This is a genomic window from Streptomyces sp. NPDC027663, assembly GCF_055566415.1.
The window spans coordinates 49,347-384,640 of sequence record NZ_JBVHSK010000007.1; the positions used below are offsets into that span (position 1 = coordinate 49,347).

Consider the following 335,294-nt stretch of genomic DNA (forward strand, 5'->3'; position numbering starts at 1 on the left):
CGCCCCCGACACCCTCGCGTCCAGGGTGTGGTGTCCGGGCGGATGCGCGCGCGTGTACGAGGCGGAACCGCGCCCCCGACACCCTCGCGTCCAGGGTGTGGTGTCCGGGCGGATGCGCGCGCGTGTACGAGGCGGAACCGCGCCCCCGACACCCTCGCGTCCAGGTGTGGTGTCCGGGCGGATGCGCGCGCGTGTACGAGGCGGAACCGCGCCCCGGGGCCTTCGCGTCCGGGTGTGGTGTCCGGGCCGGTCCGCGCGCATCGTGCGAGACGGGAGCCGCGCCCCTCGGGCCGGTTCCGGGCCTGCCCCGGGTCCGCCTCGGGCCCGCCTGGGGCCCGCCTGGGGCCCGCCTGGGGCCCGCCCACCGAGCCGGTGACATGAGTCCGGCTGATGCGCGGGTACCGTGATCAGCGGCGGGCCGGCGTTCCCGCCCGTGTGTTCGTACGAGCCCCCGAGGACGTCAGCCGTGCCGTACCCCCCGCCCTCGCGCACCCCCTCGGGGCCGCGCAGAAGATCACTGCTCGCCTCGGCCGCCGGTGCCGCGCTGCTGGTGGGCTGCTCGGCCGAGCCGGACTCCGGCCACGACGGCCCGTCGGCCGCCGACCGGGCACGCGCGCGTGCGGCCCGGGACAGCCGGGAACTGCTGGAGCGCTACGACGCCGTGCTCGCCGCCCATCCCGGGCTGGCGCAACGGCTGCGCCCGCTGCGGGACCAGGTGGCGCGGCACGCGGGCGCGTTCGGGGACGGCACGCCGTCCACGCCGTCCTCGCCGTCCACGCCCACGCCCGCGCGGTCGTCGGCGTCACCGACGCCGGTCCCGGCCACCGAGAAGGACGCCGTGGCCGCACTGGCAGCCGCCGAGCGCGCCCTCGCCGACCGGCGCGCCAGGGATCTGCTGGAGGCGCCGGGCGAGCTGGCCCGGCTGCTGGCGTCGGTCGCGGCGGCCGGGGCGACGCACGCATACCTGCTGACGGAGGGGACCAGGTGAGCGAGGGGACCGAGCAGGCCGCGAAGGCCGAGCTGAGCGCGCTGCAGGCGGCGCTGACGGCCGAGCACGCAGCGGTGTACGGGTACGGCGTCGTCGGCGGGCGGATCGGCGAGCGGCGGCTGGCGGAGGCACGGGCGGCGTACGACGCCCACCGGGCACGGCGGGACGCGCTGGTGCGGACGGTGCGCGATCTGGGCGGCACACCGGTCGCCGCGAGCGCCGCGTACGCGCTGCCGTTCCCGGTGCAGGACGGGACGTCGGCCGTGCGGCTCGCGGCGCGGCTGGAGGAGCGCGTGGCCGGGGTGTACTCGGACCTGGTGCGGACGGCGAGTGGCGCGCGGCGGGCCGATGCCGCCGGGGCGCTGCGGGAGGCCGCGGTGCGGGCGGTGCGGTGGAGCGGGGAGAGCGTAGCCTTCCCTGGGCTCGCCGAGCGGTCCGGCGAACATGCGGGGGCCGCCGGTACGACATCGTCGGCGTCGGCATCGGCATCGGCGTCGGCGTCCCGGTAGCCGTCGGCGTCGGCGTCCCGGTAGCCGCCGGTGTCGGCGTCCCGGTAGCCGCCGGTGTCGGCGTCCCGGTGGCCGCCGGAGTCCGGCCGAAGGACGGCACCGCACGACAGCACGACCGACAGCACGACCGTCAGCACGACGGACAGCACGACGGACAGCACCCGGACGGGGACCGGACAGGAAGGGAACGACTCGCGCATGGCTTTCGAACCGCCGCAGCGCCTGGTGCGGGCGCTCGGTGAGACGGCACCTGCCGGCGACGACTGGCTGGCGCGGCTGTCCGAGACGGCCGAGCGGGCCGTCGTCCGGCGCGAGTTGACCGTCGAGCGGGTCCAGGTGCCGGGCGGGCGCAGCAGTTTGGTGGTGCTGGTGCGGCGGGCGGACGGCAGCCCGGCCGTGCTGAAGCTGGCCCCGCCGCGGGCGCGCCCGGAGAGCGAGCGGGTGGCGCTGGCGCACTGGGGCGGGCTCGGCGCCGTACAGCTGCTGGAGGCCGGGCCGGAGGAGGGGGTGCTGTTGCTGGAGCGGCTGCACCCTGATGTGTCGGTGCGGTCGCTGCCGGAGGCGAAGGCGCTGCTGGAGGCGGCCGGGACGCTGCGCCGGCTGTGGGTCGAGCCGCCGGCCGGCCATGTCTTCGAGACCGTCGCGGAGCGCACCGGCCGGCAGGCGACGGCGATGCGGGCGGGCGCGGAGGCCTACCCGGACGCGGCGCCGCTGGTGGACGCGGCGCTCGCGGCACGCGACGAGCTGCTGGCCGCGCCGCCCGAACAGTTGTTGCTGCACGGCACGTTCCGGCAGAGCAAGGTGCTCGCCGGAGAGCGGATGCCGTGGCTCGCGGTGGGCCCGGACCCGGTGGTCGGGGAGTCCGCCTTCGACCTGGCGCGGCTGGTGCGGGACCGGGTGGAGGATCTGATCGCGACGCCGTCCGGGCCGTCCACCACGCGACGCAGGATCAAGCGGCTCGCGGAGTCGCTGGAGGTGGACCAGGAGCGGCTGCGCGGCTGGACGCTGTTCCGGGCGGTGGAGTCCGGGATCCGCGCGCGACGGGTCGGCCGCGAGAAGGACGCGGAACTGCTGCTGGAGTTCGCGGGCTGGCTCTGAGTGGTCGGCTCCATGAGCCTTCGGGGCTTGCTTCCGGAACCGGCTGGGGGCGCCGTCGCTCAGGTGTATGAGAAGCGCCGATTCGGGCGCGGTTCGTTTCGAGTAAAGCTCGCAATCAAGTGGTGAGCGCGTAGTTCCGCTGTTCGGGTGGTGGAGCGGCGGTCGTGCTCGCGGGCGGTGCGGGCGCGCCGGGTCCTGCCGCCGGCCTGCGGCTCCTGTTGTTCCGTCAGCTCCCGTGCGGGGTCAGCCGATCATGATTGACTGCTGCGCGTCGCGGCGCCCGGGGGCTGGTGCCGCACCCGCTCACCCTTTCCCCATGACGTGATGCGGGTCACACCGGCCCCATGTCACGAACGGAAAGGCAGCTTGCGTCTGGTGGTCGTCCGCACGGCGGGAACGACCAACGCGAAGGCGACACAGAGTGATGAACACGACAGCAGCGCAGCAGCACGAGGTTCTGGTCCTGGGCGCCGGCTACGCCGGGCTCTCCGCAGCGATCCAGCTCGCGGCCCGCACCAGGAAGCGTGGGAACCTGCGAGTGACGCTGGTCAACCCCTACGACAACTTCACCGAGCGGCTCCGACTGCACATGACCGCCACCGGCCAGGAGACGGCCGGGATGAACATCCCGCAGCTACTGGACGGTACCGGCGCGGCCTTCGTCCGCGGCTGGGTCACCGCCGTGGACGCCGAGGCGAAGACCGTCCGGATCGACGACGACCGGGTCCTGCGCTACGACACCCTGGTCTACGGCCTGGGCAGCATCGCGGACACCGTCGCCGTCCCCGGCGTGGACGACCACGCCTACACCCTCAACAGCCCGGAGGACGCCGCCCTCCTCGCCGACCGGCTGGCCCGGCTCGACGGCGGGACCGTCGTGGTCGGCGGCAGCGGCCTCACCGGTGTCGAGGCCGCCGCGGAGATCGCCGAGCGGCACCCGGAACTCCAGGTGGTGCTGCTGGGCCGGCAGGAACCGGGAGCGAGCATGCACCCCAAGGCCAAGGCCTACCTGGACGCGGCGCTCGCCCGGCTCGGCGTACGGGTGCGCAGCGGCGTCGAGGTGGCCAAGGTGCTGCCGGACAGCGTCGAACTCGCGGACGGCTCCGGCATCCCGGCGGCCGCGGTGTTGTGGACCAGCGGCACCCGAGTCTCGCCGCTGGCCGGCGCCGCGGGCCTGGCCGTCGACGAGCGCGGCCGCGTGGTCACCGACAGTGCGCTGCGCTCGGTCTCGCACCCGGATGTCTACGCCGTGGGCGACGCGGCGGCGATTCGTCAGGGCTACGGCGTGATGCACGGGACCTGCCAGGGCGGCATGCCCACCGGCGTGCATGCGGCCCTCTCGATCCTGCGGGTGCTGGCCGGCAAGGAGCCCAAGCCCTTCCGCTTCGGCTACTACCACACCCCCGTCAGCCTGGGCCGGAACGACGCCGTCGTGCAGTTCACCCACCCCGACGACAGCCCGCGGCGGATCGTGCTGACCGGCAAGCGGGCCGCGAAGTACAAGGAGACGGTCACCGCCGCGCCGTGGGCGACCTTCGCCCGCATGAAGAAGATGCCCGCCTCGGGCGCGTTCTGGCCGCACGGCGGCCGCTACACCCGGATCAGGAGCGCCAAATGACCCAGCCGCAGCAGGCCGGCCCCGACCAGCTCGCCTTCCAGCAGTACCGCACCCTGCTCTTCTCGGTCGCCTACCGCCTCCTCGGCACCGCCGCCGACGCCGAGGACGTGGTCCAGGACGCCTGGCTCAAGTGGTCGGCGGCCGACCGCTCCCGGGTCGCCGACCCCAGGTCCTACCTGACCCGGATCGTCTCCAACCTGGCGATGGAGCGGCTTCGGTCGACCCGCCACCAGCGCGAGACCTACGTCGGACCGTGGCTGCCCGAGCCGATCCTCACCGATCCGGACACCGCCGACGGCGTCGCGACGGCGGACTCGGTCTCCATGGCCCTGCTCGTCGTCCTGGAGACGCTGAGCCCCCTGGAACGCGCGGTCTTCGTACTGAAGGAGGTCTTCGCCTTCAGCTACGCGGAGATCGCGGAGGCGGTGGAACGCTCCGAGGCGGCGGTCCGCCAGGCCGCACACCGCGCCCGCGAGCACGTCCAGGCCCGTCGGCCCCGTTTCACCGCGGACCGCGCCCGCCGGCGCGACGTCACCGAACGCTTCTTCGCGGCGACGTCGGGCGGCGACATCAACGCCCTCATGGAGCTGCTCTCCCCGGACGTGACCCTGTGGACCGACGGCGGCGGCAAGGTCCGCCAGGCCCTCAAGCCGGTCGTCGGCCTGGAGACCGTGGCCCGTTGGTTCGCCGCGCTCGGCACCACGACCTACCAGGGCATCGAACCGGGGCAGATGCAGGCAGAGCTGACCTGGATCAACGGCGGCCCGGGCGTGGTCTTCCGCGGCCCGGACCGCGTCATCGCCACGATGACCTTCGACTTCGACGCGGACGGCCGCATCTCGACCATCCACAATGTGGCCAACCCGGACAAGCTCCACGCCATCGCCGACGGCACTCGACACGAACTCTCCTGAGCTGCCCGCGCGTCGTCGACGCCCTCCGCAATCCCCGTGAGCACCCGGGCCGGCTGCCCCAGCACTGCCCGGGCCTGAGACGTCGTTTCTCATGGTTCAGGTGAGGACTGGGTGGCCTGAGGGAAGCCCAGCTTGTCGAGCAGAGTGCTGAAGAGGTCTTCGACGAAGGTTTTGTGTGAACGAAGCAGCTCTTCAGTTCTGACTGCCTGCGGCGTGATGGGGATGCCGGCGGCTGCGGCCCAGGCAACGGCCCCCTCGGCGTCGGTGGGTATCTCGGCGTCGAGCTCCGCGCGCTTATGCCTGACGGCTTCGTGGAACTCCGGCGTGTCCAGCCACAGGAGTTGATCTTCGAGGTCTTCGGGTTCCTCGGCCAGATGCCTGGCGGCTGTGTCCAGGTTGAGCCATGCCTGCCAGCGCTGGCCGGTGGTGTCCAGCCCGGTCACGAGAGCGAGGGAGCTGTCGGAGACGTCGGCGACGCAGGCCGGTGCCCTGCTCCACTCAACCAGGTCGGGCAGGTCGGCGTCGTCCCATGTCCCGGAATCAATCTGGAGCGTCTGCCAGCCGCCCGACCGTGACTCCCATGTGTGCACGGTTGCCTTGAGTTCGTCGTCGAGGCTGTCGAACACGGGAGCTTCCAGCAGAGGGCGGTTGCTGCGAGCAAAGACCAGGTGACCCGAAAATCCCACGACAGCTCCTCCTTCGGGAAGTTGAGCGCACCTTATGGGCTGCCGCTGACAACGGGGGCATGGTCAGCATCTGCGCGGTCGGCCAGGCTCATCTGCCAAGACGGCGATACCAAACGATCACGCCACAAGAAACGACGTCCAAGTGGAAGCAGATGCGGCAGACCGTGGCCGTCGTGACTGTCCCTACTGCTTCCCCGGTCCGTCGTCCGTGGGCAGCAGGCGCCGGTAACGGACGCCGGGCCGGCCGCCGACGGGGACGTGCGCCACCACGCTGAATCGATTCCTCTCCAGCACGGTGCGGGACGCCGTGTGGTCGAGGACGGTGAGCGCGGTGAGGGCGGTCAGCCCGTAGGCCGTACGGGCGAGGCCGCACATCTCGGCGACCATCGCCGTGGCGAGTCCACGGCCCGCTGCACGCTCGCCGATCCGGTAGCCGAGTTCGGCGCTGCCGTCCTCGACGTCGACCAGGTTGACGCGGCCGACGAGTTCGCCCCGGTCGTCCAGGACCACATGGAAGTGGCAGACACCGGCCGCCTGTTCGGCGAGCAGGTCCCGAAGGCGGTCGGCGAACTCGGCGAAGTACGCCTCTGAGCGGTCGGGCACCATCCGGGCGAAGTACTCCCGGTTCTCGCGTTCGAAGGCCAGCAGGGCGGCCGCGTGGTCGGCCCGGAGTCGCTCCAGTGTCGGCATGGCCGCCAGGGTACGGGCCGGTCACCGCCCGGCCGAATGGATTTCCGGGGCCGGAGGCGGACGGCGGCCGGAACCACTGAGCGACCGGAAGCGACCGGCAGGCCGAGGCGCACCGCGGGCCGGACGCGGCACGACACGGCACGGCAGGCCACGGCGCACGGCACAGGTCCGGGCGTGTACGGCAGAGGTCCGGGCGTGTACGGCAGGGGCCCAGGCGCGTACAGCAGGGGCCCGGGCGCTGCAGACCTCCGAGTGCGTACGGCAGAGGTCCGGAGGCGGTGGTCGCCTCCGGACCATCCCCGCGGGTTCCTGCCTACTGCGCGGTCAGGCGGGCGACCGCGTCCTCGACCGTCAGCTCCTCGCGCTCACCGGTCTTGCGGTCCTTCAGCTCCAGCACGCCCTCGCCTGCGCGCCGCCCGGCGACGAGGATCTGCGGGACACCGATCAGCTCGGCGTCGGTGAACTTCACGCCCGGGGAGACCCCGGCCCGGTCGTCCACGAGGACGCGCACGCCGGCGGCGGCGAGCTTCTCCGCGACGTCGAGGGCCACCTCGGTCTGCAGGGCCTTGCCCGCGGCGACGACGTGCACGTCGGCCGGGGCGACCTCCTTGGGCCACACCAGGCCGTGCTCGTCGGCGGTCTGCTCGGCGATCGCGGCGACGGCTCGGGAGACACCGACGCCGTAGGAGCCCATGGTGACGCGGACCGGCTTGCCGTTCTGGCCCAGCACGTCGAGCTTGAGGGCATCGGCGTACTTGCGGCCCAGCTGGAAGATGTGGCCGATCTCGATGGCGCGGTCCAGCTTGAGGCCGGTGCCGCACTTCGGGCAGGGGTCGTCGTCCTGCACCACGACGACGTCCACGTACTCGTCGACCTCGAAGTCACGGCCTGCGACGACGTTCTTGGCGTGGGTGTGCTCCTTGTTGGCACCGGTGATCCAGTCGGTGCCGGGGGCCACGCGCGGGTCGGCGATGTACTTAACCTTCTCGCCCAGGCCCTGCGGGCCGACATAGCCGCGGACCAGGTCGGGCCGGCCGGCGAAGTCGGCCTCGGTGACCATCTCCACAACGGCCGGGGCGAAGTGCGCCTCGACCTTGTCCATGTCGACCTCGCGGTCACCGGGCACGCCGACGGCGATGATCTCGCCGTCCACCTTGACCAGCAGGTTCTTCAGCGTGGCGGAGGCCGGGACGCCGAGCGAGGCGGCCAGGGTCTCGATCGTCGGGGTGTCCGGCGTGGGGACCTCCTCGAGCGCGGGTACGGCGGAGCCGTCGACCGGCTTCAGCTCGTAGGAGACCGCCTCCGTGTTGGCGGCGAAGTCGCAGTTCGGACAGTCCGCGAAGACGTCCTCGCCCGCCTCGGCCGGGGCGAGGAACTCCTCCGACTTGGAGCCGCCCATCGCGCCCGCGGTGGCCGCGCAGATGCGGTAGTCGAGGCCGAGCCGGCTGAAGATGTTCTGGTACGCCTGGCGGTGCAGCGCGTAGGACCGGGCGAGGCCCTCGTCGTCCAGGTCGAAGGAGTACGAGTCCTTCATCAGGAACTCACGGCCGCGCAGGATGCCGGCGCGGGGGCGGGCCTCGTCACGGAACTTGGTCTGGATCTGGTACAGGACCACCGGCAGGTCCTTGTAGGACGTGCACTGGTCCTTGACCAGGAGGGTGAAGATCTCCTCGTGGGTGGGGCCGAGGAGGTAGTCGCCGCCCTTGCGGTCCTTGAGCCGGAACAGCTCCTGGCCGTACTCGTCCCAGCGGCCGGTGGCCTCGTAGGGCTCGCGCGGCAGCAGGGCGGGCAGCGAGACCTCCTGGGCGCCGATGGCGTCCATCTCCTCGCGGACGATCCGCTCGACGTTGGCGAGGACCTTCTTGCCGAGGGGCAGCCAGCTCCAGATGCCGGCGGCCGTGCGGCGGACGTAGCCGGCGCGGACGAGGAGCTTGTGGCTGAGGACCTCGGCGTCCGCCGGGTCGTCGCGCAGCGTCTTCGCCATCAACTGGGACATGCGCTGGACCGGTGCGTTCACCATGGTTCTCGTACTCCTGCCGGATGGGGGTCCCCGTGCTCGAGTGCAGCCCAGCGCGGGGAAGGTGATGGCACAGGAGGTTAGCCCGGCCGCCGGTGCCGGTGGAAATCGGTTATCGCCTGCGCAGCGGCAGGGGGGCGCCCATCACGGCGTACGGCCTGGGTGCGCTCGGGAAGTGGACCTGGCGGGCGAGGTCGACGTAGCCGAGGGAGTGGTAGAGGCCGCGGGCGGGGCTGTCGGTGTCGATCGCGGAGAGGATCGAGCGGGGTTCGTCGGCGGTGTCGGTGATGGTGGTGATCAGGCGCCGGCCGATGCCGCGGTTCTGGTGGTCGGGGTGGACGTGCAGCTCGGTGATGACGAAGGCGTCGTTCAGCCAGGTCTCGTTGCGGTTGGCCCGGAGGTAGGGCTCCACGACGGTGGACCACCAGTGGGTGCGGCTGTTGGGCATGCCGTACACGAACCCCACGAGGCGTCCGCCGACGGTGGCGCCGTAGGCCCGTGCGCCCTGGTACTGCATGTGGCGCAGCACGATCTGGCGGCGTACGGCCACCTCGTCCGGGCCGAGCCCGAAGGCGACGGCCTGGACGGCCAAGGCCTCGTCGACGTGGGCGGGGAGGTCCAGGGTGCCGATCACGACGTCCATGCGGGGAGGGTACAGGGGGTTCAGAACAGCACACTCATGAAGGCGCCGACCTCCTGGAAGCCCACGCGGTGGTACGTCCTGCGGGCCGCGGTGTTGTAGTCGTTCACGTAGAGGCTCACGACGGGGGCCACGTCGGCCAGGGCGTAGCGCAGGACCGCCGCCATGCCGGGGGCCGCCAGTCCCCTCCCCCGGTACTCCGGTGCCACCCACACGCCCTGGATCTGGCAGGCCCGGGAGGTCGCCGCGCCGATCTCCGCCTTGAACACGACCCGACCTTCGTCGTCGATGCGGGCGAAGGAGCGGCCGGATCCGACGAGTTCCGCGACCCGGGCCTGGTAGAGGAGGCCGCCGTCGCCGGCCATCGGGGAGACGCCGACCTCCTCGGTGAACATCGCGACGCACGCCGGCATGATCGTTTCCATCTCGTCCTTGCGGACGCGGCGGACGTACGGGTCCGGGACGATGTCGGCGGGCATGCGGTCGGTGACCATCAGCGGCTGCTGGGCGCGGACCTCGCGGGCCGGGCCCCAGTGCGGCTCCAGCAGCCGCCACAGTGCTGCGGTGGACTCGACGGGGCCGACGATGGAGGAGCAGCGGCGGCCGGCCCGCCGGGCCCGGTCGGCGAAGGCGCGGACGGCGCGCGGGGTGGCGCAGATGGGGACGAGGTTGGCGCCCGCGTAGCACAGGGACGTGAGCATGCCGTCCTCGTACCAGCCCCACATCTCGCCGCCGAGCCGCCAGGGGTCGAGGCCGGCCACCTGGACGCGGGAGGTCACGAAAGCGTTCGCGACCGGCTCGCGGTCGAGGACGGCGAGCGCTGCGTCCAGGTCACTCGGTTCGAGCACCCGCGAGGTGGTCTGGGTCAACACGTACGGGGCCTCACGCTGGGGTTCTGCCTGATCCCCGCACTATAGCTGCGCCGCTTTGGCCGTGCGCCTTCTGGCTCGGGGGGCCGGCGTGCGACGGCGGGTGCCGGTGCGTGGCTGCGCCACCCGGCTCGGAGGCCGGCGTGCGACGGCGGGTGCCGGTGCGTGGCTGCGCCACCCGGCTCGGAGGCCGATGTGCGACGGCGGGTGCCGGTGCGTGGCTGCGCCACCCGGCTCGGAGGCCGGCGTGCGACGGCGGGTGCCGGTGCGTGGCTGCGCCACCAGCTCGGAGGCCGATGTGCGACGGCGGGTGCCGGTGCGTCGTGGCTTGTCGCGCAGTTCCCCGCGCCCCTTCGGGGGCGGGGAGGGTCAGCCTGCCACCGACACCGACGGCTCGCCGGACGTCACGCCGTCCTTCTCCATCTGCTCGGCCAGCTTCATGGCCTCCTCGATGAGGGTCTCGACGATCTTGGACTCGGGGACGGTCTTGATGACCTCGCCCTTGACGAAGATCTGGCCCTTGCCGTTGCCGGAGGCGACGCCGAGGTCGGCCTCGCGGGCCTCGCCGGGGCCGTTGACGACGCAGCCCATGACCGCGACGCGCAGCGGGACCTCCATGCCGGTCAGGCCGGCGGTGACCTCTTCGGCGAGCTTGTAGACGTCGACCTGGGCACGGCCGCAGGACGGGCAGGAGACGATCTCCAGACCGCGCTGGCGCAGGTTCAGGGACTCGAGGATCTGGATGCCGACCTTGACCTCCTCCACCGGCGGGGCCGACAGGGAGACGCGGATGGTGTCGCCGATGCCCTGGGAGAGCAGGGCGCCGAAGGCGACCGCCGACTTGATCGTGCCCTGGAACGCCGGGCCGGCCTCCGTCACGCCGAGGTGGAGGGGGTAGTCGCAGCTCTCGGCGAGCTGGCGGTAGGCCTCGATCATGACGACAGGGTCATTGTGCTTGACGGAGATCTTGATGTCCCGGAAGTCGTGCTCCTCGAAGAGGGACGCCTCCCAGAGCGCCGACTCGACCAGGGCCTCGGGGGTCGCCTTGCCGTACTTCTGCAGCAGGCGGCGATCGAGGGAGCCGGCGTTGACGCCGATGCGGATCGGGGTGCCGTGCTCCTTGGCGGCCCTGGCGATCTCCTTGACCTTGTCGTCGAACTGCTTGATGTTGCCGGGGTTGACGCGGACCGCGGCGCAGCCGGCCTCGATGGCGGCGAAGACGTACTTGGGCTGGAAGTGGATGTCCGCGATGACCGGGATCTGGGACTTCTGCGCGATGGTGGCGAGGGCGTCGGCGTCGTCCTGGGTGGGGCAGGCCACGCGGACGATCTGGCAGCCGGAGGCGGTCAGCTCGGCGATCTGCTGCAGGGTCGCGCCGATGTCGGACGTACGGGTCGTGGTCATCGACTGGACCGAGACGGGCGCGTCTCCGCCGACCGCCACGCTTCCGACCTGGATCTGCCGGCTCTTCCGGCGCTCGGCGAGCTTGGTCGGAACGGACGGCATGCCGAGAGAAATCGCAGTCATCTGCTGTGCAACCCCAAGTCGTGGATCAAGGTCCGGTCCCGTGAACGGCGGGCTCCAGGCTTCGAGATTACGGCACCGGCCCGGGCGCCAGCACATCCCACCCGGCAAACCCACTCGATGGAAGGCGGCCCGGAATACGGGATCCCGGGCCGCCTGGAACGTCGGACGACTACGAGATCTTGACCGGGTTGACCACGTCGGCGATCAGCACCAGGACGGTGAAGCAGACGAAGATCCCGGCCACCACGTAGGCCACCGGCATCAGCTTGGCGACGTCGAACGGGCCGGGGTCGGGCCGGCGCAGCACCCGGGCCACGTTGCGCCGCAGCGACTCCCACAGGGCGCCCGCGATGTGCCCGCCGTCGAGCGGGAGCAACGGGAGCATGTTGAAGAGGAACAGGGAGAGGTTGAACCCGGCGACCACGAACACGGCCATGGCCAGCTGCTGCGAGGCAGGGATGTCCAGTGTGGCGATCTCGCCGGTGACCCGGGCCGCGCCGACGATGCCCATCGGGGAGTCCGGCTCGCGCGGGCCGTCACCGAAGGCCGCGTCCCACAGGGCGGGGATCTTGCCGGGCAGGGCGACGAGGGAGTCCACGGCGTCGCCGACCCGGTCGGTCATCCAGGTCACGGACTGGCCGAAGTCCTGCTTGACGACACCGCGGGCCGGAGTGAAGCCGAGGAAGCCGGCGTCGACGTACTCGCCCCGGACGTAGGCGCCGCTGGAGTCCTTCTTGTTGACCTTGTTGGTGGCGATCTTCGCGTGCAGGGTCACCTCGTGGCCCTTGCGGTCGACGACGATCGCCACGTCCTTGCCGGCGCTGTTGCGGATCAGATCCGAGAGCGTGTTCCAGTCCTCGGTCGGCACGCCGCCGAAGGTGACGATCTTGTCGCCCGCCTTCACGCCGGCGTCCGCGGCCGGGGAGGCCGGGTCGGACTTCTTGCAGCTGTCGCGGTGCTCGCTCTGCGAGATCACGCAGGGCGAGACGGATTCGACGCTGGTGGTCTCCTGCTGTATGCCGAAGCCCATCAGCACGGTGAGGAACAGGCCGACCGCGAGGATCAGGTTCATGAACGGGCCCGCGAACATGACGATGATCCGCTTCCACGGCTTGCGCGTGTAGAACATGCGCGTCTCGTCGCCCGGCTGGAGTTCCTCGAAGGCCGCCGAGCGGGCGTCCTCGATCATGCCCCGCCACGGGGAGGTGGAGCGGGCCGAGACCCGGCCCTGGCCGTCGGGCGGGAACATGCCGATCATGCGGATGTAGCCGCCGAGCGGGATGGCCTTGATGCCGTACTCGGTCTCGCCCTTCTTCCGCGACCATATGGTCGGCCCGAAGCCGACCATGTACTGCGGGACACGGATGCCGAAGAGCTTGGCCGTGGACAGGTGCCCCAGCTCGTGCCACGCGATCGAGACGAGCAGGCCGACCGCGAAGACCACTATGCCGAGGATGAACATCAAGGTCGTCATGCACGCGCCTCCGCGGTCGCCGTCGTGGCTGTGAGTTCGCGGGCCCGGGCCCGCGCCCAGGTCTCCGCTTCGAGGACGTCCGACACCGTGAGTGAAGTTCCCGTGCCTGGGGTGCCGTGCTCCTCGACCACCCGGGTGACGGTCTCCATGATCCCGTTGAAGGGCAGCGCGCCGCTGCGGAAGGCCTCGACGCACTCCTCATTGGCCGCATTGAACACCGCCGGGGCCGTGCCCGCGAGCTGCCCCACGTGCCGGGCGAGGTTCACCGAGGGGAAGGCCTCGTTGTCCAGCGGGAAGAACTCCCAGGTGGAGGCCCTGCTCCAGTCGAAGGCGGGTGCCGCGTCCGGGATGCGTTCCGGCCAGCCCAGACCGACGGCGATGGGCCCGCGCATGTCGGGGGGCGTCGCCTGGGCGATCGTGGATCCGTCGGTGAACTCGACCATCGAGTGGACATACGACTGCGGGTGCACGACGACCTCAATGCGGTCGAAGGGAATGTCGTAGAGGAGGTGCGCCTCGATGACTTCCAGGCCCTTGTTGACGAGGGTCGCCGAGTTGATCGTGATGACCGGGCCCATCGCCCAGGTGGGGTGCGCCAGGGCGTCCTCGACGGTGACGTGCGCCAGCTCGGCCCTGGTCCGGCCGCGGAAGGGGCCGCCGGAGGCGGTGACGACGAGCTTGCGGACGTCGGCGCGGGTGCCGGCGGCGAGCGCCTGGAAGAGGGCGGCGTGCTCGGAGTCCACCGGGATGATCTGGCCGGGCTCGGCGAGCGCCTTGACCAGCGGACCACCGACGATCAGCGACTCCTTGTTGGCGAGCGCGAGGGTGCGGCCCGCCTTCAGGGCGGCGAGGGTGGGGGCGAGGCCGATGGAGCCGGTGATGCCGTTCAGCACGGTGTGGCAGTCGGACGCGGCGACCTGGGTGGCCGCGTCCGGTCCGGCGAGGATCTCGGGCAGCGGCTCCCCGGCGCCGTACTCGGCGGCGAGCGCCTCGCGCAGGGCGGGTACGACGTCCTCGCGGGCGACCGCCACGGTCCGCACCCGCAGCCGGTGCGCCTGCTCGGCGAGCAGGGCGACGCGGCCGCCGTTCGCGGAGAGGGCGGTGACCCGGAAGCGGTCGGGGTGGCGCAGCACGAGGTCGATGGCCTGGGTGCCGATGGATCCGGTGGAACCGAGGATCACCACGTCCTTGGGTCCGTCCCCGGCGGCGGGGTCGTAGACGAGGTGCGGATCGGCGAGGGGCGCCGGATGGGCGGGACTGTCGGTCATCCCCCCATTGTCGCCGCACGCGGTGACCGCCCGGACAGGGCGTCCCCCCCATTGTCGCCGCACACGGTGACGGCCCGGACAGGGCGTCCCCCGGCGGCTGCGTCAACGGGCCGGGTCACCGGAAGGAGTGATCCGCGGACGGTGAGGTCGCCGGGAGGATCATGTGACGACCGCGGCCCGGGCGCCGCGTCGGACGAGCAGCAGGACTGCCGCGCCTGCGTCTGGAACAGCGACGAGGACACGGCCCGCCGGGCCGGGTCGAACGGCACCGAGGCCGATCCTGCTCATGGACGACGCGGGACCCGAGCGACGAGTACTGCCGGTCCGCTATTCCTCCTGTGTCCCGCCGAACGGTCGGCGGGCGTTCTCGTGAGCCGAGGGTCCGGGGGTCGCGTCGGCGATCCACGGGCCCTCGCCCGAGGGGTCGATGATGCCTTCCTCCAGCCAGGTGTAGGCGCCGCCGAGGACGCCCCTGACCACCTTGCGGTCCAGGTCGTCGGTGTTGGTCCACAGGCGCGTGAACAGTTCGTCCACCCGGATGCGGGCCTGGCGGCAGAAGGCGTCGGCGAGCTGGTAGGCCTCGCGGCCGTGCTCGCCGCGGGTGCGCAGCCGCTCGGCGCGGACACAGGCCGCGCTCATCGCGAACAGCTCGGCGCCGATGTCCACGATCCGTCCGAGGAAGCCCTGCTTGGTCTCCATCCGGCCCTGCCAGCGGGACATGGCGTAGAAGGTGGAGCGGGCCAGCTTGCGGGCGGTGCGCTCGACGTAGCGCAGATGGCCGGACAGGTCGACGCCGTGCTTGAACTCGCCGTACGAGGTGGGCAGCTGGCCGGGTCCGGCGACCAGCTTCGGCAGCCACTTGGCGTAGAAGACGCCCGCGTTGGCGCCGGCCTTCGCCTTGTCGGACAGTGACTTGTCCGGGTCGATGAGGTCACCGGCGACCGACAGATGGGCGTCCACGGCCTCCCGGGCGATCAGCAGGTGCATGATCTCCGTCGAGCCCTCGAAGATGCGGTTGATGCGCAGGTCGCGCAGGATCTGCTCGGCCGGGACCGGGCGTTCGCCCCGCGCCTTGAGGGACTCGGCCGTCTCGTAGCCGCGGCCGCCGCGGATCTGGACCAGTTCGTCGGCCATCAGCCAGGCCATCTCGGAGCCGTACAGCTTGGCGAGGGCGGCCTCGATGCGGATGTCGTTGCGGTCCTCGTCGGCCATCTGCGAGGACAGGTCGAGCACGGCCTCGAGTGCGAAGGTGGTGGCCGCGATGAAGCTGATCTTGGATCCGACGGCCTCGTGCAGCGCGACCGGCTTGCCCCACTGCTCGCGCTCGGCCGCCCACTCGCGGGCGATCTTCAGGCACCACTTGCCGGCGCCGGCGCACATCGCGGGCAGGGACAGCCGGCCGGTGTTGAGGGTGGTGAGGGCGATCTTCAGTCCCGCGCCCTCGGGGCCGATCCGGTTGGCGGCCGGAACCCGGACCTGGTGGAAACGGGTGACGCCGTTCTCGATGCCGCGCAGGCCCATGAAGGCGTTGCGGTGCTCGACGGTGACGCCGTCCGCGGTCGCCTCCACCACGAACGCGGTGATGCCGCCCTTGTGCCCCTCGGACTTCGGCACCCGCGCCATGACGACGAGCAGGTCGGCGACCACCCCGTTGGTGGTCCACAGCTTCACCCCGTCGAGTACGTAGTCGTCGCCGTCGGGTACGGCCGTGGTGGCGAGGCGTGCCGGGTCGGAGCCCACGTCCGGCTCGGTGAGCAGGAAGGCGGAGATGTCGGTGCGGGCGCAGCGGGGCAGGAAGGCGTCCTTCTGCTCCTGGGTGCCGAAGATCTTCAGCGGCTGCGGGACGCCGATCGACTGGTGGGCGGACAGGAGCGCGCCGACGGCGGGGCTGACCGAGCCGACCAGGGCCAGGGCCTTGTTGTAGTAGAGCTGGGTGAGGCCGAGGCCGCCGTACTTGGGGTCGATCTTCATGCCGAGGGCGCCGAGTTCCTTCAGGCCCGCCACGACCTCGTCGGGGATGCGGGCCTCGCGCTCGATGCGGGCGGAGTCGATCTCCGTCTCGCAGAAGGCGCGCAGCTTCGCCAGGAACTCCTCGCCACGCCGGACCGACTCGCCCTCGGGCAGTGGGTGGGGGTGGATGAGGTCGAGCCGGAAGCGCCCGAGGAACAGTTCCTTGGCGAAGCTGGGCTTGCGCCAGTCCTGCTCCCGGGCGGCCTCCGCCACCTGGCGGGCCTCCCGCTCGGTGACGGTGGTGCGTGGGGTGGTGGTGGCGGACATTCTGGCTCACCTCGCCGCGAAGAGGGACGACTGGGGACCGTTCGTTACCGACCAGTGCTACTGGATCGTTGGTACCCGAAACGGGCCGACCTCACCACCCCTCGCGGTCCGATCGGTCGAAGCGGTTCCGCCCGCGCGGGAGCGGGGGCGCGCGGGAGCGGGGGCGCTCCCACGCGGAAAAAGCGAAGAAACGACCACGTGCGGGCCACGTGCGGGCCACGTGCGGGCCACGACGCGCCGACCGTCCGAAGCTGCTTGCCTTCCGGCTCGGCGCCTGGGTAGAGTCTCCGCCGTCAAAGCTTTCCGAGATGCTTTATGAACAAGTAGTTCACTGCTCCGGGCACTGACGCACGAGGGGGATGTCATGCGGGTCAAGGTGGCTGTGGCGTACCACAGCGGCTACGGGCACACGGCTAAGCAGGCTGCCGCAGTCGCGGCCGGAGCGGAGAAGGTCCCGGACACGGACGTCACGCTCGTGTCACTCGCGGAACTGACCGACGAACTGTGGGAGACGCTCCAGGAGTCCGACGCGATCATCTTCGGGACGCCCACCTACATGGGTGGCAGCAGCGCCGTCTTCCGTGCCTTCATCGAGGCCACGAGCAAGGTCTGGGGGGACAACCTCCGCTGGAAGAACAAGATCGCCGGCGGCTTCACCAACAGCGGCAACATGTCCGGCGACAAGCTCAACACGCTGTTCGACATCGCCCTGTTCGCCGCCCAGCACGGCATGATCTGGGTCGGCCTCGCCGAGTACGGCGGCTGGAACACCTCGGCCGGCAGCCCGGAGGACGTCAACCGGCTCGGCAGCTGGCTCGGCGCCATGTCCCAGGCCAACAACGACGAGGGACCCGACGTCACGCCAGGCGCCAGTGACCTGCGCACCGCCGAGGCTCTGGGCCGTCGCGTCGCCGAGACCACGCACGTCTTCCTGGCCGGGCGCAACGCCGTGGATCTCGAAGGCGCGTCCGCCTGACCAGCGGACACGACCACGCAGTCGAAGCCTGTGGGGGGACATGGGGATGACTGACCGGCACGAACTGGCATGGCTCGACGCACACGACCAGGCAGACCTGGTCCGGACGGGGCAGATCGGCGCGGACGAACTCGCCGAGGCCGCGATCGAACGGATCGAGGCGGCGCACGCCACGGTCGGCGCGGTGCCCATCACCGACTACGAACGGGCCCGGAAGCAGGCCGGTGACCCGGAGTTCCGCTCAGCGCTCACCGGACCGGAGCCACCCGGGCCCCTGGCCGGCGTGCCCTTCCTGCTCAAGGACCTGGGGGCACCCTGCGCCGGACTGGAGGCCACCCAGGGGTCCCGTCTGCTGGCCGGCTTCGTACCCGGCCAGGACAGCACGCTGGTCGAGCGGTTCAAGGCCGGCGGGCTGCTCGTCCTCGGCAGGAGCAACTCGGCCGAGTTCGGTGTCCTGCCCACGACCGAACCCCGTGGCCACGGCCCCACGCGCAACCCGTGGGACCTCGGCAGGTCCGCCGGCGGGTCCAGCGGCGGCGCAGCGGCGGCCGTCGCGGCAGGCCTTGTGCCGGTCGCCCACGCCAATGACGCCGGGGGTTCCATCCGCATCCCGGCCGCATGCTGCGGAGTCTTCGGCCTCAAGCCCACCCGGGCCCGAACCCCGCTCGGCCCCCAGGTGGGCGACCTCATGAACGGGCTCGCCAGCGAGCACGTGGTCAGCCGTTCGGTGCGGGACAGCGCGGCGGTCCTGGATCTGATCGCCGGTCCCGCCCCGGGCGATCCCTACCCGGCACCACCGGCGCCCGGCCCGTTCCGCGACGCCGTCGCAAGGCCGCCGCGCCCGCTGCGCATCGCCTTCACCACGCGCGCTGGCACCGACACCCTGCACCCCGCGTGTACCGAGGCCGTCCTGGACGCCGCCCGGCTCTGCGCGGACCTCGGACACACCGTCACCGAGGACGCGCCGGCCCCGACGATGCCCGACGTCGCCGAGGCGTTCCTCGATGTCTGGGCGGCCGGGGTGTCCTCGGCCGTCACCGCCCAGAGCGCGGTGGCCGGACGCACCCCCGCACCCGAAGCGGTCGAGGAACTCACCTGGTGGCTCTACGAGCAGGGCCGCTCACTGTCGAGCGCGCACTACCTGCTCCGGATCGGCCATCTGCAGCGCGCCGCCAGAGCCCTCGCCGCCTTCCACGACTCCTACGACGTGCTGATCTCGGCCGTCACGGTGTCCCCGCCACCACCCCTCGGCTTCTGCGCGCCCGGTACCCCCGAGCAGCAGCTCGACCGGGCGCTGGCCTTCGCCCACGAGACCCCACTGGCCAATCTGACCGGACAGCCCGCGATGTCCGTGCCGCTGCACCACGACGCGGCGGGGCTGCCCGTCGGCGTGCAGTTCACCGGCCGGTACGGGGACGAGCACACGCTGCTCGCCCTCGCGGCCCAGCTGGAACAGGCCCGGCCCTGGGCCCTGCGGAGACCACCCCTCAGCCACCTCTGACGGGGTTCCCGCGTCGACGGCCCGTGCCCCGGGCCGCACACCGGGGCCTCGCACCCACCGCCCTCGAACCGGCGGCGGTGACGTGCGCCCGTGTCCACCCTGCCGGCACCGCCCTCGTGAGACCGGATCACACCCTCACGAGAGCGGAACGCCCGTTCACCGCCGCAACGCGCGTAGCGGCGAGGAGCGTCCCGTCCCGACCCGCCTCTGGCCCGTACACGCCCGCGCCGCCGGCCATCCGGCGTGCCGCAGCGCCGACAGCCGCGTGCCCTCGCACGCGGCGACCACCCTGCCCACAACAGGAGGTTCAACCGTGTTCCAGACCACCACCGACGCCCAGCTGACCGGCAACCCGATCGACGAGGTGATCGGCGGCACCATCCACTACGCCGCGCTCACCACCGCGGCCAAGCTCGGTCTCTTCGCCATCCTGGAGGAGCGGGGCCCGCTCAGCGCCGAGGAACTCGCCGAGGCGGCCGGGGCCACGGCGGACGGCATCCGTGCCGTCGCCGACGTGGTCGCCGTGCTCGGCTGGCTCACCCTGGAGGACGGGCGCTACGGCAACGGCCCGCTCGCCGAGCGCTGGCTGGGCGCCAAGGTCGAGTACGACTTCACCCCCGCGCTGCTGTGGGCGTACGAGCTGATCAACGTCATGTGGGAGCTGCCGCAGGCCGTCCGTGACGGCAAGCCCGCCCAGTCGCTGTGGGAGCGCTGGGAGAACAACCCCGACGCCGGGCGGGACTTCTCCGAGTACATGAAGATCAAGTCGCGGCTCACGGTGGACTCCATCGTGGACGCCATCGAACTGCCCGAGGGCGCCCGCAGGCTGCTCGACCTCGGCGGCTCGCACGGCCTGCACTCCATGGCCATGTGCCGGCGCCACCCCGAGCTGACGGCGACGATCATGGACCTGGAGGAGGCGCTCGCCAACACCGGCCCGGCGGTCGAGAAGGCCGGTCTCGCCGACCGCGTCTCACTGCGCCGGGGCAGCTTCCTCAGCGGCGACCTCGGTTCCGACTACGACGTCGTGTTCCTCTTCGAGATCGTGCACAACCACACCGACGAGGAGAACCGCGACCTGATCGCCCGTGCCGCCAAGGCGCTGCGGCCCGGCGGCAGGATCGTCGTCCTGGAGGACGTGCGCGGCAGCGAACCCGACGCCCACAACGCGGCGTTCAGCCTCGCGATGTTCGCCTGCTCGGGCGACCGCACCTACAGCTTCCCGGAGATCTCCGGGTGGCTCACGGACGCCGGCCTCGGCAGCGTCCAGCAGATTCAGCTGCCGTCCTCCGTGTCGCTGGTCATAGGCACCAAGTGACGGAGGCCGGCCGAGGGGGAGGAGAAACAGCGTGCAGATCGCTCTGGCCCGCAGGTCCACCCGCCAGTGGCAGACCGCAGCGGAGCTTGCGCACCAGGTGTACGCCACGTCGTACGAGGCTGACGTGGTACCGGACCCCGATCTCTTCATCGTCGCCGGACCCAGCGGGGAGGCGGGCGGCGACGGGGAAGTGGTGGCCTGTGCCGGCCTGACCTTCGGCACCGACCGTCCCCTGTTCTCCGAGCGGTACCTCGACACCGACATCGAAGGTGCCATCAAGGCGGCTCTCGGCACCCCGGCCGACCGCAGCCGGGTCGTCGAGGTCGGCGCGCTGGCCAGCGCCCGGCGCACCGCCGGCCGGGAACTCATCCGCGTCACACCCATCATGTCCTGGTGCCTGGGGATGGAGTACATCCTGTGCACCGCCACGCGCAGCCTGGTCACCACGCTGCACCGCGTCGGGATCGCGTTCGTGCCGATCGGGCCGGCCGACCCCGGCCGGATCGCGCCGGAGGAACTGGGCTCCTGGGGCACGTACTACGCCCACGAGCCCACCGTCGGAGTCATCCCGCTCAACTCCCTGCAGCGGCTGTTCGCCGACTCCACCGGCCGTTACACCGTCACCGAACTGCAGTTCCACATCCCCGAGTTCGAGGAAGTCGAGCATGCGACTCGTTGAACAGGCACTCGCCCGGATGGCGGAGTCGGACCGCCCGCTGGTCGAGGTGCAGGGCCCCGGCGGCACACCGGTCAGGAGCCTGAGCTACCGCGAGGCGAGCCGGCGTGCCCAGGCCCTGGCCGGCCGGCTGGGGTCCGTCGACGGGCGGGCCCCACGGGTCGGCGTGGTCTGCGGGAACACCCCGGAGTTCGTGATCGCCGACCTCGCGCTGATCGCCCGGCGGGCGGTCGAGGTGCCGGTCCCGCTGGCCTTCTCCGCCGAGCAGGCCGCGGGACTGCTGGACGGCGTCGACCTGTGCCTGGTGGACCGGGCCGGGCAGGAACGGCTGGAGCAGTGGGGCAGGCAGCGCGTTCTCGGCGCCGGCTGCCCCCTGGTGACGGTCACCGCCGACGGGCCGGTGCCCGACGCGCCCCTGCGCCTCGCGGACCCCGGGGACCCGGAGAGCGCGGCCGACTGGGAGTGCAAGGTCATCCACACCTCGGGCACCACCTCGCGCCCCAAGGGCGTACGCATCCGGGCCCATGGCCTCGACGCGCTGCTGACCTCGCTGCGCACCGTGATGCCCGAGGGAGCGTTCACCCGCTATCTGTCGGTCGTGCCGTTCAGCCTGCTGATCGAGCAGGTCACCGGCCTGTACCTGGTCCTCCTCGACGGCGGCACCCTGGTGCTGCTCCCCGACGACATGCCGCTGGTCGGCACCGCGGCGGCGGCACCGGCCGACGTCCTGCCCCATGTGGCGGCGGCCCGGCCCACCGCGATGGTCGCCACCCCGGCGCTGGTCGACGCGTTCGCCGGGCGGGCGGAGGCTGCGCTCGGCGCCGGCGAGCCGGTCGCCACGGCCCTGTTCGGGACCGGCCGGGCGCCCCTGATCTGTTGCGGCGGTGCGCCCGTCCATCCGGATCTGCTGCGCCGCCTGGAGGGGTACGGGCTGCCCGTGCACGAGGGCTACGGACTGTCCGAGAACAGCTCCGTGGTCAGCTGGAACACCCCCTCCGCCCGCCGTACCGGCACGGTGGGACGCCCGCTGCCACACGTCACCGTCCGTATCGCGGACGACGGCGAACTGCTGGTCAACAGCACCTCGCTGTTCGCCGGATACACCCGCAACGACCCCTCCAGCCTCGTCCTGGACGCCGACGGCTGGCTGCACACCGGCGATCTGGCGGACATCGACGCCGACGGGTTCATCAGCATCACCGGACGCAAGAAGAACGTCATCGTGACGGCGGCCGGCCGCAACGTCGCCCCGGAGTGGGTCGAGGCCCAGTACGCCCAGCTGCCGTTCGTCCGGGCGGTGGCCGTGGTCGGCGACGGCCTGACCGCACTGCACGGCCTGTTCCTGGTCGACGGATCCGTCGGTCCCGCCGAGGCCGACAAGGCCGTGCGCGCCTTCGGCGAGGAACACCTCTCGGAGGTGGAACGGGTGGCGCAGCCGCACATCGTCGTCGCCTCCGAGGAGCTGTACCGCCGGTACTTCACCGTCACCGGCAGGCCCATGAGGACGGCCGTCCAGCACGACCTCGTCAACGGAACGCTGCACACCGGCGAAGCCGACGGAGCCATCGAAGCCAACGAAGGAGCAGAAGCATGACCAGCACCACCGAGGTCCGCCCCTACGGCACGGCGACCGGAAAGCTCGTTCTCGCGGGCGGATCGGACTCGCTCGGCACCCTCGACCCCGCCTGGGTCACCGGGCTGCTCGCGGACTCCGGATTCCTGCTGTTCCGTGGCTTCCGCACGGACCTGGAGGAGTTCTCGGCGTTCGTCAAGGCACACTCCGCACGGATCACCCTCGACCCGGCCCGCAGCTTCCACGGCGGCGAGGTGGCCCAGAAGGTCGACGCGGGCACCGCGGCCGTCGGCCTGCACCTGGAGAACGGCAACAGCCCCTTCGGCCCCGACCTGACCTGGTTCTTCTGCGAAAAGGCCGCCTCCGCCGGCTCGCAGACCACCGTCTGCGACGGCTACCGCGTGTGGGACGAGTCGAGCGTGCGCGCCCGTGCGGTCTTCGGCGGCAGCCCCATCACCTACAGCCGGCGTGTCGAGGAACCCAAGTGGAAGGCCTTCGTGGCCCATCAGCTGGAGGGCCGCAAGGAGCCGGCCGACATCACCTTCGCCGACATGGAGGCCCTGGTCGGCACGGACCCGCACACCCGCCTGACCCAGGAGAAGGACGGCGCGATCCGGTACGCGTACACCACCGGCGCCGCCCACAGCACCCTGTTCGGCACCCGGCTCGCCTGGGCCAACAGCATCTTCGGGCCGTCGTACAACTACGAGACGCCCCGGATCACGCTGCAGGACGGCGAGGAGATCCCGGCCGATCTGCAGGCCGAACTGAAGGCCCTGACAGACGAGCTGACCGAGGACATCGACTGGCAGGACGGTGACGTCGCGCTGATCGACAACACCCGGGTGATGCACGGCCGCCGGGAGATCCTCGACACCGACCGCACCATCTACAACGCCCAGAGCTACATCCGCCGTGAACTGGTCGACGCTGTCACCGCGGGAGGCGAGGGACGATGACCCAGGCGGTCCCCCACGCGCTCACCGACCCCCGGCTCACGGCCGTACTGGACGACATCGCCCGGGGCGCCCAGCAGGACGGCGACATCATGCGGCGCGCCTACGACACGGTCGCCGACTGGCCGGCGCCGCCCACTCCCGAGCAGGCGGCCGAGCTGTGCGCCGAGGCCGCCCTGCCGGTCCACCCGGAGGTCGGCACGCTGCTCTACCAGCTGGTGCGGGGCGCACGCCCGCAGCTCGTGGTCGAGTTCGGCACGTCGTTCGGCGCCTCGACGCTGTACCTGGCCGCCGCGGTGCGCGACAACGGCACCGGCCGGGTCATCGGCTCCGAACTCAACCACGCCAAGGCCCGGCGGGCCGGCGCCCACCTGGAGCGGGCGGGCCTGCTGGACCACGTCGAGATCCGCACCGGCGACGCCCGCGAGGAGCTGGCCGAACTGCCGGGCCCGATCGGGCTGCTGCTCCTGGACGGCTGGAAGGAGCTGTACCTGCCGGTCCTGCGGGTCCTCGAACCGGCCCTGGCGGACGGCGCGCTGATCGTCTCCGACAATCTGCCGATGCTTCCGGAGGAGTTCGTCGGGTACGTCCGCGAGCCCGCGAACGGCTACCTGTCCCAGCAGCTTCCGCTGGGCGACGGTATCGAACTGACCGTACGCACGCGTCCGCGCCCGACCGGCGAAGGAGCCTGAGGACATGTCCGCACCATCCCGAGGCCGGCTGTTCAACAGCGAATCGGTCACCGAGGGCCACCCCGACAAGGTCGCGGACGCCGTCTCCGACGCGATCCTCGACGCGCTGCTCACCGACGACCCGCACTCGCGCGTGGCCGTCGAGACCCTGGTCACCACCGGCCAGGTGCATGTCGCGGGCGAGGTGACGACCCGCACCTGGGCCGACATCCCCGCCATCGTGCGGGAGGTGGTCACCGGCATCGGCTACGACTCCTCCGGCAAGGGCTTCGACGGTGCCTCCTGCGGCATCAACGTCTCCATCGGCTCCCAGTCGCCCGACATCGCCCAGGGCGTCGACGAGGCGTACGAGGCCCGCCTGGACGGCGGCACCGACGACGACCTCGACCGTCAGGGCGCCGGCGACCAGGGCCTGATGTTCGGGTACGCCTGCTCGGAGACGCCCGAGCTGATGCCGCTGCCGATCACGCTGGCGCACCGGCTCGCCCGCCGCCTCACCCAGGTCCGCAAGGACGGCCTGCTGCCCTACCTGCGGCCCGACGGCAAGACCCAGGTCGCCGTCGAGTACACCGGACAGCGCCCGGTGCGCCTGGACACCGTCGTCGTCTCCGCGCAGCACGCCGACGGCGTCAGCCTGTCCGGGCTGCTCGAACCGGACCTGCTCGCCCATGTGATCAAACCTGAGCTGGAGGTCCTCGACCTGGCCACCGACGGGCTGCGCACCCTGGTGAACCCCACCGGCCGCTTCGTCACCGGCGGCCCGGTCGGCGACGCCGGACTCACCGGACGCAAGATCATCGTCGACACGTACGGCGGGATGGCCCGGCACGGCGGCGGCGCCTTCTCCGGCAAGGACCCTTCCAAGGTGGACCGTTCGGCGGCGTACGCGATGCGCTGGGTGGCGAAGAACACGGTCGCCGCCGGGCTCGCCGAACGCGCCGAGATCCAGGTCGCCTACGCGATCGGCAAGGCCGCCCCGGTCGGGCTGTTCGTGGAGACCTTCGGCACCGAGACCGTCGACCCGGTGCGCATCGAGGCCGCGATCCGCGACGTCTTCGACCTGCGCCCGGCCGCGATCATCCGCGACCTGGACCTGCTCCGGCCGATCTACCGGCAGACCGCGGCGTACGGCCACTTCGGCCGGACCGACCTCGACCTGCCCTGGGAGCGGCTGGACCGGGCCGCCGCGCTGAAGGACGCCGCCGATGTCTGAGCCCGGCCCGGCAAAGCCCGCGCTGCGCATCGCGGTCACCGGATCCATCGCCTCCGACCATCTGATGGTCTTTCCCGGCCGGTTCACCGAGCACCTGATGGCCGACCGGCTCGACCACGTGTCGCTGTCCTTCCTCGCCGACGACCTCCAGGTGCGGCACGGCGGAGTCGCCGCCAACATCACCTACGGGCTCGCCCGGCTGGGGCTGCGCCCGCTGCTCGTCGGCGCGGCCGGCCGGGACTTCTCCGAACAGCGCGCCCTGCTGGAGGCCGCGGGCGTGGACACCTCGCCCGTGCGGATCTCCGGCACCCGGCACACCGCACGGTTCGTGTGCACGACCGACCGGGACCAGAACCAGATCGCCACGTTCTACGCCGGAGCGATGGCCGAGGCCGCCGACATCCGGCTGGACGAGGTCTTCGGCGACGCGGACTTCGTGCTCGTCGGCCCCGACGACCCGGCCGCGATGGTCCGGCACGCCGAGGCGTGCCGCCGTCACGGCATGCCGTTCGCGGCGGACCCGTCCCAGCAGCTGGCCCGCCTCGAACCGGAGGTGATCCCCGGTCTGTTCGAGGGCGCGCGCTATCTGTTCACGAACGCCTACGAGCAGGCTCTGCTGTTGCAGCGCACCGGCCTGACCGGGGAGGAGGTGCTGCGCCGGGTCGGCGCGTGGGTCGTCACGCTCGGGGCCGACGGCGCCCGGATCGAGCGGCACGCCGCCCCCGCCGTGACCGTGCCCGCCGTGCCGGTCGCGCAGGTGGCCGACCCCACCGGGGCGGGCGACGCCTTCCGGGCGGGGTTCCTCGCGGAGCACGCGCGCGGCCGCGACGACACGGAGGCGGTACGGACCGGCTGCGCGCTGGCCGCCACCGCTCTGGAGTCGGTCGGCAGCCAGGACTACGAGGCGAGTTACGTCTCGGTACGGGAGCGGGCCCTCGCGGGGGTGGGCGGGTGACCGGCAGCCTCCCGGGGGACGGCGGCGGCCGTGACATCACCGTCGCGTCGGCGCTGCGGCGCCCCGGGCCGTCGTTCTCGGTGGAGTTCTTCCCGCCACGCGACGCGGCGGGCGAGAGACGGCTGTGGCGATGCGTCCGGGAACTGGAGCCGCTCGGCCCGGCGTTCGCGTCGGTGACGTACGGCGCCGGCGGCAGTACCCGGGAGCGTACGGTGCAGACCACGGCCCGGCTGCGCGAGCAGACCACCCTGTGCACGGTGGCCCACCTGGCGGCGGTGGGCCACTCGGTCGCCGAACTGCGGCACGCCCTGTCGTGGTACGCGGCGACCGGCGTACGCAACCTGCTGCTGGTCCGCGGCGACCCGCCCGGTGACCCCGGCGGCGAGTGGGTCGCCCACCCACAGGGCCTCGGCCATGCCGCGGAGCTGGTGGCGCTGGCCCGGAGCCTCGGCGACTTCTGCGTCGGGGTGGCCGCCTTCCCGCACGGGCATCCGCGTTCGCCCGACGCCGCCTCGGACCTCGCCCACCTGGTGCGCAAGATCCGGGCCGGTGCGGACTTCGCGGTGGCGCAGCTCTTCTTCGACGTGGAGGCGTTCCTGCGGCTGCGGGACCGGCTCGACGGACAGGGCTGTGACGTGCCGCTGCTGCCCGGCGTCATGCCGATGACCACCCCCAAGGTGCTGCGCAAGGCGGTCGAGCTGTCCGGGGTGCGCGGCGAGCCCGAGCAGGCGCGGGCCCTGATGCGGTACGCCGACGACCCCGCGGCGTTCCGCGCCGCCGGCCTGGACGCCGCCGTACGGCTGTGCGCGCGGCTGCTGGACGAAGGGGTCCCGGCCCTGCACTTCTATTCCCTGAACACCACGGCGGCCACCCGGCACGTCCTCGATGCCCTCGGCATCGGGACGCGTCCCACGGTGGCGCCGTCCCTACGACTGGAAGCCGAGCGCGTATGACTCTCCGTCCCGCCCGCCGTTCCCTGTTCCGCGCCGGTGTCGCGGCCGTACCGTTGCTGACGGCGACACCGGCTCTCGCCGGGCAGGCGGTCGCCGCCCCGTCCGGCGAACAGGCCCGTGGCCAGGTGCTCACCTGTGCCTTCGTGTCCCGGTGGACCACCGCCTATCTGGAGGCGTGGCGCACCAAGGACGATGCGGCCGCCGTCCGTCTCTTCGCCCCCGACGCCCTGTACGAGGCGGTGCCCGGCGACGAGTCCCAGACCTACCGGGGCCGGGACGCGATCGGCCGCTACTGGCGTGACGTCACCTCGGGGCAGTCCGACATCGGCTACCGGCAGGGCGCCCCCGTCGTCACCGGCGACCGGGCGGCCGTCGAGATGTGGGTCACCCTGCGCGCCCCGGCCGCCAATCCGGACGGGGACCACTGGATCACCCTGATCGAGACCAACGTCCTCACCTTCGCCACCGTGGGATCCGAACGGCTGTGCACCCGCAACAGCGAGTACTGGATCCTGCGCACCGGCCGTCACGAGCCTCCGCAGGGCTGGGGCCGGGCGTGAGCGGACGCCGTACCCTCATCGCCGGCGGGCACGTCCTGAGCATGGACCCCGCGATCGGGGAACTGCCGTGCGCGGACGTGCTGGTGGAGGACGGCGTCATCCGGTCCGTCGGCCCGGACGCGGACGGCGTGGACGTCGACGACCGCATCGACGCCCGCGGCCGCCTGGTGCTGCCCGGGTTCGTCGACACGCACCGGCACATGTGGCAGGCGGTGCTGCGCGGCTGCGGAGCCGACCACACGCTCGGGGAGTACTTCGAGACCGTCCTCGGCGCGCTGGGCCCCCGGCTCACTCCGGACGACCTGTACGTCGGCAACGCGCTCAGCGCGCTGGCGGCCCTCGACGCCGGCGTGACCACGGTCCAGGACATCTCCAACGTCGGCAAGCCCACCCCCGAGCACACCGACGCCCTCCTCGACGCCCTGGAGTCCTCGGGCGTGCGCTGTGTCTTCGCCTACGGGATGGGCCCGGCCCAGGACGCCCGCCGGGTGCGCGAGAGCCGCCTCGGCACGGGTGGCGCACTGGTGACGATGGCCCTGGACGCCGATGCCGGCGGTGACGACGACGTCCGGCGGATCTGGTCCCTGGCCCGGGATCTGGCCGTTCCGGCCGCCCTGCACGTGCGGGGCGGGCGGCCGGTCTCCCGGCTGCACCGGCTGGGCGTGCTCAGGCCCGGCACCGTCTTCATCCACGGCACGGGTCTGGAGGAGGGTGAGCTGCGGCTGATGCGTGACAGCGGGGCGGCGCTCTCGATCGCGCCCGCGATCGAGATGACCATGGGCCACGGTCTGCCGCCCTTCGGGGCGGCGGCCGCGGCGGGCCTGCGGCCCGGTCTGAGCACGGACGTCGAAGTGGCCGCCGCGGCGGACCTGTTCGGCCCGATGCGCACGGGTTTCCAGGTGGCGCGCATGGCGGCCCTGCACGGTCTGGCGGGGGGTCAGGTCGCCCTGCCCACGACCCGGGACATGCTGGAGTACGCCACGATCGCCGGTGCGGAGGTGCTGGGCCTCGGGCATCTGACGGGGTCGCTCACGCCGGGCAAGCAGGCGGACGTGGTGGTGCTGCGCGCCGACCGGCCCGGTGTGGCTCCGGTGTACGACGCCGTCGGGACGGTGGTCTCGGCCATGGGCCCGGGCGATGTGGAGACGGTGCTGGTGGCCGGCCGCGTGGTCAAGCGCGACGGCAGGCTGCTGCACCCCGGTCTGCCCCGGCTGCTGGAACGCGCGGCAGCGGTGCGCGACCGGCTGCGGGAGCCGGCGCCGAGCAGATGAGCAGCGGCCCCGGCCGGCCCGGCCCTCCTGTGGCCGGGCCGGCCTCCGGGCTCAGCGGTGGATGAGGACGCCCTGCTCGACGGCTGCGAGGGCGACGCGCAGGTGTTCGCTCAGCGCCCGGGCGGTGGAGTCGGGCATCCGGGAGACGAGGCGGGCGTGGGCTTCGGTGGTGGCCCGCACCGCCTCTTCGGCCGTCTTGACGCCCAGCGGGGTGAGTTCGACCCAGCTGCTCCGCCCGTCCTCGGCGTCGGCCTCGCGGGTCACGTACCCGGCGGCCACCAGCCGCTTGATCACGTTGCTGGTGCCTCCGGAGGACAGCAGCAGCGCATGCGTCAGATCGGTCGGCTTGAGCCGGTACGGCGCGCCGACCCGGCGCAGGGTCGCGAGCACGCCGTATTCGGCCTGGGTCAGGTGCAGCCCTTCCAGCGCGACGGCGGCGGTCAGATCGAAGGCCGACACCAGCAGGGCGGTGCGCTTGGCGAGTTCGAGGGGGAGGCCGGCGATCTCCGGCATCTCGACGCGCCAGGCCGAGATGATCTCGTCAACGTGGTCGGGCTCCACTGGCACCACCTTTCATGGGTTTGCTCAGCACAAAGATACCGGGCGGCCGAAAATGCTCGGATGCGGCCGCACTCACCCCTGCCCGGTTCACAGTTTAGCTTTCCATGTAGCTTTGCGTAATGCTTTCTTGCTAGTGTTTGCCGCATGGGCATTCGACACGTACGCCGTGCACTGATGGCCACCCTTCTCCTGACCGCTCTGGGAGCCTGCGCGCCCGACGGCTCCACCGAGAGCGGCCGTTCCGCATCCGTACCCAGAAAGGCGACCGTCGTGCCGGACCTCCACCTGTCCGAGGCCAACGCTCCGGACTGCTTCGCCGGCAGCGGCGCCACCGTTCACCGCCAGTCCGGTTCCTCCCGCTCGCGCATCGTCACCCTCGGCTCCGGCCCTCGTGGTGTCGTCCTCGCCCCCATCTCGTGGGGCAACGCCTGCGAGTGGGCCGGCGAGGCAAAACGCCTGGCCGCGGCCGGATACCGCGTCGCCAGCGTCGACTGGGGCAGCGACCGGCAGAGCACCGTCCTGCAGGCGACCCGCCTGCTGCGCACGCAGGGTGCCGACCAGGTGGTCTGGGTCGGCGGCTGCATGGGGGGCAACGTGATGCTGGGTCTGGCGCCGACGGCCGACGCCGCCGAACGCCCGGCCGGAGTCGCGGGCATCAGCCCCCTCGCCTCGCTCGGCGGCTACCAGACCTCCGCCTCGACGGACTACGACGGCCGGCTGTTCCTCCTCGGCACGGCCGACGACCCGCTGGCGGACGCCGGCAAGCTGCGCGAGGTCGCGGCGAGCTTCCCGGGCGCCGAGGTGGTCGTCCTCCCCGGCAGACTGCACGCCGCGGAGATCTTCGCGGGCCCGCACGCCGACCGGGCCCGCAAGGAACTGGACACGTTCCTGGAGCAGTCGTTCGCGCACGCGACCGCGTGAGGCCCGGGGCCCGGCCTCGGGCCGGAGCCGGTGCGGCCGGGGCCGGAAAGGCGAACGGCCGCAGCCCCCGCACAGTGGGCTGCGGCCGTTCTGTATCTGACCTGTCCGTGGCAGGTCAGAGCGCGAGGCCGGTGAGCACCAGCACACGCTCGTAGGTGTAGTCCTCCATCGCGAACTTCACGCCCTCGCGGCCCACACCGGACTGCTTGGCGCCGCCGTACGGCATCTGGTCGGCGCGGTAGGACGGGACGTCGCCGATCACCACGCCACCGACCTCGAGGGCGCGGTGGGCGCGGAAGGCGACCTGCAGGTCGTGGGTGAACACGCCCGCCTGGAGGCCGTACTTGGAGCTGTTGACCGCGGCGAACGCCTCGGCCTCGCCGTCCACCTTCTGCACGGTGAGGACCGGTCCGAAGACCTCCTCGCAGGCGAGGGTGGCGTTCGCGGGCACGTCGGTGAGGACGGTCGGCGCGTAGGAGGCGCCGTCGCGGTCGCCACCGGTGAGCAGCGTGGCGCCGGCCTCGACGGCCTCCTTCACCCACGACTCGACGCGCTTGGCGGCGTCCTCGCTGACCAGCGGGCCGACGTCGGTCTTGTCGTCGGTCGGGTCACCGGTGACCTGAGCCTCCACGGCGGCGACGATGCGCGGCAGCAGCCGGTCGTACACGGACGCGTCGGCGATCACGCGCTGCACGGAGATGCAGGACTGGCCGCCCTGGTAGTTGGAGAAGGTCGCGATGCGGGTCGCGGCCCAGTCCAGGTCGGCGTCGGAGGCGAAGTCGCCGAGGACGACCGCGGCCCCGTTGCCGCCCAGCTCCAGCGTGCAGTGCTTGCGCGGCACGCTGTCCATGATCGCGTAGCCGACCTTCTCGGAACCGGTGAAGGAGATGACCGGCAGGCGCTCGTCCTGGACCAGGACGGGCATCTTCTCGTTGGCGACCGGGAGGATCGACCAGGAGCCGGCCGGCAGGTCGGTCTCGGCGAGCAGGTCACCGAGGATCAGGCCGGACAGCGGGGTGGCCGGGGCCGGCTTCAGGATGATCGGCGCGCCGGCGGCGATCGCCGGGGCGACCTTGTGGGCGCACAGGTTCAGCGGGAAGTTGAACGGCGCGATGCCGAGCACGACGCCCTTCGGGAAGCGGCGGGTGAGCGCCAGCCGGCCCTGGCCGCCGAGGTCCGTGTCGAGCCGCTGGGCCTCGCCGCCGTTGAACCGGCGGGCCTCCTCGGCGGCGAACCGGAACACGGAGACCGCGCGGCCGACCTCACCGCGGGCCCACTTGATCGGCTTGCCGTTCTCGGCGGAGATCAGCTGGGCGATCTCCTCGGTGCGCTCGACCAGGCGCTTGCTCACGTGGTCGAGGGCGGCGGCACGGACGTGCGCCGGGGTGGCGGCGAACTCGTCCCGTACGGCGTACGCGGCGGCCACGGCCTCTTCGACCTGGGCGTCGGTCGGGACGCTCACCTGGGCGACGAGCCGGCCGTCCCACGGCGAGGTGACGTCGAAGGTGTCCTCGCCGGTGACCTGGCGGCCGGCGAGCCAGAAGGCATGGGTGGAAGTCATGTACGAGTCCCGGCCCTTCCGCGTTGGGGGTGTGCTTGGCTTTGCGTGGTCCACGGTAGGGCGGGTGCGGCCGGGGGTCGTTTGTCCGAGTAGTAGCAGTGGCCGGACCGGGCACTACTGTTTGGACTACTGGGCGCTGTGCGCTACTCCGTGGACGTCGCCTTCAGCGCGAGCCACAGCTCCATGCGCACGTCCGGGTCGTCCAGGCTCCGTCCCAGAATCTCCTCCACCCGCCGCATCCGGTACCGCAGCGTGTGCCGGTGCACTCCCAGATCGGCGGCAGCGGCGTCCCACTGCCCGTGCCGGGACAGCCACGCCCGCAGCGAGGCGACCAGGTCCCCCCGCCCCGTCGCGTCGTGCTCGTGCAGCGCCCGCAGCAGACCGTCGGCGAACGCCTTCACCGCGTCGTCCGCCAGCAGCGGCAACACCGAGCCCGCCGCCAGCTGCTCGTGCTCCACGAAGACCCTCCCCCGCCGCCGGGCCACCGACAGTGCCTGCTCGGCCTGCTTGTACGCCGCTGCCGCCGCGATCGGCCCGGCGGGCGCCGAGAGCCCGACGATCAGCTCCTCCTCCTCGGCACGCCCCTGCTCGGGCACCGCCCGCGACGCCTCCAGCGCCGTCGCGTGCGCGGCACACGCGGCCACCGCCGCGCCCTGGTCGGCGGCCAGCACCACCAGCCGTTCCCCGTCGGGCACGACGAGCACGGCCTCCCCGGCCCGCGCCGCGGCGGATTCCACGGTCTCGGCCAGCTCGCCCAGCGGTTCGCCGGCCGTGCCGGACGGGGACTCGGCGACGATCATCCGGAAGGGGGCGTCCAGCAGGCCGCCGTACAGGTCGCCTGCGACGGCCCGGGCGTGGTCGGGCTCGCCGGCGAGGAGCATGCGCAGCACGGCCGTGCCGATCCGCTGTTCGGCCGCGTGCAGGGAGCGGGAGCGTTCGGTGGTGAGGGTGAGCAGGGCGATGGCGGAGTGGACGGCGTAGCGCTCGGCGGTGCCGAGCGCGGCGGCCGTACCGACGGCGAGCGCCGCCCGGGGGCGCCGGCCGGTGCCCAGGGAGTGCAGCTCCACGCGGTCGTCGTGGTCCGGTCCGCCGACCACCGAGGAGGCGGGGGCGGTCCGTTCCCGCAGCCGCTCGACCTCCGCGGTGAGCCGGGCGGCCCGCCGGCCGGCCCACTCCGGTGCGGCGGCGACGACGGCGCCCGAGGCGTCGTACAGCGCCGCCCAGCCGTCGACCTGCGCGGCGAGCACGGTGAGCACGCCCTCCGGGCCGGAGTTCAGCGCCTGTCTGGTCAGCTCGCGCTGGGCGGCGAAGCCTGCGGTGACCGCCCGGTACTGGTCGGCGGCGATCGCCGCGGAGACGGCCTTGCTGATGGCGAGGAAAGGGGTGCGACGGGGCACCTCCAGCAGCGGCAGCCCCTCCTGCGCGCAGGCGTCGACCAGCGGCTCGGGAATCTCCTCGTAGTTCACACCGACGGCGAACCCGAGCCCGACCACACCCGCGCCGGCGAGCCGCCGCACGTACCGCCGCATGGCCTCCGGATCCTCCGCGTCCAGCTTCAGCGCGGTGATCAGCAGCAGCTCGCCGCCCTCCATGTAGGGCACGGGGTCGGCCAGCTCGCTGACGTGCGCCCAGCGGACGGGGACGTCCAGGCGGTCCTCGCCCGCGCGCACGGTCAGCTTGAGCGCGGAGTGGTGGACGAGCGAGGCGAGGGTCGGGGGCATGGGGCCTTCACGGTGAGGAAGTGATCCTTTGGCCGCCGTGTATGAACGGCCTACGCCGATTCTGCCTCACCGTACGATCGCCCGCTGGCCTTCCTCAGCCCCGCAGATCCACCAGCAACGGCGGCGCGTGCTCCCCCTGCACGGTGGTCAACGACAACACCGCATGCCCCGGCGGCACCCCATGAGCCAACTCGGAAGCCGACCACCGCTCCCGCTCGACCTGCCGCACGGTGACGGCCCGGGCCGTCGGCGCCTGGCCGGTGATCACCCGGCGCAGCATGTGCACGGCCTTGCCCGCCGGGGTCTCGGCGATGATCTGCCGGTCGGTGACGTCCCGTGTCTCGGTCCACTCCTTTCCCCAGACCTCGGCGAAGTCCTGCCCGTCCCAGGGCGTGAGCCCGGACAGCGCCATCCGGCAGCCGGTGGCCCCGAGCAGCGGGCCACGCAGCGGGCGGGCCACGTCGTCCAGGGTGCGCAGCGTCAGCACCGTGCCGGCGTTGGCGCTGCGCAGCCGCTGGACGCCACGTACGGCCTCGGGAGTGATGACACCGCTGGCGTCGTCGAGGAGCAGGCACGCGAAGAGCGACCGGTCCTCCCGTGCCGTCACGGCGGCCGTGAACTGGGCGAGCACCAGCCGGGCCAGGATCCGCGAGGCGTCGGCGTGGCCGCGCTGCGGCAGGTCGATGCGGACCCGGACCGGGTGGTCGAGGGCCCTGAGCGAGAACGGCCGGCTCTGTCCCGAGGTGTCGAAGAAGGCGGCGAAGGCGGGCCGGTCGAGCAGGGCGATCCGGTCGGCGAGAACCGTGCCGACATCGCCCGGGTGGGCCATCTGACGTTCCCGAGCGTCGAGTTCGCGCAGCAGCGACGCCTGCGCGGTGCCGGTCAGCGCCTTGCGCAGCGCGGCCAGCGGGCCGGGTGCGCCGTCGAGGAGCTGCCGCAGTTCCGGTACCGAGGGAAAGCGGTCGTGGACGGCCCGGAAGGGGCCGAGCAGCTGGGCGAGGACGGTGGTCGAGCGACGGCTGTCGCTGCCCGGGTGCGGGTCGGCGAGGTCACCGACGAGGGCCTCGGCGAGTATGGCGGCGGCCTCGTCGGGATCGGTGGTGCCGCCGTAGAGGTCGAGGTCGTAGACGGATTCGGGGTGGCCGATACGGACGACGACGTCGTAGGCCTCGGCGGGGCCGAGTCCGGCGCCCGCCGCGCCGACGACCACGACCGAAGCCCGGCCGGCCAGGGCGTGCAGGCACAGGGATTCGGCGAGCGGCCGTACGACGGCACCGGTCTTGCCGGATCCGGCGGGGCCGACGGCCAGCAGCGAGGTGCCGAGCAGGTCCGGGCCGAGGGCGAGGCCGGCGCCGCGGTAGTGGTAGGGGTTGCGGGGGTCGTCGGCGGTGGTGCCGAGCCGGACCTGGCCGGTGAGCAGATCGTGCCGGGCGTGCCGGGCGGGCAGGTCGCGTTCGCCGGAGGGATGCAGGCAGGCTGCGGCGCCGTCCTTGAGCACGGCCCCGGTGAAGGTGGCCAGACTGTGCCGGCCCGACCGCACGCCCTGCCAGGCCCGGCTGATCCGCGCATGGTCCACGTCCCGCATGAGCCCTGCCTTAGCCTCGGCGGCCAGGCGCTCGGCGGCGTCCTGCGCACCGGCGTGGCGCAGCTGAGGCCATTCGGCGGGGTCCTGGTCGGGGGCGGGCGCGGGTTCCGCCGGCGGCGCGGCGCGACGCCAGGACGGCGGGCCGTAACGGCGCCAAACCTCGCCCCAGCGGCCGAGGCGGCCGACGACGAGCAGGATCGCCAGAGCGATGACGGTGTAGTACGAGTACCAGAGGATCGCGTTGCCGACGCGGTCGTTGCCCTCGCGCCAGGAGTCGGGGGTGAACAGCTCCAGCGGGATCACCCACCAGCCGCCGAGGTAGCCGTTCCACAGCAGGGACCACACCAGCCAGCCCACGAGGAAGGCGATCAGCGCGCCGCTGAGCAGCTGCCGGGACGGAATCCGCTCGGGCTCCTGCTCGGGCCGGGGGCGGTGCCCGAAGCGCCACACACCGGGGGCGGCCTCCGGCCGGGAGGTCCGCAGCCAGGTGAGGAAGAGGGAGCCGTCCGGTTTCGGCGGTGCGCCGGGCGGCATGGAGGGCGCGGGCGGCACGCCCGGTGGCAGGGCCTGGCCGGGCCCCTCGGCCGGTTCCGCCGGGCGCGGTACGGGAGAGGCGTGTGTGCCGCGTGTGTCCCGCGTCCCGTCGCTGTCCATCGACCCTGCCCCCTGACCAGCCGTTCCGTCCACCATCAGCGAGCAATCTAACGTCCCGGCAAGGGGAGTTCACCGTTTACACGGCCGAGAACGGGCCGTACCCGCCCGGCCGGGCTATGTCCACGGCGGACAACCGGCCGCGCCGACAACGCCCACATGGAGCATGCCCACCCCGCAGAACCAGTCTTAGCCTGCGAGAAAAGAAGGTATGCGTCCGAAAACGCACCGCCCGGAACCGCCCGGGACCGCCCGGTACGCAAGATCATCAGGGAGCCCCCCATGACCGCACTTCCGCAGGAGCGCCGCGTCGTCACCGCCATCCCCGGCCCGAAGTCGCAGGAGCTGCAGGCCCGCCGTACCGCCGCGGTCGCGCAGGGCGTGGGCTCCGTGCTGCCCGTGTTCACCACGCGCGCGGGTGGCGGCATCATCGAGGACGTCGACGGCAACCGCCTCATCGACTTCGGTTCCGGCATCGCCGTGACCTCCGTCGGCGCGTCCGCCGAGGCCGTCGTGCGGCGCGCCACCGCCCAGCTCGCCGACTTCACCCACACCTGTTTCATGGTCACCCCGTACGAGGGTTACGTGGAGGTCGCGGAGGCGCTGGCCGAGCTGACCCCGGGTGACCACGCCAAGAAGTCCGCGCTGTTCAACTCCGGCGCCGAGGCCGTCGAGAACGCCGTCAAGATCGCGCGTGCCTACACCAAGCGGCAGGCCGTGGTCGTGTTCGACCACGGGTACCACGGGCGTACCAACCTGACCATGGCGCTGACGGCGAAGAACATGCCGTACAAGCACGGCTTCGGTCCGTTCGCGCCCGAGGTGTACCGCGTGCCGGTGGCCTACGGCTACCGCTGGCCGACCGGTGCGGAGAACGCCGGCCCCGAGGCCGCCGCGCAGGCCATCGACCAGATCACCAAGCAGGTCGGCCCGGACAACGTCGCCGCGATCATCATCGAGCCGGTGCTGGGCGAGGGCGGCTTCATCGAGCCGGCCAAGGGCTTCCTCCCGGCGATCCGGCAGTTCGCCGCCGACAACGGGATCGTCTTCGTCGCGGACGAGATCCAGTCCGGCTTCTGCCGCACCGGCCAGTGGTTCGCCTGTGAGGACGAGGGCATCGTCCCGGACCTGATCACCACCGCCAAGGGCATCGCCGGTGGTCTGCCGCTGGCCGCCGTGACCGGCCGCGCCGAGATCATGGACGCCGCGCACGCCGGTGGCCTCGGTGGCACCTACGGCGGCAACCCGGTCGCCTGCGCCGGTGCGCTCGGTGCCATCGAGACCATGAAGGAGCTGGACCTCAACGGCAAGGCCCGGCGCATCGAGGAGATCATGAAGGGTCGCCTCACCTCCATGGCCGAGAAGTTCGACATCATCGGTGACGTGCGTGGCCGCGGCGCCATGATCGCCATCGAGCTGGTCAAGGACCGCGCCACCAAGGAGCCGAACCCGGAGGCCACCGCCGCCCTCGCCAAGGCCTGCCACGCCGAGGGTCTGCTGGTCCTCACCTGCGGCACCTACGGCAACGTGCTGCGCTTCCTGCCCGCGCTGGTGATCGGCGAGGACCTCCTCAACGAGGGCCTGGACATCATCGAGCAGGCGTTCGCCCGCATCTGAGCGGCTGGTCCGCACCTCTGGAGAGTGCCTGCGGCAGGCCGTGTGAAGAACGTGTGCGGGGTGGATGGCGGGAGCGGATTCCGTCTGCCCAAGCGCCCCGGCCTGCCGTAGGTTCTCTCCAGATGAGAGATACACCCCGCCCACAGGGGACTGTGGGCGACTTCAGGCCGGGGTTTCCCCAGCTACGGCCTGGTCGTGCCCTCGCGCACACAACCGGCGCCTGACGGCTCCGGGATCTCCTCACCGATCGGACGGTCGCCGCCCCAAACCCCCCGGGGCGCGCGACGTTCCGATCCGGACGGCCGCCTCGGAACCACCCCCCCTGTTCCGGGGCGGCCGACCTCCTTCCCGCGCGTGTCTGCCAAGCTGGGCGCCGTGTCGACCTCAGCCCGCCGCGCCCTGCTCCCCGGTGTCCCGGCCGTCCTGTTCGCCCTGATCACCTGGCAGGTCGTGGCCGGCGGACCACTGCTGCGCCTGGACGCCCGCCTCAGCCGGGCCGTCGTCCGTCCGGACCGGTTCTCGGAGCTGCTCTCCGACCTCGGCAACGTCCAGGTGGCCCTCCCCGTGCTCGCCGCGGCCCTCGGGTGTGCGGCCTGGCGGGGCCGTGCCACCGGTACGGGCCGGTGGTGGCTGCCGCCGCTGGCCGCGGCCCTCCTCATGGCGCTGGTGCCGGCGATCGTCGTACCGCTGAAGGAGTGGACGGCGCGGCCGGGAACCCCCGTGGTGCCCCCGGCGGTCGGCTACTTCCCTTCCGGTCACACGGCGACGGCGATGGTCGCATACGGCTCCGCGACACTGCTTCTGCTGCCCTGGCTCCGCTCGCCCGCCGCCCGCCGGGCCGTGGTCGCCTGCTGTGCGGCCCTGGTCCTCGGGGTGTCGTACGGTCTGGTGCGCCGGGGCTGGCACTGGCCGCTGGACGTGGTGGCCAGCTGGTGCCTGTGCACCGTGCTGCTGACCACCCTTGCCCTGGTGATCAGCCGAAGTAGGCGTCGAAGTTCCTCCGGAACTCCCAGTTCGAGTAACGGTCCCAGTTCACCGACCACGTCATCAGACCCCGCAGTGCCGGCCAGGTCCCGTGGGTCGCGTACGAGCCGCAGTTCGTCTTCTTCGTGAGGCAGTCCAGGGTCCTGGTGACCTCGGACGGGGAGACGTAGCCGTTGCCCGCGTTCGTCGATGCCGGCATGCCGATGGCGACCTGGTCGGGGCGCAGCGGGGGGAAGACGTTGTCCGCGTCGCCGGCGACCGGGAAACCGGTGAGGAGCATGTCGGTCATGGCGATGTGGAAGTCGGCGCCGCCCATGGAGTGGTACTGGTTGTCCAGGCCCATGATCGGGCCCGAGTTGTAGTCCTGGACGTGCAGCAGTGTGAGGTCGTCGCGCAGGGCGTGGATGACCGGGAGATAGGCGCCGCAGCGGGGGTCCTGGCCGCCCCACTTGCCGGTGCCGTAGTACTGGTAGCCGTTCTGCACGAAGAAGGTCTCCGGGGCCATGGTGAGGACGAACGCCGGGCCGTAGCGGGCCTTCAGGGTCTTCAGCGCCGAGATGAGGTTCACGATCACGGGCGTGGTCGGGTTCTTGAAGTCCGTGTCGTTCGCGTTCAGCGACAGGGAGTGCCCCTCGAAGTCGACGTCGAGGCCGTCGAGGCCGTAGGTGTCGATGATCTTCGAGACCGAGGAGACGAAGGTGTCCCGGGCCGCGGCCGTGGTCAGCTGCACCTGGCCGTTCTGGCCGCCGATCGAGATGAGCACCTTCTTGCCGGCCGCCTGCTTGGCCTTGATCGCCGCCTTGAAGTCGGCGTCGCTCTCCACGTTCGGGCATTCGGTGACCGGGCAGCGGTCGAAGCGGATGTCCCCGGAGGTGACCGAGGTGGGCTCGCCGAAGGCCAGGTCGATGACGTCCCAGCTGTCGGGTACGTCGGCGAGGCGGGTGTAGCCGGCGCCGTTGGCGAAGCTCGCGTGGAGGTAGCCGACGAGGGCGTGGGCGGGCAGGCCGGTCGAGCCGCCGCCGGTGCCGGCACCGGTCGTCGCGGTCACGGCGGCGGACTTCGCGGACTCGCCGGCGTCGCCCACCGCCGTCACCTGGAAGCTGTACGCGGTCGAGGCCGCGAGCCCGGAGACGGTCGCCGAAGTCCCGGTCACCGTCTGGGCCTTGACCCCGTCGCGGTAGACGGCGTAACTCGTCGCGCCGCTCACGGCCGACCAGGACAGGGCGACGGAGGATGCGGTCACGGAGGTGGTCCGCAGGCCGGCCGGGGTGGCGGGCGGCTGTCCGGTGCCGCTGCCGCCGGGGCCGATCAGGGAGATGTCGTCGGCGTAGTAGGTGCCGGTGCCGTACCAGCCGTGCGTGTAGATCGTGACCTTGGTGGTCGTGGCTCCGGTACGGAAGGTGGTGCTCAGCTTCTGCCAGTCGGGGGCGGACTGGGTCCAGGTGGAGACGTCGGTGGTGCCGGTGCCGCTCGCGCCGAGGTGGACGTACGAGCCGCGGACGTGACCGGACAGGGTGTACTGGGCGTCGGGCTGGACGGTCACCGTCTGGCTGCACCGGGCGTTGTCGCTGCCCGCCGGGGTGGCCTGCAGCGCGGAACTCCCGCCGTGCACGGGTGAGCCGACCGTCGTACCGGCCGTGCAGGTCCAGCCGGTCAGGCCGGCCTCGAAGCCGCCGTTGACCGCGACGTCCGCGTCGGCCGCGCTGGCGGCCGACGAGAGCGCGGTGATGCCGGGTACGGCCAGCAGTGCTGCCGTGAGCAGGGTGAGGACAGGTCTCGCGCGTACCACAAGTGCCTCCGGACTCGGGGGAATTGGAGGAGGGAGCCGCGCTCAACTTGGTCCAGACCAATTCACTTGTCAAGGTCTGCGGCAACGATCCGGTGGCCGGTACGGCAACGCGCCGAGGAGGGCCGCGGGGAACTGCGCGACCAGCCACGACGACGCCGCAGACGACCGACGGCCGTGCGCGCCACGTGCTCAGTCGCCGTCGGCCAGACCCGCCGCCGCCTCGTGCATCGCCAGCTCCAGCAGCGCCGGATCGGTCAGCATGCCCGAGCCGTCCGGCGGCACCAGCCAGCGCACGGACCGGGTCGCCCGGCCCGGATACGGCACGACGATCCAGGTGCCGTGTCCGGCGGTACGGATGCCGGTGCCCAGCCAGCGGGCCGCGGTGCCCGGGGGCACGAAGAACCCGACCCGGGTGTCGCCGAAGTCGACGAGCACCGGGCCGGGCCGGTCGAGTATGCGGGTGAGCACGTCCAGGGTCGGATAGCCGAGGCCGCCCGGCAGGATCAGGACGTCCCACGCCTTGCCGGCGGGCAGCAGGGCGACCCCGAGGGGGTTGCGTTCCCACTCCCAGCGGCAGGCCTCGGGGTCCGGCGCGACGGACACGAGCCATTCGACCGCCGTCTTCGACCCAGTCATGAGAAGGCCTCCCTCTGCCTCGTGGACGCGGGCGCGTCACGAGGGAGAGGGAGGCCGGCCCGCGGGCATTACGCGGGTTCGCTCAACCCGTTCAGGTGAGCCGGGTCACACGTCAGCTGTCGAAGCCCAGCCCCAGCCGGTCCATGGCCCGCAGCCACAGGTTCCGCCGGCCGCCGTGCGCGTCGGCGCGGGCCAGGGACCACTTGGTGAGGGCGATCCCGGTCCAGGCGAAGGGCTCCGGCGGGAACGGCAGCGGCTTCTTGCGGACCATCTCCAGCCGTGTGCGCTCGGTGTCCTCGCCGTCCAGCAGGTCCAGCATCACATCGGCACCGAAGCGGGTCGCGCCGACCCCGAGCCCGGTGTAGCCCGCCGCGTACGCCACCTTCCCCTGGTGGGCCGTGCCGAAGAACGCCGAGAAGCGGGAACAGGTGTCGATCGCGCCGCCCCAGGCGTGGGTGAAGCGGACACCCTCCAGCTGCGGGAAGCAGGTGAAGAAGTGGCCCGCGAGCTTGGCGTACGTCTCCGGCCGGTCGTCGTACTCCGCCCGCACCCGGCCGCCGTAGTGGTGGATCGCGTCGTAGCCGCCCCACAGGATGCGGTTGTCGGCGGACAGCCGGAAGTAGTGGAACTGGTTCGCCGAGTCCCCGAGGCCCTGACGGTTCTTCCAGCCGATCGACGCCAGCTGGTCGGTGCTCAGCGGCTCGGTCATCAGCGCGTAGTCGTAGACCGGGACGGTGTACGACCGCACGCGCCGCAGCAGGCTCGGGAAGATGTTGGTGCCGAGCGCCACCCGGCGGGCGCGGACCGCGCCGTACGGGGTCCGGACGGCCACGCCTGCGCCGTACTGCTTCAGCGTCAGGGCGGGCGTGTGCTCGTACACCCGCACCCCGAGCTTCAGGCACGCCTGCTTCAGGCCCCACGCCAGCTTCGCCGGGTGCAGCATGGCCACGCCCCTGCGGTCCCACAGGCCCGCCTCGAAGGTGGGCGAGTTCACCTGCTCGCGCACGGCGTCCGCGTCCAGGAACTCGACGCCGTCGGCGAGACCCTTCTCCTCCAGCTCGCGGTGCCAGTCGCGCAGCTCCCAGGCCTGGTAGGTCTCGGTGGCGACGTCGATCTCACCGGTGCGCTCGAATTCGCAGTCGATGCCGTGCCGGGCGACCGCGGCCTCGATCTCGTCGAGGTTGCGCCGGCCCAACTCCTCCAGCTGGTGGATCTCGTCGGGCCAGCGGGCGAGGCCGTTGGGCAGCCCGTGGGTGAGGGAGGCGGCACAGAAGCCGCCGTTGCGGCCGGAGGCGGCCCAGCCCACCTCGCGGCCTTCCAGCAGGACCACATCGCGCTGCGGGTCGCGCTCCTTGGCGTTCAGCGCGGTCCACAGTCCGCTGTAGCCGCCACCGACGACCAGCAGGTCGCAGGTCTCGGTGGTGGTCAGGGCGGGCTCGGGCTGCGGCTTGCCGGGGTCTTCCAGCCAGTACGGGACCGGCTGGGCTTCGGAGAGAGAGGCGATCCAGTTGTCTTTGCCACGGCTCATGGCGCTTGGGGCCATGATTTCAACTCCCAACAGAGGACGTTCCGGAAAAGGGCTTACGCCTTTTGCTTGTTGCGGCGGTTGCTGATGACCATCGACGTCAGCACGAAGAGAACGGCGACGAGGAACATGGCCGTACCGATCACGTTGATCTGGACCGGCGTTCCGCGCTGCGCCGAACCCCACACGAACATCGGGAAGGTGACCGTCGAGCCGGCGTTGAAATTGGTGATGATGAAATCGTCGAAGGAGAGCGCGAAGGAGAGCAGCGCGCCCGCGGCGATCCCGGGTGCCGCGATGGGCAGGGTGACCCGCAGGAAGGTCTGCACGGGACCGGCGTACAGGTCCCGGGCGGCCTCTTCCAGACGCGGGTCCATCGACATCACGCGGGCCTTGACGGCGGTGACGACGAAACTGAGGCAGAACATGATGTGCGCGATCAGGATCGTCCAGAAGCCGAGCTGCGCGCCCATGTTGAGGAACAGGGTGAGCAGCGAGGCGGCCATGACGACCTCGGGCATCGCCATCGGCAGGAAGATCAGCGAGTTCACGGCGCCGCGTGCGCGGAAGCGGTAGCGGACCAGCGCGAAGGAGATCATCGTGCCGAGGACGGTGGCGCCGACCGTCGCCCACACGGCGATCTGGAGGCTGATGGACAGCGAGCCGCACATGTCGGCGACGCCGCACGGGTCCTTCCAGGCGTCCGTGGAGAAGTTCTGCCACTCGTAGTTGAAGCGCCCCTTCGGCTTGTTGAAGGAGAACACCGTGACGATGACGTTCGGCAGCAGGAGATAGCCGAGTGTCAGCAGTCCGGCGATGACGACGAGACGGCGCTTGAGCCAGTTGACGAAGGGCATTTAGACCAGATCCTCCGTCCCGGACCGGCGGATGTAGATCGTGACCATGGCCAGGATCGCGGCCATGAGGATGAAGGACAGGGCCGCGGCCGTCGGGTAGTCCAGAATGCGCAGGAACTGTGTCTGGATGACGTTTCCGATCATGCGGGTGTCGGTGGAGCCGAGGAGTTCGGCGTTGACGTAGTCACCGGCCGCGGGGATGAACGTCAGCAGCGTGCCGGAGACGACGCCCGGCATCGACAGCGGGAAGGTCACCTTGCGGAAGGTGGTCCAGGGCCTGGCGTAGAGGTCGCCGGCCGCCTCGTGCAGCCGCCCGTCGATCCGCTCCAGCGAGGTGTACAGCGGCAGGATCATGAACGGCAGGAAGTTGTACGTCAGACCGCAGACGACCGCGAACGGTGTGGCCAGGACCCGGTCGCCGGCCGTCCAGCCGAGCCAGTCGGTCAGGTCCAGGATGTGCAGCGAGTTGAGGGTGTGCACGACCACGCCGTTGTCGGCGAGGATCGTCTTCCAGGCCAGGGTGCGGATCAGGAAGCTGGTGAAGAACGGCGCGATCACCAGGATCATGATCAGGTTCTTCCAGCGGCCCGCGCGGAAGGCGATGGTGTAGGCCAGCGGGTAGCCGAGCAGCAGGCAGAGCAGGGTCGCGGCGGCGGCGTAGAAGACGGACCGCAGGAACTGCGGCCAGTACTCGCTGAGCGCGTCCCAGTAGGTCGCGAAGTGCCACGTGACCTTGTAGCCCTCCTCCAGGGAGCCCGTCTGCACGGACGTGGAGGCCTGGTAGATCATCGGCAGGGCGAAGAAGACGATCAGCCAGAGCATGCCGGGCAGCAGCAGCCAGTACGGGGTGAACCGGCCGCGCTTGCGCGGGGGCTTCTTCTCCGGCTCGGCGGGGGCGAGCGGCGGGGGTGCCTCGGTGAGCGTGGACATCAGGCGGCGACCTCTTCCTCGGTGCCCGCGTCGATGTCCTGGGCCGCGTCCAGGCCGAAGGTGTGGGCCGGGCTCCAGTGCAGGACGACGTCGGCGCCCGGCAGCAGCCGGCCGTCGCGCTCGACGTTCTGCACGTACACCGAGAACTCGTCGCAGACCGGGGTGTCGATCACGTACTGCGTGGAGACGCCGATGAAGCTCGCGTCGGCGATCTTGCCGGTGAGGCGGTTGCGGCCCGCCGGGATCTCGCCCGCGTCGTCGGCGTGCGTGAGCGCGATCTTCTCGGGGCGGATGCCGACCAGCATCTTGCCGCCGGCCGTCGCCGGGGCGGAACATCGCGCCTCGGGCAGCACGAGCTTGCCGCCGCCGGCCTTGAGCACGATGTCGTCGCCGCTCTTGGTGTCGACCTCGGCCTCGATCAGGTTGGAGGTGCCGAGGAAGTTCGCGACGAAGGTGGTCTGCGGGTTCTCGTACAGCTCCGTCGGCGCGCCGAGCTGCTCGACGCGGCCCGCGTTCATCACGGCGACCGTGTCGGCCATGGTCATGGCCTCCTCCTGGTCGTGCGTGACATGGACGAAGGTGATGCCGACCTCGGTCTGGATGCGCTTCAGCTCCAGCTGCATCTGGCGGCGCAGCTTCAGATCCAGGGCGCCGAGCGGCTCGTCGAGGAGGAGCACCTTCGGGTGGTTGATCAGCGCACGGGCCACCGCGACGCGCTGCTGCTGGCCGCCGGAGAGCTGGTGCGGTTTCTTGCGCGCCTGCTCGCCCAGCTGGACCAGCTCCAGCATCTCGTCGACCTGCTTCTTCACGCTCTTGATGCCGCGCCGGCGCAGGCCGAAGGCGACGTTCTCGAAGATGTCGAGGTGCGGGAAGAGGGCGTAGGACTGGAAGACCGTGTTGACCGGCCGCTTGTACGGCGGCAGGTGGGTGACGTCCTGGTCGCCGAGGTGCACGGTCCCGGAGGAAGGTTCCTCCAGACCGGCGATCATGCGCAGTGTGGTGGTCTTGCCGCAGCCGGAGGCACCGAGCAGGGCGAAGAAGGAGCCCTCGGGCACGGTCAGGTCCAGCGGGTGCACGGCGGTGAAGGAGCCGTAGCTCTTGGAGATTCCGGAGAGGCGGACGTCGCCGCTGTTGTCTGGTGTCGTCTTCATCGTCGTCACGCCCCTGTGAGCTTCGCGAACTTCTCTTCGTAGGCCGTCTCTTCCTTCTGGCTCAGGGAGCGGAAGGCACGGGACTTCGCCTGCATGGCCTTGTCGGGGACGATCAGCGGGTTGTCCGCCGCGTCCTTGTCGATCTTCGCAAGGTACGGCTTCACCCCGTCGACCGGTGTCACGTAGTTGATGTAGGCGGCGAGCGCGGCGGCCTGCTCGGGTTCGTAGTAGAAGTCGATGAGCCGCTCGGCGTTCGTCTTGTGACGCGCCTTGTTGGGGATGCACAGGTTGTCGGTCGACGTCATGTAGCCGCTGTCCGGGATGATGAAGTCGACGTCCGGGCTGTCCGCCTTGAGCTGGACCACGTCACCGGCCCAGGCGACACAGGCCGCGAAGTCGCCCTTGGTGAGGTCGGAGGTGTAGTCGTTGCCGGTGAAGCGGCGGATCTGCCCCTTGTCGACGGCCTTCTGGAGGCGGGCGATCGCCGCGTCGAAGTCGTCGTCGGTGAACTTCGCCGGATCCTTGCCCATGTCGAGCAGGGTCATGCCCATGGAGTCGCGCATCTCGGACAGGAAGCCCACCCGGCCCTTGAGCTTCGGGTTGTCGAGGAGGTCGGAGATCGACCTCACCTCCACCCCGTCCAGCGCCTTCTTGTTGTAGGCGATGACGGTGGAGATGCCCTGCCAGGGGTACGAGTAGGCCCGCCCGGGGTCCCAGTCCGGGTTGCGGAACTGGGGCGAGAGGTTGGTGTACGCGTGCGGAAGGCGGGAGGGGTCCAGCTTCTGCACCCAGCCGAGGCGGATGAGCCGGGCGGCCAGCCAGTCGGTGAGGACGATGATGTCGCGGCCGGTGTCCTGGCCCGCGGAGAGCTGCGGCTTGATCTTGCCGAAGAACTCGTTGTTGTCGTTGATGTCCTCGGTGTACTTGACCGTGATGCCGGTGCGCCTGCGGAAGGTCTCGAGCGTCGGGTGGTGTTTGCCGCTGTCGTCGACGTCGATGTACTCGGTCCAGTTGGAGAAGTTCACCACCTTCTCCTGCGCCGAGTGGTCCTGGGCCGAGGTGCCGCCCTGGCTCTTTCCGGCCGCGGGGATCCCGCAGGCGCTCAGCGCCCCGAGACCGCCGGCCGCGAGGGCGCCGCCCGCGGAGGCCCGCAGCAGCGAGCGGCGGGTCATGGCGGCCCTTCCGTTGCGCAGACTGCGCCGCATGGCGGCCGCTTGGGCCGGGGTAAGGCGGTCGGGCTGGTACTGCTCCATGCGCGTGGTGCCCTTTCGGGAGGGGTCGGCCTGGTCCGGCCGGGTCGTCTCTATCGGTCCCCGAAGATGGTGCGGTGCCAGTCCTTCCTGGCAACCGCGGTATTGTCGAACATTACGTGTTTGACCTGCGTGTATTCCTCGAACGAATACGCCGACATGTCTTTGCCGGAGCCCGAGGCCTTGTAGCCGCCGTGCGGCATCTCGCTGATGATCGGGATGTGGTCGTTGATCCAGACGCAGCCCGCCTTGATCTCACGGGTGGCGCGGTGGGCGCGGTACACGTCGGTGCTCCACGCGGAGGCGGCGAGGCCGTAGGGGGTGTCGTTGGCCAGCCGGATGCCTTCATCATCACTGTCGAACGGAAGTACGACCAGTACGGGACCGAAGATCTCCGACTGGACGATCTCGCTGTCCTGCGCCGCGTCGGCGATCAGGGTGGGCCGGTAGTAGGCGCCCTTCTCCAGGCCGCCCTCGGGAGCCTCGCCTCCGGTGACCACGCGCGCGTAGGCACGCGCCCGGTCCACGAAGCCGGCGACCCGGTCCCGCTGCGTGTGCGAGATGAGCGGCCCGAGGTCGGTGCCGGGAGCGAAGGGGTCGCCGAGGCGCACGGTCTCCATCAGAGCGGCCGTCCGCTCCACGAAGGCGTCGTACAGCGGGCGCTGCACGTACGCGCGCGTGGCGGCCGTGCAGTCCTGGCCGGTGTTGATGAGGGCACCGGCGACCGCGCCGTGCACGGCGGCCTCCAGGTCGGCGTCGTCGAAGACGACGAACGGCGCCTTGCCGCCCAGTTCCAGATGGAGCCGCTTGACGGTCGCGGTGGCGATCTCGGCGACGCGCTTGCCGACGGGGGTGGACCCGGTGAAGGAGGTCATGGCCACGTCGGGGTGGCCGACCAGGTGCTCACCGGCCTCCCTGCCGGTCCCGGTGACGATGTTGATCACGCCGTCCGGGATGCCCGCGTCCGTGGCGGCCTGCGCGAAGAGCAACGAGGTGAGCGGGGTCAGCTCGGCGGGCTTCAGGACGATGGTGTTGCCCGCTGCGATCGCCGGGAGGATCTTCCAGGCGGCCATCTGGAGCGGATAGTTCCAGGGCGCGATGGACCCGACGACCCCGATGGGCTCACGCCGGACGTACGAGGTGTGGTCGCCCGAGTACTCACCGGCGGACTGCCCCTGCAGATGCCGGGCCGCACCCGCGAAGAAGGCGGTGTTGTCGATGGTGCCCGGCACGTCGAACTCACGGGTGAGCTTGAGCGGCTTGCCGCACTGGAGGGACTCCGCGCGGGCGAACTCCTCGGCGCGCTCGGCGAGCACGGCCGCGAAACGGTGCAGGGCGTCCGAACGCTCGCCCGGGGTGGCGGCGGACCAGCCGGGGAAGGCTGCCCGAGCGGCGGCGACGGCCGCGTCGACGTCGTCCGTGCCGGCCAGGTCGTAGGTGTACACGCCCTCGCCGGTCGCGGGGTCGACCACGGTGTGGGTCTGCCCCGAGGTGCCCTTGGTCAGGCGGCCGGCGATGAACTGCGCGCCGTCCGCGAAGCGGTCCTGCGCGGGGAATCGTTCCGGGGTGGCGGTGCCCGGGTTGTGCATGTCGCTCTCCTCCGCCGTGCGCCCCGTCCCGGGGGTGGGTGGCGTAGCTCCAGCTCGATTTGAGTGCCGATCCTGACAGAGCACGTAGCGTCCAACAAGTGATTCCGTTGTTGCCTTTTGGTTACGCGACGGAATCTGTCGACCAGGTGTCGAGTCGGCGCGGAAAAGGACGGACGGATTGTCAGTGGTGCGTGCCACACTCGCGTGCATGGGAAAGATCGACGGGTTGGACGCCCTGATCAGGGAGATTCGGGCGGGGTCCCGTATCGAGTACCTCCATTTCTGGGGGCACCGGCCGCTGCCGGACGGCCGTATAGGCGCGAGCTGTCTGAGCCAGTGGTGGCCGTCACCGTTCGTGGTCGACGGTGTCGCGTACGCGACGGCCGAGCACTGGATGATGGCGGCCAAGGCCCGGCTGTTCGAGGACGCGGAGGCGGAGCGGCTGATCTTGGCCGCGAAGCATCCTTCCGAGGCGAAGAAGGCCGGCCGGCTGGTCCGGGGCTTCGACGACGCGACATGGGAACGGGAGCGGTTCCGGATCGTGGTCGAGGGCAGCGTGCACAAGTTCGCCGCCCATGAGGACCTGCGCGCGTTCCTGCTGAACACCGGGAACCGGGTGCTGGTGGAGGCCAGCCCCGTCGACCGCGTGTGGGGCATCGGCCTGGCCGCGCACGACGAGGCGGCCATGCACCCCGACCGCTGGCAGGGCCCGAACCTGCTGGGCTTCGCACTCATGGAGGCACGGGAGCGGCTGGCGGGGGCCGGGGCCTGAGGGGTTCCCGTCCAAGGCGGGAGCGAGGTCGCGTCCAGGGCAGGAGGGGCTTCCTGTCCAGGGCGGGCAGCGGGGCGTCGGTCAGGCGTACAGCGCGATGGCGAACGCGAACAGGCCTGCCACCAGGACGATGCCCACGGCCCCGCAGATGATGCCGGCCAGCGCCACGCCCGGGTTGGTCGCCTCGCCCCGGCTGGCCTTGCCGCGGCCGAGCCCGCCGAAGATCAGCGCCAGGATGCCGAGCACCAGGGCCACCGGCCACATCAGGAAGCCGACCGCCGACAGGATGCCCAGCACCAGCGAGGCGGTACCCATACCGTTGCTCGGCAGCGGCTGCATGCCGGGCCAGCCGTAGCCGTTCCCGGTGGGGTACGGGGCGTACGGGGTGTGCTGCGGCCCCGGATGGCCGTAGGCCGGCGCGGTCCCCGGGTAGCCGTACGGCACCTGTCCCGGACCGTCGGGGGCGATCGGCGGCGGGGGCACCGGCTCCACAGCCCCGTGAGCTGCGGCAGGAGACACGGGCGGGGCGAAGGGGTTCGCCGGGGGTGCCGACGCGGACGCGGGCGGTGCGAACGAGTTCGGCTGCGGGACGGAGGAAGCAGGGGGTGCGAACGGGTTCGGCTGCTGCCCGGAGGCGGACGGCGGGGCGAACGGGTTCGGCTGCGGGACCGAGGAGCCCGGCGGTGCGAAGCCGGCGGCCGGGCTGGCCCACGGCCCGGGGGCGTCGGAGGGCGCGCCCGGAGCCGTCGGCAGCGCGGTCAGCGTCTGCTGGTCGTGAACCGAGGCCGGTCCCGGAGCCGCGCCGGGGGCCGCACTCGGGCTCGCGTGCGTTGCCACCGCGTCCCGCGGGTGCTCACCGCTCACCTCGGCCACCTCGGTCGCCTCGGCCACCTCGGTCGCCTCATTCAGCCTGTCCCGCTTGTCCAGCCTGTCCCGCTTGTCCAGCCTGTCCCGCTTGTCCAGCGAAACCCGGGACATCGCGGCCGGCTGTCCGGCGGCCTGCTCCCCCGGCGTGGACTGCGGCGCCTCGTCGGACATCGTGAAAGAACCCCTCTGCTGGATCTCCCGCCATGCTACGGGGCAGGCCGGATCACCAGGACTGCGGCCTACGATGACCTCGCGTCACCGATCAGCCGATCACCGCGCCCCGACGGCGGACACCGTGCCGCGGGCGCCTTTTCCGGGGAGGACCCCTTGACCGACAGCTCCGTACCCGCCACCGGCACCGCCGACCGCGATCTGCGCGCCTTCATCGCCGGGCTGCCCAAGGCCGAACTGCACGTCCACCACGTCGGCTCCGCCTCCCCGCGGATCGTCTCCGAGCTGGCCGCCCGCCACCCCGACTCCAAGGTGCCCACCGATCCCGAGGCCCTGGTCGACTACTTCACCTTCACCGACTTCGCGCACTTCATCGAGGTGTACCTGTCGGTCGTGGACCTGATCCGCAATCCGGAGGACGTCCGGCTGCTCACCTACGAGGTGGCACGCGACCTGGCCCGGCAGCAGGTTCGGTACGCCGAGCTGACCATCACCCCCTTCTCCTCCACCCGGCGCGGGATCGAGGACAAGGCCTTCATGGCCGCCATCGAGGACGCCCGCAAGTCCGCCGAGGCCGAGTTCGGGACCGTCCTGCGCTGGTGCTTCGACATTCCCGGCGAGGCCGGCCTGGAGGCGGCGGAGGAGACCGCGCGGCTGGCCACCGACGACCGCATCCGCCCGGAGGGCCTGGTGTCGTTCGGGCTCGGCGGGCCGGAGATAGGAGTGCCCCGGCCGCAGTTCAAGCCGTACTTCGACCGGGCCATCGCCGCCGGTCTGCGTTCCGTGCCGCACGCCGGCGAGACGACCGGCCCGGAGACGGTGTGGGACGCGCTGAACGAGCTGCGCGCCGAGCGCATCGGCCACGGCACCAGCTCCGCGCGGGACCCGAAGCTCCTCGCGCACCTCGCCGAGCACCGCATCCCGCTGGAGGTCTGCCCGACCTCCAACATCGCCACCCGCGCGGTCCGTACCCTCGACGAGCACCCGATCAAGGAGTTCACGCGGGCCGGGGTGCTGGTCACGATCAACTCGGACGATCCGCCGATGTTCGGCACCGACCTCAACAACGAGTACGCGGTGGCCGCCCGTCTCCTCGACCTGGACGAGCGCGGCCTCGCCGACCTCGCCAAGAACGCCGTGGAGGCGTCCTTCTTCGACGCGCAGGGCAAGGCGCGGATCGCCAAGGAGATCGACACCTACACCGCCGCCTGGCTCGCCGGCTGAGCGCAGGGGCCGCCACACGCACCGGCCCGCCACAATGGGGGCCATGCAGACCGTGACCGCCGTGGCCCACCGCGGCGCCCCCTACCGCTTCCGTGAGAACACCCTCGACTCGCTGCGTTCCGCGCTCGACCAGGGCGCGGACGCCGTCGAGATCGACGTCCGGCTCACCCGTGACGGCGTGCCCGTGCTGCTGCACGACGAGACGCTGCGGCGGCTGTGGGAGATCGACCGGCCGCTGCACGCACTGTCCGCCGAGGAACTGCGCGGGCTGACGGCGGGTGAAGTCCCGACGCTGGCGCAGGCGCTGGCCGCGACCGGCGACAGCCGGGTGATGGTGGACCTGTGCGGACCGGTGGGCCGCCGGACGGTCGCGAAGACCCTGGACGTGGTCCGGCAGAGCGGGGCCCGGGACCGCGTCTACTACAGCGCGCACGCCGAGGCGATGCTCGCCGTCCGTGCCGCCGACCCGGCCGCTGAGATCGCCCTCACCTGGACGTCTCTGGCCCCGCCGCGGCACGCGCTGCTGGCCGCGGTGCGCCCGCGCTGGCTCAACTACCGCTTCCCGCTGGTCGACCGGGAGCTTGCCGCCCGCATCCACCGTGACGGTTTCCTGCTCTCGGCGTGGACCCCGGACACCCGCCGCTCCATGCGCCGGCTACTGGACGTGGGCGTCGACTCGATCACGACGAACCGGGTCGACGTCCTGCACGCGCTGCGCTCACCGCAGGCGGGCGCCGACGCTCCATGGACGACCACCGACGCCCCGTAAGGGTGCTCCCGGACAACTCCCTTACCAAGAAGTGCACTTGGTAGGGGGTGAGCCAGGGTCGTGCGCCCTCCTCGGTGAGGATCCGGGCGGCGGCCGGCCACCGGAGGATGATCACGCATTGTGTCGCGATCTCCCCGAGGAGCCCTTCATGAGCCGTAAGAGCCGCACCATTGCCCTGGCCGCCGGACTCGTCGCCGCGCTCGCCGCCGGCCCGCTGGCCGCCCCCGCGCTCGCCGCACCGGTGCCGTCGGTGTCCGCCGGCGCCACGGCCGGCCCGGACACCGAGGCCCTCTCCGCCGCGATCGCCGGGCTGCCCGACCACGACGCCACCGCCGCGCTGCTCCGCGTCGGCGGGGACGGGACCTGGCGCGGCACGGCCGGTGTGCGGGACGTCCGGACCGGGGCGCCGGCCCTGGAGAACGCGCGGTTCCGGGCCGGGTCGGTGACGAAGGTGGTCACCGCGTCGATCGTGCTGCAACTGGCCGCGGAGGGCCGGATCGATCTCGACGGCACTGTGCAGGAGTACCTGCCGGGTCTGCTCACCAAGGATTTCAAGGACCCGGTCACCGTACGGCAGTTGCTCAACTACACCAGTGGTCTGGGCCCGGGCGGGTCCCGCGGCGACACGGTCGAGGAGTCTTACCCGCACCGCTTCGAGACACTGACGCCCCGCCAGGTGGTGGCGGCCTCCGTCGCAGCCGGCCCGGCGTACGAGCCGGGTACCGAGCAGCACTACGGCAACATCCACTACACGGTGCTCGGCATGCTGATCGAGAAGGTGACCGGCGACTCGTACGCGCACCAGGCCGCGGTGCGCATCTTCCGGCCGCTCGGCATGCGGCACAGCTCGTTCCCGGCCGGCCCCGACCCCCGCGTCCACGGCCCGCACAACCGTGGCTACGACTGGATCGACGGCACGCTGGTCGACGTGACCGACTGGAACATGTCCGACCGTTTCGCGGCCGGCGACCTGATCTCGACCACCGCCGACCTGGAACGGCTGCTGGTGGGACTGTTCCAGGGCCGGGTGGTGCCCGAGCCACAGCTGCGGGAGATGTTCACGCTGCCCCGCGTGCCCGACGCGCGGTACGGCGCGGCGCTGGAGCGGTTCGAGGTCGACGGCAAGGTGATCTGGGGCAAGACCGGCTCGCGGCCGGGGTACGCCACGGTGATCGCCGCGACCCGGGATCTGTCCCGCACCCTGGTCTACTCGGTCAACTCGACGGACGCCAAGGGTGACGGCCTCGCCATCGCCCAGCGCTTCGCGTTCCCCGCGTTCAACCGCTGAGGCGGGTTCAGGCCGCTGACGCGGGCTCAGACCGCCGCGGCGACGGCTGGGGGCGCGGACGGTTCGCCGAGTGCCTCCAGCCGCTTGATCTTCTTGCGTACGACGTACAACGGGAGGACGCCGAAGACCCCGAAGGACATGTCGATCAAACTCCACCACAAGGGGATCCCGCGGACGGGACCGCAGAGGAGGGCGAGCGGGACGATCCCGGCGCAGGCGATCATCCCGAACTCGATGACCCAGATGTTGCGGACCGGGTCGCGGTAGGGGCCGTAGAAGGCGACGGCGATGACGAGGTGGGCGAAGGCCAGCCAGTCGGTGCCGTAGAGGACGAACGGGTACTCGGCGTCCACGGTGTCCAGACCGTGCCGCACCCGGGTGATCCACTCCATGAGCCCCGGCGCATGCTCCGGCACGGACAGGGCGCGCAAGGCGCTCTCGGTCCAGTGCAGTTCGTGCACCAGGGGGAAGGCGGTGGCCCCGCTGAGCACGAGGCACACCACGAAGAAGACCAGCCAGACGCGAATGCCCTTGAGCAGGGCGGCTCTGTCGCTCATGACAGGAGCCTACGCCCTTATTTGAACGCGTTCAAAATCAAGGCTCGCGTCCGGCTCCCCGGCGCGGGCGTACGAGCCGCGCGGTCACAGCGGCAGGGACTCGAAGGGGAGGACACGGTCCGGCGGGGCGTGCTCGCACGCCTCGTCGTCCGGGCAGACGCACAACGTCCGCCCGTCCACCCGCAGTACGGGCCGGGTCCCTGTCTCCGTGACCTCGGGCACGAGCACCTGTGTGGTGGCGCGCTCGACGTCATGGACGACCAGCGGCAGGATTTTCCGGCCGAGCCCGGCCCGTCTCAGAGACCCGCGATCTTGTTCCAGCGCTTGGCGAACTCGGTCCGTTCCGTGGACGTGATGTCCCGGGCGACGGCCAGGCGGTCGCGCATGCCGGAGTCCGGGAAGATCAGGGGGTTGTCGGCGAGGGCCGCGGTGTCCTTGTCCTTGGCGTCGGCCAGGACGTCGCGGGCCGCCGGGACCGGGCAGACGTAGTTGACCCAGGCGGCGAGCCGCGCGGCGACCTCGGGGTCGTAGTAGTAGTCGATCAGGCGCTCGGCGTTGGCCTTGTGACGGGCCCGGTCGGGGATCATCAGGGATTCCGACCACATCTCGGCGCCCTCCTCGGGGACGACGAAGCGGATGTCGGGGTTGTCCGCCTGGAGCTGGATGACGTCGCCGGAGTACGCCTGACAGGCGAGGACGTCCCCGCTGACCAGGTCCTTGGTGTAGTCGTTGCCGGTGAAGCGGCGGATCTGGCCGCGGTGGACCTGCCGCTCGACCTGGTCGCAGACCTGGTGGAAGTCGTGCGCGGTCCAGCGGGTGATGTCGACGCCGTTGCCCTGCATGAGCAGGGCGAAGGACTCGTCCAGGCCGGACAGGAGAGTCACGCGGCCCTTGAGGTCGTTCGCCCACAGGTCGGAGACACCGCGTATCTCACGGCCGAGCTTGCGGCGGTTGTAGGCGATGCCGGTGATGCCCGACTGCCACGGCACGGTGAAGCGCCGGCCCTCGTCGAAGGCGGGCGAGCGGAGCAGCGGGTCGAGGTACTTGTGCACGTTCGGCTGCCGGGCGCGGTCCATCCGCTGCACCCAGCCCAGCCGGACGTACCGGGCGCACATCCAGTCGCTGATGACGATCAGGTCCCGACCCGTCGACTGGTGGTTCATCAGCGCGGGGCTGATCTTGCCGAAGAACTCGTCGTTGTCGTTGATCTCCTCGACGTAGTCGACGGAGATCCCGGTGCGCTTCTCGAACCCGTCCAGCGTGGGCCGCCGGCCGGGGTCGTCGTCGTCGGTGTCGATGTAGAGCGGCCAGTTCGCCCAGGTCAGCTTCTTGTCGGCCGCGGACTCGTCGGTCACGGCCCGGTCGCCGGGCCGGACGTAGGCGGCGGGCACCCCGCAGCCGGCCAGGGCGCCGAGCGCCGCGGTGCCGCCGAGGGCACCGAGCAGGGAACGGCGGGACAACAGGGGCTTGCGGGAGGAAGTCTGGGACACCCCCGAAGCATGCCGTCCCGCCGCGCGGGCGGACAATCGACGGTGCGTCGAGTGACGCCGGAGCTGCCTGACACCCTGTCGATCACGGCCGGACGGGCGCGGGGAACCGTGCGACCAGTGCCCACGCGCCCGTGGCCGGACAGCGGCCGGAGCCGCCGGAGACGGGGTCAGCCGTCCAGGGACGTCATCACGTGCTTGATGCGCGTGTAGTCCTCGAAGCCGTACGCCGACAGGTCCTTGCCGTAGCCGGACTTCTTGAAGCCGCCGTGCGGCATCTCGGCGACCAGCGGGATGTGGGTGTTGATCCACACGCAGCCGAAGTCGAGCTTCTTGGACATGCGCATCGCGCGGCCGTGGTCCTTGGTCCACACCGAGGAGGCGAGGGCGTACTCGACACCGTTGGCCCACTCCACGGCCTGGTCCTCGTCGCTGAAGGACTGGACGGTGATGACCGGGCCGAAGACCTCGTTCTGGACGATCTCGTCGTCCTGCTTCAGACCGGAGACGACGGTCGGGGCGTAGAAGTAGCCCTTGTCGCCGACCTGCTGGCCGCCCGCCTCGACCTTGGCGTGGGCGGGGAGGCGGTCGATGAAGCCGGAGACCTGCTTGAGCTGGTTCGGGTTGTTCAGCGGACCGAAGAGGACGTCGTCGTCGTCCGGCTGACCGGTCTTCGTCTCGGACGCCGCCTTCGCCAGCGCGGCGACGAACTCGTCGTGGATGGACTCCTGGACGAGGACGCGGGTCGCGGCCGTACAGTCCTGGCCGGCGTTGAAGAAGCCCGCGACGGAGATGTCCTCGACGGCCTTGGCGATGTCGGTGTCCTCGAAGACGACGACCGGGGCCTTGCCGCCCAGCTCCAGGTGGACGCGCTTGACGTCCTTGGAGGCGGACTCGGCGACCGAGATGCCCGCGCGTACGGAGCCGGTGATGGAGGCCATCGCCGGGGTCTCGTGCTCGACCATCATGCGGCCGGTGTCGCGGTCGCCGCAGATGACGTTGAAGACGCCCCTGGGAAGGATCGAGCCGAGGATGTCGGCGATCAGGACGGTCGAGGCCGGGGTGGTGTCCGACGGCTTCAGGACGACCGTGTTGCCCGCGGCGATGGCCGGGGCGAACTTCCACACGGCCATCATCATCGGGTAGTTCCAGGGCGCGACCTGCGCGCAGACGCCGACCGGCTCACGGCGGATGATCGAGGTCATCCCGTCCATGTACTCGCCCGCCGAGCGGCCCTCGAGCAGCCGGGCCGCGCCCGCGAAGAAGCGGATCTGGTCGACCATCGGCGGGATCTCCTCGGAGCGGGTCAGCCCGACCGGCTTGCCCGTGTTCTCCACCTCGGCCGCGATCAGTTCCTCGGCACGCTCCTCGAACGCGTCCGCGATCTTCAGGAGGGCCTTCTGCCGCTCGGCCGGCGTGGTGTCGCGCCAGGCCGGGAAGGCGCGGGCCGCGGCCTCCATGGCGGCGTCCACGTCCGCCTGCCCGGACAGCGGCGCGGTCGCGTACGCGTCGCCCGTGGCGGGGTTGACCACCTCGGTGGTCCGTCCGTCGGCGGCGTCCCGGAACTCACCGTCGATGTAGTTGCGCAGACGACGCAGCTCGGTGCTCACTGCCGGCCTCCTGATCTGGTTCGAGGGTTTGAGCGCCCAGCCTGTCCAGCCCGCTCCGGCTGTCCAGTCGCTGAGACACCCCACCCTAATCGGCGCCCCCACGTTTTCAACACCCCCACCGCGAGCCGATCTGCGAAATCCGCAAGCCTGGGTCCTTCAAACAACGAATTTCATCGCTTGAGGGTTGCAGAACTATCGAGACGTCGTGCACAGTGAGGTCGTGGCCAGTCGAAGCGCAGACCAGAGGGACTCGTCCCGCGAGTCCAGGAACGGCAACAGTCCTCAGCTGGACGCCGTCTCCCTCGCCATCATCCAGCAGCTCCAGGAGGACGGCCGCCGGCCGTACGCCGCCATCGGCAAGGCCGTGGGCCTCTCCGAGGCGGCCGTGCGCCAGCGCGTGCAGAAGCTGCTGGACCAGGGCGTGATGCAGATCGTCGCCGTCACGGACCCGCTCACCGTGGGCTTCCGCCGGCAGGCGATGGTCGGGATCAACGTCGAGGGTGACGTCGAGTCGATCGCGGACGCGCTGACCGCCATGTCGGAGGTCGAGTACGTGGTGATGGCCGCGGGCTCGTTCGACATCCTCGCCGAGATCGTCTGCGAGGACGACGACCACCTGCTGGACGTCATCAACAAACGCATCCGGGCGCTGCCCGGCGTGCGCTCCACCGAGAGCTTCGTCTACCTGAAGCTGAAGAAGCAGACCTACATGTGGGGAACCCGATAACCGTGAGTTCAAAGGACCTCAGCAAGACCGCGTACGACCACCTGTGGATGCACTTCACCCGCATGTCCTCGTACGAGAACTCCCCCGTCCCGACCATCGTCCGGGGTGAGGGCACCTACATCTACGACGACAAGGGCAAGCGCTACCTCGACGGTCTCGCGGGCCTGTTCGTGGTCCAGGCCGGTCACGGCCGCACGGAACTCGCCGAGACCGCCTTCAAGCAGGCCCAGGAGCTGGCCTTCTTCCCGGTGTGGTCCTACGCCCACCCCAAGGCCGTCGAGCTGGCCGAGCGCCTCGCCGACCACGCCCCGGGCGACCTGAACAAGGTCTTCTTCACCACCGGTGGCGGCGAGGCCGTCGAGACCGCCTGGAAGCTCGCCAAGCAGTACTTCAAGCTCCAGGGCAAGCCGACCAAGTACAAGGTCATCTCCCGTGCGGTCGCCTACCACGGCACCCCCCAGGGCGCCCTGTCCATCACCGGTCTGCCCAGCCTGAAGGCACCGTTCGAGCCCCTCGTCCCGGGCGCGCACAAGGTGCCGAACACCAACATCTACCGCGCCCCGATCTTCGGTGACGACCCGGTGGCCTTCGGCCGCTGGGCCGCCGACCAGATCGAGCAGCAGATCCTCTTCGAGGGCCCGGACACCGTCGCCGCGGTCTTCCTGGAGCCGGTGCAGAACGCCGGCGGCTGCTTCCCGCCGCCCCCCGGCTACTTCCAGCGCGTCCGCGAGATCTGCGACAAGTACGACGTCCTGCTCGTGTCGGACGAGGTCATCTGCGCCTTCGGCCGCCTCGGCACGATGTTCGCGTGCGACAAGTTCGGCTACGTCCCGGACATGATCACCTGCGCCAAGGGCATGACCTCGGGTTACTCCCCGATCGGTGCCTGCATCGTCTCCGACCGCCTCGCCGAGCCGTTCTACAAGGGCGACAACACCTTCCTGCACGGCTACACCTTCGGTGGCCACCCGGTGTCAGCCGCGGTGGGCCTCGCCAACCTCGACCTGTTCGAGCGCGAGAACCTCAACCAGCACGTGCTCGACAACGAGGGCGCCTTCCTGCAGACGCTGCAGAAGCTGCACGACCTGCCGATCGTCGGCGACGTCCGCGGCAACGGCTTCTTCTACGGCATCGAGCTGGTGAAGGACAAGCACACCAAGGAGTCCTTCAACGACGAGGAGACCGAGCGCGTCCTGTACGGCTTCCTCTCCAAGGCGCTGTTCGACAACGGCCTGTACTGCCGTGCCGACGACCGCGGCGACCCGGTGATCCAGCTCGCCCCGCCGCTGATCTCCAACCAGGAGACCTTCGACGAGATCGAGCAGATCCTGCGCGCGACGCTGACGGAAGCGTGGACCAAGCTCTGATCCCGGAGCATCCGATCAGCTGATCAACACCGGCCCCGGTGCCGCCCGTTCGAGTGAGAACGGCGGCCCGGGGCCGTGTGCTGTCCGGCCCCGCCCGGGTGGGCTGCCTAGCGTGCAGTGACCGATCGGCCCAGTCTTCGTTCCCCCGCACGAGGGATCAGGCACGGGAACACGGATCAGAACCGAGGTGTACGCCCATGGAGGCCCCGCCGGACAACGACGTGCTCTGGGCACGCTCCCTGCACTTCACGCACCGGGACGGCTCCCCCGGCCTCACCGGGGTCTCGCTCGGCGTACGCGAGAGCGAGATCCTCGCCGTCAGCGGCCCCCGCGGCAGCGGCAAGACCACCCTGCTGCGCTGCCTGTCCGGCCAGGTGCCGGTGCGGTGCGGCGAGGTCTGGTTCAACAGCGCGCCCGTGCACACCCTCGGTCCGATGGCTCGCGAGCGGCTGCGCCGGGACCGCTTCGGCTGGATCGACCCCGAGCCGGTCCTGGTCCCCGAGCTGAACGTCTGGGAGAACGCCGCCCTCCCCCTGATGCTGCGCGGCACCGGCCGGCGCCGGGCCAAGGCCGCCGCGCAGGAGTGGCTGGAGCGTCTGGACGTCGGCGACAAGGCCCGCAGCCGCCCGTACGAGCTGCAGCACGCCGAGCGCCAGCGCGTCGCCATCGCGCGCGCCCTCGCCACCGGTCCGGCGGTCCTCTTCGCCGACGAGCCGACAGCCCCGCTGCACCGCGCCGACCGCGCCCACGTGCTGCGCATGCTCATCGCGGCGGCCCGCTCGCACGGCATCACCGTGGTCCTCGCCACGCACGACGCGGAGACCGCCGCTCTCGCCGATCGCACAGTGACCCTGCTGGACGGGCGGTGCGTGCGCACCGTGCACCTGCCGGACGCCCCCGAACCGGAAGGCCGGGCCGCGTGCTCGCTCTCCGTCTGACCCGCGCCGCCCGGCCCGCCGTCCAGCTGCGCCGCCTGCTGGTGGCCGCGGCCGCGGCGGGCACCGGCTTCCTGCTCCTCTCCTGTCTCGGCCACGCCCTGGGCCACCCCGAGGACGCGGGCTCCGCCGCGCTGCGCCTGGCCTGGTGCGTGGTGCCGCTCGCCGCGACGGTGTACTTCGCGCTCGCGGTCGCCCGCACCGACCCCGGCACCCGGCCGCGCCCCGGCCTGTCCGCCGTGGGCCTGGGCCCCGCCCGCCTCATGGCCGTGTCCGCCCTGACGACGGCGCTGTCCTGCACCCTGGGCTCGATGCTGGCCCTGCTGTTCTTCCTGCACCTGCGCGGCGATCTGACGGGCATGCCGTTCGACGGCGCGGCGGCCGGCTTCCTGGCCGCGGACCAGCCACTCCCGCTCCCCGCGGCCCTGACCCTGCTGGCCGTGCCCCCGGCGACGGCCACCACCACGGTGGCCCTGGCCCTGCGTCCCAGGGACCCCCGCCCGGCCACCGCGGACCGCCGGGGGTTCGGCCGCTTCGGCGCGTACCGCGGGGCGACGACGCGGGAGACGTTCGGGGCGTACGGACGATTCGGCGCGCGTATCCGCACCCGGCCCGCGGGCGCCACACCTGCCCGCGGCCGTGCGGCCGGCGCGACGGCGGGTGCGGGCACGCACGGCAACCACACGCCCACGGGCACCGCGACCGATCCGCGCACCACCGTCCCGCGCACCACCGTCCCACCCGCTGACGGGACCGATACGCCCCCCATCGCACCTGCCACCGCCCCCACGCCGGCCGCCGGGACCGACGGACGCCCGGACCCACTCCCGACCGCGCCCGCCGACGGACCCGACGTGCTCCCCAGCGCGCCCCCCACCAGCGAGCCCCCGGCCGGCCTCCCCTGGGGCATCGTCCTGCTCACCGTCGGTCTGGCCGGCCAGGCCTACGCCGAAGACCCCGCCCCCGATCCCTCCCTCGCCGTGCTCCTCGGCTGGCTCCTCACCGCCACCGGCCTGGTCGTGGCAGGTCCCGGCCTCACCCACCTCTGCGGCCGGCTCCTGCAGTCCGTCCGCCCGGGAGCGCTGCGACTGCTGGCCGGCCGGGTGCTGATGACGGAGGCCACCCGCATCGGCCGCCCCCTGGGAGTGGTCTGCGCGGTGGCGTCCGCCGGCTACGCCATGACCGTCCTGTACGACGACCCGGCCCCCGACTTCGGCCCGCTGACCACCCTCGGCGCGCTCGTCGTCGCCGGCTGCACGGTCGCCACCCTGCTCACCGCGGCCGTGGAAGCCCGCCAGTGCCGCGCCGACACCATCGCGGCGCTGCTGCGCCTCGGCGCACCGGCCACGATGCTGCGGGGTGCCGCCGCTCTCCGCGCGGCCGCGCTGCTGGCTCTGTGCGGCCCGCTCGTCCTGGTGGTCGGCGCGCTGTCGGCGCTGCCGTCGGCCCGCTGAGCGCCGGGCGCGGAAAAGATTCCCGGCGACCGATGAGTCCGGCGCGGGCCGCCGGTCTACCCCACCGAGCGCGACAACCGCGTACGACCCGGACGGGAGAGGCCCCCATGTACCAGCAGATGATTTTCGTGAACCTGCCCGTGAACGACCTCGACGCCTCGAAGAAGTTCTTCACGGAGCTGGGCTACACGATCAACCCGCAGTTCAGTGACGAGAAGGCGGCCTCCGTGGTGATCAGCGACACCATCGTCGCGATGCTGCTGACCAAGCCGTTCTACGCGACCTTCACCAAGAAGCAGATCGCCGACGCGACGACGACCAGCGAGGTGCTGGTCTGCCTGAGCGCCGAGAGCCGCGAGAAGGTGGACGAACTGGTCGGCAAGGCGATCGCGGCCGGCGGCACGGAGACCGGCCAGACCCAGGACCATGGCTTCATGTACGGCCGCGCCTTCGACGACCTCGACGGCCACACCTGGGAAATCATGTGGATGGACCCGGCTGCCGTCCAGGGCTGATCCCCACGACCCGAACGTCCGTGCCAGCATGGGCGGGTGCATCCGACACCCGCCCAGCCGCTCCCCCACGCCTTCGACTCCGCTCGAGCAGGGGGGACCCCCATGGCCGCCCACGACCACGAGATCGAGTCCCTCGCGGAGTTCGACGAGGTGGTCGCCGAGCACGGCTCGCTCGCCCGCTTCCGCGTCCAGGCCGTCGATCTGACCGGCCGTACCGATGTCCTGCTCCGCCTCGACGCGACGGGCGCCGTCTTCCTCGGCTGCCCGATGGACCCCGGGGCCGCCGCCCACGTCCGGACCGCAGGCGCCCTGGTGTTCCCGCCGGTCCCGGGCCTTCCGTTCGATCCGTACCGGGGTTTCACCTACACACCCGCTGAGTTGTTCGAGTCGTTGGAGGAGGGCTACGAGGCGACGCCGGACGCGCGGGCCTACGCCTGGTTCCAGCGGACGAAGGCCGACGGTGACATCTTCTCCTCGATGCTCCGCGCGATCCACGACGACGCCGTCTCCGACGCCCTGGACGAACTCCTCGCCGGCACCCGGGTGGTGGGCGTCATGGGCGGTCACGCGATGGCCCGCGGCACGGACGCCTTCGCCGGTGCCGCCCGGCTCGGCCGCGAGCTGACCCGCGCCGGGTTCACCGTCGCCACCGGCGGCGGCCCGGGTGCCATGGAAGCCTCCAACCTCGGCGCGTACGCCGCTCCCTTCGCCGACGGCATGCTGGAGGACGCGCTCCGGCTGCTGGCCAAGGCGCCCTCGTTCCGGCCCTCGGTCACGGACTGGGCGCGCGCCGCCTTCGAGGTGCGCGAACGCTGGCCCGGGGGCGGGGAGTCGGTGGGCATACCCACCTGGTTCTACGGTCACGAGCCGCCGAACGCCTTCGCCGCGCACATCGCCAAGTACTTCGCCAACGCCACGCGTGAGGACGGCCTGCTGGCCCGCTGCACCGCCGGTGTGGTGTTCCTGCCGGGCGCCGCCGGGACCGTGCAGGAGGTCTTCGACAACGCGACGCCGAACTACTACGAGTCGCGCGGCGAGCCGACCCCGATGGTGCTCGTGGACAGTGAGCACTGGACGCGGGAGCTGCCGGCCTGGCCGTTGCTGCAGTCGCTGGCCCGGGGGCGGGCGTTGGAGTCCCGTATCGCCCTTGTTGACCGGATCGAGCAGGCCACGGACGCGATCAAACGTCTCGGCGGTTAATAAGAGGGCAAAGTCAACGGCCGTGGATGGCATATGCGTTGACACTACTTATGGAGCACTTATAAACCTGTGAGCCTCCCGGGGGTGCTGGGGCCTCACCTCATCCGTCGCCCCGACTCCCCCTCCACCCCCCGCAATTGCACTCTGTAAAGGACAAACGTTGTCCATGACTCGCCGTAGCGTACGCCGTTCCGTGCGCGTTCTGGGTGTCGCCTCCGGGTCCGCGGCGCTGGTGCTGGGCCTGACCGGCTCCGCGCTCGCCTGCAACATCAAGGACTTCTCCGCCGAAGCCAAGTGCGACGGCGAGAAGGGCGTCATCGTCGTCACCGACACCGACCCCTCCGCCGCCGAGGGCACCATCAGCGTCTTCCTCAAGGGCGTGGGCGGCGTCGAGAGCAAGGTCGGCGAGCAGCCGGTCAAGGGCTCGAAGGAAGGTGTCCAGCTCACCTTCTCCGAGGACTGGAAGCCGAACGCCACCTACCGGGTCCACGTCAAGGCCGCCAATGTCGACCAGGACATCCAGCCCGACCTGGTGACCCCGTCCACCGCCTGCAAGACCGAGAGCAAGCCCCCGAAGCCGACGGCCACCGCGACGCGGTCCCCGTCCTCGTCCCCGTCCCCGTCCAAGTCCGCTCCGGCCGAGCCGGCGACCCCGGCCCCCTCGGCCTCCGAGTCCAGCTCCGCCCCGGCGGGCACCTCGGACAACGCGCCCTCCCCGGCGGTCGGTGACTCCAACCTCGCCGAGACCGGTGCCGGATCCAACACCGGGCTGATCGCGGGTGTCGCGGGAGCCCTGGTGCTCGTCGGCGGTGGCGCGGTCTGGTTCGGCATCCGCCGTCGCGGAGCACGCAACAGCGGCTGATGCCGGACCGCCGATCAGCGCCCGACGCCCCACCGCCGTAGCAAGCCGCGGCCCGTCCCCCGACCCGGGGGACGGGCCGCGGTCGTTCACCGGCCGGCGTGCGTCAGCCGAAGGTGGCCCGCTCCGGCGTGCGTCGCCGAACCTGGCCCGCTCCGGCGTGCGTCAGCCGAAGGTGGCCCGTTCCAGCCAGAACTCCAGCAGCTCCCGCTCGCCGAGCACCTCCAGGCCGGGGCTGTCCAGTGGCAGCCGGCGGTAGAAGGCGAGCAGCACCGAGGTGAGCGGGCCGCGCAGGGCGACCGTGGCCTTCTCGTGCCCGCGCCGCCAGCCGATCCCGTCCTCGCCGAGTTCGACGAGCCACTCGGCGTTCGCCTGCGGGCCGGTGTCGGTGGCGTGCAGATGAATGCTCTTGCCCGGGCCGCGCAGTTCCTTCGCCGCCCCGTGCGGAATGGTCCGCTGCACCCAGCGCACGATCTCGAGCCACTCGTCCAGCGCGTCCGCCGCGATGTCCGGGGCGACCTCGTAGGGCAGTCCGGCCGCCAGCGTGGCGTCGGCGCGGTGCACGGTGATCTCGTGGGTCATGCGGCGGGCCCAGAACCCGGCGTTCAGCACCCCGGCCCACCCCCACACGACGGCATCCGGGCCGGCCTCGCGCAGCGCGCCGGCGACCAGTGCGCCGCTCTCCGCGAACCACTTGTCCAGGGCGCCGGCGTCGCCGCGCTTCTGCGGCCCCCCGGCCAGCGGCACCTGCTCGGGCGGGATGTTCTCCTGCGCCCGGCTGCGCACCAGGGCGTCCACCCAGCGCAGGGCCCCGCCCATGTGCCGTACGAGGTCTTCGAGTGACCAGTCCGGGCAGGTCGGCACGGTCGCGGAGAGGTCGGCGCCGGAGGCCAGCACGGCTCTCAACCGGTCGACCTGATGGGCGATTTCATCGCAGTAGCGGTCATGCGCGAGCGAAGGCATGGCTTCACCCTATGGGCGCGTGATCAGTCGAGCACGACGATTTCGGCTCCGTCGAACTCCACGCCGACCGTCGCCCCGGCCTCCGGTGCGTCCCGGAGTGCACAGGCGGCCTCCAGCCGCGGGGCGCCCTCCGGCTGGAGGTGGACGGTGACATGGGTGCCCTTGAAGGTGCGGGCGGTGACCGTGCAGGGCAGGCCCTGGTCGGCCGGCCCGAGCCGGACCCCCGCGGGGCGGACCAGGACCGTACGGCTGCCCTGTGCGCAGCCGTCGGGCACCGGCAGCTTGCCCCAGGGACTGTCGGCGGCCGCACCGGAGACGGTCGCCTCGACCACGTTGTCGAAGCCGAGGAAGCGTGCCACGAACGCATCGGCGGGCCGCTGCCACACCTCGAGCGGCGTGCCGGTCTGCGCGATCCGCCCGTCCCGCATCACCACCACCCGGTCGGCCAGGGCGAACGCCTCGCCCTGGTCGTGCGTGACGGCGAGCACCGTGGTGCCCAACCGCCCGAACAGCTCCCGCAGTTCGACCACGAGCCGCTCCCGCAGCGAGCGGTCGAGCTGGCCGAGCGGCTCGTCCAGCATGAGGATCCGGGGCCGGGGCGCGAGCGCGCGGGCGAGCGCGACGCGCTGCTGCTCCCCGCCGGACAGCCCGGCCACGGCCCGCCGGGCGGCCCCCGGCAGCCCCACCAGCTCCAGCAACTGCCCGACCTCACTGTCCCGTTCGGCCTTGCCGACACCGTGCATGCGCAGCCCGAACGCCACGTTCGCGCCGACGTCCCGCTGCGGGAACAACTGGTGGTCCTGGAACATCAGCCCGACACCGCGCTTGTGCGCGGGCACCCCCGTCTGGTCCCGGCCGTCGAGCAACACCCGCCCGGCGTCGAGGGGTTGCAGACCCGCCACCGCCCTGAGCAGGGTCGACTTCCCGCTGCCGCTGGGCCCGAGCACACACACCACCTCGTGCTCGGCAACATCCAGGCCGACCGCGTCGAGCACTGCGCGGCCACCGAAGCGTACGGTCGCGGCATCGAGGCTCAGCAGCATCAGAACTCCCCCGTCCGGTCGGTGCGAAGCCGCTCCAGAACGAGCAGCGCGGCGGCACACACCACCATCAGAATGGTCGAAAGGGCCATCGCCTGGCCGTAGTTGACTTCGCCGGGGCGGCTCAGCAGCCGGGCCACGGCGACCGGCAGCGTCGGGTTGTCGGGCCGGGCGATGAACACGGTCGCCCCGAACTCGCCGAGCGAGACGGCGAACGCGAACCCGGCCGCGACCAGCAGCGCGCGCCGCACCATCGGCAGGTCCACCTCCCGCCACACCCGCCAGGGCGAGGCCCCGAGCACGGCCGCCGCCTCCCTGAGCCGGACGTCCACCGCGCGCAGCACCGGCAGCATGGTGCGTACGACGAAGGGGGCGCCGACCAGTGCCTGGGCGAGCGGCACCAGGATCCAGGACTGGCGCAGGTCCAGCGGCGGCTCGTCGAGCGCGATCAGGAAGCCGAAGCCGACGGTCACCGCGGAGACGCCGAGGGGAAGCATCAGCAGCGCGTCGAAGCCCCGTACCAGCCGCCCCGCGTCCCGCCGGGCGAGCGCCGCGGCGGCGAGACCTCCGATCACGACGGCGATGGCGGTGGCGGCGAGGGCGTACTGCAGCGAGGTCCACACGGCGGTCACGGGCGCGACCAGGAACGTACCGCCGTCCGCGTCGGTCAGTGCCCGGTAGTAGCCGAAGCCGGGCGCGTCGAGCGAGCGCCGGACGAGGACGGCGAGCGGCAGGACCAGGAGCAGGGCGATGGTGCCGAGGACCCCGGCGAGCAGCGCCCACTGACCGGCGCCGCGCGGCCGGCGGGCGGTCACCCTCGGGTCGACGAGCCGCAGCGCGGTCTCCCGCCGCCGTACCGTCCACGCGTGCACGGCGAGGATCGCGCCGACGGCGGCGAACTGGAGGAGGGTGAGGACGGCGGCCGTGGACAGGTCGAAGACGTCGGTGGTCTGCCGGTAGATCTCCACTTCGAGGGTGGAGAAGGTGGGGCCACCGAGGATCTGCACCACACCGAAGGAGGTGAAGGTGAACAGGAACACCATGAGCGCGGCGGCGGCCACGGCCGGCGCGAGCGCGGGCAGGGTGACCTTCCGCCAGGCCGCCGACGGCGAGGCACCCAGCATCCGGGCGGCCTCCTCCTGCCGGGGGTCGAGCTGGGACCAGAGCCCGCCCACGGTCCGTACGACGACAGCGAAGTTGAAGAAGACATGGGCCAGCAGGATCGCCCACACCGTGGTGTCCAGCCGTACCCCCCACAGCTCGTCCAGCAGCCCGTTGTGCCCGACCAGCGCCAGGAAGGCGCTCCCGGCGACGACGGTCGGCAGCACGAACGGCACGGTGACGACGGCCCGCAGCAGCTGCTTGCCCGGGAAGTCCAAGCGGGCGAAGACGTAGGCGGCGGGCAGCGCGAGCAGCAGGGTGAGCGCGGTGGAGGCGAGCGCCTGCCAGGTGGTGAACCACAGCACGTGCCGGATGTCCGGCTGTCCGGCCACGTCCACGATGCGCCCGAACCGCCAGGCGCCGTCCACCTTCAGCCCGCGCGCGATGATAGCGGCCACGGGCCAGGCGAAGAACAGCGCGAAGAACGCGACGGGCAGGGCCATCAGCCCGAGCCGCGCCGCGTTCCCCCGCCGGGACCGGGCTACTTCAGTACGAGTGACGTCCACGACTTGACCCACTGGTCACGGTGGCCGGCGATCTCGGCCGGGGCCATGGTCTCGGGGTGCTCGGCGGCCGGCCCGTACTTCGTGAAGTCCGCGGGGACCTTCGCGCCCTGCACCACCGGGTAGACGAACATGTTCAGCGGCATGTCCTCCTGGAACTGCCGGGAGACCAGGAAGTCGAGGAACGCCTTGCCGCCCTCGGTGTTCCCGGCGTTGCTCAGCAGCCCCGCGAACTCGATCTGCCGGAAGCAGGTGCCGGTGGCCACGCCGGTCGGTGCGGTGCTGGGCCGCTTCTTGGCGTAGATCACCTCGGCGGGCGGGGAGGAGGCGTACGACACGACGAGCGGCCGGTCGCCACCGGCCTTCTTGCCCTCCGACGATCCGGAGAACTCCCGGTAGTACGCCTGGTCCCAGCCGTCGACGACCTTGACGCCGTTGGCCTTCAGCTTCTTCCAGTAGTCCTGCCAGCCGTCGTCCCCGAACCGCGCGGCGCTGCCGAGCAGGAAGCCGAGGCCCGGCGAGGAGGTGGCCGCGTTCTCGGTGACGAGGAGGTCCTTGTACGCGGGCTTGGCGAGGTCGGCGAAGGACTGCGGCGGGGTCAGCTTGTGCTGCGCGAAGTACGCCTTGTCGTAGTTGACGCAGATGTCGCCGTGGTCGACGGGTGTGACCCGGTGCCTGTCCTTGTCGAGCTGGTACTGGGCGCCGACCTTGTCGAGTCCCTTGGCCTCGTACGGCTGGAACAGGCCGTTGTCCAGGGCCCGGGAGAGCAGGGTGTTGTCGACGCCGAAGAGGACGTCGCCCTGCGGGTTGTCCTTGGTCAGGATCGCCTTGTTGACCGCCTGCCCGGCGTCGCCGTCCTCGAGGAACCGGACCTTGTACCCGGACTGCTTCTCGAAGTCCTTGATGACGCTCTTGGAGACGCTCCACGAGTTGTGGCTGACCAGGGTCACGGTCTTGGTGTCCGCGGAGCCCTTGTCGTCGGTCGAACCGCACGCGGACAGCGTGACCATGCCGAGTCCTACGGCCACGGCCACGAAGGTCTTGATGTGCACTGGATGTCCTCCTGGGGTTGGCCAGGAAGAGACGCGGCCCTGCCCGGGCCTCTCACGGGGAGAACCCGGGCAGGGCGCAACAGCTTGAGTGATGACCGAACTCCCTACCCAGAATGACCTGGGCGAGGTTCAGAGGGTCTGCGGCCCTGTCCGCCGCACTCTCAGCGCTGTGGCGCTCCCCTGTCGGATTATGAAGATGTGTGGACGTGGCCAGATTACCGCTCGGTGGCAGCGAGCTGACCACAGGCTCCGTCGATCTCCTGACCACGGGTGTCCCGGATCGTGACGGCCACACCGTGCGCGGCGATTGCCTCCACGAACGCCTTCTCGTCCTCAGGCCGCGACGCGGTCCACTTCGAGCCCGGCGTGGGGTTCAGCGGGATGAGGTTGACGTGCACGGGCTTGCCCTTGAGCAGCCGGCCGAGCCGGTCACCACGCCAGGCCTGGTCGTTGATGTCGCGGATCAGCGCGTACTCGATCGACAGCCGACGGCCCGACTTCTCGACGTACTCGAATCCGGCGTCCAGCACCTCGCGCACCTTCCACCGCGTGTTCACGGGGACGAGGGTGTCGCGCAGCTCGTCGTCGGGGGCGTGCAGGGAGATCGCGAGCCGGCACTTGAAGCCCTCGTCGGCGAACCGGTGGATGGCCGGCACGAGCCCGACGGTCGACACGGTGATCCCGCGCTGCGACAGCCCGAGCCCGTCCGGGGCGGGATCGGTCAGGGCCCGGATCGCACCGACGACTCGCTTGTAGTTGGCGAGCGGCTCGCCCATCCCCATGAAGACGATGTTGGACAGCCGCGCCGGCCCACCGGGAACCTCGCCGTCCCTGAGCGCCCGCATGCCGTCCACGATCTGGTGGACGATCTCGGCGGTGGACAGGTTCCGGTCGAGCCCGGCCTGCCCCGTGGCGCAGAAGGGACAGTTCATCCCGCATCCCGCCTGCGAGCTGATGCACATGGTGACCCGGTCCGGGTACCGCATCAGCACGGACTCGACGAGCGTGCCGTCGAAGAGCCGCCACAGCGTCTTGCGCGTGGTCCCCTGGTCGGTGGACTGATGCCGGACGACGGTCATCAGGTCCGGGAACAGCGCCTCGCGCAGCTTCTCCCGGGAACCGGCCGGAATGTCGGTCCACTCCTGGGGGTCGTGCGCGTACCGCGCGAAGTAGTGCTGCGAGAGCTGCTTGGCACGAAACGGCTTCTCCCCGATCTCGGCCACGGCGTCCTTGCGCTCGGCGGGCGAGAGGTCGGCGAGATGCCGCGGCGGCTTCTTGGCTCCGCGCGGCACGACGAAAGTGAGTTCTCCGGGCTTAGGCATGGCTGTACCAGTGTCTCAGATCCACTTGGGTGACCTGGGGCCGTCGCTCGCTACGACTGCCGTCGGTAGGCGTCACCGGTCGTCACTGGCGGCCCCGGTCGGCCGGGGACGGCCCAGCGGGTGAGGCCGTGCGCCCGGGCTGAGCTGCCGCTGTCTGCCGTTCCGATCTGCTCACGTGGAGCAGATCGTCCATAGCGCTACGTGCAGCCACCACGAAGCCCGTGGTTCCCGCCGTTCCCCCTGCATCGGGCACGGAAGGGGCACGGAGCGGGAGGGGAAGGCATGTCAGGCACGACGGATTGGCTGAGTGCAGCTGGCGGAATCGTTGCGCGATTGGAGGGCCTGCCGGGATCTGGGCTGCTTGGCAGCAGCATCGTGAGATGCGGCGCCAACGACAGCTTGAAGAACGACGCAGGCAGGGGCCGCCCGCTGAGCTTCAGGGTCTACTGCTCAAGCTGAGGCGGATCGGGGAAGAGGCCAGCCGCCATTACAGGGATAGGGGGTGGTGGGAGCAGGCTGAGGGCCAGGATGCACTGCGGCGCATTGCCGAGCTACAGCCGCTGGTCCGTGATCCGCTGCTCTCAACTCTGCTCGACGCCACTCAAGGCACCTACCAACGGTGCGCACGGTGGGTAGTTGAGAGCTACATGAACGAGGAACAGCGCTTGACCACTGCTTCTCGCCAAGCCCACACAGCAGACGACTTGATCAGGAATGCCGAGAAAGCCTTGGAGCGATTCGACACGCTCCACCCAGGATGACAGGTCGACTGAACGACTTCGGAAGCAGCCCCCTGCACCGCCTTCACCGACTGGCGCGTCAAACACCGCGCGCCGCGCTGCGTTTGACCCGCGACGGCGATCTCCGCCTCTTCGACGGCCATGGGACTTACGTCAGTCCGCAAGGTGTGCCGGCCGGGACAGCACCCCTCGACGGCACCCGCGTGCTCGTCCTGCATCCGCCGAACGGCAGCTACGCCCTGGGCGTGGGTCGAGTGTTCGAGCACATGATTCCGACCCGCCGGCTCGACCGGATCCTGGAGCCGGCGGAGACGCAACGCTGGCTCTCCCGCGTGGCTCCCGCCGTCGAGAACGACCTGATGGCCGACTGAGGACTGTTTTCGCGATCGTATTGCCCGTCAGGGCAACGGCAGAGGGCACCGGCAGACCGCGTTAGTCTCCGATCATGGCCTTGCGACCTGATGAGTTCCACGACCACGCGCGTGCGGCGGCGGACGCTGCGCTCCGGCTTCCGTTGGCCCGGATGACCAGCTGGGACGTAAGCCCGTTCGAACCTGAGGGACTGCGCGTCGCGCCGCTGCGCGCGCCCGTTCTGCCCGAGCCGGAACGGCACGGCGAGGACCCGGCGAGTTGCGACGTGTGCCGCGCCCGAGACGAAGGCATCTGGTTCACCGAGCGCTGGCGTCTGGCCCGGGTCACGGGCGTCGGTGTGCCGCTGGTGCTGATGCTGTACCCCCGCGACCACTACGACATGGCGGATCTGCCCGACGAGATGGCCGCCGAGCTGGGGGTGCTGACCACACACATCGTCCGCCATGTGCAGGCACTGGCACATGTCTCCCGAGCCCACGTCTACCGGATCGGGGACGGGGCCGCACACCTGCACATCTGGTTCTTCGCCCGGCCCGAGGGGCAGGCCCAGCTGTATGGGTCGTGGCTGCCCATCTGGGACGACCTGCTGCCGGAGTACCCGGCGGACGTAGCCGCCGCGGACGCGGCGGACGTCGCTGACGCCTTGGTCACCTCGTACGGAGGCCGCCGCTCGGCCACGGACGAGCAGATGCACGTCTGAGCAACCCTGCGCGTCGCCCGGGGGCATCCGGCCGGCGTCGTGCAACTGCCGCCCGTGGCCTCCCTGTCGTGCCCGTTCCTCCTGGCCCAGGCCGGGTCACACCGTCTTGACCTGGCCGCCGTCGATCGTGAACTCGGCTCCGGTGATGTTGCCGGCGAGGGGTGAGGCGAGGAACAGGGTCAGGTCGGCGACTTCGTGGGGTTCGGTGACGCGGCCGGTGGAGATGCCCATGCTCCTCGGGACGACGACGTCCATGGCTTCCTGCGCACTGGTGCCGGCCTGGGCCGCGGTGGCGTCGGCGAAGCCGCCCGGGGCGGTCCAGAAGGGGGTGCGGACCGGGCCGGGGGCGATCGCGTTGACCCGGACGCCGCGCGGGGCGAACTCCTCGGACAGCGACTTCGTCAGGCTCGTCAGGGCGGCTTTGGCCGCGGAGTAGTCCACGACCGCGGGGAAGGGCAGACGGGCGTTGATGGAGCTGATGTTGACGATGGCGGCGCCGTCCGCCTCCAGGAGGTGGGGAAGCGCCGCGCGGCTCGCCCGGACCGCGCTGAACAGGGTGAGGTCGAAGATCCGTTGCCACTCGGCGTCGTCGGTGTCCAGGAAGCCCGGGCGGGGCGTCGCGGCGCCCAAGTTGTTGACCAGGATGTCCACCCTGCCGTACCGGTCCACCGCGGTCCGGACGAGCGTCTCCGGTCCGTCCGCGGTGGACAGGTCGACGGGGACCGCGGTGACGCGGTGCTGTTCCTGAAGCGCCGCCAGCTCGGGGGTGACGCTCCGGCTGCCGGCGACGACCCGCGCGCCTTCCCTGGCGAACGCTTCGGCGATGGCCAGGCCGATGCCCTTGCTCGCCCCGGTGACGACGGCGACCTTGTCGTTGAGCCGCAGGTCCATGACGCCTGTCCTCACCAGGTCACGGGCAGGGTCCTGGGGCCACGGATCAGGCCCTGGAGCTGGAACCCGACCTCTTGCGGCGGCACGGCGAGCCGGATCCGGGGGAATCGGGCGAGGACCGTGCCGATCATGACCTCGGCCTCCATACGGGCCATGATCGCGGCCAGACAGTGGTGCGGACCGTGCCCGAAGGCCAGGTGGGGGCCGTTGTCCCGGTCGAAGTCCAGGGCGTCGGGGTCGGGGAAGACCTCGGGGTCGCGGTTGGCGGCGACGTACGCGTTGTAGACCACGTCGCCGGCCCGGATCAGGTGGCCGCCGACCACCACGTCGTCGGTCGCGACCCGGGGAATGCCGACGCCGTTGCGGTGCGGGACGTAGCGGAAGAGTTCCTCCACGGCCCGTGGCAGCAGCTCCGGCTCCCGGCGCAGCCGGTCCAGCTGATCCGGGTGGGTGAGCAGCGCGTACATCATCGAGCCGCTGTTGTTGCGGACCGCGTGCCCGGCGCTGACCTGGACGGCGGTGGCGAGGGAGATCGCCTCGTCGTCGGTGATCTCGCCGGCCTGCGCGGCCTGCGCCAGCACGCCGGCCAGGTCCTCGCGGGGCTCCTCGCGGCGGCGCTGGAGCAGTTCGGCGATGCGGGCCCGGGTGGCACGGGCGGCCGCTTTGGCGCGTTCCCTGGAGTCGGCGCCCGCCGACAGCAGAGCCTCGCCCGTCTCGGCCCAGCGGTGCCAGTCCCGCTCGTCCACGCCGAGGAAGTCGCGGACCACGGCGATCGGGAAGGGGCCGTGCAGGTATTCCATGAGGTCGGCCGGTGCGCCGGCGTGTTCCATCGCGTCCAGCAGATCGGCGGCCCTGCGCTCCGCCAGCGGGCGCAGCCGCTGCATGCTCGTCCCGGTGAAAGCGCGGGCGACGACCCGGCGCAGCCGGGTGTGCCGGGGCGGATCGATGTACTGCACGCCCGCCGACTGCGAGGCGACCGGTACCGGGCGCATGGAGGTGACATGGCGGCCGACGACCTGTTCCCGGGAGAAGCGCGGGTCGGAGGTGACGAAGCGGACGTCCTCGTACCGGGTGACCAGCCAGGCGTGCCCCTCGCCGTGCGGCAGCCTGATCCGGGTGACCGGCTCCTCGCGCAGCAGTGCGTCCAGGAACGGGTCGGGGTCGAGTGCGGGCAGGTCGTCGACGGCCCAGAGCCTGACCGGGGGCGAGGCGGGGACGGGGGTCCGGGCGGGGGCCGGGGCTGGGTCGAGGGGCATGGGGCACACTCCCTGCTGCGTCACCGGGCGGCGGAGAAGACCGTCCTCTGAGGGAGTCTGGGGCCGCCGGACCGGCCCCGGCGATTTCTGCTGCGACATCCGGGTACGCCGACGGGCCCCCGCCCTGCGTCCAGGACGGGGGCCCGCAAGCCCGTACGATGCCCGGCTCACGACGAGCCGACGGCCACGACGAGCCGACGGCCACGGCGGGCCGCCTGCAACTGCGACCGCGACCGCGACTGCGGCCACAGCCGACCGCATCCGGCATCAGCGGCCGGACGGCGGGAGGCGTCAGCTGACCGCAGCCGAACCGCGGGAGGCATCCGCTACCGACAGCCGAACCGCGGGAGCGTCATCTGACGGCGGCCGACGTGAGCCGCCGACGTCAGCTGCTGCCGACGAACACCACCATCAGCAGCCACACGACCGGAGCCGTGGGCAGCAGCGAGTCCAGGCGGTCCATGATGCCGCCGTGACCGGGGAGCAAGGTGCCCATGTCCTTGATGCCCAGGTCCCGCTTGATCATGGATTCGCCGAGGTCGCCCAGGGTGGCACTGGCCGCGACCGCAAGGCCGAGGAGCAGACCCTGCCACCAGGTGCCGTCGTTGATCAGGAAGTGCATGGCCAACGCGCCCGCGGCCATCGCGAACAGCACCGCACCCAGCAGGCCCTCACGGGTCTTGCCGGGGCTGATGCGCGGGGCGAGCTTGTGCCTGCCGAAGCGCCAGCCGACCGCGTACGCGCCGGTGTCGCTGACGACCGTCAGGAGCAGGAAGGTGAGCACCCGCCACGGGCCGTCGTCGGCAGTGAGCATCAGCGCGACGAACGTGGCCAGGAAAGGCACGTAGAACGCCGCGAAGACACCGGCCGTGACGTCCTTGAGGTAGCCCTCCGGGGGTTCGGTCATGCGCCACACCAGGACGGCCAGGGCGGTGAGGGCCATGGCGACCCACGCGCCCTCGGCGCCGCGCACATAGCCGGCGACGACCATCGCCGCACCGCCCAGCGCGAGCGGCACGAGCGGCGCCTTGATGCCCTTGCGCTCCTGCAGCCTGCTGGTCAGCTCCCACAGGCCGACGACGACGGCGACCGCGATCACGCCTACGAACACGGCCTTCTCGATGAACAGAGAGGCGATGATCACCACACCGAGCCCGACACCGACGCCTATGGCCGCGCTCAGGTCGCGGCCCGCGCTCTTCTTCTGCGGCGCCGGCGGCGTCTGCGGGGCGTCGGGCATGGGCTCCGGGTTCTGGGTCTCGGCCGGGAGTCCCCCGGTCTGGAACGTCACATCTCCGAACAAGGGGCCGCTCAGCCGAGCGGCCCCCCGGTCGTCGTCCTGGCTCCCGCCGTACACGGGTACCTCGGGCACGATGGGCATGGGGCGAGTCTGCTGCGCCTCAGGCGCATCGTACGCGGGACCCGCCGGGGCGGCCCCCTGGACAGGCCCACCCTCGGTGGGCCCCCAGTACCCGGCCTGCCCCACGTGTGGCGGTGCCCCCCAGGAAGAGTCGCTCATCAGACTTCGAGCAGCTCCGCTTCCTTGTGCTTGAGAAGCTCGTCCACCTGGGCGACGTACTTCGCCGTCAGGTCGTCGAGGTCCTTCTCCGCACGGCGGCCCTCGTCCTCACCGACCTCGCCGTCCTTGATCAGCTTGTCGATGGCGTCCTTGGCCTTGCGGCGGACGGAACGGATCGAGACCTTCGCGTCCTCGCCCTTGCCCTTGGCGACCTTGATGTAGTCGCGGCGGCGCTCCTCGGTCAGCTCGGGGAACACCACACGGATGATGTTGCCGTCGTTGCTGGGGTTGACGCCCAGGTCGGAGTCGCGGATGGCCTGCTCGATGTTGCGCAGCGCGCTCTTGTCGAACGGGGTCACGACCGCCATGCGCGGCTCCGGCACGGAGAACGAGGCCAGCTGGTTGATCGGCGTCGGGGCACCGTAGTAGTCGGCCACGATCTTGTTGAACATCGCCGGGTGCGCACGGCCGGTGCGGATCGCGGCGAAGTCCTCCTTGGCGACCACGACGGCCTTCTCCATCTTCTCCTCGGCCTCGAGGAGGGTCTCTTCGATCACCACTTGCTCCTGCGTGTCTTGAGTAAGGCCCGGCTGCGGTTCCTGAAGTCGGTCGGCGGCCGGCTGCGTCGCGTCTTCTTCCCTGCACGGTTCCCGACCGGCAGGACATTGTCCATCCCCCGGCCAGGGCGCGTCCCGTCCGTCCCTCGGACAGGCGGTCGGGCGCCGGGGTGTGCCGGTCAGTCCCGGCTGCCCTGGTCGCTCACCAGCGTGCCGATCTTCTCACCCTTGACGGCGCGGGCGATATTGCCCTCCGCCAGAAGCTCGAAGACGAGGATCGGGAGCTTGTTGTCGCGGCACAGCGTGATGGCGGTGGCGTCGGCGACCTTGAGGTCACGGGTGATGACCTCGCCGTAGCCCAGGGCGTCGAACTTGACGGCGTCCGGGTTGGTCTTGGGGTCGGAGTCGTACACCCCGTCGACGCCGTTCTTGCCCATGAGCAGCGCCTCGGCGTCGATCTCCAGGGCGCGCTGGGCGGCGGTGGTGTCGGTGGAGAAGTACGGCATGCCCATACCGGCGCCGAAGATGACCACACGGCCCTTCTCCAGGTGCCGCACGGCGCGCAGCGGGATGTACGGCTCGGCGACCTGGCCCATGGTGATGGCGGTCTGCACGCGGGACTGGATGCCCTCCTTCTCCAGGAAGTCCTGGAGGGCGAGGCAGTTCATCACGGTGCCGAGCATGCCCATGTAGTCGGAGCGGGCGCGGTCCATACCGCGCTGCTGGAGTTCGGCGCCGCGGAAGAAATTGCCGCCGCCGATGACGACCGCGACCTGCGCACCGTCACGCACGACGGCGGCGATCTCGCGGGCGATCTTGTGCACCACGTCCGGGTCGACGCCCAGGCCCCCGCCACCGGAGAAGGCCTCTCCGGACAGCTTCAGCAGAAACCGGCCGCGTACTTTGCCGTCGTCGCTCTTCTGGGCCTTGGTGGTCATGGGGGATCCCGCCTCTTTCAGGTGTTGCACATACGAAGAAGGCCATTGCCGATGGGGTTGCTTTTCGCTCCCATACGCGGCAATGGCCTCCTCGTCAGATCTGCTGCCGTCCGCCCCACGCCGGGGTGCGGCGGTGTGCGCGGACGACTGCTGTCGACCCTATCGGGATTTCCCGGGGGATTTCTCCGTGGGTCGCGCGTCGATCGCGGTACGGACTCAGATGCCGACCTTGATGCGCGAGAAGCGCTTCAGGGTGACACCGGCCTCGTCCAGAACCTTCTGGACCGACTTCTTGTTGTCGAGCGCGTACGGCTGGCCGAGCAGCGTGGCGTCCTTGAAGAAGCCGTTCAGACGACCCTCGACGATCTTGGCGATCGCGGCCTCGGGCTTGCCCTCGGCGCGGGTGGTCTCCTCGGCGATGCGGCGCTCGGACTCGACGACCTCGGCCGGCACCTCGTCCTTGGAGAGGTACTTCGGCGCGAAGGCGGCGATGTGCTGGGCGACGCCCTTGGCGACCTCGGCGTTCGGCTTGTCGAGCTCGACCAGGACACCGATCTGCGGGGGCAGGTCGGGCATGGTGCGGTGCATGTAGGCGGTGACGTAGCCGTCGGAGAACTGCGCGAAGCGGTCCAGGACGATCTTCTCGCCGAGGTTGGCGTTGGCCTCGTCCACGAACGCCTGGACGGTCTTGCCGGCCTCGATCTCGGAGGCGAGCAGGGCCTCGAGGTCGGCCGGGTTGGTCTTGGCGACGTGCTCGGCGATGGCCTTGGCCACGGCCTGGAACTTCTCGCCCTTGGCGACGAAGTCCGTCTCGCACTTCAGCTCGACCAGAACGCCGGAGGAGTTGTCGTCGGCGATGATGGAGACCACGGCGCCGTTCTCGGCGGAGCGGCCCTCGCGCTTGGCGACGCCCTTCTGGCCCTTGATGCGCAGCGCCTCGACGGCCTTGTCGACGTTGCCCTCGGCCTCGTCCAGCGCCTTCTTGCAGTCCATCATGCCGGCGCCGGTCAGCTCACGGAGCTTCTTGACGTCGGCGGCGGTGTAGTTCGCCATGAGTCTGTGAGTCTTTCTCGAAGTCTGGAAGATCTTCAGAAGATCCGCACGGTGTGCGTTCCACATGTAGTCGCGGTTCGCATACGCCGTGCCGACCTGCGGATGAACAGCGGGGGCGGACTTCACCGCGCCGGAGGCGCTGCCGGGAGCCGCCCCCGCCGTTCACACCGACGTCAGGCCTGCTCGGCCTCGGCGGCCTTCTCGCCCTCGGCCGGGGCGGCCTCGGCGGTGGCCTCGGCAGCAGGGGCCTCGGCAGCAGGGGCCTCGGCGGCCGGAGCCTCGGCAGCCGGAGCCTCGTCCTTCTTCTCACCCTCGAGCAGGTCGCGCTCCCACTCGGCGAGCGGCTCGCCCGCGGCCTTCTCGCCCTTGTCGCCGGTGGCGACGCCGGAGCGGGCGATGAGGCCCTCGGCGACGGCGTCGGCGATCACACGGGTGAGCAGGGTGACGGAGCGGATCGCGTCGTCGTTGCCCGGGATCTTGTAGTCGACCTCGTCGGGGTCGCAGTTGGTGTCGAGGATCGCGACGACCGGGATGTTCAGCTTCCGGGCCTCACCGACGGCGATGTGCTCCTTCTTGGTGTCCACGATCCAGACGGCGCTGGGCACCTTCTGCATCTCGCGGATACCGCCGAGGGTCTTCTCCAGCTTGGCCTTCTCGCGGGAGAGGACCAGCAGCTCCTTCTTGGTCAGACCGGAGGCGGCGACGTCCTCGAAGTCGATCTGCTCAAGCTCCTTGAGGCGCTGCAGACGCTTGTAGACGGTCGAGAAGTTGGTGAGCATGCCGCCCAGCCAGCGCTGGTTGACGAAGGGCATGCCGACGCGGGTGGCCTGCTCGGCGATGGCCTCCTGCGCCTGCTTCTTCGTGCCGACGAACATGACCGTGCCGCCGTGGGCGACGGTCTCCTTGACGAACTCGTAGGCGCGGTCGATGTACGACAGCGACTGGAGCAGGTCGATGATGTAGATGCCGTTGCGCTCGGTGAAGATGAAGCGCTTCATCTTCGGGTTCCAGCGACGGGTCTGGTGACCGAAGTGGACGCCGCTCTCCAGCAGCTCCCGCATCGTGACGACGGCCATGGCCGTATCTCCTTGGTGTTCTCGGTTGTGCCGCGCCCGCCGGACGGCGGTCGCGCCTGACGCCCGCGATGCGCCGTGCCGCGAAGGACCGAGAGGCGCTTGGTAGGAACCGTTGCCGGCTGCCGTACCGGGGCGTGCGAAGTCGACCCGGTGACCCGGATCGCCAGAAGAAGTGTACGGGACCGGCGGGGCACCGGGTGACGCCGCTGTCCACAACCGGCTGGTGGTCCACAGGCTCCGGCCGTGTTCGGCGCGAGTACGGGACGCTTCCGGCATGCCACGAGCAATGCGATCCACGGCCGTGCGAGCGGTCTTGCTACTGGGGGTGACGATGCTGGCCCTCACCCCGCCGGCCTGGGCAGATCGCCCACGTCCGGCACCTCCGGCACCCCTGCATCCCCCGGTCCCACCCCTCGCCCGCACCTGGCCGGTCGGCGCCCGGCCTCCGGTGTTGCGGGGGTGGCGGCCACCGGCGACGGTCTACGGGCCCGGGCACCGGGGGGTGGACCTGGCGGCCCCGGCCGGCTCTCCGGTACGGGCGGTGGCACCGGGCCGCGTGTCGTTCGCGGGCCGGGTGGCCGGGCGGGGCGTGGTGTCGGTGGAGCTGGCGGACACGGATCTGCGCACGACGTACGAGCCGCTGCGCCCTTCGGTGGAAAAGGGGGCGCGGGTGGCGGCGGGCGAGGTGGTGGGAGTGTCGGAGCCGAGCGGGTCACACTGCGCACCGACGACGTGCGTGCACTGGGGCCTGCTGAGGGGAGTGACCTACCTGGACCCCCTGTCGCTGCTTCCGCCGTGGCTGCTGCGCAGGGGGCCGTCCAGGCTGCTGCCGCTCGTGCCCTAGCCACGGGCCGCCGCTCGCGGCTCAGCCGCGGGCCGTCGCTCGTGCCGCAGCCGCGGACCGCCTGTGGCCGGTCGCGCAGTTCCCCGCGCCCCTCCGGGCGCCCGCGGTCGCCGACAGCCGGGCCGCTCAGCCCTGCACGCCCGGCAGAGCCACCACCGCCGCGGCGCCCGCCACGACAGAGGAGTCCTCCGCCGCGCCCGGCCCGAAGCTCAGCCCTACCCCGCAGCGCCATCGCCACCGCGGCGCCCGCCACGACAGAGGAGTCCTCCGCCGCGCCCGGCCCGAAGCTCAGCCCTGCACACCCCGCAGTGCCATCGCCACCGCGGCGTCCGTCACCACGGAGGGGTCCCCCGCCGCGCCCAGTTCGATCCGTCGCACCGCCGCGTCCACGACACCCTGCAGCAGCATCGCCGCCAGCCTGGGCTGCTCGTGTCCCATCTCCCCCAGCGCCTCGACGACCATCGCGACGAGCCCGCCGTGGGCCGCCCGGATCTTCTCCCGGGCGCCGGCGTCCAGCTCGCTCGCGGAGATGGCCACGACCGCCCGGTGCCGCCGGTCCCCGACCAGGGTCAGCTGCTGCCGGACATACGCCTCGACCTTGCCGTCGGGCGAGGCGGCGCGCTCCATCGCCGCCGCGACCTCCGCCGCCCACACCGGGAAGTCGACCTCGCACAGCTCCTCGACCACGGCCGCACGGGACCGGAAGTACTCGTACACGGACGACCGCGCCAGCCCCGTCCGCTCGGCCAGCGCGGGAAACGTCAGCGCCTCCGTACCGCCCTCGGACAGCAAGGAGCGAGCCGCGTCCAGCAAGGCGGCTCGCTGCATCGACCGGTGCTCGGCCACGGAGGCCGCTCGAATCCTTGGCACATCGACCACTTTACGGACACGCCGTCCCGGACGGGAGGACTCAGCGTCCGAAGCCCGCCAGCTTGGCCCGCAGCTGCAGCACCGACTTGGTGTGGATCTGGCTGACCCGGCTCTCGGTGACCCCGAGCACGTTGCCGATCTCGGCGAGGGTGAGCCCCTCGTAGTAGTACAGCGTGACCACGGTCTTCTCCCGCTCCGGCAGCGTATTGATCGCCCGGGCCAGAAACCGCCGCAGCTCCCGGTCCTCGGCCACCTCCACCGGGTTGTCGGCGGCGGTGTCCTCCAGCGTGTCCATCAGACTGAGCCGGTCCCCGCCCTCGCCGCCGACGTGCAGCAGCTCCTCCAGGGCGACCACGTTGGCCAGCGACAACTGGCTGAACACGGCATGGAGTTCATCGACCTCCATGCCCAGCTCGACGGCGACCTCCCCCTCCGTCGGCGTCCGGCGCAGCCGCGCCTCCAGGGTGGCGTAGGCCCGCTCGACGTTGCGCGCCTTCTGCCGGACCGAGCGGGGGATCCAGTCCAGCGCCCGCAGCTCGTCGATCATCGCGCCGCGGATCCGGGTGATCGCGTACGTCTCGAACTTGATCTCCCGGTCGATGTCGAACTTCTCGATCGCGTCGATCAGCCCGAACACTCCGGAGGAGACGAAGTCGGCCTGCTCGACGTTGGGCGGCAGCCCGACGCTCACCCGGCCTGCCACGTATTTGACCAGCGGCGAGTAGTGCAGGATCAACTGCTCCCGCAGCCGGTCGTCCCCCGTCGCCTTGTACGACCGCCACAGCTCGTCGAGCGTCGAGGGAGCGGGCGGCCGCACGCTGCCACCGTCGCGGGCGGCTGGGGGGATCGCCGCCCGGTCGGACCCGGAGGTGTGCTGGGGCATTCGTCGCCTTGTGCCGTTCTGCCGTGAAGTGCCGTGAAGTGCTCTGAAGTGGACGGGTGGGGGATGGGGAGGTGAAGTGGGCTGCCTGGGTGAGGTGTCGGTCTGGTGCCGGGTTGGCGCGATCTGCGCCACCGCCTTCGTGAGCGTAGCGTGACTGAGGAGTCGCGGTGTGCGAACAGCGAGGCACCACTCCTGCGCGGGGCGCTCGCGCCGGGCGCGTGACGACCTGCCCCAGCTCGCTCTGCGTGACCGACAGGAGGGGCCAACTCCGGGAAACGCCAAGGGCGTCGGGCGTTCCCCCGGACGGCCGAACCGGCTCGGTCAGCACGGACCGTGACCACTCCGGACCGAAATCATCGCCTGGCGTGTCAACTTCCAGCCGTCGCCATGTCGTTCGACGTAACCAAGTGCTCGGAGTTCGTACAGTTTCGCGATCGCCTCGTCCCGGGTGGTCCGTGCGCCGAGCGCGATCTCCTCGGCGGGGGCCGCGCGGTCGCCGGGCAGGGCGGCGAGCACGCTTCTTGCTGCCGGTTCCAGCAGGTCACGCGGGAGGACCGGGCCGCGCCGGACAGGGGCCAGCTCACCCATGTCGCCCACGAGTTCGACGACCTCGGCGGCGTCGGTGACCAGGGCGGCCTCGCCCCTCAGCAGTTCGTGCACGCCGACGGAGAGGGCGCTGGTGACGGGGCCGGGGATGCCCATGGTGTGCCGGCCCAGTCGCTGTGCCGCCCGTGCGGTGGCCAGCGAGCCGCTGCGGGGGGCGGCCTCCACGACGACGGTGCCCCTGGTCAGGGCGGCGATCACCCGGTTGCGCAGGATGAACCGGCTGGGCGTCGGGTGGTCCCCGGGCGGCAGCTCGCCGACGACGAGTCCCTGCTCCGCGATGCGGCCGATGAGCGCGCTGTGGCCGCGGGGATAGGGCCGGTCGACGCCGCAGGCCAGGACGGCGACGGCGGCGCCGTGAGCGGCGAGGGCGCCGCGGTGGGCGGCGCCGTCGATGCCGTACGCTCCGCCCGAGACCACCACCCAGCCGCGTTCGGCGAGGTCGGAGGCGAGGATCGCGGCCATGTGGGTGCCGTACTCGGTGCAGGCCCGGGCACCCACGACGGCGACCGACCGGAGCGCCCACATCCGCAGACTCGGCCGGCCCCGCACCCACAGCCCGAGGGGCCGCGCGTCCCCGAGGTCGTCGAGCTGCCCCGGCCACTCGGCGTCCCCCGGACACACGAACCGCGCCCCCGCGGCCCGGGCCGCCTCGAGATCCCGCTCCGGCTCGGCCCGCCGGGCCCGCGCGACGAGCCCCGCCCACCGCGTCCCGCTCACCCCGGGCAACGCCTCCCGGCCGCACCGCAGCCACTGCACGACCTCCCCCACTCCGAACTCCCGCACCCACCGCCCCCCGGCCTCGTCCCCCGGCTCGATGACCCGAGCGAGAAAGACGCGGCCGAGCAGTTCGCCCTCCGGTCCGCCGCCCGGAGGTCCACCGCCCGGAGGTCCACCGCCCAGAAGTCCACCGCCCGGGGTCGAGTCCGGCGCCGGACGAAGGACGTGACCTCGCAGCCCGTCGTCCGGTGCGCCGCCCGAGGCGGGGTCGGACTCCGCGCAGGAGAGAGGGCCGGACAGTCCCTCCTCCTGCACGCCACCCGGGGCCGGGGCGTCCGCGCAGGAGAGGGGGCCGAGCAGCCCCTCGTCCGGTGCGATACCCGGGGCCGGGGCGCCCGCGCAGGAGAGAGGGCCGAGCAGCCCGTCGTCCGGTGCGATACCCGGGGCCGGGGCGGGCTCCGGGCGGTCCGTCCGTGGTCCGCCGTCCCTCACCTGCCGGCTCCTTCCAAGAGGGCACCCCGGCGGACGCCGGTGCGCAGTTCCAGGGCCCAGTTCACGTCGTTGGCCGAGGGCCGGCCGCGGCCGCCCAGGTCGGCGAGCGTCCAGGCGACCCGGAGGACGCGGTCGAGGCCGCGGGCCGTGAGCAGGCCCCGGTCGAGGTCCTCCTCGGCCTTGACCAGAGCCCCGGGCTGTACGTGCCACCGGGTGCGCAGTTCGTGTCCGGGTACCTCGCTGTTGGTGCGCCAGGGCAGTCCTTCGAAGCGTCGGGCGGCCCGTTCCCGTGCGAGCCTGACCCGGTCGGCCACGGCGGCCGTCGGCTCGGCACCGGTGTGCATCCGGAGCAGCTCGGCGCGCGCGACCGGCTCCACGGTGACCCGCAGGTCCACTCGGTCCATCAGCGGGCCGGACAGCCGCGCGCGGTAGCGCTTGATCGAGGAGGGCCTGCACTCGCAGACGTCGTCCCCTCGCCCGTGACGACCGCACGGGCACGGGTTCGCGGCGAGGACCATGAGGAACCGGGCCGGCATCCGCAGCATCCCTGCCGCCCGGGCGATCACGACCTGGCCCGATTCCAGGGGCTGGCGCAGAGCATCGAGGACGCTGCTGTGGAACTCGGCGGCCTCATCCAAGGAACCGGACTTACTCCGCCCAGTGCGCCAGCACGTAAGGTGCTGGCCTGAGCAGGAGGAACACAAAGCATGGCAAGGGTTCTGGGCGCGCTGCGCCTGTCGAGAGCGTCAGACGAGTCGACCTCAGTCGTTCGGCAGAAGGTAGCCATCCAGCGTTGGGCGGACAGCCGAGGACACACCGTCGTCGGTTGGGTCGAGGACGTCGACGTATCCGGCGCCATCGCTCCGTGGGAACGACCGGGCCTCGGTCAGTGGCTTCCGTCGACCATCGGCAAGGACGTGAGCGCAGTGGAGCAGCGCCTCGCGTGGGAGCTCTCCCGAGCCGATGAGTGGGACATCCTCTGCGGCATGAAGCTCGACCGGATCTCCCGACGCGTCCTGCACATCGCCCAGCTCGTCGAATGGGCAGGGGAGCACGGCAAGGAGGTCGCCGCAGCGGAGGACGGTTTCGACCTTTCCTCCCCCATGGGCAAGATCCTTTTTCAGCTCATCGCAGCGTTCGCGGAGGGCGAGCTCGAAGCGATCAAGTTTCGTGCGAAGTCCTCGTACACACATCTCATGAAGTCGGGCCGTTGGCGGGGCGGTTTCGTGCCGTACGGGTACCGGGCCGTGAAAGACGCCGAGGGCGAAGGCTGGAGGCTGGAGCCGGACGAGTACGGCACGGAGACAGCGAAGGTGGTCCGAGAGATCGTCCGGCGGACGATCAACGGCGAGGCGACCAATGCTGTGTGCCGATGGCTCAATGAGAGCAAGATCCCTACCTCTCTGGATGCTCAGCGCATCCGGAGCGGGAAGGAGCCGAAGGGCGCCGTCTGGCGCGTCGGCAATCTGCTGAAGCTCCTCCGTTCCCACACGCTTCTCGGCCGAGTCGAGATGACCGAGGAGGTTTCACTCCCGGACGGTACGAAGGAGAAGAGGACTCGTCTCGTCCGGGACGCCGAGGGGCTCCCGCTTCAGCGGGCCGAGCCGCTCATCAGCAAGAGGGAGTGGGACGAGCTTCAGGCGAAGCTCGACGGGAACCGTCGCCCAGAGTCCGGCAACCGCTACGACCGGTCCCCCCTCCTTCAGGTGGCGTTCTGCGTCTGCGGTCGGGCGTTGTACCGGAACAACGGCCGAAACCACATGTACTACCGGTGCAGCTCCCGCAACATCACCGGCGCCGAGTGTGGACAGAGTGAGGCCATCCGAGCCAAGCACTTGGAGGAGGCCATCGAGGAGGCATTCCTCCAAGCCGCGGGTCATGCACAGATCATCCGCCGGACCTACCGCCCTGGGGTCGACCACACAAAGGACGTGGCTGAGGTGACGCGCGCTCTGGCCGAGCTCCGCGAGGATCGCGAGGCAGGGCTCTACTCCTCCGAGCTCGGTAAGCAGGAGTACCGGGAGGAGTACCTCCGACTCGAAGCGAAGCGCGAGTCACTCGCCGCCATGCCGGTGGTACCGGACGCATGGGAGGAGATTCCCACTGGTCAGACATACGCAGACAGGTGGGCAGAGCTCACGTCCGCGGCGGACAAAAACAGGGAACTCCGCGAGGCGGGAGTGAAGGCGATCGTCCACAGGGAGGAGCTGCCGAAGGCACTCCCCCTGGTGGAGATCGGACAGACCGAGGGAACAGTCCGGCACACCCTCGGAAGGGTTGAGCTCCTGCTCCCGCGGGATCTTTACGAGCGGGTGCGCGGCCTCGCCGCTGAGCACACAGCCTGATCAGGCATGAACAAGAGAGAGGGCCCCTTCGGGGGCCCTCTCCGCTTTCACAGCACTCCCCTGCTGGGTGAACGGTTACGGCGGAGCCGGTACGGAACGAGGCGTCGCCGCCATCGGCCGGCTCGGCGCCGGGCCCGCCACTGCTCGAAGGCGACCTCCGCCCAGTCCGGGTCGACGTCGTGTTCCATCATCATCGCGGCGGCCTGCGTCGCAGAGAGAGCCCGCCGCTCCCTGTGTTGAAAGTGCAGTACCAGCCACCCCGCTTCGTCAGACAACTCCGGCAGGCTGTCTCCTCGCGCTGCGGCAGTCAGACAGGTGACAGCGTCACCGAGGAAGTCGGCGAAGACTGTTCGACGGCTCGTGTCCGACTCGACTACCGCCCAGTTCCAGGCGTACTCACAGTCGAACAGGACCCTCTCGCGCAATCTCGCGTCGTGCAGCAGGGCAGCATCGTTTCGTATCTGCGTCAGCCGTTCTCGACCGTCGCGCCGATACTGCTCGTCCTCGTACGCGATCAGCTCTTGCAACTTCGAGCGCAGTTCGAGAGCACGCTCCCTGTCCCTCGTCCTGCGATCGTGCTTGTGCGCGAGGGTCTGCTGAGCCCAGTGGCCCAGGTATCCGAGCAGGGCGGTAAGGACCGGCAGCAACCACGTCGTCATGAGGCGACATTCTGCTTTGTCGCGGTCGGCCCCTGCCCCGTGAGGCCTGGACAGCCCATGTCAGGGGAGCAAGGGGCGCCCCTCCATCGCGGCCTCGAAGTGCTCGTCCCTGAGCGCGGCGTAACCGTGCTCGGCGGCGAACCGCTCGATGCGGCCGAGCGGAGAGTCCGGCGGGGGGCGGCTCCTCGCTGATGGTGAAGCCGAGGATCTGTGCCCAGAACGCTGCGCTTACGTCTTGCGGGTCGTTCATGTCCATGCCCGCACGGTAGACGGAGAGTCTGACAATCAGGTGATCGGCGTCACGCCGAGCCGAGCGCGACAAACCAAGATCCACTGCCCACCAGCAAGTGAGGGGAATTGACGTCCAAGCGTCGACGTGATCCACGTCTCAGCTCCCCCGCACTCGTGCGACAAGCCGTGATCGTTCTGCGTATCAGTAGGTAGAGAGGTCCCCGCAAGCTCGCGTGGCGAGCGTCACAGCGGGCCCAGGTTCCAGAAACCTTGCTCAGCTCGATCTTTGTAGGTGGGGTGCTTCTCCCCCGGTTCTCGGCGGCGTCGAGCGACGGCGCTCCCCCGATGTCTCACGGCGTGCATCACTCCTTTCGGCACGTCTCAATGGGTTGAGCTTGCTCGCTGTTCACTCCTCCGGGCGAACGAGCTCCCCCACCTGGACCGAGGTTCGTTCCTGGGCTGTGGCGCCTCGGTCGCAGAGTCTCGCCCCCATCGGTTCCGTCACTGGCCGATGGGGGCGAGGCAGAGCCCAGCCCCTCAGACCTCTCCTCGCTCCCCGCGGCTGGCGAGGGGATCACTCTCCACCAACAGGACCCGTCCAACCGCTCTCTTTGGAGCAACCGGGCGGGCTCCTTCTTTTGGCACACCGCCGAACGACAGCGCCGTTCCTCACTCCGACAGAAGGGAGGCACCGCCCCGTGCCCTTCGAGTTCAACCCGTCCAACTACGTGAGCACCAATGAGGCTGCGCGCGTCCTGGGCGTCAGTCCTGGCACTCTGCGTCGTCGCCGCTCAGAAGGCGTCGAAACCCTGCCCTACATCCGCGTGGGGACGTCCATCCTGTACGAGCGACGGCGAGTCGAGCAGGCTGCTCGGGAGGCTGGCCGATGAGCTTTGGCAACTTCCGCGACGATGACCAGTGGTGGGCGCTGAACGACACGGCCCGGTGGCTTGGCTACTCGCCGAACAACTTCCGGGAGAAGCTACGGCGGCCCATCGGCGCCGTATGGCTGCCCTACGAGCGGCTCGACGAGAACGGCCGTCGCACCATGAACGTCTCCGCCATTTACCGCGACCTCTTCGAGAGCGCCGAGTGATGCCCGAGCCGCACCCCGGAGCGACCGGTTACCCCGCCTCGTATGTCGAGTACGTGAAGCGCCGCACGGCGGAGCGAACCCCCGTCGACGGCGAGCCCGAGCCGGTCACCGAGCACGACACAACCACCGCTGATGATGACGCCTGGACGGTCATCGACTGAATACCCCCGAGGCGGTCTGACTGGCCGCTCTCCCCGTCTCTCCCCGCCCCTCTGGCCTGAGGTCACAGGGGCCTTTTCATGCCCGCACGCAGCCTCTCAGCGCCTCTGCGCCAGACGGCCGGCTCGCGTGCGCGCGACCCATACACACAGCCCAGACCATGGAGGTCACTCAACCAATGGCTACCAAGTCCACCCGCAAGACGTTCGCCGTCCTCGTCGCCCAGCAGGAAGCGGCCGTACTCACCGAGGCTCCCAAGCTGCTCGCCGAGATCGAGCAGGCGCACGAACTCGCCACGACCCGCGAGGAGGAGCGCGAGGAGGCCGAGGCCCGGCTGTCAGGCATCCTCAGCTCGTTCACGCGGGGCGAAGACTCGCACTCGGCCGCGGAACTGGCCGAGGCCCGCGCCGCCGTCGAGCGTGCCGAACTCCTCCTCACCGGCCAGCACGCGAAGGCTGACCGGCTGACGAAGGCGGCCCCGCAGACTGACGCTCGCCTCGCCGAGCTGGTAGCCGAGGCCGTCTCGAAGCTGGTCCCGTACGCGGCCGAGGTGATCCCCACCTTCGTGCGTCCGGCCGAGGCACCCGAGGACATGGCCGCCGGTCCGGTCATCGTCGTCACTCAAGAGACCAAGGCCACCGACAAGGGCGGCATCCTCGCCGCCGAACTGACGATCCGCAGCTTCCGCCTCCCCCACTTCCAACAGATCGACTACCGCGACGTTCAGGAAGAGTTCCAGGCCCGCGGCTGGGACGTCGAGCGTGGCCGCATCTACCAGAACACGGAGAAGCGAAGCGACTTCATCGTGGACGTGATCCGAGTGCAGAAGCTCTACGCGCACGCCGACGTCCCGTCCATCACCCAGGCCCCGGACGAGACCGGCATCAGCGCGGTAGCGTCGAGCGTGGCCGTCGAGATGGTCAAGGCGTACCCGATCACCGGCGAGATCATGGCTGGCTTGTCCCTGGCTCCCTCTGGCAAGGGAGCCCGCAACCACATGATGACCGCCGCCATCCGGTCCAAGCGGTTCAAGGTCACGCAGGCTGGCGAGACGCGGCGCGTGACCGTCGAGGCGGAGTACGACCTCGAAGCCAACACCCCGAGCGTCACTGTCGACATGCTCCGACGTGCCGCCACGGACGGCGTCCGGGCTCTGTCCGACAAGTTCTTCCCCGGCGTCGGCAAGGTCGACAACGCGTCCGAGTTCCTGCCTCGCTCCAACGACCTGAACGTGGTCGGCGTCCGCGTCGAGCTCGTCTCCAAGGTCGGCTGACTCGCTGAGCGTCATCCCCCCGTCCAGTCCACCCGGGGGGGTGGTGCTGAGCGGTTCAGCCCGAGCCGCCGCTACCCGAAGGAGCCACAGCCCATGGCCGAGACCATCACCGCCGCCCTGTCCTTCTCCGTCGTCCTGGCCGAGGCAGCACACCTCGGCTCTCTCGTCGTCTCGCTCGTGCGGCCTGAGCGGGTCTGCTACGTCCCGGCGTCCGTCCGCAAAACCGAGGCCGAGTGCGCTCGACTTCGCGCGCTGCGGACCGCCTGACGAGCCCGGCCGCGCACGTCGACCGCATGCCGGTTCACGTACGTACGTCTCCCGCTTGACGTACCGGGGCGCCTGCCAAGGGCGCCCCTCGAAAGCTCACCCGTGAGGAGCTGCGCAGCCTGCCTCCCGGCACCATCGTTCAGGTGTCCCTCGGCATGGGCGAGCGCCGCCCCCTGGCCAACCACCAGGGGGCCGAGACTTCAGGTTCGAGGCGAGGCGGACAGTAGACCCTGATCTGAGGCGCGGAGAACGCGTGAGGCCGCCTGCAAGAACATCTCCGTCGCAGCCCCGATGTCGGTGCTGGGGGTTTGGTGGTAGGTGTCCCCCGGCGATGGGTCCCCGTATTCGTATTGCAGTGCGTACCACCACTCTTGCGCCAGATGAAACACCCCCAAGGCCACCTCGTAGATCTCGTCAGGTCCTTCGAGCATTACAACCGACAGCGCTTCGCCGGCCTGCGTCATCTCCTCCGGCCAGCCGTCCGGCACTGGCCTCCCCTGGACGGCAGCATTACTTGTCTCCCCAACGACCCGCTCTACCCGGTGCAGGCAGGCGACGAAGTGCGCGTAGGCATCCCTGCGCACTTGCCTCAGCCACTGTTCATGTTGGCTTCGTCGATGCCCACGTCCAGCCAGCCATGCTGCGCTGACGGTGCCGACCACGCCGATCGCGCCGCCCACTGCGGCCCCCAACAAGCCTGCTACCCCCTGATCCATACAGGGACAGTACCCAAGGGCAACTTGCTGGTGACCGAGGGAGATCGACCACCTGGAGCCGACCTTCATCGGCCCCACCTGACAGCGTGACGCTTTCGGGCGTTGGGTGCTGCCGGGCAAGACGCTCGGCTGGCAGATCGCCGGCTGGTGCGAAGTTGACCGGATCGGTCGGCATCATGTACAAACCCTCTTCCGCCTCTTCGAGGCGGACCGTAGTTCCCGCCGCTCGACGGCGATAGAGCTGGACACTCCGCGAGAGTCCGCCATCCCGAGGGGCTGGCAGGGGTAGCCGAGGGCACCCCGAGCGCGAACGGTACGCGCGATCTCCCATCCACAGAAGGAGGTCGCACACCCGTGCGCAAAACCAAGCCCGCCGCCCCGTCCTGGGTCGACTACGCGTCCCGCTACCTCACGCTACCCGCGAGCGAGCCGTTCCAGCTCTCCCCTCGGGAGCTGGCCCGGAAGTGCTCCATCCCCGCAGGCGAGTTTGAGTCGGGACTTCGGTCCCTCCAAGAGGAGGGCTTCCTCCGGCGCCTCGGTTACGACACCTGGCAGCTCGCCCGGCCGGTGCGGTGACCCATGCTCGAAGACCTGTTCCCCAAGATCGAGGAGAACCGAACCAGGCTACGGAAGCGCGGATACGCCCTGGCGGCCGAGCACTACCCGCCAACCGGGCAGGCTGCCCAGTGGTACGCCGACGTCATCCAGTGCGTGCCTCGCAGCGGCCAACGGGTGGCCAAGCAACTTGCCCGGCTCTGCGGCGACGACTCCCGCGTGACTGTGCCCTGGCGCTCACTGGCCGATGCGGTAGGCGTCCGGGACAGCGCTGGCAGAGAGCGCGCTTACACCGAGCGAGGCGTACGGGTGCTCGTCGACGCCGGCTGGCTGAGGGTCGAGACGATCGGCGTCAAGCGCGGAGCGAAGACGACGTTCAGTCTGGAGCCCGGAGACCGGGCCACGGAGTGGCTGGGCTGGGTCGACGCTGACGACTGGCTCGACGATGCCGCCTGAGAAGTTGTGGCCAGAGCATGGAAACCCGGCGCATCGCCGGTCGGTCCCGGAGTTTTGGCCAGAGTAGGAACACTGTCGTGCTCGACTCCTGGCGGAGTCTCCGCGCGAACAGACACAGTCCGTCTCGGGCAACGGCGAGAGCAGGCAGCAAGTAGCTCTGCGCTGTGGCCGGGCTCCCGCCCGGCCCCTTCCGAAGACGTCTTGCAGCTCTGCTCTGTGACGCCCTACGGGCGCCCTGACGCATGCCCCCCTGCTCATTGGGGGCGCTACCGCGCCCCCCTTCCCGAAGACCCTCACGGCAAGCGACTTCACCTTGCCGTTGCAGCTCTGCCCAAGCGGCGCCCGACAGGGCGCCTCATCACAAGGAGGACTTACACAGTGACCACCTACTCCCCGATCATCGCCGCCGACGGACACAGGCTGTGCGGCATCGAGTCGTGCGGCCGTCCGCACCGTGTGCGCGGCCTCTGCTTGGCGCACGGACAGCGTGTCCGTGTGCACGGCGATCCGCAGGCCGACAAGCCGTTGCGCTCCCACTCCTCGCACAACTGGAAGGGTGACGGCGTGTCGTACATCGGGGCACACAACCGTGTGACGCGCGAGCACGGCAAGGCTGCCGAGTGGAAGTGCGCTTGTGGCTGCGGCCGGCAGGCCGCTGACTGGGCGTACCTCGGCACGGACCCGGCGGCGAAGATCGACGACACCGGCTGTCTGTACTCCGTCGCCCCAGAGCACTACGCGCCGCTGGCGAAGTCATGCCATCGCAAGTTCGACGCGTGGCAGGCGCAGCGCCGTACAGGTCTGCCCCTGGGCGGAGTGATCGTCGAGGCGATGGGCGCTTGAGCCGATGACCAAGTGCCCGAAATTCGGTACGAGTTGTTTCGTCAAGCCAGCACACTGGAGGGCATGGATGGACTGTACGTGGTCAGGCATGAGCCGACCTGGCGCGAGGATCCGGAGCCCGAGCCGGACGACGAGTACGACAACGACACGGACCACAAGACCGTGTACGCCCTCTTCGGGCTGGCCATCTTCAAGGCCAACGTCCTCGAACACACCCTCGTCAACACCCTCGCCATGGCCAGGATCATCACGGCGGAGGAGCAGGGGGAACGGCTCATCCGCGACCCATGGACGCAGGGGTTCAAGGACATGATGGGCAAGCTCATCAAGCGTGCCGAGCCGTACGTGAGCGCCTACCCGGAAGTAGTGGACGACCTGACCAGCAGCCTGAAGCGGCGCAACTTCCTGGTTCACCACTTCTGGCGCGAGCGCATCCAAGAGATGGTCGGCGAGTCGAGTAGGGCCAAGTTGTGCGCGGACCTCAAGGCGGACTGCCGACTGTTCACCCAGACGGATGAGCGGTTGACCGAGAGGGTGTTTGACCCTCTGGCGAGGCAGCGGGGGATCACTCCTGAGATGATCCAAGCTCAGTTCGAGAAGGAGCGCCGCGAGGCCATGAAGCGCTACGAGCCCGAGTCGTTCACGGACGAGGAAGACTCGGCCTGAACCGCGTGTTCACACTCTCCGGCCAAGCTGAGATTGCTCTGGAGTTGCGGCGAGGCCACAGCCGTCATGTAGCTTCCGGCCATGGACACGTTGGCGGGGGACTGGTGGGAATCCGGCTCGTGGTGGCAGTTCGTCATCACGACGATCGTTGCAGTGGCTGTTGGCGTGCTGGGGGCCTTTGCGACCACGCGAGCCTCGAACCCGAAGCGACGTCTCGACTACAGCACACGCACAAATGCGTCCCTGTTCATTGCCTCCCACAACCAGACGGGGGCGCTGCAGGTGACACACCACGGGACACCAGTCAGCCGCCCCCGCATTGTCGAACTGGAAATCCGGAACACTGGGCGGCACGACATCACTGGCACGCACTTCCATGGCGGCGAAGCCCTGAAGTTTGATCTTGGCGCCGACGTGGTCGGCGTACTTGGAGTGACGTCGTCTCCCTCGGGGGCAGTTGTCCCGGCTGTCGGTATTGACACGACCTCACCTCATGTTGTCCTGATTCCGCCGACGCTCCTGGCTCGCAAGCAGGTGACTCGCGCCACCTTCCTCGTGGACGGCCCCAGGGCGGAAGTTCGATGCGTTCAAGCGCCACTGGTTGACGTTTCAGTCCGAGAAGGCACGGCCGCAACACAACCCGATCCACATCGCTTCACCAACAGAGTGATGATGACGGTGGGAACCGCATCGCTTGTCTGGCTTGGACTGAAAAGCGTCCTGGGTGCCATGGGGCGGTGACCCTGGCCTGCGACGACCCTGAAACCGTGGCGCAAAAGCAGGCGGTAAGACGTGGCGGTGCGGAAAGCTCGGCTCAGGGGGTCATGGGCCACCCCTCCCCGGTTGCACCCGGTCAGCGTCGAGCCCTCGCAGCCGGCCGAGGACGCGCGGAGCCCCTGCCAGTCATGGGGGAACGACCGACAGGGGCTGTCTCAACCGGCACGCCTCGGCCTTCCTCGCCGTCCCGAGACGTGCCGGAGTCTGCGCGTTACTCGGCTCGCGCGACGAGAGCGAGCGACGTGCACAAGCGCCGGAACGTCGCGTGTCCCGTTCGGCCGGTGTGGCTCATGCACTCGACGTCGACCGCAGCGCCATCGGCGGAAGGCGTCGCCTTCCATTCGCACGTCGTGCACTCGGCCTCGAAGGTGACGTCAGTGTCCGGCTGCTGTGTGATCCGGTGCTTCACGTAGCGCAAGACGGCGCGAGTCACTGAACACTCTCCGGCGTCTTCATGGCCTCGGCCATCTGCTCGACCACATCAGCTCGCACCATGCCTACGTGCACGTACGCCCTACCGTTGTGGGTGACCATGGGGCGCATGGTCCCCCAGACGCTTTCGGGGACGCCGAGGGCGGCGAGTGCCGCCCGAAGTGCCTCGGCCGCATCGGTGGCCCGCGCTCGGCTGTCTCGCCACGTATGCATGTCCATCACTCGGCCCCATGCCTTTCCCGTAGGTGGGTCCGGAGAACCACGTTCGCATCGGACGCCTTCGAGTAGTCCCCGACCGATCTGGCGTTGGTTCGGGTCACAGCGATGTGAAGGCAATCGCGGCAGCTCGCCACGGGTTCCGGCTCCGGGAGCGGGAGTGGCAGGTGTACCGGTCCCGTCTCTGTCGTCCGCGTAGCGCTCATCCGTGCGACCTCCCCGCGACTTCATGTCTGCCGAAGGATGATCCCGTGGAACGTGCATCGGTTCGCACTTCAGTCGCGTTGTGGACTGAAGATCATGAGCGACATGCGGCCGACCATTCGGCGAGCCTTTCCCGAAGCTCCTCCCCGAACAGTGCGCATTCCTCGTATCCCGCAAATTCCTTCAAGTAGCTCTGAATGTCTCGCCCATCGCGCAGTACGACACTTCCCGCCGAGGTTTCGATGGTGACCAAGGAACTGTCGTAAATCGTGAAGGTGTTCAGCGGAGTTGTGGGGGTTGTCGCCCCAACGGGAATCACTCCGATGCGCACATTCGGGAGGTAGGACAGGGAAGACAATCGGTCCATCTGCTCGGCCAATGCCAACGGCGTAACGACCGGCCAGCGAATCGCCTGCTCGGTCAGGATGAATGTGAACCGCTTCGAGACGTCGTAGAGAACGGCTTGCCGTTCCAGCTTTCCTGCCACCGCTTTACTGGTATCTGCCGGGGAGTGGGCGAGGCTTGCCCGTACGTATTCCGGCGTGGCAAGTAGGCCGGTAACCATCGAAAGTAGCAAGTAGCGCATGTGAGCCGAGGACGCTTCGAGCGCCTTCAATTCCGCCTGTCGTGTGCCGAGTCCCTTGCGGCGAAGCTCTCGAAGGTTCCGCCATTCAGTGTTGGCCAGCCTGGCGAGCGCGGAAACTTCGGCGACAAGTTCCGGGGGAGCTTCGAGGGCTCTCAGGATCTGCTCGACGTCGACGAGCGATGGCTTTGTCTTGCCGTTCTCGATCCGGCTCACCTTGGACTGAGACATGTTGCAGCGCGCTGCGAGCCGATCCCCGGAGAGACCGGCTCGCTTGCGTAGGTCTCGAAGCAGCGAAGCAAGTTCCGTGCCGGACTCGCCGAGCTGCTCGGCTTCGAACGTCACTCCTTCACGTACTCCAAGAACGGGACCGACTCGGCGACGGCGATTCGTTGGTACTCGATGAAGTCGGCCGGCTCGCCCTCGTACAGTTCGCGACTGATCTGTGTTCCGTCGTCCTCGTAGTGCATGAGAACGATCGTCGAGCGGTCGAACATCCAGAAGTCCTGAACGTCCGGCAATGGATTCTCTCGGTTCGTCACATCGAGGATTCGAATGTCTTCCCCGGCAAGTACGTGCGGGGCGTAGTACCGGGAGAACTCGAATTGCAGGTACTCGGACAGCGGCCGAGTCACGATGTGCACCCGCCCCTTGCGCTTCCCTTCACCACGTAGCCGCTTCAGGTCTTCCGTGTATGCGGACGAGTAAGTATGCGGGTCGACTCGCTTACCGCAGCGGAAGGCTTCGAGTTCGCTGGACTCCTGCGGTACGAGGTATTGGGGCAGGGTCTCCAGTCGCCATGCTTCCGACCGGAATTCCCGAAGCGTTGCCCGCCACTCGTCACCATCCAAGAGCACGAATCGCCTCCCGAAGGACGCTCTCGTGAATCTCCACAAGCCCTTCCCCCTGCGGCGGAGTGAAGGCTTCGGATACGTCGCCCTGCACAACGAACGTCCCCCGATCCGTGCGGTACACGTTCGGGCAGTCGTCTTCACCGCACTCGCCGTTTCCGTTTCCGGTAAGCCGAGTCAGCTCCTCGCGCGCCATGCGAAACCCCCTGGTTCACGGCCCCGGTTGGACCGTTGGACACGACGGTACGAGGGTCACCTTCGGCCGTCCATGCATGAACGTGGGTATGCACGTACTTGCATGAAGTGCCGCGGCATGGCGCTGTGGGGGCGCCTGGCGGCCGATCACAGCAGGGGGCGACCGGCAACGCACCTTGCTGCCACGCGGGCCGCACTGCGGCCTCTGAGCGGCGCAGAGGTCAAATGCCTCGCGCACCTGTTGGGCCGATGGTGTACCTTGCTCCTCCCGGCGTAAGTCCGACTCCTTGGCCTCGTCCAGGAACAGAACCCCGTGGTGAGCCAGGGACACCGCGCCGGGTCGGGGCAGGCCGTTCCCGCCGCCTACGAGGGAGGCCATCGTGGCCGAGTGGTGAGGGGCGCAGTACGGCGGCGTGTCGACCAGGGGGTGGCCGGGCGGGAGCATGCCGGCCACCGAGTGGACCGCCGTGACCTCCAGGGACTCGGCCCGGTTCAGCTCGGGCAGCAGCCTGGGCAGGCGTTCGGCGAGCATCGTCTTGCCGGCGCCGGGTGGGCCCTTGAAGAAGACGTGGTGGCGGCCGGCCGCGGCGACCTCCAGCGCCGCACGCGCCGTCTGCTGGCCTGCGACATCGGCCAGGTCGGGGGCGTGTGCACCACCGAGGGCTCCCGTGCCGAGACCCGTCCCGGGCAGGGCCAGTCCCGCGAGGAAGGGGTCCGGGCGGACGTCCCCGGGCACGGGCTCCTCGTCGGGCACCGGTTCGTCGGTGAGGACGGCGATCAGCTGGCGCAGGCTGCGTACGCCGAGCACGGACACGCCCGGCACAAGGGAGGCCTCGGGCACCGCGCACTCGGGTACGACCACCTGCTCGTATCCTGCGTCCGCCGCGGCGAGGACCGCCGGCAGGATGCCCCGGACCGGTCGTACCCGGCCGTCCAGGCCGAGCTCGCCGATCATGACGATGTCGGCGAGCACGCGGGGGTCGATCCGCTCGGCCGCGCCGAGGACGGCCGCGGCGACCGCGAGGTCGAAGCCGCTGCCGCTCTTGGGGACGGACGCGGGGCTGAGCCCCACCGTGAGCTTCTTGGACGGCCAGGCCGCACCCGAGTTCACCACCGCCGCCCGAACCCGGTCACGGCTCTCCGTCAGGCTCTTGTCCGGCAGGCCGACCAGGGCGAAGGCGGCGACGCCGGGTTCGAGGTCGGCCTGGACCTCGACGACCACCCCCTCGACGCCGACCAGGGCCACCGAGCACGTACGGGCGAATCCCACTCAGGCCACCCCCCGCGCGTGTTCGACGGACGGGGCACCCCGGCCGGGCAGGAGGACGCCGATCAGGTCGATGCGGACGCCGCCCGGCGGGGCTCCGCCGTGGGCCTGGATCCAGTGTTCGGCGAGGGAGCGCAGCCTGGCGGCCTTCTCGGGGGTCACCGCGGCCATCGGGTGCTGGTAGTTCCCGCCCCGGCGGGTCTTCACCTCGCAGACGACGAGCGCGTCTCCGTCGCGCGCCACGATGTCGATCTCGCCGGACCGTCCGCAGCGCCAGTTGCGCTGCAGGATCGTCATGCCGGCCTCGGCGAGCCGCCGGGCGGCCAGGTCCTCGCCGTACTTGCCGATTGCTTCTCGTGCGTTCATGTCGGCACCACCTCCGGCGCCAACCGTCACGCATCCCGTCCCCCGAAGTTGATCTTTGGGGACTACTCGGCGGTTGTGGAAAACTCCCTCACCCGAGCGGGCGACACCTGACGAAACCGCAGGTCATCAGCCGCCCGGCAGCTCCAGGTCGCTCTTGTTCAGCTCCTCGATGTTCACGTCCTTGAACGTGAGGACGCGGACCTGCTTGACGAAGCGTGCCGGTCGGTACATGTCCCAGACCCAAGCGTCGGCCATGCTGACCTCGAAGAACACCTCGCCCTGAACCGAGTGCACCTGCATCTCGTAGTCATTGGTGAGGTAGAAGCGCCGCTCGGTCTCGATCACGTATTTGAACAGACCGACGACATCTCGGTACTCCCGGTAGAGCTTCAGCTCCATCTCGGTCTCGTACTTCTCGAGGTCCTCGGCGCTCATGGCATGTTCCCCTTCAGCCGTGCGATCCCACCATTGTGCGCCAGTCCGGGGATCCCTCAGACGATTTCCGTGTCGAGGGTCACGGGGCTGGCCGGGGGACCTTCGACGAGCAGCGTGCGCAGCAGCTCGGCGAGTCTGGTCGGATACACCGTCTCATGTGCCCGGGTCAGTTCCTGACACGTCCACCAGCGCGCTCCGGCGACACTGCGCCGCTCCAGTTCCGTCAGCCCCGTCGGCGCGGTGACCGTCTGGGCCGTACGGGCCAGGTAGTACCACTCGTCCTGGTCCCAGCGGCGGCCCGCGAACGGGAACGAGCAGCGGCGCCGCCAGAGCACGGGACCGAGAGCGACCTCGGTGATGCCGGTCTCCTCCGCGAGTTCCCGCAGCGCGGCCTCCTCGCGCGTCTCGGTGCCCTCCACACCGCCGCCGGGCGTGAACCACCAGTCGTCGGCCGGATCGTCGGGCTCGTGGCCGTGCAGCAGGAGGATGCGGTCCTGGGGGTCGAGGAGCACCACCCGGGCCACCTTGCGCAGGCCGCTCTCGCCCTCGTAGGCCTCCCCGGCCGGGCGCGAAGGCTCGTAGGCCTCGCCAGCCGGGCGCGAAGGCTCGTACGTCTCCTCGGTCGGCCGCCGGGTCTCAGCGGGCACCGGCCGCCTCCGGGCGGGCCCCTCGGGCGCGGGAGCGGCTCATCCTCGCCGCGATCGGCCCGTAGGCCCCGCCGCCCAGGACCAGGACGGCGCCGGCGACGACCAGCAGCTCGATCGTGCGCAGCGGACCGGGCTGGGAGAGCGCACCGAGCGCCTCGAAGCCGGAGGGGCGCTGGAGCATGCCGTTCCAGGGCCAGACGACGGCGTCCACGCGAGCGGAGACGGCGTTGCGGGAGACGGTGCCCTGTGCCGCGTCCGTGAGGTGGGCGGTGGAGTCCAGGGAGCCCTGGCGTTCGTCGCCCAGGAGGAACAGCCGGCCCTCGGGCACGGTCACCTTCGGGAAGTTCTTGATCTCGGCCAGACTGCCCTTGGGCAGGTACGGCTCGTCGATCTCCTTGCCGTTGACGGTCAGCTTGCCGTTCGTGCAGCAGGCGACGGTGTCTCCGCCGACGGCGACCACCCGCTTGACCACCTTGGCGCCGGTGACCCAGCTCTTGTCCTCGAAGACGACCACGTCACCGCGGCGCACCTCGTCGCCGTCGACGCGCTGTGCCAGCACCCGGTCGCCGGCGTCGATGGTGGGGGTCATGGAGCTGGTGGGCACGGTGTACGGCCGGTAGACCAGGGCCGCCCACGCGAATCCGCCGAGGAACAGCACCAGGCCGAGCGCCACGGCCACCCCGGACAGCCGCTGCCCGGTCCGCCCGCCGCCGGCCCGTGCCGTACCGGTGCCGCCGCCCTGCGGGGCCGTACGCGTCATGCTCTCGCCACCCATGGACCCGCACCCTACCCGGCGGTACCGACCAGGGGCAGCCCCCCTTTTCCGACGGGAGGTCACCGGGGGCGGACCGGGCCACGGCCTACGGCCAGCCACGGCCCACGGCCGCCTCGGCAGCCCCAACCGGGCGGGACCGCCCACCGGCAGCGTCACTGAGCCACAGACGACTTCCGCATCGCCGACGTCACCACAAGCGTCACCACTGCCCGGCGGCCCTCGTCCCGTACGGTCGGCGTCACCACTGCCCGACGGCCCTCGTTCCGCACGGTCGGCGTCAGCTCTGCCCGGCGGACGTCTTCCGCACGGCCGTGGAGTCCAGCCGGTTCTTCCGGCCGCGCCGCCACACCATGACGGGCAGCACCGCGGCGACGGCCATGCCCTGCGGGGCCACGGTCAGGGACGCGGCAGCGGAGGACTGCCGGCCGAGGCCGGGCTGGTCGAAGGTGTCCGGGACCGGGAGGGTACCCCAGCGGTTGATCGGCCAGGCCTTGACGATCGCGCGGCCGACGACCTCGTCGACGGGGACCATGCCGTGGTGCTTGTCCGACTGGTTGTAGCGGGAGTCACGGGAGTTCTGACGGTGGTCGCCCATGACCCAGATGTAGCCCTTGGGAACCTTCACCTTGAACTGGCCGCCCTGTTCGTCCACCGTGCACGGCGTGTTGCCGGGGTAGATGAACGGCTCGTTCAGTGCCTTGCCGTTGACCCGCAGCGGGCCGCTGCCCTTGCACTCGACCGTGTCGCCGCCCACGCCGATCACACGCTTGATGAGGTCCTTCTCGTCCGCGGACGGCATCAGGCCGATCTTGCTGAGGATCTTCTGCGCCAGGTTCGGGGTCGGCGTGGGCTCACCCGCCAGCCAGTTGTCCGGGTCGTGGAAGACGACGACCTCGCCGCGCTCGGGCTCGGAGCCGAACCACGGGGTGAGCTTGTCCACCAGGACGCGGTCACCCTGCTGGAGAGTGTTCTGCATCGAGTCGGACGGGATCGAGAACGCCTGTACCAGGAACGTCTTGATCAGCAGCGCCAGGACCAGCGCGATACCGACCAGGATCGGCAGCTCCTTCCAGAAGGAGCGCTGCTTCTTCGGCCGCGACGCGGCCTCGTCCGATCCCGCGTCGTCGGTGCGGGGCCGCTGCTCGCCCGCGGGCGAGCCCTCGCCGCCGGCCGCCGCGTCATTCCCGGAGGTCATGGCGCCGTCCGGTGCGGACACGGACGACGGCTCCACGGGATGCCCGCGGTGCTCCTCGCCGTCGTGTCCCGACCGTGCGCCAACCGCCACATCCCCCACGCCAACTCCTCACTCTGTGCCGCCGCCTGCCCCGTACACGGTGCAGGCCCACCACTCCCATAACGAGCGGGAGTTCCGCAGGGGTCGGGAGGTGGGTCATTCCGTTCGGATTCTCGTAGGCAACCCTATGCGACGGCCGAGCTGCAGCGGTCGTCCCCGACACGGAGTCGGTGACGCTTGCAAAGGTTTTAGGTTCTTCCAGACGCGTCCAGTGGCCGACGGGCCAGCCGATGACCATGGCCCGGCCGACCACCGAGTCCACGGAGACCGTGCCGCCGTAGGCGGTGTCCTGGTGGGAGCGGGAGTCCGCGGAATTGCCCCGGTGGTCGCCCATCACCCACAGCCTTCCCTTGGGGACGGTGATGTCGAAGCGCATGGTGGAGGGCACGTCCCCTGGGTAGAGGTAGTCGCCCTCGGTGAGCGGTACTCCGTTGACGGTGACGCGGCCCTGGGCGTCGCAGCACTTGACGTGGTCGCCGCCGACCCCGATGACCCGCTTGATCAGGTCCTTCTCGTTGTCGGAAGGCAGCAGGCCGATGAAGGTCAGGCCTTCCTTGAGCTGCTTGACGACGACTGGGTCGTTCTTCTTGGTGGTCTGCTCGTCCTGGAGCCAGCCGCCCGGGTCGTGGAAGACGACGACGTCGCCACGCTGCGGCTGGGAGCCGAACCACGGGGTGAACTTGTCGACCAGGACGCGGTCGCCGATCCGGATCGTCTGTTCCATGGATCCGGACGGGATCACGAAGGCCTGGACGAGGAAGGTCTTGAGGACGAGCGCTATGAGGACCGCGACACCGATCAGGAGGGGGATCTCCCGGACGGCCGATCGCCTGCGCTTGCGCTTGACCTTGCGCTGCAGTTTCCGGCGCTCCGCGCGCGTGCGGCCGCCACCGGGCGCGGAGGTGCGGCGGACCCCGGTGGGCAGCAGGTTCTCGGCGGGGTTGCTGGGCACCCCGCGCGGTTTGCCGCGGTTACCCATGGGCGCCCTCCGCCGGTGCGTCGGGCACGCGCGCATAGGCGGACGGCCGGGTCAGATGCGTCCAGTGGCGGTACGGCCACATGATCCAGTCGGCCCGGCCGATGACGTCGCCGACGGGGATCATGCCGCCGCCGGGCGAGCCGAGGTGGTCGCGGGAGTCGCTGGAGTCACTGCGGTGGTCGCCGAGCACGAAGAGGCGCCCGGCGGGCACGGCGACGTCGAAGGGCACGCTGGAGGCACTGTCCCCGGGATAGAGGAACGCCGTCTCGTCGACGGGCCGGCCGTTCACCTCGATCCTTCCCTTCTGGTCGCAGCAGACCACGTGGTCTCCCCCCACCCCGACCACACGCTTGACGTAGTCGGCGTCCCCGAAGTACCCGGAGCCGTCGAACACGATCACGTCGCCGCGGCGCGGCTGGGCACCGAAACGGTACGCCAACTTGTTTACGAGAACGCGGTCCCCGATCCTCAATGCCTGTTCCATGGATCCGCTCGGAATCTGGAAGGGCTGCACCGCGAACGTGTTGAGGAGCAGCAGGAAGGCCAGGCCGGCGAAGAGGGTGAGGGTGATCCGGCCGCCCGGGAGCCACTCGGCGATCCGCGCAACCAACGCGAAACGCGACCGGCCCTCCGCCCCCGGAGTACCGGGGTGGGAGGAGCGGTCGCGTTTCGTCGGCTGTGCTTCGGTGTCCATCGGAGCAGGATGCTATCCCGCCCCGCTGTGGGACTCCTTCAGAGCGCTCAGCTCTCGCGCTTCTCCTTGATCTTCGCGGCCTTGCCGCGCAGCTCACGGAGGTAGTACAGCTTGGCGCGGCGCACGTCACCACGGGTGACCAGCTCGATCTTCTCGACGATCGGGGTGTGCACCGGGAAGGTGCGCTCGACGCCGACGGAGAACGAGACCTTGCGGACCGTGAAGGTCTCGCGGACACCGGCGCCCTGGCGGCGGATCACAACGCCCTTGAACTGCTGCACACGGGAGCGGTTGCCCTCGATGACGCGGACGTGGACGTTGACGGTGTCACCCGGGCGGAAGGCCGGGATGTCGCTGCGCAGCGACGCGGCGTCGACGGTGTCGAGCAGGTGAGACATTTCGTCTGCTTTCCTCGCTGATGCCACAGGTCATCAACGGAAACTAGGGGTTCCAGAGGTTTGCGGTGCGGTTCGGGCGGGCGTCGTGTCCCCCTGTGGCAGGGGCGCACGCCGGACGGACGCACAACAGCGGTCTATTCTTCCATGCCCTCGGCCCGGCGCCAAAATCGGCCGTACGGCTCCCCTTCCGGGTCCGGTTCCCAGCCGAGGATGGAGAGCATCTCGCGGTCCTTCTTGTCGAACGCCTTGGGCTCGCAGCGCTCGATCAGATCGGGCCGGTGCGCGGTCGTACGCCGCAGGGCCTCGTCGCGGCGCCAGCGGGCGATCTTGCCGTGGTGGCCGCTGAGCAGCACGTCCGGGATGTCCCGGCCACGCCAGACGGGCGGCTTGGTGTAGACGGGGCCTTCGAGGAGGCCGGCCATCGCGCCGGGCGCGAAGGAGTCGTCACGGTGGGACTCGGCGTTGCCGAGGACGCCGGGCAGCAGCCGGGCCACGGCCTCCGTGACGACCAGGACGGCCGCCTCGCCGCCGGCGAGGACGTAGTCGCCGATGGACACCTCGTAGACCGGCATGCGGGTGGCGTACTCGTCCACGACCCGCCGGTCGATGCCCTCGTAGCGGGCCGGCGTGAAGATCAGCCAGGGGCGCTCGGAGAGTTCGACGGCCAGTTCCTGGGTGAAGGGACGGCCGCTCGGGGTGGGGACGATCAGCGCGGGGGCCTGGGCGCCGCTCTCGTAGCCGTCGGCGAGGACGGTGTCCAGGGCGTCGCCCCAGGGGTCGGTCTTCATGACCATGCCCGGGCCGCCGCCGTACGGCGTGTCGTCCACCGTGTTGTGCCGGTCGTACGTCCACGCGCGCAGGTCGTGCACCTGGACGTTCAGCTGTCCACGCGCGCGTGCCTTGCCGACGAGGGAGACGTTCAGGGGCTCCAGGTACTCGGGGAAGATCGTGACGACGTCGAGGCGCATCAGGACTCGTCCTCGGTGTCGCGGGTCGAGTCGATCTCGGCGCGGTCGTCGATCAGGCCCGGGGGCGGCGTGATGACCGCCTTCTGCTCCGTCAGGTCGATCTCGGCGACGATCTCCTCCACGAAGGGGATCATCACCTCGCTGCCGTCCGGGCGCTCCACGATGAACAGGTCCTGCGAGGGCAGGTGAGAGATCTCGGTGATCCGGCCCACCTCCGTGCCGTCGTCGGTGACCACGTCGAGGTCGATCAGCTGGTGGTCGTAGTACTCGTCCTCGCCCTCGGGCAGCTCCTCGGGGTCCACCTCTGCGATGAGGAGGGTGTTGCGCAGCGCCTCGGCCCCGTTGCGGTCGTGGACGCCCTCGAAGCGCAGGAGCAGACGGCCGCTGTGCACGCGGCCGGTGGCGATGGTGAGCGGCCCGGTGGCGGCCGGGTCGGTGGCCAGGACGGCGCCCGGGGCGAGCCGCAGCTCGGGCTCGTCGGTACGTACCTCGACGGTGACCTCGCCCTTGATGCCGTGGGCGCGGCCGATCCGTGCGACTACCAGCTGCACGTGTCCAATTCTCCTGTCATGTCCTGCACGGCGTCCTGCCGGGGCATGCCGCCCATACGACTGCGGGCCGGGGACGGCCCAGTGGCCCTCCCCGGCCCGAGCCGGTTGCGATGAAGCGTCAGCGGACGTGGTCCACGTCGACGAGGTCGACGCGGACACCACGGCCGCCGATGGCGCCCACGACGGTGCGCAGGGCACGCGCGGTGCGGCCGTTGCGGCCGATCACCTTGCCGAGGTCGTCCGGGTGGACCCGGACCTCGAGCACGCGCCCGCGGCGCAGGTCGCGCGAGGCGACCTGCACATCGTCAGGGTTGTCGACGATGCCCTTCACGAGGTGCTCAAGCGCCTCTTCGAGCATGCTGCTCAGGCCTCGGTCGAGTCGGACTCAGCCGCGGCCTCGTCCTTCTTCTCAGCCTTCTTCTTCTGGGTGATCGCCTCACCCTTGCCCTCGTCGTCGCCGCCGAGAGCCTCGAACGACGGACGCGTGGCCTTCGGCTCGGCGACGAGCAGCGGCGCGGGAGCCGGCTCGCCCTTGAACTTCTGCCAGTCGCCGGTCTTCTTCAGGATGGCGAGGACGGGCTCGGTCGGCTGCGCGCCGACACCCAGCCAGTACGCGACGCGGTCGGCGTCCACCTCGATGACCGACGGGTTGTAGGTCGGGTGGTACTTGCCGATCTCCTCGATCGCACGGCCGTCACGGCGGGTGCGGGAGTCGGCGACGACGATGCGGTAGTGAGGCGAACGGATCTTGCCCAGACGCTTCAGCTTGATCTTGACTGCCACGGGAGTGGATTCTCCTGGATTTGACGTGGTTGGGCACGGCGAGACGCCGCGTGGGGTTGCGGTACCCGAGTGCCCGATGGACGCGTCAGCCGGAGGAGAGAGGGGTCCTGTGCGACTGTCGAGTACAGCTAGCCATTGTGCCACACCCTGCGGTCGCTCCTGTCCGAGGGGGCGACGGCTGCGGCCGGGCATGGCTGGGAGGCACCCGGCGTGGAGGTGAGGTCACGTCGGGTGCACTGCCCGGTGCTGTGAAATTGCCGCCCGCGGTCGCGAGCTGCCTGCGGCTGCCACGAGCAGTCGCAGGGTCAGCTCACCGCCGCTCCCACGACCTCCGGGATCCGGAACGGCTTGCCGCAGCCGCCGCACACGATCGGGGCCTGGGCCAGGACCGACGGAACCACCCGGACATTGCGGCCGCAGTCGCACACCGCCTTGACACGGACGCCGCCGCCGGAGGAGCCGTGCCGGGCGGCCGGGCCGCGGAAGGTGCGGGAGGTGTCGGCCGAGGTCGCCGCCGTGTGGGCCTTCAGCGCGCGCTGCAGCCGCTCGATGGTCGGGCGGTAGCGCCGCTTCGCCTCGGGGTTGAGCGTGACCAGCGAGAAACCGCTGCTCGGGTGCGGCTCCTCCGGGTGGTCCAGGCCCAGCTCCTCGGCGATCGCGAGGAAACGGCGGTTGTGGTAGCGCCCGGCCCGGGAGGTGTCGCGGATCCCACGGGCGGCGGCGATGCCGTGGACTGCCTCATGGAGCAGTCGCTCGAAGGAGAGTTCGTGCCCGCACGCGGACGACGACTCCCCGATCAGGGACTCTGGCGCGGCAAGGTCCGGCAGCTCGGGGTGGTACCGCTGGATATCGGCCCACGCCTGCGCCAGCTCTGCGGCGAGAACAGGTGGTGTCTGTGTCGTGCTCACGTAATGACAACGAGCGGAGGTGCCGCTGTGTTCCTATTCCGGGGCATCCCAAATAATTTGCACGTACCCGTCAGTTGCCACTGATGCGTCCTGACGAGGGCGGGTGCGCTGATCTGCGGAGAAGCCTCACAGCTCCTACCAAGCCGGTGCGTAGTCCGCACTACGCCCCGCCCGTGATCCCTGATGCGGGGGTGACCGGCTGCGGCACAAGAGGGGTTTCGGCCGTCTCGCAACGCGACCTCACTCCGATCAGCGTCACCGGCCTCCGTGACGTTACCGCCCGCCGCCCCGGCCCCCCTCACCGGCCGGCCCGCGGGCGCGGACACCGTACGGCCATCCAGATTGCGGGGACGTGAAATCTCGCCACACATGCGTCACGGACCCAAGCCGGGCCCCACGACCCCTGGACGGCACCGCGAGCCGGGAGTTACCTGGCATACGTGGGAAGTGCGCGCGCACGGCACGGGGGCCACACAACCGGGCGCAGCGGCGAACTGTCGGCGGATTGGGGCGCTTACCTATGACACCTACGCTCGTGCGGCAGCACACGTCTCACGCGGGCTCCGTACCCCGCGTGGACCCGAGCGCACGCGCGCGTGACTGGTCCGAGATCCAGGAGCGGATGCTGGTGCCGCTCTACGAATCCGTGTACGACCGACTCGACGTGGGCCCCGGCACCCGGCTGCTGGGCCTGCGCTGCGGCTCCGGGCTCGCCCTGCTGATGGCGGCCGCCAGAGGCGCCGCGATCACCGGTGCCGACTCCGCCTCCCCCGAGCGGCTCGCCCTGGCCCGCGAGAGGCTGCTGCCGGGCAGCCCGCCCGGCAGGAGCAGAAGCGGCACGCACGACACGCGCGCGGGTACGGCCCCACGGCTCGTGGGCGGCTCGCCCGCGGACGCGGCCGGCGCGGAGGCCCGGTACACCCTGGTGACCGCCTTGGAGCCGATCGGCGGCCTCGCGGGTGGCTCCGAGGGGCTCGGCGAACTCCTCGCCGCCGCGGTGCCGCTGGCCGCACGCGGAGCCGCCGTGGTGCTGGCCGGCTGGGGCCCACCCGAGCGTTGCGCCACCTCGTCGGTGCTGCGGGTGGCGACGAAACTGGCCGATCCGGTGCACGGCCCGGGCAGCTGGCGGCCCGCCGAGCGGGACGACCTGGAGGAGGTCGCCCAGCGGGCCGGGCTCGGACCGGACGGTTCGGGGCGGGTCGCCTGCCCGTTCGGGTACGCGGATCTCGACAGCGCCGTACGGGGCCTGCTGTCGACCGGGCTGTTCGACGCGGCGATCACGGCGACCGATGCCAAGCAGGTCGACAAGGAGCTGGCGGAAGCCCTGCACCCGTACCGGCGCCCGGACGGCACCGTGTGGATGCCGAACGTCTTCCGCTATCTCATCGCCCGAGTGCCCTAGGACGGAACAGCTGGCCCGCCCTCTTCGACTCCGGGCCGTGGCCCGCGCGCTGCAGCCGGTGTGCCCTGGCCCGCCCGCTTCGGCTTCATGCCCTGGTCAGCGCGCCGCAGCCCGGTGCCCTGGCCCGCACGCTCCGACCACGTGCCCTGGCCCGCGCGCTCTCCCGCATGCCCTGGCCCGCGCGCTCTCCCACTGCCCTGGCCCGCGCGCTCCCCCGCATGCCCTGGTCAGCGCGCTGCTGCCTCGTGCCCCCCGTCCTGGTCCTCGCCGCCCTTGGTGAGGCGGGTGATCCCGGCGATCCGGTACGCGTCCGCCTCCTCCAGCGTCTCGTTCTCCAGCAGGGCCTGGGCGAGGGCGTCGAGCCGGCCGCGGTGGTCACGGAGTTTGCGGCACGCCTCCTCGTAGCACTCGTCCACGATCCGCCGCATCTCGCCGTCGATGACGTCCAGCGTCTGCGGGGCGGCGGCGAGGCCGTACGCCTGCTGGGCGTCGTTCGGGAGCGCGGAGAGGCGGCCGACCTCCTCGCTCATGCCCCAGCGGGACACCATGCCGCGCGCGATGTTGGTGACCTGCTCCAGATCGCTCTCGGAGCCGGTGGTGATCACGTCGTAGACGACGTGCTCGGCCGCCATTCCGCCGAGGGCGCCGATGATCCGGCCGCGCAGGTACTCCTCGGTGTACGCGTACTTGTCCGATTCCGGAGTCGACAAGGTGACGCCCAGGGCCCGGCCGCGCGGCACGATCGTGATCTTGCGGACCGGGTCGGCGCCGGGCTGCAGCATGCCCAGCAGGGCGTGCCCGCTCTCGTGGTACGCCGTGCGCCGGCGCTCCTCCTCCGGCATCACCAGCGGACGCTCCGCACCGAGCTGCACCTTTTCCAGGGCTTCGGACAGATCGGACCGGGTCACCCGCTCCTGCTTCCGCTTCACCGCGAGCAGGGCGGCCTCGTTGGCGAGGTTCGCCAGCTCCGCGCCCGTCATGCCCGGCGTCGTCCGGGCCACCTGGGCCAGGTCGACGTCGTCGGCGAGCGGGATGTCACGGGTGTGGATCTCCAGGATGGCCTCGCGGCCGTTGCGGTCCGGCGGCGAGACCTGGACCACCCGGTCGAAGCGGCCGGGCCGGGTCAGCGCCGGGTCGAGGATGTCGGCGCGGTTGGTGGCCGCGATCACGATGACGCCCTCCGAGCCCGAGAAGCCGTCCATCTCGGTCAGGATCTGGTTGAGAGTCTGCTCGCGTTCGTCGTGGCCGCCCATCGAGGCGCCGCCGCCGCGGGCCCGGCCGATGGTGTCGATCTCGTCGATGAAGATGATCGACGGCGCGACCTTGCGGGCCTCCGCGAACAGCTCCCGCACCCGGGACGCGCCCACGCCCACGATCATCTCGATGAACTCCGAGGCGGACGCCGAGAAGAACGGCACCCCCGCCTCCCCGGCGACCGCCCGCGCGAGCAGTGTCTTTCCGGTGCCGGGCGCCCCCGCGAGCAGCACGCCGCGCGGCATCTTGGCGCCCATACGACGGTAGGCGTCGGGGTTCTTCAGGAAGTCGACGACGTCGTTCAGCTCGCCCTCGACCTCGTCGATGCCGGCCACGTCGGCGAACGTGGTGCGCTTCTCCCCCGGCACCAGCTCCACGGGCTTGGGCGGCGCCTTCCGGCCCAGCATGCCGCCCGCGCCGCCGAGCCCCGCCCTCATCCGCCGTGCGATGAACACCCACACGGCGATCAGCAGCACGATCGGCGCCAGTGAGAGCAGCAGGTTGGCGAGAAAGCTGCGGTGCTGGACGACGGGCTCGGCCGTGACGTTGACGTGGTGCTTGGTCAGGTTCGTCCACAGGCCGTCATCCGCGAAGGACGGCCGCTCGGTGTTGAACTTGGTGTACTGCGCCCCGCCGTCCGGATCCTTCCGCTCCTTCTTGAGCTGGCCCTGGATGGAGTCGCCCTTGGCGTAGATCTTCTCGACGTTGCCCTCGTTCACCTGCTTGCTGAACTCGGTGTACGAGATCGTCGGTTCGTTCGCCTGGTCGAAGTAGGAGAGCACCAGGTTGGCGATCAGGTACACGACCAGCGCGGTGAGGATCAACCGCCACCAGCCGCCCCGTATCCGCCGTCCCCCGGGAGTCTGCGGCGGTTCCTCCGGGGCGCCCTCGGTACGCCACGGCTGGTCCGGTGACTTGCGCGGCGGGGCCGGGTTGGTCATACCCGGACGGTACGACACCGGTCCGGCGGCGGCACGCGCAGGGGCGCCCTTCCGCCGGAAGGGCGCCCCTGCAACCGTACGGGCCGGGCCGGTGAACCGGGCCTGGCCCGTGAACACGGACGACGGGCGGTCAGCCCATGAACTTCTTGAACTCGTCCGGCAGCTCGAAGTCCTGACCGGCCTGCTGGCCCGGCAGGCCGAAGGCGCCACCGGCCTGCTCGACGGCCTCGCGGCGCTGGGCCGCCTCCAGCTCCTGCTGCTTGCGCTTCATCGGGTTGCCGGAGCGCTGCTTGCCCTTGGCCTTCTTCGGCTGCTTCTTCTGCCGGCCGGGGCCGCCGCCCATGCCCGGGATCCCCGGCATGCCCGGCATGCCGCCGCCCTGGGCCATGCGGGACATCATCTTGCGGGCCTCGAAGAACCGCTCCACAAGCCCCTTGACCGCACTGACCTCCACACCGGAACCCTTGGCGATACGGGCGCGGCGCGAGCCGTTGATGATCGTCGGGTCCTGGCGCTCGCCCGGGGTCATCGACTTGATGATCGCGCCGACGCGGTCGACCTCACGCTCGTCCAGGTTGGCGATCTGGTCCTTGATCTGGCCCATGCCCGGGAGCATGCCGAGCAGCTTGCTGATGCTGCCCATCTTCCTGACCTGCTCCATCTGGGCCAGGAAGTCGTCCAGGGTGAAGTCCTGGCCCTTCTTGGACGCCAGCTTCGAGGCCATCTTCTGGGCCTCTTCCTGGCTGAACGTCTTCTCCGCCTGCTCGATCAGGGTGAGCAGGTCACCCATGTCGAGGATGCGGGAGGCCATCCGGTCCGGGTGGAACGCGTCGAAGTCGTCCAGCTTCTCGCCGTTCGACGCGAACATGATCGGCTTGCCGGTGATCTGCCGGATCGACAGGGCGGCACCACCGCGGGCGTCACCGTCGAGCTTGGACAGCACCACGCCGTCGAAGCCGACGCCGTCGCGGAAGGCCTCGGCGGTGTTGACGGCGTCCTGACCGATCATGGCGTCGACCACGAACAGGATCTCGTCGGGCGAGACCGCGTCCCGGATGTCCGCGGCCTGCTGCATCATCTCGGCGTCGATGCCGAGGCGGCCGGCGGTGTCCACGATCACGATGTCGTGGACCTTGGCCTTCGCGTGGTCGATGGAGTCCTTGGCGACCTTCACCGGGTCGCCGACGCCGTTGCCCGGCTCCGGGGCGTACACCGCGACGCCGGCGCGCTCGGCGACGACGCTCAGCTGGTTGACGGCGTTGGGACGCTGGAGGTCGGCGGCGACCAGCAGCGGCGAGTGGCCCTGCTCCTTGAGCCAGTGGCCGAGCTTGCCCGCGAGGGTGGTCTTACCGGCACCCTGGAGGCCGGCCAGCATGATCACGGTGGGCGGCTGCTTGGCGAACCGCAGGCGCCGGGTCTCGCCACCGAGGATGGTGACCAGTTCCTCGTTGACGATCTTGAGGACCTGCTGGGCCGGGTTCAGCGCCTTGGAGACCTCGGCACCGAGCGCGCGTTCCTTGACGTTCTTGATGAAGGCACGCACGACGGGCAGCGCCACGTCGGCTTCCAGCAGCGCGATACGGATTTCACGGGCCGTGGCGTCGATGTCCGCCTCGGAGAGCCGTCCCTTGCCGCGCAGGTTCTTGAAAGTCGCTGACAGGCGATCGGAGAGAGTGTCGAACACGGCGCTCGCGGTCCTCGGGGTCGGTGACGGTCTGGAAGGGAATCGCCCTCCAGGGTATCCCGGCGTCGAAGACACCGGGGCAAGGTCATCCGCGCAGCGTCTCCTCCAGGGCCCGGGCGGTCGATGCGGCGTCCCCGGCGGGCAACGGCTCCCCCGCTCCCGTCGTGACATAGAACGCATCCACCGCGTTCGCTCCCAGCGTGCTCACATGCATGCTCCGCACCTGTACGCCCGCCTTCTCCAGGGCCATGCCGATGCGGTGCAGCAGGCCCGGGGCGTCCTGGGTGCGGACCTCGATCACCGTGGCGTGGCGGGAGGCCGCCGGCGCCACCGTGACGCGGGGCGGCGGGGCGGTCCAGCCGCGGCGGCGGGGGTAGGCCGCGTCGCGTTCGGCGAGCCGGGCGGCGATGTCCAGGGAACCGTCCAGGGCGCGGACGAGGTCGGCGCGCAGGCGGGTCGCCTGCGGCAGCGAGCCGTACTCGGCGGCGACCCGCCAGTTGAGGAGGAGGACGGAGCCGTCCTCCACGTCGCCGGGCAGGCGCAGGGCGCGCAGCTCCGCCGTTCGGACGGTGAGCCGGTGCACGGCGAGGACGCCGGCGACCGCGGGGAGCACGGCCGGCTGGTCGGGTACGGCGATGAGGAGTTCGACGCCGAGCGGTTCCGGGGCGCCGGACGGTTCCTCGCCGGCGGCCGGCTCGGCCTGGGCGCGCAGGGCGAGGACCGGGCCGCCGGTGCGGAAGGCCTCGATGGCGAGACGCTCCTGCTCGGCCGTGGGCGCGGCCGGCTCGGGTTCGTCGGGGGCGTCCCCGGCGAGCAGGGCGGAGACCCGTCGTACGAGGTCGGTGACGAGGGAGCCGCGCCAGGAGGACCAGGCGGCCGGGCCGGTCGCGAGGGCGTCCGCCTCGGTGAGGGCGTGCAGCAGTTCCAGGGTGCTCTGGCTGCCGACCGCATCGGCGACCGAGCGGACGGTGGCGGGGTCGTCGAGGTCACGGCGGGTGGCCGTCTCGATGAGGAGCAGGTGGTGGCGGACCAGTGTGGCCAGCACGGCCACGTCGGCGTGGTCGAAGCCGATCCGTGCGGCGACGTCCTTGGCGATGATCTCGCCGGCCACCGAGTGGTCGCCGGGCCAGCCCTTGCCGATGTCGTGCAGCAGGGCGGCGACGAGGAGCAGGTCGGGGCGGCTGACACGGCGGGTGAATTCGCCGGCGCGGACGGCGGTCTCGATCAGGTGCCGGTCGACGGTCCAGAGGTGGACGGCGTTGCGCTGGGGGCGGCAGCGGACCCGCTCCCAGTCGGGGAGGAGGCGGGTGATCAGGCCCTCGGCCTCCAGCGCCTCCCAGACGTCGACCGTGGGACGGCCCGAGCCGAGCAGGGTGACCAGCTGTTCCCGGGCCTCGGCGGGCCAGGGCGTGGGCAGGGGGCGGGCGGTGGCGGCCATGCGCCGTACGGCGTGCAGGGAGAGCGGCAGGCCGGCCTGGGCGGCGGCGGCCGCGGCGCGCAGCGGGAGCACGGGATCGCGTTCGGGGCGTGCGGTGCGGGCCAGCACGACCTCACCGTCCTGCTCGACCACGCTCTCGGCGAGCGGGGAGCGCTCGGCGACGGGTTTGCCGCCGCCCGGCCCGTCGCCCGCCATCGCCCTTCTGAGGAAGGTGCTTCGCTCCCTCGCCAGTTTCCGCAGACGCGGCCGGACGGCGCGCGAGCGCAGTACGCGCCCCACTTCGCGCCAGGTGACGTCGCTGGCGTACGCGATCACGCGCGCCGCTTCGTAGACCTGCCGCAGCAGGGTGTCGGAATCGAGCAGTTCCAGCTCGGCGGCCACCTGGTCCTGTTCCTGCAGGGCCAGCCGGTCGGTGGCGCGGCCGGTGGCCAGGTGGAGGGCGTCGCGTACGTCGAGCAGGCGGCGGCGGGCCTCGGCCAGACCCTCGCGGGGGGCGTCGGCGAGCCAGGACGCGGCGACGGCGCGCAGGGCGGTGGCGTCGCGGAGACCGCCGCGGGCCTCCTTGAGGTCGGGTTCCAGCAGGTACTGCAGCTCGCCCTGGCGGGCAGCGCGTTCGGCGCAGAGTTCCTGGAGCTCGGGGAGGCGTGCCGGGGCCTGGTTGCGCCAGTCGGCGAGGGCGGCGGTGCGCAGGCCGGCGGTCAGGGTGGAGTCGCCGGCGAGGTGGCGGGCGTCCAGCAGGCCGAGGTGGACCTTCAGGTCGTCGCCGGCCGTCTTGCGGGCCTCGGCGGGGGTGCGGACGGAGTGGTCGAGGGCGAGGCCGAGGTCCCAGACCGGGTACCAGAGCCGGTCGGCGATGCCGGCGACGGCGCCGGGGGCGGACCCGTCGTGCAGCAGCAGGAGGTCGAGGTCGCTGCGCGGGGACAGCTCGGCACGGCCGTAGCCGCCGACGGCGACGAGCGAGACACCGGGCAGTTCTCCGGCCGCCGCGCGGAACAGGCCGGCGAGCCAGTCGTCGGTCAGTCCGGCGAGGGCGGCACGGCGCGGCGGCCCGGACCGCGCCCCCTCGGTGAGGAGGCGCAGCCGGGCCGCCGCATAGCCGCTGGGTCCCGAGTCATCCGCTTCGTTTCGCACATCCGTACCCGTCACCCAGCGACTCCTGTCCTTCGTCGTGATCAGAGCGCGTCCGGGCCGCGCTCGCCGGTGCGGACCCGTACGGCGGTCTCGACCGGCACGGACCAGACCTTCCCGTCACCGATCTTGCCCGTGCGGGCCGCCTTGACGACGACCTCGATCAGCTGGTCGGCGTCGTCGTCCTCGGCCAGCACCTCGATGCGGATCTTCGGGACGAGGTCGACGGTGTACTCGGCACCGCGGTAGACCTCGGTGTGGCCCCGCTGACGGCCGTACCCGCTGGCCTCGGTGACCGTGAGGCCGTGGACGCCGAAGGCCTGCAGAGCCTCCTTGATCTCGTCGAGCCGGTGAGGCTTCACGACGGCGGTGATGAGCTTCATGCGTCCACCTTCTTGTTCTGCGCTGCGGCCAGGGCCGGGGCGGCGAGGCTCCCGGTGACACCGCCGCCGGCGCCGCTGAAGTCGTATGCGGTCTCGGCGTGCTCCGCCTGGTCGATGCCGGAGATCTCCTCGTCCTCGGTGACCCGCATGCCGATGGTCTTGTCCAGCAGGAGGGCGAGGACGGCGGAGACGATCAGGGAGTAGGCGAGGACCGCACCGACACCGGCGCACTGCTTCCACATCTGGGTCCACGTGTGGTCGCCGTAGAAGACGCCGGCCGCGGTGGACTGGCCCTTGCCGGTGGCGAAGAAGCCGATGAGCAGGGAGCCGATGATGCCGCCGACCATGTGGACGCCGACGACGTCGAGGGAGTCGTCGTAGCCGAACCGGAACTTCAGGCCGACGGCCGCGGCGCAGGCGACACCGGCGATGGCGCCGACGGCGATCGCGCCGAGCGGGGACACCGCACCGCCGGACGGGGTGATGGCGACCAGTCCGGCGACCGCGCCGGAGGCGGCGCCCAGCGTGGTGAACGCGCCGTGCCGGATCTTCTCGTAGACGAGCCAGGCCAGCATGGCGGCGGCGGTGGCGACCTGGGTGTTGACGAACATCAGCGCGCCGACGCCGTCGTCGTTGCCGAGCCAGGAGCCGGCGTTGAAACCGAACCAGCCGAACCAGAGCAGACCGGCGCCGAGCATGACCAGCGGGAGGCTGTGCGGGCGCATCGGGTCCTTCTTGAAGCCGACGCGCTTGCCGATGACGAGGATGACGCCGAGCGCCGCCGCACCCGCGTTGATGTGGACCGCCGTACCGCCCGCGAAGTCGATCACGCCGAGCTTGTAGGCCCAGCCGTCGGCACCCCACACCCAGTGCGCGACCGGTACGTAGACGATCGTGGCCCACAGGGCGACGAAGAGCGCCCAGGCCGAGAACTTGACCCGGTCGGCGAGGGCGCCGCTTATCAGGGCCGGTGTGATGATCGCGAACATCAGCTGGAAGACCATGAAGACGAAGACCGGGATGGTGTAGCCGTCCCAGAGTTCCGTCAGGCCGATGTTGCTGAGGCCGAACCAGTCGGTGTTCCAGCCGATGAGGCTGTTCTTCGTGCCGAAGGCGAGGGAGAAGCCGTAGAGCACCCACAGAATGGTGACGATGCCCATGCTGATGAAGCTCATCATCAGCATGTTGAGGGTGCTCTTGACGCGGACCATGCCTCCGTAGAAGAAGGCCAGGCCCGGGGTCATGAGCAGCACCAGGGCGGAACAGATGAGCATGAAGCCTGTGTTCGCGGAGGAAAGCTTGGGTGCCTCCGCGGCAAGCGTGATGGCTGGTGCCATCGGCGTCTCCTCGTCGGTTGGTACGGCCCCGTGCGGGCGGTGCCTGAGCGGTCCGGGTGGTTGAGGGGTGGGCCGGTTATGCGCCATGAGATTGGCGCAGCGCGGTTTCGGTGGAAGCCCCTCGTTGTTTCGCCGGGGTGACGAAGGCGCCTTGCGTGTTACGCGTCCATGAACTGCAGGATGTCCGGCGGATCGATCGTTATCTTGGCGCAACCATTGCGGATCCGCACCGCGACCACGCGTGGAGGAACCATGACGGGGGGCAATCGCGTGGCGGGAGAGCGGCGCCCGGCCCGAGCACACAAAGGGTCCGCCTGGCACACAAGACCGTCTGGCGCTCAGGGCCCGAGCCTGGGCATACAGGGACCGCGGGCATAGGGACCGCGGGCATACAGGGAACCGCCCCCATACGGGGACCGCGGGCATACAGGGACCGCCTGGGCATCCAAAGGGTCCGGCCGCGGCGGGCCTCTCGATGACCTGGCGTGGGGGAGCCGAGTCGGGCAGTTCGGGAGGACCGGCCACGGCCGGGGCATGTGCTGCTCGGGGTGGTCAGACCGCTTCGGCGGCCTCCGGCAGGTCGGCGGCGAGCTGGTCGGTCAGGTCGGACACGGCGGCCAGCTCGCCGTAGTCGCGCACGGCCGTGTCGACCGTCTTTCGAATACGAGTGTTCACACGTTCGGAGCGGACCTTCTTTGCGATCTCCATCGCCCGGACGGCGTAGCTCGTGCTCTCCTCGGGCTCGCGCTGCAGCAGGTGCACGGTGGCCATGCCGATGAGGTTGAGCGCGTACGACCGCTGGTGCTCGCTGTCCTCGGCGAACTTCTCCACCGCCTTGCGCATCAGCGGCTCGGCGAGGGAGGCGTAAGTAGGGCTGCGACCGGCGACGTAGGCGAGGTCGCGGTAGGAGTGGGAGTTCTCGCCGAACAGCTCGGCCTCGGAGAAGAAGCGGATCCAGTCGGGGTCCGGCTCGTCCCACTCGTCGGCCTCGGCGAAGGTGTCCTCGGCCATGCGGACGGCACGCTTGGTCTTGCCGGGCTGGCCCATGTTCGCGTAGGCGCGGGCCTCCATCGCATACAGCATGGACTGGGTGCGCGGGCTCGCGCAGTCGCGGCTGCCGTACTGGGCGAGGTGGATCAGCTCCAGCGCGTCCTCGGGCCGGCCGAGATGGATCATCTGGCGGCTCATGCTGGACAGGATGTAGGAACCGAGCGGCTTGTCCCCGGCTTCCTTGGCGGCGTGCAGGGCCAGCACGAAGTACTTCTGGGCGGTGGGCTGGAGGCCGATGTCGTACGACATCCAGCCGGCCAGTTCGGCCAGTTCGGCGGCTACCTGGAAGAGCTTGCGGGTGGTGGCCTCGGGCTGGGGCTCCTGGAGCAGGTCGGTGACCTCGTGCAGCTGGCCGACGACGGCCTTGCGGCGCAGGCCGCCGCCGCACTGGGCGTCCCACCTGCGGAACATGCGGGTGGTGGACTCCAGCAGGTCCAGCTCGGGCTTGGAGAGCCGGCCCGGCCTGCGCGCGTCGAGGACGGGCTCCGGCTCGGGCGGGGCCGCAAGGCCCGGCGTGGGCACGAGCCAGCGCTGCATGGGCTCGATCAGGGTCGGGCCCGCGGACAGCGCCAGGGAAGTGCCGAGGAAGCCGCGCCGGGCGAGCATCAGGTCACTGCGGGAGAACTCGCCGAGCAGGGCGATGGTCTGCGGGGCCGTCCAGGGCAGGTCGACGCCCGATGCCGCGGGGGACTGGCGGGCGGCGCGCAGGCCGAGGTCCTCGATGGAGACCACGCAGCCGAAGCGCTCGGAGAACAGCTCCGAGAGGATGCGCGGGATCGGTTCGCGCGGGTTCTCCCCGTCCAGCCAGCGGCGCACGCGGGAGGTGTCGGTGGAGATGTGATTGGCACCGAGCTGGCGTGCCCGGCGGTTCACCTGGCGGGCCAGCTCGCCCTTGGACCAGCCGCTGCGCACGAACCACGAACCGAGCAGCTCGTTGGGGCGCTTGTCAGCGTTCGTCCCGCTACTGCCGTTGCCGCTCACTGGAACGCCCCCATCCCTGAGACCACTTGTCGCCGCCTGCGCCAAGCCCTATCAGAATGCCGGTAAATACGGCTTCCCGTCCGCCGGTTCTCACCCTTCGAACGAGTCGACGACTTGCCTCCGGCATACCCACGAGTGCATGTGCCCCGGGGACTCGCACACTCACAGTAATTCTACGATCACCCGCTCAGCCACGTGGATCCCGGAAACGCCACCATTCGCCACCCCTTCGAATGAACTCACGGTCGGCTCGTCGCGATTCACTTGACATAGGACGGCCGGAAGTAGGCGGAGTGATGCACTCGGGGGCGCATGGCTCCCGGTGTGCCACCCGGCGCGCCTCGAAGCGCCGCCTTGCACCTGCGGGACCGGGGGCAGGCGAAGTCGTAACGTTACGTTCCGCTTCCGTCTCGTTCCGTGTCGTAACCACCGGCGCGCTGGACCCGTTGGAGGGGGCATGGGCTTCACGATCGGCGGCATCCGCGAGATCCGCTCCGGCACGCGTCGGCGCGGCCGTTCCTCGGAGTGCACCGCCGTCGCCGAGTTCACCGGGCTGTGGGGCTGGGACGTGGTGCCGGGCGCCCGGGCCGCGGGGGGCGAGTGCTCGTGCGGGCACGCCGACTGCCCGGCGCCGGGCGCGCATCCGCTGGACTTCGCGTCCCAGGTGCCGGCCGGGGCCACGCTGGACGAGGTGAGCAAGGCCTGGGGCGAGTTCCCGGGGGCCTCGGTGATGCTGCCGGTCGGCCGGGCGTTCGACGTCCTGGAGGTCTCGGAGCCGGCCGGGCGCCGCGCCCTGGCCCGCCTGGAGCGCATGGGTCTCCCCCTCGGCCCGGTCACCGCGACGCCGGACGGCCGCGCGCACTTCTTCGTCGCGCCGGGCGCCGCCGCCGACCTCCCCCGGTTGCTGTACCGGATGGGCTGGGACGACCCGGCCGCGCTGGACCTGCGCGGTCTCGGCCCCGGCACCTGCGTCACCGCGCCGCCCTCCGACCGGGGCGGCCTGGGGCCGGTGCGCTGGCTGCGCCCGCCCGCGCTGGACGCGGCGACCCGGCCGCCGGCGGCGCGCCTGGTACTGGGGACGCTGGCCTACGTGGCGCACCGGTCGCGGGCGCGGGCGTAGCGGCGGGGAGCCGCCGAGGCGCCAGGCCCACGAGGCGCCCGGCACGCCCCCGGTCCACCGGGCGTCCGGCCCGGTCAGGAGCCCGGGCCACCAGGCATCCAGCCCGGCGAGGTGCCCGATCCACCAGGCGCCGACCAGGCGCCCGACACAGGCGAAGCGCCCGCCCCCAACTGCACCTTGGGGCCGGGCGCTTCTCGCAAGCACCTGGGAATCTCCCCCGGATCCTGGGAACGTGCCCAGGATCCGAGGCACCTCCGATGTCCGGAGCCGGGGTCAGTCACCGATCAGGGCGTCCACGAACGCCTCCGGCTCGAACGGCGCGAGGTCGTCCGCGCCCTCCCCGAGCCCGACCAGCTTCACCGGCACGCCCAGCTCGCGCTGGACCGCGACGACGATGCCGCCCTTGGCCGTGCCGTCCAGCTTGGTCAGCACGATGCCGGTGATGTCCACGACCTCGGCGAACACGCGGGCCTGCACCAGGCCGTTCTGGCCGGTGGTGGCGTCCAGGACGAGCAGCACCTCGTCCAGCGGCGCGTGCTTCTCGACCACGCGCTTGACCTTGCCCAGCTCGTCCATGAGACCGGTCTTGGTGTGCAGGCGGCCGGCGGTGTCGATGAGGACGACGTCGACCCCCATCTCCTTGCCTTCCTTGACCGCGTCGAAGGCGACGGAGGCGGGATCGCCGGCCTCCGGACCGCGCACGGTGTAGGCGCCGACGCGTTCGCCCCAGGTCTGGAGCTGGTCGGCGGCGGCGGCGCGGAAGGTGTCGGCGGCACCCAGGACGACCGTGCGGCCGTCGGCCACGAGCACTCGGGCGAGCTTGCCGGTGGTGGTGGTCTTGCCGGTGCCGTTGACGCCGACGACCATCACGATGCCGGGCTTGCGGTCCTCGGGCTCGGTCTTCACGGTGCGGTCGACGTCGGTGCCGACCAGCTTGAGCAGCTCGTCGCGCAGCAGACCGCGCAGCTCCACGGGGGTGCGGGTGCCGAGCACCTTCACGCGCTCGCGCAGGTTGTCGACGAGTTCCTGGGTGGGCTGCACGCCGACGTCGGCGGTGAGCAGCGTGTCCTCGATCTCCTCCCACGTGTCCTCGTCGAGGTGCTCGCGGGAGAGCAGGGTGAGCAGGCCCTTGCCGAGGGCGTTCTGCGAGCGGGACAGGCGGGCGCGCAGGCGGACCAGCCGGCCTGCGGTGGGCTCCGGGATCTCGATCTCGGGAGCCTCGACAGTGGGAGGCTCCTCCACGGCGACCGGTGCGGGGCCGCCGGGGAGATCCACCTCCTCGATCGTGCGGCGCGGTTCGTCGCGCGGCGTCTCGGCCTCGTCGCCGACGTGCGGCTCGGCCGGGGGCGCGGTGATGTCGGGCGCTGAGGGGGGCGGCGGGGGCAGCGGCTTCCGGCGCCGGGTGCCCACGATCAGCCCGCCGATCGCGACGAGCACGACCACGGCGATGACTACAGCAAGGATGACGGTTTCCATAACTCGACCAGTATCGGCCATGGGGTTCGCAGGAGCCCTGTTTGTGCCTTCCTCTCAGAGACAAAGGCCACCAAAGGAGAGGACTCGGAGCAAAGTACGATGGTGGCGACTCTATCCACGCGCGTAGAGTCCCCCACGTCACCTTGTCCCCCCATGTCTGGCACCTCTTTCATGAGCAAAACCGTCGAGACCGAAGGCGCTCTCGAAACCCGCGGTATCGAGCAGGTCCCCGACCACGAGCGCACCGCGAAGACCCGTGAGCTGTTCCCCACCTGGGTGGGCGCGAACATCAGCGTGCTGCTGCTGACCATGGGCGCGAGCCTGGTCGTGGCGTACCGGCTCAACATCTGGCAGGCACTGGTCGTCGCGGTGGCGGCGCCGGTCGTCTCGTACGGCCTGGTCGGCCTGATCGGCATCGCGGGCAAGCGGGGCGGCGCGCCCGGCATGGCGCTGTCGCGGGCGGTCTTCGGGCAGCGCGGCAACCTGCTGCCCGGTTCGCTGATCTGGATCGCGCGCTGGGGCTGGGAGACGATCAATGCGGTGACCGGCGCCTACGCGATGCTCTCCATCCTGGACATCCTGTTCGGCATCAAGGCGAACAGCGTGCTGGACATGGTCATGCTGCTGGCGTTCGTCGTCGCGACCTTCGCGATCTCCGGGCTCGGCATCAACGCCGTGCAGAAGTGCAACAAGTACGCGACGTACCTCTTCGGCGTCTTCTCCGTGCTGGTCCTGGCCTACCTGGTGGCGAACACCGACTGGTCGAAGGTGATGGACCACAGCGCCGGTTCCACGGCCGCGGTGATCACCGGCGTCGGCATGATCGCGGCGGGCGGTGTCAGCTGGATCCCGTCCGCGCCGGACTTCACGCGCTACCTGCCGCGTACGGCGTCCTCGAAGGCGATCGTGGGCACGGCGGTCGGCGGCGCCGGCGTGGTCGTCCTGCCCATGGTCCTGATGGGCGCGGTGATGGCGGTGTCCACACCGGACCTGGCCTCGGCGACCGACCCGGTGTCCTTCCTCGGCGAGATCCTGCCGACGTGGATCGCGGTGCCGTACCTGTTCATCGCACTGATCGGCATGCTGCTGATCAACTCGATGTCGATGTACTCGGCGGGCTTCACCGCGCAGACCCTGGGCTTCAAGGTGCCGCGGCACTGGGCGGTCTCGGTCAACGCCGTGATCTCGCTGATCTTCGGCGGGGTGCTGATGCTGGTGGCGACGAGCTTCATGGGTTCGTTCATCGCCTTCCTGTCCCTGCTCGCCGTCGCCTTCTCGGCCTGGGTCGGCGTGTTCGGTGCGGACATGCTGCGCCGCACGGAGTACGACGGCCGGGCCATGGCAGACACCACCCGCACCAGCGCCTACTGGTACCGGGGCGGCTTCGCCCCCGCGGCCGTGGCGGCGTGGGCGGTGGGGCTGCTGTCGGGCCTGATGTTCACCACCTCGGACTGGTTCACCGGCCCGCTGGCGAAGAACAACGTGATCGGCGAGTACGGCCTCGGCTGGGTGGCGACGATCGTGATCTCCGGCGCGCTGTACGCGGCGCTGCCCAAGCCGGCGGTGGTCACCCCGGCGCAGGCCGACGAGCCCGCCGAGGAGCCCGCGACCGCCGGCGTCTGACCACCCGCCCAGCCGGAGCGGCTGCTCCGGTGGCACCCCGAGCCCCATGGCCATCTGACACTCAGTCAGCTATCGTCCCCTCCCACCGCATCTCCACCGCATCGCACCGGAGGGGGACCACGCATGCCCGTCACGGTCGTACGTTTCAATCTCGTCGCTCCCGGCTCCGGGCCCGCCGCCCTCTCCGCCCGCTACCGGGCCGCCCTGGAGATGGCGGCGTACGCGGACGAGCACGGCATCAGCACCGTGCAGACCGAGGAGCACCACGGCGCCGACAACAACTGGCTGCCGTCGCCGTTTGCCTTCGCGGGCGCTGTGTTCGGGGCGACCCGCCGGATCGCGGTGACCGTGTCGGCGGTGATCGGCCCGCTCCACGACCCGCTGCGGCTGGCCGAGGACATCGCCGTCCTGGACCTCCTCAGCGGCGGACGGCTGGTGACGGTGGCCGGCATCGGCTACCGGCCCGAGGAGTACGCCCTGTTCGACGTGGACTGGAAGCGCCGGGGCCGGATCCAGGACGAGGTGCTGCAGACGCTGCTGCGGGCATGGACCGGCGAGGAGTTCGAGTACCGCGGCCGCCGGGTGCGGATCACCCCGCGCCCGTACACCGAACCGCACCCCCTGCTGCTGGTCGGCGGCTCCTCCAGGGCCGCCGCCCGCCGGGCCGCCCGGCTCGGCCTGCCGTTCTTCCCGAGCGCGCATCTGCCGGAGCTGGAGGCGTACTACAAGGAGAAGCTGACCGAGTACGGCACCGAGGGCTGGGTGATGATGCCGGCCGCGGAGACCCCGCTGCTGCATGTCGCCGAGGACCCGGACCGGGCGTGGGCCGAGTACGGCAGCCACTTCCTGCACGAGGCGCGGACGTACGCCTCCTGGCAGTCGGACCAGATCCGCTCGGCGGTGAAGTCGGCGGCCACGACGGTGGCGGAGCTGCGCGCGGAGGGCGTGTACCGGATCCTCACCCCGCAGGAGTGCGTGGCGCTGGGCGCCGAGAGCCTCGTCCTGCACCCGCTGGCGGGCGGGATGCCGGTGGAGGAGGGCTGGCGCAGTCTGCGGCTGTTCGCGGAGCGGGTGCTTCCGGCCCTGGCGGGCTGAACCGGGGCCCTGGACGGCTGAACCGGCGGGCCTGGAGGGCTGAACCGGCGGGGCCACCCGTCGAGGCCGGGCCCTGTGCGCCGGAGGAGACCGGCGCCCGCGTCCCCGGCCGGTGACCGTGACCGTACTGCACCGCCGCCCCCGGTCCGGGCAGTGGCCGGGCCGGGGGCGGCGGGTGGTACGAGGAGAGGGGCAGCGGGGTCTTGGCCCTTCTCCCCGAGTCGGGGGCCGGTCAGCCCATCTCCTCCAGGGACTTGCCCTTCGTCTCCTTGACGAACTTCAGGACGAACGGGACGGAGAGCGCGGCGAAGACCGTGTAGATCACGTACGTACCGGACAGGTTCCAGTCGGCCAGCGACGGGAAGCTCGCGGTGATCGCCCAGTTGGCGACCCACTGTGCGGCGGCGGCCACGCCCAGCGCGGCGGCACGGATCCTGTTCGGGAACATCTCGCCGAGCATGACCCAGACGACCACACCCCAGGACAGGGCGAAGAAGAGGACGAACACGTGGGCGGCGACCAGGGCGACCCAGCCCTGGGTGCTCGGCAGCTTGCCGTCGACCAGGTGGTAGCTGAACGCCCAGGCCTCCAGGGCCAGGCCGACGGCCATGCCGACCGAGCCGATGAGGGCGAGCGGCTTGCGGCCGATGCGGTCCACGAAGATCATCGCGATCACGGTGCCGACGATGTTGATGATCGACGTCGTGAAGGAGTAGAAGAACGAGTCCGCGGGGTCGACACCGACGGACTGCCACAGCGTCGAGGAGTAGTAGAACGCGACGTTGATGCCGACGAACTGCTGGAAGACCGAAAGGCCGATACCGATCCAGACGATCGGCTTGAAGAAGAAGCCGCCGCCGAGCAGGTCCTTGAAGGACGACTTGTGCTCGCTCTTCATCGCGTGCTCGATCTCGGCGACGCGGGCGTCGAGGTCGGTGCCCTTGCCCTCGACCTCGGCGAGGATCTCCTTGGCGCGCTCGCGCTTGCCGACGGAGAGCAGGAAGCGCGGCGACTCGGGGATCGCGAAGGACAGCAGGCCGTAGAGGACGGCCGGGACGACCATCACACCGAGCATGACCTGCCAGGCCTCCAGGCCCATCAGCTTGCCGCGCTGGTCACCGTCGGCGGCGTTGAGCAGGCCCCAGTTGACCAGCTGCGAGATGGCGATGCCGACGACGATCGCGGCCTGCTGGAAGGAGCCGAGCCGGCCGCGGTATGCGGGCGGGGCGACCTCGGCGATGTAGGCCGGGCCGATCACGGAGGCCATGCCGATGGCGAAGCCGCCGACGATGCGCCAAAAGGCGAGGTCCCACAGGGCGAAGGGCAGCGCGGAGCCGACGGCGCTGATGGTGAAGAGGGCCGCGGCGATCTGCATACAGCGGATACGGCCGATGCGGTCGGCTATGCGGCCGGCGGTGGCGGCGCCGATGGCGCAGCCGATCAGGGCGATCGCGATGACCTGGGCGAGGGCGGCGGAGCCGATGTCGTAGCGGTCCCGGATGGCCTCGACGGCGCCGTTGATGACGGAGCTGTCGTAGCCGAAGAGGAAGCCGCCCATGGCGGCAGCCGCTGCGATGAAGATGACGTGCCCGAGATGTTCGGGATGAGCCGTTCCGGCTCGTGACTGAGGTGCCTGCGCTGTGCTGGTCACGTGTATCTCCTCGGGCCGCGGCAACGCTGCCGCAGTGGGGGGCGAGCCCTTCCAGGTCATGCGCGGCGCATCCGTCCGCACCGCTTACACCTGAAGGTAAAAGCAACGTTGCAGAGACTATGCCTTCAAGTTTCGAAGTCAATAGTTCAACGGCTGTGAGTTTTTCGATACACCTAAGGACTCGGTGTTCAAGAAGTGAACACAGAGTCAGTTGATCTTGAAAGGGGGTCAGCGAAGCCGCTGGGAGATGACCTTGGACACGCCGTCGCCCTGCATGGAGACGCCGTAGAGCGCGTCGGCGACCTCCATCGTGCGCTTCTGGTGCGTGATCACGATCAGCTGCGAGGCCTCCTGCAGCTCCTGCATGATCCGGATCAGCCGCTGGAGGTTGGTGTCGTCCAGCGCGGCCTCGACCTCGTCCATCACGTAGAACGGACTGGGCCGGGCCTTGAAGATCGACACCAGCAGCGCGACGGCGGTCAGCGAGCGCTCGCCGCCCGACAGCAGGGAGAGCCGCTTGACCTTCTTGCCCGGCGGACGCGCCTCGACGTCCACGCCCGTGGTCAGCATGTTGTCGGGGTCGGTGAGCACGAGCCGTCCGTCGCCGCCCGGGAAAAGGCGGCTGAAGACGCCCTCGAACTCGCGGGCGGTGTCGCGGTAGGCCTCCGTGAAGACCTGCTCGACGCGCTCGTCGACCTCCTTCACCACCTGGAGCAGGTCGGCGCGGGTCTTCTTCAGGTCCTCCAGCTGCTCGCTGAGGAACTTGTGCCGCTCCTCCAGCGCAGCGAACTCCTCCAGCGCCAGCGGGTTGACCTTGCCCAGCTGCTGGTACGCCCGCTCGGCGGCCTTGAGCCGTTTCTCCTGCTCCGCCCGTACGAAGGGGCGCGGCTGGTTCCGCGGGTGCTCGGGGTCGTCGGGCAACTGCTCGCCGTCGGCGGGGGGCGAGGGCGGCACGAGCTGATGCGGCCCGTACTCCGCGACCAGCCCCTCCGGTTCGACACCCAGTTCCTCCAGCGCCCTGGTCTCCAGCTGCTCGATCCGCAGCCGCTTCTCGGCACCGAGTACCTCGCCGCGGTGCACCGAATCCGTCAGCTTGTCGAGTTCGGCCTTCAGGTCCCGTCCGGCGGTGCGCGCGGTGGCCAGTTCCTGCTCGCGCCGGGCCTTGGCGGCCTCGGCGGCGGCGCGCTCCTGCTCGGCCCGGGCCAGCGAGATCTCGACGTGCGCGAGCAGCTGGCGGGCGCCGGAGGCCACGGCCTCCGCGACCGCCGCCTCGTGCCGCAGCCGGGCCCGGCGCTGCTCGGCACGGGCGCGTGCCTCGCGTTCGGCGCGGGCGGCCCGGTCGAGCGAGTCGGCACGCCCGGCGAGTCCCCTGACCCGCTCCTCGTGCGTACGGACCTGGAGGCGGGCCTCCATCTCGGTCTGCCGGGCGTTGGCGCCGTCGGCGGCGAGCCGGTCGCGCGCGGAGGTGTCCGGCTCCTCCTCGACCGGCATCTCCTCGGCGACGGCCAGCCGTTCGGCCAGTTCCTCGGCCTCCTGCACTGCCTTCTCCAGCGCCTCCTGCGCGCGTGCGGTCGCCGCGGCCGAGCGCTCGGCCTCCCCGGCAGCACCTCGCGCCTGGCCGGCGAGCCGACCCAGCTGCTGGGCCACGGCCGACTTCTCCCGGTCGGCGGCGCGGCGCCGCTCGCCCAGGTCCTCGACGAGCGCGGCGGCATGCCTGCGGCGCTCGGCCGCCTCGTGCTGGGCCTCGGCCAGCTCCTCGCAGCGGACCGCCAGCTCGGCCAGCTCGGCCGCGGCCTCGTCCACGGAGGCCTGGACCTCCAGCAGGCTGGGTGCCCCGGCCGAGCCGCCGTGCGCGTAGTGGGCGCCGAGTACGTCGCCTTCGGCGGTCACCGCGGTCAGGTCCGGGTGCGTGTGGACGAGGTCTTCGGCGTCCTCCAGGGTGCCGACGACCACGCATCCCTGCAGGAGGCGGCGGACCGCAGGCATGAGGTCGGCGGGGCCGCGGACGAGGGCCGCGGCCGGGAGGGGGGTGCCGGGCGGCTGGTCGTCCGCGGGTGCGTCGTGGCTGGTCGCGCCGTTCCCCGCGCCCCTGTGGGGCGCGGGACCGCCATGGTCGTCCGCGGGTGCGTCGTGGCCGGTCGCGCCGTTCCCCGCGCCCCCATGAGGCGCGGAACCGCCATGGTCGTCCGCGGGTGCGTCGTGGCCGGGGGTGCCGTTCCCCGTGGCTCTGTGGGGCACGGGACCATCGGAGTCGTCCGTGGGGGCGTCGGGGCCGGGGGCGGCTGACAGGAGGAGTGTTGCTCGGCCGCCGTCCTGTTTGCGCAGGAGGCGGATCGCCTCGGCCGCCGTCGTGGGGGTGGTGACGGCGATCGCGTCGGCCGCCGTGCCGAGGGCCGCGGCCAGGGGGATCTCGTAGCCGGGCGTGATCGTCAGCAGTTCCGCTGCCGGGCCCAGCACTCCGGTGAGCCGGTCCCGTGCGGCCAGCAGTATTCCGGTGCCGTCCTTGCGGCGCAGGCCCAGCGCCAGCGCCTCGTGGCGGGCCTGGGTCGCGGCGCGGCGGCGTTCGGCCGTGGTGACCGCCTCGCGGGCCGCGCCGAGGTCCGCCTCGGCGTCGGCGAGCCGGCGCCTGGCCTCCTCGTGCCGTCCGGCCAGTTCCGCGTCGCCGGCGTCGAGTCCGTCGACCTCGGCCTGCAGAGCCTCGTACTCCTCCTGGGCACGCACCGCGCGCTCCCGGGCCTCGTCGCGCGCCGTGGCCAGGCGGTCGATCTCGGACTGGGCGGAGGAAGCGCGGGAGCGGGCCGCGTTGACTTGCCCGGACAGCCGGGCCAGGCCCTCGCGGCGGTCGGCGATGGCGCGGGCGAGGTCTTTGAGCCGGCGCTCCTCCACGGCCAGCTCGCGCTCCAGTTCGGCGCGGTGGGCGACCGTGTCGTCCAGGGCGTGCTGCGCCGCATCCAGGGCGGCCTCCAGCTCGGCCTCCTGCTCGCGGATGCGGGCGGCCTCGCGTTCCATGTCCTCGGGGTCCCGGCCGCGCCGCTCCTCGGGGGGCGCGGAGGTGGCGCTCTTCACCCGGGCATCGGCCAGCGAGACGGTGCCGCGGACGCGCTCGGCCAGCTGGGACAGCTCGTACCAGGTCTGCTGGGCGCGCTGGAGGCGGGGGGTGAGCCGCCGTACCTCGTCCTCCAGCAGGGCCTCCCGCTGGAGCGCCTTCTTCAGCTCCTGCTCGGCGGCTTCCTTGCGCTCCTTCAGGGCCGCCTCGTCGGCGATCTCGGTCTGCAGGGCCTCGCGGAGGCGTACCAGGTCGTCGGCGAGCAGGCGCAGGCGGGCGTCGCGCAGGTCCGCCTGGATGACGGCGGCCCTGCGCGCGACCGCGGCCTGGCGGCCCAGGGGCTTGAGCTGGCGGCGCAGTTCGTCCGTGAGGTCCTGCACGCGGGCGAGGTTGGCCTGCATCGCGTCCAGCTTGCGGAGCGCCTTCTCCTTGCGCTTGCGGTGCTTGAGGACGCCCGCGGCCTCCTCGATGAAGGCGCGGCGGCCCATGGGGTCGGCGTGCAGGACGGAGTCGAGCTGGCCCTGGCCGACGATCACGTGCATCTCGCGGCCGATGCCGGAGTCGGAGAGGAGTTCCTGGATGTCCAGAAGGCGGCAGGTGTCGCCGTTGATCTGGTACTCGCTGCCGCCGTTGCGGAACATGATCCGCGTGATGGTGACCTCGGCGTACTCGATGGGCAGGGCACCGTCGGAGTTGTCGATGGTCAGGGACACCTCGGCGCGGCCCAGCGGGGGGCGGCCGGTGGTGCCGGCGAAGATGACGTCCTCCATCTTGCCGCCGCGCAGCGACTTGGCGCCCTGTTCGCCCATGACCCAGCTGAGCGCGTCCACGACGTTGGACTTGCCCGAGCCGTTGGGTCCGACGACGCACGTGATCCCCGGCTCGAACCGGAGCGTGGTCGCGGACGCGAACGACTTGAACCCGCGCAGGGTCAGGGCCTTGAGGTGCACGGCGCTGGACTCTACCTGCCGCCGCTATCCCACTCCACGAACACTCGCAACCCCACGGTTTCGTCATTGAACATGCAGGGCACACCAGACGTTAAAGAGGGTGAAAGGATGCGCGGGGGAAAGAAAAGAAGGGACGCCGAAGCGTCCCTTGCAGCTCTTACGGCTGGATTGCAGCCGCGGGATCAAATGAGCGGTTGATACGGCAGCCTGTTCGCTGCGACTGCTGGTCGTGGAGCGATGCAGCGATCAGGTGAGCGCAGGCTCCGCCTGGTGTGCGTCGATGCTCTCCATGATCCTGTCCTGAGAGGCGGCAGCCGACAGCGCTTCGTTCTCCGCCTGGATCCGTACCAGCTCGGACTCCAGGTCCTGGACGCGCTGCTGCAGCCGTCGCATCTCGGCGAGGAGTCGAGGGTCGGAGCCGCCGACGTAACCGAGAAGCGCCTTTGCCATGATGGATGGTCCTCCACACTGAGTGACCGACCGATGCGGTGTGGGTCGTGAGGGATTCGCACCCGCGGTGCTTGGCACATCCGAGTGTTGCTCTGCTGTTGCTCCATGCCAAACAGCTAGGGTGCGCGGGGCTTTCAGCGTCTCACCAAAAAGTTTGACGGTCAACACGATCACGCCCTGTATTGGCGGGCGAACCGGGGCGCGCGGCCGGGAAATCGGCGGCGGCGGGACTCATCCGGGCCCTCAGGGCGTGACGATCAGCTGTACCAGCGGAGCCTGCCACGCCCGGCCGTTCTTGGCAACCACCAGGCCGTTTCTGCTTCCCGCATGTGCCTTTGGCAGCTCGCCGTGCTCCTGCCTGCACGGCTTTACAGAACCGGCTCAGCGAATGGCGAAACCGTCGTAGCCGCCGCGGGGTGTGTCCCAGATCTCGGTGACACCGTCCACGTGTCCGGGCGTGTCGCCGCCCTGGAGCCAGTCCAGCAGTCCCTCGCAGCCTGCCCGTGCCCCTTCCGCGACCACCTGGACCCGGCCGTCGGCCAAATTGAGAGCAAAACCACTCAGGCCGCCGATCTCCAGTGCCTTGGCACGCGTGAACCAGCGGAAACCCACGCCCTGCACGCGTCCACGCACCCAGGCGACCAGTCGCACTTCCTCGTTCATGGGTGCAACCTAACCGGCCGGTGTCGTTCGGGACACATCGCCGCCAAGCGGCATGAGGTACCGTCCGGACCCAATGCATCGCATATGAAAACTCACTCGATCGAGTGAGTCGGGTTGGCCAGAGGGAGTCACTCGCCACGAGTCGCTCGCCGCGCAGGCACCGGTCGACCGCGCGCACGAGGAAGAGGGCAAGGACATGGGACGCCACCGACGCTCCGCCGCCGGCCGCGCCGCCACGGGCCCCGCCGACGGGGTCAAGCACACGCACGGCTCGGCCACGGGGAGCGACGAGCACCCCGGGCACTCCTCCCCGCAGTCGTCCGCGCACGCGCCGGACGGTGAGCGGCAGATACCCATGGGCATCGCGCCCTACCTGAACCCCGAGGCCTACGCCGACGCCACCGCCAAGGCCCAGGCCTATCTCTTCGCGGCCGACGACGAGCAGGCGTCGGCCCGGTCGATGACCCCCTCCGCGGCCGGCGGTTTCACCCCGGACGGCGGTTCGCCCCACGGCCACCGGCGCGACCGGACGGCCGGGCGGCCGGTTCGTGCGAGCCTGCTCGGGGTGTCCGCGGTCGTCGCGCTCGGCACGGTCGCAGCGGCCACGGGCGTGCTGCCCGGCCTGGAGAACTACCGGCTCGGCGGCGGTTCGCACACCGTGGACCGGGTGCAGGCCGTGGGCTCGCCCGGCAACACGGCCAGCGAGCAGGGCGGTACGTCGGGCAGCGCCGACAGCGGCGACAAGGGCACCGCCGGCGGTGGCACCGCCGAGCGCACCGGGTCCCCGAGCCCGTCGGCCTCCGCCTCCGCTTCCCCCTCGCCCTCACCCTCCGCCTCGAAGCCGGCCTCCCCCGAGCGGACGCCGTCGAAGACGGCCACCAAGGCTCCGGCACCGAGGACGACGCCGTCCAGGCACTCCTCGCCCTCCAGGCCTGCTGAGCCGAAGGGCACCCCGTCGAAGACGCCCACCCCGTCGCAGACGGCCACCCCGTCACAGACGCCCACCCCGTCACAGACGCCCACCCCGTCGCAGACGCCCACTCCGCCGAAGACGCCCACCGAAGCGCCGGCGCCGACCTCCTCGCCGGTGACGGTTTCGCGGGAGGCCGCCGTCGAGGCCGAGGTGCTCAAGCTCGTCAACGAGGAGCGGGCGAAGGTGGGCTGCAGCCCACTGTCGGCGAACTCCTCGCTGACCGGGCTGGCCGAGATGTTCAGCGACGACATGGCCACGCGGGGCTTCTTCGACCACACCGACCCGGACGGCAGGACGCCGTGGGACCGGGCCGCGGCGGCCGGCATCACCGACCTCGGCGGCGAGAACATAGCCCGCGGCCAGGCCGACGCGGCGGCCGTGATGCAGGCCTGGATGAACAGCCCCGGTCACCGCGCCAACATCCTGAACTGCGACTTCAAGACCCTGGGCGTGGGCGTCCACTTCGGCTCCGGCGGGCCTTGGTGGACGCAGGACTTCGGCTACTGACGCCGAGGAAGCGTCCGCAAGGTGCGTCCGGCACGGCAGCGCGGCGTCCGCGCCCCTCACGGCAGCGGAGCGGCCTGGGCGATCGCTCCGATGATGAGGAACAGCACGAAGATGCCGTAGCCGATGCACGCGATGATGCCCGTCACGAGCCCGGTGACGGCCAGACCGTCGCCCTTCTGCCCGGTCTGCCGGATCTCGTTGCGCGCCTTGACGGCCAGGACGATGGCGATGATGCCGGTGACGATGCCCACGAAGGGCACGATGAGAGACACGATGCCGGTGACCATGGACGCCACCGCTTTGCCGCTCGGCCCGGGCTGGGGCGAGTACGGGTGGGGCGGGGGGTACTGCTGCGCCCCGCCCGACGGATACGGCTGGTAGGGAGTCCGCTGAGGGTCCTGAGGATGCTCGGTGCTCATGGCGCTTCCCCTGTCGTACGACTCCTGGCCCGCTCCGCCCCCGGCACACGACGTACGCCGTGTGCTGATATCGCACCCTCTGATCAGGATGTTCCGGGCGGAGCGGGCCTGCAACTCAGCGCCTCCTGCGTGACCGCTCGTCTCCCCGGTCAGGCAGGCCGTTCACCGGACCCGCTCACGCGGCAGCGCGACCCCGCGCGATCAGCTTCGCCGTCTCCGTCACCCGGCGGCCCAGGTGCTCGGCCGTGGCCGTGTCGGCCTTGTGGACGGCCTCGGGGCCCTCGTCGCTGTTGCTCTGGGCGGCGGCGCCGGAGAAGAAGCCGAGGCGGTTGAGGTCGTTCTCGGAGCCCGTGCTGCTGTTCCAGCCGGGGAGCAGGCCGAGGTTGACCCAGTGCATGCCGTGCTGGGCGGCGAGCGTCTGGAAGAACTGCAGGGTGTGCAGCTTGTCGCCGCTCTTGGAACCCGAGTTCGTGAAACCGGCGGCCAGCTTGTCCTTCCAGTCCTGGCCGAACCAGCGCTTGGAGGTCGCCTCGGCGAAGACGTGAAAGGCGCCGGAGGCGGTGCCCATGTAGGTGGGCGAGCCGAAGACGATCGCGTCGGAGCGGTCCAGCGTCTGCCACTGCTCCTCGGTGATCTCGTCGACCTTGATCAGGTGGACCTCGGCGCCCGCCTCGAGAGCGCCGGCGCGGACGGCCTCGGCGATGACGGCGGTGTGGCCGTAGCCGGAGTGGTAGGCGATGGAAACGACAGGGGTGGTCACAGAAGACTCCTCGTAGGGGCAGCTCGAAGCACTGACTCAAGGAGAGCACTAACTTCAGGTTAGTGCAACCTCGTGGTTAGCGCTGCATTGGCGTACGCTTGTGGTATGAGCGCCACCACCGGGGACCACGAGGACCTCGCCTACAACGTCTTCGCCAAGGCCTGCCCGTCACGCGGAACGCTGGAGCACGTCACGGGCCGCTGGGGCGGACTGACGCTCGGCGCGCTGTACGAGGGTTCGCTGCGCTTCAACGAGCTGCGCCGGCGCGTCGACGGGGTGAGCGAGAAGATGCTCTCCCAGACGCTGCACGCGCTGGAGCGGGACGGCCTGGTGCACCGCGAGGCCCAGCCGACGAACCCGCCCCGCGTGGACTACGAACTCACGGACCTGGGCCGTCAGGTCGCCGAGCGGCTGCTCGCGCTCATCCACTGTGTGGAGGACGCCATGGACGACGTCCTCGCGGCCCGGACGCGTTACGACGAGACGCGCGGGGCCTTCTGACACCGCGGGCAGAAATAGCTGGACCGGTTCATCCAGGGGCGCCGGCGCATGGGGGTGCCGCAGCGCTTGCAGGGCAGGCCCTCACGGCCGTACGCGTCCAGGGAGCGGTCGAAGTAGCCCGACTCGCCGTTGACGTTGACGTACAGGCTGTCGAAGCTGGTGCCGCCGACGCTGAGGGCCGCGTTCATCACGTCCCGGACGTGGCGGAGGAGTTCCGTGGTGACCGGGCGGGTGAAGTTGGCCGTGGGACGCTCGTAGTGGATGCGGGCGCGCCACAGGGCCTCGTCCGCGTAGATGTTGCCGACCCCGCTGATCAGCGACTGGTCCAGCAGGGCCCGTTTGATGGTGGTCCGCTTGCGGCGCAGCGCCTGGTGGAAGGCCTCGTCGTCGAAGAGCGGGTCGAGCGGGTCGCGTGCGATGTGCGCGATGACGTCGGGCAGGCCGTCGGGGGTGTTGTCGTGCAACGACAGTCCGCCGAAGGTGCGTTGGTCGACGAAGCGCAGTTCGGTGCCGAGGGAGTCGGCGAACCGGACACGGATGCGCAGATGCTTCTCGTCCGGCGCCGAGTGCGGCTGGACCAGCAGCTGGCCGCTCATGCCGAGGTGGGCGAGGACGGACTGGTTCGTCTCCTCCAGAGGCAGCCACAGGTATTTGCCGCGCCGCTGGGGGGTGCCGATGTGGTGGCCCTTGAGCCGGTGCGTGAAGTCGTCGGGGCCGGCCAGGTGCCGGCGTACGGCACGGGGGTGCAGTACCTCGGTCTCGGCGACGGTGCGATGGGCGACCCAGCGCTCCAGACCGCGCCGGACCACCTCGACCTCGGGCAACTCGGGCATCGGGACCCCTGTACGGACCATGGGATGAAGGCCGAGCGCCCGCCCCGGCGTGCAAGGCGGGACGGGCGCTCGGTACTGCTGTCGTCAGGCGGAGGCGGACGACGACGGGTCGCCGCCCTTGACGGCCTGGTCGGCCGTCTCCTTGACGGGCTCCTTGGCCACCTTGTCGCGCTCGTCCGCCGCGGCCTGGATGGACCGCCAGGCGGACTCGGCGGCCTGCTGCTCCGCCTCCTTCTTGCTGCGGCCGGTGCCGGTGCCGTACGAGACGCCTCCGACGCGGGCAGCAGCAGTGAAGGTCTTCTCGTGGTCGGGGCCGGTCTCCGTGACCAGGTACTCGGGCACGCCGAGTCCCTCGATCGCCGTCAGCTCCTGCAGGGACGTCTTCCAGTCCAGGCCGGCGCCGAGGTTGGAGGACTTCTCGATCAGCGGGTCGAAGAGCCGGTGCACCAGCTCGGACGCCGCGTCGAGGCCCTGGTCGAGATAGACCGCGCCGATCACCGCTTCGAGGGTGTCGGCAAGGATGGACGCCTTGTCCCGGCCGCCCGTGCCCTCTTCACCACGGCCGAGCCGGATGAAGGCGCCCAGGTCGAGGCCGCGGCCGACCTCCGCCAGCGCACGCGAGTTGACCACCGCGGCCCGCAGCTTGGCCAGCTGGCCCTCGGGCAGGTCGGGGTGGGTGCGGTACAGCGTGTCCGTGACGACGAGGCCGAGCACGGAGTCCCCGAGGAACTCCAGCCGCTCGTTCGTCGGCAGACCGCCGTTCTCGTACGCGTAGGAACGGTGGGTCAGCGCGCGCACCAGAAGGGCGGACTCGACCTGATAGCCGAGCCGCCCTTCCAGAAGCGCATGGGACGAGGCCTGGTTGTCCACTTTCTTCCTGGCGGAACCGTCCGCCTTGGCGTCCTTCTTCGGACTGGACACAGTGCCTCTCACCAGCCCGCTCAGACTTCGAGGACCTGGCGCTTGTTGTAGGTGCCGCAAGACGGGCACGCGATGTGCTGCTGCTTGGGCTCGTGGCAGCGCTCGCACGCAACCAGGGTGGGGACCGCAGCCTTCCACTGCGACCGGCGGTGGCGCGTGTTGCTGCGCGACATCTTCCGCTTCGGAACAGCCACGGCTACTTCTCCTGCTTCTCGTCGGCGCGTGCTGAAGGAAGCGCGCCGCCGCTCATCTCGTCCTTCTCGCCGTCTTCGAGTGAACCGGCGAGTCCCTGCAATGCCGCCCAACGGATGTCGACGGCGTCGTGGTGGTGGTCCGGGTCGTCCGCGAGCCGCGCTCCGCACTCGGAGCACAGGCCCGGGCAGTCTTCCTGGCACACCGGCTGCATCGGCAGTGCGAGCACCACCGCATCGCGCAGCAGAGGTTCGAGGTCGAACAGGCCGTCCTCGAGGAAGAACCTGTCCTCGTCGTCCTCGGCGTCGTCGCCCGGTTCCGCGATCACGCGGCCCCGGTCGTCGGCGTCAGGGTACGAGAACAGCTCCTGGAAGTCCGCTTCGAGCTCCAGCCCGACCGGCTCCAGACACCTTACGCACTCCCCCTCGGCCTGTGCACGGGCGGTGCCCGTGACGAGCACCCCTTCCATGACCGACTCGAGCCGGAGTTCGAGCTCCACCGGGGCGCCTTGCGGCACTCCGATGACTCCCTGGATGCCGAGGTCGGCGGGGGCGTCGATCGTGCGGGTCAGGCGCTGCAGCGCGCCAGGACGCCGACCCAGCTCGTGCGTGTCGAACACGAGGGGGTTGCGGTGGTCGAGGCGGGCGTTGGAGGCCATTCCTGCTTTCGATCTTCGAACTCGTGGGGACACCACCCGTCGGTGTTCCGGGCAGCGTTGATCGCGGGCATACGCGCGACCGAAGAGCCAGGATACTGGACCTTTCGCTCAGGGCCCAATCCGGTCCCCCGCTAGAGGCCCCGCCCCTGTTCGTACGCCCTCAGCTGCTCCGCACTGATCATGCTCGTGTCGAAGAGGCTGGTCTCGTCGAGGGCGTAGCCCTGCTGGGGCTGGGGCTGGTGTGCGGGCTGCTGGGCCTGGTGCTGCGGGTCGTAGGCGGCCTGCCGGGGGTCGTAGGAACCCTGGAAGGGGGCACCTTCCGCCGGAGCGAAGCCGGAGGTGGCGGAGTAGGGGTCGGCCTGCTGGTAGCCGTACGGGTCGTGCTGCGGCGCGTAGTCCGGCTGCTGCGGGAAGCCCGCGTAGGGGTCCTGCTGCTGGACGGGGGCTCCTCCTGCCGGGGCGTAGCCGGCGGCGGGGGCGTAGGCGGTCTGCGGCTCGTACGACGGCTGCACCGGCTGCGCGGGCTCCGGCTGCCGCCGGTCCGCGCGGTCGCTGTCCGCGAGAGCCGCGAGATCGGCGAGGTAGTCGGCGTCGCTGGAGTGCTGGAAGGTCGTGGTGTCGTCGGCGAGGGCGCCGAGGTCGTCGGTGGCGATCCGGCCGTGCAGCTTCTGCCGGCCCCGGCCGACCGCCTCCAGGGTCTTGGCGAGGACCGCTTCGAAGGCGCCGAGCTTGGCGTCCACGTAGGAGTCGGCGTTGTGCCGCAGGGTCTCGGGGTCCTGGCTGCGCTCGGGGGCGTCCTCGTCCTCGTAGCCGTTCTCGTCCAGGCCCGGACCGGTGCCGAGGAGCTTCTCGCGGCCGCGGCCGACCGAGCCGAGGGTCTTGGTGAGCACGACCTCGAAGTTGGCGAGCTTGGAGTCGACGTAGTCGTCGGCCTCGGCGCGGATCTCCTCGGCCTCCGTGCGGGCCTCGGCGAGGATCCGGTCGGCCTCGGCCTGGGAGCGGCGGGCGATCTCGGTGTCGGAGATCAGCGAGCCGCGCTCGGCGTGCGCGTTCCCGATGATCCGCTCGGCCTCCTGCCGGGCCTGCTCGACCATCTGCTCACGGCCGCCGATCAGCTCCTGCGCCTGCGCGAGGGAGCCGGGCAGGGCCTGGCGCACCTCTTCGAGCATCGCGAGCAGCTCGGCGCGGTTGACCACGCACGACGCCGACATGGGCATGGACCGGGCGCCGGAGACCGTGGAGACGATCTCGTCGAGCTTCTTCTGCACGTCCACCTGTGCTCGCCACTCTCTACAGCCGGGTTGGAGACGGACGGGACGACTGTAGCCCCATCAGTCCTTGGCGAGACGCTTGTTCAGGGCCTCCAGGACCTGGGCGGGCACCAGGTGGGAGACATCTCCGCCCCAGGCCGCGACCTCCTTGACGAGCGAGGAGGAGAGGAAGCTGTAGGTGGGGTTGGTGGGCACGAACAGCGTTTCGACGCCGGTGAGGCCGATGTTCATCTGGGCCATCTGGAGTTCGTAGTCGAAGTCGCTGACGGCGCGCAGGCCCTTGACGATGGCGGGGATGTCGCGCTGCTTGCAGAAGTCGACGAGGAGGCCGTGGAACGCCTCGACGCGGACGTTGGCGTACTCGGAGGTGACCTCGCGGATCAGGCCGATCCGCTCCTCGATCTCGAACAGGCCCTTCTTGGACTTGTTGATCATCACCGCGACGTAGACCTCGTCGTAGAGACGGGAGGCCCTGGCGATGATGTCGAGATGTCCGTTGGTGATCGGGTCGAACGACCCGGGACAGACGGCGCGGCGCACTTGTGATCCCTCGCTCTCCGGTCCGGTCATCGTGCGTCTTCGCACGTAGAGGCGGCGCGACCGTACCAAAACGTTCCCTCGCCGTAACGGCGGGACCGGATCGCCTCGAAGCCGTCCGGCCAGTGGAATTCGCCGCCTCTGGTGCTGCGCTCCACGGTGACGAGCGCTTGCTCAGCGAGCCAGCGTTCCGCGCGGAGTGTGAGCAGGATCTCGCGAAGATCGTCGTCCGAGACGGCGTACGGGGGGTCGAGGAAGACCAGGTCGTACGGTTCGGCGGGGGGTGCGGTCCGGATGACTTGTTCCGCTTTGCCCGCTCTTACTTCGGCGCCCGGGAGGCCGAGGTTCTTCACGTTCTCCCGGACGGTCTTCGCCGCGCGGGCGTCGGCTTCGACCAGGAGGGTGTGGCTCGCGCCCCGGGACAGGGCCTCCAGGCCCACGGCTCCCGAGCCGGCGTAGAGGTCGAGGACCCGTTCGCCGTCCAGGGGGCCGCCGAGCAGGGACTGCCAGGTGGAGAAGAGGGCCTCGCGTGCGCGGTCGGAGGTGGGCCGGGTTCCGGTGCCGGGCGGTACCGAGAGGCGACGGCCGCCGGCCGTACCGGCGATCACGCGGGTCATGACGGGAGTCCTTCTTCGTGGGCGGCGTTACGGTTCATTGTGGCTGGTCGCGCAGTGCCCCGCGCCCCTGTCGGGGCGCCGCGGGTCAACCCTTCTCCAGGTACTGCTCCCGCTCCTCGTCCAGCAGGGCGTCCAGGGCCGTGCGCAGGCCGGGAAGCCGTTCCAGCTCCGGATCCGCCGCCACGACCGCCGCCGCCTCCTGTCTCGCCTCCGCGATGATCTCCTCGTCCTCGATGACGGCCAGGACCCGCAGGCTGGTGCGGGCGCCGGACTGGGCCTGGCCGAGGACGTCGCCCTCGCGGCGCTGTTCGAGGTCGATGCGGGAGAGCTCGAAGCCGTCCAGCGTGGAGGCGACCGCGTTCAGGCGCTGGCGGGCCGCGCCGGCCTCGGGCATCTCGGTGACCAGCAGGCACAGGCCGGGGGCGGAGCCACGGCCGACCCGGCCGCGCAGCTGGTGGAGCTGGGAGACGCCGAAGCGGTCGGCGTCCATGATGACCATGGCGGTGGCGTTGGGCACGTTGACGCCGACCTCGATGACGGTGGTGGCGACCAGGACGTCCGTCTCGCCGGCCGCGAAGCGGCGCATCACGGCGTCCTTGTCGTCGGGGTGCATACGGCCGTGCAGCACCTCGACCTTCAGGCCCTGGAGGGGGCCGCGGCTCAGCTGGTCGGCCACCTCGAGGACGGCCAGCGGCGGCCGCTTCTCCGCCTCGTCCTCGGGTGACTTCTTCCTGGCCTTCTTCGGGTCGTCCTCCTCGTCCCCGATGCGGGGACAGACGACGTACGCCTGGTGGCCGTCGGCGACCTCTTCGCGGACGCGTTCCCATGCACGGGCCAGGAAGTGGGGCTTGTCGGCGGCCGGGACGACGTGGCTGGCGATCGGCGAGCGGCCCGCCGGGAGCTGGTCCAGGACCGAGGTCTCCAGGTCGCCGAAGACCGTCATGGCGACCGTGCGCGGGATGGGGGTTGCGGTCATGACCAGGAGGTGCGGGGGCTGCTTGCCCTTGCCGCGCAGGGCGTCGCGCTGCTCCACGCCGAAGCGGTGCTGTTCGTCCACCACGACCAGGCCCAGGTCGTGGAACTGGACCTTGTCCTCGATCAGGGCGTGCGTGCCGATGACGATGCCGGCCTCGCCGGTGGCCAGGTCGAGCAGCGCCTGGCGGCGGGCCGCCGTGCCCATCGAGCCGGTGAGCAGCACCACCTTGGTGGCGTGCTCGGCGCCGCCCGGCATGCCGCCCTCCCGTCGCCCGCCACCGTCCTCCTGCGAGGGCGCGTCGCGCCACAGGCCCCAACCGGCCAGCTCTCCCATCATCTCGGTGACCGAGCGGTGGTGCTGCTGGGCGAGGACCTCGGTGGGCGCGAGCATGGCCGCCTGCCCGCCCGCGTCGACCACCGCGAGCATGGCGCGCAGGGCGACCATGGTCTTGCCGCTGCCCACCTCTCCTTGCAGCAGGCGGTGCATCGGGTGGGCGGTGGCCAGGTCGTCGAAGATCTCGCGGGAGACCTTCTGCTGGCCCTCGGTGAGGGTGAAGGGGAGGCGGTCGTCGAAGGCCGTGAGGATGCCGTCCGGCCTGGGTCTGCGCGGTACGGCCGGGAGTTGGGCGTCGGCGTGCCGGCGGCGGGCCAGGGCGACCTGGAGGACGAAGGCCTCGTCCCACTTCAGGCGGGCCCGGGCGTCGGCGACGTCCGCCTTGGTGTGCGGGCGGTGGATCTTGAGCAGGGCCTCGGGGAGGGTGACCAGGCCGCGGCCCTCGCGCAGGGAGTCGGGGAGGGGGTCGAGGGCCTCCTGGGCGCTGGGCAGGACCGTCTGGACCGCCTTGCCGATCTTCCAGGACTCCAGCTTGGCGGTGGCGGGATAGAGGGGAATCAGGGCGCCGGCCCAGGTCTCGACGGATTCCTCACTGTCGCCGCGGAGCAACTCGTAGGCCGGGTGGGCGAGTTGCAGACGGTGGTTGAAGACCGAGACCTTGCCGGCGAACATCGCGCGGGTGCCCGGCAGCAGCTCCTTGTGGGGCTTGTGGACGCCGTTGCCGAAGAAGACCAGCTGGAGCCTGCCGCTGCCGTCGGTGATGGTCACTTCGAGGCGCTGGCCCTTGCCTCGCGGGGCCTTGGCCGAGGCGAAGGTGTGCAGGCGGGCGTCGGCGACCTGGGCGACCACCGTGACGTGCTCGTCCATGGGGAGGTCGGCGAGGTGGGTGAGCTGGCCGCGCTCCTCGTATCTGCGCGGGTAGTGGTGGAGAAGGTCGCCGACGGTGTGCAGGCCGAGATGCTCGGCCATCACCTTCGCGGTGGCGGGGCCGAGCACCTTCTTGAGCGGTTCTTGCAGTGCGGGCACGGGATCCATTGCACACCACGCCACTGACAATGCCGCAGACGCTGCCCTGCGGGTTCGTCCCGGGATGCCCCGCGGGTTCGGCCCCAGGTGCCGTAAACATCAGGGAAACTCCTGGTCAGGTGGGCTGTTCCGGCTCTAGGATGACGCGCTCCGGCCATCCTTCGCGGTCACCGCCCGTACGGGACCGCCCGACCCCGCGCCGCCCGCACTCCCCCCTCCGGCGCAGTGACGATGGACTCCCAGACCTCACAGGCATCCCAGGCTTCCCAGTCGCCTCACACACCTCATACGTTCCAGGTCGACCTGCGTGGTCTGGTGGACCTGCTCTCCCATCACCTCTACTCCAGCCCGAAGGTGTACCTGCGCGAGCTGCTGCAGAACGCCGTGGACGCCATCACCGCCCGGCGGGCCGCGGACCCCGAAGCCCCGGCGCGGGTCCGGCTGTACGCGGCCGACGGCGGACTGCGGGTGGAGGACAGCGGCATCGGGCTCACCGAGTCGGACGTGCACAGTCTGCTGGCGACCATCGGCCGCAGCTCCAAGCGGGCCGAGGGCCTGCACGAGGCCCGGTCGGAGTTCCTCGGCCAGTTCGGCATCGGGTTGCTGGCGTGCTTCGTGGTCGCCGAGCGGATCCGGGTGGTCAGCCGCAGCGCCCGTACGCCCGACGCCCCGCCGGTGGAGTGGACGGCCCGCGACGACGGCTCGTACACCGTGCGGACGCTGCCCTTCGCGGATCGGCCCGAGGCGGGCACGACCGTGTACCTGACCGCACGGGCCGGAGCGGCCGAGTGGCTGGCGCCCGAGCGGGTGCGCACCCTGGCCCGGGACTTCGGGTCTCTGCTGCCGTACGACGTCCGGGTCGGCGAGGAGCCGGTCACGGAGCTGCCCGCGCCCTGGGACCGGGCCCATCCGAGCCCCGCAGGCCGCCGGGTGGCGCTGGCCCGGCACTGCGACGAGCTGTTCGGTTTCACCCCGCTGGACTCGATCGACCTGGACGTGCCGCTGGCCGGGGTCCGCGGAGTGGCGTACGTGCTGCCGGCGGCGGTCAGCCCGGCCCAGCGGGCGACCCACCGGGTGCATCTGAAGGGCATGCTGCTGACCGAGCGGGCCGAACAGCTCCTGCCGGACTGGGCGTTCTTCGTGCGGTGTGTGCTGGACACCGACAGCCTGCGGCCCACCGCCTCGCGCGAGTCGCTGTACGAGGACGAGACGCTCGCCGCCGTGCGGGAGGCGCTCGGCGAAAGGATCCGGACCTGGCTGACCGGGCTCGCGGCCGGTGATCCGGAGCGCCTCGCGGCCTTTCTCGCCGTGCACCACCTGGGCGTGAAGTCCCTCGCCCGGCACGACCGGGAGATGCTGCGCACGATGCTGCCGTGGCTGCCGTTCGAGACGACCGACGGACAGCTGTCCCTGGAGGAGTTCGCGCAGCGGCACCCGGTGGTGCACTTCACGCGGACGGTCGAGGAGTACCGGCAGGTCGCGCCGATCGCCGCGGCCCAGGGCGTCGGCGTGGTCAACGGCGGCTACACGTACGACAGCGAACTGGTGGAGGCGCTGCCGGGGGTGCGGCCGGGGACGGTGGTGGCCGAGCTGGACGCGGACACCGTGACCGCGCACCTGGACACGGTCGACCCGGCCGAGGAACTGGCGCTGTCCGGCTTCCTGGCCGCCGCGCGGGACCGGCTCGACCCGCTGGGCTGTGACGTCGTCCTGCGGGCCTTCCATCCGCTGTCCGTGCCCGCGCTGCACCTGGACGACCGGGCCGCCCGGCACGAGCAGGCCCGCGCGGCGGCCGAGGAGCAGGCGGACGACCTGTGGGCGGGCATCCTGGGCTCGCTGCGCGGCAGCGCCCCGCGCGCGCGTCTGGTGCTCAACCATCTCAACCCGCTGATCCGGCGAATCGGTTCGCTCCGGGACCCGGAGCTGATCGGCACCGCGACCGAGTCGCTGTACGGGCAGGCCCTGCTGATGGCGCAGCGTCCGCTGCGGCCGGCCGACTCGGCGCTGCTCAACCGGGCGTTCATCGGGCTGCTCGAATGGGCGACCCTCGGAGAGGGGGACGGACGATGAGTGGGATCACGGACTTCGACGCGCTGCGCCGTGCGCTGGCGGAGAACTCCGAGCAGCCGGAGGGCCCGGCCCGCAACGCGCGCGCGGAGCAACTGCTCGCCGAGGCCGAGAAGCTGGACGTCCCGCTCGCCGTGATCGAGGCGCTCGGGCACCAGCTGAAGGTCTACAACTACAGCTCCGAGAAGGACAAGATGTTCGTCCCGTTCGCGCGGCTGCTGCGCATGTGGGACGAACGGCCCGGGGACTTCGACGAGTACGAGACGCACTCGCTGCACTGGGTCTTCAAGTGGATGTCGGCGGGCATGCTGGACCAGCCGCACATCCCGCTCGCCTCGATCGAGCGGTGGCTCGGCGAGATGGAGCACCGCTACCGGCTCGCCGGGCACTCCGAACGGGCCGTGCGAAGCGCCGAGTTCAGTGTCGCCGCGCACCTCGGGGACCTGGAGCGGGCCGGGCGGGCGTACGCCGCGTGGCTGGCCGCCGACCGGGACCGGATGGCCGACTGCCATGCCTGTGAGCTGCACGCGCAGGGCGCCTGGCAGGTCAGGTGCGGCCGGGACGCTCAGGCCCTGGAGCTGTGGCGGCCGGTGCTGGAGGGCGAGTTCGCCTGCGCACACGAACCGCACACCGTGCTGGCGTCCTCGCTGGCCCCGCTGCTGCGGCTCGGCCGCGCGGAGGAGGCCCGCGCCCACCATCTGCGTGGCTTCCGGCTGGTGCGCCCCATGGAGAGCATGCGGGAGGCGTACGCCTACCACGTGGAGTTCTGCGCGCTCACCGGGAACGAGGCCCGCGGTCTGGAGCTGCTGGCCGAGCGGCCGGCGTACTTCACCGACACCGGGCATCCGCGCAGCCGGCTCGACTTCCTGGCCGTCGTGGCACTGCTCACGGACCGGCTGACCGAGCTGGGGCTGGGCGGGCAGCGGGTGCCGGGCCCTGCGGGGCGGTCGTGGACGGCGGTGGAACTGGCCGCCCACGCGCGCGCGGAGGCCCTGGAACTGGCCGGGCGGTTCGACCGGCGCAACGGCACCGCGTACGTCGGTGAGCGTGTCCGCGCCCGCATGGACCAGCGCCCGCTGGTGGACCGGCTGCCGCTGGGCGTCCGTACGGTACGCCCGGCGCCCGCGCCGGTGGCCGCGCCGCCCGCCGCTCAGGGCTCCGACGAGCCCGGCCTGGCCGCCCTGCTGGCCGAGGCACGCCGGCTCTCCGACACCCTCCAGCCGCACGCCCTGGAGGCGTGGGCCGCGGTCGCGCAGGCAGCGGAGGGCGTGGAGCTGGACCCCCGCGACCGCGCGGAGATCGCCGACCACGAGGCGATGGCCCGCGGCCCGGAGGGGATCGCGCTGTTCGAGCGGGCCGCCGGGCTGTACGCCGAGGCGGGTGATCCCGGGGAGGCACTGGCGGCACGCGCGCGTGGCGCGTACATCCGCGCCCTGAGTGGCGAGGTGGACCCGGCGCTGACCACGGTCGCCGCCCTGTACGACGAGGTACTCGCGCTGTACGCGGCCGAGGCCACGGGGATGCGGCAGACGGCGTCGGTGGTGATGAGCCGGGCGCGGATCCTGATGCGGAAGGTGCACGAGACGGCAGCAGACGCCGGGGCCGGGCCCGCGGAGGCCGAGCAGGCGGTGCAGGACAGGAACGAGACCGCAGAACACACCGGGACCGGGCCTGCGGAGGGTGAGCAGGCGGTACGGGCCAGGAACGAGACCGCAGAACACGCCGCGACCGGGCTTGCGGACGCCGAGCAGGCGGTGCGGGAGGTGCTGGCGCTCGTCGACGGGCGGGCCGGGGACGACGTGCGGCTGGCCGCGCGGGCCGCCGAGGCGCGGGCCATGCTCGCCGAACTGGCCGTGCGGAGCGGGGACGCCGAGCGGGCCGGACAGCTGTTCCGGCGGGCCGCCGCCGAGTACGTGGCCGCCGGGCTGCCGTGGTTCGCGGTGGAGTACGAGGTCCAGGTCGCGGCGCTGGCTCATCAGCTCGGAGACCTGGCCGGGGCGGAGCGGGCACTGCGGGCCGCCCTGGAGCACGGCGGTCCGTACGTGGAGCCGGTCGGGCGGGCCCAGTTGCATCTGCAGCTCGCCGAGGTGGTCGGCGCCCGGGGAGAGCCCGGGGAAGCCGCGGAGCATGCGCTGGAGGCCGCGCACTGGGCCGACGAGGCGGGCGAGAGTGGCACGGTGGGCGCCTGGGCGCGGCAGCAACTGGGTGGGTTCCTGCTGCACCAGGGGCGGTGCGCGGAGGCCGCCGAGGTGCTGGAGTCGGCGCTGCCCGACCTGTCCGCCGAGACGCACGGCGACGGCGCCGTCGTGCAGGCGCAGTGGTGGCTCGGGGACTGCCTGAGCGAGCTGGGCGAGCACCGGGCGGCCGCCGAACGCCGGCTGGAGGCCGCCGAGATCGCCCGGCACTGGCCGGAGCAGCAGGACCACGCCACGCTCGCCCACCTCGCCGCCGAGTCGCTGAGCAACGCCGGGCTGCTGGAAGAGGCGGACCAGGCGTACGCGCGCGCGGGCGAGCTGTGGCGCTCGCTCGGAAACCCGCAGTTCCTGGTGCGCTCGCTGCGCGCCCGGGGCTGGCTGGCGCTGCGCGGGGAGGCCGGGGCGGTGGGCGCACGGGCGCTGATGGCGGACGCGGTGGCCGCGTGCGAGCGGGCGCTGGAGGGTGCGGCCGATCCGGTGGCCCGGGAGCAGCTCACGGCCGAACTCGGCCACACCCACCGCCAGTTCGGTGACCTGCTGGCCCGCTCGGTGGCCGAGGAGGCCGAGGACGCGGTGATCCAGGCTGCCTTCGAGGCGGCGCTGGTCCAGATGGAGCGTGCCGCCGGACTGTTCGGCACACTCGGCACGGACGGACTGCACAGCCGTACCGGGGCCGCACTCGCCGCCGGCTGGCTGGAGGCCGACCTCGGCCGCCCCGCCGAGGCGATGGCACGCGCGCGGGGCGTGCTCGCGGCCTACGAGGGCGCCGACGACGGCGACGAGACCGTCCGCGCCCGGCAGGCGGAGGCCCGGCAGATGCTCGAGCTGCCCGAGGCGGCCCCGGAACGGTGAGAGGTCACCGGGAGGCACCGCCCGGCGCCTCCCGGCTCACCCCCACTTCCGCGCACCGGCCCGGAACGACAAGCAGCTCAAGGACGACGCCGGCGGGATGCCCCCCAGCCCGCCCCACGCCCCCGGAACCGCCACCAACCGACGAGCAAGCCCGGAAAACGCTCACCCGGCGGCTCCCAGCCCGCTGCACGCCCCCGGGACCGCCACCAACCGACGAGCAGGCCCGGAAAACGCTCACCCAGTGGCCCCCGGCACGATCCGCGCCCCATGGGGCCGGCCCGAGGGGTGCGAGGGCAGGTGCCGGTGTCCGCGCGGGGTCTTCCGGCTCACTCCACACCGATGAGCAGCAGCGCGCCCTGCCGGCCGCCGCGGTACACCAGCGTGTCCACGGCCAGGTAGGACTCCCGTACGCGTGCCTCCAGGTGCGTGGCGACGGTCTCGGGTGCCTCGTCGCCGACGACCAGCGTGACCAGCTCGCCGCCTGCCTGGAGCATCCGGTCCAGCACGGTCTCGGCGGTGGCGGTGACGTCCGGGCCGATCACCGCGACGTCGCCGTCGATCAGGCCGAGCACGTCCCCGGCCTGGCAGATGCCTGCCGTCGTCCAGGACTCGTGCTCGGCGACGACGACCTCGGCGTACCGCGTCGCACCCGCCGCCGAGGTCATCTGGACGACGTCCTCGTCGAACCGGCGCTCCGGCTCGTGCACCGCCAGCGCTGCGATGCCCTGGACCGCCGAGCGGGTCGGGATCAGGGCCACCCGGATACCCTCGGCACGGGCCTGCTCGGCCGCCGCGGCGGCCGTGTGGCGCAGCTCGGCGTCGTTGGGCAGCAGCACCACCTCGCGCGCGTGGGCACGCCGTACCGCCTGCACCAGCTCCCCGCTGGCCGGCGGTTCCCCGGGGCGCGCGAGGACGGTGGTCGCACCGGCCTCGGTGTACAGCCCGGCCAGGCCCTCGCCCGGCACGACGGCGACGACGGCCCGCTGGGCACGCTCGCGCGGCGGGCGCTGGCGGCCGGTGTGGACGTCGCCGAGCCCGAAGTGGGTGATCCGGATCCGGTACGGCCGCCCGGCCTCCACGCCTGCCTCCACGGCGGCGCCGGCGTCGTCGACGTGCACATGGACGTTCCACAGCCCGTCGCCGCCGACCACGACCAGGGAGTCCCCGAGCGCGTCGAGCCGGCGGCGCAGCCGGGCCACGGCCGCGTCGTCGGCCTCCAGGAGGTAGATCACCTCGAACGCGGGCCCGGCGGTCTCGGCTCCGTCGGCGCAGGCACCGGCGTCGGAAACGCACTCCTCGCGCGCGTGCGCGCCAGAACCGGAAACGGCCTCGGCAGCCTTACCGGCCTCCGCAGCCTTCGCGGTTTCCGCAGCCTTCGCGGTTTCCGCAGCCTTCGCGGCTCCCGCAACCTGCACGACCTCCGCAGCCTCCGCAGCCTTCAGGACCTTCGCGGCCCCGACGGCCTCCGCAGCCTTCGCGGGTCCGACGCTCTTCACGGCGTTCACCGTCTTCACGGTCTTCACCGACTTCACGGCCTTCGGGGCGTCACGTACCGCCTCCCCCGTGAACGCCTCCACCAGCGCCCCCAGCACCGTCACCAGCCCGCGTCCGCCCGCGTCGACCACGCCGGCCCGCTGCAGGACGGCCAGCTGGCCCGTAGTCGCCGCCAGGGCCGCCCGCGCGCCCGCGTAGGCGGCCCGCGCCACCGTCCCGCAGTCGCCCTCGGCTCCTTCCGCGGCGTCGGCGGCGGCCGAGGCGACCGTCAGCACCGTGCCCTCGACCGGGTGGGCCACGGCCTGCCGGGCGGAGTCGGCGGCCCGGCGCAGGGCCAGCCGCAGCTCCGGGCCGTCGATGCGAGAGGCGTCACCGGCCTCCCCGAGCACCTGCGCCATCCCCCGGAGCAGCTGCGCGAGGATCGTCCCGGAGTTGCCGCGGGCGCCGATGAGGGCACCATGGGCCATGGCGCGGACGGCGTCGGCCGGTGAGGGCTCGCCGGCACCGGTCTCGTACCCGGCGAACACGGCCTCCACGGCCATCGCCGCCGACTCCAGGGTCAGGTACAGGTTCGTTCCCGTGTCGCCGTCGGCCACCGGATAGACGTTGATCGCGTCGATCTCCTCACGGGCCCGCCCCAGTGCCCGGAGCGCCAGACCGCACCAGGTGCGCACCGCGAGAGCATCGAAGAATGTCTGCGGCACCTGCGCCACCTGCGCCTCCCTGAGCTGGCTGGACGTGGGACGCAGCGTAGACCCCGGACCGGTGTCCTCCGGAAGAGGGCCGGGAGCGGGGCCCTGAGCTGCCATGGTAGTTTCGTTGTACGGACGCAGTCGTTGTATGCTGCTCCGGTTGCCCGATCCGATCGGGCCATTCCCCTGGCAACGCCACTCAAGATCTCATGTCTTAGGATCTCGATCCCGGCATGCCGGGATCAACCGTAAGTGCATCTGAAGTCTTTGGAGTGACCCGTGGCTGCCAACTGCGACGTCTGCGGCAAGGGGCCGGGCTTCGGCAACAACATCTCGTTTTCGCACCGCCGTACGTCCCGCCGCTGGAACCCGAACATCCAGCGTGTGCGTACCGTGGTCGGCGGGACGCCGAAGCGCGTGAACGCTTGCACCTCGTGCATCAAGGCCGGCAAGGTCTCGCGCTGACGCTACATCCCCCACTCTCGACTTCGCTCGAGCGGGGGGACCCCCATCCGCGCGCGGCCACTGCCTGGTTCGTTGCACTGAGCCGGTCCACCTGAGGGTGGACCGGCTTTTTGCCGTACCCGCCGCACCCCACCGAGCCACCGCCCCCTGCTGAAGCCACCGCCCACGCCGAAGCCGCGGAGCCGCCGCCTCCCGCCGTGCCCGCCCTGCCCGGGATCAAGCGCGGAAGCGCCACCCGTGGTCCACCGGTCCGATCCCCGCCCCCAGCGGGAAGCCGGCGGCGATCGCCCCGGTGACGTACTCCTTGGCCGCTGTGACGGCCTGCGGCACGGTCAGGCCCTTCGCCAGCTCCGACGCGATCGCGGACGCCAGCGTGCAGCCCGTACCGTGCGTGTGCCGGTTGTCGTGGCGCGGGGCGCGCAGCCAGTGCGCGGCAGAGCCGTCCGTCAGAAGATCCACGGCGTCCCCGGACAGGTGCCCGCCCTTGATCAGCACCCACCGCGGGCCGTACTCCAGCACGGCCTCCGCGGCCCGGCGCAGGTCGTCCTCGGACTCGACGCGCACCCCCGTGAGTTGGGCCACCTCGTCGAGGTTCGGGGTCGCCACGGTCGCCACCGGCAGCAGCGCGCGCCGTACGGAATCCAGCGCGGAGGCGGCCAGCAGCGAGTCGCCGTGCTTGGAGACGCCCACGGGGTCCACCACGGCCGGCGCGTCCGTGCCGGAGATCAACTCGGCGACCGCCTCGACCAGTTCGGCCGAGGCCAGCATGCCGGTCTTCACGGCCTGCACGCCGATGTCGTCCACGACGCTGCGGTACTGGGCCCGTACGGCCTCCACCGGCAGCTCCCAGGCCCCCTGGACGCCCACGGAGTTCTGCGCGGTCACCGCCGTGATCACGCTCATCCCGTGCACGCCGAGGGCGAGCATCGTCTTCAGGTCGGCCTGGATGCCGGCGCCGCCGCCGGAGTCGGAGCCGGCCACCGTGAGAACCCGGGGGACCGCAGCGTGGATCATGACTCGATGTCCCCGAAGTGGTCCCAGCCGCCCTTGCTGGTCCAGGGCGCCCCGTCGACCGTCACCTGGGGCAGCGCGGAGGGGTTCAGGACCTCGCCGATGACCTTCCAGCGGGCCGGGAGCTTGACGTCCGGCGGGAAGGTCGCCACGATCGCGTGGTCCTCTCCCCCGGTCAGCACCCACTGCAGCGGATCGACGCCGACGGCCTGACCGATGTCGTTCATCTGCGTCGGGATGTCGATCGCGCCGGACCGGACGTCGATGCGGACCTTGCTGGCCTCGGCGATGTGCCCGAGATCGGCGATCAGGCCGTCGCTCACGTCGCACATCGCGGTGGCACCGAGCGCCGCGGCGGCCGGGCCCGCGTGGTACGGCGGCTCGGGGCGGCGGTGCGCCTCCACGAAGGCACGCGGCGACCGGAAACCGCGGGACAGCACCGCGTACCCGGCCGCGGACCAGCCCAGCCAGCCCGTGACGGCCACGAGGTCGCCGGGCTGGGCACCCGCGCGCGTGACCGGCTCCTGGTTGCGCAGATCGCCGAGCGCGGTGATCGACACCATGATCGTGTCGCCGCGTACGACGTCGCCGCCGACCACGGAGGCGCCCGCGACCTGGCACTCGTCGCGCAGGCCGTCCATCAGCTCGGTGGGCCAGGTGACCGGCAGTTCGGCCGGGACGACCAGGCCGAGCAGCAGCGCGGTCGGTACGGCGCCCATGGCGGCGATGTCCGCGAGGTTCTGCGCCGCCGCCTTGCGGCCGACGTCGTAGGCCGTGGACCAGTCGCGGCGGAAGTGCCGCCCCTCCAGCAGGATGTCGGTGCTCGCCACCACCCGGCGGTCGGGCGCGGCCACCACCGCGGCGTCGTCGCCGGGGCCGACCCGGACCGCCGGGGTGGTGGTGAGACGGGAGGTGAGCTCCCTGATGAGCCCGAACTCCCCGAGCTCACCAACAGTGCCCTTCATGTCCCTTGCTCCCCTTCTCTCCCATGCCGTGCCCAGTCGCGCGTCATCAGTGTCCCCGATACGGTCGAGATGACCGTCGTCGCGGTCGTGACGGCGGCCGATCCGGTCCTCGTGGCCGTCAACTTCCGCAGTGCCTGCACCCTGGCGCGCAAGCCCGGTTCCCGCAGGTCTCCCCGCGGGGAGCGGCGACGCGATACCGTGGCGTTCCTTTTCCCCACATGATCCTCGTGGCCGCTCTGGAGGTTCCGTGGTACAGGCGTACATCCTGATCCAGACGGAGGTCGGCAAAGCGTCGACCGTCGCCGAGACGATCAGCAAGATCCCTGGAGTGCTCCAGGCCGAGGACGTGACCGGACCGTACGACGTCATCGTGCGCGCCCAGGCCGACACGGTCGACGAACTCGGTCGCATGGTGGTCGCGAAGGTCCAGCAAGTGGACGGCATCACGCGCACCCTGACCTGCCCGGTCGTGCATCTGTAGCCCCCGTCTACGCTTGGCCGGTGAACTTCTTCAGTCACCGGCCCTTCGGCCTGCTCGCACCGGTCCTGCTCATCGCGGTCGCGGGCTGCTCCACGGCAGACGACAGCGACACCGTGGCAGTTCCCACCCCCGACGCGAAGACCGCCCCGCTCTGCCGGGACCTGGACAAGGTGCTGCCCGCCAAGGTGAACGGGCAGAGCCGCCGGGACCCCGAGCCCCGGTCCGCCTACACGGCGGGCTGGGGAAGCCCGGCGATCATACTGCGCTGCGGCATCGTCCGGCCGCCGAAGATGGTCGACCCCAAGGTGGCCCTGGGCGACGACCCGAACGCGATTGCGGGCGGGGTCAACGGTGTCGACTGGCTGATGGAGAAGCAGGACGACGGGACGTGGCAGTTCACCACGTCCCGTCGTCGCGCGTATGTGCAGGTGACCCTGCCGGAGAAGCTGTCCGGGCCGGACGACAGCGCCCAGGTGCTGATGGACCTGGCGGCGGCCGTCAAGAAGGCGGTCCCGCGGGGGATGGCCTCCATGCGGCCCTGACCCCGCGGGGGGTCAGCGCAGTCCGGTCGAGCGGCGCAGCGCCGCCTGCACCAGACGGTCGACCAGCTCGGGGTAGCCGATCCCGGTCGCCTGCCACATCTGCGGGTACATCGAGATCGGCGTGAAGCCGGGCATGGTGTTGATCTCGTTGATCACGAACTCGCCGTCCTCGGTGAGGAAGAAGTCCGCGCGCACCAGGCCCTCGCAGGAGGCCGCCTCGAACGCCTCGACCGCGAGACGCCGCACCTCGGCGGTCTCCTCGTCGGTGAGCGGCGCCGGGACGATGCCGGGCGTGGAGTCGATGTACTTGGCCTCGAAGTCGTAGTACGCGTGCGCGTCCGGCGGCGGGATCTCGGCCGGGACGGAGGCGCGCGGGCCGTCCTCGAACTCCAGGACGCCGCACTCGATCTCACGGCCCCGTACGGCCGCCTCGATCAGGATCTTCGGGTCGTGCGCCTGCGCCTCGGCGATCGCCTCGTCCAGGCCGGACGGCTCGTCGACCTTGGTGATGCCGATGGACGAACCCGCGCGCGCGGGCTTCACGAACAGCGGCCAGCCGTGCTCGCCGGCGAAGTCGACGATCTTCTTTCGGGCGGCGGACTCGTCCTGGGCCCACTCGCGGGGCCGGATCACCACGTACGGGCCGACCTTGAGCCCGAAGGAGGTGAACACCCGCTTCATGTACTCCTTGTCCTGGCCGACGGCCGAGGCGAGCACGCCGGAGCCCACGTACGGCACCCCGGACAGCTCCAGCAGGCCCTGCAGGGTGCCGTCCTCGCCGTAGGGGCCGTGGAGCACCGGGAAGACGACGTCGACCTCGCCGAGCGCCTTGGGCACGGAGCCGGGCTCGCTGTAGACGACCTCGCGGTTCGCGGGATCGACGGGGAGCACCACGCCGCCCTCGTGCGACTCCGCCAGCTCCTCGACGCGGGGGGTGCGGCGGTCGGTGATGGCCATCCGCTCCGGCTCGTCGACCGTCAGCGCCCAGCGGCCGTCCGCGGTGATGCCGATCGGCAGGACGTCGTACTTCGTCCGGTCGATGGCGTTGAGGACGGCGCCGGCGGTGACCACGGAGATCCCGTGTTCGGAGCTGCGCCCGCCGAACACGACGGCCACGCGCGGCTTGCGCGACGGCTGCTCAGGGCTCTGGGGAAGGTTCTCGGTGCTCATATCGCGATGAGAGTACCTGCTGGTATGCCCCGAGTCAGCGCCCGCCGGACCGCAGTGACTCCGCGTCCCCCGGCCGGTCGCTCAGCGTCGCTCGGGCTTGGCGCTGCGGGCCATCAGCTCCTTGAGGGCGACGACCGGCGACTTGCCCTCGTGCACGATGCTGACGACCGTCTCGGTGATGGGCATGTCGACGCCGTGCCGGCGGGCCAGATCCAGCACGGACTCACAGGACTTGACGCCCTCGGCGGTCTGCCGGGTGACCGCGATGGTCTCCTCCAGGGTCATGCCCTTGCCGAGGTTGGTGCCGAAGGTGTGGTTGCGGGACAGCGGCGAGGAGCAGGTGGCCACCAGGTCACCGAGGCCCGCGAGTCCGGAGAAGGTCAGCGGGTCGGCGCCCATCGCGAGGCCGAGCCGGGTGGTCTCGGCGAGGCCGCGGGTGATGAGCGAGCCCTTGGCGTTGTCGCCGAGTCCCATGCCGTCGGCGATGCCGACCGCGAGCCCGATGACGTTCTTGACCGCGCCGGCGAGTTCGCAGCCGACCACGTCGGTGTTCGTGTACGGCCGGAAGTACGGCGTGTGGCAGGCGGCCTGGAGCCGTTGGGCCACCGTCTCGTCGGTGCAGGCCACGACGGCCAGGGCGGGCATGCGGGCGGCGATCTCGCGGGCCAGGTTGGGGCCGGTGACGACCGCGATCCGGTCGCGGCCGACCTTGGCGACGTCCTCGACGACCTCGCTCATCCGCATGGTGGAGCCGAGTTCGACGCCCTTCATCAGGGAGACGAGGACGGTGTCCGGTGCGAGCAGCGGGGCCCACTCGGCGAGGTTGGCGCGGAGGGTCTGGGAGGGGACGGACAGGACCGTGAAGTCGGCGCCGGCCGCGGCCTCGGCGGGGTCGGTGGTGGCCCGGACGTTCTCGGGGAGTTCGACGCCCGGCAGGTAGTCCGGGTTGATGCGGGTGGTGTTGATCGCCTCGGCGACCTCGGCCCGACGGGCCCACAGGGTGACCTCGCAGCCGGCGTCGGCGAGCACCATGCCGAAGGCGGTGCCCCACGAACCGGCGCTGAAGACCGCCGCCTTTACCGGTGCGCTCACTTGCTCTGCCCTTCCACTTGCCTGCCCTGCGTCTGCGCCTGGGTCCGGCGGCGCTGCTCGATCCGCTCGCGGCGCGGGTCGTAGGGCGTCTCGGGCGCCTTCTCGCCGCGGATGTCCTCCAGGAGGCGGGTGATGGCCGCCATGATGACCTCGGTGGCGTCCTTCAGCAGCTCCGGGGTCATCTCCTGGTCGTAGAAGCGGGAGAGGTCCACCGGCGGGCCCGCCAGCACGTGGTGGGTCTTGCGCGGGAAGAGGTCGGGCTTCTTGGCGTACGGCGGGAGCAGTTCGTTGGCGCCCCACTGGGCGACGGGGATGACCGGGCACTTGGTCTGCAGGGCCACGCGGGCGGCGCCGGTCTTGCCGGTCATGGGCCAGCCGTTCGGGTCGCGGGTGAGGGTGCCCTCGGGGTAGAAGGCGACGCACTCACCGCGTTCCACGGCGTCGATCGCGGCGCGGAAGGCGCTGAGGGCGTCGGTGCTCTCGCGGTAGACGGGGATCTGTCCGGTGCCGCGCATGGCGGCGCCGACGAATCCCTTCTTGAAAAGCCCGCTCTTCGCCAGGAATCGCGGAACCCGCCCGGTGTTGTACTGATAGTGCGCGTATGCGAAGGGGTCCACATGGGAATTGTGGTTCACCGCGGTGATAAATCCGCCCTCGGCCGGAATGTGCTCCATTCCACGCCAGTCCCGCTTGATCAGAACCACCAGCGGCGGTTTGCAGATCACCGCGGCGAAGCGGTACCAGAAGCCGATTCTGCGGCGGGGCACAAGGACACCTTCCTCTAGGACTGCCACCCGGGCGGGGGCCGCACAAGTGTGGCCCCGGGCCGCCGGTCTGTCGAGAACACCGTACGCCCCGCCACTCTGGACACCAGATGGCGCGGGGACAATGAGGGCGACAGGAGAGGGGCGGTACGCCGGTGCAGTGGACCTTGGTCATCCCCCTGAAGCCCCTTACGCGGGCCAAGAGCAGGCTCGCGGACACCGCGGGGGACGGGGTGCGCCCGGGGCTGGCCCTGGCGTTCGCGCAGGACACGGTGGCCGCGGCGGTGGCCTGCGCGGCCGTGTCGGATGTGGCCGTCGTCACGGACGACGAGGCCGCGGCGCGCGAGCTGTCGGGGCTGGGCGCACGGATCGTCCCGGACACGCCGGCGAGCGGCCTGAACGCCGCGCTGGCGCACGGCGCGGCGGCGGTGCGGGATTTCCGGCCCGGTGCGCCGGTGGCGGCTCTGAACGCCGATCTGCCGGCGTTGCGGGCGACGGAACTGGCCGTCGTCCTGGGGGCGGCGGCGGAATTCCCCCGGGCGTTTCTCGCGGATGCGGCCGGTTCCGGGACGACCTTGCTGACCGCGGGGCCGGATATGGAATTGCGGCCGGCCTTCGGAATCGATTCCCGTTCCCGCCACGGGGCTTCCGGCGCGACGGAACTTCTGCTCACCGGCGTCGATTCGGTACGGCAGGACGTGGACACCGGGGACGATCTGCGGGCGGCTCTTGCGCTGGGCGTCGGACCGTATACCGCCGCGGTGTCGGCGGGGTTGCTGATCCCGGGGTCGTAAGGGCATGCGGTACGGGACCGGGGCCGCGCGCCGAAGGGGAGCGGGGAACTCGCGCGCGACCGCGCCGAACCGGCGGCCCGCCGGGCCGTCCGCCCCCTCGTCGTGCCGGAACGCGCATCCGCCGCGACCAGTAGGCTGAAGGCCATGCATGCCACCGCATACACCTACGACCCCGACACCCGCAGCGGACAGGTGCTCCTCGACGACGGCACCCCGGTTCCGTTCGATGCCGCCGCGTTCGACGCCGGAGGCCTGCGGTTGTTGCGGGCGGGTCAGCGCGTGCGGATCGAGACCGAGGGCAAGGGCGACGCCCTGCGCATCACTCTCGTAACCCTTCAAACCCTGTAACTGCCCTTACACACGCCGCGGGCCGGGCTCCCCAGGGGAGCCCGGCCCGGCGCATGAGTGCCCTGGCGTCCTTACGACGTCGCCTTGCGGGCCGTGGCCTTCTTCGCGGTGGTCTTGCGGGCCGTCGACTTCTTCGCCGGGGCCTTCTTGGCGGTGACCTTCTTCGCCGGGGCCTTCTTGGCCGTCGCCTTCTTGGCGGTGGTCTTCTTCGCCGCGGTGGTCTTGGCGGTCGCCGTGGTCTTCTTGGCGGGTGCCTTCTTCGCCGCGGTCTTCTTCGCGGCGGCCGTGGTCTTCTTCGCCGGCGCCGCCTTCTTCGCGGTCGTCTTCTTCGCCGCCGCCTTGGTGGTCTTCTTCGCGGCGGCCTTCTTGACCGTCGCCGCGGCGCCGCCGGTCAGGCTGCCCTTGGGCGCCTTCTTGACCGAGACCTCGCCACCCCGCGGAAGCTTCTTCGAGCCGCTCACCAGGTCCTTGAAGCCCTGACCGGCGCGGAAGCGCGGCACGGAGGTCTTCTTGACCCGAACCCGCTCGCCCGTCTGGGGGTTACGGGCGTAGCGGGCGGGGCGGTCCACCTTCTCGAAGGACCCGAAGCCGGTGACAGAGACCCGCTCGCCCGCGACGACCGCGCGGACGATGGCGTCCAGAACATGATCGACAGCATCGGCGGCCTGCTGGCGGCCACCCATCTTGTCGGCAATCGCTTCTACGAGCTGCGCCTTGTTCACGTCTTCCCCTTCGGAGACATCGCCAGAACGAAAGTGTTCAAGCTTTTTCGCACGTTAGGCAGATATATACCGCAAATCAAACACGAAACGGGCTTATCACCCTCGTGCCGCAGCGGACTCGGCCGTCACGGACGGTTCAGCGGTCCTCGTCGGGGATCCGATCCGCGTCGAGGTCCGCCATGAACCGATCGAGCCGGCTTGCCGCGTCGGCGAGATCGTGCTTGGCCGCGGCCGTAATGACCAGCAGCTTCCGGGTCAGCGCCATCCGTACGCCCTCCGGGACTTGCAGTGCGCGCACTCTTGTGTGCGCTTCCTTGAGCTGGTTCGCGACCGCCGCATAGAGCTGGAGTTGGCCGTCGTGTTCCATGCACAGATTGTGCCATCTGGGGCGAGTTGTCGCCTGCGCAGGGGGCAACTGCCGCCTCAAATGGCCTTCCAGGCACTTGCGGAGGCCGCGAACCCAGCACTCACGTACCCGAGCAACGCCCCTTGTAACGTGGGAAGTTGAGCGAACCCGGCCGACGCCACAGGGCCGTTCGGGTGCAGACATGGCTGTACCCCCGATCGTGGCGAGCGGGGGTACAGGCGGGGCGTTGAGGTGGCCGAAACCAGACCCGCGCGGGGGTTCCGGGCCGTGCCGGATCAGCCCTGGAGCGTCCGCGGCTTGTAGGCGGGCCGCTTGGTCTCGTAGGAGGCGATGTCGGCCTCGTTCTGGAGGGTGATGGAGATGTCGTCCAGGCCGTTCAGCAGCCGCCAGCGGGAGTTCTCGTCCAGCTCGAAGGAGGCGGTGATGCCCTCGGCACGAACCTCACGCGCCTCAAGGTCCACAGTGACCTCAGCAGTCGCGTCCTTCTCGGTCAGCTCCCACAGCGCATCCACGATCTTCTGGTCGAGGACCACCGTGAGCAGGCCGTTCTTCAGCGAGTTGCCCCGGAAGATGTCCGCGAAGCGGGAGGAGATCACGGCCTTGAAGCCGTAGTTCTGCAGCGCCCAGACGGCGTGCTCGCGGGAGGAGCCGGTGCCGAAGTCCGGGCCGGCGACCAGAACAGTGGCACCCTGCCGCTCGGGGCGGTTGAGGACGAACTCGGGGTCCTTGCGCCAGGCCTCGAACAGTCCGTCCTCGAACCCGTCCCGGGTCACCTTCTTGAGCCAGTGAGCAGGGATGATCTGGTCGGTGTCGACGTTGCTGCGGCGCAGCGGCACGGCCCGGCCGGTGTGGGTGGTGAAGGCTTCCATGGTTCTCAGACTCCAGCGGGCGCGGGGACGTCGGTCAGGTCGGCCGGGGAGGCCAGGTGGCCCAGGACGGCGGTGGCCGCCGCGACCTGCGGCGACACGAGGTGCGTACGACCGCCCTTGCCCTGCCGGCCCTCGAAGTTGCGGTTGGAGGTGGAGGCGGAGCGCTCGCCCGGGGCCAGCTGGTCGGGGTTCATGCCGAGGCACATCGAGCAGCCCGCGTGCCGCCATTCGGCGCCGGCCTCCTTGAAGACCACGTCCAGGCCCTCGGAGACGGCCTGCAGACCCACCCGCGCGGAGCCCGGGACGACCAGCATCCGTACGCCGTCGGCGACTTTGCGGTCCCGCAGGATGCCGGCGGCCGCGCGCAGGTCCTCGATGCGGCCGTTGGTGCAGGAGCCTACGAAGACGGTGTCCACCTTGATGGAGCGCAGCGGTTGTCCGGCCGCCAACCCCATGTACTCCAGGGCCTTTTCGGCGGCGAAGCGCTCCGAAGCGTCTTCGTACGAAGCCGGATCGGGGACGTCCGCCGAAAGCGGCGCGCCCTGGCCGGGGTTGGTGCCCCAGGTGACGAACGGCGACAGCTCGGCGGCATCGATGACGACCTCGGCGTCGAAGACGGCGTCGTCGTCGGTGCGCAGCGTCTTCCAGTACGCGACGGCCGCGTCCCAGTCGGCGCCCTCGGGGGCGTGCGGGCGGCCCTGGAGGTACGCGAAGGTGGTCTCGTCGGGGGCGATCATGCCCGCGCGGGCGCCGGCCTCGATCGACATGTTGCAGATGGTCATCCGGGCCTCCATCGAGAGCTTCTCGATGGCGGAGCCGCGGTACTCCAGGATGTAGCCCTGGCCGCCGCCCGTACCGATCTTCGCGATGATCGCCAGGATCAGGTCCTTGGCGGTGACGCCCTCGGGCAGCTCGCCGTCGACGGTGATCGCCATGGTCTTCGGGCGGGCCAGGGGCAGCGTCTGGGTGGCCAGCACGTGCTCCACCTGGGAGGTGCCGATGCCGAACGCCAGCGCACCGAAGGCGCCGTGCGTGGAGGTGTGCGAGTCGCCGCAGACGACGGTGGTGCCGGGCTGGGTCAGGCCCAGCTGCGGGCCCACCACGTGGACGACGCCCTGCTCGACGTCGCCCAGCGGGTGCAGGCGCACCCCGAACTCGGCGCAGTTCTTGCGCAGCGTCTCCAGCTGGGCGCGGGAGACCGGGTCGGCGATGGGCTTGTCGATGTCGAGGGTCGGGGTGTTGTGGTCCTCGGTCGCGATGGTGAGGTCGAGACGGCGCACCTGGCGGCCGCTCTTGCGCAGCCCGTCGAAGGCCTGGGGGCTGGTCACCTCGTGCAGCAGGTGCAGATCGATGTAGAGGAGGTCGGGCTCGCCCTCGGCTCGCCGGACGACGTGGTCGTCCCAGACCTTCTCCGCGAGTGTCCTACCCATCGCTTTCCCTCCGGCCGGCAAACGTCCACCGGCCCAACTAGAGATCTTGAGGAAGCGGCGACTGCCCTTGTGAGGGCCCCATGAAGTGGTGATTCCGGGCGTCCACCGCCAGGCCCGCTGGTCTGCGGGCCGCTGTGTGATTCCAGGGTGGCGCGTTCCACGGAAAATTGAACTTGCGTTTCACAGAGTGAGACGTGAGTATCGTTGCATGGACAACAGTAGCGGCGTCGGCGTTCTGGACAAGGCGGCCCTCGTCCTGAGCGCTCTGGAGTCCGGTCCGGCCACCCTCGCGGGTCTGGTCGGGGCCACCGGACTGGCACGACCCACGGCTCACCGCCTGGCCGTGGCTTTGGAACACCACCGCATGGTGGCACGCGACATGCAGGGACGGTTCATCCTCGGACCGCGCCTCGCGGAGCTTGCGGCGGCGGCGGGCGAGGACCGCCTGCTCGCGACGGCGGGCCCCGTGCTCACCCACCTCCGTGATGTCACCGGCGAGAGTGCACAGCTCTACCGGCGCCAGGGTGACATGCGGATCTGTGTGGCCGCGGCGGAACGTCTGTCCGGCCTGCGGGACACGGTCCCGGTCGGCTCCACCCTCACCATGAAGGCCGGCTCCTCGGCGCAGATCCTGCTCGCCTGGGAGGAGCCGGAGCGTCTGCACCGGGGCCTGCAGGGTGCCCGCTTCACGGCGACGGCCCTGTCGGGCGTACGGCGGCGCGGCTGGGCCCAGTCCATCGGTGAGCGCGAGCCGGGCGTCGCGTCCGTCTCTGCGCCCGTACGCGGCCCCTCGAACCGCGTGGTGGCCGCCGTCTCCGTCTCCGGTCCCATCGAGCGCCTGACCCGCCACCCGGGCCGTATGCACGCCCAGGCGGTCATCGACGCGGCAGGCCGCCTCTCGGAGGCCCTGCGCCGCTCGGGCTGAGCATCTCCACCGACAACCCGTGAAGGGCCTGCCTCAACGCCGCGGCAGGCCCTTCGCGGGCTTTCGGCACACCGGCACACCGGCACGTGCCCTCCGGGGACCTCGGCCGGACGAACACCGGCACAGATCTCCCCCGGGCGCCCCCGGGACGCCCCGGACCCCCGCGCACTCGGCCCCCGGGACGCCCCGGGCCTCCGGTGCTCCCGACCCTCGGGCCCCCGCGCTCACGGGCCCCCGGGCTTCCGAACCCCCGGCCCCCCCCCAGCAAGGCGGACGCCGGTGCGGGAGGCGGTCCGGTGGCCGGTCCGGGCAGGCCCGGTCCCTCAGGAGGCCCGCAGGCGGGCGGCGGCCCGGTCGCCCCGGCGGCCGACCGGGATCACTCCGGCGACCTCTCCCAGCCCGTACGCAGGCATGTTCATGTAGATCGTTTCGTGGGCCCCGGGCGGCACGACGTACGTCTCGTGCCAGAAGCCCACCTTGCCCCTCCCCTCCCGCAGCCGCCGGTTGAAGGCCGCCCAGGCCGGGTGGTGCCGGCGGTCCGGCGCCGAGGCGTAGGCGAGAAGCTTCTCCTGCGACTCCCAGTACTGCACGAGGTAGACCTCGCGCAGTCCGCCGCGCAGCGTCTTGAAACCGAGCAGCCCGCTGTCCGGGTCGCTGCGGAGTTCCGCGAGCATCGGGCCCATGGCCTTCGCGACCGGCCACCAACTGCGCACGGCCGCGAAGCTGTTGATGCGCATACCGATGAGGAACACGACGACACCGCCCTCGTGCGCCGCGGTCATGCGCCCCTCGACCAACTTGTCTCCCATACGTTCCCCCACGTCGCTCACGTCGCTCCGACAGATTGGATAGCTCCGCTATCCATGCTTGGATAGTGACACTCCCCAACGAGGGGCGCAAGAGGGAAGGGCACGGCACGGCATGCGGCTTGCGGAGCTGAGCGCACGCAGCGGGGTCTCCACCGCGACGATCAAGTACTACCTGCGCGAGGGGCTGCTGCACCCGGGGCACCGGATCACGGCCACCCAGTCCGAGTACGACGAGGAGCACCTGCGCCGCCTGCGGCTGGTGCGGGCGCTCATCCAGGTGGGACGGGTCCCGGTGAACTCGGCCCGGGAGGTGCTCGCCGCCCTGCAGGACGACGGACTCAGCCGCAACAGGCGCCTGGGCACGGCGGTGCGGGCGCTGCCGCACGGCCCCGCGCCCGACGACTCCGACCCGGCCACCGCATCCGCCCGGCGCACCGCCGACGAGCTGCTCGAACACCTCGGCTGGCGCCCGGGCCGCGCGACCACGAACACCCCGACCGCACCGGCGTACGAGATGCTGGTGACCGCGATCACCACGCTCGCCCGGCTCGGATACCCGTGCGCCGTGGCCGATTTGGAGCCGTACGGCCGTGTCATGGCGCAGGCCGCCGTCGACGACCTGGACATGGTGGAGCGCTACGCGCCGGAGGAGCAGGTCGAGGCGGCCGTCGCGCTCACCGTCCTGTACGAGCCGGTGGTCCTCGGCTTGCGCCGGCTGGCGCAGGCCGAGGAGTCGCGCCGGCGGTTCGAGGAGAAGTGACCCCCGAACACGCGGAAGGGCCCTCCCGAGGGAGGGCCCTTCCGACTGTGTACCCCCGACCGGATTCGAACCGGCGCTACCGCCTTGAGAGGGCGGCGTGCTAGGCCGCTACACAACGGGGGCGTGGATCTTACGTTTCCGCAGATCCGAGCTGGTCTACCTGGACTCGAACCAAGACTAACTGAACCAGAATCAGTCGTGCTGCCAATTACACCATAGACCAATGATGGCTTAGACCAGTCAGTACCCCCGACCGGATTCGAACCGGCGCTACCGCCTTGAGAGGGCGGCGTGCTAGGCCGCTACACAACGGGGGCCCTAGCGATCCCGACAAGATCGAGATCAGTACCCCCGACCGGATTCGAACCGGCGCTACTGCCTTGAGAGGGCAGCGTGCTAGGCCGCTACACAACGGGGGCTTTGCAGATAAGCTCTGCGAGCTGGCCTACCTGGACTCGAACCAAGACTAACTGAACCAGAATCAGTCGTGCTGCCAATTACACCATAGGCCACTGGAACTCAAGCCCCTGTGGGGTTCTCGTTCTAGCTTGCTCCTCGGGGTTCCGGCCTTTCGGCCCGCTCCCCTCGGCGCAGGAAGAACATTACCTGAAGGTGGACGGGGCTCCAAAACGGGTATCCGCGCGGACGAGCGCCGGGAGTTCGGCGAGGGTCGAGATCCGGTGCGCCACCACCTCCCCGACGGCCCGCGCGTAGGCCTTCCCGCGGTCGATCCACACGGACAGCATCCCGGCCTCGGCGGCCCCCCGCCCGTCGATCTCCGGGTGGTCGCCGACGTACGCCACCTCGTGCGGAGGCAGGCCCAGCGCCTCGCAGGCCGCCAGGAAGGCGCCGGCCTCCGGCTTGGAGATGCCCAGCTCCGCGGCGCACAGCACGGTCTCGAAGCGGTCGAGGACACCGAGGGTGCGCAGCTTGTGCTCCTGGACGACGAGGCTGGAGTTGGACAGCACCGCGTGCCGGTGGCTGGTCGCGAGGGCCTCCAGCACGGGCAGGACGTCCGGGAAGAGGCTCCAGGCGGTCTCGTAGTGGCCGAGGTAGCGCTGGAACCAGGCATCGGCCTGCGCGTCGGTCAGCTCCGCGTCCAGGAACACCCGCACGCGGTCGCGGCGCTGGCCCTGGAAGGTGTTCTCGCCGGCGGCGAACCGCGCCCACTGCTGGTCGGTGGCCGTCCGCCAGCGGAGCAGGGCCGCCTCGGCGCTCCCGTAGCCGGCGAGGAGTCCCTCGGCCACCAGATGGGCCCGCATGCCCTCGCGGTCGGCGGTCGTGTAGTCGAAGAGGGTGTCGTCCACGTCCCAGACGACGGCTCTGATCGTCATGACGCTCCCAGGGCCTCGATGCTCATGATCCGAACGTAGCCCCGGGACGCCCGGCGCGTCCCGGGAATGCCGAGGCCGGTCCGGTACCCGCCCCCGGAGAGGTCGGTGACGCGGCAGGATCTCGCCGGACACCGTACGGCCGGCCAGGGGACGCCGTCGCTCCGGCCGCAGGTGAAGGCGATCAGCCGGCCGTGGAAAGCCACCGTTCGCCGCCGTCCGTGACGGACATCACGCCGAAGGTGTCCGGCCCGACGACGAAGGGGCGGCACCCGGAACTCCGGGTGCCGCCCCTGTCGGATGCCGCTCGGTCACGCGAGCTTCGCCAGTGCCGCGTCGATGCGCGCCAGCGTCTTCTCCTTGCCCAGCACCTCGAGCGACTCGAAGAGCGGCAGGCCGACCGTGCGGCCGGTGACGGCCACGCGAACCGGGGCCTGGGCCTTGCCGAGCTTCAGGCCGTGGGCCTCGCCGGCGGCCAGGACGGCCTCCTTGAGGGACTCGGGGGAGGTCCAGTCGGCGGCCTCGAGCTTCTCGCGGGCGGTGCGGAGCAGGGCGTCGGACCCCTCCTTCATCGCCTTGGCCCACGAAGCCTCGTCGAAGACCGGCTCCGGCAGGAACAGGAAGTCGACGTTGTCGGTGATCTCCGACAGGACCTTCAGGCGGGTCTGGGCGTGCGGGGCGATGGCCTCCCACTTGACCGCGTCGAAGTCTTCCGGCGCCCACGGTGCGAAGGGGGCCTTCAGCCAGGGCGCGCAGCGCTCGGTGAACTCCTTCACCTCCAGCATGCGGATGTGGTCGCCGTTGATCGCCTCGCACTTCTTGAGGTCGAAGCGCGCCGGGTTGGGGTTCACGTCGGCGATGTCGAAGGCCGCGACCATCTCGTCGATCGAGAAGATGTCCTTGTCCGCGGAGAGCGACCAGCCCAGCAGGGACAGGTAGTTGAGCAGGCCCTCGGGCAGGAAGCCCTGCTCGCGGTAGAGGTTGAGCGACGACTGCGGGTCACGCTTGGAGAGCTTCTTGTTGCCCTCGCCCATGACGTACGGCAGGTGGCCGAAGGCCGGGGTCTGCTTGGCGATGCCCAGCTCGGTCAGCGCCTTGTAGAGCGCGATCTGGCGCGGGGTGGAGGAGAGCAGGTCCTCGCCGCGCAGGACGTGGGTGATCTCCATCAGGGCGTCGTCGACCGGGTTGACCAGCGTGTACAGCGGGGCGCCGTTCGCGCGGACGATGCCGTAGTCCGGCACGTTCTCCGGGGTGAAGGTCAGCTCGCCGCGGACCAGGTCGTTGAAGGTGATCGCCTCGTCCGGCATGCGGAAGCGGACGATGGGGGTGCGGCCCTGGGCCTGGTACTCCTCGACCTGCTCGGCGCTCAGGTCGCGGCAGTGGCCGTCGTAGCCGGAGGGCTTGCCGGCGGCGCGGGCGGCCTCGCGGCGGGTGTCCAGCTCCTCCTGGGAGCAGTAGCAACGGTAGGCGTACCCGCCGTCCAGGAGCTTCTGGGCGACGTCGGCGTAGATGTCCATGCGCTGCGACTGGCGGTACGGGGCGTGCGGGCCGCCGACCTCGGGGCCCTCGTCCCAGTCGAAGCCGAGCCAGCGCATCGCGTCGAGCAGCTGGTCGTACGACTCCTCCGAGTCGCGGGCGGCGTCGGTGTCCTCGATGCGGAAGACCAGGGTGCCCTGGTGGTGCCGGGCGAACGCCCAGTTGAACAGGGCGGTGCGGACCAGGCCCACATGGGGGTTACCGGTGGGCGAGGGGCAGAAACGGACGCGTACGGGAGAGCCGGGTGCGCTAGCCACGCTTGACAACCTTGTTGGTGAGAGTGCCGATGCCTTCGATGGTGACGGCGACCTCGTCGCCGACGTTGAGGGGGCCGACCCCCGCGGGGGTGCCGGTGAGGATGACGTCGCCGGGAAGCAGCGTCATGGCCTCGGAGATGTTGACGACCAGGTCCTCGATGGAGTGGATCATCTCGCTCGTGCGGCCCAGCTGGCGCTGTTCACCGTTGACCGTGAGCTGGATGGTCAAGTCGTTCGCGCGGGCGAGGTCGAGGTCCGTCTCCACCCAGGGGCCGAGCGGGCAGGAGGTGTCGAAGCCCTTGGCCCGGGCCCACTGCTTCTCACGCTTCTGCACGTCACGGGCGGTGACGTCGTTGGCGCAGGTGTAGCCGAAGATGACGTCCTTGACGCGTTCGCGCGGCACCTCGCGGCACATGCGGCCGATGACGACGGCCAGCTCGGCCTCGTGGTGCAGTTCCTGCGAGAACGGCGGGTACTGGATCTCGTCGCCGGGGCCGATCACCGAGGTGGACGGCTTGAAGAAGGCGAAGGGGGCTTCCGGTACCTCGTTGCCCAGCTCGCGCGCGTGCTGGGCGTAGTTGCGGCCGAACGCCACGACCTTGTTGGGGAGGACCGGCGGGAGCAGCCTGACCTTGCCCAGCGGGACCTTCGTACCGGACAGTTCGTAGTCCGCGAACGGGATGCCCTTGATGATGTCGAGGACGAGTTCGTCCTGCTTGTCGCCCTCGACCGCGCCGAAGGCTACGTTCCCGTCGATGGAGAACCTGGCGATGCGCACGGGATCCTTGCGCCCCTCAACTAGACCGGCGTACTGACGCCCCAGATTAACGGAGCTATGGGGAGTTATTCGCTTCCGGGGGCGTCGTCGCAGGTCAGAGGCGGGTCAGACGCGGGTCGTACGAACACGCGCTCATGTGTCCCCGTTACTCGTCCCCCGCACGCGAGACGCACTTGCCCCCCGCCGACGACACCGACGACACCGACGAGGCGAACTTGTCCGTCGCCGGTGAGACGAACGGGTGCGCCGGAAAAAGACGGGCGCGGCCGGAAGGACCCTCGAGTGATCCTTCCGGCCGCGCCCGCCTGAGCCGTGGGCTACTCGCCCGCCGCGACACCCGCGCCGGCCGGGACGTCCACGAGGACGGTGCGCCGGGGGTTGGCCGTCTGGGCGGGGAGGTCGACGGAGTGCTCCGGCAGCTCGGGCGTGTGCATTTCACCGGCGTCGTCGAGGTGTGCCAGGGTCGTGCGCCGCGGGTTGGCTATCGTGCGGAACATCATCGTCGTCTTCACCGTTGTCGTCCTGTGGCCTCTGGTCGAGTGGGCAGAGCAGTCGTTCTTGTAAAGCGTCAGGCTAAACATCCGGTTCCCCGCCGAAGGCGCCAACTGCACCCGATAAGCGTGTGAGTTTGCTCACGAACTCACGGGCAAAGCGGTCAATTCCGGCCGACAACCCGCCCTAACGAAACGGACATTGGCCCCCTGAACCCATCATTCCGCTCCTGATCATGGCGACTGGGACACCTTGCACCGAGCTGCAACTCGCCACGGAATGCCCGGTTTACACTGAATGCGGTTCCACTACCGGTGATGTGACACTCACGTTCCGTCATGTAGGTCACAGCTCGGGACACTGCCCTTGTTGGAGATCCGGCACTGTGCTGGAATTCCACGGACCGCCGCGGGATCGAGCCGGCGCGCAGGGCGCAGCACAGCGCCGAGCGGCGGCTGGATAGGGGGGAACCAGCGCCGGTCACTCAAGACCACCTGGGGGCGTGTTCAGGACGCCCTCCACAACGCCGACACCGTGTCCCTCCCTTCGCGGAGGGGTGCCTGGTCCAGAGGTTGCGACGCTAGTGCAGGGACGTTTCAAGAGGGATGGCAGCGCTTCGGCGGAGCCGGAGTCGCACGACGGGACTGGCCCCATGAAGGGCAGCTCCTCGCCCCAGCACGCCCAGAACCCGGGCCCGGGTCCGACCGGAGACGGCGGTGAGCGCGGCGGGCGCTCCGGTGCGACGGCATCCACGGCCACCACGACGGCTTCCCCGGGGAACCCCACCCCGCCGGTGAAGTCCGTCCAGGGCCCGACCGGACCCGGCTCGCGCCTGGCCCTGCGCAACTGGCGCATCTCCACGCGCCTGGTGTCGCTGCTGGCGCTGCCGGTGGTCGCGGCGACCTCGCTGGGTGCGCTGCGTATCGACCAGTCCATGGACGACATCCAGCAGCTCGACAACATGAAGCTGCTGACGGACATGACCAAGCAGGCCACGGAACTGGCCCAGGCGCTCCAGGACGAGCGCGACCAGTCCGCCGGCCCGCTGTCCCGCGGTGGCCTGAAGGCGACCGACTTCCAGATCAAGGGCTTCCAGGAGAAGACCGACCGGGCCCGCGAGAACTTCCTCGACGCCTCCGAGGACATCGACGCGGCGAGCAAGGACGGCAACCTGCAGGGCGTGCGCGACGCGCTCGTCGGTCTCGCCAACCAGCTGGACGACCTGGCCAAGATCCGCCAGAAGGCGTACACGTCCAAGGACAACGCGACCCAGACGGTCGAGTCCTACCACCGGCTCATCACCCAGCTGATCAGCCTCTCCCAGGACATGGCCGAGGCGTCCAGCAACCCGGAGATGATCTCGCGCACCCGCGCCCTGGCGGCCTTCTCCACCGCCAAGGAGTACGCCTCCGTGCAGCGCGCCATGATCGCCGCCGCACTGCCCGCGACCCCCTCCTCCAAGGGTGACCTCTCCGAGAACGACCGCCTCTACGGCCAGTCCGCCTACGAGAGCGAAGGCTCGGAGCTTGCGATCTTCCGCAAGATCTACGCCAACCAGAACGCCGAGGAGCTGCTCAAGCCGATCGACGAGGGCAACGCCACGATCAAGTCGGCCGACACCTACGCCAAGCGCTCCTTCGAGTCCCCGGACGGCCTCCAGCAGCTGCCGGCGCGGTCCTACAAGGACTGGGTCGACACCAGCTCGACCAAGATCGAGCAGATGAAGAAGATCGAGCACACGCTGCTCGAGGAGATGGAACAGAAGGCGCGCGAGCTGAAGAGCGCGACCCAGCGTGACGCGATCATCTCCGGTGCGCTGATCCTGATCGTTCTCGGTGTGTCGCTGGTCGGCGCGTTCGTCGTGGCCCGGTCCATGATCCGCTCGCTGCGCCGCCTGCAGGAGACCGCCACCAAGGTCGCCCAGGACCGCCTGCCCGAGCTGGTCAAGCAGCTGTCCGAGTCCGACCCGCAGGACGTCGACACGTCCGTGGAGTCGGTCGGTGTGCACTCCCGGGACGAGATCGGCCAGGTGGCCGCGGCCTTCGACGACGTGCACCGCGAAGCCGTCCGTCTCGCCGCCGAGCAGGCCCTTCTCCGGGGCAACGTCAACGCGATGTTCACCAACCTCTCGCGCCGCTCCCAGGGCCTCATCCAGCGCCAGCTCTCGCTCATCTCGGAGCTGGAGTCCCGCGAGGCCGACCCGGACCAGCTGTCCTCGCTGTTCAAGCTCGACCACCTCGCCACCCGTATGCGCCGTAACGGTGAGAACCTGCTCGTCCTCGCCGGTGAAGAGCCCGGGCGCCGCTGGACCCGCCCGGTCCCGCTGGTCGACGTGCTCCGTGCCGCCGCGTCCGAGGTGGAGCAGTACGAGCGCATCGAGCTGGCCGCGGTGCCGACGACCGAGGTCGCCGGCCGCGTCGTCAACGACCTCGTGCACCTGCTCGCCGAGCTGCTCGAGAACGCGACCTCCTTCTCCTCGCCGCAGACCAAGGTCAAGGTCACCGGTCACGCGCTGCCCGACGGCCGCGTGCTGATCGAGATCCACGACACCGGTATCGGCCTCTCCCCCGAGGACCTCGCGGCGATCAACGAGCGGCTCGCCTCGCCGCCCACCGTGGACGTCTCCGTCTCCCGCCGCATGGGCCTCTTCGTGGTCGGTCGTCTGTCGCAGCGCCACGGCATCCGCATCCAGCTGCGCCCGTCCGACTCCGGTGGTACGACCGCACTGGTCATGCTGCCCGTGGACGTCGCCCAGGGCGGCAAGAAGCCGGTACCCGGCAAGCCCGGCGCGCCCTCGACCGGTGGTCCCGCCGCCGCGCAGGCCGCCGCCGGTGCGGCCGCGGCCCGTCGGCAGAACGGCGGCAACGGCGGTGCCCTCGGTGGCGCCCCGGCCGGCGGCGGTCTGCTCGGTGCCGGCCCCGGTACGCGCGGCCAGGTCGGCTCCGGCCAGGGCCCCCGGGCCGCGCTGCCCGGCGCGGGCCAGGGCGGCCGTCCCGGTGCGCCGGGCGGAGCGCGTGGTCCCCAGGGCGGTCCCGGTGCCCAGCAGGGCCGGCCGGCGCCGGCGGGTTCCGGTGCGGGCGGCTTCGGCGGTCAGACGCCGGGTGCCCCGCAGGGCCTGCAGGCCGCGAACCCGGGCGGACAGCAGCAGGGTGCCTTCGGTGGCCGTGGTCAGAAGCGGCCCGGCGCCGCCCCCGACCAGGGCCGCCAGCCCCAGCTGCCGCCGCGCGGCGGACCGCGGGCCGAGCTGCCCGGCGGTGACCCGCAGTCGCAGCCCCGTAACTCGGGCTGGACCGACAACCAGTCCCCGCTGTCGCGTGCCTCGCTGGACGCCCCGCGCGGCCACGACGAGCAGGACCCGACGCAGACCGCGCGCATGCCGCGCGTGGACGACCGCCAGCAGGGCCCGGGCTCGACCGCCGAGATGCCGGCGATTCCCCGGAGCGACGCGCAGAACCCGGCCGGCACGGGCGGGTTCCCGCGCCCGGAGCTGACCGGCCGCAACGGTTCCGCCCAGCAGACGGGCCAGTTCGGACGCCAGGACAACCCGCAGCAGACGGGCCAGTTCGCGCGTCCCGACAGCCCGCAGCAGACCGGCCAGTACGGACGCCCCGACAACCCGCAGCAGACCGGCCAGTACGGACGCCCCGACAACCCGCAGCAGACCGGCCAGTTCGCGCGTCCCGACGCCGCCCGGGGCACGGGCGAGTTCGCTCGTCCCGACGCCGGGCGGCAGCCGGGCCGCTTCGACGGCGCCGGCAGCCCGCAGGGCACCGGCTCCTTCGTCCGCCCCGACGTCTTCGGCACGCCGGCGCCCGGGCAGCCGGACAACGGCGCCCAGAACACGGGCCAGTTCGCGGCCCCGCAGGCGTACGACGGCGGCTACGACGGCAGCTCGACCGGGCAGCACGCCCTGCCGGGCCGTCAGAACCCCGCGCACACCGGGCAGTTCGAGCGTCCGCAGCCGCCGGCCGGCCGCGACGGCCTCGGCGCCCAGCGCCCGGCGGCCCCCCAGCAGCGTCCGGTCCGCCACGAGCCGGAGGCCCTGCCCCCGGCCAGCGGCCCGGGTGACGGCCGTACCCCGCTGTACGACACGCTCGAGACCAACTGGTTCCACGGCAGTCAGCAGCAGGGCGACGCGCCGGCTCCGCAGCAGCAGCAGTCGCAGGCCCCCGCGCCCGCGCCCGCGCCGCAGCGTTCCGCCTCGAACACCGGATCCTGGCGCACCTCGCCGAACGACGACCTCGTCCGGCAGGCCGAGCGGGTCCGGCAGCCGGCCGCGGGCGGAGTCACCACCTCCGGCCTGCCGCGCCGCGTGCCGCGAGCGAACCTCGTGGCCGGCACGGCCCAGCAGCAACAGCACCAAGCCGGTCCGCAGGTCTCGCGTGCGCCTGACGACGTACGCGGACGGCTGACCAATCTTCGTCGGGGCATCGCTCAGGGCCGTCAGGCCGGCAGCGGCCAGACCGGCAGCTACCCGAGCCCCACTCACCAGCAGGAGCGTTAGTTGAGTCCGATGAGCCAGGCGGCACAGAACCTGAACTGGTTGATCACCAACTTCGTGGACAACACCCCCGGGGTGTCGCACACAGTGGTGGTCTCCGCCGACGGCCTTCTGCTGGCGATGTCCGAAGGTTTCCCGCGGGACCGCGCCGACCAGCTGGCGGCCGTCGCGTCCGGGCTGACCTCGTTGACGGCCGGGGCGTCCCGGATCTTCGAGGGCGGCACGGTGGCGCAGACGGTCGTCGAGATGGAACGCGGGTTCCTCTTCCTGATGTCCATCTCGGACGGGTCGTCCCTCGCGGTCCTGGCTCATCCCGAGGCGGACATCGGTCTCGTCGGCTACGAGATGGCGCTGCTCGTCGACCGCGCGGGTGCGGTACTCACCCCGGACCTGCGCGCCGAACTGCAGGGCAGTCTGCTTCACTGACCGCCCCCGGCACCACCCACCTCACTAAAACACCGTCCGGCCGCCACAATCCCCCCACGGCCCCGTCAGACGGCTTGACTGACCGACTTGCTGTCCAGCCCGGAGGATTCATGACCCCGCCCACCGCCTCTCATGATCCGTACGCGGAGCCGTACGGGGACGAGGGCGACCAGCCGCTGGTACGGCCCTACGCGATGACCGGCGGCCGGACCCGGCCGCGGTATCAGCTGGCCATCGAGGCGCTGATCAGCACCACGGCAGACCCGGCAGCGCTCATGGGACTGCTCCCGGAGCACCAGCGCATCTGCCACCTGTGCCGCGAGGTCAAGTCGGTCGCGGAGGTCTCCGCGCTGCTGGCCATGCCGCTGGGGGTGGCCCGGATCCTGGTCGCCGACCTCGCCGAGGCCGGCCTGGTCGCCATCCACCAGCCGGGTGGCGACGAGAACAACGGCGGCGCTCCGGACGTGACGCTGCTCGAAAGGGTGCTCAGTGGACTTCGCAAGCTCTGACGCGGGCCGGGCCACCACTTCCGCGAAGATCGTGGTGGCGGGCGGCTTCGGCGTGGGCAAGACCACGTTCGTCGGCGCCGTCTCGGAGATCAACCCGCTGCGCACAGAGGCCGTCATGACGTCCGCTTCGGCCGGCATCGACGACCTCACCCACACCGGGGACAAGACCACCACCACGGTGGCCATGGACTTCGGCCGTATCACCCTGGACCAGGACCTCATCCTGTACCTGTTCGGCACCCCCGGCCAGGACCGCTTCTGGTTCATGTGGGACGACCTGGTGCGCGGCGCCATCGGCGCGGTGGTGCTCGTGGACACCCGGCGCCTGGCCGACTGCTTCCCCGCGGTCGACTACTTCGAGAACTCGGGCCTGCCCTTCGTCGTCGCGCTCAACGGATTCGACGGCCAGCAGCCCTACGCCCCCGAGGAAGTGCGGGAAGCGCTGCAGATCGGCCCCGACACCCCGATCATCACGACCGACGCCCGGCACCGTGCCGACGCGAAGAGTGCGCTGATCACGCTGGTGGAGCACGCCCTCATGGCGCGACTGAGGTAGCACTCAAACACGACGTGCGTCATGGCAGTTGTCGTATTGAGATCGGAGCCGGCTGTGGCCTTTGACACGGCCGGCTTCGCTGTTCATAACAGTTCGGCAGAGGAATCGCCCGGTGTCACCACGCGACGCGGTCGGGCGGTACCGCTGTGCTCACAAACGCCCCGCCTTTTGGCGGGGCTCGCTCTTTATGACCGTTTTATCTAGCGCTTACAACGGCTTCGTCACAGGGTTTCCGCTGTTTGGAATCGCGCTGGTCCACGTGCTGGAATGCCTGAACTGCCCAATGGTCAAAGACGTACTGAGTGCGTACTGAGTGGTCGATGACGAACCGGGCTCTGAGAGACTGCGGCACGACGATGGTGCCGACCGCCGAGAGGTTGTTGGTCGAGTGAGGCGAAGCAAGAACGGTCCCGAGCCGTCGGCGCGGGGCAACTTCACCCCGCCGCCGCGCGCTGCGGCGCCCACCCCCGTGCCCGGAACGGAGCCCGCGGCCCCTCCCGCACCCAGCGGCGGCCGCTTCTCCCCGCGGAACTGGCGGGTACCGACCCGTCTGAACGCGATCCTGCTCATACCCGTGGCGGTCGGTCTCGTCATGGGCGGCTTCCAGGTGAAGAACTCGATCGACACCTGGCAGCAGGCCCGCGACGCCGAGAACACCGCCCGCCTGGTGCGTGCCGCCCTCACGTACGCCGACGCCCTCGAGAACGAGCGTGACGTCACCGCGGCCCCGCTGCTGCTGAACAAGAAGGACGCCCAGAGCAAGCAGCTCGTCGCCGGCGCCCGCAAGGCCACCGACCAGGCCGCCGACGTCTTCGACGAGGCGACGAAGAGCATGCCGGCCGAGGCGGGCCTGGAGCGCCGGCTGAGGCTGTTCCACGAGGTCGAGCCCCAGCTGGCGAAGATACGGCAGCGGGCGTACACCCCGAAGAGCATCGGCGTGACGACCGAGGAAAGCTACGTCACGATCAGCCACCCCCTGATGGAGTTCGCCAACGAACTCGGTCTGGGCACCGGCAACATCACCTCCTACGGCCGTACCGTCTACGCCATCTCGCTGACCAAGGCGGCGCTCTCGCTGGAGCGGTCGATCGGCACGCACCTGCTGGTCAAGCCCGGCCCGGACGCCCCCAACCTGGCGACCCAGCGGGTCTCCCTGTCCTCGTACGCCTACCTCGAGCGCATCGCCGTGGAGGAGTACAAGGGCGGTGGCACCGAGGCCGACGCGCAGAAGCTCGAGGACGCCGGGGAGAAGATCAAGGCCGACGGTGCCGCCATGGCCGCGAAGGCCAAGGGCAGCAACCCGAAGTACGTCCCGCCGCCCGCCGAACCGACCGACATGGTCACGGCGCTCGCCACCATGCAGGACACCAGCACGGCCACCCGTGACCAGCTCGCCTCGAACGGCATCAGTGCCGACAACTGGTGGGCGGTCAACACGCTGAAGTACAAGGCCTACCGCCAGATCGAGTCGGACATGGCCGACAGGGCGGTGAACGAGGCCTCGGACATCGCCGACGACGCCAAGACCTCCGCCTTCATCACCGGTGCCGTGGTCGTCATCGCCCTGCTGGCCGCGTTCATCCTGGCCGGCCTGGTGGCCCGCCAGATGAGCCGCGCGATGCGCCAGCTGCGCAACGCCGCCTTCGGCATCGCCGAGCAGCGGCTGCCGATGCTGGTCGACCAGCTCTCCCGTACCGACCCCGGCCGCGTCGACACCCGGGTCACGCCGATCCCGATCACCACCAAGGACGAGATCGGCGAGGTCGCCCGCGCCTTCGACCAGGTCCACCGCGAGGCGGTCCGGCTCGCCTCCGAGCAGGCCCTGCTGCGGGGCAACATCAACGCGATCTTCACCAACCTGTCGCGCCGCAACCAGTCGCTGATCGAGGGCCAGCTGACCCTGATCACCGACCTGGAGAACAACGAGGCCGACCCGGACCAGCTGGAGAACCTCTTCAGGCTGGACCACCTGGCGACCCGTATGCGCCGCAACGGCGAGAACCTCCTGGTCCTCGCCGGCGAGGAGCCCGGCCGCCGCTGGGACCAGCCGGTCCCGCTGGTCGACGTGCTGCGCGCCGCCTCCTCCGAGGTGGAGCAGTACGAGCGCATCGAGCTGTCCGGCGTGCCGGAGGCCGAGATCCACGGCCGCGCGGTCACCGACCTCGTGCACCTGCTGGCCGAGCTGCTGGAGAACGCCACCACGTTCTCCTCCCCGCAGACCAAGGTCCGCGTCACCGCGACCCGTCTCCCCGACGGCCGCGTCATGATCGAGATCCACGACAAGGGCATCGGCCTGACGGCCGAGGACTTCGCGGACATCAACCACAAGCTGGCCAACCCGCCGACCGTGGACGCCGCGATCTCCCAGCGCATGGGCCTGTTCGTGGTCGGCCGGCTGTCCGACCGGCACGGCATCCGGGTCCAGCTGCGCCCCTCGGGCGAGCAGGCCGGTACGACCTCGCTGGTCATGCTGCCGGACGCGATCACCCACGGTGGCGGCGGCGAGGCCCCGCTGGACCGCGAGGAGTTCACCGTCTCGCAGATCATCCCGGAGCAGCAGTTCCAGGGTGAGAGCTTCAACCAGGTGCAGCCGATGCGTACGGCTGCCGAACTCGGCTTCGACGACAGCCGGTACACGGAGGTCCCCGACGACATCCGTGGGCTGGACCCCGTCGGCCGCTCCCTGATGCGCGAGGAGCGCCGCGCCGCTCTGGAGGCCCAGACGCACGGCCCGCAGTCCGGCGAGCCGCAGCAGGAGGGCGAGGCCCCTGGCGGCTACGCCGACCCGCTCTACGACGGGCAGCAGGCGTACCGGGAGCAGCCGCAGCAGGCCTACGACGAACACCCGCGGCAGGCCTACGACGCTCCGGCGTACGGGGAGCAGCAGCAGGCGTCGTACGAGCAGCAGTACGAGCAGCAGTACGACGAGCAGTACTACGCGCCGAACGGCGAGGCACCGCAGCACGACGGTTTCTCCCCGAACGGTGGTTACCCGGAGCCCGCGTCCGCGTACGCGGAGCCTGCCCAGGCACCGTCCTACCAGGACGACTGGCCGCAGCAGGACGGCTACCAGAACGGCTATCCGGCCCAGTACGCTCCGGAAACGGAGTCCCCGCAGGCCACTGACGCGAGTGAGCGGAACCGCGTAGGCTTCGACCGTCCGGAAACGGCCTCTCCCGCAGCACACGAGCTGACCGACGCCGGGCTGCCCCGCCGCGGGTCCGCCGCGAGCGGTTCCCACGGCGCCGGCCCCGCGAACGGCACGGCCCGGGCGCAGAAGGAATCGCCGGCCCCCACCCCGGGCAACGCTCCGGGCTCCGACGCAGACAGCGGCTGGCGGTCGGCGAACGACGCACGGTGGCAGCAGGCCGCCCAGCTCCGGAAGCCCAAGGCAGGCGGGGTCACCGCCTCCGGTCTGCCGCGGAGGGTACCCAAGGCCAATCTGGTCGAGGGCACCGCCGAGAGCACCCCTCAGGGAGGCCCACAGGTCTCCCGCGCCCCGGAGGACGTCCGGGGCAGGCTGAGCAACCTGCGTCGAGGCGTCCAGCGCGGACGCAACGCAGGCAGTGAAACGAACGGCCAGGGCTTCGGTCCTGACAGCACCTACAACCAGGAGCGTTAGTGTGAGCCCGATGAGCCAGGCGGCACAGAACCTGAACTGGTTGATCACCAACTTCGTGGACAACACCCCGGGGGTGTCCCACACGGTGGTGGTCTCCGCCGACGGACTCCTTCTGGCGATGTCCGAAGGCTTCCCCCGCGACCGCGCCGACCAGCTCGCGGCCGTCGCCTCCGGTCTGACGTCTCTGACGGCAGGCGCCTCCCGGATCTTCGAGGGAGGCAGCGTGAATCAGACGGTTGTGGAGATGGAGCGGGGATTCCTCTTCATCATGTCCATCTCCGACGGTTCGTCGCTCGCGGTCCTGGCGCACCCGGAGGCGGACATCGGCCTCATCGGGTACGAGATGGCCCTTCTGGTGGACCGCGCGGGCACGGTCCTCACCCCGGATCTCCGTGCGGAGCTCCAGGGAAGCCTTCTCAACTAATCAACGGACGGTGCGTATTCGCGTCCCGGGGCCGTAAGGTTTCGGGACGCGGCTCCACACGGATGGGTGCCCGGCGCAGTCGGAGGAGGAGAAAGTGGCAACACCCCCAGGCGGTTCGTCTTCGGGCAACTGGTCGTACGGCCCTGCCCAGGGTCAGGGCGACGGTTCGGCGAACCGGTACAACTTCCCCTCCGCACCCAGCCACCGGCAGCCGTACGCCCCGCAGGGCCCGGGCCCGTCGCCGTACGACCAGCCTCAGGCCCCGCGTATCCAGCCGGTACAGCCGCAGCGTCGTCCCGAGCCGGCCCCGGCCGCGGCGTCGAACAACCCCCTGGTGCGGCCGTACGCCATGACCGGCGGCCGGACCCGCCCGCGCTACCAGCTCGCCATCGAGGCACTGGTGCACACCACCGCCGCTCCGCACCAGATGCAGGGCCAGCTGCCCGAGCATCAGCGGATCTGCAACCTGTGCCGGGAGATCAAGTCGGTGGCCGAGGTCTCGGCCCTGCTGACGATCCCCCTCGGCGTGGCCAGGATTCTCGTCGCCGACTTGGCGGAGGCGGGCCTGGTCGCCATCCATCAGCCCGGCGGCGACGAGAACGCCGGTGGCCAGCCAGACGTGACACTGCTCGAAAGGGTGCTCAGTGGACTTCGCAAGCTCTAGCGGCGGTCCTTCCCGCTCCACCACCTCCGCGAAGATCGTGGTGGCGGGCGGCTTCGGCGTGGGCAAGACCACGTTCGTCGGCGCCGTCTCGGAGATCAACCCGCTGCGCACAGAGGCCGTCATGACGTCCGCTTCGGCCGGCATCGACGACCTCACCCACACCGGGGACAAGACCACCACCACGGTGGCCATGGACTTCGGCCGTATCACCCTGGACCAGGACCTCATCCTGTACCTGTTCGGCACCCCCGGCCAGGACCGCTTCTGGTTCATGTGGGACGACCTGGTGCGCGGCGCCATCGGCGCGATCGTCCTGGTCGACACCCGGCGCCTGGCCGACTGCTTCCCCGCGGTCGACTACTTCGAGAACTCGGGCCTGCCCTTCGTCATCGCCCTCAACGGATTCGACGGCCAGCAGCCGTACAACCCGGACGAGGTCCGCGAGGCGCTGCAGATCGGCCCCGACACCCCGATCATCACGACCGACGCCCGCCACCGCGCGGATGCCAAGTCGGCGCTGATCACTCTCGTCGAGCACGCCCTGATGGCGCGCCTGCGGTAGCCGACCCCGCTTGTCGAAGGGGCCCTCTCCATCGGGAACGGGCCCCTTTGTCGTACCCCCCTGCCACACTGGACGGCGCGATGGAGGGGGTGCGCGATGAGTGCTGAGGTGGCGGCATTACGTCTGGGCACGACCGTGGCGAGAGCCGCGGCCCAGATGTGGCTCGGGGGGAAGCGGCGGGAGCAGGAACGCCGGATGGACATGGCCGACCTGATCCGGCTGCGGGTGTCGGGGCTGCGCTTCCAGCGCGGTGTGCAACGGCAGTTCGAGGAGATCGCGGACGCGGTGTACGACCGGCTGGCGCCGTTCCTGGACAGGGAGTTCCCCGGCCTGGAGGAGAGCAGCCGGCAGGCCGTGGTCGACGGAGTGTGCGACACGTTCGCGGCGGCGGACCTGTCGGACGAGGCGATCCTGGCGGCGGACGCGAGACCGGCGGAGATCGTGCGCCGGGTGACGGGTTCGGTACGGCCGCCGGTGGGCCTCGGCGAGGCGGAAAGCCGCCTGTTCGAGGTGCTGTTCGCGGAGTGCGTCGAGTACTACGTCAGGATCGTGCAGGGCCTGCCGGTCTTCGAGGAACGGGCGCTGAGCGAGCTGCTGGCGCGTACGACGTCCTTGGGCGCACAGATCGCCCGCGTGCTGGAACGCCTGCCTGACCGCTCCCTGTTCGCGCCCGAGGGGACGGACCGGGACGGCGAGTTCCGGCGGCGTTATCTGGAGCTGGTCAGCAACAGCCTGGACGAGACGGAGCTGTTCCGGCGCACGTCCGACCGGGTGGGGGCACAGGTCCGGCTCTCGGTGGCCTACGTCAGCCTGCGTGCCACGGGCGACGACGGCAGCCGGCGCCGCCCGGCTCACGCCGTGCCCGCGCTGCGACACGACATGAGCCACTGGGAGGAGCCCGGCGACAGCGCGGGGATGCGGGTGGAAGCGGCTCTCGGCGGAGCCACCCGGGTGCTGCTGCGGGGCGAGGCCGGCTCGGGCAAGACGACACTGCTGCGCTGGCTGGCGATCACGGCGGCGCGCGGAGCCTTCACCGGCGAGCTGGCCGACTGGAACGGCCTGACACCGGTGTTCGTGAAACTGCGCGAGTACAGCGGGCGGGAACTGCCGAGGCCGGAGGCGATGCTGGACTCGGTGGCCGGGCAGATCACCGGGGTCATGCCGAAGGCGTGGGTGGAACGCCGGCTTGCCGACGGCAACGCCCTGCTGCTGATCGACGGCGTGGACGAACTGCTGGACGGCGAGCGGCGGGGCGTACGGGAGTGGCTGCGCGGGCTGCTGACGGCGTACGGAACGGTACGGGTCGTCGTCACCTCGCGTCCCGCTGCCGCACGTGCCGACTGGCTGCGCCGCGAGGACTTCACGGCACTGCACCTGGACCGTATGACCCCGCCCGACCTGGCGGCCTTCGTGCGGCAATGGCACCAGGCGGTACGGGAGCTGGGCGACGACCTGCCCTGTACCGCAGAACAACTCCCGCACTACGAGCAGTCGTTGCTGGCCAGTCTGAAGGACCGTCCACACCTTCGGTCCCTGGCGGGTACGCCGTTGCTGGCGGCGATGCTCTGCGCGATGCACCTCAACCGGGGCAGCCAGCTCCCCCGGGACCGGATGGAGCTGTACCGCAACGCCCTGCACACCCTGGTCCACGAACGGGACGCGGACCGGAACGTGCCGAGCGCGGTGGACAGCCGGCTGAGCCTGAACGACAAGCTGGTGCTGCTGCGGGACCTGGCGTGGCGGCTGTCCGACAACAACCGCAGCGTGATCGGGCTGGAGCAGGCGGCCGTGCACGTCGGCAGGAAGCTCACGGGGATGCGGCATCTGGAGGAGCAGGACGGTGCCCGGGTCCTGGAGCAGCTCCGGGACCGCGCGGGGATCCTCCGCTCCCCCGCCGAGGGCCGCCTGGACTTCGTCCACCGGACCTTCCAGGAGTACCTGGCCGCCGAGGAGGCCACCGAGGAGGACCGCATCGGCAACCTGCTCGAGCGGGCCCACCTGGATCTGTGGCGGGAGACGATCATCATGGCGGCGGGCCATGCGAACCGTCCGCAGCGGGAGGAACTGCTGGGCGGCGTCCTGGACCGGGCGCGGGACGAACCGCGGTACGGCAGGAAGCTGCGGTTGCTGGCGGCGGCCTGCCAGGAGACGGTACCGGAGGTGTCCGACGGGCTCGCCGAGCGGCTGGAGGAGGCGGTGTCCGGGCTTCTTCCGCCGCGACGGCAGACGGACCCGCCCGCGCTGGCGGCGGTCGGCCCGAGCCTGCTGCGGCGACTGCCGCGTTCCCTGCAGGATCTGACGTCGAAGTCGGCGGTACAGACGGTGCGTGTCGTGGCGCTGATCGGCGGGGAGGAGGCGCTGGGGCTGCTGGAGGGGTATGCGGAGGACGGGCGGCGGGACGTGGTGGCCGCGCTGATCGACGCGTGGGCCTATTTCGACGCGCACGCCTACGCCGACCGGGTGATGGGCCGGCTTCCGCTGGAACAGCACCTGGTGGTCCTGACGCACTCGGCCCAGCTGCGGGCGGCGGTGCGGCTGAGGTCGTTGACCACGCTGTGGATCAAGTGCGGTCTCCAGGACCTGTCCCTCCTCGCCGGGTTTCCTCCGCTCCAGGAGCTTGCGTGCGCCGTGCGAGGCACGGCCGACCTGTCCCCGCTGAAGGAGCACCCGGGGCTCGAGTTCTTCCAGTTGATCGGGGAGGCGTCGATCCGGCATCCGGAAGCCCTGGCCGATCTGCGGGCACTGCGCCTGGTGCAGTTGCCCGTGTCCGACCCCGACGGCATCAAGGATCTCCCGGTCCTGCCGGGGCTTCCCTCGCTGGCGCTCACGTACGTCTCGGCGGAGACCGGGCTGGGCTTCCTGAACCGGTTCGGTGGCCTCGAGTACCTGGCTCTCTTCGGTGTCCCGGACAGCGATCTGCCCGAACTCGCGCCCCTGTCGGCGGCGACCAGGCTGCGCGGCCTGCTGCTGTACGACTTCGCCGCCCGGGACCTGCCCCGCCGCCTGGTCGCGGCCTGCCCCGGACTCGTCAAGCTCGCGCTGACCCGGTGTTCGCTGCCCGGCGGACTGGACGGCCTGCGCACGATGACGCGGCTGAGACAGCTGGAACTGGCCGGCTGCGAGACGGGCGCGGGCACCGTCGCCCCACCGGACCTCCCCGGCGTCACCCTCACCCTGCGCTGAACACGGCACGGCTTCGGACACACCACGGCCCCGTCTCCCGAGCGGGAGGCGGGGCCGTGGGTCACGCCATGGAACTCAGTGCCAGCTGTGCGGTGCCCGGAAGCCGCCCTCGCGCTCCAGGCGGCGCCAGCCTGCCCTCGCGCGGCCGCGGTGGGTCTGGGCGGTGGGCTCGGGGCGGGCGGCGGCGCGGGCCATGAGGACGGCCGTGATGGCGGCGACTTCCTCGGGCTCGGCGTGGCCCTTCTCGACGCGGATGTCAGGAGTGCTCATGGGTGTCAGTCTCCGTGGGAGTGGGGTCCGCGGGGTTGCCGCGGCGGGTCCGCCGGGTTACTGCGGGGGGTTGCCGTGCTTGCGGGAGGGCAGGTCGGCGTGCTTGCTGTGCAGCATCGCCAGGGACTTGACCAGCACCTCGCGGGTCTCCGCGGGGTCGATGACGTCGTCGACCAGGCCTCGCTCGGCCGCGTAGTAGGGGTGCATCAGCTCGGCCTTGTACTCCTTGACCATCTTCTGACGCATGGCCTCGGGGTCCTCGGCCCCGGCGATCTGCCGGCGGAAGATGACGTTGGCCGCGCCTTCCGCGCCCATCACCGCGATCTCGTTCGTCGGCCAGGCGTAGGTGAGGTCGGCGCCGATCGACTGGGAGTCCATGACGATGTAGGCACCTCCGTACGCCTTGCGCAGGATGAGCGAAATCCTCGGCACGGTCGCGTTGCAGTAGGCGTACAGCAGCTTCGCGCCGTGGCGGATGATTCCGCCGTGCTCCTGGTCGACGCCGGGGAGGAACCCGGGGACGTCCAGGAAGGTGACGATCGGGATATTGAAAGCGTCACACATCTGAACGAAGCGCGCAGCTTTTTCACTCGCCTCGATGTCCAGGACACCGGCCAGGACCTGGGGCTGGTTGGCGATGATGCCGACCACCTGGCCGTCCAGGCGGGCCAGGGCGCAGATGATGTTGCGCGCCCAGCGCTCGTGGACCTCCAGGTACTCGCCGTCGTCGACGATCTCCTCGATGACCTTGGCCATGTCGTACGGCCGGTTGCCGTCGGCGGGGACGAGGTCCAGCAGGACGTCGCTGCGGCGCTCCACCGGGTCCGCGGAGTCCACCCGCGGCGGGTTCTCGCGGTTGTTCTGCGGCAGGAGCGAGAGGAGGTAGCGCACCTCGGCGATGCACGTCTCCTCGTCGTCGTACGCGAAGTGGCAGACGCCGGAGGTCTCGGCGTGGACGTCGGCGCCGCCCAGGCCGTTCTGGGTGATCTCCTCGCCGGTCACGGCCTTGACCACGTCCGGGCCGGTGATGAACATCTGGGAGGTCTCGCGGACCATGAAGACGAAGTCGGTGAGCGCCGGGCTGTAGGCCGCGCCGCCCGCGCACGGGCCGAGCATCACGCTGATCTGCGGGATGACGCCGGACGCCTTGGTGTTGCGCTGGAAGATGCCGCCGTAGCCGGCGAGGGCCGAGACGCCTTCCTGGATGCGGGCGCCGGCGCCGTCGTTGAGGGAGACCAGGGGCGCGCCGGCCGCGATGGCCATGTCCATGATCTTGTGGATCTTGGTGGCGTGGGCCTCGCCCAGCGCGCCGCCGAAGATCCGGAAGTCGTGCGCGTAGACGAAGACCGTACGGCCCTCGACCGTGCCCCAGCCGGTGATGACACCGTCGGTGTACGGCTTCTTGGCCTCCAGGCCGAAGCCGACCGCGCGGTGCCGGCGCAGCTGCTCGACCTCCTGGAAGGATCCGGGGTCGAGGAGCAGCTCGATGCGCTCCCGTGCCGTCAGCTTGCCCTTGGCGTGCTGGGCCTCGGTCGCCTTCTCGCTGGGGCCGGCCACGGCCCGGGCACGAATCTCGTGCAGCTCGGCGACCCGTCCGCGCGCGTCCGTCGGCTCACCGGTCGGCTCACCCGTCGTCTCTTCCAAAACGGTCATGTAGTGACCTTACGAAGGACCAGAAGGAATGCGAGCCGTCGACTCCGTACAGTCTCCGGCCCGTTTTCCTGGTACCAGTGAACAGAACCATCCCCGCATGCAGCCGTTCCGACTGCTCAGACGGCCGGGGCGTTGTAGGTGTGCCACAAAGCGGTCACCTGAGAGCCACCTCACATTCGTGTGTGGCACATGCCATCCCCGGAGTGACACGGACCCTCAAACGGCGGTCGGCCGACCGGACCTCGATACTGTCGTCGGCCCGTCGGACCGCGCGCACCGGATGGTTCCAGACCAGTTCCAGCGGGGCTCCGGTACGGGGCGGCTCGCTCACGCAGAGGGTGACCGTACGGCCCCGGCGGACGAGGAGCACGCTCGCGGCGGCGGAGACGGTGAGGCCCCCCACGGTACCGGCCCGCCAGAAGATGGCTCCGGTCAGGCCCAGGCGGGGCACGGCGACGGCCTGGCGGGCGGTGTCGTTGGCGAGGACGGACAGCCACTGCCGGTCGGCGGCCCGGGCGGCGGTCTCGGCACGGGAGGCGCCGGGCAGCAGGACGTAGGCGTACCGGGCGGCCGCCGGGTCGGTGCCGTGGTCGAGCCAGAGGGTCTGCCAGCGCCGGGTGCGCCGCTCGGTGCTGCCGGCGGTGTTGATGTCGGACCAGGCGCCGGTGCGGTCCTCGCGCAGGGCGCGCAGTTCGCCGCCGCACGGCAGGACCCATCCGCCGTGCTCCGCCAGGTGCGCCCAGTTCCCGCCGTGGACGAAGGGCTGCGTGCCGTTCTCGCCCAGGTTGCGGTTGTCCACGATCGTCTCGACCGGGACGCCGTCGGTGCAGCTGATCCCGGCGCCTAGGCAGACGACCGCGTCGGCGAGGAAGAACCAGGACGTGCGGGCCTCCAGGGTGGAGCCGAGGCCCTTGAGGTGCTGGCCGACGGCCGCCCAGCTGCCGTCGGTGGTGCCGCCGACCCAGCGGACGTCCGGCCTGGGGGCACCCCACTCACCGCCGGCCCGGTCGGCGAGCCGCCTGGTCGAGACGGTGGTGCCGGGCAGCCGGTACCAGTCGACGGTGGGCCAGTACCAGTCCGTGTACTGGTCGCCGCGGTCCCGCGGCCACCAGGAGAGCATGCCGGAGCCGGTGTGCCAGCCGCGCGGGTTCTCGCCGTTGCCGCATTCGTAGTGGGCGATGCGGTCGCTGGCCATGGCGAGGGCTGCGGTGAAGCGGGGCGTGCGGTGGACGGCTCGGTCCATGGCCGGGAAGAGGCGGTGGCCGAGGGGTTCGCGGATCGCGGGTCCGGGCGACGCCGCGATGGCGTGCAGCCGCGCGAGGTCGGCCACGCCGAACTGGCGTGATGTCAGGATCGGTACCGTCGTGTCCCGTTCGATCCATCCCTTGATGCGGCCGTGCCAGCGTTCCCGCTCGGGCTCGCTCGCGCCGGCCGCGAGGAGGGCGATGGCCGCGATGAGGGCCTGTCCGTGGTAGTGGTCGCTGCGCATGATCTGCTGGTCGTCCGAGTTCAGCCGGCCCCGGCTGATGGCACGGCCGTTGACGCAGTCCATCACCAGTCCGTCGTGGATCAGGGGCGCGTAGGCGTGCTCGACGCCGTCCAGGACGTTCTGCCGGGCGGGGTCCCGCACCTCCCACGCCGAACCGGCGAGCAGCGCGAACAGCCGTCCCAGGCCGTCGAGCAGGACCTGGCCGTACGTGCCGGAGTAGGCGACCCAGAGGTGCTGGACGAAGGAGCCGTCGGCGTAGAGGCCGTCGCCCCGGGTGACGTGGGGGAAGACCGGCGAGAGGGCGTCCCGGGCCAGGGAGATCCGGCCGGGGTCGCGCCCCAGGATGCCGCGCAGGGCGACCGAGCGGCACAGGTCGACACGGTTGGCGCCGGTGGAGGTGCCGGAGTAGTCGGTGAGCTGCGCGTCCGGGATGAAGTGGTCGACCGCGGCACAGGCCGCCGCGACGCGGGCCGGGCCGAGGTGGTCGTACAGGGCGGCCGTGATGTCCATGAGCGGACGGGGGCTGCCGATCTGCCACTCCCACCAGTTGCCGTAGGGGTTGGTGGCGGGGCGGTAGACGGTGCCGGAGAGGTGGTCGAGACCGCGGAGGAGGCCGGCGAGGAGTTGGGGGTCGCCGGTGGCGCCCGTGCCGCTGTGCACGTAGGCCTGGGCCATGGTCCACAGCCGGCCGTAGCTGAAGGTGATGCCGGACGGCGGGTCGAAGGGGTGGCCGGGCCAGAGCGAGGCGGGAGCGGGGGCCATGCCGGCCTGCATCTCCCGCGCCTGGTGCCCGAGTCGGGCGAGCCGGGAGGCGTACGGCTCGGCGGCCGGGTCGTATCCCGTGCCCAGGGCGATGCCGAGCCAGCGGCGGCGCAGGACGTCGTACGGGTCGTCGGCCGCCCGCGCGCCGGGCGCGGGCGTCGCGGCGAGGGCGGCGGCCAGCAGCAACGCGCGCCGGGTCATGCCCATGGGCCGGTCACCGCCCTCCCCGCCGGATCAGCAGCCGCCGCAGTTGTAGTACAGGACGTCCCAGTGGTTGCCCTCGTCGGCGTAGATGTTCCCGGAGCCGGACTTGTACTGCGGGGCGCCGTCCCCGCGGAGCCCGATGTAGGTGAAGTTGTTCTTGATGTACGACGTGAGGCAGGTGTTCTTGCCGTAGTCGAGTTTGTAGCCGTTCCAGTGCGAGTAGGTGCCCGAGGCGTGGCCCGTCTCCGTGCCGCCGGTGATGTTGAGGGCGCAGCCGCCGGCTCCCTTGAGGGTCTGGGCGCCCTGGGCCGTGGCGAGGTTGAGCTGCTCGAAGGACGTGCAGGTGGGGTTGTTGCGGTCGGAGCAGTTGCCCGAGGAGGACCAGGTGATGCCGGCGTTGCGGAACATCTGGGTGGCGGTGGCGTGGCTGATCTTGGTGACGGCGAACGCGTCGCCCGCGGCGCCGACGACGGCGACGCCGGGCGCGACGACGAGGGCGAGAGCGGTCAGAAGGGTGCGGACCTTCAACGGCTTCATGGGGACCTTCCTGCGGTGGGCCGTGCTGTTTCCCGGGTCGGCTGTGCAGGTGGTGCAGCCAGATGGTGCCCGAGGCGCCGCCGGTCCGCCAGGGGGTTGAACAGGGTGACTGTGTGCAACGAGGAAAACACGTTCCGGATGATGTTGAAAACTGAACAGAATGGGTCTACCGTCGAAGACGCACGCTTGGTTTAACGTTCAACAAGGAGCACGCCATGGGCATCTTCAACCGCAAGGCCGCCACCCCCGCCCCCGCCGCACCGGTTGCCGCCGGCCCCGACCTGACCGCACTGAGCGGCGACTACACGATCGACCCGTCCCACAGCACGATCGGCTTCGTCGCCCGGCACGCCATGGTCACCAACGTCAAGGGCAACTTCTCGGACTTCACCGGCACGCTGCACCTGGACGGCGCCGCCCCCACCGAGTCCACCGCCACCATCGACGTCCAGATGGCGAGCATCGACACCGGCAACGCCGACCGTGACGGTCACCTGAAGTCGGCCGACTTCTTCAAGATCGACGAGTTCCCCGCGATGACGTTCCGCTCCACCAAGGCGGAGGCCCTGGGCGGCGACGACTACCGCATCACCGGCGACCTGTCCCTGCTCGGCGTCACCAAGCAGCTCACCATCGACCTGGAGTTCAACGGCGCCGCGAAGGACCCGTTCGGCAACGAGCGCGTCGGCTTCGAGGGCAAGGCCGAGATCCTGCGCTCCGAGTGGGGCCTGACCTGGAACGCCGCGCTGGAGACGGGCGGCGTCCTGATCTCCGACAAGATCAAGCTGGTCTTCGACATCTCGGCGATCAAGAGCGCGTGAGCCCGCGGCGGCGACAACGCCGGTGACCTCCGCCCCTCCGGCAGGTTTCCGGCATTGTCTTCCACGCGGCGCGGACGGTGCACCACGATGAACCGGTGAGCGCCGGCGACCACATCGACTTTCGCGACGGCACCTTCAACGACCCCGTGATCGGCAAGGTGGAGCACAACTACGGTCCCGCTCCGACCAGCCTCGCCGCGCTGCCGGCCGCGCCCGCCTTCTTCACCGGAGGTGCCGACCACGGCCGGCCAAGCCGTGCTGTCCCTGCTGCGGGCGCTCGGGGTGCGCGACGCGGACACGCCGCCGACCCCGGAGGAGCGGTACGCCGTCTACCGGTCGCGGCTGGCGGAACGCGAGCCGGTGCTGATCGTGCTCGACAACGCGTCGGCTCCCGAGCAGATCGCGCCCCTGCTCCCGGGTGGTGGCCCAGGTCAACGGGTCCTGGTCACCTCGCGGGACGTCCTGGACTCCCTTCCGGTACGGCAGTTGCGGATCCAGGTTCTGGAACCCGGGGCCGCACGGGATCTCGTCGAGCGGCTGCTGACGGAGTTCGATCCGACTGATCGCCGGGCGACCGATGAGCCGGAGGCGGTAGCCGAACTCTGCGAGCTGTGCGGCGGTTTGCCCCTCGCCCTGCTGATCGCCGCCCAGCTGCTACGACGCCGCAGGCACCGGCCCGTCGCCACCCTCACCGCCGAGTTGCGCAGGGCGGCCGACCGGGCGCGGACGCTGCGGGCACGGGGTGTGGACCAGTACGGGAGGGAGCTGGGCAACACTGCTCGTCCAGCTAGGACGACTGGACGAAGCCGAGGACTGCGTGCGCCAGGCCCTCGGTACCTACAGTCGGCGCGGCAACCGGCGCGGCGAGGCAGCCACCCAGAACAGTCTCGGCGTCGTCCTGAACCAGCTCGGCCGCCACGAGGAAGCGGCCACGGCCCACGTCCGTGCACTGGTTCTCTCCAGCGAGGCGCACGACAACCATGGGGCGGCCCAGGCGATGAACGGCTTCGGCCGGGCGTTGACGCACCTCGACCGGTATGACGAGGCGAGGCCGTCGGAGCATTCGAGCGAGGCGGTTACCCCCGCTTCGCCGACTCCGCCCGCCAACAGGCTCAGCGGCTCGGCTAGCCGAACTCACACCACACGGTCCTGCCCGCTGAAGCCGAATCCGAACGGGTCCGCCACGCCACCCGGCGGAAGATCGTCCGGTCTCATGTGAAGTGACCGTTCAGAAGCCGCCGCCGAAGTCTCCGCCTCCGCCCCCGCCGAAGTCGCCGCCTCCGTCCCCGAACCCTCCCCCGAAGTCTCCTGAGTCGAAGTCGGTGCCGGAGACGTCGCCGCCCTCGTACCCGCCGCCGAAGTCGCCGTACCCGGTGCCGTAGTCGGCGGCGTACGTGGGCGTCGCCATCATGCCGCCGAGCAGGGTGCCGACGAGGAGGCCGGGGAGGAGGCCGCCGCCGAAGTAGCCGCCCGCCCAGGGGCCGTAGGCCGGGCCCGCGTCCCAGTAGGGGCGGCGGCCGTAGTCGGTGTCGACCTCGCGGATCACGGGGTCGCGGCCGTCGGCCAGACGGGTGGCGTCGGCCGCGCAGACCGGGACCTGGCGCGGGGCGCCGCCGGGCGGTGTCCAGGTGGCGTCGGAGGCCGAGGGGCCGTGGCGGGGGTCGAAGAAGCACGGCGGCCGGCGCTCCGGGAGGGGGCGGTGCTCGCGGCGGGCGGCCAGCTGGGCCAGGGAGAAGCGGCCGTCCTCCAGCACCTCGGTGACCGGCCTGACGTCCTCCGGTCTGCGTGCGGCGGACATTCGCTGCTTGGCGGTCTCGTAGGCGTCCAGGGCGCGCTCGTAGTCGGCGCGCATCGCGTCGTCGGCGCCCGGTTCCGAAGGGTGGAAGTCCAGGCGGTCGAGTTCCTCGCCGAACGCGGTGATGTCCTCGTCCACGACCACCCGCAGCCGGTCCAGGGCGGCCCGCTGCTCGTCCTCGCGGCGCCTGCGGCCGCGGCGGACCAGTGCGTACGCGCCCGCGCCGCCGATCACCAGCACCGCGCCCGCCGCGATCAGCGCCGTGGTGGAGGCACCGCCGCCGTCGCGGGCCGAACCGCCCCAGCTGCTCGGGGCGTGGCCGCCCATGTTGGCCAGGGCACGGTCGGTGAAGTCGGTCAGCTGGGCCTTGGCGTCCTCGCCCTGGACGCTGCGGACCAGGTTCTGCCGGGCGCCGGCCGACATGACGGAGGAGTCGGCGCGGGCGTCGAAGCGGTCACCGAGGCGGATGCCGTACAGGCCGGTGACGCCGGTCGCGGAGCGCAGGTCGGTGAAGAGGTTCGTGGTGCGGTATCCGTCCGGGAGGACCGCGATGAACAGGGGTCTGTCCGCGTCCTTGATGCGGTCGGCGAGGGTGTCGGCGTCCGCGGCGGACAGCTGGTCGCGGGCCGCCGGGTCGACGTAGACGGGACTTTCGCGCAGGGCACGGGCGATCGCGGAGACGCTGGTGTCCGCGCTCGCGACGGGCGCGCAGACGGTCGCCAGCACCAGGGCGAGGACGGCCAGGAGCAGGGCGGGGAGGCTTCGGATCCGCGGCACGGCCTTCATACCTCGAAACTACCCGAAGCCTCCCCAAAGCGGTCATTCGTCCGGGCCTCGGGTCAGGCCGCCCGATAGGCCTCGGCCAGCTTCTGCACCGCCTTTCCGTATCGTCCGGTCAGCAGCAGGTGGTCGGCGTCCGCGAAGGGCGCGGCCACCCCCTGGGTGAGGTGGCCGGCCGCCCTCTGCTGGACGAGCAGCCGGGCCCTGGTCACCAGCTCGCGCCCGGTGCGGTCGTCCCCGTGCCGCTCGGCCGCCGCCGCCCGGGCCGCGAGGTCGCGCAAGGCGGCCGTACCGCCCTTCGGGACCGGGGTGAGGGTAGTCAGGCCCCAGCCGTAGGGGAACTGCGGGTCGTACGACGTGTCACCGACGTTGACCGGCAGCTGGGACTCCGACTTCGGCCAGGTGACCGGGAGCTGTCCGGTGAAGGGGCGCCTGCCGTAGAGGACGTCGGCGACGCCCTCGCCCTCGGTGCCGGGCAGCCAGGAGGCGACCAGGGCGTCGATGTCGTCGAGCCGGTCGCCGATCAGCTGCGGGCGGCCGGAGACGATCAGCACCGCGCACTTCATGGCCGCGCACACCTTGTCCACGGCCGCCTGGTCGGCCGCGGACAGCTTCAGGTCGTGGCCGTTGCCGACGTCGCCGACGCCCTCGGCGTACGGGGTCTCGCCGACGACGACCACCCCCACGTCGTGGCCGGCGGTCGGGGCGGAGGCGTCCTTGGAGTAGGTGACGTTCCCGCCCGCCTTGCGCAGGCCCTGCAGGACGGTCGTGCCGGGGACGGTGTTCCCGGAGGCACCCTGCCAGGTGAGGGTCCAGCCGCCGGTCTGGTTGCCGATGTCGTCGGCGTCGGACCCGGCGACGTACACCTTCGCGCTCTTCTCCAGCGGCAGCAGCCCGCCCGCGTTCTTCAGCAGCACCTGCGACGCGGCGACGGCCTGGCGGGCGACCTCCCGGTGCCCGGCGGAGCCGATGGCGGCGGCACCGGAGGTGTCGGCGTAGGGGTGCTCGAAGAGCCCGAGCCGGAACTTCTGGGTGAGGATGCGGGAGACGGCGTCGTTCACGCGGTCCTCGCCGATCCGGCCCGCCTTCACCTCGTCGACGAGCGTGGCGGTGAAGTCCTTGTAGGAGTACGGCACCATCATCATGTCGACGCCCGCGTCGACCGAGGACCGGACATGGGCGGCGCGGTCGCCGGGGAGCTGGTCGATGGCGTTCCAGTCGCTGACGACGAAGCCGTCGAAGCCCATCCGGTCCTTGAGCACGCCGTTGATCATGTCGCCGCGGACGTGCATCTTCACCGCGCCCTTGCCGTCGCCGGCGATGTCCAGCGAGGAGTACGACGGCATGACCGTGCCGATGCCCCGTTCGACGGCCTCCCGGTACGGCGCCAGGTGGATGTCCTGCAGCTGCTTGCGGGTGACCTTGGTGACGCCCTGGTCGATGGTGTACGTCCCGGTGGTGGAGGAACCGTACGCGGTGCCGCCGTCGCCGACGAAGTGCTTGGCGGTGGCGAGCACCTTGTCGTCGCGCCTCAGGTCCCGGCCGTCGGCCCGGCCCTGGAGGCCCTGGATCACGGTCTCCATGGACTCGACCAGCGCCGGGTCCTCACCGAAGGACTCGTAGGAGCGGCCCCAGCGTTCGTCGCGGCTCACGCACAGGCAGGGCGCGAAGTCCCAGGGGATGCCGGTCGCGCGGACCTCGGCGGCCGTGACCGACCCCGTCCGCCGGGCGAGCCGGGGGTCCCGGGTCGCGCCGATGCCGATGTTGTGCGGCATGACGGTGGCGCCGGAGAGGTTGTTGTGGCCGTGCACCGCGTCGACGCCGTAGATCAGCGGGATCTGCAGGCGCGTGGCGCGGGTGCGCAGCTGGAAGGCGTCGATCATCTTCGCCCACGCCTCGGGGGTGTTGGGCGTGGGTGTCGAGCCGCCGCCGGAGAGCAGCGAGCCGAGGGTGTAGGCGGTGACGTCGCTCCCCTGGCCGACCGCGCCGCGCTCGGCCTGGGTCATCTGGCCGGCCTTCTCCGCCAGGGACATCCGGCCCAGCAGGTCGGCCACCCGCTTCTTCACCGGCAACCGGGCGTCCAGGTACGGCAGTCCGTGCGCGTCGACCACGATCTGCGGGGTCTCCGCGGGGGCCTTCGCGCCGGTGACCGTGAGCGTGAGCGGGACGGTCTCGGCGGCTTCGGCCGCCCGGTCGCGGCGGGTGGGCACCTCGATGGTCCGCACGGCGCCGGACGCGGTGCCGACCGGGAACGTGAGGGTGCCGGAGACGGGCGTGTAGTCCTTGCCCGCGGTCGCCGTGCCCTCGCCCGTGGCGTAGGTGACCGTCACCGGGCCGGTGAGGGGCTGGGCGCCGGTGGTGGCCACGGTGATCTTCACCTCGGCCGTCTCGCCCTCCCGGACCGTGTGTACGGGTGCGTCGGTGCCGACGGAGGCGCGCAGCGACTGGTCGGCCGTGCCGTACAGCTCCACGTCGTCCATGGCGAAGTCGCCCTTGGCACCGGCCGGGAGGGTGACGGCGTAGCCCCACATCTCCTTGAGGCCGAGGACGTGGTCGATGCCGCCGACGGGCTGGTAGTCGGTGCGGTAGGCGAAGTCCGTGAAGGGAAGCTCGATCCGCTTCCAGCCGGTGAAGTCGTCGGTGAAGGACGCGGTCCAGAGTTCGGACGCCTCGCCGTGGGCGCCGCCGTCCTTGATCTCGAAGGTGGTCTTCTTGCCGTTGTTCCGGCCGTCCCACCACAGGCGGATGCCCTGGTGGGCGGACCAGTCGTGGGCCGGTGCGGTGGCGGCGAAGTCGTGCGTGAAGCCGCCGTAGCCGCTGATGTCGTAACTGCCGGCGAGGACCTTGCCGCCCCCCGGGGCGTCGGCGCGGTCCGCGAGCCGGAGGGCGGGCGGGTCGTCGGCGTCGCCGCCCCAGGTGAAGATGCCCTCGGCCGGCTGGGCGGCGAAGGGGACCTCGCCCTCGAAGCGGTCGACGGGGACAGGCGTGGGCGCGGGATCGCCGGCCGCCTGGGCGGCGGTCAGCGGCAGCAGGGTGGCGAGCAGGGCCCCGGAGACGAGCAGGGCGGTTCTTGGCATGGACCTTCCCTAAGCACTCGTGGTTCACTCATGACTTAGATCACGTCGTGAGTTAACTAACGGCACACACAGCCGTCAAGACGACCCGTCAGCTTTGCCGACCCGAGAGGAAGGGCGACGCACCATGAGGAGAACCCCCCGCGCCGTCCGGCTGCTGCTGGCCGGACTGCTCTCCGCCGCCGGTGCCGGCGTGGCCGTACCCCCCGCACAAGCGGCCGGTGAGCAGGTCACCGCCTATCTCACCACCACCGACGACTCCGCCGGCCGGCACGTCGTACGCGGCCTCCAGGCGCAGACGCCGTTCGCCTTCCAGTCCGGGACGGGCGGCAGCGGCGAGAACATCACCGTGGACGAGAACACGCGGTACCAGACCTTCACCGGTGGCGGCGCGTCCTTCACGGACACCGCGGCCTGGCTCATGAACAGCAGCGGCGCGCTGTCGCAGTCGACCCGGGACGCGACCATGCGCAAGCTGTTCTCCCCCACCGACGGCATCGGTCTTTCGTTCCTGCGCAACCCCATGGGCGCCTCCGACCTCGCGCGCTACGGCTACACCTACGACGACGTACCGGCCGGCCAGACCGACCCGTCACTGACGAAGTTCTCCCTCGCGCACGACCTGGCGGACGTGGTGCCGCTGACGAAGCAGGCGTTGCGGCTGAACCCGTCCCTGACCGTCATGGCTTCGCCGTGGACGGCACCGGCCTGGATGAAGGACAGCGGCTCGCTCAACGGCGGCTGGCTGAAGGCCGAGGACTACGGGGCGTACGCCTCCTACTTCGTGAAGTACCTCCAGGGGTACAAGGACCAGGGCGTCGACGTCTCCTACGTCACCGTGCAGAACGAACCCACCTGTTGTTCCGGCTACCCGTCGATGAGCTGGAACGCGAGCGGGCTCGCCTACTTCACGAAGAACGAGCTGCTGCCGAGGCTGCAGTCGGCGGGCCTTGCCACCAAGGTGCTGGCGCACGACTGGAACTGGGACGTCTACGACTCCTACGCCGCCCAGGCCGTGGACGACGCGGCCGTGCGCAGCCACCCCAATTTCGGCGGCGTAGCCTGGCACGGCTACGGCGGTGACATCGCCAAGCAGACGACCGTGCACAACCAGTACCCCTCGCTGGACGCCTTCGGCACCGAGCATTCCGGCGGCACCTGGATCGCCAACCAGCAGCGCGAGGACATGTCCGACATCATCGACTACACCCGCAACTGGGCGAAGTCGGTGACCAAGTGGTCGCTGGCCGTGGACCAGAACAAGGGCCCGCACAACGGCGGTTGCGGCACCTGCACCGGTCTGATCACCGTGCACAACGGAGACGGCGCGAGCGGGACGGTCGACTACACGGTCGAGTACTACACCATGGGCCACCTGACCAAGTTCGTCCGCCCCGGCGCCCAGCGGATCGCCTCCACGGCGTCCACCGCGGTGCCGAACGTGGCCTGGCGCAACCCGGACGGCAGCAAGGCGCTGATCGCCTACAACGACGCGTCCTCGGCGAAGACGGTCACCATCAACTGGGGGTCTCAGCACGCCACTTACTCGCTGCCCGGCAAGACGTCGGCCACCTTCACCTGGTCCGGCACCCAGTCCGGCGGTGGCGGCACGACCGGCGCCTTCGTGGGACTGGCCGGCAAGTGCCTGGACGTGGCGGGCGGTTCCAGCGCCAACGGTACGGCGGTGCAGCTCTACGACTGCAACGGCACCACGGCTCAGCAGTGGACCGTGCAGGCCGACGGCTCGGTCCGGGCGCTCGGCAAGTGCCTGGACGTGGTCTCCGGTTCGACGGCGGACGGAGCCAAGGTGCAGTTGTACGACTGCAACACAACCGGTGCCCAGCGGTGGTCGTACAACGCGTCCACGGGTGATGTGGTGAACGCGGCGGCGGACAAGTGCCTCGACGTCATGGACAATTCGTCGGCGAACGGGGCCCGGGCGCAGATCTGGTCCTGCACGGGGGCCGCCAACCAGAAGTGGACTCTACGGTAGGCGGGACACCGGACCATGAGACGCACGGGGGCCGTGGCGGCGGGGATCGTCGGCGGGATGCTGCTGCTCAGCGGCTGTGGCGCCGTCGACCTGCCGCTCGCGGGGATACGGGCCGGGGCGGACGGGACGCCGTACGCGGTGTTCCGCCCGTGCGGCGACGACGCCTACCAGGGCCCGCACCTGGACGGGCGGCCCCCCGGTGCCGGGGAAGGTCCCGCCACCGCCGGATGGGACGCGGGGAAGAAAGGTCTGCACGGCGACGCCGGCTTCCCCCTCTTCGACCCGCCCGCCCGCTGGGAGGCCCGGCACCGGGGTCCCCAGCGGCTGCGGCCCCGGCACACCTGTCAACTCGGGTTCGGGCACTACGTCACCGGCGACTCCTACAACGCGGTCGTGGAGTTCACCACCGAACAGATCGTCCGGCTGAAGCCGGGCCAGGTCTGGGCGGACGGACGGGCGATGAGTTCGCGCGCGTTCGAGCGGCTCGCCGAGGACGCGTGCTGAGCGGCGGCCGCCCGGCGGCTGGGGGACGATGAGGAGGACCGCCCGTTCCCGGCACCCGGCGACCCTGGAGTCCTCATGACGACACCGCAGGATCTGTTCCTCGTCAGCCTGGACATCCCCCGCGAGCAGCCCGTCGAGCAGGGTGATCTGTCGCTGGCGCTGGCCGGGGCCGAGCTGATCGACCTCCTCGGCGCCCGGGCGCTCACCCTGGAGGACGGGCGGATCGTGCCGGGGCCGGTGCTGACCACGGGTGACCGGCTGCTGGACGAGGCGGGAGCCGCGCTGGTCCGCACGGAGCCGTACGAGTCGGTCGAGGACTGGCTGTGGCGGCGCGGGCAGGGGCTGGCCACGGCCTACCGGGACGTCCTGGAGTCCGAGGGGCAGCTCACCGGGAAGCGCCGGCGCTGGTTCGCGCTGCACGACCGGGACGACCCCACGGCCGACACCCCCGCCCGCCGGCACGCGGCCGACCGCTGGTGGTCCCACGAGCCCGTCCTCGCCGGCCTCGCCTCCACCCTGGGCATCCCGGACGACCGCCCGGCCGCAGCCGAGCCCGATGACGAGCCGGTCGTCACCGTGCTGGTGGCGGTCGGCGACGCGGTGACCGAGCTGGAGGCGGTGCGCGAGCGGCGCCGGATCGAGAACGTCGCCTTCGACAACATCTGGCGGGCGCCCTGAGCGACACGGGAGCGGCTCAGCCGCAGGGGACCCGATCGGCCCGCACGGCGTCGGCCGAGCCGCGCAGCAGCAGCAGCAGCAGCAGCAGCAGCCGAGCGTGACAGGTCCGCTGAGCCTCAGGGGCCGGCCGCGGCCCACCGGACAAGCCAGCTCCCCCGGACTGGCCGCGGCCCACGGGACAAGCCGGCCCCGTCGGACCGGCCGCGCCCCACCGGACAAGCCGGCCCCTTCGAACCGGCCGCGGCTCACAGGATCAGCTGGCCGATGCCCAGCAGGTTCCCCTCGCTGTCCCGGAACCACGCGCCCCACTCCCCGCGCGCACCCTTGGTCGGGTAGTTGCCCTCGATCTCGGCGATGCCGTCCCGGGTGCGGAATCCGGGCACGTCCACCTCCTCGAAGAGGACGCCCCGGCGGCGCAGCTCCGTCACGGCCGCCTGGATGTCGTCCACCTCGAAGGCCATCTGGGTGAAGGTGCCGGGCGAGGCCCCCGTCGAGCGGAACACGACGAAGTCCACGCCCGCGCACCGGTACAGCAGCCCGCCGGGCCGCTCGTCCACCGGGTACAGGCCGAGCTTCTCGGCGTAGAAGCGGCGGGCCCGGTCCAGGTCCCGCGCGGGCAGCCGGGTCGCCACTCGGGCCCCGGACAGTACGTCACTCGCGTCTGAGGTCATGCCTCCACTGTGACTACCGGGCGGGCTCCACGCCCGCGCGCAGGAGGCCGTACGTGTACGCGTCCTCCAGGGCCTGCCAGGAGGCGGCGATGACGTTCTCGGCCACCCCGACCGTGGACCACTCGCCCTTGCCGTCGGAGGTGGAGATCAGCACCCGGGTGGTGGACTGGGTGCCGTGCTTGCCCTCCAGGATGCGGACCTTGTAGTCGACCAGGTCCAGCTGGGCGAGCTGCGGGTAGATCTTCTCCAGCGCCACCCGCAGCGCGCGGTCCAGGGCGTTGACCGGGCCGTTGCCCTCCGCGGTGGCGACGATCCGCTCGCTCTTGGCCCACAGCTTGACCGTGGCCTCGTTGGCGTGGGTGCCGTCGGGCCGGTCCTCGACGATGGCCCGCCAGGACTCGACCTCGAAGTACTTCAGCGGCCTGCCCTCGGCCTCCGCGCGCAGCAGCAGTTCGAAGGAGGCGTCGGCAGCCTCGTAGGTGTAGCCCTTGAGCTCCCGCTCCTTGACGCGCTCGACCACCCGGCCGACCAGCTCGCGGTCGCCGCCCAGGTCGATGCCGAGTTCCTTGCCCTTCAGCTCGACCGAGGCGCGGCCCGCCATGTCGGAGACCAGCATGCGCATGGTGTTGCCGACCAGCTCGGGGTCGATGTGCTGGTACAGGTCCGGGTCGACCTTGATGGCGGAGGCGTGCAGGCCGGCCTTGTGCGCGAAGGCGGAGACGCCCACGTACGGCTGGTGCGTGGACGGCGTCAGGTTGACGACCTCGGCGATGGCGTGCGAGATCCGGGTCATCTCGCGCAGCCTGCCGTCGGGCAGCACCTTCTTGCCGTACTTCAGCTCCAGGGCCGCGACGACCGGGAACAGGTTGGCGTTGCCGACGCGCTCGCCGTAGCCGTTGGCGGTGCACTGGACGTGGGTCGCGCCGGCGTCGACGGCGGCCAGGGTGTTGGCGACCGCGCAGCCGGTGTCGTCCTGGGCGTGGATGCCGAGCCGGGCGCCGGTGTCGGCGAGGACGGTGGCGACCACCGCGTGGACCTGGGCGGGGAGCATACCGCCGTTGGTGTCGCAGAGGATGACGACGTCGGCGCCGGCCTGCGAGGCCGTGCGGACGACGGCCTTGGCGTACTCCGCATCGGCGCGGTAGCCGTCGAAGAAGTGCTCGCAGTCCACGAAGACCCGGCGGCCCTGGCTCTTCAGGTACGACACGGTGTCGCGGACCATCTCCAGGTTCTCGTCCAGGGTGGTGCGCAGCGCCAGCTCCACGTGCCGGTCGTGCGACTTGGCGACCAGGGTGATCACCGGGGCGCCGGACTTGAGCAGGGCCCTGACCTGCGGGTCCTCGGCGGCTTTCGCGCCGGCGCGGCGGGTGGCGCCGAAGGCGACCAGCTGGGCGTGCTTGAACTCGATCTCGGCCTGCGCGCGGGCGAAGAACTCGGTGTCCCGGGGGTTCGCGCCGGGCCAGCCGCCCTCGATGAAGCCCACGCCGAAGTCGTCCAGGTGCCGGGCGATGGCGAGCTTGTCCGCGACGGTGAGGTTGATGCCCTCGCGCTGCGCGCCGTCGCGCAGCGTGGTGTCGAAGACGTGGAACGAGTCGTCGAGCTCGCTGGTTGCCGTCTCGGTCATGGTCTCAAGGCTCCTGTTGTGGATCTTCGGTCTTTACCGGAATGACCGGCTCCACCGTTCCTCCATGGTCCCTCGCGCTCCGCCGCCGGCTGCGGGTGGGCCGGAAAACGAAAAAACCCCTCGCGGGTGCGAGAGGTCTGCGCGCGGGTCGAGGACGACGGTGGCCACCCGCACCTGGTCGTACGAGGTGGTCACTGCGGACCGGCGCGCCTGCTGCCAATAATCATGGCGAACGAGAGCACGGGGGCAGTCTGGCACAAACCCGCCCCCGGTCCCCCGCCCGTCTCAGGATGCGGGCGTCAGACTGGACTCCTGGATCCCGTGCCCGCGTCCTGACCGGCCCTCACCCGGGCCAGGTCCAGGTCCTTCGTCTCCCGCATGGCGACGTACACCACCAGGGACACGGCGGCACAGCCCGCCACGTACCAGTAGAAGCCCGATTCGATGCCGGCGTCCTTGAACCACAGGGCGACGTACTCGGCGGTGCCGCCGAAGAGGGCGTTGGCGACGGCGTACGGCAGGGCCACGCCCAGTGCGCGCACCCCGGTCGGGAACAGCTCGGCCTTCACGCAGGCGTTGATGGAGGTGTAGCCGGTGACCACGACCAGCGCGAGCAGGGCGAGACCGAGGGCGGGCCAGTAGCCGTTCGCATGCCGCAGCAGGGTCATGATCGGCACGGTGAGGAAGGTGGAGCCGACCGCGAAGGTGATGAGCAGCGGTCGGCGGCCGATGCGGTCGGAGAGCCGTCCGGCGAGCGGCTGGAGGCAGGCGAAGACGATCAGCGCGGTGAACGAGACCAGGGTCGCCGTCTCCTTGGACAGGCCGGCGGAGTTGGAGAGGTACTTCGTCAGATAGGTGGTGTACGTGTAGTAGGCCACCGTGCCGCCCATGGTGAGCGCGACGACCAGGAACGCCTCCCGCCGGTGCTGCCACAGGGCGCGCAGGGTGCCGCGCTCCTCGGAGTGCGAGGTGTCCTCCTCGTAGACCTCGGTCTCCAGCATGTTCCGGCGCAGGTAGAAGATGACGGCGGCGCCGAGCGCGCCGACGACGAAGGGGATGCGCCAGCCGTAGCTGTGCAGGGCGTCGTCGGACATGGTGCGCTGCAGGACGATCAGCAGGCCGAGGCCGGCGATCTGCCCGGCGGTCATGGACACGTACTGGAAGCTGGAGGCGAAGCCGCGTCTCCTCGGGTCCGAGGCCTCGGTCAGATAGGTGGCGCTGGCCGCGTACTCGCCGCCCACCGACAGGCCCTGGAGCAGGCGGGCCACGAGCAGGACGAGCGCGCCGCCGTAGCCGGCGACCGCATAGGTGGGCGCCGCGGCGATGAGGACCGCCGACGCCGACATGAGCGTCACGGTCAGGGTGAGCGCCGCCTTGCGGCCCTTGCGGTCGCCGACCCGGCCCAGCAGCCAGCCGCCCACGGGGCGCATGAAGAAGCCGACGGCGAAGATGCCGGCGGTGTTCATCAGCTGGGCGGTGGGGTTGCCTTTCGGGAAGAACGCGCCGGCGAAGTAAGTGGCGAAGCTCGCGTACACGAACCAGTCGAACCACTCGACCATGTTGCCCGCCGAGCCGACCCAGATCTTCTTCCAGTGTTGTCGTCCCATGGGCCGTTCCTGCCCATGCCGGAGGGAACGACTCCTCTCTTGCGGTTCCCGGCGGTTTTCCGAGGCCGCACGGCCTGCCGTGGCCGAACTCGTGCTCACCGGCGCGGCGTTGAGTCCGTCCGTGCACGCCGCCGCGGACTTGAACCTGACACCGGTGTCAGCTTCTAGCGTGATGGCAGACGAAATCCGAGCCGTCTGCAAAGGAAGCAACGATGGGTGAACTGACCGGCAGGGTGGCGCTGGTGACCGGCGGCAGTCGCGGGATCGGCGCGGCGATCGCGAAGCGGCTGGCCGGCGCGGGGGCGGCGGTCGCGCTGACCTACGTCCAGGCCGAGGACCGGGCGCGCGAGGTCGCCGAGCGGATCGAGGCGGACGGCGGCCGGGCCGTGGCCGTCCGGGCGGACCTGACCCGGCCGGACGACGCGGCTGAGGCCGTGGAGCGGACGGTGCGGGAGCTGGGCGGCATCGACGTCCTGGTGAACAACGCCGGCTTCCTGGCCTACGGGCCGCTGGACGAGGTGTCCGCCGAGGATCTGGACCGGGCGCTCGCCGTGGACGTGCGGTCGGTGTTCCTGGCCGCCCGGGCAGCGGCCCGGCACATGGGAGACGGCGGCCGGATCATCAGCATCGGTTCGTGCTTCAACGGCCGCGTCCCGGGGGGCAACTTCGTCCTCCAGGCGATGGCCAAGTCCGCACTCGTCGGCCTGACCAAGGGCCTCGCCCGTGAGCTGGGCCCGCGCGGCATCACGGCGACCGTCGTGGACCCGGGCCCGATCGACACGGACATGAACCCGGCCGACGGCGAGACCGCCGCCTTCCAGCGCTCCCTCACGGCTCTGGGCCACTACGGCGAGGCCGAGGACATCGCCGCCGCGGTGACCTACCTGGCGGGCCCGGGCGGCCGCTACATCACCGGCACGGCCCTCGCCGTCGACGGCGGCTACACCACCTGACACCGAACAGCACCCCGAAACGGCACGGGGAAGGACGCGCCCCCGCGCCCCGAAGGGGCGCGGGGAACCGCACCACCAGCCACGACGAACCGACAGCGACACACACCGGAAAGCCCCCGAAGGGGCGCGAGGAACTGCGCGACCAACCACGACGAACCAGCAGCGACACACACCGGAAAGCCCCCGAAGGGGCGCGAGGAACTGCGCGACCGGCCACGGCCGGCCCGCAGTGGCCTACCCGCCGGAGCCCGACGGCGTCGGCGTTCAGCCGGCCGTACCGAGCAGCGCATCCGAGATGAACTCCCGCACGTGCGAGAGGATCTGCTCCCGATCCGTACCGCGCAGCCCGATGGCGACGTGGATGGAGAAACCGTCGAGCAACGCCCGCAACCTCGCCGCGAAGCGGTCCGCGTCGACCCGCCGGAACTCACCGCGCGAGATCCCCTCCGCGATCAGGGCGACCAGATCCCGGTGCCAGGCGCTCTCGATGGCGGCCTGCCGGCCGCGGGCCTCCTCGTCGGCGTTCTGCGAGCGGTTCCAGACCTCCAGCCACAGCGTCCAGTGCGGATCGCGGTGGCCGTCGGGCACGTACAGGTCGACATAGGCCGCCAGCCGGTCCCGGGCCGGTTCCGGCCGGTTGAGCAGCCGGGCGCGCTCCGCGCCCAGCCGGCCCTCGCTCCACTCCAGGGTCTGCAGCAGCAGCTCGTCCTTGGAGTGGAAGTAGTACAGCAGGTGGCCGCTGCTCATCCCGACCTCACGGCCGAGCCCCGCCATGGTGAGTTTCTCCAGACCGCGCTCGGCGATCATGGCCATGGCGGCGGCGAGCATCTCCTCGCGCGGCGGCGCGTTCTTCCGCGCCCGTGCCGCACCGGCCATCACTGACTCCTACAGGTTCATGCCTTCGGCTGCTGCTGGGTGATGCAGTGGATGCCGCCCCCACCCGCAAAGATCGTACGTGCATCCACCAGGGTCACCGTCCGCTCGGGGAACAGGCGCCGGAAGATGCCCGCGGCGATCTCGTCGCGCGGGTCGTCGAAGCCGCACAGCACGACTCCGCCGTTGCAGAGGTAGTGGTTGATGTAGGAGTAGTCGGCCCAGTGGCCGTCCGCCTCCAGGACGGTCGGGGCGGGCACCTCGACGACCTCCAGCCTGCGGCCGCGGGCGTCGGTCGCGGACTTCAGCCGGCCGATGACCTCCTTGGTGACCTCGTGGTCGGGGTGGGCCGGGTCGGGCTGGTGGTGGGCGACCACGACACCGGGGCGGGCGAAGGCGGCCACGATGTCGACGTGGCCGAGGGTGCCGAAGCCGTAGGGAGGGTAGTCGCCGGTGAGGCCGCGCGGCAGCCAGATCGCCTTCTGCGTGCCGAGGTGGGCGTGGATCTCCGCCTCGACCTCCTCCTTCGACCAGTGCGGGTTGCGCTCGGGACCGAGCTGCACAGTCTCGGTGAGCAGCACGGTGCCCTCGCCGTCGACGTGGATCGCGCCGCCCTCGTTGACCAGCTTCGAGGCGTACGTCTTCGCGCCCGCGAGGTCGGAGACGTACGCGGCGATCTTGGAGTCGTGCTCCCAGCGGGCCCAGTCCTGGGCGCCCCAGCCGTTGAACGTCCAGTCGACGGCGGCCAGTGCACCCTTGCCGTCGGTCAGGAAGGTGGGCCCGATGTCGCGCATCCAGGCGTCGTCCAGCTCCCGCTCGACGGTGTCGACACCCGGGCCGAGCAGCGCCTGGGCGTCCGCGGACTGGCCGGGGCCGCACACCACCGTCACCGGTTCGAAGCGGAGGACGGCGCGGGCCACCGACGCCCAGGCCATGCGGGACAGGCGGAGGTCGTCCGGGTCGTCGAAGGTGGGGTTCGGGCTGGGCCACGCCATCCAGGTCCGCTCGTGCGGGGTCCACTCGGCGGGCATCCGGAAGCCGTCGGCGGCGGGGGTGCTCATGTCGCGGGTCCTTAGAGGAAGTAGAGGCGGTTGAGGGAGACGGAGTCGGCGGGCTCGGAGCGCAGCGGGTCGCCGTCGAGGGTGACCAGGCCGGTGCGCTGGTCGACGTCGACCGCTCCGACGCGGGCGTTGAGCCGCAGGTCGGCGGGGCCGATGCCGCGGGTGCCGCGCACGGCGACCCGGCGGCGGCGCGTCGGCATGGTGTCGTTGCCCTGGTCGACGGCGGCCCGGGCGACGAAGGCGACCGAGATGTCTGCGGCGGTGGCGCCGTACGAGCCGAACTGCGGGCCCAGCACGAGGGGTTCGCAGGTGTCGGTGGCCGCGTTGGGGTCACCGACCACGCCGTAGGCGGGGAAGCCGGCCTTGAGGACGAGCTGCGGCTTGGCGCCGAAGTACTCCGGCCGCCACAGCACGATGTCGGCGAGCTTGCCGGGCTCGATCGAGCCGACCTCGTGGGAGAGGCCGTGCGCGATGGCGGGGTTGATGGTCAGCTTCGCCATGTAGCGCAGGACGCGGGCGTTGTCGTCGCCCTCGCCGTCGCCGCCCTCCCCGTCATGGGGGAGCAGGGGCCCCAGCTCGGCCTTCATCTTGCCGGCCATGGCGAACGTGCGGCGGACCGTCTCACCGGCCCGGCCCATGCCCTGGGCGTCGGAGGAGGTGATGCCGATCGCGCCCAGGTCGTGCAGCACGTCCTCGGCGCCCATCGTGCCGGCCCGGATACGGTCGCGGGCCATGGCCGCGTCTCCGGGCAGGTCGGTCTTCAGGTCGTGGACGGAGACGATCATGCCGTAGTGCTCGGCGACCGCGTCCCGGCCGAAGGGCAGGGTGGGGTTGGTGGAGGAGCCGATGACGTTCGGGACGCCGGCCATCTTCAGCACGTTGGGCACATGACCGCCGCCGCAGCCCTCGATGTGGAAGGCGTGGATGGTGCGGCCCTCCAGGACGCGCAGGGTGTCCTCGACGGAGAGGCACTCGTTCAGGCCGTCGCTGTGCAGGGCGACCTGGACGTCGTGCTCCTCGGCCACCCGGAGGGCGGTGTCCAGGGCGCGGGTGTGGGCGCCCATGTCCTCGTGCACCTTGAAGCCCGATGCGCCGCCCTCGGCGAGGGCCTCGATCAGCGGCGCGCCGTGCGAGGACGAGCCCCGGCCCAGGAAGCCGATGTTGACCGGCCAGGCGTCGAAGGCGTTGAAGGCGTGCTTCAGGGCCCACGGCGAGTTGACGCCGACGCCCCAGACCGGGCCGAACTCCTGACCGATGATCGTGGTCACTCCGGAGGCGAGGGAGGCCTCCATGATGCGCGGCGACAGCAGGTGGACGTGGGTGTCGACGGCCCCGGCGGTGGCGATGAGCCCCTCGCCGGACACGATCGACGTACCCGTGCCGACGACGACGTCCACGCCGTCGAGGGTGTCCGGGTTGCCGGCCCGCCCGATCGCGCAGATGCGGCCCTCACGGATGCCGATGGACACCTTGCGGATGCCCTGGACCGCGTCGATCACGACGACGTTGCTGATCACGACGTCGCAGGTCTCGCGGACGGCGGCGGCCTTCAGGTGCAGCCCGTCGCGGGCGGTCTTGCCGAAGCCGGCGAGGAACTCGTCGCCGTACTTCTGGGAGTCGGACTCCACGCGGACGGTCAGCCCGGAGTCGCCGAGGCGGATGCGGTCGCCGGCGCGGGGGCCGTGGGTGGCTGCGTAGGCATGCGGGTCGACGTGGATCGACCGGCTCACCTCTCGTCCCTTCGAGCGGCTCATCGCTCCTCCCCTCCTTCCGGCGTCACTCCGAGGTATCCGCAGGCGGCGGCCCTGCGCAGGGCCTCTTCCTTGGCTCCGGGCGCGTCCAGCGGCCCGTCGACCAGGCCCGCGAAACCGATCGCGATGCGCTCGCCTCCGATCGGCACGAGCCCGATCTCCTCGCTCTCGCCCGGCCCGAAGCGGACCGAGGAGCCCGCGGGGACGGCGAGCCGCATGCCGTAGGCCTGCGCTCGGTCGAAGTCGAGGCGCGGGTTGGCCTCGAAGAAGTGGAAGTGGGAGGTGACGGAGACCGGCACGGTCGCGGTGTTGGTGACGCGGAGCCGGACGGCCGGCTGCGGGTCGGCGTGCTCGGGGCCGGGGAGCAGCGCGCCCGGGGCCCGCTCGCCGAGGCCGCCGCCGATGGGGTCGGAAACGACCGCGAGCCGGGAGCCGTCGTCGAAGACGGCCTCGACCATCACCTCGGTGACGACGTCGGCGACGCCCGGCAGGACGTCCTCGGGGCCGAGCACCGACCGGGCCGCCTCGATGGCCTCCGCGAGCCGTCGTCCGTCCCGGGCGGCCTCGCAGACGGTGTCCGCGATCAGCGCGGTTGCCTCCGGCACGTTCAGCCTGCGGCCGCGTGCCCGGCGGGCCCGGGCCAGCTCCGCGGCTCCGAAGAGCAGCAGCCGGTCACGTTCCGTGGGGGTCAGTCTCACGACGCGGCACCTCCTTGCCTTCCACACTTTAGAGCATCACTCTAAACACAGATTTCATGAAACAGAAGCATTGACCCGCACCAGCAGTTCACGCCACATTGAACGTCGCTCAAACCGGAAGAGGCGGCCGTCGAAGGAGACCAGCCATGCCGATAGAACAGCGCGGAGTCGACACCATCCCGGACGAGGAGCGGACCAGCGGTCCACGCGACCTCGTCTCGATCCTGCTCGGCTCCAACCTCTGTCTCGGGGTGATCATCTTCGGCTGGCTGCCGCCGTCCTTCGGGCTCGGCTGGTGGGCGTCGGTGAGCGCGATCGTGGCGGGCACGGTCGTCGGCACCCTCTTCACGGCACCGCTCGCGCTGGTCTCCCTGCGCACCGCGACCAACCTGTCCACGTCCTCCGGCGCCCAGTTCGGCGTGCGGGGCCGGCTGGTCGGCTCGGTGGTCGGACTGCTGCTGGCCCTCGGCTACACCGCCCTGACGGTGTGGATCGGCGGGGACGTGATGCTGACGGTCCTCGGCCGGCTCTTCGGGGTGCCGGCGGACGGGGTCTCGTACGCCCTCGTCTACGCGGTGCTCGCCGCGGCGACCGTCGCGGGCGCGGTCTACGGCTACCGCGTCCTGCTCGCCATGTCCCGCGTCCTCGCGATCGGCATGACGGCCCTGCTGCTCCTCGGCGTCCTCGCCTACGCCCCGCACTTCACCACCGCCGCGCTGCCCGAGGCGGGCGGCTACCTGCTGGGCTCCTTCTGGCCCACCTGGTTCCTGGCCGCGGTGGCGGCCGGCCTGTCCGGTCCCATCGCCTTCATCACCCTCCTGGGCGACTACACCCGCTACATCTCCCCCGCCCGGCACAGCGGCAGGCGCGTCCTGCACGCCACCTGGCTCGGCCTGATCCTGGGCCTGCTGGTACCGCAGCTGTTCGGCACCTTCACGGCGTACGCGGCCCGCGCGGCCACCGACTACGCCGGACCGCTGGTCGCCGCCTCCCCTGCCTGGTACCTGGTGCCGCTGCTGCTGGCCGCCACGGCCGGCTCGGTCGGCAACGCGGGGCTGATGCTGTACTCCATGGGCCTGGACCTGGACGCGATCCTTCCCCGCGCCTCCCGCGCCCGCGCCACCCACACCGTGGCCGTCGTCGCCACCGCCTGCGTCTTCGCCGGACACTACGCCTGGAACGCCCAGTCGGCGATGACGTCCTTCGTCCTGCTGCTCACCGCCATCGGCACCCCCTGGGCGGTCATCACCCTCATCGGCTTCGCCCGCTGCCGCGGGGTGTACGACGCCGACGCCCTGCAGGTCTTCAACCGCCGCTCGCACGGCGGGGTCTACTGGTACCGGGCGGGCTGGAACGTGCAGGCCGCCGCGGCCTGGGCGGCCGGCGCCGTGGTCGGCCTGCTGGCGGTGTCCCTGCCGTCGTACGAGGGCCCACTGCTGACGCTGACGGGCGGCGTGGACTGCAGCTTCCTGCTGTCGGGCGCGGTCGGCGGACTGGTGTACCTGGTGCTCACGCCCCGGCCCGTGCCGGCCCGCCTCGAACTCGGCAAGGAACCGGTCCGCACCGAGAGCGAGGTCTCCTCACCCGCACCCTGATCCGGTCGGCGCCCTCGCACGGGAAGCCGGCCGGCACCGGTCCGTCCGCCGCAGCGGCGGACGGCCCCGACGGCACGGCCCGGCGGCACGGCTCGGCGGTGCCGGACCCGGCCGAGGCCGTCGGGCACCGCCGGTCACCGCCATCGGGGCCGGGCGCCGTCGCGGCGGTCACAAGGGGTGTCGGTCACCGCCGCGACGGTCGGAGAAGGCGTCAGCCGATCCTGTGCATCCAGCCGTGCTTGTCCTCGGTCATGCCGCGCTGGATGCCGAGCAGGGCCTCGCGCAGCCGCTGGGTGACCGGGCCGGGCGTGCCGTCGCCGTGGGTCCACTGGTCCGTCTTGGTCTTGGCGTGGCCGATCGGGGTGACCACGGCCGCCGTACCGCAGGCGAAAACCTCGGTGAGCGCGCCGGACGCGGCGTCCTCGCGCCACTGCTGGAGCGTGACCACGCCTTCCTCGGCGGTGTAGCCGAGGTCACGGGCGACCTGGAGGAGGGAGTCGCGGGTGATGCCCTCCAGGATGGAGCCGGTGAGCGACGGGGTGACGATCCGGTCGCCGTAGACGAAGGCGACGTTCATGCTGCCGCTCTCCTCGACCTTGGTGCGGGTGACCGCGTCGAGGTAGACGACCTGGTCGCAGCCGTGCGCGGCGGCCTCGGCCTGCGGCAGCAGGGACGCGGCGTAGTTGCCGCCGGTCTTGGCGTCGCCGGTGCCGCCCGGGACGGCGCGCACGTGGTCCTCGGAGATCCAGATGGTGACCGGCTTCACGCCGCCGGCGAAGTACGCGCCGGACGGGGAGGCGATCAGCATGAACAGGTACTCGTTCGCCGGGTGCACGCCGAGCGCGGCCTCCGTGGCGAACATGAACGGCCGCAGGTACAGGGACGCCTCGCCGCCGTGCGGCGGGACCCAGTCGGCGTCCTGGGTGAGCAGCGCGTCCAGCGCCGCGATGAACAGCTCTTCGGGCAGCTCGGCCATGGCCATGCGGCGGGCGGAGTTGCGGAAGCGGCGGGCGTTGGCCTCGGGGCGGAACAGAGCGACCGAGCCGTCGGGCTGGCGGTAGGCCTTCAGGCCCTCGAAGATCTCCTGGCCGTAGTGCAGGACGTGAGTGGAGGGGTCCAGGGAGATCGGGCCGTACGGAACGAGCTGGGCGTCGTGCCAGCCGCGGCCCTCGGTCCACTTGATCGTCACCATGTGGTCGGTGAAGTGGCGGCCGAAGCCGGGGCTGGCCAGGATCGCCTCGCGCTCGGCAGCGGCGAGCGGGCTGGCGGACGGCTTGAGCTCGATCGTGGGCGTCGTCATCAGTGGTTGTCCTTCACCGGTTGTAGTGACGGGTCGCGCTCACGCCTGTACTGACGGTCGTCGGTGCTAGGACGTCCGAGCATTCCCTCATGACGCGGCCCCGCGTTCGATTATCGCGCGGGGGCGGTAGCGGACGGAATCGGGGTGAAGCGGCCCAGGGGTTGATGGTGGCACCCGGCGAGGCACAGGAAAAGCCGCCGGGTGCGGTTGCGACCCGGCGGCTTGCTGTGTAGCGCGGCGGGTCAGCCGGCTACGCGTACGGCGAGCGCGTCGCCGATCTCGGAAGTGGAGCGGGCGGGCTTGCCTGCGCGCTCGGTGAGGTCGGCGGTGACCGCCGCGTCGATGCGGCCGGCCTCGGCGTCGTAGCCGAGGTGGCGCAGCAGAAGGGCGACGGACAGGACGGTGGCGGTGGGGTCGGCCTTGCCCTGGCCGGCGATGTCGGGCGCGGAACCGTGGACCGGCTCGAACATCGAGGGGAACTCGCGGGAGGGGTTGATGTTCCCGCTCGCGGCCACGCCGATGCCGCCGGAGACGGCCGCGGCGAGGTCGGTGATGATGTCGCCGAAGAGGTTGTCGGTGACGATGACGTCGAAGCGGCCCGGGTCGGTGACGAGGTAGATCGTCGCCGCGTCGACGTGGATGTAGTCGGTGGTGACCTCGGGGAACTCCCGGGCCACCGTGTTGAAGACGTTCGTCCACAGGTGCCCGGCGAAGGTCAGCACGTTGTTCTTGTGGACCAGCGTGAGCTTCTTGCGCGGGCGGGCCTGGGCGCGGGCGAAGGCGTCACGGACGACGCGCTCGACGCCGTAGGCGGTGTTGACGGACACCTCGGTGGCGACCTCGTGCTCGGTGCCCTTGCGGATGGTGCCGCCGTTGCCCGTGTACGGGCCCTCGGTGCCCTCGCGGACGACGACGAAGTCGATCTCCGGCTGGCCGGCGAGCGGGGTGGCGACACCCGGGAGCAGTTTCGACGGACGCAGGTTGACGTGGTGGTCGAAGGCGAAGCGGAGCTTGAGCAGGAAGCCGCGCTCCAGGACGCCGGACGGCACCGACGGGTCGCCGATCGCGCCGAGCAGGATGGCGTCGTGCTGCTTGAGCTGTTCCAGGTCGGCGTCGGTGAGGGTCTCACCGGTGGCGTGGTAGCGCTTGGCGCCGAAGTCGTACTCCTTGGTCTCCAGCTTCACATCCTGCGGCAGGACGGCGGAGAGGACCTTCAGACCCTCGGCCACGACCTCCTGGCCGATGCCGTCACCGGGGATCACTGCGAGATTGATGCTGCGAGACATGTCGGCACCCTACTCCTCGTCCCATGGGATGACACACCCTGTCCGGCATGCGGACACCCGGATGGGTTGCGGGTGTCGTCCCGTCGACCGGCGTTCACCCGTACGTGGGAAGGGTGTTGGGCTCCGGTGGAAGGTTCCCCCACATGGAGACCCCTGACGTCGGCATCCCTCGCCCGCTCGCCGAGCGGCTGAGCATGGCCGAGCAGTACGAGTACCTGCGCACCCGCGTGCTGCCCCGCCGCACCCTGGTGACGGCGGGCGCGCTGGCGGGCGGCCTGCTGACGGGATGTGCGGCCACGTCCAGCGGGAGGCCCGGCGCGGCCGGCACCCGGGTCCCCGCCCCGGCCGGCTCGCAGGCGCCCGGCTCGGTGGTCCGCCCGTTCGGCCGGCATCTGGCCTTCGGCGCCGACCCGGGGAAGCAGATGCGGATCTCGTGGCAGGTGCCGTTCGCGGTGAAGCGGCCGTACGTGCGCATCGGCCTGCGCCCCGACGACCTCGGGCGCCGGGTCCCGGCCGAGGTGCGCCCGCTGCACACGCCCGGCGTGCAGGGGGTGCGGCCCGCACTGGAGCAGTACTACGTGCACGCGGCCGTGGACGGTCTCACGCCCGGCACGACGTACTACTACGGCGTCGGCCACGACGGCTGGGAGCCCACCGCCGCCGCCCACCGCCCGGCCATCGCCTCGTTCCGCACGGCGCCCGCGCGTCCGGAGCGGTTCGTGTTCACGGCCTTCGGCGACCAGGGCGTGGGCCGGGCGGCGCACACCAACGACGATCTGGTGCTGCGGCAGAAGCCCGCGTTCCATCTGCACGCCGGTGACATCTGCTACGCGGACGTCAACGGGGCCGGGAAGAAGTCGGACGGCTACGACCCCGGCTTCTGGGACCTGTTCCTGAAGCAGAACGAGCCGGTCGCCCGGTCGGTGCCGTGGATGGTGACGACCGGCAACCACGACATGGAGGCCTGGTACTCGCCGGACGGCTACGGCGGCCAGCTGGCCCGGTTCTCCCTGCCGGAGACGGGCTTCGACCCGCACGGCACACCGGGCGCGTACACCTTCACCTACGGCAACGCCGCCTTCGTCGCGCTGGACGCCAACGACGTGTCGTACGAGATCCCCGCCAACCTCGGGCTCAGCGGCGGCCGGCAGACGGCCTGGCTGGACCGGACGCTGCGCCGGCTGCGGGCCGCCGACGGCATCGACTTCGTGGTCGTCTTCTTCCACCACTGCGCCTACTCCACCTCCCAGCACGCCTCGGACGGGGGCGTGCGCCGGGAGTGGCTGCCGCTGTTCGCGAAGCACCAGGTGGACCTGGTGATCAACGGGCACAACCATGTGTACGAGCGCACGGACGCGATCAAGGCCGGGAAGGTCGGCCGGCCGGTGCCCGTCGGCGGTTCCACCGACCCCACCCGGGACGGCACCGTGTACGTCACCGCGGGCGGCGGAGGCCGGGACCTGTACGGCTTCCCCTACGGCGTCAAGGACAGCTACGAGGGGCACGTCACCCGGCACGAGGCGGTGCGGACCTTCGCCTGGACGAAGAGCAAGGACCGCGCGCCGGAGACGGTGGAGTGGTCCCGGGTGCGCTACACCGGTTTCTCGCTGCTCTCGGTGGAGGTGCGGGCCGGCACGTCGCCGCGGCTCGCGGTGTCCGCGCTGGGGCAGGACGGGCAGCGGATCGACCACTTCGAGGTGCGGCGCGGCGGGTGAGGGCCACGCCGCGCCCCGCGGGGTCCTCCCGCTCGGGCGAAGCCGGGAGCGGGAGGGTGCGGCTCCCGGGCGGTGGTCCGGCTCAGTGGCCGGTCGAGCCGCCGTTGTCCCGGCGGTCCAGGGCACGCTGGAGCGCGGCGGCGGCGTTCTTGCGGTCGGACTCGCTGACGCGGGACACGTGGCGGACGCGGCGGACGGTCGTCTCGGCCATGGGAATCGACTCCTTCGGCGAACGTGGAGCACGGCAAGGGGGTTTCGAGACGCCGGAAGAGGCGGGGAGCGTCGGCCGCAGGGGTTGCCTGCACGGGCCGGCTCACGACCGCCATTCGCTGGATCGAGCGAGACGTTCGGCTCCTACAAACTTAAGCGAGCCGCCCATGTCTGTCTGCACAATTACTCGGACTTCCTACTATCTGAGACGGCGAAGCGGTTCACACCCCCCTGAGCTGCGTCTTCGTGCGTTCGGGGTACCACCGGCCGAGGGCGCGCAGGATCCGGATCAGGCCTCGTCCGGCCGACGTGGCGGCCGGTTCCGCGGTGGTCGCACAGCGAACGGATCGGGGACGCGCCGCTGCCGGTGCCGCACGGTGGCAACACCGGCAGGATCCTGGTCCGGGCCGTCGGAACCGCCGTCAGGCGATGTCACCGTCGCGCCAGTCGAGGACCAGCTCCCCGGCGGGATCGAGCGGTCCGGCGAGGGCCGGCCGCACGTACACGTCCCCCTCCTCGTCCGGCAGCCGCACGATCCCGTCCGGCGAGAGCGCGTGCACCTGCCCGGGCCACTGCTGCCAGCCCCGGGCCCGGTACAGCAGGGCGCCCTCGTCGCTCGCGGAAAGCGCGCCGACGTCGTAGGCCCGGTCGATCACCCGCTCCAGCCCGGACATCACACGCCCGCCGAGCCCGGTCCGCCGCACGTCGGCCCGTACGGCGACGGCCTCCACGTAGCCGGTGCGCAGCCAGCGCCCCCGGTGCCGCACCCGGCGCATCACGACCGAGCCGTGCGCGGCGAGCCCGGCACCGTCCTGCACGAGCGCGTGCATGCCGCCCAGCCCGTGCTCGAAGTCCTCGTCGGAGAGGTCACCGTCGAAGGCCGCGTCCAACAGGGCTCGGACGGCACGGAGTTCGGACGGGTCGAGGTCTGCGGTGTGGGCGAGGCGCGGGCGAAGGGTCATGGCGCCAGTATCGCGCCCGGCGCTCCGGCCACGGCCGGTGGCCGCCGTCCGGCCCGCCGCACGTGCCACCGGGCACGGGCCGGGAATTGGGCACGGCCCGGAGAGCCCGCTCGGGTGGTCGGGTTCTCCGGGCCGTGGTCGCAGGGGGCTGGTCAGCCCGTGTGCGGGTGGCAGGGGGCTGGTCAGCCCATGTGCGGGTAGGTGTAGTCGGTCGGCGGGACCAGGGTCTCCTTGATGGCACGGGTCAGGGTCCAGCGCAGCAGGTTCTGCGGGGCACCGGCCTTGTCGTTGGTGCCGGAGGCGCGGCCGCCGCCGAAGGGCTGCTGGCCGACGACGGCGCCGGTCGACTTGTCGTTGATGTAGAAGTTGCCCGCGGCGTAGCGGAGCTTCTCCATCGTGTACGCCGCGGCCGCGCGGTCGTTGGAGACGACCGAGCCGGTGAGGGCGTAGTCCGACACCGACTCCATCTGGGTCAGCATCTCGTCGTACTTCTCGTCCTCGTAGACGTGCACGGCGAGGATCGGGCCGAAGTACTCGGTCCGGAAGACCTCGTTCTCCGGGTCGGTGCACTCGATGACGGTCGGGCGGACGAAGTAGCCGACCGAGTCGTCATAGGAGCCGCCCGCGACGATCGTGCAGGCCGGGTCCTCCTTGGCACGGTCGATCGCGGCCTTGTTCTTGGCGAACGAACGGTCGTCGATCACGGCGCCGATGAAGTTGGAGAGGTCGGTGACGTCACCCATGGTGAGGTAGTCGACCTCGGCGGCGAACTCCTCCTTGAAGCCCGAGTTCCAGATGGAGGCCGGGATGTAGGCGCGGGAGGTGGCGCTGCACTTCTGGCCCTGGTACTCGAAGGCACCGCGGGTCAGGGCGGTCTTCAGCACGGCGCGGTCGGCGCTCGGGTGGGCGACCAGGAAGTCCTTGCCGCCGGTCTCGCCGACCAGACGCGGGTAGGAGCGGTACTTCTCGATGTTGTTGCCGACCGTCTTCCACAGGTACTGGAAGGTCTTGGTCGAGCCGGTGAAGTGGATGCCCGCGAGATCCCGGTGCTCCAGGGCGACCTTGGAGACCTCGATGCCGTCGCCGGTGACGAGGTTGATGACGCCCTTGGGCAGGCCCGCCTCCTCCAGCAGCTGCATGAGCAGGACGGCCGCGTGGGTCTGGGTCGGGGACGGCTTCCAGACCACCACGTTGCCCATGAGGGCCGGGGCGGTGGGCAGGTTCGCGGCGATCGCGCTGAAGTTGAACGGCGTGATCGCGTAGACGAAGCCCTCCAGCGGGCGGTGGTCCAGACGGTTCCACACGCCCGGCGAGTTCGCCGGGGGCTGCTCGGCGAGGATCTGACGGGCGTAGTGGACGTTGAAGCGCCAGAAGTCGACCAGCTCACAGGGGCTGTCGATCTCCGCCTGCTGGGCGGTCTTGGACTGGCCCAGCATGGTGGAGGCGGCGATGGTCTCGCGCCAGGGGCCGGCCAGCAGCTCGGCGGCGCGCAGGATGATCGCGGCGCGGTCGTCGAAGGCCATCGCGCGCCAGGCCGGCGCGGCGGCCAGAGCCGCGTCGATGGCGTCCTGCGCGTCCTGCCCGGTGGCGTTGCGCAGGGTGCCGATGACGGCCTTGTGGTTGTGCGGCTGGACCACCTGGATGGTCTCGCCGCCGCCCATCCGCTTCTCGCCGCCGATGGTCATCGGCAGGTCGATCGGGTTGCCGGCCAGCTCCTTGAGCTTGGCCTCCAGGCGGGAGCGCTCGGGAGAGCCGGGGGCGTAGCCGTGCACCGGCTCGTTGACGGGGGTGGGGACCTGGGTCACAGCGTCCATGAGATCCGTAACTCCTTGTACGTGAGCGGGTGTTCGGGCTCAGCCCTTGCTGACCATGCTGCGCAGGAAGAAGCGCAGGTTCGCGGGCTTCTCGGCGAGACGGCGCATGAAGTAGCCGTACCAGTCGGTGCCGTATGCGGTGTAGACGCGCATGCGGTGGCCCTCGGCGGCCAGTCGCAGGTGCTCGTCGCTGCGGATGCCGTACAGCATCTGGAACTCGTACTCGTCGAGCTTACGGCCGGCCTTGTGGGCCAGCTCCTGCGCGATGGAGATCAGGCGCGGGTCGTGGGACCCGATCATCGGGTAGCCCTCGCCCTCCATCAGCGTCCTCAGGATGCGCACGTAGGCCTTGTCGATCTCGTGCTTCTGCTGGTAGGCGACCTCGGCGGGCTCCTTGTAGGCGCCCTTGACCAGGCGCACGCGGCTGCCGGACGCGGCCAGGCGGCGGGCGTCGGCCTCGGTGCGGAAGAGGTAGGCCTGGATGACGCAGCCGGTCTGCGGGAAGTCCTTCCGCAGCTCCTCGTGGATGGCGAACATCGAGTCCAGGGTGGTGTGGTCCTCGGCGTCCAGGGTGACGGTCGTACCGATGGCGGCGGCGGCCTCGACGACCGGGCGGACGTTGGCGAGGGCCAGCTCGTGGCCGCCGTCCAGCGCCTGGCCGAACATGGACAGCTTGACCGACATCTCGACCCGCTCGCCGAGCTGCAGTTCCCTGAGGTGGTCGATCAGCGCCAGGTAGGCGTCCCGGGCCGCGGTGGCCTGCTCGGGGGTGGTGATGTCCTCGCCGACGACGTCCATCGTCAGCTCCAGGCCCTTGTCCGTCAGGTCCTCGATGACCGGGACGATGTCGGACACGGTCTCGCCGGGGATGAAGCGGTCGACGACCTGCTTGGTCACCGGGGCCGCCGAGATCAGGCGTCGCATCCGGTCGCTGCGCGACGCGGCGAGAATCACGGGACCCAGCACGGGGCACCTCCACAGACAAGCATCAGAACGGCCGGTACCCGACCATTCGGGTACGGCACGGAGAACCACCGTGAAACCTAAGGATCTCTCCGATCGTCGGCCATCGACAGCTGTCACGCATCCGTGCCCGGGTTCTCAGACAGATGTATGAGGACGGCCGGGAAATGCGGGAGAATGCCCGAGTGGCAGCGGAATACAGGGCGGACTACCAGGAGCTGGTGGACGAGATCTCGGAGTTGCTGGGCGCCCCGGCGACCCTGGAGAACCGCGACTTCGAGCTGATCGCCTTCGGCGCGTACGACAGCGACGAGCTGGATCCCTCCGACCTGGACCCGGTGCGCACCCGCTCGATCCTGACCCGGCGCTCCACCTCGGCCGTGCGCTCCTGGTTCGAGGGCTTCGGCATCACGCGGGCGACCGGGCCCGTGCGGATCCCGGCGAGCCCGCAGGCGGGGGTCTACCGCGGCCGGATCTGTCTGCCGGTCCGCCATCGGGGCGTCGTCCTCGGCTACGTCTGGCTGCTGGACGGCGATCCGGGGCCGACGGACCCCCAGCTGGACGCCGCCCTGCAGGTGGCGGACCGGATCGGTGCGCTGCTCGCCGACGAGGCGCAGGCCGGGGCGGGGCTGAGCCGGGAACTGCGGGCGGTGCTCACCGCCGAGCACGACTGGCAGCGGGACATGGCGGTGGCCGACCTGCGCACCGCGCTGGGCCCCCGCGCGGACGGACCGCACACGCTGGTCTGCGTCGCACCCTGGCCCTCGGCCGACCCGGACGACGCCCCGGCCGCCCGCACGATCCCCCACGCCACGGCGCTGTGCACGCTTCCGTGGGGGCCGTCGGGGCAGAGCCTCGCCGTGCTGGTACGGCTGCGGACCGCGGAGCTGAGCACGCCCGCACTGACAGCGGCCGCACGGGTGCTGCAGGAGGCCGAGGGGGACCGGGGGGCGAGCGCGGCGCGCGGGGCCGGGGCCCGGGTGGCCGCGGCCGCCTCCGCCGGATTCGCCGGCCCGGCCCGGGCCGCCGGCGGCACCGGATGCGCCGCGGGGGTCGGCGACCCTCGCGCGGGCCTCACCGACCTGGGGACGGTGTGGCGGGAGGCCGCCGCCGCGGCGCGCGCCGCACTGGCCGAGCCGCGGTTCGGCCCGGTCGCGGAGTGGGCGCGGATCGGTCCGTACCGGCTGCTGACCGGGCTGCCCCCGGAGGCCGCGCACGACCGCGTGGTCGGCCCGCTGCTCTCCCCCGCCCAGCGGGAGCTGGCCCGCACCGCGGAGGTCTATCTCGACTGCGCGGGCCAGGCCGGCCGCACCGCCTCCGAGCTGGGCATCCACCGCCAGACGCTCTACTACCGCCTCTCCCGGGTGGAGCAGCTGACCGGCCTTGACCTGGACGACGGGGAGGACCGCCTGCTGCTGCACATGGCACTGAAGCGGGCCCGGCTGTGATCACGGTGACTCCCACTGCCCGGGGCGGGGAGCGCGGTGACGGCGCGGTGGTGACGCGCGGCGGCTCACCGGCCGGCGAGCGGTGAGCCGGTGATCGCGGCGAGGGCGAAGTCGGGACCGTGCAGGGTGTCCCGGAACCGGACCCGGCCGTACTCGGGGGCGAACGCGCGGGCGGCGATCCTTGTCGGCGAGCCCGAGCCGCCGGAAGATCTCCATCGACCGCACGTTGACCAGCCGGGAGCGCGGGAACGGGGACAGCTCCCCGCGTCTCTCGACCAGCAGGGTCCGTACGCCCCAACGGGCCGGCAGCGCCCGCGCAGTGAGCCCGACGGGTCCGCCGCCGACGATCAGCACCGCCGTCTCGGCATCCGCTACGGGCATCGCGACCACGGCTCCGGGAGGGAGGTCCGGCACATGCGGTCAAATCTTCCGCACGCGCCGGCATGCCGCAATCGCTGCGTCGACCGGCCGGGCACCGGTCAGCCGAGCAGGTCCCCCACGGTCGCGATCCCCTCCGTGATCGCGCGCTCGGGCACATCGCCGAAGCCCAGGACGAGCCGGGGCGGCCGCTGGGCCCGCGAGGCGCGGCAGGCGCTCATGCCGTACAGGCCGACGCGGCGGGCGCGGGCGGCGGCGACCACCGTGTCCTCGTCCAGTCCGTCCGGCAGGTGCGCCACGGCGTGGAAGCCCGCCGCGAGCCCGGTCAGGCGTACCGCGGGGGCATGCTCGGCGAGGGCGGTGCGCAGGGCCTCCCGGCGGGCCGCGTACCGGGTGCGCATCCGGCGCAGATGGCGGTCGTAGCGGCCGGACTCGATCAGCAGGGCGAGAGCCAGCTGGTCGAGGGTGGGCGTGCCGCGGTCGGTGATCCGCTTCAGCCCGGCGAGCGGCGCGACGAGCGCGGGCGGACACACCAGCCAGCCGAGCCGCAGCGCGGGTGCCAGGGACTTGCTGACCGTGCCGATCGAGATCACACGGTCGGCCGCGAGTCCCTGGAGCGCGCCGACCGGCTCCTTGTCGTAGCGGAACTCGGCGTCGTAGTCGTCCTCGATGACGAAGCCGCCCCGGCGCACCGCCCATGCGGCCAGGGCGCGGCGGCGGGCCGGCGTCAGCACCACGCCCGTCGGCCACTGGTGGGCCGGGGTGACGACCACCGCTCCGGCGCCGGCCGCCTCCAGCGCGCGGACGTCGAGGCCGTGTGCGTCGACCGGGACCGGCAGCGCGGTCAGGCCGGCCGCGCGGGCGGCCGCCGTCACGGTGGCCGGTGCTCCCGGGTCCTCGTAGGCGACGGCGCGGACGCCGGCGTCGGCGAGGGCGTGCAGGGTGAGCCCGAGGCCCTGGACGTAGCCGGAGACGACGACCGTGTGTGCGGGTTCGGCGACGGCGGCGCGGACCCTGCGGAGATAGCCGGCGACGACCTCGCGCAGGGCCGGGCTGCCGCACGGGTCCCCGTAGTCGAGGTCCGCGGTCGGCATGGCCCGGGCGGCCTCCCGGACTGCCCAGAGCCAGTCGGCGCGTGGGAAGGAGGCCAGGTCGGGCACGCCGTGCCGGAAGTCGGCGATCAGGCGTGGGGCGGCGGCCGGTGAGGTGCCGGTGGGCGGCGGGGCGGCTGCGGCGGGCGCGGGGGCGCAGGGCGCTACGCGGGTGGCCGAACCACCGCGGGTCACCAGGTATCCCTCGGCCCGCAGCTGGGCGTAGCACTCCTGGACCAGGCCGCGGGACAGGCGGAGGGCACGGGCGAGTTCACGGGAGGAGGGCAGCCGCTCGTCCTGCCGCAGCCGCCCGCTGCGGATCGCCTCCCGCAGCTGCCGTTCCAGCTGGACACGCAGCTGTTCGCCGCTGCTCCGGTCGACGGCCAGCAGCAACTCCGGGGACAGACCGGCCCATTGCACGGGCATGGAATCGGAGCTTACCGGGGGCCCGGTCGCCGCCTAGCGTCGGCGGCATGACGACATCCGCGAACTCCGTTGCGCAGACGGCCGGTTCGGCCGCCCGGCCGCCTCTGCTGACCCGCCCGCTGTTGCTGCGCTTCGTGAGCATGGTCGGCGCCTCGGTGAGCTTCTACCTGCTGCTGTCGGCCGTTCCCGCCCATGCCGGAGCGGCCGGAGGGCGCGGTGCGGCGGGCCTGGTCACCGGGGCGCTCATGCTGTCCACGGTGCTGGGCGAACTGATCGCGCCCCGGATCGTCGCCCGGTACGGCACCCGGGGGCCGCTCATGGCCGGGCTGTTCCTGCTCGGCTGCCCTGCCCTGGCTCTGCCCGTGTCCGCCCAACCGGCCTGGGCCGTGGCGATGTGCCTGGTGCGGGGTCTGGGGTTCGCGGTCACGCTCGTCGCGGGCGGCGCCATGACCGCGGCACTGATCCCGGCGCAGCGCCGGGGCGAGGGGCTCGCGCTCGTCGGAGTGGTCGGCGGGGTGCCGTCCCTGGTCGCGCTGCCGCTCGGGGTGTGGCTGGCCGGGCACGCGGGGTACGGGGCGGTCGCCGTGGCGGCGGGGGCGGCCGCACTGGTGGCGATCGTGTCGGTGCCCGGCCTGCGGCACGAGGAGCCCGCCGGGCCGGCCTCGTCCCGGGATGCGGGCCGGCGGGCCGTCGGCATGACCGCCGCCCTGCGCACCGCGGGTCTGCTGCGCCCGGCCCTCGTCCTCGCCGCGACCGCGCTCGCCGCCGGCATCCTGGTCACGTTCCTGCCGCTCGCGGCCCAAGCCGCCTCGGCGGGTGCGGTGACCGCGGCCCTGCTGCTGCATCAGGCCGCCGCGACGGCGGCCCGCTGGGCCGCCGGCCGGTACGGCGACCGGCGGGGTTCCGGGCGGCTGGTCGTGCCGGGGCTGATCGTGTCGGCCGCGGGGATCGCGCTCACCGCGGCGACCTGGAGTCCGGCCGCCTTCGTCGCCGGAGCGCTGGTTTTCGGGGCCGGCTTCGGGATCACCCAGAACGCCACCCTCACGCTCCTGTACGGCCGGGTCTCCGGTCCCTCCTACGGCACGGTCACCGCCCTGTGGAACCTCGCCTACGACGCCGGCATGGGTGCGGGGGCGGCGGCGTTCGGCGTGCTGGCCGGGCACACGGGCTATCCGTGGGCGTTCGCGGCGACGGCCGCGGTGATGCTGGGCGCGCTGGTCCCGGCGGTGCGGGACCGTACGCCGGCCGCTGATCCCCGTACGACGGGGACGGCGGACGGGCGGGACGACGCCGGCTGAGCCGGCGGCCGGATCAGTCCTTGCGGACTCCGGCGATCACCCGCCGCAGCCCCTCCGTCAGCTGCTCGGCGGTACTGGCCGAGGCCGGGTCGAAGAGCCACTGGACCATGAGGCCGTTGAGCAGCGTCTGGTAGACGCGGCCCTCGGTCTCCACCGCCTCCTGGTCGAGTTCCGCCTCCGGGATGCCACTGAACATGGCGACGAGCCCCGCGCGGCCTTCTCTCTGCGCCTCGGCGAGGAGCTTGCGCACCTCCTCCAGACGCTCGTCCTGGAACATCAGCTCGAAGCTGAGCAGCCAGATCGCGCGGGACTCGGGCACCGTACGGATGATGCTCGTCCACACCTCCTGGAAGCGCTCCAGCGACCCGGGAGGCTGTGTCACCTTTCCACCGAGACCGGGGTCGAACCGCTCGCCCACGCTCTCGATCAGCGAGATGTAGGCCTGCACCAGCAGCTCGGCCTTCGACCCGTAGTGATAGCCGATCGACGCCAGGTTCGTCCCCGACTCCTTGACGATGTCCCGCGCGGTCGTACGCAGGAACCCCTTTTCCAGCAGGCAGCGCTTGGCGCCTTCGAGCAGATCCTCACGGTGTCCCATGCGCCCACCCTACTCCGCCGTCCATACAACTGTCCTAGACGCGTGACTTATACATTCGTTCTAGACAAGCGTTTAAGACGCTTGTACGGTTCTCGGCATGACGAACTCGACGAGCACCACCTCCGCCGGCGCCGAAAACGCCCCCGTCCGCGCCGGACGCCGCGAGTGGACCGCGCTCGGTGTGCTGATGCTGCCGCTGCTCCTGGTCTCGATGGACGTGTCGGTCCTGTACTTCGCGACCCCCGCGATCAGCGCCGACCTGCATCCCAGTGGCACCCAGCAGCTGTGGATCTTCGACGTCTACGGCTTCGTCCTGGCCGGCCTGCTGATGACGATGGGCTCGCTGGGCGACCGCATCGGCCGCCGCAAGCTCCTCCTGGCGGGCGCCGCGGCCTTCGGCGGCGCCTCCCTCCTCGCGGCCTACGCGAACAGCGCCGAGACCCTGATCGCGGCCCGCGCGATCCTCGGCATCGGCGGCGCCACCCTGATGCCGTCCACGATGGCCCTGCTGCGCACGCTGTTCACGGACCCGGCCCAGCGGGCGAAGGCGATCGGACTGTGGTCCGGCGTGATGACCGGCGGCATCGCCCTCGGCTCGGTGATGAGCGGCATCCTGGTCGAGCACTTCTGGTGGGGCTCCGTCTTCCTGGTCAACCTGCCCGCGATGGTCCTGCTGCTGGGCCTCGGCCCGGTGCTGCTGCCCGAGTCGAAGAACCCCGAGCCCGGCCGCTTCGACTGGCTGAGCGTCCCGCTGTCGATGGCCGCCGTGCTCCCGGTCATCTACGGCCTGAAGGAGATCCCCTCCGAGGGCTGGCACCCGCAGTACGTCGTCTCGGTCACCGTCGGTCTGCTCTTCGCCGCCCTGTTCGTCCACCGCCAGCGCACCAGCACATCGCCGCTGATCCCGCCGGCCCTGCTGAAGGGCCACGGGTTCGCCCCGGCGCTGGTCCTGAACCTCGTCGCCGCCCTCGCCATGCTGGGCTCGGCGATCTTCACCACGCAGTACCTGCAGTCGGTCCTCGGCAAGGGCCCGCTCGCCGCCGCACTGTGGAGCCTGCTGCCCTCGGTGTTCATCGGTCTCGCCGGTCCCCTCACCGCGCAGCTCGTCCAGCGTGGCGTCAACCGGGGACACGTCGTCGCCGGCGGCTTCGCGGCCATGACGGCCGGTTACTCGCTGCTCGCCCTCATCGGCACCGACTCACTGTGGCTGGTGCTGACCGGCGCAGGGGTCCTGGCCTGCGGAATGGTCGCGATCACGTCCCAGCTGGTCGACCTCGCCATGAGCAGCGCCCCGGTGGAGCGGGCGGGCACGGCCTCCTCGCTGCTGGAGATGGGCACCGAGTTCGGCGGCGCGCTCGGCATGGCGGTCCTCGGCTCCATCGGTACGGCGGTCTACCGCCACGAGATGCCGTCCACCGCGCCGGACGCGGCCCGCGAGACCCTCGGCGACGCCCTCGTCACGGCCGCGCACCTGCCCGGCCGGACCGGTGAGTCCCTGATCGCCACGGCCAGGGAGGCGTTCACCAGCGGCTTCCAGGCCGCGGCGATCGCCGGGGCGGTTCTCACGGCGCTGGCGTCGGTGGGCGCGGCGGTGAGCCTGCGGAAGGCCGGGGCCGAGGCCGGGGGCGACCGGTAGGACAGCACGGAAAAACGCCGGACGGGCTGAGAAATCTCAGCCCGTCCGGCGTTCTCGGAGGAACGAGTTCATCCCTCCCGGCCGACCGGGTCGGCCGGGAGGGTGGGCGAACTCAGACCAGGTTCACCGAGCGGGCGGACGTCGCACCGATCTCGGAGGCCACCTCGGCCAGCACGCCGGAGGTCACCGTGTCGTCGACGGTGAGCACGGCCAGCGCCTCGCCGCCCGCGCGGGCACGGGCGACCTGCATGCCGGCGATGTTGATGCCCGCCTCGCCGAGGATGCGGCCGACGGTGCCGACGACACCCGGACGGTCCTCGTAGCGCAGGACGACCATGTGCTCGGCGAGCGCGAGGTCGACGTCGTAGTCGCCGACCGCGACGATCTTCTGGACGTGCTTCGGGCCGGCCAGCGTGCCGGAGACCGACACCTCCTCGCCGGTGCCCAGGGTGCCGCGCACGGTCACCACGTTGCGGTGGTCGGCGGACTCGGAGCTGGTGGTCAGGCGCACCTCGACACCGCGCTCCTGCGCGAACAGCGGGGCGTTGACGTACGACACCGTCTCGTCGACGACATCCTCGAAGACACCCTTGAGCGCGGACAGCTCCAGCACCTTCACGTCGTGCTGGGTGATCTCGCCGTAGACCTCGACGTCCAGCCGTACCGCCACCTCACCGGCGAGCGCGGTGAAGATGCGGCCGAGGCGCTCGGCGAGCGGCAGGCCCGGCTTGACGTCCTCGGCGATGACACCGCCCTGGACGTTGACCGCGTCCGGCACCAGCTCGCCGGCGAGGGCGAGGCGGACGGACTTGGCCACGGCGATACCGGCCTTCTCCTGCGCCTCGTCGGTGGAGGCGCCCAGGTGCGGGGTGCACACGACCTGGTCCAGCTCGAAGAGCGGGGAGTCGGTGCACGGCTCCTTGGCGTACACGTCGAGGCCGGCGCCGGCGACCCGGCCCTCCTTCAGCGCCGCGAACAGCGCCGCCTCGTCCACGATGCCGCCGCGGGCCGCGTTGACGATGCGCACGCTCGGCTTGACCTTGCGCAGCGCCTCGTCGCCGATGAGGCCGAGGGTCTCGGGGGTCTTGGGCAGGTGGACGGTGATGAAGTCGGAGACCTCGAGCAGCTCGTCCAGGGACAGCACCTTGACGCCCATCTGCGCAGCCCGCGCGGGCTGCACATAGGGGTCGTAGGCGACGACCTTCATGCCGAAGGCCGACATGCGCTGGGCGACCAGGGCACCGATGCGGCCCAGGCCCACGACGCCCAGCGTCTTCTCGGCCAGCTCCACGCCCGTGTACTTGCTGCGCTTCCACTCGCTGTTCTTGAGCGCGGCGTTGGCCTGGGGGATGTTGCGGGCGGTGGAGAGGATGAGACCGCAGGCCAGCTCGGCGGCGGTCACGATGTTGGAGGTCGGGGCGTTGACGACCATCACGCCGGCCTTGGTGGCGGCGGAGACGTCGACGTTGTCCAGGCCGACACCGGCCCGCGCGACGACCTTGAGCTTCCTCGCGGCGGCGACGGCCTCGGCGTCGACCTTCGTGGCCGAGCGGATCAGGATCGCGTCCACCTCGGCGATGGCCGGCAGCAGTTCGGCGCGGTCCGCGCCGTTGCAGTGCCGGATCTCGAAGTCCGGACCGAGTGCGTCGACGGTGGCAGGCGACAGCTCTTCAGCGATGAGTACGACGGGTTTCGAGCTCACGTGAGTCCTCACATGTGCGATGCGGACGGCCGTCCCGACGGCCGCAGGCGGAGGAGGGGGGCTAGCCGCGGAAGACGCACGACGCTGTGGGCCTGACGCGTTGTTGTGCAGCAGTCTAGTAGCGGGGCGGGGATCGTATTACGCCTCCACGGAAGGATCACTCGTGCGGCGCTGGACGGGGTGGACAACAGGGGCCGGAGCAGTCCGCCCCGGCCCCTGTCCTCAAGGCTTACGCCTCCTCGTCGACCCAGCTCATCAGCTTGCGCAGCTGCTTGCCGGTGGTCTCCAGCAGGTGCTCGGAGTCCTGCTGCTTGTACTCGTTGTACTTCTTCAGGCCGCCGTGGTACTCGTCCATCCAGTTCCTGGCGAAGGTGCCGTCCTGGATCTCGGCGAGGACCTGCTTCATCTCGGCCTTGGTGGCGTCCGTGATGATGCGCGGGCCGGTGACGTAGTCGCCCCACTCGGCGGTCTCGGAGACGGACCAGCGCATCTTCTCCAGGCCGCCCTCGTACATGAGGTCGACGATCAGCTTCAGCTCGTGCAGGCACTCGAAGTAGGCGATCTCCGGCTGGTAGCCGGCCTCGACCAGGGTTTCGAAGCCCGCCTTGACCAGGGCCGCGGTGCCACCGCAGAGGACGGCCTGCTCACCGAACAGGTCGGTCTCGGTCTCCTCGGTGAAGGTGGTCTTGATGACGCCGGCGCGGGTGCCGCCGATGCCCTTGGCGTACGACAGGGCGAGCGCGAAGGCGTTGCCGGAGGCGTCCTGCTCCACGGCGGCGATGCACGGGACGCCGCGGCCCTCCTCGTACTGACGGCGGACCAGGTGGCCCGGGCCCTTCGGGGCGACCATGCAGACGTCCACGCCGGCCGGGGGCTTGATGAAGCCGTAGCGGATGTTCAGGCCGTGGCCGAAGAACAGGGCGTCGCCGTCCTTGAGGTTGTCCTTGATCGACTCCTCGTAGACCTGGGCCTGGATCGGGTCCGGGACCAGGATCATGATGACGTCGGCCTCGGCGGCGGCCTCGGCCGGGGTCACCACGCGCAGGCCCTGCTCCTCGGCCTTGGCCTTGGACTTCGAGCCCTCGTGCAGACCGACACGCACGTCCACACCGGAGTCACGCAGCGACAGGGCGTGGGCGTGGCCCTGGCTGCCGTAGCCGATGACCGCGACCTTGCGGCCCTGGATGATGGACAGGTCGGCGTCGGCGTCGTAGAACAGCTCGGCCACTTTGGGTTCTCTCCTTGATGTGCAGGTTGTGCGTCCCACCGTATGACGGTGGGCGGGACGGAAGTTCCGGGGTCTCGGCATACGGGCGACCGGCGCTTCTGCGGCCGCCCGTTTTCAGCCTTACGCAGATCGGTCGAGCGCGCGCAGCGAGCGGTCCGTGATCGAACGGGCACCGCGGCCGATCGCGATCGTGCCGGACTGGACCAGCTCCTTGATGCCGTACGGCTCCAGCATCTTGAGCATGGCGGACAGCTTCTCGCCGGATCCGGTGGCCTCGATGGTCACGGCCTCCGGGGAGACGTCCACGGTCTTGGCGCGGAACAGCTGGACGATCTCCACGATCTGGGAGCGGGTCTCGTTGTCGGCGCGGACCTTCACCAGAACGAGTTCGCGCTGGACGGCCTGGCCCGGCTCCAGCTCGACGATCTTCAGCACGTTGACGAGCTTGTTCAGCTGCTTGGTGACCTGCTCCAGCGGCAGGTCCTCGACGCCCACCACGATGGTGATGCGGGAGATGTCGGGGTGCTCGGTGACACCGACCGCGAGCGAGTCGATGTTGAAGCCGCGGCGGGAGAACAGCGCGGCGATCCGGGCGAGGATGCCCGGCGTGTTCTCCACCAGGACGGAGAGCGTGTGCTTGGACATTGGTTCTGCTCTTCCTTGCCTGTTGAAGGTCAGTCGTCTTCGTTGTCGCCGAAGTCGGGGCGGACGTCCCGGGCGGCCATGATCTCGTCGTTGGAGGTGCCGGCGGCGACCATCGGCCACACCATCGCGTCCTCGTGGACGATGAAGTCGACGACGACCGGGCGGTCGTTGATGGAGTTGGCCTCCTCGATGACCTTGTCCAGGTCCTCCGGGCGCTCGCAGCGCAGGCCCACGCAGCCCATGGCCTCGGACAGCTTCACGAAGTCCGGCACGCGCGTGCCCTTGGCCTGCGGGTTGACGTCGTCGGGGCCGCTGTGCAGCACGGTGTTGGAGTAGCGCTGGTTGTAGAACAGGGTCTGCCACTGGCGGACCATCCCGAGGGCGCCGTTGTTGATGATGGCGACCTTGATCGGGATGTTGTTCAGGGCGCAGGTGGTCAGCTCCTGATTGGTCATCTGGAAGCAGCCGTCGCCGTCGATCGCCCAGACGGTCTGCCCGGGCGCGCCGGCCTTGGCGCCCATGGCCGCCGGGACCGCATAGCCCATCGTTCCGGCGCCGCCGGAGTTCAGCCAGGTGGCGGGCTTGTCGTACTGGATGAAGTGCGCGGCCCACATCTGGTGCTGGCCGACGCCCGCAGCGAAGATCGTGCCCTCGGGGGCGAGCTGCCCGACGCGCTCGATGACCGCCTGCGGGGAGAGCGAGCCGTCCTCCGGCTGGTCGTAGCCGAGCGGGTAGGTGTCGCGCCAGCGGTTCAGGTCGCTCCACCATGCGGTGTAGTCGCCCTTGCCGCCCTCGCTGTGCTCCTTCTGCACGGCCTGGACCAGGTCGGCGATGACCTCGCGGGCGTCACCGACGATCGGCACGTCGGCCGCGCGGTTCTTGCCGATCTCGGCCGGGTCGATGTCGGCGTGGACGATCTTGGCGTACGGGGCGAAGCTGTCCAGCTTGCCGGTGACGCGGTCGTCGAAGCGGGCGCCGAGGGCGACGATCAGGTCGGCCTTCTGCAGCGCGGTGACCGCGGCGACGCTGCCGTGCATGCCGGGCATGCCCACGTGCAGCGGATGGCTGTCGGGGAACGCGCCGAGTGCCATCAGCGTGGTGGTGACCGGCGCTCCGGTCAGCTCGGCGAGGACCTTCAGCTCGGCCGTGGCGCGGGCCTTGAGGACACCGCCGCCGACGTAGAGGACGGGCCGCTTGGCGGAGGTGATCAGCTTGGCGGCCTCGCGGATCTGCTTGGCGTGCGGCTTGGTCACCGGGCGGTAGCCGGGCAGGTCCATGGTGGGCGGCCAGGAGAAGGTGGTCTTCGCCTGGAGGGCATCCTTGGCGATGTCGACAAGGACCGGGCCCGGGCGTCCGGTGGAGGCGATGTGGAACGCCTGCGCGATGACCCGCGGGATGTCCTCGGCCTTGGTGACGAGGAAGTTGTGCTTCGTGATCGGCATGGTGATGCCGACGATGTCCGCCTCCTGGAAGGCGTCCGTGCCGATCGACTTCGAGGCGACCTGGCCGGTGATGGCGACCAGCGGCACCGAGTCCATGTGCGCGTCGGCGATCGGCGTGACCAGGTTCGTCGCACCCGGGCCCGAGGTGGCCATGCAGACGCCGACCTTGCCCGTGGCCTGCGCGTACCCCGTGGCCGCGTGGCCGGCGCCCTGCTCGTGGCGGACCAGCACGTGACGCACCCGGGTGGAGTCCATCAGCGGGTCGTACGCCGGGAGGATCGCACCGCCGGGAATGCCGAATACCGTGTCCGCGCCGACCTCCTCGAGGGAGCGGATGAGGGACTGCGCACCCGTGACGTGCTCGACGGGGGCGGACTGCTGTCCTCCGGAACGGGGCCGCGGCTGCGGATGGTGGGCCCCGGTGGCCTGCTCGGTCATCGGCATTCTCTTCTCGATGCTGAGGGTTTTTGCGAGGTTTGGGCGGAGTTCAAGCGCTGCACGAAAGTCACTCGTGCAACAAAAAACCCCTCGTGCCGCGAGGCAAGCGAGGGGAGCGCGCCGGTGAGGTCGCTGGGGATCCGGATCGTCCTCCGGTGGTTCCCAGCTCAGCCGACGCGCTGTCCAAGTACGAGAATTCGGGTGCGCATGGAACTGACCCTCCCCCCGGCACGCACCACGTGTCAAGTAGGTGGGACGGGAGTCTCAGAATGTGAGCGACGGGCACTGCCGCCTCCGAGGACTGCGGTAACACCCCCTGTGTACACCCTGTTCGGCTCGCGCGCGCTGCCGGCGAACGCCGGTTCCGCCGGGGCGTGCGGCACCGGGTAGTGGCCGGATCCGAGCGCCCGGCGCAGCCGGTACTCGTCCAGCGCCCCGGCGAACGCCATGCCCTGCCCATGGGTGCAGCCCATGGCGCGCAGTGCGATCACCTGCTCCGGCAGGTCCACGCCCTCGGCGACCGACTGGAGCCCGAGATCGCCGGCGATCCGCAGCAGCCCGCTGGTGATCTTGTACAGGCGCGGGGACTCGACCACGCCCTCGACCAGGCTCCGGTCGAGCTTGAGGGTGTCCACGGGCAGCCTGCGCAGGGCCGTGATGGCCGCGTAGCCGCTGCCGAAGCCGTCGAGCGCGATCCGCACCCCGAGCCGGCTGAGCGTGGTCAGGCGGCGCTCCAGCTCATCCAGGGAGAGCCGCGGATCGGTGTCGGACAGTTCGAGGACCAGCGCCCCGGGCGGCAGCCCGTGCCGGTTCAGCAGCGCCTCCACGGACCCCATCGGCGTCGAGCGGTCCAGCAGCCGCCGGGCGCTCATCCGGACGGCCACCGGCACGACGGCCCCGGTGGCGGCCCGCTCGGCGGCCTGCTCCACGGCCTCCTGCAGGATCCAGCGGTCCAGCTCGGCGGTCTTGTCACCGTCCTCGGCCACCCGGAGGAACTCGGCCGGCGTGAACAGCACCCCTTGCGAGGAACGCCAGCGCGCCTGTGCGGAGACCGCCGTGATGCGGCCGTTCTGCAGGCACACCACCGGCTGGTGCAGCAGCGCGAACTCGCCGTCGTGGAGCGCGGCACGCAGGCGCGTGGCCAGCTCCGCCTTGCGGACGACGTCCTGCTGCATCTGCGGCCGGTACAGCTCGACCCGGCCCTTTCCGGCCGATTTCGCGCGGTACATCGCCAGGTCGGCGTTGCGCAGCAGTTCTCCCGCGCCGAGGCCCGGCTCGGCGAAGGCGACGCCGATGGAGGCGTTGACCCGGACATCGTTGCCGTCGATGGGGTACGGATGGGAGAGGGTCACCCTGAGGCGGTCGGCGAGCTCCAGGATGTTCCGTTCCCGGGCGGCACGGTCCCGGGTGCCGTCCCCGACGATCAGGGCCGCGAACTCGTCGCCGCCCAGCCGGGAGGCGGTGTCCCCCTGCCGGACCGCGTCCTGGAGTCTGCGGGCGGCCTGCACGAGCAGCTCGTCGCCGGCCTGGTGTCCGATCGTGTCGTTGACGGCCTTGAAGCCGTCCAGGTCGATGAAGAGCACGGCCGTGCCGCGCAGGGCGGCGCCCCGGTCGGTGGCCCGGCGGCCGGACAGGGCCTGCTGCACCCGCTGGGTGAACAGGGCGCGGTTGGGCAGGTCGGTGAGCGGGTCGTGCTCGGCGTTGTGCTGCAACTGCGCCTGCAGTCGCACCCTTTCGGTCACGTCCCGGCTGTTGAAGATCAGCCCGCCGTGGTGACGGTTGACGGTCGACTCGACGTTGAGCCAGCCGCCGTCGCCCGAGCGGAACCGGCACTCGATGCGCGTAGTGGGTTCCCCGACCGGGTTGGCGGCGAGGAAGCGGCGCACCTCGTGCACCACGCAGCCCAGGTCCTCCGGGTGGATGAGAGCGGCCAGCTCGGTGCCCACCAGCTCCTCCGCGGGCCGGCCGTAGACCCCGGCGGCGGCCGGGGAGACGTACCGCAGGATGCCGTTGGGCGCGGCGATCATGATGACGTCGCTGGAGCCCTGCACCAGGGACCGGAAGTGGTTCTCCTTCTGCGCCAGTTCCTGGGTGAGGGTGATGTTGTCCAGCAGCATGATGCCCTGCCGCATGACGAGCGCCAGCACCACGGCTCCCGCGGTGATCAGCACGACATGGTCGGGCCTGCGGCCGTTGAGGACGTTGTACAGGATGCCCAGGGTGCACACGGCGGCGGCGAGGTACGGCGTGAGGGCGGCGAGGGAGCCGGTGAGCGGCCGGCCGGCCGGATACCGGCTGTGCTCGCCTCCCGGCGCGGACGCCGGATACCGGCCGGGCTCGCCTCCCGGCGCGGACGCCGGGTACCGGCTGTGCTCTCCGTCCGGCGCGGGCGGGGCGGCGGGGTGGTGGCCCGTGCTCCGCTGTCCCGGCACGTGCTCGTGGACCACGCGCGTGTGCCCGTCGGCCGTGCGTGTCTCCTGCGCCCCGCGGCCCCGGGGGGCGGCCCAGGGGGCGTAGGCGAGCAGCAGCGAGCCGGCGAACCAGCCGGCGTCCAGCAGCTGCCCGGAGCGGTAACTGCTGTGCAGCAGCGGCGAGGTGAACAGCGCGTCGCACATGACGGTCAGCGCCAGCGCGCCGATCGCGGTGTTCACCCCCGTGCGGTTGCCCGGCGCGCGGCGGAAGTGCAGCGCGAGGACCATGCTGACCAGCGCGATGTCCAGCAGCGGGTACGCCAGCGACAGTGCGGCCTGCGACACGCTGGACCCCTCGAACCTGGCCGTCTGGGCGAGGGCGAGGCTCCAGGAGAGGGTGAGCAGCGAGCCGCCGATCAGCCAGGCGTCCAGCCCCAGGCAGATCCAGCCCGCCCTCGTCACCGGCCGCTTGGCGAGCACCAGCAGGCCCACGATGGCGGGCGGCGCGAAGCAGAGGAAGAACAGGTCCGCGTAGCTGGGGCTGGGCACGTCGGTGTCCAGGACGACCTCGTACCACCCCCAGACCGCGTTGCCCAGGGAGGTCATCGTCGCCGAGAGGGCGAACAGCAGCCAGGCGGAGCGGAAGCGGACGCGTGAGCCACGGGCGTACTGGAAGCAGGAGACGGCGGCGGTGCCGGCCGCCGCGCTCAGCCCGAAGTCGCCCATGATGTCCGCGACTGCCTCGGTGCCCCAGCCGAACGCGGCTCCGACGCCGTAGGCCGCACAGACGAGGGCGAGCACGAGCTGCTCCGCCAGACGCGGGCTCCGGCCGGCGGCCGGCCGGAGCGGCGGCGGCTGCGGGTGCGGTGCGCGCACGGCCCTGTCGAGGGGGCTCGTGACCGAGGACGGCGCGCTCACCGGGGCCTCCCCGTCCGCGCCGCTCCCGGGTCCCGGCGGTTCCGGCTCGCTGGATGCGCCTGCCTGCGTCGACCGCTGTGCCTGCGCTGGTGATGGCTGTGCTGGCCGGTGTGATGGCCGCGTCGGCGCGCGGCCGTCCGCCAGGGTCGCCGTCGGCGGCTCCGCCGCGTCGGATCGTTCGTCCATAGGCCGTGCATCGCCCGTCGCCCCCCTCACAAAATCTGAAATGTCCATCCCCGGCGCCGAAGGTCGGCGGCGCTGCCCCTGTCCGGGACGATACACCAGGATCGTCACTCAGGGACATAGCTTCTCTACGCTCCGTGACGACCAGCGAGGATGCGGGTACGGCCCGCGTCCGAGAGATTGCGGAGGGTGCCCGGAAGCCTATGGGTGCCCGTTCGCTCCCGTCGTGAGGATCACGTTCCGCAGGGGTTCCCCGTTCACGAACCGGGTCAACTGGTCGGCGAGCAGCCGCTGGGCGCGCGGCAGGAAGGCCGAGGAGGGCCCGCCCACGTGCGGACTGATCAGCACGCCGGGCGCCTGCCACAAGGGATGTCCCGGCGGCAGCGGCTCCGGGTCCGTGACGTCCAGGGCGGCGGTGATGCGTCCCGTCTCCACCTCGGCCAGCAGCGCCTTCGTGTCGACCACGGGGCCGCGCGCGACGTTCACGAGCAGCGCCCCGTCCTTCATCCGTGCCAGGAAGCCGGCATTGACGAGGCCCCTGGTGGCCTCCGTGAGCGGCGTGCAGAGGATCACGACGTCGGCTTCCGGAAGCAGTGAGAGCACATCGGTGATCGGGTGCACAAGACCGCGCGCCGTGGTGCGCCGGGAGCGCGCGATGCGCGCCACCCGCGCTACCTCAAAGGGCACGAGCCGGTCCTCGATCGCGGCTCCGATGGACCCGTAGCCGACGATGAGGACGTTCTTGTCGGCGAGCGAGGGCCGGAACACGCCTTCCCAGCGCTCCTGTTCCTGGGCGCGCACGAATCCGGGGATGCCGCGCAGCGCGGCGAGGGTCAGGGTGAGCGCCAGCTCGGCCGTGCTCGTCTCGTGCACCCCCCGCGCGTTGCACAGCTGCACGCCCGGCACGATCGACGACAGCCGTGCGGTGATGTCGTCCACACCGGCGGTGAGCGTCTGGATGACCCGGACGTTCGTCAGCTGCTCCAGCGGACGCACCTTCACCGGCCACCGCTTCATGTACGGCACCACGTACACGGCACACTCGGCGGGGTCGCCGGGAAATGGCTGGTCACCGTCCTTTCCCCCGTCCCAGAACAGGTACCGGGGGCCCTCGGGCAGCCCCTCGATCTCCTCCGGCGGAATGGGAAGCCACACGTCTGAAGTCATGCGAGGAGGCTATGTCAGGCGCCTGTGCGTGCAGAGGTTAGGTTGGTGGCCGGCCAGAGGGAGGTTCACGAGCAGGTGGAGCGCAGGACGATCGGCGCGGGGGGACTCGCGGTGGGGGCCGTCGGACTCGGATGCATGCCCATGAGCTGGGCGTACAGCGGATCGCGGCAGCGGGGCGACGAGTCGCTCAGAACCGTGCACCGGGCGCTGGACCTGGGTTCGGACCTCCTCGACACGGCGGACATGTACGGCCCGTTCACCAACGAGCTGCTGCTCGGCCGGGTCCTCAAGGAGCGGCGCAGGGACGCCTTCGTGTCCACCAAGGCGGGGCTTCTGGTGGGCGAGCAGCACATCGTGGCCAACGGCCGCCCCGGCTATGTGAAGCGGGCCTGTGACGCCTCGCTGCGCCGGCTGCAGACGGACGTGATCGACCTCTACCAACTGCACCGTGCCGACCCCGAGGTGCCCGTCGAGGAGACGTGGGGCGCGATGGCGGACCTGGTGCGGGCCGGGAAGGTACGGGCGCTCGGCCTGTGCGCGGTGGGGGCGCGCGGTGGGCGCCGCTCGGGCGGGGGGCTGTACGACGGCACGCTGCGTCAGTTGCAGCGGGTGCAGCAGGTGTTCCCGGTGAGCGCGGTGCAGGCGGAGCTGTCGGCGTGGTCGCCGGAGGCACTGCGGGCGCTGCTGCCGTGGTGCGAGGCGCGTGGCGTGGGCTTCCTGGCCGCGATGCCGTTGGGCAACGGCTTCCTGACCGGCACGCTCACGCCGGGCGAGGGCTTCGAGCCGGACGACGTGCGCGCCCGGCATCCCCGGTTCACCGCCGAGATGATGGCGGCCAACCAGCCGATCGTCGCGGGGCTGCGGCGCGTCGCCCGCCGGCACGGCGAGGACGTCACCCCGGCCCAGGTGGCGCTGGCCTGGGTGCTGGCGCAGGGCCGCCACGTCATCGCGCTGCCGGGCACCAAGCAGGAGCGCTGGGCCGCTCAGAACGCGGCGGCCGCCGGGCTGCGGCTGACCGGGGAGGATCTGGCGGAGGTGTCCCGGCTGCCGGCGGCCCAGGGGTCCTGGGACTGAGGTTCCTGCCGTCGGTTTCCCGGGATCGGGAACCCGGGCGGCGCGGGCGGAGTATGAGTGGGAGAGAGCCTGCGTGGGACCAACGCCTCGAAGGGACCGTGATCGTGCGACGTCGAGCTGTACCCGCCGTCCTGGCCGCGACCGCCCTGCTGCTGACGGCCGCCTGTTCGTCCGGTGGCGGGGACTCGCCGGGCAGGACACCGGCTGCTACGAGGTCCGGCGCCGGCCCGTCCGGGCAGGCCACCGGGTCGGCGCCCCCGGCCAAGGGCTCGGTGAAGGTGCTGCGCACGGTGGCCGAGGGCCTGAAGACACCGTGGGGACTGGCCGCGCTGCCCGGAGGCGGTCTGCTGGTCTCCTCCCGTGACGAGGGCACGATCACCCGGATCGACGAGAAGACCGGCCGGAAGACCGAGCTGGGCACGGTCTCCGGCGTCTCGGCGGCCGGCGAGGGCGGCCTGCTGGGCATCGCCCTCTCCCCCGGCTACGCCTCGGACCACATGATCTACGCCTACTTCACCTCGGCCTCGGACAACCGCATCGTCCGCATGCTGTACGACGAGCGGAAGCCAGCCGGTGAGCAACTGGGCGCCCCGGACACGGTGTTCAAGGGCATCCCCAAGGGCTTCATCCACAACGGCGGCCGGATCGCGTTCGGTCCGGACGGCATGCTGTACGCGGGCACCGGCGAGAGCGGGCAGCGGGGCCTGGCGCAGGACCGGAAGTCGCTGGGCGGCAAGATCCTGCGGCTGACCCCGGAGGGCGAACCGGCGCCGGGCAACCCGTTCGCCGGCTCGCCGGTGTACTCGTACGGCCACCGGAACGTCCAGGGCCTGGCCTGGGACGACCGACAGCGCCTGTTCGCCTCGGAGTTCGGCCAGGACACCTGGGACGAGCTGAACGCGATCAAACCGGGTGACGACTACGGCTGGCCGAAGGCCGAGGGCAAGTCCTCCGAAGCCGGCTTCCACAACCCGCTGGCCCAGTGGCACACCGACGACGCCTCCCCCAGCGGCATCGCCTACGTGGACGGCGTGATCTGGATGGCGGGCCTGAAGGGCGCACGCCTGTGGCGCATCCCGCTGGACGGCACGTCCGCCTCGGCCGACCCGCAGGCGTTCCTCCGGGGCGCCTACGGCCGGCTGCGCACGGTGCTCCCTGCGGGTGGCGACAAGGTCTGGCTGGTGACGAGCAACACCGACGGCCGCGGCACCCCGAAGAAGGGCGACGACCGGGTGCTGGAGGTACAGGTGAAGTAGCCCCGGCTCGCTCCGTCACGCTTCGTGCGGCGCCGCATCCGGCCGATCCGCCTTGCCCGGGGCCGCCTGGGCCGGATCCGCCTGGGCCAGGGCCGCCTTGCCCAGGGCCGCCTGGGCCGGATCCGCCTCGGCCGACGCAACCACGTCTGGGGAACCCTTCCGCGACATCGCCTCGGCCGGCGCCGCCTCGGACCGGGCGGGCTTCGCCGGATCCTCGGCCGCCGGATCCTCGGCCGCCGTCTCCCGGGCCGCCGTCCCCTCGGCCGGTGACCGTTCCGGCAGGCGTATCACCGCCTTTCCGGACTCGAGGTCTATGGGCCCGCGGCCGGGATCGTTGTCACCGACGTCCTCGCGGGTCAGTTCGAGCCGGTTCTGCTCGTCCCGGGTGTGCTTGCGGCCGGGCGCGAACAGTTCCTCGAAGACGTTGAACACGGCTCCCCCTCACTGCCGGTTTTCCTCCAGCGTAGGTCTCACCCCTGCGTTCCGGCGGCGAGCGTCCCGGCAGCGAACATTCCCAGCCGGTGCGCCACCGCCGCCGCCTCGCCCCGGCCGGAGACGCCGAGCTTGCTCAGGATGTTGGACACATGGACACTCGCGGTCTTCGGGGAGATGAACAGCTCCTCGGCTATCTGGCGGTTGGTGCGGCCGGCCGCGACCAGGCCGAGGACGTCCCGCTCCCGGCTGGTGAGGCCGAGCGCCGCGGCCGGGTCGGCGGGGGCGGAGTCCGGCTGTGGATGCTGCCGTGGCCCCCGGCCGAGGGCGAGGCGGGCCCGCTGGGCGAGGCGGGCGACCGCGTCGGCCAGGGGGCGGGCGCCGAGATGCGCGGCGACCGCGGCGGCCGTCCGCAGCAGCTCCACCGCACGCTCGCGTTCCCCGTCACCGCCCTCCGCCAGCAGCGCCCCGGCGAGGCGGTGACGGATTTGGGCGAGGTCGTAGGGGCGGTCCAGGCACTCGAAGGCGGTGACGACCGGCGTCCAGGTGTCCGCGGTGTCCCGGCCCTCCGCGCGCAGCAGTTCGGCCCGGGTCCACTGGTCGTAGGCCGACCAGAGGGGGACACCGGTGGTGAGAGTCTGCGCGGCCGCCCAGAGGCGGTCGAGGATCTCGGCGCGGCCGGGCTGGGCGGCGGGCAGCGTGCGGGCGTCGGCCTCCGCGGTGGCGGCGGCCAGCAGCAGCGGCCAGGCCAAGCGATGGGTGCCGGGCGGGAAACCGGCGTCCAGGGCCGGGAACAGGACCGCGCGGGCGTCGGCCGTACGGCCCTCCGCGGCGGCGATGCCGAGGGCGATGCGGGCCAGCGGCAGCGACTGCTGGGGTCTGGGGTCGTGGGTGCCGTACCAGGCGCGGGCGGAGGCGAGCTGGCGGGCGGCCTCGGCGAGGTCGCCGCGGTCCAGGGCGAGGTGGGCCAGACGCAGGGCGCCCGCGCCGCGGGGCTTGGCGCTGTGGTCGCCGCGGGTCGCGTGCGCGGCGGCCTCGGCGGCCTCGTCCCACTGGCCGAGCGAGTGGAGGGCGTCGGACAGGTTGCCCCAGGCCCAGGCGCCGGAGTCCAGCAGTCCGTACCGGCGGCAGAAGTCGATGCCCTCGCGCAGCAGCGGGACGGCCTCCCGGTCCCGGCCGACGCTGCGCAGCGCGGACGGCAGGTTCACATAGGCGCGGCCCGCGACCGGGTGCAGGCCCTCTTCCCGGGTCGCCCGCAGGACCTGCCGCATCCGGGCGAGGCCGGTGTCGGGGTCGCCGGCCTCCACCGTCAGGCCGCCCAGGGTGAGCAGGGCGTGCAGTTCGGTCTCCCGGGCGCCCACCATCCGCGCGTACTCCACGGCGCGTTCGGCGGCGACGAGGGCCTCGGGGCCGGGCCGGTGCTGCATGGACCAGTTGGCGGCGACCGCCAGCACCTCGGCGTGCACGTCGGACGGCGGCAGGCCGCGCACCAGGTCCTGGGCGGTGGCCAGTTCCTGCCAGCCGTCGCCGCGGGCCATGGCCTGCACCAGCCGGGAGCGCTGCACCCAGAACCAGGCGGCGCGCAGGGGGTCCTGTTCGTCCTCCAGCAGGCGCACGGCCCGCTTGGTGATCTTCAGGGCGCGTTCGCGTTCGCCGCCGAAGCGGCCCGCCACGGCCGCCTCGGCCATCAGGTCGAGGTAGCGCAGCGGGGTGGTGGCCGGGGCGCAGCCGCACGGGGGGTAGACCTCGGTGTAGTCCACCGGGCGCAGGGCGGCACGCACCTCCTCCGGGGCGCTGTCCCACAGCTCCATCGCCCGTTCCAGCAGGCCGAGTTGTTCGGTGTAGGCGTGCCGGCGGCGGGCGACGACGGAGGCGGCGAGGACGGCGGGCAGGGCCTTCGCCGCGTCGTGCGCGTGGTACCAGTAGCTGGCCAGGCGCATCACGCGGGCGTCGGCGGGGACGAGCGTGGGGTCGGTCTCCAGCGCCTCGGCGTAGCGGCGGTTGAGCCGGGAGCGCTCGCCGGGCAGCAGGTCGTCGGCGACGGCCTCGCGGACCAGGGAGTGCCGGAAGCGGTAGCCGTCGCCGGCCCGGGTGACGGTGAGGATGTTGGCACCGACGGCGGCGCGCAGCGCCTCGATGAGGTCGTCCTCGCAGAGCTGGGCCACGGCGGCGATCAGCCGGTACTCCACCGTGGAGCCGCCCTCGGCGACGATCCGGGCGACCCGCTGGGCGCTCTCGGGCAGTGCCTCGACCCGGACCAGGAGCAGGTCGCGCAGCGAGTCGGTGAGGCCGGTGCAGTTGCCGTCGCAGGCGGCGACGGCGAGTTCCTCGATGAAGAAGGCGTTGCCGTCCGAGCGTTCGTAGATCTCGTCGACCTGGGCGGGGTCGGGTTCGGCGGCGAGGATGCCGGCGATCTGGCGGCCCGCCTCCTCGCGGGTGAAGCGGGCGAGTTCGATGCGGCGGACGGTGCGCAGCCGGTCCAGTTCCGCGAGCAGGGGGCGCAGCGGGTGGCGGCGGTGGATGTCGTCGGAGCGGTAGGTGGCCAGGACCAGGAGGCGGCCGGCGCGCAGGGTGCGGAAGAGGTAGGCGAGGAGGTGGCGGGTGGAGGCGTCGGCCCAGTGCAGGTCCTCCAGGACGAGCACGACGGCGTGGGCGGCGGCGACCCGCTCGAGCAGCCGGGCGGTGAGTTCGAACAGGCGGGCCATGCCCTGTTCGTCGTGGCGGCCGGCGCCGGCCTCGCCGAGGTCGGGCAGCAGTCGGGCCAGTTCCTCCTCCTGGCCCGCCGCGGCGGCGGCGAACTCCTCCGGCAGCGCGTCGCGCAGGGCGCGCAGCGCGGTGGAGAAGGGTGCGAACGGCAGGCCGTCGGCACCGATCTCCACGCAGCCGCCGACGGCGACGACCGCGCTCCGGGCGGCGGCCGAGGCGAACTCCTCGACGAGCCGGGTCTTGCCGACGCCCGCCTCACCGCCGAGCAGCAGCGCCTGCGGCTCGGCCGCCGCGGCACGGGCGAGCGCGTCGTTCAGTGTGTCCAACTCGTCGGTGCGGCCGACGAACACGGGACTGACGGACCTGGTCTCCACGGGCCCGAGCATCGCACGGGGCCGGGACGGCAGGGCACCCGTTTTCCACAGCACCGGTGCGATCGTCGTATCGGTGGCCGGATCTGTCGTACCGTCAGGCGGAAGGGCCGTACGACTCCGCTGAGGAGTCGTACGGCCCTGGGACGAGCGGCCGACCCCCGTACGGCCGCCCTCCGCACCCGTGGTCACGCGGTGTGCGGCAGCCGGTGCCGGCGGGGCCGGTCGGTATGGGACTCGGCGGCCGCGGCGTCGCCGGCGGACTCCGCCCGGCGGGCGGCGCGGCGGAACCGTACGGCCTCCCGGACCAGGCGCTCCTGCTGGGCCGCACGGCGGAGTTCGGCGGAGCGGACCCGGTGGAGGTCGAGCGCGTACATGGCGTCTCCTTCGGAGAGTCGGTGTCGTGCGTCGCTTTCTGCGATGCCTCCACCTTCGTTCCTCAGGGGGGTGCGCCACATCGGGAGAGTTCCGCATCTTCGGGCCGCCGGCGGTCCGCACGCGCGCGTAAGGGGCCTCAGGGCGTCCATAAGGTGGTACCGGACTCCCTAAGGCCCCTGCGACCTGCGGTCCTCAGCCGGCCGAGGGCAGGCCGAGCAGTGCGTCGGAGTACTTCAGGACGGCCAGGAGCAGACCGATGGCGCCGAGCGAGACACCCGCCCAGGCGACCGACCTGATCCAGCCGGCCTGCGGGCGGCCCGGGGTGCCGAACGCGGGCCGGGCCAGGACGGCGACGCCGGTGAGCAGCGCGGCAAGTGCGAACAGGCCGGCCCACAGTGCGGTGGCGTGCCAGGCGTCGCCGTAGACCTCCTTGATCTGCTGGGCGACGCCGGCCGTGGTGGAGGTCTGCAGCTGGCCGACGAGCTGCTCGCGGGCGGATGCGACGGTGCCGATCCAGCCGCCGCTGAGGGAGACCAGGCCCAGCGCCGCCGAGACGACGGCGCCGGCGCCCTGGCCGACGCCGGAGGGTGCCTCGTCACCGGCGGCTTCCGCGCCGTCCTCGCCGTCCCGGGCCTCCGCGGCCTGTGTGGCCTGCGCCGCTTCGGGAGCCTGATCCCCGGCGCCCCGTTCCCCGGCGTCCGTGGCCTCCCGGCCCTCCGGGGTCCGCGTCTCCTCGGCGGAGGCGGCCGCCGCCGTCTCGTCGTCCTTGCGCGCCTCGGTGCCGGCCGTGGCGCCTTCCGCTGTCTTCGTAGCCATGCCTGGCACCGTACGGACGCTGTCTGAGAGGTCTCTTAATGATCGTCGTGCGCGGTACGCGCGTGTGCCGCTCGCCACTCGGGCGCGAGGACCGCCCAGATCTCGGTGCTGGTGCGCACCCCCCGGTGCGGGTAGTTCTCGCGGAGCAGGCCCTCGCGGGTCATGCCGAGCCGCCTGGCCACGCCGATGCTCGGCTCGTTGGCCGAGGAGACGTACCACTCCACGCGGTGCATGCCGCGCTCCTCGAAGGCCCAGTCGAGCAGCACCCGCATGCCGCGGGTGACCAGCCCGCGCCCGGCCGCCGCCGGCTCCAGCCAGCAGCCGGCCTCGCAGACCCCGCTCGGGGTGTCCCAGACCCGGAACAGCAGCCCGCCGACGAGCTTGCCGTCGAGCCAGATCCCGTGCACGCTGCCGGCGTCGGCGGCCCGCTTGTCCGCGTACGACTTCAGCCAGGCCTGGGCGCCGTCGAGATCGGACACCACGTCCGGCAGGCCGACGTGCCGGCCGATGAACTCCCGGCCCCGGTCTATGTTGGCGAGGAGCTCCGCGGCGTGCCAGACCTCCAGGGGGCGCAGCTCGGCCCCCTCACCGAGCGATGTCGCGTACATCGTGCCGCTCTTCCTTCCGCAGTTCGTCCAGCCGGACCCGGCCGAGCCTCTCATGCGCGGCACGGCACTCGGGTCCGGCTGGTCCGGGTGAGGCCCGGACCAGCCGGCGCGCCGGTTGTCACCGTTCTCCGGCCACTCCTCGTACATCCGGCCGGCCAGGAAGACCTGGTAGTCCAGGGAGAGGAGAGCCCGACGAGCACTCAAACCATGATCACCGACAGGAAGGGCTCGCGGAAACCCTTCGTCAGGAGCCGCGCCGCGGCCGGACTCGGTGCCGGGGACGTCGTGGTCGTTCGAGCGCCGGCGGACTCAACTGCCCCGACCCGCACTTCAGTCGAACTGGTCTCCGAGTGCCATGACCATCGTCCCGGCGATCAGCAGCCACAGGGCCCTGCGCGTACGGCCCCCGAGGCCGAGGACCGCGGCGGCGGCGCACACGGCGGCGCCGAGGGCGTACGCGGCGGGGACCAGGGCCGGGGCCGAGCCGGTGAGCCGGAGCAGTGCGGCGGCCAGTCCGGCGAGGGTCAGCAGCGCCCCGGTGCCGGCGGCGGTCCAGCGGGCCCGCCGGGCGTCCCCGGCCTGCTCCTCCGCGTCGTCGGCCTGCTCCTCCGCCTCGTCGGCCGCGGTCTCCTGCGCGTCGTCCGTCCCGGATATCGAGGGCTCGGTGTCGGAATCGGTGCGTCCACTCATGGCGGGCGAGCGTAGCGCCTCCGGCCGGCAGCCCGGATGCGGGGCCGGTCCCCGCACGCCCTGCGGCCTCGAAGACGGCGGCGGCGACGGCCCCCGGAAACGCCGACGGCACCGGAGACCACTACCACGCCGGAGACGGCGATGGCCCGGGCGGCGCCGACCGCCCCGAAGACGCCGACGGCAGGGAGACGGCGACGGCACGAGAGACGGCGACGGCACGAGAGACGGCGAAGACGGCGACGGTCCCGAAGACGACGACCCGAAGACGACGACCCGAAGACGGCGCCCCGGAGACGGCGCCCCGGAGACGGCGACGGTCCCGGAGGGCATGTCCTCCGGGACCGTCGCACGGCCGTGCTGCGGCGGGCTCAGCCCTCGCTGACGCCCAGCTTCTCCAGGATCAGCTCCTTGACGCGGGCCGCGTCGGCCTGGCCCCGGGTGGCCTTCATGACCGCGCCGACCAGGGCGCCGGCCGCGGCCACCTTGCCGCCGCGGATCTTGTCCGCGATGGCCGGGTTGCCGGCGATGGCCTCCTCGACGGCGGTGGTCAGCGCACCCTCGTCGGAGACGACCTTCAGACCGCGCTTCTCGACGACCTCGTCCGGGGTGCCCTCGCCCGCGAGGACGCCCTCGATGACCTGGCGGGCCAGCTTGTCGTTCAGGTCACCCTTCGCGACCAGCTCGGTGACCCGGGCCACCTGCTGCGGCGTGATCGCCAGCTCGTCCAGCGTGCGGCCGGACTCGTTGGCGCTGCGGGCCAGTTCGCCCATCCACCACTTGCGGGCGGAGGCCGCGTCGGCGCCGGCGTCGATCGTGGCGACGATCGGGTCCAGCGCACCGGCGTTGAGGATCGCCTGCATGTCGGTGGCGGAGATGCCCCACTCGGCGAGCAGCCGGGTGCGGCGGGCCAGCGGCAGTTCGGGCAGCGCGCCGCGGATCTCCTCGACCCACTCGCGCGAGGGCGCCACGGGGACCAGGTCGGGCTCCGGGAAGTACCGGTAGTCCTCGGCCTCCTCCTTCACGCGGCCCGAGGTCGTGGACCCGGTGTCCTCGTGAAAGTGGCGGGTCTCCTGGATGATCGTGCCGCCCGAGGACAGCACGGCCGCGTGCCGCTGGATCTCGAAGCGGGCCGCACGCTCCACGGACCGCAGCGAGTTGACGTTCTTCGTCTCCGAGCGGGTGCCGAACTTCTCGGTGCCGTTCGGGCGCAGCGACAGGTTCACGTCGCAGCGCATCTGGCCCATCTCCATGCGGGCCTCGGACACACCGAGGGCACGGATGAGCTCGCGCAGCTCACGGACGTACGCCTTCGCCACCTCGGGGGCGCGCTCGCCGGCGCCGACGATGGGCTTGGTGACGATCTCGATGAGCGGGATGCCCGCGCGGTTGTAGTCGAGGAGGGAGTGCGAGGCGCCGTGGATACGGCCCGTCGCGCCGCCGACGTGCGTCGACTTGCCGGTGTCCTCCTCCATGTGGGCGCGCTCGATCTCCACGCGGAAGGTCTCGCCGTCCTCCAGCTGTACGTCGAGGTAGCCGTTGAAGGCGATCGGCTCGTCGTACTGGGAGGTCTGGAAGTTCTTCGGCATGTCCGGATAGAAGTAGTTCTTCCGGGCGAAGCGGCACCACTCGGCGATCTCGCAGTTCAGCGCGAGACCGATCTTGATCGCGGACTCGACGCCGGTCGCGTTGACAACCGGGAGCGCGCCGGGCAGGCCGAGGCAGACCGGGCAGGTCTGGGAGTTCGGCTCCGCACCGAGCGCGGTCGAACAGCCGCAGAACATCTTGGTGTTGGTGCCGAGTTCGACATGGACCTCGAGGCCCATGACGGGGTCGTACGACGCCAGCGCGTCCTCGTACGACACCAGGTCGGTCGTGGTGGTCACGGTGAAAACTTCCCTCTCAGCCCAGCAGGACGTCGTCGTCGCCCAGCCGCTTCAGCTCGCGGTAGAGGATGGCGAGGCCGGTGACGATGGCGACGGCGGACACGGTGGCGTCGATCAGCCGCAGCGTGTCGTGCTCGGCGCGCGCCTTCTTGATCTGCTTGGCCACACCGAACGCGCCGAAGGCGGTCCCGGCCATCGACAGGTACGTGCCGGACTTCGACTTCTTGAAGCCCTTGGCCTTGTTCAGTGCACTCACAGCGACGGAGCCTCCTCGATCAGCGGGTGCCCCCACTTTTCCACGAAGGCGGCCTCGACGGCGGCGCCCACCTTGTACAGCCGGTCGTCCTTCATCACCGGGGCGATGATCTGCAGACCGACCGGGAGGTTGTCCTCCGGGGCGAGACCGCAGGGCAGGGACATGGCCGCGTTGCCCGCCAGGTTCGTCGGGATGGTGCACAGGTCCGCGAGGTACATCGCCATCGGGTCGTCGGCGCGCTCGCCGATCGCGAAGGCCGTGGTCGGGGTCGTCGGGGAGACGATCACGTCGACCTGCTCGAACGCCTTGTCGAAGTCCTGCTTGATCAGCGTACGGACCTTCTGCGCGCTGCCGTAGTACGCGTCGTAGTAGCCGGAGCTGAGGGCGTACGTGCCGAGCATGATGCGGCGCTTGACCTCGGGGCCGAAGCCGGCCTCACGGGTGAGGGAGGTGACCTCCTCGGCCGAGTGGCCGCCGTCGTCACCGGCGCGCAGGCCGTAGCGCAGGCCGTCGAAGCGGGCGAGGTTGGAGGAGCACTCGGACGGCGCGATCAGGTAGTACGCCGACAGGGCGAGGTCGAAGGACGGGCAGTCCAGCTCGACGATCTCGGCGCCCAGCTCCTTGAGCAGCTCGACCGACTCGTCGAAGCGCTGGATGACACCGGCCTGGTAGCCCTCGCCGCGGAACTGCTTGACCACGCCGACGCGCATGCCGGCGACGGAGCCGTTGCGGGCGGCCTCGACCACCGCCGGGACCGGGGCGTCGATGGAGGTGGAGTCCAGCGGGTCGTGCCCGGCGATCACCTCGTGCAGCAGCGCCGCGTCCAGGACCGTACGCGCGCAGGGACCGCCCTGGTCCAGGGAGGACGAGAAGGCGACCATGCCGAAACGGGACACCGCGCCGTACGTCGGCTTCACGCCGACCGTGCCGGTCACGGAGGCCGGCTGGCGGATGGAGCCGCCGGTGTCGGTGCCGATGGCGAGCGGAGCCTGGAAGGCCGCGAGCGCGGCCGAGGAACCACCGCCGGAACCGCCGGGGATCTTGGTGAGGTCCCACGGGTTGCCGGTCGGGCCGTAGGCACTGTTCTCGGTGGAGGAGCCCATGGCGAACTCGTCCATGTTGGTCTTGCCGAGGATGACGACGTCGGCGGCCTTCAGCCGCTTGGTCAGCGTCGCGTCGTACGGCGGGATCCAACCCTCCAGGATCTTCGAACCGACGGTCGTGGGCACGCCCTCGGTGGTGAAGATGTCCTTGAGCGCGAGCGGCACACCGGCCAACGGGCCGAGCTTCTCACCGCGCTCGCGCTTGTCGTCCACGGCGCGGGCCTGGGCGAGGGCGCCCTCACGGTCGACGTACAAGAAGGCGTGCACCTTCTCGTCGACGGCCTCGATGCGGGCGAGGTGGGCCTCGGTGACCTCGACGGCCGTCAGCTCGCCCGAGGCGATCTTCTCGGCGATCTGTGCGGCCGTGAGCTTGATGATGTTGCTGTCCGTCATGGCGGTCACTCCTCCCCCAGGATCTGCGGCACCTTGAAACGCTGCTGCTCCTGGGCCGGGGCGCCGGAGAGCGCCTGCTCGGGGGTGAGCGAGGGACGGACCTCGTCCGGCCGCATGACGTTCGTCAGCGGCAGCGGGTGCGAGGTCGGCGGTACGTCTTGGTCGGCGACCTCGCTGACGCGGGCGACCGCGCCGATGATGTCGTCCAGCTGTCCCGCGAAGTGGTCGAGTTCTTCGGGCTTCAGCTCCAGACGCGCCAGCCGGGCGAGGTGGGCGACCTCCTCGCGCGTGATGCCAGGCATGCAGCGATCCTCTGGGGTGAGTGTGGGTGTATTGGGGCCAATCCTATGGGGCGGGCCCGGGTGGCCGTGAAACGGTTTGCCCGAGCCCCTCCGTCAGGGGCGCCTGGCGTCCCACACGTCGCTCTCCATGAAGTGGTTGTCGTACCGGTCCTGCACCGCCAGCAGGCTCTCCCGGGACACCTCGCCGAGCGCGACGCGGTGGAGGTGGCGGAAGTACTCGAAGCGCTCGACGCCCGGCGTGATGACGATGAGCAGGTCGGCGTCGGCACCGGGCACGGCGGCGAAGGCGTGCGGCTTGCCGGGTGGGACGACGACCAGGTCTCCGGGTCCGGCGGTGACCACGTCGTCGCCGGAGAGGATGTCGGCGGCGCCGTCCAGCAGGAAGAACATCTCGGCGGAGTCGTCGTGCCAGTGCGGCTCGGCGCCGTCGGCACCCGCCGTGAGGGTGACGCGCTGGGTGGACAGGGCGCCGCCGGTCCGGCTGCTGTCGGCCAGCAGCCGGACGGTGACGGGCGCGCGGCCGACGACCTCCGCCTCGGCCGCCCGGACGATCACGGACTCGTCGAATTTCGGAACGAACAGCGACATCTCGAAACCCCCTGGTGACGGTGGGCGTGGTCAGACGAGGAAGAGCAGTGCGGCACTGATCAGCACGACGACCGCGGTGGCGAAGTGCACCCCGAAGGCGACGGCCTTGGCACCGCCGTTGCGCAGGACTATCAGCGTGTCGAGGAGCGGTACGAGTGCCACGCAGACCATGAACCACGCCTCGGCCCGGGCACCGGCGAAGGCCAGCAGGGCGAGGCCCACCAGCCCGAAGGTGCCGTCCCTGAGTCCCTTGACGGACAGGTAGGCGCGGGCGTCACCGCGCGGGTCGGCCGGGACGCCGTACCCGGCCGCCGCGGGGCCGGGCTGGAACCAGAACCGGTAGCCGAGGAACACGCAGAACAGGTCGAGCAGGACGGCCAGGGTGTACGCGGTGACAGTCACGCTTCTCTCCTTGCTAGCAGCGCTAGGGACAAGAGCGAAGCTAGCAGAGCACCGACAGATTGGCTAGCACTGCTAGAATGAGGTCATGTCGATCCAGACGCGCCGGGAGCGCGAACGAGCGGAACGCGAGCGGCTGATCGTGACGGCCGCGCGTGAGCTGGCCGAGGCGGAGGGCTGGGACGCGGTCACCACGCGCCGGCTGGCCGCCGAGATCGAGTACAGCCAGCCGGTCCTCTACAGCCACTTCAAGGGCAAGGACGCGATCATGGCGGCGGTCGCGGTGCAGGGCTTCGCCGACCTGGCCGCGGAGCTGCGACAGGCCCGCACGGCGACGCGGGGCGCCCGGGCGGCGCTGACGGCGGTGGCGGAGACGTACACGTCCTTCGCACGGCGCCGGCCGGCCCTGTACGACGCGATGTTCACGCACCTGGTCGACCTGCCGTTCGCCACGCAGGAGGCTCCGGCGCCGCTGCGGGAGGCGTTCGGCGAGCTGCTCGTCGCGGTGGAGCCGATCGCGCCCGCGGGCGAGGACCCGGGCCTGCTGACGGAGACGTTCTGGGCAGGGCTGCACGGTCTTGCCACGCTGATGAGAAGCGGCCGCCTGCCGGAACACGGCCACGAACAACGACTCGCGCTGCTGACCGGCCACTTCACGGGGGGCTGACCACCCGAAGGGGCACGGGGACCGGCGCACCCAGCCACCACGAACCCGCACCCGCCCGGCTTGCACTGCCGACCGGCCCGTCAACGCAGGGCCGAGCACCCGAAGGGACGCGGGGAACTGCGCGCCCAGCCACCACGAACACGCACCCGCCCGGCATGCACTGCCGATCGGCTTGTCAACGGAGGCGAGCACCCGAAGGGGCGCGGGGAACTGCGCGCCCAGCCACGACGAACCCGGACCCGCCGACGGTGCTCAGCCCGGGTGGGAAACGGCCACGTCCCGGCCGAGTGCCACGGGCGGGCGGGTGGGAAAACTACTCGGCGGCCGGCAGAGCTGCAGGCGGCCGCTGCCACCCGCGGGACCCCCGCGCCAGCAGCCACGCGGTCGCCTCCTCCGGCGGCATCGCCGCGGCGACCAGCCAGCCCTGCACCGCGTCACAGCCCAGATCCCGCAGCCGCTCCCACGTCTCGTCGTCCTCCACGCCCTCGGCGACGACCAGGAGGCCGAGCGAATGGGCCAGGTCGACGGTGCAGCGCACGATCTCGGCGTCCTCGGCGTCGACGGCCAGCCGGGCCACGAACGAACGGTCGATCTTCAGCTCGCTGACCGGCAGCCGCCGCAGGTGCACGAGGGAGGAATAGCCGGTGCCGAAGTCGTCCAGGGACATCTTCACGCCGTGCCCGGTGAGCCCGGCGAGGGTGTCGGCGGCCCGCTGCGGGTCCTCCAGCAGCACGTGTTCCGTTATCTCCAGCTGGAGCGCCCCGGCCGGGACCCCGTGCCGGGCGAGGCGCGCGGCCACCGACCCGGCGAACCCGGGGGTGTGGACGTCACGCGGGGAGACGTTGACGGCGACCGGGACCCGGAGCCCCTGCGCGCGCCACTTCGCGACCTGCCCGAGCGCGGTCTCCAGCACGTACTCGGTGAGGTGGGGCATCAGCCCCGAGGACTCGGCTATCGCTATGAACTCGTCCGGCGGCACCTTGCCGCGCTCGGGATGCACCCAGCGGACCAGCGCCTCGAGGCCGGCCACCTGTCCGTCGAAGCGGACCTTGGGCTGGTAGTGCAGCTGCACCTCCTGCGCGTCCAGGGCGCGGCGCAGGTCGCCCAGCAGGCCGAGGCGGTCCGGGGTGTTGGAGTCCCGCTTGGACTCGTACACCTCGACGCCCGTGCGGTCCCGCTTCGCCTGGTACATCGCCACGTCCGCCCGGCGCAGCAGTCCTTCGGCGTCGAGGGCGTGGTCGGGGAAGACGGCGACGCCCGCGCTGGCCTCCAGGACGAGGGTGAGTCCGTCGAGGTCGAGCGGGGAGCTGAGGGCGGTGACGAGGCCGCGGGCGACGCGCGTGGCCGACGTGGTGGAGTCGGCGACGGGCAGTAAGACGGCGAATTCGTCCCCGCCGAGCCGGGCGGCCTCGGCGCCGCGCGGCAGGGCGAGCCGCAGCCGGTCGGCTATCTGGAGGAGCAGCCGGTCACCGGCGAGATGCCCCAGGGTGTCGTTCACCGAACGGAACCGGTCGAGGTCGATCAGCATGAGGGCCGCGCGGGCACCGATGCGCTCGGCGTCGTCGAGCGCGGTCCATATCCGCTCCTGGAGCCACTGCCGGTTGGGCAGGCCGGTCAGCGGGTCGCGCAGTTGCTCCTCGGCGCGGGCACGGGCCATCCAGAGCGTGGAGTCCAGGGCGACGAGGGGGATGGCGAACAGGGGGAGCAGGATCGGCTGGGCGTCGGCGACGACGCACAGCAGGGGTGCGATGCCGAGCAGCGCCACGGCGACCAGACCCTGCCGGACCAGGGCGGAGCGGGCGACCGTGGGCACCCCGCCGCCGCGCGGCGCGTGCAGGTACCACAGCAGGCCGCGGCTGACGGCGAGGTAGGCGCCCGCGACCAGGACGACCTGGGGGGCCGTGGCGATGGTCCAGGTGTCCGGCCGCCAGGGCTCCTCGGCGCTCGGGACCCGGCCGAACGCGCCGAGCAGCAGGGCGCCGGCGCCGATGCCGAGGATGTCGACCGCGCCGTGCAGCACGCCCTGCCGCCAGCGGTGCCGGCGGGCGATGCCGACCAGGACGACGACGGTGAGGCTGACCAGGCCGGCCGGCACCCAGCCGTACAGCAGCAGTACGGCGAGGGTGAGGGCGGCGCCGGATCCGGTGCCGCCCCACCAGCGGGCGCGGCCCAGCATGACGAGGTGGCCGACGATGATGCCGGTGAGCAGGGCCAGCGACCAGCCGACCGTGCCGCCGGGGAAGAGGGCGTGGTGGCCGACGTAGGCGCGGTAGAAAGCGGCGCCCAGGAGGAGGCCGGCGGCGGCGACCACGGCCGCGGGCAGGGCCGGCCAGGACACGTGCCGTTCGGTGTCGGCGCCGGGCAGGCCCGGGACGGGCTGCACGGCCAGGGGCAGGGCTGTGTGCTCCTCGGTGACGGCGGCCGGTCCGGCCGGGCGCGGCTGCGCGGCCGAACGCCCGCCGGCCACCCGCCCGGTCCACCGGCTCCCTCGCCATGCGCCCGCGCGGCGGCGCAGGCGCAGCCGTGACTCCGGCGCGGCGCTCTCGGTCGGTTCCATTCCCGTCCCTCTCACAGCCGGCGGTGCCCACGCCACGCGGCCCGATGACCGACAACCATCAGCAGCTCCGCGTCGAAGAAACCTTCCCCGTGCCCCAGGAGCGCACGGAGGTGCCCCAGCCGCAGCTGGGCACGGCAGGCGCACACCTCAACAGTAGGCCGCAGAAGGCTTCCACGGGCACCGGTCTCCGACGGTTGCCCGAATACGCCCGGGCCACCCGTATGCAACTGATATGCGCCGATCGGGTGGCCTTCAACCGCTACTCCCCGGTCGGAAGCGCGACTTCGGCCGCCGCTTCGGGGCCCTGTTCCAAGAGGACGTTGAAACCATCCTCGTTCAGGACAGGAACCTTCGCTTGCATGGCCTTGTCGTACTTCGAACCAGGGTTGTCACCAACTACGACAAATGAGGTCTTCTTCGAAACCGAACCGGTCACCTTCGCGCCCTGGCTCTGCAGCGCCTCCTTGGCGCCGTCCCGGGTGAAGTTGTCCAGCGTGCCGGTGACGACGACCGTGAGCCCCTCCAGCGGGCGCGGCCCCTCGTCCTCGCCGGACGACGCGTCCTCCAGCGGGACTCCGGCGGCCTTCCACTTGCGGACGATCTCGCGGTGCCAGTCCTCGGCGAACCACTCCTTGAGCGCCGCGGCGATGATCGGACCGACGCCGTCGGTGGCCGCCAGCTCCTCCTCGGTCGCCTGTTCGATGCGGTCGACGGAGCGGAACTCGCGGGCGAGGGCCTGCGCGGCCACCGGTCCCACATGCCGGATCGACAGCCCGTTCAGGAAGCGGGCGAGCGGACGGGCCTTGGCCGCCTCGATGTTCGCCAGCAGAGCCAGCGTGTTCTTCTTCGGCTCGCCCTTCTGGTTGGCGAAGACGGTGACGACCTTCTCCTCGCCGGTCTTCGGATCGCGCTTGGGCAGGCCGCTGTCCGGGTCCAGGACGTAGGCCTTGATGGGCAGCAGCTTCTCCACCGTCAGGTCGAACAGGTCGCCCTCGTCGACCAGCGGCGGGTCGGTCGGCTCCAGCGGCCGGGTGAGCGCGGCGGCGGCCACCTCGCCGAAGTGCTCGATGTCCAGGCACTGACGACCCGCGAGGTAGGAGACGCGCTCGCGCAACTGGGCCGGGCAGGTGCGGGCGTTGGGGCAGCGGAGGTCGATGTCGCCCTCCTTCATGGGCCGCAGCGCGGTGCCGCACTCGGGGCACGCACTCGGCATCACGAACTCGCGCTCGGTGCCGTCACGCAGATCGGCCACCGGACCGAGGATCTCCGGGATGACGTCACCGGCCTTGCGGATGACGACGGTGTCGCCGATCAGGACGCCCTTGGCCTTGACGACCTCCTGGTTGTGCAGGGTGGCGAACTCCACCTCGCTGCCCGCGACCGTGACCGGCTCGACCTGGGCGTACGGCGTGACGCGGCCCGTGCGGCCGACGCCCACCTTGATGTCGATGAGCTTGGTGTTGACCTCTTCCGGCGCGTACTTGTAGGCGATCGCCCAGCGAGGGGCCCGCGCGGTGGAGCCGAGCCGCCCCTGGAGGCGGATCTCGTCCAGCTTGACCACCACGCCGTCGATCTCGTGCTCGACGGAGTGGCGGTTCTCGCCGTAGTACGCGATGAACTCGCGGACGCCGTCCAGGTCGTCGACCACGCGGTTGTGCCGGGAGGTCGGCAGGCCCCAGCTCTTCAGCAGGTCGTACGCCTGCGAGAGCCGGGTCATGCCCGTGAAGCCCTCCAGGGCGCCGATGCCGTGGACGACCATGTGCAGGGGCAGTGTCGCCGTGACCTTCGGGTCCTTCTGGCGCAGTGAACCCGAGGCGGAGTTGCGCGGGTTGGCGTACGGCTTCTCCCCGGCCGCCACACGGCGTGCGTTGAGATCCGCGAAGGCCTCCATGGGGAAGTAGACCTCGCCGCGGATCTCCACCAGGTCGGGTACCTCGTCGCCCTCGAGGCGGTCCGGGATCTCCGCGATCGTACGGACGTTCTGCGTGATGTCCTCGCCGGTGCGGCCGTCACCGCGGGTCGCCGCGCGGGTGAGACGGCCGTTCTCGTAGGTGAGGTTGACCGCGAGGCCGTCCACCTTCAGCTCGCACAGGAAGTGATAGCCCTGGTCGCCCAGTTCCCTGGCGATGCGGTCGGCCCAGGCGGCCAGATCGTCGTCGTTGAAAGTGTTGTCGAGCGACAGCATCCGCTGACGGTGCTCGACGGCGGTGAACTCCGTCTCGTACGACCCCGCGACCTTCTGGGTGGGCGAGTCCGGGGTGCGCAGCTCCGGATACTCCTCCTCCAGGGCCTCCAGAGTCTTCAGGAGCCTGTCGAACTCCGCGTCGCTGATGACGGGAGCGTCCTTCACGTAGTACCGGAAGCGGTGCTCCTCGACCTGCTCCGCCAGCTGCGCGTGCTTGTCGCGGGCCTCGGCGGGCACCGCCGTCGTCTCCGCCTGCTTGTCGCCGGCCACCGTGTTGTCCTCCCGTTACTCAGGGTTGTCCGCGAGGGATCTCGCCGCCCGGACGCAGTGGGCGAGCGCCTGACGTGCGTAGGCGGGGGAAGCGCCCGCCAGACCGCACGCCGGGGTCACCGTGACGGCCTCCGCGAGCAGTCCCGGTTGCAGGCCCAGCCTGCGCCACAGCGTCCTGACACCCATGACGCTACCGGCAGGGTCTGACAATGGGCCGTCCGTGCCCGGCACGACACCGGTGAACAGCCGCGTCCCGCCTTCGACGGCCTCGCCGATCGCCTCGTCGTCACGCTCGGTGAGAAGTGCGAAGTCGAAGGAGACGGCTGCCGCGCCGGCCCGCCGCAGCAGTGCGAACGGCACGTCCGGGGCGCAGGAGTGGACCGTCACGGGTCCGGCGCCGTGGACGGCGACGACCTCCCGGAGCGTGGCCTCCACGAGCTGCCGGTCCACGGCCCGGTGCGTGCGGTAGCCGCTGGCGGTGCGGACCTGGCCGCGCAGGACGGCGGTGAGCGAGGGTTCGTCGAGCTGGAGGACGATCCGGGCACCGGGGACGCGGCGCTGTACCTCGGCGAGGTGCAGGCGCAGTCCCTCGGCGAGCGAGGCGGCGAGGTCCCGGCATGCGCCGGGGTCGGACAGGGCGGCCTCGCCGTTCCTCAGCTCCAGGGCGGCGGCCAGTGTCCACGGCCCGACGGCCTGCACCTTGAGGTCGCCCTCGTACCCCTGCGTGAACTCCTCCAGGGCGTCCAGGTCCTCGACCAGCCAGGACCGCGCCCTCCTGGTGTCCCGGCCCGGCCGGTCCCCGATCCGCCAGCCGCTGGGCTCCACGCGCGCGTACAGCTCGACCAGCATCCCGGCGGTACGCCCGATCATGTCGGCGCCGGGCCCGCGGGCGGGCAGCTCCGGGAGGAAGGGGAAGTCCTCGAAGGACCCGGTGGCGGTCTTGGCGGCCTCTCGGGCATCGCCGCCGGGAAGGGACCCGACTCCGGTGGCGCCGGCGAACCTGAACACGCTGTTTTCGCTCACCAGGGCAGCCTACGGAACCCTGGGCCGGGGTCAGCGCCCCGGCCGGACCGTCAGGTCGTGAACCTCCGCGTCGCCCGGCAGGTCCAGGGCCATCACGATCGTCGTGGCGACCGACTCGGGATCCATCCACCGGGCGGGGTCGTACTCCTTGCCCTCCTGCTGGTGGACCTTGGCCTGCATGGGGCTGGCGGTGCGGCCGGGGTAGACCGTGGTGACCCGGACGCCGTTGCCGTGCTCCTCCTGGCGCAGGGAGTCGGCGAGGGCCTTCAGGCCGTGTTTGGAGGCGGCGTACGCGGACCAGCCGGCGTTGGCGGTGAGGCCGGCGCTGGAGTTGACGAAGATCACATGGCCGCGGGCGGCGCGGAGCTGGGGCAGGAAGTGGCGGGTCAGCTCCGCGGGGGCGAGCAGGTTGACGTTGAGCTGATGGCGCCAGGACTTCGGGGTCAGGTCGCCGACCTCGCCGAGGTCCACGACTCCCGCGATGTGCAGCAGCGAGTCCACCCGGTCCGGCAGCGACTGGTGGGAGAACGCCCAGGACAGCCTGTCCGGGTCCGCGAGGTCGCCGACCAGGGTCCGGGCGCCGGGGAACTCGGCGGCCAGCTCCCTGGCGCGGCCCGCATCGCGCGCGTGCAGCACGAGTTCGTCCCCGCGCGCGTGCAGCCGGCGGGCCACGGCCGCGCCGATTCCGGAACCGGCCCCGGTGATCACATGAGTAGCCATGCCCGCCATGCTCGCATCAGTGGCCGAAGACCTGCTGCTCCAGGTAGCCCAGCGCCCCGACCGGCTCGTCCGCGAAGAAGACCAGCTCGGACAGGGGGCGGGGCAGGAAGCCCTCGGCCTCCATGCGGCGGAACTGCTCGCGCAGGCCGTCGTAGAAGCCCGCCGTGTTCAGCAGCACGACCGGCTTGTCGGTGCGGCCGTGCTTCTTCAGCTCCAGGATCTCGGTGGCTTCGTCCAGGGTGCCGGTGCCTCCTACCATGATCACTACGGCGTCGGCCTTCTCCAGCAGCAGCTTCTTGCGCTCGGCGAGGTCGGCGGCGATCACCATCTCGTCGGCACCCGGCCGCGCCTTGTTCGCCAGGAACTCCACCGAGACGCCCAGCAGCCTGCCCCCCGCCTCGTGCACGCCGTCGGCGACCACCTTCATCAGACCGACGTCGGAGCCGCCCCAGACCAGCGTGTGGCCGGCCTTGCCGAGCAGTTCCGCGAACTCGCGCGCGGGGCGTGTGTAGCGCTCGTCGAGGTCGGCGGCGGACAGGAAGACGCAGATGTTCATGGCCTCCACCGTACGGCGCCCGGCCCGGCCGGGGATCGTACGGGGGCCCGGCCCGGCCGGGGGTCATGCGTCCGCGGCCCGGCCGCTTCTTCCCGGCCGGGAAGAAGCGCGACCCGTCCGGTGCTGACCCGGTATGACCCGAGGACACACGATCACGATCGACAAGAGCGAGCGGCACGTACGCGTGGTGCACGGCGACCGGGTGCTCGCCGAGAGCGACCGTGCCCTGGAACTGCGCGAGACGGGCTGTCCGGTGCGGTACTACATCCCCGCCGAGGACGTACGCCTCGACCTGCTGACGCCCTCCGACACGCACACCGTCTGCCCCTTCAAGGGCACGGCGTCCTACTGGTCGCTGCCGGAGGCGCCCGACCTCGTCTGGGCGTACCCGGACCCGAAGCCCGGCGTGACGGAGATCAAGGACCACTACTGCTTCTACGAGGCCGACGTGTCGTGACCGATGAGTCCCATGCCGTGCGGCAGTCTGCACGGCCATGGACAAGAAGACGACTTCCCGCGACGGCACCTCCCTCGCGTACGAAGTGTTCGGCCAGGGGCCCACGGTGATCCTGGTGAGTGGCGCGATGTCCACCGGCGGCACCGTGGCGCCCCTGGCCCGTCGGCTCTCCGACCGCTGCAGGACCGTCGTCTACGACCGCCGGGGCCGCGGCGAGAGCGGGGACACGGCTCCGTACGCGGTCGCCCGCGAGGTCGAGGACCTGGCCGCGCTGATCGACGCCATGGGCGGCGATGCCGCGCTGTTCGGTGTCTCGTCGGGCGGCGCGCTGGTCCTGGAGGCGGCGGCGAGCGGGCTTCCGGTCGGCCGGGCGGCGGTGTACGAGGTGCCGTTCGCCGATCATCTGGAGGACGGCGCCGCGCGGGAGGCCGCCTACAAGGAGCAGCTGAACGAGGCGCTCGCACAAGGCCGGCGCGGGGACGCGGTGGAACTGTTCCTGCGCCTGACGGGCCTCGCCGAGGACATGATCCAGGGCGCCCGGCAGTCCCCGATGTGGGCCGGTATGGAGGCCGTCGCCCCGAGCCTCGCCCACGACGACACGGTCATGGGCGACGGCCTGCTCCCGCGGGACCGGATCGCCGCGATCGGCGTCCCCGTGCTCTCGGTCGCGGGCGGCGCGAGCCCCGAGTGGCTGCGCACGGCGTCCCGCGAGATCGCGGAGACGGTCCCCCAGGGCACGTACCGGGCCCTGGAGGGCCAGACCCACATGGTGGAGCCGGAGGTGCTGGGACCGGTGCTGGCGGAGTTCTTCGCGGGGTAGGCGCGTCGGGCGGGCTCAGACCGTCGCTGCCGGCACGCGGGTGGTGGTAGCGATCGTCGCCGAGCCCACCACGCGCGTGCCGTCGTACAGCACGATCGCCTGGCCGGGGGCGACACCGCGGACCGGCTCGGTGAAGGTCACGCGCAGTCCGCCGTCGACCGGCTCGGCGGTGACCTCGGTCTCGCCGCCGTGGGCGCGCAACTGGGCGGTGTAGGTGCCCGGGCCGGTGGGGGCGGCGCCGCACCAGCGGGGCTTGATCGCGGTGAGGGCGCTGACGTCCAGGGCTGCGGCCGGGCCGACGGTGACCGTGTTGGTGACCGGGGAGATGTCCAGGACGTAGCGCGGCTTGCCGTCGGGCGCCGGGGTGCCGATGCGCAAGCCCTTGCGCTGGCCGATGGTGAAGCCGTACGCGCCCTCGTGCGTGCCCAGCCTGGTGCCGGACTCGTCCACGATGTCGCCCTCGGCCTTGCCGAGGCGCTTGGCCAGGAAGCCCTGGGTGTCGCCGTCGGCGATGAAGCAGATGTCGTGCGAGTCGGGCTTCTTGGCCACGGCCAGGCCCCGGCGCTCGGCCTCCGCGCGGATCTCCTCCTTGGTGGTGACCGTGTCACCGAGCGGGAACATCGCGTGCGCCAGCTGCCTGTCGTCCAGCACACCGAGCACGTAGGACTGGTCCTTCGCCATGTCGGAGGCGCGGTGCAGCTCGCGGGTGCCGTCCTCGTTCACGATCACCTTGGCGTAGTGGCCGGTGCAGACCGCGTCGAAGCCGAGGGCCAGCGCCTTGTCCAGCAGCGCGGCGAACTTGATCTTCTCGTTGCAGCGCAGGCACGGGTTCGGGGTGCGGCCGGCCTCGTACTCCGCGATGAAGTCCTCGACGACGTCCTCCCGGAAGCGGTCGGCGAGGTCCCAGACGTAGAAGGGGATGCCGATGACGTCGGCGGCGCGGCGGGCGTCGCGGGAGTCCTCGATGGTGCAACAGCCCCGCGCGCCGGTACGGAAGGACTGCGGGTTCGCGGAGAGCGCGAGGTGGACGCCGGTGACGTCGTGACCTGCTTCCGCCGCGCGCGCGGCGGCGACGGCGGAGTCGACACCGCCGGACATGGCGGCGAGGACGCGGAGGGGGCGGGTGCGCTGCGGGGTGTCAGTCATAGCCCTTCCAGGGTACGGGGGCGTGGGAACCAGGTCCGCCCGATATCCGTTGAAGATCGCAGGGGCGGTGACGGGGAGGTGACGGCGGGCATGACGACGGGGGCGGCGATGGGTACGGCGAAGGACGACTCGGACCGGCGGCTGGGGCGGCGGGCGCTGCTGGCCGGCGGCGTCGCGGCGGCGGTCGGCACGGCCGTCCTGGCCCGGGAGGAGCTGTCCCGGCTGTGGTGGCGGCTGCCGGGGGTGGACAAGCCGCGGGTGGCGGGCGCGGTGGACTTCCGGGGCGCGCGGTGGGTTGCGGCGTCACCGGCGAACTACCGGCGGGCGGACCGGCCGGCCGACTATCCGGTGGACCGGGTGGTCATCCATGTCACACAGGGCAGCTACGCGTCGGCGGTGAAGGTCTTCAAGGACCCGGAGCACGGGGCGGCGGCGCACTACATCGTGCGTGAGGACGGCCGGGTCACCCAGCTGATCCGGGAGCTGGACGTCGCCTTCCACGCGGGCAACCGGGGGTACAACGAACGCAGTGTCGGCATCGAGCACGAGGGGTTCGTGGAGAAGGCCGACTCCTTCACCGACGCGATGTACGCCTCCTCGGCCCGGCTGACGGCGGCGATCTGCGGGCGGTACGGCATACCCGTGGACCGCGAGCACATCATCGGGCACGTGGAGGTTCCGGGCACCGACCACACCGACCCGGGTCCGCACTGGGACTGGGACCGGTATCTGCGGCTGGTCCGGCGGGCCGGCTGACGGCGGGGGCTGCATGCCCCGACGCGCGTGACAGCGAGGGCCCGGCGCCCAGGCCATGTGACAGCCGAGCACGGCACGCCGGCCGGGTGACGTCGAGGGGTCGGGCGCACATGCCACCCCACGCCACGCACGGCGCACCAGCCGTGTGACGGAGAAGCACAGGCACACCGGCCACAGGACAGCGAAGTGCAGGTACAGCAGCCGTGCGGCCGGGCTCGGTCGCCCCCGCGGCCGATCGCCGAACGCTACGTCAGTCCCGCTGCCCGGGCCCGTTCCACCGCCGGCCCGATGGCCTTCGCCACTGCCTCGACGTCCGCCTCCGTGGAGGTGTGGCCGAGGGAGAAGCGCAGGGTGCCGCGGGCCAGGTCCGGGTCGCTGCCGGTGGCGAGGAGGACATGGCTCGGCTGGGCGACGCCCGCGGTACAGGCGGAGCCGGTGGAGCACTCGATGCCCTGGGCGTCCAGCAGAAGCAGCAGGGAGTCACCTTCGCAGCCGGGGAAGGTGAAGTGCGCATTGGCCGGGAGGCGGCCCTCGGGGGACGGGTCGCCGCCGAGGATCGCGTCCGGGACTGCCGCACGGACGGCGTCGACCAGCTGGTCGCGCAAGGCGCCGATCTCGCGTGCGAACCACTCGCGCTGCTCGGCGGCGAGACGGCCGGCCACGGCGAAGGAGGCGACGGCGGGGACGTCGAGGGTGCCCGAGCGGACGTGCCGCTCCTGGCCGCCGCCGTGCAGCACGGGCACGGGGGTGTACTCCCGGCCGAGGACGAGGGCGCCGATGCCGTACGGGCCGCCGATCTTGTGGCCGGAGACGGTCATGGCGGCCAGGCCCGAGACGCCGAAGTCGACCGGGACCTGCCCGAAGGCCTGCACCGCGTCGGCGTGCAGCGGGACGTCGAACTCGGCGGTGACGTCCGCGAGTTCGCGGACCGGCATGAGTGTGCCGATCTCGTTGTTGGCCCACATCACGGTGGCCAGGGCGACGTCGTCGGGGTTGCGGGCGATGGCCTCGCGCAGGGCCTCGGGGTGGACGCGGCCGTAGGAGTCGACGGGCAGGTACTCGACCGTCGCGCCCTCGTGCTCGCCCAGCCAGTGCACGGCGTCCAGCACGGCGTGGTGCTCGACCGGGCTGGCCAGCACGCGGGTCCGGGCCGGGTCGGCGTCGCGGCGGGACCAGTACAGGCCCTTGACGGCCAGATTGTCGGCCTCGGTGCCGCCGGAGGTGAGGACTACCTCGCTGGGCCGTGCGCCCAGCGCTTCCGCGAGGGTCTCGCGGGACTCCTCGACCGTGCGGCGTGCCTGCCGGCCGGATGCGTGGAGGGAAGAGGCGTTGCCCGTGATGCTCAACCGGGCGGTGAATTCCTCTGCCGCCTCCGGGAGCATCGGGGTCGTCGCGGCGTGGTCGAGGTAAGCCATGGTGAGGTGATTCTACGGCTCCCTCGCGGGCGGCCTCGGCCCCGAGTCCCGGCACTCGGCCCGGCCGCGGCGGGTGCCGTCCGTCAGGGGCGCCTCGTGCCTGGGCCCCGGTGGCGGCACAGCCGGCCGGGCCCGCCCGCACCGGTCGGTGTGGGCCGGCCTCACAGGCTCCAGGAAACCGTCCCCGAGATCTCCATCGCCGTCACCAGGACCGCCAGGTCGGCGACGCCCAGGGCCAGGCCCAGGTAGGCCCGGCCGCGGCGGGACGTGCCGCGCCAGAGGGCCACCGCCGCCAGCGCGATGGCGATCGGGCCGAGGAAGAGGTTGAGGACTAGCAGGCCGAGGAGGCCGAGGATGAAGGACGCGACGGCCATGCCGTCGGCGTCGCGCGTGCGCGAACGGATGTCGGTGCGGCTCGGGGCCGGTGCGGTGAGGTGCAGCATGGCTCTCAGCTCCTGATGTCCTTCCGGTGGGTCAGTTGGCCGAGGTGCGGCGACGGCGGCCGTGACGCTCGCGGATCGCGAAGATGCCGAGCCAGACGGCGATGACGGCGGCCAGGACGGCGGTGACGCCCAGCGGTGCGTGGGCGACGGTGCCCAGCACCACACCGAGCAGCATGAGTGCGGCGACGAGGAACAGCATGGGATCAGATCCCCCCTCCGGGATGCTCTCGTGTTCAGCCGGTGTGAAATTTGAGTGAACAGTTGTAGTAACAGTTGTTCACTGACTTCGAGTCTAGCGCGTCCTACGGCTTTTCAATTCCAGAGAACAGTTGTTAACTGATGACATGAGTCACACCCTCGGCATCCGGCAGGCCCAGAAGCAGAAGACCCGGCAGGCGTTCCTCGACGCGGCGCTCGCACTGCTCGAGGAACAGAGCCTGAGCAGCCTGGGCCTGCGCGAGGTCGCCCGGGCCGTCGGTGTCGCCCCGACGGCCTTCTACCGGCACTTCCGCTCGACCGCCGACCTCGGTGTGGCACTGGTCGACGAGGCGCTGGGCAGCCTGCATCCGATGGTGCGGACGACGGTGTCCACCACGGGCGACAGTGAGGAACGCATCTCGCGCGCCATCGAGCTGATCGCCCGTCATGTGGACGCGTACCCCGCACACGTCCGGTTTATCGCCCGTGAGCGACATGGCGGAGTCCAGCCGGTGCGCGAGGCCATCCGGGCCCAACTGGTCCGGTTCGCCGAGGAGGTGAAGGCCGAGCTGGCCAAGGACCCGGAGGCGGCGGGCTGGAGCGACGACGACCTGCTGATGCTCGCCCACCTCTACGTCGACCAGATGCTCATCACCGCGTCCTTGTTCCTGGAGGCACTGGAGGCCCCGGCGGAGGAGCGGGAAAGGGTGACGCAGCTCGCCACCCGCCAGCTGCGGCTCATCACCATCGGCCGCGGTCACTGGCTGGACTGAGCCGCCGTACGTGCGCCTGTCGGCCATGTTGCGCGATCAGGTGGCCGCCCGGTCCGCGCCCTCGTACAGGGCCGTGACCGAGCGGGCCCCGGCCAGCAGTTCCGCGCGCGCCTCCGGCGGGGCCAGGACCTCCACCCGGTCGGAGAAGGCGAGGAGCTGGCGTACGGCGCGGAGCGACGGGCAGACCAGGCGGACCGTGGCCCACTCGCCGGCGCCGTCGTCGTCGGGGAGAGCGGTCAGTCGTGAGGCCGTCATCCGCTGGAACATGTCGAGGAACTCGCGCCGCACCCGGACGGTGACCTCGACGCCGCCTTCCCGGTCCTCCACCTGCCGGCGCAGCACCTCCCAGGCGTCGGCGAGTTCGACCCCGGGCCGGCGCCGTACGGGCTCGTCCAGCAGCCGGGCGCTGCGCACCCGGTCGGCGCGGAACAGCCGGGGCCGGCCACTGCGGTCGGCGACCAGGTACCAGACCCCGGCCTTGGCGACCAGGCCGTAAGGGTCCACGGTGTAGGTCCGCGGCTCCCGCTCGCCGCTGTGCCGGTAGCGCAGCCGGAGGCGCCGGTCGGAGAACACGGCGTCCTGCAGCACCTGGAGGTCGACGGCCTGCTGCGGGCCGCTCATCCAGCGGGTGGCGTCGACCAGGATGCGCCGGCTGGTCACCTCGGCGGCGGGCCGGTACGGCGCCGGCAGCGCTGCCATCACCTTGCGCAGGGCGGAGCCGAGGGCGGCGTCGAGACCGAGCGCCGCATGGGCGCCCTGCGCGGCGAGGATGAACAGGGCCCGGGACTCGTCGGCGGTGAGCCCGGTGACGTCGGTGCGGAAACCGGCGAGGAGTTCGATGCCGCCGTGCCGGCCGCGCTCGGCGTACACCGGGACGCCGGAGGCGGACAGCGCCTCGATGTCCCGGTAGATGGTGCGGACCGACACCTCCAGCCGGGCGGCGAGTTCGTGCGCGGGGACGCGGCCCCGGGTCTGCAGGAGCAGCAGGATCGACAGCAGGCGGTCGGACTTCACCCCGTCAGAATCCCGCCCCCGCGGAGACCGAGGCAAATGCTGACGGAAGTTGTCAGGTTATCTCGGCACCCTTGCCGCATCACCCACCCGCGTCACCCACGAGGAAGAGGCATCCATGACCACCACCGGCTTCACCGACCCGCGCCCCGTCTACACCCGTGCCACCGAGCAGGCGGCGGCGCTCGTCAAGACGGTGCGCCCCGATCAGCTCGACGGCCCCACGCCCTGTACCGAGTTCGACGTCCGCGCCCTGCTGGGGCACATCGTCGGCGGCACCCGGCGCATCGCCGTGGTCGGCGAGGGCGGCGACGGACTCGCCGTGCAGCCGACCGCCGAGGGCATCGCGGACGACGGCTGGGCGGCGGCCTACGACGAGGTGCGCGTGCGCGTCCTGAAGGCCTGGGAGAGCGACGAGCGGATGACGACCCCGGTGCGCGTGCCCTGGGGCGAGGTCCCCGGCCACGCGGCGTTGTCGGGCTATGTCATGGAGATCGTCACCCACACCTGGGACCTCGCCGAGGCGGTCGGCCACCCGCACGAACTCGATCCGGAGCTGGCCGAGTTCGCCCTGGCCACCGCCCGCCGGGTGCTGCCTGACTCGCGGCCCCGCGACGAGGAGACCCCCTTCGGCGACCGGCGCGAGGCACGCGAGGGGGCCGGCGCCTACGAGAGGCTGGCCGCCTGGCTGGGCCGCACCCCGCTCGGCCGGGCCTGAGACAGCCGCTGGGCCGGGCCGCAGCCGTGGCCGCCCGGCCGAGGCGGTCGCCGGGCCGGGACGGAGCCGTGGCCGGCCGGGGCCGCGGTCGGAGCCACGGTCGGCCCGGTCACCGGCTCCGCAGGCTTCCGTTCAGCCGAGCCTGACCCGGGCCAGCTGGCGGGACTGGGCGACCAGGCGGTCCTCGCTGTCCCAGACCTCGGCGTCCTCCTCCAGGAAGCCGCCGGCGAGGTTGCGGGTGGTGATCGACACGCGCAGCGGGCCGGGGGCCGGGCGGTGCCGGACGTGGACGGTGAGTTCCACGGTGGGCACCCAGCCCTTGAGGCCGATCTCGAAGGCGGTGGGCGGCAGGGCGTCCACCGTGAGGAGCAGCGACAGCGGATCGGCGTCACGGCCGTCGGCCAGGCCGAACCAGGCGCGCATCTCGCCCTTGCCGGAGGGCGCGCCGAGCGCCCAGCCGAGGGTCGCGGGATCCAGTTTGAGCATCAGGCGGTCGGTGATCGCGGAGCTGCCCGGAACGGGGGCCGGTGCGTCGTCGGGGCCGAAGCACTGCTCCAGCGGCGGGATCGCGGGCGGGGCGGCCGTCGTGCGGACGTCGTCCGGCAGGGCGGTGAGGTCGCCGTAGGAGGCGAGGACACGGATGCGTTCGACCTCGTTGCCCTCGTCGTCGTACTGGAGGAGCGAGGCCTGGCCGGTGGACAGGGTGCGGCCGGTGCGGACGGTCTCGGTGCGGACGACCGCCGGGCCGGGCTGCGAGGCGGTCAGGTAGTGCGCGGAGACGGTGAACGGGTCGGGATGCGGGAGGGTGTCCGCGAGCGCCCGGCCGAGCACGGCCAGCAGGTAGCCGCCGTTGACGGCGCTGATGATGGTCCAGCCGGCCGAGAGGTCGATGTCGTAGACGCCGGGCTCGCGCCGGGTGACCGCGGTGTCGCGGTCGAACTCGCTGTCACCGATCACGGCCCGCGACGGGGAGGGGGCGGAAGCTGCTTCTGGCATGCCTGAACGGTACAACAGCAAATTACTAAGCGGTAGCTTTTTGTGTTGCGGTCGGATGACGGGAACCGGCCACCGAGGTGAGGCTCCGGAAGTTTCTCGGTAAGTGTCCGGACACGTCCACAACCTGACGTCGCCGTTTTCCCTCTATGGGGACATGAGCCTCACCGGGACTGCGTTCCTCTACACGACCGTCGTGCTGTCCGTGATCGCCCTCATACTCCCGCTCGTCCTGTGGTCGCGGGTGCGCGGTCCGAGAGCGCTGCGGGCCGCGGCCCGGGTCGTGATGCTGCTGTTCGTCCAGGGCACGGCCGTCACGCTGGTCTTCGTCCTGGTCAACAACCAGAACAACCTGTACGACAACTGGGCCGATCTGCTCGGCACCGGGAACCACGTCCAGCGCGCCGCCGACCTCGGGCAGGACGGCACCGGCGGCATCTCGGTGAAACGTTTGCCCAAGGTCCGGCAGGCCTTCAGGGCGGCAGGGGGACCCGGGATGCACGCGGCCGGCGGAGTACGGGTCACCCAGGTCGAGGGCCGGGTCTCGGGCGTCAACGCCGAGGTCTACGTCTGGCTGCCGCCGCAGTACGACGACCCGGCCTACCGGCACAAGAAGTTCCCGGTGGTGGAGCTGCTGCCGGGCTACCCCGGTTCGGCGAAGGCCTGGTTCGGGTCGATGAAGACCCATGAGCAGCTGCTGCCGCTGATGAGGAGCGGTCAGGTGGCGCCGTTCATCCTGGTCGCCCCGCGCACCAACCTGCTGGCCGGCGTGGACACCGGCTGCGCCAACATCCCGGGCCAGGTCAACGCCGACAGCTGGCTCAGCATCGACGTGCCGAAGATGGTCACGGACAACTTCCGCGCCCTGCCGGCCCCCCGGGGCTGGGCGGTGGCCGGCTACTCGGCGGGCGCGCACTGCGCGGTCAAGCTGGCCGCGGCCCACCCCGACCGGTACCGGGCCGCGGTGAGCATGTCGGGCTACAACGACCCGATCGGCGAGCGCAACTCCCTCGCCGCCCAGAGCCCCGCCCTGCGCGCCGCGAACAACCCCTACCTGCTGCTGAAGAAGGCGGCCGTGCCCCCGCGGATCGCGGTGTACGCGTCCGGCGAGTCCGGCGACGGCTACCAGGCGGGTCTCGCCCTGGAGTCCATCGCCAAGGCGCCGACCACCGTGCACGTGGTGTTCCTGCCGCGCAGCGCGGGTGGGCACACCATGGCGCTGTGGCGGCCGCAGGTCCCCGCGGCGTTCCGCTGGCTGACGCTGCAGATGGGCCAGAACCAGGCCACGGGACAGGACGGCTCGCAGGCCGGGGCTACTCCTCGCTCACCGTCGACCGGCGGTTCCACGCGCGCGGCGCTCGCCAGTGGAACCGCATCGCGAGCAGGCGCAGCGCGAAGGCCGTGACGACCGCCAGCCCGCTGGTGAACGGGGTGAGGGCGTCGTAGCGGATGCACAGTACGACCATGGTGGCGCCGACGATCGCCGGAACCGCGTACAGGTCACGGTCCCAGCGCAGCAGCGAGGGCACCTCGTTGGCCAGGACGTCGCGGAGCACACCGCCGCCGACGGCGGTGGCGAGGCCCAGCGTCGCCGACGACGTCAGGCCGAGACCGAAGCTGTAGGCCTTGGTCGTACCGCTCACGCAGAACAGGCCGAGGCCCGCCGCGTCGAAGACGAGCACCGCGGCCTGGATGCGCTCCACGTGCGGGTGCAGGAAGAAGACGACGAGGGTGGCGAGCAGCGGGGTGAGGAAGTACCCGAGGTCGGTGAAGGCGGCCGGGGGCACGGCTCCGATCATCAGGTCGCGGAACAGCCCTCCGCCCAGCGCGGTCACCTCGGCGAGCACGGCGATGCCGAACACGTCGAAGTTCTTCCGGACGGCCAGCAGGGCGCCGGAGATCGCGAACACGAAGATCCCGATCAGATCGAGCGTGTGCTGGACGGAGGGACTGAAGAGTTGCTGGAGCTGCACCCTGCCATTCTTACCTGTCGGAGGGTGTGAACCTTACAAAGCCAGGCTCACAGGGCCGGTTTCCCTGGTGTGAAGAGCCACGTGTCGAAGAGATCGTCCAGCTGCTGTCCGCTGACGCGCTCGGCGAGGCGGACGAAGCCGGCGGTGTCCGCGTTGCCGTACCGGTGGAGCTTCGTCCAGGCGGGCAGCAGCCTGAAGAAGGCGGTGTCGCCGATCCGCTCGCGCAGCACCTGGAGCGTCATCGCGCCGCGCTGGTAGACGGCCGAGGCGAACATCGTGTCCCGCTGCGGGTCACCCGGCTCGATCTGCCAGAAGGGCGCGTCGGCGGGGCGGGCGTTGTAGGCGGCGAGGAAGGAGTCGTGGGCGGAGCGGGTGCCCTGGTGCTCGGCCCACAGCCACTGGGCGTAGCTCGCGAAACCCTCGTTGAGCCAGATGTCCTTCCACTGCGCCACGCTCACCGAGTCGCCGAACCACTGGTGGGCCAGCTCGTGCACGATCGTCGACTCGCTGCGCACCGCCGAGTAGGCGGGCTTGCTCTGCACCTCCAGCGAGAACCCGGCCTCGGGCATGTCGTCCACGATCGCGCCGGTCTCCTCGAACGGGTACGGCCCGAAGACCTGCGACCAGTAGTCGGTGGCGGCTGCGGTGACGGCGTACACGTCGACGCTGCTGCTGTTCTTCAGGACGGGGTCGACGGCCACGTAGACCGGGATGCCGCCGGGGGTCCGTCCGGTACGCACGTCGAACTTCCCGATGGTGGCCGTGGCAAGGTACGTCGCCATCGGCCTGCGCTCCCGCCAGTGGGTGTACGTCGAGCCGTTCCGGTCGTACGTCGACACGAGCCGGCCGTTGGAGACGGCGGTGAGGCCCTCGGGGGCCTTGATCCGGATGTCGTAGGTGGCCTTGTCGGAGGGGTGGTCGCTGGACGGGAACCAGGTGGAGGCGGCGTTGGGCTCACAGGCGACGAAGACGCCGTCGGCCGTCTTCATCCAGCCGTACGCGGAGCCGAACACGATGGGCCCGCCGAGGGGTTCCGGTATGCCGCCGTAGGTGACGGTCACCGTGAACTTCCGTCCTGCGTGCAGGCGGTGGCGCGGGGTGACGGTGACCTCGTCGCCGTCGCGGGTGAAGTCGGCGCGTCTGCCGTCGACCTCGACCCGCGTGATCTCCAGCCGCTGGAGGTCGAGGTCGAAGGAGGAGAGGGTACGGGTGGCGCGTGCGGTGAGGGTCGTACGGCCGTCGAGGCGGCCGGTGCCGGGGTCGTAGGCGACGTCGAGGTCGTAGTGGCGGGCGTCGAAGCCGCCGTTGCCCAGCTGGGGGAAGTAGGGATCGCCGATGCCGGGGGCGCCCGGGGCCGGGGCGGCGGTGGCGGCGATGACGAGTAAGGAGGCCGCCGCGGTGGCGAGGGTCCCCAGACGTGCCGAACGGGAGAGTGCCATGAGTCGTCCCTTTCGAGCATGTGCCGGTCAGTGACTGACACGGACGACTCTGCGCTCTCCCGTCCGGGCATGTACATGACTTTGCCCAGTCGTCATGTGCTACTTGTCGGTTGACTCCTGGGAGTCGTCGGTCGGCTCCTGGGAGCCGGCCTCGGCCTGACGGCCCGTCTCCTCCGCGGCAGCCTCCGGCTCCCCGGCAGCGCCCTCCGGCTCCCCGGCGGGAGCGTCGGCGGCGGCCCCGGTACCGGCGGCCGACTCCTCGGCAGCACCGTCGGCGTCGGCGACGGCTTTCCCGGTCGAGACCTTGGCACCGGGCCCGGTCTTCACCCCGGAAGCGGCTTCCTCGGCGACGGCCTCTTCGGCAGCCACGTCCTCCGAAGCGGAGGCCTCGGCCTTCACGGACGGCTCGGCCTTCTCAGACGCCTCGGCCTTCCCGGACGGCTGGGTGTCTGCGGAAGCCTCGGCCGCTTCGGAAACAGCCGCCTCTTCGGCGGCCGCCGGCTCCGTCTCCGTCGGAGCACCGTCGGTCGCCGCGTCCGGGACCAGTTCCGACGCCTTCTTCGCCGCCGACAGCAGGACCGTGTCCTGCGGGGCCTGGTCGGCGAAGTTCTCCGGGTGGTGGCAGGCGACCCGCTGACCCGGCTTCAGCTCCACGAGCTGCGGCTCGGTCGTCTTGCAGATCTGCGTCGCCTTCCAGCAGCGGGTGTGGAAGCGGCAGCCCGACGGCGGGGCGATCGGTGACGGGACGTCACCGCGGAGCAGGATGCGCTCGCTCTTGGCACCCCGGCGCTGCGGGTCCGGCACCGGCACCGCCGACATCAGCGCCTTGGTGTACGGGTGCATCGGCGCCTCGTACAGCGAGGTGCGGTCGGCGAGTTCGACGACCTTGCCGAGGTACATCACCGCGATCCGGTCCGAGACGTGCCGGACGACCGAGAGGTCGTGCGCGATGATCACGTAGGTCAGGCCCAGCTCCTGCTGGAGGTCGTCCATCAGGTTGACGACCTGGGCCTGGATCGACACGTCCAGCGCGGAGACCGGCTCGTCGGCCACCACCAGCTTCGGCTTCAGGGCGAGCGCGCGGGCGATGCCGATGCGCTGGCGCTGGCCGCCGGAGAACTCGTGCGGGTAGCGGTTGTAGTGCTCGGGGCTGAGGCCGACCAGTTCGAGGAGCCGCTGGACCTCCTTCTTCACCCCGCCCTCGGGCTCCACGCCCTGGAGCCGGAAAGGCGCCGAGACGATCGAGCCGATGGTGTGGCGGGGGTTCAGGGAGCCGTACGGGTCCTGGAAGATCATCTGGATGTCGCGGCGCAGCGGACGCATCTGCCCGGTCGACAGCCGCGTGATGTCCCGGCCCTCGAAGGTGATCTTCCCGCCGGTCGGGTCCTGGAGGCGGGTGATGACCCGGCCCATGGTCGACTTGCCGCAGCCCGACTCGCCGACCACGCCCAGGGTCTCGCCCTTGCGCACCTCGAAGTCGATGCCGTCGACGGCCTTCACCGCGCCGACCTGACGCTGGAGAATGCCCTTCTTGATCGGGAAGTGCTTGGTCAGGTTCTCGACCTTGAGCAGCACCTCGCGCTCGTCCGGAGCCGACGCCTGCTTCGGGACCACGGCCTCGGCGACGGTGTCCGTCTTCTTCGTCTCACTCACAGCTTCGGCGCAATCTCTTCGGTCCAGATCCGCCGGCGGTCCTCGGCCGAGAGGTGGCAGGCGGACCAGTGCCCGGTGCTCACCTGCTCCAGCTCGGGGCGCACCGTGCGGGTGACGTTCCCCTTGGGGATGTCCGCGTACGGGCAGCGCGGGTTGAAGGCACAGCCCGAGGGGACGTTGATGAGGCTCGGCGGCGAGCCCTTGACCGGGATGAGCCGTTCGGAGGTCTCGCGGTCGATGCGGGGCATCGAGCCGAGCAGACCCCAGGTGTAGGGGTGCTGCGGCTGCTCGAAGACCTCGTCGGCCGGACCGCGCTCCACGCACCGGCCGCCGTACATCACGAGGACGTCGTCGGCGATCTCGGCGACCACACCGAGGTCGTGAGTGATCATGATGACCGCGGAGCCGAACTCCTTCTGCAGGTCGCGGATCAGATCGAGGATCTGCGCCTGGACGGTCACGTCGAGGGCGGTGGTCGGCTCGTCCGCGATGAGCAGCTCGGGGTTGTTCACCAGCGCCATGGCGATCATGGCGCGCTGGCGCATACCGCCGGAGAACTCGTGCGGGTAGCCGTCGACACGCTTGGCCGGCTCGGGGATGCCGACACGGTCGAGCATCTCGATGGCGCGGGTGCGGGCGACCTTCTTGCTGACGTCGTGGTGCACCCGGTAGGCCTCGACGATCTGGTCGCCGACCTTGTAGTAGGGGTGCATCGCGGACAGCGGGTCCTGGAAGATCATCGCCATGTCACGGCCGCGGAGCTTGCGCACCTCGCTCGGGGCGGCGGAGACCAGTTCCTTGCCGTCCAGCCAGATCTCGCCGGACATCTGCACGTTCTTGCCGCGGGTGCCGAGCCGGTGCAGGCCCATGATGGCCAGCGAGGTGACGGACTTGCCGGAACCGGACTCGCCGACGATGGCGAGGGTCTTGCCCTTCTCCAGCGAGAAGCTGACCCCGTCGACGGACTTGACCAGGCCGTCGTCGGTCGGGAAGTGCACCTTGAGGTCGCGGACCTCCAGGAAGGCTTCGGGTGCCGGGCGGCCGGAGGTGGGCTCCCCCACTGCGGCGCCGGTCTTGGAGAGTTCGGTCACGAGAGCCTCACCCGCGGGTCGGCGGCGGCGTAGAGCACGTCCACCACAAGGTTTGCGATCACGACGAAGAAGGCGGCGAGCAGGGTCACGCCGAGGATCTTGGGCAGGTCGTTGTCGGTGATGCCCTGCACCGCGTACTGGCCGATGCCGTGCAGCGAGAACACCGACTCCGTGATCACGGCACCGCCGAGCAGGAGGCCGATGTCCATGCCGAAGACCGTGACGATCGGGGTGAGGGCGGCGCGCAGTCCGTGTCTGGTGATGACGGTGCGCTCCCGCAGGCCCTTGGCGCGGGCCGTGCGGATGAAGTCCTCGTTCATCGTCTCCAGCATGCCCGAGCGGGTGAGCCGGGCGTAGATGGCGGAGTACAGCAGGGCGAGCGAACACCACGCCGGGATGAGGGTGTTGGCCCACTGCGACGGGTTCTCCGTGAGCGGCACGTAGTCGTCGCCGAAGATCGGCCACTGGTACCTGAAGAGCAGGATCGCCAGGTTGCCGGTGAAGAACATGGGCAGCGAGACGCCGGTGAGCGCGATGCCCATGAAGGCGCGGTCGAGGACCGAGCGCGGCTTCAGCGCGGAGATGACACCGGCGATCACACCGGAGACCAGCCACAGCACGGCGGCGCCCGCGGCGAGCGAGAGGGTGATCGGAAGGCGGGAGGTCAGCTCCGGCCACACTGCCTGGTGGTTCTTGAAGGAGTAACCGAAGCAGGGTGCGTCGCAGTGCACCGTGGTGGGACCGATGCTGTAGTCGGCGCCGGCCACGATCCCCTTGATGAAGTGCCAGTACTGGACGTAGACGGGCTGGTCCAGACCGAGGTTGTGCTTGACCGCGGCGATGTCCGCCTTCGACGGGCTCTTGCCGATGTACTGCTGCGCCAGCTGGTCCGCTGTCTGGCCGGCGAGCCGTGGCAGCAGGAAGAAGATGGCAAAGGTGACCGCGGAGACGACCAGCAGCAGGATCACTGCCGCGAACGTCCGGCGGAGGATGTACGAGATCACGGGGACCGGCGCTGGTGCCCGCGGGCCGCGAAGCCCGCGGGCACCAATGCCTTCACCTGCCTTCCGGGGCTGCTACTTCGACGCGACGCCGATGTTGAGGTAGTCGTACTGACCGCTGAAGGCCGCCGTGGAGACCAGGTTGGTGTAGTTCTGCGGTCGGGCGAGCAGGACCTTGAAGTAGGTCAGCGGGACCAGGACGGCGTCGTCCATGGTCTTCTTGTCGATCTGCGTGTAGAGGCTGTTGCGCTCGGTGGTGTCCTGAGTGCCGATCGCCTTGCCCAGCAGAGCGTTGACGTCCTTGTTGTCGTACTGCGACAGGTTGGTGTTACCGGACTGGCTGATCGCCTTGCCGTTCAGGATCTGCTGCAGGAAGCCGTAGCCGGAGGGCCAGTCGGCGCCCCACTGCATCATGATCAGACCGAGGTTCTGCTTCTCGGTGAACTTCGGCACACCCGCGTAGTCGGTGAAGTACTTACCGGACGGGTACTGCTTCAGGCTGGCGTTGATGCCGACCTTCTTCAGCGAGTTGATGATCGCCGTGGCGGCGTCGATCTCCTGCGGACGGTCCGAGCGGGCCGAGATGTTGGTGGAGATCGACGACTTGCCGCAGGCCTTCAGCTGCTCCTTGGCCTTGGCGACGTCGCCCTTGTTGCCGGAGGTCGCGTAGGCGTCCGACTTCGCGTAGCCCGGGATGTCCGGCGGCAGCACGGTGGAGGCGATCTCACCGCGGATCGGGCCGCCCTCGGCGGTCTGCACGGAGACCTTGTCGATGGCGTACTGCACGGCCTTGCGGCACTCGATCTTGTCGAACGGCGCGACCTTGGTGTTGATCGCCATGTAGACGAGACGGCCACCGAAGGTGTTGTCGGTGCCGGCCTTCTTGTCCGGGTCGGTGACGACCTCGGCCTGGGTGGAGGCCTGGACACCGGCACCGGCCAGGTCGATCGCCTTGCCGGCGAGGACGTCCTGGTCGATCGTCTCCGGGTTGACCTTCAGCTTCACGACGATCTTGTCCGGCAGCTGCTTGCGCAGCGGGTCGCTCTTCGCGTCCCAGTTCTCGTTGCGCACCAGGACGGCCTGCTTGCCGTCCTCGTAGCTCTGGAACTTGTAGGAGCCGGAGGACACGATGCTCTTGACGTAGTCGACGCCCTTGTCCTTCGCCTGGGGCACCGGCGCCGTCTGCGGGGCGGCGACCAGGTAGTCGAACTCCTGGAAGGCCTGCTTCAGGTGGAAGACGATCGTGGTGTCGTCCGGCGTCTGGATGGAGGACAGACCCTTGGCGCTCTTGTCCTTGTACGGGCCCTTGTACTTGTCGCCGTCGGCCATGAACTGCTGGAAGTAGTTCGGGCCGAGGGAGAGCACGTCACGCGCGAAGTTGGAACGCTCGACGGCGTACTTGACGTCCTTCGAGGTGATCGGCGAGCCGTCCTCGTACTTCAGGCCCGGACGCAGCTTGTACGTCCAGGTCTTGCCGCCGTCGCTCGGGACGCCCTTGCTCGCCGCGAGGTCCGGGACCAGGGTGTTGCCCTCTTCGCCGGCGCCCGGCTTGAAGGTCATCAGCGGGCGGGCCCACAGCCGGCTGAGGTTGTACATGTACGCGTAGTAGGTGTTGCCCGGGTCGAACGAGTCCGGGACGTCGGACAGCTCGTAGGTGAGCGTCCCGCCCTTCTTGTCCGACGCGTTGACGACGCCCTTGGTCGCGGCGTTGGCCCCGGCCGACTTGGTGCCGTTCTCGTTCTTGTTGTCATCGGCCTTGCTGCAGCCTGCAAGAAGCAGGCTGGCGGAGCCGATGGCCGCGATCGCGGCCAGCGCTGACCTTCGCATGATGGGCGCTTTCCCCTCCATTGTCGGAAACTTTTCGGGCTCTCTGCGGCCGGTGTCAGCGGCTGCGCGGGTCGAGAGCATCGCGGAGACCGTCACCGAGCAGGTTGAACGCAAGGACGGTCACGAAGATGGCGAGTCCGGGGACGATCATGTACGTGGGGTCGACCTTGTAGTAGGTGACCGCCTCGCGGAGCATGCCGCCCCAGGACGCCTGCGGGGGCTGGATGCCGACGCCGAGGAAGCTCAGGGACGCCTCGAAGAGGATGTTGGTCGGGATGAGCAGCGTCGAGTAGACGATGATCGGGCCGACCAGGTTGGGCATCAGCTCACGGAACAGGATGTACGGCGCCTTGGCACCCATGCCCCGGGAGGCGTCGACGAACTCGCGCTCGCGCAGGGCGAGGGTCTGGCCGCGCACGATCCGGCCCAGGTACGGCCAGTTGAAGAAGCCGATGACGAAGATGAGCACGCTCAGGTGGAGCGGCAGTCCGTTGAGGCCGAAGGCGCCGCCCTGGAGCGTGGCGGAGATGGAGATGGCGAACAGCAGGAGAGGGAAGGCGAGGAACGTGTCCATCAGCCGGCTGATGATCGAGTCGACCCGCCCGCCGTAGTAGCCCGCGACGACACCCATGATCGCGCCGATGACGTTGGACAGGACGGTGGCGCCGAAGGCGACCACCAGCGACACCCAGGAACCCTCCAGGACACGGGTGGCGATGTCCCGGCCGAACTTCGGGTCCACGCCGAGCGGGTGGTCCGCGCTCATGCCGCCCAGACTGCCCTTGGGCAGCGAGGTGTTGGGGTCGATCAGGTCCTGGTTGAAGGCGTTGGGGTCGAGGCCGAAGGCGGCCTGCAGGGGGCGCGAGAGGATCGCGAGGAGGATCAGCAGGAGCACGATGACGCCGCCCGCGACGGCGACTCTGTCCTTCTTGAACCGGGTCCAGGCGATCTGGCCCAGGGAACGACCCTCGATCTGCCCCTTACCGGCACCCTCCAGCACAGCTTCCGGCTGTGCCTCGGCTGCTGCCCCGGTGGTCTCGATCGGTGCGGTCACGGTGAGCGACCCCTCTCGCCGGTGGTGACCGGCCTGCGCCTGCCGCGGATTGCGGCTTTGTCGACTTGCCATCGATCACGAGGTCTCGGCCTCGCGTCTGAGTCGCGAGTCTTCAGCGTGGCTGCGATCACCCGCCAGATGTGACGGCGAAAGTATGCGCAACCGTGATGCAGTACAGGGGATTCCGTTATCCGAACAGTGGGTAACGCCCCTCGGACATGTGCCGGTTGCGGCGGAATGGCGAATTTGCGCCGTTCGGAACACGGGGCCGGGATCTACGCGCGCAGAAGTGTGTCGCCCGTGTAAATTCTCCGCCTCGGCCTCAAGAGGCCCTCCGTACGGGCGGGTTGATCAGTAACCGCCGTGCACCGGCGGGTAGCCGTAGCCGGCCGCCGGGGCCTGTGGCGACGCGGGGACCTGGAGCTGGGGCTGCGGCGCGGCGGCATGGGCCTCACGGTCGTAGAAGGGACGCGCGTTGACGCGCATCCACATCACCACCGGGTCGTAGTCGTCCGTCATCGCGACCGTCGACACCGGCAGTCCCTCCGGGACCGCGCCGACGGACTGCTGCATCATCGCGCGCACCGAGTCGACCGCGGCGGGTGAGGTGTCGTACACGTCCAGACCGATGGCGAGGTACGGCGCCCCGAGCGCCGGCTGCACCCAGGCGCGGCGCAGGGAGCGCAGGGCAGGGGTGCGGTGGGCGTTCTGTGCGAGCAGGGCGTAGAACTGCGGGATCTCGATGCCGGGCTCCGACAGCCGGAGCGGGCCGGCGGGCTGGCGGTCCAGGCCGGTGGCGATGCGGCGCAGGTCCAGCCAGGGGATGCCGACGCCGCCGCCCGGGGCGTGCGGGTTGAGCCAGAGGCCGTAGTGGTCCGGGTAGAGGGTGCGGGCCACGTCCAGGCCGTCGGCCACTTCGTAGGAGCGGTTCCAGCCGCTGGCCGACAGTTCCTGGGCGGAGGTGACGCAGGGGGCGTAGTGGACGCCGTCCACCTCCATGTCCCCGTACTGGGCGTCCGGGGAGCCGGCCTGGCCGTGCCACAGGAGCATCCAGATCTGGCCGGAGGAAGGGGTGACGAGGGCACGGAGCAGGGCCTCGTAGGCGTCGTAGCGTCCGGGCGTGACCTGGCGCAGCATGTGCTCGACGCTGCCGCTGTGGCTCGCGCTCACCTGTCGTGCCCTTCCTTGTCAGTGCCCCGCGTTCAAGGACAGCTTAAGCGCCTGGCAGCTCGGGACTTCATCCCGTGCGCGGATGCGGGTGCTCGTGGCTTGTCGCGCCCCCGCGGCGCATCCGCATACCGGACACGGCCTCGCGCCCCTCGGCGCGTTCAGTGACCGTATTGACAGAAGGGGCGGACGTTGGCCTTCAGCCAGTGGCCCACCGGGTCGTCGGCCACATCGAGCAGGACCAGGTTGACCGGCCATTTGACCGGGACTTTACCGAGGGCCCGGCCCAGGGCCTCCAGGGGCAGGGCGCGCAGGTCGCCCTCCCACCGGGAGAGTTCGACGCCCACGAACATCACCGGGTCGGCCGTCTCGATGGCGGCGAGACAGCGACGGGCGGTCAGGACCACGCCCGTGCCGGCGAACTCGGCCGAGGCGGCGGCGAGGAAGTCGACCGGGTCGTCCTGCCAGTCGGGCTCGAAGAGCCGGACCCGGCCGCCGGTGCCGGGACCGTCGAGCGGGGTGCGCCCCGCGCGGCACAGCTCGGCCACCGCTTCGGGCGGCAGCGGTATGCCGACGACGCCGCCGGGGTTCACGGCGATGCCCGCCTGTGGCGGCAGGCCCTGCGCGAACTCCACGGCGGGGGCGATGGTGTACGACATGTGGGAGCCGGCCGCCTGACGCAGTTGCTCCTCGGAGCTGAACACCGGGACGTACACCTGGCCCTCGATGTCGAGGGTGGGCAGGTCGAGCGGGCCGCTGTCCGGGCCGCCGCCGCCCGGCAGCGGGATCCACAGGAAGCTGCGGCCGAGCACCTCGACGATCCGGCCGCCCGCCGAGGGGACGCCGAGGGAGGCCGACAGCACCTCCTCCAGCTCGTTGCCGGGCCAACCGCCGTGCGGGTGGGGGTGTGCCTGTGCCGGGAAGTCCGCGGGAAGGTCCGCCGGGAAGTCCATCTGCCTACCGCCTGCTGGTCATCACTGCTGTGAGCAAGAAGGCTAGCGGGTGACTGTGACAACGCCTCACCGAGTGAAGCCCACGCGGCTCAGGGCGCCTGCCGCGTCCCGGTCCAGCAGCACCGCCGAACCGCAGCCGGCGGGCAGCTCGCCCTTCTCCACCGCGCGCAGCAGCCGGTCGGTCGCACGGCGGTGCCGGCGGAAGGCGTAGCGGGACACACCCCGGCCGCGCTCGTGCTGGCCCTGCCGGGCCGTCTCGGCAGTCACGTCGAGCAGGAGGAGGTGCAGGGTGCTGCCGCGGCGGCGGGCCTCGCGGGCCAGCCAGGCGCGCACCCAGGACTGGGTGCCGCAGTCGTGGACCACGACGCCCTCGCCGGTGCGCAGGGCCCGGCGCAGTCCGGCGTAGTGGGCGAGGCGGACCAGCGGGCGGTACAGCGCGTAGGGGAGCCGGCGGGGGACACGGGCGTCCCAGCGGTCGCGGGTGTCCTGGGAGTCGATCCGGTGGCCGGTGACCGCGCGGTGCATGAGGGTGGACTTGCCGCTGCCGGGCAGACCGGTGATCACCACCAGGTCGCCGGCGCCGAAGAGCAGGGCGTGCGGGCTGCGGCCGGCGCGGGCGCGCAGGTCGCGGACGACCGGCGCGGGCCGGGCCGCGCAGCGCTCGCGTGCCGGGGCGGAGGGCTGCTTCGGCACCGCGATGCCGGCGTTCGTGGCGTAGGCCGAGGTCCTGTTCACCGTGATCGTCCTCCCCAATGGGCTCGGTCATCCCCATGCCCCTTGTATGTAAAGAGAAGGTAATGGGCAACGGTAGGGGGTTCGTGCGCGTAGTGCCACAGCTCGGTTACAGATGCGGGGCCCTGACGCGTGGGGGCGCGGCATGCAATGATGTGGCCGCCAACTGCATACCGGCCGTTTGAATCCGCGCGGGAGAGTTCCCAGCAGCCTTCGCTGGGGCGCCGAAGGAGCAAGTCCCTCCCTTGAATCTCTCAGGCCCCGTTACCGCGCGGGCGAGGCACATCTGAAAAGCGGGCCGCTGTGTCAGCGGCTCCACCCAAGGTGCAAGCCGTGATCGTCCCTGTGGCGGTCTCGGCGAACCTCTCAGGTTCCGATGACAGATGGGGAGGAAGTTCCTCGCCCTCCCCACGCCCGGCTGCGCTCGCGCGGGGGGACCCCATGTCTGCCCTGGGAGACGACCGACCGATGAGCAGTACCGAACTCCGCCACACCGCGCTCGATGCCGTGCATCGTTCGCTGGGCGCGACGATGACCGACTTCGCCGGCTGGGACATGCCCCTGCGCTACGGCTCCGAACGCGACGAGCACCTCGCCGTGCGGACGAAGGCCGGTCTCTTCGATCTGTCCCACATGGGCGAGATCACCGTCACCGGCGCCGGGGCCGCCGCCCTCCTGAACTTCGCCCTGGTCGGCAACATCGCCTCCGTCGGCGTCGGGCGTGCCCGCTACACCATGATCTGCCAGGCCGACGGCGGCATCCTGGACGACCTGATCGTCTACCGCCTCGCCGAGACCGAGTACATGGTCGTGGCCAACGCCTCCAACGCCCAGGTCGTGCTGGACGCGCTGACCGAGCGCGCCGCCGGCTTCGACGCCGAGGTCCGCGACGACCGGGACGCCTACGCGCTGCTCGCGGTGCAGGGCCCGGAGTCCCCCGGGATCCTGAAGTCCCTCACCGACGCCGACCTGGACGGTCTGAAGTACTACGCCGGCCTGCCCGGCACCGTCGCCGGCGTCCCGGCGCTGATCGCCCGCACCGGCTACACCGGCGAGGACGGCTTCGAGCTGTTCGTGAAGCCGGAGCACGCCGTGGAACTGTGGCAGGCGCTGACCAAGGCCGGCGAAGGCGTCGGCCTGGTCCCGTGCGGTCTGTCCTGCCGGGACACGCTGCGCCTGGAGGCGGGCATGCCGCTGTACGGGCACGAGCTGACCACCGGGCTGACCCCCTTCGACGCCGGCCTCGGCCGCGTGGTGAAGTTCGAGAAGGAGGGCGACTTCGTCGGGCGCGAGGCGCTCGCGCAGGCCGCCGAGCGGGCCGCTTCCGAGCCCCCGCGGGTCCTGGTCGGCCTGGTCGCCGAGGGCCGCCGGGTGCCGCGCGCCGGGTACACCGTCGTCGCCGGCGGCACGGTGATCGGCGAGGTCACCTCGGGCGCCCCCTCCCCCACCCTGGGCAAGCCGATCGCCATGGCGTACGTCGACGCGGCGCACGCGGCCCCGGGCTCCGAGGGCGTCGGCGTGGACATCCGGGGCAGCCACGAGCCGTACGAGGTCGTGGCTCTGCCGTTCTACAAGCGCCAGAAGTAGACACTGGGCGCGGAACGTCCCCGTGACGTGACCCTGCGCACACATCCGCTGCTCACAAGCAGTTCCAGCAGTCCCCCCTTCACCACCACTCCCGCGCGTACAGGAGAATTCAGGCCATGAGCAACCCCCAGCAGCTGCGCTACAGCAAGGAGCACGAGTGGCTGTCGGGCGCCGCGGACGGCGTCTCGACGGTCGGCATCACGGAGCACGCGGCCAACGCGCTCGGCGATGTCGTCTTCGTCCAGCTCCCCGAGGTCGGCTCCACGGTGTCCGCGGGCGAGACCTGCGGCGAGCTGGAGTCGACCAAGTCGGTCTCCGACCTGTACTCGCCGGTGTCCGGTGAGATCACCGAGGTCAACGAGGACGTCGTCAACGACCCGTCGCTGGTGAACTCCGCCCCCTTCGAGGGCGGCTGGCTGTTCAAGGTGCGCGTCACGGAGGAGCCTGCCGAGCTGCTCTCCGCCGACGAGTACACCGCCTTCACCGCCGGCTGAGGAGTCGTAGCCCCATGACTGTCCTGAACACGCCCCTGCATGAGCTGGACCCGGAGATCGCCGCCGCGGTCGACGCCGAGCTGAACCGCCAGCAGTCCACGCTGGAGATGATCGCGTCCGAGAACTTCGCGCCGCTCGCGGTGATGGAGGCCCAGGGCTCGGTCCTCACCAACAAGTACGCCGAGGGCTACCCGGGCCGCCGTTACTACGGCGGCTGCGAGCACGTCGACGTCGCCGAGCAGATCGCCATCGACCGGATCAAGGAGCTGTTCGGCGCCGAGTACGCCAACGTGCAGCCCCACTCCGGCGCCTCCGCGAACCAGGCGGCCCTGTTCGCGCTGGCCCAGCCCGGGGACACCATCCTCGGCCTGGACCTCGCCCACGGCGGTCACCTGACCCACGGCATGCGGCTGAACTTCTCCGGCAAGCAGTTCGACGTGGTGGCCTACCACGTGGACGAGGCGACCGGCCTGGTCGACATGGCCGAGGTCGAGCGGCTCGCCAAGGAGCACCGCCCGAAGGTGATCATCGCGGGCTGGTCGGCGTACCCGCGGCAGCTGGACTTCGCCGAGTTCCGCCGGATCGCCGACGAGGTCGAGGCGTACCTGTGGGTCGACATGGCGCACTTCGCCGGCCTGGTCGCCGCCGGGCTGCACCCGAACCCGGTGGAGCACGCGCACGTCGTCACCTCGACCACCCACAAGACGCTGGGCGGCCCGCGCGGCGGCATCATCCTGGCCAAGAAGGACTTCGCGAAGAAGCTGAACTCCTCCGTCTTCCCCGGCTTCCAGGGCGGTCCCCTGGAGCACGTGATCGCGGCGAAGGCGGTCTCCTTCAAGGTCGCCGCCTCGGAGGACTTCAAGGAGCGCCAGCAGCGTACGGTGGAGGGTGCCCGCATCCTCGCCGAGCGGCTGACCGCACCGGACGCCCGTGAGGCCGGGATCAACGTGCTGTCCGGCGGCACGGACGTGCACCTGATCCTGGTGGATCTGCGTGCGTCCGAGCTGGACGGGCAGCAGGCCGAGGACCGGCTCCACGAGGTCGGGATCACGGTCAACCGCAACGCGGTGCCGAACGACCCCCGCCCGCCGATGGTCACCTCGGGCCTGCGCATCGGTACGCCCGCCCTCGCCACCCGCGGCTTCACGGCCGAGGACTTCGCCGAGGTCGCGGACGTGATCGCGGCGGCGCTGAAGCCGTCCTACGACGCGGAGGGCCTGAAGGCGCGTGTGAAGGCGCTCGCCGACAAGCACCCGCTGTACCCGGGTCTGAACAAGTAAGTCACCTTTCGCGGGGCACCGCGCACACTGGAAGTAACAGCGTGCGCGGTGCCCGCGCCCCTGTACCAGCCCTTTGCACCACCTTTTGCACCACCGTATTGAGGAGTCACCCGTGGCCATCTCGGTCTTCGACCTGTTCTCGATCGGCATCGGCCCGTCCAGCTCCCACACGGTCGGCCCGATGCGCGCGGCGCGCATGTTCGCCCGCCGGCTGCGCAACGAGGACCTGCTCGGGTCCGTCGCGTCCCTGCGCTGCGAGCTGTACGGCTCGCTGGGCGCGACCGGCCATGGCCACGGCACCCCGAAGGCGGTGCTGCTCGGCCTGGAGGGCGCCTCGCCGCGCACGGTGGACGTGGAGACGGCCGACGAGCGGGTGGAGGGCATCAAGGCGTCAGGCCGTCTGAACGTGCTCGGCGAGCACGAGATAGCGTTCTCGTTCGACGACGACCTGGTCCTGCACCGCCGCAAGGCCCTGCCGTACCACGCCAACGGCATGACGGTATGGGCGTTCGACGCCTCGGGTGCCGAGCTGCTGTCGAAGACGTACTACTCGGTCGGCGGCGGCTTCGTCGTGGACGAGGACGCGGTGGGCGCGGACCGCATCAAGCTCGACGACACGGTCCTGAAGTACCCCTTCCGCACGGGCGACGAGCTGCTGCGCCTGACCAAGGAGACGGGCCTGTCCATCTCCTCGCTGATGCTGGAGAACGAGCGGGCCTGGCGCACCGAGGAGGAGATCCGCGCCGGTCTGCTGGAGATCTGGCGGGTGATGCGCGAGTGCGTGCAGCGCGGCATGTCCCGTGAGGGCATCCTGCCGGGCGGCCTCAGGGTCCGGCGCCGCGCGGCCGTCTCGGCCCGCCAGCTGCGCGCCGAGGGTGACGCGCTGGCGCACGCCATGGAGTGGATCACGCTCTACGCGATGGCCGTGAACGAGGAGAACGCGGCCGGCGGCCGCGTGGTGACGGCCCCCACCAACGGCGCGGCCGGCATCATCCCGGCGGTCCTGCACTACTACATCAACTTCGTGCCCGGCGCCGACGAGGACGGTGTCGTCCGCTTCCTGCTCGCCGCGGGCGCGATCGGCATGCTCTTCAAGGAGAACGCCTCCATCTCCGGCGCCGAGGTCGGCTGCCAGGGCGAGGTCGGCTCCGCCTGCTCCATGGCCGCGGGTGCCCTCGCCGAGGTGCTCGGCGGCTCCCCCGAACAGGTGGAGAACGCGGCCGAGATCGGCATGGAGCACAACCTGGGCCTGACCTGCGACCCCGTCGGGGGCCTGGTACAGATCCCGTGCATCGAGCGCAACGGCATGGCCGCGGTGAAGGCGGTCACGGCCGCGAAGATGGCGATGCGCGGCGACGGTTCGCACAAGGTGTCCCTGGACAAGGTCATCAAGACCATGAAGGACACCGGCGCGGACATGAGCGTGAAGTACAAGGAGACGGCGCGGGGCGGCCTCGCGGTCAACATCATCGAGTGCTGAACAGCGAGGGCCGACCGGCGATCACCGAGGAGGGGGCGGACTGTGCACGCGGTGGTGGCGGAGGTCTGGCGCGGCGACTTCCTGGAGTCGGTGCACCACGGCACGGTCCACGCGACCGGTCCGCGGGGGCGGACCGTGCTGAGCGTCGGTGAGGCGGACCGCCCGATGTACCCGCGGTCGGCCAACAAGCCGCTCCAGGCACTCGGCATGCTGCGCGCCGGCCTCGCCCTGGACGGCGAACTGCTGGCACTGGCCTGCGCCAGCCACTCCGGCGAAGCCTTCCACCTCGACGGCGTGCGCAGGATCCTCGACGGGGCCGGACTGGACTCGGGCGCGCTGCAGTGCACGGCGGGACTGCCCATCGGCGAGGCCGCGCTGCGCGCCCACCTCGCGGCCGGCGGCGTGCCCACCCGGCTGACGATGAACTGCTCGGGCAAGCACGCGGCGATGCTCGCCACCTGCGTCGCGGCCGGCTGGGACACGGCGACGTACCTGGACCCGCGGCACCCGCTGCAGCGTGCCCTGCTGGAGACCGTCGAGGACCTGGCCGGCGAGAAGGTCGCCGCGACCGGTGTCGACGGCTGCGGTGCGCCCCTGTTCGCCATCGGCTACCGGGGCTTGGCGCGGGCGTTCGCCGAGCTGGCGACGGGTGCGCCCGGCTCCCTGGAGCACCGGGTCGCCCGGGCGATGAACCGGCACGCCGAGTACGTCGGCGGCACCGGCCGGGACGTGACCCGGCTCATGCGGGCGCTGCCCGGATCGGTGGCCAAGGACGGCGCCGAGGGCGTGTACGCGCTGGCGCTCCCCGACGGCTCCTCCGTCGCCCTGAAGATCGCCGACGGTTCCCCACGGGCCCGCGCCGTCGTCATGGTCGCCGCGCTGCGAAGGCTCGGCGTGGTGACGGACACGAACGAGACCCTCGCCGAACTGGCCACCGCGCCGGTCCTCGGGCACGGCGAACCGGTCGGCGCGGTGCGGGCCGCGCGGATCCTGGACGAGTAGGGCGACGCAGCGCTCGCACGTCGCCCGGGGGCCTCCTTCCGGTCACTCCCCGGACGTGTCGGCCTGTGACGGTCACGGAAAGTCGGCTGTACAAGTCGGTACGAGGCGTGACTGTGCCCGGTGATCCGGTCGGCGAGCCGCCCGTGATGTGGCTGCGCGACAACTGCCCGTGCGCGGCGTGCCGCGGTCGCCGTGCGCCGCTGGGACGACGAGGCGAAGGACCCGGACGCCGTGTGCCGGTCACAAGATGACTGTGACTCCAGCCGGCCTTCCTCCGGCGACGCCCAAGCGGGATACGAGATGGCCGCATCCCAGTCAGCAGAAGGAAGAAGCCGGATCGCGCCACAACCGGACAGGCGCCTTGCAGCCGCCCTGAACGCACGCCACCTGTGCACAGCACGGCTTCCGCACCGGGATCGTCCGCAGGCCGATGTCGCCCCGGGGCCACCACACGGCAACCACTCCGCCCTACGCTGAGCGTCGAACTCAACTCGCCCATCGAGAAGGGGACTTGACCGGATGCGTGGAGTGAGACGGCTGGCGGCGCTGCTGAGCGCCGCCGCGCTTCTGCTGGTGGCACCGGGCAACGCCCGGGCGGCCGCGCCGAAGCTCTCCGGGACGACGGCCATCGGCACGCACAACGCGTACGAGAAGTCCAAGTACACCTACTTCGCGCAGGCGCTGGACTCCGGCGCCTCGCTGCTGGAGCTGGACGTGTACGCGGACAGCCTCAGCCGCCGCTGGCGGGTCAGCCACAGCAACCCGTGGGGCAACGACAACAACTGCGAGGCAGCGAAGACACCGAGCGAGCTGTACGGCAAGAGCCGCAACCAGGACCTCGGCAGCTGCCTGGACAACATGGCCGCGTGGAACCAGCTCCACCCCGACCACCCACCGGTCGTCGTCAAGGTGGAGTTCAAGGTCGGCTTCAACGACAACGGCGGCCTCGGCCCCGACGAGTTCGACACGCTCATCCGCCAGAAGCTGGGCAGCAGCGTCTACAAGCCGGCCGACCTGCTCGCCGGGACGTACCCCTCGCTGGACGCGGCCGCGAAGGCCGACGCCTGGCCGTCCCGCGACTCACTCAGGGGCAAGTTCCTCTTCGACCTGAGCCCGGGCACGGTGGAGAAGGCCAACCCGTTCGACCACTACTGGACGGACGAGGAGTACGGCGACCATCTGCGAGACCTGTACGCGGCCGGGCAGATCGGCCAGGCACAGGCCTTTCCCGCCGTACTGGGCGCCGAGAACGGCGATCCGCGCACCAGCCGCTACGACGCCTCGATCCGGCCCTGGTTCGTGTTCTTCGACGGGGACGCGGCGGCCTACGTCCACAACGGCTACGACACGTCGTTCTACTCCGCCAACCACTACATCCTGATCACGACGGGCGCCCACAACGTGTCTCCGGCGATCTCCTCCACCGGCCCGACGGACGCCGAGGTCGCCGCCCGCCTCGCGCTGCTGGCCGAGCACCACGCGAGTCTGATCACCTCCGACTGGTCGGCGAAGTCGGCATCGGTGCTGGGCTCGGTGACCACTCGACGCTGAGGTTCCGTCAGGCGGCGCACGGGGGACAACCATGACATGCTCCATGGCATCGACGTAAGCGCCTACCAGTCCTCGTCCTATGCCACGAACGGCCTCTCCTTCGTCTTCATCAAGGCGACGGAGGGCCGTTCGTACGTCAATCCCCGGCTGACCGCGCAGACGAAGAGGGGCCGCGACGCCGGACTGGTCGTCGGCTTCTACCACTTCCTGTGGCCCGGAAACCTCACCGCCCAGGCCGAGTACTTCGTCCAGCACGCGCCGGAACACCGCGGCGACATCCTCGCGGTCGACTGGGAGACCACCGGCGACGGCACCCGCGCGAGCAACGCCGAGAAGGACCGTTTCATCCGCAAGGTGAAGGAGTTACGGCCGCACAACAGGGTGGTCCTCTACACGAACCGTGACTTCTGGCTGAGGGTCGACACGACCTCCTACGCCGGGGACGCCCTCTGGATCGCCGACTACGTCACCGCCGGCAAGCCCCGCATCAAGGCGAAGTGGCTGTTCCACCAGTACACCAGCGAACCGCATGACAAGGACGTGGCGAACTTCGCGACCGCGCAGGCGCTGCGGACGTGGGCGGCCGGCACCTGACGGCGATCGTTCGCCCGTCAGTCGTACACGACGTCACCGGCCAGGACGAAGCCGAGCCGGACGAGGTGCCGGGCCGTCTCCGGGAGGAGCCGACCGCTCTGGGAAGCGAATTGGGACACCATCCGCACCGTGAGCGGGGTCCCTCGTGCCAGCCACGCGGCGGCCGAGCGGACCTTGTACACCAGGCGGAGTTCGTCCCATGTCATCCGGTCCAGCAGTGCCCTTGCCGCTTCCGGGCACGGTATGCCCAGCTCCTGACACCGGGCAGCCACCTCTCGGGGGCGGCGTCCCAACTCGATCACGGCCGCCAGCAGGCCTTCCAGCAGCATCGGCGTGCCTGGCTCCCGCCACGGCGCCGTGCCGTCCAGCCGCTGACTGAGCAGTTCGAGGTCACCCGGTTCCACCCGCTCGGGCAGGACCGTTCCGTCCGGCAGCGACAGACCGCACTTCTCCAGGCGGTCGGCGACCTCGGCAGGGCTGCGGCGTGTCCGGTCCGCGCTCCACAGGACCTGCCCCAAGGGGAGAGGGGCGTGCCAGTCGAGCCAGAATTCGTCGCCGTCGGAAGTCACGGTGAGGTATGCGAGATCGTCCGGGCCGACATCGCCCGGCAGAGCCGTGTCGTCGGGAAGGGGGACTCCCAGTTCCGTCAGTCGGTCGACCACGGTCTGAGGAGGGCACCCGAGTTCGGCCGCGGCGACCACCACGTGCGGCAACGGAACCGGAGCCGACGTGTCCAGCCAGGGCTGCGTGCCGTCCAGGTCATTGCTGAGCATGACCAGGTCCCCGGGGCTCACACGGTCGGGTACCCGTACGTCCTTCGGCAGCGGCATTCCCAGCTCGGCCAGCCGCGCTGCCACGGCGGCCGGCTCCCAGCCCAGTTCCGTGGCGAATGCCAGCACATAGCCCAGAGGCACCGGCTTGCCGGCGGCCAGCTCCCCCGTGACCTCGTCTCCCCGGAGGAGCTTGTCGTCGTACGGCAGAACGGCCTCCGGCACTGCCGTGGCCGGGGGGACCGACAGCCCGAGCTCCGCAAGGCGTGCCACGACTGCCGCGGGAGTACGGTGCAGCGCCTCGGCACACGAGAGGACGTGCGCCAAGGACACAGGAGCGGCATCGTCCAGCCACTCCTCGGGGTCCGAGAGATTCTGTCGGGCGGTCAGGAGCTGGCCGTCTCCGGGAGCCGCCGCCTCGGGCACCTGCACCCCGCTCGCCAACCGCAGCCCACACTCCGCCAGTCGCTGCGCCACCGCTCGGGGTGCACGACGCAGTACCGTGGCGGCCGCCAGCACATGGCCCAGGGGCACAGGGGCCGTATCGCTCCACCAGGGCGACACTCCGTCACACCGTCGGCTGAGCAGGACAAGGTCGCTGTGGCGCGCCATGTCGGGCACGCGCACCCCTTGCGCCAGCCGCAGGCCCAGCTCCGTCAGTCGTGATGCCACCTCGTGGGGGCTGCACCCCAGCATCTGCGCGGTTCTGAGCACGTGCCCGAGCGGTACCGGCGCGTCGGGATCGAGCCAGGAGCGGCGCACGGCGGCGGGCGGTGTGGAGGATCCCCAGGCGCTTCCGTCGATGGTGAGCAGCGCGTCGTCCGTCGGCCGGGCGACCGCAAGCGCGGCGTGATCGGCCACGGTCGCTCCGGGCAGGGCACCCGCGGCCACCCAGCTGAGAGCGCGCCAGTCGGCGATGGCAGCCGGAGGAGTATGGCCGTAGAAGCCGTGCAGCACCGCGTGCTCGTCCACGGCGATCTGCGCGTCCGCCGGGAAGCAGCCCGCTGCCGTGACATCCAGTTCCTGGTCCTTCACCGCCCACGGCCGGTACCCGGCTCGCACCGCGGCTTCGCAGATCGCGTCGGCCAGTTTGGGCTCGTGGCGGACCAGCTGGGAGAGCCAGTCGTGGGTCAGCACCGTCGCCTGCCCCCGCAGCAGGGCGGGGATCTCCTGGTGCAGCACTGCGGCAACGCGGTCCTTGTCATAGCCCAGCGTCCGTGTGCGGTCGACGGTCAGCTGGGGCATGTGCCGGCCCGTGAGGTTCACCACGGCACCGACGCGTTCCTCCCCCGCCCACAGTCCGTCGGCGAGCACCGCGCCGTTGGTGCTGGTCCACCACACGTCCGGGCGGGTGGTGGCGTCGACCCTGACACCTTTCACACGCTCGGCGGACTCGAAGTACGGGCGGTGCCCCAGCGGCGCCACCTCGGACAACACGTTCGGCTGCCACTCGAGCCTCGTCCCCGCCTCCTCGGCGACGACCGCGTACTCGGAGATCCACAGCAGCCGCCGCAGCAGGTCCGTGCAGGACGGATGGCGGCCGGAGGGGCGGAGGTAGAGCCGGACCGTGGTGCAGGCGTCGTAGCCACGGCCGAGGCTGCGGATACGGAAGAGGGAGCCCGGGCCCGCGATGTCCACCTGGAGACGCCGGCCGGGATGTCCGTCCCGGTCCAGTCGGCACGTGGTCACCGACACGTCGTCGGCGATCATGAAGTAGCTGAGCACCCCGATGCCGAACCGGCTGTTGGGATGGAGTTCGATGCCCTCCTCGCGCCAGGCGGCCAGTTCGTCGTGGTACTCGGGCAGGTCGGCGAAGCGTTTGCCGGCGTGCGAGAAGACCTCGCGCAGCTCGCGTTCGCCCATGCCGATGCCGTTGTCGGTGCATTCGATGTACGGTCGGCCGCAGTCGTCGGCACCTTGGGTGAACGTGATCCGCCCCTGCCAATCGGGCAGTTGGGCGCCCCGGCGGCGCAGGTAGGCGGTCCGGGCTCCGCGGTAGCGGCAGGCGTCCAGGGCGTTCTGGTACAGCTCCCGGATCGCCAGGGCGGGATCGCCGTAGAGCTGCTCGCCCATGAGGAGTTCCTGGATCCGGTCGTCGGCGAGCCGGAAGCGCAGGTCGGTGGATTCGTAGACGGGCCTGCCCCGGTGGTCCACCTCCGCCCGCACCAGGTCGGCGGTGGCGTGCACCGGCAGGTCGCCGAGCGGGGCCAGTTGGGGGTCGGTGCCGGCCTGCATGTCGACGGCGCCCAGCAGGGCATCGAGCTCCTCCGCCTGCTGTCGCAGCGCGAGCCCGGCGGCGGGGTGCCGGCAGGCGGCGTTCAGGACACGAGTGCGGCCGTACGAGTCCCAGCGGGCCGTGCGGATCGTGGTGTGCAGCTCCGCAAGGTCCACGGAGTAGCTGATGCCCAGGTGGTCGACGATGACGTCGGGCAGCAGGACCGGGTCGATCGCGAGACGGTGCGCGACGGTCAGCAGGACGACCAGGAGCTGGATACGCAGGTGTTGCTCGGCGCCCGAGCCGCCCGCGAGCTGGCGTTCGGGCCGCACCACGGTCGCGTCGAAGGAGGTGCGCAGGGAGCGCAGCAGCGTGGGCAGGGCGTCCAGCGCGAGCAACTCGGCGACCAGCGCCCGGTTGGATCCGGCCGGGAGGGTCTCCAGCAACGCATCGGTCTGACCGATCAGTTCGGCCAGGACTTGGTCGTGCAGGTCGCCGGGCCGCTGAGCCAGCCAGCGGCGGAACAGCCACCAGGCGATGCCGGACGCTCCGTCGGGCCGAGCGGAACGGGTGGCGAGTTCGGCGCGCCGTACGAGACGGGGACGGCCGGTGAAGAAGTGCTCGTAGGCCGCCCGCTCAGGGTCGGGGGACCCCAGGGCGGAGAGATTCTCCGGTTCGGCCACCAGCGCCCGGGCCGCCGACCGGTTCGCGCACGCCACGTAGAGGTACGGCACGGTCACCATCAGCGCTGCCTCGGCCGGGGACAGAGCGAGCTTCTCGGGGTTGAGCACCTTGGACAGCAGCCAGCCCACCCGGTCGGTCATGCGCTCGGCGAACTCGACGGGACGCCAGGGGTCCTCGGTCAGCCGCGCCTCGTCCCGGCCGGCCTGCGCGGCCACCTGGGCCACGAGGGCGAGGGCGGCCGTCCGCAGGGACTCGCAGTCGGGGCCGTCCCCGGCCCGTTGCCACGCGGGATGCTCGCGGGCCGCACTGACCCAGGGGTGTTCCCCCGCAGGACCGGGCAGGAGTTGTACGGCGCGCGGGAAGACGACGAAGTCGTCGGTGTCCGTCTCGGTCTGCACCCTGATCTGCTGGCGGGGAGTGTTGTGCTCGGCGGTCAGCGCGTCCGTCGCACTCTGGAGCTGTTCCTTGAGCTCGCGCACGGTGCTGGGGCCGGCCTCGTCCGCCACGACGGTGCTGAGGGCGCGGGAGAAGATGCTGAAGGTGGCGTTGCCGGCGGTGGTGTAGCGGGCGCGTTCGCCCGGGGAGCAGGCGTAGACGTGGCAGTAGTGGCGGGCACCGGTGCGGGCCACCTTCATCTCGGACCAGCCGGCCGCGTTGACCCCGGCCATCTCCTTGAGGTGGATGCCCTCTCGGCAGGCGTCGACGAGGACCATGACGTCACCGGCCCGGCTGCGCTCCACGTAGCCGCCGAAATCCAGCGAGAGGCAGCGGCCGCGGAAGTCGTGGGACCTGGTGCGGGCGCCCTTGGGCACCAGGTAGTCCCTGCCGTCGTGGTGGATTCCGTGACCGCTGAGGTAGAGCAGCAGCGTCTCGCCGGGCGCCGCGTCCTGGAAGAACGCCTCGACGGCCGAGTCGATGCTGTCGCGGTCGGTCTCCTCGGTGTCGTGGACGGTCACGTGGTAACCGGCCTGGGACAGAACGTCCGCCAGTTCCGCCATGTCGTCCGTGACGAACGGCAGGTCGTCGATGGCGTCGTCGCGGTAGGCCGGCACGCCGACGAGCAGGGCGCGATACGAGCCGTTCATACCGCCCGGCCCGTCAGGCGCCGAACGTCAGTGTGATCGCTCCCTTGGCCCCCACCTGAGCCGACGTACCGACCAGGGCGATTCCGCCGGTCGCCGTGATCTCGAAGGACACCTGGGCCTGGCGCAACGGCATGCCGGCCTCGGGCACCTGGAGGCCGCCGAGCACCTGCTGCAGCGCGTCGACGGTGCGCTGGAGGTTGTCGCGCAGCACCGTGACGGGGATCTGCCGGAGCGAGGCGTCGCCGCCGCCTCGCCCGAAGATGCCCTTGTCCCCGGAGCCCGTGCCCGTGGGTGGTTCACCGTCGATGGACACCAGGACCTCGACGGACGGAACGGTCTCGTCCTGATCGGTGTGCGCAGCCCTGACCGTCTCGAACACAGGCCCCCCAGTTGCCACTTCGTCGCCCTGAAGCCTCACATCCTAGGCGCTCGCGGCCTGCGCCGCCGCGATTCCGGCCGACTGCCGGGCGGCCCGCGGCCGTCCCGGACCGTTCAGCCCCGGAAGTCCGCCGGGCGTCCCGGGGACGCGTCGGCCAGGGCCTTGCGTACCTCCTCCACGCCCGCCCGCAGGCCGTAGACGGGGGTGCCGGGCTGCTGGCGCCAGGAGTCGGCGACGGTGCCCGCGTCGACCGTGTCGAAGCCCAGTTCGTCGATCAGGTCGCGGACGGTCCGCTTGGCCGTCTCGTCGTCGCCGGCGACCGGGAGGGCCATGCGCTCGGGGTCGCCCGCCGGGCGGGGCCGATCCAGGATGTCCTGGGCGTAGGTGCCGTTGAAGGCCTTGATCACCGGGTGGCCGATCTGCTGCTCGGTCCAGCGGCTCTCGGTGAGGCCCTCGTCCTCGATGGCCGCGATCCGGCCGTCCCGCTGCTGCGGGTAGTAGTTGCCGGTGTCGATCACCGCCACCGACTCGGCGGCGCCGTCCAGCAGGCCGGCGGGCAGGGCCGGGACCGCCTTCAGCGGGACGGTGACGACCACCACCTGGGCGCCCTTGGCCGCGTCCTCCGCCCGGACCGCCGTCGCGCCGGTCTCCTCGGCCAGTTCCCGGAGCGTCTCGGGGCCGCGGGAGTTGGCCACGCGGACGTCGTGGCCGAGTGCGGTGAGCCGCCGGGTGAGGTTGCCGCCGATGTTCCCCGCGCCGATGATGCCGATCTTCATGGCTGACCTTCCGGATGATTCATGCGCGTGCATGCCTCTGACGGAGGGGTCAACCACGCGGCGAACCGGACTGTTCCCGCTCCCCCGTACGACGGCAGGGGGCGCCCGGTCCGTGCGGACCGGGCGCCCCCTGCCGTCTCAGGGTCACTTGCTGAGGTAGGCCCAGAACTCGTCGAACGACAGCAGCTTGTCGCCGTTGAGGTCGCGGGTCCGGATGATCGCCGCCGCGACCGTCTCGGTGACGTTCCAGTCACCTTCCTGTGCCAGGGCGGACTTGAACTCCGCTGCGGTGATGAAACCGTCACCGTCCGCGTCGATCCGCTGGAACTGCTTGCGTGCTTCCTCGATGTCCGCCACCGATCCGCCCCTTTTGTTCGTGTTCTACATGCCGTGCTGGCGTACTGACGCTGGTCAGATTAACGGCCCGCGGGAGTGCGGGGTGCGGCGACCACCCGGGCGCGGTCCGCGGTGTGCGGGGCGGGGCTGCCGGCCGGCCGACGGTGGAAAGTCCGGTGCCGTCGCCGGTCGCCTCTGGGAGTCTGGGCTCTCGACGTCGTCGGAGACTCTAGGAGCGCGGCCTTGGAGACCTTGCGGGACATTCTCGACGCGGCGGCACGGGGCGTCTTCCCGCCGGCGGACGGCGGTACGACGATCGTGCCCCAGCCCAGCGAGCGGGACGCGGGCGTGATGTCCTTCACCGCGCACTCCGTGGTCTTCACGGACGAGGACCCGGACTGGGTGCGCCGGACGCTGCGCGGCCTGGACTGCGATGCCCTGGCCGCGACGCTGAACCCGCGGTTCCTGACCGCGTTCCTGGAGCGGACGGGCCGCTGGACGGAGACCGTCGACGCGGTCCTGGTGGGCCTGCCGCTGCCGGGTGGGCCGACGCTGCCGCTCCAGGAGATCGAGGACGCCGGTCACCCCCGGATCCGCTATGCCCGCCGCCGGCGCGAGGAGGTCCGGGCGTGGACGGCGGACGGCGGTGTGCTGGTCATGGGGCGCGGGCTCGCCGGGCGGCTGGAGGTGTCCGTGGAGGTCACCGGCGAGGCACGCCACCGGGGGCTGGGCCGGCGGCTCGTGACCGCCGCCCGGCAGTTGGCCGGCGAGCCGCTGTGGGCGCAGATCGCGCCGGGGAACGCCCGCAGCATGCGGGCGTTCCAGGCGGCCGGCTACCGCGCGGTGGGAGCGGAGGCGCTGCTGCTCGGCGCCGCGGCAGCCGTCCGCCGTCAGCGGAAGATGCCGGTGTGCCCCAGCGAGTAGCGGCCGGGCTGCGGGTAGACGGCGAGGCCGTGGGGGCCGCTGCCGACCTTGATGCGGGCCAGTTCGGTGCCGGTGCGGGTGTCGATCGCGTACACCTCGGAGTTGTAGCGGCCGGAGAGCCACAGCACCTTGCCGTCGGCCGAGACCCCGCCCATGTCGGGGCTGCCGCCGCCGGGCAGGTGCCACTTCTTGGTGAGCCGGTTCCGGGTGAAGTCGAAGAGTGAGATGGTGCCCTCACCGCGGTTGGAGATGTACATCTCGCGGGAGTCCCGGCTGACGTAGAGGCCGTGGGCGCCCTTGCCGGTGGCGAGGAACCGGGGCCGGGTGAACTTGTCGCCGTCGAGGATCCACACGCCGTCGGCGACCATGTCGGCGATGTAGAACAGCTTGCCGTCCGGGGAGATCTTGACGTCCTGCGGCATGGCGCCCTTCAACGGCAGCCTCTCCTGGGCGACGACCTTCATCGCGGCCGTGTCGACCTTGAGGATCTCGCCGCTGAACTCGCAGGAGACGATGAAGTAGCGGCCGTCGATGGAGAAGTCGGCGTGGTTGACGCCGTAGCAGCTGACGGGGACGGCCTTGACGACCTTCATGGTGTGCGCGTCCCGGAAGACGAGCTGCCGGTCCATGGAGGCCATGACGACGGCGTACTTGCCGTCGGGCGTGAAGTACAGGTTGTACGGGTCGTGCACGTCGACCGGTTTGCCGGCCTTGCCGGTGCGCGGGTCGATGGGGGTGAGGCTGTTGCCGAGGTCGTTGTTGACCCAGAGGGTCTTCAGGTCCCAGGACGGTACGACGTGCTGGGGCTGGCGGCCGACCGGGATGGTCTCGACGACCCGGTAGGTCGCGGGGTCGATGACGGTGACGGTGTTCGAGTTGGTGTTGGGGACGTACACCCGGGAGGGGAAGTCCTTGACCACGGGAGAGAGCCGGTTCGGCCGGTCGGCGGCGTAGAGGTCGCCCGGGTCCTGCACCGGAGGCATCCCGGGCAGCACGTTCACCCGCGGCTGCTTGCGCACCTCCGGCTGGACCGGTGTCCTGCCGGCGACGGCCTCGTTCTCGTGCCGGGTGCCGCCGCACGCGGACAGCAGGGTCAGGGCGGTGAGGGCGGCACCGGCGGCCAGCAGGCGGGCGGCTTTCGTGGTTGGCATCAGCTCAGCAGCTCCGTGGTGGTGACCGCGCGCAGTCCGCGGCGGCCGAGTTCGTTCAGGACGTCGGGAAGGGCGGCGGCCGTGTCCGCGTAACCGAAGTGCAGGCTCACCACGGATCCGTTCCGCACGTCGGCGAGCACCTTGCGGGTGATGGCGGCGGCGCCGGGGCGGGTGTAGTCGAGCGAGTCGACGTCGTACGACAGCACGTGCGGGTAGCCGGCGGTGCGGGCCAGCCGGGCGACGAGCGGGGAGGCGGTCGCGGTGCGCGAGGGGCGGAACCAGGCGCCGATGGACCCGGTGAGCCGCCGGAGCCGCTCGGCGCAGTCGGTGATCTCCTTGCGTGCGTCGGCCTCGGACATGGCGTTGACGGAGACGTGACGCTGGGTGTGGTTGCCGAGGTCGTGGCCGCCGTCGAGGATGCGGCGGGCGAGGTCCGGGTGCTCGTCCAGCCAGCTGCCGACGGCGAGCACGGTCAGTCGGGCGCCGTGCTGCTCGGCCGTGCCCAGCAGGGCGCGGGCGAGTACGGGATCGCCCTGGCCGTGGAACGTGAGGGCCACCTGGGGGCGGGTGCGCGGGCCGTGGGTGATGTGGAGGGGCAGGCCGGGGTAGGTGCGCGGGGCCGGGGCCGGGGCCGACGAGGGGCGCGCGGAGGGGGAGGCAGGGGCCGGGGTCGAGGCGCGGGGCGCGGCGGCCTGGCCGGTGCCGCAACCGGCGGTGAGCGCGCCCCCGGCGACGATCCCGGCGCCCGCGCGCAGCACCCCGCGTCGGTTGGTGGTGGTCACCCGCACCATTTAAGGGGCTTTTGACAGGGAAACCGGCGATTAGTCCGATTGTGGGGCGATGTCGGGTCGCGACCGGCGGTGTGGTGCCGACACTGCCCGGTCTCGCCGGCTTCGGCCTCGGCGCGGCGGATCCCGGGGGCCGGTCAGCGGTCGGCGACCCGCATCTCGAACCAGGTCGTCTTGCCCCGCGGCAGCAGGTCGACGCCCCAGCGGTCGGAGAGCTTGTCCACGAGGAAAAGGCCGCGTCCGCTGACGTCCAGTTCCTGGACCGGCATCAGACAGGGCAGACCGCGCGAGGGATCGCGGACCTCCACCCGGATCCAGCCGGGGCGGCGGCGCATCCGGAGCCCGAAGACGCGGGCGCCGGTGTGCCGTACGGCGTTGCCGACGAGTTCCGACACGAGAAGGACGGCGTCTTCGGCCAGCTTGGGGCTCAGCCGCCAGGTGCGCAGGACGACGACCTGGGCGAGGCGGCGCGCGGTGGCCGCGGACTCCGGGCGGGACGGCAGCGGCACCTCCGCCTCCGTCGGGTTTCCGAACAGTTCGAGCGCCTTGAGCGCCTGTTCGTCCTCGACCCCGGGGGACCAGCGTGCCGCGGCAGTACGGCCGTGTCCCCGCGGCTGTTCGATGCCCTCCAGCCCCGCCATGCCCCCATGATGGCCGCCGGGAGCCGGCTTGGGGGCCGTTCCGCCGGAATACGCCCCCCGTACGCCCCCGCTCCGCCCCAGGCGACCGTCATATGCCGACGGCATGACACTGTCCGCAGCAGCCCGGCTGACCTGCGGCGACGGCTCGCTCCCGGGCAATCGTCGGGCTCCCTCGACACAGCAGACTTAAGGTTGCCTTAAGGCTCCCATAAACCGCCCCATCGAGGGACCCGCAGGAGACGACGCGTCAATTGCAGTGCCACTCAAGGGAGTCAGCAAGAAGTTCGCACGGCTGACGCTCAGCGGAACCTGGCCTTGCCCGGCCCCTCCTCCACGAAGCTGCGCATGCCCTCGGTGCGGTCCTCGGTGGCGAACAGACCCGCGAACCAGTTCCGTTCGACGGCGAGCCCGGTGTCGATGTCGGTCTCCAGGCCGGTGTCGACGGACTCCTTCGCGGCGCGCAGCGCGATCGCCGGGCCCTTTGCGAGCCTGGCGGCCCAGGCGTGCGCCTGCTCGTAGACCTCGGCGGCCGGCACGACCCGGTCCACCAGGCCGATGGCGAGGGCCTCGTCGGCCTTGACCTGACGGCCGGTGAAGATGAGGTCCTTGGCCTTGGAGGGGCCGACCAGGCGGGGCAACCGCTGGGTGCCGCCGGCGCCCGGGACGAGGCCGAGCAGGATCTCGGGCTGGCCGAGCTTGGCGTTGTCGGCCGCGATCCGGTAGTCGGCGCACAGGGCCAGCTCGCAGCCGCCGCCCAGCGCGTAGCCGGTGACGGCCGCGACGACGGGCTTGGGGATGCGGGCCACGGCGGTGAAGGAGTCCTGCAGGGCGCGGGCACGCAGGACCATCCCGGCGTGGTCCATGTTCTGCATCTCCTTGATGTCCGCACCCGCCGCGAACACCCGCTCGCCGCCGTAGATCACCACGGCGCGCACGTCGTCGCGGCGCGTGGCCTCCTCGGCGAGTTCCTTCAGCCGGTCCTGGGTGGCGATGTCCAGCGCGTTCATCGGCGGCCGGTCCAGACGCAGGGTGCCGACGCCTTCGGCGACTTCGAGAGTGACGGTCATGGAGGCCAGGTTAACGGCCACTAACGACAACGGGCCCGGTGCCGTAGGTCACAGCACCGGGCCCGTACGTCAGCCGGGGCTCACTTCTTCCAGTCGGCCCAGGACATGTTCCAGCCGTTGAAGCCGTTGGCCGGGTCCACGGTGCGGTCGTCGGAGTTCTTCACGACCACCACGTCGCCGATCATCGAGTGGTTGAAGAACCAGGCCGCCGGGACGGAGCTGTCGTAGCCGCCGCGCACGTCGCGCAGGCCGACGCAGCCGTGGCTGGCGTTGTAGTTGCCGAAGGCGCCGCCGCCCCAGTAGTTGCCGTGGATGAAGGTGCCGGAGGTGGTGAGGCGGATGGCGTGCGGGACGTCCTTGATGTCGTACTCGCCGCCGTAGCCGACCGTCTCGCCGTTCATGCGGGTCACCGTGAGCTTCTCGCTCATGACCATCTGGCCGTTCCAGGTGTCGTAGCCGGGCTTGCCGGTCGTGACCGGGATGGTCTTGACGGTCTTGCCGTCCTGGGTGACCTTCATCGTGTGCTTCTTGGCGTCCACGACGGAGACCTGGTTGCGGCCGATGGTGAACTTCACCGTCTTGCGCTGCTTGCCGTAGACGCCGTCGCGGCCCTCGACGCCGTCCAGGTCGAGGTCGACGGTGACCTTCGTGCCTTCCTTCCAGTACTGCTCGGGACGGAAGTCCAGGCGGTCGTTGCCGAACCAGTGGCCCTCGACGTCGACGGCCGGCTCGGTCTTGACGCGGATGGCCTTCTCGACGTCCTCGGGGTTGGTGATGCCCCGAGTGAAGTGGACGGAGAACGGCATGCCGACGCCGACGGTGGAGCCGTCCTCGGGCGTGAAGGAACCGACGAAGGTGTTCTGCGGCGTGAGGGTCGTGAAGGTGGCGTCCTCCGCGGCCTCACGCCCCTCGGAGTCCTTCGCGACCGCGTGCACGGTGTACTTGGTGGCCGCGGCCAGATGGCGCGACGGAGTCCAGGAGGCACCGCCCCCGGTGATGGCCCCCTCGACCTTCGCGCCCTTCTCGTCCTTGACCGTGACCTCGGTCAGCTTGCCCTTGGCGACGCTGACCTTGAGCGCCCCGCTGGTGTCGACACCGCTGGCGCCGGACTTGGGCGCGATGGTGACGGCCGCCGTGGACTGCCCGCCCTTGACGGCGTCCTTGCCCTTGTCGTCCCCGGAGCCGGAGTCCTCGCCCCCGCCGCACGCGGCGAGCGACAGCACCAGGGCGCCGGCTATCAGTGCCAGTCCCCTACGGCCTCGCCGCCCCCGCACCGACGCCCCCGATACAGGCCGCATGTTCAAGTTGTTCTCCCCTCGCCGGGCCTGCTCGGCCCGCTCCCCACCACACTGGTGCGCGCATATTAACTGCCCAGTTCGGGGCGAGGTGTCAGGGGAAGGTCACCGTTCTGTCGCAACTTCCCCCTGGCATCCTCACCGCGCAGCACTCCCCCCCACCTGGTTACTTCACCGCGCTGCCCGCTTTCCACGCCTTCCAGGTCATGTTCCATCCGCCGAGGCCGTTGTCGGGTGCGACGGTCTTGTCCTTGCTGCCTACGACCTCGATGACATCGCCGACGAGGCTGCGGTCGAAGAACCAGCCCGCCGGGGTGTCCGGGCTGCCGCCCTTCACGTCCAGCAGACCCACGCAGCCGTGGCTGACGTTGGTCTGGCCGGGGGCGTCCGGTGCCCAGTAGTTGCCGTGCAGGAAGGTGCCGGAGTCGGTGAGCTTCATGGCGTGCGGGACGTCGGGGATGTCGTACTCGCCGCCGAAACCGACCGTCCGGCTGTTCATGCGGGTGACCTCCAGCATGTCCATCACCACCATCTTCCCGTTGTACGTCGGGTGCTTGGGGGCGCCCGCGGTGATCGGGACAGTGGCCAGGAGCTGCCCGTCGCGCCGTACCGCCATGGTGTGCTTGGCCGCGTCGACCACGGAGACCTGGCTGCGGCCGACGGTGAAGGTGAACGTCTTGTCCTGGAGCCCGTAGACGCCACGGGCGCCTTCGACGTCCCGCAGGCCGAGGTCGACGGAGACCTCGGTGCCGGGCTTCCAGTACTGCTCGGGACGGAAGTCCAGACGGCCCTTGCCGAACCAGTGCGGGCGGATCTCGACGGGGGGCCGGGCGGTGACGCGGACCGCGCGTTCGACGGCGGCGCGGTTCTCGATCTCCCGGCTGAAGGAGAGCGAGACGATCATCCCGGTGCCGACGGTGGCGCGGTTCTCCGGGGTGACGTAGCCGATGAACCGCTCGTCTGGGACGTAGGTGGTGAACGTGGTGTGCCGGGCCGAGCGGCGGCCGTGCGAATCCAGTGCCACCACGTCGACGGTGTATTTCGCGGCCAGCGCCAGCCGGTCCTCGTCGGGTCTCCAGAGCAGGCTGTCCTCGCTGATCCGGCCCGGGACCGGTGTGTCCTGCGCGTCCTGCGACCGCACCACCGTCACCTTCTCCAGGCGCCCCCCGGGCACCCGGACCTGCAGCCGTTCGCCGGGGCGTACGCCCTTGCTGCCGTCGTCGGGTGTCACCCGGATGACGTCCTCGGGGGCCGGGGGCTTGCCCAGCGCCCCGCCCATGCCCAGTGGCCCCGAGCCGTCCGAGGAGCAGCCCGCCAGCAGCCCCGCCCATGTCAGTACCGCGGCCAGCGCGGCCCCCGCGCGCCGTGCGCGTCCTTGTACGTGCCTCACGCGGGGCTCAACGACGGGGCCCGCTCCGGGGAAACGTGAGTGCGAGCCACGCGCTGGGCAGAACAGAGGGAAGGACGACACAGGGGAGCCTCCCCGCAGGGGAACCCCCAGCCCGGTCGGAGCCGTCGGGGCGTGGTCGTGCCGGGGAACCGGGGGTGCCGAAACGCTCCCCCGTTTGCCCGGAACGGCCGATCGCGTCCCTCGGGCGAGCCACTGAGAAGAGGGGCCGACAGTGACGAGCGCAGCCGAGCAGCGGGCACCGGCCGGGGAGCCGGCCGCCGGGAGCGGGCAACCGGCGGCGGTGAACGGCGCCCGGCGGGCCGTACCGCCCGTCCCGCCCGTGTGGCCCGGTGCGCCGACCCCGCTGGGGGCCCGGTTCCGGGTCGGCCCGGACGGGGTGGCCGGCACCAACTTCGCGCTGTGGGCGGCCGGGGCGGAGGGGGTGCGGGTATGCCTGTTCGACGAGCGGGGCCGGGAGACACGGATCCCGCTGACCGAACTCACGCACGAGATCTGGCACGGCTTCGTGCCCGGGGTGATGCCCGGGCAGCGGTACGGCTACCGGGTGGACGGCCGCTGGGACCCCTGGACCGGCGCCCGCTGGAACCCGGCCAAGCTGCTGCTCGACCCGTACGCACGGGCGGTGGACGGCGAGTTCGGTCTGCCGCCGGAGGTGTACGGGCACGTCCGGGACTGGCCCGACCAGCAGGTGGCCGACACCGTGCGCGACGAGCGGGACTCGGCGCCGCACGTGCCGAAGGGTGTGGTCGTCCACGATGACGACGACTGGTCCGACGACCGCCGCCCCAAGACGCCGTGGGCGGACTCGGTCATCTACGAGCTGCACGTGCGCGGCTTCACCAGGCTGCATCCGGACATCCCCGAGGACCTGCGCGGCACCTACGCCGGGCTCGCGCACCCGGCCGCGATAGAGCACCTGGTCGGGCTGGGCGTCACGGCCGTCGAGCTGCTGCCCGTGCACCAGTTCGCGCACGAGGACCATCTGCTGCGCCGGGGCCTGAAGAACTACTGGGGCTACAACTCCATCGGCTACTTCGCCCCGCACGCCGCCTACGCGGCCTCCGGTACGACCGGCCAGCAGGTCGGCGAGTTCAAGCGGATGGTGCGCGCACTGCACGCGGCCGGCATCGAGGTCATCCTCGACGTGGTCTACAACCACACCGCGGAGGCGGGCGAACGGGGGCCGACGCTGTCCTTGAAGGGCATCGACAACCGCGGCTACTACCGGCTCCAGGACGACGCCCGCCGGTACGCCGACTACACCGGCTGCGGCAATACCCTGCACGTCGTCCAGCCCCAGGTGCTGCGGCTGATCACCGACTCGCTGCGCTACTGGGTGACCGAGATGGGCGTGGACGGCTTCCGCTTCGACCTCGCGGCGGCGCTGGCCCGCTCGATGCACGACGTCGACATGCTGTCCCCGTTCCTCGCGGTCATCGCCCAGGACCCGGTGCTGCGCCGGGTGAAACTCATCGCCGAACCGTGGGACATCGGCTCCGGCGGATACCAGGTGGGCGCCTTCCCGCCCCTGTGGACCGAGTGGAACGACCGCTACCGCAACGCCGTCCGGGACTTCTGGCGGCACGCCCTGCCCGACGTCCGCGAGATGGGCTACCGCCTCTCCGGCTCCAGCGACCTGTACGCCTGGGGCGGCCGGCGCCCCTACGCCTCGGTCAACTTCGTCACCGCGCACGACGGTTTCACCCTGCGCGACCTGGTGTCGTACGAGACCAAGCACAACGACGCCAACGGCGAGAACAACCGGGACGGCACGAACGACAACCGGTCCTGGAACTGCGGGACGGAGGGCGAGACCGACGACGAGCGGGTGCGGGCGCTGCGGCGCCGGCAGCTGCGGAACCTGCTGACCACCCTGCTGCTGTCCACCGGCGTGCCCATGCTGGTGGCCGGCGACGAGTTCGGCCGCACCCAGCGCGGCAACAACAACGCCTACTGCCAGGACAACGAGATCGGCTGGCTGGACTGGTCGCTGCTGGAGGAGCCCGGCTGGCGGGCGCTGTGCGACCTGACCGCGCGGCTGATCGCGCTGCGCCACCGGCATCCGGTGCTGCGCCGGCGAGCTTTCTTCTCCGGCCGGGCGCAGACCGCGGACGGGCTGCGCGACCTGGCCTGGTTCACCGCGCGGGGGGCGGAGATGACCGAGGGCGACTGGTACGCGCCCGCGGCCACGGTCGGCATGTATCTGTCCGGGCGGGACATCCCGGGCCGCGACGAGCGGGGCGCACCGGTGGTGGACGACAGCTTCCTCGCCGTCCTGCACGCGGGCGACCGGCCGACGGACTTCCTGCTGCCGGGTCCGCCGTGGGCGGAGCGGTACGAGGTGGTCGTGGACACCTCGGCGGAGGCACAGGCGCAGGCGCCGGGCACGGTCCACTCGGCCGGGGCGGAGATCACGGTGCCGGCGCGGGCGGTGCTGCTGCTGAGGGTGGCCTGATTCCGTCGCGGGCGGTACTGCTGCTGAGGGTGGCCTGACTCCGGCACGGGCGGTGCTGCTGCTGAGGGTGGCCTGACTCCGGCGCGGCGGTACTGCTGCTGAGGGTGGCCTGATTCCGTCGCCGGCGGTACGAGAGACTCTCCGGGGCCTGTGCGCCGGCTGTGCGTGACGCGGATCACGTTCGCCGGGTGCAGCGCGGGCCGGGGTCCAGGGCCTTACTCCTGGTGTAGAGAGCCGGCGAGGACAGGGACCTGAGGATGGAGCAGACCAGGGCCGGTGAGTACGACGCGTTCGTGGCGGCCCGCTGGTCGGTGTTGTTCCACCTGGCCCGTCTGCTCACCGGAGGGGACCGGCACCGCGCCGAGGACCTGTTGCAGGAGTCCTTGGTCAAGCTGTGGTTCGTCTGGCCGAAGGTCGCCGACGAGGCGCCCGAGGCCTATGTCCGCAAGGTGCTGGCGCGGGCCGCGGCCCGGTCGGCCCGGCGGCGCTGGTGGGGCGAGCGGCCCGTGGAGGAGCTGCCCGAGGTGGCGGCGGCCGGTGACATGTCGGCGACCGTGGCCGAGCGCTCGCGGCTGGAGGCGGCACTCGGCCAGCTGACGTCGCAACAGCGGGCCGCCGTGGTGCTGCGCTACTACCAGGACCTGCCCGACCGGCAGGTCGCGGAGACTCTGGGCTGCCCGGTGGGCACGGCCCGGTCCCATGCCGCGCGCGGGGTGGCCCGGCTGCGCCGGCTGCTGGCCGACGTGATCGAGCCGGTGGGGTGAGGGAAGAAGTCATGGACCACTTCGAACGGCAACTGACACAGCTCATGCAGCAGGACCGGCAGCCGGCACCCTTCGAGCCCCGGCACCGGGACGCCCTCCGGACGGGCGTACGGGCCCGGCGCCGGATGCGCGCAGCGCGCCGGGCCGCCGGTTCCGTGCTCGCGGTGGCCGGGCTCGGCCTGGGCCTGTTCCTGTGGCCGCACGGCCAGACCGACGACCGGCCGACCGCACCGCACCCCCTGCCGATGCTCAGCCCCGGGCCGACCCCGAGCACATCGCCCTCACAGTCACCGACCCTGTCGCCGAGCGCACCTCCGCCCTCGGTACCGCCGCCCTCGACACCGACGCACTCCCCGGCGCCGGGCGACACCCGGACCACCTCCGCCCCGCCCTCGTCCGCGCAGCCTCCGCCCACCACGACACAGCAGCCGCCGTCGGCCACGGCCGGCTCCCGGGGCGACAGCACCACACCACCGGCCACGGCGACCGCGAGCACGTCCGGTGAGCCGCCGGACGAGCCCTCCTCGGTGATCAGCCCCTCCGGCTAGCCGCCCTGCCCTCCGCCCACTCCCGCCCAGCATCCGCATGCCCGATATACCGGAACAAACGGGGACTTACGTGATGTACATCCGATCGAGCCGGTCACCGGCCGTGGCACCCGCGCCGCTGCGCGCGCCGCTGCCGACAAGCGGCGAAGAACCCGTCCTGGACGTGGCCGTGCCGGTCTTCAACGAGGAGAAGGACCTGGAACCCAACGTCCGCCGGCTGCACACGCATCTGCGGGACACCTTCCCCTACCCGTTCCGGATCACCATCGCCGACAACGCGAGCACCGACCGCACCCCGGCCATCGCCGCCCGGCTGGCCGGCGAACTCCCCGAGGTGACCTCGCTGCGGCTGCCCGAGAAGGGCCGCGGCCGGGCGCTGCGGGCCGCCTGGTCGGGTTCCCGGGCGCCCGTGCTGGCGTACCTCGACGTGGACCTGTCCACCGGGCTCACCGCGCTGCTGCCGCTGGTCGCCCCGCTGATCTCGGGCCACTCCGACGTGGCCATCGGCACCCGGCTCGCGCCCGGTGCGCGGGTGGTGCGCGGGACCAAGCGCGAGGTCATATCCCGCTGCTACAACGTCCTGCTGCGCTGCACGCTCGCCGTCGGCTTCTCGGACGCGCAGTGCGGTTTCAAGGCGGTGCGGCGGGAGACCGCCGAACGCCTGCTGCCGCTGGTGCGGGACGGGGAGTGGTTCTTCGACACCGAGCTGCTGGTGCTCGCCGAGCGGGCCGGCCTGCGGATCCACGAGGTTCCGGTGGACTGGGTCGACGACCCCGACAGCAGCGTCGACATCGTGGCCACCGCGCTGGCGGACCTGCGCGGGATCGTACGGATGTGGCGCACCCCGGCCCGTCGCCGGCCGAGGCCGGTGACCCGATGACCGCGACCCTGCCCGGCATACGCACGCAGGTCTCCCGGACCGTGTCCCGCCACCGGCTGCGGGCCGCCGCCCGCCACCACGGGCCGGTCCTCGCCATGTTCGGCGCGCTGAAGCTGGCCGGCTTCTGCTCCTTCATGTACCTGCTGTCCTCCACCGGGGACTACCGCACCAAGCACCCGCGGTTCGGCGGCGGAGCGCACGCCTGGGACGTGCTGGCCACGTGGGACGGCTGGTGGTACCAGCAGATCGCCCTGCACGGCTACGACCCGAAGCTGGTCCCCGTCCCGGGTGCCACCGGACTGATCACGCTGGAGGGCAACTCGGCGGCGTTCTTCCCGCTGTACCCGGCCCTGATACGGATGACCTCGGCGGTCACCGGCCTCGGCTCGTACGGCGCCGGCCTGCTGGTCTCGATCGTCGCCTCCTTCGCCGCCGCCCTCGGCATCTACGCGGTCGCGGAACGGTTCGGGGGCCGGCGGGGCGGGCTCGCGGCGGCCGGGCTGTGGGCGGTGTGGCCGGGCTCCGGCGTGGAGTGGGCGGTCTACTCCGACTCCCTCTACGTGGCCCTGGCCGCCTGGGCCTGCCACGCCGTGCTCACCCGCCGCTGGCTCACCGCGGGCGTGCTCACCTTCGCGGCCGGTCTCAACCGGCCCACGGCCGCCGCGCTGATCGCCGCGCTCGGCGTGGCCGCGCTGCTGTCCCTGCGCCGCCGCGAGGACGGCACCCTGCGACCGCTGCTCGCCATGGCCATGGCCCCGCTCGGCCTGTTCGGCTATCTGCTCTGGGTCGGCAACCGCATGGGCGACCTGGGCGGCTACTTCAAGCTCCAGTCGGGCGCCTGGGCGCACAGCTTCGACTACGGCGAGCAGACCTGGGACGTGCTGACGTCCGTCCCCGTCGGCAAGTTCGGCTATCTCTTCGCGTACCCCTTCGCGGACGTCATCTCGGTCGCCGTGATCCTGCTCGCCTGCGCACTGCTGCCGCTGCTGCTGCGGCTGCGCCCGCCGGCGGTGCTGGTCGTGTACACCGTCCTCACGCTCGCCCTGGTCCTCGGCAGCCAGCAGATCGTCGCCAACATCTCCCGCTATCTGCTGCCCTGCTTCCCGCTGTTCCTGCCGCTCGCGGTCGCGATGCGCCGGCTGAGCCTGCCCGTGCAGTGCACGCTGCTGGGCGTCGCGGCCCTGGCGTCCGGCTCGTACGCCGGGTACGCCCTGTTCGAGCTGGGGGTGCCGTAGGGCTACGCCAGACTGTCCCGCCACGCCTTGTGGAGATCCGCGAACCGGCCGGTGCCCGCGATGAGTTCGTCCGGCCGGCCGTCCTCGACGATCCGGCCGTGCTCCATCACCAGCACCCGGTCCGCGATCTCCACGGTGGACAGCCGGTGCGCGATCACCACGGCGGTACGGCCCCGCAGCACCGTCGTCATCGCCTGCTGCACCGCCCGCTCCCCCGGGATGTCCAGGGAACTGGTCGCCTCGTCCAGGATCAGCACCGCCGGGTCGGCGAGCAGCGCCCGGGCGAAGGCGACCAGCTGGCGCTGGCCGGCGGAGATGCGCCCGCCGCGCTTGCGGACGTCGGTGTCGTAGCCGTCGGGCAGGGCGCTGATGAACTCGTGCGCGCCGATCGCCTTGGCGGCCTGCTCGATCTCCTGCCGGGTGGCGTCGGGCCGGCCGATCGCGATGTTGTCGGCGACCGTGCCGGAGAACAGGAACGCCTCCTGCGTCACCATGACCACCCCGCGCCGCAGTTCGGGCATCGCCAGCTCGCGCAGGTCCACGCCGTCCAGCAGGACGCGTCCGGCGGAGGGGTCGTAGAAGCGGGCGAGCAGCTTGGCCAGGGTCGACTTGCCCGCGCCGGTGGAACCGACGACCGCGACCGTCTGCCCGGCCGGCAGGGTGAGGTCGAAGCGGGGCAGCACCTCGCCGCCCGTGCGGTAGCCGAAACCGACCCCGTCGAAGACGACCTCGCGGCCCGGGAACTCGTCCTTGAGAGGCGGAAGTTCGCGTGGTTGCGCGGGCTCCGGCACGGACGGGGTCTGCGCCAGCAGGCCGGCGATCTTCTCCAGGGAGGCGGCGGCCGACTGGTAGGAGTTCAGGAACATGCCGAGCCGGTCGATCGGGTCGTAGAGCCGGCGCAGATACAGCACCGCCGCGGCCAGCACACCCAGCTCCAGCGAGCCGGACGCCACCCGGTGGGCACCCCACAGCACGATTCCGGCGACCGCCGTGTTGGCGACGAGCCGGGAACCGGTCACGTAGCGGGCCATCTCCAGCAGCGCGTCCCCGTTGGTGCGCTCGTGCCGCTGGTTCAGCACGGCGAACTCGGCGTCGTTGGCGGCCTCCCGGCGGAAAGCGCGCACCGGCCGGATGCCGTTCATCGTCTCCACGAACTTCACGATCACCGCCGCGATCGCCGTGGACCGCGCCCGGTAGATCCGCCCCGCGCGCCGCTGGTAGATCCGCACGAGCAGGTACAGCGGCACGAAGGAGGCCACCGCGACCGCGCCCAGGCCGAGGTCCAGCCAGAGCAGCAGTGCCGCGATGTAGACGAAGGACAGCATGACGGTCACCAGCTCCTGGAGGCCGTCGTTGAGGAGTTCGCGCAGTGACTCGACGTCCGTGGTGGACCGGGAGATCAGCCGGCCCGAGGTGTACCGCTCGTGGAAGTCCACGCTCAGCGCCTGCGCATGCCGGAAGATCCTGCCCCGCAGGTCCAGCAGCACGTCCTGGCTGACCCGCGCGCAGGCCTCGATGAACGCGAACTGCAGCACGCCCGAGGCCAGGGCGCACAGCAGATAGGCGACGGCGACCGCGATCAGCGGGCCGTGCCGGTCGTCCCGGAACGCCGGTACGGCGTTGTCGATGGCGTACGCCACCAGCAGCGGGCCCACCTGCACCGCGGCCTGCTGGAGCAGCAGCAGGAGCGTGGTGAGCGCGGCCCGGGCCTTCACGGGGGCGAGCAGCGAGCGCAGCAGGGCGGAGGTGGCGCCGGGCGGGGTGGGCAGGACGTCCTGGTCGAAGGGGTCGCCGTCCGCCGGACGGTTCTGGCCGCCGCTGTCCGTGGTGGGGGCGGAGGCGGTCGTGGTCGTCATCGGTGGTCCTCCTGTGCCCCGGCCATCAGGTGGGCGTACTCGGCGTTCGTGCGCAGCAGCTCGTGATGCGTGCCGACGGCGGCGATCCGGCCGCCCGAGAGCAGGGCGACCCGGTCGGCGAGCAGCACCGTGGACGGGCGGTGGGCCACGATCAGCGCGGTGGTGTCGGCGAGGACCTGGCGCAGTGCGGCCTCCACGGCGGCCTCCGTGTGCACGTCCAGGGCGGACAGCGGGTCGTCCAGCACCAGGAACTCCGGCCGGCCGACCACGGCACGGGCCAGCGCGAGGCGCTGCCGCTGGCCGCCGGAGAGACTGAGGCCCTGTTCGCCGACCTGGGTGTCGGTGCCCTGCGGGAGCGCGTGCGCGAACTCCGCCTGCGCGACGGCGAGGGCCCGGTCGAGCTCTTGGTCCCCGGCGCCGTGCGGGGCTCCCATGAGGACGTTCTCGCCGACGCTCGCGGAGAAGAGCGTGGGTTCCTCGAAGGCCATGGCGACCTTCGCGCGGAGTTCCTCGCGGGGCATCGCGGTGATGTCGACGCCGTCGAGGGTGATACGGCCGGAGGTGACCTCGTGCAGCCGGGGGACGAGCGCGGTGAGCGTGGTCTTGCCGCTGCCGGTGGCGCCGACCAGGGCCATGGACTCGCCGGGGCGGATGTGGAGGTCGATGTGGGTGAGGAGGGGCGGGGAACCGGGGGGTGCGTCGGGGTAGCGGAACCGCACGTTCTCGAACCGCAGTCCGGACCCGGCCGCGGGCACTCGTGCGTCCCTTGGCTCCTCACCGGCCCGGGGGGATTCCCAGGCGGCACGGGCGGGCGAGGGGGCTGCGCCCCGCCCGGGCGAAGCCGGGAGCGTGGGGGTGGCACCTGTCGGCGCCGAGTGGCGGGAGCCGCCCCCGGCCGACTGGTCTTCCGGCACTTCGTCGAGGACCTCGAAGTACCGTTCCGTGGCGGTCGCCGCCTCCTGGCTCATCGCCAGCAGGAAGCCGATCGAGTCCACCGGCCAGCGCAGCGCAAGTGCCGTGCTCAGAAAGGCGACCAGAGTGCCGGCCGAGAGACCGCCGTCGGCCACCCGGATCGCGCCCAGGACCAGCGCCGCCCCGATCGCCACCTCCGGGAGGGCGACGATGATGCCCCAGAGGGTCGCCAGCAGCCGGGCCTTGCGCAGTTCCGTGCCGCGCAGCGTGCCCGACAGTGCGCGGAACGCCCGCGCCTGGCTGCGGTGGCGGCCGAAGCCCTTGATGATGCGGATGCCGAGCACGCTCTCCTCGACCACCGTCGTCAGGTCCCCGACCTGGTCCTGGGCGCGCCGGGCCACCTCCGCGTACCGCCGTTCGAACACCACGCAGGTCCACATCAGGGGCAGGACCGGGCCGAGGACGAGCAGGCCGAGCACCCAGTCCTGGGCCAGCAGGATCGCCACGCCGACGGCGATCGTCACACCGTTGACGAGCAGGAACGTCAGCGGGAAGGCGAGGAACATGCGCACCAGCATCAGATCGGTCGTGCCCCGGGAGAGCAGCTGGCCGGAGGCCCAGCGGTCGTGGAAGGACACGGGCAGACGCTGCAGCCGGCGGTAGAGGTCCGCGCGCATCTCCGCCTCGACGTGCGACAGCGGGCGGGCGACCAGCCACCGTCTTATGCCGAACAGGACCGCCTCGGCGATGCCGAGCAGGAGCAGGTACAGCGCACCGAGCCAGACGCCCGCCGGGTCCCGGTCCGCGACCGGACCGTCGACCATCCACTTCAGGACGAGCGGGATCACCAGCCCGCTGCAGGACGCGACTATCGCGACGAACGCGGCGGTGAACAGCCGGGCGCGCACGGGACGGACGTACGGCCACAGGCGGAGCAGGGTGCGGACTGCGGAACGGTCCTCGGTGGTTGCACGTGTCGTGGGCATCACGTGCGAGCCTACGGACCGGCACTGACAACGCCCACCGAGTTTCGACCGGGCCGGGATCGGGCGTTGTCCCTGAGACCCGTGTGCGTGTGGATCCGTACGGCGCGCCGGCTTGCGTAAAGCGAAACCGGGCCGTATGAAATGCGCCATCAATTCTGCTTTATTTCGACGCCTTTGCAGCCGTCAAGGCGTGATTTCTGCACCCGCTCCGGCGGAAGCGGTGTTGTTGCCAACCTGGCGCAAAAGGAACGCCCACTTCACTCCACTTGTGAAGGCGGTGGCGGGCCGACCGAACGGCGTGAAATATTCGGGACGATCACGGGGGACCCCTTGATCGGAAAAGTCAAGCGCCCGCATCTCAGAGGGGAAATTCGCAGTGCCTTTCGTTTCGTCCCGTTCAGCCGTCGTCGCGGCCACAACGCTCTCCGCCCTGCTGCTGGGCACGGCCGGTGTGCACGCCGAAGAGCCTGCTCACAAGGCTTCTGCTCCTGACATCTCGGTCGCCAAGGTGATGCGTCACCTTGATGCCCTGCAGAAGATCTCGGACGCCAACAACGGCAACCGGGCCCATGGCACGCCGGGTTATCAGGCGTCCCTCGACTACGTCAAGGGAAAGCTGGACGCCGCCGGATACAAGACCTCGATCCAGGAATTCGAGTTCGGCGGGAAGAAAAGCTGGAACCTGATTGCCGACTGGCCGCACGGCGGCCGCTCCGGAAAGGTGCTCATGGTCGGTGCGCACCTCGACTCGGTGGACACGGGCCCCGGAATCAATGACAACGGCTCCAGCGTGGGAGCCATCCTGGAGACCGCACTCACGGTTTCCGCCAAGCAGGTCAGTCCCTCCCACCACCTCCGGTTCGCCTTCTGGGGAACCGAGGAGGAGACCTACATCGGCTCCACGCACTACGTGAACACCCTGCCGACGTCCGAGCTGTCGAAGATCAGCGCCTACCTGAACTTCGACATGATCGGTTCGCCCAACCCGGGCTACTTCGTCTACGACCAGAGCCCCGAGGTCGCCCGGCACTTCAAGGCCTTCTTCGACGCCAAGGGCATCCCCACCGAGCCCGCCACCGCGCTCAACGGCCGCAGCGACCACGAGCCGTTCCTGGCCAAGGGCGTCCCGGTGGGCGGCATCTTCACCGGCTCCGCCGAGGTCAAGACCCCGGAGCAGGTCGCGAAGTGGGGCGGCACCGCCGGCGAGGCCATGGACAAGTGCTACCACCTGGCCTGTGACACCCCCGCCAACATCAACCAGCGCACCCTGGACGTCAACTCCGACGCCATCGCGGCGATGGTGTGGAAGATGGGCGTCCGTCAGTAACCGAGCGGCCGGCGCCGGGTGAGGCGCGGGGCGGGGCATCCGGTGGTCCGGTCGGACGGCCGGCTGCCCCGCCCCCTCGCGTCAGCGCGGGCGGCGGCTGCGGGGACGTGCCGCCAGACGGGCCAGCTGGTCCCGGTCCACCTTGCCGGTGGGCCCGACCGGCAGGGCCTGCAGGACGAGCACATGCTCCGGGAGCATGTAGCTGGGCAGGGCGCCGGCGAGATGACGGCGGACGAGACCGCCGGTCACCTCCTGCTCCCCCGCCCCGCCGGCGACGGCCGCCACGATCTGCGGGCCGTCGTCGCCGCGCAGCGTGGTGACCGCGCAGTCCACGACCCCCGGCACCCGTCGCAGCGCGGCCAGCACCTCGCCCAGCTCGATCCGGTAGCCGCGCACCTTCACCTGGTCGTCCCGGCGGCCCCGGAACTCCAGGTTGCCGTCGGTCCGCCACAGGGCCCGGTCGCCGGTGGCGTACATCCGCTCGCCCTCCAGGCCGCCGACCGTGTCGGCGGTGAACTTCGCGGCCGACAGCTCCGGATCGCCCACGTACCCGTCGGCCACGGCCACGCCCGCGATGTAGAGGTCGCCCTCCACGCCGATCGGCAGCGGCTTGCGGTCCTCGTCCAGGACGTAGTAGCGGGCGTTCTGGATCGGCTTGCCGTACGGCACGCTGGTCCACTCCGGGTCGATCTCGCCGACGTCGAAGTGGTTGGACCAGATGGTCGCCTCGGTCGCGCCGCCCAGCGCCACGACACGGGCCTGCGGGAAGCGGGCCCGGACCCGGCCGGGCAGGGCCAGCGGCACCCAGTCGCCGCTGAGGAACACCAGCCGCAGAGCGGGCACCCGGGCGTCGTCCTGCGGTTCCTCGGCGAAGGACATCACCATGCTCAGCGCAGCCGGAGCGGAGTCCCAGAAGGTCACCGGCTCGTGCAGCATGATCTCCAGCAGCCGCTCGCCGTCGGAGAGCTCCGCCGCCGGGACCACGCGCAGGCTGGCGCCCGCCGCCAGGACACCCAGCAGGTCGTACACCGAGAGGTCGAAGGTGAGCGCGGTGACCCACAGCAGACAGTCGTCAGGCCCCACCTCGTAGGTCTCGTTGACCCACTGGATGACGTTCACGGCACTGCGGTGGCGCACCGAGACGCCCTTGGGCACGCCGGTGGAGCCGGAGGTGAAGATGACGTACGCGGTGTCGTCGGCGCCCGGTCCGGCGGGCAGCGGCAGTTCGCCGGCGGCCTGCACGTCGCTCCACGTGCTGATCACCGGCGTGTACGGCGTGCTCGGTTCCGCCGGTGCCAGGCGCAGTACGACGTCGTAGCGGTCCCGCAGGGCGGGCGGCCAGGCCTCCCCCTCGCGGCGGTGGATCTCCGCACGCACCGGCAGGCCGAGCTGGTCGGCCAGGCGCTCGAACCACGCGGCGGGCACCTGCAGATGGCCGCCCTGGCCCCGGCCCTCGCCCGGCTCCGACAGGTCGGCGAGGACCACCGCCCCGCCCGGCGCCAGGGCGCCCAGCGCGTCCCGGAGCACGGACCGCAGGTACTCGAAGCCCGGGAAGAACTGGGCGACGCTGGCCAGCACCACCACATCGGTGCCTTCCGGCTCCAGCACGCCGCCGAGCCCGTCGGCCGGGGCCTGCACGAACCGCGCGCCCTCGCCGTACTCCCGGGCCGCCCGCTCCAGCGCCACGGACGACACGTCGACGCCCGTGTAGCCGGCGACCCGGTCGCGCAGCGCGCAGGCGACGAGACCGGCGCCGCAGCCCACCTCGACGACCCGGGGCCGGTCGGCCACCGACAGCACGAGGTCGCGCACGTGCGAGACGTACGTCCCGATCTCCGCGGCGGTGATGCCGTCGGCCGGGTTCTGGTTGAAGCCCGAGGCCCGGGCCTGGTCCTCGTCCTCGGCGACGGTGTCCCAGAGCAGGCCCACCGCCTCCGTGTCCAGCGGGTCCGGGGTCACGGCCGACAGGTCCGTGCAGACCAGCCGGAGGCCGGCGCCCGCGAGGTGCCCGGCCTCCTCCGCGCGGCGCGCCAGGGCACGGCTGGTGACGATCCAGCCGATGCCCAGGTGGCCCACGGGGGTGGCGATCCGCGAGGCCGGCCAGCGCGCGTCCAGCGGCACGTAGGCGGCACCGGAGCGCAGCACGCCCACGACGGCCCGCACGCTGTCGTACGAGTTCTCGTGCAGGATGCCGACGAACGCGCCCCGGCCGACGCCCTGGGCGCTCAGGAAGCGGGCGAGCCGGCCCGAGTCGGCCCAGAGCTGCCCGTACGTCCTGACCTCGTCGTCGCCGAGGCGGACGGCCGGGGCGTCCGGGTTCTCCCGTACGCGCCGTTCGATCAGGTCGATCATGCTGACCTGGTCCTCGAACGGCCGAGCCGTGTCGTTCCACTCGGCCGGCGGCAGCTCCCACTGCTCTGCCATCTGCTCTGCCCTCCTCCGTGAGCCGCGAATGTGGTGGCGGAGCGTCAGATGACGCGGCCGTACTTGGGGTTGTCGCGGTGGATGGTCCGCTCGCGGATGCGCAGCTCGCCGTCCACGCGCACCATGCGGTCCTCGACGCTGGACGAGGAGAAGAAGTGGACCTCGTCCTTGGTGTTGGTCTGGGTCACCAGCGAGTAGTAGGTGACGCGCAGGCCGTCGCCCTCGGCCGGCTCGATCAGGAAGTGGTCGAACCAGTGGCGGGTGACCAGGCCCTCGTACATCGGGAGCATGCTCTTCATCTTGGTGCGCATCGCCTCACGGCCCTCCACCTTCTCGCCGCGGTGCGGGTGGGCGACCGAGCCGTCCTCGGTGAAGGTGGCGGTGAACTGCTCGATGTCGAGGTCGTCCAGGACGCGCATCTGACGGGCGTAGAAGTTCTTGACCTCGATGTAGAGGTCGGCGTTGACGGACATGCCTGCTCCTTGCTTCTTGCTCGGTAGAAAAAGTCCGGAGGGAGATCCGGGAGGGAAAGGGGTGACCGGTCAGCCGGCCGGGGCTTCCTCCAGGACGAGGAAGGCGTTGGTGCCGCCCACGCCGGCCGACATCAGGCCGGCCGTGCGGGGGCGGCCGTTCGCGGTCCAGGGACGGCCTTCGGGGAGGATCCCGAAGCGCGCGCCGCGCCCGGTGAACTCCTCGATGGGGTCCTCGGTGTTGGGGGTCGCGGGCAGGAAGCCGCGGTCCATCGCGAGGCAGGTCTTGATCAGGGCGGCCATGCCGGCCGCGGTGTCGCAGTGGCCGACGGAGGCCTTCACGGAGCCGACCGCCACCGGCTCGCCCTCGGTGCCGAGCGCCTCGATCAGGGCGGTGGCCTCGATCTGGTCGTTCAGCGGGATGCCGACCCCGTGCGTCTCGACGTAGTCGACGTCGGCCCCGGTCAGTCCGGCGGCCTCCAGGGCCCGGCGCACGGCGCGGACCTTGCCGTCGACGCCCGGGATGACGAAACCGGGTTTGGCGCGGCCGTCGTTGGTGACGGCGCTGCCCCGGATGACGGCGTACACCGGGTCGCCGTCGCGCAGCGCGTCGTCGAGCCGGCGCAGCAGGACCGCGCCGGAGCCGTCCCCGGGGACCACGCCGTTGTGGCGGCGGTCGAAGGGGCGCACGACGCCCTCGGTGGAGTAGATGCTGCGCGGGGTGCGCAGATACGTGCCGTCGGCGTCCTCCTGGATGGCGACGGCACCCGCGAGGGCGTAGTCACAGGCGTGCAGCCGCAGGCTCTGGCAGGCCAGATGGACGGCGACGGCCGAGGTGGCGCACGCCGAGTCCAGCATCAGCGACTCGCCCCACAGGTCCTGGAGATAGGAGAAGTAGGGCCCGGCGAACGTCGGGTCGACGTGCACCACGTCGTCGAAGGCGGCCCGCGGCACATGCTTGGTGCGGGCGCAGCCGGCGTACACGGCGGTCCGGTCGGCGATCGCCGACAGCTTCAGCCCGGCGTCCTCGGCCGCCTGCCACAGCGACTCCTGGAGGATGCCGTGCTGCGGGTCCAGGCCCTCTATGCCGACGAGGGCGCTGTCGTAGGTGTCCCGGTGCGGGGCCACTCCCCACGAGTGCACCCGCAGCCGGTCCTCACCGAGGTCCTCCACGACCGGCACCGGCTCCCGCTGGAAGCAGTCACGGCCCGCGACGAGGTTGGCCCAGAACGCCTCGACGTCGGGCGCCTTGGCGAAGCGCCCGCCCACACCGATGACGGCGACCGGGTCGGAGCGCTGGGAGAGTTCTGACATGCGACCCTGCCTCAGTCGAAGGTGAGCGCGACCTTGACGACCCCGTCCCCGCGGTGGTGAGCGAGGTCGAAGGCGTCGGCGATGTTCTTGATGTCGAAGGTGTGGGTGATGTGGTCGTCCACGCGGATCGAGCCGTCCCCGATGAGGTCCAGGGCGGTGCGGAAGGAGGCGAGACCCGGCTCCAGCTGGGCGCCGCCCACCGCGTGGATCAGGTGGGCGTTGCGCACGAAGAGATGGGCGTACGGGATGTGCATGTCGTAGTCCTCGGGCATGCCGAAGAAGCCGAGCCGGCCCTGCTGGCCGACCATGCGCATCGCGTGCGCGCGGGCGCCGTCGGTGCCGGCCGCCTCGATGACCAGGTCGGCGCCCTGGCCGCCGGTCACCTCCATGACGACCTCCTCGGCGTTCTGCCCCGGCACCAGCACGGTGGCGTCCGCGCCGAGCGAACGCGCCACCTCGAGCCGGCCCGGCTCCAGGTCGACCGCCACGACCTTCTCGAAGCCGCGGTGCTTGAGCATCTGCAGGAACAGCAGGCCCGCCGAGCCGACGCCGACGACGGCGGCCGTACGGCCCTCGGGCACCGGTTCCGGCCAGAACCGCTTGAGCGCGAAGACGACCGTGCCGAGCTGCTGCGCCATCAGGTGGACGGAGGGCGTGCCGGTGTTCTTCACCGGCAGCAGGAAGCGGTCGGCGATGGTCTGGTAGCGCGCGAACGACGCCATGTAGGCGTGGTTCGGCACGGTCAGCACGAAGTCGCCGGGCGCGAACCGCGCCGAGCGGCTCTCCACCACCTCGCCGATGCCCTCGTGGCCCGGGTAGCCCGCAGGACAGGGGTAGGGGTGGTCACGCATGTCCCGGAAGAAGGGGGACTCGGCGCGCACCCGGTGCACATCGCTGCCGCAGATGGCGGCGAGCGAGTTGCGGACCAGGACCTCGTCCTCCTTCAGCTCCCGGAAGGTGACCTCCTCCACCTCCAGGCGCCCGGGTTCGACGAGAACGGCGGCTTCGCCTCGTACGTGCGGCATGCGGACCTTCCTTGTTCTGGGACGTTCACGAGTGGTCGGGGCGGGCGCCGTGCGCCCAGGAGAGGGGGTGGCCGGGCAGCCGCAGCCGGCGGGCCGGGCCGTCCGGGGTCAGCCGGGGCTCGACGCCCTGGCACCAGAGCTCCGCGAGGGCACCGAGCAGGGCTTCCTCGTCCATGTCCGCGGCAGGCAGCTCCAGGACGGCCACCTCGCCGAGCTGGTCGCGGGCGACCTGCAGCAGCTTGGCGGTATCGGCCTCGGCCGACAGATGCTCGCGCTGCGGGGCGGGGCCGTCGGGCGTGACCGGCCCGAGCCCGGTGCTCCACAGCACGGCGGGCCGGCCGGGTACGGGTACGGTCCCGGACTCGTCGGCCGCGAACCGGCGCCCGTCGTCCAGGCCGAGGGCACCGCTCACCACGGCGGCCGAGATCCGGCCGGTGCCGGCACCGAGCACTGCCGCCGGGGTCACGCCCCGTTCGGCGAGCCGCTCGGCGAGCCGCACCTGAGGCGTCACGCCGTCGGTGCCTGCGGTGGCCTCCGCGAACGCGAGCGCCACGGCGGGGGCGGAGCCGGGGACGGCGTGGGCCGTGTGGCCACTGCCGTCGCGCAGGGCCCGTATCGCCTGCTCCCGGTCGTCCACGACCACGGCGAACCGGTGCGGGAACCGCTCACGGCCCCGGTCCAGGGTGTGTGCGACGTCCGCGAGTGCCATCTGCGGGTCCGCCTCCAGGTGGGCGGCCAGCCGCTCCCGGGCCACGGCGAGCGCGTCGGCGGTGGCTGCGGAGAGGGCGAGGACGTGGTGGCGGGGTCCGCCGGCCGCGGGCCGGTGCTCCGCTGCCGGGCGGGGCAACGGCGTACGGGCCGTGGTCCGCCGAGCGGTGTCCGGTACGGGTGGTGCGGCCGGCGAGGCGGCCGGTGCGGGGGCGGCTGCCGGGGCGGCCGTGGGCCGGTGGGCCGTGGCGATCAGGCGGGCCTGGTCCTGGACCGTGACGTGCCGCAGCAGGTCGATGACCGGGACGTCGGCGCCGGTCGCGAGCCGCAGCTGTTCCCGCAGCTTCACCAGCAGCAGCGAATGGCCGCCCGCGTCGAAGAAGTTGCGGTCGTCCCCGAAGCCGTCGTGCTGCAGCACCGCCTGCCAGGCCACCCGCACGCCGTCCAGTACGGAGGGCAGGGCGGGAGCCGGGGCCACGGCGGGAGCCGGAGCCGGTGCGACGGGTGCGGCGGCAGGGGCGGGCTGCAGGGGTGTTCCCCCGCGTTCCACGTCCGGCAGCCGGCGCCGGTCGATCTTGCCGGTCGGGGTGAGCGGCAGCTCGTCGACCAGCACCAGGTGGCTGGGCACCGCGAAGGCGGGCAGCCGCAGCTTGGCGTGCCGGCCGATCTCGTCTGCGTCCGTGCCGGGCGCGGCGACGGCGTAGGCGACGATCTCCTTCTCGCCGCGCCGGTTGACGCGGGTGGTGACGAAGACCGACTCGACGGCCGGGTGGGCGTCCAGCACGGCCTCCACCTCGCCGAGTTCGACGCGCTGGCTGCGGATCTTGACCTGGTTGTCCTTGCGGCCGATGAACTCCAGCAGGCCCTCCGGCGTCCACCGCACCCGGTCACCGGTGCGGTACAGCCGGGTCCCGCCGTCGGTGACGAAGCGGTCGGCGGTCATCTCCGGCGCGTTCAGGTAGCCGTCGGCCAGCCCGACGCCGCCGAGGAGCAGTTCGCCGGGCACGCCACGCGGCACAAGCCGGGTGCCGCCCTCCTCCACCACCCGCACCTCGGTGCCGGGCACCGGGCTGCCGATGGGCACCGTGCGGGCGTTCGCCGCGAGTTCGGTGATCGCGAACCAGGTGGAGGTGAAGGAGTTCTCGGTGGGTCCGTAGCTGTGCAGCAGCACGCCGGGGCGGCTCCAGCGCAGCGCGCGGCGCATGTGCTGCACGGAGATCAGCTCGCCGCCGAAGTAGACGCGGCGCAGTGACTGGAGGGTGTCGGGGGCGTCCTCGATGATCCGGTTCAGCAGCGGCGTGGTCACGAGCAGGGTGGTGATCCCGCGCGCGCGGACGACCGCCCGCATCTCACGGGGGCTGAGCACCAGGTGCTTGTCGAGGACGACGAGTTCGGCGCCGTGCGTGAGGGCGCCCCAGATCTCGTAGCTGGCGCCGTCGAAGTTGAGTGGGCACAGCTGGGCGACCACGTCCGTCTCGTCCAGCGGGATGAAGTCGGGCCGCTGGAACAGCCGGGCCAGACCCCGGTGGGGCAGGACGACACCCTTGGGCCTGCCGGTCGTCCCGGAGGTGTAGAGCACGCACAGGGTGGCGGCGTCGTCGTACGGCAGCTCGGGTGCGGCGAGGCCGCGCGCCTGGGCCGGCACCTCGTCGAGCCGTACGGCGGTGCCCTCCGGCACGTCGAGGGTGTGCCCGCAGCCCGGGTCCACGACCACGACGGCCGGGCGGGCGTCGTCCACGATCAGCTGGAGCTGGGCCTCGGGATAGGCCGGGTCGAGCGGCAGGTAGGCCGCGCCGGCCAGGGCGCTCGCCAGCCAGAACAGCGGGGTGTCCACGCCGGGCGCGAGCAGCAGGGCCACGGTGTCGCCGGGTCCCACACCCCGGTCGTGCAGCCAGCCGGCCAGCTCGCCGGCACGGGCGCCGAGTTCGCCGTAGGTGAGGACACGGTCGCCGTGGCGTACGGCGACCGCGTCGGGGCGGGTGGCCGCGTGCCGCAGGACCAGCTCGGGGATGCCGGGCGCCGGTGCCGTGAGGGGTGCGCCGTGCGCGGCGACCCGGGACAGGCCGGGGTCGCAGGCGGCGAGGAGATCGCCGCACGAGGTGTCCGGGGCGGCCACCGCACGGGCCAGCAGCTCGCGCAGTTCCCCGGCGAACAGCTCGGCGGTGGCGTGGCGGTAGCGGGCGGTGTCGTAGTAGACGCACAGGCGGGTGCCGGCCGAGCCCTCGAGCACGTTGACCGAGAACTCGTACTTCGTCGTCTCGTCCGGGTGGTCGAAGCGGCGCACGGTCACGTCGCCGGCCTGCCACTCCTCCTCGTAGGCCGGCGTGTACATGAACGCCGTGCGTTCCACGCCCGGGCCGTCGGACTGCTCGCTGCGGATCTCGCGCAGCCGTCGCATCGGCAGATGGGTGTGGTCCATCGCGTCGAGCATCTGCTCGCGCAGCCGGGCCGTGACGTCGAGGAAACGGTCGGCGGAGTCCGACCGGCTGCGCAGGGGAAGCACCCGGCTGAACAGGTCGACACGCTCGGCGTCGGCGTCCCGGCGGCCGGCGAAGACCATGCCGAGGGTGCCCTCGGACTCGCCGGCCCATGCGTGCAGCAGCACCGACCAGGCCGCGAGCACCACCACGGAGGGGGAGCTGCGCTCGGCCGCGGCCAGCGCCTGGACGCCGGCGGCGACCTCGGCGGGGAGGAGGACCTCCACCCGGCCGGAGGGGCCGGGGAAGCCGTCCTCGGGCACCAGGTCGTACGGGGGCGCGAGGGAGGCGGGGGCCTCGCGCAGGGCGGCGGCCCAGTACTCCTCGGCGGCGGCGTCGGCCAGGCCGTCGCCGGTGGCATCGATGTCGGGAGCCGGGCGCGGGGCGAGGCCCGGGCCGCCCGCCACCCGGGACCGGTACGCCTCGACCAGGTCCTCGGCGACGATCCGGCTGGACCAGCCGTCGGAGACGATGTGGTGCATCGTCAGGGCGAGCAGAGCGCCGCCCTCGCCGGTCAGCAGGGTGGCCCGCAGCAGGGGCGCGGTGGCGATGCCGAGGGGGGCGCGGCCGGCGACGACGGCGCGGGCGAGGGCCTCGGCACGGTCGTACCGGCCGGGCAGCCGCTCGGTGACGAAGGCCAGGGGCGGCTCCGCCTCGGCGGTGCGCCACAGCTCGCCGCCGTCGGTGGAGAAGGAACTGCGCAGGGCGGGGTGCGCACGCAGGACGTCGCCGAGGGCGGCTCGCAGCGCCGGTACGTCGACGTCCGGGGTGAACTCCAGGTCGACCGGGACGTTGTAACGGTCGGAGTCCGGTTCGCGCTGGCAGGCGAGCCAGACGTCCAGCTGCTCGGAGGAGGCCGGTTCCCTCACTTCGGGACCGCCACGTGCTCGCCGGCGGTGTTCGCCTGCAGGGCGCGCACCAGGTCGGCCACCGTGCGGACGGAGCGGAAGTGGACCGGGGTGAACTCGGCGTCCGTGATCTTCACGCCGAACCGCGCCTCACACTGGGCGCGCAGCTCCACGAAGCCGAGGGAGTCCAGCCCCAGGACGTCCTGGAGACCGTCGTCGTCCCCGATGCGGTCAGCGGGCACGTCGAGGAAGAGGTCGTCGACGAGGATCTGCTTCAGCGTGGCTTCCAGGGTTTCGGCCTGCTTCTCGCCCGAACCGACAGTCATAACGTTTCTCCATTGCTGTAGGTGGATCAGTGCGGTGCGGGAGCTTCCGCCCGCCGTTCCCGCTCCGCGGCCCGGCGCGTCAGCTCGGCGATCGCCGGCAGGGCCAGGTCGTGGTCCCGGGCGCGGCGCAGCACCGGCTCGGTGAGCGCGGCGAGTTCGGTGGGCCGGACACCGGCCGCCACGTCCCGGTGCAGGGAGGTGTCGGTCCGGCCGGGCAGCTTGTCGAGGGTGTTCAGCAGGTCTTGTCCGTCGACGGCGACGGCCTCGGCCGCCGCGACGGCGCAGGCTTCTCGTGCGGCGTCGTGCAGCAGCATCCGCAGCTCGGGCTGCCGGCGGACCACGCCGAGCGGGCCGTCGGCGGCGGTGGTGGCCAGGGCCAGCGGCAGCAGGAGGACCAGCTTGCGCCACAGGACGCTCGCCGGGTCAGGCTCGGTGACGCCGCCGATGCCGGCGTCCGCGAGGGCTTCGGTGACCCGGGCGAGCATGCCGGGCGGCGGTGCATCGGCGTGGGTGGCGAAACCCTCGTCCGCCGCCAGAGCGACCTCGGCGAACAGGGAGTTCCAGGTCACCTGGCCCGGCCCGGTCCGTTCCGCCTCGATGCGGATGGCTCCGACGAGCTGGCGGGGGCCGAACCGGGCCCGTAGCAGGCGGGGATGGTCGAGCCCGTTGAGCAGCGGCACCACCGCGCCCGGCACCAGCGCGGGGTCGGTGCGGGCCAGGGCGGCCTCGAGTGCCGGTGCCTTCACCGTCACCCAGAGGACGTCGGCCGGCTCGGCCAGCCGGCCGACCGCGCGGACCGGCACGGAGTGGTCGCCGCGCAGCCGGCTGTGGACGTCGATCGCCCCGGAGTAGCGGGCTCGGGTGCTCTCCCGCATCACCAGCGTGACGTCGTGGCCGCCACGGGCCAGGGCCGCTCCGAGGGCGAGCCCGACTCCGCCGGCGCCCAGAATCGCATGCCTCAACACGTTCCTTGGTGCATCTCGTGGGGGCGGCCGGCGCCTCGTCCGCCCCGGCCGCACGCGGCAGGGCAACCCGGAGGGGCACCGGTCGCGGGAAAGTGAACCTGAATGGCCGCCAACAGCCAGGAAAAGAGCGCCGGTTGTGGGTCAGGACAACCGAACAGCCCTAATTTTCAGTGAAGTTCGGGCGTCAGTCTGCTGCTGCGCCCTGCCGGTCTGCCGGCCCGTGCATGGTCCCCCGTAGCGGCGTACATCATTCCCCCTGTCACGCCGGATCCTGCCCCGGTCGACCGCAGCCTTGAAATACTGCGTTCACAAACGTCGCACCGACTGTAAGTAGGCCAAGTTTCAGCCGTCAACCACCTTTTCAGCCAAGTGGCTGGCCGGTGCGCATACCCCGCCAGAGGCGGTTGACACGCAGCGTCGATGTGTTGGCCGAGGTCACGGGGTAGGGCGTGGCCGATAATCGACCCTTGACTGGCTCGATGGCCACTGCCTACGCTCCAATATCGGCATTGGCCGTCACGGTGAGCATTCAGCTCGAGGACCGAACCGGATTGATCCGCCGGTTGCGCGTCCTTTTTCACGGGGGATCAACAATGGAAGTCCTCACAGCCATGCCTATGTGCGCTGCCGTCCAAGGCAGTGCACATCTCCGGTGTGATGAACTGCCAGCCGAAATGACACGGGGGAATCCCTTTTGACCGACGACGGTGTGAAGACTCGTCCGGAACCGCATTCCGAAGCAGCGGGACACATGCCTGCGCGGACGATGACAGAGCAGGTCAGGGCCGCCTGGATCGAGGTCCTCGGCCATGACGACTTCGATGACGACACCCCCTTCCTGGAAGCGGGTGGCCACTCCCTGAAAGCCACGCAGGTGCTGATCCGGCTCCGCCGGCAACTCGGCATCCACCTGCCCAACCGGCTGTTCTTCGACCACCCCACCGTCAGCGAGCTGGCGGCCGCCGTGGAACACATCGCCACCCCGTCTCCCCTCGCGTGACCGGTCGGCACCGAGACCTGAATGTCGTCGGCACCGCCCGAGATGCCGTCGGCATCGACTGAACAAGGAAGGCTCTTCTTGTGACTGCTCCCGTTTCCCGCGACGGCATACCAGAGGCAGGCGAAAGCGTTTTCCTCCCCGCGGACTGGCGTGGAGACGCGAAGACCCCGCTCGACGCCGACACCGCGTTCAACGGATTCATCTCCACGAACGTCGTCTTCGCCCTGGAACAGCTGGGGCTCTTCGCCTGGTTCGACGAGAACGGCCGGCTCGACGTCCCGGAGTACTGCCGGGCGCAGCAGCTGGACGAAACGGTCTTCCGCCGCCTGCTGTCCGCGGCGGAGTCCTTCGGATTCCTCGTCGTGACCGACGGCCAGGTGACGCCCGCGCCCGCGTGGGACGAACTCCGCCGCAAGATCGGGTTCTTCACCTGGGGAGTCGGCGGCTATCACGACGTGTTCGCGAGCGCCGCGTCCATCACGCGCGGAGAGCGCGTCTTCGGCAAGGACGTGCTGCGCAACGAGGCCATGGTCGCGCTCGGTTCGGCCCAGGCCGACCTGGCGCTGATGCGGCACCTGCTCGACGAGCAGATCGCCGAGCTGGACTTCTCCGTCATCGCCGACCTCGGCAGCGGCATCAGCGAGCGCGTCTGCCGCCTCGTCAAGTCCCGTCCGGGGGCCCGTGGTCTGGGCCTGGACATCAGCGCCTCGGCCACCGAGCTGGCCGCCGGCACCGTCGAGCGCCACGGTCTGACCGACCGGGTCCAGCCGATCTGCGCCGACGTCCTGGACGTCCTCTTCCGGGGGCGCCGCATCGAGGGCGCCGACCAGGTCGACGTCGCGATGAGCTTCATGTTCCTGCACGACCTGCTGGTCGACCCGAGCACCCGCATGGACGTCATCCCGGCGCTGCGCAAGGCGTTCCCGAACGCGCACACCTTCCTGCTGGGCGACACCACCGTCCGGCCGCGCGGCGGGAGCGACACCCTGCCGGTCTTCTCCAGCGGCTTCGAGCTGGCGCACGCCCTGATGGGCGTGCCGATCTACACGCGCGAGGAGTACGAGGACCTCTTCCGCGAGGGTGGCCTCCACCTGCGCCGGACCATCCCCTTCGGCGCCCCGCACACCTACCTCTTCGTTCTGGAGGCCCAGTGACCAGCGAGCGACGTCCGGGCGACGCCGAGATCGTCGAGGACCTGCCCATCCCCCTCGCCGTGGCGGGCCACCACCAGCCCGCGCCGTTCTACCTCACCGCCGACATGTTCGGCGGCCTGCCGGTGCAGCTGGCCGGCGGGGAACTCAGCGCGCTGGTCGGCAAGCCCGTCGCCGCACCGCACACCCACCCGGTCGACGAGCTGTACCTGCTGGTGTCCCCGAACAAGGGCGGCGCCCGCATCGAGGTCCAGCTCGACGGCGAGAAGTACGAGCTGGTCTCGCCCGCCGTGATGCGCATCCCGGCCGGCAGCGAGCACTGCTTCCTCACCCTCGAGGCCGAGGTCGGAAGCTACTGCTTCGGCGTCCTGCTGGGGGACAGTCTGTGACCCCGCCCCCGGCCGGCCCCGGCAAGTCGTTCAACGCGAGCATCCCCGGGGCCGACGACCTGATCCGCCTGCACCTCAGCGAGAGCCCCTACGGCGCCAGCAAGGCGGCGCTGCAGGCGGCCGAGCGCGAGCTGGGGCGGGTCAACGTCTACCCGGACCCCGAGCGCCAGGAACTGATCCACGCGCTCGCCGAGCACTGGGACGTCACCCCGCAGCACATCGCGGTCGCCAACGGCAGTGACGAACTGGTCCTGGCCACCTCGCTCACCTTCGGCGACCGCGCCCGCCCCGGCCTCGTCACCGACGGCACGTTCCCCGGCTACCGCACCTGCCTGGACCTGATCGGGCGCGGCTGCACCGCCGTACCGCTGAGCGGCACGGACATCGACGCGGAGGCGTTCGCCGCGCGGCTGCCCGAGCACGGGGTCGGCTACCTCTGCAATCCGCACAACCCCAGCGGCGCGGCCCACACCCACGACGAACTGACCGCCCTGGTGGAGGCGTCGGGGCGCAGCGGGGTGCCGCTGGTGTTCGACGAGGCCTACATGGAGTTCGCCGGCCCGGGCGTCCCGCAGGCCCGCGGCCTCATGGACGACGGCGCGCCGGTCGTCGCGCTGCGCACCTTCTCGAAGGCCTACGGCCTGGCCGCGCTGCGGATCGGCTACGCCGTCGGGCAGCCCGCGCTGATCGCCGCGCTGCGGCAGACGCTGCGCTCCCTGCCGTTCAGCGTGAACCGGCTCGCGCAGGCGGCGGCCCTCAGCGCCCTCGGGGACCGTGACTTCCTCGACGGGGTGCGCCGGTCCACCGCCGAGCGGCGCAGCTGGTTCACCGCGGAACTGGACCGCCGCGGCCGCGGCCATCTGCCCTCCGTGACCAACTTCGTCGCCGTCGCGGCCCGGGACTGCGCCCTGGCGCAGGACCGTCTCGCCGCCGATTTCGGCATTCTCGTTCGCAATGCCGGGCTGTTCGGATTCCCCGGATACATACGCACGTCGCTCGGCACTCAGGAGGAACTCGTCCGGTTCCTCGATGCCCTCGACGAGATCGAGAAGAACCCCTGATGTGACTTCTGGACTTTTCCGGGTTGCCCGGCGAAACCGCTGAACGAGAACGACAAGGAGCAATGACGTGTTCCGTCAAGACCCCCTGAACACGATCCTCGCGCTGGGCTCCGGGTTCACGCCCACCGCCGTGCGGGTGACCGCGACCCTCCGCCTGCCCGACCTGGTGGAGCAGGGGCACCGGAGCGTGGCCGCGCTGTCCGCCGAGACCGGCACCGACGAGCAGTCCCTGGGCCGGGTCCTGCACTACGTCAGCCTTCTCGGCCTCTTCACGGAGACCGAGGCCCCGGAGGACGGGGAGAAGGCCTACGAGCTGACCGACGTGGGCCGGGTGCTGCTCAGCGACCACCCGAGCAACCTGCGCCGCTGGCTGGACTACGAGGACCCCAGCCGGGCGATGGAGGCCCGCTTCGAGCCGGCCATCGGCCGGCTCATGGACGCCGTGCGCACCGGTCTGCCGGTGTACGAGCAGGCGCACGGGCGGCCGTTCTGGGCGGATCTCGAGGCCCACCCGGACATCGAGAAGTCCTTCAACGCGGGCATCGCCCGCATCGCGAGCCGGCTCGTCCCCGAGCTGGCCCGCATCTACGACTGGGCGTCCGTCAAGCACGTCGTGGACGTCGGCGGCGGCAACGGCTCGCTGCTGCTGAAGCTGCTCACCGAGTACCCGGCGCTGCGGGGCACCCTGCTGGAGCTGGAGAGCGTCATCGAGGAGGCCAAGGGCACGACCGCCCAGGTCGCCGACCGCTGTGAGCTGGTCCCGGGCAGCTTCTTCGAGCCGATGCCGACCGGCGGCGACGTCTACCTGATCGCCAACACCCTGCACAACTGGAGCGACCGGGACGCGGTCCGCATCCTCGGCCGCTGCGCCGAGGCCCTCGAGCCGGGCGGCCGGGTCGTGGTCGTGGAACGGCTGCTGGACAGCGGCAAGGACCCGGTGATGGCGAGCTACGCCGACCTGCTGATGCTGGTCCTGCTCGGCGGCCGGGAGCGCAGTCTGGAGGATCTGCGCTCCCTCGGCGCCGAGGTGGGGCTCACCCTCACGGACTCGAAGAAGTTCGAGCTGCCCGGACACTGGCTGATCGAGTTCACCAAGGGAGAGACGCGGTGAAGCGCTCGCTGAACCCGGACGAGCCCAACGCCCTGCTGTCGTACGACTTCGACCGGGGCAGCAACTACGAGAACGTCCTGAACCTCACCGACGCCCTCGGCGCGCTGGTTCCGGAGAGCGAGACCGAACACCCCGACCAGCGGTTCTTCCAGGTCACGCATCTCATCACCGAGTACGCCTGGGTGCAGATCCACTACGAGCTGCGCCGGGCCATCACTCACCTGGACAACGACCGGTACCAGCAGGCGGTGCGGCTGTTCGACCGGGCCACCGGGCTGAGCGAGGTCACCGTGCAGGCGGTGCGGCTGCTCACCGACCATCTGCCGCAGCACAGCCTGCTGATGATGCGCAACGCCCTGCCCGAGGACGCCACCGGCCTGGACTCCCCCGGCTACCGCAACCTGCGCCGGGTGGCCCGCCCGGTGTGGAAGGCGTACGAGCAGGCGGTGGAGCGCGCCGGGCTGTCCCTGCAGGACGTGATCGCCCAGCAGGACGACGGCTACACCGGCCCCAGCTCGCCGCAGGCGCAGTCGCTGGCCCTGGTCCGGGAGGCGATGCTGAAGCTGGACAGCAGCGTCTCCGGCTGGAAGCAGCACCACCTGATCATGGTCTGGTCGCAGCTGGGCGGACAGCCGGGCCTGCGCAAGGAGAACGCCGAGGACGGGTCGGCCGAGCTGCCGCAGAGCCTGGGCGGGCGTTCGCTGTCCACCCTGGAGTCCCGTTCGCAGCTGCCGCTGTTCCCGGAGCTGTGGCGGGCGGCGGAGGAGGCGTACTGGCTGCTGGGCACCCGGCACGACACCGACGCCCCGGTGCGGGGCGGCGGCAACGGGTGTCCGGTGCAGCACTGATCCGGCCGTGACACGAGCGGGCCGCCGACCTCGAGGTCGGCGGCCCGCTCGCCGTTGTGCCCCCTGTCCGGCGGCCGGCCCGCTCGCCACTGTGATCCCCTGCCCCACGGCCGGCCCACCCGCCGCTGTGACCCTCTGCCCGGCGGCCGGCGGCCGGCGGCCGGCTCGCAGCCGTACGCGGACCTTGTTGCGTCGGCGGCCGCTCGTTGCTCGTGCGAGACACCTGGCCGGTCAGCGGCCCGCTCGCTGCTGGGCCAGTTCCAGCAGGCGGGCCGTGACCTCCTCGAAGCGCTCGTGCGGGAAGAAGTGGCCGCCCTCGAAGCCCTCGGCGCGGTGTTCGCCGCGGGTGTAGTGCCGCCAGTCGGCCATCACCTCGGGCGGGGTGTCCGCGTCCCCGGTGCCGTACCAGCTGATGAGGTCGCTCGGCAGGGGCTCGGGCGCCGGGTCGGGCCGGTGGCCGGCGACCAGGGCGAGGTCGCCGCGGATGACCGGCACGAACTGGTGGCGCATCGGTGACCGGCGCACCTCGGGCGGGATGCGGCCGTGTTCGGCGAGCGCGTCGAGGAGGGCGTCGTCGTCGCCGAGGCCGAGCAGCGGGCCGTAGGGCGATGCGCCGAGCAGATGCGGCGGGCGGGTGGCGGCGACGACGACGAACTCGGGAGCGGGCCGGCCGAGGACGTGCAGGGCGCGGGCGGTCTCGTAGGCCAGCAGGCCGCCCATGCTGTGGCCGAGGAGCGCGTACCGGCCCGGCGGGTCGATGCGCAGGGCGAGGTCGGTGGCCGCCTCGCGCAGGGTCGTATGCCGGGGCTCGCGGGAGCGCAGGCCCTTGCCCGCGATCTCCAGCGGCTGTGCCCGCAGCTGCGGCGGCAGTTCGCGCCGCCAGCGCACGAAGCTGCGGGCGGAGCCGCCGGCGTGCGGCACGCAGTACAGGGTGAGCGGTTCCGGCGCCGTCACTTGTGGTGCTCGCCGGCGCTCAGGGGCTGGATGCGGACGGTCCGCGGCAGTTCGTTGCGGGTCAGCAGGGACCGCAGGTGCCGCCGCATGTCCGCCTCCGAGGGGGGTACTGCCTCGTCCACGTAGACGTCGAGTTCCACGACGGCGGAGTCGTCGTCCATGCCGGCGATCCGGGTCGCGGCGCGGATCACGCCGGGCAGTGACTCGGCGGCCCGGCGCACGGTGGCCGTGGACACCTTCTCGCCGCGCACCATGGCGAAGTCCGAGGAACGGCCGTGGATGTACACGTATCCGTCGTCGTCCACGTGTCCCATGTCGCCGGTGGCCAGCAGCTCCGGCTCGATCAGGTCGCCGCGCTTGGACGGGGCCGGTTCGCCGACCCGGCGCCGGTAGACGGTGTCGGAGCGCACCAGCAGCTCCCGCTCCCCGGTGTCGGTGGGGCGGGTGAGGACCTCGACGCCGGCCAGGGGCAGGCCGACCGAGCCGTGCCGGTGCGGGGGTTCGCGGTGCGCGGCGAGGGTGGACACACGGGGTCCGGCCTCGGTCAGCCCGTAGGTCACGTACAGGCCCAGCTCCTGGTTGAGCTTCAGCAGCCGGGAGACGTACGACGGGTCGAGGGCCTGGCCGCCGACGGTGAGCGTGCGCAGCGGGGCGGGCAGTTCGCCGCCGGCGGTGACGACCGACTTCACCAGGCTCGGGGTGAGGGAGGAGAGGGTGACGTCCCGGGCGGTGACCGTCTCCAGGTAGTTGGCCACCGAGAACGGCGGTCCGGCCATGACCAGGCTGGAGCCGCTGACGAGGCCGCCGAGGACCTGGGCCACCAGGGCGAAGGAGTAGTAGACGGGCAGGCTGACCAGCGCGGTGTCGCCCGGGCGCTGGCCGATGGAGCGGCTGTGCCGGCGGGCGTTGCGCAGCAGGGCGTCCATCCGGTGCAGGCAGCCGGTGGCCATGCCGGAGGTGCCGGAGCTCATCAGGATCACGTGGCCGGGCCCGTGGTGCAGGTACGGCCAGTCGGTGAAGACGCCCAGGTCGGCGCCGCCGACGTGGGTGACGCCGGTGACGCCCTCGGTCCGGATCGCCGCCCGGACCAGTGCGCAGGCGCCCAGCTCACGGGCCACCTCACGGACCCGGGTGACCGGGGTCGAGGGCGACAGCAGGACGGGGGTGTGCCCGGCGAGGGAGACGGCGAAGAAGAACCGCAGGGCGCGGATGCCGTTGGGCAGGACGATGACGACGACGGAGCCGGGCGGGGCGGGCAGCGCCGCGAACCGGTCCACCAGAGCGGGCAGCTCGGGCAGGCCGGCGTCCTCGGCCGGCGACACCTCTTCGATACGGGCGAGGAAGCCGGCGACCATGGTGGGGTCGAGGTGCTGCTCCGTCATGTTCTGCGGGGTCATGATCTCGGGAGCCTCCGCGTGGGCGTCGGCCCACTGACGACCAGGCAGTGCGCCTGGTGCTTGCCTTCGTCGGTCGTGGCGTGGGTGACGACCAGGACGTGTGCGGCGCCGGGCGGGTCGCCGAGCAGCCAGTCGCCGCACAGGGCTCTGGCCAGCGGCGCGGCCGGTGCCAGGGGCATGGGCAGCATCGACACCGGCCCGTGGAAGCCGAACGCCGAACAGACCACGCCGACCAGGGAGCCCGGCCCGGCGCCGGCGAACCGCATGGGCGAGAGCCTGCCCTGCGGTACGGCGTCGGCGAGCGCGCGCAGGGTGATCCGGGTGGCGTGCTCGCTCACCCCGATCACGCCCACGTCCTCGGGCCGGTCCGGCGCGGCCGCACCGCATTCCTGCAGCGCGGCCGCCACCGCCTCGGCCATCAGCCATGCCACCGGGTCGGCGTAGACGCCGGAGATACGGCGGCGGACCGTGCGCGGGTCGTCGACCTCGACGCAGGCCGCGCCGGTGAGCACGGCGCCTTCGGGGCACCACTGGGCCCGGTTCACGCCGGTCCCCCGTCCGTCGCCGCCAGCAGCAGGCAGGTGTTGAAGCCGCCGAAGCCGAGGGTGAGGCTGATGCCCAGCGTGCCGCTGAGCTTCCGGCCGCTGCCGGCAAGCGGCAGGGTGAGTTCCGGCATGACGGTGCGGGTCTGGTGGAGCGGGGGCACGGAGCCGTGCCGCAGCGCGAGGAGCAGGGCGATGGCCTCCAGGGCACCGGTGGCGCCGAGGGTGTGGCCGAAGGCGGGCTTGGTGGCGAAGACGACCGGGGCGGGCTCGGCACGGAAGACGGTGCTGTAACAGGCGGCTTCCGCCGTGTCGTTGGCGAGGGTGCCGGTCCCGTGGGCGTTGATCACGGCGATGTCGGCGGGGGCGGCTCCGGCCCGGGCCAGGGCGCGCCGTACGGCGAGGACGGCCCCGGCGCCGGTGTCGTCGGGGGCGGTGGGGCCGGTGCCGTCGTTGGAGGCGCCCCAGCCGGCCAGTTCGCCCAGGATGCGGGCGCCGCGGGCGGTGGCCGCGGCCCGGGTCTCCAGCAGCAGGAAGCCGGAGCCCTCGCCGAAGAGGGTGCCGTCGCGGCCGGTGTCGAAGGGGCGGACGGCGCCGGAGGCGGAGAGGGTGCCGAGTGCCTGGTGACCGAGGAGCTTGCCGGTGGTCAGCAGGTCGATGCCGCCGCACAGGCAGCGTTCCGCCTCGCCGCCGGCGAGCAGGGCGGCGCCGGCCAGCAGTGCGTCGGCGCCGGAGGAGCAGGCGGTGCTCACCGAGGCGGACCGGGCCACGCCCAACTGCCGGGCGACGGCGTCGGTCAGGGCGTGCGGCGGGATCTCGGCGGCATCGTCCAGATGCGGGCCGAGGCTGCTGCCGAGGACGAGCGTGTCGACGTCCCCGGCCGGGCAGCCGGCGTGGCGCAGGGCGGCGGACGCGGTGGTGACGGCGAGCCGGAGCTGGCGCTCGGACGGGGGTTCGGCCGGGGCGCCGTCCGTCAGGAGTGCGGCGGCGGGTGCGGGCAGCGGGCCGTCGGCCGGGAGGGGCCGGATGCCGCTGCGGCCGTTCATCAGCTGCTGCCAGACCCCGTCGAGGCCGTCACCGAGCGCTGTGGTCCAGCCGATTCCGGTGATGCACACGGCCCGGTCGCGGTCGGCGACTTCAGACCCCCCCAATTAATCCCCCAAGTGCTCCGAGAATTGCTCCGAGCGATGCTCTGTTTGACCTCGATTTGCTGATCGAGATTTATTTGCATAGCGCAATCGTATTTTAAACGACGGGTTCTGGGGTGGCAAGGGACGCCGGCCTCCGGAGTCTGACGGACGATCAGCCCGCGAGGCCCGTCGCGGCGGACCGGGCGGGCGGGGCGACACCTCGTCCAACAGTCCGTATATCGAACATGAACATCCGGACAACGGACCATTTCCGGCCAAGTTTGTGACGCGGTCCTGACAGATGGCCAGATCTCCTGCCACTCTGCCCAAGCCGACTCACAGCAACCCCACAGCTTCTGCACGTCTGTGTGAGCGGCTCAGCACGTGCACCTGGTTCCGCGTAACGCCCTGCTCTGCCCGGACGTCCCAACCCACCGTCCGGTCTCCCCTGGCCGCGGTCCCCGTGGTCACGCAGAAGGAGTCAGTGTTGAGAAGCAATTCCTCTCGCGGACGCACCTCCCACATCCAGCACCGCCGCACCGCCACCGTCGCCCTCGCCGGTGTCGCCGCCCTGATCGCCGCCGCCGTGCAGGCGGGCGTGGCCGACGCCGCACCGGCGAAGCCGCAGCCCGGCAAGGCGAACCCGGCCCACGTCGCCGTCAAGCTCACGCCCTCGCAGCGCGCGGAGCTGATCCGGCACGCCGACGCCGCGAAGGCCGCCACCGCCCGGCAGATCGGCCTGGGCGGCAAGGAGCAGCTGGTCGTCAAGGACGTCGTCAAGGACGCCGACGGCACCCTCCACACCCGTTACGAGCGGACGTACGGCGGTCTGCCGGTGCTCGGCGGCGACCTGGTGGTCGAGACCGCCGCGTCGGGCAAGACCATGGACGTCATCCGGGCCACCGGCAGCACGGTGAAGGTCGCCGGTCTCACCCCGGCGGTGTCGAAGGCCGCGGCCGAGAAGCAGGCCGTGCAGCGGGCGAAGGCGCTCGGCGGGACCAAGTCGGCGGCGGACAGCGTCCGCAAGGTGATCTGGGCGGCGACCGGCAAGCCCGTCCTCGCCTACGAGACGGTCGTCGGCGGGCTCCAGGACGACGGCACCCCGAACCAGCTGCACGTCATCACCGATGCCACCACCGGCAAGAAGCTCTACGAGTACCAGGGCATCAAGAACGGCATCGGCAACACCCAGTACAGCGGTCAGGTCACGCTGACCACGACCCAGTCGGGCTCGACGTACACGCTCACCGACGGCGCGCGCGGCGGCCACAAGACGTACAACCTGAACCACGGCACCTCGGGCACCGGCACCCTGTACTCGCAGAGCAGTGACACCTGGGGCAACGGCAGCAACTCCGACGCGGCCACCGCCGGCGCGGACGCCCACTACGGTGCCGCGCTCACGTGGGACTTCTACAAGAGCGCCTTCAACCGCAGCGGCATCAAGAACAACGGCGTCGGCGCCTACTCCCGCGTGCACTACGGCAACTCGTACGTCAACGCGTTCTGGAACGACAGCTGCTTCTGCATGACGTACGGCGACGGCTCCGGCAACGCCAAGCCGCTGACCTCGATCGACGTCGCCGGCCACGAGATGAGCCACGGCGTCACCTCCGCCACGGCCAACCTCAACTACAGCGGTGAGTCCGGCGGTCTGAACGAGGCCACCAGCGACATCATGGCCGCCGGCGTGGAGTTCTACGCGAACAACTCCAAGGACGTCGGCGACTACCTCGTCGGCGAGAAGATCGACATCAACGGCAACGGCACCCCGCTGCGCTACATGGACAAGCCGAGCAAGGACGGCGCGTCCAAGGACAACTGGTACTCGGGCATCGGCGGCGTCGACGTGCACTACTCGTCCGGCCCGGCGAACCACTTCTTCTACCTGCTGAGCGAGGGCAGCGGCGCCAAGGTCGTCAACGGCGTCAGCTACAACTCGCCCACGGCGGACAACCTCCCGGTCACCGGCATCGGCCGGGACAAGGCACTGCAGATCTGGTACCGGGCGCTCACCACCAAGTGGACGTCGACCACGAACTACGCGGGCGCCCGTACCGGCACCCTGGCGGCGGCCGGTGAGCTGTACGGCACCACCAGCGCCGAGTACAAGGCCGTGCAGGACGCCTGGGCGGGCGTCGGGGTCGGCTCGCGCTCCGGTGGCGGAGGCGGCGGCGGTACGTCGTACGAGAGCACCACGCCGGTGGCCGTACCGGACAACGGGCCGGCCGTCACCTCGGACATCACGGTCTCCGGCCGGACCGGGAACGCGCCGAGCAACCTCTCGGTGAGCGTCGACATCACGCACACCTGGCGGGGCGACCTGGTGATCGACCTCGTCGGACCGTCCGGCACCGCGTACCGCCTGAAGAACTTCAGCGGCAGTGACTCGGCGGACAACGTGAACGAGACCTACACCGTCAACGCCGCGGCCGAATCGGCCAACGGAACCTGGAAGCTGAGAGTGCAGGATCAAGCCACGTACGACACGGGAACGATCAACAGCTGGAAGCTGACCTTCCCGTAAACCGCACGCTACGGGCCTGGGATTACGGCGCCGTCCGGGGGTGGGAGACCCCCGGGCGGCGCCCGTTTACATCCCTGCAACGTTCACCTGTCAGTCGACTTTGAGCCAACATCACTTCAGGGTCCTGACATGTACGCGCCCCTGATGTCACTCTCTCTGCACCCGCCGCAGAACTTCACCACCCCACACAGTCGGTCAGTGGCCCCACCCTGACCGGACTCCCCACAAGAAGGAGCTTCTGTGAGCCCCCTCTACGCGCGTCACAAGCGCACCACTCTGGCCATCGCCACCGCCGTCGCGGCCGGAGCCCTGCTCGCCACCGGTGTGACCACCAGTGCCACCGCCCAGCCCTCGGGCAAGCCCCTCGCCGCCGCCCCCACCACGCTGTCCGCCGCGGCCCGCACCACCCTGCTCCAGAAGGCGCAGGCCGGGGCGGCCGAGACCGCACAGCGGATAGGCCTCGGCGCCCAGGAGAAGCTCGTGGTCAAGGACGTCGTCAAGGACGTCGACGGCACCGTCCACACCCGCTACGAGCGCACCTACGCGGGCCTGCCCGTGCTCGGCGGCGACCTGATCGTCCACACCGCCAAGTCCGGCAAGACCCAGGGCGTCACGAAGGCGGCCAGATCGGCCATCAAGGTCGCCTCGCTCAAGCCGCAGATCAGCGCCGCCAAGGCCGAGAAGCAGGCGGTGTCCGCCGCCAAGACGCTCGGCTCCGCCAAGACCACCGCGGACGGCGCCCGCAAGGTGATCTGGGCCGGCTCCGGCAAGCCCGTCCTCGCCTTCGAGACGGTCGTCGGCGGCCTGCAGGACGACGGCACCCCGAACCAGCTGCACGTCATCACCGACGCGGCCACCGGCAAGAAGCTCTACGAGTACCAGGGCATCGAGACCGGCACCGGCAAGAGCCTGTACTCCGGCACGGTCAGCCTGAACACCTACAAGTCGGGCTCGACGTACCAGCTGTACGACACCACGCGCGGCGGCCACAAGACCTACAACAAGGCGCACGGCACCAGCTCCACCGCCGGCACCCTGTTCACGGACGCCGACGACACCTGGGGCACCGGCTCGGCCTCCAGCTCCACCGCCGACCAGACCGCGGCCGTCGACGCCGCCTACGGCGCGCAGGCCACCTGGGACTTCTACAAGTCCACCTTCGGCCGCAGCGGCATCAAGAACGACGGCAAGGCCGCCTACTCCCGCGTGCACTACGGCAACCAGTACGTGAACGCGTTCTGGGACGACAGCTGCTTCTGCATGACGTATGGCGACGGCGAGGGCAACGTGAACCCCCTCACCTCGCTGGACGTCGCCGGCCACGAGATGAGCCACGGTGTCACCTCCAACACCGCGGGCCTCAACTACTCGGGCGAGTCCGGTGGTCTGAACGAGGCCACCTCGGACATCTTCGGCACGGGTGTGGAGTTCTACGCGAACAACTCCAGCGACGTCGGTGACTACCTCATCGGCGAGGAGATCGACATCAACGGCGACGGCACCCCGCTGCGCTACATGGACAAGCCCAGCAAGGACGGCGGCTCGGCGGACTCCTGGTCCTCCACCGTCGGCAACAAGGACGTCCACTACTCGTCCGGTGTCGCGAACCACTTCTTCTACCTCCTGGCCGAGGGCAGCGGTTCGAAGACGATCAACGGCGTGTCCTACAACTCGCCGACCTCCAACGGCTCCACGGTCACCGGCATCGGCCGCGCCAAGGCGCTGCAGATCTGGTACAAGGCGCTGACGACGTACATGACGTCGACGACCAACTACAAGGCCGCCCGCACGGCGACCCTGAACGCGGCGTCCGCCCTGTACGGCTCCACCAGCACCGAGTACAAGGCGGTGGCGGCGGCCTGGTCCGCGGTCAACGTCGCCTGACAGACGTCGGGTTGACCGAGGGCGGCACCCGGGAACACAGCGTTCCGGGTGCCGCCCTACCCTTGTGACCCATGTCCTCGGCGCCCTTCACCTACGAGCCGGTCGGCGCGACCCGCGACGACCTGACCGTCTGCCCGCCCGGCTTCCACCCCATGTTCGTCCGCACCCGCCTCGGCGAGGGCCACGGCGTGTTCCAGCGGGCCGCCGAGGCGGTCCTGACCTGGGAGATGCACCGCGCGCTGGGCGTCGGCATCGACGCCGCTGCCGACCGCGCGGCGTCCGGCGTCGACGTCACCGTCACCCTGGCCGGCCTGATCAAGGCGCCCTGCCGCATCATATGGACCGCCGAGGAACCCCGCCGCGCCGGCTGGGCCTACGGCACCCTGCAGGGCCACCCCGAGTGCGGCGAGGAGGCCTTCCTGGTCGACCGCACCGGCGACGGCACGGTGTGGCTCACGGTCGCCGCGTTCAGCAGGGCAGCGAAGTGGTACGCCCGCGCCGGCGGCCCGGCGACGCGGGGACTGCAGCATGCGTACGCCCGCCGGTGCGGAGCGGTACTGAGGAGGCTGTGCGCGGGCCTGTCCGAAGCGTGACCGAGGAGCACCCCTCCCGGGATCCACAGGATCCCCGCCCCCCGCGTTGCCCGCGGAGGCGGCCCTGCGAGCCGGAGCACACCCGTGTCGGTCCGTTCAGCGCGCGGTGGCCACGTGGAGCGGACTCCACGCGGCCAGGGCCGCCCCGCCCACCGGGTTCACCTCAGCAGCACCCCGGCCCCCTCCACCACGTCCGCCGACGGCACCGCCACCAGCCCCAGTTCCGTGCCGGAGGCGAGAAGGCGGTGGGTGGGCAGGATGCGGACCGTGTAGCCGTAGGGCCCGGTGCGGTCCAGGGACAGGGGACCCTCGTAGAGGCGGTGGCCCTCCAGGTCGGGGGCGCCGGTCGGCTTCAGCGGGACGACCGTGGCGTCGGTGATGCGGTCCTCCGCGTCCACCCGGCCGGACACCGCCTGCACCTCCACGTCGTCCGGCCCGAGGTCGCCCAGCCCCACCCGGACCCGCAGGCCCAGCGTGGTGCCCAGCTCCGCCGTCGCCGTCGTCGCGGTCGTCTCGACGTGGTCCACGGTCACCCCGGACCACGCGGCCCGCACCCGGCCCTTCCACTCCGCGAGGTCCCGGGCGGTGTCCGGGGTCAGCGCCCGGTGCGCCTGGGCGGCGGGGGCGTAGAGCCGGTCGACGTACTCCCGGACCATGCGCCCGGCCAGCACCTTCGGGCCGAGCAGCGAGAGCGTCTGGCGGACCATCTCGATCCAGCGGTCGGGCAGCCCGCCCCGCCCCCGCTCGTAGAAGCGCGGCGCGACCCGCTGCTCCAGGAGGTCGTACAGCGCCGCCGCCTCGATGTCGTCCCGGTGGTCCGGATCGGTGCAGGCGCCGTCCGAGGTGGGGATGGCCCAGCCGAAGTCCGGCTGGAACCACTCGTCCCACCAGCCGTCCAGCACCGAGAGGTTGAGGCAGCCGTTCAGCGCCGCCTTCATTCCGCTCGTACCGCACGCCTCCAGGGGCCGCAGGGGGTTGTTCAGCCACACGTCACAGCCCGGGTAGAGCTTCTGCGCCATCGCCATGCCGTAGTCGGGCAGGAAGACGATCCGGTGCCGCACGCGCGGGTCGTCCGCGAACCGCACCAGCTCCTGCACCAGCCGCTTGCCCCCGTCGTCCGCCGGGTGCGCCTTGCCCGCGACCACGATCTGCACAGGGCGGTCGGGGTGCAGCAGCAGCTCCATCAGGCGGTCACGGTCGCGCAGCATCAGCGTCAGACGCTTGTACGACGGCACCCGGCGCGCGAACCCGATCGTCAGCACATCGGGGTCCAGCACCCCGTCGATCCAGCCCAACTCGGCGTTCGCGGCTCCGCGTTGCCGCCATGACGCGCGCAGCCGCTCCCGCACCTCCAGCACCAGCTGCTCGCGCAGGGTGCGGCGCAGCTCCCAGATGTCCTGGTCCGGAATGTCCGTGACCGAGTCCCAGCGCTCGGAGCCGCCGACGCTCAGCGCGTCCTCGGCCCGCTGGGCGCCGATCTGCCGGGCGCCGAGCCGCAGCACCTCCGGCGCCACCCAGGTCGGCGCGTGCACTCCGTTGGTCACCGAGGTGATCGGCACCTCCTCGGCGTCGAATCCCGGCCACAGTCCGGCGAACATGCCCCGGCTCACCTGCCCGTGCAGCAGCGACACCCCGTTGGCCCGCTGGGCCAGCCGGAGCCCCATCACGGCCATGTTGAACAGGTTCGGCTCGCCGCCCGGGTAGGTCTCCATGCCCAGGGCGAGGATCCGCTGCACGTCGATCCCGGGGAGTTCGGCGTCCGCACCGAAGTGCCGGCCGACCAGTTCCCGGTCGAAGCGGTCGATGCCGGCCGGGACCGGGGTGTGCGTGGTGAACACGGTGCCGCCCCGCACGGCCTCCAGGGCCGAGTCGAAGTCCAGGCCACCGGCGCACAGTTCGGCGATCCGCTCCAGTCCGAGGAAGCCCGCGTGGCCCTCGTTGGTGTGGAACACCTCCGGCTGCGGATGCCCGGTGAGCCGGCAGTACGTCCGCACGGCCCGCACACCTCCTATCCCGAGGAGCATCTCCTGCAGCAGCCGGTGCTCGCTGCCACCGCCGTAGAGCCGGTCGGTCACCCCGCGTTCGCCGAGGTCGTTCTCCTCCACGTCCGAGTCGAGCATCAGCAGCGGGACCCGGCCGACCTGTGCCAGCCAGATCCGGGCACGCAGCGCCCTGCCGCCCGGCAGCGCGAGCGAGAGCTGCGCCGGGGTGCCGTCGGGCTCCCTCAGCTGCGTGACCGGCAGCTCGTTGGGGTCCAGGACCGGGTAGTGCTCCTGCTGCCAGCCGTCCCGGGAGAGGGTCTGCCGGAAGTACCCGTGCCGGTACAGCAGCCCCACACCGATCAGCGGTACGCCGAGATCGCTGGCCGCCTTCAGATGGTCCCCGGCGAGGATGCCGAGGCCGCCGGAGTACTGCGGGAGCGCGGCCGTGATGCCGAACTCCGGGGAGAAGTAGGCGACGGCGGCGGGCAGACCGCCGGGCTGCGCCTGGTACCAGCGGTCACCGGTCAGATAGTCGTCGAGGTCGTCGGCGACCGCGGTGAGCCGGCGCAGGAAGCGCCGGTCGCCGGCCAGCTCGGCCAGCCGGGCCGGACGCACGCTGCCCAGCAGCCGCACCGGGTCGCCACCGGCCGCGGCCCAGGCCTCGGGGTCCACGGACTGGAACAGATCGCGCGTTTCCGCATGCCAGGACCAGCGCAGGTTCCGCGCCAGGTCGCTCAGCGGCCGGAGGGGGTCGGGGAGAACGGGACGGACGGTGAACCGACGGATCGCCTTCACATTCCTACCTCGGGACGCGGTGCGTGGTGAGACGCACGGCGTGCGTCTCGTCGTCGTCTTCGACGGTAGTGGTTACCGCGCGGTCGGTGGGGACGTACCCCGCGGGGGTGTCGGGGGGGCGTCAAGACCCGGTCACCGGGCACCCGGAAAATGGGACCGGTCTTGTGCGTAGACATACGCGTGAGTAGTTAACAAAGTGCCGGATTGCCCACCCGAACCGGGTGGGAAGGCTCCTCCGGTACACACCTCACAGGCGCACCACAGCACATCCGCAGGACCCACCTCCCCATATCCATCCGCCCACACCCACGTTGACGCGGACAGGAGCGGTCATGCCCGCCACGCACCACTCGTCAGCACCTCCGACAAGCAGCAAGTCCAAGGCAGCAGGAAAGAAGACGACGGGCAGGAAAGGGGTGACGCCCGCCGGCGTTGCCGGCCCGTCCGCCGCCGGGGATCGGTCCGCCCCGGCCGCGGCCACCACTTCGGGCCGCATCCCCGTCCTCGACGTACGTCCCGTGGTCCAGCACGGCCGCAGGCCCGCCAAGGCCGTGGCAGGGGAGTCGTTCGAGGTGTCGGCCACCGTGTTCCGGGAGGGCCATGACGCCGTCGCCGCGAACGTGGTGCTGAGGGACCCGGCGGGCCGGTCCGGCCCCTGGACGCCGATGCGGGAACTCGCCCCGGGCACCGACCGCTGGGGCGCCACCGTCACCGCGGGCGAACCCGGCCACTGGACCTACACCGTGGAGGCCTGGTCCGACCCGCTGGCCACCTGGCGGCACCACGCGCAGATCAAGATCCCGGCCGGTATCGACACCGAACTGGTCCTGTCGGAGGGCGCGCTGCTGTACGAGCGGGCGGCCGCCGCGGTGCCGGAGGAGCAGCGGCAGGCCGTGCTGGACACGGTGGCGGCCCTGCGGGACGAGGACCGTCCGGCGGCCTGGCGGCTCGCCGCGGCCCTGTCGCCGGAGGTGGAGTCGGTACTGGCCGGTCATCCGCTGCGGGAGCTGGTCACCGCCTCCGACCCGATGCCGTTGCTGGTGGAGCGCGA

Annotated in this window: 292 protein-coding genes, 5 tRNA genes, 6 pseudogenes and 2 riboswitches; of the genes and pseudogenes, 113 read left to right on the plus strand and 190 right to left on the minus strand. The window is 71.3% G+C overall.

Annotation, left to right across the window (positions count from 1 at the left end; all coding sequences use genetic code 11):
• Positions 1-466 precede the first annotated feature (466 nt).
• The 5 genes from ACZ4SF_RS20195 to ACZ4SF_RS20215 all read left to right on the plus strand — a co-directional run bounded on the left by ACZ4SF_RS20195 (position 467) and on the right by ACZ4SF_RS20215 (position 5,127).
• A complete protein-coding gene (locus ACZ4SF_RS20195; protein ID WP_468386109.1) occupies positions 467-988 on the plus strand; it encodes a hypothetical protein in 522 nt (173 codons plus the stop codon).
• Positions 985-1,497, plus strand: a complete 513-nt coding sequence (locus tag ACZ4SF_RS20200; protein ID WP_468386113.1) for a ferritin-like domain-containing protein — start codon at positions 985-987, stop codon at positions 1,495-1,497. Before ACZ4SF_RS20195 ends, ACZ4SF_RS20200 begins: the two co-directional genes overlap by 4 nt.
• Positions 1,498-1,695: 198 nt before the next feature.
• Positions 1,696-2,595 (plus strand): aminoglycoside phosphotransferase family protein, encoded by a 900-nt coding sequence (locus tag ACZ4SF_RS20205; protein ID WP_468386115.1) that lies wholly within the window; start codon positions 1,696-1,698, stop codon positions 2,593-2,595.
• Between the two features lie 424 nt (positions 2,596-3,019).
• The gene (locus tag ACZ4SF_RS20210) at positions 3,020-4,213 is read left to right on the plus strand and encodes an NAD(P)/FAD-dependent oxidoreductase (protein ID WP_468386118.1); all 1,194 of its coding nucleotides are present in this window, start codon (positions 3,020-3,022) and stop codon (positions 4,211-4,213) included.
• Positions 4,210-5,127, plus strand: coding sequence for an RNA polymerase sigma-70 factor (locus ACZ4SF_RS20215; RefSeq protein ID WP_468386121.1), 918 nt, complete (start codon positions 4,210-4,212; stop codon positions 5,125-5,127). Before ACZ4SF_RS20210 ends, ACZ4SF_RS20215 begins: the two co-directional genes overlap by 4 nt.
• Positions 5,128-5,216: 89 nt before the next feature.
• Here the strand turns inward: ACZ4SF_RS20215 and ACZ4SF_RS20220 are convergent, their stop codons facing one another.
• The 9 genes from ACZ4SF_RS20220 to ACZ4SF_RS20260 form a co-directional block, all read right to left on the minus strand.
• Complete coding sequence (locus ACZ4SF_RS20220) at positions 5,217-5,813, minus strand: hypothetical protein (RefSeq protein WP_468386124.1); 597 nt, start codon at positions 5,811-5,813, stop codon at positions 5,217-5,219.
• A 183-nt stretch (positions 5,814-5,996) separates the two neighbouring features.
• The gene (locus ACZ4SF_RS20225) at positions 5,997-6,503 is read right to left on the minus strand and encodes a GNAT family N-acetyltransferase (protein WP_468386127.1); all 507 of its coding nucleotides are present in this window, start codon (positions 6,501-6,503) and stop codon (positions 5,997-5,999) included.
• Between the two features lie 313 nt (positions 6,504-6,816).
• Positions 6,817-8,523, minus strand: a complete 1,707-nt coding sequence (locus tag ACZ4SF_RS20230; RefSeq protein WP_468386130.1) for a proline--tRNA ligase — start codon at positions 8,521-8,523, stop codon at positions 6,817-6,819.
• Positions 8,524-8,632: 109 nt separating this feature from the next.
• Entirely contained in the window at positions 8,633-9,163 is a 531-nt protein-coding gene (locus tag ACZ4SF_RS20235; RefSeq protein WP_468386133.1) for a GNAT family N-acetyltransferase, read from the minus strand.
• Positions 9,164-9,183: 20 nt separating this feature from the next.
• Complete coding sequence (locus ACZ4SF_RS20240) at positions 9,184-10,032, minus strand: GNAT family N-acetyltransferase (protein WP_468386136.1); 849 nt, start codon at positions 10,030-10,032, stop codon at positions 9,184-9,186.
• A 366-nt stretch (positions 10,033-10,398) separates the two neighbouring features.
• Complete coding sequence (ispG, locus tag ACZ4SF_RS20245; RefSeq protein ID WP_468386139.1) at positions 10,399-11,556, minus strand: flavodoxin-dependent (E)-4-hydroxy-3-methylbut-2-enyl-diphosphate synthase; 1,158 nt, start codon at positions 11,554-11,556, stop codon at positions 10,399-10,401.
• A 169-nt stretch (positions 11,557-11,725) separates the two neighbouring features.
• On the minus strand, positions 11,726-13,018 hold the full coding sequence (locus tag ACZ4SF_RS20250; protein WP_468386797.1) for a M50 family metallopeptidase: 1,293 nt from the start codon (positions 13,016-13,018) through the stop codon (positions 11,726-11,728).
• 8 nt (positions 13,019-13,026) lie between these two features.
• Complete coding sequence (gene dxr / locus ACZ4SF_RS20255; protein ID WP_468386142.1) at positions 13,027-14,298, minus strand: 1-deoxy-D-xylulose-5-phosphate reductoisomerase; 1,272 nt, start codon at positions 14,296-14,298, stop codon at positions 13,027-13,029.
• A gap of 327 nt (positions 14,299-14,625) precedes the next feature.
• Positions 14,626-16,575 (minus strand): acyl-CoA dehydrogenase family protein, encoded by a 1,950-nt coding sequence (locus ACZ4SF_RS20260; protein WP_468386145.1) that lies wholly within the window; start codon positions 16,573-16,575, stop codon positions 14,626-14,628.
• 364 nt (positions 16,576-16,939) lie between these two features.
• On the opposite strand from ACZ4SF_RS20260, the gene ACZ4SF_RS20265 reads away from it, so the two are divergent.
• The 12 genes from ACZ4SF_RS20265 (at position 16,940) to ACZ4SF_RS20320 (ending at position 29,219) form a co-directional block, all read left to right on the plus strand.
• The gene (locus ACZ4SF_RS20265; protein WP_468386148.1) at positions 16,940-17,551 is read left to right on the plus strand and encodes a flavodoxin family protein; all 612 of its coding nucleotides are present in this window, start codon (positions 16,940-16,942) and stop codon (positions 17,549-17,551) included.
• A 46-nt stretch (positions 17,552-17,597) separates the two neighbouring features.
• On the plus strand, positions 17,598-19,052 hold the full coding sequence (locus tag ACZ4SF_RS20270) for an amidase (RefSeq protein WP_468386150.1): 1,455 nt from the start codon (positions 17,598-17,600) through the stop codon (positions 19,050-19,052).
• A 313-nt stretch (positions 19,053-19,365) separates the two neighbouring features.
• Entirely contained in the window at positions 19,366-20,370 is a 1,005-nt protein-coding gene (locus tag ACZ4SF_RS20275; protein ID WP_468386153.1) for a methyltransferase, read from the plus strand.
• Positions 20,371-20,401: 31 nt separating this feature from the next.
• Positions 20,402-21,049 (plus strand): thermostable hemolysin, encoded by a 648-nt coding sequence (locus ACZ4SF_RS20280; protein WP_468386156.1) that lies wholly within the window; start codon positions 20,402-20,404, stop codon positions 21,047-21,049.
• Positions 21,036-22,640: an AMP-binding protein gene (locus ACZ4SF_RS20285; RefSeq protein ID WP_468386158.1), complete on the plus strand. Its 1,605-nt coding sequence runs from the start codon at positions 21,036-21,038 to the stop codon at positions 22,638-22,640. Before ACZ4SF_RS20280 ends, ACZ4SF_RS20285 begins: the two co-directional genes overlap by 14 nt.
• Entirely contained in the window at positions 22,637-23,578 is a 942-nt protein-coding gene (locus ACZ4SF_RS20290; RefSeq protein ID WP_468386161.1) for a TauD/TfdA family dioxygenase, read from the plus strand. Before ACZ4SF_RS20285 ends, ACZ4SF_RS20290 begins: the two co-directional genes overlap by 4 nt.
• Positions 23,575-24,267, plus strand: a complete 693-nt coding sequence (locus tag ACZ4SF_RS20295; RefSeq protein ID WP_468386164.1) for an O-methyltransferase — start codon at positions 23,575-23,577, stop codon at positions 24,265-24,267. The genes ACZ4SF_RS20290 and ACZ4SF_RS20295 overlap by 4 nt, the downstream gene beginning before the upstream one ends.
• A gap of 4 nt (positions 24,268-24,271) precedes the next feature.
• Positions 24,272-25,480 (plus strand): methionine adenosyltransferase, encoded by a 1,209-nt coding sequence (metK, locus tag ACZ4SF_RS20300; RefSeq protein ID WP_468386167.1) that lies wholly within the window; start codon positions 24,272-24,274, stop codon positions 25,478-25,480.
• A 22-nt stretch (positions 25,481-25,502) separates the two neighbouring features.
• Positions 25,503-26,435, plus strand: coding sequence for a carbohydrate kinase family protein (locus ACZ4SF_RS20305; RefSeq protein ID WP_468386800.1), 933 nt, complete (start codon positions 25,503-25,505; stop codon positions 26,433-26,435).
• Complete coding sequence (locus ACZ4SF_RS20310; protein ID WP_468386170.1) at positions 26,432-27,388, plus strand: methylenetetrahydrofolate reductase; 957 nt, start codon at positions 26,432-26,434, stop codon at positions 27,386-27,388. Before ACZ4SF_RS20305 ends, ACZ4SF_RS20310 begins: the two co-directional genes overlap by 4 nt.
• Positions 27,385-27,948 carry a nuclear transport factor 2 family protein gene (locus ACZ4SF_RS20315; protein WP_468386172.1) on the plus strand — a complete coding sequence of 188 codons (564 nt, stop codon included), beginning with the start codon at positions 27,385-27,387 and terminating at the stop codon, positions 27,946-27,948. The genes ACZ4SF_RS20310 and ACZ4SF_RS20315 overlap by 4 nt, the downstream gene beginning before the upstream one ends.
• Complete coding sequence (locus ACZ4SF_RS20320) at positions 27,945-29,219, plus strand: amidohydrolase family protein (RefSeq protein ID WP_468386173.1); 1,275 nt, start codon at positions 27,945-27,947, stop codon at positions 29,217-29,219. The genes ACZ4SF_RS20315 and ACZ4SF_RS20320 overlap by 4 nt, the downstream gene beginning before the upstream one ends.
• Positions 29,220-29,270: 51 nt before the next feature.
• Here ACZ4SF_RS20320 and ACZ4SF_RS20325 read toward each other — a convergent pair whose 3' ends face one another.
• A complete protein-coding gene (locus tag ACZ4SF_RS20325; protein ID WP_468386176.1) occupies positions 29,271-29,780 on the minus strand; it encodes a MarR family winged helix-turn-helix transcriptional regulator in 510 nt (169 codons plus the stop codon).
• Positions 29,781-29,924: 144 nt separating this feature from the next.
• On the opposite strand from ACZ4SF_RS20325, the gene ACZ4SF_RS20330 reads away from it, so the two are divergent.
• Complete coding sequence (locus ACZ4SF_RS20330) at positions 29,925-30,701, plus strand: alpha/beta hydrolase (RefSeq protein WP_468386179.1); 777 nt, start codon at positions 29,925-29,927, stop codon at positions 30,699-30,701.
• A 115-nt stretch (positions 30,702-30,816) separates the two neighbouring features.
• Here ACZ4SF_RS20330 and ACZ4SF_RS20335 read toward each other — a convergent pair whose 3' ends face one another.
• From ACZ4SF_RS20335 to ACZ4SF_RS20345, 3 genes are all read right to left on the minus strand, one after another.
• Positions 30,817-32,262, minus strand: coding sequence for an aldehyde dehydrogenase family protein (locus ACZ4SF_RS20335; RefSeq protein ID WP_468386181.1), 1,446 nt, complete (start codon positions 32,260-32,262; stop codon positions 30,817-30,819).
• 143 nt (positions 32,263-32,405) lie between these two features.
• Positions 32,406-33,983 carry a PucR family transcriptional regulator gene (locus ACZ4SF_RS20340; protein WP_468386184.1) on the minus strand — a complete coding sequence of 526 codons (1,578 nt, stop codon included), beginning with the start codon at positions 33,981-33,983 and terminating at the stop codon, positions 32,406-32,408.
• A gap of 94 nt (positions 33,984-34,077) precedes the next feature.
• Positions 34,078-36,222, minus strand: a complete 2,145-nt coding sequence (locus ACZ4SF_RS20345; protein WP_468386187.1) for an ATP-binding protein — start codon at positions 36,220-36,222, stop codon at positions 34,078-34,080.
• A 279-nt stretch (positions 36,223-36,501) separates the two neighbouring features.
• Between ACZ4SF_RS20345 and gabT the strand changes: the two genes are divergently transcribed.
• Entirely contained in the window at positions 36,502-37,836 is a 1,335-nt protein-coding gene (gene gabT, locus ACZ4SF_RS20350) for a 4-aminobutyrate--2-oxoglutarate transaminase (protein ID WP_468386190.1), read from the plus strand.
• A gap of 375 nt (positions 37,837-38,211) precedes the next feature.
• Positions 38,212-38,868: pseudogene (locus ACZ4SF_RS20355) on the plus strand (phosphatase PAP2 family protein); the annotation flags it as partial.
• Here ACZ4SF_RS20355 and ACZ4SF_RS20360 read toward each other — a convergent pair.
• The 8 genes from ACZ4SF_RS20360 to ACZ4SF_RS20395 all read right to left on the minus strand — a co-directional run bounded on the left by ACZ4SF_RS20360 (position 38,810) and on the right by ACZ4SF_RS20395 (position 48,547).
• Entirely contained in the window at positions 38,810-40,609 is a 1,800-nt protein-coding gene (locus ACZ4SF_RS20360) for a chitinase (RefSeq protein ID WP_468386192.1), read from the minus strand. The pseudogene ACZ4SF_RS20355 and the gene ACZ4SF_RS20360 overlap by 59 nt on opposite strands.
• A 189-nt stretch (positions 40,610-40,798) precedes the next feature.
• On the minus strand, positions 40,799-41,245 hold the full coding sequence (locus tag ACZ4SF_RS20365) for a bifunctional DNA primase/polymerase (protein ID WP_468386195.1): 447 nt from the start codon (positions 41,243-41,245) through the stop codon (positions 40,799-40,801).
• Between the two features lie 112 nt (positions 41,246-41,357).
• Positions 41,358-42,788, minus strand: a complete 1,431-nt coding sequence (locus ACZ4SF_RS20370) for an NAD(P)/FAD-dependent oxidoreductase (RefSeq protein WP_468386197.1) — start codon at positions 42,786-42,788, stop codon at positions 41,358-41,360.
• Positions 42,789-42,826: 38 nt separating this feature from the next.
• Positions 42,827-43,627, minus strand: coding sequence for an ABC transporter permease (locus ACZ4SF_RS20375; RefSeq protein ID WP_468386200.1), 801 nt, complete (start codon positions 43,625-43,627; stop codon positions 42,827-42,829).
• Positions 43,628-44,557 carry an ABC transporter permease gene (locus tag ACZ4SF_RS20380; RefSeq protein WP_468386203.1) on the minus strand — a complete coding sequence of 310 codons (930 nt, stop codon included), beginning with the start codon at positions 44,555-44,557 and terminating at the stop codon, positions 43,628-43,630.
• Positions 44,557-45,717 carry an ABC transporter ATP-binding protein gene (locus tag ACZ4SF_RS20385; protein WP_468386206.1) on the minus strand — a complete coding sequence of 387 codons (1,161 nt, stop codon included), beginning with the start codon at positions 45,715-45,717 and terminating at the stop codon, positions 44,557-44,559. Before ACZ4SF_RS20385 ends, ACZ4SF_RS20380 begins: the two co-directional genes overlap by 1 nt.
• Positions 45,714-46,961: a polyamine ABC transporter substrate-binding protein gene (locus ACZ4SF_RS20390; protein WP_468386209.1), complete on the minus strand. Its 1,248-nt coding sequence runs from the start codon at positions 46,959-46,961 to the stop codon at positions 45,714-45,716. The genes ACZ4SF_RS20385 and ACZ4SF_RS20390 overlap by 4 nt, the downstream gene beginning before the upstream one ends.
• Positions 46,962-47,011: 50 nt before the next feature.
• Positions 47,012-48,547 carry a gamma-aminobutyraldehyde dehydrogenase gene (locus ACZ4SF_RS20395; protein WP_468386212.1) on the minus strand — a complete coding sequence of 512 codons (1,536 nt, stop codon included), beginning with the start codon at positions 48,545-48,547 and terminating at the stop codon, positions 47,012-47,014.
• Positions 48,548-48,755: 208 nt separating this feature from the next.
• Here ACZ4SF_RS20395 and ACZ4SF_RS20400 point away from each other — a divergent pair, with 208 nt between their 5' ends.
• The gene (locus tag ACZ4SF_RS20400) at positions 48,756-49,319 is read left to right on the plus strand and encodes an NADAR family protein (RefSeq protein WP_468386215.1); all 564 of its coding nucleotides are present in this window, start codon (positions 48,756-48,758) and stop codon (positions 49,317-49,319) included.
• Between the two features lie 81 nt (positions 49,320-49,400).
• Here the strand turns inward: ACZ4SF_RS20400 and ACZ4SF_RS20405 are convergent, their stop codons facing one another.
• Positions 49,401-50,357: a DUF4190 domain-containing protein gene (locus ACZ4SF_RS20405; protein WP_468386218.1), complete on the minus strand. Its 957-nt coding sequence runs from the start codon at positions 50,355-50,357 to the stop codon at positions 49,401-49,403.
• A 98-nt stretch (positions 50,358-50,455) separates the two neighbouring features.
• Between ACZ4SF_RS20405 and ACZ4SF_RS20410 the strand changes: the two are divergent.
• From ACZ4SF_RS20410 to ACZ4SF_RS20420, 3 genes and pseudogenes are all read left to right on the plus strand, one after another.
• A pseudogene (locus tag ACZ4SF_RS20410) lies at positions 50,456-51,581 on the plus strand (adenosine deaminase).
• Positions 51,582-51,624: 43 nt separating this feature from the next.
• Complete coding sequence (locus ACZ4SF_RS20415) at positions 51,625-52,350, plus strand: glycerophosphodiester phosphodiesterase (protein WP_468386221.1); 726 nt, start codon at positions 51,625-51,627, stop codon at positions 52,348-52,350.
• Positions 52,351-52,498: 148 nt separating this feature from the next.
• A complete protein-coding gene (locus ACZ4SF_RS20420; RefSeq protein WP_468386224.1) occupies positions 52,499-53,638 on the plus strand; it encodes a serine hydrolase domain-containing protein in 1,140 nt (379 codons plus the stop codon).
• A gap of 26 nt (positions 53,639-53,664) precedes the next feature.
• Here the strand turns inward: ACZ4SF_RS20420 and ACZ4SF_RS20425 are convergent, their stop codons facing one another.
• The 4 genes from ACZ4SF_RS20425 to ACZ4SF_RS20440 all read right to left on the minus strand — a co-directional run bounded on the left by ACZ4SF_RS20425 (position 53,665) and on the right by ACZ4SF_RS20440 (position 57,292).
• Positions 53,665-54,195, minus strand: coding sequence for a hypothetical protein (locus ACZ4SF_RS20425; protein ID WP_468386227.1), 531 nt, complete (start codon positions 54,193-54,195; stop codon positions 53,665-53,667).
• A gap of 84 nt (positions 54,196-54,279) precedes the next feature.
• Positions 54,280-54,417 carry a hypothetical protein gene (locus ACZ4SF_RS20430; RefSeq protein ID WP_468386229.1) on the minus strand — a complete coding sequence of 46 codons (138 nt, stop codon included), beginning with the start codon at positions 54,415-54,417 and terminating at the stop codon, positions 54,280-54,282.
• 74 nt (positions 54,418-54,491) lie between these two features.
• A complete protein-coding gene (locus ACZ4SF_RS20435; protein ID WP_468386231.1) occupies positions 54,492-55,685 on the minus strand; it encodes an ABC transporter substrate-binding protein in 1,194 nt (397 codons plus the stop codon).
• A 167-nt stretch (positions 55,686-55,852) separates the two neighbouring features.
• Positions 55,853-57,292 carry a gamma-aminobutyraldehyde dehydrogenase gene (locus tag ACZ4SF_RS20440; protein WP_468386234.1) on the minus strand — a complete coding sequence of 480 codons (1,440 nt, stop codon included), beginning with the start codon at positions 57,290-57,292 and terminating at the stop codon, positions 55,853-55,855.
• Between the two features lie 205 nt (positions 57,293-57,497).
• On the opposite strand from ACZ4SF_RS20440, the gene ACZ4SF_RS20445 reads away from it, so the two are divergent.
• From ACZ4SF_RS20445 to ACZ4SF_RS20475, 7 genes are all read left to right on the plus strand, one after another.
• Positions 57,498-58,019 carry an Lrp/AsnC family transcriptional regulator gene (locus ACZ4SF_RS20445; RefSeq protein WP_366892357.1) on the plus strand — a complete coding sequence of 174 codons (522 nt, stop codon included), beginning with the start codon at positions 57,498-57,500 and terminating at the stop codon, positions 58,017-58,019.
• Positions 58,004-59,386 carry an aspartate aminotransferase family protein gene (locus ACZ4SF_RS20450; RefSeq protein ID WP_468386237.1) on the plus strand — a complete coding sequence of 461 codons (1,383 nt, stop codon included), beginning with the start codon at positions 58,004-58,006 and terminating at the stop codon, positions 59,384-59,386. Before ACZ4SF_RS20445 ends, ACZ4SF_RS20450 begins: the two co-directional genes overlap by 16 nt.
• Positions 59,387-59,583: 197 nt before the next feature.
• Complete coding sequence (locus tag ACZ4SF_RS20455; protein WP_468386239.1) at positions 59,584-60,324, plus strand: ABC transporter ATP-binding protein; 741 nt, start codon at positions 59,584-59,586, stop codon at positions 60,322-60,324.
• Positions 60,306-61,775, plus strand: coding sequence for a hypothetical protein (locus tag ACZ4SF_RS20460; protein ID WP_468386241.1), 1,470 nt, complete (start codon positions 60,306-60,308; stop codon positions 61,773-61,775). The genes ACZ4SF_RS20455 and ACZ4SF_RS20460 overlap by 19 nt, the downstream gene beginning before the upstream one ends.
• Positions 61,776-61,882: 107 nt before the next feature.
• Entirely contained in the window at positions 61,883-62,290 is a 408-nt protein-coding gene (locus ACZ4SF_RS20465) for a VOC family protein (RefSeq protein WP_468386245.1), read from the plus strand.
• 36 nt (positions 62,291-62,326) lie between these two features.
• Complete coding sequence (locus tag ACZ4SF_RS20470; RefSeq protein WP_468386248.1) at positions 62,327-63,490, plus strand: LOG family protein; 1,164 nt, start codon at positions 62,327-62,329, stop codon at positions 63,488-63,490.
• A gap of 166 nt (positions 63,491-63,656) precedes the next feature.
• Positions 63,657-64,352 (plus strand): LAETG motif-containing sortase-dependent surface protein, encoded by a 696-nt coding sequence (locus ACZ4SF_RS20475; protein WP_468386251.1) that lies wholly within the window; start codon positions 63,657-63,659, stop codon positions 64,350-64,352.
• A 162-nt stretch (positions 64,353-64,514) separates the two neighbouring features.
• Here ACZ4SF_RS20475 and ACZ4SF_RS20480 read toward each other — a convergent pair whose 3' ends face one another.
• The 5 genes from ACZ4SF_RS20480 to rlmN all read right to left on the minus strand — a co-directional run bounded on the left by ACZ4SF_RS20480 (position 64,515) and on the right by rlmN (position 70,390).
• A complete protein-coding gene (locus ACZ4SF_RS20480; RefSeq protein ID WP_468386254.1) occupies positions 64,515-65,312 on the minus strand; it encodes a maleylpyruvate isomerase family mycothiol-dependent enzyme in 798 nt (265 codons plus the stop codon).
• A gap of 23 nt (positions 65,313-65,335) precedes the next feature.
• Positions 65,336-66,355 (minus strand): ABC transporter ATP-binding protein, encoded by a 1,020-nt coding sequence (locus ACZ4SF_RS20485; RefSeq protein ID WP_468386257.1) that lies wholly within the window; start codon positions 66,353-66,355, stop codon positions 65,336-65,338.
• A complete protein-coding gene (locus tag ACZ4SF_RS20490) occupies positions 66,355-67,956 on the minus strand; it encodes an ABC transporter permease (RefSeq protein WP_468386261.1) in 1,602 nt (533 codons plus the stop codon). Before ACZ4SF_RS20490 ends, ACZ4SF_RS20485 begins: the two co-directional genes overlap by 1 nt.
• A 38-nt stretch (positions 67,957-67,994) precedes the next feature.
• Positions 67,995-69,068: a thiamine ABC transporter substrate-binding protein gene (locus ACZ4SF_RS20495; RefSeq protein WP_468386263.1), complete on the minus strand. Its 1,074-nt coding sequence runs from the start codon at positions 69,066-69,068 to the stop codon at positions 67,995-67,997.
• A gap of 215 nt (positions 69,069-69,283) precedes the next feature.
• On the minus strand, positions 69,284-70,390 hold the full coding sequence (gene rlmN / locus ACZ4SF_RS20500) for a dual-specificity RNA methyltransferase RlmN (protein ID WP_468386266.1): 1,107 nt from the start codon (positions 70,388-70,390) through the stop codon (positions 69,284-69,286).
• A gap of 757 nt (positions 70,391-71,147) precedes the next feature.
• Between rlmN and ACZ4SF_RS20505 the strand changes: the two genes are divergently transcribed.
• Positions 71,148-71,501 carry a hypothetical protein gene (locus tag ACZ4SF_RS20505; RefSeq protein WP_468386269.1) on the plus strand — a complete coding sequence of 118 codons (354 nt, stop codon included), beginning with the start codon at positions 71,148-71,150 and terminating at the stop codon, positions 71,499-71,501.
• Positions 71,502-71,575: 74 nt separating this feature from the next.
• Positions 71,576-72,202: a hypothetical protein gene (locus ACZ4SF_RS20510; RefSeq protein WP_468386271.1), complete on the plus strand. Its 627-nt coding sequence runs from the start codon at positions 71,576-71,578 to the stop codon at positions 72,200-72,202.
• A 96-nt stretch (positions 72,203-72,298) separates the two neighbouring features.
• Here ACZ4SF_RS20510 and ACZ4SF_RS20515 read toward each other — a convergent pair whose 3' ends face one another.
• From ACZ4SF_RS20515 to rpsB, 7 genes are all read right to left on the minus strand, one after another.
• Positions 72,299-73,093: an SDR family NAD(P)-dependent oxidoreductase gene (locus tag ACZ4SF_RS20515; RefSeq protein WP_468386274.1), complete on the minus strand. Its 795-nt coding sequence runs from the start codon at positions 73,091-73,093 to the stop codon at positions 72,299-72,301.
• Positions 73,094-73,104: 11 nt separating this feature from the next.
• A complete protein-coding gene (locus ACZ4SF_RS20520) occupies positions 73,105-74,349 on the minus strand; it encodes a cytochrome P450 (protein ID WP_468386277.1) in 1,245 nt (414 codons plus the stop codon).
• Positions 74,350-74,734: 385 nt separating this feature from the next.
• Positions 74,735-75,868, minus strand: coding sequence for a phosphatidate cytidylyltransferase (locus ACZ4SF_RS20525; RefSeq protein ID WP_468386280.1), 1,134 nt, complete (start codon positions 75,866-75,868; stop codon positions 74,735-74,737).
• Positions 75,868-76,425 (minus strand): ribosome recycling factor, encoded by a 558-nt coding sequence (gene frr / locus ACZ4SF_RS20530; protein WP_468386283.1) that lies wholly within the window; start codon positions 76,423-76,425, stop codon positions 75,868-75,870. Before frr ends, ACZ4SF_RS20525 begins: the two co-directional genes overlap by 1 nt.
• 179 nt (positions 76,426-76,604) lie before the next feature.
• On the minus strand, positions 76,605-77,363 hold the full coding sequence (gene pyrH / locus ACZ4SF_RS20535; protein WP_468386285.1) for a UMP kinase: 759 nt from the start codon (positions 77,361-77,363) through the stop codon (positions 76,605-76,607).
• 216 nt (positions 77,364-77,579) lie between these two features.
• Positions 77,580-78,416: a translation elongation factor Ts gene (gene tsf / locus ACZ4SF_RS20540; RefSeq protein WP_468386288.1), complete on the minus strand. Its 837-nt coding sequence runs from the start codon at positions 78,414-78,416 to the stop codon at positions 77,580-77,582.
• Between the two features lie 173 nt (positions 78,417-78,589).
• The gene (gene rpsB, locus ACZ4SF_RS20545; protein ID WP_468386291.1) at positions 78,590-79,492 is read right to left on the minus strand and encodes a 30S ribosomal protein S2; all 903 of its coding nucleotides are present in this window, start codon (positions 79,490-79,492) and stop codon (positions 78,590-78,592) included.
• A 286-nt stretch (positions 79,493-79,778) separates the two neighbouring features.
• Between rpsB and ACZ4SF_RS20550 the strand changes: the two genes are divergently transcribed.
• The gene (locus ACZ4SF_RS20550) at positions 79,779-80,336 is read left to right on the plus strand and encodes a murein hydrolase activator EnvC family protein (RefSeq protein ID WP_468386293.1); all 558 of its coding nucleotides are present in this window, start codon (positions 79,779-79,781) and stop codon (positions 80,334-80,336) included.
• A gap of 288 nt (positions 80,337-80,624) precedes the next feature.
• Here the strand turns inward: ACZ4SF_RS20550 and ACZ4SF_RS20555 are convergent, their stop codons facing one another.
• The 4 genes and pseudogenes from ACZ4SF_RS20555 to ACZ4SF_RS20570 all read right to left on the minus strand — a co-directional run.
• Entirely contained in the window at positions 80,625-81,182 is a 558-nt protein-coding gene (locus ACZ4SF_RS20555; RefSeq protein ID WP_468386802.1) for a TetR/AcrR family transcriptional regulator, read from the minus strand.
• 64 nt (positions 81,183-81,246) lie between these two features.
• On the minus strand, positions 81,247-82,089 hold the full coding sequence (whiG, locus tag ACZ4SF_RS20560) for an RNA polymerase sigma factor WhiG (protein ID WP_468386295.1): 843 nt from the start codon (positions 82,087-82,089) through the stop codon (positions 81,247-81,249).
• 321 nt (positions 82,090-82,410) lie between these two features.
• The gene (gene dprA, locus ACZ4SF_RS20565) at positions 82,411-83,595 is read right to left on the minus strand and encodes a DNA-processing protein DprA (protein ID WP_468386805.1); all 1,185 of its coding nucleotides are present in this window, start codon (positions 83,593-83,595) and stop codon (positions 82,411-82,413) included.
• A gap of 305 nt (positions 83,596-83,900) precedes the next feature.
• Positions 83,901-84,542: pseudogene (locus ACZ4SF_RS20570) on the minus strand (ATP-binding protein); the annotation flags it as partial.
• A gap of 69 nt (positions 84,543-84,611) precedes the next feature.
• On the opposite strand from ACZ4SF_RS20570, the gene ACZ4SF_RS20575 reads away from it, so the two are divergent.
• Positions 84,612-86,249, plus strand: a complete 1,638-nt coding sequence (locus ACZ4SF_RS20575) for a recombinase family protein (protein ID WP_468386297.1) — start codon at positions 84,612-84,614, stop codon at positions 86,247-86,249.
• Between the two features lie 47 nt (positions 86,250-86,296).
• Here the strand turns inward: ACZ4SF_RS20575 and ACZ4SF_RS20580 are convergent, their stop codons facing one another.
• Complete coding sequence (locus tag ACZ4SF_RS20580; protein ID WP_468386300.1) at positions 86,297-86,908, minus strand: hypothetical protein; 612 nt, start codon at positions 86,906-86,908, stop codon at positions 86,297-86,299.
• Between the two features lie 959 nt (positions 86,909-87,867).
• Here ACZ4SF_RS20580 and ACZ4SF_RS20585 point away from each other — a divergent pair.
• From ACZ4SF_RS20585 to ACZ4SF_RS20605, 5 genes are all read left to right on the plus strand, one after another.
• Complete coding sequence (locus ACZ4SF_RS20585; RefSeq protein WP_468386808.1) at positions 87,868-88,029, plus strand: helix-turn-helix domain-containing protein; 162 nt, start codon at positions 87,868-87,870, stop codon at positions 88,027-88,029.
• Positions 88,026-88,235, plus strand: coding sequence for a hypothetical protein (locus ACZ4SF_RS20590; RefSeq protein ID WP_468386303.1), 210 nt, complete (start codon positions 88,026-88,028; stop codon positions 88,233-88,235). Before ACZ4SF_RS20585 ends, ACZ4SF_RS20590 begins: the two co-directional genes overlap by 4 nt.
• A complete protein-coding gene (locus ACZ4SF_RS20595; protein ID WP_468386306.1) occupies positions 88,235-88,396 on the plus strand; it encodes a hypothetical protein in 162 nt (53 codons plus the stop codon). The genes ACZ4SF_RS20590 and ACZ4SF_RS20595 overlap by 1 nt, the downstream gene beginning before the upstream one ends.
• 176 nt (positions 88,397-88,572) lie before the next feature.
• A complete protein-coding gene (locus tag ACZ4SF_RS20600; protein ID WP_468386308.1) occupies positions 88,573-89,667 on the plus strand; it encodes a hypothetical protein in 1,095 nt (364 codons plus the stop codon).
• 93 nt (positions 89,668-89,760) lie between these two features.
• Positions 89,761-89,934 (plus strand): hypothetical protein, encoded by a 174-nt coding sequence (locus ACZ4SF_RS20605; RefSeq protein WP_468386309.1) that lies wholly within the window; start codon positions 89,761-89,763, stop codon positions 89,932-89,934.
• Positions 89,935-90,134: 200 nt separating this feature from the next.
• On the opposite strand, the gene ACZ4SF_RS20610 is transcribed toward ACZ4SF_RS20605, so the two are convergent.
• Positions 90,135-90,650, minus strand: a complete 516-nt coding sequence (locus ACZ4SF_RS20610; protein ID WP_468386312.1) for a hypothetical protein — start codon at positions 90,648-90,650, stop codon at positions 90,135-90,137.
• A gap of 354 nt (positions 90,651-91,004) precedes the next feature.
• On the opposite strand from ACZ4SF_RS20610, the gene ACZ4SF_RS20615 reads away from it, so the two are divergent.
• The 5 genes from ACZ4SF_RS20615 to ACZ4SF_RS20635 all read left to right on the plus strand — a co-directional run bounded on the left by ACZ4SF_RS20615 (position 91,005) and on the right by ACZ4SF_RS20635 (position 93,911).
• Complete coding sequence (locus ACZ4SF_RS20615) at positions 91,005-91,226, plus strand: hypothetical protein (RefSeq protein ID WP_468386313.1); 222 nt, start codon at positions 91,005-91,007, stop codon at positions 91,224-91,226.
• 3 nt (positions 91,227-91,229) lie between these two features.
• The gene (locus ACZ4SF_RS20620; RefSeq protein WP_468386315.1) at positions 91,230-91,661 is read left to right on the plus strand and encodes a hypothetical protein; all 432 of its coding nucleotides are present in this window, start codon (positions 91,230-91,232) and stop codon (positions 91,659-91,661) included.
• Positions 91,662-92,039: 378 nt separating this feature from the next.
• Positions 92,040-92,504 carry a hypothetical protein gene (locus tag ACZ4SF_RS20625; protein WP_468386317.1) on the plus strand — a complete coding sequence of 155 codons (465 nt, stop codon included), beginning with the start codon at positions 92,040-92,042 and terminating at the stop codon, positions 92,502-92,504.
• Positions 92,505-92,567: 63 nt separating this feature from the next.
• Positions 92,568-93,170 carry a hypothetical protein gene (locus ACZ4SF_RS20630; protein WP_468386320.1) on the plus strand — a complete coding sequence of 201 codons (603 nt, stop codon included), beginning with the start codon at positions 92,568-92,570 and terminating at the stop codon, positions 93,168-93,170.
• Between the two features lie 81 nt (positions 93,171-93,251).
• Positions 93,252-93,911 (plus strand): hypothetical protein, encoded by a 660-nt coding sequence (locus ACZ4SF_RS20635; protein WP_468386322.1) that lies wholly within the window; start codon positions 93,252-93,254, stop codon positions 93,909-93,911.
• Between the two features lie 247 nt (positions 93,912-94,158).
• On the opposite strand, the gene ACZ4SF_RS20640 is transcribed toward ACZ4SF_RS20635, so the two are convergent.
• The 19 genes and pseudogenes from ACZ4SF_RS20640 to ACZ4SF_RS20730 form a co-directional block, all read right to left on the minus strand.
• Positions 94,159-94,380, minus strand: coding sequence for a DUF7848 domain-containing protein (locus tag ACZ4SF_RS20640; RefSeq protein WP_468386325.1), 222 nt, complete (start codon positions 94,378-94,380; stop codon positions 94,159-94,161).
• Positions 94,377-94,592, minus strand: a complete 216-nt coding sequence (locus ACZ4SF_RS20645) for a hypothetical protein (RefSeq protein ID WP_468386327.1) — start codon at positions 94,590-94,592, stop codon at positions 94,377-94,379. Before ACZ4SF_RS20645 ends, ACZ4SF_RS20640 begins: the two co-directional genes overlap by 4 nt.
• Positions 94,593-94,893: 301 nt before the next feature.
• Positions 94,894-95,727: a helix-turn-helix domain-containing protein gene (locus tag ACZ4SF_RS20650; protein ID WP_468386329.1), complete on the minus strand. Its 834-nt coding sequence runs from the start codon at positions 95,725-95,727 to the stop codon at positions 94,894-94,896.
• The gene (locus ACZ4SF_RS20655; RefSeq protein WP_468386331.1) at positions 95,724-96,239 is read right to left on the minus strand and encodes a DUF6879 family protein; all 516 of its coding nucleotides are present in this window, start codon (positions 96,237-96,239) and stop codon (positions 95,724-95,726) included. The genes ACZ4SF_RS20650 and ACZ4SF_RS20655 overlap by 4 nt, the downstream gene beginning before the upstream one ends.
• On the minus strand, positions 96,223-96,429 hold the full coding sequence (locus ACZ4SF_RS20660) for a hypothetical protein (protein ID WP_468386333.1): 207 nt from the start codon (positions 96,427-96,429) through the stop codon (positions 96,223-96,225). The genes ACZ4SF_RS20655 and ACZ4SF_RS20660 overlap by 17 nt, the downstream gene beginning before the upstream one ends.
• Before the next feature lie 282 nt (positions 96,430-96,711).
• Positions 96,712-97,698: pseudogene (locus tag ACZ4SF_RS20665) on the minus strand (ATP-binding protein); the annotation flags it as partial.
• Positions 97,699-98,061: a YraN family protein gene (locus tag ACZ4SF_RS20670; protein WP_468386335.1), complete on the minus strand. Its 363-nt coding sequence runs from the start codon at positions 98,059-98,061 to the stop codon at positions 97,699-97,701.
• 126 nt (positions 98,062-98,187) lie between these two features.
• Positions 98,188-98,496: a DUF2469 domain-containing protein gene (locus ACZ4SF_RS20675; protein ID WP_003965949.1), complete on the minus strand. Its 309-nt coding sequence runs from the start codon at positions 98,494-98,496 to the stop codon at positions 98,188-98,190.
• 56 nt (positions 98,497-98,552) lie between these two features.
• A complete protein-coding gene (locus ACZ4SF_RS20680) occupies positions 98,553-99,029 on the minus strand; it encodes an NUDIX hydrolase (RefSeq protein WP_468386810.1) in 477 nt (158 codons plus the stop codon).
• 103 nt (positions 99,030-99,132) lie between these two features.
• The gene (gene lepB, locus ACZ4SF_RS20685) at positions 99,133-99,918 is read right to left on the minus strand and encodes a signal peptidase I (RefSeq protein WP_468386337.1); all 786 of its coding nucleotides are present in this window, start codon (positions 99,916-99,918) and stop codon (positions 99,133-99,135) included.
• A gap of 277 nt (positions 99,919-100,195) precedes the next feature.
• Positions 100,196-101,212: a signal peptidase I gene (lepB, locus tag ACZ4SF_RS20690; RefSeq protein ID WP_468386340.1), complete on the minus strand. Its 1,017-nt coding sequence runs from the start codon at positions 101,210-101,212 to the stop codon at positions 100,196-100,198.
• Entirely contained in the window at positions 101,097-102,191 is a 1,095-nt protein-coding gene (lepB, locus tag ACZ4SF_RS20695; protein ID WP_468386342.1) for a signal peptidase I, read from the minus strand. Before lepB (ACZ4SF_RS20695) ends, lepB (ACZ4SF_RS20690) begins: the two co-directional genes overlap by 116 nt.
• Positions 102,184-102,885 (minus strand): signal peptidase I, encoded by a 702-nt coding sequence (lepB, locus tag ACZ4SF_RS20700; protein ID WP_468386344.1) that lies wholly within the window; start codon positions 102,883-102,885, stop codon positions 102,184-102,186. Before lepB (ACZ4SF_RS20700) ends, lepB (ACZ4SF_RS20695) begins: the two co-directional genes overlap by 8 nt.
• A 47-nt stretch (positions 102,886-102,932) precedes the next feature.
• Positions 102,933-103,283 carry a 50S ribosomal protein L19 gene (rplS, locus tag ACZ4SF_RS20705; RefSeq protein WP_077798892.1) on the minus strand — a complete coding sequence of 117 codons (351 nt, stop codon included), beginning with the start codon at positions 103,281-103,283 and terminating at the stop codon, positions 102,933-102,935.
• A gap of 134 nt (positions 103,284-103,417) precedes the next feature.
• A complete protein-coding gene (gene trmD, locus ACZ4SF_RS20710; RefSeq protein WP_468386347.1) occupies positions 103,418-104,251 on the minus strand; it encodes a tRNA (guanosine(37)-N1)-methyltransferase TrmD in 834 nt (277 codons plus the stop codon).
• Complete coding sequence (gene rimM, locus ACZ4SF_RS20715; protein WP_468386350.1) at positions 104,251-104,802, minus strand: ribosome maturation factor RimM; 552 nt, start codon at positions 104,800-104,802, stop codon at positions 104,251-104,253. Before rimM ends, trmD begins: the two co-directional genes overlap by 1 nt.
• Before the next feature lie 118 nt (positions 104,803-104,920).
• The gene (locus ACZ4SF_RS20720) at positions 104,921-105,160 is read right to left on the minus strand and encodes an RNA-binding protein (RefSeq protein ID WP_005479813.1); all 240 of its coding nucleotides are present in this window, start codon (positions 105,158-105,160) and stop codon (positions 104,921-104,923) included.
• A gap of 5 nt (positions 105,161-105,165) precedes the next feature.
• Positions 105,166-105,585 (minus strand): 30S ribosomal protein S16, encoded by a 420-nt coding sequence (rpsP, locus tag ACZ4SF_RS20725; RefSeq protein ID WP_468386353.1) that lies wholly within the window; start codon positions 105,583-105,585, stop codon positions 105,166-105,168.
• Positions 105,586-105,890: 305 nt separating this feature from the next.
• Entirely contained in the window at positions 105,891-106,493 is a 603-nt protein-coding gene (locus ACZ4SF_RS20730; RefSeq protein WP_468386357.1) for a hypothetical protein, read from the minus strand.
• A gap of 520 nt (positions 106,494-107,013) precedes the next feature.
• Here ACZ4SF_RS20730 and ACZ4SF_RS20735 point away from each other — a divergent pair.
• Positions 107,014-107,895, plus strand: coding sequence for a class I SAM-dependent methyltransferase (locus ACZ4SF_RS20735; RefSeq protein ID WP_468386360.1), 882 nt, complete (start codon positions 107,014-107,016; stop codon positions 107,893-107,895).
• A gap of 227 nt (positions 107,896-108,122) precedes the next feature.
• Here ACZ4SF_RS20735 and ftsH read toward each other — a convergent pair whose 3' ends face one another.
• The 6 genes from ftsH to nsdA form a co-directional block, all read right to left on the minus strand.
• A complete protein-coding gene (gene ftsH / locus ACZ4SF_RS20740) occupies positions 108,123-110,090 on the minus strand; it encodes an ATP-dependent zinc metalloprotease FtsH (RefSeq protein ID WP_468386363.1) in 1,968 nt (655 codons plus the stop codon).
• A gap of 130 nt (positions 110,091-110,220) precedes the next feature.
• Entirely contained in the window at positions 110,221-111,774 is a 1,554-nt protein-coding gene (gene ffh / locus ACZ4SF_RS20745; protein WP_468386366.1) for a signal recognition particle protein, read from the minus strand.
• Positions 111,775-111,859: 85 nt separating this feature from the next.
• Positions 111,860-114,358 carry a [protein-PII] uridylyltransferase gene (locus tag ACZ4SF_RS20750; RefSeq protein ID WP_468386368.1) on the minus strand — a complete coding sequence of 833 codons (2,499 nt, stop codon included), beginning with the start codon at positions 114,356-114,358 and terminating at the stop codon, positions 111,860-111,862.
• 26 nt (positions 114,359-114,384) lie between these two features.
• Positions 114,385-114,723, minus strand: a complete 339-nt coding sequence (locus ACZ4SF_RS20755; protein ID WP_201839420.1) for a P-II family nitrogen regulator — start codon at positions 114,721-114,723, stop codon at positions 114,385-114,387.
• A complete protein-coding gene (locus ACZ4SF_RS20760; protein WP_468386372.1) occupies positions 114,720-116,060 on the minus strand; it encodes an ammonium transporter in 1,341 nt (446 codons plus the stop codon). The genes ACZ4SF_RS20755 and ACZ4SF_RS20760 overlap by 4 nt, the downstream gene beginning before the upstream one ends.
• A gap of 552 nt (positions 116,061-116,612) precedes the next feature.
• A complete protein-coding gene (nsdA, locus tag ACZ4SF_RS20765) occupies positions 116,613-118,091 on the minus strand; it encodes a transcriptional repressor NsdA (RefSeq protein ID WP_468386375.1) in 1,479 nt (492 codons plus the stop codon).
• 457 nt (positions 118,092-118,548) lie between these two features.
• Between nsdA and ACZ4SF_RS20770 the strand changes: the two genes are divergently transcribed.
• Complete coding sequence (locus ACZ4SF_RS20770) at positions 118,549-119,211, plus strand: bifunctional DNA primase/polymerase (RefSeq protein ID WP_468386378.1); 663 nt, start codon at positions 118,549-118,551, stop codon at positions 119,209-119,211.
• Between the two features lie 273 nt (positions 119,212-119,484).
• Here the strand turns inward: ACZ4SF_RS20770 and ftsY are convergent, their stop codons facing one another.
• On the minus strand, positions 119,485-120,687 hold the full coding sequence (ftsY, locus tag ACZ4SF_RS20775; protein ID WP_468386380.1) for a signal recognition particle-docking protein FtsY: 1,203 nt from the start codon (positions 120,685-120,687) through the stop codon (positions 119,485-119,487).
• Between the two features lie 171 nt (positions 120,688-120,858).
• Between ftsY and ACZ4SF_RS20780 the strand changes: the two genes are divergently transcribed.
• The gene (locus ACZ4SF_RS20780; protein WP_468386381.1) at positions 120,859-122,310 is read left to right on the plus strand and encodes a cytosine permease; all 1,452 of its coding nucleotides are present in this window, start codon (positions 120,859-120,861) and stop codon (positions 122,308-122,310) included.
• Positions 122,311-122,433: 123 nt separating this feature from the next.
• A complete protein-coding gene (locus tag ACZ4SF_RS20785; protein ID WP_468386384.1) occupies positions 122,434-123,405 on the plus strand; it encodes an LLM class flavin-dependent oxidoreductase in 972 nt (323 codons plus the stop codon).
• A gap of 232 nt (positions 123,406-123,637) precedes the next feature.
• On the opposite strand, the gene ACZ4SF_RS20790 is transcribed toward ACZ4SF_RS20785, so the two are convergent.
• The 4 genes from ACZ4SF_RS20790 to ACZ4SF_RS20805 all read right to left on the minus strand — a co-directional run bounded on the left by ACZ4SF_RS20790 (position 123,638) and on the right by ACZ4SF_RS20805 (position 130,165).
• The gene (locus tag ACZ4SF_RS20790; protein WP_468386387.1) at positions 123,638-125,056 is read right to left on the minus strand and encodes a sugar porter family MFS transporter; all 1,419 of its coding nucleotides are present in this window, start codon (positions 125,054-125,056) and stop codon (positions 123,638-123,640) included.
• A 228-nt stretch (positions 125,057-125,284) separates the two neighbouring features.
• Positions 125,285-129,052: an AAA family ATPase gene (locus ACZ4SF_RS20795; RefSeq protein WP_468386390.1), complete on the minus strand. Its 3,768-nt coding sequence runs from the start codon at positions 129,050-129,052 to the stop codon at positions 125,285-125,287.
• Between the two features lie 246 nt (positions 129,053-129,298).
• Positions 129,299-129,502, minus strand: a complete 204-nt coding sequence (locus ACZ4SF_RS20800) for a hypothetical protein (protein ID WP_031167290.1) — start codon at positions 129,500-129,502, stop codon at positions 129,299-129,301.
• 381 nt (positions 129,503-129,883) lie between these two features.
• The gene (locus ACZ4SF_RS20805) at positions 129,884-130,165 is read right to left on the minus strand and encodes an acylphosphatase (protein WP_468386392.1); all 282 of its coding nucleotides are present in this window, start codon (positions 130,163-130,165) and stop codon (positions 129,884-129,886) included.
• A gap of 196 nt (positions 130,166-130,361) precedes the next feature.
• Here ACZ4SF_RS20805 and ACZ4SF_RS20810 point away from each other — a divergent pair, with 196 nt between their 5' ends.
• Positions 130,362-131,645 (plus strand): CAP domain-containing protein, encoded by a 1,284-nt coding sequence (locus tag ACZ4SF_RS20810; RefSeq protein WP_468386395.1) that lies wholly within the window; start codon positions 130,362-130,364, stop codon positions 131,643-131,645.
• A 56-nt stretch (positions 131,646-131,701) separates the two neighbouring features.
• Here ACZ4SF_RS20810 and ACZ4SF_RS20815 read toward each other — a convergent pair whose 3' ends face one another.
• Together ACZ4SF_RS20815 and ACZ4SF_RS20820 are read right to left on the minus strand one after the other, a co-directional pair.
• Positions 131,702-132,064, minus strand: a complete 363-nt coding sequence (locus ACZ4SF_RS20815) for a DUF4190 domain-containing protein (protein ID WP_468386398.1) — start codon at positions 132,062-132,064, stop codon at positions 131,702-131,704.
• 175 nt (positions 132,065-132,239) lie between these two features.
• A complete protein-coding gene (locus tag ACZ4SF_RS20820) occupies positions 132,240-132,824 on the minus strand; it encodes a flavodoxin family protein (RefSeq protein ID WP_468386400.1) in 585 nt (194 codons plus the stop codon).
• Between the two features lie 105 nt (positions 132,825-132,929).
• Here ACZ4SF_RS20820 and ACZ4SF_RS20825 point away from each other — a divergent pair, with 105 nt between their 5' ends.
• Complete coding sequence (locus ACZ4SF_RS20825; RefSeq protein ID WP_468386403.1) at positions 132,930-133,325, plus strand: winged helix-turn-helix transcriptional regulator; 396 nt, start codon at positions 132,930-132,932, stop codon at positions 133,323-133,325.
• On the opposite strand, the gene mutM is transcribed toward ACZ4SF_RS20825, so the two are convergent.
• The 8 genes and pseudogenes from mutM to recG all read right to left on the minus strand — a co-directional run bounded on the left by mutM (position 133,298) and on the right by recG (position 140,698).
• Positions 133,298-134,158, minus strand: a complete 861-nt coding sequence (mutM, locus tag ACZ4SF_RS20830) for a bifunctional DNA-formamidopyrimidine glycosylase/DNA-(apurinic or apyrimidinic site) lyase (protein WP_468386406.1) — start codon at positions 134,156-134,158, stop codon at positions 133,298-133,300. The two genes, ACZ4SF_RS20825 and mutM, sit on opposite strands and share 28 nt — an antisense overlap.
• A gap of 84 nt (positions 134,159-134,242) precedes the next feature.
• Positions 134,243-135,091, minus strand: a complete 849-nt coding sequence (gene rnc / locus ACZ4SF_RS20835) for a ribonuclease III (RefSeq protein WP_468386408.1) — start codon at positions 135,089-135,091, stop codon at positions 134,243-134,245.
• Positions 135,092-135,099: 8 nt separating this feature from the next.
• Positions 135,100-135,273, minus strand: a complete 174-nt coding sequence (gene rpmF, locus ACZ4SF_RS20840) for a 50S ribosomal protein L32 (protein WP_003951102.1) — start codon at positions 135,271-135,273, stop codon at positions 135,100-135,102.
• Between the two features lie 2 nt (positions 135,274-135,275).
• Positions 135,276-135,929 carry a YceD family protein gene (locus ACZ4SF_RS20845; protein ID WP_468386411.1) on the minus strand — a complete coding sequence of 218 codons (654 nt, stop codon included), beginning with the start codon at positions 135,927-135,929 and terminating at the stop codon, positions 135,276-135,278.
• Between the two features lie 131 nt (positions 135,930-136,060).
• Positions 136,061-137,203 carry an ATP synthase F0 subunit B gene (locus tag ACZ4SF_RS20850; RefSeq protein ID WP_468386414.1) on the minus strand — a complete coding sequence of 381 codons (1,143 nt, stop codon included), beginning with the start codon at positions 137,201-137,203 and terminating at the stop codon, positions 136,061-136,063.
• A gap of 57 nt (positions 137,204-137,260) precedes the next feature.
• Positions 137,261-137,740, minus strand: coding sequence for a pantetheine-phosphate adenylyltransferase (coaD, locus tag ACZ4SF_RS20855; RefSeq protein ID WP_468386416.1), 480 nt, complete (start codon positions 137,738-137,740; stop codon positions 137,261-137,263).
• A 26-nt stretch (positions 137,741-137,766) separates the two neighbouring features.
• Positions 137,767-138,360: pseudogene (gene rsmD / locus ACZ4SF_RS20860) on the minus strand (16S rRNA (guanine(966)-N(2))-methyltransferase RsmD); the annotation flags it as partial.
• A gap of 79 nt (positions 138,361-138,439) precedes the next feature.
• A complete protein-coding gene (recG, locus tag ACZ4SF_RS20865) occupies positions 138,440-140,698 on the minus strand; it encodes an ATP-dependent DNA helicase RecG (RefSeq protein WP_468386418.1) in 2,259 nt (752 codons plus the stop codon).
• A 222-nt stretch (positions 140,699-140,920) separates the two neighbouring features.
• Here recG and ACZ4SF_RS20870 point away from each other — a divergent pair, with 222 nt between their 5' ends.
• A complete protein-coding gene (locus tag ACZ4SF_RS20870; protein WP_468386420.1) occupies positions 140,921-142,759 on the plus strand; it encodes an HSP90 family protein in 1,839 nt (612 codons plus the stop codon).
• The gene (locus tag ACZ4SF_RS20875) at positions 142,756-145,803 is read left to right on the plus strand and encodes a tetratricopeptide repeat protein (protein WP_468386423.1); all 3,048 of its coding nucleotides are present in this window, start codon (positions 142,756-142,758) and stop codon (positions 145,801-145,803) included. Before ACZ4SF_RS20870 ends, ACZ4SF_RS20875 begins: the two co-directional genes overlap by 4 nt.
• A gap of 326 nt (positions 145,804-146,129) precedes the next feature.
• On the opposite strand, the gene ACZ4SF_RS20880 is transcribed toward ACZ4SF_RS20875, so the two are convergent.
• Positions 146,130-148,010: a DAK2 domain-containing protein gene (locus ACZ4SF_RS20880; protein ID WP_468386426.1), complete on the minus strand. Its 1,881-nt coding sequence runs from the start codon at positions 148,008-148,010 to the stop codon at positions 146,130-146,132.
• A gap of 258 nt (positions 148,011-148,268) precedes the next feature.
• On the opposite strand from ACZ4SF_RS20880, the gene rpmB reads away from it, so the two are divergent.
• Positions 148,269-148,454: a 50S ribosomal protein L28 gene (gene rpmB, locus ACZ4SF_RS20885; RefSeq protein ID WP_009190838.1), complete on the plus strand. Its 186-nt coding sequence runs from the start codon at positions 148,269-148,271 to the stop codon at positions 148,452-148,454.
• Between the two features lie 216 nt (positions 148,455-148,670).
• Here the strand turns inward: rpmB and thiD are convergent, their stop codons facing one another.
• Together thiD and ACZ4SF_RS20895 are read right to left on the minus strand one after the other, a co-directional pair.
• Positions 148,671-149,468 (minus strand): bifunctional hydroxymethylpyrimidine kinase/phosphomethylpyrimidine kinase, encoded by a 798-nt coding sequence (gene thiD / locus ACZ4SF_RS20890; RefSeq protein WP_468386429.1) that lies wholly within the window; start codon positions 149,466-149,468, stop codon positions 148,671-148,673.
• Entirely contained in the window at positions 149,465-150,430 is a 966-nt protein-coding gene (locus ACZ4SF_RS20895; protein WP_468386432.1) for a thiamine-phosphate kinase, read from the minus strand. Before ACZ4SF_RS20895 ends, thiD begins: the two co-directional genes overlap by 4 nt.
• Before the next feature lie 247 nt (positions 150,431-150,677).
• On the opposite strand from ACZ4SF_RS20895, the gene ACZ4SF_RS20900 reads away from it, so the two are divergent.
• Complete coding sequence (locus ACZ4SF_RS20900; protein WP_059252806.1) at positions 150,678-150,911, plus strand: Lrp/AsnC family transcriptional regulator; 234 nt, start codon at positions 150,678-150,680, stop codon at positions 150,909-150,911.
• 20 nt (positions 150,912-150,931) lie between these two features.
• Positions 150,932-151,453, plus strand: coding sequence for a DUF3515 domain-containing protein (locus ACZ4SF_RS20905; protein WP_468386434.1), 522 nt, complete (start codon positions 150,932-150,934; stop codon positions 151,451-151,453).
• A 12-nt stretch (positions 151,454-151,465) separates the two neighbouring features.
• Here ACZ4SF_RS20905 and ACZ4SF_RS20910 read toward each other — a convergent pair whose 3' ends face one another.
• The 3 genes from ACZ4SF_RS20910 to ACZ4SF_RS20920 all read right to left on the minus strand — a co-directional run bounded on the left by ACZ4SF_RS20910 (position 151,466) and on the right by ACZ4SF_RS20920 (position 154,482).
• The gene (locus tag ACZ4SF_RS20910) at positions 151,466-152,623 is read right to left on the minus strand and encodes a D-alanine--D-alanine ligase family protein (RefSeq protein WP_468386436.1); all 1,158 of its coding nucleotides are present in this window, start codon (positions 152,621-152,623) and stop codon (positions 151,466-151,468) included.
• A gap of 81 nt (positions 152,624-152,704) precedes the next feature.
• Positions 152,705-153,715 carry an NAD(P)H-dependent glycerol-3-phosphate dehydrogenase gene (locus ACZ4SF_RS20915; protein ID WP_468386439.1) on the minus strand — a complete coding sequence of 337 codons (1,011 nt, stop codon included), beginning with the start codon at positions 153,713-153,715 and terminating at the stop codon, positions 152,705-152,707.
• Positions 153,712-154,482 (minus strand): lysophospholipid acyltransferase family protein, encoded by a 771-nt coding sequence (locus ACZ4SF_RS20920; protein WP_468386442.1) that lies wholly within the window; start codon positions 154,480-154,482, stop codon positions 153,712-153,714. Before ACZ4SF_RS20920 ends, ACZ4SF_RS20915 begins: the two co-directional genes overlap by 4 nt.
• 152 nt (positions 154,483-154,634) lie before the next feature.
• Between ACZ4SF_RS20920 and cofC the strand changes: the two genes are divergently transcribed.
• Both cofC and ACZ4SF_RS20930 read left to right on the plus strand, forming a co-directional pair.
• A complete protein-coding gene (gene cofC / locus ACZ4SF_RS20925; RefSeq protein WP_468386445.1) occupies positions 154,635-155,273 on the plus strand; it encodes a 2-phospho-L-lactate guanylyltransferase in 639 nt (212 codons plus the stop codon).
• A 144-nt stretch (positions 155,274-155,417) separates the two neighbouring features.
• Entirely contained in the window at positions 155,418-155,621 is a 204-nt protein-coding gene (locus ACZ4SF_RS20930) for a hypothetical protein (protein ID WP_468386448.1), read from the plus strand.
• A 71-nt stretch (positions 155,622-155,692) separates the two neighbouring features.
• Here ACZ4SF_RS20930 and ACZ4SF_RS20935 read toward each other — a convergent pair whose 3' ends face one another.
• From ACZ4SF_RS20935 to leuC, 4 genes are all read right to left on the minus strand, one after another.
• Positions 155,693-156,343 (minus strand): HU family DNA-binding protein, encoded by a 651-nt coding sequence (locus tag ACZ4SF_RS20935; protein ID WP_468386450.1) that lies wholly within the window; start codon positions 156,341-156,343, stop codon positions 155,693-155,695.
• Between the two features lie 136 nt (positions 156,344-156,479).
• Positions 156,480-156,710 (minus strand): SCO5555 family protein, encoded by a 231-nt coding sequence (locus ACZ4SF_RS20940; RefSeq protein ID WP_468386453.1) that lies wholly within the window; start codon positions 156,708-156,710, stop codon positions 156,480-156,482.
• Between the two features lie 275 nt (positions 156,711-156,985).
• Complete coding sequence (gene leuD, locus ACZ4SF_RS20945) at positions 156,986-157,579, minus strand: 3-isopropylmalate dehydratase small subunit (protein WP_468386456.1); 594 nt, start codon at positions 157,577-157,579, stop codon at positions 156,986-156,988.
• A 5-nt stretch (positions 157,580-157,584) separates the two neighbouring features.
• A complete protein-coding gene (gene leuC / locus ACZ4SF_RS20950) occupies positions 157,585-159,009 on the minus strand; it encodes a 3-isopropylmalate dehydratase large subunit (protein ID WP_468386459.1) in 1,425 nt (474 codons plus the stop codon).
• Between the two features lie 208 nt (positions 159,010-159,217).
• On the opposite strand from leuC, the gene ndgR reads away from it, so the two are divergent.
• Positions 159,218-159,934 (plus strand): IclR family transcriptional regulator NdgR, encoded by a 717-nt coding sequence (gene ndgR, locus ACZ4SF_RS20955; protein WP_014675221.1) that lies wholly within the window; start codon positions 159,218-159,220, stop codon positions 159,932-159,934.
• Positions 159,935-160,257: 323 nt separating this feature from the next.
• On the opposite strand, the gene ACZ4SF_RS20960 is transcribed toward ndgR, so the two are convergent.
• Positions 160,258-160,743 carry a DUF4188 domain-containing protein gene (locus tag ACZ4SF_RS20960; protein ID WP_468386462.1) on the minus strand — a complete coding sequence of 162 codons (486 nt, stop codon included), beginning with the start codon at positions 160,741-160,743 and terminating at the stop codon, positions 160,258-160,260.
• A 112-nt stretch (positions 160,744-160,855) separates the two neighbouring features.
• Between ACZ4SF_RS20960 and ACZ4SF_RS20965 the strand changes: the two genes are divergently transcribed.
• Entirely contained in the window at positions 160,856-161,503 is a 648-nt protein-coding gene (locus ACZ4SF_RS20965) for a MerR family transcriptional regulator (RefSeq protein WP_468386465.1), read from the plus strand.
• A gap of 50 nt (positions 161,504-161,553) precedes the next feature.
• Here ACZ4SF_RS20965 and ACZ4SF_RS20970 read toward each other — a convergent pair.
• The 9 genes from ACZ4SF_RS20970 to ACZ4SF_RS21010 all read right to left on the minus strand — a co-directional run bounded on the left by ACZ4SF_RS20970 (position 161,554) and on the right by ACZ4SF_RS21010 (position 165,917).
• Positions 161,554-161,626: transfer RNA gene (locus ACZ4SF_RS20970), tRNA-Glu, on the minus strand.
• Positions 161,627-161,654: 28 nt separating this feature from the next.
• Positions 161,655-161,726, minus strand: a tRNA-Gln gene (locus tag ACZ4SF_RS20975).
• Positions 161,727-161,747: 21 nt separating this feature from the next.
• Positions 161,748-161,820: transfer RNA gene (locus ACZ4SF_RS20980), tRNA-Glu, on the minus strand.
• Between the two features lie 29 nt (positions 161,821-161,849).
• Positions 161,850-161,922 (minus strand) — tRNA-Glu (locus tag ACZ4SF_RS20985).
• A 21-nt stretch (positions 161,923-161,943) separates the two neighbouring features.
• Positions 161,944-162,015 (minus strand) — tRNA-Gln (locus tag ACZ4SF_RS20990).
• Between the two features lie 90 nt (positions 162,016-162,105).
• Entirely contained in the window at positions 162,106-162,837 is a 732-nt protein-coding gene (locus ACZ4SF_RS20995; protein WP_468386467.1) for an HAD family hydrolase, read from the minus strand.
• Positions 162,838-163,145: 308 nt separating this feature from the next.
• Positions 163,146-164,627: a glutamate--tRNA ligase gene (gene gltX / locus ACZ4SF_RS21000; protein ID WP_468386470.1), complete on the minus strand. Its 1,482-nt coding sequence runs from the start codon at positions 164,625-164,627 to the stop codon at positions 163,146-163,148.
• Entirely contained in the window at positions 164,620-165,405 is a 786-nt protein-coding gene (locus tag ACZ4SF_RS21005) for a fumarylacetoacetate hydrolase family protein (RefSeq protein WP_468386472.1), read from the minus strand. Before ACZ4SF_RS21005 ends, gltX begins: the two co-directional genes overlap by 8 nt.
• 317 nt (positions 165,406-165,722) lie before the next feature.
• The gene (locus ACZ4SF_RS21010; protein WP_468386475.1) at positions 165,723-165,917 is read right to left on the minus strand and encodes a hypothetical protein; all 195 of its coding nucleotides are present in this window, start codon (positions 165,915-165,917) and stop codon (positions 165,723-165,725) included.
• A 563-nt stretch (positions 165,918-166,480) separates the two neighbouring features.
• On the opposite strand from ACZ4SF_RS21010, the gene ACZ4SF_RS21015 reads away from it, so the two are divergent.
• From ACZ4SF_RS21015 to ACZ4SF_RS21055, 9 genes are all read left to right on the plus strand, one after another.
• Entirely contained in the window at positions 166,481-170,401 is a 3,921-nt protein-coding gene (locus ACZ4SF_RS21015; RefSeq protein WP_468386477.1) for a sensor histidine kinase, read from the plus strand.
• 9 nt (positions 170,402-170,410) lie between these two features.
• On the plus strand, positions 170,411-170,824 hold the full coding sequence (locus ACZ4SF_RS21020; RefSeq protein WP_014675212.1) for a roadblock/LC7 domain-containing protein: 414 nt from the start codon (positions 170,411-170,413) through the stop codon (positions 170,822-170,824).
• 110 nt (positions 170,825-170,934) lie between these two features.
• The gene (locus ACZ4SF_RS21025) at positions 170,935-171,333 is read left to right on the plus strand and encodes a DUF742 domain-containing protein (protein ID WP_019058642.1); all 399 of its coding nucleotides are present in this window, start codon (positions 170,935-170,937) and stop codon (positions 171,331-171,333) included.
• Complete coding sequence (locus ACZ4SF_RS21030) at positions 171,314-171,889, plus strand: GTP-binding protein (protein WP_133930189.1); 576 nt, start codon at positions 171,314-171,316, stop codon at positions 171,887-171,889. The genes ACZ4SF_RS21025 and ACZ4SF_RS21030 overlap by 20 nt, the downstream gene beginning before the upstream one ends.
• A 388-nt stretch (positions 171,890-172,277) precedes the next feature.
• Positions 172,278-175,511 (plus strand): sensor histidine kinase, encoded by a 3,234-nt coding sequence (locus ACZ4SF_RS21035; RefSeq protein WP_468386480.1) that lies wholly within the window; start codon positions 172,278-172,280, stop codon positions 175,509-175,511.
• A gap of 10 nt (positions 175,512-175,521) precedes the next feature.
• Positions 175,522-175,935 carry a roadblock/LC7 domain-containing protein gene (locus tag ACZ4SF_RS21040; protein WP_004983065.1) on the plus strand — a complete coding sequence of 138 codons (414 nt, stop codon included), beginning with the start codon at positions 175,522-175,524 and terminating at the stop codon, positions 175,933-175,935.
• Between the two features lie 94 nt (positions 175,936-176,029).
• Complete coding sequence (locus ACZ4SF_RS21045; RefSeq protein ID WP_468386482.1) at positions 176,030-176,599, plus strand: DUF742 domain-containing protein; 570 nt, start codon at positions 176,030-176,032, stop codon at positions 176,597-176,599.
• Positions 176,580-177,161: a GTP-binding protein gene (locus tag ACZ4SF_RS21050; protein ID WP_009314218.1), complete on the plus strand. Its 582-nt coding sequence runs from the start codon at positions 176,580-176,582 to the stop codon at positions 177,159-177,161. The genes ACZ4SF_RS21045 and ACZ4SF_RS21050 overlap by 20 nt, the downstream gene beginning before the upstream one ends.
• A 96-nt stretch (positions 177,162-177,257) precedes the next feature.
• Complete coding sequence (locus tag ACZ4SF_RS21055; RefSeq protein WP_468386485.1) at positions 177,258-180,344, plus strand: NACHT domain-containing protein; 3,087 nt, start codon at positions 177,258-177,260, stop codon at positions 180,342-180,344.
• 75 nt (positions 180,345-180,419) lie between these two features.
• Here the strand turns inward: ACZ4SF_RS21055 and ACZ4SF_RS21060 are convergent, their stop codons facing one another.
• The 4 genes from ACZ4SF_RS21060 to ACZ4SF_RS21075 form a co-directional block, all read right to left on the minus strand.
• The gene (locus ACZ4SF_RS21060) at positions 180,420-180,614 is read right to left on the minus strand and encodes an acyl-CoA carboxylase subunit epsilon (RefSeq protein ID WP_468386487.1); all 195 of its coding nucleotides are present in this window, start codon (positions 180,612-180,614) and stop codon (positions 180,420-180,422) included.
• A gap of 57 nt (positions 180,615-180,671) precedes the next feature.
• A complete protein-coding gene (locus ACZ4SF_RS21065) occupies positions 180,672-182,267 on the minus strand; it encodes an acyl-CoA carboxylase subunit beta (protein WP_468386489.1) in 1,596 nt (531 codons plus the stop codon).
• A 154-nt stretch (positions 182,268-182,421) separates the two neighbouring features.
• Positions 182,422-184,725, minus strand: coding sequence for a polysaccharide lyase 8 family protein (locus tag ACZ4SF_RS21070; protein ID WP_468386492.1), 2,304 nt, complete (start codon positions 184,723-184,725; stop codon positions 182,422-182,424).
• 27 nt (positions 184,726-184,752) lie between these two features.
• Positions 184,753-185,259, minus strand: a complete 507-nt coding sequence (locus ACZ4SF_RS21075; protein ID WP_468386494.1) for a hypothetical protein — start codon at positions 185,257-185,259, stop codon at positions 184,753-184,755.
• Positions 185,260-185,474: 215 nt separating this feature from the next.
• Here ACZ4SF_RS21075 and ACZ4SF_RS21080 point away from each other — a divergent pair, with 215 nt between their 5' ends.
• Both ACZ4SF_RS21080 and ACZ4SF_RS21085 read left to right on the plus strand, forming a co-directional pair.
• A complete protein-coding gene (locus ACZ4SF_RS21080) occupies positions 185,475-186,080 on the plus strand; it encodes a YceI family protein (RefSeq protein WP_468386497.1) in 606 nt (201 codons plus the stop codon).
• Between the two features lie 817 nt (positions 186,081-186,897).
• Positions 186,898-187,299 (plus strand): tetratricopeptide repeat protein, encoded by a 402-nt coding sequence (locus tag ACZ4SF_RS21085; protein ID WP_468386499.1) that lies wholly within the window; start codon positions 186,898-186,900, stop codon positions 187,297-187,299.
• A 9-nt stretch (positions 187,300-187,308) separates the two neighbouring features.
• On the opposite strand, the gene ACZ4SF_RS21090 is transcribed toward ACZ4SF_RS21085, so the two are convergent.
• Both ACZ4SF_RS21090 and ACZ4SF_RS21095 read right to left on the minus strand, forming a co-directional pair.
• The gene (locus ACZ4SF_RS21090; RefSeq protein ID WP_468386502.1) at positions 187,309-188,661 is read right to left on the minus strand and encodes a hypothetical protein; all 1,353 of its coding nucleotides are present in this window, start codon (positions 188,659-188,661) and stop codon (positions 187,309-187,311) included.
• Positions 188,662-188,714: 53 nt separating this feature from the next.
• The gene (locus ACZ4SF_RS21095) at positions 188,715-191,732 is read right to left on the minus strand and encodes a glycoside hydrolase family 3 protein (RefSeq protein WP_468386505.1); all 3,018 of its coding nucleotides are present in this window, start codon (positions 191,730-191,732) and stop codon (positions 188,715-188,717) included.
• Between the two features lie 124 nt (positions 191,733-191,856).
• Here ACZ4SF_RS21095 and ACZ4SF_RS21100 point away from each other — a divergent pair, with 124 nt between their 5' ends.
• The 3 genes from ACZ4SF_RS21100 (at position 191,857) to ACZ4SF_RS21110 (ending at position 194,904) form a co-directional block, all read left to right on the plus strand.
• The gene (locus ACZ4SF_RS21100; protein ID WP_468386507.1) at positions 191,857-193,722 is read left to right on the plus strand and encodes a ricin-type beta-trefoil lectin domain protein; all 1,866 of its coding nucleotides are present in this window, start codon (positions 191,857-191,859) and stop codon (positions 193,720-193,722) included.
• Between the two features lie 15 nt (positions 193,723-193,737).
• Positions 193,738-194,226 carry a hypothetical protein gene (locus ACZ4SF_RS21105; protein ID WP_468386509.1) on the plus strand — a complete coding sequence of 163 codons (489 nt, stop codon included), beginning with the start codon at positions 193,738-193,740 and terminating at the stop codon, positions 194,224-194,226.
• Positions 194,227-194,301: 75 nt separating this feature from the next.
• Positions 194,302-194,904 carry a GOLPH3/VPS74 family protein gene (locus ACZ4SF_RS21110; RefSeq protein ID WP_468386512.1) on the plus strand — a complete coding sequence of 201 codons (603 nt, stop codon included), beginning with the start codon at positions 194,302-194,304 and terminating at the stop codon, positions 194,902-194,904.
• A gap of 16 nt (positions 194,905-194,920) precedes the next feature.
• Here the strand turns inward: ACZ4SF_RS21110 and ACZ4SF_RS21115 are convergent, their stop codons facing one another.
• The 4 genes from ACZ4SF_RS21115 to ACZ4SF_RS21130 form a co-directional block, all read right to left on the minus strand.
• On the minus strand, positions 194,921-195,049 hold the full coding sequence (locus ACZ4SF_RS21115) for a hypothetical protein (protein WP_468386514.1): 129 nt from the start codon (positions 195,047-195,049) through the stop codon (positions 194,921-194,923).
• Positions 195,050-195,149: 100 nt separating this feature from the next.
• Complete coding sequence (locus ACZ4SF_RS21120; protein ID WP_468386515.1) at positions 195,150-195,575, minus strand: VOC family protein; 426 nt, start codon at positions 195,573-195,575, stop codon at positions 195,150-195,152.
• Between the two features lie 13 nt (positions 195,576-195,588).
• Positions 195,589-197,199, minus strand: a complete 1,611-nt coding sequence (cimA, locus tag ACZ4SF_RS21125) for a citramalate synthase (protein ID WP_468386518.1) — start codon at positions 197,197-197,199, stop codon at positions 195,589-195,591.
• Between the two features lie 299 nt (positions 197,200-197,498).
• Positions 197,499-198,806 (minus strand): MFS transporter, encoded by a 1,308-nt coding sequence (locus ACZ4SF_RS21130; protein WP_468386521.1) that lies wholly within the window; start codon positions 198,804-198,806, stop codon positions 197,499-197,501.
• A 212-nt stretch (positions 198,807-199,018) separates the two neighbouring features.
• On the opposite strand from ACZ4SF_RS21130, the gene ACZ4SF_RS21135 reads away from it, so the two are divergent.
• Positions 199,019-199,759 (plus strand): SDR family NAD(P)-dependent oxidoreductase, encoded by a 741-nt coding sequence (locus tag ACZ4SF_RS21135; RefSeq protein WP_468386524.1) that lies wholly within the window; start codon positions 199,019-199,021, stop codon positions 199,757-199,759.
• A gap of 264 nt (positions 199,760-200,023) precedes the next feature.
• On the opposite strand, the gene ACZ4SF_RS21140 is transcribed toward ACZ4SF_RS21135, so the two are convergent.
• From ACZ4SF_RS21140 to ureA, 4 genes are read right to left on the minus strand one after another with little or no spacing between them, the layout of a single operon-like run.
• Positions 200,024-200,635, minus strand: coding sequence for a TetR/AcrR family transcriptional regulator (locus ACZ4SF_RS21140; protein ID WP_468386526.1), 612 nt, complete (start codon positions 200,633-200,635; stop codon positions 200,024-200,026).
• Positions 200,636-200,652: 17 nt separating this feature from the next.
• On the minus strand, positions 200,653-201,693 hold the full coding sequence (locus tag ACZ4SF_RS21145) for an agmatine deiminase family protein (protein WP_468386528.1): 1,041 nt from the start codon (positions 201,691-201,693) through the stop codon (positions 200,653-200,655).
• Positions 201,694-201,704: 11 nt separating this feature from the next.
• Positions 201,705-203,447, minus strand: coding sequence for an urease subunit alpha (locus tag ACZ4SF_RS21150; protein ID WP_468386530.1), 1,743 nt, complete (start codon positions 203,445-203,447; stop codon positions 201,705-201,707).
• A complete protein-coding gene (gene ureA, locus ACZ4SF_RS21155) occupies positions 203,444-204,142 on the minus strand; it encodes an urease subunit gamma (protein WP_468386533.1) in 699 nt (232 codons plus the stop codon). The genes ACZ4SF_RS21150 and ureA overlap by 4 nt, the downstream gene beginning before the upstream one ends.
• Before the next feature lie 146 nt (positions 204,143-204,288).
• Here ureA and ACZ4SF_RS21160 point away from each other — a divergent pair, with 146 nt between their 5' ends.
• Positions 204,289-205,737: a cytosine permease gene (locus tag ACZ4SF_RS21160; protein WP_468386534.1), complete on the plus strand. Its 1,449-nt coding sequence runs from the start codon at positions 204,289-204,291 to the stop codon at positions 205,735-205,737.
• A gap of 211 nt (positions 205,738-205,948) precedes the next feature.
• Here the strand turns inward: ACZ4SF_RS21160 and ACZ4SF_RS21165 are convergent, their stop codons facing one another.
• Entirely contained in the window at positions 205,949-207,037 is a 1,089-nt protein-coding gene (locus ACZ4SF_RS21165) for a branched-chain amino acid aminotransferase (RefSeq protein WP_468386537.1), read from the minus strand.
• A 242-nt stretch (positions 207,038-207,279) separates the two neighbouring features.
• Positions 207,280-208,323 (minus strand): 3-isopropylmalate dehydrogenase, encoded by a 1,044-nt coding sequence (locus ACZ4SF_RS21170; RefSeq protein WP_468386539.1) that lies wholly within the window; start codon positions 208,321-208,323, stop codon positions 207,280-207,282.
• Between the two features lie 143 nt (positions 208,324-208,466).
• Here ACZ4SF_RS21170 and ACZ4SF_RS21175 point away from each other — a divergent pair, with 143 nt between their 5' ends.
• Entirely contained in the window at positions 208,467-210,038 is a 1,572-nt protein-coding gene (locus ACZ4SF_RS21175; RefSeq protein ID WP_468386542.1) for a purple acid phosphatase family protein, read from the plus strand.
• Between the two features lie 82 nt (positions 210,039-210,120).
• Here ACZ4SF_RS21175 and ACZ4SF_RS21180 read toward each other — a convergent pair whose 3' ends face one another.
• From ACZ4SF_RS21180 to ACZ4SF_RS21195, 4 genes are all read right to left on the minus strand, one after another.
• A complete protein-coding gene (locus tag ACZ4SF_RS21180; protein WP_468386545.1) occupies positions 210,121-210,249 on the minus strand; it encodes a hypothetical protein in 129 nt (42 codons plus the stop codon).
• 421 nt (positions 210,250-210,670) lie between these two features.
• On the minus strand, positions 210,671-211,210 hold the full coding sequence (locus ACZ4SF_RS21185; protein ID WP_468386547.1) for a GNAT family N-acetyltransferase: 540 nt from the start codon (positions 211,208-211,210) through the stop codon (positions 210,671-210,673).
• 182 nt (positions 211,211-211,392) lie between these two features.
• Positions 211,393-213,024: an L-glutamate gamma-semialdehyde dehydrogenase gene (gene pruA, locus ACZ4SF_RS21190; RefSeq protein WP_468386550.1), complete on the minus strand. Its 1,632-nt coding sequence runs from the start codon at positions 213,022-213,024 to the stop codon at positions 211,393-211,395.
• 39 nt (positions 213,025-213,063) lie between these two features.
• Entirely contained in the window at positions 213,064-213,990 is a 927-nt protein-coding gene (locus ACZ4SF_RS21195) for a proline dehydrogenase family protein (RefSeq protein ID WP_468386553.1), read from the minus strand.
• A 164-nt stretch (positions 213,991-214,154) separates the two neighbouring features.
• Here ACZ4SF_RS21195 and ACZ4SF_RS21200 point away from each other — a divergent pair, with 164 nt between their 5' ends.
• Complete coding sequence (locus ACZ4SF_RS21200; protein WP_468386555.1) at positions 214,155-215,435, plus strand: PucR family transcriptional regulator; 1,281 nt, start codon at positions 214,155-214,157, stop codon at positions 215,433-215,435.
• Here ACZ4SF_RS21200 and ACZ4SF_RS21205 read toward each other — a convergent pair whose 3' ends face one another.
• Together ACZ4SF_RS21205 and pdxR are read right to left on the minus strand one after the other, a co-directional pair.
• On the minus strand, positions 215,436-215,816 hold the full coding sequence (locus ACZ4SF_RS21205; RefSeq protein WP_468386558.1) for an FAD-dependent monooxygenase: 381 nt from the start codon (positions 215,814-215,816) through the stop codon (positions 215,436-215,438). It lies immediately after the preceding gene.
• Positions 215,817-215,914: 98 nt separating this feature from the next.
• Complete coding sequence (gene pdxR / locus ACZ4SF_RS21210; RefSeq protein WP_468386560.1) at positions 215,915-217,330, minus strand: MocR-like pyridoxine biosynthesis transcription factor PdxR; 1,416 nt, start codon at positions 217,328-217,330, stop codon at positions 215,915-215,917.
• A 47-nt stretch (positions 217,331-217,377) separates the two neighbouring features.
• On the opposite strand from pdxR, the gene ACZ4SF_RS21215 reads away from it, so the two are divergent.
• Positions 217,378-218,628, plus strand: a complete 1,251-nt coding sequence (locus ACZ4SF_RS21215; RefSeq protein WP_468386562.1) for an MFS transporter — start codon at positions 217,378-217,380, stop codon at positions 218,626-218,628.
• Between the two features lie 13 nt (positions 218,629-218,641).
• Here ACZ4SF_RS21215 and ACZ4SF_RS21220 read toward each other — a convergent pair whose 3' ends face one another.
• Positions 218,642-219,226: a TetR/AcrR family transcriptional regulator gene (locus tag ACZ4SF_RS21220; RefSeq protein WP_468386565.1), complete on the minus strand. Its 585-nt coding sequence runs from the start codon at positions 219,224-219,226 to the stop codon at positions 218,642-218,644.
• 97 nt (positions 219,227-219,323) lie between these two features.
• Between ACZ4SF_RS21220 and ACZ4SF_RS21225 the strand changes: the two genes are divergently transcribed.
• The gene (locus ACZ4SF_RS21225) at positions 219,324-220,862 is read left to right on the plus strand and encodes an MFS transporter (RefSeq protein WP_468386568.1); all 1,539 of its coding nucleotides are present in this window, start codon (positions 219,324-219,326) and stop codon (positions 220,860-220,862) included.
• Positions 220,863-220,974: 112 nt separating this feature from the next.
• Here the strand turns inward: ACZ4SF_RS21225 and serA are convergent, their stop codons facing one another.
• From serA to ACZ4SF_RS21255, 6 genes are all read right to left on the minus strand, one after another.
• A complete protein-coding gene (serA, locus tag ACZ4SF_RS21230) occupies positions 220,975-222,564 on the minus strand; it encodes a phosphoglycerate dehydrogenase (protein WP_468386570.1) in 1,590 nt (529 codons plus the stop codon).
• Positions 222,565-222,793: 229 nt separating this feature from the next.
• Positions 222,794-223,792, minus strand: a complete 999-nt coding sequence (gene ilvC / locus ACZ4SF_RS21235; RefSeq protein WP_468386572.1) for a ketol-acid reductoisomerase — start codon at positions 223,790-223,792, stop codon at positions 222,794-222,796.
• A 120-nt stretch (positions 223,793-223,912) separates the two neighbouring features.
• Positions 223,913-224,437 (minus strand): acetolactate synthase small subunit, encoded by a 525-nt coding sequence (gene ilvN, locus ACZ4SF_RS21240; RefSeq protein WP_201843191.1) that lies wholly within the window; start codon positions 224,435-224,437, stop codon positions 223,913-223,915.
• 29 nt (positions 224,438-224,466) lie between these two features.
• Positions 224,467-226,317 carry an acetolactate synthase large subunit gene (locus tag ACZ4SF_RS21245; protein ID WP_468386574.1) on the minus strand — a complete coding sequence of 617 codons (1,851 nt, stop codon included), beginning with the start codon at positions 226,315-226,317 and terminating at the stop codon, positions 224,467-224,469.
• A gap of 242 nt (positions 226,318-226,559) precedes the next feature.
• Positions 226,560-229,646, minus strand: coding sequence for a putative bifunctional diguanylate cyclase/phosphodiesterase (locus ACZ4SF_RS21250; protein WP_468386577.1), 3,087 nt, complete (start codon positions 229,644-229,646; stop codon positions 226,560-226,562).
• 384 nt (positions 229,647-230,030) lie between these two features.
• Positions 230,031-230,996, minus strand: a complete 966-nt coding sequence (locus tag ACZ4SF_RS21255; protein ID WP_468386580.1) for a 2-hydroxyacid dehydrogenase — start codon at positions 230,994-230,996, stop codon at positions 230,031-230,033.
• Between the two features lie 75 nt (positions 230,997-231,071).
• On the opposite strand from ACZ4SF_RS21255, the gene ACZ4SF_RS21260 reads away from it, so the two are divergent.
• Both ACZ4SF_RS21260 and ACZ4SF_RS21265 read left to right on the plus strand, forming a co-directional pair.
• A complete protein-coding gene (locus ACZ4SF_RS21260) occupies positions 231,072-232,070 on the plus strand; it encodes an aldo/keto reductase (protein WP_468386813.1) in 999 nt (332 codons plus the stop codon).
• Positions 232,071-232,168: 98 nt separating this feature from the next.
• The gene (locus ACZ4SF_RS21265; RefSeq protein WP_468386582.1) at positions 232,169-233,326 is read left to right on the plus strand and encodes a PQQ-dependent sugar dehydrogenase; all 1,158 of its coding nucleotides are present in this window, start codon (positions 232,169-232,171) and stop codon (positions 233,324-233,326) included.
• A gap of 15 nt (positions 233,327-233,341) precedes the next feature.
• Here the strand turns inward: ACZ4SF_RS21265 and ACZ4SF_RS21270 are convergent, their stop codons facing one another.
• From ACZ4SF_RS21270 to ACZ4SF_RS21325, 12 genes are all read right to left on the minus strand, one after another.
• Complete coding sequence (locus ACZ4SF_RS21270; RefSeq protein ID WP_468386584.1) at positions 233,342-233,758, minus strand: DUF6191 domain-containing protein; 417 nt, start codon at positions 233,756-233,758, stop codon at positions 233,342-233,344.
• Between the two features lie 38 nt (positions 233,759-233,796).
• Positions 233,797-236,850: a helix-turn-helix transcriptional regulator gene (locus ACZ4SF_RS21275; protein WP_468386816.1), complete on the minus strand. Its 3,054-nt coding sequence runs from the start codon at positions 236,848-236,850 to the stop codon at positions 233,797-233,799.
• 173 nt (positions 236,851-237,023) lie between these two features.
• Positions 237,024-237,212 (minus strand): hypothetical protein, encoded by a 189-nt coding sequence (locus ACZ4SF_RS21280; RefSeq protein ID WP_468386587.1) that lies wholly within the window; start codon positions 237,210-237,212, stop codon positions 237,024-237,026.
• 193 nt (positions 237,213-237,405) lie between these two features.
• Entirely contained in the window at positions 237,406-238,029 is a 624-nt protein-coding gene (locus ACZ4SF_RS21285; protein ID WP_468386590.1) for a hypothetical protein, read from the minus strand.
• 35 nt (positions 238,030-238,064) lie between these two features.
• The gene (locus ACZ4SF_RS21290; RefSeq protein WP_468386819.1) at positions 238,065-238,637 is read right to left on the minus strand and encodes a GNAT family N-acetyltransferase; all 573 of its coding nucleotides are present in this window, start codon (positions 238,635-238,637) and stop codon (positions 238,065-238,067) included.
• 330 nt (positions 238,638-238,967) lie between these two features.
• Positions 238,968-239,327: a hypothetical protein gene (locus tag ACZ4SF_RS21295; RefSeq protein WP_468386592.1), complete on the minus strand. Its 360-nt coding sequence runs from the start codon at positions 239,325-239,327 to the stop codon at positions 238,968-238,970.
• A 368-nt stretch (positions 239,328-239,695) separates the two neighbouring features.
• Positions 239,696-241,210, minus strand: a complete 1,515-nt coding sequence (gatB, locus tag ACZ4SF_RS21300; protein WP_468386595.1) for an Asp-tRNA(Asn)/Glu-tRNA(Gln) amidotransferase subunit GatB — start codon at positions 241,208-241,210, stop codon at positions 239,696-239,698.
• Positions 241,211-241,226: 16 nt separating this feature from the next.
• On the minus strand, positions 241,227-241,466 hold the full coding sequence (locus ACZ4SF_RS21305; protein ID WP_020942391.1) for a hypothetical protein: 240 nt from the start codon (positions 241,464-241,466) through the stop codon (positions 241,227-241,229).
• Positions 241,463-242,962, minus strand: a complete 1,500-nt coding sequence (gene gatA / locus ACZ4SF_RS21310) for an Asp-tRNA(Asn)/Glu-tRNA(Gln) amidotransferase subunit GatA (protein WP_468386599.1) — start codon at positions 242,960-242,962, stop codon at positions 241,463-241,465. The genes ACZ4SF_RS21305 and gatA overlap by 4 nt, the downstream gene beginning before the upstream one ends.
• A 5-nt stretch (positions 242,963-242,967) precedes the next feature.
• Positions 242,968-243,264, minus strand: coding sequence for an Asp-tRNA(Asn)/Glu-tRNA(Gln) amidotransferase subunit GatC (gatC, locus tag ACZ4SF_RS21315; protein WP_004925108.1), 297 nt, complete (start codon positions 243,262-243,264; stop codon positions 242,968-242,970).
• A gap of 93 nt (positions 243,265-243,357) precedes the next feature.
• Complete coding sequence (locus ACZ4SF_RS21320; protein WP_468386601.1) at positions 243,358-243,852, minus strand: cupin domain-containing protein; 495 nt, start codon at positions 243,850-243,852, stop codon at positions 243,358-243,360.
• A gap of 30 nt (positions 243,853-243,882) precedes the next feature.
• Positions 243,883-244,254 carry a DUF4267 domain-containing protein gene (locus ACZ4SF_RS21325; protein ID WP_468386603.1) on the minus strand — a complete coding sequence of 124 codons (372 nt, stop codon included), beginning with the start codon at positions 244,252-244,254 and terminating at the stop codon, positions 243,883-243,885.
• An 85-nt stretch (positions 244,255-244,339) separates the two neighbouring features.
• Here ACZ4SF_RS21325 and ACZ4SF_RS21330 point away from each other — a divergent pair, with 85 nt between their 5' ends.
• Positions 244,340-244,918 carry a TetR/AcrR family transcriptional regulator gene (locus tag ACZ4SF_RS21330; protein WP_468386605.1) on the plus strand — a complete coding sequence of 193 codons (579 nt, stop codon included), beginning with the start codon at positions 244,340-244,342 and terminating at the stop codon, positions 244,916-244,918.
• A gap of 313 nt (positions 244,919-245,231) precedes the next feature.
• Here ACZ4SF_RS21330 and ACZ4SF_RS21335 read toward each other — a convergent pair whose 3' ends face one another.
• The 5 genes from ACZ4SF_RS21335 to ACZ4SF_RS21355 form a co-directional block, all read right to left on the minus strand.
• The gene (locus ACZ4SF_RS21335) at positions 245,232-247,475 is read right to left on the minus strand and encodes a putative bifunctional diguanylate cyclase/phosphodiesterase (RefSeq protein WP_468386606.1); all 2,244 of its coding nucleotides are present in this window, start codon (positions 247,473-247,475) and stop codon (positions 245,232-245,234) included.
• A gap of 259 nt (positions 247,476-247,734) precedes the next feature.
• Positions 247,735-249,930 (minus strand): NAD-dependent DNA ligase LigA, encoded by a 2,196-nt coding sequence (gene ligA, locus ACZ4SF_RS21340; RefSeq protein WP_468386609.1) that lies wholly within the window; start codon positions 249,928-249,930, stop codon positions 247,735-247,737.
• A 15-nt stretch (positions 249,931-249,945) separates the two neighbouring features.
• Positions 249,946-250,953 (minus strand): methionine synthase, encoded by a 1,008-nt coding sequence (locus ACZ4SF_RS21345; protein WP_468386611.1) that lies wholly within the window; start codon positions 250,951-250,953, stop codon positions 249,946-249,948.
• A gap of 30 nt (positions 250,954-250,983) precedes the next feature.
• Positions 250,984-251,661, minus strand: a complete 678-nt coding sequence (locus ACZ4SF_RS21350) for an SDR family oxidoreductase (protein ID WP_468386822.1) — start codon at positions 251,659-251,661, stop codon at positions 250,984-250,986.
• 28 nt (positions 251,662-251,689) lie between these two features.
• Positions 251,690-252,229, minus strand: coding sequence for an LOG family protein (locus tag ACZ4SF_RS21355; RefSeq protein WP_468386614.1), 540 nt, complete (start codon positions 252,227-252,229; stop codon positions 251,690-251,692).
• A gap of 133 nt (positions 252,230-252,362) precedes the next feature.
• On the opposite strand from ACZ4SF_RS21355, the gene ACZ4SF_RS21360 reads away from it, so the two are divergent.
• Together ACZ4SF_RS21360 and ACZ4SF_RS21365 are read left to right on the plus strand one after the other, a co-directional pair.
• On the plus strand, positions 252,363-252,686 hold the full coding sequence (locus tag ACZ4SF_RS21360; protein ID WP_468386617.1) for a DUF427 domain-containing protein: 324 nt from the start codon (positions 252,363-252,365) through the stop codon (positions 252,684-252,686).
• Between the two features lie 37 nt (positions 252,687-252,723).
• Positions 252,724-253,506, plus strand: coding sequence for an alpha/beta fold hydrolase (locus ACZ4SF_RS21365; RefSeq protein WP_468386619.1), 783 nt, complete (start codon positions 252,724-252,726; stop codon positions 253,504-253,506).
• Between the two features lie 15 nt (positions 253,507-253,521).
• Here ACZ4SF_RS21365 and mnmA read toward each other — a convergent pair whose 3' ends face one another.
• A complete protein-coding gene (mnmA, locus tag ACZ4SF_RS21370; RefSeq protein ID WP_468386621.1) occupies positions 253,522-254,652 on the minus strand; it encodes a tRNA 2-thiouridine(34) synthase MnmA in 1,131 nt (376 codons plus the stop codon).
• A gap of 108 nt (positions 254,653-254,760) precedes the next feature.
• Between mnmA and ACZ4SF_RS21375 the strand changes: the two genes are divergently transcribed.
• On the plus strand, positions 254,761-255,408 hold the full coding sequence (locus ACZ4SF_RS21375; protein WP_468386825.1) for an N-acetylmuramoyl-L-alanine amidase: 648 nt from the start codon (positions 254,761-254,763) through the stop codon (positions 255,406-255,408).
• A gap of 245 nt (positions 255,409-255,653) precedes the next feature.
• Here the strand turns inward: ACZ4SF_RS21375 and ACZ4SF_RS21380 are convergent, their stop codons facing one another.
• From ACZ4SF_RS21380 to ACZ4SF_RS21390, 3 genes are all read right to left on the minus strand, one after another.
• Positions 255,654-256,823, minus strand: coding sequence for a cysteine desulfurase family protein (locus ACZ4SF_RS21380; RefSeq protein ID WP_468386623.1), 1,170 nt, complete (start codon positions 256,821-256,823; stop codon positions 255,654-255,656).
• Positions 256,824-256,984: 161 nt separating this feature from the next.
• Positions 256,985-257,263 carry a DUF4190 domain-containing protein gene (locus ACZ4SF_RS21385; protein WP_468386827.1) on the minus strand — a complete coding sequence of 93 codons (279 nt, stop codon included), beginning with the start codon at positions 257,261-257,263 and terminating at the stop codon, positions 256,985-256,987.
• Positions 257,264-257,297: 34 nt separating this feature from the next.
• Positions 257,298-257,465 carry a hypothetical protein gene (locus ACZ4SF_RS21390; RefSeq protein ID WP_468386626.1) on the minus strand — a complete coding sequence of 56 codons (168 nt, stop codon included), beginning with the start codon at positions 257,463-257,465 and terminating at the stop codon, positions 257,298-257,300.
• Positions 257,466-257,610: 145 nt separating this feature from the next.
• Here ACZ4SF_RS21390 and ACZ4SF_RS21395 point away from each other — a divergent pair, with 145 nt between their 5' ends.
• Positions 257,611-258,237, plus strand: coding sequence for a TetR family transcriptional regulator (locus ACZ4SF_RS21395; RefSeq protein WP_468386629.1), 627 nt, complete (start codon positions 257,611-257,613; stop codon positions 258,235-258,237).
• 36 nt (positions 258,238-258,273) lie between these two features.
• Here the strand turns inward: ACZ4SF_RS21395 and ACZ4SF_RS21400 are convergent, their stop codons facing one another.
• Positions 258,274-259,251, minus strand: coding sequence for a helix-turn-helix transcriptional regulator (locus tag ACZ4SF_RS21400; RefSeq protein WP_468386631.1), 978 nt, complete (start codon positions 259,249-259,251; stop codon positions 258,274-258,276).
• A 115-nt stretch (positions 259,252-259,366) separates the two neighbouring features.
• Between ACZ4SF_RS21400 and ACZ4SF_RS21405 the strand changes: the two genes are divergently transcribed.
• Positions 259,367-259,966 carry a TIGR03086 family metal-binding protein gene (locus ACZ4SF_RS21405; protein WP_468386634.1) on the plus strand — a complete coding sequence of 200 codons (600 nt, stop codon included), beginning with the start codon at positions 259,367-259,369 and terminating at the stop codon, positions 259,964-259,966.
• 132 nt (positions 259,967-260,098) lie between these two features.
• Here the strand turns inward: ACZ4SF_RS21405 and ACZ4SF_RS21410 are convergent, their stop codons facing one another.
• Positions 260,099-260,962: a thioesterase family protein gene (locus ACZ4SF_RS21410; protein ID WP_468386637.1), complete on the minus strand. Its 864-nt coding sequence runs from the start codon at positions 260,960-260,962 to the stop codon at positions 260,099-260,101.
• 154 nt (positions 260,963-261,116) lie between these two features.
• On the opposite strand from ACZ4SF_RS21410, the gene ACZ4SF_RS21415 reads away from it, so the two are divergent.
• A complete protein-coding gene (locus tag ACZ4SF_RS21415; protein ID WP_468386639.1) occupies positions 261,117-262,364 on the plus strand; it encodes an alpha/beta hydrolase in 1,248 nt (415 codons plus the stop codon).
• On the opposite strand, the gene ACZ4SF_RS21420 is transcribed toward ACZ4SF_RS21415, so the two are convergent.
• The 10 genes from ACZ4SF_RS21420 to ACZ4SF_RS21465 form a co-directional block, all read right to left on the minus strand.
• Complete coding sequence (locus tag ACZ4SF_RS21420; RefSeq protein WP_468386642.1) at positions 262,273-262,932, minus strand: trimeric intracellular cation channel family protein; 660 nt, start codon at positions 262,930-262,932, stop codon at positions 262,273-262,275. The two genes, ACZ4SF_RS21415 and ACZ4SF_RS21420, sit on opposite strands and share 92 nt — an antisense overlap.
• Before the next feature lie 47 nt (positions 262,933-262,979).
• Positions 262,980-264,371, minus strand: coding sequence for a M1 family metallopeptidase (locus ACZ4SF_RS21425; RefSeq protein ID WP_468386645.1), 1,392 nt, complete (start codon positions 264,369-264,371; stop codon positions 262,980-262,982).
• A gap of 99 nt (positions 264,372-264,470) precedes the next feature.
• Positions 264,471-266,024 (minus strand): ABC transporter ATP-binding protein, encoded by a 1,554-nt coding sequence (locus ACZ4SF_RS21430; protein WP_468386648.1) that lies wholly within the window; start codon positions 266,022-266,024, stop codon positions 264,471-264,473.
• Complete coding sequence (locus ACZ4SF_RS21435; protein ID WP_468386651.1) at positions 266,021-267,115, minus strand: ABC transporter ATP-binding protein; 1,095 nt, start codon at positions 267,113-267,115, stop codon at positions 266,021-266,023. Before ACZ4SF_RS21435 ends, ACZ4SF_RS21430 begins: the two co-directional genes overlap by 4 nt.
• Positions 267,112-268,119: an ABC transporter permease gene (locus ACZ4SF_RS21440; RefSeq protein ID WP_468386654.1), complete on the minus strand. Its 1,008-nt coding sequence runs from the start codon at positions 268,117-268,119 to the stop codon at positions 267,112-267,114. The genes ACZ4SF_RS21435 and ACZ4SF_RS21440 overlap by 4 nt, the downstream gene beginning before the upstream one ends.
• Before the next feature lie 72 nt (positions 268,120-268,191).
• Entirely contained in the window at positions 268,192-269,943 is a 1,752-nt protein-coding gene (locus ACZ4SF_RS21445; protein WP_468386657.1) for an ABC transporter substrate-binding protein, read from the minus strand.
• A gap of 55 nt (positions 269,944-269,998) precedes the next feature.
• Positions 269,999-270,997: an ABC transporter permease gene (locus ACZ4SF_RS21450; RefSeq protein ID WP_468386660.1), complete on the minus strand. Its 999-nt coding sequence runs from the start codon at positions 270,995-270,997 to the stop codon at positions 269,999-270,001.
• 351 nt (positions 270,998-271,348) lie between these two features.
• Entirely contained in the window at positions 271,349-272,134 is a 786-nt protein-coding gene (locus ACZ4SF_RS21455; protein ID WP_468386830.1) for an enhanced serine sensitivity protein SseB C-terminal domain-containing protein, read from the minus strand.
• Positions 272,135-272,325: 191 nt separating this feature from the next.
• Positions 272,326-273,117, minus strand: coding sequence for an enhanced serine sensitivity protein SseB (locus ACZ4SF_RS21460; protein WP_468386663.1), 792 nt, complete (start codon positions 273,115-273,117; stop codon positions 272,326-272,328).
• Positions 273,118-273,183: 66 nt separating this feature from the next.
• The gene (locus ACZ4SF_RS21465; protein WP_468386666.1) at positions 273,184-273,852 is read right to left on the minus strand and encodes an AAA family ATPase; all 669 of its coding nucleotides are present in this window, start codon (positions 273,850-273,852) and stop codon (positions 273,184-273,186) included.
• Positions 273,853-274,031: 179 nt separating this feature from the next.
• Positions 274,032-274,129, plus strand: a riboswitch (glycine riboswitch).
• Positions 274,130-274,242, plus strand: a riboswitch (glycine riboswitch).
• A gap of 75 nt (positions 274,243-274,317) precedes the next feature.
• Between ACZ4SF_RS21465 and gcvT the strand changes: the two genes are divergently transcribed.
• The 7 genes from gcvT to ACZ4SF_RS21500 all read left to right on the plus strand — a co-directional run bounded on the left by gcvT (position 274,318) and on the right by ACZ4SF_RS21500 (position 281,837).
• Positions 274,318-275,436 carry a glycine cleavage system aminomethyltransferase GcvT gene (gcvT, locus tag ACZ4SF_RS21470; RefSeq protein ID WP_468386669.1) on the plus strand — a complete coding sequence of 373 codons (1,119 nt, stop codon included), beginning with the start codon at positions 274,318-274,320 and terminating at the stop codon, positions 275,434-275,436.
• 116 nt (positions 275,437-275,552) lie between these two features.
• A complete protein-coding gene (gcvH, locus tag ACZ4SF_RS21475; RefSeq protein ID WP_468386671.1) occupies positions 275,553-275,930 on the plus strand; it encodes a glycine cleavage system protein GcvH in 378 nt (125 codons plus the stop codon).
• A gap of 14 nt (positions 275,931-275,944) precedes the next feature.
• Positions 275,945-277,210 carry a serine hydroxymethyltransferase gene (glyA, locus tag ACZ4SF_RS21480; RefSeq protein ID WP_468386674.1) on the plus strand — a complete coding sequence of 422 codons (1,266 nt, stop codon included), beginning with the start codon at positions 275,945-275,947 and terminating at the stop codon, positions 277,208-277,210.
• A gap of 112 nt (positions 277,211-277,322) precedes the next feature.
• Positions 277,323-278,690: an L-serine ammonia-lyase gene (locus ACZ4SF_RS21485; RefSeq protein WP_468386677.1), complete on the plus strand. Its 1,368-nt coding sequence runs from the start codon at positions 277,323-277,325 to the stop codon at positions 278,688-278,690.
• A gap of 42 nt (positions 278,691-278,732) precedes the next feature.
• Positions 278,733-279,692 carry an asparaginase gene (locus tag ACZ4SF_RS21490; RefSeq protein ID WP_468386679.1) on the plus strand — a complete coding sequence of 320 codons (960 nt, stop codon included), beginning with the start codon at positions 278,733-278,735 and terminating at the stop codon, positions 279,690-279,692.
• A 519-nt stretch (positions 279,693-280,211) separates the two neighbouring features.
• Positions 280,212-281,243: a phosphatidylinositol-specific phospholipase C domain-containing protein gene (locus tag ACZ4SF_RS21495; protein WP_468386682.1), complete on the plus strand. Its 1,032-nt coding sequence runs from the start codon at positions 280,212-280,214 to the stop codon at positions 281,241-281,243.
• Between the two features lie 36 nt (positions 281,244-281,279).
• Positions 281,280-281,837: a glycoside hydrolase family 25 protein gene (locus ACZ4SF_RS21500; protein WP_468386685.1), complete on the plus strand. Its 558-nt coding sequence runs from the start codon at positions 281,280-281,282 to the stop codon at positions 281,835-281,837.
• A gap of 17 nt (positions 281,838-281,854) precedes the next feature.
• On the opposite strand, the gene ACZ4SF_RS21505 is transcribed toward ACZ4SF_RS21500, so the two are convergent.
• The 4 genes from ACZ4SF_RS21505 to ACZ4SF_RS21520 form a co-directional block, all read right to left on the minus strand.
• Positions 281,855-286,591, minus strand: coding sequence for a wHTH domain-containing protein (locus ACZ4SF_RS21505; RefSeq protein ID WP_468386687.1), 4,737 nt, complete (start codon positions 286,589-286,591; stop codon positions 281,855-281,857).
• A gap of 13 nt (positions 286,592-286,604) precedes the next feature.
• Positions 286,605-286,970: a Pepco domain-containing protein gene (locus ACZ4SF_RS21510; protein ID WP_468386690.1), complete on the minus strand. Its 366-nt coding sequence runs from the start codon at positions 286,968-286,970 to the stop codon at positions 286,605-286,607.
• 113 nt (positions 286,971-287,083) lie between these two features.
• On the minus strand, positions 287,084-287,779 hold the full coding sequence (locus ACZ4SF_RS21515) for an NADPH-dependent F420 reductase (protein ID WP_468386693.1): 696 nt from the start codon (positions 287,777-287,779) through the stop codon (positions 287,084-287,086).
• A gap of 111 nt (positions 287,780-287,890) precedes the next feature.
• The gene (locus ACZ4SF_RS21520; protein ID WP_468386695.1) at positions 287,891-288,103 is read right to left on the minus strand and encodes an EF-hand domain-containing protein; all 213 of its coding nucleotides are present in this window, start codon (positions 288,101-288,103) and stop codon (positions 287,891-287,893) included.
• Positions 288,104-288,325: 222 nt separating this feature from the next.
• Between ACZ4SF_RS21520 and ACZ4SF_RS21525 the strand changes: the two genes are divergently transcribed.
• A complete protein-coding gene (locus ACZ4SF_RS21525; RefSeq protein ID WP_468386698.1) occupies positions 288,326-289,006 on the plus strand; it encodes a GNAT family N-acetyltransferase in 681 nt (226 codons plus the stop codon).
• On the opposite strand, the gene ACZ4SF_RS21530 is transcribed toward ACZ4SF_RS21525, so the two are convergent.
• From ACZ4SF_RS21530 to ACZ4SF_RS21555, 6 genes are all read right to left on the minus strand, one after another.
• On the minus strand, positions 288,973-290,157 hold the full coding sequence (locus ACZ4SF_RS21530; RefSeq protein ID WP_468386701.1) for a YVTN family beta-propeller repeat protein: 1,185 nt from the start codon (positions 290,155-290,157) through the stop codon (positions 288,973-288,975). The genes ACZ4SF_RS21525 and ACZ4SF_RS21530 overlap by 34 nt on opposite strands.
• Positions 290,157-290,948 (minus strand): polysaccharide deacetylase family protein, encoded by a 792-nt coding sequence (locus ACZ4SF_RS21535; RefSeq protein WP_468386704.1) that lies wholly within the window; start codon positions 290,946-290,948, stop codon positions 290,157-290,159. Before ACZ4SF_RS21535 ends, ACZ4SF_RS21530 begins: the two co-directional genes overlap by 1 nt.
• Before the next feature lie 134 nt (positions 290,949-291,082).
• Complete coding sequence (locus ACZ4SF_RS21540; RefSeq protein WP_468386706.1) at positions 291,083-291,586, minus strand: ATP-binding protein; 504 nt, start codon at positions 291,584-291,586, stop codon at positions 291,083-291,085.
• A 299-nt stretch (positions 291,587-291,885) separates the two neighbouring features.
• On the minus strand, positions 291,886-292,653 hold the full coding sequence (locus ACZ4SF_RS21545; RefSeq protein ID WP_468386709.1) for an enoyl-CoA hydratase/isomerase family protein: 768 nt from the start codon (positions 292,651-292,653) through the stop codon (positions 291,886-291,888).
• A gap of 80 nt (positions 292,654-292,733) precedes the next feature.
• Entirely contained in the window at positions 292,734-293,951 is a 1,218-nt protein-coding gene (locus ACZ4SF_RS21550; RefSeq protein ID WP_468386712.1) for a L,D-transpeptidase, read from the minus strand.
• A gap of 163 nt (positions 293,952-294,114) precedes the next feature.
• A complete protein-coding gene (locus tag ACZ4SF_RS21555) occupies positions 294,115-295,338 on the minus strand; it encodes a L,D-transpeptidase (RefSeq protein ID WP_468386714.1) in 1,224 nt (407 codons plus the stop codon).
• A gap of 232 nt (positions 295,339-295,570) precedes the next feature.
• Here ACZ4SF_RS21555 and glgX point away from each other — a divergent pair, with 232 nt between their 5' ends.
• The 5 genes and pseudogenes from glgX to ACZ4SF_RS21580 all read left to right on the plus strand — a co-directional run bounded on the left by glgX (position 295,571) and on the right by ACZ4SF_RS21580 (position 301,241).
• Positions 295,571-297,814, plus strand: a complete 2,244-nt coding sequence (gene glgX, locus ACZ4SF_RS21560) for a glycogen debranching protein GlgX (protein WP_468386717.1) — start codon at positions 295,571-295,573, stop codon at positions 297,812-297,814.
• 257 nt (positions 297,815-298,071) lie between these two features.
• Positions 298,072-298,578, plus strand: coding sequence for a SigE family RNA polymerase sigma factor (locus tag ACZ4SF_RS21565; protein ID WP_468386719.1), 507 nt, complete (start codon positions 298,072-298,074; stop codon positions 298,576-298,578).
• Positions 298,579-298,589: 11 nt separating this feature from the next.
• Complete coding sequence (locus ACZ4SF_RS21570) at positions 298,590-299,126, plus strand: hypothetical protein (protein WP_468386721.1); 537 nt, start codon at positions 298,590-298,592, stop codon at positions 299,124-299,126.
• A gap of 73 nt (positions 299,127-299,199) precedes the next feature.
• Positions 299,200-299,979: pseudogene (locus ACZ4SF_RS21575) on the plus strand (dolichyl-phosphate beta-glucosyltransferase); the annotation flags it as partial.
• A 23-nt stretch (positions 299,980-300,002) separates the two neighbouring features.
• Positions 300,003-301,241: a hypothetical protein gene (locus ACZ4SF_RS21580; protein ID WP_468386723.1), complete on the plus strand. Its 1,239-nt coding sequence runs from the start codon at positions 300,003-300,005 to the stop codon at positions 301,239-301,241.
• Positions 301,242-301,243: 2 nt separating this feature from the next.
• Here ACZ4SF_RS21580 and ACZ4SF_RS21585 read toward each other — a convergent pair whose 3' ends face one another.
• Both ACZ4SF_RS21585 and ACZ4SF_RS21590 read right to left on the minus strand, forming a co-directional pair.
• Entirely contained in the window at positions 301,244-303,097 is a 1,854-nt protein-coding gene (locus ACZ4SF_RS21585; protein ID WP_468386725.1) for an ABC transporter ATP-binding protein, read from the minus strand.
• Positions 303,094-304,995 carry an ABC transporter ATP-binding protein gene (locus tag ACZ4SF_RS21590; protein WP_468386728.1) on the minus strand — a complete coding sequence of 634 codons (1,902 nt, stop codon included), beginning with the start codon at positions 304,993-304,995 and terminating at the stop codon, positions 303,094-303,096. The genes ACZ4SF_RS21585 and ACZ4SF_RS21590 overlap by 4 nt, the downstream gene beginning before the upstream one ends.
• Positions 304,996-305,371: 376 nt before the next feature.
• Between ACZ4SF_RS21590 and ACZ4SF_RS21595 the strand changes: the two genes are divergently transcribed.
• Positions 305,372-306,322: a M28 family metallopeptidase gene (locus ACZ4SF_RS21595; RefSeq protein WP_468386731.1), complete on the plus strand. Its 951-nt coding sequence runs from the start codon at positions 305,372-305,374 to the stop codon at positions 306,320-306,322.
• An 81-nt stretch (positions 306,323-306,403) separates the two neighbouring features.
• Here ACZ4SF_RS21595 and ACZ4SF_RS21600 read toward each other — a convergent pair whose 3' ends face one another.
• From ACZ4SF_RS21600 to ACZ4SF_RS21630, 7 genes are all read right to left on the minus strand, one after another.
• Positions 306,404-308,746, minus strand: a complete 2,343-nt coding sequence (locus tag ACZ4SF_RS21600; protein ID WP_468386734.1) for an amino acid adenylation domain-containing protein — start codon at positions 308,744-308,746, stop codon at positions 306,404-306,406.
• A 44-nt stretch (positions 308,747-308,790) separates the two neighbouring features.
• Entirely contained in the window at positions 308,791-309,219 is a 429-nt protein-coding gene (locus ACZ4SF_RS21605; protein WP_468386736.1) for a nuclear transport factor 2 family protein, read from the minus strand.
• A 69-nt stretch (positions 309,220-309,288) separates the two neighbouring features.
• Positions 309,289-310,530, minus strand: coding sequence for a beta-ketoacyl [acyl carrier protein] synthase domain-containing protein (locus ACZ4SF_RS21610; RefSeq protein ID WP_468386738.1), 1,242 nt, complete (start codon positions 310,528-310,530; stop codon positions 309,289-309,291).
• 11 nt (positions 310,531-310,541) lie between these two features.
• Positions 310,542-311,555: a zinc-binding dehydrogenase gene (locus ACZ4SF_RS21615; RefSeq protein ID WP_468386740.1), complete on the minus strand. Its 1,014-nt coding sequence runs from the start codon at positions 311,553-311,555 to the stop codon at positions 310,542-310,544.
• Between the two features lie 25 nt (positions 311,556-311,580).
• Positions 311,581-315,609, minus strand: a complete 4,029-nt coding sequence (locus ACZ4SF_RS21620) for a non-ribosomal peptide synthetase (RefSeq protein ID WP_468386743.1) — start codon at positions 315,607-315,609, stop codon at positions 311,581-311,583.
• Complete coding sequence (locus tag ACZ4SF_RS21625; protein WP_468386746.1) at positions 315,606-315,914, minus strand: acyl carrier protein; 309 nt, start codon at positions 315,912-315,914, stop codon at positions 315,606-315,608. The genes ACZ4SF_RS21620 and ACZ4SF_RS21625 overlap by 4 nt, the downstream gene beginning before the upstream one ends.
• A gap of 26 nt (positions 315,915-315,940) precedes the next feature.
• Positions 315,941-316,876, minus strand: a complete 936-nt coding sequence (locus ACZ4SF_RS21630) for a ketopantoate reductase family protein (protein ID WP_468386748.1) — start codon at positions 316,874-316,876, stop codon at positions 315,941-315,943.
• A gap of 754 nt (positions 316,877-317,630) precedes the next feature.
• Here ACZ4SF_RS21630 and ACZ4SF_RS21635 point away from each other — a divergent pair.
• The 6 genes from ACZ4SF_RS21635 (at position 317,631) to ACZ4SF_RS21660 (ending at position 322,439) form a co-directional block, all read left to right on the plus strand.
• Entirely contained in the window at positions 317,631-317,879 is a 249-nt protein-coding gene (locus ACZ4SF_RS21635; RefSeq protein WP_468386751.1) for an acyl carrier protein, read from the plus strand.
• 80 nt (positions 317,880-317,959) lie between these two features.
• A complete protein-coding gene (locus ACZ4SF_RS21640) occupies positions 317,960-319,033 on the plus strand; it encodes an SAM-dependent methyltransferase (RefSeq protein ID WP_468386753.1) in 1,074 nt (357 codons plus the stop codon).
• Positions 319,030-319,419 (plus strand): cupin domain-containing protein, encoded by a 390-nt coding sequence (locus ACZ4SF_RS21645; RefSeq protein WP_468386756.1) that lies wholly within the window; start codon positions 319,030-319,032, stop codon positions 319,417-319,419. Before ACZ4SF_RS21640 ends, ACZ4SF_RS21645 begins: the two co-directional genes overlap by 4 nt.
• On the plus strand, positions 319,416-320,480 hold the full coding sequence (locus ACZ4SF_RS21650) for a pyridoxal phosphate-dependent aminotransferase (RefSeq protein WP_468386758.1): 1,065 nt from the start codon (positions 319,416-319,418) through the stop codon (positions 320,478-320,480). Before ACZ4SF_RS21645 ends, ACZ4SF_RS21650 begins: the two co-directional genes overlap by 4 nt.
• Before the next feature lie 67 nt (positions 320,481-320,547).
• Positions 320,548-321,591, plus strand: coding sequence for a methyltransferase (locus tag ACZ4SF_RS21655; protein ID WP_468386761.1), 1,044 nt, complete (start codon positions 320,548-320,550; stop codon positions 321,589-321,591).
• Positions 321,588-322,439, plus strand: coding sequence for a hypothetical protein (locus tag ACZ4SF_RS21660; RefSeq protein ID WP_468386763.1), 852 nt, complete (start codon positions 321,588-321,590; stop codon positions 322,437-322,439). Before ACZ4SF_RS21655 ends, ACZ4SF_RS21660 begins: the two co-directional genes overlap by 4 nt.
• A gap of 231 nt (positions 322,440-322,670) precedes the next feature.
• Here ACZ4SF_RS21660 and ACZ4SF_RS21665 read toward each other — a convergent pair whose 3' ends face one another.
• Genes ACZ4SF_RS21665 through ACZ4SF_RS21680 form a run of 4 tightly spaced genes read right to left on the minus strand, consistent with a single transcriptional unit; the run spans position 322,671 to position 326,483 of the window.
• Positions 322,671-323,393, minus strand: coding sequence for a thioesterase II family protein (locus ACZ4SF_RS21665; RefSeq protein ID WP_468386765.1), 723 nt, complete (start codon positions 323,391-323,393; stop codon positions 322,671-322,673).
• Positions 323,390-324,790, minus strand: a complete 1,401-nt coding sequence (locus ACZ4SF_RS21670; RefSeq protein ID WP_468386768.1) for a class I adenylate-forming enzyme family protein — start codon at positions 324,788-324,790, stop codon at positions 323,390-323,392. Before ACZ4SF_RS21670 ends, ACZ4SF_RS21665 begins: the two co-directional genes overlap by 4 nt.
• Complete coding sequence (locus ACZ4SF_RS21675; protein WP_468386770.1) at positions 324,787-325,335, minus strand: hypothetical protein; 549 nt, start codon at positions 325,333-325,335, stop codon at positions 324,787-324,789. Before ACZ4SF_RS21675 ends, ACZ4SF_RS21670 begins: the two co-directional genes overlap by 4 nt.
• A complete protein-coding gene (locus tag ACZ4SF_RS21680) occupies positions 325,332-326,483 on the minus strand; it encodes a beta-ketoacyl synthase N-terminal-like domain-containing protein (protein ID WP_468386772.1) in 1,152 nt (383 codons plus the stop codon). Before ACZ4SF_RS21680 ends, ACZ4SF_RS21675 begins: the two co-directional genes overlap by 4 nt.
• Positions 326,484-326,949: 466 nt before the next feature.
• Between ACZ4SF_RS21680 and ACZ4SF_RS21685 the strand changes: the two genes are divergently transcribed.
• The 3 genes from ACZ4SF_RS21685 to ACZ4SF_RS21695 all read left to right on the plus strand — a co-directional run bounded on the left by ACZ4SF_RS21685 (position 326,950) and on the right by ACZ4SF_RS21695 (position 331,466).
• Complete coding sequence (locus ACZ4SF_RS21685) at positions 326,950-328,989, plus strand: M4 family metallopeptidase (RefSeq protein WP_468386775.1); 2,040 nt, start codon at positions 326,950-326,952, stop codon at positions 328,987-328,989.
• Positions 328,990-329,229: 240 nt separating this feature from the next.
• On the plus strand, positions 329,230-330,873 hold the full coding sequence (locus ACZ4SF_RS21690) for a M4 family metallopeptidase (RefSeq protein WP_468386778.1): 1,644 nt from the start codon (positions 329,230-329,232) through the stop codon (positions 330,871-330,873).
• A gap of 71 nt (positions 330,874-330,944) precedes the next feature.
• On the plus strand, positions 330,945-331,466 hold the full coding sequence (locus ACZ4SF_RS21695) for a DUF1990 domain-containing protein (RefSeq protein WP_468386781.1): 522 nt from the start codon (positions 330,945-330,947) through the stop codon (positions 331,464-331,466).
• 158 nt (positions 331,467-331,624) lie between these two features.
• Here ACZ4SF_RS21695 and ACZ4SF_RS21700 read toward each other — a convergent pair whose 3' ends face one another.
• Positions 331,625-334,243 (minus strand): glycosyltransferase family 1 protein, encoded by a 2,619-nt coding sequence (locus ACZ4SF_RS21700; RefSeq protein ID WP_468386784.1) that lies wholly within the window; start codon positions 334,241-334,243, stop codon positions 331,625-331,627.
• A gap of 332 nt (positions 334,244-334,575) precedes the next feature.
• On the opposite strand from ACZ4SF_RS21700, the gene ACZ4SF_RS21705 reads away from it, so the two are divergent.
• Positions 334,576-335,294: maltotransferase domain-containing protein (locus tag ACZ4SF_RS21705; protein WP_468386786.1), on the plus strand; the 719-nt coding region annotated here is incomplete at its 3' end.

Coding starts and splice junctions, on each gene's coding strand:
- pruA (WP_468386550.1), bottom strand. CDS start 213,024: ATGGACGCTGTGACCCAGGTCCCCACCCCCGTCAACGAGCCGGTGCAC.
- ACZ4SF_RS21500 (WP_468386685.1), top strand. CDS start 281,280: ATGCTCCATGGCATCGACGTAAGCGCCTACCAGTCCTCGTCCTATGCC.
- ACZ4SF_RS21610 (WP_468386738.1), bottom strand. CDS start 310,530: ATGTCAGAACTCTCCCAGCGCTCCGACCCGGTCGCCGTCATCGGTGTG.
- ACZ4SF_RS21180 (WP_468386545.1), bottom strand. CDS start 210,249: ATGGCCGAGACGACCGTCCGCCGCGTCCGCCACGTGTCCCGCGTCAGC.
- ACZ4SF_RS21100 (WP_468386507.1), top strand. CDS start 191,857: ATGAGGAGAACCCCCCGCGCCGTCCGGCTGCTGCTGGCCGGACTGCTC.
- ACZ4SF_RS21140 (WP_468386526.1), bottom strand. CDS start 200,635: ATGGCCGGTGCGGCACGGGCGCGGAAGAACGCGCCGCCGCGCGAGGAG.
- ACZ4SF_RS20215 (WP_468386121.1), top strand. CDS start 4,210: ATGACCCAGCCGCAGCAGGCCGGCCCCGACCAGCTCGCCTTCCAGCAG.
- lepB (WP_468386344.1), bottom strand. CDS start 102,885: ATGGACACCGAAGCACAGCCGACGAAACGCGACCGCTCCTCCCACCCC.
- ACZ4SF_RS21200 (WP_468386555.1), top strand. CDS start 214,155: ATGCGGGAGAATGCCCGAGTGGCAGCGGAATACAGGGCGGACTACCAG.
- thiD (WP_468386429.1), bottom strand. CDS start 149,468: ATGATCCACGCTGCGGTCCCCCGGGTTCTCACGGTGGCCGGCTCCGAC.
- ACZ4SF_RS20940 (WP_468386453.1), bottom strand. CDS start 156,710: ATGGAACACGACGGCCAACTCCAGCTCTATGCGGCGGTCGCGAACCAG.
- ACZ4SF_RS21060 (WP_468386487.1), bottom strand. CDS start 180,614: ATGAGCACTCCTGACATCCGCGTCGAGAAGGGCCACGCCGAGCCCGAG.
- ACZ4SF_RS21455 (WP_468386830.1), bottom strand. CDS start 272,134: ATGCTGCGCCAGGTCACGCCCGGACGCTACGACGCCTACGAGGCCCTG.
- ACZ4SF_RS20285 (WP_468386158.1), top strand. CDS start 21,036: ATGCGACTCGTTGAACAGGCACTCGCCCGGATGGCGGAGTCGGACCGC.
- ACZ4SF_RS21120 (WP_468386515.1), bottom strand. CDS start 195,575: ATGACCTCAGACGCGAGTGACGTACTGTCCGGGGCCCGAGTGGCGACC.
- ACZ4SF_RS20455 (WP_468386239.1), top strand. CDS start 59,584: ATGGAGGCCCCGCCGGACAACGACGTGCTCTGGGCACGCTCCCTGCAC.
- ACZ4SF_RS21625 (WP_468386746.1), bottom strand. CDS start 315,914: ATGACTGTCGGTTCGGGCGAGAAGCAGGCCGAAACCCTGGAAGCCACG.
- ACZ4SF_RS21335 (WP_468386606.1), bottom strand. CDS start 247,475: ATGGAACCGACCGAGAGCGCCGCGCCGGAGTCACGGCTGCGCCTGCGC.
- mnmA (WP_468386621.1), bottom strand. CDS start 254,652: ATGACTGACACCCCGCAGCGCACCCGCCCCCTCCGCGTCCTCGCCGCC.
- ACZ4SF_RS20315 (WP_468386172.1), top strand. CDS start 27,385: ATGACTCTCCGTCCCGCCCGCCGTTCCCTGTTCCGCGCCGGTGTCGCG.
- ACZ4SF_RS21130 (WP_468386521.1), bottom strand. CDS start 198,806: ATGGGACGACAACACTGGAAGAAGATCTGGGTCGGCTCGGCGGGCAAC.
- ACZ4SF_RS20870 (WP_468386420.1), top strand. CDS start 140,921: ATGGACTCCCAGACCTCACAGGCATCCCAGGCTTCCCAGTCGCCTCAC.
- ACZ4SF_RS21600 (WP_468386734.1), bottom strand. CDS start 308,746: ATGGCAGAGCAGTGGGAGCTGCCGCCGGCCGAGTGGAACGACACGGCT.
- ACZ4SF_RS21080 (WP_468386497.1), top strand. CDS start 185,475: ATGGGCATCTTCAACCGCAAGGCCGCCACCCCCGCCCCCGCCGCACCG.
- ilvN (WP_201843191.1), bottom strand. CDS start 224,437: ATGTCCAAGCACACGCTCTCCGTCCTGGTGGAGAACACGCCGGGCATC.
- ACZ4SF_RS21425 (WP_468386645.1), bottom strand. CDS start 264,371: ATGGCACTCTCCCGTTCGGCACGTCTGGGGACCCTCGCCACCGCGGCG.
- ACZ4SF_RS21505 (WP_468386687.1), bottom strand. CDS start 286,591: ATGAACGGCTCGTATCGCGCCCTGCTCGTCGGCGTGCCGGCCTACCGC.
- ACZ4SF_RS21695 (WP_468386781.1), top strand. CDS start 330,945: ATGTCCTCGGCGCCCTTCACCTACGAGCCGGTCGGCGCGACCCGCGAC.
- ACZ4SF_RS21415 (WP_468386639.1), top strand. CDS start 261,117: ATGAGCCTCACCGGGACTGCGTTCCTCTACACGACCGTCGTGCTGTCC.
- leuD (WP_468386456.1), bottom strand. CDS start 157,579: ATGGAAGCCTTCACCACCCACACCGGCCGGGCCGTGCCGCTGCGCCGC.
- gcvH (WP_468386671.1), top strand. CDS start 275,553: ATGAGCAACCCCCAGCAGCTGCGCTACAGCAAGGAGCACGAGTGGCTG.
- ACZ4SF_RS21515 (WP_468386693.1), bottom strand. CDS start 287,779: ATGCACGCGCATGAATCATCCGGAAGGTCAGCCATGAAGATCGGCATC.
- ACZ4SF_RS21135 (WP_468386524.1), top strand. CDS start 199,019: ATGGGTGAACTGACCGGCAGGGTGGCGCTGGTGACCGGCGGCAGTCGC.
- ACZ4SF_RS20380 (WP_468386203.1), bottom strand. CDS start 44,557: ATGTCCACGCTCACCGAGGCACCCCCGCCGCTCGCCCCCGCCGAGCCG.
- ACZ4SF_RS20250 (WP_468386797.1), bottom strand. CDS start 13,018: ATGTTCATCCTCGGCATAGTGGTCTTCGCGGTCGGCCTGCTCGTCTCG.
- ACZ4SF_RS20390 (WP_468386209.1), bottom strand. CDS start 46,961: ATGGAGCAGTACCAGCCCGACCGCCTTACCCCGGCCCAAGCGGCCGCC.
- pdxR (WP_468386560.1), bottom strand. CDS start 217,330: ATGCCCGTGCAATGGGCCGGTCTGTCCCCGGAGTTGCTGCTGGCCGTC.
- ACZ4SF_RS20260 (WP_468386145.1), bottom strand. CDS start 16,575: ATGTCCGCCACCACCACCCCACGCACCACCGTCACCGAGCGGGAGGCC.
- rlmN (WP_468386266.1), bottom strand. CDS start 70,390: ATGCCTAAGCCCGGAGAACTCACTTTCGTCGTGCCGCGCGGAGCCAAG.
- ACZ4SF_RS20335 (WP_468386181.1), bottom strand. CDS start 32,262: ATGACTTCCACCCATGCCTTCTGGCTCGCCGGCCGCCAGGTCACCGGC.
- ACZ4SF_RS21220 (WP_468386565.1), bottom strand. CDS start 219,226: ATGGGACACCGTGAGGATCTGCTCGAAGGCGCCAAGCGCTGCCTGCTG.
- ACZ4SF_RS21065 (WP_468386489.1), bottom strand. CDS start 182,267: ATGACCGTTTTGGAAGAGACGACGGGTGAGCCGACCGGTGAGCCGACG.
- lepB (WP_468386342.1), bottom strand. CDS start 102,191: ATGGGTAACCGCGGCAAACCGCGCGGGGTGCCCAGCAACCCCGCCGAG.
- ACZ4SF_RS21615 (WP_468386740.1), bottom strand. CDS start 311,555: ATGCCGCACGTACGAGGCGAAGCCGCCGTTCTCGTCGAACCCGGGCGC.
- ACZ4SF_RS20960 (WP_468386462.1), bottom strand. CDS start 160,743: ATGGGAGACAAGTTGGTCGAGGGGCGCATGACCGCGGCGCACGAGGGC.
- rpsB (WP_468386291.1), bottom strand. CDS start 79,492: ATGGCCGTCGTCACGATGCGGGAGCTGCTGGAGAGCGGCGTCCACTTC.
- ACZ4SF_RS20370 (WP_468386197.1), bottom strand. CDS start 42,788: ATGGCCCCAAGCGCCATGAGCCGTGGCAAAGACAACTGGATCGCCTCT.
- ftsH (WP_468386363.1), bottom strand. CDS start 110,090: ATGACCAACCCGGCCCCGCCGCGCAAGTCACCGGACCAGCCGTGGCGT.
- ftsY (WP_468386380.1), bottom strand. CDS start 120,687: ATGGAAACCGTCATCCTTGCTGTAGTCATCGCCGTGGTCGTGCTCGTC.
- ACZ4SF_RS20340 (WP_468386184.1), bottom strand. CDS start 33,983: ATGCCCCCGACCCTCGCCTCGCTCGTCCACCACTCCGCGCTCAAGCTG.
- ACZ4SF_RS21095 (WP_468386505.1), bottom strand. CDS start 191,732: ATGCCAAGAACCGCCCTGCTCGTCTCCGGGGCCCTGCTCGCCACCCTG.
- ACZ4SF_RS21545 (WP_468386709.1), bottom strand. CDS start 292,653: ATGACCGTCACTCTCGAAGTCGCCGAAGGCGTCGGCACCCTGCGTCTG.
- ACZ4SF_RS20525 (WP_468386280.1), bottom strand. CDS start 75,868: ATGAGCGACTCTTCCTGGGGGGCACCGCCACACGTGGGGCAGGCCGGG.
- gcvT (WP_468386669.1), top strand. CDS start 274,318: ATGAGCAGTACCGAACTCCGCCACACCGCGCTCGATGCCGTGCATCGT.
- ACZ4SF_RS21460 (WP_468386663.1), bottom strand. CDS start 273,117: ATGGACTTCCCGGCGGACCTTCCCGCGGACTTCCCGGCACAGGCACAC.
- ACZ4SF_RS20265 (WP_468386148.1), top strand. CDS start 16,940: ATGCGGGTCAAGGTGGCTGTGGCGTACCACAGCGGCTACGGGCACACG.
- ACZ4SF_RS20825 (WP_468386403.1), top strand. CDS start 132,930: ATGAGCGCCACCACCGGGGACCACGAGGACCTCGCCTACAACGTCTTC.
- ACZ4SF_RS21605 (WP_468386736.1), bottom strand. CDS start 309,219: ATGTCCGTCAACGCCGACCTCTACATCGAGGTCAAGAACTTCTACGCC.
- ACZ4SF_RS21275 (WP_468386816.1), bottom strand. CDS start 236,850: ATGCTCGGGCCCGTGGAGACCAGGTCCGTCAGTCCCGTGTTCGTCGGC.
- ACZ4SF_RS20910 (WP_468386436.1), bottom strand. CDS start 152,623: ATGAGCACCGAGAACCTTCCCCAGAGCCCTGAGCAGCCGTCGCGCAAG.
- ACZ4SF_RS21110 (WP_468386512.1), top strand. CDS start 194,302: ATGACGACACCGCAGGATCTGTTCCTCGTCAGCCTGGACATCCCCCGC.
- ACZ4SF_RS20415 (WP_468386221.1), top strand. CDS start 51,625: ATGCAGACCGTGACCGCCGTGGCCCACCGCGGCGCCCCCTACCGCTTC.
- ACZ4SF_RS21290 (WP_468386819.1), bottom strand. CDS start 238,637: ATGTACGCGACATCGCTCGGTGAGGGGGCCGAGCTGCGCCCCCTGGAG.
- ACZ4SF_RS20375 (WP_468386200.1), bottom strand. CDS start 43,627: ATGCCCTTCGTCAACTGGCTCAAGCGCCGTCTCGTCGTCATCGCCGGA.
- ACZ4SF_RS21245 (WP_468386574.1), bottom strand. CDS start 226,317: ATGACCGAGCAGGCCACCGGGGCCCACCATCCGCAGCCGCGGCCCCGT.
- mutM (WP_468386406.1), bottom strand. CDS start 134,158: ATGCCCGAGTTGCCCGAGGTCGAGGTGGTCCGGCGCGGTCTGGAGCGC.
- ACZ4SF_RS20845 (WP_468386411.1), bottom strand. CDS start 135,929: ATGGCCTCCAACGCCCGCCTCGACCACCGCAACCCCCTCGTGTTCGAC.
- ACZ4SF_RS20490 (WP_468386261.1), bottom strand. CDS start 67,956: ATGGCCCTGCCCGTCGCGTTCTTCGCGCTGTTCTTCGCCTGGCCCGTG.
- ACZ4SF_RS20630 (WP_468386320.1), top strand. CDS start 92,568: ATGGATGGACTGTACGTGGTCAGGCATGAGCCGACCTGGCGCGAGGAT.
- ACZ4SF_RS20505 (WP_468386269.1), top strand. CDS start 71,148: ATGACAGGTCGACTGAACGACTTCGGAAGCAGCCCCCTGCACCGCCTT.
- ACZ4SF_RS20520 (WP_468386277.1), bottom strand. CDS start 74,349: ATGCCCCTCGACCCAGCCCCGGCCCCCGCCCGGACCCCCGTCCCCGCC.
- ACZ4SF_RS20590 (WP_468386303.1), top strand. CDS start 88,026: ATGAGCTTTGGCAACTTCCGCGACGATGACCAGTGGTGGGCGCTGAAC.
- ACZ4SF_RS20230 (WP_468386130.1), bottom strand. CDS start 8,523: ATGGTGAACGCACCGGTCCAGCGCATGTCCCAGTTGATGGCGAAGACG.
- ACZ4SF_RS21205 (WP_468386558.1), bottom strand. CDS start 215,816: ATGCCCGTAGCGGATGCCGAGACGGCGGTGCTGATCGTCGGCGGCGGA.
- ACZ4SF_RS20610 (WP_468386312.1), bottom strand. CDS start 90,650: ATGGATCAGGGGGTAGCAGGCTTGTTGGGGGCCGCAGTGGGCGGCGCG.
- ACZ4SF_RS20235 (WP_468386133.1), bottom strand. CDS start 9,163: ATGGACGTCGTGATCGGCACCCTGGACCTCCCCGCCCACGTCGACGAG.
- tsf (WP_468386288.1), bottom strand. CDS start 78,416: ATGGCGAACTACACCGCCGCCGACGTCAAGAAGCTCCGTGAGCTGACC.
- ACZ4SF_RS20515 (WP_468386274.1), bottom strand. CDS start 73,093: ATGGACCTGCGGCTCAACGACAAGGTCGCCGTCGTCACCGGGGCGAGC.
- ACZ4SF_RS21445 (WP_468386657.1), bottom strand. CDS start 269,943: ATGCGAAGGTCAGCGCTGGCCGCGATCGCGGCCATCGGCTCCGCCAGC.
- ACZ4SF_RS20815 (WP_468386398.1), bottom strand. CDS start 132,064: ATGAGCACCGAGCATCCTCAGGACCCTCAGCGGACTCCCTACCAGCCG.
- ACZ4SF_RS21390 (WP_468386626.1), bottom strand. CDS start 257,465: ATGCTGTTCCTCGTCGCCGCACTCATGCTGCTCGGTGTGGTGCTGGGC.
- ACZ4SF_RS21530 (WP_468386701.1), bottom strand. CDS start 290,157: ATGCCAACCACGAAAGCCGCCCGCCTGCTGGCCGCCGGTGCCGCCCTC.
- ACZ4SF_RS20400 (WP_468386215.1), top strand. CDS start 48,756: ATGGGAAAGATCGACGGGTTGGACGCCCTGATCAGGGAGATTCGGGCG.
- ACZ4SF_RS20800 (WP_031167290.1), bottom strand. CDS start 129,502: ATGGCAAAGGCGCTTCTCGGTTACGTCGGCGGCTCCGACCCTCGACTC.
- ACZ4SF_RS20600 (WP_468386308.1), top strand. CDS start 88,573: ATGGCTACCAAGTCCACCCGCAAGACGTTCGCCGTCCTCGTCGCCCAG.
- ACZ4SF_RS21580 (WP_468386723.1), top strand. CDS start 300,003: ATGACCGCGACCCTGCCCGGCATACGCACGCAGGTCTCCCGGACCGTG.
- ACZ4SF_RS20295 (WP_468386164.1), top strand. CDS start 23,575: ATGACCCAGGCGGTCCCCCACGCGCTCACCGACCCCCGGCTCACGGCC.
- ACZ4SF_RS20810 (WP_468386395.1), top strand. CDS start 130,362: ATGGGACGCCACCGACGCTCCGCCGCCGGCCGCGCCGCCACGGGCCCC.
- ACZ4SF_RS20475 (WP_468386251.1), top strand. CDS start 63,657: ATGACTCGCCGTAGCGTACGCCGTTCCGTGCGCGTTCTGGGTGTCGCC.
- ACZ4SF_RS21330 (WP_468386605.1), top strand. CDS start 244,340: ATGTCGATCCAGACGCGCCGGGAGCGCGAACGAGCGGAACGCGAGCGG.
- rplS (WP_077798892.1), bottom strand. CDS start 103,283: ATGTCTCACCTGCTCGACACCGTCGACGCCGCGTCGCTGCGCAGCGAC.
- lepB (WP_468386337.1), bottom strand. CDS start 99,918: ATGGGTGGCGAGAGCATGACGCGTACGGCCCCGCAGGGCGGCGGCACC.
- ACZ4SF_RS20995 (WP_468386467.1), bottom strand. CDS start 162,837: ATGACGATCAGAGCCGTCGTCTGGGACGTGGACGACACCCTCTTCGAC.
- ACZ4SF_RS20930 (WP_468386448.1), top strand. CDS start 155,418: ATGCATGCCACCGCATACACCTACGACCCCGACACCCGCAGCGGACAG.
- ACZ4SF_RS20550 (WP_468386293.1), top strand. CDS start 79,779: ATGCGATCCACGGCCGTGCGAGCGGTCTTGCTACTGGGGGTGACGATG.
- ACZ4SF_RS21020 (WP_014675212.1), top strand. CDS start 170,411: ATGAGCCAGGCGGCACAGAACCTGAACTGGTTGATCACCAACTTCGTG.
- ACZ4SF_RS21185 (WP_468386547.1), bottom strand. CDS start 211,210: ATGACCCTTCGCCCGCGCCTCGCCCACACCGCAGACCTCGACCCGTCC.
- ACZ4SF_RS20425 (WP_468386227.1), bottom strand. CDS start 54,195: ATGAGCGACAGAGCCGCCCTGCTCAAGGGCATTCGCGTCTGGCTGGTC.
- ACZ4SF_RS20645 (WP_468386327.1), bottom strand. CDS start 94,592: ATGCATACGTGGCGAGACAGCCGAGCGCGGGCCACCGATGCGGCCGAG.
- ACZ4SF_RS20210 (WP_468386118.1), top strand. CDS start 3,020: ATGAACACGACAGCAGCGCAGCAGCACGAGGTTCTGGTCCTGGGCGCC.
- ACZ4SF_RS21280 (WP_468386587.1), bottom strand. CDS start 237,212: ATGTACGCGCTCGACCTCCACCGGGTCCGCTCCGCCGAACTCCGCCGT.
- gatC (WP_004925108.1), bottom strand. CDS start 243,264: ATGCCTGGCATCACGCGCGAGGAGGTCGCCCACCTCGCCCGGCTGGCG.
- ACZ4SF_RS20735 (WP_468386360.1), top strand. CDS start 107,014: ATGACACCTACGCTCGTGCGGCAGCACACGTCTCACGCGGGCTCCGTA.
- ACZ4SF_RS21040 (WP_004983065.1), top strand. CDS start 175,522: ATGAGCCAGGCGGCACAGAACCTGAACTGGTTGATCACCAACTTCGTG.
- pyrH (WP_468386285.1), bottom strand. CDS start 77,363: ATGACCACCAAGGCCCAGAAGAGCGACGACGGCAAAGTACGCGGCCGG.
- ACZ4SF_RS21215 (WP_468386562.1), top strand. CDS start 217,378: ATGACGACATCCGCGAACTCCGTTGCGCAGACGGCCGGTTCGGCCGCC.
- ACZ4SF_RS21355 (WP_468386614.1), bottom strand. CDS start 252,229: ATGAACATCTGCGTCTTCCTGTCCGCCGCCGACCTCGACGAGCGCTAC.
- ACZ4SF_RS21590 (WP_468386728.1), bottom strand. CDS start 304,995: ATGCCCACGACACGTGCAACCACCGAGGACCGTTCCGCAGTCCGCACC.
- ACZ4SF_RS21375 (WP_468386825.1), top strand. CDS start 254,761: ATGGGTACGGCGAAGGACGACTCGGACCGGCGGCTGGGGCGGCGGGCG.
- ACZ4SF_RS21535 (WP_468386704.1), bottom strand. CDS start 290,948: ATGGTGCGGGTGACCACCACCAACCGACGCGGGGTGCTGCGCGCGGGC.
- whiG (WP_468386295.1), bottom strand. CDS start 82,089: ATGCCCCAGCACACCTCCGGGTCCGACCGGGCGGCGATCCCCCCAGCC.
- ACZ4SF_RS21565 (WP_468386719.1), top strand. CDS start 298,072: ATGGAGCAGACCAGGGCCGGTGAGTACGACGCGTTCGTGGCGGCCCGC.
- ACZ4SF_RS20465 (WP_468386245.1), top strand. CDS start 61,883: ATGTACCAGCAGATGATTTTCGTGAACCTGCCCGTGAACGACCTCGAC.
- ACZ4SF_RS20225 (WP_468386127.1), bottom strand. CDS start 6,503: ATGCCGACACTGGAGCGACTCCGGGCCGACCACGCGGCCGCCCTGCTG.
- glyA (WP_468386674.1), top strand. CDS start 275,945: ATGACTGTCCTGAACACGCCCCTGCATGAGCTGGACCCGGAGATCGCC.
- ACZ4SF_RS20290 (WP_468386161.1), top strand. CDS start 22,637: ATGACCAGCACCACCGAGGTCCGCCCCTACGGCACGGCGACCGGAAAG.
- ACZ4SF_RS21405 (WP_468386634.1), top strand. CDS start 259,367: ATGACCACCACCGGCTTCACCGACCCGCGCCCCGTCTACACCCGTGCC.
- ACZ4SF_RS20365 (WP_468386195.1), bottom strand. CDS start 41,245: ATGACTGGGTCGAAGACGGCGGTCGAATGGCTCGTGTCCGTCGCGCCG.
- ACZ4SF_RS20480 (WP_468386254.1), bottom strand. CDS start 65,312: ATGCCTTCGCTCGCGCATGACCGCTACTGCGATGAAATCGCCCATCAG.
- ACZ4SF_RS21395 (WP_468386629.1), top strand. CDS start 257,611: ATGAGTCACACCCTCGGCATCCGGCAGGCCCAGAAGCAGAAGACCCGG.
- trmD (WP_468386347.1), bottom strand. CDS start 104,251: ATGCGCCTCGACGTCGTCACGATCTTCCCCGAGTACCTGGAGCCCCTG.
- ndgR (WP_014675221.1), top strand. CDS start 159,218: ATGGACAACAGTAGCGGCGTCGGCGTTCTGGACAAGGCGGCCCTCGTC.
- ACZ4SF_RS20895 (WP_468386432.1), bottom strand. CDS start 150,430: ATGAAGGGCACTGTTGGTGAGCTCGGGGAGTTCGGGCTCATCAGGGAG.
- ACZ4SF_RS21150 (WP_468386530.1), bottom strand. CDS start 203,447: ATGAGCCGCTCGAAGGGACGAGAGGTGAGCCGGTCGATCCACGTCGAC.
- ACZ4SF_RS21295 (WP_468386592.1), bottom strand. CDS start 239,327: ATGAGTGGACGCACCGATTCCGACACCGAGCCCTCGATATCCGGGACG.
- ACZ4SF_RS21105 (WP_468386509.1), top strand. CDS start 193,738: ATGAGACGCACGGGGGCCGTGGCGGCGGGGATCGTCGGCGGGATGCTG.
- ACZ4SF_RS21360 (WP_468386617.1), top strand. CDS start 252,363: ATGACCCGAGGACACACGATCACGATCGACAAGAGCGAGCGGCACGTA.
- ACZ4SF_RS21380 (WP_468386623.1), bottom strand. CDS start 256,823: ATGGCTTACCTCGACCACGCCGCGACGACCCCGATGCTCCCGGAGGCG.
- ACZ4SF_RS20965 (WP_468386465.1), top strand. CDS start 160,856: ATGCGGCTTGCGGAGCTGAGCGCACGCAGCGGGGTCTCCACCGCGACG.
- ACZ4SF_RS20345 (WP_468386187.1), bottom strand. CDS start 36,222: ATGGACAGCGACGGGACGCGGGACACACGCGGCACACACGCCTCTCCC.
- cimA (WP_468386518.1), bottom strand. CDS start 197,199: ATGACCGAGACGGCAACCAGCGAGCTCGACGACTCGTTCCACGTCTTC.
- ACZ4SF_RS20875 (WP_468386423.1), top strand. CDS start 142,756: ATGAGTGGGATCACGGACTTCGACGCGCTGCGCCGTGCGCTGGCGGAG.
- ACZ4SF_RS20595 (WP_468386306.1), top strand. CDS start 88,235: ATGCCCGAGCCGCACCCCGGAGCGACCGGTTACCCCGCCTCGTATGTC.
- ACZ4SF_RS21165 (WP_468386537.1), bottom strand. CDS start 207,037: ATGACGACGCCCACGATCGAGCTCAAGCCGTCCGCCAGCCCGCTCGCC.
- ACZ4SF_RS20720 (WP_005479813.1), bottom strand. CDS start 105,160: ATGCTCGAAGAGGCGCTTGAGCACCTCGTGAAGGGCATCGTCGACAAC.
- ACZ4SF_RS20575 (WP_468386297.1), top strand. CDS start 84,612: ATGGCAAGGGTTCTGGGCGCGCTGCGCCTGTCGAGAGCGTCAGACGAG.
- ACZ4SF_RS20330 (WP_468386179.1), top strand. CDS start 29,925: ATGGGCATTCGACACGTACGCCGTGCACTGATGGCCACCCTTCTCCTG.
- recG (WP_468386418.1), bottom strand. CDS start 140,698: ATGGATCCCGTGCCCGCACTGCAAGAACCGCTCAAGAAGGTGCTCGGC.
- ACZ4SF_RS20780 (WP_468386381.1), top strand. CDS start 120,859: ATGAGCAAAACCGTCGAGACCGAAGGCGCTCTCGAAACCCGCGGTATC.
- ACZ4SF_RS20405 (WP_468386218.1), bottom strand. CDS start 50,357: ATGTCCGACGAGGCGCCGCAGTCCACGCCGGGGGAGCAGGCCGCCGGA.
- ACZ4SF_RS21365 (WP_468386619.1), top strand. CDS start 252,724: ATGGACAAGAAGACGACTTCCCGCGACGGCACCTCCCTCGCGTACGAA.
- ACZ4SF_RS21025 (WP_019058642.1), top strand. CDS start 170,935: ATGACCCCGCCCACCGCCTCTCATGATCCGTACGCGGAGCCGTACGGG.
- ACZ4SF_RS21070 (WP_468386492.1), bottom strand. CDS start 184,725: ATGGGCATGACCCGGCGCGCGTTGCTGCTGGCCGCCGCCCTCGCCGCG.
- ACZ4SF_RS21320 (WP_468386601.1), bottom strand. CDS start 243,852: ATGTCGCTGTTCGTTCCGAAATTCGACGAGTCCGTGATCGTCCGGGCG.
- ACZ4SF_RS21285 (WP_468386590.1), bottom strand. CDS start 238,029: ATGGCTACGAAGACAGCGGAAGGCGCCACGGCCGGCACCGAGGCGCGC.
- ACZ4SF_RS21635 (WP_468386751.1), top strand. CDS start 317,631: ATGCCTGCGCGGACGATGACAGAGCAGGTCAGGGCCGCCTGGATCGAG.
- ACZ4SF_RS20605 (WP_468386309.1), top strand. CDS start 89,761: ATGGCCGAGACCATCACCGCCGCCCTGTCCTTCTCCGTCGTCCTGGCC.
- ACZ4SF_RS20805 (WP_468386392.1), bottom strand. CDS start 130,165: ATGAACGAGGAAGTGCGACTGGTCGCCTGGGTGCGTGGACGCGTGCAG.
- ACZ4SF_RS21670 (WP_468386768.1), bottom strand. CDS start 324,790: ATGACCCCGCAGAACATGACGGAGCAGCACCTCGACCCCACCATGGTC.
- ACZ4SF_RS21585 (WP_468386725.1), bottom strand. CDS start 303,097: ATGACGACCACGACCGCCTCCGCCCCCACCACGGACAGCGGCGGCCAG.
- metK (WP_468386167.1), top strand. CDS start 24,272: ATGTCCGCACCATCCCGAGGCCGGCTGTTCAACAGCGAATCGGTCACC.
- ACZ4SF_RS21145 (WP_468386528.1), bottom strand. CDS start 201,693: ATGAGCACCCCCGCCGCCGACGGCTTCCGGATGCCCGCCGAGTGGACC.
- ACZ4SF_RS20205 (WP_468386115.1), top strand. CDS start 1,696: ATGGCTTTCGAACCGCCGCAGCGCCTGGTGCGGGCGCTCGGTGAGACG.
- ACZ4SF_RS20670 (WP_468386335.1), bottom strand. CDS start 98,061: ATGAACGCACGAGAAGCAATCGGCAAGTACGGCGAGGACCTGGCCGCC.
- gatA (WP_468386599.1), bottom strand. CDS start 242,962: ATGACGGACAGCAACATCATCAAGCTCACGGCCGCACAGATCGCCGAG.
- ACZ4SF_RS21550 (WP_468386712.1), bottom strand. CDS start 293,951: ATGCGGCCTGTATCGGGGGCGTCGGTGCGGGGGCGGCGAGGCCGTAGG.
- ACZ4SF_RS20620 (WP_468386315.1), top strand. CDS start 91,230: ATGCTCGAAGACCTGTTCCCCAAGATCGAGGAGAACCGAACCAGGCTA.
- ACZ4SF_RS20755 (WP_201839420.1), bottom strand. CDS start 114,723: ATGAAGCTCATCACCGCCGTCGTGAAGCCTCACCGGCTCGACGAGATC.
- ACZ4SF_RS20580 (WP_468386300.1), bottom strand. CDS start 86,908: ATGACGACGTGGTTGCTGCCGGTCCTTACCGCCCTGCTCGGATACCTG.
- ACZ4SF_RS20635 (WP_468386322.1), top strand. CDS start 93,252: ATGGACACGTTGGCGGGGGACTGGTGGGAATCCGGCTCGTGGTGGCAG.
- ACZ4SF_RS20270 (WP_468386150.1), top strand. CDS start 17,598: ATGACTGACCGGCACGAACTGGCATGGCTCGACGCACACGACCAGGCA.
- ACZ4SF_RS21075 (WP_468386494.1), bottom strand. CDS start 185,259: ATGAAGCCGTTGAAGGTCCGCACCCTTCTGACCGCTCTCGCCCTCGTC.
- ACZ4SF_RS20760 (WP_468386372.1), bottom strand. CDS start 116,060: ATGGCACCAGCCATCACGCTTGCCGCGGAGGCACCCAAGCTTTCCTCC.
- ACZ4SF_RS21410 (WP_468386637.1), bottom strand. CDS start 260,962: ATGCCAGAAGCAGCTTCCGCCCCCTCCCCGTCGCGGGCCGTGATCGGT.
- ACZ4SF_RS21255 (WP_468386580.1), bottom strand. CDS start 230,996: ATGACTTCAGACGTGTGGCTTCCCATTCCGCCGGAGGAGATCGAGGGG.
- ACZ4SF_RS20785 (WP_468386384.1), top strand. CDS start 122,434: ATGCCCGTCACGGTCGTACGTTTCAATCTCGTCGCTCCCGGCTCCGGG.
- ACZ4SF_RS20485 (WP_468386257.1), bottom strand. CDS start 66,355: ATGCTGCTGAGCCTCGATGCCGCGACCGTACGCTTCGGTGGCCGCGCA.
- ACZ4SF_RS20770 (WP_468386378.1), top strand. CDS start 118,549: ATGGGCTTCACGATCGGCGGCATCCGCGAGATCCGCTCCGGCACGCGT.
- ACZ4SF_RS20395 (WP_468386212.1), bottom strand. CDS start 48,547: ATGCACAACCCGGGCACCGCCACCCCGGAACGATTCCCCGCGCAGGAC.
- ACZ4SF_RS21570 (WP_468386721.1), top strand. CDS start 298,590: ATGGACCACTTCGAACGGCAACTGACACAGCTCATGCAGCAGGACCGG.
- ACZ4SF_RS21495 (WP_468386682.1), top strand. CDS start 280,212: ATGCGTGGAGTGAGACGGCTGGCGGCGCTGCTGAGCGCCGCCGCGCTT.
- ACZ4SF_RS21090 (WP_468386502.1), bottom strand. CDS start 188,661: ATGAAGGCCGTGCCGCGGATCCGAAGCCTCCCCGCCCTGCTCCTGGCC.
- gabT (WP_468386190.1), top strand. CDS start 36,502: ATGACCGCACTTCCGCAGGAGCGCCGCGTCGTCACCGCCATCCCCGGC.
- ispG (WP_468386139.1), bottom strand. CDS start 11,556: ATGACTGCGATTTCTCTCGGCATGCCGTCCGTTCCGACCAAGCTCGCC.
- ACZ4SF_RS20660 (WP_468386333.1), bottom strand. CDS start 96,429: ATGGCGCGCGAGGAGCTGACTCGGCTTACCGGAAACGGAAACGGCGAG.
- ACZ4SF_RS21540 (WP_468386706.1), bottom strand. CDS start 291,586: ATGGCGGGGCTGGAGGGCATCGAACAGCCGCGGGGACACGGCCGTACT.
- ACZ4SF_RS21160 (WP_468386534.1), top strand. CDS start 204,289: ATGCCGATAGAACAGCGCGGAGTCGACACCATCCCGGACGAGGAGCGG.
- leuC (WP_468386459.1), bottom strand. CDS start 159,009: ATGGGTAGGACACTCGCGGAGAAGGTCTGGGACGACCACGTCGTCCGG.
- ACZ4SF_RS20510 (WP_468386271.1), top strand. CDS start 71,576: ATGGCCTTGCGACCTGATGAGTTCCACGACCACGCGCGTGCGGCGGCG.
- ACZ4SF_RS20675 (WP_003965949.1), bottom strand. CDS start 98,496: ATGAGCGCCGAGGACCTCGAGAAGTACGAGACCGAGATGGAGCTGAAG.
- ACZ4SF_RS21175 (WP_468386542.1), top strand. CDS start 208,467: ATGGAGACCCCTGACGTCGGCATCCCTCGCCCGCTCGCCGAGCGGCTG.
- dxr (WP_468386142.1), bottom strand. CDS start 14,298: ATGACCGACAGTCCCGCCCATCCGGCGCCCCTCGCCGATCCGCACCTC.
- ACZ4SF_RS21170 (WP_468386539.1), bottom strand. CDS start 208,323: ATGTCTCGCAGCATCAATCTCGCAGTGATCCCCGGTGACGGCATCGGC.
- ACZ4SF_RS21055 (WP_468386485.1), top strand. CDS start 177,258: ATGAGTGCTGAGGTGGCGGCATTACGTCTGGGCACGACCGTGGCGAGA.
- ACZ4SF_RS21225 (WP_468386568.1), top strand. CDS start 219,324: ATGACGAACTCGACGAGCACCACCTCCGCCGGCGCCGAAAACGCCCCC.
- ACZ4SF_RS20420 (WP_468386224.1), top strand. CDS start 52,499: ATGAGCCGTAAGAGCCGCACCATTGCCCTGGCCGCCGGACTCGTCGCC.